We start from the raw sequence: 351,463 nt of genomic DNA, 5'->3' as shown, positions 1-351,463 counted from the left end.
GGTTCGGGTTCGGGTTCGGGTTCGGGTTCGGGTTCGGGTTCGGGTTCGGGTTCGGGTTCGGGTTCGGGTTCGGGTTCGGGTTCGGGTTCGGGTTCGGGTTCGGGTTCGGGTCGGATGGCTCCAGGTTGTTCAGGTGGTTCCAGGTAGTTCGGGTAGTTCGGTGTTCGGGTAGTTTCGGTCGCCTTGGCCGTAGTAGCAGACTAGGAATTCAGGCAGGTTTGGCGGGTTTATGTGGCTCAGGCTGTTCTAAGGGCTCAATGCGCAGGTGGGTGCATGCTAGGTACTCCGTTGACTCAAATGGCTCATGTGATTGTGTGTTAGGAGGTTCAAGTGGCGCGAATTGTCCGGTGGGTTACGTGTCTCAGGTGACTTGTTTGTCGGCAGGTCACTTCATGGTGACAATGATCAGGTTTGGGTTATAATGTTTAATGGAGATGATTCGAGGATTTTGGACATTTTTTTATTTTAATTTTGGATTGAAGGAGTTTATTCGATATGATGATTGAGATATTTCAGGATTTAGTGTGTCCTTGGTGCCGCATCGGTAAAAAGAATTTGATGGATGCCCTTGAACAGTTTACTGCTGAACCTGTTGAGATTCGTTACCGTGCATATCAGCTTGATCCTTCGACACCAATTGAGGGTGAGCATTTTGAGACGCTTATGCGCAATAAGTTTCGTGCGGATGAGAGCAAGTTACAAGGTATGCTTGAGCAAGTGACTCAGGCAGGAAAAGCATCAGGTTTACATTTTGATTTTTCTCAGGTTGAGAAAATGCCGAATACGTTAAAAGCGCATCAGCTCATTGCGATCGCACCTGATGAAGTCAAAAAGCAGCTTATTGACGACTTGTTTAAAGCTTATTTTGAGGATGGACAAGATATTGGTAATGTGGAATTCCTACTTGAAGCTGCAGGGCTCTTGGGTATGGATCCGCAGCAAACGCTCACGCGACTTAATGCCAAAGAAGGCTTGGAGCAGGTTGAGGATGATCTTGAATTTGCTAGTCAAGCTGGTGTTACTGGCGTCCCGTTTTTCGTTATTAACCGCAAGTATGCTTTAACAGGTGCTCAACCAGCTGCTACGTTCATTCAAGCACTTGAGCAAATTAGTGCAGAGGGTTCAAGCGAAGCTTGAACTAAAATAACGCCCGACATCTCCGACGTGGAGAGTCGGTTTTTTTAAGCTGATAAATAGGAGTTTTACAAATGACTACTTTACTTAAGGCGCTCAAGCAGTTGCCTACTCGCGCAATGATTGTGATTCTTCCTTTTGTTTTGATGTATATGGTTGAATATTTGGAAAGAGGCTCATATAAGGAGCTTCATCATTGGATTACGACTTATCCTTTAGCTATGGTGCTTGCTTATTTCGTTGTTGGCGCTTTGTATTTGTTTCTTATCGCGGTGTCTGGTCGTGTTAGGCTGTCGTTTTGGCTCCTTTGTGCCATGTTGTTGCCTCTAGGCGCGATTAGCGGCAGTAAGTTAAAGGCGATTGGCGCGCCTTATTATCCATGGGATCTATATTTTAATAACCAACTCATGGAGTATAAAAAGTTTTTGAGCGAATATTTAACTAACTCTATTCTTGGTTATAGCCTTCTATTTCTTGTTGTTGTGGCTTGTCTGTTTCATCTCATTTTGCGCAAACAAACAATGAGGTTTAACTGGATCGAGCGCAGTATTTATGGCGTTATTGCTATTGTGCTGGCAACGAGTTTGTATACGGATAAGCCCATTGCTTTCACAAAACTATACGGGGTGTACACGGTTCCATGGGACCAAACGATTACTTATGATGAGAATGGTTATTTGTATTCTTCGGTGCAGATGTTGAACTTTTTGAAAGTGGCGAAGCCCGATGGTTATAGTAAAAAAGCCATCACAAACCTACTGGAGCAAATCCCTGAGAAACCTGCTGCGAGTGAGAAAAAGCCGAATATTATTGTCATGCTAGGTGAGTCATTCTTCGATCCAACGCAGATGAAAAATGTCACTTTCAGCCGCGACCCTATTCCGCATTTGCATGCACTACAACAAAAGTACACAAGCGGCAAGATGCTTTCTCCACAATTCGGCGGAAGCACAGCTAATGTTGAGTTTGAGGTTTTGTCGGGGAATTCGATGCGTTTTTTTGGGAAGTCACCGGATAAAGTCATCCCTTATATTGAATATATGAATCATGGTGTCGATTCCTTAGCGAGTATTACAACAAGACAAGGATACACAGCAACTGCGATAAATCCTTTCTTCAGTTATTTTTTTGATAGCAGAAAGGTATATAAGCATCTTGGTTTTTCGAGATTTATATCGAGTGAATATTTCCCAAATGATTTCTCAGGTCCGAATTATGCAGATCGTGCTGTTGTTAACAAAATTATTGAGGAAACCGAAAAAAGTGTTGGACCTGACTTTGTTTTTGCCAATACGATGGAAAATCATCATCCTTATCCTGCTAATAAGTTCAGCAAGAATACGATTCAGGTTACTGGGAATATTTCAGCAGAGTCGAAGAGCATTTTGGAAACTTACGCACAAGGTATCACCGCGACAGATCAGGCCCTGCAAGATCTCGTTGATTATTATTCCAAAAAGTCGGAGCCAACGATTATCTTGTTTTTCGGGGATCACTTCCCCTTTTTCGAGGAGGATTATAAAGTTTACCGCGATGCCAACTATGTGCTGCCTAATGACCCAGATCTGTACACGAAGACGCATTACACGCCTTTTGTGATCTGGAACAATTTTGTGCCTGCCGATAAGGAGAAGCTGAATCTGACATCTAGCCCCTCTTTCTTAGGACCGATGTTATTGAAATTAGCTGGTGTAAAGGGCAGTTATTATACGGACTATTTGTATGATTTATCTAAGAAAATACCTGTTATTCCTCCGCAAGATATGTGGGCCAAATATAATATTCAGGAGAGCGATCTCGCAGGTTATGAGAAGTTGCAGTATGACATTCTCTTTGGAGGTCGTTATGCCTATGAAGCCAAAGGATATAAGGATACGATCGTTCAACCTGCGTACATACTTGGATACGGTGATCCTGTGATTTCGAAGGTCACACGAGTTGACAATAAAATTTTGGTAAAAGGGACTCCCTTTTTCTCCTCCTGTAATGTGTACGTTGATGGGCAGGAAGTGAAATCTAATTTCGATGGTAAAGATACTTTATATGTTGATTTGACAGTGAATCCTGAAATAAAAGCAGATGAACCGCATCAAGTCGAAGTGCGTGTTTATGATGATAAAAAGATGAAGATCGGTCAATCCAATCTTTATCCGATGCCAACGTCATGACAAAAGCCCCCTATGAATAGGATGAAGGATATCCTATTCTTAGGGGGCTTTTTGTGTGGTGATGATCATTCCACCCGCTCATGTTCATTTCTTCACAACGGTGACTTCGGATGAATTAGGACACCATCATCTTTTGCGGCTGTACACTTTCAGTGTGAACGGGACCTCTTATGATCAGCATGTTCATCAATACCAAGGTATTTCTGGGATTAAGTATGGGCATTATCATGCTTTTTATGGCGTGACTGGACCGCCAATTGCTTTAGCTAATGGTGAACATTTTCATTTCCTCCAAGGTGTTGTAGATTTTAATCTTTATAACACCGGCAGAAGAGGCGCATTGGTTAAATCTGCTGAAATGGAAGGGTTAATTAGACAGCTGCATCAACATGCTTATCAAGGCTATTCGAGAACTGGCATTGGTTATGAACCTTGGTGACAGCTTACTTTGTTTTAATATGAATGGCCCAGTTGAAGGCAAAGGTAGCTCCCGCCTCTAGGGCTAGTGCCCCAGAGAGCTCGGGTGAATATGATTCATTAAACACGTTCATGATGCTTGTGTAAGGCTCTAGGGAGACGGCTTGCGACCATGGGGCTGTAAACAGCACATGAACCGGAAACTTATCTCCCATCTCAAAGATCAGCTTCGTACCGCGAGCTTCATAATCTAGCTCGCATACTTGCGGCCCTGGCGCGATGCTGAGCATCTGGGAGCCGCCAGGGTAGCCAGGTAGCGAAGAGACGCTCGCGCCCTTCTGTAAGGCCGCTGTGAGCGCTGTCGGCACAGGCTCGCCTGCCGCAAACCCACCCGCGGTTAGCGGCCATTCTGCCGCCGCGGGAATGGTTACCCGCACGCGGTCAGCCTCGCCCTCCGCGAACGCGAAGTACGGGTGAAAGCCAAGCGACAGCGGCATGGAATCGCCGCCTCGGTTGGCTATTTCACCGCTGAGCGACAGCGTACCGTCCTTCAAACGGTACGTGAAGCGGAAGCATGCGGCGTGTGGGAAATACGCCAGCATGTCCGGGGTCTCCGCGATGTCAAACTCCGCGGAGACATAAGCCCCGCCAGCCGCGTCTGCGCCGCTGGCGACGACCTTCCACGGCCGCTCGCGCAGCTGGCCGTGGGCGTGATCAGGCTCCCGATTCGCCGGGAGCCGGTATTCGCGGCCACCGAAGGTGAACGCCGCGTTCTTGACGCGCCCCGGCGGGAACAGAATGGGCACGCCGTAGCGCGAGGAATTGACGCGAAGCTCCGCCAAGGCGGAAGGCTTCGCGATGTAGCTGTGGTTCCGCACATCGAAGCGGAACAGGTGCAGACCGACGGCCGGAATAATTTCGGCCACGGCTTCTGCTTGGTGGTCGACGAGTCTTAGCGTCGACTCCCCTTCCCATTCACTATGTATGAGTTCGTACTGGCTCAAAGATGAATCCCCCTTAGTAGTTGTCGTGACGAATCGCGACATGGCTTGTTCGATTGAAACGATTTTGTGTTTGATAATAGTTATAAAGCATTATAATGCCAAGTACAAGAATAACACTCGTAATTAAGCTTCCTTCTGCCCCGAACGCGCCGCCTGAAATAATAATGGGGCCTTTCGTTTCGGTCGTTAATAGCGATGACATCGGCATGCCTGAAACATCAAAGCCAAATAGACACCCTTGCATGAAATTCCAGGCTAAATGCAGACCCACGGGCATCCATAGACTTCCCGTATACTCGCGGCATAATCCCATCAAGAGACCTGCTAACAAAATATTGATAAAGGGAAATACCGTCGTCCACATCCCAGGATTAAAGCTATGCAGCAGCGCGAAAAAAATGGTAGATACCCCAACCGCCACTTTGGGTCCGAAACGATGCTTTACAAGGCCTTGTAAATAACCGCGAGCAAATAATTCCTCATTGATCGCTACGCCAATAAAGAGAAGAAAGCTTGCGCCAATCTCCAGCCCTTTTGCCAGATTCCATTCAACATCTACAATCTGGATGCCACCGAACAGCCAAATCCCTACACTGCTTATAGTAATTAACGCGCCGCCCCAGGCGAGGCCCTCTCCTGCACGACGACCAAACTTTACGGTATGCAGGCCTAGAGACCAACCTTTTTTCCTCTCAAATAAATAAAAAGCAAGATAAACACCACTAATAAAGCCTGCAATCTGCGCCCATAAGGACGCCTTAATGAAAAAGGGATTACTTGTGACTGCCTCCATGCTTACAATTAACTCCGGATTAAGCCTCACTGCCAACACAGCTGCGGCTATAGAAAGAATGACAGTGATGACGATGATGAAAATGAGGGTCAACAGGACTTTGCCCACAATCCGGAGGATGGGGAATTCTTTTCTCTTCTTCACTTCGATATGGCTTCACTCCTTTCCTAAACAAACAATTCGAGAAATGATGCCTTAATCCTCCCATTTATTAGTAAGGAAACTCTTGTGCAAACGATTACCTCATGCCACAATAGTAGTATCTTATCGACTCGAATGACGGAGGAACACATGCTTTTTGTCCTTTTTGCACTATGGTTCATCGCATCAGGTCTTCTTATTGTAGACCCTACTTCCCGTACGATGCGCTGGATGAGCGCAGTCGCTTTTACTGGCGGATCAGGGGCCTTAGCAGCCGTCATATCGGCGGATGTTATCCCTTATTTCCAAACAACCGCACCAAATCCGTCGCTGAGTGCTTTATTTTATCGCATTATGGGCATCTGCTCATTGCTTTCCTATTATGGCCTGCCTTACTCATTCGCGATGTTATCCTTGGCCTATCATACAACTTGGCAAAAGCCTCTCCTGCGAACCTGGTTGCCACTTGGATTGCTGATACCACCTATCGCTTGTCTGCTCTTGCTGCCGGGATATACCGAAGAAATGCCCATAGATTTTCGTGTTGTCGCAACTTGGGCCTTCCCCTACATTCTCATTGGTTCCATTTTGATTGTTCTTAAAAAAGAGCATCTCCCAGCGATGAAACGAACTCATTTGTTCACCTGTCTTGCCCTACTTCCGCCTATCCTTTGTGTTGGCGTTCTCAATTATGTCATGCCCAGCTTTGGATTCTACCGATTGTGGATCTATCACGTGTGGATTTTGGCATTCGTGGTCCCTTTTTTTGTATTTACGTTTTTCAAATACGGATTTCTCGGCATTCGGCTGCTCATTGAGCGCCGCAAATTGGATTCCACGCTCCGCGCGATTACATCCGGAACTGCTATTCTTAATCACGCGATCAAGAACGATGTAGGAAAAATGCGTTTATTCTTGGAAAAAATGAAGCAGCACGCCGAAAACACGCAGCAAACCGAGCTCATTCAGGACATTCATGTGGTGATGAAAGCATCCAGACACATCCAAGATATGATCAGCCGCGTACATGAACAAACACAGGAGCTTCCTTTGCGTGTTTCACAAGTAAATGTACGTCAATTGATTCTGGATGTCATTGAGCCTCTTGAGGCATCGCTCAGCACGATTCAAGTTCAGATGGAGCTGCCAGAAAGCCTTGAACTCCGTCTTGATCAGATCCAGGTTGCTGAGACATTGACAAACATCCTGATGAATGCGATCGAAGCCATGAGTAGCGGCGGCGAACTATCCATTAAAGCTTTTTCGAGTAAAAAAAATATCGTACTTGAAATCAAAGATACGGGGATCGGGATGGAAAAAGCCACCCTTAAACAAGCTGTTGAACCGTTCTATACGACCAAGACAGGCAATCGGAATAACTTCGGACTCGGTCTGGCTTATTGTTACAGCGTTATGAAAAAACACGGAGGAAGCTTGGAAATCAGCTCGGAACCGGGTAAAGGTACAAGTGTCTATTTAACTTTTCCGGAGCAGCGATAGTCAAGCAGAAGAGAGGAAGTTCCGGATGGAAGCAATTCGCATACTTATCGTGGAAGATGATCTTGATTGGCTCCGCGGTCTAACGGATTATTTGAATCGTCAAGGGGATATAACGGTCGTGGAGAGCCGATCTACAGCAGATGAAGCTCGTGCGTTATTTACACATGCAGCACCATCTGCTGATGTCGTTCTCATGGATATTATGCTTCAGAATGAACCGGCTGGCATCGGACTTGCGGAGCAAGCCTTTTTATTATGGGGAGCAAAAGTTATTATGCTTACCTCGATGGAGGAAAAAGACTTTATTTTCCGCTCCTTTCAAGCAGGGGCAATCGACTACCAAATTAAGTCGCGTTTCGAGGAGCTCCCTGGCATTATTCGGGCGGCACATGCGCGCCAATCCGCTATTAATGCTGCAGTTGCAGAACAGATGCGCGAAGAATTCCGCAGACTCAAACGGTTGGAGCAGCAATTCAAAATCAAAGAGGTACGCGACCTCATCACCCCAACAGAGCTTCAGGTGCTTGATATGATTGATCAAGGACACACCCAGACCGAGATCGCGAATCGGTTCTTCATCTCATTACGAACAGTGAAAATTCATGTGGGTCATATTTTGAAAAAGCTAGGGAGCCCGAGCAGCAAAGATGCCGCTCAGCAGCTAAGAAATTTAGGTTTTTTTGAGCGAGGTCCTTCTCCCAAGGAAAAGGGAAATGACAACGAGAAATCCAACTAGTGGATATCTCGTTTTTTAAATCTTCCGCCTTTGACATCATGGATGTTGCCAACGGCCAGAAAGGCTTTGGGATCCATTCCATCGACAATGGATTTCAGCTTGGCTTCTTCCAGCCGCGTAATCACACAGAAGATGACTTTCTTGTTATCACCGGAGAAGCCTCCCTCTCCCTCTAGATAGGTGACGCCGCGTCCCAAACGATCCAGGATCGCTTCCCCGATCTCTCTAAAGTTGTCGCTAATAATCCACACGGATTTCGACTCGTCAAAGCCTTCGATGGTGACATCAATCATTTTATAAGCAATAAAATAAGCAATTAAGGAATACATCGCTCGGTCCCACGTGTAGACAAACCCTGCACTTCCGAGAATGAACAGGTTGAAAAACATGACGATCTCGCCGACGGAAAATGGAAGTTTCTTCGAAACAAGAATCGCAATAATCTCGGTTCCGTCCAATGAACCTCCAAACCGTATGACCATCCCGACGCCAATGCCGAGGATAATTCCGCCAAAGACCGCAGCTAACAAGGGATCGTTCGTAAGCTCTTTTACAGGATGCAGCAAGTAAGTACCTACCGACATCACCACAATAGCAAAGAGCGTAGATAGAGCAAAGGTTTTACCAATTAATTTATACCCGATGAATAAGAAAGGAATATTTAATAATGTCAAGAACACACCGATTTGGACATGTGTCAAATACGATAAAATAATTGAAATCCCCGTAATGCCTCCATCAATAATTCGGTTAGGGACTAAGAAGATTTCTAACCCTACTGACATTAACACTGCCCCAATAAACAAGAACAATCCACGTCGAAAAAACGCACTTTTTGTCATTTTTCGATGTTGAAGCTGCATGACTGCTTCTCTCTTTAGCTGCATTTGTTCTCTTGCCATAATTGAGTCCCCTCCTATCTTATCTTCTCTTTATAAGTATTCTTGATATAACCACCAATTTCCTCTGTAAACGATCTTTTTTTTCATAGAGATACCATCGAATAATGTCGAAAGGCATGGTATAATATCAGATGTTCAAGGACTATTAACTTATTGTAAACAGGAGAACCTATGAAACAACACATTGAACGATTGTTATTGGTCATTCGGCCAAGACTGCCCTTATTACTTCTTGCAGTAATTCCTGTTCTGATCATGGAGATTTTGAGCCGCGGGAACTATATTGAAATGATGACTTGGAGCTTCAAGCATGTTCTCGAACTCCTTTTCAATGAATGGATCGTAGTAAGCCTTCTATTGATCTTTATTGCAATCATAGGGCGTACGCGAATCGCTTATTGGGTAATTGCCGGATTTCTCATCATCCTAGCCCTCATTAGCGGCGTTAAGCTCAAAATTTTAGGAGTGCCTCTAACACCTTGGGACTTAGTTGTGGCTGGCGAAGCCTCCGATATGGTGAAGTATTTATCCAACATTTTGACCTTTAATGTATTATCTGTCATACTCCTGTTTCTTGTCGGCAGTTACTTCATCCTCTACCGTACAACCATGTTTATTAAAAAAGTAGCCTTAAAAGAACGAGGGATTCTCGCTGGAATTGGTTTATTGATGTTTTTGGCGGTTTACACTGACCTGCCCCTACCTGTTCAGAAGTGGTTTGGGATCGAAGCAGCCGTATGGAATCAAGTTCAGAACACCAAAACAAATGGTTACGCGCTTGCAACGGTGTTAAATACTAGAGCCATGTTCTCTGATAACCGTGAAGGCTATGATGATAAAGCGGTTGAGGCCATTGTGAATGCTTCACCCAAGCCTCCTATTAAAGCTGGGGATTCACCAATTAAACCGAACGTTATTGTCATTTTAAGCGAGGCATTCTGGGATCCTACTGTTATCCCTGGTGCAAAGTTCAGTAAAGATCCGATTCCTTTCTTCCACAAACTGCAGAAGACGGGTACGAGCGGATCGATGCTTTCGCCACAATATGGCGGCGGAACAGCCAATGTTGAATTCGAGGTTCTTACGGGGAACTCGATGCGGTTCTTACCACAAGGATCTATTGCTTATAATCAATATATTTCAAATGAAGTCGATTCATTAGCAAGTATTTATGCGCGTCAGGGCTACACGTCAACAGCTATTAGCCCTTTTTATAATTGGTATTTCAACAGTAATAAAATTTATCAAGACTTCGGCTTTAGTAAATATATTCCGATCGAATATTTCAAACCGACCTATTCCGGTCCTTATATCGCAGATAGCGAGGTTGCAGCTAACATTATACACGCGACTGAGCAAAGTGCAGGATCTGATTTCGTCTTTGCGAATACGATGGAGAATCACTTCCATTTCTACCCTGGCAAGTTCCCTAAAAACACCTTTGATGTAACGGGCAACTTTTCCCCATCTTCGATTGGGATGCTTGAAACACTTGCACAAGGTATTAACGGGTCCGATAATATGTTGAAAGAACTCGTGGAATACTACGAGAAAAAAGGAGAGCCTACGATTATTGCCTTCTGGGGAGACCACCTTCCAGCCCTTGGCGATGATTACGCGACGTATATTGATACCAAATATATTAGCGGCAAAGATGACCCTGATTTCTTGAAAAAAATGTATAGCGTACCGCTGGTCGTGTGGAACAATTTTGACACGGAGCGTAGAGATAATTTGAATATTAGCCCATCTTTCTTAGGTCCTTATCTGATTGAATTATCCAAGCAACAAGGCAATTATTATACAAATTTCTTGTCTGAACTTGCTAAAAAGTATCCTGTTATTCCACCAAAAGATCATTTTGCTGAAATGAACATAAAAGAAGAAGATCTGAAAGATTACGAAACGTTGCAATATGATATTCTTTTCGGAGAGCGGCACGCTTACAAAAACTATCTAACACCGATTATTGATCCTAAATATATGCTTGGTTTTGGTCCAATTATGTTAGATAAAGTCGAATCAGATTCACAAGATATTTCAGGGCGCAGCAATGTAACAATAACGGTAAAAGGTACGAATCTTCCACCGCTTGGTTATGTTACCTTAAACGGCAAACCACTTGTTACAACGTGGAAAGATGAGCATACCGTTACTGCCTTGGTTGATGGGCCTTTACTCAAAGCCGGACTCTGGGACATTCAGGTAAATGTGAAGGACTCCAAAGAGACGATTGTTGGCAAGTCAAACTCTGTAACCATTGATATTGGTGGACGTTAAAATCAAGCTGTGTAGCCCCTTTTTCTCGCTCTGAGAATAAGGGGCTTTTCCATGCCAAAAAAGAAGCTCACCCTCTTGGGATGAGCTTCTTCGCTAAATTTAGGCAACTTGCCATGCCTTATAGATTAATAATTTTACCTGTAGTTTCGGACTCGAACGCTGCAAGGATAACTTTCAGAGCGCGGTAACCCTCTTCACCTGAAATGCGAGGCGCTTGATTAGTTAAGATAGAAGTAATGAACTCATCGATAACGCCGCTAGCTACTTGTTTTTCATTCGTTGATACTTGACCCACTTTATAACGCTCAACAGTGCCGTCACGCAGTTCAACGATTACTTGATCGTTTGGATCTGTATCGATTTTGATAACACCATTCTCACACCAAAGAACAGTGGAGTTGTCTTGGCCTTTGTAGTACGTCCAGCTTGCTACAAGTGAGCCTGTAGCTCCGCTTTTCATACGAAGCAAGCATGTCGCATTATCATCAACGTCAGTACCATCTTTGTGAAGGGTACCTACGAAAGCGGCTACTTGAGCAACTTCGTCAGCAAGCAACCAACGGATCAGGTCAGACTTGTGAACGCCAAGATCGCCCATTGCGCCCATAATGGCTTCTTCTTTGCGGAAGAACCAGCTCTCGCGACCATCCACGCTCCAGCCCTCAGGACCTGGGTGACCGAAGGACGTGCGGAAAGTAAGCACTTTCCCAAGTTTACCGGATTCCAAGATTTCTTTCGCTTTCACGTGCGGAGGCATCAAGCGTTGGTTGTGACCAACCATCAAGAATACGCCATTTTTCTTCGCAGCTTCAATCATGGCTTCGGATTCAGCTGCCGTTGTTGCCATCGGCTTCTCAACTAGCACATGCGCACCAGCATTAGCCGCGGCGATGGAGATTTCTGCGTGAAGATAATTCGGCGTACATACGCTGACTGCGTCTACCTTTTCAGCTTTCAACATATCAACATAGTTGCTGTAAGCTTTTCCACCATGAAGCTGTGCGTAATGCTCCGCTCTTTCGATGATCGGATCTACGAAAGCAACGAGCTCAACGTTGGAGCTTGAAGCGTATTCCGGGATATGTCTATGCTTGGATATGGAACCACAGCCAATGACGGCTACTTTAATTTTACTCATGTGATAAATGCTCCTTCAGCTTCTAAGAATGAATAATGAATTAGTTATGAACGTTTAGGTAATGCTCTTTAACCCAGTTGAAGCTGTTTTCAATGCTTGTTAAAGGTGCTTTCTGGCAGTTATCCTGTTCAACCACAAGCCACTCGACACCAGCTTGCTCTGCAGCCACAATAACTTTTTCTAGTGGAACATCACCTAAGCCCAGCTCCAAAGTAACCAATTTGCCGTCAGCATCCTTCGTGAAATCCTTGAAATGAACCAAAGGAAGGCGACCTGCATATTTGGCAATGTAAGCAAGCGGGTCTTGACCTGCGAATTGTACCCAACAAACGTCCATTTCAACTTTAATCGCATCCTGATTCGCGTACATCGCATCGAAAACAAACTCATCTTCCACTTTGAAATGGAATTCGAAGTCATGGTTGTGATAAAGGAACTGCAAGCCTTGTTTTTGCGTCTCAACAGCGAGTGCCTGGCACTCAGCAATTAGCGCTTTCCATTGCTCAACAGACTCACGCTCTTCAGCAGCAACATAAGGACAAATCGCATATGTAGCACCGATTGTTTTCAAGTAATCGATCTCACCTTGAAAATTTTCACGGAATTTCTGTAAGCTAACATGGCTTCCGAAAGCTTTCAAGCCAAGCTCATCAAGCAGCGCTTTTAGCTTGTCAGCAGGCATATCATAATAGCCAGCAAACTCCACGCCTTCATATCCTAACTTCGCAACATGGCGAAGTGTACCTTCCATATCACGTGCCATATCATCTCTCAATGTGTACAATTGAAGACCAATTCCTAAGCGTCCCATTTGTTCTCCTCTTTTCTCATAGTGAAATCGATATTAGTAACTAAACATTAGTATAATCGAGATTAGCCTATTATGACCATTCACGATATAATTAAAACATCTCTTATTTGGCTACGAAAGGCGAAACGACATGAAAGCTGAACTATTAACTTGTGGGTATTCTTTTCATATGGAACCGTTTTATGTGAGTACCAAATCTGGTCTCCAATCTTATCTTTTTCGATTACAAACGGAAGGTTCCTCCGAAGCGCTTGTCGACGGACAGATGATCCCAATAGAAGCAGGTCACCTACTCCTATTTAAGCCAGGAGATCCTTACGAGCTGCGCATAGAGAACGATCTTAAGCATACTGACGGCAAAATCGCCAGCGGGGATTACTACTTATTTTGTAAAGGCGACTGGATTGATGCCTGGTGGAAACGCAGCAACAAACCAACCTGTATGCGAATTGACCTCGATCCGCGATTAATCTCGCTATGGCGGCAATTAAGTCTGGAGAAGCGCAGAATGGAAGATGAGAATGCCGAGCTCAGCGGCTATCTGCTCCAAGCGCTATGCCTCTATCTCGAGCGAGCAGCGACAGAAACCGTCTCCTTGCAGGGGCGTCCATTCACAGGCACACGGATGAAACGCTTCATTGAAGCACATGCAACGGCCGCATTCAAAATCGAAGATGTGGCAGACCATGTAGATCTTAGTATCTCCAGAGCTGTTCATTTGTTCAAAGAATATTTTGGTAAAACGATGATCCAATATGCGATGGAAGTGCGCTTATCCAGTGCGGTTGAGCGCATGCATGACAGCTCCATGTCCTTAGAGCAAATTGCGTTAAGCTGCGGTTTTGGCTCCTATCCCTACTTTCATCGCGCATTCAAACAGCGCTTTGGGACTTCACCCAAAACCTATCGGCAAAATATGCAAATTACATAAGTCATACTTTTTGATGAAATTCACACAATATTCAATATTCATACTAATTCTATGAAACAAATTCCGCCGCTGATTCGTATTATCTATATACGAACATACATAGCAATCTCTTATTTGTCTTAAAATTGTAAAACTATTTTAAGGTTCTATTAATAATAATCCGATATGCTAGTACTATATCCAATTCTTAGGATGGTGGAAATCATGAAAATGTTTATTACGATTCATAACAAACCCGTACCCGTATACTCCGATGAGAAAAATAAAAAGAAATTCAATCTGCTGAAGTCTGCACTTGAGGCCAAAGTAACCAAAGGAAGAACAACGCTCAAGAAATGCTTGGACTCCATTATTAGCATCGAAATCGTCGGGTGCGAAGCGATCCTTCATTCATTGAATGAACGTGACTCGTTAGCTCTATCACTCTATTAAAAAAAAGCCTGAAATCCATCAGTGGATTTCAGGCTTTTTTTCATAGGTATTTCTCTTCAACCACGTTCAAGTGATGCTGAGCATGCCCGGCAATCACATAAGCAAGTGCGCGTGCAGAAATAGTGAACGTATTCGCTGTGCCTGTACGAGTCCATGCCTCCGCTGTAATCGTAGGTAACAACGTCAGCGTAGATTTGCGAACCGCTTGGAAGTCTTGAATCAAATCCGTCAGCGCAACGTCATCAAAGGATGTATTCGCAATAAAAATATCCTGATCAAAGCCCGGCAGATCGGTTGTATCCCCGCGAGAAATGCGTAGCATTCTGTAGCTCATGATCCGCTCCGTATCCGTAATATGCGCGAGAACCTCCTTCAGGCTCCACTTTCCTGGCGCATAGCGAGATAGGGCCTGTTCCTCACTTAACTGTGAAAATAAAGTAACAAGTACAGCTTCTTGACTGTTCAAAATAGCTACACAATCCCCCTCGGGCACCACCCCAATATATCCGGTATAGAAGGATGCATATTCGTCATGACTTGGTCGTTGCAGCATGTTTGATTCCTCTCCCTTCACATGTATAAAATTGGTATGAATTTCTTAATCATAGCGCAAAATTCCCGAAAAATGAATCTACTTACACTGAAAGTTGAGCAAAATCGATTTTGGGCTATTCTCCACCATAACATATTTGGCTGAATCGATTTTCTGTGGTATCTGCAAGAACGGTTGTTGTAGATACTACAGAAAATGATTTTCGCCGAAATGCGACTTCCGAGAAGAGAAAAAAACACCCCCATTTCCCTGAGAACGGGTAATGGGGGGAATATGTTTACTGCTGCTTAGCCTCAAGCAGCCAAATCTTGCTTTGGAAGTCGCCATGGAGACCAGCGACAGGAAGACCGGCGTACAATAGATGATCGCCGGGGAACAGCCCTTCTGAGCCTTCGATTTGATAATCGAAGTCAGGGTTAAGTCCCTTGAGCCGCAATGTTTTCAGCGGCGCATAAGGTTCAGCAAGCACGCGAACGAAGACGACCATGGCCTGTGTCTTGTCCTCGGAGACAATCATCCATGCGGTATCGTTCCCCTCGAACGGGCTCAACAGGCGATACATATCGCCAAATTGGACAAGCGGTCGAATTTGCTTGTAGTCGGCAACTTGACGTTTGACGAGCTCTTTCTCTTCGTCGGTGAACTTCGTCAGATCCAGTTCATAGCCGAAGTTACCAGACATCGCAACATGCCCGCGGGTTTCCAAGGACGTTATGCGATGAACTTGATGATTAGGCACCGCGGATACATGCGAGCCCATGGAGCTAACAGGGTACACGATACTAGTCCCATATTGGATTTTCAGACGGCACACGGCATCGGTGTTATCGCTCGTCCAAGTTTGCGGCATGTAATGCAGAATGCCTGGGTCGAAACGGCCGCCGCCGCCTGAGCAGCTTTCAAACAGGATGTGCGGATATTCGGTTGTGATAGCTTCCATAACGCGATACAGGCCAAGCATATAACGATGAGCCGTCTCTCTTTGGCGTTCAGGCGGCAAGGCAGCGGAGCCAATTTCGGTCATATTCCGATTCATGTCCCACTTGACATACGTGATCGGAGCACTGCTTAAGATGTTACGCAGCATGCTCATCACGCCATCACATACATCTTCACGTGAAAAATCAAGAATTAGCTGCCCACGACCTTCGGTACGTCGACGATCCGGCACATGCAGGCACCAGTCGGGGTGCTTCCGATACAAATCACTCTCAGGCGATACCATTTCAGGCTCAAACCATAGGCCAAATTCAAGTCCAAGCTTGTTCACACGCTCTACCAAATCCTCAAGCCCGCCGGGAAGCTTCGCCTTGTCGACAACCCAGTCCCCCAGTGACGTCGTGTCATCATTTCTTTTACCAAACCAACCATCATCAAGTACGAAAAGCTCAATACCCAGCTCTTTACCAGCCCGAGCGATACTCTCAATTTTATCCGCGTTAAAATCGAAATACGTCGCTTCCCAGTTGTTGACTAGGACAGGTCGTACACGATCTCGGAACTCACCGCGGCAAAGTCGCGTACGGTACAGGCGGTGGTAAGTTCTGGACATGTCGCCAAGCCCGTTACTGGAGTACACCATCACAGCTTCCGGTGTTTGGAATTGTTGTCCTGGCTCTAACAGCCAGCTGAAATCAAACGGATTGATTCCGATAGAGACACGTGCAGTTGCAAAAGGATCTACTTCCGCATACGCTGCGAAGTTACCGCTATAAACGAGATTAAAACCATACACATCGCCATAATCTTCATTTGCATCTTTGGCGAGCAAAGCAACGAACGGGTTATGCTGATGACTGCTTGCCCCGCGGCGGCTTTCGACCGTCAATTTTCCAGGAGCTAACGCTCTTCTTTCAATATGACGCTCGCGCGCCCAACTGCCTGAAAGTTGTAACAAATCCCAATCTGCATGAGAATAATCGACGCTCATACTTAATGCGCGAAGCAGCTTGAGATCCGCCGTGCCTTCGTTAACCAATCGAACGGAACGTGTGATCGCTGCATGATTGGCGAAAATCGTATATGACAGAATAGCTCGCAAACCAGCAACTTTATCTACGAGTTCAATTTCCAACGTTTCAGCTTCATGATCATCTTCTACATAAGTAGATGGTAAGCCCTCCAGTGCAAGCTTTCCTTGCACAATACGATGCTTGTCATAGACAAGCTCAGTAATCGTAGAACCGTTAGGAAGCGCAACTTGATACGCCGGCTCGCGAAAATCGCTTGTCCCATATGCAGGATATTCCTGTGGTAACGTATCAAAAGAGATCTTTCTATTTTCCTTCACTGGATTCGGACTAAAAGAAGCGCGTTCTGTATATTGAATAACCGTACTAAGTTGGCCTGACCGAATAGGACGCCCCCAGTATACGTGGGCTGGGTAGGATGCGTTAACGAGTTGAATCACATAGCTCATGTGCTTATTGTGTAAATGAAAGATACCTTCTGCTTGTTCAAAAGAAATGGTCATTAATAATCCCTCCTACCGTCTATTATCGGTTCCTGAAGGGAACAAAACTATGGAGAATCTACACCTACATATGGAGAAATGTCGTTTTTTGCAAAAAAATAGAGCCAAGACCTTTGATTGATCGGTCTTGGCTCTATTTTCATCCACATGTTACATTTAGCCGTACTTATACGTCATGCCGTGTCCGCCCTTCGGATACACCCAATCAATATTGTACGAAGGACACGCAATGCGACATGTGCCGCATTCAATGCAATTTTCAAACGCAACGGTCGTGATCTTGAGTTTCTTTTCCCACTCGTACACATCGGAAGGACAGAAATAATTGCAGTCTTTGGTCACACAGTTCAAGCAAGTTTGTTTATCTTTGATCACGAGGTGGGATTTATCATCGCATTTGTAACGAATGGTAAACAGTTTATCTGAAATATCACTTTGGCTCATCCGTTCATCGCCCTCCATCCCTTGTAGCCCAGCTTCATCAAGTTTACAGTGCCGCCAGCGGCATTTTTGATGAGCTTCATGGCCATTTTTTGCTTCTCAGCTTTCGTAATACCATCGACGAGGAACATGTTATAGGCAGCTTCATTAACAGCACGAGGCAGCCTGTCAAACAATAATTCAGGATCCTGCTCTTTCAAAAATTGGTGCATGCCTTTGTACTTCTGTAAATCCTTGTGAACAAAGGATTCGCGGATTTTATTATCGTAGAGATGCATGGTCGGGGCTGAAAAATCCCCGCGTGCCTTCGCTTCGATAATGGCCTCCCCTGCCAGTCGACCGGAGGTCATCGCGAGATTTGTCCCCTCCCGGTGGACAAAGTTAATCAATTGCGCGGCATCGCCGCACACACACCAGCCATCACCAGATAAGGTAGGAATGGAGTGAAAACCGCCCTCTGGAATGAGATGACCGGAATATTCTTTGGTTTCCCCGCCTTGAATCAGCTTACGAATCATTGGATGCTGTTTGACAGCATCAAGCACAGCGTATGGCTTCACTTTTTTATCACGCAAATGATTCACCATCACACCGACCCCTAACGAGATCGTTTCTTTATTCGTGTACAGGAAGCCCATGCCCGCCATACCAAGCGAAGTTTCGCCCATGAATTCAATGGTGACCCCCTCGTCTCCCTCAAGCCCGAAGCGATCCTCAATTTTCTCCCGGGGCAGCGCAATAACTTCTTTTACTGCCAAAGACACCTCATCTGGCATCCATTCCTTATGAATCCCCATCGCTTTGCCTAGCAAGGAGTTCACGCCATCGGCAATGACGACAACGTCGGCATACAAATCACCGTCATCACGGTCAGTTCGCACACCTACAACTTTGTTGCCTTCCCGAATCACGTCTAGAGCAACGGTTTCGTAAATTGGAATCGCCCCAGCCGCGACGGCTTTTTCAGCGAACCACTGATCGAACTTAACTCGCAGACCTGTGAAGCAGTTGAATGGCTCCTTGTAAGCCTCGTTGCGATGACCGAATGTGACCATGGACTCTTTGCCCATCATCCAAATCCGCTGCTCAACAATGTAACGCTCCATCGGGAAGTTTTTCTCTGTCCAAAACTCTGGAACTAGCTCTTCAATTTGCTTGCGATAGAGGACGCCTCCAAAAATGTTTTTGGCACCTGGAAACTCGCCTCGTTCGAGAAGTACAACTGATAGGCCAGCTCTTGCCATCGTTAAGGCCGCAGCAGCTCCGGCTGGACCACCGCCAACGACGATCGCGTCGAATTTTTCGTTCATTTCGCTTCACTCCTCTCTCGTGCGAAGGTGGTCACTTCCGCAGCCGGGGTCGTCGCTGCTTGCGTGTCAGCCACTGATGACGATTGAATGCCGAAAAGCGTTCGACGCTTTCTGAATTCCTCCGTGATGGCAGGGACAATTTTGAACAAATCGCCAACAAGGCCGTAATGGGCAAATTGGAAAATGGGCGCCTTCTCATCCTTGTTGATCGCGACAACGACATCGGCATGGCTCATGCCGACTGTATGCTGCACCGCGCCAGAGATGCCGATGGCGAAGTAGAGCTTCGGCCGCACCGTGGCGCCCGTCTGCCCTACTTGATGCTCATGGCTGATCCAGCCAGCATCAACGGCGGCGCGGGACGCGCCAACGACACCGCCGAGCGCATCCGCTAGCTCGGCGAGCAGCTTGAAAGCCTCGGGCCCGCCTAAGCCGCGGCCCCCTGCAACGATAATCTCGCAGTCCTCGAGATTCAGCTTGCCTGTTTCGCGCAGGAATTCGAGCACCTGCGCGTCAATCTCTTCCTCACGCATCGTGGCCTCAATGCGAATGATTTCACCTTGGCGCGCGGCATCCTTAGGCAGCGCCTGAAACACACCGGCACGCGCTGTCGCCATCTGCGGCCGGTACTGCTTGCAGAGGATGGTAGCCATCATCTTCTCGGAGAAAGCCGGCCGGCTGGCCAGCAGCAGCCTTGACGGCGGCGGCTCCACGTCGAGCTGCGTCGTGTCGGCCGTCAACCCCGTCGGCAGGTGCGTTGCGATCGCACCTGCCAGGTCGCGGCCCGTCGCTGTCGCGCCGAACAGCACGATCTCGGGCTTCGCATCCTCGATCAGCTTCAAGCAGACCCGGCTGTATGGCCGGGTCCTATAATCGCGAAGCTCTGCGGCTTCGCAGAGGTAAACCCTGTCCGCGCCGTATGCCACGGCTTCATCGGCGAGATGTGCGACATTCTCGCCGATGACGAGCGCCATGAGCGGCGCTTCCAGCTTCGCTGCCAGCTTCTTGCCTTCGCCCAGCAGCTGCCAAGACACCTTTTTCGCAATGCCTTCGCGCTGCTCAACAACGATCAAAACCCCTCGATACGCCGACCAATCCGGCATCGATGGATCTATCTGTTCCGTTTCTTTTGCCATCGTGTCATCCTCCGTTCCTATCTATCAAGCCCAATCCAACAGGGTCTGCATGTCTTTCGTCAGGAGCTGGTCGGCTAGCTGAGCAGCCGCAGTTTCTGGACTATCAAAAGAGATCATTTGCGTTTTCACCGCTTTGACTTCTGGCACCCATGTTTTGGCAACGATCGTTGGTGAGCCTTTAAGACCAATCTTTGCCCGCTCCAAATCTGGGAAATCAGCCGTTGTCCAAACGGTAGGCTTATAACGGGCTGCTCGAATCATACCTGGCAGCGACGCCCGCCTTACTTTATTCAGCTCTTTCAGCGCCGTGATCAGAACTGGCATGCTTGTCTCCACAACCTCTATGCCATCCTCCAAAAGCCGGTGAACGCGTACTTTGCGATTTTCTTCATCGACCTTCACGACTTTGTTCACATAGGTAAGTTGTTCCAAATCCAATCGACACGCTACGCCCGGACCAACTTGTCCCGTATCGCCATCCAACGTTTGTTTGCCGCAGAAAACGATATCCACCGGCCCCCAAGTTTCCGCAATTTTGCGTATCGTTCGCGCGACAACGTACGAGGTAGCTAGCGTGTCCGCTCCTGCAAAACCACGATCCGTCACCAATACAGCATCATCGGCGCCTAGGGAGATACATTCTTTGAGCCCTTTTTCAGCGGGTGGCGGCCCCATCGTGACAACCGTAATGCGTGCACCTTGCTCATCCTTAATGCGCAGCGCCTCTTCCAAGCCATGCATATCATAGAAATTCACAATGCTGGGGACACCTTGACGAATGAGCGTATTATTCTTGGGATCAATGCGAATTTCTCTAGAATCCGGAACTTGTTTAATACAAACAACAATATGCAGCATCTCTGCACCCTCCTATTTCTGCGGGGACTGGCTTGCATGTTTTCACAACTGGCTGGTGAGAGCCTGTCATCATTGTGAAATTTGTCACGTAAATGTCGATACGGAATCGCTTTCAGGGCATCACATGACTTATCGAACAAGCAGAAAGATAAGAATCTAACACAGTATATGCGCGAAGGTGAGGAACTTGACTAAAGCATTGAAAAAAAGAAGATACCTGTTCTCGCTCATGAACGTAGTTATTCAGCTCTATAATGGAACTACTTCTGAAGCCTCAATTTTATTGTAGATACCATAGAAATTAGTGTAGCTAGATAGGATGGGAGGGGGAGAATCGACTTACTTCGGATCGTTAATGAAATAGTTCACTACTAGAAACGGAACCCAATGATTTACACGATCTCCTTCGTTCGACCCACAATCTCAACAAAAGCCGTATTCTGTGATATCTGCAAGGATTCAAAAAGTTTATCTCCAACCTCTCTTTTTTGACCATAGTAATATTAGAAGTGATACTGCTGAATCCACAATTTTTATTGTAGGTACCACAGAAAATTGATAACTAGATAGGATGGCGGTGCTGTAGTCTTACTTTGTGCGGTGAGTGACTAGACTTGCTTTGGACACTAATGAGCGACCTTGTTTCGAGAAGATGGTTTCAGTTGAAAAGAACTGACGAAATATAAAAAGACTGTCCACTGGCTGTTTCAGCCAAGTATGAACAGTCTCACAAATAATTGCTATCCCCTACACATTCACCTTCGTATACCGATTCGCCGGAACCGGAATGCCGAGATTCCCGCGAAGTGTATCTGCTTCGTACTCAGTTCTATACAGTCCGCGCTCCTGCAGAATTGGCACAACGTGATCAACGAAGTCGTCCAACCCTTTGGGCAAGGCCACAGCGATAATAAAGCCATCTGCGGCATTTTCTTCGAACCATGCTTGCACACGATCAGCAACATATTCAGGCGTGCCTGTGAATTCGTTACGAGGCGTAGCCACATTCAAAGCTACTTGGCGCAGCGTTAGATTCTTTTCTTTTGCTGTTTGCTTAATTTTGTCGGTTCCGCTGCGGAAGCTATTGCTGCCGAATTCACCTAAATCGGGGAATGGCTCATCTAACGGATATTGAGAGAAATCGTGATGCTCGAAGAATCTGCCTAGGTAATCCAGCGCTTTGTCAATGGTGACGAGATTCGCGACTTCTTGATATTTGCGCTCGGCTTCTTCTTCTGTGAGTCCGATAATCGGGGCTATGCCTGGTAAAATAACAACTTCGTCCGGATTACGTCCTTCGGAGGCGGCTCTCTTTTTGATATCAGCATAATAAGCTTTCGCTTCTTCAATCGACTCATGTCCTGCAAAAATCGCATCCGCCACTTTCGCAGCAAACGCTCGGCCATCTTCTGACGCGCCCGCTTGGAAAATGACCGGCTGCCCCTGTCTTGAACGAGCGATATTCAACGGCCCCTGGACGGAGAAATATTCACCTTTGTGGTTCAAGGTGTGGAGCTTACTCGGGTCAAAAAACACGCCGCTCTCCTTATCACGTACAAACGCGTCATCTTCCCACGAATCCCATAGCCCGCGTGTCACTTCCAAGTATTCATTGGCGATCCGATAGCGCTCTGGATGTGACGGGTGCTCCGCTTTGCTATAGTTTTTGGCTGAACCTTCCAGTGGCGAGGTAACTACGTTCCAACCGGAACGTCCATCACTAATCAAATCGATGGAAGCAAATTGCCGTGCCACGGTGAACGGCTCACTGTACGAAGTCGATAACGTACCCACCAATCCAATGTGTGAAGTGACGGATGCCAAGGCAGATAAAATGGTAATCGGTTCAAACCGATTGAGGAAGTGGGGGATTGATTTTTCCGTAATATATAAACCATCCGCGATGAATAAAAGATCGAATTTACCGGATTCGGCTTTCTGAGCCTGTTGTTTATAAAACCCAAAATTCACACTGGCGTCCGTAATTGCCTCGGGGTGTCTCCAACCTGACACATTACCGCCAACCCCATGAATAATAGCACCTAATTTTAGTTGTTTCTGCTTAGCCATTGTCCTCTCCATCCTTTCACAATATCGATGCGGTCTGTATGTGTAGGCGATAGCTTTTCACGAGAATATCACCTTTTTGAATATCTTTTTCATACGCGCGTTCAAAGCCCAGACGTTCATAGAGCTTCACAGCCGATTCCATCAAATCCGAGGTGTGCAAATGCAGGGTGTCTGCACCTAACTCGGCAGCGCGTTTCACATTTTCTTTAATCAACGCTGTAGCGATTCCCCTGCCTCTAGCACTTGGCGAAACTGCAAGTAACCGAAGGATGGGGGACTCAATCTCAAGCTCTGGCGCGCCATATGCGTCTTCGGAGGAATGGAACAACTGCGAACTCCCGATTATTTCATCGCCGATTAAGGCAATGATGCGCGCAATCGGTTTATCACTATCAACTGAAGCTAAGATACTTTCTTTATATTGATCCCAGCCCTCTGGAGGCAGTACAGCGCGATATTGACCATATGCATCTTCTAGAACTCTTCGAATCGCCTCACGGTCACTTTCATTGGCATCCCGAATGTGAACGTCTTTTGCATCCGCCATACGCTACCCCTCCCTATACACGCGCTTCAAGAGCGCTTTTAATTCGTGCAATTTGTGCCAAATGAACCTGCACATGTGCGATAAAGGAATGAACAACATCTTTTAATGTGAGTGTTTGCCCTTTGAAATTAACGCCTGTTTTCTCCCAATCCTCCGTTGACAATCGCCCAAACAACGCATGGTTATATACTAATAAGGACTGAAAAATAGCTAATATATCGGATGCTAAGCTTGCATTTGCCTTGGAATTGCTGACCCATGAATCTTGATCAAAAGCTGGCAATAGTGCGGATGCACCCGCTAAGATGGCACGAATACGAAAGGAAACGACAATGTTATGGTCGGCCAAATGAGACAGAACCTCCGTTACACTCCATTTATCCGGTGCTGGCTTCCAAACCAATTGCCCTCCGCTCAGTCCCTGAATAGCTTCCTGAAGTTGTTGATGGGTATGCAAATAGGCTGATAAATCGGGAATCGATGTACTCATGTTGATACCTCCAGTGGAATGTCGGATGATAGGTTTTCTAAGGCTTTCTGGGCTAAAATAGCAAAATATCGCGCGCTAATCGGTAATGCTCGTTCATCAATATCAAAAGCAGGATGATGCCACTCATGCGGACCTGATGTACCCATAAATACGAAGACACCAGGGACTTGCTTCTGGTAAAAAGCGAAATCCTCACCAGCTGGTGACGGGATAGGTGTAATGACATCCAAACCAGCTTGCTCGGCAGCTTCCGTCGCCAACAAAGCTAATTCCTTATCATTGAACACCGCTGGCGGCCCTTGGATCCAACGAACAACAGCCTTCGTGCCATAAGCAGCGGCTACACCATGTACAACCTGCTCTAATCGCTTGATTACCAGAGTTCGAACACTATCTTCAAATGTACGCAAAGTGCCATCCAAAATGGCTTTATCGGGAATCACATTCCAAGCCGTACCGCTGTGGATACGTGTCACACTAATAACAGCACTCTGCAATGAACTAACATTTCGACTAACAATCGATTGAAGCGCGGTTACGATGTGGGCAGCAGTCACAATGGGATCAATGCCCGCTTCTGGAACGGCCGCATGTGTACCTAATCCTTCTACTTCGATTACAAAGCCATCTGCCGACGCCATTAAGGGGCCTGCTTTAATGCCAATCGTCCCTACAGGGAGATCCGGTTTATTATGCATCCCATAAATGGCACGCACATCGCGCAACGCACCGCTGTTGATAACGAGCTCCGCGCCCTGTGCTTTCTCCTCTGCCGGTTGGAAAATGAAACGCACAGTTCCCTTCAGCTCACTCTCGTGCTGTTTGAGCAAGAATGCTGCGCCAAGCACAGCAGCCGTATGAAAATCATGGCCGCAAGCGTGCATCTTACCTGCAACCTGCGACGCATAAGGAAGACCTGTTTCTTCTTCAATCGGTAGGGCATCGATATCAGCCCGTATGGCAATAATCGGTCCCTCCTGCAAGCCACCTACCTCGGCGATTAGACCCGTTTTGAGCTGAAAATCAGTTACACGAATCCCTGCCTCTGTGAGCCAACCGCGAATGGCTGCTGTGGTTTGTATCTCCTCATGCGATAATTCAGGATGCTGATGTAAATGACGTCGGATCTCCACAAGCTTTTGAGCAAATTCCGGTGACGTCTGATGGAAATTTGTTGCACTCATCTCACATGCCTCCTTCGAACTTACACCAACGATTCCGCGAATGCTTCACTCAGCAATTCAAAGGAACGCAGTCTTTTGCTAAAATCTTTCACGGATGTCGTTACGATAAATTCATCGATGCTATATTTTTGCTGAAGGTCGAGAAGTTTGTGACGTACGGTCTCTTTCGTACCTCGCGTAATTTCCGCCTGTTTCTCTTCAACAGTAAACTTAGCCTGCGTTTGGCGACCATATTCCTCAGCCTGCTCAAGCGTTCCGACGGTTAAGGTTTTGCCATTTTCCAAATGGATTTTGACATTCTTATACTCTCCAGCAAGCTCGTTAGCTTCTTCTTCCGTATCTGCTACGATAAGCGAGAGTGCCAAGATCAGCTGGGGTTTGGTTCCTTTTTCCGTATTAAAATGGTGATGATACGCTTCAAAAGCGGACTCAGCAATCGCATGATCCCCATTGATGAACTGGGCGAAAACATAAGGTAATCCGGCCTCAGCAGCTAATAGTGCGCTTGCCGCACTTGCGCCAAGGATATAAACATCCACAGGCACGGTAGGAATTGGCGAGACACGCAAACCTTTCAAGGGGTGATCGTCATGGAGCTGATTGCGAACAAATTGCTGAAGATCACTCAGTTTATCTGCTAAAGATGCTGCTTCAGTAATGCCCTGCTGCAGCGCTTTGGTTGAACGAGGCAATCCGCCAGGTGCACGGCCAATGCCAAGATCTACCCTGCCAGGTGCAAGCGAAGCCAGAACATTGAAATTCTCTGCCACCTTGTAGGGGCTGTAATGCTGCAGCATAATGCCGCCGGAGCCAATGCGTATACGCTCTGTTTTGGCAAGTAAATGTGAAATTAAAACCTCGGGCGAAGAGCCCGCTACTTGCTCGGAATCGTGATGCTCAGACACCCAGAAGCGGTGATAAGATAGCGTCTCTGCCTTCTGTACGAGTTCGATCGTATGTTGAAAAGCGTCGTAAGCTGTCTCACCTGGAAAAACCACACTTTGATCCAAAATACTCAATTTAATCCCCATGTTTGTACACTCCATTTCCTTAACTGACTTGACGCTATATGTTGTAGCTCCACTCTGGCGTAATTCGCTTCAAAAATTGTCGGGTACGCTCTTCTTTGGCTGCACCGAAAATGTCTCTTGGCTTGCCTTCTTCCACAATGACACCTTCATCCATAAAGACCACATGATTAGCCACTTCACGGGCAAAGCCCATTTCATGTGTGACGATAATCATCGTGATGCCTTCCCTCGCAATCTTCTGAATCACATCAAGGACTTCGCCTACGAGCTCAGGGTCAAGTGCTGATGTTGGCTCATCGAATAAAATAACCTCGGGATTCAAAGCCAGGGCGCGTGCAATACCTACTCGCTGCTGTTGTCCGCCAGATAGCTGACTCGGATAAGCATCTAATTTACTGCCCAATCCTACTTTCTCCAGCACTTTTACACTGGTCTCTCTTGCCTTCTCCTTAGACTGCTTCTGGACAATAACAAGCCCTTCCATGACATTTTCGAGTACAGTTTTATGCTTGAACAGATTGTAATGCTGAAACACCATGGCTGTTTTTTGCCGGAGGGCATGAATGTCCCCTTTGGTAGGACGCTTGCAATTCACGGTGAAATCCCCGATCGTCACCTCACCAAGATTCGGCTTCTCCAAATAATTCAAGCAACGGAGCAGCGTTGTTTTGCCTGAACCGCTGGGGCCAAGAATACAGACGACTTCTCCTTTTTGCACCGTCAGGTTAATCCCTTTCAGCACTTCGTTTTTACCAAACGATTTGGTGATATTCGTCAGTTGAATCATGATACGCCACCTCGGTTATACAGATTGATTCGCTTCTCTAGTAAGCCTGTGGCTCGTTCGATCAGGAACGTAATCCCCCAGAATAGGAGGGCTGCTGCAATATAAGCTTCGAAGAACTTCCAATTCGTCGTAGCGACAATTTGCGCTTTGGCGTTAATTTCCACCACTGATACGGTAAAAGCAAGCGTAGAACCGTGCAGCATACCAATCAAAGTATTGGATAAATTCGGTAAGCTTACGGCTAATGCTTGCGGCAATATAATGCGGCGAAGTGCCTGTGTCGTCGTCATACCGATCGAATAGGCAGCCTCCATTTGCCCCCGATTTATCGCCACGATACCCGATCTGACTACCTCAGAGAGGTATGCCCCGGCCGTTATGGAGAAAGAGAGAAAGGCAAACCCGATCATGGGTATAGACACGGAGCGGAAGCTCCAACCGAAAGCAACAGCAATCCCATCAATGATCATGGGTAAGCCGAAATAGATGAGCAGCAGATGCATAAGCATCGGTGTACCGCGAACAAACGTCACATACGCTGTTGCGATGTAATGAATAAAAGGCACACGGTATAGTCGGATTAAGGCTACGGATGCGCCTATCAGAAATCCAAAAAAGACAGAAACGACCGTAATCAGCAGCGTGGTAGGCAATGCAGAAAGCAACTGAACAAAGGCCGTCCATATGAATCCAGGATCAATGCTCATGCTTGGAAGCCTCCTTTATCCGGCTGTGAGGACCAGACTCCTTTGAAGAAGCGGCGCGAGAATGGCTGACGTTCTTCCGAAACTAGCGGCTGCTCGTGCTGGAGCAAACGTTTCTCGATATACATAAACAGCTTTTCTAGTCCAAAACAGATAACAAAATAGATAATGGATAATGAAATGTACGTTTCCATAAAATGCTGGGTAGCCGTTCCGAGCGTCTGTGCTTTTCCCATCAATTCCATAGCGCCTAGCGAGAAAGCCAGTGAGGTATCCTTCAAGTTGGCAATTAGCAGGTTCGTAAAGTTGGGAAGCGAGATCGCAAGTGCCTGCGGCATAATAATCCGGGTAAAAGCTTGGTAGCCTGTCATGCCTACGGAATAGGCGGCTTCCACTTGCCCTCTGTCGACTGCTTTAACCGCTGCTCGAATGACCTCTGAAATATAAGCGCCTGAATGCAGCGCAAACGTCAAAATAACGAAAGTTAGCACCGGTGCTTTGGAGACATCCACATGGATCGCCTTCAGCATTTCTGGCAGTCCATAGTAAATCAGGAACAACTGAATGAGGATCGGTGTCCCTCGGAAAAAGGAGACATACATCTGTGAAATCCGTTGCAGGACTAGGATTTGATAAAGACGGGGAAGTGCAATAAGAAATCCAAAGACGACCCCGAGCAACATCGAACAAGCAACAATGAATAAGCTGATATGAATGTAATTCACTAATTTAGGCAGGAAATCGAAAACATAGGTGATATCGAATTGGTTTGCCATTATGGCGATCTCACCTTTCTAAGAGTCATGAAATGCTTAGCTATTTCTTATCATCTTTCTGCGTGAAGTCTCCGCCTAACCACTGCGTGCTTAGCTTCGACAGCGTGCCATCTGCTTTGACAGCTTTCAGCGCCACGTCAATTTTGTCCGCAAGCTCTTGGCCGTCTTTATCGTTTTTGCGGAATAAGAAACGAACTTCGGCTTCTTCAATGATTGGGCCGACTGTCTTCAATTTGCTTTGCGGATCGACCAGTGGAAGTAAGAAATCCGCACCTAGCGATCCATCAGCCCGGCCTGTTGTAAGCTGCGTAACCAAATCATTGGCTGCACCGCTTTGATAAACGATTTTGATCGCATTATCGTTGGCTTTGTTATAATTCTCTAACAAGGTAGCCTCTGCACTCGTTGCGGTTGTTAGGGCTTTTTTGCCTTTCAAATCATCGATCGATTTCACCGTTGTGTTATCTTTGGCTACGATGACCTTCGTTTTCCAATAAGCATATGGCTCATTGTTAAACAGATATTTCTGCTCACGCTCTTTGTTCTTCTCAATTTCATGAGCGACGAAATCAATCTTGTTCGTTTCTAAGCTAAGCAGCAGGTTAGCGAAATCCATCGTTTTAAACTCCAATTCAAAGTCCGGCAACCGTTTATCTAGCTCTTTCACTAGTTCAATATCATATCCAGTCAGCTTGCCGTCTTTATCTAGAAAGGCTACATTAGGAAATTGTGTACCTGTACCTACGATAATTTTCTTTACTTTAACGGGCGCAGCCGTAGCAGCTGTACTTGCCGCAGGAGCTTTCGTGCCTTCAGCAGCAGCTTTAGGAGATGCATCCGTTGTTGCGCTTTTGGAGCCACAGCCTGCCACTACCAAAGCTAATGTTACTGTTGTTACCGTAAGTGTCGTGAATTTTCTCATCGTGAACCCCTCCGAATTTTCCGTTTATTTAATTCATATAATTCCTACTTGTTTTGTATGAATTATTGCTATGCCTTTAATTTACCATCAAGTTATCGAACTGGATAATAGAGTTTTTCTATATGCATATCGAGTGGTCAAATCGTATTCCGGATCGCCTGAGCGATTCCTTTACATAAATCTAAAGCAGAATTGAAAAATACGGCGTTCTCGCCATTCAATGCGATCATGTTGGTTTGCAGCGATATACCTGCTAATTCTGGGAAATGAATGGGGAACAGCTTTCCCTCCTTCACTTCCTGTTCGACGCAAAGACTAGGAAGAAACGCGATTCCAACACGTCCAAGAACTAATTTCTTCGCCGTCTCCAGCGTATCGGTCTGAAATTCAATGTTAGGCGGTTGCTTCATACTCGCAAATAAGCGGTGTATTCGCATCCAATCGAGAGAGCCGCACTCGAAGAAAACAAGCGGGTATTCACCAATATCATCTATAGCTATCTCATCGTTACCAATAAACGGATGACCTTCATACACATAGAGACGAATAGGATCCTCATAAGCTTTCGCCGAGAGCAGATTCGGATGACTAATGTTTCGAACAAAGCCTAAATCAAGTTCCCGATTCAGCACTTTAGTAATGATATCTTCTGACGCAGCTGTAGTTAGCTTATAGTTGACATCTGGGTACTTCATCTTCATTTTCGGGATAATCCTCGGGATAATATAGTTAGAAACAAATACGGTACACCCCAAGCGCAGCTCATTCGGCAGTGTTCGTTTCTGCTTTAATTGAATCTTACTTTTTTGAAAAGTTTGCAACAGCTGCCCGGCATATGGCAAAAACTTTTTCCCATCGTCAGTCAACGAAATCTGCTTCCCGATCCGCTCAAATAACCGACAATCCAGCTCGCGTTCAAGTGATTGAATCCGTGCTGTAACAGATGGCTGGGATAAAAAAAGCACCTCCGCCGCTTTGTTGAAGCTGCCATAATGAATGACATAGACGAATGCTTCGATATTCTCAATGTTCAATGTAAGACCACCTTTCATCAAGATTCTAATTAAACTCATTATTCCGATTAATTAACTTGGTTTTATGTTGGTATAACTATAGATCAACCCCCAGTATGTGTCAATACCAAAAAGCTGCTCCCCATGTAGTGGGAAGCAGCTTCTATCACATTAATAATCCTGCTAGCTATGCGCAGCAATCGCCTCATTAATCCTCTTCCGCACCTCGAGCATCCATTCTGTGCTGCGCGGAAAGACGGAGAACGTAAGCGGCTCTGACAAGCCTTCTTCGATTAAAGCCACTGTCCGCTCTTTGCCTATGAACGTCTCAAGCAGCTCTAAAGCTCGCATATCCTGCAGCGCTTCATAAAACACTTCCATTCGAATCGACTCAATAGGCCCTGTTTCTCCTGGATAAACCAGAAAGCTGTCTCCTGAAGGAAACGCATGCAAGGCATCCGTCACTTTAAAAGGATCCAACGGTTTAATGGCATATTGGGAGTAATAAAAGTTATATCCCCAATGCAGAAACCCCTGAATGCCGAACTTATACAACTGCAATCCGATGATTCGGTTGCGGGCGGACGGCATGTTAAAGAACCGATTCGACACTTCTTTGTACTGTGCACAGCAGTAATACGTCCATAAATCAGGAACACCTGCTTCTAAGAATGGCTCAATGTGATCGTTCGATGGAATCGGCTTCTGAACGATGCCCTGTTCATAGAAGGAGATTTCCGTCAGCGCATCAATGATCGGATACTCGGGTGGAAGAAGCTTCTGAACGAGATCACTCGCCTTCTTATACGTTTCCAAATGCTTTTGAGTAGGCTCATCCGACACGTGGAAATAGCTGCAAGAAGCGATCCCAAGTCTACGGATGACGCGATCCAGATCAGGGATCAACTGGCTTAGGAAATTGGTGTATGCCTCTCCTGTGGCAATCGTATCCCAACCTAAGATCCGCTGCGATACGCCGTCTATGTCAGCAATAATTTTGGGTGTATGCTTGGCACCCCATTGCGTAAATAAATGAGAAAATTCGAAGTATTCGACCCCTTTGCTTTGGCAGAGCTCGACCCAACGCTCCAGCTTCTCGTAATCAAATCGATACTTCGTATAGCCATCGATGTCCCCCTCAACGACTTGGACATCAATCAACTGCACCGTTGGTCGCTCACCACCAATTACGGTGTCCAACGGCGGTGTAAAGATCGGAGTCAGAATCATGTTGATTCCATGCTTGACGGCTGTATCGATAAAGTCCCCCATGAGCCTCCAGTGCTCCTCACTGAATATCGCAACATTGTACTGCGTGGCTATGCAATCCGCATGAAACCATTCGGTATGGATCAGCTTCTGCTTGGGAAGCATTGCGGAGAGGATCGTGAGCTCCAACACTTCCTCACCAAGCTTCTCCCCCTCTGCGGACAAGAAACCTACATGGATACTATATGTTCCAGCTAAAACTGAAGGATCTAAGTCAACATGAATCCAGATGGCTCTCCATTGACCTGGAAGTGCTGTTACAGTCTCCTCTTCAAGCGGATACAGCGGATCCGGATACAACCCTGGCGCTGTGCGCAATACATGCGAATCATGGTCCACATAGCAGGGCATTTCAGAAGGCACAAGACCAACCGCGCGAATTGTAAAAGGAAGACCAAGGGTTGAATAAACCTCAACTCCTATGTTTTTCAATAACTGACTTGAGGTATATGCAACCTGAAAGGCAAAGGTCTCACCTTTCAGCGCTGTTGCATGTATATAGGCAGCCTCGCGTGGAGCTTCATCTGCAAAAACCTTGGATAACGAGCTCAAGCATATCGTTTGAAAAAAACCTACTTTTTGCATGTACGTATACTCCCTCCAACTACCGATCTATCCGTTTTAATAGATGAGTTATGTCCAACTCAATGTCTGGAAAGTGCCTGTTTGTGCAGACTCCTGTGCTTTCATACACATCAGAGCACTCATCAAACCATCGTCAAGTGTCGAAATGGAGCTTGCCGTTCCCTTCATGATCTCGGTAAAATTGCGGGCCAGCTTCTCATCACCACCGAAATGATTGCTTCCAGCCGCTAATTCATAAGTTTCCACACGCGCCGTATGATGCATATGCACCTTCACTTGCCCTGTGTAGAAATCAAAATCTACTGTCCCTTTATACCCCATAAATCGCGCCCCACGTGCTGCGGCACCTTTGCGAATGAAGAAGTTTTGCGAGTAGGACATATGCATACCGCTTTCATATCGGAATAGCGCACTTCCTGAATCTTCATTCCCAGTATCTTCAGCATAACAACAATATTGCCAAGTGGGATCTAACTCTTCAGCAGACCCAACGGTACTTTCCAAGCAGGTGCGATTATCTTCACAATCCACACATTTAAGACCAGCGGATTTGTTTCCCTTGAATATTTGCTTGGACGTCATCGCACAGACGCTAATCGGATTTTGCCCCAGCACAGCTTGGATATAGTCAAAATCATGGGTTGCTTTTTGCAGGAAAAGCCCGCCTGTTTCTTCCTCATTGCGATACCAGCTTTGAAAATAAACCCGACCATAAGGCACATTATTAATGGCCTGCACGTGTTCAACGGTGCCAATTTTGCCAGATTGAACGATTTCCTTAACGAGCTCCACAATGGAGGTTACTCTTAAAGGGAAGGAGACGACGACTGGTGAAGTGGATGCCTCGTAGCCCTGTTTTAAACGTTGTAGATCTTCGAAGTTTGTAGCTACCGGCTTTTCGATATAAAGGGGAAGATTCTGGCGCAATACCTTCAGCCCCATCGTTGTATGTAGATTACATCGCGTGCCGATCATCGCCCCGTCTAATGATTCTGATTCCAACATTTGTTCTGATGTATCATAATACTTAACGTGATGCCAGCCTTTCTTATCTAGCTGAGCTTTAATCAAGTCTTTCCGTATATCTACAATCGCCGCAATTTGGCAGTCCGCATCTGCCTTCATCACTTCATGAATAACCGTTTCAATCCTTTTCCCATACCCAATTACACCAATCTTCATGCTAGCTCCCCCTCAAACTCAACGATACCTTGATTATAAAAGATGCCCCCTGCCTTTTCTTTGTCTTGAAAGCCGATTTTTTTGTTATTTCTGCTGTGATATGATAGTCCTATACACTTTGCATCGAAATATCAGGAGTGACGCCCATGGCGATTAGCGAAACGAACGCTACCGAGTATCAACGCACACATTTGAAGATGAGTCTAGTTATCCATAAAGTCATTACGATGCACTATTTTGAGTTTGGTAAAGATTATTCGTTCAATGGGGAAAAACATGACTTCTGGGAGTTTCTCTATGTCGATCGTGGCGAGGTAGAGGTTCATGCAGATGAGAATCGTTATTTACTCAAGCAAGGGTCCATTATTTTTCATAAACCGAATGAATTTCATAGCTTCTATGCAACCAAAGGAAAAGCGCCTAATTTAATCGTCATGACATTCGACTGTCATTCGAAGGCTATGCAGTTTTTTGAGCAGAAAATGCTGGTTTTGGAGGATGAGGAGCGTAATCTGCTTGCCCAAATCGTGAGAGAAGGACAACAAGCCTTCGAATTCCCTTTCGCTCACCCCCTCGTGCGTCGGCAGGATGCGCCTGTCGGAAGTGAACAAATGCTTCAGAGCTATTTGGAAATTCTTTTATTGCGTTTAATTCGAAAAACCGCTTCAGCCGAAGTTGATTTGCCGCTATCTACAGTTGCCAAAGAGAAGTCAGTCCATGATTTGACAACCCGAGTGATGGCCTATATGGCCGAACATCTCGATTCCCAACTCACGCTGAACGAGATCAGTCATGCCTTTTGTGTAGGCAAAACTCAGCTCAAAGACCTTTTCAAAAAACATACAAACTATTCAATCATGGAGTATTTCGCCAAATTGAAAATCGATCAAGCTAAAATCTTGATTCGCGAAGAATCGTATAATTTCACCGAAATCTCTAGACGGTTGGGTTTCAGTTCTGTCCACTATTTCTCCAAAGCTTTTAAGAAAGCGACGTTAATGAGCCCTTCTGAGTATGCCAGAACCGTTAAATCACGCATGTAAGCCATCATCTACTTTTACGCCAAAAAATCCCGAATGCTGCCTAATGGCATTACTCGGGATCTTCCAATTTACTCACCTATGTTTACTCTTCCTCGTCTACTTCAACCTCATACGTGCACAGGAATCGCTCCACACCGGGATACTTCTCGCCTAGGCTGCGAATAACGAAGCCTACATTTCGATAAAATTGCACTGCGTCTTCATCAGTTTCCACTGTAATACGCGTAGGCTGCATGTCTTCGATGATTTCTAGCAGCATGCCTCTACCGAAGCCAACGCCTCTGCTCTCAGGCCCAACCGCTAGATGATTCAGCGTCATCTCTTGCTTCGCGTTCATCATAAATCCAATGATCCCGACAAGGATACCTTCGGACTCGTAAGCAAATAACCAAGAGTCTTCATCTTTTTCATATAGACTAAAGGCTGACTGTAAGCTATCATCGTCAGGAAAAACACTGTAACCAAGCAATTCCTGGATTTCACCTTCATGCAGTCGAGATTTCACATTCAATAACACGTGCATTCACTTCTTTCTTTCATCGTATATCTTTCCATAATCTACTAACTTGAGCATGCTGTCAACTTGAAGCCAATTGTTGCTCTTTCCGCATCGTGCGAATCGCTAACGGCACTGCGAACGCCATCAAGCTTGCTATTAACCCATATACGAACATCCCATGGATACCTGTATAAAAGTCGTTTGATTTCGTAACGATCGACCCCATCACGGTCACACTTACCGCAGTTCCGATATTCCGGGCGAATAATTGAAGCGAAGTCGAAATCCCCTTTTGGTGAGCTTCGACGAGCTGTTGCGCGCCAATCGTAGACACCGTAAACAGCAGGCCAAACGAAAGTCCCAACATCGTTAGCGTACTGAATACGTACCAAAATGAGGTGCCTTCACGGATGAAGAAAAGCAATACCGCGGTGACGACTAGTAAAGCGTTACCTGATAGGAGCAGCGGCTTGTACCCATAGCGAATCACCCATTTCCCGCTCGGGACGGCCACAGCCATCCATCCGATCGATGTACTTAGCAGCGCAATACCGCTGACGAATAGCGAGTGCCCTTGATTTTGCAAAAACAAGGGGATATAGCTGGACGTCCCGAAAAGTGCCGCGCAGCTGAGAAACGAACCGCCAATCATGAAGGCGACTGGCCGATTCCGCATCAAATTCAAAGGAACAATCGGGGCTGCATGCCCTTTTTCATACAGGAAGAAAACGACAAGCAGGACTACACCAACGGCACCATAAAGGTAGGTATAGGAGTGGACCACAGTAATTAGAAGTAAGGACGAAATCCCTGCGGCAAACAATAGGGCCCCCCAGTAGTCGATCACGGCTTTCTTCGGTTGATACACTTCTTTGTAGGGAAGCAGGGCAAGCAGGGCAATGAGACATATCGGAACATTCACGAAGAATATCCAGCGCCAGCTCAAGTAGGTTACAAAAAACGTTCCTAATGAGGGGGCTAATATAGCGGATAATCCCCACATACCTGTGAAAAAGGCTTGCACCTTCCCTCGCTGCTCCACCGGATAGATATCTCCGGCAATAATCGATGGAAATGGCATCATCACGCCTGCACCAATTCCTTGAATGGCCCGAAAAATAATGAGCTGCACCATACTATCCGATAATCCACAGAGGACAGAACCCCCGAGAAACAAGAGAATGCCTGCGGCATATATGCGCTTGCGCCCAAATAGATCGGATAAACGTCCTGCTAACGGGGCAAGAACCGTTGAAAGCACCATATAGGAGGTAAATGCCCAGGCATACAGGCTATTCCCGCCAATATCATTCACAATGATCGGCATCGTTGTATTCGCGATTGTCGTATCCATAGACGCTACTAGCATAGCCAGTACGATACTGACCATCACGGTAGTTCGATTTCGCATGTTTAATCCTCCCAAAGCTGATTTTGACACGTCTATCCATTGTACCTGATTCTGTATTCGAAGGATAGCAAACAGTTACTCTCTTGACGTCGATAATTGGAAAATTTCTCTTTACAAATGCCTACTTCGGCACTAAAATTAATCCAATGTGTTTAGTGGGTAATTGAAAAGAGGACATGACAACATGACTTTGAGCATTATTCTAATGGGCGTAATTGTTGGATTTCTGGTCGGAATGACAGGTGTAGGCGGCGCTTCCTTACTGACTCCGATCCTCATCTTGATTGGCATTCATCCTTCCATTGCTGTAGGTACAGACCTTCTGTACAATTCGATTACGAAGCTTTTCGGTACGATCCAGCATTGGCGGCAGAAAACAATCGATTTCAAATTGGTCAAAATGCTAGCTCTTGGCAGTATTCCGGGTGTGATCGTTGCGGTTGTATTTCTGGAATTATTTGATTCTTTCTTCGACAATCAAGAAGTCATTATCAAGCATGCGCTCGGCTATGTGTTAATTCTGGTAGCCTTCGCGACGTTGTTCAAAGTCTTCTTCGGACATCGGCTGAAAGAAAATCGTTGGCAGCTGAAAACTTTAGAAGAGAAACGCTGGCTGACGATCACGATCGGAGCCGTACTAGGCTTCATCGTTGGGCTCACATCCATTGGCTCTGGCTCCTTGTATGCCATTGCCATGCTCTACTTTTTCCGAATGATTCCCGTTCAGCTCGTAGGTACGGATATCGCTCATGCCTTTCTTCTCTCCTCGACAGCAGGCATTCTGCACGCAAGTTTGGGGAACGTGAACTATTCTCTAGTTTTAAATCTTCTCATTGGTTCCATCCCCGGGGTACTCATCGGAAGCATGCTCGCAACAAAAGCACCTACGACAGTACTTCGTACGATTATTGCCACCTTAGTTTTAATTAGCGGCCTTAAATTAATTTAAAGTTGTAGCAGAGCCCTAGGCTCTGCTTTTTTTTCTATATGGAATCGCATGTCGGATTTTGCGGTTACCCGGGAAATAACGATGGTTATTCCCCCTTGGAAATGCCCATTTTTCAATAGAATTAGACCCATGCCTACACCGTGATACTTGTCTCTCTCATACGCTGTGAAGAACAACATGTGATCATAAAGGAGCGCTACTGCACATGCAGCGACTAATGTGTAAAGGGAAGATTCATCGCGCGACCGTTACGGAAGCCGATTTGGATTATGTAGGCAGCATTACTATTGATGGACTACTGATGCGCAAAGCGAATATTTATCCCTATGAAATGGTTCAAGTCACCAGTCTGCGTAATGCCACACGTTGGAAAACGTACGCGATTCCCGCTCCAGAAGGCTGCGGCAAAATCGGCCTAAACGGTCCGCCTGCCCATCTCTTCTCCCCTGGCGACCTCGTGATTATTCTCAGTATGGGTCTGATGAACGAAGAGGAAATCCGCACACTTAAACCGCAGGTTGTCTTCGTTGATGAACGCAACCAGCTTCTTCAAGTGGAGGAACATGATTTAGTCATTCAAAGGCAAGAAGAGAAAGCGTATGAGTAATCTCTCGACAAGTAAATGGACCAAATATAAAGTACTGCGCAAGTCAAAGAGGCTTCAAGCCAATCTGCCTGAAACCGAATGGTTGAGTGCCAGCAGCTTCTGGCGCATGTTAACCAAATATGGTCAAATCATTCTCAAACCGACTGGCAGTTATGGCGGGAACGGTGTTATTCGGGTCAAAACCGTCAATAGCTCAACCTATGAATTTCAAGATGGAGCCAAGAAACGGACGTATACGGCACAAGAGGAAATCAATGCCTTTATCAAGAAAAAAGCCAATAAAAATTACATCGTCCAACAGCGTGTCAATCTTGCCACCAAGAATGGCCGTCCCTTCGATCTTAGAGTGATGGTTCAACGTCACCCGAAATCGGATTGGCAAGTAACGGGGATGCTGGCGAAAGTGGCCGGCAAAGGCTTTATCGTCACGAATATTCGCAGGAGCGGCGGCAAGGTTGTCACCGTAGAGAACGCGCTCCAGCACTCCGGGCTGCAACACCTGCAGAGTTCTGCGCTCATCGCTGACCTGCATGCGGTTGCACTGCGAACGGCTGCTCAGCTTGGCCCCTCCTACCGTTGGGTCAAAACAATGGGCATTGACATGGCTTTTGATAAGCAGGGACATGTATGGATTATCGAAGTGAATTACGCCCCCATGCTCGAACTATTCTTGAAACTTCCTAATAAAGCTGCGTTCCACAAAATCAAATCATTTCATGCGAGCAGGAACAAACAATGACCGCTCTTGCCAGAGACGCTGAGGAGGCCCAGAGATGATACAAAGGGAGCTGTGTTGCTCACGATGTTCTGCAAGGCTGCCTTTCCGCTATCAAGACATGAAATGCATGTGCGGGGGCACTTTATTGGTTGACTATGATCTCGAGCACGTTGCGCGATCCTTCTCGAAACAATCCCTACAGCTGCGTTACCCCTCGATGTGGCGTTATAAGGAGCTGCTTCCGGTTCGTAATCCTGAAAATGTCGTCTCTTTAGGTGAGGGATGGACGCCTCTGCTGCGGATGCCGAGCTGGGAAAGTAAGCTATTGATTAATCGTTTGTGGATCAAAAGAGAAGAACAGAATCCTACGGGCAGCTTCAAATCGCGAGGATTTTCGGTTGCGGTTTCCTTATTGAAAGAAGCTGGAGCAACGAAGACCGCCGTTCCTTCCAATGGGAATGCGGCAGGCGCCTTGGCCGCGTATGCTGGCAGAGCCGGTATTCAAGCTTACGTCTTCATCCCCATGGACTGCCCTTCTCTCATCGTCGATGAGTGCCCTTTGTATGGGGCAATGACGGTACTAGTCGATGGCTTTATTCATGATGCCGCGGCGATTATCGAGTCTGGTCGAGCGGAGCAGGGCTGGGTAAATGTCGGTACTTTGAAGGAACCCGGCCGTGTTGAGGGCAAAAAAACAATGGGACTTGAGCTCGCCGAGCAGCTGGGATGGACATTCCCTGATGTGATCATCTATCCCACAGGCGGCGGCTCCGGTATTATTGGCATGTGGAAATCATTCCTGGAGCTGAGGTCCTTAGGCTTCATCCAAGGCGACATGCCCAGATTCGTTTGTGTCCAAGAGGAAGGCTGTCAGCCCATTGTCGATGGTGTCCTTAACATGACGCCTAGCGTTGTCAGTGATGCGACTCCATCAGCCGCGGACAGAATCATCCCGAATCCGACAGGGATGCGTGTCCCCAATCCCCCGGATTTGGGACTGCTTCTGTTGATTGTTAAGCAAAGCGGCGGAACTGCCCTCGCGGTTTCCAAAGAGCAAATTGCGGAAGCCACGCAAAGCTTAGGCTCAGAAGGCATTTCCTCTTCCCCGGAGGGCGCAGCGACATGGGCAGCGATGCTTGCCCTTTGTGACAAAGGCTGGCTTCGGCCCACTGACTCCGTCGTGCTGTTCAACACCTCGCATGCGATGAAATATGCGAAGCTCGGAGCGAGTGCAGCTATTCCCATCATCCGAACCTATGATGACTTTATGATTTATCAGGACTTATAGCCTCACACGTAAGGTTGCTGGCTCGGCGGCGGATTCCTCGCCCTTTCTCTCGCTGTAAGCGTGTCAATGGGATTAAAATAAACGGCTACGCCGACCTTCAAGGACTTCACCTACATGCTCATGTGGCATGAAGCTGCGTGTTGTAACTTGCATGAGACATCCTCCAAGCTGCAAACTGCAACCAGCATACTCTCAATCTGCTGAGAAATGCAAAAGTGCAACTTTTCTCTATCAAATACACGATTTCAGCTAAAATTGATGCTAAAAGGCATCAATTTGTGCATATTCCGCTCTGTTTAGTCCTTTTCGACCCCAAAAGATGCCTATTTGCATTTATTTAACACGTCGAAGTGAATTCCCCTGAAAAGGATGCTCTTTTGCATTTTTGCCACCTGTGAACCGAATATAATTAAGGGGCAAGCTTCGCTTACCCCAAAAAACCAATCAATTCTGATCTTTGAAAACAAACAGCCAAGAGGGAATCCCTCCTGGCTGTCGTCTTTTCGATCCTTATTGACCTAAATTATTTTCCTCATACAAACGGTACATCGCTTGAATCAACGGTTCTGCTGGGTCACGATTCAATAAGTATAACGTCATTAAATATTGCAAAGGTAGTGCGCATGTATTATTGCCTTCTTCAACTGCGACAAAGCCAGCCTCAAGAACCGGGCCATGCTCTTCATGAAGCTCAAGATCTACATAGATCTTCTGCTCAGGGAATTCCTCGCGAACTGCAGCCGCACAGTAGGGAACAATATGCTTGTCCAACAGTTCTTTGGCTTCATCTTCGGATTGTGGTGGATTCGGAAGAAGGTGACTTTCTTCACTTCTCAACAAATCAACGAAGAATGAGGACATCCACAGACCTGCATTTGGATTCGTTTGGAAATTTCTCATAATTTCATTCAAGAAAAATCCGCATGCTGTGGACTTCTCATCTTTTTTAAGTGTAAAAGCAAACATCGGACCGTAGGTCGGGTTATTACCAATTTGACCATCAACTTCATACTCAGGAAATTGTTCTTTCACAATTTCAAGGATATGTTGGAACCATGTAATAATGACTTGGGCCTGATCGCGTTCTGGATCATGTTCGGGATCATGTTCGTTCCCTACGAGTGCTTCTGTTTCGATATCTTTGTCTGTCATTGTCGTTAAAGCCTCCTGAATCATTCTTAATGGCACGAATATTCCTATTGTACCGCATTTACGCCAGATCAGAAAGTATATGTTGTAATTTACATGGCAAAAAGCATTTTCAAGAAGCAACTAGCTTCATCATCAGTATGCCTACCATTGCTATGGCAAGGCCAGATTGTTCCAGCTTCGAGAATTTATCCTTCAGAATAAATCGCGTATACAGCAGCACAATCAAGACATTCAGGGCAACTACGGCCGAAACAAGTCCCGTTATCCCATGTGCAAACCCATGAATGATTAGTATCATTCCCAACACATTGGTAATGCCGACAATCATCCCGAATATGAATGTCTTACGTTCAGTCCATGCACTTGTAATTCCTGCTGATTGCTGCGCATCACCATGTTTCTTATCTCTCCGCCACCAAATGGCGAAGCAAATTGTGCCTGTTGCAAACATAAAGAACAACGTTGGAAAGAGTGATGCATGAACTAGGGTTGTCCATTTACTGGACAAGTCGTTAAAAGCAAACAGGAGGAGTGCAATAACCCCCCAGCCTGCACCCTGCAGATTTTTTAAGGTAATATCATTGGAGTACCTAACAAATAAAATACCTATGACAATTACAACAAAGGCAAACAGCTGAAGAAAATTCAGCCGTTCACCCCATAGCATATAGGCAAATAGTACAACAACTACTGAGGGCAGCCCTGTCAATATCGCGACTAACGAAGCCTTGCCCACTGCGAATCCTTTGAACATGCTGGCGTTGGCCCCGAAGGAAAACAACCCCATTTGAATCCCAATAAACGCCGAGATTTCCCACTCTGACTGCCATATTAGGGCACATGCTAAACTCACAACTGCCCCCATAGCAAAGGTTCCACAGAGCAGGACATTTCGATTCAATGATTGCTGACTTGACCAATGATAAAGAATACCTCGCAGGCCAAAGCACAGCGCCGCGAGGACGGAAAATAGGAGCCACATGATATTCGTTACCTCATTCTTTCTATAAATGCTGACTTATTTCTCTGTTAATCGTACTAAGATCGCATCCCCGCTTGCTGATACTTTGACTTCAGCAAACTTGGCATTCTGTTCATACTCTCTCCCCGTGCCTTCTGAGATAAAGAAATTCTCGATACCGTACACAATACCCTCGTAGCCCTCTCTCTCACCATTCAAGCGTACTTCATCAGGTGCAAGCTGTTCGCCTGACTTATATTCCCGACGGAACTCATAGACATCGGAGGTACCACTGGGGGCAAGAACAACGGCTATTTTCCCTTTGGAATTCAGTTCTTCCACATGTCGATAGATCTCAGGCTCTGAAATCACGTAACGCAAGCGAACATAGTCACCTTGGATCAATGAACGCGGATCCAGCGGCTGCAGCTGCAGCTTAATCAGCTTGCCATGACTGAGAAGGTACTCACTCTTGCCTATTTGCAAAGACATTGCTGCTACTTGCAATAACACTAATAGTGCGATAATCCAACGGTTCGGTCCATAAACGGGACGAGGAAGCGTAGTCTCGTCTGGTTCAAGTCCCTGCCTCTTTTCAATCCATACTGTAAACCCAAGAATGAGAATTCCGATAATGGCGAAGCTAATTGATTTATGCAAGAGCTTCCATGCCAGATCGTAATATTTGTATACGAGGAAAGCGATCCAGAAGCCCATCGACCATGCGAATATCCAGCGAACCTGAAGTTGTCTGCTTATTAGGATGGCAGCTAGAACGAGCAGGAAGAACAAGGCATTCGTAGCGTAATACCACCCAGACTCTGTCATAAAGGTTAATGCGAATAACGATAACAAGAAGGCTGGCAGACTACTGTACAATATTGGCTCACGAAATGTTACCTGACGGATCAAATGACCACCAGCGAACAGTAGGAACAGCAAGCCTGAAAGGATACTAAGTACCGCGACACCATCATTCATCCAATCGAACAATACAAAAGCCAGAATGATCACAGAAGCTAAGTAAAATAGAATCCTTGTCACCAATCCATTCAAATACAAGAAAGCAACTACAGTTAGCGCTAGGAAGATAAGCAGCATCGATGATTGTTCCGTTCCGACTGCCGCGCCAACCCCCAACATAAGTCCACTGATCAAAATGGTAAACCGAGCTAATACATTGAATTTCTTAGCCGCCAACATCCCAATAACGGATAGAAAACCATATCCAATCAAGATATTCGCAGGATCATCAAACCCTAGAACGACTGTCACTAATCCAATCAGTGTAAAACTACCTAACAGTGAACCGATGATGATCACGGAAATCGTGAGCACGCGAACGACCCATTTCGTGAAGTCACCATCTCTTTTCTCTACCGTTGCAGTTTCACTACCTGTGTTCTCCTCCATTCGCTCAGAGGCAGGCTTCCAGGCACGTACATAGTTCATAAACATCACATTGGCGCCAATAAACACAATTACGAACAACAAGCTGATGATAAAAAATAATTCATTATGATACTCGATGATAATTTCAATGTATTTGCACGTAATCGCAGCCGAAATCCATAGTCCTGAGAACAACAGGTACACTTTATTCTGAGTCTTGTGCGCATACATCACGGCAAGGGCTAGCACAGCAGCAAGAGGCACATTCATCCAGATCCCGTAATGCTCAAACATATGGGACACTGACATGATAATGAAGATACAAATTGTCGCTTGAAAAGTCACCCATTTAAGAAATGGAGAATATAAACGGCCCCTCTCAAACAGGACGAACAAGGAGCCGTTCATTACCGCTAGCCCTAACCATATCGTGAGGGTCACCCCTTCCGCTTCGGAATAGCTCCCCCATTTCGGGAAAAAGAACAATCCATAAGCAAGATGGCCTAAAATATAACTTAACACATAATAGGGCTGCCATCGGGTAAGAATCGCGTACAGCATAGCTGGCAGGAACCAAACGAGAAATAGGCTGTAACTATCTGCATGCGAATTGTAAGTTTGACCAATCAGCCCGACACCAACCCCAAAGGAAATGCAACTTGCAAACAAGCTTAATTTACTTAAAAACTCTCTTCCTCCTTGGCGAGAAAGCCAAACGGATAGACCGTAGAACCCTATAATGAGCACGAATACTGGAATAAATTTCTCTAATCGGTTTAGCTTCTCCCAGTTCGAGGCGAAGAAGTAACCGATAGCAGTTAAAAGAGCACTGGCCCCCAATACATACCCAAGTTGGATCATGATTTTGTTGGATTTCATGCTGTTTTCCCTCCTCTCGACTTACCACTAATTGTACAGGAGATCACCGATTTGAGAAGTACTATCTATTCCTAGTACCTGATCATTAGCCTATGGAAGAAACCCGACCGTCGGCTTCATTCCCTTGCGCATGACTTCCTTGCGAATGGTGAACCAATTGCTCATAGACGCCCCCGAGTGCAAGCAGCTCTGCGTGTGTTCCTTCTTCTACAATTTCCCCGTGACTCATCACAATAATACGGTCGGCATGCATAATCGTTGAGATCCGGTGCGCAATCACTATGGTCGTTCTTCCTTCTGCGACAATGTTCAGTGCGGATTGGATGAGCTGCTCGGTCTGTGAATCCAAGTTCGCTGTAGCTTCATCTAGAATGAGTACTTTAGGCTGGAAGACGATAATCCGAGCAAAAGAAATCAATTGTCGCTCACCCGCCGACAGCCCGCTCCCTCTCTCCGAAATGCGTGTGTCATACCCATCCTTCATGCGTGTGATCAGCGTATCCGCACCGACCAATTTGCAGGCATCGATAACGGTCTCGCGCGAAATCTGAGGATCGAACATGCGTACATTTTCCACAATGCTGCCCGCATATAAGTAAGGCTCTTGTTGCACCAAGCCAATCGTCCGATGCAGATCTGCCTGAGAAATATCCCGTATATCGATACCATCGATCCGAATGCTGCCTTCCTGCACATCATAGAAGCGGCACAGCAAGCTGATCAGTGAGCTTTTGCCTGCACCCGTCGTGCCTACAATACCGATCATGTCGCCAGGAGCGATATGTAAGTCCAGATTTTCAATGACCGCTGTGTCCTTCTGATAGCCGAAATGAACATGATCAAAGCGAATTTCACCTTTAACATCCTTTAACTGGATCAACTCAGAAGCCTCTTTGTCCTTCACTTCAGGCTGTGCCGAGAAAATATTCCAAATCCGAGTCAAGGAAACCTGTGTGGACTGCAGAGTATTCCATTGCTGCGTAATATTATTGATCGGCTGAAAAAACTGTCTAATATAGGTGATGAAGGCATAGAGCACACCAAATTCAATCGCTTTATCGAATACGGCAATACCGCCAATCCACGTAATAAAAGCAACAGATAAATTCCCCAAAATATCGAAAGAGCGGTTGAATAAGACATTCGTCCGTATCTCTCTCAAGTTCGCCCGGAAATAGCCCGTGTTCTTATCTGTAAAACGGCTCATCTGCTCCTTCTCTTGATGAAACGCTTGAATCAGATGCATACCCGATAAATTTTCAGCTGTGAAAGCGACCATTTGAGATAACTTTGAACGCGAAAGCTGATAGGTTTTGCGCATATACGAGCGGAAGCTCACCGCGATAAGCATGATGATCGGAATGACTATCATACTGTACATCGTCAATACGGGATCCAAGTGATACATAAGCACAATGATGAAGATCAGTGTCATGCTGTCACGTACCAAGCTCAGGAGCACCTGCGTGAAAAACTGGTTCAACGTTTCCGTATCGCTGGACACATGGGTGATAAGGCTGCCGCTTGGCGTTTTGTCATAATAAGACATCGATTGCTTGAAAATATGCTGGAACAAGTCCTTGCGGATTTTGGCTACGATGCTCTGACCTGCGAATTGCAGCAGATTATTTTGCAAGTAGCTGAAAATCAAGCTCGAGATGGATAACACCCCATACAGTAAACAGATCATGATCAGCGAAGTGAAATCATTTTTGCCGATCATCAGATTATCGTCGATTGCAATTTTGACCAAATACGGCTGAAACAAATCAGCTGCAATTCCTAATAACGCGCATATGACTACAGCAAAAAAAGTTAATCTGTGCGGTTTGGCATATACGGCTAACGAACGAAACGAAGCTTGTGTTTGCTTACGATCTTGTGGAGGTTTATTCCGCTTGAACATCGTCGCTGCCTCCTTCCTGTATCGCGTACAGCTCCGCATACAACCCATTCTGCGCAAGCAGTTGATCATGCGTCCCGCGTTGAACGATTCTACCTTCATGCAGCACGATGATTTCATCGGTGTGCTTGAGTGCGGAGATCCGATGAGCAATCCAAATGGTCGTCTTATTCAAACGCTCTTGTCGAATCGCATCAATGATATGCTTCTCCGTCACTGAATCTACCGCACTGACGCTGTCATCTAGAATCATTAAAGGTGAATCCTTAATAATGCCTCTCGCTAAGCTCGTTCGTTGGCGCTGACCACCCGACAAGGTGATTCCGCGTTCTCCGAGCTTCGTCTCAAACTTTTCTGGAAATGAAACGATGCTGGACAAAATTTGCGCCTTGTTCGCTGCATGCTCCACTTTTTCTATGGAGGATTCCCTTTTGAAGAAAGCTATATTATCCCGAATCGATGTACTGAAGAGAAAGCCTTCCTGCGGTACGTAAGCGATTTGATTTCGCAAGCTTTCTAGCGTCACATCGCGGATATCGCTATCTCCGATCCAAACCGTTCCCTCCGGAGGATCATAGATCCGGAGCATGATTTTCATTAGGGTGGATTTCCCGCTGCCTGTTTTGCCAATAATACCGATCGATTTGCCTGGCTCAATCGTAAGTGATATATCATGGAGCACTTCATCCTCATCATCCGGATAAGAGAACGACAAATGCTCAATACGAATCTCTTCTTGATCGAGATGCGTAGGCTGCGCAAGCTCTTTCTGCTGAATTTCCGATTCCATCGCAAGCAGCTCATTCACTCGTTCCAAGGAAGCCCGTGAACGCTGAAGTGCATTAATCACACGGCCAATTTGCTGCAAGGGATTGACCATCATCCGAATATACAGCGTTAATTCAACGAAATGCCCAATCGTAATTCGACCATGAATCGTCAAATAGCCCCCGAAGGCAATCGCAATAATTAGCGATACCGCACCCAGAAACGGAATTAAAGCTTCAAATAACGAAGAAAGTCGAACTAATTTTAATTGATTGTCACGTATGCGATCGACCGTTTCACTAAATCGACCAATCATAATTGGTTCTACAGCGAATTTCTTGGCAACACGGATGCCTCCGAATTGCTCCTCAGCTGACTCTGTCATCGTTCCTAATGCTTCTTGGACCTGTAGGGATCGTTCCTTAATCACTGGTTGAAACTTAACGGATAACACAGGAATAAGTAATAAGGGCACGATACAGATCAGAATCACATACAACGGAATGGAGCTAAACAACATCGAAACGATAGCGGCTGCTATTAAAATGACGGAGTTCGTAATCTGGTTGATTCCTAATGAAATGGATTCACGGATAACCGTGACGTCGTTCATTACGTAGCTCAGCAGCTTGCCTACACCATTTTTCGAATAAAAGGTTGCCCCTAAGTGGGTGAAATGATCGAATAAGCGATTTCTCGTTTCGAATTCGAAGCGTCTCCCGTTCCGCATGATCATATATTGCCCAATCGCGCACAATACACCGTAGGTAATACCAATGACGAGCAGCTGCACACTATACTGAGCAATTAAGCTTTTACTGAGACCACCCTTCTGGAGCTGGTCCGTGAACATCCCTAGCAGCTTCGGATAGTACGAGTGAACAATGTTCCCTACCGCAATAGAGAGTGCGGCGATGACATACAACGGCCATTTCTTTAGTAAGAAATCAACCAATAACCGTGTAGGCTTCAAAACTACATCACTTCCCATTACAATTTTGACTGGCATGTAAGACTTAAACCATGTATTCTAAACGTCCGATCCCCTATCATTTCCCAGTATACGCCTCTTCAGATATACTTCCTATATCAGATATTGACGTTATAATAAGAGAAGCCGTCATAAATTTACATATAACTGAAGGAGGCGCAGGATCATGGACTTTATTTTAGATCGTATTGAAAATAAAATTGAGTTTTTTCAAGCTTATGATTTAAAAACACTTGAAAAGAAAATCAATGAACAAATTGATAATAACAAGGCGCTGATGCTCGATGTGTATGCCATCCAGCACAACATCGTATTCGACCCGAATGCGGGGAAAATGTTGTATAGCGCTGTTGTTCATTTCAAAGTGAAATAGGATGACGATCAAGCGAAGCATTACGGAAACGGCTGGCCACTTATTTTTCGTGCCTGAACTGCCCCTCTATGTAAATCGTGTTCACGAATCCTTCGACATGCAGCAGCACACCCATGATTTCATCGAAATCAGCTATGTGGCTGAAGGAAGCGGATCCCATTATATTGACAATGTCAGTCTGAAGGTGACCAAAGGAGATCTCTTCTTCCTGCCGGTTGGCATCTCCCATGTGTTCCGACCTTCCTCGACGAATCAAAAAAAACCGCTCATCGTGTATAACTGTATTTTTACACAGGCATGGATGAACCAATTGCTTCAGCATGCTGCAATGATGGGCGAGCAAGAAATTCCGCATTTTTTTCAAAAAGCGGTTGAGCCTAATAGCGAAGTCGAATTTCTCTCCTTCCATGAGCAGAACGGAGAGTTCCAGCCACTGTTCGAGCGATTACATTTTGAGTATAATGCCCGTCGTGTTGGCTTTATTACGGTTATGCAGGCTTGTGTAGAGCAGCTGTTCGTGTACATGCATCGTGCGAAGCTGGATCCGCTCCCACAAGTTCCACAAGCAAATATGAAAAGCATCGAAAATCTGCTGAGCTTTATTCGTATGAATTACAGCAGACCAATTACGCTTGTAGAGGCGGCGACCAAGTTATCCATTAGTGAACGCCAGCTTCAACGACAGTTGAAAAAGCTCACTGGCATGAGCTTCACAACGTATGTGCAGCATGCTCGATTGGAAGCTTGTTGTCAGTATTTGCGTGAATCCTCCGATAAAATCAGTGACATTGCTGCACGGGTTGGGTATCAGGATATGAAATTCTTCAACCAGCTTTTCAAAAAGATGATCGGTGTCACACCGAGCCAATATCGCCTGCAGCAGACTGAGCGCAAAAAACCACTCACATTGATAGAATGAGAGTGGTTTTGTTTTTGTTAAAGATCCAACATAAACTGGAGAGTCAAATCACCGAAGCCTGGTAATCCCTCATGTCCGAAATCAGGGAATATTTCAAGCTTTTTATTTGATTTGATCTTATTGTATGCGGCAAATTGTGTAGACGGAGGGCATACGGTATCTATGAGACCAACAGCCATCATCACATCACCTTCGATGCGATTAGCCAAATTTTGAATATCGATGTAACCCAATTTGGTAAAATATTCTTCCTCACGCTTATGTTGCGGGTCATGACGGCGGAAAAAGTCTTTCAGCTCTTGATAGGCATCCTTCGCCAAATCCATCTCCCACACGCGCTTATAGTCGCTTAGGAAAGGATAGACGGGTGCTAATTTCTTAATGCGTGGCTCAAGCGCCGCACAAGCAATCGTCAAAGCACCGCCTTGCGATCCTCCCATTGCACCCACACGCGTAGGATCAACCTCAGGCATGTTCATCGCAATACCCGCAAGCTGTGCGGTATCCAAGAAGATATCACGGAATAAGAGCTGGTCCGGATGATCGTCCAAACCGCGAACAATATGCCCTCTTAATGTCGTCCCTTTGGTTCCGCCAACGTCCTCGGATAAACCGCCTTGACCGCGGCAATCCATGGAGAAGAAGGAATAGCCTAGCGCTGCATAGGAAAGCTTGTCATGCCAATCCCCTGAATTCCCGGAATATCCATGGAACTGAACGATAGCTGGATGCGGCTCAGTCACATGCTTCGGGCGAATATACTTCGCGTAAATTCGCGCTCCCTTAACACCTGTGAAATACAGATCAAAACAGTCAGCATACGGCACTTGAAATTCACTTGGACGAAGCTCAATTTGGGGATCTACCGCTTTCATTTCAGCGATCGCACGCTCCCAATACGCATCAAAATCATCAGGTCGAGGGTTACGTCCTTCGTACGTGAGAAGCTTTTCTAATGGGAAATCAATTGCTGGCATGTGTCCATCCTCATTTCTATGAATTTAAGCGACCGTATAGGAATTGAAATCAATAGATTCACCGTCGACAAGTCTTGTGATTTCCTTCGCCCGATCGCCGCTTAATAACAACGTTTGATTTGTCAATGAAGTGTATGTGATCGTGTTAGCTGCACTGTAATTAGGTTGCTTAGCCATCATCATTTCTGCAAAATGGTGAACATCGCGAATACCGTATGACTCTGCGGACGCCAGTTCGATACATTCGACGACGACTGCATTCGTTCTACCACGGCTAGTTACAAAGCAGCGATCTTCCAGAACCTCGCGGTTGTACGGTTGCTGAATAAATACAGCCATCAGGACGTTACCGATGCGGCCAAATAGTCCGCCTGACTCCTCTACCCACTCCCCTAAAGGTAGGCACCCTTTGATGTAGGAAGGCTGATCCTCTGGCATTGCGTACGTAGCCATAATTACATTCCGATGAAAAAGCACTTCTGTGTATTCGCTTTGATGACGTAAATCTCCTTCTGGCTGCTCCAAATCCGGATGGAAAAAATAAGCATGGTTCACGCCTTGCACGTCATCGAGCGGGAGGGCAACGTCCCAGCGGTGCTGCTCGTTATCAAACTCGCGAATTCGCTCCCACATACCGCCCATTGCAAAGCTATCTGACATGTAGACATAGCTGTGGAGATGATCATTCTCATGCTCAGCTTGACTAATTTGCTTGGGAATTTGTCGTTTGATTTCCACGGGTATTGCTGACCGATTCAGAGCATCTTGCAGACTTTGCTCAGGTGCTTCATGCACAAGGAAACCCGCATATTCCGTTCTAGGCATGTGAGCCGGCAGCTCGAAATCCCCGAATTGCACGTAATCATGCAGTACATTCGTATCCTTCGGCATATCATGCGGCCAAATCCGTGAATGCGGACCAACCCATGCGCCTCCGAGGTAGTACGTTGCACGAACGTTCCAAAGATAATCCAGCATGCGAGTTAGCTCAGTCCGGATTTCTGTATCTGGGATCAGCTGCCACGCACATGTGAATGCCTGCACCCAATGCCAAAACCATGGGAGACCACCATACTCCGACATCCCTTTGGTTGTAACACGATCAAGTGTCATTCGTAAGCTTGCTAAGCCATCTTTACGTAAATCAGCATCCTCGTATCGATGTCCGAAAATTAACTTAGCTGCCGTATACTTCGCCTCGTGATGCCCGTAATTAGATATTGGCTTCCGATAAAAGTTACTTTCATAAATATGTCGAAGTGTCTTATCGAATGCCGCTCGAATTGCTTCACTCAACTGCGCCTGATATCGCTGAGCAAAATAAACCATCAAGCTCCCCATCAACTCAACGGGTAATGTATTCTTCTTCGCCTCTTGAGGCGTTGGTCTTAAGTTAAGCGGCCAATGACCATATGTAGCACTCGATGGCTCCTGATCTTGGATCTCTAGCAAATGGTGAAGAATGCGCTCTGCTTTATCCTTCGCCTCGTTGCGATCACCATCGAAAGCGATTGCAGGATTTACTGCAGCGGCGAACAGATAGGATGCGTAATAGAAATTATCACGAACATCCCCTTCGAATAGAAAGCCATTGCTTAGTACAGGTTGTTTATACGCAGCTGCCGCAATGCTAGCAATGATTTCATCTTGTCGTTGCTGTATCGTAGTCAAATTGTCATCTCCTATTATATATGAAGGAATCTAAAGTTGAAACGTTTCACTTGTTCAATTTTATATGTTAATAAATGTAGCGTCAATGCGAAGTTGCTGGGATGTAGGAAAATGTATCTCCTCCCGGGTGGGCGCCTCAGCACACTAGTTACTCCAAATCATATAAAAAAGAACCTCCACAATTTTGTGGAGGCCCTTCAACTTTATTCTATTGAATCAACGAATAAATATCGGTATGCGTATAACCATGCGCCTCTGCAACGGCTTGGTAGGTTACGTGACCTTGGGCCACGTTAATCCCTTTGGCAATGGCTTTGTTGTCGAGCGCAGCACGCGCGAAGCCTTTGCCTGCAATTTGCAAACCGTAGGTAGTCGTGACATTTGTCAGCGCCAATGTAGATGTACGAGCGACGGCTCCCGGCATGTTAGCTACGGCATAATGGATAACACCATGCTTCACATAGGTTGGTTGATCATGAGTAGTAATACGGTCGATCGTCTCGATCGAACCACCTTGATCAATCGCAACGTCAATAATCACGCTGCCAGGGCTCATCGTTTTCACCATTTCCTCCGTCACAAGGCGAGGTGCGCGAGCTCCTGGGATAAGTACCGCGCCAACGACCAAATCAGCGGTGCGTACGACTTCTGCAATGTTGTAAGGATTCGACATGATCGTTTTCACGCGTCCTTGAAACAGATCATCCAGTTGACGAAGACGGTCAGCATTCAAGTCTATGATCGTCACATCTGCGCCGAGGCCGATAGCCATTTTGGCTGCATTAGCCCCGACGATGCCGCCACCAATGACTGCGACTTTACCTGGTTCAACACCCGGTACACCACCTAGCAGAATCCCTTTGCCGCCATGCGCTTTCTCCAAAAAGTGAGCACCGATCTGCACGGACATGCGTCCAGCCACTTCACTCATCGGCGTTAATAGCGGCAAGCTTCCATTGTCGAGCTGAATAGTTTCATAGGCGATGGCTGTCACTTTTTTGCTTACCAAGGCATGCGTCAATTCCGCCTCAGGTGCGAGGTGTAGATACGTGTACAGAATCAATCCTTCATGGAAGTAACCATACTCCTCTGGTAGCGGCTCTTTCACTTTGACGACCATATCCGATGCCCATACCTCAGCTGCGGATGCTACGATCGTCGCTCCTGCTGCAGCGTAATCCTCATCTGTAAATCCAATGCTGTGCCCGGCTAACGTTTCAATTCTAACTTCATGTCCTGCTTTTTTGTATGATAGCACCGAGCTCGGTGTCATGCCAACGCGAAACTCATTATTTTTGATTTCTTTAGGTACCCCAATAATCATGCCCCATCAACCTCTCTTGAGGACCCCTTGAATGAAGGATCGCTCTCTACTTGTCTCCAAGTATAAGAGAGAATCACATACGTTCCATTAGACATTTTGTCAAAAATTGACCGCTGTTCTTTTCACAATTTTCTCTCCGGGTACAGGAGCTGATAAGCCCTAATCGCTACTTGCAGCGCCAATCTTTGCTCCGGAAGCATATAATTTGCGCCAAGCAGCTCTTCAATTTTGTCCAAACGATAATACAACGATTGTCTTACGATAAAAAGCTGCTGGGCAGCGATTTGCTTCGATCCGTCATGATTGAGATATACCTTCAGCGTTCGCAGCAGCTCACTGCCTTTCAGGTTATCGTGGTCAATAATCGGACCGAGATAGGAGCGAATGAAGGACTCCAGTATCCCCTTGTCCGCAATATGAAATAACAGCTCAAATACACCCAGCTCATCATAAAACATGACGTTCTTCTGCTGCAAAGTGACCGTTAACGACAACGCTTGAAGGGCTTGCTGATAGCTGCGATGCGCCTGCAAAAAGCTTTGATTCGGCTGACCAATCCCGATTTTTAATCGGATCCCCTCGTTATCCTTCATCCCTTGAAGCGATTCAAAAACGTGCTGCAGCCGCTCCTTCGCTGGCTTTTTGGGAGCCTTATCGAACGCAACGACAACAAGTCTGTTGTGCTTCAACGTGATTAACAGATGAAACAACTGCCCTTCAAAAATAGAACGTGCCGCAAGTGACAAATGTAAACCCGCAGACTCAATCCCGTCGTCTTCTGTGGGCTGCTCTTCTTCGTGCTCTTGTTCAAATTCAAGTAAAATCACCTGAAAGGTCAGCGCATTCAGCCGCTTAAATTCAGCACCAATCAGCACCTTAATCTGCTCTTCATCATGAATGCGCATATGGAGCAGATCATCAACCCACAGCGTTTGCGAATACAATTTGCGCTCTTCCATGTAGCGTTTCCGCAATAAATCCTGCGCAATGGAAAGGGAGGCCGAATCCAGAATTAAATACTCGTATTCTTGCGGTTTTCGATCCAGAATGAGCAGAATGTGAGCCCAGGTTTTGCCCATAGCCCCGACTGGCTGAACAATGACCGATTGACCTTCTACGTCTTCAAAATACGGCACAGCGCCTGGACTTTCATGCCCGCTATCTAAGCTTCGGCTTGCCAAAAAAGCCAGCCATTTCGCAGACTCGCGTCTCCCAAGCGGTGGCGTGAACTTCGGCTGTGCATCGACAGGCACATACATGACTTGGCTTTGGGTACTGCTTTGCAGCAGCGCAAGGACATGCGCAACGCCTCGAGAAGATAACGTCATGCGATGAAATTCCCGCGATATTTTCTCCAAATCCTGCAGCGCTTTATGATGCTGATTAATGATATGCGCATGAATATCTTGCGTGATATCAATGAACCGCACGGCTTCCGGGAAAATAATAAGCGGAAAATCATGTGCCTCAGCCGCATCCATCCAAGCTTGCGGAACCGAATTGATGTAGTGTCCCATCTCGATACATAGACAGGTCACATTTCTATGGATTAACTGGTCTAGATAGGTCATGAAGGATCCTGTATCGTCTTTGAAAGCGGCGCCTGTGGTTAGGATCATCTCGCCACCTTGCAGCAGCTGTTCAAACTGAATGACTTCAATGATATGTACCCAGCGAACAAGCCGTCCTAACCCCATTTTGCCAGCCGCGATATAAGCATGTTGAAAGGAAGGACGCGTAAGTACCTCTTCAACAGTTAATTGGTAGTGTTGATGCATGTAATGTCACTTCTCTCTTCTCGTTCTACTCGTCTTCCAAAAGTTATCCACAATCTATCATTCATAGTATATGTGGATATTTATAAGACTGAAAACAATAAATCATTCCCAGCCTAAGTGTACACGAAAATCAGACTGGTTCCAAAGCAATGGGAGTAGACGGCGCGTTCGCTTATCGCGTAAAAGGCAATAGCGCTATACCATAACGTTATTCGGGGCATTGGCACACTCGCAAGGAAAATAGAATGATGGCATAACGCTATTTCTGCTTTTTAGTTGAAAATCAGCCAGTAGATGCACAATAGCTACCAGAACACACATTTTGTGTGCTTTGGTTGCAACAAGAAAAGACTGTCGCGCAACCGCGACAGTCTTTCCAATGCTAATATAATGCCGAATCGATAGCAACCGTTTGGCCTAACCAAACTTTCTGTGAGGTCCATGGTGTAGCTGCACCCTGCCAGAACTCATCATCCGCTGGCAAGCCAAGCGGCAGAAACACCGCGGAGCACAAGTATAAGCTTCCCGTGGAAATGTAAGGCTCGCCCAGCTCGGGCTGATGTCCGCACAGCCCAATTCGCAACCAACCGCCCTCATCGAAGGTGCCTGGCGCTTCAATTAATTTGCTGATAACGGCGGTCAGTGCACCGCGCACTTGAGCTGGAGCTACGCCAACAGGCAGCTCGCGTCGCAACGCTGTCTGTGCCAGCGCTTGGAACGCACCGAAGCGATAAGCTAAGGAACGACCAATAGCTGGGAACGTTCCTTCAGGCGAAATCATGCGTTCCTGTACGGCCGCATAGCGCTGAGCACGTTTCAAGATGTTCTCACGCATTTTACCCCAATCCTCGTAATCCGTTCCAACCTGTTCTATGATATCGACCAACATCGGCTGAATAACGAAGCTGTTGTAGTAATCCGCGTGATAGTCAACGCCATCACCATACATCCCGTCGCCTAAATACCACTGCTCGTGCTGCTTCAATGCAAAATCAACACGCATATGATCGTATTCCTCGCCCATGTAACCAAGCGCTGTCTCTGTCATCGCTGCGAAGAGCAGCCAGTTATTGAAGGCAGGCTTGCGGGTCCGCGATGTTTTCATCGCCGCAGCGAGATTGGCTTGGACTCGCTTATCCAAGTTATGCCACAGCGTGTTAGGCGCACGCAGAATGGCATTAGCAAGGAAAGCCGTATCTACAATCGGCTGTCTACCCTGCGCGAAGTTCAAGAAATCGGGAGATTCTGGATCCGTCGCGGCATCCATAGCCTCACGTACCAGTATGCCGTACGCCAGACGCAGTTTTTCTTCTTCTGCATCCAGCGCAGGTGTCTCCAGCCAAGGCGCCATGCCAACAAGTGTGCGACCGAATGCTTCGAGATGCGTGTATTCACGCTGCACCTCTTGTTTACATTCGACTGGCATCGTGGCACGAAGTTTTCGAGCTGCAAGCGCCCGCAGGACAGGTTCTGCGATTCGCAGCATCGTCTGCACCCAATAAGCGCGATCTGTTCCTACTGCCGATTGCGAATTACTCATACCAATACCCCTTTAAACCTTTTTCTAAACGAAGCAATGCTTCTAGATAATAGTAGTCGCCCCAAATGACATAATCATCTGGCGCTGCCCCACCGCGTACGCTGTATGAACCGCGCTCCAGAAAACCTTGTGCATCTGGTTTACCAATTGTAGCATAAGATTTCACTAACCCTGCCATCGAACGCTGTACGCCATTTTCCAAAGCAGCACGATCTGGATCATCCGCAGCTAAGTGCTCCAAAATTTCCAAAGTACCGGCAGATGCAATCGCAGATGCGGAACTATCTCGTTTCGTCTCGGCATTCACTGGCGCATCGAAGTCCCAATACACCACATCATCCGCAGGAAGACGATCGAAGAAATAACGCGCTAAACGTTTGGCTGTCTCTAAGTAAAGCGGGTTTTTCGTATAGCGATATGAAAGGGCAAAGCCGTAAATCCCCCATGCTTGTCCACGTGTCCATGTTGATCCATCATGGTAACCTTGATGCGTCCCACCGCGTAAAGGTTCACCCGTTTCTTGATCGAAATAGAACGTATGATATGAGGAATCATCCCCGCGTACCAAGTAGCGGCGCGACAAATCAGCATGAATGATAGCAACTTCTTTATATTTAGCTTCGCCAGTTTGCTCATAAGCCCAGTACAACAAAGGTAAATTCAACAGGCAATCGATAATGATCCGCCCACCGTTTTTCTCGTCACCCTCAGGTCCCCAAGCTTGAATATATTGGCCTTTCGGTCTCCAACGCTTCATCAGCACATCTGCAGCTTGCAGCGTAAGTTGTCTCGCGTTTTCATCCTTTTCAAGGATCCATTGTGCCTTCGAAGATAAGGAATAAAGGAAGCCAATATCGTGATGATCTAAGACGGAGTGATTCTCAAGTCTTTGTTTAAAACTCGCAACCGTTCTCTGTGCAGCCTCTTGGAACACTTTGTCCCCGCTATACTGATAGCTCAGCCACAAGATACCTGACCAGAAGCCGTCTGTCCAATCCGTATTTGGATTCAAATGATAAATATCGTTCTCACTGACATGAGGGAACTGATCCCCGAAACGCTCAATATTTACTTTCGTTTTCTGCAAAGCATCCTCAATAGCTTGTTTCCACATGTTAGAATCACTCCGTATCATTTGTTGTAGGTCGCACCATACTAGCTTCATCTTGCTAATTTGTTAAACGTTTAACACCCACTTCTAGATTAATTTGAAACGTTTAACCTGTCAAGAAAAATATACGGCAACATCGTCTTTCTTGCAGGAATACTAACTGTCAAAAAAAATAGGCGCCTCCCACTAAAAAAAAAATAGAACCATCGTCAACTTTCTTACGTAATACTATTCATGCATGACATTCTTTCAGGGTTAGGGAGGTTTCTTGCTTATGACAATGACATTAGCTTTTCGCCAAAACATCTCAATTCGGGACGCTATCTCGATGGTCGTCTGGTATCTAAGAAAGAAACGTAGAGCCTAATCAAGCCATTTCCCTATGAAACATAGAAGAAGAACAAAGCCTATGCCTTTCCATTACTGGAGAGACATAGGCTTTGTTGTATTCGGCAGCAAATGTGGTTTGTATCTATAGGGCTGCGCCTTTTCCACCATCGATGTTCACTGATGTTCCAGTAACGTAGGAGGCAGCATCCGATGCTAAAAAGGTGATCACATTAGCCGCCTCCTCCGCTTTACCGATACGGCCAAGAGGAATATCGTGCTTAGGATCACTTGCGAATTCCTCCCAAGTTAGGTCTGGAGCTACTCTTTTCCATACCTTCTCGATCTGGTCGCTGCGAATCGTTCCAATACACACCGTGTTCACACGAATCTGAGCCGAGCCCAGATCCTTGCTCATTGCGTTCGTCAAGGCCAATCCAGCAGCTCTGCTGACCGACGTTGGAAGCGAGGACGCTGGAGGCGTTTTGGCTGCAGAGGTCGTGATATTCACGATTGAGCCGCCTCCTGCCTCGCGCATGTGGGGAATTGCATACCGCGAGCAGTGAATCGCCCCGAACAATTTCAGCTCCAAATCCTGACGCCATACCTCCGTACCTACTTGCTCAAAAGGTGCAGCAGCTGATGTACCTGCATTATTCACAAGAATTTGTAATCCGCCAAAACGTTGAACTGTCTCTTCAACCGCTCGCTTACAATCAGCTTCCGATGTCACATCTGCCTGAATTGTAAGCACTTCACCCTGGGTCAAATTGGCAATTTGAAAGGCAGCTTCCTTCAGCTGCTCTTCATTCCTAGCGAGTATGGCTACTTTCGCCCCCTCACGGGACAGAGAAATGGCCGTTGCAAGCCCGATTCCTTTGCTTCCTCCTGTGATTAAGGCGACCTTATTTTGTAAGCCTAAATCCATAGCTTTCGCTTCCTTTCTTTCGATAAGTTTCCTTAATAAACGGAATAATTTCTACACAAGGATAAGCATACGCCATCTCCGCGCCATTTTTCAAATCTGAATTGGAACGTCCACGACACTATGGCAAACGGAGTTGCGTAAGTCGAAAAAATCGTGTTACGCGTGACGGACAAAGCAAACGGAGTTGCGTAAGTCGAAAAAGTCGAGTTACGCGTGACGGACATGGCAAACGGAGTTGCGTAAGTCGAGGAAATCGAGTTACGCGTGACGGACATGGCAAATAGAGTTACTTAAGTCGAAAAAATCGAGTTACGCGTGACGGACATGGTAAAAAGAGTTGCGTAAGTCGAAAAAATCGTGTTACGCGTGACGGACATGGCAAAAAGAGTTGCGTAAGTCGAAAAATCGAATTACGCGTGACGGACATGGCAAAAAGAGTTGCGTAAGTCGAAAAAATCGTGTTACGCGTGATGGACAAGGCAAACGGAGTTGCGTAAGTCGAAAAAATCGTGTTACGCGTGATGGACAAAGCAAACGGAGTTGCGTAAGTCGAAAAAATCGTGTTACGCGTGATGGACATGGCAAAAAGAGTTGCGTAAGTCGAAAAAATCGTGTTACGCGTGATGGACAAAGCAAACGGAGTTGCGTAAGTCGAAAAAATCGTGTTACGCGTGACGGACATGGCAAACGGAGTTGCGTAAGTCGAAAAAATCGTGTTACGCGTAATGGACATGGCAAAAAGAGTTGCGTAAGTCGAAAAAATCGTGTTACGCGTGACGGACAAAGCAAACGGAGTTGCGTTAGTCGGCTGCACGCCCCCCCGATGACGAGTGCAATTAACATAAATAAGGAGTAAGCTTCGCTTACCCCAAAACATATATTCACTTTCAAAAAGCCATCAGGACCAACATCCTAATGGCTTTTCATGATATGGAGATCTATTGATTTAAATAAACAGCTTTGCCCGTACGAGCAGACTCGTAAATAGCTTCAAGAATTTGCGAAACCACATAAGCTTGCTCTGGTGTCACGACGGGATCGATATCTTGGTCAATGGCGTTGATCCACGTACGCATTTCTACATCAGCCGCACTTTCGCTTTTACCGTCGTAGAAAGCCACGCCGCCTGTTTTCAATTCAACTTCCGTTGTGTACAAACGGCTATGCTTCTCACCATTGATGCGAAGTCCGCCCTTCATGTCTGCTCCACCCTCGGTACCACTTAGCGAGCATTTCGCTTCATCCACTTCAAGCGTGTTTAATGCCCAGCTGGATTCAAGCATAATTGTCGCGCCATTCTCCATCACGATCATCCCGAAAGCGGAATCCTCAACGGTAAATTTACTCGGATCCCATGGTCCCCATGCGTTGGCAGCATTTTCTGTTTGGGACAATTCATGATAGGACGTACCTAATACAACCTTCGGCTTATAGTTGTCCATCATCCAAAGTGTAAGATCTAGAGCGTGTGTACCGATGTCGATTAATGGGCCTCCACCTTGCTTCTCTTCATCAAGGAAAACACCCCATGTTGGAACCGCACGACGGCGAATCGCATGTGCTTTTGCGAAATAAATGTGCCCAAGCTCACCATCTGCACAGACATTTTTCAAATGCTGACTATCTGGACGGAAGCGGTTGTTGTAGCCAATCGTCAGCTTTTTACCTGTGCGCTTCGCTGCTTCAACCATGCGCTTCGCATCTTCCGCTGTCTTCGCCATCGGCTTCTCACACATAACATGCTTGCCTGCCTCAAGGGCTGCAATCGAAATTTCCGCATGTGAAATATTCGGTGTTAATACGTGCACAATGTCAATCGTGGCATCTTGCAATACTTCTTTATAATCCTCGCAAACTAGCGCGCCTTCAATTCCATATTTCGCTGCAGCGGTTGCTGCACTCTCTTGAACAATGTCACAAAATGCGACTAATTCAACATTTGACAGCTTGCTCAAGCTTGGCAAATGCTTGCCATTCGCAATTCCACCGCAACCAATAATTCCAATTCGATACTTACGTGACATGTGACGACCTCCAGTAGGTTTATTACTTGCATGAAACTATATGATATCTAGACAACTTCATTAAATGTAGCATATGAAAACGCTTATTTTTAGTCTAACTTTCGGACAACTATACTCAGAAAATACGACATAAGAAAAAACCAGGAGATTACCTCCCCTGGCCCTTATTTTGCAGTTAGCTTCCGCCTGCCCGTTTTTGGGCATCCTCCAAATAACTCCGATACAGCTGCTCGTTCGGCTGCTCTTTCGTTAAATCCTCGTAATAACGAGCGACCTTTTGAAAATAATAGCCATGCACATCACTGGTCGGCACCAATTGGTAAGGATCCCAGCGATAGGTTTCTACACGATACGCCTGGCCTTGCTCTTGCGTCCACAGGGCTAATTCACAGAGTCCATCGGGGCCGTTTCGGGTTGGCATATCTTCGATTTCCAAATGAGAATACGACGTGCCAGGTGGAATAACGCGCTGGAAACCTGACTGTGTCCATTGAATAATATCCAGCTCTGCCATAGGTTCTTCCGCCCTTTGCCAGCCGATGATGACATCCCAGCCTTCTTTGCGTGACACTGGAGCTGCAGCAAAATCCTTCACTGCCTGCTGCCCTCTGCCTGTGGAGGCGGAGCCAATCGGGAACCAATTGCCGGAATATTCCTTCAAGGAAAATAAATATTGATGATCTAAATATCTATACAAGGCTGTGATTTCTGGAAATCCATCACCATCCACATCCGCATACAAGATCGCCGCGGGACTTCCCTCCTGCTGCAGTTCGACAATCTCGGCCTCCTGCGGTATGCAGCTGCGGACGACGGAAAGAAAATCAATTGAAGACAAGCTCATGGTTATCCCTCTTTTCGCATCTTCTCAACACAAGTATATGCGGAGGGGGACTTGGCACATGTATAGCAATATCATGGATCATTGTTTGTTCAGCGATTATGCGCTCCCGCGCTGCTCCATGTGCAGCTGGTGGACACATTGGATGAACCGCACGGTCTGCGTTTGAGCTCTCATGACGACCGAGTGGGTGTGAGCACGACCGCCCCAGCCATATTTGACACCTTGCAAGAAATCGCCGGAGGTTACCCCCGTTGCCGCGAAGATGATATCGGAATCTCCCACAAGATCACGCATACTTAACACTTTCGATGGATCGGAAATCCCCATTGCTAGACAACGAAGGCGCTCTTCCTCATTCTCAGGCAGCAAACGTCCTTGTAATTCCCCTCCCATGCAACGCAAGGCAGCAGCTGCAAGCACACCTTCAGGTGCACCACCCGAGCCTACATGTAAATCAATGCCTGTTTCTGGGAAGGCTACTGCCATCGCGCCTGCCACATCGCCGTCACTGAGCAAATAAATTTTGACACCTAGCTTGCGCAGGATCATGATGTGCTCCGCATGCCGATTACGATCCAGAATGGAAACGGTAAGCTCTGAGATCTCCTTTTGCAGCAAGCTTGCGGCTTTCTGAATGGTTACCTCGAGCGGATCATCGAGACTCAGCTTGCCAGCCAAACGCGGCCCTACGGCTAACTTCGCCATATACATATCCGGGGCATGAAGGAGATTGCCCTTCTCGGCAATGGCAACAACAGACAGGGCATTATTCCGGCCACTCGCTACAATATCAGTTCCCTCTAACGGATCAACCGCCACATCAAATTCAGGCCCTGCTCCACTGCCTACCTCTTCTCCGATATAGAGCATGGGAGCTTCATCCATTTCTCCTTCACCAATGACAACTGTCCCCCGAAAAGGAACGGAGCTAAAATATTCTCGCATCGCAGAAGTGGCAGCCCCATCCGCATCAATCTTATTTCCTTTTCCTGTCCAGCTCGCCGATGCGATTGCTGCAGCCTCAGTTACCCGTACGATTTCCAACGACAAATCTCTTTCCATGAGCGATCCACCCTCTCCAAATTGGTTTGATTCGATGTTGATGCGTTATGCTCGTTCAGCCAATATCAAGCCTGCTGTTTCCTCAATCGCTTTCTCACTCACATCAATAACCGAACAACCCAACTCGCGATACAATCTCATGGCAAAAGCTAATTCTTCCTCAATGCGCTCTTTCGTTGCATATTTGGCTCCAAAAGGAAGTCCAACAGCTTTCAGCCGTTCCGTCCGAATGCCGATCAGCTTATCGACACTCATCGTGAGTCCGACCAATTTCTTCGGGTCCAGCTCATATAAAATAGCAGGAGGTTTGACCTCTGGTACAAGGGGATAATTCGACACCTTAAATCCTTTATGTGCCAAATAAATACTAAGCGGTGTCTTCGACGTCCTTGACGGCCCCAGCAGCACGATATTCGCCTGTTTCATCGTGCTTGGATCCTTGCCATCATCACTATTGACGGTAAACTCAACGGCTTCTACCCGTTGATAATACTGTTCATCCAGCTGATAGAGCAAGCCGACTTTTCGTTTAGGCGAATCCTTGAACGTGTCGATAAAGGCTTGCATCATAGGACCCATAATATCGATCGCATTCACATTCAATCGGATGGCTTCCTGTCGCATCATTTCTCTTAACTCTGGCAGTACGAGGGTATAAGCAATAAAACCCTTCAGCCGTGATGCTTCTTCTACGATCGCACGCACTTCGTCTTCCGTGCGGATGGAACCGTGTCGTTTGACGACAACCTGACTTGCATTAAACTGCCGAATTGTTGCTTGTACAACCGTATTTGCCGTCTCTCCTACCGAATCCGAACATACGAAAATGGTATGCAGCTTCTCTCCCATGTAAATTCCCCCTGATTTACGTACCCAGCGCTACATCCAGCAGCAATTTGGTCATTGTTGTTTTCGTAATTCGGCCTACGACTTCAAGCCCTTCCTTGCCTTCCATTGCTTTGACGACAGGTAAGCTGTCAACTTCATGATGAATCATCTTCCGAGCTGCTTCTAACACACTATCTTCTGGTTTTACCGTAACAATGTTCGGTTGTCTGGTCATCACGAGCGATACAGGCATTGTCGTTGCCGTTGCATGTCCAAGGGTTACCTTAAGTAAATCCTTTCGCGAGACAACTCCAGCTAGGGCACCTTCCGGACCCAGAATCATCAGACTGCCCACATTTTCGAGAAAAAGGGTTACGACAGCGTCGCTCACGGTTACCGTTTCACGAAGTAAAACAGGAATACCCATCACGTCCTTCACTTTCATGGACTCGACCATCTTGAAAGGAGTTTGTGAGTCAAGTGCGGCTGTTCCAAGAAAATAGCCAACCTTGGGTTTAGCATCGATATGCCTTAACATCACTAGGACAGCTAAGTCTGATCGGATAGTCGGTCGACTAATCCCCAACAGTTCAGCTATACGTTCCCCAGCAATAGGCGCATATTTGGCGACGAGATCAATAATTTCTAACTGGCGGGCTGTTAACTCGATGATGTTTCCCTCCTAAAGCAATGAATCACCGTTATATAGTGTGTTCTATTTGTTATATATTGTACATTATATAACATTTATTCGAAATATAAAGTTGTTTATTGCCTAGAAAAGAAATATTTATCACTTATTTCGTAAAAATAGACAAAAAAACGCCATCTTTACCCAATTGGTAGAATGGCGTTTGTCATGGAAACTCTTTTATAAGAAAAAAACGATCCCCAAAATTCCAGCAGATACGATCACGATCAACGGATGCAGCTTATATTTGACAATCCCTATAAAAGTGCCGCCTGCAATGAGCAGCGTTGCAACCTGTCTCCATGTGATTCCCGTTTGAACGGTTCCGAATGATGATTGGCCAAAATGCAGCGCAGCATAGATGATAAAGCCCGTCACAACAGGCTTTAACCCGTAAAACGAGGATTTGAACCAAGTATGAGAGTGCCAACGGAATAAAAAGGCTGCCACGACGATGATCAAAACCAAAGACGGCAGTACCATGCCTAAGGTTGCCATGATCGCCCCGGGGACACCCGCCGTTTCATAGCCAATTAAGGTGGCACTATTCGTGGCAATGGGTCCGGGGCTTGTGCCTGCCAACGAAATGACATGATGGAATTCGTCCAATGTCAGCCACTGATGCTGCTCGACCTCGAGCTGAATAACGGGAATCATGGCATAGCCGCCGCCAAAGGAGACGAGTCCTATTTTGAGAAAAGTGAGAAATACATGGAGTAGCATCTACAAGCACCTCATCCCTATATCCCATCCGCCATATAAAACTCAGCGGTCTTGGAGTCTGTGCTCGTAGTTCCTGTTGATTCTGTATGAGAAAGGGGATCTTTCATGCCCCATTTTTGCTTAAGATACGTAGCGATGATTCCGACCACAATGCCTAGCACAATCAACACAAATGGAGAGACGGGAACAACGATCATGATAATGACGGTGCCGATCGCTATTAGGAGGGTTAGTCGATCGAAGATCGAGGTTTTGGCCATTTTGTAAGCCGCAGCCGCAATGAGACCTATAATCGCCGCATGAATGCCCTCCATGATCGCTTGCATTCTCGGGTAGTGCTCAAGCCATGCGTACAGCATACTCAATACGAGGACTAGCAGGAAGGTCGGAAGCGTTATCCCAACAACGGCTGCGATAGCACCTGCAATTCCTGCTAAACGGTAGCCAACCAAAGCAGACACATTGACACCAATTCCACCTGGGGCAGCACCTGAAATGGCCAGAAGCTCTGACATTTCGGTGTCTGACATCCATTGCTTCGTCATCACTACCTCACGATGAATGGCCGGCAGCATCGCATAGCCCCCACCGAATGTCAGCGGACTTATGCGCAGAAATGTCCAAAATATGCGGATTAGTTTGTGTATGATGTTCATCTTCATGTTGATCACCTCCTGCACTTAATTCTATTTTGAACTAAAGTGAGGAGAGAATCCAATCAATAATAGTAATTAGATTCTTGAAATATGCTTATAATCCGAGACTTCTGCCCATTTCCATATTAATGAATGTTAAGTTTCGGGCATTGTTTGAGTTATTTTGGAAGAAAGAGGCGAATTTGCTTCTTCATCGCCATATTCGTCATGTACACACCTATCACGATAAAGAAGGCACCTAACAAATGATACAGCTGTAACGACTCTCCAGTAAACGTGGTTGCAAAGATGGCACTAAACAAGGGAATGAAGTTGAGGAAGCCCGCACAACGCTGTGGACCCGCAAGTTCAATCGCTTTATTCCAGCTCAGGAATGCCACGATCGATGCAAAGATGCCTACATACAATAAGCCGCTCACCAAGGCGGGACTCCACGAAATTTGAGGTGCCTTGATCATCCACTCGATGGACGAACTCGGAATGAGTACAACAAGCGCGACAGTTACTTGTACCAGCAAAAAAGGGCTCGCCGGGAAACGACTGGCCAGCTTTTTCATACCTACCGAATATAACGCCCAGCATAAAACAGCGATCAGCATAAATAAATCACCTTTATTGGCAGATAACTGAAGAAGTGCGGACAAGTTCCCTTGGCTGATGATCCAGCACACGCCTAGGATGGATACGCCGATTCCCGGCAGTGCCCACCAAGCGAGTCTCTCCTTCATAACAGCCCAAGTGATAAGAACAACGAAGATGGGCGTCGCCGAATTCATCAGTGATGCGTTGATTGAGCCTGTGTATTGTACGGCGACATACGTAAGTGAGTTAAATCCAGCTACCCCGGTCAGGGAGAGGAAAAGCACCATTTTCCAACTAGCTAGAAATTCATGTTTAAGCCGCCAAGCCGCTTTCCCAAAAAAGGGTAATAAGCACAAGAAGGCAATCCCCCAGCGACCTGCTGCCAATGTGATGGGAGGAATATGTAAGACGAGTGCCTTACCTGCAACAAAGTTCCCTCCCCAAATGCAAGTTGCTAGAATTAATAATAGGTACGGGGAACGTTTCAGCATGGCATGCGTAGCTCCTTTAGGTAAGTATTAGATGGGACTGCACCTACAAACTCGAATAGCCCCTTGGAAAAAGATACAGACTAAGCATGCTTTTAGCAAGTATTAATATTATATCTGAGAGGTATATGCAAATAAGACACGAAATAGAAAAGTCCCCGTTATCCCGGAGACTTCAGGTGAGCTATCAAGATACTACATGTCATCCTCTAGAAATCTAACTTCACAAAAACATCCGAGGGGAATCATTTCGCGTAAATAGCGCAGCATGTCTTCCTTCTCTTTCTCCTCCATTCGCCTAAGCGCATCGAAATCAAAATGTATAATGCTATTGATGACGTCATAATGCTTAAATCGCAAACGTCCGAATACAAATTTCCGGTTGATCGCAGCTAGAATACCATATTGATTCAAATTGGTGCGCAAGGCAGTTTGGGCAATATCAAGGGGGACTTCCTCCTGCAAGGGTACGTTATCTGCTCTAACCGCGCAATATGCTTTTACTTGAAAAACCACATACGGATACAGGTAAGCGTTTGCATACTTCTCCACATTCAGCACATCCTGCTTCGATAGCTGTAAATCTTCCGTCCAGGCATAAATGGTCGCCTTATATTTGTCAGATGTATGAATTCGGATATACCTTAAATGGGGAAAGCGAGTTTTCAGGAGTTGCTCCGATAATAAGCGAGTTCCCACTAGGATCACCTCTTTCAGTCCTACTTTTCTCCAATTAGTATATGCGGGTAAATAAAATCAGCTAATATTTTGCGTCGAAATATCTCATATCATCATTCATTCATCTATATTCCAGAACTTGTCCTGTTATGTTAGGAAGGACAAAGAGGTGGTCATCGTTACAGACGACAGCAAAAAGCCGCCCCACAAGGGACGGCCCCATTCGCTGCGCTTCTTACAAACCTTTCGCTTTCAAGAAAGCTTGCCACTGCTTCGTTGTTTCCGCATCGATTTTGTCTTGACCAGCGGCCTTCAACTTGTCGATGTATTTCTGCAGTTGATCCGCAGGATCTACGGCACCTGTTTCAAGTGCAACTTGGAACTCGTTATCCACGGCGGTCACGTTAGCAACCTCAGATTTGATCGTGTCTCGATTCACATCAAAACCGTAAGAAGCTGGAACCATTGCACTTTGATTCAATTTAATCGTTTTGTCCCACACATCAGGCGTTTGCGCACCTTTCAAGTAAGCATTAAATTGGTTACCGAACACCCAATCCACATTCGGTGCATAGCCGGAATCCTTGATCGGCTCAATATATTTGTCATCCTTCTTCGTGTAGTGCTTGCCTTCCAGACCATTCGAAATCAGGTTATACAACACTTTATCTGTGTTCAGAAGGTTGATAAACATGAGTGCACGTTCTGGGTTTTTGGACGTTTTGGAAATAACCTGCATGGCGCTGGCAACACCAGTAAAGTAGGAGTCCGAAATCGGAACATACACAACAGCGTTACCGCCATTGTTAGCCATTTCATCCACTTCGCCGCCTGGTTTCGTTGTAAACTCCAGACTTACCGCTACTTTCCCTTTTTTCTTGAGATCCGTAATGTTTTTCAATAGGGGAGCATCCTCATTAATGTAGCCTGCTTTCGACCAGTTGTGCATGGTTGTGAAGAAGTCCTTCTTATTTTGAAGTTGTTGAATTTTCGTAATCGACGTGTACGTTTTGTCATCCTTTTTATATGCCACAGCAAGACCATCTGCTGCTACCAAATTCGGATCTGTATAGAGACCCCACGAATTCTGAGCCATGCCGAAAGGAATGACATCCTTCTCATTGTCCTTAATTGTCTTCAGGAAAGGTTCAATATCTTTGTATGTCTTAATGGAATTAACATCCAATTTATACTTATCGACGAATTGTTTTTGGATAACGAGACTTTTCGTCTTCGCAGCGATTTGATAAACCGGGAAGCCGTAGACTTTGCCATCAGTCGCTTTCATATCCGGCCAGAATTTATCCGGGATATTCTTCCGCGCTTCAGCCGCATTTTTGTTAATCATCGCATCGGTTAGCTCCAAGAGCGCACCTTTATCGATGTTCGGTTGATAGCTTAGCAACCAATATTTGGAGCCCCATGCCACATCAAAAGCTTCACCAGAGGCCATGATCGTGTTCAATTTCGGATCGTATTCATCGAATGAAAGTGGCTTTAAGTCCACCGTCGCATTAATTTTACTCTTCACATACTTATTCACTTCTTCATTTACGAGTGCCTGATCTTTCCCTGGCGGATTACTTGGATAATAAAATGTCAACTTGACTTCCGGCAGCGTGCTTGGTGCAGGTGTTGCGGGAGTCGCGCTTGTCGTGGTTGTTGGTGTAGTTGCCGTCGGTGATGTCGTTTCACTTGCCGTGTCGGTCTTACATCCAGCTAACACGGTCATACTCAGAATCATAATGGCTACACTGCTCAGGTACATTTTTTTTGCTTTTTTCAACCTTCACACCTCCATATTTATAACCCCTACTATTATCAGATCCACCAATCAAACCTTACAAACGCGCCCCCTCACCCCCTCTCAGCTTTTTAATGAGCCTACTGTAATACCTTTCACGAAGTACTTTTGAAAAAAAGGAAACATGATCATCATCGGGCCGCCCGCAACTAAAGCCATTGCCATCCGAACCGACAATGTCGGAAAGTTAGCAAATTGCAGCTTGCTTGCTGCTTCGGCTAAAGGCGAATTCGCTAGAAATTCAATCTGCGACAGAATGCGAACCAGTAGCAATTGAATCGGGACATATTTGTTATCATCAATGAACAACAAGGCGTTAAACCAATCATTCCAATAGGCAAATGAAATGAAAAGTCCAAGTGTCGCTAACGCCGGTGTAGAGAGCGGCAGGATAATGCGATAGAAAATGCGAAGCTCGCTGGAGCCGTCAATTTTGGCGGATTCAATAATCTCCATCGATATTTTATCCAGAAAGCTTTTCATAATAATGACATTGAAGGGATTCATAAGCAGCGGAATGATGAGTGCAAGAATGGAATTTTTGAGATGGAGGTATTGCGTCATCAAGATATAAAACGGAATTGTTCCCCCATTGAATAACAACGTAAAGAAGATATAAAACGTAAGCGGACGATGATAGCGAAAGTCACGTCGTGACATCGGATAAGCCGTCAAAGTGGTTAATAACAGGGATAACACAGTCCCCGCAATGGTAATGGCAATCGTAACCCCATATGATTTCAGCCAAATGTCTGGTGATTTGAAGACAATCCGGTACGCTTCCAAGCTGAGCTCTTTCGGAATAAAGCGGTAACCGAAATGAATCAAGCTGTTCTCCGAAGTCAGCGACACCGCAATAACGAGCACAAAGGGGATGATCATCAGCAGGCAGATCAGTGTGAAAAACACATGAATATACCAAATCGATGCTGGTTTCACTGGTTTTGCTACTGCAGCTTCCATAAGACTCCTAGGCTCCTCCCCATTAAAATAAAGCGTTATCTTTATCGATTCGTCGTACCGCTGCATTCGCTGACACAATCGTAATTAACCCCACGATAGATTGCAGAAAGCCTACCGCTGCCCCAGAGTTAATGTCCCCAAGCTTGGCCAAAGCGCGATACACATACGTATCAATAACATCCGTTGTCGCCATATTGGCTCCCACATTGTTCGGCACAAAGTAATGGAGTCCAAAATCGCCACGGAATATATTGCCTAAGCCTAATATAAACACAATGATGATCAACGGCTTCATAAGTGGCAGCGTGATTCGCCAAATCATCTGGACACGCGAAGCACCATCTAGCTTAGCCGCTTCATAATAATCGGTATTGATGCCGACGATCCCTGCATAGTAGATCAATGTCGAGAAGCCAACACCTTTCCACACAGCAACCACAGGCAGAATGAACAGCCATGGCGTTGTTTCCAAGTACCATTTGTGTGGCGAAAGCCCGATGGTCTGTAAGAAGCTATTGAGATAACCACTTTTAGTCTCCAAGAAAGCATACGTAATGTAACCAACCAGGACTAGCGAAATAAAATAAGGAAGAAATAACGTGGTTTGATACACCTTCACCATTCGTCCGCTTACCTCATATAGCAAAATAGATAGGACTAGCGCTGCAAGCGTGCCGAGGAGGATATACGTCATGTTGTATAACAAGGTATTTCGGATAATTCGATAGGCATCTTGCGACTTAAAAATAAATTCGAAATTTTTGAAGCCGACCCATTTGCTCCCTAGAATCCCTTGATCATATCTGAAATACTTGAAGGCTAAGATAAGTCCGATCATGGGCAAATACTTAATGACCAGTTCAAACAAAATGCCTGGGGTCGCAAGCAACAACAGCTCACGATTCTTTCGCAGGTGTTTGAATTCCTGTAAGAGCCTTCGTTTTTTGATTGGCTGTGATTTCCTCATTGTGCTCCTCCTCCATATTCGTATCTTGCCACAGAATGAAGCGTTTACATAGCGTACGATTTCCGAAATCATGTACAACGGATGTGTACAATATTCGAATTACTCTCTTTTAACCGTTAAAATGCGAAAAAACCGCCCTCCATGCACCAATTGGTGGAAGAAGTGGCGGCTAGAATGACACATTTCCTCAGTTATGAAATAGATTTCTTCATGCGATATTCCTTCGGTGTACTGCCGAATTTGGCTTTGAACAACCGGAAAAAGTAACTCGGATTCGCATATCCACACTTTTCCATAATATCTAAGACCGCATGATCTCCATTCTCGAGAAGACGCTGGGCGTGCTGCAAACGAACTTCATTGATATACTCCGTGAGCGTAATTTGGTAGCTATCCTTGAACAATTTTCCCAAATACGCGGATGACAGCTTGACTGTCGCAGCGATCGTTTGCTGACTCAGGTTGATATCCGCATACTTCTGATGAATGAGTTCTTTGACCGTTTCCAGGATCATGTCATTCCGTTCCACATTGGACGGCTTTTGACCTTCACAAATTTGTGCACATAAGGCCAGCAGGGATAGGTACATTTCCTCTAATGTTTCTTTTTCCTGCGGAATGTGATGGATATAATCGACGTTGAAGCTCATCTTCGTTACCCTATTTTCCATAATCTCAACAACGGTATACTTTATCACCCAAGCTAAATTCGTTACGGCGCGATGGATATCATGATAATGAAATGTGGCAAAAAGGGAGAATGCTTTCTCCAGCTCGATCCCCGCTTCTGTCATTAAGCCCTTCTTCAAGCTTTCCGATAATTTCCTCTCAATCGTTTCTGGAATGGAAACTCGCTTATTCGCGTTATTTTCTTTCACCATCTCGCTCGTAATGATAGACTTGTAGCCAAAAATAACTGTATACAAGCTGATCTGCAACGCTTGCGCATAACCCGTTGACAGCTGCGTCAGCTGCGAAATCGGATCACTGAGCCCACAAGAAAGACTTAAACCGTAATAGGTTTCGATGGTATCCTGAATATCTTGTAGGATAGGAAGAACGGCTTCCTTCTTCGGATTTGCCTCCTTGTCGATGAGGGATACAATGAGTATGACATGATCCCCCCAGACCTCCACAGCTTCACAAGGATACATCTTAGACATCATTTCCTGCGCAATATTCGTGATCGCAAAGCTATGCATTTTCTTCAAAGAAAGGGCTATGTTACTTTCGTACGACTTGAAATGGTCCAAACGCAGGACACAGATTACAATTTCGGAGGGGTAAGCGATGCCCAGTCGATGCTTTTCAATTAGACTAATCATGTCGTGATGCGAGAACATCTGGCCATCTGTCATAAATTTACGTATGTAATATTTATTGACGATGTGTTCGGAGCTGATTTCCTGCAGGGCATCGGACAATTTCAAATAATTCTCACTCATGGCATGAAGTTCATCACCTTCGGTTCGCCTAGCGTGTTCATCGCGGGGATGCTGAAACCGAATCCGCCCAAGCATATCTTCAATCGGGTGATACAATTTATAGGACAGCCAGACCGATATGCCAATGGCGATCAAAAGTAATACACCAGAAACAAGAAGTGATTTCACACGTGTCTGTGTAACTTCAGCCATCAATTGGTCATACGACTGAACATAGAGAATCGTCCAATTCGGGATCGGATCTGCCATGTAGGTAATCATGCTTTTTTTACCCTCAACATCCCCAATGACGAATCCAGATGGTTCGTTCGTTGTTTGCTTATGATTCACAATGTAGTTGTGGATGGTGGCTTGCGTCGATTGACTTGCAAATTCATCAATCGTCCGAGAGGAGTATAATCGCCCCTCCTGATCAGCCATCAGGATATCACCTTGGGATCGGCTGCCGGTATCATTCATTTTCTTCAAGCTGTCGAATACCCAATCGGACTTAATATACAGAACAATAGCCGATTCGCTGCGTGTGAAGGGCTTCAAGGAGTCGGTAACGACGAAAGCGAACGCATCGATTTGGCCATCCTCGTGATCAAGGCTCACTGGAATGAGCCGCGAGGTTTCGCGCTGCCCAGAGGGATCGAGCAGCCAATCTGCAATTTTCTTTTTCGTAACGCCGCCGTCTAATAAGAAATTACTGGTGGTTCCGTAAATCTCATTTTGAGAATGATTATAGACGACCATGGAATGTAGAAACGATGAGCTTTCCAGAATACTGGACATTCGTTGGTAGCTGCGGATTAAGTCCATCTTGGGTAAGGTTTCATCATACATTAACGGAATGAGTAAATTATCCTTAAAAACAAAATACGATAAGTGCGTAATGATTTCATTCATATAGGAGAAGTTGTATTGCATTTGGGTAAGAATCTTGAGATTCGAATCCTCTTGAATCCTTTTCACCGATTTCTCCAACAGATACGTATTGGCAAAAGAAGAAGCTAATAGGACAATAACCATCGATAACATGATCGAGCTCAGTACGCGCTGCAAATATTTCTTGGATTTATAGAAGCCGAATCCTTTCAAAAGCACCAAGCCCCCTCTCCATATTACGTGCTTACTGTGGCCCTATTTGGTTCGCATCGATGTCCACCCAACCTAGTTCATACGCAGGTGAATTCGGTTGCAGCTGAATCTGCCCTTTGGGCAAAAGTATGCATTGCGGGTCCGCGATGCGCGAATGTGCATCAAACTTTCCTCCCAGTAAGGAGCGCCACAACTGCCAGTCATACACATGCCGACCTAGCAAATCAGCACCAGACGATGGGAGAGGGAGTTTACCAGCAACCTGACAGACACCCTCAGCCTGATCCTGCCAATAGAGATTACGATCGGCCTCGGCAAATTTATCATCACGCCAATTGACGAAATAGTAGAGGTAGCCGGAATTGTAAATGACGTTCCCCAGCACCCTGACATCCTTATTATCCTCGCCAGCCATTTCTTGAGTCCCAATAGCAGCGATTGCATGTGGATTTGCAACGAGTAGATTCCCTTGAATGAGATTGCCAATGCCTTTGGAGAAAATGAGCATCCAAAGCTTTCCTTCTCCAGTACTATACAGCTGAGTCAGCACATTCTGGGTAACCGTGAAGTAGTCCGAAGCATCATCCAAATAAATACCGAAGCCAAAAGAAAAATGTATGCCACTATTGTGTAAGCGGTTACCATGAATCGTATTCCGTGTACCCACTCCCCACGATTCAATCATTCCGCCGTCTTGACTGTCGATCATCACGTTCGAAATATCATTATAAGCCATGTAATTATGACGCGTATGCAGGAAGTCCCAATGATTCTCCCAAGTCACCTTTATTCCATATATGGCTTCGGGCATGACCTTGTGACGTAAGCCTTTCAGCGAGATGCCATACCGCGGCATATGTGAAATCAGATTATGAGCGATCTCGTTATGCCCGCTTTGATAGAGCAGAATCCCGCAGCCATGTCCGATAAGCTCACCACCATACCGAATGGTGTTGTTCGTAATCTTATGCTCTTTATTCGTGTAGGAGGCTGCCGCTGAGGTAAATGAGCCTTGGAGCGGTGAATAGCCGGAAGCACATATCCCCATATATCCCATATGCTCAATGTGATTACCGTTAATTTGGATGTTCCGCGTATGCTGATCCAAGAAGATGCCGCAGCTGCCTGCATTTGTGATTTGGCAATGTGAGATTTCAATATCTGCCGCGTACTGCATGTAGACTAATCCTTCGCGATGCTCATCCCGCTCCACATTACTTAAGCCTTCATCTTCCTGAATCATCTGATACTCCGACCAAAAGTCTGTACATGAGAAGTGCAATCCATGTATATGAAGATGCTGAATAGGCTCATCCTGATCGTTGCCTCTCATTTCAATTAGCCTTGTGACCGTTGGTACGATAATCTCTTGTTGTAACGGCGACCCATTATGCGGTTTATAGTAGAGCCAACCTTCCTTTTCATCCAAGTGAAATTGGCCTGGTGCTTGGAGAAAATCCAGTGAGCCCTGGATATAATAGCGCGAGCCCTCGCCTATTTCCCAGATCGAGGGATGCTGGAATTGCACAAATCTTGCCGCAGCATCATGAGATTTCACGGCTCGCAGCTCTGAGAACCAGTTCCACTCCCCTTTCCCAGGCCAAACAAATACCTGCGCCTCAGAAAGGTCGCTTCCAGCCGGAATATCTCCTTCGTGGTAGTAGATGCCATCACGGTAGGCGGCTTCTGGTGTACCAGCCACCTGATAATATCCGCTTGCCGGAAGCCGCGCTTTGGCAATGCGCTCCCCATCCGCGTACATCGTGTGGAAGTTACTTCCAGTTCCTACCCATGCGCGCCATATGTCTGAGCGATTCGGCTCCCAGTTCGTAACAACCCAGCCGCCGATTATGTTTACCAGTTCTCCGGGCATATTGCGATACGTAATACGGAAGCCATCTCTGCCTGAATCTCGTTCATCTAATTTCCATGTATCTCCTAAATAATAGATGCCTCCGTACACAAACACGATGACATCGTGAGTCATCCCGTTCTGGATGATGTTCCGAACTGTCATCTGTGCTTTCGTTATCGTGAGGAAAGGTGCATCTATACGCCCATCGTGATCATCATTCCCAGTTGTCGCTACATAGAATTGGTTTACCAATGTCATGAGCCTACTCCTTTATACATCATGATAACCTTATTTATGACTATTGACTTGGTTGTATACCACTTTCATAAGCATAAACTACCACTATTGCTCCATCTTTCTTCCTGCCAAAAAAGTACGTATAACCTGCTCTGCTTTCTGCGTGAGAAGCTCAGGTGTTCGCTTCATTGCCTCCTGCAGTGACATCGGACCGTTCACAATACTGTGAATACTCGTCACCCCGTAATCATAAAGCTTCTCAATGCCCTGTCCCACTGAGCCTGACAGAACGATGACGGGAATGCCTAGTTGCTGCGCTGCCTGCGCAATCCCCATTGGCGCTTTGCCCGAAGCCGTCTGCGCATCCGTCTGCCCCTCACCTGTGAATACGAGATTCGTATTCCGTAGATGCTCATCAAGCCTCGTCAACTCGATCACAACATCGATACCGCGTTTTGTGCTAGATGGGAAGAACGCTTGAAACGCACCGCCCAGCCCACCGGCCGCACCAGCCCCGGGCATGTGATGTACCGCTGTACCGGTATGCGCCTCCATGATATCTGCCCAATGCGCAAGCGCGCTATCTAGCACTTCAACCATCTCTGGTGTCGCACCTTTCTGCGGCCCGAAGACATGCGATGCCCCTTGCGGACCAATGAATGGATTCGTGACATCTGAAGCAATGATAAATTGCGATTCACCAATCCGCTCATCCCACTTTGAAGCATCGATACGGGCTATCTGGGAAAGGGCTTGTCCTCCGACGCCAACTTCCCGTCCTTCCGCATCCAACAGCTGCAGGCCCAAGGCTTGAAGCATGCCGCATCCCCCATCGTTCGACGCACTTCCACCAAGCGCAAGCAGGAAGGAACGATATCCATGATCAAGCGCATGCTTTATTAGCTGCCCAGTGCCATATGTAGTCGTCACCATGGGGTTCCGCTGATCCGCTGGAACAAGGATTAAACCGGAAGCCGTCGCCATTTCAATTACACAGGTGGCGCCGTCTCCCAGAACACCATAAGATCCAATGACTTCATCCTGCAGCGGGCCTTGCACAGGAACGGAGATTTTAACGCCTTGTGTGGCCTGCAGAAGGCTATCGACCGTTCCTTCTCCCCCATCTGCCATTGGAAGGAGGACGGTTACTGCATCTGGCACAGCACGCAGAATCCCGTCTCTAATCGCCATGGCTGCCTCTTCTGAGCTTAGGCTGCCTTTAAAGGAATCCGGTGCAATGACGATTCTCATGTGCTTCCTCCCGCTCCTATTTGCTTTTACAACACAAATTTACTTATTAATTAATTTATACAACGCTTGGGTGCCACTTTCCTCTTCGCCCATGGCAGCTAATTGCTCATAAAGTGATTTGGCAAGGGCCAATCCAGGAAGCTCTACCTTCATCTCTTCTGCCGACTGCAAGGCAATCTTCATATCTTTAATGAAATGCTTCACATAGAAGCCTGGCGCGAAATTGTCAGCGATCATTCTTGGTCCCAAATTACTTAACGACCAGCTTCCCGCGGCACCAGTTTCAATGCTTTGCAGCACGGTTGTAGGGTTGAGCCCAGCTTTCTTCGCATACACAAGCGCTTCAACTACACCCATCATATTGCTTGCAATCGCAATTTGATTGCACATCTTCGTGTGCTGACCCGCGCCAGCTGCGCCTTGATGGACGATGTTCGTGCCGATTTTTTGGAAAATAGGCAGCATTTGCTCGAACACTTCACGCGAGCCACCGACCATAATGGACAGTCGAGCTTCTCTCGCCCCGATATCTCCACCTGAAACCGGTGCATCCAATACATATAGCTGACGAGTCAACCCTTCTTCATAAATCCGCTTCGCCAAAGATGGACTCGATGTGGTTAAATCGATCAGGTAGCTGCCTGGCTGAGCCATGGCCACAATCCCATTTTCGCCAAAATAAATAGCCTCAACATCACTCGGAAAACCAACCATGGTCATAATAACCTGACATTGCTGCGCTAAAGCCCCAGGCGTGTCCTGCCACTTTGCACCCTTATCCAATAGCTCCTGTGCTTTGGCCTTCGTACGTGTATAAACATGAACCTCATAGCCTGCTGTTATAAAGTGGCCTGCCATGCTTTTACCCATAACGCCAGTTCCGATGAGTCCTATAATTGGTTTGGCTGTATGTTCTGTCATATGAATGTCCACCTTTCTCCCGATCCCTAGTTGTCAATTAACTCCTTTTAAACTTATCACCCTCGCTCATTCTGGTCAAACGTTGATATACTGCAATTTCCATGGATAACTTAAACTTGGCAGACACAACCTTTCATCATAAGGAAGAAAATACATCCCTAGGCTGATATCAAGCTGAAATCGCAGCGTACATATTTAATATAAAAATGAAATCAATCCAGGTATCGAGAAAGTGAGGAAAAGCAACGTTATGTCGACACCAAACAAGAATAAGGGACTGGGCATCGTCCTTGCTGGGCTTCTATTAGGCATCCTAATGGCAGCCATGGATAACACCATTGTGGCAACGGCAATGGGCACCATTGTTGGGGAACTAGGCGGATTGGATAAATTCGTATGGGTAACCTCCGCTTATATGGTCGCTGAAATGGCTGGGATGCCGATCTTCGGTAAATTATCCGATATGTATGGCCGCAAAAAGTTCTTCGTGTTTGGCCTCCTGTTATTCATGCTGGGATCCATTCTTTGCGGTACAGCAGAGTCCATTATCGAGTTAAGTATTTATCGAGCGATTCAAGGCATCGGCGGCGGTGCACTCGTTCCTATTGCCTTCACGATCATGTTCGACGCTGTCCCGTTGGAATCCCGAGGCAAGCTGGGTGGGTTGTTCGGTGCGGTATTCGGCATGTCGAGTATTTTCGGCCCGCTTCTCGGCGCTTATATTACCGATTATATTAGTTGGAAATGGGTATTTTACATCAACCTTCCCCTCGGCTTGCTCGCTTTCATCTTCATTGCCTTCTTCTATAAAGAGTCCGTTGAGCACTCCAAGCAGCGCATTGATTGGTTGGGAGCCATTACACTTGTCTGTGCCATCGTGTCCCTCATGTTTGCACTTGAATTAGGCGGCAAACAATATGCTTGGGATTCCGCGTTCATCCTAGGTCTATTTGCACTCTTCTCAGTATTGACGATCTCGTTCTTATTTATTGAACGCAAGGCGGCCGAGCCGATTATTTCGTTCGCGATGTTTAAGAACCGTCTATACGCAACAAGTAATGCTGTTGCTATCTTTAGCGGGGCTGCTTTCATTACAGCATCCGTGTATATCCCTATTTTTATCCAAGGTGTATTAGGCGGTACCGCAACGAACTCCGGCTTAGTGCTGCTGCCGATGATGCTAGGTTCTGTTGTAACTGCAACGGGCGGCGGGTTCCTGATGACCAAATTCAGCTTCCGTGCCATTATGATTCCGACAATCGCACTGCTTCTGGTTGGCACGCTGCTGTTAACGACACTTTCAGGGGATTCACCGCGGTGGCTTGTCACGCTCTATATGATTGTGATCGGACTTGGGATCGGCGCTTCTTTCTCCGTCCTTAGTAACGCTGCCATCTACTTATTCGATGCACGGCAGCGAGGCTCAGCTACATCGACCTTGAACTTCCTTCGTTCCTTAGGCATGACGCTCGGCATTACGGTCTTCGGCATTATCCAAAGCCATGCGTTCACGAGAAAAATGACCGAAGCCTTCACCAGTGGCGGGCAATCGCCAGTCGACATGCCAGCCGGCGACTCGCATACCTTGCTGGATCCTGCCAAAAGGTTGGAAATCCCCTCCCCTGTGCTGGACAAAATCACGAGTGCTTTATCCTCATCTATTGTACTCACTTTCGCTTGGACAGTGGTCCCGGCGGCATTAGCGCTCGTCTTCGCTTTCGCGATGAGCAAAGAGCAGCTCGACCCTACGAAGGAATTCGAAGGTGCGACTGGGCATTAACACAAAAAAAGGAGCAGTCCCCAGAGTGTTTTCCCTCTAGAGACTGCTCTTTACTTCTTAAATACCTTTGAACGTGAACGCATACGCATAGGTACGGTTCGCGAATAGTGTGAACTCAGGGTGTGTTCTTGCACCCCAGCTGTCGTCACCGCCAACACCCATCTGCTTGTAGTTCACACGCAAGACTACTTTGTCACTGACAGGCAGCTTATACGTGTGATCGTGCGCTTCCAGCTCGGATGGCGAGTAAGGCAGCGCATTAAGCTCGACAGTTGGCAAGCCAGTTATGCGAAGCCCACGACCTTCTGTATTCGTTAAGGTAGCCCAACGAACATCGGTCTTATTGCCACATTCCTGCGGACGTAAGTACGGAACGAATTGCTCTTCGACGGTCCCGCTATGCAGCGCGAGCTTGGCGCCAACATTACGATCCCAGTGGTTTTCGTGCGGCCCGCGGCCATACCAGGTCAAGTTCTCGCAGGCAGCATCCAATTCGAACATGACGCCGACTTCAGGGATTTCTGGCAATTTGTCGCCTGGCGTTAATTGCATGCTAACTTCGACTTCGCCGCAAGTGGACACGGTGTACACGAGCTGCACTTCGGAAGCAGGCTGTGTCGCTAGCTCAAACCGTACACGAATCTCTGCGCGTCCAGCATCCAGCGGTTTCGCGTTCAAGGAAAGGAGTTTACGTCCACTTCCAGCTTCCTGCCACGGCGCACAACGAATGTGGTGCTGGTTCCCGCGGTCATTATCCGTATAAGCACGCCAGAAATTAGGTACTGGCCCTGCTTGGAATAGTTCCACTCCTTCGTACAAATAGGAGGTAATATCGCCAGTCATTGCGTTAACGCGCAGTGCAAAACGCTCCCCTTGAAGCGTGATGCTATCTGCCAAGTTCAATACTTTCACAGCTGCCTCCGTGGAAAGAGTTGCGGCTGATTCTTGTTCCGCTGTCCAATTGCGTGAACTCGCTGCTTGATTCACCACTGGAAGGATGAATTGCTCCCAAGCGATTTCATGCCCTTTAGCTCCCCATAGCGTATCAGCCTTCAAGACCAAGCTTAACGTCAACACAAACTCGTCGTTCGGGAAATTACTTTCTACGCTATCCAATGCAAGCTCAATCACCTTTGTTTCACCAGGTGCAACTCCAAAGGAATCACTAACCACGCGACTAGCCGCCGCGACACCATTACGAGCAATCGTCCATTTCCAATCAAATTCATTCAGATTCGTGAACAAAAATTGGTTGGACACTTTGATTTGACCTTTCGCCGCATCCACCGCTTCGAACTTCACATTCTGGTAGCACTTCTTCACTTCGTGCAGCTTTGGTGAAACGGAGCGATCCGCGAAGATCAAGCCATTGCCGCAGAAGTTGCCATCATTTGGCGTATCCCCAAAATCACCGCCATAGGCTTGATACGTGATACCATCTGGCGTCGTTGTGCGAATAGATTGATCGATCCAATCCCAAATAAATCCACCTTGAAGTACCGGGTATTTATCAAACAGTTCCCAGTATTTAAATAGATTTCCGCAAGAATTCCCCATCGCATGGCTGTATTCACAAAGAATAAATGGTTTTTTCGGCTGGTTTTTAGCGTATTCTTCGACTTTCTCAATTTTGGAATACATTTGGCTTTCCATATCCGATGCTCTTTCTGACTCACGCCACCAGAACACACCTTCATAGTGAACAACCCGGGAAGGATCAGCTTCACGCAGGAAATCATGCATTTTCAAGAAATTATCTCCACCAAAGGACTCATTACCTAGCGACCAGATGACAATTGACGGATGATTCTTGTCTCTCTGCAGCATGGAGTTCGCACGGTCCAGCACAGCCCCCGTCCACTCAGGTCGGCTTCCTGGTACCGTTTCACCTAATTCAAATTGCGGGTAGCTCCAAGAACCATGCGTTTCTAGATTCGTTTCGTCTATGACATACAGACCATATTGATCACAAAGCTCATACCACCGCGGATTATTCGGGTAATGCGAAGTACGAACAGCATTGATGTTATATTGTTTCATAAGCAAAATATCAGCAAGCATACTTTCCTCTTCAACGGAGCGTCCACGATCACGATCAAATTCATGGCGATTCACACCTTTGAAAACAATGACTTCGCCGTTGATTTTCATCAAGCCGTCTTCAATTTCAAACTTCCGGAAGCCTACTTTGCAGCTCTCTGTTTCTATAAGTGTCCCTTCTTCATTCCATAAACGAAGGACGAGCGTATACAAGTACGGACTTTCCGCACTCCATTTGGCCGGACGATCCATGTGAGCAGAGAATTCCACCGCTTGCTTAGCAGTGCCACTCGTTTGAATGCCAACACGCAGCGGCTCTTCCCATAATGCTTGCTGCTCACTATCGTATAACATCGCTTCCACGTGATGCACACCTTGACTCTTCAGATCATAATTCGTGATCGTTGCCTGAATGTTCAGCTCCGCATCCTCACAAGCGCTATCTAAATTCGTGTTTACTTTAAAATCAGCGATATGCGCCGTTGGTGTCGTGTATACGTACACATCGCGGAAAATCCCGCTCAAGCGCCAGAAATCCTGATCTTCTAACCAGCTTGCGTCGCTCCAACGATACACTTCCACCGCGAGCTTATTCTCGCCTTCAATCAAATAAGGCGTAATATCAAAATCCGCTGGTGTAAACGAATCCTGGCTGAATCCAACCAAATCTCCGTTCACCCACACATAAAAAGCAGATTCCACACCTTGAAAACTGATGTAGACTGGCTGTCCGTCCCAACCCTTTGGGATCGAGAAGCTGCGCACATAAGAGCCAACTGGGTTATACTTCACCGGGGCAAATGGAGGCTTGAGATCCTCATGACCTACCCACGGATAAATAATATTCGTGTACTGCGGGAAGTCGAAACCTTGCAGCTGCCAGTGCGATGGCACGGCGATATCTGCCCAAGTGTTTGTGTCAAAATCAGTTTTGTAGAAATCCTGAGGACGGCCCTCTGCATTCTCCGCAAAATGAAATTTCCATGTGCCATTTAAGTTTTGATAATATTGCGAAGCTTCCCGAACCCCTGCCAGAGCTTCCGCTTCTGTATGATAGGGCATTAAAGTGGCATGAGCCTCTAACCGATTCAATTGATATATTTGCGGATTATTATTCCATTCCGGGTAACCGTTTTCAGGTGCAGTGTATACAAATTTGTTCGCCATGAATGTTTTTCCTCACTTTGGGTTATAGGATGTTGAATCAACCTGCTTCCCTTATTGTACAAGACAACTATTTCTTTTAAAATATAAGAAACGACGCCTGACATATTAAAAAATGAAAGAGTTGGTCATTCCTTGGCAATTGATTATAGAAAGTTTTTCGTCATCACCGAAACCGACCGCAAGCTCCCTCTTATCCTCGAAACGATTGGATATGAGCGTGAGCAGCAATTTTATATACGTGAAGAAGGCTATCCTTGCTTTCATTGGCTGCAAACGATCTCCGGCAGTGGCGAAATCATTCTGGACAGCGGCCCTATTCGGCTTGGCGAACGGCAAGGCATGCTCCTCGCTGGTGGGGTTCCTCATGCGTATCAAGTACCGGAAACTCCGTGGTCCACTTGGTATTTAACATTTGATGGCGCGTTAGCAGCGTCGATCGTACATGCCTTGGAAATTCCACTCTCAACGCAGATTAGTTGGGGGCCTGATACCCCTCTCGCAACTATTCATGAGTATTACTATCATAAATATCGTGATAGTCACGACTTCACCGGTACCAACGGTTCATTGGAAATCTACCAATTCCTGACGCTGCTGAAAAAACACGGCATCATCAACAAAAGCGCCTCCTTCTCGCAAAGTCACGAGCGGCTGCTGCCGCTGCTGCTCGAGCTAGAGCAGAACTTCGCCGCTGCCCACGTTGGACTCAGCTGGATGGCCACGCAGCTAGGTGTCTCTCCGCAGCATGTAAACACCTTATTTCGTCGCGCTTTTGGACTCTCTCCCTATCAATACCTGCTCCAGCTTCGCCTGCAGAAGTCCAAAGAAATGCTGATCGCTCAGCCAGAGCTGACCGTCAAGCAAGTCGCAGAGACAACGGGCTTCCTTGATGCCTCGCATTTCATTTCTACGTTTCGTAAAGCCGTAGGTCAGACACCGGATGTTTTCCGTCATCCATATATCAACTAAGCACAAAAAAACCGCCGCGGCGGTTTTTAAAACATAAGCTTATGAAATTTTATGATTAGGTATGAATTCGCTATGCAATTCAAGCAGCTTTTGGACGAAAATCTCAAAGTCTCGTGAATTCGACGAAAATTTGAAATCGGTTACACCCGTGTTGAAATCAATAACTTGTAAAGCAACGCGGTTTAATGGATACTCGGGAATCGGCTCAGAGGCAAGGGAAATATTTTTGAAAGGGTAAATGGATGTTTCACCATAGAAACGAAGCACTGTTAAATGATCATCTCTTAACTCCAACGAAATCTGCTGTTCCGAATCCGTGAAACTCTTCAGTGTACTCATCATAAATCAATCCTCCTCTTGTCCTCTATTTTACTCTCATATTGGAAGATTAAGAAGCCCATTTTGTAACTATTTGTTGCTGTATTCCTTTCTCCATCGGCTATCATTCAGACCATACAGCATATGCTGCAGGCAGCGGTTGGTATAGACATGGGAAGCAAAAAAACCTCGCCAATGGCGAGGTTCCACGAACTATTTAAACTTTCGAATAAAAGCAATCGCACTTGCGATATCTTTCTCTGGTTGATCCCCGACTTCACGCTCGATCGTTAGATATCCTTTGTATCCAATCTCCTGCAGCGCCTGGAAGTAACGACCGAAATCCACATGGCCTTCGCCTAATGCTAACTCGCGGTACGTATCCCCGGATGTTGCAGCCTCAGCAATATTCTCGTGCGTCATTGGCTTATAGCCAAGTGAACCGTACACTTCACGCGGATCCGCTTGACGAAGTCGAATGCCGTCCTTCACATGGGTGTGAACGATGTAATCTTTCAGGGTGTATACACCTTGAACAGGATCATCCCCCGTTACCATGACCATATTCGCTGGGTCAAAGTTAACAGAGACACCTTTGGTAGAGAGGTTATCTAAGAAGCTTTTCAAATGTGCCGACGTCTCCGGCCCTGTTTCCACCGCGAAATAAGCGCCTAAGCTGCTCGCATACACCCCAAGCTCCTCACAAGCTTGCAGCATTGTTTGATAGATTGGATCGTTCCGATCCTCGGGTACAACACCGATATGCGTTGTTACAACGTTCGAACCTAGTTCCACAGCAAGATCAAGAATGCGCTTTGACTTCTCAATTTTAGCTGCATTCACGGTCTGATCTTGAAAACCATGTCCGCCTAAGTCACCGCAAAGGGCTGAGATTTGAAGATCCAATGACGCGATGTAGTCACGCAATTCCTTACGTGCCCCAGGCGTTAGATTAGCCGGATCCATCTCACCGGATACGGCATAAATTTGAACGCCGTCTGCTCCAAGTTCTTTGGACTTCTTTAAGCCATCCCGTAGTCCAAGACGCAAGCTATCTACCATAATACCAATTGGATTAATCAACATGTCTTCATACACTCCTTATCGCGAGCTAGCGCTAGTTTATTTCATCCCACAGTCTACGGATATTCTGCAAACCGATCAACGTGCCCTTCTTACACTCTTCCATGCCTTCGAATTCCAAGGAAATGTAACCGTCGTAGCCTGAGCTTTTGACCACACGCAGAATTTCACGCATATTCAAATCCCCTTGTCCGACAATCGCTCCACGCAAATAGGTACCATAAGATGACTTGAACCAGCCTTCTCCTGGATTCTGATTGGATGGGCGAATGTAGAAGTCCTTCACATGGACAATAGAGGCATATGGAAGATTATTCGTCACGGCTGCTACAGAATCCTCGTCAACGCACACAAAATTCCCTACATCCAATGTTGTCCGGAAATTCTCACGATCAACCGCATGAATCAGGGCTTGAACACGTTCACTATGCTGCACGAAGAATCCGTGGTTCTCAACGCTTGTCACAATCCCATATTGGTTCGCATAGTCAGCAATTTGACGGCATGCCTCAGCTAAACGATTCAAGTTGGCATTGAAATTTCGAATCGAGAGATCCTCACTACGTGCTACATCGTGCCGCATCTTCGTAACGCCCAATCTGGCAGCAAGATCGACCTCGCCCTTCACACGCTCAATTTCCTGCAAATACTGTTCCTCAGTCTCTGTTAAGAAATTGGCACCGATGGCGTAATTGGAAATAGCAATACCTCGGGCCTGAGCTTTCTCGCGAATCGCATCCGCAAGCGCAAAGTTACCCGGTAAATCATACCCCAATGGCACGATCTCGACATGTTCACCTCCCTGATCCGCAATCCAATCGATGACATCCATAATCGACATTTCGCCAGACTTTAACGCCTGGTACAAGCTATATGTGCTAACCCCTAGCTTCATGCGCGCTCCTCCAATGCTCCGATTCGTTCGGGCTATATTCTGATTTCTTGTCCCTTCGCTGCTGACTCATAAATGCCGCATAGAATTTTCATTATTTCAAGACCATCTTCCACTGGACTGATCGGTGTTTGTCCTGTTTGACAGCAGGAAACGAAATGATTGATTTCATTTTGAAAAGCACTGCTTACGTCGATCGACTTGTTATTGATCTGTGGTGTCACATTCGTAATCGTATCCAGAATCTCGGTTACAAACACAATTTCAGGCTCAAGCTCAACGCCGCCTTTGTCACCATACAGCTTGACAGCGATTTCATCCTTCTTCGCATGCAGTGTGAAGCTGACGTCCACCATGAGGGATGCCCCATTTTCAAAACGTATCAACACATTCGCCAAATCCTCAACGGTATTGCGTTCTGCATCATAATCCGCTGCTTTATAAAAAGATAAGTTCTTTACATTCTTCCGATTGCCAAGCTTGTTATACGTATGCCCGCTCACTGCAACTGGCTTCGGTTTGCCCATCAAGTACCAGCACAAATCAATGACATGTACACCAATATCAATCAATGGGCCGCCGCCAGAACGCTCAACATCCGAGAACCATCCACCAGGATTCCCTAAACGACGCAGGCAAGACGCTTTGGCATAATAAACCTCACCTAATTGACCATTATCTATAAAATGCTTCACAAGCTGAGCATTCGTATCATATCTTCTAACAAATCCAACTTGTAGAATCTTCCCTGTTTCAAAAACCGCGTCTTGAATGCGTTGCGCTTCTTCTACGGTTTTGCATAGCGGCTTCTCTACCAAAACATGCTTACCAGCATGAAGAGCAGCAATACTGATCTCAGCGTGTGTATTGTTCCATGTACAAATACTGACCGCGTCAATCTCCGGGTTGGCCAAAAGTTCATTATAATCCGTATAAATGTGTGCAATGTCATATTTCTCCGCTTTCGCGGCTGCTCGTTCACAATTAAGGTCACAGACAGCAACAATGACAGCATCCTCTGATTTCGTATATGACGCAAAGTGCAAATCAGAAATAGAACCTGCACCGATAACACCGATTCTCAATTTGTTCATGCTCACTGCACATTCAGCCTCCTTCGAATAAGTACTCTCTAAAGTTAACATGCTTTGGACATAGCGAGAATAACTAGGATGAGCAGCTCCATGGACTATATGTTCAAAATGCTTGAAATGAGAAAAGCGGCAATCCTAGATCTTATCTAAGATTCACCGCTTCTTTCTCATGGTATTAGCAGAATTTTGCCTGTACTTTGTCTGCTCTCAAGTAATCGGTGGGCCTCAGCGCCGTCCTGCAAGGAGTACGTCGTCATGCTATCCAGCCTCAGGCTTCCTTCGCGAATGGCTTCGAACAAAGCATTAGCTCTCTGAATGCGATTGTCCAAGCTGGTCACGTGATTCCAGAGATCGCCGCCTGTTAAGGTTTTGGAGGTATCCATCAACATTCTTGGATCCACAGGAGCTGGGTCTCCACCCGCCATGCCGTAGAATACGACGGTTCCCTTTGTTCGAACAGCTGCGAAGCTGTCCAGTAAGGTGGAGCCTACCGAATCATAGGCAACCTGGGCACCGCCTTTTTCATAAGACCACTGCAGCACTTCTTGGACCCAGTCCGTGGCATAAAGGATGACTTCGTCTGCACCTGCGTCTAGCGCGACTTGCTTTTTGGCTTCGGATGAGGTGAGTCCGATCACCCTTGCGCCTTTTCTTTTGCATAATTGGATCAAAAGCTGACCTACTCCGCCTGCCGCGGCATGGATTAGAACTTCATCTCCAGCCTCAACAGGGCAGCTGTCATTCACCAAATAATGCGCGGTCATTCCCTGCAGAAGCAGGCCAGCCGCTTGTTCGTAGGAGATGTCCGCAGGCAGCGGAATTGCGCGGTCAACAGGAACGGCAACCAGCTCCGCATTCGCAAAGGGCACGTCGGCAAAAGCGATCCGATCCCCGATTCGAATATGCTGGATGTGCTCAGGCACCCACTCGACGATCCCGGCCCCTTCATACCCAAGAATGTACGGCGGCTTACCTGCCAAATGATAATTGCCTTTGCGACGATAGACATCCGCGAAATTGAGTCCAATCGCTTTCGTCCGTACCAGAAGCTGATCCCCTTCTACGATAGGGTCTGGAATCTCTTTATATGTAAGAACTTCGGGCCCCCCGAATTGTTCGAAAATTAATGCTTTCATGTGTAACCTCCCACGCTTAATTGACCGTAGTAATTTTAACATATTGAATAGAAGAAGCAAAAAAAAGTGCCTCCAAACGCTCTGCAGCGAATGAAGACACAAGGAAAATTAAAATGATTTATCCAATTAGACCCCTGTCCGTTCATGTAAAGAAGGTAAATCTGAGTAAGGAACAGGCTTATTAATATAATAGCCTTGGATTCCCCAGCAATGCATGTCTGCCAGCATGTGGAAATGATCACTTGTTTCAATACCCTCTGCGACAACCAGTAAATTCAATGCTTTGGCCATAGCTAAAATAGCTGCAATCAGGGGGACGTTCCCATCCTTGATGAAAAGACGATCAATCTTCAGCTTATCAATCGGCAGCAACGTTAACATGCTTAACGAGGAATAACCCGTTCCGAAATCATCCAATGCAATCGTGAATCCTGCCCCGCGAAGCTTACTCAAAATAAGCTGTACTTCCTGCAGCGAGTGAAGCGTCGTGCTTTCGGTAATTTCTAATTCCATTACGGATGGGTCTACACCCTCCTCCTGCAGAACTTGCAACACCTGTGCAACAAAGCTATCTTCATTCAATTGAATGCGCGAGATGTTGACGGATATTTTGAAAAGAGGCCCGTAAACTTCCTTAAGCTGATGCCAGTCCTTGCAAGCTTGACGGATAACCCAATACCCGATGGGCACTATGAGGCCCGTTTCCTCCGCAATCGGAATGAATTCGCTCGGCTGCATCTGTCCGCCTTTCTGGCTATGCCACCTCAAGAGCGCCTCAGCACCAACAGCCATCCCGGATGCCGGATTATAAATAAGCTGATAATGCAAGTGCAGTTCTTCCTTCTCAATGGCTTGCGAAAGAGCTAGTTCATGGATGAAATTTTCTACATGATCGTACCGCGAAGATGCCTCGAACAAATGATACCGCTTTCGACCAGCTCCTTTGGCTGTGTACAGCGCGATATCCGCTTGCTTAAGTAAATCTTGAATCGTTTCATTGTGCTTTCGCACCGCAATGCCGATACTCACATTCACCTTCACCGCATGTTCATCTACGCGGAAAGAATCATGAAAAAGCTGACTCAACAGCTCCGCCGTCTCTTCGACACGCCCCATAGGCTTGGAATCTACAACTACAAACTCGTCACCGCCAAGGCGAACAAGCGAATAACGATTATCACCAAACACCTCAATGAGGCGGCATGCTACTTCTACAAGCACCGAATCTCCAGCCTGATGACCGAAGGTATCGTTAATATTTTTGAAATTGTCTAAATCCAATAAATAGATAGTTGAAGGCTCTGACACATGCTCTAATAAATATCTGCGATTAAACAGATTAGAAAGATCATCTTGATACGCATAGTTATACAAGATATTCTCATGCTGTTTACGCTCTGTAATATCTCTAGTCACTGAAAAAATAAAACTGACGTCCCCATTCTCATCTAAAATTGGCGTTAAAATGCTTTCACCGCTTAACGTTCCATTAGGTAGAATAACGCCATCCTCAAACCGAATCGTCCGACGTTCATCGACTACTCTGGCATATTTTTTATATAAATAGTCCGCCATCTGACTCGAATTGGATTCAAAGAAAGATGTCCCCACTTGTTCCATCGTGATCCCACTAAATTGCGTTGCTGCTCTGTTCACGTAATAATACGTAATCTCCGTACCTGACACCTTCATTATGTAAATAGAGTCTTCAATATCATCCAGCATCATTTGCAGTAAATTCAAATCCAATGTTGTATTTGCAGGAATTGTCATCCGTAGGACTCCTTTATCCGAATAACCTAAACTTTACGCCCGTATGGGACGTATGTACTATAAGTTCGACATGGTCCTATACTTTTCCTTCCAATGATGTCTTTTAACTGACCTCAAACGACAAAAATTAGCTAAACCTGCCCGATTACCTCGAACTGCTCATCCCGTCACCCATATTTGAAAATGATCGTTTTGTGCTATTCATAATCGTTTTACTTCCTTATTTTGAGAGGCTGCGAGGCTTACAATTACATTAAGCAAACAAAAAGGCTAGCCAATCATGGGAGGTTAAACAAATGATCACTAAAGGAAATCCATTCTCGCTCGCGCAATACGTCAACGAAGGCTATAGCGGACCTATGCAAGGACTTTCGCTGGAAGAATCCGATATGTACTATAACCGATTCTTTGAGGTGATTGAACAGAACAAATTTGAACCTGGTCCCACCAAAGTAAACCTTTCCGCATGGCATCAACGTCATCATTGGGCTTATACACTTGCTACTCATCCTAGCATCGTAAACGCGATGAAGCAGATTCTTGGTGATGATTTGGTGTTGTGGGCCATGCATTTCTGGTACAAAGAGCCTAACAATGATAAATTCATCCCTTGGCATCAGGACATTAATTATTGGCCGATGGAGCCTGCGATCAATGCGACAGCATGGGTGAGTCTGGGCTGGTCCATTCGTGAGAATGGCTGCCTGCGTGTCATCCCCGGTACGCACAAATCGATTGTCGAGCATGTTTCTACGGGCACCGATCAAAGTGCTTTCGAGCAAGGCTTGCCTGCGGAGTCAATCGACGAATCCCTAGCCATAGACTTAGAGATGTCCCCGGGACAAATTGCCTTTTTTAATGAAGCGACTTTCCATGGCTCTGAAAATAATAAATCAAACATCCCTCGCGTAGCCTTCTCGGTACGCTATACAACGCCTGAGGTCAAATTCAAGATCGATGAGTGGGGCGGCGACACCACGCGAATTCGCACTTACCTCGTGCATGGTGAAGATACGTTGAAACGGAATGAAGATATTAAAGGTGTCGTGCCTCAGGCGTAGGCGAGGGCAGACTAGGTTAGGACAGGTCAGGACAGGACAGGTCAGGACAGGTAAGGTCAGGTAAGGTCAGGTAAGGTTAGGAGAGGCAGGACAGATAATACCTCCTTGTCTCGTTTAACTAACACGGACATGGTAGAATAATAGAAACAGACGAGTCGTAGGGTGAGGAGGCCGGCGCAGTGAATTCTTTTCAGATGATGATTGAATCGTTGGAGATTCGCTTTCTGCACATTACGCAATATCAGCTCGATTATCGCTGGCAGGCAAGTGCGCGCACCCTACGACACTGCGTGATGTGGTTCGTGCATAAAGGAAGCTTTCAGCTAGAAATCAACCAAGCTAGCTTACGCTGTAAAGAAGGACAAATTCTTATCCTTCCCGCACAAAGTGTGATCAGCTTTCACGCCATCTCGGATGAGCTGTCGTTGACCAGCATTAACTTCGATGCCGAAATCTCCTTAGTGAGCAATCGAAGCTGGGTGCAGCTTTTGAATATTCCGATATTGTTCGAGGACAATTCGAGCGCTATTGAACAGGTTATTCAAGACATGCTTAAGCATGAACGTGGTGCAACTCCCTATATGCATCTGCTCCAGCAGTCTGCTTTGCTGCGTATTTTGTATGAGTTGCTGCACAAAGGGGGCACGGACGATCCGAGCTCCAGTTATACGCACTTGGATAAGCGGATTCATACCATCATCCACTTTCTTCATGCGCATCCCCATCGGATGCCCGAAATACGGGAACTGGCTGAGCTCGTTCAGCTGAGTGATTCCCATTTGCGTAAAATGTTTATCAAACAAACGGGACAGGCGCCGCTCCATTTCGTGCACAGCATCAAAATCGAGCAAGCCAAAAAACTACTCGCCTCCAGCTTGAAGCCCGTCTCGCAAATTGCCTACGAGCTTGGCGTCGACAATCCGAACTACTTCTCGCGAATGTTCAAAACCAAAACAGGACTTACCCCGCTGCAGTATCGTCAGCAGTACGGTCTGTGGTTGAATGAGTAGTGAGGTTGTTGATTGATTCAGTATATTTATGTTATAATTTCCCAAAATTACAATACGGTTGTGAAGCACACACCGCTCTCTCAAGCCAGATACCTCTGGCATTGAGGAGCGGTTTCATTTTTTTATAAGGGGTGTAGAGCTATGATGAAAACATTTCAAGACGCGCACGAAGCTTTCCTTGCCAAGCATTTGTCACAGCGAGAAGGAATGCGTTTGAGGAGACTAAAAGAGGGGCATGGGTATGCGGAAATTAGTTTTCTCCGCTATATTTGGTGGAAAGCCTTTGGCAACTTTGATTATTTGCATCCCGAGTATGAGGTTAAAGATTTTCGTGATGGAATCCGTTTCTTAGACTTCGCTTTTATTCGACATCCGCTCAAACTTGCAATTGAAATCGATGGATACGGCCCGCATTATACCGAGCTTAGTCGAAAGCAATTCTCAGATCAGTTGATTCGTCAAAATCACCTAATCCTTGACGGATGGTTGGTTTTCCGGTTTTCCTTAGATGACATTAAAAATCATCCTCGCATGTGCGAGCAAATCCTGCAACAGTGTTTAGGAAAGTACTTCAGCGATTTTTACGCACAAGAAATTTCCCTAACGTATATCGAAAAAGAAATCATTCGTATGGCCTACTCATCAGATAAGCCTATTAAACCTATGGATGTCCAAAAACTATTCCAGTTTGGACAAGCCAAAGCGCAACGCATTTTGAAAGAGATGCATGCAAAAGCTATTCTTTTACCTGCTGGAAGTGGAACTTCCCGTATCCGTAGCTATTCTCTTAATCACGCCAATGTGAATGCAAAATGGAAGTAATTGACGACGGCGGGCACTTTAGGCTCGGTTTACGAGCCTTTCCGCCGACGCCGGGCACTCTAGGCTCGGTTTACAAGCCTATCTGCCGACGGCGGGCACTCTAGGCTCGGTTTACGAGCCTATCTGCCGACGGCGACCTCTTTAGGCTCGGTTTACGAGCCTATCTGCCGACGGCGGGCTCTTTAGGCTCGGTTTACGAGCCTATCTGCCGATGCCGAGCACTTTAGGCTCGGTTTACGAGCCTATCTGCCGATGCCGAGCACTTTAGGCTCGGTTTACGAGCCTATCTGCCGACGGCGGGCACTTTAGGCTCGGTTTACGAGCCTATCCGCCGACGGCGGGCTCTTTAGGCTCGGTTTACTAGCCTATCTGCCGACGGCGGGCACTTTAGGCTCGGTTTACGAGCCTATCCGCCGACGGCGGGCTCTTTAGGCTCGGTTTACTAGCCTATCTGCCGACGGCGGGCTCTTTATAGGCTCGGTTTACGAGCCTATCTGCCGACGGCGGGCTCTTTATAGGCTCGGTTTACGGGCCTATCCGCAGACGCCGGGCACTCTAGGCTCGGTTTACGAGCCTATCTGCCGACGGCGACCTCTTTAGGCTCGGTTTACGAGCCTATCTGCCGACGGCGACCTCTTTAGGCTCGGTTTACGGGCCTAAAGAGCCCCGGCTCCCTCACTTTCACCCCAACTCCAAAGTAACAACAATCCCGACTCGTTCTCCTACCTCCGCTGCGGCTAGATCGATCAAGTATACAGTCTCTGTACCGCCCTCATGATTCTGGTGCTCCACCGTTTGAATCGACGCCGTCAGCAGTGTCGCATCATATCGCAGCAACTGCTGATGTTGATCACTCGCACCAGACACCTGTGCATCCTCTGCATCAGTCACAAGCCGGATCTCGCCAGGCCGCACTATGATCGGCTTATGCTGCGTAACGAATCGTTCCGTCACAGCTGCACCAGATTCACGAAACTCGAAAGCATCCGACAAGATCAGCCTGCCTTGCAGTTTATCAAACACAAAACTCCGCTCCAGCTTCTCCAGTGTAGGAACGGCATACGCTTGAGTCAGATCAAGCAGGAACTTGTCACCAGCATCCGTAGATTCTGCTGCTAGTACCTCCGCACGATGTGCGCTGCCCTCTTGCTGGTGGCTGCCGTTAATGATTGGAACGCTATGCCCCGCTGAGCTGTTACAGAGAATAGAATATCGCTCTTCACCGAAATATTGCTTCGTGTAGAGGCCCGCTCCCAAATCTTCGAACCATCTAACCCCATCTACGATCCAGATGAAATGTCCAATGTCATTGTGATTATGGGGCTCATCGTTATGACCGCCTTTTGCTGCAAAGCTAACAAGCTTATCTCCCACCTTGGCACGGCTCACCATCCATTGCGCTTCGGGCAAGATATCTGTTTGGAGCGGCATATTTTCACGTTCACGAAGCAGGGAATCATTCAACCAGACCACATTACGCACGGCACCTGCGAAGCGGCCGCAATGATCGATGGTGACTGGCTGGTGCTCTAGTGTAGGAATTCGAATCTCTTCAAATTTCTCACACAAACGGCTGAAAATCCCGATTTGAATGCCATTTTTCCGTGAGCAGTCGGAGAAATTGGCAATGTGATTCCCCTGCAAGAAGCAGCTCTGCGGGAATTGAGCAACCTTGCGTGCTTTCGCATCCGTTTGGAGGATATCCACCTTGCCACCTGTACGCTGCTTAAGCAGCTCACTGAAATATACGTAATACCCAAAGCCATAATACCAGTAACCCAAGCCTTCCAAACAAGCGCCTTCTTCAGAAAATCCTTCCAGAAAACAATCCATAGACCCAAGAACTCGCTCAATAATTGGCAGCAACACTTTAGAATCAGGCAGCAGGTAAATAGCGGCCATACCAACATTCCCTGCACAAACAGCGGACCAATTAATCTCGCACGTCTCCCACCAATAGGCTCTTTTGAGAGCCATATAAGGTTCAAGAACCCGCTCCATCACCTCGCGCTGCACCCTTCTCACCACTTGACCATTTAACTGATCTCGGAAAATGTGGCAGGTCTCGCTTAGCGCATGTGCCGTTTCTGAAGCAAATAAATCAATATGCTTAAACTCTTCTCCCTCTACCGCAGCATCATGATTCATCAAATGTGCCGGCAGACACCATGTATATTCGTCGCAAATAGCCCAAATCGTATTCTCCAATGCAGGCAGATAGGCCTCACTTCCATCTTTCAACGCCGCAACGACCAGAGCTGCTAACCGTCGACGACGATCAAAATAAAGCGCTTCGAATTCGATTCGTGAGCCTATTGAACGATATAAATCCCACTCTTTAAAAGGTAATGCCGCGATTGGCTTACTCTTAAATTCCTGTACCAGCGGCGTAATTTCATTATAGACAGCAGTGAGCAAGGAACTCTCCGTATGCATAACAGGTGATTGAGTCACCTGCAAAGCTTCGTGAAACAAGTTTCCGTGATCGCTTTCAGCTTCGAGCAAAGCTTCTAATAAGAATCGACTTTTCATAGAAACTCCCTCCTAATTCTAGTTTTACCCTTAACTATACGCTCAAATATCGAAAGCAGACTAGCCATAATTTTGACCTTTATCCATCAAAAATTGACCATTTCGCAGCTATCTAAAAAAGCTTCACGCATCAAGCGGAAGCTTTCGTATCCTACCAAATATATTACTCTCCAGCTCCGACTGCCTTCAACCATGCATTCGCAATAAGCGCATGCCCCGCAGGTGATGGATGTACGCCATCTGGCGCCCAGAAAGCGCTGTCCGCTTGCGTTGAGGCTTGTGCAAATAGACCATCCAAACATAATAGACGGGCTCCGAATTCTCTTGCCAATTCACGAACAACGTCAATCTTAGGATCCAAATCTTCTCTCCACAGCTTGCGATCCTCTGGCACAGGAAGAACGAATGGCTCGATAAGCAGCAGCTTCGCACCCGTGCTAGCCGTTTGGTCAAGCAATTGACGATATCCTTCTTTAAATTTCTCTGTCGAAGTCCCATCATTGCGATCAAATTTTCGCCATGTATCATTGATTCCAATATAAATCGAAACGAGATTCGGCTTCAAGTCCAAACAGTCTTGTTGCCACCGGCCTAGTAGATCAGGAACACGATTGCCAGAAATCCCGCGGTTCAGGAAGGTAACCTTTTTCTCCGGATATTTCGCTGAAAATAGTGCAGCTGTCATAAGTGCGTACCCTTTGCCAAGATCATTGCCATTATCACGAATACGTCCTGCATCCGTAATGCTATCTCCTTGAAATAGAACGATATCTCCTTGCTCCAACCATGCTGCCATTGTAACGAACCCTCCTTTGATTTACCAAGCCTACTGCATGAAGAATCAGAATAAATTCCCTCACAAATTATACCATGTCAAATGACTCCAGTGAACAAGCAGTATCTACAATCAAAGAGAACACGCCAAAACAAAAAAACCGAGATTCACACTCGCAAGTGTGAACTCGGTTTTCTAATTAAGCGATAGTTCGTAGAAAAAGTGACTGATAATAGGTATTCAGCAGTTCATCCAGTGCGATAGAAAGTTTCAATACCGTGTCAGACAATAGGCCATATGTTTGACTAGCAAGATTCAGCTCATTTCTTAGTGCCTCAATCTTCTCTTCCAACTCATATCGTTGCCCCATATTGATCCCTCCGATTTTGAAATTCTTCCAGTGGATAACTCATACGTTTTGATACCCATATCGTAATTGAATATTGTTAAGAAACTATTAGCAAACTATGATTTTTTGCGAAAATTTACAAAAAATTGCTAGATTCTCACTATTTGACCAGCTGGAATTACTAATATTTCTCCTTCGACACTGATCCAAACAGGGATCGCGGAGGTATTATGGATGATACGGCAATTCGCAGAGAAGCGCAGACGTTCAAGCGCTTGCATATACGCTACAATTTCGGCATTGGTGGCAAACCAGATATCAGACCTGCCCTTTACTTTTTCGCCAAATTGCTCAAGCATTTCCCAATTGTTGTCGTTCTCAAATTCGTAGCTGTGACCCCAAACATACAAGAGCGACATCCGAGAATGTCTCTGTTCTAATTGCACGAATGCATCCGCCTGCTCAAGCATGTGCTTATGATGGCATGTTGGATGCCACCGCAGAAAATCACTCGGCATTTGAAATCCGCCATGGCTAGCTACGGTTCGCGCATACTCAATACCCAGCGTGGGAAGTGCGTGAATCACGCTGTCCGAGTAGGTGCCGAATGGGAAGCTCATCCCGCGCACCGGGTAGCCAACTAAGGATTCCAACGCCTCTCGATCGTTCGAGATTTCACGCACAATTTGATCCATAGGCGATTGCTCCAAAAATGGATGATCGATCGTATGTGCAGACACTTCGTGACCTTGAAAAAGCGATGCCACTTCAGAAGCTTCAATGATGCCTTCTTTTCCCAGAAAACCACTGTTTAAATGAAAAGTCCCTTTCATCCCGTACTCATTCAGTATACGCACGAGTCTGCGATCATGTACTTTCCCATCATCATAACTTAACGTTAAAGCTTTGGTAACACCTTGTGGAAACCGATCGAACCGGATGCGCAAAAGAAATCCCCCCAAATATGAGTAATCCATACTTTCAATGTATCAGAAAGTTCATTCGGGGGCTATTATTTCCTGTCAGGATAACCAATTCGAAAGATTCGTCTTCACAAATGCATCGTCATTCAAATGTGGGTAGTCTCTATACATGCGATCGATTTCTTCAAATTGCCCTGGAGACAGTTCTTCATGTGGATTCAAGCACCAGGTTCCTTTCAAAAGTCCTTGCCGACGAAGTACTTCATGAATGCCTGGAATACAGCCGGCGAAGCCATGAGCAGGATCGAAGAAGGCTGCGTTCGTTTCGGTCACCTCGATGTTGCGCGTAAGCCATTCAGAGGCGAGCGCAGGATTCATTCGTACCCCCTTAACTTCTTCTAACAGCTCCACCGCCTTCTGTGTCCAGACAGCCCAGTGTCCAAGTAAGCCGCCAACAATTCTTTTCTCTATGTTCTTACCCTCAACTTGAAATCTATAAACAGTCAGTAGATCATTTATGATGTTATCATCATTCCCCGTGTATAAGGCGATCTCATCGCGACGCTCCGAATAGCAGACGGCTCGCACAACATCAATCGTTTGATAGCGATTGAAGGGTGCCATTTTGATCGCGATGATACCCGGAATGTTCGCAAATTGCTTCCAAAAATCAAAGCTGTATACCTTACCGCCAACGGATGGCTGAAGATAAAAGCCAATGACGGGCATTTTCTTGGCAATTCGTGCTGTTCGTTCCAAGATTTGCGCCTCAGTCCAGCCGCTCAATCCGCCCATCGATAATAAGGCAGCATCATAACCAAGTGAAATGGCTGTATCTGTTTCGTGAATCGCTTGATCTGTAGGCCCGCAGATTCCTGCAACCTTGATAAACGGTCTGGTGAGTCCGGCACGATCCACCTCTTCCGAAGCCATTCGAAGAACTCGCTCATACAAGTTGAACTTCGGATCGCGGATTTCAAACTGTGTCGAGTGCACCCCCACAGCAATGCCTCCCGAACCAGCAGCCAAATAGTAGCGTGTTAGTGCCCGTTGACTTTGCTCATCAAGCAAACGATCCGGAGTTAGGGCAAGTGGATGGGCTGGAATGACAAGTCCATCATGCAGCGCAATGCGTTGCTCATTACTTAATTCTCGACGCTCAGTCATCGCTAGAATTTCCCCTCTCGCTCTTGAAAATGCGTAGGTTTATTGATCATGCTGCCACCATTCTCGATCCACTCGGCCACCCAATCCAACATCTGGAGAAGAGAAACCCGCGGGTAGCCAAATAGCTGCATGCTCTTCGCTGCGTTACTAAGCAACGCTGATTCGGACTCTTGGCCTTTGAAGATCGGCTCTATGCCAAGCCTTTGCCCAAGCTGCTGTGCGGCATATTTCACCGATACTGTCTCTGGCCCCGTCACGTTCAGGAAATTAGCTGGACTTGCTGTCGAGAGCAGTGATCGAATCGCAATTTCGTTGGCATCTCCCTGCCAGATACAATTGAAGTGACCCATAGAAAGATCAATGGCGCGTCCTTCTTTGATCGACTTTGCAATCTCCAAGAGCACGCCATAGCGCAAGTCAATCGCATAATTCAAACGGTAGATCAATACTGGCGTTCCATTCTTGTGACTATAGTGCTCGAACATTCGCTCACGGCCTAGACAGGATTGACCGTATTCACCAATTGGTGCTGGGCTGATCGCTTCATGAGCTCCGCCATACGCAACGGGTGTGAACGGGTACACATTGCCTGTTGAAAATACAACAATGCGTGAATTGCGATATTTCTCCGCCACTCTTCCTGGCAGGTATGCGTTCATCACCCACGTGAAGTGTTCTTTCCCCGTTGTTCCGAATTTGGTGCCAGCCATGTAAATGACATTAGGGACATCAGGCAGTGCCTGCAAAGCCTCATCATTCAAAAGGTCACACGCAATTGTTTCTATCCCAAAGGATTGAAGTTCTTCCTGCAAACCACTTTCGGAGAAGCGAGAAACTCCGTATACCTTTTTATCAACACCTGCTGTTCGAATTGCGTTCATTGCCAGCTTAGCTAGACTTGGTCCCATCTTTCCTCCAACACCAAGCAGCATAATATCCCCATCCAATTGTTGCATAAATTGTATTAATGCCTGGGAAGGGGTCGACATGACTTTATCCAGATCTTCTAGTGTTCTCATTCTCACAATCTCCTCACGTCATGATCATTAAATAGCTTCCTGACTGTAGTATACGGACTCTTGAACATAAAAGACAAATCTTTATATTGTCTTTAAATAGATATGAAAAACCGCTCCCATTGACGTAGCCAACGTAAGAGCGGTTTCTCTTCCTCCCATTATACGCCGCTGGGATCGGCGGCCAGGTTCTCCAGAAATCGAAGTCGGAACGTCTGCTTCGGTCTGCCTTTGGGCACCTTTACATAACCAACACTCGAAATCAAGTCATGATCCATCCATTGCAGCAGCAGTCGATGTGTACTTCGAACTGTAACCCCTAGGATACTCGCAAGTTCGTGTACCTCATACTCCAGCTTGCTCGTTCGTGCAACAGTCGTCATTAGGCGACTCAAATAGGTAGATGTCATCCCGGCATCCTCAGCACTCTTAAGCAACTCAGGATCCGTCACCGACAAGTCCCGACTGAGCGGATCGGCCATTTCCAGCGGGCCAATCAAGGTCTTGTCTTCGCGAACAATGAAGCACGTATTGCCGCCTGCTTCTTTGCACCTACGGAGCGCAAGTCGCGCATGTGTACCCGCTTCATTGGCGCTCCGCCCAAAGCCGATGCCCATACTAAGAGACAAGCCTAGTGATTTCCAAACTTCACGGGCGAGCGGAACGGACTTATAGCCAACCGTCTCGCGTTCGAAGATCCCTCGTGTCGTGAAAAACAAATACTCATCCGCGCCAAGATGTGTCAAATAGCCATCCAACGACTCCACGTAGTCGATCAGTTTCCGATGTACTTCAAGCTTAAAACGCTGAATATCATGCTCCGTACTTTGTTGCTGAAGCTTTTTACCGAACTCATCTACATTGATCATGCCGACTAGTATTTGCGCTTCTTTACTACGACGAGTTTCCGTCGATAGAAGCGCGCGCTCCAATGCGACAGTGATGTTCTGATCGGTCGGCGTGATCCACTCACATGGAATCCCCCTCTGATTGAGCGCTTCGGCGACCTCACTTTCCGTTGTCATCGCCGCTTGGGTAGTTCCCTTGTGATAAGCCTCCACATGAAATGCCAGAATCGTTTCCATTTGCGGATAAGGTACGCCATCATAAATGAGGAAATTGGCCGAGGCTTCGCCAATCTCTTTCACGTGTCTGCTTAAGGCTGAGGATGTGAACGAATCAATACTAAACACCGTATCCGTTGATTGAAGCTCCGGCTTACTGCGCAACCGATATAAAGCGCTAAATAGTCCTGTATCTGTCAGCGGGATCATATGGACAGGCAGATGCGTGACAATCTGTTCCTTCACGCGTCGATAGAGCGTCGGTCCTGTAACAAGCAGCACTTCAACCTCTAACAGCAGTTTCTCAGCTACCTCTGGCGCAGTTTCTGCTGAATATGCGTGCGCAATGGGTTCAAAGGAAGGAAAGGACGTCGCGATGACGCTTAATACTTTATTTACCAGAGCTTCCGGCCCTAGAATACCTATGGCGATACGATTCGGACTATCCATATATGGCGGCTCCTTTACTTCATCATTATGAATAAGTATACGTCGTAGATCGAATAAAAGACAAATCGTTATTGTGTCTTTAAATCAATTTAGAAAATCAAATAACCTGCCGATTGGGCAGGTTGTTTATGAAGAACACGCTAACTGTCTAGCGTCTTGGATTTTCCAGCATCGCTTCCTGCAACTGCTGGACGCGGTGCTCCGTTGTCATCATCAAACATGGTTCCAGTTAACCTGTAAAACTTATTAAGGATTTTGTGCAAACTAAAACCAGCAAGAAACCCAAGCCCCACTACGCCAGCACCGGATGTCACTTCCAGCTTAGTCGGATCAGAAAAAGGAAACAGTTGTAAACCGCCTTGCACAAGCGCGAGAGCAATTACAGCACAAACACCGGCAATCCAAGGACGAACCGTGTAATAAATCCAATAGGTTCTGAGATTTAATGATTGATTTCGTATGTATTTGAAATAGTCCAGCATCAGAAATATGCTTTGACCGCTAATCGCTGCCAAACCACAATAGGCGTACAACTTGAATGGTTCAGTGATTTCTAGCAAGTGAAATAGGGTATGTTTATTGGGGTCGAAGGCAAGATGGCCATTTGCAATATATAAGATGAGATGCGGAGAGAGCATAATAAGGAGGAATAAGTAGGCAAAAATAGCAAATCTAAATTGACGTCCTAAGGTTGTATGCCAAGTGAAATGATCCATTACCTTCGGAATTTCGAGGTTGACTTGAATGTTCTCTGTAGCTACAAGTTTATTGTCTTTATCGAAGCCTTTCACAATAAATTTGAGTTCAGGGTACCCGAGATCTTTCGCCAATATATACTCTGCTGCTGTCGTACTTGCAAGTAGCGATTTTCCACAATAAATTTCGTAACGAATAGGTTTCGTATCCTCATTTGTGTCTTTTGGCACCCACCACAATCTGATGCCTGCTTGTAACTCCAGCGTCTTATCCGCCAAACCACACGCCTCCTTTGTTAAATATTCCCACATACACCTCTACTGTAAGATCAATACGAAGCACTGTCAATTAGAAAAAAATAAAAGCACCCTATGCATTTCGCGAGAGAAGCAAGTGCTTTTCTCGCTGCAAGAGTGCTTTCTTTGTAAAAGTGCTTCTTTGAAAAACTAATTAATAATTTCATCCACCATACGATTCGTCAATGCACCTAGCTTTTCAATCTCAATGGTTACAACATCGCCATGCTTTAAGTACACACGTTGATCCACGGGTTTACCCAATACTACGCCTTCAGGCGTTCCGGTCAAAATAATATCACCAGGCGACAGCGTCATATGCTGAGAAATGTAGCTGACGATTTCATCGCAATGGAAAATCATATCCGATGTATGTGAATTCTGTCTCGTCTCACCATTCACCGTACACGAGATTTTCAGCTGGTTCGGATCGCCTACTTCATCAGCTGTGACCAAGTACGGCCCTAGCGGACTGAATTTATCACAGGATTTGCCCAGCAGCCATTGTTGTGTACGCATTTGCAAGTCACGTGCGGATAAATCATTCACATTACAATAACCAAACACATGGCTCAAAGCATTCTCTTTGGACACATATTTTGCTTGCTTTCCGATAACTATCACCAGCTCAGCTTCATAATCAACCTGACTTGTAACGCGATTAGGAAGCGGAATATCATCACCTTGCGCTGCAATCGTATTGTTAAATTTATTGAACAAAATCGGATACTGCGGGATTGCAGCATTGGTTTCTTCAGCGTGCTTGCGATAGTTGAGGCCAACACAAATAATTTTGCCAGGCTGGGTAACACAAGGACCGTACTTAACTTGGGATTCGTCTAATAAGAACGCATTCCCTTCTGACCCTTCTGTTACTTTTGCCAAGTACCGTTCAATCTGAGGTAATACCGTTTCTGAATTACCGATGACAGACATGATGTCGGTAGGAATACCTGCTTCAGGAAACGCTTTCAATGCCTCCGTAATATCGAATACGGAATTCTCAAGCTTTACACCAAGATGACGTACACCGGAATGATCAATCGTGACTAGTTTCAAAAGATAACATCCTCTCTCAAATAGGTAAATTGGATTTAACTGATTTTATCTAAGCATTCTTGCCGAATACGGCGCCGCCATCGATGTATAAAGGCGAGCCCATCATGAATTTGGATTCATCCGAAGCTAAGAATAACGCGGCTTGCGCAACATCCTCTGGCGTTCCGAGTTCATCGCTAAGCTGTCTGCTTTTGAGTGATTTAATGGCAGCCTCAGGATCATCATAAGATGTTTTCAAATAGTTCTCAACAAAAGGCGTCAAAATTGTACCTGGAAGGAGCGCATTCACACGAATCTGGTACGGTGCATAATCGACTTGCATCGATTTCGTCAACGCTAGTACCGCTCCTTTGGTCGCTGCATAAGATGCGCGTCTAGCCAATCCAATTTCCGCTATGCAAGAGGACATGTTAATAATAGACCCGCTGCGCTTCTCCATCATATGAGGGATGACATATTTGGACGGTAGAAACACGCCGCGAATGTTAACACGAATAACGCGATCCCATTGTTCAGGCTCTAGCTCATGAAGGGCACCAACACCGCTAATTCCTGCATTATTGAAAAGAACATCAATACGTCCACATGCTTCAATGGCACGATCAACCATCGACTTGACGGATTCTGGATCCGTTACGTCCGCCTGTAAGAAGAGCGCTTTGCCGCCATTCGCTTGAATTTCGGAAGCTGTTTCCTCCCCTTTGATCGCATCCAAATCATTAACGATAACATGGGCTCCTTCTTGACCAAAAAGCAGCGCTGTGCTTTTCCCTATCCCTGAACCTGCACCTGTAATCATGATGACCTTATTAAGCAATCTCATTTGGTATCAACTCCTCTGTTTATTATAATAAACTTAGTTTTATATTTAGAATTATAACTGTAGTTTATCATCCGTTTTCCGTATCGTCAATCCAAAAAAACTAGCTGCTCTCCGATCTCCGAATGCACAGCTAGTTTATATTTCTTTAAAAGATGGCTGACAGTGACTGTGCAAGCAGCTTCATTTCTTCCTTCGCCAGCTCTTGCTTCACTGTCCATTGATGCACCGGCATGGAGCAGCTCACCGCTGCAATCCGACTGCCTTTGCGATCGACAATTGGCATGGCCAAACAGCAAAAACCGAGCACAATTTCTTCTAGATCAACCGCGAAACCGTTCTCCCTTGTGATACGAAGCTGTTCCAGAAGCTCTTCACCGCTCCGAACCGTATTCGGCGTAAATGGCTGGTAGCTGCCTTCCTCATAGAGAGAGAGCACCTGCTCATCTTGCAACACAGACAGCAGTACCTTTCCCATTGCCGTTGCGTAAGCGGGTAAACGCATACCTGGCTCAGAGATCAGACGGACTTGCGTCGCTGCTTCTTTCTTAGCCAAATAGACAAGCTCCCCCTTCTCCAATCGGGCTAACTGGATCGTTTGACCAAGTTGTTCTACGGAACGGGCCGCCTTTTCTTCAAAAAGCTTCACCAATGACATCCCAGCAAAATAGGCATTGCCAATCACACCGAAAAAAGAGCCCAACGTATACGTGTCACCCTTCTCTTTGATCACCCAATTCAACGTTTCCATTGTATGTAAAAGGGAAAACATCGTGCTTTTATTAATGCCCGTCGATGTGCTCAAATCCATCAATTTCAGCTTCGAGGGCTCCGCTGCTATAAGCTGGAGCACATCTTGTGCTCTTTCCAGCGCTGGGACCCAATACTTTCGTTCCATTCTTATCCCCCACAGACCACCAAGCAGGCTTTTTCATTAGATGATATCACAAAGAGTGAGCTGGTGTAAGTGAGGATACATTTTCATGGATTCTCTTTTAGATTCACTATCTTTCCTTCAAGCCATGTAACGCAACAGATAAACTCGCGTAATCGCCTATTCTTTCGCCGAGCTGAGCTGGAAGAATGCGACAAGCGCGACTAGCAAGCTGCAACGCTTCCTCCTCAATTTCTTGCATGACATAAGGTTCTAAAATAGCTTGCTGACGTCCATAGATACTCCCAATTACGATCATTTCGGGATTAAGTATATCGATCAATAAGGCAAGTCCTTGGCCAAGTCTGCGTCCTGTCAGCTGCAAAATATCAATTGCCGCCGTATCGCCTTGTTGCGCAGCTAGGCCAACCGACTCCGCTGTCACGCTGCCCAGTTCGGACTCTGATCGGCAGAAGGAGACAGGTGTCCCTTCTTTTAACTTGCGAAGAGCAACGGATTGCGCCATTTGCGCGATACCGCCTCCGCTGCAGAAGCCCTCAAATGATCCCGCCTTTCCGTATCCAACGGGGCCATCATCTGCAAGTCGCATGTGGCCTACTTCACCAGCCATATCCGTCGTGCCCGCATAGAGTGCACCATTCAAGATCAACCCGGCACCCATGCCTGTGCCAAAAGTTAAAAAAATCATGTTGCGGCTGCCTTGGCCAGCGCCCCATTTCCATTCCGCCAATGCACACGCATTGGCATCATTTTGAAGCGCTGCTTGCACACCGTATCGTTGCTGCAGAGGCGTGAATAGATCTACGGCGTCCCATCCTGGCAAATTAGGCGGTGATAATATAAGCCCCTTAGTGCTATCCAAGGGTCCCCCGCAGCTAATCCCAATGGCTTCTAGCCCCTCTCTGCATGCAAGTTCAGCTAGAAGAGAATCCAAAGCAACCATGATTTGGTCTATGGTTTCACCTGGTGATCCCGATGTCAAAAAGCGGATTTTCCCACAAAGCTCTAAGCCGCCATCTGATTGAACACGCCCTACATTTACTGCACACTTGGTACCCCCAATGTCAATCCCTGCTAACCAAGTCATATCACTTCGTTCCTTCCTTACTAGGTGGTTGGGAAGAACGCTTCCTCCAGCATCCTGCACAATGCATGGTAAATCGGCAGATGTCTTTCTTGAATATCCGGTGTGGACAGCCACGGGACGCAAATGGTAACGTCACAAAGTTCCCGAAACTTCCCCCCATTTTGCCCCGTTAGACCAATGGTTCGTACACCTTGCACCTTCGCAATTTGCAAAGCCCGGACGACATTCAAGGAATTCCCTGATGTACTAAGTGCAAATAAGACATCTCCTCGATTGCCATAGCCAAATACCTGTTGCGCAAATATCATTTCGGGCGCCACATCATTCCCAAATGCCGACATGAGGGATGCATGCCCTGTTAGCGAAATTGCTGGCAGGGCACCTTGCAAATGTGCGGACAAATAGTCGCCATCGCCAGGAAATAAGCTGCGAATCTCTGCCATCTTCTCTTCAGTCAATGCACGGCGGGACATGAAGCCTTTCATGAGTTCGCCAACGATATGATCGCAATCTGCGGCACTGCCACCGTTTCCGCACAGCATCACTTTACCGCCTTGCTGAAAGCAGTCCCGCATGGTCTCGAATGCTCGCTCAATATCGGTCTTGCACACTTGAAGCTCAGGGTATTTCTCCACGAGATGATTCAAGATCGCATCCATTTGATTCCAGCCTTCCTTTTTTGATGACACTATTTAACCCACTTGATCCCGTCAGCTCGAGTTGGAGCGCCTCCACCAGCGCCAACAAGCCGCACACTGCCAGCTGCACCTGAATTAAAGTTGAATGTACCTAAGGAAACCCATGTCCCTCCGCCAACGGCTTGATTGACACCAACGTTGGTTGTACCGCTAGCATGAGTAACCGAATACGTCACAGCTACATTAGCCGCATTGGTAGGATATTGAACAAATATCTCATAAGCTCCCGCAGTCGCAATGATGGGTGTCCATGTCGCATAGCTAGTGGAAGTATCCAAGGTAAATCGTGAGTCTCCCGCGTAACCGCCTAAGCCACTCGCGTACCAAGTCCCCGTCTCTACATAGCCCGTATCACCGTCATCGACGAGATCTTCAAAGGTAGTTCCCGGGCTAACAGTTACAGCGGTCGTATCAGTACTCTGACCTACAGCGTTGGATGACGATACCTTATAGTAGTACGTAGTTCCATTACTTAGTCCGGTTGTATCGACATAATACGAATTGGTGATACCTGTCGCTATGGTTGTGTAAGGTCCACTCACGGATGTTGCTCTTTTCACATTGTAGGATGTCGCCCCTGTAACCGAACTCCAATCTAGACCTACGGCTGCGTTGCCAGGAAAAGCATTTAAGGAACTAGGTGAAGCCGGCAGCTCTAGAAGCGGTGTCCTCCACAGCCTTGGATAGAGGCTATCGTACGGACCTAGTCCAATACTATCTGGTGTGGCATTCGATGGTGCGGCAGCCGCTGGCAGGAATACATTCTTAATCGCATTCACATAACCAAATCCGTTTTCAATGGATGGATTGATCACATGACCTTCGCCGTATTCGTTCCAATTGTCGAGAAGCAGCATGGATTTCCCCAATGCTCCCGTCGAATAAGTCGGCATATGCGTATCCTTGGTCCATTGAAGTAAGGACTGGAAGGTCGATGGGCTGATTCTCGAATCCGATGTGTTGCCATACCAAGGTTTATCTGCCCAACCAACGGATGGGGACGGAATATCCTCCAAGTTACCGCTGCCGGCGTTCTTCTGGCTTGCCATCCCACTCGTCGTTGTTGGCCCAACATAGGAGTAGTAGGAGTCATAGCCTTGATTTTTAAAAGAAGCAATTCGACTCGCGTTCATCGACCGTTCTTCGGTTATGATGATAAGTCCGTCAAATCCAGCGCTCACTGCTGCTGCACGAAGCGCGTCCAGCGCCGTTTTCACATTGGCATCCGTGCCGCCAAGCTGACTTTTCAGCTTATCTGGGGAATAAATACCCAATAACGGTTTATTTCCTATTTTCAAATAGTTCGGATTCTTGAAATAATGCTCCAGCCAAAAGTTGAATAAGTTGCCAACTAAATCTGCCTGATTACTTACACCGCGCTCTTCATTCCCATTCTCGTAGGTAATCGCGAACTTCACATAATTTTGATACTTCGATTTAAAATATGCGTCATAGCCGTGATCCAGAAATGGCGTTTTCACGGGTTGGCCCTTACCGCCTACATTGCGAAACCATGTGGTAAAGAAGAAATCGATCCCATTTTCAGCCCACCACTTAATATCCCAATCCATCACTTCCGGATTACCTTCATCGTACCAACCGATTAACGGCTTGCGATCCGCGTACTTAGTGATAGCCTCCCAACCATTATGCGTACCCTCGCGCCATCCGCTGAAATGCTGCACCCCTACGAGGTATGCGTCGCTTCCACTAATGGAAGCTGGGGTTGGCACATAGGTTGAAGGCATGACTGGCGTCAGAAATACCTCAATATCGTCGACATACATGACGCCGCTATTGCCAGTCGATGACGAAAACCTCACCTTATCGATCGAAGTTACTGCATTTTTAAACCCTACATTGGTTGCTGTGAGAACATTATTGACATAGATATCTGCCTTATCTGTCGAAGCATCTGCTTCAATTCTTATTTTGTAATACACATTCGCTTTGTAATTGCTCCAAATGGTGACAGGCGCACCGCCACTGTTCTCATAGCTCAAATTTCCATTGGCGGTATATACCTTGACTGCTGTTGTTGTTCCGCTGTCGAACTCCGCATAGAAGTTATCCACTTTGGTCGGTAACATGACATTGTATTCTAACGTTGTTTTGCCTGTCTGAGCAGCAAACGTTTTGGAAATCTCCACGTTGCCTGTTGCGCTCGTATCATCAAACTTAAACACGCGAAGGTTATCCGACTGCTGGGAAAACTGATTTTGTACAGAACCCGATCCGCCTGGAGCTATATACGTCCAATCTGTTGGCACAATACTCGTGCCAGAGCTGAAGAAATTCTCCTTCACCAAATAGCCTTTATAGAGCTTAATCCCATGCAGATGCAATTGCCCTGTACCTGCCTGCGATGTAGAAACATAGACACGATTTAGCTTAGTAACGCTATTCAGATAGGCTGTTCCGCTCGCTTTCAGTACACCATTGACATAAATATCAGCCGTATTCGCTGCGGTATCTGCAACCACCTTGAGACCATACCAAGTGTTCGTACTGTAGGCTTGTAAGGTCGTGCTGCCCGAGGAGGTTTCAACCACCAGATTGCCTCCAGCCGTTTTGATGCTTACACCTACAACGCTGTCATTCCGCAGCTGGAACTTTACGCCATCCATTGCCGACGTCAATTTCAATGCGGCTTCATACACTATTTTCCCTGATTGATCTGGGAAGGGCTTGCTCATCTGAATCGGATTGATCGTACTGGTATCATCCAGTTTGATTCTGCGATCATAGCTCGATGTATCGGTATCAAAGATATTGGTTATCGTGCCTCCGCTTACATCTGAATCCCAACCACCTGGAAATTGATTCGTCCCGTCTGTTGTGTAATTAAATTGGTAAAAGATATCATCAATGAGCGTGGCGGTCGTCTTCACAGGCGTTATGATCGGATCCGTAAATTGAATTTTATCCAAGAAAGCGGCGTCACTCGCATCGGATACGCCCTCCACCGTAAACACATCACCGGCAGCAACTGCGAAATTCGATTTCACGCGTCGCGTCATCCATTTGCTGGTATGTTTATCCGTTGCAAACCATTCGTCGATCACAGTGCCATTTTGTTTGACACGGAAGGTTGCAGCACCATTGGTATGATCGTAATAGACGACATTCATTGAGTAGTCGCCTGTCGTGCCTGCGAACGTATATGTCGCAGTTCCCGTTCCCGTTGTTTTGACATAGGCACCTCCACTAGCTCCAGCTAGCGAAGTATCGGATACATAACCCGTGAGTGTCGTACTCTCAGCCTCCACATTGATGGTTGCCGCATAACTAGTCGAAGGTAAAACACCTATCATTGCCACCGATAAAACGATGCACAAATAAACCAATACCGAAGATTTCCATCTCATTATTGATCCCTCCCTAAAATGTTAAATTGACGACTTTCTTGCTGCTAATCGAGCTCCCCTTCCACAAATGTAAGCGTATACAAAGATGAAAAGGAAGGCAACATACATTGCACTATCCTTTCAATATTCAATTTGTACTTGCTTTCGGTTCATGTCTGATGTCTTTACGCTTCTTCGCTTTTATTGTCAGCAAGGCATTCCTTGATTTTCAATGAAGCTCTTTGGGAAATTTCAGTCACAATTTCAATCAGCTGATCCTTCTTATGCCGCATCCTGATCTCAGGCAATCCAATCGCTAATACATTCACCGCAATCTGTCCTTGCTCATAGATCGGAGCTGCAATACCGCATGCGCCATCTTCCGTTTCTTCCATGTTCAATGCGTAGCCTTGCTCACGCACTTGTTTCAGATGAGCGATAAGCTCTTCCTTATCCGTGATCGTGTTCGGTCCGCATTTCTCCAGCGGGTGCGTTTCTAGATATTTCTCCAGCTTCTGCGGCGTCATATAGGCCAGGAAAATCTTCCCTTGTGCAGAGCAGTGCAGCTTATCTAATAAACTCGCTCCCAGCGTCACACTCAGTGTATATGAACTTGGATAGTAAATTTCCGTTGCGATGCCATTCTTCCTTAGCACACTATAGTACGAAGATTCTCGTTCTGATCTTTCGTATAATTCCAAAACGAAGGGCTTCACGATATCATTAATATGATGCAGCACCATAACATTGGAAGCCAATTCTACAAGACCGTAACCAAGTGTGAAGCCACCGCGGGCTCCAACATGCTGCACATAGCCTCTATCTACCATTGTGCTAATTAGATTATGCACAGTACTTACGGACAAATCGAGCTGCTGAGCGATTGATTTCAGTGGCATTGAGGAATTGTTCGCAGACAATAATTCTAGGATATCCAACGCACGGTCCAATGATTGAATGGACAATAAAATCAACCTCTATTCTTAGATTATAGGAATAATATACCTCCAGGCTGATAAAGTTTCAATCGCCGCTGGAAAATCCCCCCTAGTTAGGGGCTCTTTACATAATAATTGCAGGAGAAATAGCGTTTCCGCTATTTCTCCTTACTGTCATTTACTTTTTATTCGCAACCTCTTGCACTTTAGCTAATACTTGATCCATGTTCATTTTCCCGCCAATCACTAGCTCATAATTCGTTTTAAAATCTGTCCATTCTTGCTTGTTCGCAATCAAACCTGGTACATGCGGGCTGGATTGGCTTGTTTTTTTATAGATATTAATCATATCCTTCAGTACGGGGTAATCAACTTTCGTCATATCCACGTTCTTGTTACTTGGGAATGTGCCCGCTTCCTTCAACGCAGCCAATTGCACATCTGCACTTGTCATATGTTGGATATATAGCTTCGCAGCATCCTTCTGTTTGGTCCAGCTTGTAATTCCCCAACCTGTGTCAAAGAGGGAGAATTGTGTCTTCGGCTGCACCGACCCGATACTTGGGAAAACGAATACGCCGACATTGTCATGCCCAATCCCATCTCCAAGTTCCTTCCAATTCAATGTATCAGACCATAGGCCGCTGATGATGGCTGCTTTCCCATTTTTAAACATATTCGCTTGATCTGGATATAGGGCCAATGAAGTCGCGTCCTTGTTGTAATAGCCTAAATCCCGTAGATCTTGAATCTTCTGTAGAGCTCCCGCCACTTTCGGATCTGTCCACTTGATGTGATCCGCCGTACGGAAGGTCGCTAACTCCTCGTAAGATAAAGAGTTAAAGAGCAATGAAGTCAGCCATGCATTGGCATTGGCTCCGCCTTTGGCCGTCGTACCAATTGGCGTGATGCCTTTGTCCTTCAGCGTTTTGCTTGCGGCTAGCAATTCATCCCACGTTGCCGGCGCTTTATTCGGATCAAGACCCGCATCTTTAAATAATTTCTTATTGTAGTACCAGATAGAACCTTGAACGGAAATCGGTGCTAAGTAGATATGCTCAGCGAACTGAACCGGGTCTTCTTTTTTACCTAACGGGAAGTTCAATTGCTCTTGTGTAGCCGGATCAAGAAGCGTTTCAAGCGGCAATAGGGATTCTTTCACACCCTGCAAATTGCTGCCTCCGTTGTACAGCGTCACGTCTGGACCATCCTTGGACATCATCGCCGTTTTGAACAAATTGCGGAAATCATCGTTGGCCGGCTGACCCACATGCTCAATTTTGATATAAGGATACTTCTTCATGAAAGATTCGTCGGCTTCCTTAAAGACCTTCCCAAGACCTTTGCTCGTATCCCCGTAAAACCAATCCCATACAACCAACTTTACATCCTTCGGTTTCGCTTCAGCAGTTGCAGCTGCCGTTGCTGCTGCTGGACTTACTTGCGTTGCCGGGCTGCTCGAACTCGTTGAAGTGGTGCTGCTGTTACTTCCACATGCACTTAAAATCAAAGTCATCACTGCGATTGAAGCGATCGTGTTTACGTTTCTCTTTTTCACGGTATGTAAGCCTCCTTTTAATATGAAAGCGGTATCTTTATTACTCGAAATCAATATAGCAAATAGATCTTCAAGTTGTCAAACTATTTTTATTATAAAATAAATGTATTTCACTATTATGGGAATTAACTTATTCTTTAATGGAACCTGCCGTAATACCAGCGACAATTTGCCTTTGAAATAGGACATAGAACAGGATGACGGGCACAACAGCAATGAGCAGACCTGCGGTTAACAGCGGGATATCCGTTTGATATTGACCTTTGAGCAGAGCGATCCCCGTTTGCAACGTACGCTTATCTGGATTTTGCAAAATGATGAGCGACGCATAAAACTCATTCCACACATACAAGAAGCCGAGGATACATACGGTTGCTATGGCAGGTCGATTCAGAGGCAGGAATACGCGAAGGAATAAGCCCGTCACGGAAGCGCCGTCGATCACCGCAGCCTCATACAGGGATTTGGGAATAGCCTTATTGTATGAAGTCAGAAACAAGATAAAGAACGGCCCATACATCGCAATATAAACAAGAAGCAGCCCCGTGAACTTATTGAACAAATGAAACGTGAGCAGCTCTTTGAACAAGGGCACAATAATAACCGGAAGCGGGATAATATTACTTAGAATAAATAGGACAAGTACAACGGGCAGCCACTTGCTCTTCCCCAGTGTGAAGGTGAACGCAGCCATACTGTAAAGCACGACAAAGCAGGTAAGTGACAACACGGTCATCCAGAGCGTATTCACAGAATACGATAGCAGCTTGCCGATTTGCAGCGCACTCGCTAAATTGTCGAACGACCAGTTCGCTGCCAAGCCTAGCGGATGGAGCGAATATTCCTTCGAGGTTTTGAAGGATGTCACCACGATGAAATACAGTGGAAATAGCGTCGTCAGCGAGACTAAGGATAGAAAAAGAACGGAAGGGAATTGGAATTTAAACGTTCTCATCACTGCTTTTTCCCTCCTCGTTCAGATAACAGTAACCGCTGCACAAGCATCACCAAGGCAACTAAAATCATCAGAATGATGCCAAGGGCGGATGCATAGCCAAATCGGCTTTGCCCATCGGTGAACGCGACATTGTAAATCAAATAATCAAGCAGGATCGTCGATTTCCCTGGGCCGCCTTTGGTCAATGCATATACGAGGCCGAATTGGTTGGTAAATAGACTAATCGTATACATGATGGCAAGAAACTCAATAGTTGGTTTCAACATAGGAAGGATAATGCGGCCAAACGTCTGCCACCAGCTGGCACCATCAATTTTGGCTGATTCCAGCACCTCATGTGACATCGTAGACATCGCTGCGAGAGTGATAATCATCCCTGTCCCCATGCCGGCCCAGACAAGCACAACGATGAGAATCGATCTAGCCATCCACGGCTCTGTTAAAGGATCCATGATAAGCTGTGTAAGTCCCAATTCCTTCCACATCATATTAATGGGGCCGTTCATGGACAGCATAATTGAAAAACTAAAGCCGATAACCACAGCTGAATACACCTGCGGCAGGAAGATGACCGAGCGGAAGAAGGAAGATCCCCACACCTTTTCATAGACAAGCACAGCCAATAATACGGATAAAATGATTTTTATCGGGATGCTGATGAAAAACAGCAAACTGTTGAACAAGCTTGTTTTGAAGGCTTCATCGGTCATGATTTCCGTATAATTTTTCAATCCTACGCCTTGCGCTTCAAAGCCATTGTAGTCTGTAAAGCTGTAATAAAAGGATTGGGCAATCGGAACCCCTTTGAAGAGTAGGAGAATAAGGATGACGGGAAGTAGGAATGCGAACAGTACATAATGATCTCGTTTGCGAAGCAAGGAGAATGCCCCCTTTCGTGTTACTTCTTACATGCAAATCAATTAATGAGCTGCTTTGATGGCAAAAAGTTTATCCTGAAGCTCTGTCATCGGAACTTCTCTCATTCCGCATTGCTGCTGAATAGCCATGACAGCAGCAGTCCCTGCTGCTTCGCCCATCCCCATCGCGGTAATAGTTACCCTCGATGAGCTTAAGGCTTCGCGCGTTGCCGAGTGGCAGCGCCCTGCAACAATGACGTTATCGAGCTTCTGCGGCAATAGTGTCCGATAGGGAATATCATACGGGGCCGGTTTATAGTGTGTATGCGGATGTACGCCTACAGAACCGTCGGACGGATGCATATCCAGAAACCATGAGCCCTTCACAATGGCATCATCGAACGTCCGCGTAGCGGTAATATCATCGACCGTTAACGTGTAATCCCCAACGATACGCCTCGTCTCCCTTACGCCAATCTCCGGACCCGTCGAGATGAGATAGGCATCTTGAAATTCGGGCAGCGCCTTTTTCCATGCGTCGAACATGATCCATGCGTCCTCGCGTCCTCTCATCTCTGCCTTGCTTTTCAGATCGGGATCCAGCGGCTTGGAATGAATTCTTGTTGCGTTGATGGTGATCTCGTCTTTGGCCAAAGAGAACATCCAAGGTCCGCCGTAACAAGGCAGCTCCCCATTCTCGAACGGTGCTTTCAAGGCCTCTTCGCACTTGCGCGGCAAATCCGCATCTACCTTCACATTCCCAATGCGAAAATGAAGTGTCATCGGTTGGACCGTCTCACTGATTTCATAAGGTGCTCCTGCCCAGCCTGCAATATCTCCATCACCTGTACAGTCAATAACGACCTTCGGCTTTATGGCATACATGCCGCCTTTGTTCGCTGTGATGACAGCTTCAATTCGATTTTGACTAACACAAACGTCCACTACTGGGCTATGGTACCAGGTTCTGATCGCTAACTGCGAATAATATTGATCAACAAGGGTCTTTAGCTTTTCAGGATCAACGGTCTGGTGAAGGCCCTCAAGTCGGGTAGCTTTGGGACTTGCATACCCCATTCTGGCATATAGCTCAAATGCGACGCCTTTCACGATAATATCGCCATTGCGAAGATCCGTTAAGCCGTCGAAAAAGGGGTTGTGGACAGCGGTAATGATACCTCCGGAGTAACCATTCTTCTCAAGCACCATGGTGCTTGCCCCGCCTCTTGCCGCCGCTATTGCAGCGCCAATACCAGCGCAACCGCTTCCACAAATGAGAACATCCACTTCAATTTGTTGTAATCCCTTCGCATATGAATACATAGATATCCTCCCGAATATTCACTATTTTTATATTAATGTAATTATAGTACCATAATATAAGAAATAATGCATTAAAAAAGCGGGAATTCCCGCTTTAATTCTCTAAAAGGTATCTCTTCGTTCCGGAAGCCGCTTCGTTACAGGTGTTTCACCTCGAACTCCCAAACAATTAGTCTGAACATTGCCTGCGTAATCGGTAATATATACCTTGTAATACCAGACATCCCCTGGCGTAAGTCCCGTATCTTCCCACACTTGTAATTCATAGTGATTCGGATTCAGACGTGCTATTCGATTGTCACGACTAGGCTGAAAATCCGGCTCCGCACCTCGAAATAATTCATAATAAGCAATGTCTGGTTCCATATTCCGCTTCCAATAGATGGCTAACGCATCCCAATCCAAAGGAATGACGCTCAAATTATGTACAGGTTTAGGGGCGGTCTTATTCATTAAGCTCGTTTCAGCCATAACTTTCAGACGCGTATGCTCGGACTGCCCATTATGCACAGTACCAGCAATCACCTGATAATAATATTCCGTGCCCGGATGAAGCCCAGTGTCCATGAAGCTAGCCGTCTCCACATAGCCCACCTGCGTGTGCAGGGTTGGAGGCGCTAGAGCGTCTTCGGAACGGTAGATAAAGAAACCATGTCCAGCACTTCCTTTTTCCACCTGCCACGTTAATTGGATCTCACTATCACTCATTGGAGTTGCTTCTAGATTGTGGATCTCCCTATACTCCGCTTCTTTCACATGCAACTGGATCGTTGCCATATCATAAGAAGTTATTGTGATGAAGAGATTACCATCTTCTAGTTCCAAAGGCTGCAAGCGATTTTCTACCAGATCACAAGACCATGCCCGATCTATCTGAGCAAAGCCAAGCTTTACTTTAACACTTGTAGACTCTCGTCCTTCCGTTTCAACAAGTCGGAGCGTGTAGCCATCTCCTGGTTTTTCCGACCTTTTCAAGACAACGACTTGCACATTCCTATGGTCAACTTCAAGGAAGCTGATCTGTTTCTCGCGGTGCTCATGATGCACATCAACCAAGAGCGGGCTGGCTTGCTGCCATCCAAATGTCGCCGCCTCCCCTTTCTGCCAATTGCCCGCATGGGAACGAATCGAATAAGAGAGCTCCGCTTTATAATCCTCTAAGCTTAACGTCGTAAGACCTGACATACGGTTAGACCATGCGTAGCTATAGAGATGCGAACTTTCCGGGATATAATCTGCGCTTAATTGGTTATACATGATCTTCCCAAGATGAATCGCTGAGGCTTCGTGGGGAACAATGGTTATACCGAAGGAACCATCCCCGCTGCTTACGTCCAACCATCTATTGACCGTGACGAAATCGCGTACAGAGGGTAAAAAGTCCTCGGCAGGATCAAGCGTTCCCCCTGCATATTCGGCTCTAAACGTTGGATTGTTCACGTGAAAAGGGAAGGAGACAAACACATTTTGTTTGTATCGATCATTGACCGAAGTATGCAGGAAATCCATGCGCTCCGTTCGATTGATGACATCCAAGTGATCCGCATTGGCATACAAACGATAAATGGATAGAAGTTTAACACCAATACGCCGATCGGCTAACTCCACTCGGATTTCTGACATCACAGGTCCAATGGTGCATGATACGTCGACTGTCTCTCCGATGGAAGTAATCGTCAAATCTTTGGACAACAGCGTGTAGGAGAACTCGCCAGTCGTCACTTGCAGCCATTCATTAAACCCATGAGCCGCTTCTGCATCTAATAAGGAACGATTCAATTCTTTATCATAAAATGTACAAACACGTCCATTCGAGCGGTCGACGGCAAACCGATACTTCGCGTTTTCGATTGTGAACGAATCCAGCGCTTCACCCATTTGGAGGTCTCCAGGGGCAGCTTGAAGCTGTGATTCTTTTACGAGGGTATAGGTCTTATATCCGTAGGCTGGTACATCCGTTGCATTGAAGATAAAATCGCTGCTGCTATCGAGCTGTTGAACCCTTATTTCAGCACCTGTTGCTTCATCTTTCATGAGGCTGTACGTAAATAAATCGTCGGATGCTGCTTTGAAAATGACAAGCCCTGATCTCGAGTGAGCCAGTGAATTCCAAACGGTAATCGTTGAGCCAGATCCATCAGTCCTCGTTGTGGCTGATAAACGTGATAGAGATTCATTCAGCAGCGTGTTCACTTCTTCAGCGGTTTGTCTAATTTTCTTTGTTTTGACTACATTGGTGTTAAAAATATTCATATTGTTGCCTGGCAGCATGGTCGGCCAGCAATGTTCATCAAACTCCACGAGATGAATGTAGAGATCATTCAATAACTTCCCTGGATACGTCCTCTCGGATCGCGATGCCGCTATGGCATGGAGGCCCTCCGCGAAGGCTAAGTGACGCGTCGCTTTGCGTTTAATCCCTTGTGAGGCTGGATCAATGCTCGAATAATCGCCAGAGTAGTTGTTGGTATCCCCTCTGACAACCGGAATCTGGTCACCATATACCTCTTCAAGCCGCAGCATCGCTTCATTGGCATCAGCAAAACAGATCTGCGGATACGTAAACCTGCGGCGCCATTCAATGAGGATACGCTCATCTTCATGCGGTATTTCCCAATCGATATAGTTGCTCATGAGGAGTGTGTCATATGGATAGTCGCCGTACATCTCTCCACGCTCAACACGCAGCAAGAAATCGGATAATTGGCTAGCTGCGGGCTCGACATAGTTCATCCCCCCGCCGCCTGCCTGACCGATCCACAAACTCTCCCCATAAAAGTCGGTAAAATAGCCCAGAATACGGTCATTCCCGTTAGGCGCTGTCAGCCAGCAAACCTTCGGCATGCCAATTTCCTTATGCGAACCTGGACCGCGAAAGGTCGTTCCGAATCGATAGAAATAGCGAAACCCTGACTTCGCAAAGGCTTGAAAAGACGACCAAGAAGCGCTCGGATTATCGATGACTGCAATCCCTTTGACATCCAAATCAAAGCGATCCTTCATTTCCCTGCGAGCAGGATAAGAAGCTCGCGCGATCTGTTCGTAGTCCATCCAGTGCCAGTGAGGACCACTCGGATTACCCAACAACGTCATTAAACCGGATTTGACGTACTGATCAATGAATTGTCGCAGCTGCGCTGGCGTTCTCTGCTTCTCATAAGCACGGATGTACCCCATATGCTCGAGATGGTAGTGCCATTCATGCAGCTGGTCCTTATCCCCGACTAATCGTCTTGCCAAATCCATATAATCAGCCGCTTCCGCCTGCATATGATCCACACGACCATCATAGCCTAGATCATAATGGGAGGCTTTGACCATATGAACGCGCCATTTCCGCTGTGGCTGCCACAGCTCTGACCAAGAAGCAAGTGTTTCACCCGATTCTTTCACGAACAGTGTGATCGTAACCAAGGAAGGCGTTTCCATATCTCTAACTCTCACTTCGAATTGTTGATCTCCTTCTATAAGAATGACTTGGCTTTCCCACGTCTCTTCTGCTGCTTCCCCTTCGACTGTTACTTGCATCACAGCATCGATCTGCTCAATGTCTTGGCTTCTTACTGTCGCGTAAACGATCTGTCTTAGCGGCACTTCATTGGGAAATAGCACGGTCGGATTCATACCGACAACATTTATTCTCATCTCGGGATACCGTCCTTATTTTGGAGTAGTCGAAAACGAAGAGCTTGCTGTATAATCAAATAGTAGAGCTAAATAAAACGCTTTCTTTTATGTAATTCATATTTATAGAAATATAATTACCACATTATAATAATATTCCATTTCAATCTTTCTGACAACTTAAACATTTATGCTTTTCGCGTTGTCGATGACTCATTCACGGCATTTCTCCAGCTTCACAATCCTCCCATGTAAATCAGCAATCCACACATGCCCTTTATCAAAATGGAAATGCCATGCGTATATCCCAAACGTGTACCTACGAGAATTTTTGCCCAATCTAGCTGCATACGATAATGATTGTCTTGTGAACCTAATCTGATCATTGTGCTTCTTCATCTCCTCGTCGTTATGAAATAGAAATAAGAGCTCCCGATGAACACATCAGGAACTCATAGCATTTATTTCCTACCATCCTCGTTTCGTTCAGGCGCGATCCCAACTAAATGATCATTATAATGATAATGATCTACACCCTTCACTAGAAATGCTCGCCAGTTCGGATTTTTCTCAGGATCCCAGCCCATCTTCACTTCAGGTGTTGTAAAACGAAGACTTAATGCGACACGCGGAATGTTGGACGTGTTTCGCTCTGAACCGTGGAAGATCGTTTCCGTGAAAAACACTGCTTGTCCTGGCGTCAATTCAATATCGATCGCTTTGCTCTCATCAACTAGGGAAGCGTCAATCTCGCTGGTCAGAAACGACTTATCTGTCGGATCTACAGGTTTATGTTCAACCAGATCAATGTGAGTACCAGGTATAATTCTCAAGCAGCCATTCTCCGTAATCGAGTAACCAAGACTCAGCCAGGCGGTTGCGTTAATCGGCGGATCCATTGGCCAATAATGAATATCTTGATGCCATGGAATTCTTTTCTCGTTGCGAGGCTCCTTATACCAGAAGTTCGTTGACCATAAAATAATGTTATCACCTAGAATTTCGGAAATCGGTCCCAAGATAGCTGGATGTGTCGCAATGTTGTATACCCATTCATTTCGAATATGCCAGCCAGCCATATCCATCGTCGCACTACCTGAATTATACTTAGATTGCTGGATAGTCTCGAAGAAACGTTCATAGCCCTTATCAGCCTCTTCTAACGATAATACTTGTACAGGAGCGCAGTATCCTTCTTCGTTATACTGTGAACTAGAGAATGATTTACCTGATTGGATCATAACTTCTCACCTTTTCCTAAGATCATTTACCCTTTGTGGTATAGCCTAATTATAGCTACCTCTCAGGTGAGATAGAATTAACAATACTATTTATTTCTGAACAATTCTCATGTTAAAATTAAAATGTTTAGTGTGAGGAGGATACCATATGTTTCATTTTCACTATATTAACTATAATGAGCTTCATCCCGGATACTCACATAAGTCGACTTCCTTACCGGAGTGGCACTCTGTTTTACTCGGGCTTGAGGGGCAAATAACGTATCACTTTGGCGCAGAACAATTCTCTGTTTCCAAAGGAGAGCTTATTTTCATTCCAGCAGGCTTGCAGCGAAACTATGACATCGCAAGAGATCAGCTGCATGCGTCCTATTCCATTCACTTTTCAACTTTTGGCTCGGAAACGGACATTCCCTTGGTGCATCTCCAACAAGTTGTACATTTGAAGCTCCGCAATCATTTGTTCTATAAACAAAGATGTATCGCGATGCATCAACTGTGGCTTGCACAAGCTCCTTACTACCTTCAATCCTGTGAAGGCATCTTATTAGAACAATTAGCTGGACTTAATCGGGAAATGGAAATGCCTACTCCTACCAAAAAACATTCACTTGTAGCCGAAATACAGCAATTTATTATTGAGCATTATCGGGAACCCTTGCGCATTGAGCAATTGTCGGAGCATTTTGATCGACATCCTAACTACATTACGTCTGTGTTTCGTGATGTTCTTGGTTGTACACCGATCGAATTTCTCCATAATATTCGAATCACTTCTGCCAAAGATTTGCTTATGAACACTTCGATGTCTATTGCACAAATTTCAGACTTTCTTGGATACTGTGATCCTGCTTACTTTAACCGCGTATTCAGAAAAAGAATGGGACATCCCCCATCAGCTCTGTTAAAAAATCGCTAAGAACTAATGGTGTGTTTGGTCAAAGATGCTAACATACACTCATTTTCGAGGAAAACAGCTACGGTAGGATCACATTTCCTTGTCACTAAGAAATGTTGTTTCCTGTTTTATAAAATGGAAAAAAGAGGGTCCGTCCCCCGCCACATAGATGGCTTTTGGGACACCCTCTTTTATGCTTATCAGGCCTTAAATACCAAGAAATTTAGCAACCTTATCAAGCAATCTCTGTTGGGAAGACAACTGAATAGATATGTTATCAAAGCGTTGGTTCAGCAAATCCTCATTGGAAACCACTTGACTGCTAACCGCTTGTTCGATTAACTCATTTAACTTCTGAGTATTAATATTGTAGTTTTTATGCAGTTCTTGCTCTAACTCTGTAATACTTTCTTTATGCTGCTTGCGCAATTCATAAGTCGCTGCATGCATCTCATTCCTGAGATGTTGCTCCAGCGTCTCCGTTATTTGGGGTTTAAAGGTTTGAAGCTCTTGATCCAGCTTCAAGACATTTTCTTGAAGTATTTTCTGTAGTTCACTTGTCACTATTTGCATTTCATTCTTGAGGTTTTGCTCCAGCGCTTCTGTAATTTGGGGTTGAATGATATGGAATTCTCCCTCCAACTTCGAGACACTTTCCTGAAACTGCTTCTGCAGTTCATTTGTCGAAGCTAGTATTTCACCTTTGTAATTATGCTCCAGCGTTTCTGTGATCTTAGGTTGAACAGCATGGAGTTCTCCCTCCAACTTCGAGACACTTTCCTGAAGCTGCGTCTGCAGCTCACTTGTCGCCGCTACCAGTTCAACCCTGAAATTATGCTCCAGCACTTCTGTGATCTTAGGTTGAACAGCATGGAGTTCTTCCTCCAAATTCGAGACATTTTCTTGAAGCTGAGTCTGCAGCTCACTTGTCGCTGCTTGTAGTTCACCCCTGAAGGTTTGCCCCAGCGATTCTGTGATCTTAGGTTGAACAGCATGGAGTTCTCCCTCCAACTTTGAGACACTTTCCTGAAGCTGCGTCTGCAGTTCACTTTTCGCTGCTACTAGTGCAACCCTGAAATTATGCTCCAGCACTTCTGTAATTTGAGGTTGAATGGCAAGGAGTTCTTCCTCCAAATTCGAGACACTTTCCTGAAGCTGCGTCTGCAGTTCACTTGTCGCTGCTACTAGTTCAACTCTGAAATTATGCTCCAGCACTTCTGTAATTTGAGGTTGAATGGCAAGGAGTTCTTCCTCCAAATTCGAGACACTTTCCTGAAGCTGCGACTGCAGTTCACTTGTCGCTGCTACTAGTTCAACTCTGAAATTATGCTCCAGCACTTCTTTAATTTGAGGTTGAATGGCAAGGAGTTCCTCCTCCAAATTCGAGACACTTTCCTGAAGCTGCGACTGCCATTCACTTGTCGCTGCTTGTAGTTCACCACTGAAATTATGTTCCAGCGCCTCGATCAGCAGGGGATGACCAGTATAGAACGCTTGGAACTCCTCTTCTAACTTCGTGATTCTGGCAACTTGTTGCTCCTGATTCACCTTTGCCACTGCTAGCAATTCACCTTTGAGCTTGTGCCCCTGATCTTCTATCAGCTTAGGCTGCACAGAATAGACCACATGCTGCAGTTCTTGAACCTGATCAGCCACACTCTTGTATTGCATGTTGAGTACATCAAAGTTGGCGGCAACCTCGCTGCTGTCATCTTGTTCAATGACCTCAGCTACCTTGTACGTAAGAATCTTGATGATATTACGCAGTTCAGTAACTTCTTCCGAAATGCCATTAACTTGTGAATGTACGGATTCCGTCATGCTTGTAAACCGCTCATCTTGATTAGCGCCCTTCGCAACTTCGATCATCTTTTCCATAAATGAAAGAACAAGACTTCGAAGCTCTGCAACTTCATTCGTTAGCTGATCGAATAGAACATTCACGTAATTATTCTTCGGTGCTACTTGTCTACCACTTGAAATGGAAGATATTCCAACCAGTTGACTATCATCTACTTGTTCGTTTATAGGCCTCGGAGATTTATTGGCATCTATTTTTTGTGTTAGAATCTGTACCAAGTTACGCAATTCCAAGATTTCATCACTTAAAAGGGGGCTAGATTTCGTCTCCATCTGAGGTAATTTCAATTCTGGAACCACCTCAGGAGACGGAGTTGCAAGGATCTCCTCACCTTTAAGCACTTGATGTTCCTTCTGCGACATTTCCTGTAAATATTCATAAACCATCTTGTGCGATTTATTGGCATCTTTAAGCTTGGAGATCATGCGAAATGTCTCGACAGCCTCTTCTGTGTATCTTAATGTTCCCCCAACAACGATGGTTGGAAGAAAATCAGCAAATTGCTTCGACCATTCCACTATCGTTGCTTGCGTTTTTCTAAGTTTACGTGCGATCTCAACGATCCTATATGTCCTTTTCATCGTCAACAATCATATCCTTTCTGATCTTATTACGTCCATTGGGCTTAGGCATCTATAACATGGTATTCAGCACAATAAACAAATGACAATGAATGAGTAAAATAGTTCGCAAGCAAAAAGGCCGTCCTGTAGGAAGGACAGCCTCGAAATGGAATGATTTTATTCCTTATGGCGCATTAGGTCCAACCTCAGAAGCAACCAAAGGATGTTTGCCGAAGGATGTGCTCGCAGACCGTTCATCTGCTCCAACATCAGTGGTAGAGCGTGTTTCGCCATCCATATCTTCTGTCACATAGGTGTAAGTTCCCACTGCAGCGTTTATGGCAGGACTGCTAGATGACAACTTTTGCAACCCGTTTACCGTAGTCAATAGCGGATTGATACTCCAAATTTGGGCAGATGTCCTCGAACCATTATTGCTTACTGTGCTGCCGTATCCCATGTTCCCTTCAAATACCGTGTTAGTGGTTCCAACTTCATTATAGAGGGTCCCTGTGGAATTTCTTACGATATTATTAGCCACTCTGCTGTCTTGTGGAGCTAAGGGTTTACCAGAACCAACGATGATTCCCGTCGAGCTATTTACAATCGTATTGTTGACGACTTGCGCTCGGTATATTTTCCATTGTTCTCTCAGGTCATCTGCTGATGGATTGGAAGGATAACCTCCTGTACCGCCATCATAATCCGCATTATCAAGAATGATCGCGTTAGCTGTTAGATTTTCCATGTAATTGTTGTAGATCTTATGATCGTTCCCATAAATGCGTATGCCAGCTTGTTCTGATTCTACACCATCACCTAGGAAATAATTGCCGTAAAAAGAGTTATTATGCCCATGTCTGGAGGTGAGCCCACCCTTGGAAGTCTTGAAGGTATTGTAGCGAACGGTATTGTTACTGCTTTTCACAGAAACGATTTCGGGCTCGCCGTCGCAATTCTCAAATAGATTGTACTGGATGGTATTATACCCATTCGACAAGGAGATTCCCGATAAGCCAAGGCGTATTGTTTCTTTCCCATTGGCCACCCATGGCCCCACATCATGAAAATAGTTATATTCGATTACGTCATACTGTGAGATGTTCCCGTTATTGTCGCCCTGATAAGCAATCAGCGGATCCGTGTCGCTCTTCGGTCCAAAATCATTATGATCAATTCGATTGTGATGGCTATCGACGCCACTAACTTGAAGCCAGATCAGGGTACTTCCAGTTGCTTGAAGTGCAAATTGATTCCTCGTAACGCGAATGTTATTGGATCCATCTAAGAGAAGGCCTGTATTTCCTAAGTTTGTAAATTTCAGTCCCTCAATCACGACATTGGACGAGCTCTGTATTTGGAGGGAAGCCCCGCCAGAAATAATCGCCTGCCCCTGATTCGCTGCTTTGATCGTGATCGGGCTGCTTGATGTACCATTTTTGTTGCTCAGTACGAAGGGTCCTGTCTGTGAGTATGTCCCGTTCGCTAGTACGATTGTCGTACCTGCACTTGCATTACTTAAGGCAGTTGCTAACTGTGCGGAAGTGGAAACCGAAACACCAGGTGTCACAGGGGCAACACCATAAATTTCTACTTCGGTATAACTGTTCCATAAGTTGACGGAGTTGCCATGGCCAACAATGCGTACATAACGAGTTGACGCTACATCCGTGAAGTCAAATGTCTGCAAGCTTGTATTCAAACTGCTCGTCACATTGGCCTGAGCCGTCGTAAAATTCACGTTATCTGTGGAGGTTTGAATATCGAAACTGGAAGTTCGCGTATCGCCATTTAGAAATGCTATTTTGATGAAGGAGACCTTGGCATTCGAACCCAAATCGTACTTGATCCATTGTCCATTGCCGCTAGCCGACCACCGTGTGGTTAAGTTCCCATCTACCGTGTTAGCAGGGACATTCCCATCATCTGCGCTAGCTGTCACGTTAGACCCGGAGACAGAGAACTTCGTGTCTGCGGAAGCGCTTGCAGAAGTATCACCGTAAATTTCGACCTCGGTATAACTGTTCCATAAGTTCACAGAGTTACCATGTCCGACAATCCGCACATAACGAGCCGGGTCAACATCGGGAAAATCAAAAGTCTGTAAGCTGGTATTCAAGCTGCTCGTCACGTTAGACTGAGCCGTCGTGAAATTAATATTGTCCGTCGATGTTTGTATATCGAAATTCGATGTTCTCGTATCCCCACTAATAAAAGCGATTTTAATGTAAGATACTTTTTTCACGGAGCCCAAATCATACTTAATCCATTGCCCATCTCCGCTTGCTGACCATCGTGTCGTTAAACTGCCATCTACCGTATTGGCAGGCACGTTACCATCATCTGAACTCGCAGTCACCCCAGATGGTGCGACCGACAATTTCGTGTCCGCAGCATGGCCTGCAAAAGGGATCATGGCAAGAATCAAACTAATCAATAACATCATAATACTTACTTTCTTGCTTTTTCCCATTCATACATCCTCCCTTAAGTTAAATTCCATTTGAAACAATGAATGCGCTCTACGCTTTTAACTCCTTTCAAAGATATCGAGTGCGTACACTCTCCTCCAATTTAATACAAATCACAGAAAATAATCATCATCATAATCGTAAATTCATCTTTAAAATCCAAACTACCTACCCTCATTAACTAAAATGACTATTCAAATGTAGAGGTGAACGCATGCAAAGAGGCCCATGCGTACTCGCATGGACCACTCACAGTCAATATTATGATTTATTTACTGCGAACTGCTTCCGAACCAAGACGGTCCAGTAACTGTTGTGTATATAGACTGCGCGGTTCCACATGGCTCCCGAAGCTCTCCCAGTAAGCTTCCTTGCGCTGCCGCTGATCATAGGTACTTGGAAGAAGTGACTTCCCTTTACTTCCGACATGCCCAATCGCATAATTTTGAGCGGTTGGCGGTTGTTGCGAGACTAGCTCATTGGTCGTATTCCAAGTGACATAGTTGGCGCCTGACCAGCCATGCCCGCTTCCCAACCAGGCTCGATCCTGAATATGGATCCGGCCCTTTACATTGTCATAGAGGCAGCCAACTGACCAGCGATGATGGGGTTCACTTGTGTTGTAATCCTTTTGCGACTCGCAGTCGAGGAATACGTTCGGTCCTGCAACCCGCGCATCAACGGCAAAGGCATGCCTTGCCGTTTCCGAGTAGGCTCGCTGGACGAGGGTTAATTCACCCATAAGATGGAACGCATACCGACGTCCTCCCGTCACCACACTGACAAAGTCATAGGCTGCACAATCCTGGATGGTTATCCACTTCGCAGCGCGTCCAACCTGCACCAGTGCATGCTGGAGATGGAAGCCGTCGACATTGCGTATCCAGGCGTTCCGTACATGATCCAGATAAATAAAGTTAATTGCATGCTGCTCATCAGCCATATACGGTTTACTGCCCTCATTGCCATCGATTCGCGTCTCATGGATCGTGGGATCATACGAAACAACCACTCTCAAATACTCAATACCGAGCTGTTCGATACGGCCTCCATCCTCGTATTTGACAAGCGCCCCGCCTCCCCAGCGGGTTTCAATGGCATTCGCAATTGGAGCGTCCAACGTAATACAATTGCCATCTATATGAGTGATCACTCTGTCAAATTCCAGTTGGAACGGAAGCCATTGAGCAGTTCCGCCTGCCACTGGCCTCAAGCGAATCGCATCCATACCAATGGCATGAATCCAACGTTCATTTCCATAGCGAATCACCTTGACGGTGTCTCCGACCCGATAACAGGATGCATCGCTAACATGAATTCTTCGTGCTCCCGATGGCACATAAAGATCACAAATGGAGGTCTGTGTCTCAGGCAGTAGCCGAGGGGCTGATTCTCCCCTGATTTCAAACACATTTCGCTGCTTCGTTCCTGTGGCATACAGTAAGGTACCACCCTCGGTTTCCCCCTCACCACGTACGACAATGCCGCTTGCCAGAATCTCTAATGTACCATCTATGGGGTAGATGCCCTTCTTCAAAAGTACAGTGCCACGAAAGCCGGACGAAGATAGAGGGAGATTAGCGACCAGATCAATCGCCGCCTGAATGTGTGTCGTATTATCCCCTTCTACGGGTTCAAGTGAAATAACAGGTACGATCTCAGGGATCGCTACGCCACCCCCTCCGTAACCGCAATTGGAGAAATCGATGATCTGATTCCCTTTGAAATCAGGCACATAAGCCAATCTTCCGTTCTCATCGAAATGTACGATTTCACTTTGCCCTGCTTTGTTACTAAGTGAGGGCTGAACGGTAAAATAAAAGGCATCATAGAAAGAGCGTCCGTCTTCTGCTTTCATCACAACGTTAATCCGGTATGTACCAGGCTCCTTCACTTCACCAGGAAAAGTAAACATCGATGCCATGCACGATGCTAATTTGCTTTCAGGAAGGCTCCCAACCAGCAGTTCCGTTGACATGTTTACTAATGAAACTTGCATCGTCATCGCTACAGCCGGTCTAACATGCAGGCCTGGATAGGGTTGGCCAAGCTCCAAGAAGGCAGGCTGACCAATATCCATAACCAAAGAAGGATGTACCAGATCGATATCCACCAACCACTCCGCAGGATCGTACACATCTATATAAAAGCTGGACTCTTTCATCACCCCGTCTAAAGTGACACTAGTCTTCATCTGTGAGATGCCCGACTTGAGACTGGTTATCCCTTTACGCTCATCTACTGTCACCACGTTCTCGTTGCTGGTTCTAATCGAGATATCCTCATTCGCGAAGTCGACATCCGAACCGTCTGTCAGGATCCCCTTCAGATCCAATGCCACTCGGTTGTTCACTTGTATCGTTAATGTATCGTCCTGATCGTAAGCGCGACCTTCAACCGTGCAAACTACGCGATCTAACAAGGGACCAGAAGGAATCGTTAGCCGTTCATAAATACCGAAATTAATGAGCTGAAAATCACGCTCCGGATCAAATAGCTCCATTTCCAAGGTGACGTATCGTCCGCTCACTTTCGGAAAAAGAGCCTCTTCGTCTGTTCCGATTCCGCCTCTCGACGTTTCCCGATTAAAAGCTTCATGCCAAATGACTCCGTTTGAAGAATGAAGAATACGGTATCTATGAATGAAACCGGATGCCAGCTTCAACTGGACACCATTGAACAAGGAGCAGTCACCCAGATCAACCGTGATCCATACGCGGTTATTATCCTTTTGATCGGAGCTTAGTGGCTGCCAATAGGTATCCAGGGCACCATCTACCGCATGAAGGCCCTTCCTATCCGTCATTTCTGAACTGCAGGTTACTTCGCAATGCAGCGCGAGATTGATCTCCGTTATCGCTTCTGTTTTAGACATATCAGTGTCCCTCCATCCTGATACTGCTCATTCAAGAGCTAATGGAATGACCATATTCCACGTTTGTGTGGCGTCATGGAAGCCCTTGGTACCATCCGATGTAGCCGCAAATAAATGAGTAGGCTTACCCTTTTGAAATAAAAGAAAAGGCCTTTCTAAATTACCCATCGTTTGGGTGATTCCATTATCCCAAGTAACATTTCGAGAATATGCAAGTGAACGATGGATCTCCCACGTTATGCCATCGCTCGAAGAAGCGTATACGCCGCCGTATTTTTCACCGGATAGATCGCCATCCATATCCTTTGCAATCAAGGCATATCCGTTATCTGTTCGCCACACGAAAGGGTCTTCCAAATGCGCGTCAGGCGGGAAAAGCGGGTTTTCACTCATGACCCGGTAAGGGCCCTCGTAATGAGCTGCTCGCGCAACCCCAAACGTCATTTTTCCATGTCCATAGCCTTCATACTGTCTAGCCTTATAAATCAAGAGCACTGAACCGTCTTCATTTATACAAGGGGCAGGATTAGACGTTAAGAAGCTGTCGAACTTCCCTGGTCTTGTTGATAAAATAGGTTCATCACGCCGCTGCCAGGGTCCGAACACACTGTGCGACACCGCCAATCCGATGCGCTTGTTCGCTCGAGCAACGATACATCGCGGATCTTGCAGACCAAATCCATCTCCCTCAATCGGATCAGGAAAAGGATGCGTTGACCCCATGTAATACAGTAGATACATGCCTTCATGCTTAACAATATGAGGGTTATGTGTACTGCGACCATCCCAATATTCGGCTCCTCGTGCGGGCAGAACCACCTCTTCAAACGAGTAAGGTCCTTCGGGTCGATCTGAAACAGCCCGAACGATCTCGGAGGAAACCAACCAGCCCGGATGCATCGGAAGAGATTTAGGCCACCTGGAGGCAAATAAATGGAATCTGCCATCATCCCCTTGAACAGCGGATCCGCACCAGACCCAATAATCATCCATGTAGAATCCACCGTTCACGGGAGCTGGCAAGAAATTATGAAGCATAGCAGCGCTCTCCTTCCATGATCCCTTCCCTACCGCAAAAAAAGGAAAGAAAATAAAATGACCTTCGTCTCGATGTTACTATCCTTGTCCTCATTTGTAATTGTCTATATTTATACCTCTATGTCTTTTTTTAAGATAGAGGTTTGTATAATGCCCGAAGAACCGCCCAGGTCAACTACCCAGACGGTTTATTTGTAGCTGGTCAACAATCTTTTCACTTTGGACCCGTTCAGCTTTGCAGTTAAATCCGTGGTTACAAGCCAACTTCCTTTATGTTAATTCCGACCAATATTAGTTCCGCTAGGTGTTCCTGCGCCAATCAAGTCACTGCCTGTGGCAAGCTTCAAGAAGTTGCCTAAATTCGGTGAACCATCGGCATTCCGCGTTAGCGTCGGCGTTAGACTTACGAAATCTGCATCACTTGCTAGGAGGCCTGCAGCATTCGTGCTCTTACCGCTTTTCCACCACACATTTGAGCTAGCTACATCAGTTCCGCTCGTCTTGTCACTAGACGTTCCTTTGTAAGACAAATTATTCGTGAAGGAATGCGTGCCTGTGTCAAAAGTAAAATTACCTTCTCCGTTGCTAAATGATGTGTTATTTTTTAAAGTAATTGAGCCTGGATTGCTGTTGAAGGTAAACCCGTGTTTCTTATTGAGATAAGCAACGGAATTCGTAACAATATGGTTGACTGCGATTTGTTCCCCACCTAATTTGTAGCCGTTCCCGTCGCTGCTGCTTGTCGAGTTCCCCGATGAGGTTTGACCGTTATGATGCGCTACGCTGTTCCTAATCGTGATTGGATCAATAGGTCCCGTATCTGATTTCGTGTACAGATCCCAACCATCATCCGTGTTGTATGATGAGATACAACCATCAAACACATTGCCAGGTCCAACGGTCAGCTTAGCTGCGAATCCATCCGCGTCTTCCCCGTTATCTGGATCGAAATTGTCGTGTGAGTACACATTTAATACGGTGTTGTTCGCTGGCCACTCACTGCGGAGTGCCGTAGAAGCGTATCTGCCAAGTTGTACACCTGTATCCCGATTATCGTGGACATCCAAATTTTCCAATCGATTGTTATTGCCTGCTACATATACGCCATTATCGGCTGAGCCTTTGATTTCGAGACCCTTGATGGTCCAGTAACTGCCGTTCACTTGCAAGCCTCTAGCATTGAGGGATACGTCTGCCATATTGTAGCTCTGTGATGAGAAATCCAAGACAGGTTTCTCTGAGCCATAAGGTTCGATTTGTTTGATTGCGCTAGCTGTGCCGTTATTCGTACGATCAATCGTAATTTGACTACTATAGCTGTACGTGCCGCCACGTAAATATATGATACCGCCAGGAGCCACTTTAGTAAGCGCCGAACTCAGTGTTGTCGGACTCGCCAATGTTCCTGGATTACTATCCGAGCCATTCGGAGCCACATATACTGCGCCAGCCGTTGGAGGAGGCGTAGGTGATGGCGAAGCGCTAGGTGGAACTGATGGTGACGGCGACGGTGAGGCTGATGGTGACGGTGATGTCGACTGCGTTGGCGCTGGTGTCGATGTTGCACCCGCACTATCAGAAACGAGGATGTCATCAAAGCTTACCGCTGCCTTAAAGCCCACTAATCCAATGCCGCCAGAACTTAAGCTCGAATCTGTTGCTGTAAGCTGCAAAGTGCCATTCACATACATGCGAATTGTCGATCCAGCCAGTTCTAGCTTGACGGTATACCACGTACCTACGGTAAGCGGGTAATCCAATGTAGCCAACGTCGTACTGGAACCGCTTACTTTTTTGCGAATTTCAAGCTTGCCTCCATTGCTGTTATACAAAGATGCCGCATAAAAATTGTTTCCATCTTGATAACGGCCCGCAACATACGCTCGATTGGTGCCATTCCAATTATCAATTTTCACCTTGGATTCAACAGCATAATCCGTCCATGAGGCATTACCCGCTGATGCGCGCCCTTCATTTGAACTGGTCTGGCGATACACATAGGAGCCATTCTCTTGAACCACCGTCCATGTGCCATTCTGCGTCGACCAGCCGCTTGCATCCCCATCATTGAAATTATCGCTGAATAAATTAGCTGCGAAGACGGATGGAATGATCATCATACCAGCGATTAGCGTGGATGATACAAGCGCCGTAAGGGTGTGTGCAGGTTTAAGCTTTTTCATTATTGAATTTCCTCCTTCAAGTGATTTCATTCTAAATGAACACGTTAACATTTGCATCTTACTACCACTTCATCATGATGCTAAGCCATCAAAAGCCTGACACCCCCTCATTTCTCCCGGCTTCCAAGAGGAACTAGCTTGTTTCGATGTCACTCCCCGACTATATCCAGTGATTACCAGGTGCGGCAATAATCATTTTTACATAAATTAACTATCCGAGGTAAAAATAGGTCTCCTTAACCAGTTGTAATCACTATCTCAGATGATAATCATTTGGTTAGTTTCGGGGTTGGGGAGGCTGTCGTTACGCAAGTTCTCGCGGAATCCGACGTTAGTCCGAAATCTCCAAATTAAAGCGAGATTTTTTTCCTTCCGAGGGCAAATAGTCAGATTCTGCCGAACGATTCCCTCAATTTCTGAGCGTGCGACTTGTTTGTGGCGATTTAGGTGGGTTATTTAGGACTAATCGTGAAATGAAGGCGCGGATGGGGGAATTAATTCGGTAATTTCAGACTATTGTGCAACTATATCAATCGAAAGGTTCGTTCATGTAGAACAATTAGCAAAAGACTTCATTTTGGAAAAAAGTTATACTAAGATTTAAGAAAATGACGATTAGGAGGGGCTAACTTTTGCGGTATCAGACTATCGCTTTAACCTCTGGATACACCATTCAAGAGAAATTCGCCCAATTTACCGATCATGATTTACATATGCACGATGCGCTTGAGGTCAGCATCGCACTTGACCATGGCATGAAATATAAGCTCGGAGATGCTTATTTTTATACAGAACCAGGAGATATTATCTTATTGCGTCCCTTTGAGCCGCATTGGAATTTGACCAAAAATGAAGACCAACCCAGTCGTTGGATTATGCTTCTCTTCTCCCCATCATTCGTCGGGTTCATCCCCCGAGGTTCCAGCTTACTCACACCTTTTTATACAACAGATACATCTCCGCTCATTCCGGCAGACACTGTCTACGCACAAGCAGTAAAAAGACTTGCCATTGAAGCCCTTGAGGAGGGAAAGCAAGCCCTTCCTGGCTGGGAGCTTCAACAGCAAGCCTTGATGATCCAAATGCTTGTTCATATGCACAGGTACTACCAAACCCTTATGAGGAGTCAGCAAATAGATGCTTCATCCCCAAGCAGTATTGTTCTTGCTGTCGCGTACATGATGGAGCATTGGTCTGAGGAAATAGATATGGACGAAGTGATTGAACGATCAAACCTCAAACGAACTTGGTTTTATACGAAGTTCAGGGATGTGACGGGTCTAACCCCGAATGAATTTATCATCCGGCTGCGACTGCAGTATGCGGGACATATGCTGCTTTCCACATCTAAGTCCATTACAGAAATTGCGCTAGACTGTGGCTTCGGATCAGCCAGTTATTTCAACAAAGTGTTTAAATCGCTGCACGGGCTGACTCCGCGAGATTATCGAAAGCGATAACATATTTTATTCACCAGCTGACTCCTAAAAATGGAAACCTGAAAGCTGTACACGATCTTCCAGCAGCTTGCCCGTCTTGGCGTAACGACAGCTCGCTGCACCAACTTGGAACGCATAGGCACGTCTAGGCTTATCCGTATGGTTCTTTTTGCTATGGTGAAGGGTTTCGCGATGGAAAAATACCGCATCCCCCGGTGCCATTGGGTTGCAAGGCGTTCCATTGGCTGGCTCTGCTGCTCGCCTATGTCCCTCTTCTGTATTTAGATTCGGTTGCCGACCCAGTAAATGGGAGCCAGGAGCGAGCCAAAGTCCTGCATTTTCCTGCGAGATATGATCAAGTGCAATAAATCCATTCAGCATATGACCAAGAATGTGTGTATACTGATTATCCTGATGCCACTCGAGTCCTTTCCCCTGAGGCTCTACAACGGCGTACATGCCCATCCACAGCTTAACTTCATCACCTAAAATACGTTCAAATACACGGACAATATCTTGATTCGTCAGAAAGCTAGTTGTTTCAGGATAGGTATCCCTTTCCTTGGCGATATCGATAATGGCATGACTCGTCCATTGCCCGTTTCCTTTCGCATTCGCGAACTCGGCATTCTCCTTATTAATCGCCTCCACGGCTGCTTGGGAAATAAAACCCGGTGCGTAGAAATAACCCTCCCGATAAAACTGCTGGATCATTTCCTCTGTTAGATGAAAGCTCGTAATTTCTGACATCGCGTTTGCCTCCTCAGTATCCTATCATTGCTACACTTTTATCGTACCGAAAAAATTATCAGCATTCTTGCTATGGCAATAGTCAAAAGTAGCAAATTTGTTCAGTCGAGTCATGTGCAATTGCTACTAAGAATAGAAAAAACCGCAGATCGGGGATCTACGGCAGTCCTATTGTATAACTTGAATCGGTCTTTGAGCCTGTTCCACTATTCGAAGAACCCCATCGCTTTCAAGCACAGGCCATATAACTGGCCGCTCTAGCGGATGCTTATTGGGCTGATGAATGGTCAATTGCAGCGTACCGTCAAGCTTATGAAATAACATCCCATGCCCGCCATCGCGAATATTCAGCGGTTCGGCGTCTTGTGTCCAAGGTCCTGTCACCTTGCCCGAGGCAGAGCGCGCTAAGCCCATCGTATATCCGTTTACTCCTGTCGTTGACCAAAGCATGACAAGCTCGCCATTCGGCATTCGGTGAAGAAAAGGACCATCCGTGACATAGTTGCTTTTATCGTCGCCAAAACCAACCGACCAAGCGGCCTCAGAAGCTCTGAACAAGAGGATCGGTTCGGAAACGGCTTTCTGAAGATCCGCATCCAGCTGAACGGCGTACATCTCTCCGTCTTTTACTTCCAGCCACTCTCGGCAGAAGATCATCCACTTAATCCCCGCTTCATCTTCGTACAGCGTGCCGTCTAGGCATTCCCAATCCCGGGGTGTAAGTGTATCACCAGCAGGTTCAAACGGCCCAAGCGGCGAATCAGCGCTAAGCAAGCAAGTTGCCCTGCACCGATTTTCGGCCTTAAAGCTAGCCAGCATGTAATAGCGGCCATCACGCGCGTATACTTCCGGAGCCCAATAGTGTTTATTGGACCAAAACTCCGGCGAAGGACGGAAAGCTTGATATGGGCCTTCCCATCCAGCTAAATCCTCACTCACATAAACATCAAATCCGATTGCTGGACCTTCCCACACATTTTGCCCCGTGGAACCGTACAAATAATATTTGCCGTTCGTCTGATCAACTAAGATATATGGGTCGCGAAAATGAATATCGCTTAATTGAAGTAAACTCATTGTAACTAGTCCTCCAGTGATTATTTTTCTTTATTATACGGATATCGACGGTCAAAAAGTAGTACTAATTCGAACCCTTTATGCACATTTATATGAAAAAAATTAGCGGCAGCCCCAGACCTGAAGAATAAAGTCTGAAGCTACCGCTGTTTGTTTCACGATTACTATTCTCTTTTGCCATCATGTTCATAATCTTCAGCCAGCATGGCGAACAACACGTGATCCTCGCGTACGCCATTTATTTCCAACAATTTGCGAGCGAGTCCTTCTTGCTGGAAGCCCGCCTTTTCCAAGACGCGCATCGACCCCAAATTTCGCGGCATCACACCCGCTTCTACTCGCAGTAGGCCCGCCTCCTCAAAAGCAAATTTCAATATAAGTTGAATCGCTTCTGTCATATACCCTTTTCCATTATGCGCCTCGTCCAAACTATAGCCGAGAATGCACTTCTGATGCGGCCCACGCTGCACCTCAAAAAGCGAAATATCACCAATGAGTTGTTGCGTTTCATTTAGAAAAATGCCGAAAGCGTATCGCTTATCTTCTTCTCTTTGTTTGTTCCCGTTTTCAATGCTCTTCTCTTGCACTTCTCTTGTATAAAAAGATGCATTGCGCGCAGGGCATACTCCCTCAAATAGTTGACGGTTACGCTGCATGAGATTCAGTAAATCATCTGTGTCAGCTACATCCAGAAATCGGATATAGATTCTTCCATCATTCCCAGTCATGAATACCATCATCCTTTATCTAGAGCTCCTGTTATTATACGTCGTAATAAAGAATGGTTCAAACTGCGTTACTATTGCTTACTAAAATAGTGCTGCAATTGTACAGCAAGCTCATCATCCGATAGCGGATTCCGATGTGTGTTTTCCAAGTAAATATACTTCTCTGTTTCTGGCATGAGGTATTCTTTGTACCAATGGAAGAAGTCTGGACTATCCCCTTGCATCCGCAGGAATCGGCGCAGTGTATCTATATTATTGACAGTGCTTGTGATATTGGTCAGCCAATCAGCACGATAAAAATGTGCCCACTTGCCGTGCTCAGCTAAGCGAAGTGCTTGTAATCCTTTGTTATAGCACCATAGCGACTCCGATGCATATACGAATGCTTGCGCATACTCCTCGCTGCGAGCTGCAGCATAAGATCGGCAGAGATAAAGAAATCCTTCTGAACCTGTCTGATGAATGACACCGGGCAGCCACAAGTGGTCAACAACCCGCTGCTTGTCATCTCCATCCAGCTTGCTTAGCAGATGTTCACATTTCTCGACCCAGAGTGTCCAAGAAGTATGCCCTTCTTCACTACGATGTTCGAACCAACGTACCTGCTCAGTAAAACTGACTTCCCCCGTCGCCCAAAGTAAACCTCTATCTGCTTCACTCGTACGTCCTTGCATCCAATGGCCAATCAGTCTTCTCGCAGGATGATGATAAAATTCGTCACCAGCCCGATCATCGAAGTTGGGACCATAAGCGATTGCCGCGTCTGAATAGGTGCGATATAAATCAGAAATATCATCTTGATGACTCCTATAATAGCGATGAACAAACCCTTGTAAATGAGTCTCTGTATCCATTGTTCCTTGCAGCCACAACTCGCGAACAATATCGAGCATGTACACATGCTGGCGGATATTCCCACAATTCAACAATAGATAATCGGTACATCCGGCTTCAAATGCACACTCCACTTCCTGCTTAACAAAGGAGGCCGGGCTCTGGAACATCGTAAGATGATTCGATGCTTGAAGATCATGGAACGTCACATGGTAATAGATGCCATGCTTACCTCCATCTTCCGCAGCTGGCAGCGCCGGCATGCGCAAATTCAAATTGCCGTGTCTGCGAGACACCATTTTGCCATAGCCATTATCGGCCCAAATCTTAATCACATCGTGAGGCAAATCAATATAGCCGCCCTTGTACAGCTCAGCAATTTCTCCGTATAAAGCCACACAGTAAACGGGATTTTCAACAGCTTCCTTGATCATTTCATGCTGGCGATAAATCACACGGGAAATCATTTCTCCCCGCTTGGCAGGTGTATCAAAGGAAGGATCATTCTCCCAAAAAGGCTTATCACCCTGCCCCCTGAATGAGAGCACCCACAGGATGTTTTGGTCTTTTTGCTTTTCAATGGCTTCCAACCACAACTTTTCAAATAATTCAGGGGCATCCTTATAACTGGCTGATCTGCCTGTATAGGCTCGCAGGAACATTTCTGCGCCCAGAGGTTCTGCATGATGATGGGTAATCCAAAGCCCCATTTCAGCTGCAAGCTCCAAATGAATGCCAGTCTTCGGCAGATCTGTTCCCGGTATCACCATGTTCCCGCCACAACGCAGCAGCGCTTCAAAAACCGGTAACCACACTTCGCGTGAAGGCGGATAAGCTTCTTTCCAACCGATGAGGCATACCTCATCATTGACAAACCAGCCTCTAAATCTGACTTTAGCAACGGGTGAGTCATACGCTTCACAATTCAAATCGATCGAAGTCCGTGTCTGAATCGACTGATCCATCCAGAACCAAAACGGATGAATCCCTAACACCGTCTCGCTCACGTGTAGAATACCGAAAACAAGCCCCAAATCATCGTTGGCAACGATATGCAGCTGCGTCTTCTCACCATCATGTGTAAAACGAAGCCCGAATGCTTCCGGATGTGCGGCACAGCCATCGCTTTCCAGTGCATAGCGTACGACAAGCTCCGCCTGCTCCGGATCGTTGACGGTAACTGCTTCAGCGCCGAGCACAGTCCTGAAATCTCTAACAAACATTTGTAAAGCATGACGAACAGAAGAAGCTAATCGATCCGGCGGACAAATTGAAATCCTTCCCTCTAGTCGCATACTTGCATGGCTTTTCCCCTGTGAACTCATCGCTACACCCCTATCGAAGTAAAAAATCATGGCGCGTCCTAAGAAGCGACACCGCCATGATTCTATGCAATCTTATTTTTTCACTGCTGCATCGTATTCTTTCGCTTTTTTCATTAATTCCTCATAAGCTTGATCAGCTGTCGCTTTATCGAACATAACTTTCTCTACGATCGTTTTGTAATCTTTCTTGAAGTTACCCCAGCCTTGCGGTTCAGCTACGAACTTCTGTGCTGCAGGACCCACTTTATTAATAAAATCAACGGATGTTTTGTCAGTCGCGCTGAAATTAGGAGCAAGTGTTGTTACGATTTTCGCATTGCCTGGAATACCACGTGTGAGCGCCAATGTTTTCCCAGCTTCTTGGTCATTAATGAACCATTCAACGAATTTTTTCGCTTCTTCCTGTTGTTTAGAACCTGAATTCACACTCCAGAACATACCCGGTTTCAACCAACCACCTGTTTGTGTTGCTTTAGGCAGTGTTGTGAAGGAGAAGGCGTCTGGTTTAAGACCACTAATGGCACCTACTTGATTGGAGAAAATATGGCGAGCAAGCGCAGTTCCATTGACGACACTGTCCAGCTTCGGATCAAGTTCTTTGTCCGTTACGGTAATATCCGCAGGAGTCACAATCCCCGCTTTTCTCATTTCAGTTTGTTTATTCATGTACTTAATCCAAGTATCTTTATCAATGGTAAGCTTGTTATCTGTGAACGATTGACCTTTGCCTTGACTAAGTTGAAACGCTGTATAGTCAACTAAATCTGAGCTTTGATCAACGAAAACGTATTTATCTTTACCTAATTTGGCCTTCGCCTCTTGACCGAACTTATAATAATCATCCCAAGTCCAATCCCATGCTGGTGCTTTCAAGCCAAGCTTTTCGATCACCGTTTTATCGTAAGCCATACCAAGTGCTGCAGTTCCCAGCGGCATTGCGAAGAGCTTGCCATTTACTTTGCCTGACTCGATCAGCGCTTTATCCATATCCGCTACATTAATGCTTGCTAGATCAGCAACCAAATTACGTCCAACATACTCATTCAAGTAGGCAGCATCCATTTGGATAATATCAGGGGCATTTTTCGCTGCAAATTGAACGCCAAGCTTGTCGAAGTAGCCGTCCCAGCCTGAGAATTCGCTTTCAAAAGTAATATTCGGATGGAGAGCCGTATACTGCGTAAGTGCCTTCTGCGTCGCATCATGGCGTTCTTGCGCACCCCACCAAGCAATACGAAGCTTAACAGGCGTGGCTGGTTCTGCCTTTGGTGTTGCAGCAGCTGCTGTTGTCGGCTGAACCGATGCTTTCGCAGGAGCTGTGTCCTCTGATTTGGAGCCACAAGCTGTTACCGAAGCCATGACAACAAGTGATAGTGCAGCGGTCATTAATTTTCTTTTCATTGTATAATTACCCCTCTCGCATATGTCGATCTCACACCCTTATCGTATATCTGAAAGACGCAACGGTATAGGAGAGGATCGAACTGATTTCTTTCAGTATTTGAAACAAGTAGGAGGGAAAATTTACTTTTTCAGCAAATCGCTTGGGTTAATTCCGCAATATTTTTTGAAAAGCGTACTGAAATATGGCACATTTTGATATCCAACTTGCTCTGCAACTTCGTAAATCAACAGATGGCCTTCTAGCAATAGTGCTTTCGCTTTTTCAAGTCTTACACGAATGACATAGTTCATAAACGTTTCCCCAGTTACCTTTTTGAACAGTTGATTCAGATAATTTTTGGAAATAAACAGCTGCCCTGCAAGCTCATCCATCGTAATATCCTTGGCATAATGCTCATGAATATAGCCGAGCATGAAATCGACCGCTCCCTTATGCTTCTGGTTAATGGCTGGCTGCCGCTTCAACCCAATGCTCTTCACTTTCGCTTGCAAAAAGCTCTCCACATCCACACGATTAATTATCGTATCCGTCGTCGAGACTAACTCATTATCTTCCGTCTGGATAATCGTCATGTCTGCTTGCTGTGCGGCATATTGCAGCAGTGTCCAAATTTCCGTGGCTAGCACCCGATAGAATAATTTGGGGTCACCGCCTTTTGCCGAGTTCTCTTGCCGATCAATGAACCGCTGAATATGCGTCCATAGCTCTTCCTCACTGCTTTCCTGCAGAGACTGTGAAAGGTATCTGACGAGATCCACTGCCCCTTGCCCCTGTTCAACTGCCTGCAACGACTCGAAAGCAACGTCCGCTGACTGTTTCAAATCTTCCCACTTGCTAATTCTTTCGCCAACTGCCGCTTTCACCGTTAAGCCCAAATATCGCAGCATACTGCTGGTTAGTGTTTCTATGAAAACAGCTAATCGCTCCAGAGATTTCGCTGCAGTCTCACTACGGGGAATATGCAGAACCAAAGCTGAATACGGCCCGAAAAGCCAAATAAATTCCGATTCCGGCCATTCCTGCTGTGTCAACTCCTTGGTTATATTGGACATCGCAAAGCGAAATAAATGCCAATCCGCCACCGAAATATCGGTGATCCGATCTGTCTTCACCAGCTCGAGCACAACGACCTGCTGATCATAGTCTGTCCAATATACCTCTGAATTGGGCAGTTTCAGTTCATCCGCATTCGCTTGAAGGGTACCATTAAGCAGAGCTGCAAGCTGTTCGTCTGCCATTTGCTTCTCATAGTTTTGCACAAACCTAACAAGCCTCTTCTTTTCCATTTTCTCCAAATAGAAATCTTCCAACTGACCAATCGTTCGAAACAATACTTCACGAATTTGTTCAATGGTGATCGGTTTATTCAAATAATCATCAACATCCAATCGAATCGCTTGCCTAGCATACTCAAAGTCCGTGTAACCGCTATGAATAATAAACCTGCCTTGAAAGCCTTCTCCGCGCAATTTCTCGATCATTTCGATCCCGCTGATGCCAGGCATATATAAGTCCGTTATTACGATATCGGGTTCTACTTCTCGGATTAGCTCCAATCCACTTTCTCCGTCTATTGCCTCTCCAGCGAATTCAGCATCCAGCTCAGCCCATGGAATGATATGCCGTAAGCCTCGCAAAACCTGAAAATCGTCATCCACTATGGCTATTTTCCACATACGCGCTGCTCCCTTATGTTGTGTGTTGTTATTGGTCTGATAGTGGGAATCGAATGTCGACTTGAACCCCGCCTTGCTCCCGATTGCTTAGTTGTAAGCTATATTGATTTCCGAATAATGCATCCAGTCTTTCCTTCACATTGCGAAGACCATAGCCCCCGCGCTTCCTAGGCTTATTCTGCCAATTATCACTGAGACCCTTGCCATTATCTGTAATCGTTACACATAAGTTGTCTTCGTCTCGATGTATCTCTATACGTATCTCAGCCTCAGAAGCACCATGAAAACCATGCATAAATGCGTTTTCTACGAATGGCTGCAAAAATATTTTGGGCATTAAGCAGTTCTTACTGCTCTCATCTACTTGAATGAAGTAGGTCATTCTCTCTTCCCATCGCACTTGCTGAAATTTCAGATAGTGCTCAATATGGGCGACTTCCTCTGTTACAGCCACCAGACTATTCGTATTAGAAAGGGCTAAACGAAACATACTCGCTACTTGCGCCAGCATGGAGCTGATTTTATTTTGTCCGGCTTCAAGCGCCGTCCAATTGATCTGATCCAATGTGTTATAGAGAAAATGCGGATTGATCATCATTTGTAACGATTTCAGCTCGGCTGCCCGCTGCTGCACATGCTGTTCACGCAGAGACTCGTAAAGGTCCTCGATACGCCCAGTCAGCTTGCGATAGCCTTGAAATAATTTACCGAACTCATTCTTATAGTCGGTGGGTAACCCTTGCTCTTCGCCTGGCGAGTATTGCCCCATGGCCCGAATCAATTGATTCATCGGTCTCATAAATCTGCTGGATAGAAACAACGTTAGCAGCAGCACGAGCACAATCGTCGTAGCCCCGAGAAGGAGGAACAGCTGCGCCATGCTTTTGCTTCCCTTGGTCATGTCACTCCAAGAGCTTGCCTCGAAGAGTGTCCACTGCGAATCGGGTGATTTCGCCCAAACGAAGAAGTCATCTCCAGCGCGTAATGAACCACTAGGCTTACCCAATTCACCTTTCAAGGTACGTGTCGCTTGCTGCAATTTGCTGCTGTTGCCGGAATGTGTAATCAATCTGCCTGCTACATCAAGTAAAGCCATATTGGTTGTATCGTCTTCCGTTGAAATCAAATGCCGAATACTCGATACTTTAATATTAAAAACCATCAAGCTGTAATACTGGTTGCTGTTATTGATGACTTTGCGGGCGAAGCTGATAACCGATTCTTCACGTCCATTGGACATGATTTTGTGCTCACCAAGCCAAGCGCTGTCCGTTTCCAAAATACTCGGATACCACGCTTCCTTATCTAATTGCGACATCCGGAAGAACGTAACAGGGCCTTGGGTATCCGATGTAAACGGGTAATCCGAATACACATGGATGGATTGCAGAATCGGTGTTCCGAAAACAAGATATTTCAATTGACTCTGCAGATCCGTCTCTATTTGAAGGCGCTCATAAGCGTCCTTATCTCGCAAACGGCCGTAAAGGAGATCGACATTCTTGGCAGAGGTTCCCGAGGTCTGTTCAATGCCAATTAAGCTCGTGCTCATTTTTTTGCTCAATTCGTTTAGCAAGCGTTGCTGATAGAAGGATGTATTCGAAGCAATTTCGCTCGAAGTTCCCGAATAACTAACCGCAATGACAATGCCGATCAACATCGCAATAATGATGGCTGAGCTGAAGAAATATACCGCGATTATGCGATACGTTTTAAAAGGATTTTGCAGCATATGTCTGCCCTCCATAGGATTCAAACTAAGCCCTTATGCAAAGAAAGCCGCAGCAAATGCAGCAGCTTTCCTAGTCATTCCTAAGCTTATCCTTTTAAAGCACCCGAAGCAATACCTTCGACGAAATGCTTCTGAGCAATAAAGAAAATGATCACGGCAGGCATGACTGATACTAAGGACATAGCTAACATTTGCCCCCACGGCACAGTTCCCGCTGAATCTATGAACAATTTCAACGCTAAGTTAACCGTGTATTTATCAACGGAATTAATATACAATAATTGACCAAAGAAATCATCCCAGTTCCAGAGGAAGCAATAGATGGCGACGGTGACAAGCGCTGGCTTGGTCAATGGGATTATAATGCGCCAGTAAATACCGAACCACGAGCAGCCATCCATTTTCGCAGACTCATCCAGCTCCTTCGGGATCGAACGAATGAATTGAACAAGTAAATAGATGAAGAACGGACCACCAACACCGCCGGCTAACAAATGGGGTACATAGAAAGGTAAGTACGTATTGATCCAATCAAATTTACTGAATAACACGTACTGCGGTACGATCGTTACTTGTGTCGGCAGCATTAAGGTGACAAGCAGAATGCCGAACCACAGCTTGCGCAGCGGAAAATCAAGTCGTGCAAAAGCAAACGCGACCAATGAGCAGGATACAATGCTTGTGAACAATACGCCAGTAATTAACTGTAAATTATTGATATAAAACACGCTGAAGTCGTAATTAGGAACAGATACCCAGCCCTCTGTATAGTTAGCCCAACGAAATGTTTCGGGAAATAAATTTGGCGAACGCATTTCATCATTGCTTTTGAGGGAAGCTCCGAGCCACCAGAAAACCGGATACATCATGATGATGCTTGAAATGAGTAATAAAAGATGGGTTAAACCTTGGCGTCTTGCCATCATTTCCCCTTCCCTCCTTGCGTTTCATAGTAGACCCAGTATTTAGAGGTAGCGAATATTAGTGCCGTTACTACTGCGATAATGACGAGTAGAATCCATGCTAACGCTGAAGCATAGCCCATTTGAAACTTTGAGAAAGCCCGCTCATACAAGTACATTACGTAGACATAGGTTGAATTAACTGGTCCTCCATTGGTGATGATAAACGCTTGTGTAAACATCTGGAAGGAGTTAATCGTCGATTGCACAAAGTTGAATAAAATGATGGGTGAGAGCATCGGCAGTGTAATCGTGAAAAATTGTCTGACTTTGCTAGCACCATCAACGGAGGATGCTTCATACAAATCTGTTGGAATTTGTTTGAGTCCTGCAAGAAAAATAATCATTGCGGAGCCGAACTGCCAAGCGACTAGCAATATGATCGTTCCTAAAGCTGTATCTGGATCAGCAATCCACGATTTGCCTTGAATGCCGACAAGCGCTAATGCTTGGTTAATAAAGCCATCTTTGCTGAAAATGTTTTTCCATAGAATGGACACTGCGATACTCGTCCCGATCAGAGATGGGAAGTAGATCATCGTCCGATAAAATGAGATCCCTCTGATTTTCTTATTCAAGAGCATCGCTACCAGAAGGGCGGTAACGAGCTTCAATGGTACGGAGAACACGACGAACAGCATCGTTACTTTGATGGACTCACGGAAGGTATCATCTTCCATTACGATGTGCTTGTAGTTCTGTGCGCCGAGCCAATGCGGTACATCCAGCAAGGAATAATCGGTAAATGAGTAATACAAGGACATCAGGATTGGCCCTAGTGTTAACAGGAAAAATCCAATCAGCCAAGGGGATAAAAAGAGGTAACCGGCCACGGGAGATTCCCATCGGCTCAGAAACGGAATTTTCTTTTTCTTCGGTTTTGCAAGCAAACTGTCCGTTTGCAGCACGGTGCTTTCCATCAATGCTTCCACTCCTGTTCAAAGCGCTACGTGATTCGCTTGTTATCTGATACCTTAATTATAAAAGGCATCACATGTTAGTTACATTGCGCAATGAATGAAGTTCTTTCACTATTTCACATAAAAAAATCCCGAAACCTCCGGTGACGGAAGTTCGAGATCAATTCGTTACGTCTAGTTAAGGTGTATACACTTTCACATTATCAACGTTCGTTGTGCCTGTTTGTGAGTTATCGGCATAGAACTCGATCTTGGACACATTAGAGACAGCTGCTCGCATTGTAGCTTGGGACAACATCAATGAACCGTTGACATAGAAATCAAACTTATCTGTATTAGTATCTAACACAACTTTGAAGTCATACCATGTGTTCGCTGTGAATGCTTGAATTGTCGTCCAAGTCCCATTGACATTCGCTTTGATATTCCCCGTATCCATGGCGATCGATTCAGCAACGACACCAGTGCTGTCATAGAGGTAAGGCAAGCACCACCACGACGTTGTTTCACTTCGTTTAACTCTCGCTTCGATTGTAATCGTCCCGCTTGTAGCTCCGAATGATTTGGACATGGAGGTTTTGGCCGATGCAGTCGGCTTGCTGAGCTGCACGCTCTTATCGCTTGCACTTGGTACAGCTTGCACCGTAATTGCGTTCGGACTCGTTCCGTTGGCGATTGTCCAGCCTGTAGGGGCGCTGCCAGTGGTCACGGCATCGAATGTATCGTTCACCAAGTACGTTGGACCGGTACTTCCACCCGTTACCGCTGTTTCGTCAGCACCAATGTCAGCTGCTCCTGTGTATAAGGTATCTCCCCAGAAATCAAGTCCGCCATTGGAGGATATGGTTACACCTTGATTAATGATCGGTGAAGTTGTTTGAAGCTTATAGCCGCCCAATGTGCTCATGGCAGGCCCGCTCGCTTCTGTTCCCGTGCCGCCTGTTCCAGGACTCACCAATTTCGGATCTCCCGTTTTCGGATTGGCATCTCCTGCTGGAACGGTAAGTCCAGTCCCATAATAACTATTCGTATTATAAGCAATACCTCCGCCTGTCGTTAGAACAGCCGAGCTCTGTGTCGAATCTAAGATGTTATTTCTAATATTGTAGCTGGCATTAATATATGACCCATACCCATAAATCAAATACGTGCTATTGGTATTGTAGATCGTATTATTATAAATTTGCGAGGTCGCAGCAGAATCGGAATGGAGATAAATTTGATATCTCGAATTTCCTGTAATCACATTATATCGGATGATGGAGTCACCGAAGCTGAATTGACACAGCAGTATCCCATCCCCATTGCCATGTATGTAATTGTATTGGACGACCTGCTTCGTCGTTCCTTTGTCCGTATCGATGCCGTTATAGTCAGCGCCGCCGGCTTTTTTAACCACACCATAGGTCTCATTCTTCTGAATCACGACATCGTCTGCGTAATAGGTTTCAATTCCCGAGGTCCCCGCAGCCGCAACCACGTTACTCTCGATTAACGCGCCTTTGGTATCTGTCAAATAAATACCATTACATCCATAGATCGTGTTGGCTTGGCTAATGAAGTTATTCTTGATTGTGACATTCGTAAAAGGGTACCAATTCGTATCCGAAGCTGAGCTGCGAACACCCCACCCAACTGAAACGGATGGATTTCCGTTGTTATCTTTTCCATCACCCGTATATTGCTTGAAAATGATGCCGCCAAAGGAAGTGTCCTTAATGGAGCTATTGGAAATGACCACATCGTTGAACTTACTCTTTACTGTTGCTGCCGCAGGAGCAAGCACATTCGTTGACATGTCGAACACAATGCCGCCGGTTCGCTTGGATCGATCCCACCCGGTTTGGAAGGTGATGCCTGTAGCATTATCGGCCACATCGCCGCCAATCCAATTCACTTCACCACTCACATCGTGAACATTGAGGCCATCTAACCGGAAATAATTTAGCGTGCCGATATCCGCTCCAGTAATATGTACGCCTCTAAGATCTCCGACGGAACCCGTTGTTTGGTTACTAATATCGAGATTGTGAATTTCCCAATATTGCTGATTATACAAATATACCGTTGCCTTGACTGCGCCTTGACCTTGAAACTTTGGTTTAGCGCCTGTTCCGTACTGATCGATGATGATTGGGCTCCCTGAGGTCCCCGAGCCTTTCGGATACAACTGACCTACCCACGTGTTTCCGGCTTCAAATAAAATACGATCGCCAGGCTGAAACGTTGTGCTATTTACTTTCGTCAATGTTTTCCAAGCTGTTGCAGTACTTGTGCCATTGTTTGTATCAAGTCCGTTAACCGCGTCAACATAGTACGTCGTATTCGCAGCAAATGCGGTTGCCGGTACAAACACCGCAATCATCGTGAACAGCATCATGACTGTAACCATGAGTGCTCCTAAGCTTTTTCTTCTCCAAACTAATCGCATGATCATTGCCTCCTTAGATTGTAAGCGCTTAACTTTTTGTAGTAATAAAAGCAGCTTTCTCTCGTTGTCCCTCATGCCTTGCCAACTACTTGGTACATCCCCTCCCTTAGTTTAAGCGCAGCTTGGCACCTCGCTAGTGAATACTGTCTTGTTGTTTTTGCCTGCTTATTCAATTTTGAGTTCAGTATAGTTGACAATCGAGGCAGAACATAGGGGGAAATGAACAATTTTCTTTCATTTTCTAAGGAATTCAGCGCAGCCTCTACACACACCTGACTCCAAACACAATAACACCGCGGATCTGTGATCCGCAGCGCTTCATTATTCGTTATAAGGAAGTCGTTTCTGAAGTCTTACTGCCAAAACTGGCAAAAATCTCAGGTACTTGGCTTGCCTCAACTGGTCTACCAAACAAATACCCTTGCACGGTATTGCAATTAAAATCCTGCAGTAATCGTAAATCGTCCTCTTTCTCTACCCCTTCGGCAATCACATTGATTTTGAGATTGCGAGCGAGCGCAATGATCGTATTTACAATGGCGGCATTGGTTGGGTTAACGGCTATATCCTTCACGAAGGATTGATCAATTTTCAAATGATTGATGGGGAATTCTTTCAAGTAGCTCAATGAGCTGTAGCCTGTACCAAAGTCATCCATAGCGATCTGTAAACCCATACTTCTAAAGCTATTTAATGTCGCCAGCGCGACTTGAACATCCATCGTCATACTTTCTGTAATCTCCAGCTCCAAATACTGTGGCTCAAGTCCTGTAGCCAGAAGTATGCTAGAAATTTGTTCATTCAGTGTCCTGTCATAGAACTGCTTCGAAGACAAATTCACGGCAATGGACACCTTCGGTAACCCTAGATTCTGCCAGCGCTTATTCTGTGCACAAGCCTCCTCGATCACCCATCTGCCAATGGGATAGATGAGACCGGTTTCTTCGGCAATCGGAATAAATTCTAAAGGGGATACACGCCCAAGCTGCGGGCTTTCCCAGCGGATTAAGCTTTCAAAACCGACGATTTTATTCTCCAAAACATCAACCTGCGGCTGATACATCAGTATAAATTCATTCTTCTCGAGCGCTTTACGCAGATGTTTTTCTATTTTAATTCGACGTTCGATTTTGGCATAAATCTGAGGACTGAAATATTGAACTTGATTACCGCCAAGTTCCTTCGCATAATCCATAGCAATATCCGCGTAACGAACCAGTGTTTCTGGGTCTTGGTCATCCTCTGGAAACTGACTAATCCCGATGGAAGGCGAAATATAGATTTCATGCTCCTGGATACGAATAGGTTGATTGATGCTCTGAACGATACTGTCCGTGTAATGGTCTAACTCATATTTCGATTTATGCTTAACTAAACCGATAAATTCATCACTGCCTACACGGAAAACATGAAAGTCTTGAATTAAAAAGCTATTCTTCAATCTCCGAGCAATAACTTGAAGTATGCGGTCCCCAACATCATGACCTAACGATTCATTAGCCAGCTTGAACTGATCTAGATTAACGAATACAACTGCGAAACGCTCTTTCTGGGCCATAGCATCTTCAATCCATTTCGTTAATACTTGTCGATTGGGAAGTCCAGTTAATGGATCATGGTGAACCAAATAGCGAATTCGTTCCTCCATGCTTCGCGACTCTGTAATATCGACCGTTAATGAAATGACTTCGCGAATAACTCCATTGGTCTTGATCGGTCGAAGAACCGTCAAGAAATAGTAGCCGTGCCATTCGGTTTCGAAATCAATAACCTCATCCGTAGTCCAAGCAGATTCATAGTATGGAAGCATGAGATCTGCCATATATCTAGGGAAAATTGCATGGATTGCTTTGCCTACAGCATAATTCTCCTTGATGCCAAGCCGGTCGAACAGCGAGCCCTGCCAACTGGAATAGATAAATTCATCCTGCTCTTTTCGAAATTTCTTTAAAATTCCGTTTTGTTGTTTAATCTTTCGATGCAGCTCATCTTGGAATTGAAGCAGATCTTCTTCCATTTTCAGCAGAAACGTCAGCATCTCGATGTGACTTTTGACGGACTGTTCCTTGCCAGGCATACTGGTATCGTTACGCAGAAACAGTTTCTTTCTCATCGCCGTTTTGCATCTTAAGAGAAATTCTTCTTCCGTAAGCGTGTTGCGTGTTTTTTGAAATAGTGTTTCCTTTTGAAAAAAATCCATTGCTCCGTATTCCAGAGCTTTCATCGCTGCATTCGAGCCTTCTTCCGTGTAGCTGCTTAGCATAATAACCGGCACAGGATGAAAGGTCATAATTTGATTCAAAGCCGTTAAACCATCCATCTCCGGCATCTCGATGTCGAGTGTGACCAGATCAGGCTGTAGTTCTACGATTTTGTCCAATGCATTAGCGCCATTAACCGCGAAGCCTACCACCGTAAATTGCGGATCTTGATCAAAGAGCTTGGCAATCATATTTCGCATTACGATGGAGTCATCGACAATTAGTACACGGAATGTTCTCATACTTGTCACCTGATTCTTAGGAATTCGTCTTCAGCTGCGAGAGTAAATGCTCCCGATCGAAAACTTGGATAAGCCGCTCATCCTTCTTATATATACTGCGAATCGTAGATAGCGAGGCTTTACTTTGTGTAATATGTTCATCCATCTCGTGTTCAAACACGGTTACAATTTCGGTAACCGAATCAACTGCGATCCCAATGGACTGTTCCTCATTCCGTACGATTAGAACGCGAGAATAATTGGAGGATGCTTGTGTCGATAATCCCATACTGCTTCGCAGATCATAAACCAGCAGCAGTTCATCTCTAATATTCATGATACCAAGGACATTGTGCTCTGCCCCCGCAATCTTCGTAATCGGCGGCATAGCCAATATTTCTTGCACATGCTCTAGTTGGAAGCCATACCACTCTGAATCGAAATGAATTGTCACTAGTTCTCTCTTCGCGTTATGTTTGCCTTTATTCGCCCGATCCTTCATGCCAAATCGTACATGGCCTGAGGAGGATTTTTGCATGATCGCATTCACGTCCAAAATAAGGGCAACCAACCCATCTCCAAGAATGGTTGTTCCAGCAATATACGGAATATGTCCAACGATATCGTCTAAGGATTTGATCACGATTTCTTGATTCGCAATTAATTGGTCAACTACAAGGCATACTCGCTTCTCCGCCATCCCGATCATAAGTATCGACTTCTTCACCTTAGTTGTCTCTTCGTTCATGCTGTTCGCTGGTGAAAGCAACGTGTTCAAGCGGAGCAAGGGCAGAATTTCTCCACGCACATGGCAAATTTCTTGACCGTGTAGTATTTGAATTTCTTGTTCGTTATATCTGAAAATTTCTATGATGTTCGAAAGTGGAACCGCTATGGTCCGCTGACCTTGACGAACAAGCAGCGAACGAATAATCGCCAGTGTCAGTGGCAATTTCAACGTAATTGTCGTCCCTTTGCCAATCGCTGTCTCAATGTCAATGAGACCATTCAGCTTCTCTATATGCGAGCGAACAATATCCATGCCTACGCCTCTACCTGATAATTCCGTTACCTGCTCAGCGGTAGACATCCCGGAGTGGAAGATGAGTGAAATGATTTCCTTCTCTGTCATATGAAGTGATTCGTCCTCGGTAATAAACCCCTTATCCACCGCTTTCTTGCGGATACGTTCTGGATCAATCCCGCGACCATCATCTGTGACTGTAATGACAATGGAGTTCTCTTCGTGGGCGGCTTTCATCAGGATATGCCCTTTTCTAGGCTTTCCTGCTGCTTCTCGGTCGTCGGGGCTCTCTAACCCATGGTCTGCTGCATTGCGGAGGATATGAATCAGTGGGTCGCTGATTTCTTCAATCAATGTACGATCCAGTTCCGTTTCTTTCCCTTCGATCGTCAACGCAATCTCTTTATTAGCGGTTTGCGACAAATCTCTGATTAAACGAGGGAACCTGCTGAAAAGCTGTTCTATAGGAATCATCCGTGTTTTCATCATGCCATCGCGCATATTGCTCACGATTTTGCCTAAATGGTGGGTGATATCCTCGAGCAAATGAATATCTGAATCTTGTTTATACTTCTCCTGCAAACGCTTCTTCACTTCAACGAGCCGCGTATTATCGATAAGAAGTTCTCCGACAAGATTAATTAAGTGCTCTAATCGCTGAACATCGACACGTACCGTATGAGAGACAGCCGCTGCTTCTTTCACGACAACAGGTGCTTGTTTCACTGATTTATTGTCAGCATTCGGAGTTGCAGCCACTTGTTGTGAAGGCCGATTAGATTCACTTCCTTGATCCATAGGTTGGCCATTAAATGGACCTACAATCACCTCTGCCAACTGCGAGATCCGATTGATTCTCTCTTGGATCACGTTGCAATCCATTTCCGTTGAAACTAGGAAATGAATAGGCGCTTCTAAATCCTCATCTTTACTGGAGGCATTGAAGCTCGGCTGCGTCGATACGACATCACCCAGTTCCTGCAGTTCACGAAGCACAAGCACCGCTCTGACTGCCTTCATCACGGATCCTGGTTCAATTAAGATGCGAACAGATACTAACGTAGGCTCTGTTATTATCGTAGGTACAACCACTGGTGCAGCAACGGGAGCCGTGCGATCTGGATGCGACAACTGCTCCAGAATGACTACCAAATGTTCCACGGCTTGCTCTTCATAATTGCCTTTTAAAAACAATTCTCTCTGTTGCTTCATATAATCAATACTTTGGAACAATACATTCATGAGTTCAGTTGTAACTTGAATCCGATTGTTGCGGAGGTGATCAAAAATATTTTCCAGTTTATGCATCATCTCTTTCAGCTTCTCAAACCCCATAGCAGCTGCGGAGCCTTTGAGTGTATGAGCAATCCGAAATATCGTTTGAATCGTTTCTGGCTTACTTCCGTTCTCCTCAAGCTCTAGTAAACTTTTATCCAGGAGAAGCAGCTGTTCACTCAATTCATCCAGAAATACACCCATGTATACTTCCATTTGAAAATCACTCATTGCCTCTCACCTCCTGGAGAAAAAGCTCTTGAATATCCAATATCCCTACGAAGCTGCCGTCAATTTCACCAATAGCTTGTAGAAAAATGCTGCCCTGTTGACCAAATTCCTCTGAAACAGGCTTTACTTCCGTGAACCCAACCACTCGGCTGACACAATCTACAACTAGACCCAGTGTTTTACCAGCGAGATGTACGATCATTATGCGCGTATGCTTCGTATCCACAATCGGTCTAATTTGCAGCATGGAACGTAAACAATAGATTGGAATGATGATGCCGCGCAAATTAATGACACCACGTAAATTCTTCTTATTCCCCGGAAGCACCGTAATCTCATGCATCTTTATGATTTCTTGGATATACGAGATAGAGAACGCGTATTGCTCGTGTTGGATTTGACATTCAACATATAAAGGAGTTACCGTCGTTGTCATGTTCAACCCTGCCCTCTCACACTTTGAAATTCGAAACAGATTGATTCAAATCATCTGCTAATGAAGCTAATGAATGGGAAGAGCTCGCCGTTTCTTCTGCAGCCGCTGCAGACTCTTGGCTGACAGAAGCAATATTTTGAATAAAGCTTAGGACTTCTTCCGATTGAGCGGACTGTTGCTCGCTAGCGGCAGCAATTTCGGTTACTTGCTGTGCTGTATTCGCAACCATGCGGACGATATTATCGAACTGAATCCCTGTGCGTTCCGATAGATCAGCTGCTTCTGAAACTGCTTTGACACTCAAATCCGTATTCGTTTGCATGCCTTTAATAATGATAGCAATTTGCTTCGTCGCTTCACCGCTGCGTTCTGCCAGCTTTCTTACTTCCTCAGCCACAACTGCGAAGCCTCTGCCTTGCTCTCCTGCTCTTGCCGCTTCGATTGCTGCGTTGAGTGCTAATAGATTCGTTTGGTCTGCGATATCATCAATAACCTCAATAATCTGGCCAATCTTTTGTGCGTCTTGTTCTAGCAAAGACATCTGCTTCGAAACATTCCCCATGGAATTAATGGACGCTTGTACCGCGATACCGCCTTCTTTGGCGCCATTTCTCGTTTGCTCGGAAAGTTCAGCAACGACTTCTGCGTTCTGTGCTACTGAATCAATGGCAAGTGATAGCTCTTTAAATAGGCTGTTTACGGTTTGGGTTGACTCCGCTTGATGCATGCTTCCTCTGGCAATTTGCTCTGTGGTTGCAGAAATCTCTTCCGCCGCTGCCGCTACATTTTGTGAGGATGATACTGTTCTGCTAATAAGTACGCGCAAGTTTTCCAACATGTCGTTAAATGAATCGGCTAAAGCCCCAAGCTCATCTTTCGATTTCGTAGTTGCTTTCTCTCTCAAGTCACCTTCCGAAGCTTTCCTTACAACAGCCAGCAGGGACTGAACCGTTTTGGATATTGTGCCAGACAAATATAGCGCTACAGTAATGCCAATAATGATTGCCAATATACCGAAAATAAGAATCATGGTCGTTCCGGATTTATTTTGCTCAACAGCCGTATTAACCTCAGCCTTGGAGCCAACGTCATTATAAGTAATCCACTTGTCGAAGAAATCTGATACTTGTGTACGTACTGGTCGAACTTGCGTTATCACATCGTATGCTTGCTTATCTTCATTCTTACTTGCCAGTTGAATAATCGTGTCGGCTTGGTTCATATAGGTTGTCATGGAGGCTAAGATACCATCATAGATGGCCTTTTCTTCTGCCGAGTTTACGAATTCAGCATAGCTTTTCAATCCTTGTACAGCAGCTTCTTTGCTTTTTAAAATGTTCGCTTGCACGGAAGCAATTTTATCGGGTTCATTCTCAATGATGATTTGATGATACATGACTCTAACTTCACTAAAGTCATTTTGAATTTTATTAATTTTGAGAATACTAGGAAGCCAATTCCCTTGCACATTAACAGCTGACTTTTGTATCGAGTTCATACTTAGAATAGCCACTAAACCAACTGTAAACGTTAGAGCTAGCACGAGAATAAAGCCTGCTAATAATTTCGTTTTAATTGTTGCTTTCATCATTAAATCCCCCTAATAATTGGCTACATATCTTTTAATTGAATGGCTGAGAACACAAGATCAATGATTTCCCCACGTGCTTGATTTAAAAAACCTAACTATGTTTGTTGCAAATTTTCAATGGACACACAGGACGTTAGGAGAATTTTATCCGAAAAAAAGTACATCGATAGCTCGTAGGAGGAGGACACATTTCTAACAACTTCACTTATATTGGTGTTTTTGTATCTCTCAGGCAGTTCAATCGCATACATGATGTATAATGGTTCACCCTGCATTTGCGTCATCTGGAAGGATTCTTTATACATGTTCGCTGTAAACGAATTCCATCGAAAACCAAATCTATAAAATGGTTCCTCCTCCCAATTAGGCTCGAATTGTGATACTAATTCGAGAAATTGCTCGCGATAGTAGTGGATTAGATTCATCGTTGTCGTTCCTCGCAATTCCATATCAAAGTTGTTTGTAACTTTTATACATTCTTATCTTATCTAGTAATTGTTGTGAAACTTCTGTTTAGGATTTTAGCTAATCATGTTTTTTGCTAATAATTAGCTAATGATTATGACAAATTATTGGGAAAAACGACGAAAAAATACCTACTTTTTATCGTGTAAATTTAACAATCACATCTTTATACTCATGTAAGCTGGAGAATAAATGAGCCATTATACCTACGCGATCGATGACATGAAGAAACGCCCATCCTCTGGCTTTTAGAAGCAAGGTGATGAGCGTTTGGGTTATGGGTTATATGGCTCGGCGGATAGCATCCAATACGCGATCGCCTTGAAATGGCTTTACAATGAAATCTTTTGCTCCAGCTTGAATCGCTTGAACGACCATGCCTTGCTGCCCCATTGCAGAGCACATGACAATTTTGGCATTCGAATCCTTTTTCCTAATTTCTTTCACGGCTTCTACGCCTTCCATCTCCGGCATTGTGATATCCATCGTTACAATATCCGGCTTGAGCTCCTGGTACTTCTGTACGGCAACCAGACCATTCTCCGCTTCACCAATAACGTCGTGACCGCCTTTGGTTAGAATATCCTTCAGCATCATTCGCATGAATGCTGCATCATCTACGATTAAAATTTTCGCCATCTTCTATCACTCCTCTTATCAAAGATCCTTAAGTAAGACCACTCGGATATCGCCAACCGTATCAATCGAAATCGGCAACGTCAGCTTGTTGGCTTGTTCATTGAAATGAAAATTATCCTGCAGCAAAGATGGCGTCGTAATATCCAGAGAAACACCTTGCTCACCTAAGATCGTTGTGGTCCCGCCCGCAATAATGTTAGCAATTTCACTAACACAGCTATCGAGCATTTCCCCTTCCATGTACATCCCAAATATCGCTTCGCTCATGCGGCTAAACACGACACGCTGTCCGTCTAAAATCATACTGTATTCGCTGTTCGTAAAATTGATGGAGACACCAATTTCGTCCTTGCTGATCGGTTCATTGCTTGCATTTACTTCAGCTTGATCTAACGATTGTGGAATCATGTTGCCAATCGAAACCCTAACACTATCGAGCAATAAATTTTGCAAGTTCTGTGTCATACTTCTCTCCCCTATTCAGCCCTCGTGAAACCGTAGTAATTATCGATACATTCACTTTAGTCTATAATTGTTAGTTATCTTCAATCCTAAATGTTAAGGATGTATGTGAATATGACAAAACGGAGCACGCTGCTCGCGTACTCCGTTCATGGACATGACTTATTTAGGATAATTCATCTAATAATTGCTTCAACACGATGGCATCTGAACGCAATTGTTCAAATGTACTATCCATCACGAATTCCATAAGCATGTAGCGTGCTTCATGCGTATCGATCTGTGCGAGATACTGGCGCCACTCGTTGATCCCCTCCGAAAACGGTCTGCGTACGTTTCCATTCCAATAATACGTATGTATGTTTAACAGCTTTTCTCGTGCAGCTAATTCACGAAGTCCCTCACAGCGAGCTTTCACGGTAAGCTCTGGTGTTGGCTGCCACAAACAGTACAGATTCGAATGATCTGCTTGATCAAGAAGTTGCATAGCTGATTCATTCGTATCTGTTAAGGTTCCCCTGTGCCATTCTAATGCTACTTGAATGCCTTCTCCTGCCGCCATTTCAGATATAAGTTTGGCTTCCTTTGCAAGCCGCGCACGATAGTCAGATTTTGCTTCCGAAGACGAAAGTGTCCCTGCCCATACGCGAATGATCGGCGCCTGCAAAGCTTTCGCTGCAATCAGGCTCGCTCGAAAAGTTAGCTCTGGATGCTCGTGCTCAGACAACTTAAAATACGAACCATATGCTGCAACCTGCATGCCATGCTCAATTGTCCTTCGGTAAAGTTGCGCTGCTCCTTCTTCATCCCCAGGATGCACATGCGCATTTTCCGACCATTCAATCGCTTTCAATCCACAGGCACTGCTAGCTAGAAGAATCTCCTCTGCTGTCTTGTCACGAAATGTCACCGATACAATCCCTGGTAAAATCATGATTACATTTCCTCTCACCTTGAAATAGTCCTAAATTACATGATTCCTCAAACTGCTGGAATTGTAAAGAAAAAAAGACTGCATTCACCCGAGTAGGAAGAGTGATTGTAGTCTTTTGGTACTTGCGACTATTTCCAAATATTTTAGCGTTTGAAGCCTTGCAGCTGTTGTTCAGCGATTTGAACCAGCCGCTTCGTGATTGTACCACCGATTGAACCCGCATCGCGAGTCAAGAGATTTCCATTGTAACCATTCGGTTGCAGTGAAATTCCCAGCTCTTGTGCAACTTCATACTTCAATTGATTTAAAGCGGCCTTAGCTTGTGGAACTAGCAATGTGTTGTTGTTAGCCATTCGTAAATCACTCCTTCTCGTGGTGTACTCTTATGATGTGGAGTGTAAGGAAATCTTATACATTCAAAATATTTATTTTTCGTGTTTTAATGGAATAACGATTGCGAACGTAACACCAGCTTCTTGCATAGTAAAATCAATGCTTCCTCTATACCGTTCAATTAACTGTTTGATGATATGAAGTCCTAAACCTTTATTTTTCTTATTTGACTTGGTGGAGAACCCAGATTCAAATATTTTGGTAGAAATCTCTGGACTCACCGGGTTGCAGGTATTCAGCACCTTAATAATGAGTTGGTTGCCCTGAACTGTTCCTTCGATCGTAACTTTTCGTTCCGTGACGGGAAGCTCGATCGTCGCGTCAAACGCATTATCAATTAAATTACTCAAGATGCGCACCAGATCCGTGGTCTTAATCGTCGTCAGTCGCAGGTTTTCCATATTTTTGAACTCAACCTGCATGTCAATGTTATGCACTTCGGATTGCGCTAGCTTGGCTTGGATAATTCCGCTTAATGCTGGAATATTAATTTCAACAGCTTTAATTTTGTTATCCATCATTTTAGCTTCCTGGATCAATGGATCGATATATTCTTGCAAGCTTTCAAATTTCTTTAATTTGATCATCCACGAGATGGTCGTAATATGGTTGATGATGTCATGACGCTGTTCCTTAATCGACTGAACAATAGAATTGATGTTCTCTAAGTAGACATCTTGAACTGTCTTAACGGCTCCTTCATTCTTTTTCCGGGTAATGGAGAAGAGAACGATGATAACTAGACAAACCAACACGGTTACAATGCTCATGAAGATGAAAACTTCACGAAATTGCTGATTTAATGTTTTCTGAATTTGGCTGTAATCGGTTGCGACCATGACCACTTTCGTGAAATCATCCTTCTTGTACTTCAGATTGGAAGTTACAATCGGTGTAAAGCTTTTTAATACATTTTTCCCATTAATCATGACATTGTACACAACGGTTTTATTGTGATCGATGGCTTCTCGAATTCGCATCTCTTCCGTAGCATCTCTATACACATAAGAACCGCCGACAACGAGCCTTTCCGAATAAAAACCACCTCTATCATAAGGTGTAGGTCCTTTATCGAAAATTTTCTCCGGATTCAAGACGCCAATTTCCAGCAGATTTCCTTGGTTATTGTCTAGTAGCTCCTGAATACTGACATCCACGCCTACTTTTTCCCGATAATGGGCAAGACTACTGGATACGTTTACATAAGGATTAATAATATAATTGGTGGTCCCGTCGTAATACTCCCCCCATTTTCTAATGTTGGATTCATCTGTAGAGGCTGTATCTATGGGCCCGCTCCAAAAATGGTCGAGCGTTAAGCCCGTACCTACATCAACGGTTTTCATGTCGGTTAATTGCAATTGCGCTGAATATACAATGCCCCACGTCTTGGAACTGACATTGATTTCTTTGGGATCTGAAGATCTCACGCCAATAAAATCATCGCCTCTTCGCTCAAATAACGTAATGCCGGCTAAATTCAGCTTATTACTTAATTCAATGAGCTGCTCATTCGTGACATTATGAAAATCTGGATCCAAAGACTTCTGTATAACTAACGAAGTTGTTCTAAGATCATGAGCAAGCATCTCATCGTATGTAGCTTCGACTTCATTCTGTTTATCCAGCTCCGACGAAATCGTAGAAGTTACAAGATTGATTTTCTCTTGTTGATGGTTATTTAGCAGAATTTTGGAGTGTTGAAAATACGTAATATTCATACTTATGATGGCGATTAAAAAGATTAAGATTGTTTTAAGCGGGAATTTATCCAATGATGCAAACATGCTTACGATCTCCCTCAAAATTCATGTAGTTACTTCATTATAAAGCAATTTTGTCGAATTTTGCAGTTTAATTTCGACACAGATATTGGATAATCTTGCGTTTAGATCATCAGATGACTTAGAACGCTTCGTAAAATCTCACTTGTTTCTTGTTTTTGCAACTCGAGTGCCGATTTCGCGAACTTTTCTTGTACCAGATCATCTTCAATTAAAAGAAGCAGCCATATCGCATGCAAGGCACTATATCTGTGATAATTTGTTATAAAATTCATCGGGGTTGGCTTACCCATGCTATGACGAACAGAGATGTATGTGTTCAGAATGTCTAAGCGTGCTGCCCGATGCATGGCTGGTCTCCAATATTGGGGGCTGGTGATGTCCATCAAGGTGTACAGATCCCAGAACACACTATTCTTATGGATATATTCCCAGTCGAAAATATAAAGACTCTGATTTACTTCTGCTATGTTTAACGGATATAAATCGCCATGTGAAATAACCGTTTCGGATTCAACTTGAGGTTGGAGAATAACTTCTCGGTAAATAAAATCGATGTTAGCTAAAGAAAATCCAAGACTACGAAGTACATCTTTCATTTGCTCAGCCATAGACAGAATAAAACCTTGAATCTCTTGGGTGTGCGGCGTGTGACCTTTAAATTCTTTCGGTACAAGATGAGTAGGCAAGAGATGCCAATGGGGCATGTAGGCTGCTGTTTTTTTCATGATATCCATGCTAAACGTATGAGTTAACTCACCAAGATCTTCGAAGACGATCCAATAGTTCTCGGGCTCCTTCGCGCTTGAAAAATAAGAGATCTTGGGCATATGCACCTTGGGAATTCGGAAGCTAATATTTTCTTGCACCCACAGTTCTCTTCCCATCGAAGGATAGTTCGTTAAGGGCTTATAAATATAGCTGGTTATTTGATCATCTAAACATACTCGGATCCGTTCCACCTGTTGACCATTGCGACCCACATAGATAACTTCTCGTTCATGTGGAATGGCGTGATGGACACTGCCCGATTCGTTAAATATGTATTCTTTTGCAGCTATCATTTGCTTCTGCCCCGTCCTGCGTTTACTATTCTTTACTATACCACATAACACTTGATGTAAGATATGCTCTTTCCGACAAAATATGATATATTTTGCATATACCTGTTCAAGAAAAGATTACATCCCCCGGATGGAGGCCTTATCATTATGTTACATGTACTCGTGGACGACAAAGATCAAACAGCGTGGTATCCCAATTATCTCAGTGGTTTAAGAAAAGGACTTGATTCCGCGGGAGTTCCGTATACCTTTTCCTCTGATCTACCCACAGACCCTCAACATCCAGTCTTAATAACACGATACACGTTATTTGATCTAATTAAAGAAGCAGATCCTGTTCCTGAGCAGCTTTATATTCAAGAGCATGATGTCTGGAATCCCTTCACCAATGTACTAGATTTAGATTCGTTATGGATCTTTCAACATCCATCCTTGAAAGCCATTTTCTATACCAATCCAAGCATGGTACCGTGGGGGAAACGCTGCCTGCCTCCAGGATCACAAGTCGAAGTCATCGCAGCAGGCTTTCCCTATGACCATGACTATGTGAATGCGACCTTGAACGGAATTACAGCTTCGAATGAACGCGAGAAGCTCATTGTATTCCCAGGTCGAATGAATGAATTCTATCAACCTTACCTTTCTGTACGCTTGTCGTTTGAATTTATGGAGCTAGGCTACAGAGTGGTTATCGCATCGCCGATTACGCCGCTGTCTCATTATCCAGTCGCGATGTGGAAAGAGTTAGGCATTGAAGTGGGCAGACTCCCGCATGCTGAATATTATCAACTCTTATCGAAGGCAACTGCTGCTGTATCCGTCACGATTGGCGGTAGTCTCACCTTGGCTCTCTATGAAGCGCAGCTCTTAGGCGCCACACCGATTGCTCCCAAGGGACGACCTGATCTGCCTCCATTCACCGAAATGTACAACCCGAGATATGATCTGCTGAATCCAAGAGAAGCCATTGACATGGTTGAAAATAAAGCTAGTGTTAGCATCGATACGAGATGGTTTAGTATTGATGAATACGTGCGAACGGTACTTGAGGCGATTGCCAATCAGTCGCCTATGTATGTGAAATAGAAAAGAAGAAGCCCACCTATCGGGCTTCTTCTTTGTATGTCTAGCTCTATGGCAGCACATTCCCTGCCGCACGATAAATTTCGTACCATTCCTGACGAGTCAACTGAATATCGCCGGCTTTAGCGCAATCGATCAATCGATTGATATTCATTGTTCCTGTAACTGGCTGCATCCGTGCCGGATGACGCAAAATCCATGCAATTGCAATTGTCGTATTGGACACTTCATATTTCGCCGCGATTTCATCAATCTTGAGATTCAATTCGGGGAACTTCTCGTTGCCAAGAAATACGCCTTCGAAGAATCCGTACTGGAAAGGCGACCAAGGTTGTATCGTGATATCGTTCAAACGGCAATAATCAAGAATGCCGCCATCACGGTCAACTGCAGAATCATTCAGCATATTCACATTCATACCATTCGAAATCATCGTAGCGTTGGTGATGCTTAATTGCAATTGATTCGCTACAAGCGGCTGCTTCACTGATTTCTTCAATAGTTGAATTTGTAGGGGAGTCTGATTGGAAACACCAAAGTGTCTGACTTTCCCCGTGCTTTCCAGTAGATCAAACGCTTCAGCGACCTCATCGGGCTCCACTAAAGCATCTGGGCGGTGCAAAAGTAAAATATCTAAGTAATCCGTTTTGAGCCTTTTCAAAATGTTGTCCACGGATTCCAAAATATGCTCTTTGGAGAAGTCGAACATTCCTTTGCGAATACCGCATTTGGATTGCAGAATGATCTTTTCGCGTACATCATCATTCATATGGATAGCATCAGCGAAAATTTCCTCACAAGTACCACCACCGTAAATATCCGCATGGTCAAAGAAATTGGCCCCTATATCCATGGCCCCTTGGACGAAACGTTCAGCCTCGATCTTGTCCAACGAGTTAATTCTCATACAACCTACTGCAATCACAGGAACTTCTAATGTGCTGGTTCCCAGCTTCATCGTTTTCATAATAAGATAAATCCTCCTTCAAGGCTCTTTCACTTTGTAAGTTCTATTGTGTACCTCTACCATTGTCACACATTGCCTAGTCATATTCAAGAATTGCGGAGAATGACTAATAGAGCCTCTTGGCATATCCTTCAGCTAATCGAGCTGCAATGACCTCAGCGGTCATACCTTCAAGTTTTGCATGATCAGATATGATTTGAGAAGGGGAAGGCAAATTATTCTTAGGCAGCCAAGTTGTATGATCCCATATCCTTGAACGCTTAAAAGCTTTGGCACAATGGAGAAAACACTCTTCAACAGCCACAACGATTCCTAGTAAATGGAGAAACGCCATTAACACTCATTGTTTGCAACAACTTTTGATCTTTCGTGATAAAAGCACGACCATTTATTCGTAAGGTTTCTCCTAATCCTGGAATTAGAAATACCATTCCAATCTGCGGATTGGAAATGATATTTCGAAAGGAATCTATTTTCTTATTCCCTGGCCGATCTGGAATTACTAGATATTGGTCATCAATGACTTGCACGAATCCAGCCGAATCCCCTCGTGGCGATACATCACATTTACCTGCAGCATCAGAGGTTGAAATAAATATGAAAGGTGACTTAGAAATAAACTCCCTGCAATGTTGATCTATATGGGAAATAACCTTATTTTCAACAAGTGCACTTGGGTAGCCGAGAATGGATCGAAGCTCATCTTCGGAAGTGATGAACTCCTTATTATCAATCAATTGCACACTAATCTCTGCCTCCTCCTTATTCATGTTGAATTACGCTGCCTTTTCTGAATCGCGTGCATACCCATGACTTACAGCCACAAGCTCATAGGTATCTAACTGTGCAGATTGATTACTCAGTAGGAATGCACCAGAAGAAAACCAGCCGTTTACTTGTTCGAAACGAGCAACCATCGCACCGGATGATTCATCAGCGATTTCATATTCCTTTGAAAATGCAGGAGAGATGATCTCGTAGCTGCCTCGACCTTCAGTTTCATATGTGAATTTCTTGGTGAAAAAGGCAAATCTGCTTCGCAACACGCCTAACACCTCGCCGTCGACATCGGTAACCTCCCATTTTCCTGAGAAAAACGGAAAGCTTCCTCTGCACAGCAACTGGCCGTTCTGTCCATACACATCGATCGCAGAGCCAAAAGTGCTCTTCAAATCAAGACGACCGACGTTTTCTTCCTTCTCGCCCAGAATCTCCGTTTCACCCGCACTAAAAAATTTATCCCGAAAGTATAGATTCATTTTGTTCGCCTCCCTCTAGAATAGATACGCTAAAGAGGTGGTAATAGTTACTCTTTTTTCCAGTCGAACATGCCAAAAAAGGAAGGTTCTTCATGAACCCTCCTTCGGCGTTGTCACTGCTCTATCCATATTTTTTCAATCATCTAAAAGCCTTTTTATTTGTTTCTCTAATCGTCTGTTAAGAAGATGTGCGAATCCAATTCCCAGCGATATGATAATTCCAACCATAGCCAACCAAAAATATTTACTCAATAAAATATGGTTAAATAACCAATTGTTCATCGTCCTCCTACTTTCCATTTTTCATTATTTCAGTAAGCCGATTTCGTTGACTTGGACGGCGATATCAAAGTCAAATTGCATCTTCGCATATTGCGTTCGCCACCATGGCTCCGTCCAGGTTTTCGGTGCAAACCTAGCCCTATAGAATAACCCTAATCCAATTGGATCTGCTTCCATATCCTGAAGTTGAAGTATGACTTTTTCACAATGCTTTTTAATATACGTTTCCATTTTTTTCTTGGCCGTATCCAGATCCGCTTTAATGTCTAGCTGATACCCATTATGCTCAAATAGTTGTCCTCTGACCTTAATATCAAAGCGGACATGATCCGGTTTTTGGGGATCAAAATTTAAGGTACGTTTATTCTGTACATAAGAGATACTTGTTAACTCCTCTTTATCTTCTGAGTTTACATACATGGTCATGCTATTGTTATAATTGACTCCCCTGAGTAAATAATAATAGGGAATCAACGATTTCTCGATTGACCCCACCATTTTCCCATCCCGGATCACAGCCAAACCTGCTATGTTGATGTCCTTCTCATTTAATTGAAGAATGGGCACAACCGCATCTACCCCAGTCACATGCCTCTCTGCCATGATGGTATTTAACCGGGCACCTCCCGATTTAGGAGGTCTTTCTTCCGATAAAATTAAACCATACAGATACATCGGTGTAATCATTTTATCTTTGAAGCTAGCTTCCAAATAAGCTGAGGCTTTTCCTTTGGTAACAACCACATACAAAGTAGGATTAACACTGGGATCCCCAAAAAGTGGCGTAATAATCGGCGTAATACCCGATTTAGCCAAGTCCTCACTGATTAGAATGAGCTTACATTGACCGGCAACCACACCATACTTACCTGACTTCAAACGAAACTGCTCCCATGCATCATTCATACCTTTTATATTTGCGCTTATGACTTCCACTTTTTCTTGAGCGCCATATACAGGATTAGGCAAGCTGCTCGTAACCGTTATCTTCTTGGCTTCTGATTGATCAAAAGCCATAGCTAAAATAAGCGATTGATCGTCGATAATCTTCTTATCAACAGCTGTTCCAGCTGTTCCACATCCGACTAATACGAGTAAAAATCCCATGACAACGGCAATTCTTACTAACACTCGTTACTTCCCCACCTTTCGGATGATGGTAAGAAACCAAAGCAATAGGATCGTTGAATAAATTAAACAAACGCCTATTCCTTGCATCATCTGATAATAGGGTTCTAAGCTTATGTATTCCCTAGGTAGAATGAGTACACCGCATATCAATCCAACAGAGAGAATGACGGGGAGCTTCGCCTTTATTTGGGGACTCATAAATCGAATACCAAGCTCGGAAATCCAGAGGTACATAGCTGTCAATATGATGATCGCGAGGGACCACTGAGCCACAAGAATAATTTCGGGTCTTTCAAAAATGGCAAATTCTGAAACCTGAAATATATTAAGGGCAGGATAGAAGTTCTCCCTGGCAAATTCATAGCCTATCGTTCCCGTTACGATCAAATTGATTAAGACATAGACCAAGGTTACCGTCCAGTGCCCGTATGAAATATGGACAAAGGCTTTGGATTTATCATTAATTAAGGGAAATAGAAACAGGAAGACACTCATGCCAAGAAGTGAGGAACCAATATTGTACATTGCATGTAAATAGCTCGGTCCACCCAAGTACATGATTGGCATTAAAAAGACCGGTTCAATGGCCTTTGTTGGCTGAATCGAAGGAAATATGATCCAAATACCCGTTATAAAAACGATGATGGTAAATCGAGAAATGATGGATATTCCTCCAGCTAACAAGTACAGAATCGGTATGATAAGAAGCATGCATAAAAATAGGTTTGATGTTCTTGGAAACAAGTAATCATGAAGGAGACCTAAATAATGTCTCATTAGGATGACCGAGAAGAAAAAGAAATAGAGAACAAATACAGCCGCGAATAGCTTACCTCCCACTCTCCCAAATAACTTTCTTCCAATGTCAAACCAGTGCATATCGCTATTTCGTCTAATCGTAACAATAGCCAAATAAATAAATAGCTGAATCAAGAAAGACGTGAAGGCAATTATCAGCCAGCCCTCATTATCGACATCGCTTGCCAATATAGCTGGCAAATGAAAGATTCCAAATCCAAATTGCACAGTAATCATCACAAAAAAAAGCGTGCTTTTATCTACTTTCAACTCTGCTTTCTGGTTTGACCACTTCATTCATTATTCTCTCTTTTCTGATCGGGATGGGCATGTTTAGACATAGGGTTGAAGTAAATTCTAGGAAATCGAAACAAGATGGACTTCAGTTGTATCACCCTTAAAGGCGCCAATGGATACAGATAAGGAGTCCCTAATGATTTAAGATTAAGCATATGAATCATAATCATGGAGAAAACAACGAATGCCCCTAATAGTCCACTGATACCAGAGAGGAGCAGCATTCCATAGCGAATTGCCCAAAACGAATTCGTCATCATGTAAGCTGGAATCGTAAAGGACGCTACGGCTGCCGCAGAGGCTAAGATGATCAAGTAATAACTCGTCATGTGAGCTTCTACCGCTGCCTGTCCAATCACAATACCTCCAACGATACCAATCGTCTGCCCGATTTTGACAGGTAATCGCGCCACGGCTTCCCGCAGCAGATCTAAAATCAAGGTTATGATGAAAGCCTCCCATAAGGGGGAATTAGGTATCTTGGAACGTTGCTCCAGCATTGGAATCACTAAATTCAAAGGTAGTAGTTGATAATGAAATGTTGTTACATATACGTAAATAGGCGTAGCCATAATGGCTAACACCAGAGAGAACAGCCGCAGAACACGAATGATTGTATTAAAAAACCAACTACTAGCGTAATCGTCAGGCTCGTCTAAAAAGTCCCAAAAGGTGCTTGGTGCAACGACTACTTGAGGAGAACCATCCACAATCGCAAGGATTTTCCCTTGCATTAAGCTGGAGATGGCTTTTTGCGGTAATGACGTGGTCACATAAGTTGGAAATACGGCGTAAGGTTGATCCGAGATACTTTCCGTCAGAACTGCACTATCAATCACATCAACATCAACTTGTTCAATACGGCTTCTGAACTCCGAAACCTGTGACTCCTCCGCATATCCGTCCATCCACATGATGGCAATCGTCGTTTGGGAATGTTCTCCAATTTGCAATTTCTCCAATTGCAGCTTAGTTGACTTAATATTTTTCCTGATAACACTCACGTTCGTATTATAGGATTCCACAAAGTTTTCTTGAGAACCTTGGATCGTGTTCTCATTCAACGATGTGGATATTGGACGTTGGTCCACTTTGTAGGTATTTATTCCAATTGGATGGCCTTGTTCAAACAGCAGAACTGTCCAACCATCCAAGATTTTCTCAATACAAGATGACAAATCGGGTAATTCCTTCTTCTCATAGCTTTCGCTGATCAAAAGAATCTCCTCACGTGTCTCTGCCTCACTGTGTATAAATTGCCAAATTTTCTTATCTATTTCTTCTCTAGATACCAAAGAATCGATGTAGCAGCCATACACGTTATGCATCCTTCTGACTTGGAAGTCTTGCATGGTGCAAATGGCTTGGATCTGTTGCAAATCATTTTCCAACCCCTGCCCCATTTGGATATCTGTGATTTGTGCCAATTGCAATCCCCCCAGTTTCACAGGTTATTTTATCCAATTGTTGTGTGACTATTCGTTTTGAATGGCAAAGTAACTTGCTACTTATGCAAAAAAAGTAAAAAGACAGCCCTTTGAACATGCTTAGGGACTATCCTTTTACTAATAAAATAAAGCCACGCTTTATCGTACCCGATATTCTTGGAAATACTTTGGAAGAATCGTCGTGGAAGCGCCCGGCATTTGAGGCAGCACATAGTGCCCATTGACCACCGTAGCTGGCTCTTCAAAAATGTGACGAATCCATGGGATATACTCAAGCATTATAGCACCTGGTGTAGATGCAACTAGATGTAGATGGATTTGACCCATATCACCCACGTGCGGACAGATCGGTACATCGTAGGAAGCCGCTAAACCTGCTACTTGCAGCCATTCTGTAATACCTCCAACACGCGTTACGTCAACTTGGCAATATTCGATGGCGCCTTGGTGGATATAATCTCTAAACGCATATTTGTTATAGACATGCTCCCCTAACGCAATAGGAACGTTTAGCTCGTCAGCAAGCTTTTTGTGCCCCATAATGTCATCTGGATTCAGTGGCTCTTCTAACCAGAACAGATCGAATTCTTCCAACTTTTTGCCCCACGTCATAGCGGTATTGATATTCCATTGTTGATTGACGTCAATCATGAAAATGACATCGTCGCCGATCGCTTTTCGTACAGCCTTACAACGAGCATAATCCTCGCGCGAATCCGGTTTACCGACTTTGATTTTAACACCCGTAAAGCCTGACTCAACAATTTCCGCACAATCTTTAACCAGACGCTCTTCGGACCAGTTCAACCAACCACCATTTGTATTATAGGCTTTGATCGGTTGCGATTTAGCACCGCCAAGGAACTGCCATAGCGGCTTATTGCAAGCTTTCGCCATAATGTCCCAAATCGCAATATCTACAGCTGCAAGTGCCATGTGCGTAACGCCGGATCTGCCGATCCAGTGCATTTTGCCAAAACGCATGTCATTCCACAGCTCTCTTACCATAAACGGATCTCTCCCCACCAAAAGCGGAGCATAATATTTATCGATTGTATCGACGATCATATCGTCCCCATGGGCACAGGTACCTGTGTAACCGTAACCAACGAAACCTTCATCCGTGAAGATACGAACACCGGCCAATCCCCAGTGTGTTGCAATATTGATAGCATCTGTAATCGGCGGGGTAATCGGCACATGCAAAACAAAACTTTCTACTTTTGTAATCTTCATCTAATCCATCTCCCTAATATGAATAATTGCACCATGTATTAATAACCAAGCGAAGCTCCGCCATCGACGGGAAGAGCAACACCTGTAATGAAACCGGATTGAGCGCTTGCAAGAAACAACGCAGCTTGAGCAATTTCTTCCGACGTTGCCGGTCGGCCAATGGGATGCATATCATTCAAAATCTGGATCGTCGCAATCGGATCATCCTGCTCTTGAATCCAATGCTGCAGCAAGGGAGTAGAGACCCCAGCCGGACATATGCAATTCACTCTGACGCCATCCGGCGCATAGTCCAAGGCTAATGCCTTGGTCATGGCGACGACTCCGCCTTTCGTTGCCGCATATACGGGGTTCATCTTCTGCCCTACCAAGCCATTGAGAGAAGCCATGTTGACGATCGCCCCGCGACTTTTCTTTAATTGAGGGAGTGAGTGCTTAATCATTAAATACACACTCTTCAAATTAATATTGAAAAGTCGATCCCACTCTTCTTCCTCCACTTCTTCCAGAAACTTGGGTAAAATTACAGCTGCATTATTGACGAGAATGTCTAGCTGTCCAAATCGACCTACGGTTTCTTGGATAAGTAATTGGACATCCGCATTACTGGAAACATCTGTTTTCACCGCCACGACTCCATGTCCGGAAGATGTTAATTCCTCTGCAAGCCGCGAGGCTCCCTGCTCATTCCAATCGGCGATAATGACCGCTGCGCCTTGATCCGCGAACAAGCGGACAATCGCTTCGCCAATACCTGAGCCGCCTCCCGTTACAATGGCTACCTTACCTTGTAGGTTCATTATCTTTGCCTCCATTTTCACATATCATATATCATGTATGATTATTTCGAAAAAAAATTTAGAGAAAGAAATTTCTAGTTCGAATATGCGAATGTTTTAAATGCTGTAGCAAAGCTTCTTCTGCTGCCTCAAAATTACCAATCGCCAACTCTCTTACGACGAGATTATGTTCATACCATTCTTCTTCAATTACTTTCAGATCTATCTCTTTATGAATGAAGGATAAGTATCTCTGTATTTTTTCAATATATAAATGGATCAGTTGGTTCAAAGATTGGTTGTCACAGTGCTCCAGAATTAGACCATGCAATCTTTCGTTCATCTCGGCAATGAATTGAATTTGTTCTTCGATTTCTGTCGGTTTCCTGCTAGACCAACTTTTCATCGCCTGCACCAGTTCCACAATGGAGTCATCCGGTATTCGAGGGGCCGCTTTCTTAATTGCCAAGCCTTCCAATTCGATCCGAATTTCAAACATTTCATCCAGCTCTTGCAGCGACATTTCGGCCACATACATCCCTTTAAATGGCACTGTATTAACCAAACCTTCTGCCGTTAATTTAGTAAGCGCTTCTCGAATAGGAATGTTACTGACTTCAAGATCGCGGGCTAGCTGGTCAATATTGATTTTACCGCCAGAAGCAATTTCATGGTTAAGGATTCGTTCCTTTATCAAGGTATAGATTTCATCGGTTAGTACATAGCGGCTTAAGGTCTTTTTCAAATCTTTCACCTCAATATCTAGAATGGTTGTATGTTTAATTAGCTCGATAGTTCTATATATTAAATCATACACGATTTATGAAATAAAATAAATAGTATTTTCAATTGGCTAATGCCTCACCCGTATCCTTATGACAAGTACACTCCCGAAATAACAAAAAATAATTACGAGGTTATTTGTTAATAATAGGTAATGATATGTACCGGAGGGGTGATGATGACATGAAATTCAATAAACTTAGACACGCACTCATGGAATCAGAGCCTTCTACCATAGAATTGGAACCTGGAGATCTCGAATTTCTAATTACTCAGATCCAAGAACACTTATCCTACACAGAAGATCTGAAGACGCATAATCTTGAATTTAATAATCAAGCGTGTGCTTTGATCTATATAGACTCCCTTGTACAGGCAGAATTACTTCAAACTAGTGTCATTCAGCCACTACTGGAATCAAATTCAGGCGTTGTTGAACAAATCGTCACTTCAATCGAAGTCAAGCAGTCGAATGAAGTTCTTCAAATTGGGAAGTATCTCCTAAATGGCTCTTGCATTATGGTACAGGAGAATGATCCAGTCGCATACATGATGCTAGTCGCACAATCACATGTCCGTAATATCCAAGAACCCAAAGCTGAACAAGTTATTCAGGGATCCCATGAAGGCTTTATTGAAAGCATAAGCACAAATATTTATTTGCTACGCAATCGAATTAAAAGTCCTAAGTTAAAGGTGAAGTACTTCACAATTGGTAGTGTCACGAATACGAAAGTCGCAATGATTTATATGGATAACCTAGCTGATCCAACGATTATTAAAGAATGCGAAAAAAGGATTAGGTCGATTGATCTGGATTATTTATATTCCGCAGGGGATATTGACGAAATGATCGAGGAGCACCCGTTTTCCCCTTTTCCTCAATCCCTTCAGACCGAAAGGCCGGATCGTGCTGTTTCTTATTTGATGGAGGGAAAAATCAATATTGTTGTTGACGGCAATCCGAGTGTTTTGGTTCTTCCCGTCACTTTTTTTTCCTTTTATCAATCACCCGATGATTATAACAATCGTTGGATCTCGGGGACGTTTTTTCGTTGGATTCGCTTAATTAGTTTTATTTCGGCCATTTCTTTACCCGCGATCTATATAGCAACTGTGTCTTACAATTCCGAAGTGCTGCCGATCGGGATCTTATATTCTGTTAAGGTTTCATTAACCTATGTGCCATTACCGCCGATTTTGGAAGCGATCACCATGCAAATCATTCTTGAATTGCTGAAAGAAGCTTCGATCCGATTGCCCTCCCCCATCGCTCAAACGATTGGAATTGTCGGGGGATTAGTCATAGGCACGGCCGTTGTGGAAGCTCATTTGGTTTCTCACACCATGATTGTTGTCATCGGATTGACGGCGATTGCCTCTTTTGCAACTCCTATAAATGAGCTAGGAACCAGTTTGAGAATTCTAGGGTTTCCGACCATGCTCGCCGCATCTTTATTTGGCTTCTTCGGAATCGCCATCATGATGATGATCATCTTTATACATCTCTGTAAGTTAGAGACTTTAGGGGTCGCTTATTTTGAACCATTTGGTCCTTTTACGGGTAAACGGAGGCTAAAAGATATTTTCCTAAGACTCCCTACATGGAGGAATAATAAACAACCTGGCAACACCAAACACTCCTTCTTCGTGAGGTGGAAGCGCCCTTGAAACCTACGATAAGTAGAATTCACTTGTTTTTTTTGATCATTAAGACACAAATTGGTATAGGCTTGTTATCCTTGCCTTCGAAAATTCAGGGTTCAGCTAAAGGGGATGCCTGGATCTCTGTACTAGTGGCTGGGATTGTTATACAGCTATTACTTTTCGTATATTGGCAGCTAATCAAAAAATTTCCAAATCAGACCTTGAGTGAAATGACAGTTCGAGTGTTTGGATTCTATGTTGGTAAAGCACTAAACCTGATCTACTATGCTTTTTTCATCGTTATTGCGGGTTATGCGTGTACACTCTATGTGAAGTTAGTGAATACTTGGATGCTCTCACTTACGCCAAGATGGGCACTCCTTTTGCTCATCATAGGGACAGCTGTCTATCTAGCCATTGAAAATTTGCGCGTCATTGGTAGATTTTTCTTATTATGTTCCGTACTTTTTGCCCTGCTGCTCTTGATTAGTTTTTTAAACTTTTCGAACGAAACACAATTTACGAACATTTTGCCGGTAGGTCAAGCAAGTAGTTGGCAAATCTTCAAGGGAAGTGAAAGCACCTTTTTTTCTATGTTAGGCTTTGAGGTGATCCTTTATTTCTCTGCCCAAGTTGGGCATAGCCCCAAAGGGTTGCTCCGTGTCATCACCTTAGCAAATGTCTTTGTTACGTTATTCTATACGTACTTTGTTTTCCTTTGCCTGATCGGATTTAGTCCAATCGCGTTAGCACAAGTGAATGAACCTGTTTTGTTTATTTTCAAAGGGTTAACTTATCAATTGTTTGACCGCTTGGATCTGATCTTCCTAACGATCTGGATTATTCCAATGACGGCTACCATTGTGTCTTATCTATGCATAGCCGGTAAAAGTCTAACCACAACGCCAAACACTTATAGATGGATGGTATTGTGCAGTGGGGCGCTTATCTTTCTATTAGCGTCCTTTCTTTCAACAATGGAAAATTATGATGCCTTCAGTAAGTGGTTAGAATATGGCTACCTATTTATGATCGTCATGATTCCAATGCTGTTATGGATGATGTCCTTCTTGCGGAAAAACATGAAAAAGGTCGGGTCAACATGAGAAAAAAACTTGTTCTTACGGTTTGCTTAGGATTTCTCGCTATGGTCCTCACAGGCTGCTGGGACATTCAATATTTAACGAGTAAAAAGATGATAAATGGCGTAAGCCTTGATAAAGCGGAAGATAATCAAATCCTTGGAACGATAAGAGCCGTTATTTTGGAGAGTAAAGGTGGCGGACAATTCGATGTGAAGGATGAACTCATGCAAGCAACGGGGGATTCCGTTTCCAATCTTGGTCTCACATTAGATAGTATGCTTCCAGGTACCATTGAAGCAAGCAAGAACCATGTGGTTATCATCGGTGAAGATCTTGCGAAAGGAGGGTTAATGTCAATTCTAGAATTTTTATATCGGAATCCTAAAGGGTATCTGAAATCGTATATTATCATAAGTAAGGGAAGAGCCTCTGACATACTCTCATTTAAACAAATAGAAAAGGGTCCTGTTGCTTTTGGCATTAAACAATTGATTGATGGCGCAGTGCATTCGACGATTGTTCCTGAGCAAACGATCTATTCGATATGGAGTGAAATCACGGATCCAGGTAATGATATGGTTGTTCCCATGATTCGTAGAATTAATAATAAAGCTTTAGTCGTTGACAGTAGCGGATTATTTGATGGTGACAAATTCACTGGTGTGACTTTATCTCGTGAGGAAAGTATCATCCTATTGCTTCTAAAAGACAAGCTATACAAACATGCCTTCTTGGATATTCCAATTGGGCAGAGATCTGCACCGAACAAGTCTAGCAAATCAGAGACTACTTTGATTGTTTTTGAAGTAAAGAAATTAAAGAGATCCTTCGAAGTTTCTGTTGATCCCAATACGCAAGAAATCGAAAGCACTGTTAAGATTGACCTATATGGTGCGATTAGTAGCTCCCCAAGCAGTTTGGGCCAAAAAATCGATAGAGAACAGCTAAATCACGAATTGTCTGCAGTACTAAATAAACAAGCAACGGGCGTCGCAAAGCAATTGCTAGAAGCGAATTGCGATGCGCTTGGAATAGGAAGAAAGCTCAGAGTAAAGTACCCTGAGCTTTGGAAAACCATCGACTGGAAGAACAAATACAAGGATGTGAAGTTAAAGACTAATGTTCAAGTGCACATAACAAGTACAGGGGCTATCAGTTGAACAGGGTTATAAAGCAAGTTTGGCATCACGCCAATCTCCTTGACCAATGGAAAGTTCTAAATGCCATTCAAAAGATGCTTTAGCAGGTATCAATTGCGCAGTCCCATTACTTACTGCCATTTCAAGCGAATCATAATAGCCGATGCTAGGCTCTAAGGCACAAGTAACTCGATCGTTAAACATCCCTTCGTCTATCCACACACCTAGGAATGGAACCTTATCTGGCGGGACAGACATAATCAAGAAGTTTCCGCTTTCTTCGCCATATAACCCTGACCAGCCCGCTGGTACTTGGACTTCGTAATAAAACTTTCGCCCATCCCCAGTAACCTCAGGGGAAAGCCGCGACACGTCTTCCCAGGTGTAGGATTCGCCTTTCTTCAGCGTGTTACCTTCGTACACGCAATGCATCTCCTTCATGGGTGCTGGGAGAAGTATTCGAGTCGCTTCCGTGACAGCGAATTGCGGATGCGGCACCCACAAAAAGTGGATGGGTTGATCACTATAATTGTATGCATGGTAATCAAACCGTACCCGGTCCGCAGAAGGGAATGAGATCCGTCTCATGAACCGATAGGGAAACTTTGGGCTCCGAACGGAACAAATAACCTCGTTACCTTCGATCATGTACTCCCAAGAAACTGCCCAAAGCTCACCATGATCAGGCAGATTAACATACTTATCCATTTCCGTTTTACATGCCGTTATCGTAGGAAAACATTCATCCCAACCGCTCATATCCCAATCCGTGAAGGTGGAGCCGTATTTCGGCTGACGCAATGAGCGCTCACCGGAATCCAGCATCCACTCCTTCCCTGTAGGCTTATAAGCAATGGAAACCAATTTACCACCGAGCTGCGGTACCATCTCAATACGAATTTGTTCACTTTCAATCGTTATGGACTTCATGCTTTTGTAGGTTCCTGTTGCGATATTAACCTTGTGCTCTTTCATTAGACACACATGCCTTGATGAATGCGAGCGCCTGTATGATTCGCTTCCTGACTAAGTGCTTTATTGAATTGCTCTCTCGCCAGTTCCAAATTTCCTAGACCGAGATGCCCAAGCCCCATCATGTAGTGGCAGTGAACTTCGTTCCGGACGTTCAGATTGTCCTCGAACACTAGGAAGTCTGGCAACGAAACCGCGAAATAGTCGAACTTCACATCGTCGAATAGATGTTTCTCTGCGTAATCAACCAATTTATTGAAGCGACGCTTCGCTTCTTTCTCATTGCCCAGAGCAAGCCAAGCCATTCCTTGATAGAAAATCATATCAGGCGGTTGGTCGTTGTAATACATCGCGCTAGCTGGTTCCTCTAATCCTTGCGAAGCAATTGTGAAGCACTCTTCTGCAAGTTCAGACTCATTTAAACTTTTGTGAGCAAGTCCAAGATAATAATAGACATTGTTCTCTTGGGCACCTGACAGCTTGCCTTCTCCTAGATTATTTGGATAGACAAGTGCTTTCCGCAATAAGATAACTGCCTCTTGGAACTGTTTCTCCGCCAAAGCTCGCTTAGCCAGTTCGATATGGGCAAAAACATGCTGACCCGTGACTTTGCCCTCTCCGCCTTCCCAAGGGTGGAAATTCCGCGCTTGTAGTGCTTGAACAGCTTCCTCATGATAACCTTGCGCATTCAAAAGGGTAACGTACTCGACATAAAGATCATCGCGTTTGTTGACTAAAGCTTGATGTTCTTCCAGCTTGCCGAAGCGAGTCTCTGCCGTGTAGCCAAGCTTTTTGTATAGTTGATCCAGTTCATAGAAGACACGTGCGTCATCCTGGTTACAAGCAAAGGCTTTCTCCATAGCTATTAGAGCCGATGCTTCGTCCCCTCGCTTGTTGAAATAAGCAAGCGATAGATTCCGATGTACGGTCGGGAAATCTTCTCGAATGGAACGAGACGCTTCCCAATGTGTAATCGCATCATCGTGTCTTCTTTTATCGTAAAACCAATTTCCCAGGTAATAATTTGCTTTATCATCTTTCGAATCGGCCGTAATGACACTCGTTAATACTTGCAAATCGAATAAATTATTCGGAAAACAATAATCCGATGCAGCCGCATTTCCAGCCTTTCTGTGCAGCTGAGCCAGTTCCAAATTCCCTGTTTTCTCATGCAAATAGCTAAGAGTGTAATGGAGCATTGGGTACACTTGGGTAGACTCGTCACATTGAACGATACAATCTAGCACTTCAATCGCTTCCTCGAAAAGACCGCAATTCGCGTAATCAGCCGCCACATTCAAATAATTATGAGCATCTCCACGCATAAGCCGCAGAAGCTCAGCTTTCACTTCGCTAGCAAGTGCTTTTTCCCCTTGGCTTGCAAGCGTCAGGTATCGTTCATTCGCTGAACCGAAATCAGCGATATCTAGCAGCAATGTCTCCTGCGAGTAGACTAATGCTTCTTGCAGCTGCCCCAGCTTACGAAGAAGCGCAGCTTTCAGGTGACGTGCTTTGTAATTGTGAGAATTGCGTACGAGTGAACGCTCAACCAATTCCAAAGCTTCTCCATAGACACCCTTCTCACATGCAATTTGTGCCAGTGTGAAGAAGCCAGCGTCTTGCCAAGCCGCGGACCACGTCGATTTGTAAAGCGCTGCGAAAGCTTCTTCCAAACGTCCTTGTTCTTTAAGCGCAACACCTAGTTGATAAAGAGCTTCACTGTCATACGGATTTGGATTCCGCCAAGTGAGCGACTTGACTGCCGTCCGGAAATGACTTTCTGCTTCGGTGAAAAGTCCGCGGCGCAGCAGAAGTGTCCCGTAGGCTACATTAATGCGGCTATCGTTAGGGTCACGTTTTAATCCTTCCAGATAGTACGACTCCGGTTCAAACGTTGCATGACGATACTGCTCTAGATGCAACCCAGCTAGGTACAGCTGTTCATTCGTCTTCAGTTCTTCAGGTGCCTGCAACGGCTTAGCAGCATCCGGCACTTGTTCGATGGATGGCTTGGCAGGCTGATAGCCAATGAGTAAGGTGCCATTGGCATCCCGAACTGTCAGTTTCAGGTCGTGTGGTTGATCGATTTCATCAAGCGTAATCACAGACTTGAACGTTTGCGTCGGCGACAAGTGCGCGACTTCCTTCAAGTATGTGCGGTTGCGGCCTTTTAGCTCAACAACAGCGCCTTCGAACACAGAAGTCGCATACGCAAGCACAACAGCTTCACGAGTCTTCTCGTCAACTTCTAAGTTGACGGCAGCATCGATAGAAGCATTTTTGACGACACCGATATTTTTGTATGGCATGAAATATTGTTTGAAGGACTTTTCTTCATAAGGCTGCAGCCACGTGAAATCCGGTTGATTGTCCGTGTAGACACCCGTCATCAGCTCGATATAAGGACCATCCTCATCGGTCAAATTGCGATCCCACGCTTGCCCGAATTCACCATTCCCCCAAGTCCATTGTTTCTTGCCTGGTGATACGTGATGGTTAGCCACATGCAGCAAGCCTGCTTGCACGCCATGATCATAACCCCCGACGAAGTTATAGTCAGATTTATAGGCCATATATGACGTAGGTACAGGAATGTTTTTGTAGCGTGAAATATCAACGCCTGCGGAGTAATCCATTTTGTAGTATGTTCCTGTCGCGATTGGAAACCTCGATACATCGCGTTTACCGTGGTCGAAGACAGCCGTTACATCAGGAGGAAATACAGATTGTGTATTTTCGTTAACCGCAACCGCGGGGTTGGCCCACCACAGGAATGTTTGTGGTTCAGATGTCCGATTATACAGCTGAGCTGAGATTTCTAGATAAGCTTTACCTGGATATAAAGTGAAGCCTGCTGTCACTTTTGTTCCGTACATACGGTCGATTTCACTTACCCATACAGTAGCGCTTCCATCTTCATTTTCAGTTAGCTTATATTCTACGGGACCATACGTATTCGGACGGTGATGCTGCGGCCAGTTAAACTCAATACCACCGGAAATCCAAGGACCAGCTAGCCCAACAAGTGCTGGTTTAATAACACGATTATAATAAACGAAGTCATAGTCATTCGTTTTGTCTAGTGCACGATAAATACGTCCGCCAAGCTCAGGCATGATCTCGATGCGAACATATTCATTCTCTAGAATCACCATTTGATACGACTGGGGTTTCTTCTCATCTTCAATTTTATCGATAACCGGATGCGGATAAACCTTACCGGAGCTTCCTTGGTAAACACGTTTCTCTAAAAACATCGGGTTGCGATCAGGCTCGCCGATGCCATAAGTCGGAATCGAAGTTACTTCTTCCCAAATGCGAACTTGCTGACTCACTTTCATCACTCCCTTATCTTATTGTCTCTACTTTACCTCGGTGGAAGGCAATAGCCAATTGACAAAATGCTTAATGTAATGGATTATATTCTTATTTAGAAGGGAGATGCGGAATTGGATAATACTAGGAAACCAGAAGGCTTTGAGGAGGAAAAATTGTTTGTACTGCCGGATTACATGCAGACGGAACTATCCCGCTCAGAACTGACGCGTGATTTATTCGTGAGCGATATTGGCTTTTTCCCGCATGCCCGTCATCACTATCGAGAACGGCCTGAAGGGAGCAATTCCCATATTTTTATCTTTTGCTCAGAAGGAGAAGGCTGGATCGAACTCGATCAGCACAAAGCGATCCCTTTAATCCCAAATCACCTAGCCGTTATTCCCGCTAAAACCCCACATCGCTACGGGGCATCTACGCATGCACCATGGAGTATTTACTGGTTTCACCTGCAAGGTGAGCATGCAGCCGCGTTTATACGTATGTACGATATGGATACTGGTCCTCTGCACCTTCCAATCGGTGCCATGTCCGAGTTCAAGGATGTTTTTGATAAATGCTATGTCCTTCTATCCGATAAAACCTACTCATTGCCCATCCACACGCACGTATCTCAGTCGATTCGCCAACTAATTAGCGGTATTGGTATTAGCGCAGGCGGTACAGCCAAAGACAAAAAAAGAGAGCAATATCTCGAACTCGCCATCCGATACATGAATGATCGTCTGGAGGATTCGATAAAGCTCCCTGAATTGGCCAAACATACGGGCCTGTCTAAACAGCATCTCATTTTATTATTTAATGAAGAAACGGGATTCCCGCCAATTGAGTACTTCCTGCGTATGAAAATTCAAAAAGCTGCCCAAATGCTCAGTTTAACAGGGCTGTCGATCAAGGAAGTTGCCGCGAACATCGGGATAAATGATCCCTATTATTTTTCAAGATTGTTTAAGAAAATAACGGGCTCCGCCCCTAGCGCTTATCGAAACGTTCCGAAGGGGTAATTTGCCTCACTTGATTTATTTAGTTGATCATTGCTTGGGGCTCGTCGTCCACTTGTGAAGTCACAGTCTTTCCGGTCTGAACGCCGTAATAATAAGGTCTTGCTGTAGGAGGCAGCGGACGAACAACCACATAATGCGGGTCTTGCTTCTGCTTAATCAGCGCTGTAATAACCTCTTTCAGTGCCGCCCATAGACTAGGACTTGGTGTTGGATAATCAAACATCAATTCTTTATGCAGCGCTGGCAATGCATGATAGGGAACCATTGGAAACATGTGATGCTCGATGTGATAATTCATGTTCCAATAAAGGAATCGAAAGAAAGGATTCAAATATATCGTACGTGTATTTAAGCGATGATCCAGAACATCTTCATGCAAACCCAAATGCTGAGCCAATCCTACTAATAGAAGGAGAATAGGGCCATAGAACGTCGGAAGACCAACAAACATAAGCGGTAATAGGCTCCCAATCTGTATGGACCAAATCATAAAGCCTAGTAAGATCATCACCCATGCTCGTGAAATCCAAACAGCTTTTCTTAATTCAGACTCTGGAACATAATCCTGTTCAGAAGCAGTTAGCTTCCCGAAGCAGTGTAATATGATGCTTTTGAGATCTCTTGAACCGCCATAGATATGTACAATTTCCCCAAAAATGATCCGCCAAACAGGGGGTCTAGTCATGGCAATTTCCGGATCACGACCGACTATATAAGTGTCCGTGTGGTGACGGGCATGACTCCAACGCCAAGGGGTTGGTGGTCGTAAGTCCATAAATGAGGCTATTTGATAGAGGACATCGTTCATCCAAGCTGTCTTAAATGCTGTCCCATGACCGCATTCGTGCCATCTGGAATCAGCAGTCGAGGCATAGCTAATGCCATACAAAGCAAATGCTGGTAATGCCCACCAAGTCCCCCACGAATAATAGGCAAGCATGCCCGTACCTATGAGCCAAGCAAACATCATGATCGTATCACGAATTGCAGGTCCATCTTTACGCTTCATAAGCTCTTTAAGACGCTGACGTGGAATTGGACTCGAATACCATTCCGCTGCTGCTAAGCCTTTTTCCTGTGCTCGCTTATTTTCTGGTCCTGTGAGAGAATAATCTCTTTTTATATATGCATTAGACATTATTTTGCCTCCTTGTTCAACTTTTTGATAGCGCTCTCTTTAATGATAAAGGTTCAAGGGCTCACTGTCTTTGAAATAGCAGGACATTGATTTGCACTATTCAGACATCCTCGCATTTTTAAATACAAAAAGAGCTGCATCAGCAGCTCCTTTCAACTATTCTTTCTACTTATATCCTGTATCGCTTGAGATTTGCTCTAATGAGAAATGAAGCTTGATTTCCTTGTTCGCATCCTTGCTAATCCATTGCGCAAGACGATAGTTGCCGTTTCGATTCGGCATCAGCCCAGGCAGAATCTCTAGTTCGACATCGCCAGACTCACCCTCAGGCTGAATCACATAGGTAGCATCGGCATAATAGGCGAAAAATTTATTCCCGTCGACACGTATTTCTGTCACATCGGTTCCATTAGATACGAGCACTGGAACCGTTACACCAATTGCGGATAATTCCGTATCCTCTGCAGCCTCTACTGACCATGCTGTTGTCACGCCCTCGGATGCAATACGATAAGATTCTGTGATCGCGGCTAAGCCCTCAATGCCAGGTCTTGGCATCAAATCGCCGATAGCTCGTAATATGGCGGGGTGTTGATCCTGATCTGGATCACGCAAATCGGTGTCGTTGATAAGCTGAAGTCCCGTCGACTCGTAGCGTAGTTTGAAAGATAGCGCATCACCATTGTCCTCCCCATTATCAAGCAAAGCATGCCAATGCAGCTTCTCGGGATTAGTCGGCACTCCTTCCTCGTCCAAGGAATGAAACGTTTCGTGCTTTCTTCTGCCATAGTTCGCTAACCTGTGCCAAGTACCGTGTGCATCCCTCCAAGTCAAGCCAATAGCAGCAGGTGTATGAGGACGTGGAATTAATTGTTTGGCTACAAAATAATTCATGTGAATGTTCCCGCTAAGCCCAGGTATTCCCATCGAGAGTGCTGATTCCTCTAGATAATCTGCTTTATGGAGCCGCACCCATCCCGTTGCGTCTTGCCCCATTTGCGCAGCCGTATCCATCACGAGGTGATAAGCGCCTTGCTCTGCTCCTGTTGTGGCATAAATTCGGTTGAAGGATTTAATGGGGACTACATATCCGCCCAGATCGGCTGGTGTTGCTTGCTCGGGAATGCTCTCGTCAGCACTTTCAAAGCATGAAGCGGCAATTTGAGCCGCATAAAGGCTGTATGTCGAATAATACGCATAGAACTCCCAACCATTTCGGAGCCCGCTATCGAACCGATTTTTCAACAAACGAAATTCGATAGGATCCTCTATCCAGCGCAGAATAGATTGCATGGCTTTGCGTGCAGCACGTTTGAAGATCCCAGCCCATGCAAGATCTCCCTCTTTGGCATAAAGCGATGCTTCCCGTTCGCACAGATTAGTAAAGGTCAGCTCATTCCAAATGATCTGGTTGCTCCTGCCTCCACAGCTTGTTCCTCCTGTGGTAGACTGCATGAACAACATCGTTTGGGCACCTTTGCGAAGCTGACTTTCTAGAAAAGTCCTCCATTCGCCGCTATAACCGGCATCGATTAAACCGCTAAGTTGCTGACGCGCAGCCAAATCATAGGCGGCTGGACTATTCGGATCACGATATAGTCCTTCACGTGTAAACCGCGTCATTTGCGGTTTCAAATACTTATCTATGAAGGCCATGGAGTCCGTGAACCCTTCACTACGCCTCATCATTTCGCCATGCATTGCATATGTTGCCCAGTTCCGGATGGTACGGATGTCAGGAAAATTTCGAACTGTTTGGCAATAGGTAACCTCAGGCTCAACGTTGGATATATTCAGTCTCCAGGTATTTCTTCGCTCCGCAGTTACCAACGGCGCTAGGAGCTGATAGGCCCGAACCAACATGTGCGTCGTGAAGTCGGCGTGATCGTCAGGGACTTTATTCTCGCCTAAGCAGGTACTAGCCCAGTCCATCGCGAGTAAAATCTGATCTTTGAGATCCGTGCAGCGACCATTGGCAAGTAGAATTGCGCCGGCTTTTACAAATGCAGCGGTTGCATATTCGTGTTCTTTTCCATCGCCTGGATCCAGGATCTCCCCGGATTCACTTAAGCATGGGGCGAATTGACGAACGCGCGCTTCGGAAAAGTCCAAATATTTATCACGCGTTAATCCAGTTTCTTGGAAATTATCTAATGTGCCTTTTTGTCTAAACGTGTCTATGGCTTGCTGAATCGGGTTTACCCCGGATAAGCTTTCTAAATAGTCCAGTTCCTTGGCTGTAAACATGCTGTGCCTCCGATAATTTGTCCTGTCAATCAATCTACCATGTAAATGCCTTATCGCCAAATGCCGAGATAGGGCGCATCCGCTACACTGGATAGTTGCAGCTCAGATTCCTCCCACTCACCGGGCATCAAGTAGATGCCATCACCTGTTTTCATGAAGATAGGTTTCGTTCCAAATGCAAAATGTTCAGGTAAGGCACGATCCCCACCGATCCAACTCATATCACGACCGAAGCGCGCTTCGTCCTTGCGGCCAAGCAGTTGGTATTGATCCCGAGCAAAATAATCCGTGATCGTCCAATGTTGGTCCCGCTCCATCCAGATGCAGCCGTTCCCAAGCAGTACCGAGGTCTCTTTCCCAGCCTCTGTATCGCGCAGCTCGCTCCAGAATGTTTCATCGGCTCCATAGCGAGCCACAATGTAGAGAAGATCATGCGAATGCCATGCTGTGGATGGGGCAACATCCGCTTCATTGTTCCAGCCTGTCGCAGAGGCAAAATAGCCTCGCGGATTCTGATAAGCTGCGTAAGTCTGGTCGCAACCTTCCAAATATACGCTGAGTTCCGCATCAGGAACATGCTTTAAGTACTGCTCTATCGCATAAAGCGTCATGCCCATACCGGCAATTAGCATCGGTTCGTCAAGCTTCACCCAATGGCTGCCAGAGTTATACCAGACACGGTGCATCCTTAGTTGGTTGCGACTGTCGTACCAGGTGCTCCTTGCAACGTGGCGGCATAGTGCCTCGGCATGCTGCAAATATCGCTCATCCCCGAACAATTGATATGCGAGTATGAGCGGCCCAATCAGTAAGCCATAATATTCACCTGGCTCGGTACTTGTTTTATCTTTATCGTAGCGGTAAGAGGCTTCACAATCCAGATCTGGCAGTCCACGGAAGTGGAACTGTTCGATCATCGCGTCCAATTGCTTACGCAGTTCATCGCGTCTCTCGGTACCACTTTCCGTTGCCCGAAGGTGAAGCAGCTTCCCCCACATACGGGAATATTCTTGGTTGCTAATCGCTCTGCCATTGGCATACATAATGCCAAAAGGATAGATCCGATCGATAGCTTCAAAGTTGCGTTCCATCGCAGCAAGCATTTGGTCTTTCATCTCTTTTGACAAATAATCTTCCCCATATTGCAAGGTTAAACCCAAGGAGACATTCGTTATCCCGTTATGAATAAGGCCGAATTTGGCGCTATCCCCGATCTGAAATCCGATATGATCATATTGACCATCTTCTTGAAAAGAGGTTGTTTGAAATCGAATCATTTGAAGAAGCTGATTTTCGAGTTCAGTGTCCCTTTTTTCATTGAGAAGTAACGCTAGCGTTGGCATCAAAGGACTGCCCCATGTACTGTGACCGCTTGTGAAATCTGACCAACGGTACGGATTTGATCCCCACACGGAGTGATTATGAAACCCGTGAATCTCGCCACTCGGCTGTACCCAAGAAAGCAGCCAATTGGCAAGTTTGCCCGCATTTGGCCGCTCTTCGATTTGATGATCTTTCATTTCAAATTCCTCCAGTCATAGCTGTCCATGAGTCTATATCTATCCTTATCGTAACTCATATCTAGGCTGTAAAGTTTCGTTGGTTTTCACGGTTTTGTTGCTATTTTGCACATTTAGAAAAGAAAAACCGGACTGGCGTATGAAGACACTCCAATCCGGCTATTTCAACGATTATTGAATACTTATGTCATCATAGTACACGGTGTTCGTATTGCCAGACCACAAATCTCCTATTGATATCCGATTAAAGCTACTTATGCCTGTAGGCGATGAAACCAATGTACCATCAATGTACATGTCTACTTTCGTACCAGATGTATAATCCCATTTGAACTCATGCCAACCTGTAGTTCTGGTTATGGATGTTGCCGTATGTGTACCACCTTGACGAACGACATATTTCGTTGATGACGTAGGGGTATTTACACCTATTCCCCGAAGCGTTACATTGTCATCTACAAAGCCTACAGTTTGCATGTTTGTCGCGCTGGCATTGTCGTAAAACCACATTGTAACCACTTTGTTATAACTCGTGTTAAATGTTTGTTGAATCGCATCCATATCCTCATTAACAATATAACTATTACTACCGGAATGCTTTACAGCTGTAGAGGTCGTTGGCGTCCCCTTACCTGGAACTACCACCCAGTTGCCTAACCCACTCTCAAAACCATCAAACGAATACATCGATTGGTATACGGTTGGATCCAGCACGAGTCCTGCGTCATCCGCATAAGCTTCACCTGACGCTGACGTTTTCTTGAAGTAGATTGTGGCACTTGTATTCGCTGCCCCTGACGTAAAATTGACCTTAACAAAGGTCCAAGTGGCACTAGTTGATGAAGTGGATACATCGGATCCGCCATAATTTTTGACACCTAAAGCAACAGTTTCACCCGCAGGTGTTCTCAACCAGCCTCCCGCGACATAATTCGTATTCGGCTGCAAGCCTGTAATCGTCTGGGCCACACCGTCTACCCCTCCGCTTAGTTTGACACCATATAGTTGTGAACGAGAATGTCCTGCATTAGCGGCGAGTCCCCAATGATTCTCATTGTACGCGACTGCATTGCCGGAATCCGTAGTTGACCAACCCGATAGGTTACCCAGCTCAAATCCTGCGTTGACTACTCTATTCATGGTTGGTGTACTTGGCGTCGAATAAGTCGGACTTGGTGGAGTCGTGAAATTGTGACCAGCCGTCCAATTCGTACCTCCGTACTCATACGCGCCAATATCAGGCGCACTGCCTACGTAGCCATCCGTAATACCAGGAATGACGATTCCTGTATCTCTAGCTGCTGAAGTCGAAAGCAACTGATAATCACGCGCCGTTTCATTTACAAATCCCGGAGTAGTTGTCAGATTGCTTCCAATTGTTGTATAGGCAGTTACTTCGGCATCATAGCCCTTCAGAATGTTATTAAAGATTCGATCCCCGTACATATCCGTTGTAAAAATATTTCCCCAAGCTTGCACCGTACCCGCATTCGTCCAGGAGGTATTATTGTAGACGAGGTTATACTCCGATGGTATGTTCAACTGCAAACCAGCGTTATTCCAAGTTACATTATGATGAATAATAAAATTGTTGGTGTAATTATCTAAATAAATGCCCATGCCTAGACTTGCGGATTTCGCATCGTGCACCCAATTGTGATGAATCTCCGTGTTTCCTCCATCCGTATTCGGTCCATAGAGCATGCCCAGGTCATTGGTTAGCCAGCCTGCATTATATACGTTGTTATATTGAATGTCATTCGCACTCATCCCGGCATAGAAGTAGATGGTTACCCTGCCAGAATCACTTACCGTATTATGACTGATCAAGCTATTAGCCCCTTTAAGGTTCACAAGCCCTTCCCAATCCGGTACATACCCGCCATCATGAATATAATTGTTAATCACGTTGTTCGAGTTGCCCTTTACTGTAACTAGACTGCCTGAGCTATAGGCCAGTTCGCTATCGCGAATCACATTATTGGTTCCATCTAAAATGATGCCAAGATTGTTTTGTTCATTCGCAAGCGTATTCAACTTATTATGTGAAATATATTTGCTAACGAGGCCTTGTAACAAACAGTTATTGGTGGAACTATCCATTTGAATCGTCGAAGCAATCGTTTGAATGCCTTTAATATCTACATAGCCCTTACTCGATAGATCGAAGGCAGTCGTTCTTTTTTTCGCTTCGACGGTTTGGCTCGTTGGACTTCCTCCACCCGGCGCCCATAGATAGAGCATGGCATTTGCTGAATCATACCACCACTCCTTCTCAATATCCAAAGCACCTTTGATCCCTGATAAATAATATTTATTGCCAGATGCTGGTACATAAGAGCCGCCGGTTGACTTTAATGAACCGAATGTCAGTTTTTTCGTTGTAGCATCAAATGCCGTAATCGTTGAAGTCATGGCAATCCATGAACTTCCACTTGTCGTCCATAATGTAGCTCCGTTCCAGAAACCCGTTCCTCCAGGAAGATTCGAATCCACAATATGCGTCAAATCACTTCCTGACTGCATGGTTGCTCGGGTCGGCTGTACCAATGTTCCTGTTTGGTTAGGCCAACGCGCTTCATCCATCATGGCGCTATTCACAAACACCTGGTTACCTGCACCTAACGTCCAATTCATTGGCGCTTTATAAATATTTCCACTATCCAACGTCCACCCTGTCACGACGTCATTGCCACTTACGATTACGGTTTCACCCGCATAATTCTGATATGTAATCTTGTTTCCCGCAGTCCCCGAATTAGCTGGGGTTACCGTTTCACGATATGTCCCACCTCTAATCATTACCGTATCCCCAGCAGTTGCTGTGAGAGCTGCCTTTTGAATCGTAAGAAATGGGGTGCTGATGGACGTTCCGTTATTAGAATCGCTTCCACTTGTAGATACATAATAAGTCGTTCCTGCAGCCTTCACTTCAGAGTTAGGGACTGCTATGGACAAGGGTGCGATAAGTAAGGCACTTAACATCACTTTCATTAGATTACTTTTCCATGTAGTTGCATTTCCAATCATGGCACACGCTCCTCAATTGTGTTTTACTGAACCGATAAAATGAATCATTCCCACCTTTCTTGTAACCGCTTTCTTTTTGAGGCAAAAGTTTTGAACTAACTTGGATGTCATTGTCCTTCCTCCTTAGTTAAATCTTTGTAACTCTTTACACAAAAGAACCATTTTCAAATTGCTGCTGAACCACCACCTTTCATTGATTTACTTTAATTTTATGAAATATGGGTATGTACGAATAGGGAGACAAAATAAAGATAAGGATAATAATTTGTCCTTATTGAGAAATGGCATATTCAAAAAATAGACACCATGCATCATTTAAGTTTGCAGGGTGTCTAGCTGGCTAAATGTTAGATAATTTTTTTACTTTTAGAAAGTTCGCTCACGTATTTCAAAACGAAACTCGGAAATGATCTCCCGATCCAACTGCGTGCGATTCCACACAATGCGGTAAAAGAGCATTCCTGATTTATAATGCGAATCCACCAAAATGTGCTCTATTTCCAATTCCCACTGCTTCGAATTGTAGACCAACGTCACAGAATTCATCTGTAAACGCCCAGAACCTGTTATTTCAGGTTGTACGGAGCTTATGAAAACCTCTTGATAAGTCTCAGGTAACTGATTAAAAAGAGCTTTATCTGTAATAACCAACTGTGGAGCCTCATTGACCGGGCGATTCCAAATAAATTCACGTGTTAGGCTTTCCAAAGAACTGCACGCATAAGCTTTCGTTAAATCCATGACAAGTTGAACGTTATCTTCTGATATTTGGCTAGAAACAATCTCAGACCGATAGGATTTTCCAAATCCTTGTCTACAACCATCAATAATCGGAACCGAATGTCCATGAGAACCTGCGTTGATCACCTCGTAGCGATAGCTGGGTTGGAAATATTGTTTGGTATAAACCCCTAACCCCAGATCTGCCATTATGTTCTGACCATCGACATGGATAATAAAATGTCCCAGATCATTATGATTGTGCGGCTCTTCATTATAACCGCCTTTGGCAGCAAATGCCGTAAGTCCACCTATCGAATTCCTTACTTTGGAGATTACCCATTGATTACCGGTAAAGATTTGCTCTTGAACCCTCTCATCACTACCCATTGAAGCTAACAATCCCGTTGGTGATGACGACCAAAGCATTAGTCTTGTTGCATCCACCCAATTACCCATAACTGGCTTCATCCTGTACTCTTCCGTTGGAAGCTGTAAGGATGGCACATACTGTTGCAAACGATGAAGAAGTCCCGGGTTTAAGGTTACTTCGTCAGCTGAATCGGAGAAATTGACGACCTTCCCCCCAGTTAACATGCAAAATTGCGGGAATTGCGCGATCCGTTCGACCTTCTCATCCGAAAGGAGAGAGATTCGACCCTGTGTACGTTCTTTTAATAATTCGGAAAAATAAACAAAGTGTGAGAATCCATATTGCCAATAAGCCGGGCCTTCTGGTGTCGCTCCTTGCTCATCAAAGCCTGAGAAGTAATTCCTCAAGACGCCAATCACACGCCACAACATTCCCGCCAGCTTCTCACTATCTTCGATCATATAGATAGCCGATGCACCTATACTCGATGAGCAAACCGCCGGCCAATTGTTCGTTTTTAATTCCCAGTTTTGCGGAGTGGGGTCATGGAAATACACTTGAAATATACGCTTATCGATCTCCTCTTTCACACGATGAACCACCCAGGGATGCAATCTATCTCCCAGCAAATGCACAGTTTCCGCTAAAGTGAATGCGGTCATCCCTGACAATAGGTCTACTGTTTCACGAGGGGGAACTGGTTGATCCCAGATGCCGTTCGGGTAATCATTATGATAGAGTCCAACATGTGCTGGTAATACCCACGTGTATTCGTTACATACGTTCCAAATGGCATTCTCTAGTCCTGTCTTCCATTCTTGCTTATCTTCTGTCATCGCAAGCATGCTGAATGCGTGAATCCCTGCGTACAAGTCATCTCTTTGTTTTTGAAATATCGCTCTGTCACCCGTATCTCCGAACAACGTGAACTCCGAAAAAAGCGGTGCTCGGACAGGATGTTCCATCAATTCTGCGGCTTGTTTCTCTAGATCGCGCCAGAAATCGGAGTAGTTCTCATCTTCTCGGATTCGTCTCCAATTATCGGAAGAAGTAGCTTCTGTATAAAGTGTACGGGGGAGTTGTTGTGTCTCCTCCAACGCATTCTTAAGTTGACGAAAAGTCACATGATTAAGCATGAGTGTATGCCTCCATAGTAATACTTTGCTTCAGTTTGTTACCCCTATTTTACTTTACTTCGTCCCTATAAAGTTTAGGTTGATTGCACTAAAATGTTGTTATATTGCACAAATAGGACTACCCTAGTTCGGATAGCCCCAATCAGACATTTAGCTATTTAATTTTCAAGAACTCTTCAATTTGTTTTTGCAGCTCAGCTACGATTTTGTCTGAACCTGCTTTTTTCAATTTCTCTATAAATTCCTTATACTTGGCATCCTCGTCAGGTAACGCTCCTGATTCTAGGATAAGCGCTGAACTATTACCTGCATACTCTTTAATAACTGCCGCAGTCTGAGCTAGCTCTATTTTAATCGGATCAAGATTAGGTTTATAACCAAGCAATGGCGAAACAAGAGCACCTGCATTTATTTCCTGCCAGATTTTAGTGAAGCCCACAGCGTCAGCCTGTGTTTCGTAACTATTCGCCGAATTGCCGAGAGTCCATTTCCATCCACCATACTTAGAGTCCCCAGTGCCTTGAAATCGGTAACCAATTGTTTCAATGCGTGTGTCGGAAACTTTCTTATAATGCTTGCCCTCGATTCCCCAAACAAGAAGGTTATACAAATCTTTCCCCTTTGTTGAATTCAATAAATTAAGTAACTGCATAGCGCGTTCTGGATTTTGGGATTTTCGGCTAATGGCCAAATTGGTGGGATCCGATAATGCAGAAATGATATATTTCTCTTCCATTGGAATTAACTGAATCGGGAATCCAGCTCTAATACTATCGTTTTTCGAGCCATCTTCAACGCTTCCTACCAACGAATGGAACCAAGCGATATTTCCGTCTGGCTTACCTTCATCTTGACGTTGATTTTGCAAGCTCAAAATATCCTTGCGGATGTAACCTTTTGCAAACCAATCTGTCATCGTTTGGATGAACAGCTGCTCTTTCGCTGTCTCGTAGGAATTAACAACCTTTAAACTTTTCGGATCCTTATAATCACCAGTCACAATAAAGCCAGGCACGATAATGTCGTGATACATAAAAGACTTAAGTATAATTGGGCTAAACCCTTTACGCAATTGATTAGTAGCCTTCAATCTCTCCAAGTAGGCTTCCATGACAGCAAATGACTCCTTGGAAACAGCACCGTACTTATAAAAAGTGTCCTGAGCCAGCTTCGGATCAATGTAACCTTTATCAATAAACTCTTTCGGTACGCGCATGGTTAGACGACTATCTACAGCTTGTTGATAGTTTGGAATCGCAAATAACTTTCCGTTAACTCGTGCGCGATCCATTACCCAAACGGGTATCTCGTTCTTGAGATCAGGCGCGTATTTATCAACCAAAGCATCCAACTCCATATAGGATCCGTTGTAAACCTCAGTTGGGTAATCTAATAAATATCCTGTCCATGCAATGTCAATCGGTTCTCCTGAAGCCGCCATGATCTTCCATTTCCCAGCGAATTCTGTATTAATAATGGCTTCAAACTCTACCTTTGTGTTAGGTAAATATGTTGCCAATTGTTTGTTAAACTCATCCCAAACCTCTTGTGTATCCGCTTGTTTTCCTGGACCCATGGTTACAAACTTTAGTGTCACCGGCTTTGGTGAATCTGTTGCTGCCGAGTTTTGTTTGGCAGATTCTTTTCCGCAACCAGACATCACGACTATTGTAGCTATACCAAGAACAAGCGTTTTACTCAGAAGATCTTTAAACGCTTTCATCTGTTCTCCCCCATTCTGTCAATAGTCATATTATCGTATACAAACTTGAAACTCAACTATAGTTCAAGGATTGGTATATAAGTGTAATTTAAAACAGAAGATATACGAATAAAATACAGAAAATAGGGCTATCCCAAGTTGGGATAGCCCTATTCGTCATTCCTATTTAGCTTTTAGTTTTGGCTGTCTATAGCGTCTCTGTAGCTAATAATAAGTTATACAGGACCTGAGCTGCTTCGGCACGAGTAGAGATGCCCTGCGGATCGAATTTGTCCGATGTGCGTCCTTGAATCAAGTTAAGTGTGGCTGCAGTTTTCACATATTCAGTCGCCCATGAGGATACTTGATCTTCATCCACAAATGAGTGAGTACCTTTGCCTACTGCTTTACCATTCTTTAACTCATATGCTCTAAGAAGCAAAGTAACCATTTCTTCGCGGGTAATTTGCGCATTAGCATCAAACAACGTCGCGCTCTTGCCCTGTACAATACCTGCCTTCACTGCGATGGATACCGCATCGGCATACCAATCGCCGGATTTCACATCGGCAAATGTTGTTTCCCCTTTTTCCGTAAGTTTCAATGCTCTAACCAGAAGTACTGTGAATTCGGCACGTGTTACGCTGCGTCCTGGTTCAAAGGTAGAAGCGCTCGTACCATTCAAGATTTGCTTCGCTGCGAGCTCCTTAATTACGTTAGAAGCCCAATGTCCGGATGGCACATCAGTGAATGTCTTCGTAACTTCAAGCACAGCATATTTACTAAAGTGGCTGATTTCAGCAGTGAGAACACCATTGTTTAATTTGCCGCCGACATACTCCAGTGTACCGTCGTTAGCAATATAATAGATACCTGCCAATTTCGGATTCATGGAAGCATTAACTTTAAGCTCAATCGTAATCGGCTTATCAAACTTCGAAAGATTGATTGTTTTCCCGTCAGATGTTTGAATGGATAAATTGAATTCATATACATCGCCGGCTAATTTATTTTCTGTATTCGAAGTCATGTTGCTTTTATTGATAAGTTCTTTCGCATCCGCATTGGATATCGGGTCCATCTTCAGTGAAATTGTTCCACCTTTTAATTGATCCGCGGAGAGCGTTCCTGTTAATTGCTTAAGCACCTCGGATGGGATCGAAACAGTCAATGCATCTGATTTGATTTCCAAATTGTTCTGTTTAATCAGTTCAGCTGTATTCCCCGGAAGTTTGATTTCCGTTGTGTTAGTAGGAATTATGACAGAAACGCTTCCTTGCTCGCTTTTCGTTAGTTGGCTAGGATTAATAATGGCTGTGTCCGATGGTGTTGTTACAGGTGGAATGAAACCACCACCCGATACAGGTATTTGCTTGAACGTAACATTGATCGTATGATTGCTTGTCACGTTGGTAAACGTGTAAGTATTGTTTGTTACCGTTGCAACCGTACCGTCTACCTTCAAAGTGTCAAGCAAATAACCGCTGTTCGGTGTGAACGTGAACGTTTTATTGGTTCCTTCCGTCACATTAACGCTGCCGCTCGGACTAATCATACCGTTACTTTCAGCACTTGCTGTGATCGTGTAAACCGTTGGAGGTATTTGCTTGAACGTAACATGAATCGTATGATTGCTTGTCACGTTGGTGAACGTGTACGTATTGCCTGTTACCGTTTCACTTTCACCGTCTACGGTCAAAGTATCGATCAAATAACCGCTGTCCGGTAGGAACGTGAAAGTTGCATAGGCTCCTTCAGTTACAGTTACATCGCCACTAATTGCACCGCCGACGCCTGCTGTAGCCATGATTGTATATACGTTTGGCGGCACAGGCTTGAATGTAACATGAATCGAATGATCACTCGTAACGTTAGTAAATGCATACGTATAGCTTGTTACCGTTGCATCCATACCGTCTACCAGCAACGTGTCGATCATATAACCGCTGACCGGAGTGAAAATGAATGTTTGATCTTTCCCATCATTGACAGTAATGCTGCCGCTCGGGCTGATTACACCGTTACTATCAGCTGATGCCGTGATCGTATGAAGAGCCGTGACATTGATTTGAATTGCTGCCCCAGATGTCGCATAACGGTTTCCATCGAAACCATTCCATGTAAATTCATCTGTTCCTGCATAATCAGTAGTTGGCGTATAGGTCAAGTTGGCAAGATTGCTTGCGAGAACCACTTGATCTACCACTACAGCTGTTCCGCTTAACTTCAGTGTTCCATGAGCTGGCAGTGTAGGAATCTTGACACTGGCCAAAGCATCGCCATCTGAATCACTGAAGCCAAAGTTTGCAGTAGTAAGGTTAACTACTGTGTTTACAGAAGTTGTAATCGTTGTGTTAGAAACGATTGGTAATTTATTCAATGAAATAGCAATCGTTTTGGTAACCGCATTTCCCAGATTGATACCATCATAGCCTACAAAACTCAAACCACGAGGTGCAACAGTTGGAGTTGAGCTTGATGTTTTGTACTCCACAGCTTGCAAAGCAGCCTGCCATTGAGCAGCAGTTGCACCACTTGCAGAAGTAAGTGTAAGAATACCTGCGGTTGCATCGTAGCTGCCTGCAATATCTCCCATCGTGCTAGGAGCATTGGTAAGCTGCAATACATCTTCTGCACTCTTGAAGCCATCCACGATACTTACCATTACTTTTGCAGTATTGAGTATAGTGGCGGAATCCAAATCTTTAAAGGTAATACCACTGTCAATAGCTACACCATTTGTATCCGCATAGTATGTGGTCGCGTTGGATGATGGTGTGATCGTTGGACCCATGGTGTCTAGTGAGGTAGTAACCGCTACATTGTCCCAGTAAGTGGTTAAAGCTTTTGAAATTGCATTCTCCCACAAATCACCTAGGGCAATATAATTGGGAACTTCTGTCGTCCTTGGTTCTTGACGTACCCGCGTACCATTAATATACATATCTGTCGTTGTAGCTGGGGTAAAGTCAATCTTTAATTGATGCCACCCAGCTGTTCTTGAAGTACCGGACGGAATAAACTGGTTAGCCGTAGCACCAATCTTCGTAGTCACTGTACGCATGCTATATATTGATGATGAACCTTGTGTTCCATTAGAATACTGTCCTAGGAACCAAGAGTTCGCAGGAGCAGTACTACTTTTCACTTGTAAAACCTGATTAACAATAGCAGCGGTAGGATCAGCGTCGTAAACCCAAGCAGTAACGACCTTGTTACGGAAATCCCATCCGGCTTGAGTTTGGTTAATCGCATTTAAGTTTCTGCCATCGTTACCTGTGGAAACAGCAGCAGTGCCAAAACTACTATAGCCATCAAAATTAAATTGATTTGTCGTAGCAGGTGTTGCTGCTACAATTCCAGCAGTTCCGGAAGTATTCGCCTTCCAAGGTCCCATCAAAGTAGGATTTGCACTATTAGTTGTGTTAGCCTTTCCGCCAGAGATGTCTACTGGATCATTCTCGAAGTTGTCAAAGTAATATGTCTGGATAACATTCACAAAAAATGTCTTCGTAATGACTGTAGCACCATCCGTTACCCTAACGGTCATAGTGGACAATCCAACAGGAAGCGAACCACCAGTTGTAAATGGCTGATTTGTACCAAGGGCATTTGTCACGCTCATGGATACTTGCGGATCATTTCCGCCTCTGATTTTGGGTGCAAAGTTTACTGCGGCACTGGTATCTGTCGCGGTTGCTGTTCCCACTGTTAAGTTGTTTGGTACAGTGAAGTCCAACGGTCCTTTGAGAGTGGTTGTATCCACCACATTCACATTATCAAAGTTACCTGTACTGTTTCCCCCTGTGAAAAAGTCTCCCAACGCAATGGTGTTAAAAGAAGAAGCTTTGTTGGAATATCCTTGCCAAGTTTGATCAATATATATATCCACGCCAGAACCGGATGAATAATCAAATGTCAGCGTGTGCCAACCGGGCGTACGAGGAACGGTTGACGTTTGCCACATACCTGTGCCAAGTGTAATCGAGTAGTTCGTTGCAGAATTTGCAATGTGGATACCTGCGCCATACATAGAAGCAATCTTATCAAAGTTTGTTGCACCACTGCTGTCAACATGTGCAATTAGGCTCTTATTGCCTGCCGCCATGTCGTCATAGAAATCTACTGTTGCAACCTTTGCATAGGATGAGCTTAATACTCTATAGACTGCATTTTTGTCTACAGAGCCATCCAACTTATAGCTATAGTTACCCTCTGACTTAATCGTTGAATCGAGAAGAGGCGTACCCAAGCCCCAAGTCCAGTTAGCAGGATGCCATGAATCTTCAAAGCCATTAAAGTATGTGCTGCCCGCTGGATAGACAGGGCTGTAAGCTGCATCCTCTGATAATCCCAACTCGTCAATGTAACCTCTTAAAGTGTTGGTACCACTCTTTTTCACATAATAAGTCAAACTGGTATCATTCGGTCCAGTTGTAAAAGTAATACTATGTGTAGGGCGGGCTGTCACACCAGCGACACCAAAGGTTGAAGCCGTTGCTTGCTTTACAGGAGGATTCGTTGCAAGCCCAGTAATGCCCAATTCAAGATAATCTGAGGGTGCTACTGGCGTTTGTTTAAATACGACGAAGTCCATAAACATACAAATACGTGCCAAAGCCGTTGGGTTTGTGTTTGTAAACTTCAAGTAAATATCCGCTGTTGTACCGGCTGCAGGTACATTTGTCAGAGTATTTAAGGTCCTATAACCCCAGCCCACATTAGTACTCAGTGTCTGCGTAGTCATCAACAAGCCGCCTGTCGCTGGGTCACCATTATACATCTGTATCTTACCAGTAGAGTTTTCAGAAGCAGTACCAAAATATACTCTGTCTACACCAGCTGCAAACTCAACACCTGGGAATTTGAGTGTAACAGATGAACCTGTAATAAATGCACCTTCTGAATTACGGAAACTAAAAGAATCAGGAGCGGTTGCTGGTGTGACTGGAATTGCATCTGTATAGTATCTACGTTCACCCATTACCTTACCCCAAAGCGAGGCAGTATACTTGGTGTTTGGCTTTACAGTAACTGTTTGGGAAATCTGTTCGTTATTTTTTAGGACTGCACCTGTGTAGCCATCTTTTATAAGCATACCTTTTGCTGTTTGTCCACCGTTTCTAAAATCCCATGCGTTATGTGTAATGATTGATGGAGAACCTAAGGTAGTCCAATTAGTCAATCCGTCCACAAAACCGCCGTTCTTTAGCAACTGTTGATAAGGTAAATTCTTCAACTGGAACGTTGGGTTAATGTTTGAAGCATTCGCCATATCATAGCCAGCAGTCCAAACTACGCCCGGCTGAACTGCGCCTTGTACAGCAAAACCAGTCGTGTGTCCATCTGTTACACCTGAAATTTCTATGCTTCGATACTGCTCTGGTGTTTTTAGTCTAAAATCGCCATTGGCTGGGTCTACAAAAATTGCGCCAATAACAGCATTCGTACCCGTAGTATTGTACTGCTCAACTGCTCCACCTGACGTTTGGGAGGCCAATGGGCCACCCAAGATGTTGCCCATGAGTACCGTTCCAAAAGATTCAAGTTGGTCAGCAGTATCGCCCCAATTGCCAAAACTATTGTCTTTTGAGTTGTGAATTGTATTGTTTACAATCGTCATACGCTCGTTAGGCAAATTAATAAGCATAGCAACTTTAGTGTTGTAGATAATGTTGTCATAGATTTTTAAGTTTCCAGACACGTTATCAGGATAGATCCCCTCTACGTTTGCCGAGTTAGGCACATCATATAGAATATTGTGGTGAATTTCTGAACCATCAAAGTCATGGTTTACAAGGTAAATGATACCGCCATCGTAGGAAATCTTCATTGTATCATGCATTTTGTTGTACTGAATGACGGAGCTTTGGAACTTACCGCCGATAGCTGCACGACCCACGTTATAGATTTCGTTGTGGCTAACCAGTTGATTGTAGCCATAGATACCTACACCATCTTGATAATAACCAAACAGGTCAACATCGTGAATGTTGTTGTTGATTACCTTGTTGTCATGCCCCAACATTTTGATTCCGTAACCATACATGTCTTTGATTTCACAATCACGTACCGTGTTGTTATAGCCATCTAACTCAAACGATTTTGTAAGGCCATCTGTAAGCACACTCATTGTAAAAAGTTTGTTATAGGAATCTACTTTTTCGATAACAGCACCTTTGAATGTGTTGTCATGAGAGTTTTTAAAGTTCACTCCCGCAGAACGAATGTTAATACCTTGAATGGTAATATTTGAACGCCCCTCTAAGTTAAAAACATTCTCTCTGTTTTTGAACTCAACTTGACCGCTACTTGGGTTAATAACTGTAGCGGAAGCATCTGTTAAGTACACATACAACTTACCGGCAGCAACATCTTTATACCACACTGCTGCGTTCGATGGTTTTGTAGCTGCGCCAGCAATAAGCTTAAGCGCTTGATAACTGTTAGAAAGATACATACCACTTGCTACACCAAATGATTTTGGTGTGTATCCAGATAGCGGCCACTTAAAGGTGATTTTATCGGCCGTATTGCTAACAACTTCACCAGTCTGTGCAGAGAATCCATTGTTTGACGATGCATAAACGAGTGCACCTGTCCAAGCATCCGCTGTCATGCCAGTAAATCCACGTACATACTCGTTGTCATACGTTATAAATTGTCCATCTGCATTCACAGTGCCCGATGGGTCAACATTTGCATCTGAAGCATTTACAAATTTTCCATACTTCGACTTGTCTAAGAGTTCACTATCTTTTATATATGGAAATCTTGCTGGACTCATGGATACAGGGTTACCAGTCGAATCTGTAAAAAATGCAATGTTGCCGTTACCGCTATCAAAATTCCAAGACACATTAGCCTCAAAAACACCAGCATCTGCGGTTTCTGTCCATCCTGTCACCAAGTCGCCTCCGGACATGATAACTTTGTCACTACCGAAGTTCATAAATGTTACATTGTCACTTGCAGGGGTAACCGTCTCACGGTAAATACCAGCCTTAATCTCGACTATATCGCCGCTAGTTGCCACAGTAGCAGCTTTTTGGATGGTCTGAAAAGGTGCTACTAAAGAACCATCGTTAGAATCATTTCCATTCGTGCCATCAACGTAGTAGCTTGTTGCAGCTGCTGCAACTGTTCTTACAGGCATCGATAAAAGCGGTGTGCACATCATTAATAACGATAATATCAGGGCCACCCATTTGTTACTCTTAATTGCTCTTGCTTGAAGCATTCTGATCCCCTCCTAGTTGAACTTGTAAGCGCGATCAATCTCTTGAAGAAATAACTATCCCCCTTGATTCTTGATCTCTAAACGGAATTTACAAATGGCATTACCACTTCAACCTCGTATATAAAAAGAAGTCATTGCTTGCTTTGTTAGCAAGCAATGGCTTCTTTTTTCAATACTCTTACTTCAACTTATTTCTTAGTTTTAAAGAATTCATCAACTTGCTTTTGAAGCTCAGCAATAACTTTGTCATTTCCTGCTTTTTTCATTTTGTCAATGAATTCCGCATATTTCTTGTCAGAGTCAGCGACTGCTCCTGTTTCGATTACTGAACCCCCAGTCCCTGCATACTCTTTAACAACTGCAGCAATTTGTGCAAGATCTGTTTTAATTGGATCAAGATTAGGCTTAAAACCAAGCAATGGAGAAACGGTTGCACCAGCGTTGGTATCTTTCCAAATTTGCGTGAAGTTCGGAATGCTAGCTTGCGTTTCGAAACTATTCGCCGTATTACCCATAGCCCAGTTAGATACACCATATTTAGAATCAGCAGTACCTTGGCCTGAGTAACCGATTGTTTCAATTTTATTATCGGCAGTTTTCTTATAGTGCTTGCCTTCGATACCCCAAACTATAAGGTTATACAAATCTTTTCCTTTGGCAGTATCTAATAAATTAATAAGCTGCATAGCGCGTTCTGGGTTTTTGGATGTTCTAGTAATAGCTAGATTAGTGGAATCAGATAAATTGGAAATGACATACTTTTCTTCCATTGGAATGAACTGAATTGGGAAGCCATATCTTGTACTTTCTGACTTCGCAGCATCTTCAACGCTACCAATCATGGTATGGAACCAACCAATGTTTCCGTCAGGCTTACCTTCATCTTGACGTTGGTTTTGCAAGCTCAAAATATCTTTGCGGATGTAACCTTTGGCATACCAATCCGTCATTGTCTTAATAAACAGCTGCTCTTGCGGTGTATCATAGATATTAGTTACTTTTAAGGATTTCGGATCTTTCAAATCACCCACCAATTTAAAGGATGGTGTAATAATATTGTGATGCTGCATTCCCGTAAGAACTGCAGGACTAAACCCTTTGCGTAAATTATTACTCGCCTTTAGTTTCTCCAAATAAGCTCCGATAACATCAAAGGACTCCTTAGATACTGGACCATACTTATAAAAAGTTTCCTGTGCTAGCTTCGGATCGATATATCCTTTATCTACAAAGTCTTTCGGTACACGCAAAGTTGGACGGTTATCTACCGCTTGCTGATAGTTTGGAATCGCATACAATTTACCGTTTACACGAGCACGGTCCAATACCCAAGAAGGTATCTCTTTCTTGATCTCAGGTGCAAATTTATCAACTAAGGCATCCAACTCGATGTAAGATCCTTTATTAACCTCGCCTGGGAAATCCAACGCATATCCTGTCCATGCAATGTCAATTTCTTCAGATGACGCTGCCATTAACTTCCACTTTTCAGCGTATTCCGCACCAGTTAGAGGTATGAACTCAACCTTCGTATTAGGTAATAACGTTGCCAATTTCTTATTAAACTCATCCCAAACCTCTTGCGCATCTGCTTGCTTGCCTGGGCTTAACGCTACAAACTTCAGTGTTACCGGCTTTGCTGCTGCCGTCGCTGCAGGTGTTGCTGCTGGTGAGGTACTCGTGCTTGGTGTAGCAGCTTCTTTACTGCAACCAGACAAAATAATAGCTGTTGCCATACTAAGAACAATCGTCTTGCTAAACACACTTTTAAGCGGTTTCATTTGTAATCCCCCTTATGATCTGCTCGAATAATATATTATACAAGTATGGAACATAGCTAGATGCCCATACTTGGTATAAGCTGGTGATTAGCCTTTTACAGCTCCAACCGTAAGTCCTTTTGAAAAATATTTTTGAAAGAATGGAAACACCAGTAGAAGAGGTCCTGCGGCTACAACTGCCATAGCAAATCGAAGTGATTCAGACGGCAGCTTATATAGATTTATATTTTCTATATTCACGTCATAAGTAAGTGAATTTTTAAGGAATTCCATTTCCAATAAGATTCGTTGCAACAGAAATTGCAATGTGTACAGCTTCTCATTTCGGATATAAATTAAGGATGTAAACCAATCATTCCATTTGTCCAGCAGAACGAACAAAGCGATGGTTGCAAGAGCTGGCTTAGACAGCGGAAGAATAATTTGCCAATAGACTCGAAATTCGCTGGCTCCATCCATTTTGGCCGACTCAACTAAAGCATCGGGTAAACCTTGAAAGAATGTACGTAATATTATGATATAGAAAGCATTAGCAAGCGTTGGAAGAATATACACCAAGATCGTATTATTGATATGAAGATACTGTGTAATGAGTATATAGCTAGGAATCAGCCCACCACCGAACAGCATCGTGAAGAAAATAAAGAGGGTAATGGGTCTACGTAACTTGAAACTTCTTCTAGACAGCGCATAAGCGCAAGTGGACATGACGATCAATGCACAAATCATTCCACCTACTGCCTGAACGGACGTTGTTAGATAGGCATATAGGATTTGCTGTGGCTTTCCAAATATAAGGCGATAGGCCTCAAGATCAAATTGGACTGGGATTAACTTATACCCATATTTCAACAATGATTCCTCATTGGAGAATGAGACGGCTATAACTAGAAGAAATGGAATAATGAACGCTAAACTGAATACAATCATGAACACATGTAGCAAAGTGTTACCAATATTAGCCCTGAATGACTTAGGCATTCTTAACCGCCTCCTACTTACTCAATTATTCACAATTAGAATAATGCATTTTCTGGTCTTACTTTCGATACAATGAAGTTACTGATCAAGATCAGGATGAGTCCAACCACCGATTGGAACAATCCTACAGCAGCCGATATACCGAAGTCCCCTACCTTTAATCCACGATACACATAAGTGTCAATGACATCCGTCGTTGGATACAACACGCCGATATCTCTTGGTATTTGATAAAATAAACCGAAATCTCCTCTAAATAGATTACCAATTGCTAAGATGATAATGATGGTTAAAACAGGTGTTAGCGCAGGCAGTGAAATAGCGAATATTTGTCTAATCCTTCCTGCACCATCAATTTTAGCGGCTTCATACAGTTCCGGGTCAACACTCATTAAGGCTGCGTAATAAATAATGGAGCTTAATCCTACCGTCTTCCAAACTTCGACAGAGACGATAATGAAAGGCCAATACTTGGCGTTGGAATAAACATCTATGGGCTCAAATCCGAATAATTGAATCAATTGATTGAAATAACCTAAACCAGGATTGAATAACGCATACGTCATATACCCAACTAGTACCCATGACAAAAATTTCGGCATAATCATCGCGGTTTGATAGAATTTCAATGCCAATTTCCCACGAACCTCAAACAGTAAGAGCGCAACTGTGACAGCTGCTATATTACCCAAGATAATAAAAACGCCAGCATAGCTTACTGTATTTCTTGTAATCCGCCATGCATCCATGGATGTGAAGAAGTATTCGAAATTTTTGAATCCGATCCAAGCACTCCCGAAGATGCCATCGCTATACTTATAATCTTTAAACGCAAGTATGATACCGAACATCGGCGTATAGTGAAAAATGAGGTAATATAGGATTGCCGGTAAGGTTAGGGCAAATAAGGCTATATTCTCTTTAACTAATCGTTTAAATGAGTTACTCCTGAACGACTTAGCGACTGCTTTTTCCGGCATCTTATTTATAACCGTATCTCTCATAATGTTTCCCCCTCTTCGTAACTTAATTTTACGAAATAGGTGTATCATTGAATAGGGAGCCAAATTAAACATACGGCTACGAAGTTGCGCAATTCGACAAACCACGGATACTAAAAGCAATAAAAGTCACTTTTTTCAACTCATTATGCTTATCTCCATAGAAAGACTCCTATATGTAAGTCACTTTGAGCTATAATGGCTTGAGAACATCGAGAGGATGAAGATTCATGTACAAGCTTGTTCTGGTTGACGACGAAGAGATTGTTCGCAGGGGATTAAAGTATTTCCTGGATTGGGAAGCCATTGGCTTTCAAATCGTTGCCGATTTCGAGGATGGGAAAGAAGCTATCGAATTCTTAAAAACCCATGAGGTTGACCTCGTGCTAACGGATATTCGAATGGCAGAGATCAATGGTCTCCAGTTAGCTAAGCATATCTACGAAGAATTCCCCCATATTCGTGTCATTATCATTAGCGGATACAAGGATTTTGACTATGCGCAACAAGCCATACAATATAATGTCGAACATTATTTATTAAAACCAACCAAATACGATGAAATCACAGAAGTGTTCCAAGCTTTAAAACAAAAGATGGACAAACAAAAGACGCAACATCTGAATCAGCAGCAGCAATCTGTTCGCTTCCATGAACTGCTTCCTCTATTGAAAGAACAATTTTATACGGACCTAGTAATGGGGGCGTTAAGGAATACAGACGAGCTTCATAAACGAATCAACTTGTTATCCCTTACCTTAGATCCTGCACAGTGCCCTTGCGCTTTAGTTGAACTAGAGCTATGTGCGCCTGAGAAGCTAACTATGAAACGAGAAAAACTTACTTACTCGTTAAAAAGCATTTTCCATGCGGAGAATGGCAATTTCATATATAAAGCTGTTTTCAATGATTATCAAGGGTTGAAATTAATAGCTTTTCCTAATTATGCAATTGACCAAGAAGTACTTCACGAGCAGTTAATCCTGGAATTAAATGCAATTATTTCTCATATTCAGAACAACTTTGATATCGCGATTCGATATCACTTGACTGCGACGTTCCGTACACTTATTGAATTAGCTCGATTCAGTGAACCACTAAAGCTCGTTTATGAAGAAACGCGAGGTAAGGATCGGTTAGCGCCAGAGGAATATGAGAAGCTCTTAGAAAAGTACAAAGTATTCTTAGCCAATGTGACCGATGGTCAAAAAGAAGAAACGATGAGTTTACTTGACCGATTCCTTGACGAGTTTCGCGATTTGCCTGTCACGTTTGTTCATCGATTACTTATGGACCTATTTGCGATGGTATTTCGCTCGTATTCCGATCGAGGATTACTTGGGAAAACACCTCATGAGACCGCTCACAATTACCATACAGTCATCGAAATCAATGAGTTGGAGGACATACGCAAGTGGGCTAAGACGTACATAAGCGATCTCATGGTACTTAATGTATCTTCCAAAGAAACCAATGCGAAGCTGATCGTAGATGCCGCGCAGAAGTATATACTCGCTAATTTTCATCGTGACTTATCACTTGAAGAGGTGGCTAATCACGTTTTCTTAAATCACATTTACTTCAGTCGAATCTTCAAACAAACAACCGGAATCAATTATATTGATTATTTAACCCAATTGCGTATTCAGAAAGCGATTGAGTTGCTCGAATCTCGGCAATACAAGATTAATGAGATTACGGAAAAAGTAGGCTATATCAATAGTAAGTACTTTACTCGCTTGTTTAAGCAAGCGACTGGCGTCAGCCCGAAGGATTATGTTCGTCAAATGAGCCTGCAAGATAAAGGTGCAAACCATGAAAACAAACCGTAATTTAATTCAAGCTGTGCGTATGTACAAGTTCCAAAGCCTATTTATCAAGAGCTTAATCTATATTTTCTTACTCGTTATCGTCCCGTTCTCAGGTTTAAGTATCGTTATGTACTGGCAGATGAATAAGGCCATTGAGACGGAAGTCAGCGGCGTTAACATGAACTCCCTCTACCGTGTGAAGGATAGTATTGATAATATCTTCAAACAAATGGAACATATCTCATTGGAAATGATTTTCCAAGATGATGTATCGTCCTTCATGTTAACAGATACTGCCAGTAACAATCTTACCGTCAAAATGAAATCCATACATGAAAAGATCTCGATGTACACTCGTTCCTTTAAGTATATTGATTCCTTATACGTGTTCTCGGAGAGGAATCAGTACATACTTTCCAATCGCTTAGACTCTTCTCTACTCGAATTCGATGACAAGAGCTGGTACAGTACGGTTTATCAAAAAATGGAAAAAAGCATCTCCTATCGTGATCTTCGAAAACGAAATGATCTTTATCCGTTCTACATCTCTTTCACTCGTCCCGCCTATCTCTATGAGAATAAAATTGGTGCGGTGACCGCGAATATCGATATCGAAGAGCTACGTAAATTTTTAAATCAAACAACGGAACAATTCGAAAACACGTATATCGTCGACGGAGATGTCGTCTTGTACAGCCAGAATCGCAATGATTTCATGGCTAATATCCATAGCGTAGCTCTTCTGAATGCAGCTGATGTCCTTACCCATATCGGTGAACCTCACTCATCCATTAAGACGATTCTTGGACAAAAATATATCTTGTCCGTGCTTCCTTCAGGGGATAACGAGTTAACTTACATCTCGCTATTACCACTAAAAAATTACGAACAAAAAATGAAAGATCTCCGCACATTTTTGTATTTATTTTTTGGCATAGGCGCGATCATTGTCTTGATTGTTTCGTTAGTCATCTCCATCAAGACGTTCTCACCAGTGAATCAGATCATGTCCATGATTGAAGATCAGGAGAAATTAGAACCCTTCATGGCTTCCAACGAAAAAAGTAAATGGAATGAGGTCAGAACGATAACCAATTCAATCTTCCGAACCCTAGATGCGAAGAAAGGCTTAGAACAAGAGCTTCAACTGCGTATGCACTCCTTGCGTAAAGCGCAAACGATCGCTTTACAGAACCAAACAACACCACATTTCTTATACAACACCTTGGAAACGATTAAATATTTGGCGATTGAGTTAACGAAAGGACACAATACCGTATCCAATATGGTAACATCGCTTTCTGATCTATTACGCCGTAGTCTCGATACGGACAATCCTTTAACGGATATCCAAGATGAGATCCAGCATGCCAAACAATATGTGGGGATCATGCAGGCCAGGTATCCGAACAAGTTCGACGTAATCTGGCAAATCCAAGAAAGTATTCTGAGCTGCCACATCTTAAAAATTTCCATTCAACCCTTATTGGAAAATGCTTTCCAACACGGTATTATTCCTACACGCAACCCAGGTCAGATTATCATTACAGGGTTACGTACCTCAGATGGCCTTGTAATCACTGTATCCGATAATGGCATAGGAATACCTGATGCTCAGCTTAATAAGCTTCAACAGAGTATGTATAGCGGGGTTAATTTGGAGGAAAAGCATATTGGTTTAAAAAACTTAAACCAACGTATCAAATTACTATTTGGGGAGGAATACGGCGTATTCCTTACCAGAAATCTTCACAAGGGTACGGCAGTATTCATTGTCATTCCGGAACATATCGATACAGATGCAATCGAGTAGTCTACTCCAACATCAAAGAACCTGCCCTCGATACTTTCAGGACAGGTTCTTTTTCATCGGCATCTGATTTTCCAATAAAATGGAAATCCAGAAACAAGGACAATACTTTCAACATACAATGTAGTTCAGTGTAATGTTAAACTCCACGTTGAACAGAGGTATTCATATGACCAAAGAAGTTGAATCAGAGGCATTCGTTGATCTGGCTGATCAGTTCGATTGTTGCGAGGGTACAATTGAATTGGTGAAGGACGAAATTTGCGGAAATATTTATATAGATCGTAAATCGGCACATCGTACCGTTCTATGGGAAATCATACAACTTCCCGCTTTCGGGACAGTTAGTATCTTTTTGGCTAGCGGTACTGACCATCTAGATGCATTTATCAATGGTGTATTTACATTCAAGGTATTTCCTAACCAGACCCGATCTGTCACTGTTCCTCGTTTGCATAAACTGGAAGTTCAATGCGCCGCGGATACCACAAATACTAACTGTACTGGAAAATACTGCATCAATCTTCACTATGCTAGCCCTTATAAACACTGCGAAGAGGAAGAATAAACAACAAATCAGGCAAACTATCAGCTACTATCCGTTGCAGAATCCTAAAATTTGCATCCTATATCATAGATAACACATTTGTCTATGCTATGGGAGGAGTGTATTGTATGTGTAAGTCTACTTCTTGCTGTCCTACCGCTCAAATTTTCCAAGAGAATATCTGTGGTAATTTCACTGGACCTATCATTGGTGCCGGAGCAACGCTATGGCAGGTTGATCCAAGTGGTGTAAGTGACTATTTTCAAGGTACGATTGAAGTATTTAATGCGAGCAATACCTCAATCGACGACGTCACTATTCATCGAGAAGGTATGACAGATCTGATCTTTAGTGTACCTGCACTTACAACGGTAAGTAGATCCGTTCTCAATCCTACTGGGTTAGTGGTCTCACCAGACGCCGGCCAGTCAGGAAAGTACTGTATTAATTTGTATAAGCGGGTATATTAGCGTTAAAACAAAATTACTTGAAAATCCTTCCATTCGCATTCATTGGAGATGGATTTTTTTTCATTTCCTTAACTTGATTTTCGAAAAGAAAGCTTCAACAGAGGCGGAGTTATCAAGGTAGTCAGAATGACCACCATTACGATCGAAGTAAAATACTCCTCTAACAGAAGTCCCGATTCTAATCCAGCCGCGGCGATGATGAGTGCCACTTCTCCTCTAGACACCATTCCTGATCCGATAGCCAGTGATGATTGCAAATTAAATCCAGTTAGGCGGGCTCCCAGCCCTCCCCCAAGCATCTTTGTAGCAATTGCAATAATAGCTACGAGTAGAATGAACACAATGTGATTACCCAAGCCTGTAAATGTAATATTTAATCCAATACTCACAAAGAAAACAGGGACAAACAACGTATAGGCGATCGGTTCAACTTTCGTTTCTACATCGTGCTTGTATTTGGTTTGCGAAACGGCAATACCACCTGCAAATGCACCAATAATGCCAGCAACACCCATCATTTCAGCAAAATAAGCAAATGCGAAGCAAATAAGAAGCGAGGCGCTCATGACAGCTTCAGTAATGTTAAGACGTGCGAAGATTTTCATGATGTACGGAACAATAAACCATCCAAGTAGAACGATGGCGATTAAGAATACGGCCTTTTTCATAATTAGAAAACCGATAGAAGTATCTCCTGCTGTGCCAAGTATGCTCATCATAACGGCAAGTAGAATAACAACAATTACATCATCCACAACAGCTGCACCCAGAATTGTCGTTCCCTCTCTGGAGTCTAATTGATTCATCTCCTTTAACGTTTGAACAGAGATGCTGACAGAAGTGGCACAGAGCAGTAAGCCGATAAAAAGTGATTGTGAATTCGAAAGGCCGAGTGCAACAGAAATGGCGTATCCGCCGATAAAAGGAAGGATGATCCCTCCAACGGCTACCGCGAAGGAGGACTTCCAATCGCCTAGCAACTTATCCAAATCTGTTTCTAATCCTGCTATGAACATGAGTAACAGAACACCAATTTCTGAAAAATGGGAAATAAATTCACTTGGTTGAACCCATCCTAAAAGTGCAGGTCCCAGAATAATTCCTGCAATAAGCTTTCCCAGCACGGCAGGTTGCCCGATTCGAACCGACAAATCACCTGCCACTTTCGTTGATAAGATTATTAGTACTAAATAAAGTAGAAATTCCATGTGTTTCACACCTTTCGCACCATGTCCACATTGGTAGGTTTAGGAAAAAACAGCTTGCCTATTCACGGACTCTTCTAAAAACGACAGAAAGAGCCCGTCAATGACAGGCTCCTCCAAGTCGATCTTATTTAATTATTTCTCATAACTATACCCTAGAATTCTTAACATTTCAACCAACAGGTTCACAGTAATCTTGTCATTTTACGCCACAACTGTTGACCTTCTAATGCATCTTCCCAAGGCTCGAAATGAGGATACATGATCTCGTGCCAATTATCCGGAGAATTCTTGGTGCTCAGCAATCCTTGTCGTTTCATTGAGCTAATCCTAGAAGGCAACTCATAATAGGAAAATAATATCTGGCCAAATGAACCGATCATGTAGCTTGAATTAAAGCTATCCGGGGACTCTTCTTGCTTCTGATAATGATAAAAGATATAGCTCGAAACCATGTCCGGTTTCAATCTTGCGATCGAACCTACACGATCTTCGATGGTTCGGCCACTGTGCCAGGAATCAGCGTCCATAGGCAGCCCATCATGAAAGACATCTATCATTGGAATTGAAAGCCTATGCAGAGTCTGACTTAAACTACCTACTTGATTAGGTGCAGTTGGCCACTTCTCTAGGTAACGTTCGAAAGACATGGGCCAATCCCAATCTGGCGCACGCGAGCCCCCCAATACCTCTGCATAGACACAAACATACAGATCACATGAGAAAACGGCTAAATTGGATAGCCCTGATCCAGCCCACTCTTCACACAGCGCTGATGTATTTGTCTTGATGATTTGCTTAAATTCGTTCGCCAACCCTTTGCGAAGTTGCGAGTAATAGAGGTGTCTTTGAATCATATTTCGCTGTCCTCATTGCCAAAATAGAACACTCTCGCATTGTGCATGCGTACATTTGCACGCTCCTCATCGCTCCAATGTTCAGGCAGCAGCTGCTCGAATAATTGAACAACGTCTTGATAAGTACCCGCCATTAAGGCAACAGGCCAATCACTGCCGAACATTAGGCGTTTGGGGCCAAAACGTTCCGCAGTGTGACGGATATAGGGCGTTAGCAGTTCGAGATTCATCCCACCAGCGGCTGTAATCATACCGGACCACTTGCAGTACACATTCGGGAACTTGGATAGCTCGTCGATGTATGCCGACCAAGGCTCTAGTTCACCCGTACGAATAGGTGGACCGCCTAGGTGATTAATAACGGCCTTTAAGTGCGGGACAAGTTTAAGGCATTGAAGCACGATTGGCATATTTTCCGGTCCGATCAGCAGGTCGACAGAATATCCATATTTTTCCAGAAGTCGAAGATTCTCTATAAGAAGCCCAGGCAGTTGCTCCGTGCATTGTGAGAAAACGGCACGGTCCAATCGAACTCCAACGAATCGCGAGTTGTTACGTAATCGTCGATAGACGTCTGCGAATGAATCTGCTAATGGATCCAACCAACCTACGACACCGAGGATTCGCTCATTTTCACCTGCTAGCTCAAGCAAATATTCTGTCTCAGCCACAGTCGGCGCCGCCTGCACCGCGATAAATCCGCGTGCGGCATCAGCAGCCTCAAGACCTAACAGGTCCGATGGTAAATAATTCTGATAAAGAACAGAATTACTCAGCTTCAGCCAATGATAATCGCCTCTCTCCAGCTTCCAGAAGTGGACATGGCTATCAATATAGGTATGGTTAACATCACGATTAGATGACTGACGAATAGATGTCATGGATGACATTCACTCCTTATTCTTACTCACTATCCTAAGTTACGGCCTTGAATACGTTTCGCCGTCCCGCCTGCGACTTCTGCACTCCACGGCGTCTCGTAGGTCGGTTGATTCACATAACGTTTCATACCTAGTTTCAATTGGACGCCTGCCCCAGGTGCAAGAGTGACGGGTAACCAATTCGTATCAAGCTCACCCTCAACCACCTTTTGTCCACTTTGATTAAAGTTCTCCATATAGGTAAACTGGTGCTCACCAAAGCTGCCCGCTTGTACAACCAGTGCACGTTCATGAAATGCCGACAGGTTCACAAGCGTTAAAGTGACAAACTCGTCGCCTAGCGCTTCAACCAAAGCACCGATGTCCTCCGGAAGGCCGCATCGTTTACGGTCAGCATCGAAATAACGCACTCTGGCATGCTGTAGTCCGCCGTGAGAAATGTGCATTGGAGCACCTAACATCATTTGCAGTAAGCCTTCGAAATAGACAGGAGAATATTCCTGCCACTCATGAATACTGTAAGGATGATCCCAATCCCAGCTGGTTGGATCCCCCTTTGGCGAGCGAAGCTTCTCCAATTGAATCGAGATAAGCTCCAGATTTTGCTGCAAAATACGCTCTGGATAATCTGGGAATTGCCCTCTCATATATAAGTACCAAGGTACTGTATTCGCAATATAATGCTTGGTTTCCTTGCGAGTTACCGGATTTCGGCCTGAAATGGTTGGCATATCGATCAATCGGAAATGATCTTCATAAGGAATACGGTCAACACGTGCCGCATCTTCCTCGGCCATCGATATCGTCCATAAATAGATTGGGTAGGTTGGAACCGAGATTCGGTAGTCTGTCCAACCAGCATCAAAATGCTTATGGGGAACATGCCATTTCCCATTGATTTCTTTCCCTAGATCCCAGTTACGGTCCAATTGTGAACGTGCCAAATCTAACTTACTCCGATCACCAGTCAGGAGTACAGCGTTCATCCCAGCGTTAGTAAGAGGCTCGATGATGGACATGAAACCATGCGGCCAACGGTAACCGTAGTACCCGCCCCACCATTTACCTTCATTGTACTCCCCAATGATATCGTTTAATCCGACGTTGTCTGGAATTAACCCGCCGTTACGAAGCGTACGCTCTTCCCAAGCGGACAAGTAGTCCAGCACCCACTGCCGATAAGATTCATCACCCGTGTACATGAACGCATTCGTGATCAACCCCGTTGCGTTCAAATTCAGCGGGACATCCCCCTTTGCTTTGCGTTCATTCATTCGGGTGATGATTTCACCATAAATCGTATCGTCTGACCACTTACACTTCCCGCTGGCGAAGTCCACACCGGGAATATCCTCGAACGGTGCCAAATAATCATCCAACACGCCACGATGTGTTACCCAGTCCTCCTCCGTCATTTGGAAGCGCGGACCTTTACTACCCGTAATTGGCGAACGCATTAATTTGCGATCAGCATCATAGTTCGGTACTTCGGGATTCTTACCGGTATACAGCTCGGCAAACTTGACCGCTCGCTGACTATTCTTCAATGAATGTGGATCGGACAAGCCTAAGAAATAGAGATATAAGGATCCCTCGCCATGATGCATCCAGTCATAGTACGCATCAAATTCGTTATGAATCTGACCATATTCCGTCCATTGCCAAGTAATCGCATCATACATAAGGCGGGACAACCTTAGAATTTCCTCATTGCCCCCAAGTGCATACAGCAGGGATAAATTCATAAATGCTTCATACGGATCATCCGATCCGTCCATCCCTGGCCAATCTTCACGCCAGACGATCGTACCGTCCTCCCGTGTATAACGGCGCACATATTCAACCGCTGCCTCGTTCAATGTATCAATTAACTTCCGCTCCGTAAGCGCCCAAGTTGGCGCTGTCCAGGAGTCCCGCACATGGATGCCAGCGGCCAAAGAATTGGTTTTGTTCGTTGGTGTCATTGGATGCTTCCTCCTACCAGAATGTATCGTGTACGCCGCGCAGCTTGCAGACGGCCTCAGCGAAGAAATAGTCACCATAGATCATTGGGTTGTTCACGTGCGCTTGCTTAGGACGGTTGGCCGTACCCATTCGAAGAATCGCTTCCTCGCTTGGATCGTTCCAGGTCGTATATTTTGCATTTAATTTAAAAATCAGTTTCTCAGCCGCACTTCGATATAGCTCAGACTCGTCCTTCGGCACTAGCAAGCTCAACTCCAGCATACCACTGGCTGCGCAGGCACTCGCGCTTGAGTCCATCGCCATTCCCTCTTCCCAAGGAGCTCGGAAATCCCATGGCGGCAAGCCATCTTCGGGGACATTCGCCAGGAAAAAATGCGCTGAACGCTTAGCTGCATCGATATATCGTTGATCTCCCGTATAGCGTGCGCTAAGTGCCATGCCGTACAACGCCCATGCGGTTCCGCGGGACCATGCTGAATCCGGTGAGTAGCCTTGTCCGCCAAGAGCTTCTTGTCTCTCACCTGTCTCAGGATCGAAACACACGATATGGTGTGACGAGCCATCTGGACGAAGGAATTCACGCAAGGTCGTATCTGCATGGAGCGCTGCCACGTGTCTAAAGCGTGGATCTCCAGACTCTTCACTTGCCCAATATAGCAGCGGCAGATTCATCATGCAGTCAATGATCGCCCAACCAACCCGCTCCGGCTGGTTCCAAGCACGAATAAACTGGCCTTTTGCATTGTATCGTCCAACCAAATGACTGGCTGCCGTCATGGCCCGACGCTTCGAAATTTCATTACCAAGCAGCTTGTACTGCGCCACGGAAGATAAGCTCCACATAAACCCTACATCATGATGCAGCGGGTAAAAGTCGGTAAGTACAGGGTCCATCAAGGCTTCAATTTGTGCCGCTGTCTCTTTGAGATGCTCATTCTTATTTTCTCGATATGCCAACCACATTAAGCCTGGCCAGAACCCATTTGTCCACCAGTCCGCTTCTTCACTATTATACTTGCCTTCATAGGAGATATATGGAAAATCAGCGCCGATGGAATGACTCATTCTTTCCACTTTACCGGTGATTTTATCCCAAACTTCATCGATCCAAGGTGCACGTGATGCATCCGTTCCAACGCTTGCATTTATATTAGACATTCTTTAATATCCCCCTATTACCATTGTATGGGTTGACCTGGAAATAAACTTAACAGTTTATCCAATTCATCCTGAGGTAAGCCAACCCCATCGCTATAACTTGCATTTAGAGCTAGTGAGCGCAACGAAGTCGTTCCCGTTAACGTAACCGCAATGTCTGGACTAGAAAGGCTGAAACGCATCGCAGGTTCAATCAACCCTTTGGGCTCTGTCTTCCGAAGGAAAGCTATTTGTTGGATACGACGCTCCGCTTCTTGATACATCATCGAATCTTTCTTCATAAATGGTGCTGGAGCATCTGCAAGAAGACCCATGCCCAGAACACTTCCGTTAATAACAGCTACGTTATGCTTCTTAGCCGCAGGAATCAGTTCATCCATCGCTGAATAATCGATAAGCATGTAGCGAGAGAACGTCTGAACAGAATCGATAAGCCCTGACTCAATAAAAGGAATCAACAGGGATGGATGTAAACAATTAACCCCTATAGCCCGAACCTTCCCCTGCTCCTTCAATTTAAGAAAAGCAGGAATGGTTTCATTCATACCCAGTTCCGAGTTCAACTCCGAAAGTTCGTGCATTTGAATGAGATCCACATAATCCGTCCCAAGGCGTTTAAGACTGTTCTCTACAGAAAGTATCGTGTTTTCGTACGAATACGCCTCTCCACGCATGACCGCTTTGGTCGCGAGGAACACCTTGTCCCTTTTCCCCTGAAGCGCCAGCCCAATGCGCCGTTCGCTTTCTCCTCTTCCGTATAATGGCGCTGTATCAATAAAGTTGATCCCGAGCTCGATAGCTCGATCGATCACCTCAGTTACTTGTTCATCTGTGACCGGACCGTAATCCCCGCCAAGCGGAGCGCCTCCAAGACCTAGCTTCGAAACCCGGGCTCCCGTTTTGCCAAATGTCGTATATTCCACTTTGTTCACATCCTATTTTTTTCGTAAGTGATACCCCTATTATAGGGTATATATTCATCTTTTAGTTTTGCTGGTTGACACCGAAATGTTGTTATTTTGCACAACCTTCTACCTCAAAACTAACTGCCTCCAGAATTTGGATTAATTACATCAAATGGCATGCGAGCCAGTTCTGTATGCAACGTTTCTCCCAAATAAATCATATCGTAGCTTCCTTCAGAAAGATTCAAATCACTAAAAACCAGCTTTCCATCTGGTTGTGAAATCGTTTTAGTTTTTATCCATGCAATCGGCTCTTTGGGATCCGTTTCACTTGGACTAGTACCTCTCATGAAAATACCGAAGGCATCTTCTCTTAGTGAACCTATGTAACTAACCTCGATGAGTTCATTTGGCTGATAGACAGATTTATTCATGACCATCATAGGATGACGGAGAGCAAGATCTGGATCTTCCACAGGGTCTACCACCGGAATTGCGCCTGTGAGATTTACTGTATATTCTGCATCAGCAATCCATGATTTCGCAGCAAAATCTCTTCCTTTTACCAAGACCTTATCCTCGTAAACGTCCACATAAAATCCCTGTGAACCCTCTTTCAAGACGTCTTCATCTGTCCATAAATACGCTACGGAAGCTGCATTAAACATGGTTGCATACTTCGTGTTGTACATTGTATCTCTAGCCCCAAGCTCCCAATGGGTATGACCAGTAAATACAATAGATTGCGGATGTTTGGCGAGAATCAACTTCAACTCTCGGTCCTGCCTAATCCCATGCCATCCGAACTCGAGTTGAGACCCTGCGACCGTATTCATTAATGGCTCATGTACAAAAATAAAGGCAGGCTTCTCCGCCGATTCATGCTCAGACAATTTTTGATCCAACCACATGAGCTGGGTCTCTGATAAATAAGAGCAGTCTTTCAAGCCAATCTCAGTGCCAAGAAATAGGAAATGATACCCCTCCAGCCAAACATCATAATACTTCTTGCTGATCCCGGTATGTGTTGTAAATAATGACATTTGCTTGTCAAAGTCTTTCCAACGTACATCATGATTGCCATAAGTAAAGTAGATTGGCGGCAGCCCCTCCTTGTTCGCTTTCCAAACCTGTTCCATCTTATCAAATTCTGCTTGTTCTCCATTGTCTGTAATATCACCGATATGCATGATCCCGTGACTTTCCGGAGAAGTAGCTAAGATATCCTTGAGTGCCCGATCAAAATTTTGGGATTCTGCTGCCTCTAATGAGGCTTTCATATGTGTATCAGTTATAACTACGAACTGGAGTTTTGGTTTTTTCGCCATTTCTCTATCTCCCTTGAAAAAATAAGCCTCGAGCTCCACGATGCTTGTGGATATCGAAGCTTATTTTTGTTCATTTATCTTATTTTACAAGTCCATGTGGATCAATAACGAATTTGCGAGATACACCTCGGTCAAACTCTTGATAGGCATGAGGCGCTTCATCCAGTGAAATCAGCGTCGCATTAACGGCCTTCGCAATTTGCGCCCTGCCGCTGAGAATCGCCATCATGAGGTCACGATGATATTGCATAACAGGCGTCTGCCCAGTAACAAAAGTATGGGATTTCGCCCAGCCGAGTCCAAATCGGATTTTCAATGTACCAATTTTGGAATCCTCATCGACAGCTCCCGGATCACCGGTTACATATAGACCTGGAATACCTAATCTTCCGCCTGCGCGCGTTACCTCCATAATGGAGTTAAGCACGGTAGCCGGCGCTTCTCCGTGTGCCTTACCATGACCGTGAGCTTCAAATCCCACACAATCGATGGCACAATCCACTTCAGGTGAGCCCAAAATCTGATCAATCTGTTCGGCCAAATTGCTATTTTCACGCAAATTAATCGTTTCACAACCAAAGCTCTTCGCTTGCGCTAGTCGTTCTGCATTCAAATCACCAACAATAACAACTGCTGCTCCTAACAGTTGAGCAGAATGTGCTGCTGCCAAGCCTACTGGGCCTGCTCCCGCCACATAAACGGTAGAACCTGGACGAACGCCAGCGCTAACTGCACCATGATAACCGGTAGGGAAAATATCAGAAAGCATCGTTAAATCCAGAATTTTCTCCATCGCCTGTTCTTTATCTGGGAACTTCAGCAACTGAAAGTCTGCGTAGGGTACCATGACATATTCAGATTGTCCGCCTACCCATCCGCCCATATCCACATACCCGTAAGCAGAGCCTGCGCGATCTGGATTCACATTCTGACATACGTTGGTATTTCGCTCTTTACAATTTCTACAACGTCCGCACGCGATATTAAAAGGTACAGAGACCAAGTCGCCCTTTTTAATGAACTCCACATCTCGTCCGACTTCAATGACTTCTCCTGTAATTTCATGTCCTAATATAAGACCTGAAGGCGCCGTTGTTCTACCTCTGACCATATGCTGGTCGCTTCCGCAAATATTCGTCGTTACAACTTTTAGAATAACACCGTGATCACATTTACGCCCAACGTTTAATGGATTGACACCAGGTCCATCTCTTAGAATAAGATCTGGATAATCCGTATTTCGAATTTCTACGCTACCTGGTTTGTTATACACGACGGCTCTATTCCCTGCCATGATAAATCCCTCCCACATGAAGTGTAATTTCATTCACTTTAGTAAATTCTGAGTTGCCGCGGACCTTACTAGCCATACATATTACGACAAATCAAGCGAGGGTCTGATGTGCGGGAGCGCTTACATGAATCTAATCGCATCAATGTATGAATATGTGAATGGACCATTATTTCCGCCAAGTGACGAAAGTGATATTATTATTATATAGCATACAAGCTGCTTTTAGTTAAGTAGTTTTACATGAAATTGTTGTTTTCTTGTTATGATTCCTAGAGCATGTTACAGTATGCTAAGCAGCTCATCAGGAGGCATTCACCAAATGAAATACTTTGAAGACGTGGATTTACATGAAATCCCCTATCGTTTCAGCTACCGTAAGATAACGACTGACCATTATATAGGGTTCTACCATTGTCATCAGGGCATGGAATTTCTGTATGTGCATCAAGGCAATGGACAAATTGTAGTAAATAGCAAAGTCTACACGATTCAGGCCGGCACCTTCCTCTACCTACAGCCCTATCAGCTGCATCACATTCAGGTTGAAGTTCATCCGGATGCTCCTTTCGAACGAACGATTATCTCCTTGGAGCCGTCCATATTTGAACCCTATTTCAGTTCATTTCCAGTCTTGAACACTTATTTCCAGCATTTATGGAAAAATGAGCTCGAGGAACAAGTGCTCCACCACATAGATAACAATAGTTTTATCTCTCAATTATTTCAGCATCATCATAATGGGTTTTCGATGTACCAGCTCGATGCCAAACAGCAAAATTTCGCGATACTTCTGCTGCAGATGTTTCAATTTCTCTTTTCGATAGGCTTTGGTAATCCCATTGAAAATGGCATCAATCCGCAAAGACAACTTCGTTATTCCGAGAAAATCATGAATTGGCTTGAAGGGCATTATTCCGAAGAAATTTCACTTGATACGTTAGCGGATCATCTGCATATATCCAAATATTATGTATCACGTATTTTCAAACAAGAAACCGGTGCTACTTTGATGGATTATATTCTCGCCAGACGTGTCCGACAAGCCTGTCAGTTATTAATAGCAAGCAACAAAGGGATTGAGCAGATCAGCATTGAAGTGGGGATGAACAATTTCCCATATTTCTGCCAGGCTTTCAAAAAGCTTGTCGGCACGACACCAATGAAATATAGAAAGAAACTACAACAGGAAGATTAACTAACAAACAATAAGAAATAGAAACAGGTAACAAACAACAGACACTTAGAATGAATTCTATGTGTCTGTTGTTTTGTCTATCAGCCTAAGTTTGATATTTACTGTTTAACTAATTGCCACTGCTGACTCAATCCGCTGCCACTCGTATTCTGCACGATGGTCGCGCCATTGGCGGTCGAAGCCCCGTTCACGTCCAACATTTTACTGCTATTCCGATTCTGGAATTTGACATAACCGCCCCCCGCATCCACAGGCTTCCATTGCTGATTGGTTCCACCATTATCGGTGTACTGAATGACAGCGGCGCCGTCACTCTGGGAAGCGTTGGTCACATCGAGGATTTTCCCGCTATTGCGATTCTTCAGCTTGTAATACCCGCCGCCAGCATCCACGAACTGCCACTGCTGATTGGTTCCGCCATTATCTGTATACTGAATAATCGCTGCTCCATTCGCTGTAGATGCCCCGTTGACATCAATGAGTTTCCCGCTGTTGCGGTCAATAATTTTATAGTAGGCTGACGTATCGATCGTTGGGCCTGTGCTTGGTGTGAAATTAGCTCCTGAGATCACGAAGGTAGCTATCGCCCCAGCTGGAAGCGTGTGCTGAAACGTTTTGTTCGTGAGACTCAGTCCGGAGATCGGTGCCAAGTTCTCACTCGTGCTCGTTACAGTACGCGTCCCTGTGACAGAACCTGTAATTGAGCTAAACGCAGATAGATCATAGGTTACGGTGTTAGCCGCGCTGCTGTCGTTGATTGTGACAATGACAACTTTCTTGGATACCGTATCGTACGTTGCAATGGAATTCCCATCTTGAATGTCGATAATTTTGTATCCTGGTCGGATATATTTGCTCCATTGTGCCATGGCCCAATATTTTTTGTTCTGGACAGCCGTGAAGGTGGAGTTCGGGTCATTGAGGTCATTCACATCCAGCATCCCCCAACCCCCGCTATCAACGGCTTGCCAATACATCCAACCCGCGTTTTTCATATATCGCAAATCATAAACGATCGATCTTGCCATCTGCATGCCCGAGGCATCGCCATCCCCATGCTCCGACATCCAAATCTTTTTGCCTGCCGCGGCATTATTGAAACCAACCCGGTCACTCCCGCCATACGTATGCACATTATACTGGGAGACGACGGCTTTCGTAGCTGCGGAGAAACTGTTGATGGTATCCCTGCCAACATCGATGCTCGTTTCATCCGATGCGCTTACAGTTGTTGGCGAACCCTGTGCCGTTAGCGCTGCGGCAACTTTCTGAATGATTTGCTCCTGATTAGGCCGATCGAAGTGAGCGCCTTCTTGCCGATTGCCATATGTCCACCAAGTAGCCATTGGCTCATTCGTTGGCGTAAGTGTTCGGAACGTAACGCCCCAATAGTCCTTGAAGTGCTTATTTACGGTGACCAAATAATCCGCGAAGGCATCATACATATCCGTTCTCAGATTATTCGTCCCACCGGTATTACCCGTCACACTGCCGCTTATCGTCATCCACCACGGCGGCGAGTTGGAAAAGGATTCCGCAATGAATTCACCCGCAGCAATTCTGGATTTCGCTGCTTGGAGGAACCAACGTTGGTTCGCATCCTTCGTCCAATCATACGTCCCTTGCGTGGGCTGGAAGCCGGGAACTCGCGCGCGCAGCTCCATATTATTCGGGTACGCTGGGTTCTCACCGCCGCCAATATTATAACGGACGATATTCATATTAAGGCCGCTCGGACTAAAGAGCTGATCCGCATACGTATTCCTAACCGCATCAGGCGCTCCGCCAATTCGATTGGCGAACCAAGCCAGCGAAGTCCCCCATCCTTCCCATGTCTGGTACTGACTATTCGGATTGACCGTAGCCGTATAGGTGCCAGCACTAGCCAAGGGTACAGCAACCGTCGCACCTACACTGCAGATCAGCATCATGGATGTCCAAGCAGCTTTTGCTTTTCCAAATACCTTCATGATTTCATTCCCTCCTACTCATTGTGTACTTTGCCTAATGATGAGATTAGGCGTCAGAACTGTCAGCTTCTTCACCTTTTCTTTCTGAATCAATTTGGATAAAATCGAGATCGCCTGCTTACCCAGTTGTTCACTATGCTGCGAGACTGTCGTTAGCTCCGGATTCATCGCCGTGGCCAATTGCGTATCATCAAATCCGGCAATGGCGATATCCTCAGGAATCCGCATCCCGCGTGCTATAGCCACTTTCATCGCACCAATCGCCACATAATCGTTGATGCAACAAATCGCCGTGGGACGATTCGGCAGTTCCAGGATGGCATCCATGAGTCTAACCCCGCAGGACATAGAGAAATCGCCTAAACGTACCCATTCCTTGCGAAAAGAGAGATGATTCGCCTCCAGTGTACGCCGGTAAGCTTGCAGCTTCTCCATCGTCGTTGTCGTTTGCCCGTTTCCGCCTAAGAAACCAATCCGCCGATGTCCACGATCAATCAAATGCTGAACAATCAATTGTGTGCCCATGAATTCGTCCGTTTTCACACGATGACACGGATGGCCTGGCAGGGTGCCATTAATGAACACGATGGGAATTTTCTTCTGAATATCCACCACTTCCTGCACAAGGGCCTCCGGGCAATGACGTGCGTTAATACGGCCGCCCATGATAATAAGTCCATCCACCTGCCTTTCACAAAGCAAATTTAAATATTCGGATTCTCTGCTGCAATCGCTGAATGTATTGCATAGAAAAAGTGTGTATCCCAGCTTTTGCGCAGCTCTCTCTGCCCCTCCGAACACCTCAGGGAAAAACATGTTGCTGCTATCCGGAAACAATACGCCTATCATTCCGGTTTTCTTATTCACAAGACTGCGTGCTAAGGCGTTGGGCTGAAACTTATGCTTTTCGATAATGGCCATAATCTTCTGCCTGGTCGAGGTCCGAACGGGTGCAGTATCATTGAGAACGCGGGAAACCGTCGCGACGGAAACGTTCGCTTCCCTAGCAATATCGTAGACTGTAATGGTTTCCAGGAGCTCACTCTCCGTTACGTCAAAATGAAAAGCGAAAGATCGAAGGCCTGTTCTGAAACAGACCTTCGACACGATACTTCCCTTATTTCGTGGATTCTACCATCTTTTTGAATTCATCCAATTGCTTTTGGACTTCCGTCATGACTTTGTCAAAACCAGCAGATTTCAAACTCGCGCGGAAATCTTCTACTGCTTTCACAGGGTCACCAGCTTTTCCGTAGAGGATCGCAGGTCCCTTTTGTCCAACGACTTGTGTAATTGCCGTTAACTCATTCGTGACGTTGGCTTTGTCGAATACGAAGCGGCCATATGGATACGCTTTCTTAATCTTATCGTAGGAGGCATATAAAGCGCCTTTCCCAGCCCAGTCTTCGCCATTCGGAATTTCGTTCTTATCGATACGGCCACCCCAGAAGTTCGAGTAGAAGTCATCTCTCTGGACATCGTAACCATCTGGACGATAGCGTTTACCATCTTTCACAACATACTGTACGCCTTCGAGACCATAGTTCATCAGACGATAGATTTCAGGGTCTTGGCGAATGAGCTCATAGACCATCAGAGCGCGCTCTGGATGCTTACTTTTTGCACCAATGGACGTACCACCATGCGTGATCGACATCGATACGAGGTTGTTTTTAGTCGCCGAGAATGGGAAGAATTGCAGATCTGAGCCTGGCTGCAGCTTATCCATTTTGATGCGCTCACCGAGGTAGGTTTGCGTATGATGCTGATCCACGGACGTTTTCCCCGCTTCGAGCAACGAACGGTTATCGCCTTTGTAGTTCAAGACATCTTCGCGCCAGAAGCCCTTGTCACCCCAGTCTTTCATCATTTTGGCAAAGTCCACGAACGTATTATCCATAAAAGGGCTATACGCTTTATACTTATCCGCATAGGATTTACCGTAGATTAATGCGAATAAACCTGTATTGATGGGGAGTTCAATCGCGTCCGAGTAGGAATTGATATACCCGCCAATATTTCCTCCTGATGTACCATTCGTATCCCAAGGAATAACACCTGGCTTCTTATCCTTGACACCTTGCAAGTATTTCTCCAACATCTTCCAGTCCGTTATTGGCGACGTTATCCCGAATTCCTTCGCCCAATCACCACGATATTGGAAGCCGTGATTTACCCATTGTGTATAGTGGTCTTCGGGAATTAGCATGATCTGATTCTTGTATTTCGTCTCTGCCCAGTTCTCTGCCGGTACTTCCTTCCACGTGATCGGCGCATAGGTTGGCAGAAGCTTATCTAACGGTTGGAAAGCGCCCTTTTGCGCATTTTGCCACGTATCCAACCAGTCTGTTGCCACTGTAATTAAATCAACAGGCTCCCCAGATGCGAGTAATAAATTGTATTTTGTTTGCCAATCGGCCCATTCCACCCATTTTATTTCCAGTTTTGCATTGACCTTTTGTTTCAAAATGGCATTGAGTTTTTCCATGACCTTCTCGAACTGACCATTCTTCGGCTTGTCGCCCAACATGACATAAGAAATCGTTTGAAACTCAGAAGTATCGATTTTACCACCTGCTGCCGTTGCAGCCGCTGTCGAATTGGGATCCGTACTGCTTGAACTCGTACAAGCCGTCAAACTTACTGCGAGCGTTGCTGCGAGTGCGACACTAAGCACTTTCTTCTTTGTCTTAAACATGGAATTGCCTCCCCATCAATATTTTGGTCTATGCTTGGACGTCAGCCTTTAACAGCACCAACGGTGATACCTTGGATGAAATATTTCTGAATCATCGGGAAGAACAGGATGACGGGGCCGGTTGCTACGACGGCAGTCGCCATTTTCATAGACTCCATCGGCATATCTCGGGGTTGTACGTTGGAGGAAACCGACGAATTTTTGATAAAGTCCGCACTGGTAACCACGTTATAGAGAAATAATTGCAAGGGCCTATATTTCAAATCTGGTGAAAGGAAGAGCATGGCATTGTACCATTCATTCCAATACCCGAGCGCAATAAATAAGCCGATTGTAGCCAAAGCTGGTGTCGTCATAGGCAAGATAAGCCTTGTAAAGATTCTGAAATCGCCTGCTCCGTCCATTTTGGCGGACTCTGTTATCGCATGAGGGATCGATGTGACGAAGCTTTTCATCATAATAATGAGAAATGGGCTCATGAGTCCTGGCAGCAGAACCGCTAAATAATTATCCTTGAGGTGCAGCCATTGGGTCATGATTAAGTAGAAGGGGACGACCCCGCCTTGGAACAACGTAGTAAAGTAGATGAAAAAGGAGATCCGATTCCGATAAGGAAAGTCTGGGCGCTGCAAGGAATATCCCGTCATGGCGACAATGAATAGTCCGATGGTTGTGCCAACGATCGTGATCCCCATCGTTACCCCATAGGAGCCAATAATCATGCCAGGATTCTCGAACACGATTTTATAAGCAAACGTACTGAATTCTCTTGGCCATAAATTATAACCATGCAAGGTAATCGATTTCTCTGAAGTGAATGAGGTTCCAAGGACGAGTAGAAACGGCACTAGGCAGCATAGCGCGAAGAACCCTATAAAGATGTAGCCGAATAGTCGTATGGCAACGGATGAGAAATCTCTTCCCCTCTGACGTGCGATGACTCGCTCCACGGGGTGTCCCTCCTTTACGTACAAGTTAGATGAATGCTATTTCTATTAGAACAACGTGTTTTCTGGCGAAGCCTTTTTCACAAGCCAATTCGCTGTGATTACGATGAAGAAGCCAAATACGGATTGATATAAACTGACTGCGCTTCCTAATGAGAAATTGAAGTTGTTCATTAAGGATCGGAACACGAACGTTTCAATAATATCTGTCGATTCGAAAAGTGCAGTGTTATTGGCGCCAACTAAGTTGTAGAACAATCCGAAATTCCCGCGAAGAATGCCGCCCAAGGAGAAGAGCAATAGGATGATGAACGTCGGCTTCAGCCAAGGCAATATAATGAAGCGAATCCGCTGCATGGCGTTGGCACCATCAATTTCTGCAGCTTCCACGATTTCGGAGTCTAGTCCCATGATGGCGGCGAAATACACAATCGAGCCATAGCCGGTGGAGTGCCACAAATACGTGATGACAATGATGAGAGGCCAAATCGTCGGGTTAGAGTAGGTCTTCACGGGATCCCAACCGATGGATTTGAGAATGCCGTTCAACATCCCATAATCGTAGCTGAGTATGTTATACGCAATGAGGCCGACAAGTACGAATGAGATGAAAAAAGGCAGGAACATCATGGATTGCGTGACTTTCTTGAACCACTTTTTACGAAGCTCATTCAGTAATATCGCAATACCGATTTGCAAGATATTCCCAAATAGGATGAAAGCCAGATTATACGCAATGGTATTGGATGTAAGCTTCCAGAGTGCGCCTGAGGTAACCAGAAAATTGAAATTGTCAAACCCAACGAACTGACTGCCGAAGATCCCGGCCGAGTAGTTATAGTTGATGAAGGCAAGATAAAGGCCAGGCATTGGCAGATACGACATCACTAAGAAAAAAAGAATCGCAGGCACACACATGAGAAACAAGGTACGGTGTGTCCAAAATCTACGCAACGGTGTAACACGCTTGGTGAGAACCAATGGTACTTCATTTACCGCTTGTGTTGTATTGGCGGTTTTCATGCGCACGCCTCCTTCAATTAATTTGCGAATACAGGCTGCCAACGCAATGGCTCCAATACCGCATCCGCATCCAAAGCTACCGCTTCCAGCATCATAACAAGGTCATTCCCCGCTTCCTGCTCATGAAACCAAGCCCCAGGTAAATAAAAGGATTCATCGCTTCCTCCACGGAAATCTGGCCTGTTTGCACCGCCTTGGGTCCATAATCTCCCCACCAAATGACCATTGAAGAGCACCGTCAGCTTCATATCACGGCCTTTGGCGTAAACACGCCAGCCTAATCCCTCATTACTATCTTCAAGCTTGCTGTAGAGCCATGAGACTGCGCCTGGCTTCATCGCTATTGCATCTGTGACAGGTTGCGCATCTGCGCGCATCATCTGCGCATGTTGCAATAAGCCTTGTTCCTGACAACCTGCTACAGTCCACTTCTTTGCAGATGTTCCCTCGTACAGTGTGATTTGACCGCTCAAAGCGACATACGTTTTATCCAAAAACAGTGTGATTACCGCTGTCTCACCCGCCTCTACATAAGGCGTCAAATCGAGAAAAGGATCGTGTGGATTCACTTGACCAAGTGAATGTCCGTTCACATAAGCATAAGCTTGTGTGAAGTTACCCGGCGTATGCAGGATGAACGAATCAGCTGTGTCCGACAGCTTCACCTGCTTGCGATAGCAGTGGTGCGCAGGTTGTTCCGCAGATAACCAACCTCCAATGCTCACAATGGGCCACTGCCCATCCTCCAAATCTGTTGCAGCGTAATCGTCCTTGTCCTCCGTGGATTTCATGAGCTTGCATCGCCAGTTCTGGATTAAATCCCTCTCCGAAGTGATCCCAATGATGCCGGTAAGTCCCTTCAGACTGTTCAAATGCAGGCCGGGAAGCGTCGTATTGTGGAAATTCGTATGTCCCCAAATTTCCGCGCGAGCTGTTAGTTCAGTACTAACATGAACATTCTGAGGGATAGGAAGCATGAAGCTTGCTCCGCCAGGTGTTACTGTCCCTAGATAGGTTTCTCCCGAATAGAGAGAAATCACATCACTAGCACACTGAACAATAAAGCCTTGATAATGTTGCTGCAGCGGTAATTGCGCTTGATACCAAGCAAACCCGCGATAGATCCCCTGCTTTTCTAAATAATCAGCGTGATCTCCAAGCGGAGTGATAGCGCTTGCAATAGCAATTAGCGGGTCTACGCTGCTTTGCATCCACGTCGATTCCATGGTCTGGCTTTCCGCCGTTCTTACCACTGGCGTTCCAATTTGCAGCTTGCCATCTTCATCGACACCTTCCAACAGCAGTGCGCGAGCGCGACTAATACCGACGATTTCGAGAATTTGCCCATCGGCTAGGTGAATACAGGCTCTAGCATCGTTATCCGAAGCTTGAAAGGATAAGGTAATGTGATGCTCACGAAGCGAGTCATGAACCTCCATCGTTGTGTTCTGTATCTCAATCTCCGACTCGAAGGAGAACCGCAATTCCGCTGCTGCCTCCGTATGAAAGACGAGAAGCGTACGCTGCGTATTCGCAAGCTGTTTCGCATGAATCAGCTCTGCCGTTGCATAATCGAGTTGGCCGCCACCTGCGATCCCCCATGTTCGTAAGGGTATTCTTAGGGGCAAAATAGGGCAATAACCTGAAACCGCAACAAGCGAGGTATGGTGTGGAACTGATTCATCTTCGAAGGGAATTTGAATCTCCCTATTTAATTCTGAGACATTCAATAGAAATAAGAGCTCTCCACCTTGTTTTAAGGATAGTAGATTCGTGACACCTTCCGTTGGCGATGCTTCAGCCAAAGATGACCCGTAGGTTTGAATCACATGATGGAGCAATCTGCCTTCGTACGCTTCTTCACGGATATGACCTTCTGGCGTAATCATGCCGTGGAAATCATAATCCGATGTGAGAAAGGATAACGGGTTCCCCCAATTATTAGCCGCATTCGTAAAGCCGAAATTCGTTCCGGAAGCTTGCAAATAGGGACCCAGCAGCTTCGCTCCTGTTGATAACAGTCTTCGGAGAAGAAAGTGAGAACGATTCGTCTCGGTTACCAGTAAGGGATAGCCCCTACGCGATAATTCTTCTCTGTAACAGAGAACTTTCTCTTCAAATACCGGATCACGGTCATTCGGGTAAAAATTACAGGTAGGCACAACACCATCCGCATACCCGGTTGCCTGAAACAAACCGCCTTGTCCCGCACATGCGATCAAGGGAACCTGGATGCCATGCTGAATGGCCATCTCTCTCAATGCTGAAATGTATCCTTTGGGATCCGAGCAAGGGTAGAAATCCAGCTCATTCTCCAGTTGGACAGCGATGATTGAACCGTTCTGTCCCAGCTCATATTGCTGGAGGATAGGTAGAATTTGCGCAAACCACCTTGACACATGCTGCAAGTAATGAGGATCATTATCCCTCAGTCGCAGATTTTCATGGACGAATAAGTAGGCGGGCAGTGCGCCCCCATCCCACTCTGAGCAAATATAGGGTCCTGGTCTTGCAATGACATATAAGCCAGCTTCCGAAGCCTCCTGAAGAAAATACGCGACATCCTTCTCTCCACTGAAATCCCAATGCCCTTCTTCGACCTCATGATAATTCCAAGGAAAATACACATCAATTGCGTTATAACCAATGGCCTTCACTTTACGTAATCGCTCTTTCCATACTGCGCGAGGGAGTCGAAAGTAAAATAAAGAAGCACAGAGAATGATTGTTGATTGGCCATTTATTCGCATCGCTTCGGGCGATAATTGAACGATCTGATCTTGGCTAATGGATCGTTGCACTGACTAACCCCCTCCGTTCATCTCTCTAACAGGCTTTATGAAACCCGTTTCATAAAGCCTGACATGTGTGATTGTTGTCCTTAAAGTCAGTATAGATGATTTATAAAGCGCTTTCATTGAAGGAAACTTTTAAATATATAAGAAAACTCCGATGTTTCTGATTTCCGTGCATAGCAAAAAGCTGTGAATTATAACGCAATTCACAGCCCCATGCCTTCTATATTTCACTGATTTCTTATAGAAATCACAGAACCAACGATTTTTAAGACTCACATCGAAACTCTTTGACTGTTTTCCCTTCAAGCTCTTTAAACACTTTACAGAAATAGGAGGTCTCTTGAAAGCCCGTTTTTTCAGCGACTTCATATACCTTCAACGAAGCATCCTGGAGCAACAATTTCGCCTTGCGAATTCTACAGCGATTCAAATACTCTACGAATCTTAGCCCTGTCTCACTTTTAAACAAATTGGAAAGATAGTTCGCGCTAAGATGAAGGCTTTCTGCCAGCATGGCTACCGTTATATCCTCTGCATAATGCGCTTCGATATAGGCAATGGCCGTCTGAATTTCCTTCCGAAATGGTACATGTCCCTTCGATTCACACATCATTTCTTTCATCCAATCCCGGAATAATGGTTTCAATTGGTGAAAGGAGGGGAAAGTTTCAAGTACACGATTCAACTGTCTATACGTTTCCTCCGCACTAGGCGAGAACGTACCTCTTCCGATTGCCGTTGCTTTCGCTAGGATGGTCAATTCATGGAGATAGGCTACTAATTCCGCTAAAGGGGGCTGTCTTTCCAAAAGAAGGTCAAAGAAGAGCTCCGTTTGCTTATCTACTTCTGAGAATTGACCGTTTTGAATGGCCGTCGATAAGGCTTTTATTGAAATCGTTGTTCCCACTGTGTCTGCAGTCTTCCTACAGGAGTACGCATAGACTTGACCTGTCTCTTCATATATCGACCGTTCAAGGGCAGCTTCTGCTTGCTTATACAACATCGGCCAATCTTTTAATCCATACCCGATCGAACTGAGGCCAACGGTTATGGTATGATCGCCATTCTTTTTCATCATGAGCATGGCCGCTTGTCGCAGCAATTCTTCGTTGCAGGCTCGTTCACTTTTTTCATGTGGCATATACGCCATGACCACGGATCTATGAGTTGAAATCGGCACGAATACGGGGTTGCCACCTAGTTGTGAGAACAAGGTATGATCGCCATTCAAGCCAAACTCTCCTTCGATGAGGATTACGGCTGTTGGCCCCTGGGAAATCGGAAATCGAATCGCCTTAGCCTGCTCCTCCATCTCAATAATCGTCTTCAATTCCCCGAGTAAAAGTTTACGTCCTAATAAATGCCACATTTCCTGTAGATTGGCGTCGCGAATATTCGATTGTCTCTTCTGCTGGTGATCCGCTTCAATTTTCTTATTCATTTGATGCAGCAATTGCTGTAGGCATTCAGGCTCCAAATCATGCTTAAGCAAGTAATCTTCAGCACCTAGCTTTAAAGCTTCCTTCACGAAACGGAAATCATCGAAGGAGCTAAGCGCTACAATCTTGATCGAATCATCGCTAAGCTTCACTTTCTGGATCAACTCAATCCCATTCATCTCAGGCATCGAAATATCTGTCAGAATCAAATCCACATGCTGCTGCTCTAATAAATCGAGGGCATGTACACCGTTCAATGCTTCATTCACAATTTGGAAGCCGTAATCTTCCCATCGAATAATCGATTTAATCGCGTATCGGTAGATTGCATTATCCTCAACGATCATGGCTTTCAGCATGTTCAGCCCGCCTTTGTCGATATATTTTATAGGGAATACGCACAATTGCTTTGGTACCCACACCTATCGCACTCTCGTAGCTCAGCCCATATTGCTGCCCATAATACAGCTGAATGCGTTCATGTACATTGTGTATCCCAATGCCTGTCACGCCAGGGACTGATTCTTTCTGTGAGGCCATTTCCACCAAATTCGAGGCCGTTGTCTTATCCATGCCTTTACCATTATCTTCTACAATCAACGTTAAAATTTGCCCATCAACCCGTGCGCTTACCTGAATGCAGCCGAGCCCTTTGGACATTTCGATCCCGTGAAGAATCGCATTCTCAACCAAAGGCTGCAGGATGAAATAAGGCACCTCACTCGACATCCACTGCTCATCCACATCATACGTCATTTGAAAGGCATCCCCATAGCCTATTTTCTGGATAAACACATAGTTCTTCAGCTGCGTGATTTCTTGAGCTAAACTATGATATTCACCCACGCGCCGCACGGATGATTTCAATAAGTCAATGACCGCACTAACCATGCGCTCTATGTCCGGCTGCTTGTTCATCCGCGCATACCACTTCACGGTGCCAAGAGTGTTATAGAGAAAATGCGGATTAATCTGGCTTCGTAACACGGTGAATTCCGCTTGCTGTTTAGCGATTTGCTCCTTGTACACGGTATTAATGAGCTCATTGATTCGAACAAGCATGAAATTAAACCGGATCGATAAACTGCCGATTTCATCTTTCCCTAATGGTGTTATTCTCACGTCAAAGTTGCCATCTTCTACGCGTCGCATGGTCTGCTCCAAAATTTTGATATTCCTGCTGGATGAGTTGGACAGGATGGCCGCAATGCCCGTTGAGATCAACACGGCTAATAATGAAACAAGGATGATAACGAATACTAATACTTGTGTACCAGACAACAAAACAGACATTGGAATAAAGCAAAGTACGCGCCATCCCAAGGTTGGTGTTCGTTCTTGTACGAATAAATGGCTATCTGCGCCTGCAAATTCCACGGTGGCCATGGCCTCATCCTGTTCAGACAGTTCATTCGTAATGCTGTTCCTGATGAGCTTGTCTGTTTCAGGAGTGCCCCCGCCAACCAGCAATTCGTTTAATGGGTTAAGAAACGCGACATTATTCTGCTTAATGATCGAACTCCCACTGCCAAGAGATAGAAAATAGCTAGCATCAATACTGAAAATAATCGTGCCTAAGCTGCGATCAATTTGGTTTACATCAATGAAATCTCGCACGAGAAACACTTCTTTTTGATTTCGAAAAGAAGGTGACCATCCCATCGTAAGATGATGCGTCTGCAGATAGTCTTTCCCGCTTACCGTCATGGAAGACACATCTGCATGATTCAGTGTATGTTCCAGTCCTTTTTTATTCTCCCACCAATATAATTGGCCTTTGCTCGTTTGAATCATAATGGCATTCAAATAGGGATTACTGTTTCCATATTGGGCTAGCAAAAATGCCATGCGACTTCGGAAAGCTGGATAACTATCACTCGTTACTTGTTCCCCTTGTTCAGCCACAATTTGCCGAATGTTCGTATCACTGAGGACATACACAGAGGACGTGAAAGCTTCCTTTGCTTTGCTTTCAATATTATCCGAGACCTGGTGAATCACTTGCATGGAGAGATCCTTGGTATTGGCCTCAATGAACTGGGTTGAAGCATAGATCGCAGCCCCGCCGATGGTTGTGGAGATAAACAAAATAAGAATCATATTGGAAAGAAATAGCTTCGTACGAATCCGAAAATCTTTGATGCGATTAGATATCGCCTGAATGCCAATCATTCATCTCTGCTCCTTACCACTTCTCATTTGGAGAGTCTGCGAATTTGATTAAACGCTTGATCCAGCTCTAGCACACATTGCTCCACATTATGAGATTTGTCGATGACGAATTTCGTTATCGCATTGATGTACACCTTCTGCAAATCTTGATTGATAAAATCGACAGACAGGCTCGACCAATCGTATGTTTTACCCGTTTGAATATACGTTGTGTCTAAGTCGATATAGGTGGGATCAAAGTCTTTCGGCAAGCCTTTAATGACAGATAATGCTTTCTTCTTAGTCTGGAAAATGTCGCCCATTCGTTGCGTAGCGAACAGCTCCAACGTTCGTAATGCCGCCTCCTTATGCGGTGATTTGGGATTGACAACAATGCCTCCTGTCGATTTTAATCCGAAGATAGCCTTGTTAGGGTCAGTCGAATACGGAAATGCGAACAACCCCAGATTGCTCGATGGATTTTTGGATTTCACCCCATCAATTGTCCATGTGCCATTGATAATCATCCCAGCTTTCCCCTCCGCTAGGAGCGTCTGGGCTTGGTTCCAGTCTGTATCAAATGGCCGTTGATTAACATAATTTAAGCGTTCCCCATACCGCCGCAATATGTCTTTGAAATGAATCTGGTCATCCGCAAAGGATGTTTTACCTGCTTCAATATCCGCAATCCAAGAGCGATTTAGTGCATGTTGATTCGCCAATATATCTGCCGCGATATCCCAACTAATCGTCCAAGAATCCTTATAGCCGGCTGCGATCGGAGTGATCCCCACCTTTTGCAGAGCGTCACAGGCATCCATAAATTGTTCCCACGTCTTAGGCGGGTCCTTAATCCCGGCCTTGGCAAATGCCTCTTTATTGTAAATAACACCAACACCATTCACATCAATCGGCAGCGCCCATATTCGCCCATCGGAAGACTTCACACCATTCAAGTATCGATTATCGATACCTGCTAGGAAAGGCTGATTGCTTAAATCCATCGCGTAGCCTGTCCGAATAAAATCCTGCGCCGTATCCAAATTATCAATCATATACATATCAGGCATTTGGTTAGATACTGCCAAAGTACGGAGCAAGCTCAAGTAGTTACCTCCATCGACACCTGTAATGGCGAACGAATACGATGGATGCTGCTCGGTAAATAACTGCGTACCTATCTCAAGCCATTTACGAGCACCTTCCTCATCAAAGTGATGAATCCATGAAAGTGTTTGTTCGGTTGGCTGCTTCTTGAGAACATTCGTTGCGTTCGGTGACTGACAAGCCGTTAACCACATACATAGTGATACTACTAGGGAAATCCTGCGAAATCTCATCCCATCACTCTCCCGATGATAGCGTTTACAAATAATTCGAAGGACATCATCGTTTTCTGATCTAACATGAAGGTTGCCATTGATAAAGTAGAAGATTCTGTATAGTTTACTATAAGCGGTTTATCTCAAATAGAAAAGAGCCGAAACTCCAAATAGGAGTGTTCGGCTGTTATTTACTTCATAATGTCAGTTTTCGTTAGATTTCTACTACCTCCAAAATCGGCTCACTGGCATGCATGCGAACCGACTTGCGGACTCGCCGCTCCCCTTTGGTCAACAGCAGCTGCAAGCTATCCTCCGTCGATTGTTCTACTGTCAGACGCCAGACAGCGTCAGAACCTTCTGCCTTGCGAAGCTGATACACTTGGATGAAACGGATAACCTGCCCATCGCTCCGAACTCGTTCAGCCAGGGAAGCCTGTCTCTCTGTGGCTGGATTGCTTGGCGTCAACGCTGTCCATAGTCCAAGCGCATGACTGCACCACAGCTGCTGATCAAGTTCGCTGTGCCCCTCGCCTAGTTCCCATTCCAGCTGCTTAACTGTATTGGGCTCTATGTCTGGGTACGTATGCACATCCTCAAATAGCTCGGATGACAGCTGACAAATCGGCTCAGCTTCCTGACCGCTTTGCAGCCAATCCTGCTCCCGCTTCAGCCTGGCATTCATATGAAAGAGTACATCAACCCGCTTGCCAATCGGAGCCTTCACTTGGATGATATCAACCACATAATCCTCCGCTAGCATGTTCAGTCTGCTGATCGTCACGCCCCGATAGGCTTCTTCATCCCAAGGAGCGAGCTCGGGCGGAAGCGTGATCCTCTCCTGCATTCGCCACGTAGGATGACCAAACTGCACGTAACCCGCGCACCAGCTTCCCCAGTCCGCCTCGCCGTACCCGCTCAGGCAAGCATCTTGCGGAGGCTGATCACAGCCATCTATTCCTACCGTATTGTGCGAGTAGGTATGTTTATACCAGGCATAGTGCGCAGGTACAGCATATTGCACGGTACCCATATCCGTGAAAAGCGGCCTGTCCGCTAATCCGAAGGAAATGCTGAGTCGATCCATATGATCATGCTCACCGCCGAAGGGAGCATGCTTCGCGAGCAGATGCCAGCCATGCTCATTCACAAGCTTGGCCAAGCCGCTGCCTTTGCTGGCAAAGCTGCTTCGTAAGATCGCATCCAGATTCGCAGTAGGGATAACCTTGTCATTCTCATTTTCATTTTCAGAATATCCGAATAATAGGGCAAATAACGAGCTTCGCCCCGCTCGCTGATCAATTTCATCCCCCTGTGTCTGATAAACCTTGTTCAGAACTTCCAGATACAAATCGTCGCCATACCAGTCCAAAGCTACTTCATAATAGGGCGCATAATCCACAAGTCGCTTGTTGATTGGCACATCGTTCCAAGTAGGGAAATGTCCATTCGGAAGCACCAATTGTAACGGCAGATCAAACATCGCTTTCAGCTCCGGCAGATTACGCAGATCCCAACGCGTACCTTCTGTCAGTAAGCAATAGTGGATGATAGGCGTCAAGGCATAATAGTGATATGAGAACGAGCCTTCATACCAGAAGCCATCGTCCAGCACGCCTCGCTTCAGCTGATCAAGCAATCCAAACTCGCCCTGAAGTCCAGCCCTTTGAATCGCTAGATCTTGAAGCACAAATCCGCTCATCGCAATAGCCGAAGTAATCAGCAAGGAATGATTATGAATCTGACTCTCCTTCTGCTGGATGAGGAAGTTGGCGCATGGCAGAATCAGCCCTTCCCCAATCACATGGCGGTCCTCATCAGACAGATGCACATCGATCGCAGCATATGCGATGCACACATTAATCAGCCAATGCGACTCGTCCAGTGTCTGCTGAAACAGCTTTCCTGGACCGTTATACGGTATGCCGCCATGAATGGAATACCCACTGTAATGCTTCGCATATTGGCGCAGCAATACAAGCGCCTTCTCCACGTACCGCTTGTCCCCTGAGATCAACGAATATAACCCGAGATGCTCCAAGCCGCTCGCAATCCGATAGTGTGCGGCGCCTACCCAAGCCCCGTCATAAGGGGAACCGGCGAACCTTTTATCACAAATCGGACAACGATGCTCATGAGGGGAATGCCAGTCGAACACAAGCTTAACGCCGTGAAAATCGCAATTATAGTAATGCCCCCAGAGCGCTTGCTCCTGGGCCCCGATTGCATATGGTATTTGCATCGCTATCTCCGCTTTGTTGCGAAGTTCTTCTAGCGCTTCTGAGTATAGCTTGCTCTTACTATTAACTCGCAGCCGCTCCAATCTGTCTGGATGCACGATGAGCCACTCCTTATTAGAACATTCTAGAAATTCATTATGTAAACTACCCAGCTGTAAGCTATTCTCTGAAATTAATCTTCAACCACTCTACGCATAATCTAACCCAGTTTGCATTGTGGTTATAGTTCATGGGGTCGGGCAAGGGCTTCCGGTCTTTGACTGCAGGCTCGTTGAAAAATGCCAAAAGCTCCGTGTCGCTGACGGTCGTTTGACCGCTTTTCTCCGTAATTTCCTTAGCTGCCATTTTTCTGTAGAGCTGCGCAGCATCGGAATTCAAATAATCATGGCCCATCGTATACCACGATTCATCTGATGTTGACGAGCCGTGGCCGATATTCGGGAAAATATGCAACTCCAATGGAATCTTGTTTTTCAGTAACGCTGAGGCGAACAACATGGCATTTTCAACAGGTACAGTCGGGTCCTGCACGGTATGCCAGAGAAATACAGGCGGCGTGTGTGGACCGACGCTGTTTTCTAGCGAAACTTCGTCGAGCTGTTCCTTGCTGGCATCCTCCCCGAGCAGATTAATGAACGAACCTTTATGCCCAAACTCGCCGGTTGAGATGACCGGATAGCCCAAAATAACAGCATCCGGCTTGTTGGAATATTCCTTAATCCCTCTAACATCCTGGAGGAAGTCCCTGTTCCAATGCACAGCTAGGCTCGCTGCGAGGTGCCCACCCGCGGAGAAACCGCATATCGCGATATGCTCCGGATCGATGCGCCATTGCTCCGCATTCTCGCGTATCATGATCATGGCGCGGGAAAGATCACGCAGCGGCTGCTTCTGCACCGGTGCCAAGCTAGGTCTCATGCGCGTCGTATAGGTAAGCACAAATGCCGACATGCCGGCCTCAAGGAATTTCATCGCAACGCCTTCGCTTTCGGCAGAGCTGCAGCCCTTATAGCCGCCGCCGGGAATAACGAGTACAGCATTCTTGCGATTAAGCCCGTCGAGGATATAGGTCGTAAGTGTCGGTATGAAATCCGTTCCTGTGTCGTACGTATATTCTTCTCTTGTCCATAGGTTGATTGTTTGATTCAACATCCTATTTCCCCACCTTTTCCCATCCATTATGTATATCCATGAAATTTTCAGTGTTCAATTAAACAAGATACCTTTCAGCAGGAACCAGAACCCCGCCTAGAGGGTGATCGCCCCCTTGATAGCTAGAAGGTAAATTAGGGTCTCCATCGACGTATTCAGGAAGCTTTGGATAGGGGTAGATGGGTCTTTGGAAACTGATCCCATTTGGAGCAAAACTGTCTTTTAACGCTGTGGCGATCATTTTTTCCGGTGCTTTTCCAAGCTCTACCCAATCAACTAATGCGGACAACATGTTATGCTCGCTATCTTGCTGAACATTTTGAGCGCCGCCAAGACCAATTTCGTTTAATCCCGGACCGCCTCCACAATGTCCCATTCCAGGTACAAGGAAAAACCGAAAGAAATCTTGCGTTTGGGCGATCCCCCCCTGAGCTTCAATAACTCGATCGTAATAATGAAGCGCATCCTGAAAAGGTACGAGCGGATCAGACATCCCCGCGTACATCAATATTTTCCCGCCGTGTTCTTTCATCCCGCTTAAATCGGGATTATTGGCATTAAGAATCGGCGCCAAAATGGCATCCAATGTATCCAAATCGCGATCAAAATCAAATTTCGTGTAATCAAATTCAGCCCCGAACACCCATTTGAACGGGTATAACAGCGATAACGGCAACCTTTCTGAATCTTGCTGAAAATCCAACCCTCCGGAGCATGCCTCGCTCCCATAAGGTAGCGGTGTATATATGCGTTCTCCGGTTCTTGGATTGGTTGGACCCGCATAAATCCGTTTCAGTGCAGACATTTGCTCACTTGTGAGACCATTCGTATCGTTATCTTTACAAGTAGGAATCGTGTCAGGATCGAAGCGGCATCTCCTTGGGTCGGTTAAGAAATTATCATCAAGAGCGCCGCCATCCTTCCCACGCCATTGTTCGACCACTGTTTGTGTTATTAATGCTATTTGTTCTTTCGAAAACATTGCGCCTGGAATCTGATTCATTACTGCGTAATTCCAAAGAAATCCGGTATGCAGATGCGTGCGATTATTAGCCGGAGCTCCCGCGATGATTCCGTTATAGTCAGTTGGATAGCGTTGTGCTTCCATTAACGCTTGTTGGCCTCCGGTCGAGCAACCGATGAAATAAGAGTATCTGGCTGGCCTTTTGTAAAATAATTGGATGAGCTCCTTCGCCGCTACCGTCATCTCGTGTGTGGCACGATAACCGAAATCGGCCCATCGTTCAGGTTGACCAATGGCAGAATTGGCATTAGGGGACGTGCCCAGATCCGTATTGGCCGTTGCATACCCTCGCCGTATGCCAAATGCAAGTGGAGCATAGCTGATGGAACCTGCTCCTCCTCCATTCCCAGTGCCGAGGAATCTGCCGTTCCAATTCTCTTGAGGCAGCCAAATCTCTGCATGGATGTTCGATTGGGGAGTTGGCTTCAGTTGGACCGCAACGCGGTAAAATGCAGGTATGTCGGTTAGGATATGACCGTCCGGCAGGGTAAAGCTTCCAACTGGCACCTTTTGAACAGAGGTGATCATACCCCCACTTATTTCGGCATTCTTCCATATTTCCTCCAAACTAGACATCACCTTTCCAGTCATGTGACCCAAGCCTATGATTTACTCAACTATTCAATCCCACCAGCAGGAATACGTACTTCTTTATACATATTCTGATTGAGAACAACCTGGGATTTTCCAATTAAGTCATCAATCAAATCATTATATTTTTTTTCAATAAGCAATAATTTCACTTGCTCTTTAACGATTTCAAATTTCTCATACCCATACGCTTGTTTCGCTGTAACCATAGCTATGCTGTAGCAATATTGATCCTCTTCTTTAAAAGGCTCACTAATTTTACCTACGTCTAACAATGCTGCATGTTTTATCAAACTATCATGATAGTCCAGATCTTCTTTCCGCTTTTCCGAATGAAAGGTATGTTCTTCATAGCTATAAACAGCATTGTTTCTGCCTTTTATTTCTTTGACTGTTTGTTCAAAAGAATCACGGTCAATCAATCTCTTCTTAAGAAGCTCTATTTCATCCCGAGCCTTTACTTCAGTAAGGGCTTTTTCAGTTGAATCATTGGTATAGTTGACATATAGCCTTTGGACAGTTAGCGTATCCGGAATTTTGAAATTGTTATCCTTTACTTGTTCGTAATACATCATAAGATCATGATCGGAAGATACGAATCGCTTTTCTTCAAGCGTTTTCTTTAAATCTATTACCATATTACTAAATAAATAATTAGAAAAAGTCTTTTCTGTATATTGCTGAGGTCCGAAGATCACTTCACCTTTCGCTAACCGTTGCTTGCGAGTTTTGTTTTCTTTTTTCAACCGTGTTAAAAAAGCATCGTAACTGATGTCATCCAGTAATCCCATTTCTCTGGCCAGCATTTGTTGTACCTTTGTTCTAGTCAATTGGTTCAGGGCTTTTTCTTTTAAAATGTCTAGTGGTACCTCTTGACCATAGCCTTGCGTCCAGAAACCCTTATGGTTAGCATCCGCACCATACTTCTGGTGGAAGTATGCAATCGTTTCCACTCTTTGATCCATCATACTCGCCTGAAATTCATGCAAGAAAATCGGCTCGTCATTCACTTTGGCAACGATTTCATTTTCTTTTGGAGTCGATATGTTAAATGCAACTATAGCAGCAATAATCACTATAACGATTAGCGAGGCAACAACCGTTACAGACCTCAATCTCCCTTTGGCCATTTTATTCATCCTTTGTATAAATAAAATATCGCAGTATTGACAAACTGGCTGCCAGCCTGCCAATACTGCTTTGGAATGACTTTATGGGGTTACTTGCACATCGTCAAATCTGGCGGAAGTAGCATTCATTCTGAAGCCGACTTGGCCTGTTGAAAGTTCAGTTATACTGTTCGTCCAGTTAACCTGTTGCACTCCGTTCACAGACCCTACGATATTGTTTCCTGTAACAACGGCCTTTAATGTGTAGAATTGTCCCGTGTTAACCGTAAATGACTGGCTGGCTACAAGGGTTAATGTTCCGCCTACTTTCTTATATAACTCTACTTTATCGCCATTATCATTCAAGCGAAACATGTAGTAGTTGCTCGCGTCCGCATAACGGAATACAAGTCCTGCATTGCCGAGGGTCGAATTCAGTTTGACCTTGGCTTCATACGTATAATTCGCCCAAGTGTTGTTGCCGGTGTAGGCAATGGCTTCTCCTGAAACCAACGTCTGTGCATAGACTTTACTTCCATCCGTTGCGACACTCCATGTGCCGCCGACCGTCGTCCATCCGTTTGCATCGCCGTCTTCATAATCATCGGCCAAGAGCGCGCCGGATGTGGATGAACTAGTGACGGCCACATCATCAAAGTTAGTGGAAGTGGCATTCATTCTGAAGCCGACGAGGCCTGATGAAAGTTCAGTCACACTGTTCGTCCAGTTAACCTGCTCCACACCGTCCACAGACCCGACGATATTGTTGCCGGTAACAACCGCTTTTAATGTATAATATTGTCCCGTGTTAACGGTAAACGATTGGCTGGCTACAAGGGTTAATGATCCGCCTACCTTTTTATACAACTCTACTTTGTCGCCATTATCATTCAACCTGAACATATAGTAGTTGTTTGTGTCCGCATAACGGAATACAAGCCCTGCATTGCCACTAGCCGTATTCAGTTTCACTTTGGCTTCATGCGTATAATCCGTCCATGTGCTGTTGCCAGTGTAAGCAATAGCTTCTCCTGAAACCAACGTCTGCGCATATACTTTACTTCCATCCGTTGCGACACTCCATGTGCCCCCAACCGTCGTCCATCCGTTCGCATTCCCATCTTCAAAATTATCCTGGAGCAACGTATTCGGCGGAGGCGTCGGTGTTGGCGATGGTGTCGGCGTTGGACTAGCTCCTGTATACTCATGTGCACCAATGTCAGGTGCGCCATTGTACAGCGTATTCCCAAAGAAGTCCTTGCCTCCATTACCGGTAATTGCGGTACCGGAATTGATCGCAGGCGAACTTGACTGGAGCTTATATCCGTCGGCTGTCGCCCGGCTTGTAGCGGTTCCTGGATTTACGAATTTCGGATCTGCGACAATTTTGTGCGGATCGCTCGGAGCACCGGAATTGGCTCCATAGAACAGGTTGTAATCGTAGGAGATGAATGCAGAACCATTATATTGGTTGTTTGCTGCATTGTAGAAGATATTGTTTTTATAATAAACCTTGCCGCTATTAGAGCCATGAGTCATTGACGTGTTTTGCGACAAAGACCGGTAAAAAACGTTATTGTAAACGTGAAGCTGTCCCCCGCCGCTTACCAAATGGAAAACGCCTACCGACTGGTCCAAATCGTTCTGGGATATATTGTACCTGAAAATATTGCCGTCCGTGTCGTTCATGACGAGCAGCGTGCCGCCCTGGTTGTTATGGCTGTAGTTATATTGATACATACTATTGTACACGAATTGATCGAAATCCCACGCCTGACCGTCGCCACTGATTTTTTTCGTATCAAACGCTTCGTTATACTGGAAAACGGCGCCGTTCGAATGATATGCCCATTGAGCCGCAACAACGTCAATCGTGTCTAGATAATTGACAATTGCGGTATTTACGTCGCAATACGTCCCGATTTTATTCGTCGTATTATATTCAATGAGCGGTGTTTGGCCTCCCCTAACCAGAATGCCGTCTCTGTGGATTTTTTCAACATAGTTATTTCGAATGATTACATTGTTGAAAGCGTCGTCTTTGTGCAGCCATGAGGCATTCGAATAGGCATCCGTCATTGTTTGTATACCCGTGTCTGCAACATTGATCACCGTATTGCCTTCGATCAGAACATCGTTCCACGTGCTTTCAGGTTGCGTATTCGTTCCTCTGGCATGGAAATTAATCCCGCCTGTTCTTCGATTGGTTCCGAAAATATCATGAACATAAAGATCCTTAATATAAATGTGTTGGAAGTCACCTGCGCCGGTTCCTTCGCCAACAACAAGCACACCATTTCTTTTCATATCCGTTGCGTGCTGACCGCTTGTGATTTCCAAATTGTTAATCTCCCAATAGGAGACATTCTTCAATCTTACACCAAAGCCCTCGCCGCTAACGGCTGTATTCCCGAAATTGATAACAGGCTTGGCTCCTGTACCATACTGGTTTATAACAATAGGGTTTCCGCTGCTGCCAGATCCCTTCAAGTCGAGATACTCACTGTTCCATATCGATCCTGCTTTGAGGAGAATAACGTCACCGGGACTGAAAGTCACACTATTCACTTTCCCCAAGGTTTTCCAAGCCGAGCCCGAGCTTGTCCCGCTATTCGTATCAATACCGAGGGCAGAGTCTACATAATAAGTTGTCCCCGCAGCACTAACAGTGGGCAGTGGGATTATGCACATCGTACTAAAAGCTAGTACTAGTGATAGACATACTGCAAGCACCGCTTTCACGAAGTTAGTCTTCACGTTTAATTCCTCCACTTTATGATCAGCTTCAGTACGATTCCCCTCTCCTTGCTCCCGGCCTTAGGCACCCGCCCCAACATTATCTACTTTTCCTCAGATCACCTCTATTTCATCTAATCACTCGCTTCAGAACGGGTTGATCCCAGTGTAGCAAGCGTTTTCACGGGAAAATATACAGTAATATTGCGATAATGTCCGAATTTTTGCGAACGCTTTATTCTCATTTTTCTGCATGTACCGACGCTGGCAGCTCGATCCGAATTAATGTCCCAACTTCAGGCAAACTGAAGATCGTTAACCCATATTCCGATCCGAAATACAAACCGATTCGATCATGCACATTCATGATCCCGATACCCGTAAAGCGGTGCTTATTGGGTGCTTTGTTTCGCTCAGCGAACAGATTGCTTAGCTGCTCAGAGTCCATGCCAAGCCCAGTATCTCTTACTGTAATAATTAATTTATTCCTGACGCACTTTGTTCGTATTCGGATCGTCCCTGGACGTTTGAGCGGAGCCAATCCATGGAAGATTGCATTTTCCACAAGCGGCTGCAGTGTTAGCTTCAGCATCGCCTTATTCAGGGTTGCTGGATCTGCATCAATCGTCATCGTGAATTTATCGCCGTATCGCACCTTTTGAATGTAGGCGTACATTCGCAAGCCTTCTAGCTCATCGCCTAACGTGACAAACTCCGTACTTTTATCAAAGCTAAATGAAAGCAATCCAACCAGTGCCTTAATGGTTTCCCGTACTTCATCAATTTTGTGCTGCTTGGCCAAGCTGCTGATACAGGCAAGCGTGTTATACAGGAAGTGCGGGGCAATCTGACTTTGCAGCATTTTCAGCTCAAATTGTTTCTTCCGCCGTTCGGAATCCTTTGTCTCCTGCAGCAGATTATGAATTCGCTCCATCATCGCGTTGTAGCTGAAGACTAGGCGTCCGATCTCATCTTTGCCACTGCCAGAAATGCTGTGAAGCACCTCCACGTCTCGTACCCTGTCCATCTTAGCAACCAATGTGCGTACTGGATGGGTAACATAACGACTTAAGATATACGTACTCGAGAGTACGATAAAAATCCAAAATATACCTGCCGTCGTGAAGTTGGTATGTAGACTACGAATATGCTGATAGAAGAAACTATCCTCATAAAAGGAAATAAAATACCAGCCAAGTTTATTCATACCCGCTTTGACCGCTACCATGTTGCCTAGTGGTCCCTCAATATCGGATACACCAAGAGGCAGCTCATACATTTCATCAACAAATGCGGTATTCAGCTCCGGTGGAAAAACAGATGTGTTGTACGGCAGCAAGCGATAAGAACTGAGCGGTAGCGTACCATCGATCGCTTGTACAACATTTCGTTTATTGGTGATAATGGAGTAGGTTTGGTTTTTGGTATTCATGAACTGCGAGAGCATATTCGTTAATTGAACCAGATCAATTTCCACAACAGCTATCCCTATAAATGAACTGGTCCTAGCTGACATTAATGGCATCGTGAAAGCCACCGTTTTACCTGACATGGGAGATTGATACGGTTCTGTTATGAACATCCCCTGTGTATGCTTGGCTTGTTCAAGCAGCCTCTCGATATGGGGGTTGCCGATAATCTCAAAAGTCGTTTGAGAGCTGGACATGACCTTTCCATCCGCTCGAACCAAATAGATGGATCTATACAGCGTGCTGTTCATTTTCGAATATTTGCGAAGGATCTCTACAGCTTCTTCCTCATTCTCTTCATGCAGCAGATCTTCACGCGTCGAAATCAGCATAAGGATATTTTGGACATTGTCCAAATACGCATTCATATAGAGATTCGTGCGGTCAATAATGATTTGAGCATCGGAGACTACCTGCTTCCGAAACAAATCCTCCGCTTCGCGTAGATTGATCCAAGTAAGTCCACCCAATAGCAGCAGCGTTCCTATCGACAAAAAAAGAAAATGTTTGGCAAGCATACTCCAGCTGCCAAACCATGCGATGAGCCTTTTCATTTGTTATCAGCCCTTTTATATTCGTTTGGCGCTACGCCAGTCCAATTCCGGAATAGCTGGGAGAAGTAACGGTAGCTGGGAATACCTACTCGCTCGGCCACCTCATACACCTTCAACTGCGTTGTCTGAAGAAGCTCCATAGCTTTCTCTATACGCAACCTGGTGACATAATCATTGAATGATTCCCCTGTTTCTTCACGGAACAGACGGCTGAGATAGGACGAACTCAGTCCGACTTCCTCCGACACGGATGTCAGTGTAATCGTCTCTGCAAGTCGCTGCATGATGATTTTTTGAGCAAGCTGTACCTCACTTCTCATCTTCCGCGTCCCATTTGCTTCTGATTGTTGTTCCCGAACTAATACACTTAACAAATGAGCAAGCGTCGGCGCTGCCTGCAACATATCTGAAATAGCCTCATTCTCATTTCGCTTAAGTAAAGCATGCGCAGTGATAATCTTCTCACGAGTACGTATGACGAAATCTTTCAGCATCGAAGGCTCAAACCGGTTGACCGTGGCCCAAGAACTCAGATTTTCTTGGTAAAATTGGCGTAAATGTTCCTTTTCTGTAGCCACTTTCATCCAAAAAGAGCTTAACTGTTCGGCATCAGGATGATCTTCCGGTCCGATCTGGCTCGGAGCAGCTTTATCCGCGTGTAAGGAGGTTAAAGATCTGTCATAAAATAACATCGCTTCGGGAATCCTGCACGAGCGCAAAAAAGGAATGAGACCCATCTGCTCTGTGACGAGCCCTCCTGTCACCGCCATCAGTCGAACACCACCGCTGAGATAAGGCAACTGTTTCTCTAATGCCTGGTATACGATTTGCATGACGTTCTCCGCGCGGGTTCTGGCCTCTTCAGCTGAATGGGGATTACAGAAAACAAGAGCAATCTCTTGATCGCCAATGGGGGACCAATAGAATGGATTCGAAGCCTCTGCTGCCAATTGCTCGACAATCTGCTCGAACTCATGCATCAGATGAAAGCGATCGCTTTCTTTCAATGCGATGTGAAGTCTAACCGGAAAAAAGGGAGCAGCGCCTACCCAGGCCTTCCATATAATGGTAAGCTCAGCCTCCTGCACCGATTCCCCTATTGCAATCTTGTTCAATACCTGAGATATTTCCCGGCGCATCCGTTCCCGTTCATAACTTTGAAGATCACTTTCACGCCTAATCGCTGCTCTAGCCTTTTCAACCACTGCCTCGATCTCGGCTTCTTCAAAGGAAAGCTTGAGCACATACTCCAAGGCCCCTAACTTTAGCGCTTGTTGTGCATATTGGAAATCACTATGGGACGTTAACAACACAAATTGGGTTAAAGCGAATCTTTTCTTAACACATCGTAATAACTCCATCCCATCCATAATGGGCATAATGATATCCGTGATCACAAGATCCGGCTTTAGCTCCTCACATAGCAGCAAAGCCTCTTCCCCATTCTCTGCCTCCCCCACCAGTTCTGCCCCAAATGAATGCCAAGGCATAGATCTGAGCTCTTGTCTTAAAGGAAGTTCATCATCTACAATCAGCACCTTAATCGGTGTCATATTCACATGAAAGACCACCTGTCTATGAAATCGCTTGCACTACTATAATGATACCAATAATTTGCGGTTTTGTTTATACAGAAAAATTGTAATAATGTTCAAAAAAACAAACCGAGCTAAAATAAACTGCTATGCCGTCCTACATCTGCAACCAGCATACTCTCTATCTGCTGAGAAATGCAAAAGTGCAACTATTCTCTATCAAATTCACGATTTCAGCTAAAATTGATGCAAAAAGGCATCAATTTCTGTATGTTCATCTCTGATTAGACCATTTCGACCCCAAAAGATGCCTTTTTGCATGTATTTAAAACGTAGAAGTGACTTCTATTAAAAAGGATGCTCTTTTGCATTTTTGCCACCTGTGAACCGAATACAAATAAGGGGTAAGCTTCGCTTACCCCTTATTTTTTCAATTCTCACAATCATTTCAATATAAAGCTTGGCCTAACAATGAAGTCTGCCTGCAAGAGGGCTGATTCTACCTCGGCATTATGGCCGCCAATCAGCTGAACCAGCTTTTCCATTGCCAGATTGGCTGCCTGTACTCTTGGGTATTCTAATGCAGCAATCGGTGGGTTCGTCTCTCCAACCATGAGTATGTTTTCAGATCCGATGACCGATAACTTGCCAGGCACTGGCCAGCCTTTCTCACGGCAAGCGGCAACGGTGCCGACAGCCATCAAATCATTTCCGCAAATAATTGCAGTGAAATTGGGTTCATTCAGCTGCATGATGGACGAATAAGCAATTTCATATCGCCCTCGACCTTCGAGCACTTGATACTTCATATGGCGAAACGCCTCGTGCGTTTGCAGGATATGAATAGCCGCTGTCATGCGCTCTTGCAGCGGATTCAAGCTGTTGCCGTGGGACATTAACGCGATCTCGCTGTGTCCTTCCTGCTTCAAAAGCCGAAATACCTCAGCATAAGCCGCATGCCAGTCCACGTCAACATAGGTCAGCGGGACCTCCATCCTGACCGGTTTCATAATTGAAACCAAAGGAATGTTTCTTTTATGAAAAGTATGGAGGAACTCATCTGGCAAGCTTTGACCGAGAAGAATGATACCGTCTACTCTTCCCGACAATTGAGCCGTAAGCTCTTCTGCATGCTCCGTTCTATAGGTATGGTAATTGATCAAATAACCATGTTTTCTCGCCGCTTCCTCCAAATGAAGGAGTATACCCGCTTCAAACGGATTGCCAATGAAATTGGTCAGTACCCCAAGCTGTCCGCTCCTCTTGGTCTTCAAGCTGCGGGCCGTAAGATTCGGCTGGTAATTCAGCTCTTCCATAGCCCTAAGCACCTTGCGGCGTGTCTCTTCCTTCACGATGCTTTTATTATTCATTACATAGGAAACCACTGCCACCGAGACTCCGGCATGTCGCGCTACATCGTTGCGAGTGACCATGAACTATACTCCTTTATCAATCTTTACTCGAGTAAACAAAGTGTATAGCATTATCACACTCAAATGCAACTCATTAATAGCAGCGAACTTCATAGATTGCGGCAGAGGGGTCGCCGTTCGTTGCATGAACAACGATTCTTAATTGGGTGGTTCTCACTGCTTCGGACAAGCTATGCTTCATATGACGCTGATAATTGTCCTTCACACGCACAAGCTCCTCCCAACGATCTTCTAGCCATGCCTGGATGCTGTAAACCTTAGGACACTGCGGGTCTTTATAAAATGGCGGGTAATAATGGTATTCCGTCAGCAACTGCCCTGGGAATGCGAGATGAACTTCACGAATCGTCACTGCCTGTTCCCACTCCAGCTGAAGCCATTGGGATAATGGCTGCTGCGGGTCGGACTTCCATAAATTCGTGGACTGATGAGGTCGTGTAACACCGCTGATTGCATTCACAGCGCCGTAGCTTGGCTGCGCGGGCTCAATCCGGTAGCTGAGTGCAAATTTCACACCGCGCATTTGTCCGTTGCCCATATCCCAAGCGGAAGTTTGGCCAGGCTCAATTCCGCCGGCACGATGCCAGATCACATGCTCATTGCTGGATAGATCGAGACGAATATACGAGTTGGGTCTCAGATCGCTCAACCTTACCTCCCACTCTATCCATTGCGCTTCGCCAGGAGCAACTGACAATTCCATCGAGGCGAGAACTGTACCTGTATTAACGCGGTAATCCCAAATATCGTTTACCGGAACCAGCGAGGCACTCACGATTTGAACCTGATCGGACGTGTTGGTCAAGCATACGGCTACCTTGCTCAGCTCCGAAGTCCCCATTGCGATCCATTGTCCGAGTTTCGTTAACAGCTGGACCTCAGGCTTTTTCACCGCATTCAACACCAGCTTCTTCGGTGAAGTATCCCACCAGCGTTTCAGTAAAGGTGTTTCCGCATCGCGACTCTCCGGTCCGACGCCATGGACGAAGGCTTCGCTGCTGGCAGACAACCGCGCCGAACGTGCGAGATCTTGCGCATCTTCATTCTTGTTATTCGGAAGGAAACATCCATCCTTGATCAACGTTTGTTGCAGCTCACGAATATGCGCATTGGAAACGGTTCTGATTGGGACGTTCTTGCTAACCGCAAGAGCTGCTGCTGTTCCGACAGCCTGCCCCATTAGCGCCGTTGTGCCCATGACACGAACGGTGCCCAAAGCTGCATGCGTGACACTCACATTGCGTCCAGCCATCATCAGATTGTCTACATCTTTCGCTATACAAATGCCAAGCGGTACGCCGTAGGGTCCACAGTAGCTTTTCACATTGTAATCACCCTGATAACCCGCTGCTGAATTCGGTTCACTGGTAGGCGCCAACAATCCGCCGGGTGTGTGTAAATCGATGAACCAGCCTCCGAACGCAATCTCGTCTTCGAAAACTTTCCGGTTCATGATATCATGCTCGGTCATAAAGTAGTCTCCGATAATCCGGCGGCTTTCGCGTTTGCCAGGTACCTGGCCGATCCAATCGATAGCATAATTGGCTGCAAGCTCCATCGTCTCCGGATCCTTGTTCTTGATCCAGTCCCATACGCCTAGGGTATGTCGGGTCAATTCATGCCGGATATTTTCCGTATCGTAAATGGTATGCCACGGGATCCCGATTTCTAGCCACCAATACCCGCCTCGGACATCGTACGGCGTTCTGCCCTGCTTATAGAAGAAGCTCGCATCTTCATATTTAACCGCCCAGTCAGGGGCTTTAAACGGTACAGGACGTCCCATATCCTTGGCCTTGAAATGGATGGAGTTGCCCATCGTTTCTTGGCTAGCCTGAAGCGGGGCATGGGGCTCGTTAAACTCATCGCGGCCTTCAGACCCCATTCTCCATTCGCAGCCAGCCAAATCGGCCACGATCCCGTCTCCTGTACAATCAATGAACACGCTCCCGGAAATCGTTATTTCCGTTTCGCCATTCGAGATACGTCCGATGACCGATTGAATATGCTTGTTGGCATCCATAACCACTTGCTGGATCGAAGTATTTAAGTAAAAAGTAAGATTAGGCGTATTCATAGCCATGTCATACATGACCATGTCCCATACACTGTTTGTCCATCCATTCTCCAATATGTCTTCATGATTGCGTGCACGTTCTTCAATCAAAAGCTCGGAGAGAATGCCCGTTTCCCTCGCATAAGAGTGGAATGCCGCCGCCCCGTGTGGCGTTACTCGAATTTCGGATGAGCTATTGCCTCCGAAGACAGGTCGATCTTGTACAATGCAGGCTTTGGCGCCATGTCTTGCAGCTGCTACCGCTGCACAGAATCCAGCTAAGCCACCTCCGCATACGACTACGTCATAAAACTCACTCTTTTGTTTCATGTATAAGATCCTCCCTTGAATTTTACTCGAGTAAATTTTGGCGGTAATCGTAAACCAAGCAACATTGTTGTTTGGTTATTGTGCTTTTCTAAAGATTAATTTACTCGAGTAAATATTAACATAGCTGATTCGTCTGTTCAAGAATAATTTTATGCGTTTACGGTTGAGTCCCCAGACTGATAGACATCGAAGAACGGCTGCATAACCTGAAATGCTATGCAGCCCGTCTGATATTTTAACTCAGTTTCCCCATACTTCAATCTCAAACAACCGAGAATCCGTATTGCCTACAACAGAGGTTGCATCGGTGATGTACATCCGGATTTTATTCGTTGTCACCGCAGTGAAATTGAGATCATTATACTGACCGATAAATCCATCTTGTGTATTGCCTGTAACACTCGCTCCACTAATGTCTACCCAAGTGCTCCCGTTCCAATACTGCATTTTAAAATCATATATTTGCCAGCTTGCCCCACTTGTAGAGCCGCTCCACACCTTTATATTGTTGATCGTCTTACTAGACGCCCAATCCAATTGGAACCAGTGTGGTTCCGCCGTATTCGTGGATAACCATCTGCTGCTTTGAACATTCTTGATTCCGTCAACAGCTTTGTCCATGGTATAGGCACCATTAGTCGAATCTACAGACAACGTTGCGGATGGCGCAAGATTTACTGGGCCAGATGGACTAAATGGACTAAACTTGATTGCGTCAGCGTTCACATAGGTTCCATTAGCATTATCCGTTAATTCAACATAGCCATTGGTTCCTGCAAGGAAATTATGCGTGCCTAACGAAAGCCACGCTCCCCCTGGTGCCGTTTGTTCATTTACCAAATATGCCTGTGAACCACCATTAAAGTACACCGTGAATGGGGCATTGGAGGCTCGAGATGTATTTCCATCCGGTAATCGGTAAAACACCTCGTAATCACCGGTTGTCGGAATCGTAGGTCTCCATCTGACTTTATCGGCACCCGTCCCTGAACTATTATAAACATAATTGGACCCATAATAATTCGGTAATCCTGTGGAGGTTGTCCATGTGCCAGTAAATTCTGCGGAGGTGTTATCGATGATGATATCACCAGTTGGCGGTGATGTTGTACCAGATGTTGTAAAGATAATGCCGCTTGTGGATGGATTGATGTCGAAGTTGCCTTGCGCCGCACTGGTAATCGTCGTACCTGCAATTTCCAGATCGGTAAAGGTGACGTTCTCCACTTTAGTGGCTGTATTGTAGCCAAGGATCTTGGACTGATCCACACCTGCGGTTTTGAATTTGGCTCGCGTTATTTCAATATTTTTGATCGGACCCACTCCATAAGTGCCAGTAGCAATTTTCAGCTCGATCGGATAGGGATCATAGGACTTGTAGGCCAGTTCTTCCGTACGAATATCGATAAAATGAATATCTTCGATCACCGATGCACCTTGATCGTGCATAATCGATATTCCACGGCTTCCCTTGACGACATCCACATTCTCGAACCAAATGTCAGACATCGGGGCTAGTGCCTGGATTCCCGCCTTCACTCCAGCTGTGCGAGTGTACACAACGGAATCATTGTAACGCACGTTATACATACTCTCCGAGCTACCCCATGGTGTCATCAGGCCAATTGGACCAGAAGCCTTAACGCACAGCGCGTCATCTCCCGTGAAGACGAAAGTATGATCAACAGTCACGTTCTGCGAGCCAGCGATATCAATACCATCGTTGTGATCATAGACAGGAGGGTTCACAATCTTCAGATTGTCGATATCAATGCCATCCGTGTATGCGCCGATAAAAGTCCAATACGTAGAATTCATTAAGGTGATCCCCTCAATCGTAACGTTGGAGGAGTTCGTAATTAACAAGGCATGAATCATACTGGTAAAAGCATCGGCACTGCTCTTATCACCGCCCAGCTTGATGCCATTCGCATCGATGATACCCCGGCCTTTAATCTTGGCATTCGTTACGTTGTCTCCGATATGCATCTGAAGATAGACCGGCATTTGCGGGGATGTTCTGGTGGAATATTGCGTATAATCCGCAGCATTGGCTGTTCCTCTCAATACAGCACCACCAGCCAAATACAAGGTCACATTGCTTTTCAAATCCAATGTTGCAACCTTGTACACGCCTGCTGGAACATAAACCGTCCCACCGCCAGCTGAATTGGCAGCATTAATCGCTTGTTGGACCGCGGAGGTCGTAACATTCGTTCCTGAGTTGTCTGCAGAATATGGTGCAGCCGTCACATTGTAAATCCCGGTGCCAGATGAAGGCGGCACTCCCACTTCTAACGGGTCTGCCATAATTAGCAGCTTCGCGTAGTTATTGATCTGAATAATCAAATATTTGGGTGCGGGCAACGTGAAGGTCAACGTATTCCCGTTAACCGTCCCCGCAATGTTGTAGCTTTCCGGACTGATGCTGTAAGAAGTAATGTTCGCAGGAGCTGTTACTGTAATGGTTGATGAACCAGATACAGAAAAATGGGCAGAATGCGAAACAATATTAGTTCCGTAACTTTTATTCGCTGCTACAGGAATGGAAGTCGAATCTGCCATGACGCTGAACACACTGCTTGTCTGATAAACGGAAGGAAGCGGATAGGTAACGATCGTCGCTGCAGATGCCGTCTCGGGGATAGCGATCTGAACTCCAGCAAAGGCAAAGCAAATAACAAATAAATACATGAGTAACTTCTTCATTCACATAGCTCCTTTGAGATTGATGATTTGGATCCATTAATATGCACGCGTACATATCTATATTTAAATTCCCACCTCTTTTGAAGATAGCGCTTTCATTTTGAATCTAGACAGGAGACGCTTCCTTCTCCTGTCTAACACAAGTCGCAAGGCCTATTCATTCAAGCTGCCTTCAATGACATCTGATTTCAAAAATTCTGGCATGGTCCAACCCATTCGTACTTAGTACCTCCAGACGGAGCTTACGAACTTGTTCCAATTGAACATGGCTTGTAACCTGCCTCTGGTAGTTATCCTGAATGTTCATTACTTGACGACTGTCCTCGAGCGGATTCGCAAAATAAGCAGTCAGACGGAAATCCTTTAATGTTTCTGGTTGCGGTCCCCATTCGAACTTCTTTTGCAAATTCCCCTCATGTGTCAGCGTCAATCTCCGATGCATACCCGTATCGAGTACGATCGTAATTTCGTTGATCGAGACGGGAGAATCCCATTCAAGCTCAATCCAAGGTTCTTGGTCTTCTGGAAGTGACATCCATCTGTGTGTCCCAGGAATGACCAGATCCAATCTGACACCATTGGTTCCATGCATGGAACGAGTGTATCCATCTATCGTATTCGAAGCTTGCCCCTCTGGCTGCTCGGATGAAGCTCGAACAACAGCTTGACTTGCCAAATTGTCAGTTGTTGGAATACCAGGCAGGAACGCATCTTGTTTAATAAGCTGCTGCTGCGTTTTCTGAATCAATTCTTGGTTCTGATAGGCCAAATCAAGCGGAAGACCTTCTTTCACCGCTAGTGCCGCAAAAGTACCAGCACCTTGCCCCATCACACCACAGGTTGCCATAACCCTGGTGCTTGAGAAGGCGATATGTGTAGCTGATATATTGCGTCCAGCAAACATCAGATTTGCAACATTGTCGCTAATCAATGCTCTTATTGGAATGCCATATACATGATTTGTATGCGGTTGATGGCAGGGGTCTATTTCTTTGGCCTCTATTCCCTGTGGCGGATGTGTATCCATCGGCCAGCCTCCATAGGCGATGACATCTTCGAAATGGACGGCATTTTCCAAATCACCTTGTGTTAACATGTGCTTGCCGATAAATCGACGCGATTCCCGCTTACCAGGAACGAAGCCGAACCAATCTAGCGCCCAGTTCTCAGACTCCGGATGGTTCCCGCTATTTTTGATGTGATCCCAGACACCCATCATGATAGCGAGTAACTCATCACGGATCATCTCGTTATCGGAGATCGTATCCAATAAGCCGCCAAACTCCACCCACCAATAACCGTATTCCCACGAAGAATGATCGCGGTATTTCAAATCGTCTTCTGAATAGCTTTTCGCCCATTTAGGCGCTATAAACTTCATCGGTTTTCCCATATTTCTGGCCGTAAACAGTAGTGATGAACCAAGTCGATACGGATCTGATTCCATGCCTGCAAATGACTCGCCAAATTGCTGTGACGACTCCCTGCCTGTCGTGAACACCGCGCCAGCCTCTTTCCCGAGTCGACCATCTCCCGTACAATCCATGAAGATATCCGCGAATATTTCGAAGGTATGCTCCGTACTTTCCCTTGTTGCTATGGCTGACAGAATTCGATTACCGTCCATGCTTACGCCGATAACGGAGGTATTCAGCATCAGGGTTAAATTCGATTCAGCTCTACACTTTTCATATAAAAGGAGATCGAGCATGGATGCGCTTCGCTGTGGATTACGAACAGCGCATTCAAGCAGTATTTCTTCAAGAATACCGCCTTCCCTTGCCTCCGTCTCTAACGCTGTCCCTCGCTTGGAGTGAGCTGCCCCGACGATATGCATTCGAATCTCTGATGAGGCGTTCCCACCCAGTACGGACCGGTCCTGACACAGTATAACTTTGGCACCGTTGCGTGCAGCCGCCAGTGCAGCTACTACACCTGAAATCCCGCCTCCAGCAACCAAAATGTCGGTATGTACGACTTGACTCTTACTTTCTCCACTCATCATGTATGATCTACCCCTCTTTCTCTGAATCTTGCTCAAGCGGCCTTTTATTAGCTGTGTATCGCTACTTCCATAAGCAATCGAAGAAGGGATGAAGCACCAAGCCCCTTCATCCCATTCGCGCTTACTTCACGTAACCGAGTTCTTTAATTTTCTTCTCAGAAGCTTCTAAGAAAGCTTTATAATTCATTGAACCTTCTAGTGTTTTCAAGAAGCTGTCATATTCCGTGAGTGGTCTTTTGCCGTAGATAAATTTGGAGAACTCCTCTTCAACATACCGATTGGCATCTGCTGCATTATAACCATTCGGGAAGTCGATGAATCCGTTCACCGCTTGAAGGCGAGGCTGTTTGCTAGCGAATTCAATAAATTTAATTTGTGGTGCGAATTTCACCGTGAGATATTGCATTTCTGGACGACCTGTGAACTGGTACAGCCAGAAGAAGCCACCCTCTTTGGCCATTAAATCCGTAGGAATTACTTTGTCTCCTTCTTGATTATAATGCTTTCCTTTAACGCCGTATTGCACTAAGTTAGAGCCGTCCTTCGAAGAAACATAATTCAGTAAATCGAGTACCTTCTGCAACTTCTCTGGCGTTTTCTCAAGTGATTTCGGAAGCGCATACAATCCCGCTGGATTCCCAATATCCCATGACGCTGTGAATTTACCGCTTGGACCTTGCAACGCATCGATCTGAATCCAATTGGCATTCGGGTTAACCGCTTTGATCTGTTCAACAGTTTGAGCACCAGTCATCGTCGCCCAATCAGAGTAAAGGATACCCGCTTGCCCTTTGATCGCCTTTTGCGTAGCCTGCGTTCCCGCGTTAGCCATGAGCTCAGGATCCACACCGCCTGAAGCGATCAAGTTTTTAATCGTAGTTAGGGCCTCTTTCATACCCGGATCATATAAAGAGTTCACTACTTTATTATCTTTCACGGAGATTGCTGGAATTTGAGTTCCGTCCATAAGACCTACGCCATAAGCGCCGAAGACTGTATTAAAAGCATTAAGTTTCGCGCCTGTGATACCGAACGTATCTTTCTTACCATTACCGTCAGGATCTTTCTCCGAAAACGCTTTCGCAACTTCGAGCAGTTCCTCTGGTGTTGTAGGAACCTTGAGGTTTAGCTTATCAAGCCAGTCCTTACGAATCCAGTACGATGTTTTGGAAGCCGTCGGCGCTTTGGCAAGCGCAAAAGTTTTACCGTTCAACACACCCTGCTTCAAGGCTGATTCACCGATAAAATCTTTCGCAGCTTTTAGCTTATCTAAATAAGGCGTAAGATCAAGAAGAAGTCCCTGGTCTGATAATTGCTTTAACTGTATACGATCTACAGCAAATAAATCAGGGAAATTCGCTGAAGCCATACGCACGTTAAGCTGATTTTTGTAATCGTCGTTAGAAGCATAAACCGTCAGGTTGATTTCCGTATTCAACGCTTTATCCAGTTCCTGCTTAATGATATCTTGATCAGGGGAAGGAAGCCCGCTTCCTGTTTCAATGATGTCAAGCTTAATCGGCTTAGCGTTTGCAGCTGGCTTGCTTTCTACTGCTTTGCTGCTTTCTGCTGGTTTAACAGAAGGACTCTCCGACGCAGGTTTAGCGCCACCACAACCAGCAATTAACATGGCACTTGTTAACGTCATAGCAAGCATAGGTACGTATAATTTCTTTTTCATAGAAACCCCTTCTTTCTTCTATTATTATTATTTAATAAATGTGATGGATATATTGTACCGTGACCGAAGTCTTCAGGCTGCAGTCCCGATTCCTTCGGCCAAACGGAATCAACCTTTGACTGAGCCCAGAAGCATTCCTTTAGTGAAATGTTTTTGGATAAACGGATAGACGAGAATGATTGGTAAACTCGCGGTGACAACAGCCGCCATTTGCAAGGTTTCAGTAGGCTGAACGTTCTCAGGATTTTCTACCAGTGGCATCTGAGTCATCAAAAGAACTTCGCGAATAACGACTTGTAATGGGAATAAACTGCGGTCCGTCACGTACATAATCGCTTGGAAGAACTCGTTCCAGTGTCCTACCATATAGAACAGCCCAACAGTGAGCATAGACGGCAGCGCGAGTGGCAGTACAATTTGCCATAAAATTCGAAATTCCTTGGCTCCGTCCATTCTGGCGGATTCAAACAATTCTTCAGGTATGTTCTCAAAGAAGCTTTTCATAATGAGCACATTAAAGCTCCAAATGGCGTTAGGCAATATCATGGACCAGACGGAATTGAGCAGTCCTAAATTTTTCACAATTAAGTAAGTTGGAATAAGTCCACCGCTGAACAGCATCGTGAACACAATCATTAGTAAGAAAAATGATCTCCCAGGGAGAATGCGTCTACTAAGCGGATAAGCCATTAGCGTTGTCAAAATCAAGTTTACCAGAGTTCCTACGACAGTGATGAAGATCGTAACCCAAAAGGCGCTCGGGATGTTCGTTGTCGTAAATAGCTCAGTATAAGCTTTGAATGTGATCGTTTTGGGAAATAATATAAATCCGCCGTGTTTCAGAACCTCCGAGAAGGGGGTGATGGAAACGGATACCACATACATGAGCGGTAATATAGCCGCTAAAGCCGTAAGCGCAAGAATGAAAACGACGATGGTATTAACGATTCGATCTTCCCATCCTCTTACCATACACCCTCACCCCACTTCTTCGATAGATGATTCGAGCCCAGTACCAGAACCAAGCCAATCAAGGATTTAAACAAGCCGACGGCCGCAGCCAAACTGAAGTTAAGCTGTTGAAGTCCTGTTCGGAATACCCAAGTATCTAAGATATCAGCTACTTGATAGACTTGAATGTTATATAGAATATAAATTTGATCGAAACCAGCATCCATAATATGCCCAAGCTTCAGTATGAATAAGAGCACGATGACGTTTCGAATGCCAGGCAGTGTAATATGCCACATCATTCGCAGCCTGCTTCCACCATCGACTCTTACAGCCTCATACAATGTAGGGTCGATTGCCGTCATCGCAGCTAAGTAAATGATCGCTCCCCAGCCTAGATCCTTCCATACTTCCGAAGTAACCAAGATCGCCCGGAAATAATCGATCGATGTCATAAATCCAATAGATTGTCCGCCGGCATCTTCAATCCAACGATTCACTATGCCTGAGTTCTGAGACAACATGGCGGTAAGTATACCGTAGATAATAACCCAAGATAAGAAATGCGGCATATATGTCATGGTTTGTACAATCGTTTTGAACCAGCGCAGCCTGCATTCATTGAGGAGCAATGCCATGATAATTGGCGGCGCAATTCCGAATACCAGCTTATAAACACTAATCAGAATGGTGTTAACCATGAGCTGTCCGAAATAAGGAGAGTCGAAAAAAATCTTGAAGTGCTTGTACCATGGGTTAGCCCAATTACTGCCTACGATACCATCGAGCATTTGGAAATCTTTGAATGCAATGATAATACCGTACATAGGAACATAGCGGAATAGAATGTAGTAAATCACGCCCGGTAAGAGCATGAGATAAAATGCGCGAAAACCCCAAACCTGTATTAGTTTTGACTTTAGCTTCGATTCTTTCGCCTTGCTCCCGACCTCAGGCACCCGCTGAACCGTTATCTGCTTTTCCATGAGACCACCTCTTCTTCATCTAATCATTTCGCTTCTTAACGGGTTGATATCAGTATAGCAAGCGCTTTCTCAGGAAAATATACAGTGATCCTGCAAAAATGTACGAATTATTGCAAACGCTTTATTTTGTTTTTTCTGCATATCGACGTCGATTATCAGTCAAAATAAAACAGCGCACACCCATGATATCTCGGTGCGCGCTGAATGGCTGTAGGCATTGTCAGATAAATCAATGCTTAAGTATAGGTTTCAATTGGGCAATGATTTCCTCCATTTGTTTCGAGCAAATCTCGTACATCTCTTTCGCCTTTTTATTATTCGTGGACAGTCCATACAACATTAAATCGCCTTCGCATTGTTTTAACGTTGCAAACAGCGTTGCTTTTTCCTGTGGCACAGGTACTGTGATCTTGTCGTCAAACAAATCTACAAACAATTGGCCGTATGAATCCACTTGACCAAGAAATACATTTTCAATCGTTACACCCAATTTGTCCAACTCTGTTTGCAACCATGCCCGACTCATACCGGCTGTAGCTAATGCTTCATCCATGATTTCACCGTCCATGATCACGGCTTGAGGCTCCTTCTCGGGCGCAACCTTAATCCCTAAGTGATTGGGAGTCAGAGGTTGGTTGGCTCGCGTTAGCAACACATTAATCTCTCCGCTTGGTTCCATGATCGCAAATTCAACATCGGCCACTCTAAAGGCGGATTTTTTGCGTAATTGCTCCATAAGTTCATCTGTGGTAAGACGTTCTTTCTTTAAATTATCTTCCAACACTTTACCTTCTCTAATCAATACCGTGCCTTTACTGTCAATGAAATCCCGCATCTTTTTACTCTTCAACTGCAAAAATTCAATCCCTAAGGAGCATGCGATCCAGACTCCTAAGGAAACCAATCCTAGATACCAATTCGCATCCAAATCCAATGAGATATATGCAGCAAGACTACCGATGGTAATACCCGTTATGTATTCAAAAAAGGAAAGTTGCGAAATTTGCCTTTTGCCCAATAGCTTTGTCATGAAGAACAGAACGACAACAGCTAGTAATGTCCGTAGTACAATTTCAACCCAATTTAACACATGGCTCCTCCTCTTTATTAAATGAATTTCCAATTGTATTCAATTGTTTGTAGTTCATATGAAATTTATGCAATTATTAGTTGTTTTTTCCAAAAAAATGATCAAAAAAATCCCCCCTGCCCTTTCTGGCACAGTGGGGATAAGCATTTTACTACAACTACCTCACAAACTTAATCGCATCCGCGTTCACATAGGTGCCATTCGCATTGTCCGTTAACTCGACATAGCCTGTAGTTCCTGCAAGAAAATGATGCGTCCCCAGTAAAATCCATGATCCACCAGGTACGGTTTGCTCATTAACAGTGTACAACTGTGAACCGCCATCATAGTAAACCGTGAATGGTGCGTTCGTTGCCCTTGCTACGTTGCCATCCGGGATCCGGTAATACACCTGATAATTATCCGTGACTGGGATCGTTGGTCTCCATCTGATTTTGTCCGCGCCAACCCCTGTATTGTTGTAAACATAATTGGAGCCGTAATAGTTCGGCAAACCTGTTGAAGATAACCATGTCCCGGTCAATTCCGCGGAGGTATTGTCGATAATTATTTCATTCGGTGCAGTCAGCACAAATTTAATCGCATCAGCAGTCACATAGGTACTATTTGCATTATCCGTCAGTTCCACATATCCATTCGTACCCGCAACAAAATGATGCGTCCCTAGTAGTGTCCATGTTCCCCCAGGTGACGTTTGTTCGTTCACCGAATACAACTGTGACCCACCGCTATAGAAGACGGTAAATGGCGCATTGGAAGCCCGACCTGCGTTGCCATCCGGGATCCGGTAATAGACGTCATAATCGCCTTCCGTTATAATTGTGGGTCTCCATCTAACTTTATCCGTGCCCGTCCCCGAGCCATTGTACACGTAATCGGAACCGAAATAATTCGGCAATCCTGTCGAGGACAACCATGTGCCAGTGAATTCGGCAGACGGGTTATCGATGATGATTTCACCCGGCGGCGGTGCCGTATAACTAAACTTCGCTTTCTTCGTTTTCCCCTTGGCCGCATTGACATTGACCGAAAATTTGATTGTCGGGGATAACTGGGTAACGGTAACTTCGGGATCGGAAGGCAGCATACTTGTTGCACTTCGATTTATCTCGATGTTAATCACGCCTGTATTCGCCTGAGTTGGGTCGGATACGGATACTTCAATACCATCTGTTGTTTCACTTGTCATGACAGAAGCCTTCTTATCGCTGGAAAGGAAGTTCGTGGCGCCAACCTGAATCCACTTCAAAGCGTCCGCCCAAAAATTCATTCCGACCACATTTAACGTCGTTTCTTTAACAGCTTGTGCCGAGGAGGAATTCTCCAAGATCGAGATGTTCGGATTACTAGCATAACTGTTCACTTGCGTACTTGTTTTATTCGGGAGGGTTACATAAGCGTAAGTCCCATTCGTTGGATTAAGTCCATGATCAATCCACATCGTCAAGAAATTGCTAGTCATATTCGTTGTTGGTGTTCCAGCTCTTCCATCGATATTGCTCCATTTGCCTGTTCTTGCTTCGCGTAATCCCTTAACTGTCGCACCAGCAGGGAAGTAATAGCCGATGTCTGATCCAGACACACTTCCTCCCAGATGCGCCCAGTTAACCCCCGTCATCGTCTCCGACCAGCCTAAGGCATTAGACTTTGCACTGCCATCCACCGTAAGCGCATTGCTGCCGCTGATATTCAACTTACGGTTCTCTACAATGGTTTCAATGGTGCGGCTGTCTGTACTTGTAATACCAGCTCCAAGTGACACGATTTCGTCATTAAACATGAACCAGCTTTTCTTGGCCGTCAGCGTACTTCCAATCGCATCCAGTTCCATCCCGGAAGTTCCATAGCTATCCAGAATGCTAGTACCGCCTACCCAATTTTGGGTGCTTACCGAATCATGCCCAGATGAATTGGATTTAGTAAGCGTATCCACCGTTGTACCTGGCAAACGATAAGGATTCACGGTTGGCCAATAATCGGTATATTGGGAAAGATCATTATTGTATAGATAGGTCATGCCTTCTCCAAGGTACCAGCCCTTCAAATTCTCATTGTTAATAGACTCATAATTGTAAATTCGATTCGAATACATACTGATGCCAAAGCCAAAGCCAGGGCGTAAATGAACCGCACGATCCATACTGGAAAACTGGTAGCTCTTCACCAACTCCGCTCGTGATGCGGCATTCGCAACAATTTCTTTCCCTAATACGATGAAATTAATAGGCGAATTAGCAAAGAAATCTCGCGCTGTATCCGCTACAATCCAGCCTTTCACCATACTCCGGAATGCCGCTGCATCTGCTGTAGGGGCGAACTGCGAAATGCGGATAATTGCGCCAATGACTGAGCCACCGCTATCATGGTCCTGATCATAGTAACGAGATACGTTTCTTCCTCTTGTCATATCCATCATTGCACCCTTATAGATGAAGGGTTCATAGGAATCATAGATCCAGCTGTACACATTTTTAATGTCCACATCGGTCACCGCCCAGGTAGAACCGTGAAGAACATAGATCAGATCGGCTATATCCTTCATCAACCCAATGCCATACCCACCGTTATACGGATGCTTCGCATGCTGAATGAACGATCCATCTTTGTAAAATCCGTCCCCTGATGTCACGTAATTAAATACTTGACTGAGCCCGTCACGAGCGCTGGCCAATTTCGTTGCGCTTTTGACAATAATCCCGCGAACGCCAATAACGGTGCATTCCCATACGCGATTCGCCCCAGTCATGGTGACAGTAGGTTGAAAATGATCGATGGCTGTCATATAGTTGGTAATTTGCGCCACACTCAACTGATCATACAGCAGCACCACAATATCATTCAGTGCAAGTGGAGCGCCGATTTCCCAATCCCACCAATTCGACACGTTGGTTTTGGTTTCATTGTAGCGATTCGTATACATCCAATCCAACGCGATCACGATATCCGCGAGCAATGTGGCATTGTTCTGTAGAGATGAGCCGGTTGTTGCATAGGCAACTGCCATTGTTTTGATCCGATTGTAGCCCGCAGTAATTTGGCTCGTATTCGAAGCACTGTTCAGATCGCTCCAAAGGTAGGTACCCGGTGTATTATCCATCGTGCTCCAATTGGCATTGGCTTCAGCCGTAAGCGTTGTAATTTGAGTCGCAATGTCTGAATCGAGCGGATTATACGCGGTACCTCCCGTTAGCGTCACTTTCCACTTTTCCCTCATCGCATCAAATTCATCAGCAGCTGCAGCAGGATTCGCAAAAAATGAATTCATTGTAAAAAATAACAAAAGAGTCAGTGAAGCCATCATGCCAGTCCACTTCAATTTGGGGTTCAACATAAAATTCCTCCTTATCACGCTACATTGGTAAGCACTCTCATTTAAGATTTCGCCTTACTAATGGCATCCCATGCCATACATGAAGCCACCTCCCTGAACGGTTAGCAATAGGTTGAATATGAATCGACACCAGTATAGCAAGCGCTTTCATTTTAGGATATACAGTGATCTTGCGAAAATGTCTCAATTATTGCGAATGACTCGCAGAGAAGTTTTTTTTTATTAAATTCGCAAGAAAACAAACATATTCACAATATTTATGTATATTTTTTCGAAATTCAATACCTTACATTAGAACTACGAATTGCTAAAAAGGAGCATGCCCAATGAATACTTTCCAACTCGTATATGTCAAAGATTTCAAGGAAAAAGATGACGCCGCCAGTATTCGTGCTGCGATCCAAATGGCCGTTGAGACGCATGCGGACTTTGTTATTTTTGAGCCACGCCGCTATGTACTCCAAAGTACGATTTCCTTCCCTACAGCCGGCTTCGAACATGATGCCAATAGCTCTAAGGAGTCGAGTAAAGAATGCCATATTACCATTCAAGGGACACGAAAATTAACGTTGCTAGGCGCAGTAGATGAACAGAACAATCCGGCTACCGTGTTGGTTGGTTACAATGATAATCACATTCACGGTTACCTCCCAGCCATCCTATGGTGCGAAGATAATGTCAGGCTCTCTGTCCAAAATCTCGCATTTACCCGTGAGCCAGCCTATGCATCAGCAGGGGTGATCCGCTCGAAAGATGACTCGCAGATTGTGGTCGAAGTGTTTGATGGCAATCCATGCCACGATGGAATGGGCTGCTATTGTATGAACCGATTCAACCCGCAAACAGGAGCACTTATTGGTGAAAGTGTTACCTACGGGGCTGGGGCTGGCGTGCTCTGGGAATTGATTGGTCCACGTCACTTGTCCTTACGCAGCGCAGATGTCGCGTCCAAGGTGCAGGTTGGCGAATATGTATCTTGGCATCAGGGAGCCCGAACAGACTTCCAAACCTATTACGCTAGGTGCGACCAATTGCATTTGTCCAATATAAGAACGTTAAATTCGAACGGCTTCTGCATGCTAACCGAAGCTTGTAAAGATATTACGGCAGATCGAGTCGTGTTCAAGCCGGACGGGAATCGTTTATTCACAGGTCCTCGTGATGCATGGAAAATGTTCAAGTGCAGCGGCGAAATCAACATTAATCAAATGATCGTTGAAGGCGTTCGCATGGATGGTCAGAACATGCACAGCAATTGGCTGATATTTAAACAACAAATAAGCAGTCATGAAGCCCTGTTTTTCTGCCATCAAACGATGACGAAGCTGGAGATCGGCAGTAAGGTAGATTTGAATGAGGAAGAGGACATCTATTCGTTAACGATCGCGGACTGGCGCCACGAGGGCAAGCGAGATCAAGGAAATTACTATGCTATACGGTTCAATCAGCCCCTGCCAAGTATCGTGCATGAAGGCATGCTAGGAACCGCTTCCTGTTGGGAGCCTGACCGCTACATATGTAAAAATTCTGAATTCACAAATATTGCTGGTGCCGGTCATCTTGTCCGCTACGATCATCTGGTCATATTGGGCTGCAAGTACACCAATACGATGAACCCTGGGATTCTGTTAGGAGCAGAATTGCCCGTACACTCCGAAGGTGGTCATGCCACGGATATACTGATCAAAGATTGTAAATTTGACAATTGTGGTTTCTTTCCTCGGCATGGAACGGCAGGCTGCATCGGCATTAAATCAGCGGGCTTCAATGGAAGATTCAATACGAATATTAGGATACTGGATAATATCATGAAGAATTCTGACATTGGCGTACATGCCAGAGATGCTCATCATGTTTTTCTGATCGGCAATACGTTTGAAGGTGTCGCTATTCCTTTGTTAAAGGACGAAACGATCGAAGGCATTGTAATCGAGCATTTGAATCAAATTCGCTAGAGAATACGAACTACTACAAAAAAAATAACGCCGCCAGCTCCAATGTAAAGGAGCGAGCGGCGTTTCTTTCACGCGGAAAATCAAACATCATTTCGGGCGCGCAGCGAGCCCAGCCAAGAAGCTTAGCATGAACTGTACCGCTAGACGCGAGGTCACGTTACGCACATCGACGGTCGGATCGATGCAGACGAAGTCCAACCCTTGCACCTGCGGCAGCGAACCGAGTCGGTAAAGGGCATCCAGCGCATCCCATGGATTCATTCCGCCGGTACCGATCGCAGGACATCCCGGTGCATAGGCCTGATCGATGACGTCAACATCAAAACTCACATACAGCACATCCGTACCATGCCCAGCAAGATGAAGCGCTTGGTCGAGTACCGAGTCCATGCCTATCCGCCGTATATCACGTGACGTATACACATGTACCCCTTTACTCTTCACGTAGTCATGGTACGGCTTCGAATTCATGAAGCCTCGAATACCAATTTGTACAATGTGATGTCCCTGAACGACACCCGATTCGAGAATACCGCGGAACGGCGTACCGTTGGTCACGCCGCCGTCCTCAAAATTTCGGACATCATGATGGGCATCAAAATGTATAATTCCCACTTTTTTCCCAGGATGACGGTTGACGAAAGCTTTGATCGACGGGCAGCTCGTCGAATGATCGCCGCCAAAGATGATCGGGATCAAGCTCGGCTGATCGTTATATAGGGCGCGTAAACTTGTCTCGATGCGGCGATGACATTCCGCGATGTCTGTCACATGCATTTGGATATCGCCGAGGTCACGAACGGCTAAGTCTTGCAGGTCAACACCATACTCCATCGAGTATGTAGTAAATGATTTGAACGCCGCTCGAATCGCCGCCGGCGTTGTCGAAGCGCCTGAGTGCGAGATCGACGGCTTAGACAACGGGATGCCGATGATCCCTGCAAGCAATTGCTCTTGACCGTCCCACTGACGGATCCAATGAGCAACCTTGGTTTCCATATGATCTCTGAACGCAGCTTGATCAGGGGGTTTGAGAAAGGGGATCTCGTGGCTCATAGCGCAGCCTCCCCCTCACTTGCTACAATGGTGCGGTTCCAAACGATCACGTTTCCGTTCTTGATAACGCCAAACGTATGGTTAATACCGAAATGATACGGCAGATAAGCGAGATTTGGCGCATCCAATATCGTTAAATCCGCACGTTTTCCCACTGCGATTGAACCGATATCTTCCCCTCTTCCCAGCGCATTCGCCGCGTTGATTGTGCATGCGGTCAAGATCTCCTCCGGCGTCATCTTCAAGTTCAGAGACGCCAGCATCATGACGAGCTGGATCGACTCGGTCGGACAGGAGCCTGGGTTATAGTCCGTTGCAAGGGCCACCGGCAGTTCATAAATATCGATCATGTCGCGTGCACGCGCATGTTTAGAGAGACCCAGGTTGAACGAAGTACCCGGTAAGAGCACTGGAATCACACCATGTTCGGCCATGACAGCCAACCCTTTATCGGTCGCAGCCAGCAAATGTTCAGCGGAAATCGCACCGATTTCGCTCGCCAATTCCGCTCCGCCAAGCGGTATTATTTCGTCTGCGTGTATTTTCGGGATTAGTCCGCTGCGCTTGCCTTCAAGCAGAATACGGCGTGACTGCTCAATTGAAAAAACACCTTGCTCACAAAACACATCGCAAAATTCCGCAAGCCCCTCTTCAGCCACCATGGGAAGCATCTCATGGACGATGCGATCTACATATTCCTCGGCGCGCCCTTTGAACTCCAGTGGCACAGCATGTGCACCCATAAATGTCGAGACAATATCAAGCGGGTGGGTATCGTTCAAACGTTTCGCCACACGCAATTGCTTCATTTCATCTTCCAGGGTGAGACCGTAGCCGCTTTTCGCTTCAATTGTTGTGACACCATTCATCATCATCTCGTTCAAGCTTCGACGCGCCTTAACATAAAGGTCCTGCTCACTGGCTGCCCTTGTACTTTGCACCGTGCTAAGAATGCCACCGCCTTGCGCCAAAATGTCCAAATAGGGGACACCGGACCGCTTCAGCGCCAGCTCATGTTCACGGGAACCGCCATGGACGAGATGGGAATGCGGGTCGACCAGCCCCGGGGTGACCAAACGTCCGCCAACGTCGACGGTTTCTGCAATTTCTATATCTCCAAGGAAATCCAGAACTTCATGGGTTGGGCCAAATGAGACGATTCTTCCCTCGCGAATGGCGATCGCTGCATCCGTGATCTCACGGACTTCCTTCATCTGTTGCCCGCAACGTGGAACATTTCCCGGAGGGGTAACCAATCGGCCAATCCCCGTAACGAGCAAATCAATCCGTTCCATCTGTATTCCCTCCTTTACTGTCCCTGCTCACGCATGGGGATGCGGATCCCGTGCTTTTCCGCTGTTTCAATCGCTTCGTCGTAGCCCGCATCCACATGGCGGATAACACCCATGCCGGGATCGGAGGTCAGCACACTGCGGAGTCGCTCATCTGCCTCATCCGTCCCATCCGCTACGACCACCATCCCTGCATGCAGCGAGTAGCCCATGCCTACGCCGCCGCCATGATGGATAGACACCCAAGATGCGCCTGCTGATGTATTGATCAGCGCATTCAAAATCGCCCAGTCGCCTACGGCATCGGAACCGTCTTTCATCGCTTCTGTTTCACGGTTTGGCGACGCCACGGAGCCACAATCTAAATGATCGCGACCGATGACAATCGGTGCTTTCAACTCGCCATTTCGCACCATTTCGTTCAATGCCAGACCGAATTTCTCGCGCTCCCCATAGCCGAGCCAACAAATACGCGCCGGGAGACCTTGGAAAGCGACACGTTCACTAGCCATCGTAATCCAGCGACGCAGGTTGTCATTTTCAGGAAACAACTTCATTACTAGTTCGTCTGTTTTGCGAATGTCTTCCGGATCGCCGGAGAGCGCTACCCACCGAAAAGGTCCCTTGCCTTGACAAAAAAGCGGGCGGATATAGGCTGGAACGAAGCCTGGGAAATCAAAAGCGTTGGTTACGCCTTGGTCGAAAGCGACTTGACGTATATTGTTACCATAATCAAATACGACGGAGCCCCGTTGCTGCAAGTCGAGCATCGCTTGCACATGAGTTGCCATGCTGCTTTTCGAAAGCTTCATGTAGTGCTCTGGATCCTTCTCACGCAGTTCGGCTGCTTCTTCCAACGTATAGCCAACGGGGATATAGCCGATCAGCGGATCATGAGCCGACGTCTGGTCAGTAACGAAATGCGGTTTGATACCGCGTCGCACGAATTCCGGGTATAAGTCGGCTGCGTTGCCCAGCAGACCGATGGCGAGCGGCCTTTTCTCTTCCATAGCTTTACCCGCCAGCAGTAGGGCTTCATCCAGCGTTTCCGCCACTACATCACAGTAACGCGTTTGGATTCGGCGCTCAATGCGCGTTCGGTCAACTTCGACTGCAATGACAACGCCCTCATTCATGGTGACCGCTAATGGCTGTGCGCCACCCATGCCGCCAAGACCTGCGGTTAACGTCAACGTCCCTTTGAGTGTACCGTCATCCGTATGTTGGCGTGCCGCTTCGGCAAAGGTTTCATACGTACCTTGCAAAATGCCTTGCGTCCCGATATAAATCCAGCTGCCCGCCGTCATTTGCCCGTACATCATCAGCCCCTTTTGCTCCAGCTCACGAAAATGCTCCCAATTCGCCCATTTCGGCACGAGAACCGAGTTAGAGAGCAGCACACGCGGTGCACGTTCATGGGTTTTGAATACGCCGACCGGCTTGCCGGATTGGATCAGCAGCGTTTCATTGCTTTCCAAGCGCTGCAATTCGCGGACGATGGCATCGTATGAAGGCCAGTTGCGGGCCGCTTTGCCAATACCGCCGTAGACGACGAGATCTTCCGGTCGTTCCGCGACTTCCGGGTCAAGATTGTTCATCAGCATGCGCATGGCGGCTTCCTGTACCCAGCCTTTGCAGATCAGCTCTGTACCGCGAGGGGCGCGAATTTCTCGTTTGGATTCCGTCGAGTTTTTCTTTGTCATCGGATGGTTCCTCCTGAAAACATGATTATTTCGAGTAACTCCATACGTGGTAAATTCATTTATGGTTAAAACAAATTTCCTGCCACAGCCTCAACCGCTTGCAGCCACTCGCCTTCCAGCAAAGCAATCGCCACGTTTTCGATATCACGGGAAGTTGAGCGGTCCTCGACAACGGGGGGAACGAGCACCCGCAGCTTGTCGTACAGCACCCGAGTTGCTGGTGCGAGGCCCTCGGCCCCCACAAATTCGGCAGCTTCAGCTGCACAAATCAACTCGATCGCTAGCACTTTGGACACGTTGTCGATCACCTGCGCTGCATGACGCGCTGCTGTTGTTCCCATTGACACATGGTCCTCTTGATTCGCTGAAGACGGGATCGAGTCCACGCTTGACGGATGGGCGAGCACTTTATTTTCCGAAACGATAGATGCACTTACATATTGCGTGATCATCATGCCTGAACCCACCCCTGGATTGTGACTCAAAAAAGCAGGCAATCCCCCAGATAGCGCTGGATTGACCAGCCGTTCTGTGCGACGTTCAGAAATGTTAGCGAGCTCGCTCATGCCGATTTTCAGAAAATCCATAGCGAACGCGATCGGCTGCCCATGGAAGTTACCACCGGAGATAACTAGACCTTTATCCACGAATAACAACGGATTGTCGGTCGCCGAGTTAATCTCAATGGCAATCTTATCCTGCACATAGGCAAGCACTTGGCGAGTCGCGCCATGTACTTGTGGCAGACAGCGCAGCGAGTAAGCGTCCTGCACGCGAAGCTCACCTTGGCGTGTCGTCAACTTGCTGCCTCTCAGCAGGTTGCACAGGTTCTTCGCTACGCCAATTTGTTCAGGATATGGGCGCACCTGCTGCACCTCTTCCGCAAAAGCATCCGGAATGCCACGCAGGCATTCAACCGTCATGGATGCGATCACATCAGCGATTTTCGCAAGTCGCTGTGATTTAATAAGCGCCAATGTACCGATGGACGTCATAATCTGCGTGCCGTTAATTAGTGCTAGCCCCTCTTTCGCTTGCAAGCTAATCGGTCTGAGCCCTGCTTTTGCGAGCGCCTTGTCACCCGAGAGGCGTTCACCTTGGTAAACTGCCTCACCCTCTCCCATCAGCACCAGTGCCAAATGAGACAGTGGAGCCAAGTCTCCGCTTGCGCCAAGTGAGCCTTGCTCCGGCACAACCGGATGTACGCCACAGTTGATGCAGTCGATCAGGAGCTGCAGCGTTTCTGGGCGGATGCCGGAATGTCCTTTGGCCAGCGCGTTTGCACGCAGCAGCATCAAAGCACGAACCGTCGGTTCCGGCAGCGGTCTGCCGACGGCGCAAGCATGGCTGCGGATCAGGTTAACCTGCAGCTGTACAGCGTCTTGCGGTGAAATCGTCACGTCGCTGAATTTTCCGAACCCAGTCGTGACCCCGTAGACCACTTTGCCAGCAGCGACTAATTCCTCCACCATTTTGCGGCACGCGATCACACGCCTGAGTGCCTGCGCATCTAATTCGACCGGCACATTGTCATAAACAACCGCCGCAACTAACTCAGGTATCAATTGCTCCCCATCTAATAAAACCGGAGTCGCTTCTAGGTTACTTTCCTGCTGTTTATATACCATCGCCATGTCAACACAGACTCCTTTCCTTTCTCGCTTTACCAAAAGAAAGGGACCGTACGGAAGTTGTTAACTTCCATACGGTCCCATTTTTAAAAAAGAGGGTTGTATGCGATTGTCCGGTATCAAGCTCCAGCCGATCCTTCATCGCGATCACTCACTTTATCGTTATTATGTTTGTGCCTAACCTAACCTAACCTTACCTAATCTTATTCTCACACGCTGGTTCGTATGCTGTCAAGATGGCTTAAAGCCTAGTTGTTGTCTGTGAAATCAATTCCTTACCAAGGCATGATATCGATCGAATCGATTTCGGCATAATTCGTATCACGGGTGAATCGAAGGGTATTCGAACCGGCATTCAGATACACTTTGGCCGAGGCATTCGTCCAGTGGTCCCAACCTGAATTCGCAATACTAAAATTACTGCCAGTTCCTCCGTTGATGGATAGCTTAAAGTTGGCCCATACGCCATATCCGCCTGACGTGCCATTATCGGTTCTTGCCAGTACCGTATAATATCCGGCCGTTCCAACGGTTACGTTGAATTGAACATAACTGCTGCTGTTATCAATATGTCCTACTTTGGCGCCATTCGAGGCGGAAGAATGATACGCTACCGAAGCAAGACCGCCTAAGGTAGCCGACTCAGCCTCATAACGATCACGTGCAGGTTCCCCAGCAGGTATAGCGATCGGCGTATTCGGAGCCGCTGGACTTCCGAAGTTCGGCGTATTATCCGCATTCCAGGTGAATTTCTGAGCACGAATTTCTCTGTTCCACCCCGCACCTGGTTGTCTAGCTGTATGATAGACAATCCAATCTTCTGTCCCATTTTTGGATTTCGTAAAGCTATGATGACCTGGTCCATATACACCGTTGCCGCTCTGGAACACAGGGCTTGTTCGTTTCGTCCATGAACTTTCCAATAGCAGATTACTTGACGTACTTGCTGTCGTTAAGCCTAGACAATACGAATCCAGCCAGCTGCCGCTTGCTGAGAAGACCACATTAATGACCCCATTACGAATAATGACTTCCGGCCCTTCATTCACATGTGGAGTCGCATTCGTTTCCCAACTGTATTGTGGCCAAGCAATTTGTGTGCGAGCCGAACTGATCTGGGTTGGGCTGCTCATCGAAGCGATATACAGATTCTGATCTGTATTTTGATTCGCGCTGTTCCAGCCGGACCAGATAAAATACAGCGCTCCATTGTTGTTCAGAACCGTTCCATCGATAGCCCAATCATCGTTGCCAATCGCAGTTAACTTGGTTGGAGCACTCCAAGTACCCGTGGTTGGATCTGCGCTTGAATTGGAAATAACGTACATCCTATGACTGTTATTATCTCCTGCCGCATTATCACGGGCAAAATAAATATACCAAACATTGTTAATCTTCGTGATTTCAGGTGCCCACACATCACAACAACCTGACCACGCCGTAATCACCGTACCAGCATCCATATTGGTCAAATAATTACTTTTCCAGACTTTCACTTCACTGCCAGTGGTATACGTGGAGTAGTAACTATTCGTGTCTTTGTAGACAGAGACATCTGCACCATTTTGCACAAGCACATTGTAGAAATTAGAAGCTGCAGCGAGTGCCGAGCTTGTAGGAAGTAATACCGCTAGAATAACAGTGAGAAGCGTTAGCCTTGTTAGCCATTTTGAGAATCGATTGTTCATTGATAATTCCTCCTTAGCGAAAGTAATGAAGCCATTCAAATCGAGCCATGGATAAAGCCCTGCATGTTCAAGCCTGCTATCCCCCCTTTCATTGATCCACACATTCATGTTAACGCTTTCATTTTGAGGATGTAATGACATAATTCATGATTCGTTAGACATTTTTTCGATTCTTTTTGGCGAACGTGCCCCTGCAAAAAAAAACAAGAATCCAGTACTTTACTGGACCCTTGCCCTCGAATTTGCGAAACCATATCGTTGGGAGATTCGCCAAATAGGTTGAGTTAATGCGAACTAACTCACCGTATTTATCGCACGCTTGACTTGAAATCCGTTCAACCATGGAGAATCAGTGGACACCACATATTCGGATCGATGAATTTCATCTAATGCGGCTAATAGATTGCCTTGTTCTGGAGCCTTCATCGTGAAACAGAGCTGCATGTTTGGCTTCGCATGTCTGTTTCCTGATTCTTCACTATCAGGGATGATTTTCATCTTCATAATTTGAATGCCGTGTTCACCTAGAATGGATGCAATCCTGCCGAGTACGCCAGGATGATCCAGTACCTTAACGGTAATCTCATGAACACGACGGTTTCTTAGCAGGTGTTTTTCCCACTTATTCAATAACAGCAAACTGACTAAAACCATGAAGGTACACAGCACTGCTACGAAAAAGAAACCTGCTCCTACGCAAAGTCCAACAGCAGCAACAACCCACACCGAGGCCGCCGTTGTCAGACCGCTAATGACGGAACCGTTCCGTATGATGGCTCCTGCGCCAAGAAAACCGATACCGCTGATAACCTGCGCCGCAAGTCTAGCTGGATCAGCCCGCACATTCGCTTCATTAACAAATTCCGAGAATCCATAGATGGAAAGCAGCATGATTGTTGTGGAGCCTAAACATACAAGAATATGTGTACGAAATCCGGCAGCATGATTACTCCATTCCCGCTCCAATCCAATGAGTCCCCCCAGTACAGTAGCGGCTAATAGCCGGATCATGAGGTCTATGTGAGAAATATGCCAAACACTGGAAACAGCATTCATTGCTTCCCCTTCTTCCCTTATTCATTTATATAAATAGGATTCGTAAATCCGATCATCGTATGGACACGATGAAACGTCCCGTACATTTCTGCCCGAATCCAAATGACGCCTTCTAAATCAGCTGGAATCGCCATTTCCTGTTCCAGGCTCGACAGTTCACACACCGCAATTTCACCTTTATTGCTGTTCAAGCGCATCGTTATCGAGGAGTCCACCGACTCCCATTGACAATCCCTCACGGTAAAGTCAACTCCGAGCACGATCTCGACTCGTTCGGAAGAAACCATGTCCCTATACACGGTTTCACCGATACCAACAAGCAATGTTCCCTCTGCTCCACGCATGTAGAGCAGCGGAAGCGGACCCATGGAGACGCTTATTGCTCCATTTCGCAATGCGTTTATGACCCTAGGCTCAGCTCCCTCTTCCTCGTTCATCTGCAGAAACGTTGCGCAAACAGGATCCTTCACTGGGTCTTTGACATGCCAATCCCTTCCGCTTGTGGCCGAGATACGGATTCCGCGATTCAGCAGTTCGGTCCATACGGCGAATGCTCGAATGTTATTTCGTTGGATCGAAGGAAATAAGCCTGACCAAACCTCCATATAGTCAACTTGACCCCAATCAGAAATCTCAAACTCCCAAAAACAACCCGTACACATCGGGCTGCCAACACGGAAAGGATGAGCAATTCCAACTACGCCTCCTTGATCATGAACGCCTTTAATTCCCCGGGAAATATGAAATGGGCTTAAATTCCGCCAATCTACATAGTCACGAATTCCCAATGTAACCATATGACCAAAAAAAGTTGTCCATTCAAGCCCTTGTATAATGTCAATACCGATCCGCGCCTGAACTTGTTCTCTGTCAGCAAGACCCGTCATTGTATTGTGGTCGGTTAATGCGAAGCCTGCAAATCCAAGAGATTTAGCAGCCTCTGCGAGTTCAAGTAGCGATTGCTTACCATCGCTGTGAAATGTATGCGTATGCAATTCGTAAGGTAACCAGCGGGTCATGAGGGTTGACCTCCTTCCTCGATACGCAAGCTGTAACGAACTTGCTCCGATACAACGCAGTGAAGACTTATGGTCACACGCAGCTGCCCGCGAGGAATATGTCCAGGAATTAATCCAGGAGATGCCTGATCCCGATGAATTTTCAATCGTTGGACTGGATCGTGCCGATGACCAGCCCCACGAAATCCATTCTCGTCGTCAAAAGATAGCGTAAGCAAATTCTGCAGTGGCAAGTACGATCTCCAGTTGTTTTGGCTTGCTTCTATGTGTTCCGGCAGCATATAACTCTGAATTCCTTGATCAATCAGTTCTTTCGCTTTCTCTTCATCTGCCAGTGTCTTAGGATCATAGGCGAAGTCAATATACAATTCATCCACATTCGAATGAAGATGTATGGTATAGGTAATGTGGCTTTTCGAACAGCTGGGAGTTACAATGCCTTCTGCCGACAAGAGTAGCTTCACAGTTCACCACCACGTTCTAGCCAGCGTACTTCCTGTACAGTTAGCTCAAGATCCGCTGCTGCCCGATTCGCCTGCAGTTCCTCTAATGAATGGGCAGCGACAATCGCACAGGTCGGAAATGATTGATTGTTCACATAAGCTAATGAAATTTGCGCTAATGTTACGCCTTTGTCTTCCGCCAATTGTTTGGCTCGATCTAGCCTTTGCCAATTCAACTCATTGTAGTAGACACGGACCATTTCTTCGTTCTCGAGATCATCTGGTGAGAAGCGCCCCGTCAAAAAGCCGGCGGCCAATGATGACCAAGAGAAGAGCGGAGTTCCCGATTGCTCGTGCCAAGCGCAAGTCCCTTCATCGGCCGAAACACAACCTGGCCACCTGGGCATGTTTAGCTTGGCTAGGCTTAAATTCGTGCTGCTGAAGGAAAAACCAATCAGTCCGTTTTGCTCTGCATAATCATTGGCCAGCTGGATCCGCTGATGCGTCCAGTTGGATGCACCGATCGCACGGATTTTCCCAGAAACCATAAGCTCATTCAGAATATCTATGATCGGTTCAACGGATACTTCGGGATCGTCGCGATGCAAAGCATAGAAATCAACATAATCCGTTTGCAACCTCTGCAAACTTTCGGTAAGGTCGCTTGTAATCGCTTGGGCATTCACACGTGGCCCGTTCGCATCATGATGCGCCCCCTTCGTCAGGATATGCATCTTGTCACGATTGCCCCGAGACTTCATCCAATTACCGATGGCTTTCTCGCTTTCACCAGCCCGATAGCCGTGCGCGGTATCGACCGTGTTGCCACCAGTCTCAACATAGGCATCGAGCAAGGTGTCGACTTGATGTTGAATCGCAGGCTGAAAGTAATCAGAGCCCAGAATCATTTGAGAACATGTGGACGAAATGCCGGGAATGGATAATTGTTTCATATAAAAGCGCTCCTTCGCGTAGGTTAGCACATTGCCCCTGGGTGCATTAAGCGCCAGGGGCAACATGTGCCGAGTTATGCTGTTATTGTTTTCAAATACTCACATGCTTTCTCCGCATACTGAACAGGATTCGCAATTTCTGGATTCTGTTCAGCTTCAATAATGATCCAGCCTTCGTAGTTGCGTCTTTTCAACTCTTCAAAAATAGCTTTAAAATCAATACAACCATCGCCAGGGACTGTAAACACGCCTCTTCGAACACCTTCACGAAAACGGTATCCGTCTCTGAGATGTTGTTCTAGAACAGTTTCCCGAACGTCTTTCAAATGGATATAAGCAATCCGGTCAAAGTGTGCTTGTAAAATATATAACGGATCGCTGCCACCATAATAGGCGTGCCCGGTATCGTATAACATATGAACCAATTCAGGGTCAGTCATTTCCATTAAGCGAGCAATTTCTTCGCCCGTCTCAACGACGGTTTCTCCATGGAAATGGTACACAAGCTTCATGCCAATCTCTTCACAGTATTGCCCTGCCTTATGTAGGCCATCGACCATATGTCTCCACTGCGCATCCGTCAGCGGTTCGATACGGACCGTGTTGCTGCTTAGATCTTCGATTTTATTACTCGATTCGCAAGTCACGACGTGCTTGCAACCCATGGCTTTCAGAAAGTCAGCATGAGCGCGAAATGCATCCATTTCTTCCTCATGTCGAGACGAATCACTGAAATGAACAGATCTCCATTGCGAAGTAAGAACCATATTTTTACTCGCTAATAACTGTTTGAGCACATCGACATCACGTGGAAATTTACGACAAAACTCCGTTCCTTCGAATCCGAGGCTCGCCATATCGGTGAGCACCTGCTCGGCCGTATAGTGGTTGCCATATTCCTTGATGTCTTCATTCACCCAATTGATGGCGGAAATGCCGTATCGAACCTTCACCTAGTTATCCTCCTATATGTCCTAGCAGATTCGAAGTGTATGTACTTCAAAAGGCTTGGAATGCAGAATCACTTGCTTATCTCCTCGGTCATTGCCTACTTCTGTGATAGCAAGCTCACTTTGCGTATATTCCAACAAATCCGTCTGACATACACGGGATATCGACGCTGGCAGTGTGACAATGAGCTGCCGCTCAGTACCTGTCCATTCACGCAATCTCAAGATGCAGCCATCGCTGTCTTCAGCAGGCTTGAAGCATGTCACAGCAGCACCGTTCAAACCCTGAGGCAATATATCCATCACCTGCGGCTCACGGGATACTTTGCTTTCAGCAACAGTTACTGCAACCACTGAGCTTAAAGTCTGCTCAGCCTGTTTCCATACCTCAGCTTCCGACCAGCTGCCTGCGTGTGGAATGAGTCGGTAGCGGTAGCGCAAATCGCCGCCAGTCCACTGCGGGAAGTTCGTTCCCCACATGTTGTTGAACAAATTGAAGTGGAGCTCAGGTTTCTCTGGCTTATACTGATGCTCAAAGTCCCACATACCATTCTTACCGATATAGAACAGTGGTGAATCCAGCGGAACGATGCTCATTCCTGCTTCGCCTTGGACATCTGTCACATCAACAAAGTACTCGCAGCAGTTGAGCAAAGTACTGGAAGACCGAACAAGATCATGCATTGGATCGATTACCGCACCCATTTTATTAATTCGATATTGAGCTTGATCCAATTTGAGAGGGAACACGAGAGAGCCAGATTCTGCTTTAGGTGTCTCTTCCTTCTCCTTCAATTGCAACTCGATATCCAAATAAGAAGAATTCGCATTCAAACTAATGGACCAGTTGATCTTACGAGCGTTCCCGTATTCTTGATGTGATTCGCGATCGCCTTGGGCTAAGCACGCGATCCGAATGATGCTATCGCCTTCTTGGACAAGCTCCAGTTCAGGCGCTCCTGTCGTAAATGACACCCTCTTTTGTTGCTCCGGGTATCCTGTTTTTCCGAAATCATGTATACCCCAGTCATAGAAACGGTAAGCATATTTCTTGATAAAAGCAGTAATCTCACTGCTGGAGTATACGTCATACGCATATTGACCGAAGCCAAATTCCGCATCAGTTTCAACGAATTCCCGCTTCAACCGCTTATCCCAAATACTTTGAATCCACCCGGTTTTTCTCGAAACTTTAACGAGCAGAAACGGATTTTCTATGACCGCTTCCTCTTCTGTCATATATCCGCGGATTGTGCTTTCGGCAGCTGCCTCTACAGGCTCCGTCACGGTAATAGCAACTTCTTCTGCACTAGCTGCAATGCCCAATGTTTTATAGCCCAGAGCAGGCAGACCGCTCACTTCAGCCCACACGCCGGATTCATCAACAACCAGCTTCACTGGCTGACCTGTTTCACAATCGATCAACGTTTCATGAGCTGCAGGCTGTTGTTCCTTCGGCAGTAACACGCGCGCGTCTCGTTTCCAACCAAGATAGTTGTAGACGCGATATGCCGCTGGCTTATCTGAGTCGCTGACGAGCTGAATCGCTGCCTCAAGAGCTGTTTCGGCCGTGTTCAGATAGTCACGCTGCTCTTGCCAGGAATGCTCCATCTGCTTGTAGCGCTCGCTTTGCTTATCTTGCAGAAACTCTTTCTTCTCATATCGTCTTGGGAAAAGAAACGATTTACAGTCCATCCCCCACGTATGTTCGCCGAAATGCAGCGTGTACTCATAGGATTTGTCAATTTGCTTCTTCGCCTCAGCAGCTTGGGGCGCATCGTCCCCATTCATCATGGCAATAGCTAGCGCGCTTTCGGCAGCTGTTATCCGGCTTCGCAGCTCTCTGACGCGAGAGACTTCACGAGGCGCCGTGCCTACTCCGTGAATCCAAGAATCGGCCATATCGCCTCGAATAACGGGCAAATCAGGGTTTAGCGCTAGGAAATCTTCTGCGAAATCCGTGAGACTGCCGATATGTAGTTCAGCAACAAGCCCGCTCTCCGCTATGGATTGTTTCATTTCTTGAATATAGGAAGGATCGTGAGGACCGTGATTATCGCTCGTTTGAATCATGGCCAGCCATACTGGATGCTCCCAATCCTCTGGTGGAAGTATCCCCGTTCCATAAGAACCTTTGGAATAAAACGTTAATAACCGTTCTCCGTCTGGACCTTCCCAGAAAAACACGGGAGGTACATCTGGCGGTGTGGAAGCAGGGTTACAGCCCAAATGCAAGATTTTCACGCCGGCCTTAGCAAGCAAAGATGGAACGGACCATGTGTGGCCAGGAACATCCGTCATTTTGGCATCCTTGGGTTTGTAACCAAACTGCTCAGATAAGTTGCGAGACACGTACATCCCGCGAATCCATTCCTCTAAACCGCAGAATTCCGTATGAGTCGTATAAGGCAGCATATGCCAGATCAATTGACGATTCTCCAGAAACGCAAGCGCCTTATCACGATCCTCTTGCGAGCTGCCCTCCAAGGACTGCTCCAGCGGCCATGCGGACATCGTCCATACATATTTCTCGTGTTCAGCATTGGGAGCTGTCTTTTCACAAATATCAATAAAGTCTTTCAACATTTCGGTCCGATAACGCTGTACAACATCGGACACCCATCCCGTAAATCCGATGTCAAAGTGTGTTTTGAATACAACATAAATTTTCTCAAGGTTCTGCGCCATCGTCTGTACTCCTTTATCCGAGATGCTTCTGTCTATCTGTCAAGGCCTTCTATACTAATCAAAATAAATCGGATTCGTTAACGCAGCCATAAGCGTCAAATTGACCTCTTGAAAATGCTGCCATATTTCGGCGCGTACAAACGTTGTCCCCTGTGCATCCATTTGGATGGCAAGCTCACCTTCAGATGACACTTCAATTTCTTTTTCCAAACCAACATTGCTGATTAGTTTTACCGTATCTCCGACTCTCAGATCGCGAGCATGTAAAGTAACCTCTCTGACTGACTCCCCTGATGGAACAACATCTCCCATCATATAAGTACCGCAATTCAACTGTACAAAAGGTCCTTCCGGCGCATACGTAATCAGCACATGCCCGAGGCCGATAGCACTCAAAATGCCATCTACGGTTTTCTCAGAAGCATACACCCATGTACATGGCATCGCATGTTTCACATACGGATCCGGGCGATGGGTATCACTGCCGCCAACAGCAACAAGTCTTCTGCCGGAGACGAGTTGATCATGCCACCATTGCATGGCTCTCGCATTACGATCTGTGAACGGCCCATTCCATACTTCTACCCAATCGTGATCGACACTGAAATCCCATTCCCACGGGCAAAATTCACAGTGCGGATGATTGATGACGATTTTGGCGCCATTTGCACGCGCCTCAGCAATCTTGGCGTTGACATCTTCCTGATCTTTCACTCGAAAATCAAGAATTGGATCCGTGACACCCAAGAAATTACTATGTCCAAAGTTTGTGGTAAATTCCATGCCAGGTATCATGAGAACTGAGGTATTTCGCGGATAAGTCAGATTTTGACTGACTGTATTGTGATCGGTCATGGCAATAAAGTCGCAGCCAAGCTCCTCCATAATTGCCGCATTTTCTTCCAGCGTAAACGTGCCATCACTGTTCACGCTATGCGTGTGCAAATCACCCTTCAGCCAGCGAGGGGTCTTATACAGAAATTCGATGGTAACGTGAACCGAACAACCTTCGCTCGGTACCTTGTAGGCGTTATGCAATACCGCCCAGTCGCCTGGCGTTAAGTCACCCGACATATAGCCAGGTGTCGCTTTATCCAGTCCAACACGAAAACCTTTGCGCGCGCCGCCGCTCCAGCCTCGCACTCGGCCTGTATCTCTCAGACCTAAGTCGATGATAGCTCTCTGTTCGCTGTGCGATTCAATCGTATACGATACCACAAGCTCCTCAACATGCTCAGGCATTTCAAAAGGTACTTCGATATAAGCGCTTTGCTCCGAATGGGCAATTTCACGCGTAATTGTCAGTGTTGAACGATTCCATGCCTCTGTTTTCATCGATTATTCTCCTTGATTGTCTCTGTTGTAGGATAAGCGTACAGATGCAATGATCGGATAATGATCCGAAGGGTAGCCCCCATTGATCTGTCTTCTGTCTACGATCGTTTCTAGCAGTTCCACCTCGGGTGATACGAAAATATAATCAATTGGCTCCGAATCTGCTCCACCTTTAAAATCGTGTGCAGTTCGGCCAATGATTCCTTCAAACGCGGTATACGCGTCTTTCAGCCATCCTTTCGTACCTTCACCTTCCGACGCTCCACTGAGATAGCGGATCGTCGGGTCGGTTGGATGACTATTCATGTCACCTAATAGAATGACAGGTAATGCATGTTCGGATTTATGGGAGCGGATATACTGCCAAATGACCTTAACGCCATTTTCTCTCGCTTTTTGGCTGCGATGATCCAGATGGGTATTGTACACGACGAACGCCTCCCGACTGTTCAAGTCCTTGAATCGAACCCAGGTACACATTCTAGGGAACATGCTGTCCCAGCTTTTGGATGCAACAACTTCCGGCATTTCCGATAACCAGAAATGCCCCTCTTCCAGCACTTCGAGCTGATCTCGCTTATAAAAAATCGCATTATGCTCATCCTCATGCTCACCAAACCGACCGATGCCGATCCAATTGTACGCTGGCAGCTCTGCGTGAAGCTCAGTCAGCATGTCATAATAGCCTTCCTGTGTGCCAAAAAGAATGGGATCGTGCTCGTGGATCGTTTGTGAAACACGCTTAACCCGATAGGGCCAAGCATTGTCCCCATCTTTCGGCTCGTTGTACCGCAAATTGAATGTCATGACCTTCCACTCCACCGAATTACACCTCTTTTAGTAATTATTCTTTGACAGAACCAAGCATAATGCCATGGATAAAGTACTTTTGCAGGAACGGATAAATGATGAGAATCGGCACCATGGAAACCACAATTTTGGCTGCGTTCAATGTTTTATCGGAAACTTTCATTAGCATCTCAAGTTTAGACGAATCCAATTCCAACAACGCGTTCTGACTAACAACAAGCTGTTGGATATACGTTTGCAGCGGATAAAATTCCGCACTACGCATAAAAATCATACCGTCAAAGAAAGCATTCCAGTGACCCACGATACTGAATAACGTAACGGTCGCCATCGCTGGCAACGAAAGGGGTAGATATACTCTAAGCATCATATACCAAGGACCTGCACCATCCATGTAACCCGCTTCACTTAGCTCCTTCGGCAAGTTTCGGAAGAAGTTCATTAACAAAATAACGTTAAATACGGGCACAGCTCCCGGCAGTACAAGTGCCCAGAGCGTGTTAAACATTCCTAATGCCTTCACCGTCAGATATAAGGGGATAATCCCCCCGCTAAATAACATCGTAAACAACATGAACCACATATACACGGTCCGCATCGGGAATTCTTTGTTGCTTCTAGACAATGGGTACGCCATCATGACTGTCAACACGAAGTTGATTCCACCACCTAGCAATACACGTTTAACGGATACAAGAAATGCATTGAAAAAATGCGGCTCTTCCAGAATTTTGCGATAGGATTCCACAGAGAACCCAACAGGCCAAAACTTAACGAGCCCTCCTGCCGCTGCAGCGTTATCGCTAAACGAGACGGAGAATACGTGCACAACAGGTGCAAGCGACAGGAATGAGATCACTAGCATTACTAAGATGAGAACGGCTTCGGTTACCTGAGCGGATATGGTTTTATTGCGTACCATGGGTATTCACCTGCTTCATTAGAAAATTCTGTAATTTGCATATTTATAAGCTATTTTGTACGAGAGAATGATGAGTATGAATCCGATCATCGATTTCAACAGACCGACGGCGGTAGCTAAGCCATATTGCGCCTGGACAAGACCTACCCTATAGACATACGTATCGATAATATCGCCAGATTTGTAAACAAGCGGATTGTACAAATTGAAGATTTGATCAAATCCTGCATTCAGAATATTACCTATGCTCAAGGTAGCCAACAGAACCACTGTTGGTACCAAACTTGGCAATGTGACATACCATAACTGCTTTAATCGATTAGCTCCATCCATTTCAGCGGCTTCATACAGCGAAGGATTAATACCAGCTAGGGCAGCTAAATAAATGATGGCAGCAAATCCGAATTCCTTCCAAATATCTGAGCTAACAACAATGGTAGGAAACCAACTATTTTTCGCCAAAAACATAATCGGTTCGAAGCCTAACATTTTCAACGTACTATTGATAATGCCGTCCAAAGACAGCATATCCATCACTACCCCTGCTAATATGACCCAAGAAATAAAATGGGGCAGGTACACAACCGTCTGTACCCATCTTTTGAAGATGCTAAATCGAACCTCATTAAGCAAAATTGCGAATGTGAGTGGAATGATCAGGTGAGCAATAATTTTACATACAGCTATAAATACCGTATTAAAGAAAATGGTTTTGCTATCTTCCAGTTGAAACATGTACGTGAAATTTTCTAACCCAATCCAGGGGGAGTCCCAGATACCCAAACCAATTTTGAAATTTTGGAACGCTATTGCGATTCCGAACATTGGAATGAGGTGGAAAATAATGAGAAGCACAATACCCGGCAAGAGCATCAAATGGTAGTGCTTGTAAAAAGATTTAATATTCATCAGCGATACACCTCGGGTTCTCTATCCTGATTGTACAAAGAGCGCACCACCAATCGGTTAGGCGGTGCGCTCTTTTCATTTCAGTTTACTTTTTGGATTTGCTGAGTTCATCCGTTACTTCTTTCGTGATTTCGTCGCCGCCTTGTGCTTTCCAATCGGTAACGAACTTATCAAATGCATCAAGCGGCTTCTCACCCATGACGATTCCGAAGAACGTTTCTTTCTCTAATTTTTGCAAATTAGCCCATTTTCTTTCCATCGTTTTGGTATTTGCTGTGAATTCGCTATATACCTTATTCATGTTTTGCTTCAGCAAATCTGCTGGTACCGTGTATCCGTAGTAACCTGACCAATCTTTCAGATCTGCTTTAGGATTAGCTTTGTCACGTGTTGCCTTGTCAAACATTTCTTTCATTTCTGGACTCAACTCTTCAGGCTTGGTTTGCCCACCTAGTGCTTTTTTCAACATATCTGATTTTCTTTCCACTGCATCTGCATAATCGAAGGTCGCATTTCCGATTGGCCAGTGTTCCGCACTTACCGTGAAGTCTAGTTTCAAAGCATCTGGATCTACTTTACGCTGAGCATTAATAAATGTGTTCGCGTAGATCATTGCGGCTTCAGGATTTTTCATCCCTTTCTTCACGACAATAAACTGTGTACTTACAGGCACCATCATTGTGTTCACTACGCCTTTAGCATCAGGGATCAAATACGGTACGAAATCCGCCTTTGGATTGAGCTTCATCGTATCTGCAGCCAAACCACCGGACCACCATGGTCCGAAGAACATGCCTGCTTTACCAGAAACGATATTCTCGTTCGGATCTTTGCGCAGAGCAAATTCCTTATCAATGGCACCAGCTGCATACATCTCACGCAGTTTGCTTAGCGCTTGTTTCGTTTCTGGTGTAATGGATGCATATACGACCTTGCCTGAGCTGTCTTTGATCCAGTTGGAAACGCCTTCAACTCCGCCTGAAGGATAAGCACCAAACGCTTGGAAAATACCTTTAAAGTCTCCACGTTGCGCTTTACCGTTTACTGCCAATGATTTCTCGAAACCGGCGATTCCCATTGTATCGGCTTTTCCATTGCCATCTGGATCTTTCTCAACGAAAGCTTTAGCAATAGCCGTAACATCGTCAACCGACTTCGGCGGCTGAAGTCCTAATTTATCCATCCAGTCCTTGCGCACCCACACCATACTTGCCGCATCGGCTTGAACGCTAATATTCGGAATCCCCATCAATTTGCCTTTATAGCTTGCTTTATCAAGTGCTTTATTGTTTGTTGAACCGTACAATTCCTTAGCTAAAGGGGAAGCATACTTTTCATAGACTTTGCTTAAATCCTCAATTTGGCCAGCTTCAGCTAACGCTAGGAAGATTTGCTCATTTACAAGCATTACGTCCGGTAGATCGTTACTTGCGATCGCCAACTTCATCTTTTGTTCATGATCCTGTGATGCCGCATACCATAATATTTTAAAATTGATATTCGTTTTTTGTGAGATATATTTCATGTACTGGTTACTCTCTACAGTATCACCAGCTGGTAACTTCGCCCCTGGGCTTAAGCTTTTGAAAGTGGTAACTTCAATTGGATTCGGCATTTTAAATGGGTCTACTTTAACGTTCGAATCCGCTGTCGTTTGTCCGCCGTCCTTAGTAGTCCCTCCGTTGTTGCTTGAACATGCTGTCATTAGAACAGCTATTGCCATCATGGAAATTAGAGCTTTTTTATTTTTCATAATGCCCCTCCTCTTTAATTACCCTACACTTACATCTTAAAGAAAATGAAAGGCATTCGGGTCAATTTCTGTCTTATGTTTCGGAGCAAATCGTCTCGTAATCGGCATCCTTTGAACATGAAGTAGACGAAAGTGCACTTTCTAGGAGACGATTTGCGACCAGCCACTGGATTAGCTCTGATTCTTGCGAAACTCGCCAGGCAGCATCCCAGTCAACTCCCTGAATACTTTGCTAAAATATTTCTCATTCGGATATCCCGCCTGCGTAGCAATCCACCCAATCGATTTCCCGGTTTGTGTAAGCATTGCTTTCGCATGGTTCACCCGTACTTCACGGATAAAATCGTTAAACGTTTTCCCAGCTATATCCCGAAAACAGCGACTGAAATAGCTGCGGCTCATATTCACCCTTTTGGCGATATCAGGCAATAAGAGATCATGTTGAAACTCAGCATGAATAATATCTACTGCCTTCCATATACTTGCATTCACTTCTGGTGAGTACAGCCCCTCGTCCTCTTCTTCGAAAGTAGGAATGCTTGGATTCGACACATTTGTGTCCCTTGTTCGCACATTTTGCTCTTTCATTTTGCTTACAATCCTTCTTAATACCTCATCCATCTGCTCATGTTCAAGCTCCACCTTCGTAATGTAATCTAGAGCCCCCAAACGAAGCGCTTCCTGAATGAGTTCGAAATCCTGATGAAACGTCAATACGACCATGCTCATATCCCTATATTTTTCTTTCACACATCTCATTAAATCAATACCTGACATCACAGGCATGGCTAAATCGGTGATTAGCAAGTCAACTTGATTATTTTCGAGGAACTCCAATGCTTTTTTACCGTTGCCAGCTTCACCTACGACTTCTAAATTATGCTCACGCCAAGGCATCATCGTGATGAATCCTTTGCGAACCAAGTGATCATCGTCCACAACCATAACCTTTATCATCAGACTACTCCTCCTATCGGGAGACGAAGTACGATCGTCGTCCCTGAGCCAACTGTGCTTTCAATATGGAAGCTTGCAGCTGAGCCAAATTGGAACTTCACCATTCGGTATACATATTGCAGCCCAATCCCCATGCCTACTTTCTTTTTCTCTAACGTGTTTTCACTCATTAATTGAGCAATGTCTTCCTCTGTCATGCCATCTCCATTATCCGTCACTTCAATAATGACATGGGACACGCCATCTTCGATGACATTGACTTCGATAACGCCATTGTCTCCTAAGCCATGGTATAACGCATTTTCTACAAGAGGCTGAAGAATAAACCTGGGAACGGGCAGTTCAAGTGACTTGGAATCTGCCTGAATCTTCACATCAAAATGAAAGTTATACCGGATGCCTTGCAGCTCAACATAATTTTTCAGAGCGTCTATTTCATCCTTAATTTTGGCTGGCCCACCTTTACCGAGATTGTAATAGAGCACTTTGTTCAACGTGGACACCAATCGATCAATATCTTTCTGCCCATTGGCACGAGCCAGCCATCGTATCGTATCGAGCGTATTATGAATGAAATGCGGATTGATTTGGGTCATTAATTTCTCAACCTCGAGAAAGGCTTTGCTTTTTTCCTTCTGCTCTACCTGAGTAATGAGTTCGAAAATTCGACTTCTCATCTCCGCAAACTCTTTGTAAATGAGGGCAAACTCGGAGATCTGCGATTGTCTTCTTGGGAACACTTCATTACTGCTTTTTACATTACGAATATCTGTACTTAATAGATTAAGTGGACGATATACCGTTCGCCAAATGACCCAAGCAATAAAGAAACTTGCGATTAACGTTAGAATGGCAAAAAAGGCAAACTGCTTCATCCATCTATATACTTCGAGATTATATACGGAATTCGGAACCGCAGACATAACTTTCCATGTTTGATTGCTTGATTCCTCGAACATTCTGTATTTACCTGAGATGTCCTTGTTCGAATCATTATCGACATATACCGTCCCTACTGGAAAATCGGTTGAATTCTCGCTATACACAATTTTGCCATGATTATCGAGGATGAGATGCACTAAGTTGCCGCCGAACTGATCTTCGTCTTTCAGGATACTTTCGGCCAATTTAAAATTCGTTTCAATATAGACATAAACATCATCTCGAGCCGGCAGCTCAACTTTACGGAGGATCGATAGGACTTGATTGCCATCAATCGGGTTTAAAGAAAGATGCGGTCCCATATAGGTAAGCTTGTCGAATTTGATAAGTACAGGAAGCTGCTTAAGGTTATAATTGTCACTCACGCTAAAATTCTCAAACAACACCTGATTATCATTTTCAAAATAATAAAACATCAATCCAAGGGTCGGATTCGTAAAATGAATCAAGCCTAACTCGCTTCTGATCTCATCGTTCAATCTCTTCTTCTCATAGATATCAGCTGCCAAATAGCTTTCAAGGCTTTTGCCAACCCTTCCATCAAAAGCAAGCTGCTGCGAAGTATGATTTAACTGGCCGAGCGTATCTTCCAGCATTAATCTTACTTGATGCAAATTGCTAAGAACCCCGCCCTCCGCTTTATTTTGCAAAATAGCGTACATCGAGAAATAAGAAATGCTTCCAATAATGATTAGCGGAGCAAGCGAGCTTATAAAAAGGATCATGATTAGTCGGTATTTCAACGAATGCGGCTTCGGATGTAAACTTGGAATTTTGAATATTGTCATACTTAGCCTCACTTTGTTTGGGATCGTCAGGTAAATTTCCGAATGACTGCCTGAAGTCCACAGTATGGTCAATCACCTAGTATTGCTTAGTATACAAAACAAATAAAGCGCTCACAACCGTTAATCTGTGTGCGGCCAAGTGCATTTTTTCTATTTTTAGACAGTTATTTTTGAAATAAAATTTCAATAAGAATTAAATAATTAAAATATTATTGCATTTATTGGCATTTTTAATTATCATGATAACAAGTTTATTAAACTATCAATTTGAAGGAGGCGAAATCATGTTCAGATTTACTAGATTTAAAAGACAAGTTTCTATGCTGTTATCCCTTGCAATATTACTGAGTTCTTTTTCAGGCTTGCATGTAAACGCTTCCGAAAACGAGGGAGACCATCCGGCTACTGCTAGTACAGCAAGCGTAACGAGCTCCACGTATAGCAGAATAGAACTTGCCGCTGCTTCGCTCATGATTGCTCCCAGTTCTATTCAAACTTATACACTTACTGCTTACGATTCGGGGGGGACTCCCGTCCAGATTGGATCGGATCAGGTAACGTGGGAAGCGGACAGCAGCATTGGTACTATCTCCTCTACCGGGGTACTGATGACCGCACCAGCTGTGGCTAGCGGTTTCGCGCATGGATATGTACGTGCTAGCTATGATGGGCTTATGACTACTAGCCTGGTTCTTGTAGGATATAACGTTGCAACTGTATTTGAAGATTTTGAGAGTAAGGTCAAAAATGGTAAAACAGTTATTTCCGCGGACAGAACAACTTCGACAGCTCCAATCGCACCGCCATCATCATCTGTCCTAGATATTGTATACAGACCGGAAAATCCCGTCCTATATGGCAACACCTCTGCCAAGTTGTCCTATGACATGTTATTGAGTCCTCCCGGAACTTTCGGTGTCTATGTGAGCTTGCATGATTTAACATCAGGCAGTTTGAATCGTCCTATTCCGGGAAACCCAAAAAAGATTGGTGTCTGGGTCTATGGGGATGAGTCCAAACATTGGCTCCGTGCAAGATTAAGGAATATTACGACGCCAACCGTCGTCGCAACGATTGACTTCGTTCCCACTGCAACAGGAATAAGCTGGAAGGGATGGCGGTATGTTACGGTCGATATTCCCACCAACCATAAATTTATGGATCTCTATATCGTGGAAACGAACAATACTAGAAAAAACGCTGGAGTTATCTACTTCGATCAATTGAGCGTATTTTATACAGACACCACAACGTTTGGTTTAGATATTCAAGGTCTCACTCCGATGAGAGTTGGACAAACAAGAACCGCACAAGCCTATATTACGAAAAAGGATAGCGTTGCTCCTGAACTCACAACTAGCGGCTTAACTTATTTGAGCAGCCAACCTGATATCGCTTCGGTAGATAGCAATGGCCAAGTAACAGCTCTAAAGCCAGGTAAGACATCCATTGTTGCACTCTATGCCGATGCTCAGCCAACGATCTATGAGCTAACGGTTAGTAATACTCAGCCAGCTGTCGATTCACTTGAATTGTTTGGCGCCTCCACGTTGGAAGCAGGCAGAACAGATAATATACAATTGATGGCCAAATATGCAGGACAGCTTGCCAAATTGGATGTTACCGCTGATAGCGGCGCGATGATTACAAGCTCTAATTCAAATGTAGCTGTAGTGGAAAGCAACGGTAAAGTAAAAGCTCTGAGCTTAGGTACTTCCACAATTACTGCTGCGTTCGGAGGTCAAACTGCTTCTTACTTAGTAACCGTTATTGCGCCAGTACCCGTCCTTTCAAAAATTCAGTTGGCGGATATGAGCTCATTAACAGTTGGCACTACCCTCACAGCTAGCGTAAATGCAATCTATACCTTACTTGATCAACCGCAATCTCCTATTAAGTTGACACAAGGAGTCACCTTCACAAGCAGCAAACCAAGTGTAGCAACGATCGACCCAACCGGCGTTATATCAGCCTCTACAGTCGGGGTAACGCTTATTACTGCCACATATGGAGCTAAAACGGCTACCTATTCGCTGGTTGTCAATCAGGTTCAGACTGCCCCGAAACGAGAGATGAGAGCCGCATGGGTAGCATCGGTTGAGAATATTGACTGGCCGAAAAAAGGCGTAGTCAATGCCGAACAGCAACGGCAAGCTTTCAAAGATATGCTAGACAGCCTAGCTGCGACAGGCATCAATGCGATTATGACACAGGTAAGACCCACTTCGGATGCGCTTTACCCGTCTGAGCTTAATCCATGGTCGGAATGGTTAACAGGAATACAGGGCCAAGATCCGGGATATGATCCTCTAGCTTTTATGATTGAAGAGGCTCGTAAGCGGAATATGGAGTTCCACGCCTGGTTCAATCCCTACCGGATTCGAAATGATTTAGACACGAGTAAACTTGCAGTGAACAGCCCGGCGAAACTGCATCCCGACTGGGTTGTTACCTATGGTGGAAAGCTTGGCTACAATCCCGGTATCCCAGCTGTGAAACAGTATGTTATAGACAGCGTAATGGAAGTTGTGAAAAAGTATGACATAGACGGTGTTCACTTTGACGATTACTTCTATCCATATCCAGTTACAGGCGTGGATTATCCGGATAGTGCTGAATTTGCACAGTACGGAACGGGCCTCTCCTTAGGGGACTGGCGTAGAAAAAATGTGGATTCCCTCATCCAAGAATTATCACAGGAAATTAAGCAAGAGAAACCCTATGTACAATTTGGCATCAGTCCATTTGGTATCTGGAAGAATAAGACAACCTCTCCAGATGGTTCGGATACGAACGGATTGCAAAGCTATGATACGATTTATGCAGACACGGTCAAATGGATTCAGCAAGGCTGGATTGACTATGTAACTCCGCAATTATACTGGTATATTAACTACGGTCCTGCCGCTTACGATAAATTGGTCGATTGGTGGAAAGAGCAAGTGAAAGGAAGAAACGTCAACCTGTATACAGGTAATGGTGTTTATAAAGTCGGTGAAGACAGCGATCCGAATTGGCACGATCCTGAGCAGATTCCGAATCAGATTAAGTACAATCGTAATTTTGCTGATGTGAAGGGTACTATGCTCTTTGGCGCAAGCAGTGTGTTGAATAATCCGTTAGGCATGAAAGATAATCTAGCGAATTCTTTGTTCCGTTATCCTGCCTTATTGCCGCAAATGAGCTGGCTCGATTCGGATGCCCCTGATGCACTGCAAGTGGTTTCCGCTCAATCCGTTAGTACGGGTGTTAACCTAAGCTGGAACGATGCACAAACAGACACCGCATACTATGTCATCTACAGAGCACAAGGCGAAAATGCACCAAACATTGATGATCCTGCTACCATTATGAAGCAAGTCAGGAAGCAGTCAGGTACAGCTCAGAGTATAGTGGATACAAGTGCGTTGTCCTCCGAGACATACACGTATATCGTGACGGCCGTGGATCGTCTTCATAACGAAAGTCCAGCTAGTGAGAGTACGACTATTACTTATGTTCAATCGGAATCAGGGCAAGATCCAGAAGCAAGTCCGGGACCAAATTCAGGGCAAGGTCCGGTGTTGATACCTGCTCCAACTACTGCTGTCCAAGAGATTCAAGTGTCTGAACTGAAAAGCACGAATGAAAATCAGGTAACGATAACCGTTAAACCTAGCGTGGAAACCATTCAGTTGCCAGCTAATACAGCTAGTTTGGTTGGAGGCAATAAGGATCTTGTTCTTCAGTTGAATGCCTTATCCATCATCATCCCTAACTCCGTATTAGCAGCAGCTGAGCAAGTGATTCCGAGCAACGACAGCACTTCTAAGCTCATCTTCTCCGTTGTCCCTGTTACAGGAGAACAATTGACATCCTTGGAGGTTAAAGGCGGAGATGCGCATGGAGCTAATCTTCATGCAGCTGCCGTATATCGCTTGAAGTTAACTGTTCAGAATTCTGATGGGACGAATACGGAAATCAATAAATTTGTCAATCCAATGCGTTTCACCTTTGCAGTTCCGCAGGGGATCGATGCTTCCAAAGCACAAGTCTATTATGTGGCTGAAAATGGTGAGATGACCTACCTGGATGGACAATTATCGAGCGACAAAAGCTCAATTTCAGCGAATATTTCTCACTTCAGTACGTATGGCATTTTTGAATTCAACAAGCAGTACGATGATGTTGCCAATGGGCATTGGGCTTATTCAGCAGTGGATGATTTGAGCCGCAAGCTTATTGTAAAAGGTGTGGATGATCATTCCTACGGTCCAGAGCGCAGCGTAACACGTGCCGAATTTGCTGCTCTTCTTGTAAGAGCACTAGGTTTGAAAGAAGCTTCCGCCACTCCGTATCAAGATGTGCAATCTTCAGATTGGTTTGCTAATGAAGTCGCAATTGCTCATCGCTTAGGGATCGTTACAGGAATGACAGATACCTTGTTTAATCCGAATGGTACGGTGAGTCGTGAGCAGATGGCGACAATGCTTGTGAGAGCCTACCTAATCAAGCACCCTACTGCAAAGGAACTAACTGAGGATTCTAAGTTCTCGGATTTCAAGAGCGTACAGGAATGGGCAAAGCCATTCGTTAATCAAGCTGCACAACTAGGCTTGGTAACGGGGCGTGAAGAACATGTATTTGCACCTTCAGCAATCTTAAATCGTGCAGAAAGTGCTCAAGCTATAGTGAACTTGCTTCACCTGATCAAATGAGAAAAACCCACCCCGTATTTGCATACCGGGTGGGTTTTTAATTTATTTCCTCCAAAAAGTTGAACAATCTGCCTTATCCACCATGTTAAACTCGATCATTTTGGCAAGTAGTGAGAAATCAACTGGGCTATTCCACTTGATACGTACCAACTCCTTGGTGTGATCATAACCTGCCTGCACAATGTCTTCAGCAAACTGAGTAATTCCTACTTTTTCAGGGGCAACAGCCAAATGATGTTTGGCAACGCTAAAGCCAATAATGAATGTGCCGTGATCGGTAAACATGGGTTGATTCCATGCAATTTTTGGCATTAAATTCGGGTATTTCTTAGCTACCCAAGTCAACACTTCTTCCGTTCGTTCCCGATGTTCCAGGTTATCAATATGTGCGATAAATTCTGCAAAAACTTCCATCATGTTCCCTCCTCCAGAGTATTATACTATTATTCCCCTTTAATTCCATTATCCTGCCGTTAGAGTCAATATAAGCATTCATTTGTCCAAATTTTGCAAAGAAAACGGTTTCACTATCCCCCAAGATGAAGAGGAGATCTATATCGAGTAATATCGAAGGAGTTCTTTCCCCATGACGAATACTAAGAAATTAAGTTTGTTTGCCATTACATGGCCTATCTTTATTGAATCGTCATTACAAGTGTTTATGCGAACCTCTGATACGTTCATCGTGAGTCATGTGTCGGATGAAGCCGTCGCAGCGGTAGGCGTTAGCAATCAGCTCATTATTTTTTTATTCTTGCTGCTCCAAGTGATATCAACCGGTTCAGCCATCGTCATTTCTCAATATTTAGGTGCGAATAAAATTAAAGATGTCAAAAAGTTTGCAGCTGGAGCAATCTCTCTTAATTTCCTTTTCGGCTTTTTGATAAGCATATGTATTGTTTGCTTCAGCAAACAGCTGCTCCAGCCCTTCGACTTGGAACCAGAGACACTGGGACAGGCGCGTATATACCTATCTATCGTTGGCAGTGCCTTATTTATTCAAGCCATCAATCTGACCATTTCGGCCATAACGCAAGTACATGGATACACTAGATATACAATGACGGTCAGCTTGGGAATCAATCTCGTCAATTTGACTGGCAGTATTTTATTTATTTTTGGTCCCTTCGGCTTTCCCAAGCTCGGCGTTCCGGGAGTCGCCATATCGGCCATATTCAGCCAATTACTCGGACTAGTTGTCTATGGCATGATTTTAACAAAGATCGTTCGATTGAACTTATCCTTCCGCGACTTTTACAAAGTCAAATTTGCAGAAATAAAAAAAATATTAACTATCGGTATTCCCACTGCCGGGAGTCAGCTCATCTACTCAGTAAGTCAACTGATGACAACATATTTTATTACTCAGCTGGGTGCTGAGATGCTTTCTACTCGGATTTATACACAAAATATAATGACGTTCATTATGGTGCTGGCCATTTCCTTGGGACGCGGGACTCAAATTATCATTGGTCGACTGGTGGGTGCAGGTGAAAAGGAGGAAGCCTACAAGCAGTTGTTTCGCAGTTTACTACTTAGCTTATTACTTTCACTTGCCGCGGTCACTTTGACCGTGTTGTTCAGAAAACAGTTGATCGGCATGTTTACGGACAACGTAGAAATCATTACATTGGGGGCTCTTTTGCTGACGTGTGGTTTCCTTCTAGAACCAGTCCGCTGTCTGAACATTATTATAGGAGAAGCTCTTCGAGCTGCAGGTGATGCGCGATTCATTCTCCTAATTGGCGGAAGTGTCCTATTGGGACTGTGTGTTCCGCTAACTTATTGGGTAGGCATACATATGGGGTACGGATTAATAGGTATGTGGGGCGTGTTCATCTTGGACGAAGCGTTACGAGGGATTCTGTTATTATTCCGCTGGAGAAGCAGAGCCTGGGAGAAAAAAGTGTTGGTGAGCAGAGAGGAAATGCACTAGGCGTTTCCCGTATTTTTTCTTCTGATTGGCTATGGAATGGCCCAATTATTACACCGGCAAGAAGAGAAAGGTCATGATTGGCCCTTTATACGTAAACTGTTTCGCCGACGGGGCTGGTGGCAGCTGCTTGGTTTTGCACATGCTGGCCCCGCCGAGAAGCTGTTACGCCGATTGACGTACCGAAAATCAGCAAGCTAATCATGTTAAACCAATCGACATTTTTAGCTTTCTAAATGAAATTGATTTCAGATTATTTATTATATGATCTATTTCCGATCGATCGGAGATCTCGATTTCCTTGCCGATACTCCCATTAAAAATCTCAATTTTTGATACCTCATCTGGATTGATCCTTATCATTTCACTTGGAACAACCCACCAATTCCGGATAATGGCAAATATGGAACTAAGTATACTTACTGCTAATTTTTTATTTATATGACCACCTCGAAAATTGAACAATGAAAGACGTTAGCTCCGGTTATAATTTAAAGCCACCTTAGAAAAGGTTTATTCGCCATCTGCACATTGTTCTTTGCTGCCCAATTAACTAAATCCACGATGCCGCTATCTTCATCCTCCGAAAACCTAAAACACATATGAAGTGGCACAAACCTCTTCCCATAAGGCTTTATTCCAATAATGGGTCTCAAATATCCCATGTTCATCATGACCTTAATTTCATTCGCTTGAATTGTACATCCGTTTAATAGGATTTTATTGTTATATATGTACAACTCCGTAGGTTTCTTAAATGTTCTGTACAATGTCAAGAATAGGATAACTAAACCAAAAAGAAACATTGCCATCATAACTACAAATAGGAATACGCTCTCCTCTTTATTCAATAGGTTAATTGCATTATTTAGTGATATCCAACTTAGTATCATCATGGACATTATGATTCGAATACTCGAAGGATTTTTTATTGAATGTTTTATAATCTCAATTTGGATTCCCTCCTTTACCTACACAGATATTACCATATTTTTATAAGTTTAGGTCATTATTTTCGTACTCCTGTCCAAATGTTAAAAGGCAACCGATCATGATCGGCTGCCTTTTCTTCATATGGTTTCCTTCGAGCCAATCCACCTCTACCGAGATAGGATGCTTTTCAGCTCCATTTCGCCTATAATTCGGTAATTCCGCTTGGCATACTGCCTGTGCGTTGAATGGAACGAATCTGAGAAGATGTTATCCGAAATCCAACTAGAATAAACGACGAAGTTACATTGTTAAAGTTGAAAACTCGTAAATCTCGAATGTTCTGGCTACCACTGAAAATTCGAAAATTCCCTGTAAAGTTGCGCCCTGAAAACAGTACTAACGAAACTTGACTAGGAAAAACAACATTTCTTAGCCGAAAACTTGAGATGATGTTGTCAAAACCGAATATTCCCAGATTTGAAACTGCCACGCCTCGTCTAAATGTTAGATTTCTTCCAGTAAAGTTAAAACCCGAGAAAAAAGTAACTCTAACATTTCGATTAAATATTAATCCCATCTCTATCACCTCTTAATCACAAGATGTAATAGTATATGAATTGGTTCATATATTGGCTTGGACTCATGTTATTCCTATGAATTTTATGTTGAAGCTACAGGTGTGTTAAACTGTTGGAAAATACTGATAGAGGTGATTCGTATGCGAAAAATCGCAGTCATTACTGGGGGAGGTCAGGGCATAGGACGAGCCATTGCTCTTGCTTTTGCTCAAGAAGGTTATGGCATTTCCATAGCGGATATTCATCAAGACAGAGGATTGGAGACAATTGAGCTCCTGCGGCCTTTTACAGACGATGCACTCTTCATGAAGGTCGATGTCTCTAGGAATGAGGAGGTCGAGCAATGGCTGGAACGTACGTCTTCCCTTTTGGGCAGCATCGATGTGTTAGTGAATAATGCAGGTATCATGCATAATACGGATGTGTTGGAACTTAGCGTTGAGCAATTTCAGCGGGTTATTTCCGTTAACCTGGGAGGTACTTTTCACTGCTCGCAGGCAGCAGCCCGCATCATGAAAGCACAAGAGAGAGGTGGCGCTATCATTAATCTCTCGTCAACAAGGGCTGCTATGTCGGAGCCTAATACCGAGGCATATTCGGCTTCCAAGGGAGGCATCTCTGCACTGACTCATGCGATGGCCATTAGTTTAGGCGGTTATGGCATTCGCGTCAACGCGATATCTCCAGGGTGGATTGAAGTAAGGGACGATGGCAGCTTTTCCCACACGGAAGCGGATAAAAGCCAGCACCCGGTAGGCAGAGTAGGCAGGCCAGAAGATATTGCCACGGCTTGTCTTTTTTTGGCTAGCGAGAAGGCAGGATTCATTACTGGTCAGAACCTAACGATAGATGGCGGTATGTCCGTTAAAATGATGTATGTCGAGGAATAATTGCCTATGGTATTCATTGAAAAAGTAACAAAGCCGCTCCATGACAGGGCATGGATAACAAATCGGATATAGGAAATCCTAATCCCTAATCAAGGAAGGGGTGGGCAGAGTGAAGGATGAGACAACAATTCCTCAAGAGCAAGAGCCTGCACGCATGGCAGAACTTGCGTTTAATCATGATTACGATATGATGCGTGCCTATGCCGAACAAATGAATGGCGTGGTCGAAGCTGGAGAAGAGGAAGAGAAAGCGTAAAATTGAAGATGAGTGCCGCATGTTATTGCGGCACTTTTTTTTGTTTTCACAAGTGGACTATAGTGAGAGCTTTTACTCAATTGGGGCTTGATGCCAAGATGCACCTTCTTGTTGACGTATGGCTTTCAGATTGACATAGAATGCAGCTGAAGCAGATGAGGTATAAGTAACGACAGGCAGTATGAATACGGCCATAATGACACTAGACCAATAAGGGTCCTCCATACCTACCCATGGGAGTGCTCCAATAATAATAAGCCCACCCATAATCGCGAGTAAATACCAGCCTATAAAGCTCAAGTGGAGCTTGAAAAAGTCCCATTTATGGCCTCTCATCATTTCTGAGCTGCGTTTAATGGCTTGAAGCGGTTTTATGCCTGGTTCATCGTTCAAAATGTAGAAGGTCATGGCATAACGAAGGCCTGCAATAATTCCTGGTATTATGAGTAAGAGGGTCCAGAGCAGGATGAAAAGTATGAACAGGAGGTAAGTCAGAAATGATGAGACAAATTGTTTGAATCCGTAAAATAGATCGGTGAACTGTGCACCTTCATCTCGATTCAGCTTTAGAAAATAATGCACAGAGCCCAGCATGAGAGCTCCGCTTATCAAAAAGCCTGCAAGATCAAAAAGCCAGTGCTTCTCTGGCCCCGTCAATGGACCGATTAAAGTGGCAACCGCCGTGACGAGCAGAGCTGCAACCCAGTTCTCTCTCAGACTCCTCCTTGCAGATTCCCTTAGTTCAGATGAATCCTTGTCATAATAATTTTCTTGGTTCACATTCATAGTGGTCCTCGCTTCGACTTGGAATATTTTTCATTTACTCTCAATAATAAGTAATCTATTCCATTCAGTAAAGAACCAAATTTTCAAGTAGGTGAATTGTCCTATCCATATACGAAAATCCCAGCCATTATGTCCCCCTCATCGTTCAGTAAAAATAGGGATCGCCGACTGCACAACAGCCGGCGATCCCTATTTAATAAACTATTTATATAACATCTTTATGTATGCCAATTCACATATTGGTTGTGAACTTACAACAATCAATCCTGTCATCATTTTGTACAAGGTAGTAACTTCCTTGCCGTAAGTTGAGATTGACTTAACTTCCAATTTAGTATTACCGTTGGTACTTTCCAAATCATGATTTAAAATATCTCCTAAGGAAATATCTTCAATAGCTCGCCCTTCTATCGTCCAATACTCTTCCCTTAAGTATTTTACTCTTCCAACCATGAACGCTTCAATTCCATTCATACCCTCAGTTCCCTTCCGTGAGATAGGCATCGGTCATTTCACCCTGAAGGTGCGGTGTCCGAAGCGACGCACGAGAATAAACGCGGCGGCCAAATAAACGAGAGTTATAATCATGACTGTTATAGTGAAAAGGAGCGCCGGGGCTTTCACTGCTATACTGAACCCGCATGCCGACGACATCACCAAGTTCACGACATAAAAGAAAGGATTTTTCACATTCAGTTCAGTCGAGTAAGGCTGAAAGATATAGTACATCAAGAGGTGATGGACGGAGAAAAACACGGACAGCACCAGCAGGCACACCCACAGCAGAAGCAAGTCCAGATTTATCGCTGCGCCGGCTGCCAGGGCAATCAACGTCAGCGCGGCTCCGAGAGCGGCGGCGATCGCCAGGTTCAGCCCCGTGATTCGGTACAGCCTGATGCGGAAATGCTGGTTCGCGGCATTCCGGTAGAAGCTGTAACGCAGCAGGCTGAGATCGCAGTTGTAAAATATGGCGCGGCACACCTTGTCCCCAACCGTCAAGAAGTTCAAAATAAAAGCCAGAAAAGGAAGAACAATCCCCAGGTTTGAACTCAGAAGAGCAGCCCGTTGACTGTCCAGCGCTGCAAAAACGATGCCTGCAATGCCCAAACCGCCAATGATCGCTAGTCTTGTATAGACCGGTTGCGCGATCAGGCTGCGATGCCGTGCGAAAAATAGCGCATTCAGATAAGCATAACCTTCCTTGCTTTTGAACTTGTCGGCCTGTATCGTCGTCAACGCGTAATCGCTGTCTTTGGATCGAACACTTGTTTTCTTCGCATCCGACATCATGCGCCCCATGTCCAATAGCGGATCGTCCCGTTTCGTTGCAACGTCAACCGCCGTTCGGTAATCGGGATACCTTGCCAGCCGTATCGCAGCGAAAATGCCTAGTGCCGCAAAGACGAGAACAGCAGGAAAACCAATTAGCAGCGTGCCGCTATTTGGCGTCCAATTGAGGAGCAGCGGTACATAAGCGGCCGTACAGCCAAGCCCGATCGTCAACCAGACAATCAAGTTGTTTCGGATCAGCACTATGCCAGTTTTCTCAAACAGCTTCAGATGCATATATTCGCAGAATACCCGCCAAAGCGTGACTGCTGCCGTTAACGACAGCGCTTGCGCGATGGAGGCACCCAGCAAAGAAGTAAAGAGCAGAAGTGCAGGTAAATAATAAACAAAATATGTGCAGTAACGATAACTGAGCGAAGTCCGCATATACGTGGCCGGCGAGAGCCGCATTAGCTTCACGGCGATGTATTTCTCCCGCTTCGGCTCCAGCACGGAGGCATTGATGCCACCGGCCACCACAAAGCTAAGCAGCAAAAAAATGTGCAAAAACAGCTGTAATTGGTCTTCCTGAGGCAGCGACCGATTCAGTGCAACGGCAGGCAAATAGACGAGCAGTCCTGTATATGCCAGCTTGGAAAACAGTCCCCAAAGCACGTTCAGAATGAGTGAGATGACGGTAACGGTTTTTTTGACACGCAGATTGGCGTAGACGGTGTCCGGTATCCGTCTGCCAATCAGCGGAAGCTTTTGCGCATAATAAATAAAACGATTGGCCGCAGAAGATGTCCGGATAGCGAGCAGCCTATTAAACGTTCTCAGCATGGCTCTCATCCTTTAACAAATGAATAATGCGCTGTTCGAATTCCGGACTGTGCAACATCTCAGCTGGAACGTCGGACAGCCGTCCATTGTTCAACACAACAAGCTCATCGCATAGATCGGAAGCCAGCTGTAAAATGTGGGTGGAGAAAATGAGGATATGATCGTTTTTCATCTCACGCAACATATTTTTCATTTCCAGCGCTACGATGACATCGAAGGAGGTGAGCGGCTCGTCGAGCAGAATGATCGGCGGTTTCGTAAGTAGGAACAGCAGCATCTGAATTTTGTTTTTCATCCCGTGGGAGTAGCTTTTGATCAGCCTGTGCCGGTCATCCTTCGCCATGCTCATCATGTCGAAATAAGCGTCGATGCTTAGATCCGGCTGCAGTTTGTCCCGGTTAATATCCATGTAGAATTTAACGAATTCGTAGCCAGTCAAAAACTCGGGTAGAATCGGCAGCGAGTACACATACCCGACATCCTCTTCACGGAGCTCCCGCACAACGCCATTATCCTCAAGGCGAGCTTGGCCCCCGTCCATTTTCGACTCGCCGCTCAAACAGTTAAACAGCGTCGTCTTCCCGGCTCCGTTGCGGCCGAGCAGTCCATAAATTTTTCCTTTCTGAAATTTATAACCAACGCCTTCTAGCACCTTTTTGTCGCCGAATTTCTTGTCGATATTGTCAAGGATCAATTGCAAGTATAACGCCTCCGTTCGCTTCGTATGTTGTGCCTCAACGCAAGACCATACACCAACAACTCTTTGGTACGTACCAGCTTTCAAAAAGTTTCTGAACTACATAGAGGTTTTTCCCTCGAATTTTAATTATATTATTATCCATCTTGCTCTCCCATTAATTAGTTATTGCGATCATTTGAATGCCCATAAATTACTAAACTTATAAGGTTACGGTTGATCATTGATTGAATAACTCACTCGTTCCACTAGCTGATTATATAGAAATAAGCAAGATTCGTCTTTTTCCGCTGTCAGTTCTTTAAACTTCAGGACAACAGCTTCTAAACTAAAGAACTCTGTATCAAAGTTTTTTTTGGCTTCTTTCACCTTATTTGGTTCTAAAAACTTGTCCAACCCATTAACTCCCTGAAGCTTTAATTTTTCCATTTGAGAGGCCAGTTTGTTAGAAAGTTGATCATATTTTTCAGGAGTTGCCGAATTATTTCTTTGCTTTATTTTCACATAAGTATGCATGTAATATTTGTACAAAGCTATTTGTCTATTGCCATTATGCCCCCACATTGTACCTCCACCATTGCGAATGTAATCAATCGTTGAGAGATGTGTAATGGATGCTACGAGTGTTTTATAAATAGTTTTCACTTTACTTTTCAATTCACTATTATTAGCAAGTAGGTTATTCATCTCCTGTTCAAAACAAACACCTAAGTTAGAAAACATTTGGTCCTGCCCTGCTTCAGATAAATCAAACTTGTGATTGGTATACTCCTTATAATAAGTTTCGATGATCTCGTCTTCGGTCAAATTAGAGGCCAATACTTTATTGCACAACTGTTTGTTTACTTCCTCTATAGGTAGAACTGTTGCCAAAGGAGATGATGAAACATTAGATTGTGATTTCATATTAAAATAGGTTACAACATCATTTATGTTTGTTATTTTCCCAGATGTATACAGACTCTTATCTAAGTTGAAATCAGACAAAAACTCCTTATCCTTCTGAATATAAATAGTTGGAACTGTGAATGGAACACTTCCCTCCGAACCAATACCTGTCATGTATTCGGCTAAAACAATAACATCTTTTTTCGCATCTTGATTTATATCTTTAAAGGAAACAGCTTTAACGGAATAGAAAGTCCATCCTTCAATAAACTTTGGTTTTGGAAACGTATATAACTGATTCCCTTCGAAATCATTTAAAGTAAGCAAAAGGTCTAAATGTCCCTCACCGTTTACACTTTTGGCTGATACGTATCTAACTTTCCCCCAAGATTCCAAATCCACATTAAAGGACTGTTCCGCGATTTCCACTACCTTAGAAATTCCGATTTGCGGAGATTCCTGAGGCTGAGGCATTGTCTGCATCGTTGCTTCCGGAAGTTTATTTGGAGATGGCGAAATGTTTACTGCTGACAATGAACTCTGAGAAGATTCTCTACATCCACTTAGGATTAACATCGAAATAAACAAAGCTAAAAACCATTTCATCTTGTTGTCCCCCGCTCTATCTACAAAACAGTGAATTTATATATAGAAACTATTTCCAGTTAATTATAACATGGAATATCAACTAATCCTTCAACTTTGCTGCCCGTCACGTCGTAAAGGGTTGCAACGTATCAGCTGTTATTAAACATAAGGAAAGTATGGATTTTACACACAACAAATTGTCCGCCCTATCTAAACCTCTATATTTGAGGAATCGATAAAGCGGACTTTTTGTTGGGTGATATTTTGTTTTGGTATATTTTAAAAAGTAGTATTGTTGTTCAGTACGTCTGCGAATATAGCAAAGAAAGCAATTGCAAGAATACCATATAATACAATAAAAATAAGAATCATCAATAAACTAGCTTTGGCGTAATTTGCCTTATTTTTGTTTGCACTGTCACCAAATGCCCAAACAAATAACATTACGATATTGACGATTGGAATCATCAAGATTAAGCTAGTAATTAGCCAATTTTTCACCGTCATAACCTTTTCTCTTTGATCTAGCCCATAGTTGGTTGTTTCCATCGACATTTTAAAAGTCCCCCTTAATCATCTATGTGAATAATTACCATTACTTAATATATCTGAAAAAGTGCAAATGTAAAGGAATATTTTAACAGATAATCAAACAGCGGTAGCCATGGACTTGAAAATAACGTCCTAGACTGCCGCTGTTTTATTGAACTATCGTGCTTCTTTAGCTTAATTGTGATAAAACCGATTTTGGCAGCTTGCAAACTACGCTGTAGGCGGGATTAAACATGTTGGCAATTTCATATTCCACTGCTTGTCCCATCAACAAGCTGGCTTCTGAAGATGTTAAGCCGAAATCCTCCTGCAGAAGCCGAAACATCTCGGTCGTTGCATGTTGAAGCGCCTGGTCAAGCGGCCGTGCATTGCCGATACACAACCAATGCGTGTCGGTTTCACCTCTCGGCCAGCCTATCATTTTACCTTTTTGAACGCTAACTGTGAACCGAACATCCATAGATATTTCGAGCCCTGTACCGATAATTTCTCCATCGCCTTGCAAAGCATGACCATCACCCAAATAAAACAATGCGCCTTTGGATGACACCGGAAAATAAACTGTAGAGCCTGCGACCAGTCCTTTATAGTCTATGTTACCGCCATACTCGCCGCTCGTAGCAGTTGAGATGAACTGACCATTGGAAGGCGCTACACCAAAACAGCCCAGAAAGGGCCGCAAAGGCAGCTTCAATTCAGCCAGCCCCAGCGTTGGCTCCTTGAGAAAAGCAACCCCCTGTGGAACATCCACCGTCCAGCGTACGATGTCCGATGCCGGCAATCCAGCAGCAACATATGGTTCAATAACTGATGGAGCAAGCATGTTCGTTGTCCAAGCCCAATCGCGGTTCGGAGTGATTGATTCGAATTGAACCGCTAGCGTATCACCGGGCATCGCTTCTTCTACATAGAAAGGTCCTGTCATTGGATTCCCTCGAGCAGCTGCGCTTTCGCCGTTGTTGTCCCAACCTCTCGCATCGACTGTCGTCGTAATGACCGTATCCCCATCCCGAATCGTCAATATAGGTGGATGCTGGCCTATCGTATTAAAATAAAGTTGTGGTATGAACTGATGAATCATGACTACTCCTCCTTGTCGATTGGATAGTCTATAGTTTCGACAACTGTTATAAATTTCCTACCCAGCTTAACAGCGAGAAATCGGTCGTAATCTAGCTGGGCATCGTCGTCACTCGTAAATTCGAAAGAGACACGAATAAAGAAGTTCGTTCCAGTATATGGTATTATTTAATCTAATATTAATTAACTGATAGAGGAATATGGAGAACAAGATGAAATTCGTATATGAGTTAACTTGTAGCGGATGGGCAGACGGATTTATTGAAATTGACTCCAATAATGTTCGTTTTACTGCAAGTTATATGACCGATGCATTAGATGATTTGCTCCGTTGTCTAATTTCCATAATTCCAGAGTGTGTTCCTTATCCTCAAAATAAAACAGTTTTTGAATTTGAGGAAGAACCCGCTGGAACAGAATGGACATTCGAACGCATAAATAAAGATACTGTTTCAATTAAAATTGTACGTTATGGGGATTTGATGCTAAAAGAAAGTCCCGTCTTAAAGTTGGATTCCATGTGTCCCCTTAATGATTTGGCTAGTGCTGTTCTTATTGCATTAGAAATCATACTTGAGAAACATGGATTAGAGGGGTACAAGAAATTATGGGATTTGCATGATTTCCCTTTGAATCTTTATTTGAGATTAAAAAGTTACATGGATGCCAGTGGTAAACAGAATGAAAGTACGAGTTTATCGTAAAAAATATGAATTCATCTTACTGGATGGGAATGAATTTTTATGGATTCGTTGCTGCAAATCAAAATTGAAAATCTTACTTGCCAAGTATCATGTTCTCTATTTAATTATTGGAGAATGGTCGACTCTATCAACAGTCTATCTGTGACCCTCGAGGGTGGTAAAATATATGGTATTGCAGGAAATTTAGGTGCTGGTGGATGGGGGTTATCTTACATACTGGCAGGTAAAAAACTGATGGATGATGCTTATCAAAATTCTATACAAGTAAATGGTCAAATAGCCAGTGCTGATTTGCTTCGTAGTATATCTTGTTACATTGGTGAAGGAATTTCGGAACACCCCCATAAGCCCAGGAGAAGTTATCCAAACAAATTGACAAGGAGAATTTTGGGGATAAAAACAGTTGCAGAACAAATAGAACAAGGAATTGCGCAAAGCAAAAATGATTATAGTCTACTTGAGATTGCAAATATGTTTGAACTTTCAGGGGTATATGAAAATAATGAAAAGCAAGGAAGGATTCACAGACCATTAGAGTTTCAAAGTGGTGAAATATGGAGGGCATCAATGGCAGTTGGTTTTGCTTATGGTAAAAGGCTATATACTGTACCATGGATGCAAACCAAAGATTGGATGGAGTACATAATTGGTGAATACAATAAAAAGTTTATTGAAATATAAAGAAATCATAATTCAATTGTAATAGTTCCTGTACGCAACGAAAGTAATATAGGTAACTTGGCAGACGAAATCATTCATTTGTAATTACAAAAGAAGTTCAATGCAAAGAAACCACTCCATAGTCAGGAGTGGTTTTGTCTTGTGTTTAGATACACTACGGTGGCCCGTATCACAAAGGGATCGATGATAAGTAATCGTTCCCGCCCTCTCCCTAAATCAATCTCTTCATGCCCCGCAACCAATCATAAAAACCATCATCGAAGAAGAGATCGGGGATGTACGTCTGCGTATAATTGCAATTCGGGCAAAGAAGAACCAACCCTTGTTCAAGAACCTTAGGGTATAATTTCTCGTGTTTACTATTGAGTCCGCAAAAAAGAGGGTGTACACCATCTGCTTGCTGGTAATCTTTAATACGTTGCTTGACATCCTCTTGGTTCATTTTTATCCCCTTTATTTGTTTAGTTCAGAATTATTCCAAGATATCTTACGTTTCAACACTACCAACCTTGAAAATTTTCACATCATTACGCTAATTATTATACAAGATGTATTCATCTACAACATCAAAAATAATCTAAGCGCCCAATACCCCATAGATTCCTGTAGATGGATAATCACAAGATAAGCAATATTAAAAGGGGACAATTTCAGAATACCAAATGATGAGCATTTATTGTTCCATAAAGTAATGTTGTTGTTTCCAGCCGAGAACTTCTTTGATCATACCATTCGATAGAAAGCTGGATCGTCCAGGTAAATGCGGGACATATTTAGCAAGCTCAGGCATAAACCTATGGATCAGTTCTTCACTAGAGAGATCCGATGAAGTATCGTCAGCCGCTAGAATAAGCGATTGCGCGCCAAGCCCGTCTTTCTCCACAGCCAATCTACAGGCTACTGCCATGTCTCTGACATCGATGTAACTCCAAAGAATCCGAAGTCGTTAAAGTCCATCCTTGGCCGATTGGCTTATGATTTCTTCTTTCGGAAAATAAAAAGGCTGCCTATGTTGGCAGCCCTTGCAAAGAATTTACTCCTATTTCGCTCTCGGTGTGCTTACGAAGCCGATCGACTTGTGCGTGCCGTCGCAAAACGGCTTGTTACCCGATCCTCCGCATCGGCACAACGAGAACGATTCTTTGTGCTCAAATGGGTTGCCTTCTGCGTCCACCAACTCGACTGGGCCAGTCACCCGAAGCGATCCGTTGTCGTTCACTTTAATTGTTACTTTGTTTTCGTCTGCCATTATTTTTACCTCCAATGTATGACAAGATAATATACAAGTATATCCATTGATCATAAGAAAAAGACGAGCCAATCATCAAATATCGCAGATAGAAATAACAATCTTTGCCGATTCCTCAATAAAGAAAGCAGGTCGCCGGTGCGTCTGCTTTCTTTGTCTCACATAATGGCAACCTATCAAGGCGGCGGTGGATTTGGCTTATATCCACCTTTTCTGTTTCGGAATAAGTGACTTGAACCACATTACGTCCTCCTATGATACATTATCAATTCACTTGAGGAGCCGAAATAGGATACCATTTTAAATCCTCATGCCTAATAAAATTTGATTTGGCGTAGCGATATTCATAGAGAACCTTCCCGGCTTCATTCAACGCCTTCGCATTAAAATCATTCCAAGGGAATGATTTATCCCAAGAAAAAGTGATCGGGGTATTTAACTCTGCTTTCTTTCTTATTCTGTTTCCTTCGGGTCCGATCTCTAAAAACGAAATCCGCGGGTCATTCAACAATACACTGATAACAGTCGCAGTCCTGCCTTTGTCATCCGAGTATAAGACTCCACCGATTGTCTTAATTGAGTCTTCGTTGTGAAAATAATACGTGGACATTCTTGAAACCCATAAAAACCCAAATGATTTGAAACTTATTACTGTAATCGGCTTTTCAGTTGAATCGAAGATGAATACTTTTCCCCATGGGTAATCAACTTCATCTAATAAAACTGAAGCTTTTGGTAGAAATGGGTTCGCTTTAGCAGCACTTAATGCATCTAATTTGTATCCGGCTAAATAAAAAAATAAAGCAATCAATAAAAAAACACTTGTGGCAACTACTAATCTTCTTTTCGTCATCATTTCCCTCCAGCTCGCAGATAGACCTTACTTTATAAATGTACATTTATCTGGTGCTAGAAACTATTTCTAACCAGCGTTTTTATCAGCCCTTGAAGTTTTTTGTTCGTTTCTTCATTTGCAGTATGTATTCCGTATCGCGGCTCCAGCTCTTTTACTTGTTGTTCCGTATCTTTGATTAAGCCAGCAAAATGCTCATATGTTACTCCACCATGTTTAATATTCAACATGAATTCTCTTTCAACACCTGAATAGTAAATAGATGAACTAAAATCTGTGAAACCTGTTTCATAAAAACGAATAATAAACTTCAAAAAATGAAATGACATCATTGCTTTTTTTGTATTAAATCCGTATTTACCAATGATGTCTCTTTGTAAATCAGAATTAGGTTTGTGCAAATCCTTCATCTGTCCATGGTACATACCGTAGCAGCTATTGTATAAATTCTTTAAATTGATCCTTGAAATTTCATCTCTCATATCAATAATTTTATTCATTTCATGATTATTAAAAGTTTCAATTTCTACAGAATATAGCAACTCTAGAAATGTTAAATTCGAGTTATAAAGCAATTTCTCCAGCTTTCTTACATCGTGGATTTCGACATCCTCAGCTTCAGAAGTAATGAAGTTTTTATAGATCACTCCAGAATATAGATCGTCAAATGTAGGCAGCACAAACAACTTCATGTCCCTGTCTGAATTTTCATCATTGAGATTCCTGTTAATGCTACCTGATAACGCCTTAAAGACAACCTCTCTACCATGTGCCCTCATAGCCTTATTACCTCCGGTTTTTTTCCACATGCCATTACAAAGTTCATCATTGCATATGCATCTGGAGAATTATTTATGTTCTCAGAAGCTTGGTTTAACTGATCTAATTCTTCCTTATTGAGGATTCCATTCTTATATGTTCTGTCACAAATCCTGGACCACTTCCCACCTCTAATACGCTCATGCCGTTCTGCAATCCATACCATTTTAAATTTCGAAACTCTTTATCCCACCCCATCATTGCTTGGGCTTTCAACCTCTCTACTTCGGCTTGAAAACCTAACTTTGAAGTTGCAATATGATAAGTCGAATTGCGTTCTTTCATTTGTCCCCTCCTGTTAAGAACTTAATAGAAAGTGATGCCCTCTTATGATTATTGATCACTTCATTATAGACGGAAATAAGTGGAAAAAGTTTTAGTACACCAGGCTATCTAACCGTTAACTCAGTGAGCGCTAGCTTATGTTAAGATGTTCTTATCTCAATAAACTACCAAACATAGGAATGGTGATCATATGGCAAGAGACGATTTGAGCAAATGGATTGAACGGCGCGAAGAAGGACGAGCCAAGCAAGATCAAGCGATCTTAAGCGAGGTTCGCGAGCACTTATTAGAACTATTGTCCAATTATCCAGATGACGCGGAGATCAACTATCAAACCGGAATCGCGCATGACAATTCTGGCATGGGCCGTCAGGCTATTCCATTTTATGTGCGGGCACTTGAATTGGGCCTCTCTGGTCCTGATCTAGAAAGATGCCTAATGGGGCTGGGGAGTACATATCGCTATTGGGGAGACTACGAAAAAGCGGTGAACACGTTGCGCAGAGGTATGAGGGAATTTCCTGAGAACAGAGCAATTCAAGTGTTTCTTGCCATGACGTTATACAATAGCCAAAATTACAAGGAAAGCGTCGAACTTTTGGTGACCAATTTAATGGAAACTACCTCTGACGAAAAGCTACTTTATTTTAAACGCGGGATCTTGGCTTACAACGAAGACCTTGATGAAACTGCTGAATGAAATAAAGGGTTCCGAATATTGCACAGCATAACATTTGTCCAAACCTTATGGTTTAAGATCTCATAATTTGTTGTATTCATCCTAATCATCTCTATTTAATGATGAGAAACAAGGAGGGCAAATTAAATGAAGCTTAACCAAAAAACTGTCGTAAAAAAGCAGACGGACAACGTTCAGATTCAACCCATTACCGAGAAGGGACTGCGCATCCTATCCCGTCGTGTACTACCTCTTTATGAACGCATTGCTAACGATCGTGTGTATGCGATGCGACTGATCAACGCCATGAGGACATTTGATTTAGATCGAACCACAAGAGTGATCCAACAGGTGCTGCCAGGCGCAAGCGCCTCTATTGGAGCCGGCTTCAGTGCAAGCAACAGTCTAATGATCACAAAAAAGACGAAGGTTTATTTGGACACTGGTATCTTTAGTCCAGGGCGGCTACTAAGTATACAATCCGAGGATATCCGTAAAGTAAGCCTCATCATGCTGCAGCTGCTGCGAAAACTTGCCAATGATCGTATATTTGGAGCACAGTTCATCAGGCTCGTGAGAACGAGAAAACAGGCAGCGTTACTGCGGTTAGTCAATAACGTTAATTCGAAATTTATTGTTTCCGCCACTATCAGCGTGTACGGCCCTTTATTTGTTGTCCGCTTGTCTAACGGCAAACGCTATAACCTTTCCTTGGAACATTCTTGATGAGAAAGATTCTTTGAATCTTGGTATTGTACTAATAAGAACCACAAGAATCCTGACCTTTAGGTGAAAAGGCTGCCGATCGATCATTTACGCTCGGCAGCCCTCTATTCAACTATCGTTTCTTGTTAGCTTAGTGGAGTGTCCCTAGTGAGCAGACTTTATTGGGTGCAATATGTTTATATGTATAATGTTGATCATTATTAAAGGATAAATGAGAATATTGAAAGATTGACCCATCTTCACCCAATATGGCGTCTTTCCTAATATGCAACTTTCTTCTCATATTGCTCGATTACTCGTACTGTATCCACTTTTAGCTTCTGATATAAAGAGATGTATCTGTCCAATTCGTGGCTAATTGCAACAACATTTTCATTTGTAAGACTGTTTTGTACTAATGCTTCTTGAACCAATTGAAGACGCATTGTTTCGATTTTTTCTAAGAGGAATTGCTCCATTTCACGTATCTCCGTTTCTGTTCAATAAGTCGACAAAGATATTATAAAACAGACAGATACAATAAGGTTGTTACTATTTGTCGAATACCTAAAATAATATTTCAAAAAAATTGTTCCCTCATGATTTTATGCTTCAAACTATTTTATCATATTGCTAATCGTCTCAATTCTTTCCTTAACCCCTTTTGATGGCTTATTTGTAACCTGTGCTACCTTTACTATGAAAATACTTAAGACGAAAACCCGCCATTTTGCAAAAAGAGACCCTCAGCAACGGGCCGAGGGTCTAAGTTTTATATTTAAAAAGGGGGTCGACTTTTATTATAATCTTGAATGATTAAGCCCAGATGAAAATAAGATTTCAATTATGTAACAAATATTTAACTCTCGTTCTCCCGTCAGTTCAACGAAGGGATAGCTCAGCTTCGTAATGTATCACGTGATGCCTTCTTTCATTTCTTGTTCATGACATCCCCCTGCCCATCTCTTCAAGTTGGGATCGATTAATTATGAATGGCTCAATCATACAAAAGCAGCCAACCCAAGATCAGGTTAGCTGCTACTGCCTCATATCGAAAAGTTTTTCATCAATGGCATGATAAAAGATATAACTCCCATCCCCAGCTTAAAAAAGCTGCCCATGTTACCAAAGAACCCCCCGGCACCAGCAGTGCCTGCTGATGAACCTTTTCCAAGACCGCCCAATAGTCCGCCGCTAGAGCCTCCTCCTAAAAGTCCCCCAGCACCCCCGCCGCCAAGAAGGCCGAGCATGCTTCCTAAACCGCCTCCACCAAGTAAGTTTCCCAAACCTCCTAAACTAGAAATTTGTGCTTTGCCTTTGGCTTTATTTCCGGTGAGCCTTTTTTTTCCCTTGAAGCCTTGAAGAATGACTTGGTTACCTTGTATTTCGTTTAGAACTCCGTAGTACATAGAACCGTTCTTGAGCACAACACAAACAGGCGTTCCTAAATTACTCTTAACTTGTGCAGAGATAGAGGGCGAAGATGCAGGAATGGCTCTTTGTCCGACATTCACGCGGCCGTTCTTTTTTTTATGCTGCTGAATAGTTTTCATTCCCGGCTCACACATCCTTTTATGTGAAATCATACTTCTTGTCATCTTATGTTGTTTCGTCATGTTTGGACTATGCTCTCAGGAAGATGTGTGATAAATAAATTAACAACTATTCAGCCAACTTGTTCGTATAACGATATTTTCTAAAACTCAGTCTTATTTTTCCAATAGGTATCTACATACCCACGGTTTATATTCCATTCAGCAAGCATCTCTCTCTGACGAATCTCTAAATCCCTATAAGGAGCTGCTTCAAGAGATATTTTACTAAATCGCTCTAGGAAGTGAGGCCCTTCCTTAAACTTTCTCATAGCCCCCATTTCTAAATCGTTTGCAGCCCACACTACCCTCTTGATATTAAAAGACAACAGAATAGTACAACTACACATTGGGCAAGGCTCACATGTCGTGAATAATGTATAGTTCTTTTTCAGGAACTTCTTATTCTCAATATCCAACATAGTTGGTCCAGCAATTCTTATAGCGTCAACCTCTGCATGTGCTGTAGTATCCGCCTCCGAAAAGACCCTGTTACGTCCCCTGCTTATAATCAAGCCATCTGAATCTACGATAACAGCACCAATTGGATAAGTCCCTTCATCTTTGGCTTTTTCAGCTTCAACAAAAGCCTTGAGTAAATATTTATAATCATCTGTCATAAGCTTCCCCCTGTTTTATTCGGCTATTAAAATTCCCTTATTTTAACATTCAACATAACTTAATAAGTATCCTGCCTGTTCAAAACGTCTGAACATCGATCATTATTTTCGAAATAATACCATCCTGTTTTCTCAAAAAGCACTTTGGTTTACGACTTTTATTATTTTCGCAAACGTTCCCGAAAAATGCTTGAATTCTTATTTTTCCTGTATTAATATAAAATTATATTTTGCAAACGTTCCCGAAATGGAGAAAAAAATGAGGGTTTCTATTAAAGATATTGCACTCAAATGTAATTTATCCGTAAGCACGGTATCAAGGGCATTAAATGGTGATTATGGCGTCAAGAGTGCGACAAGAACTAGTGTTATGAAGGTAGCCAAGGAACTAGGTTACGTGCCAAATATCGCTGCAAAGGAATTAGTAAGCCAAAAGAGTAAACTGATCGGAATTATAATAAGCGATAGTGACTTTGAGGCACGCCCTGCCTTTTTCGAGTTGCTTCCTCACATCAATAAGACTTTAGCTATGTATAACTATCGAGCGATCATTTACACAATTAATTCTCACAGCTATTTAAGAGGAGAACTACCCGATATCCTAAACTTGCGTAATTTAAGCGGATGTATCGTAGTTAGTGTTTTTAGAGCAAACCACCCCATTTACGAAGATATTAAAAGCATACATATACCGACTGTCGTGCTTGAAAGTTCTATATTAACCCGATTCTGTTCCAATATTAACACGGATGAAGTCATGGGTGGCTATATGGCAACACGTTACTTGATCGATAACGGACACAGACAGATTGGCTTCGTTAATGGTTCCAAACAATTTGAGATAAGCAACGAACGATTCGAAGGTTTTCGAAAAGCCATGGAAGAATCCCATTTGCAAATATCAGATACAGCCATCATTTGGAGCAATTACACTGGGAGCGGAGGAAAAGAAAGCGTTCATCAGCTGCTTCAAAGCAATCCTGAACTAACAGCTGTATTTTTCGCGAATGACTTGATGGCTATGGGTGCAATCTCATCTTTGGCTGAGACAGGAATCCTTGTCCCGAAACACATCTCTGTGATTGGATATGACGGTCTATTTGTGGGCAAATATTACAATCCACCATTGGCATCCATTGTCATTGATAATCCAGCAATTGGGGTAAGAGCAGCAGAATTGCTTCTTGAATTGATTCATGGTGGCAGCGGAAAAACAGTAAGAGTGATGCCCCACTTATTCGAAGGAAAAAGCGTGAGAACTTGTTGATAATGGAGGAATGGACATGCAACAAAAGAAACGTAAAATGACAGTTTGCCTATGTACTGCTAGTCTTCTCGCATTGGTTGGATGTACCTCATCAATTTCGGTCAATGAATCAATCGTTGTGCCTTTTAACGAGTATTCTCCAAAGCAAGACCTGGCGTTAATTCAAAGTATTCGTAAAAATAGAGATTCTGGAAAAGAACTTTATGAGATATATCGGGATCTCACGCTAATTGACATCCATAACCACGATGCGGGCGATCCGTTTGTCGTAAATAAATGGGGGCTATTTGGAATAGACCGAATTGTTTTATTCGGGGATATATCAGAACCCAGCGCACAAGCTACGGATCTCCTGGCTTGGCAGCGGTACCAAATAGAGCCTACGCATATTTTCCCCTCCTTCGCAGGCTTTCCAATGTATGAAAAAGAAGGATTATCTATAGTTAAGGAAAAATTGGAGCAAGGCTATTTGAACATTGGAGAGGTTGCCGCCGCCTCTACCCATTCGCCAGTTGTTTCCAAAGTAAAGTGGAAAGCTAATCATCCGAATGACGGGAATCTTCCGCAAATCTATGAGTTGGCAGGAGAATACCGTGTACCGATTCTTTTGCATATCGATCCACCCAATGGGTCACCAATTGAGCATCTAGAGGAAGCACTTAAGCAGCACTCCAAAACTAATATAATCTTTGGACACGCAAATGCCTACAACGCTCCTGCTAACATTAAAAAGCTACTGGAAAAGCATACTAATTTATATATTGATTTTTTTGCAGGATTTACTTCATATAGCCCTGACAGCAGTAACAAGTTGGCGGACTTCATACCGCTTATAGAGCAATTTCCAGACCGGTTTATGTTATCTACCGACTCGGGATATGGTTTGACAACTGAACAAGCAGCGAAGGCACTTTACGAAACCATTGATTTACTTTCCCCTGAAACAGCACTAAAAGTTGCTTATCAGAATTACGAGAGATTAATTGAGCTTCAACCACCGACAGATACCCAAATCAAAAAGATAACAGAGTTATCCACTAAGCTAGGTAAAAAAGAAAAGTATCGTTTAAATAAGCGAATGGCGAACGAATTGATTTTTAAGTTGGAAGGTGAAGGAACGTAATAACGAGTGCTCCCCCTCAATGAGCTTTCGGGGATACGTATGTGTCACCTTCTTCCTCCTCTACATAATATAAATGACAGTATAGAAGCACCAAGGAGGATTCGCATGATGTATTGGTGTCCCTTTTGTGGTAACTGGTTTAAAGACTACAGTCATGGTAATTGTAGTTCTTGGCTACAGACGGAGAACCGAGCTGAAGTAAGTGAAACGACAATCATCGATGAGTGGAGTACCGTCATAACTCCTCCTGCGCCAGAGCTGCAATCAATCACGGTTGACCCAAAAAGCACCGCAATGCTTGTGTTAGATATGCAGACCTCTATTTGCAATAATCATCGCTGTATAGCCTCCATTTCTAAGATTAATAATCTATTGACTAAGAGCCGTGAAATAGGCATGCTAGTTGTCTATAGCCTTACTCAAACTGGAAGTTCCTCCGAAATTGCCTGGCAGCTAGCCCCCGCTTTAGGCGATCCTATTGTAAAATCAAGCGTTGATAAGTTCTACAAAACCGATTTAGATAAAATTCTAAAAGATAATAATATTAAGACGGTTATTGTTACTGGTTATGCCGCCAATGGCGCAGTTCTTCACACAGCTACTAGTGCGGCGTTCCGAGGATACAATGTTATTGTACCTGTTGACGGCATGTCTGCTGGCAATCCTTATGCCGAACAGTACACAGCTTGGCATATGCTTAACAGTCCTGGAACTCGAAACCGGGCAACGTTAACCAAAATAAGTCTGATTCGCTTTTAGATGATATAGCCAAACAGACTGCCAATAGTTACGGCAGTCTGTTCACCATGAATAGTAGCTGTTAATCTAGTTTCATGTAATAAAGATTTGTAACATCTTCTTTAGTAATGGTATGTGCGCCAGGCGCAAGTGATACACTGACAATGCCATTCGTCATTGCATAGCTTGTGCCATCTACCTTGACTTTAAGTCCATTTGCTGGATTAAACACTAATGTTAGTGTTTTAGCTGTTGTTGTGGTAAACCCAATATTGGTTGAACTCTCCATTTTTAAACATTGCGTTAGTGTTAAACCATTATATACCACGGTTCCCTTGCTTGTTGAAAGGTTCCCTACAATTGTGAAGAAGCTGCTTGTTTTTCCATCTGTGGTAAAGTTATGAACAATGGATGTGCCTGGTGTAGACGTTGGTGCCGGCGAAGCCGTTGGTGTAGCTGTTGGTGCTGGTGTAGCTGTTGGCGCCGGTGTCGTCGTTGGTGCTGGTGTAGACGTTGGTGGTGTTGAATTACCACCTACAGATACAAGTTGAGTTGTGTAACTTTGTATTTTAGACATCAGTGCTGAATTAAGGTCAGACGATGTGTCATCAACTGAATCATTAAATGCCCATGTAAAGTCTCCATTACCTAGGCGTCCAGCTTCTGCCGTAACAACTTGTTCAACGGTGCTTACGCTATCGATATCAGCTGCATTTACTCCCGTATCGATCGTTGTATCAAAGTTATTATAAGATGTTCCACCTACTAATGCTTTGTATGAACTTGGAACTGTTTCGTTTCTTGTGGAAGCTAAGTACGCATCAAATGATGTTGCATTAGCCGGAGCTGATCCTGCATTGGAATTTGCATAAATAAGACCTCCAACAAGATCTACGATACTATTATTGTATGCTTTAATCATACCGCCATTCTCACCAGAGAATGTACCTACTGACCCACCTGCAATATCAGTACCTTGTAAGGAAATCAACATTGGATTTTTAGAATGTCTGTAATAATTTGATTCTACAAAGGCAGAACCTGCTGTTGTAATACCAGTACCATATTTGGAGACGCCATCAAAGAAGTTATTATAAATATGAATAGTTCCTTTTCTAATACGTGGATGACGTGAGTCTGAATGGTCAAACCAGTTATGGTGGAATGTTACAAAGAATTCAGTTGATTCACTCAATCCGATTAGAGCAGCTTTTCCGGAATCCCAGTAGTGATTATAAGATATTGTCGTATACGTTGATGCGCCTTTAAGGTCAGTTGAACCATCACCTTTTGCTTGGTCAGCATCTCCGCCTGCTTTTCCATAGGTAATATCATTATTGTGCACCCAAATATTAACATTGCCTGTATCCATTGAAACGGCATCGTCTTGGAATAACAAAATACCAAGGTTTCTTACTTCTACATTTCCGACATTTCTAAGTAGGAATCCCCATCCATAAACAGTTGCATCTTTTCCGATACCTTCTATTGTAGTGTTCATTTCCGTATAACTTGAATTGCCTTTTACTTGAAGAAACCCACTGCTGTTAATGGATGAACCCATGTCAGCATCAGTAACTTTTCCAATAAATCTAATGGCAAGTGGTGTTTTATCATAGCCTTTTTGTCTTAGTGCCAGAATTGGACCAATACCAACACCTGTTTGTTTAGTACCTGAACTAGCGGTAATAACATCAAGAGTTACTGTTTGCGCAGTCGCAGATGTTACATAAATAACTTGAGCACCATTCCTAAGTGTACCATCTTCATTATAAGCACCTGAACCTGTGCCAAGTGGTGATTGATTTGCAAACGCAAATCCAGATCTGTCATGTGCCTTTACGGATATCGTAGATGAAACAGTACTTTCTGTTGTACCACCTGACAGTACTGCTTCAACTTTCATTACATAATTTCCAGCTGCAAGCCCTACAGCATCAGCTCTCCAATATGTAGGGTATTGTCGGATTAATTGCGTATCAATTTGATTATATTGAGAATCTGCTGCACTTGCAGGTTTAACATATACATTATACCCCTGAGCATTACTTACAGGTGACCACTCTACATAGGCCGTTTCATTCCAGCCTCCACTGCCCGTGATCGAAACACCAATAGCATGCACTGCTTTACTGGCAAATCCGCTTGCGATTATAGATAGCACTAGAGCAAACAATAAAACGTAACTCGTTACCTTTGAAACACTTTTATTCAATTTAATTCCTCCCGCGTTTAATTGATTATGACACCTTCGAAACCGCTTACAAATGCTTATGGATTTACATGATCCCCCCTCGCATTCAAGGCTCAAAACTGGCTCAATAATTTCGAACATCCTCAGCTTATCAGTATTGAAATTGGTTCCGAAACAATCATTTGCTCATATTTTCCATTTTTCTGAGCTAATGATTATCGTCGAGACATATGATACTCCCAATAACAACTCATAGATTGGAGCCAATCTGTCGGTTAATCAAAAAAGAACGCGCCTCCGCTTAGGCTACGTCCTCTACAGAATAATCCTTGAATGGATATCTTCAAAATTTAATATATATCATACACTTTTCGAACAAAGCCATCATACAATTCTTAATAATGACTGTTCGAAGGTGGAGATCCTTTATGTATGCAAGATTAAGTATGTTTAGATTAAGATCTGATACACCCCTATCGTTTGCAGAGCAATGGGCAGAGAAAACTCACATGGTCCATCGAACATTAAAGGGATTTAAAGGGATTACATTTTTGGGAGAAGAAGTAACGAATGAGTTTGCCGCGATCAGTTTCTGGGAGACGAAAGAAGACGCTTTAGCAGCAGGTGATGCCATTGCATCCAAAGTTTATTCCACCCTATCAAAAACTTATATCGAATCCCCGCCTATTGTTGCAATATATGGTGTTTATGACCTATTTCAAAATCATAAATAGTTGAGAATTGCAATATTACGTTCATGAATAACGATCCCTGATATCCGCCAATCAGCCAATCTTTATTTTGACTTAATGAATACTGTTTTAGACGCCTGTTCCCAACTTATCGTTGTCCCTAATGATTCGGCTATAAATCTTACCGGAACTAACATGCTTTCTGAGACGATAACTGGTTCCGAGTCCAAGATATGACTAATTCCGTTCACTTTAGCTTGATTACTGCCTAGTGTCAGATTGATCAGGCTTTGTCCTTTTGTTGCCGTAACTGTTAAGGTACTTTCATCCCAAGTAATATTCGCACCGAGAGCATCGAAGATTTTCCGAAGAGGCACCATTGTATAACCATTAATAATCACAGGCGGCTGATTAAATGCCACTTCATTTCCGTCCACTTTCACTCTTATTTGATCTTCTTGAAGTATTTCAGAATCATAGCTCTTAATCCAAACAGGAGTGGTTCTATACCATTGTGTCCCATCACCGACATAATTGCTCCCCCATGACCAAAGGGTGTTGTTATCTTTTAGAGCCATTGATTTGAAGTCAAATCCAGGAGCGTTGATTTCCTTTATTCGGGTCAAACCTTTTACTTGTACAGGAACTTCGCTATCCTCGTAAGAACCAATGCCAAGTTGCCCACCGCTGTTTATACCGCTCGTCCATACGGTTCCGTCACGTTTTAATAACAGAGGCCCTCCTGCACTTGCTTTGACAGATATAACATCTTGAATACCTTCAAGCAATTGTGGCTTGGAACTATCAGCAGTATCCTTACCTGCCACAACACCTTGTCCCCCTGATCCCCAGAACCATACCGTACCATCTTCTTTTAATCCGTAGGAGTATTGACCTCCTGCTGCAATTTCTTTTAGATTAGTAATACCTTGAATTTGTACGACCCTTCCAGTCGATTTGGTCCATACAGTACCGTCTTTCTTCAAGGCAATCATATTTCCCCATCCAAGAGAAACGGAAATAATGTCAGTAAAACCTTCAAGCTGCTTAGGAACAGTAATAGTGCTATAGGATCCATCACTATTTCTATAAGAAATTCCACCCCAAGCCCATAATGTACCATCTTTTTTTACCGCATAACTTGTACCCCAATTAGCTGCAATCGCAATGACGTCGGATAATCCCTTTACTTGAACAGGTAAGAATCTATCCTCATTTTTTACGACTTCTCGTGTCTTCTGGTCAAATACGGATTGGACTCCATCACCTATGGCTCCGGAAGAATTGCTGCCCCATGCCCAAACGTTCCCATCTTTTTTTAATGCAAGCGAAAATCCTTGACCTTTAGCAACAGCAATGACGTCATTTAACCCTTTGACTTGGGTCGGAATAAGAGAGGTTTCAGCATTATTGCCACCTTCCCCATTGCCTAATTGCCCTGATTGGTTACTCCCCCAGGCCCATACCGTACCATCCTGTTTAAAAGCAAGGCCGAATCCGGCAATTCCAGCCCACCCACTCTTGTTTTCAGAATCAGCCATAGCCAAATTGCTAAATGCCATAACAAATACGAAGCTAAATACCAAAAAAATTCTTGTTAGTTTTAGTACAAAACTCATGGTTGTGTGTACCCCTCTATCTTTATAATTGTAGTCAACTAATTAAAAAATTAGCTCGCAATCTCTATTTTCCCATACATCAAATAAGTTTCCATCTAAGTCTTCAAAAACAAAAAACTTACCGTAAATACCTTCATCACAGATATTCCTTACAGTGACTCCTTCTAAAAGCAACCGATTATGTAAGGATGTAATGTCATCCGTAAAGAATGTAATAACCCACCTCGTTCGCCCTTTTATTTCAAATACAGCTCTAGTGTCATTATCAGTTTCAATCAAAACCAGTATTGGACGGTTCTCTTTAAATAAACTTAAATCAGTACCTCTATCATTTCTGATAGTAAAACCAAAGTGAGTTACAAACCATTCCCCTGATTTTTTGACATCCGTAACGGGAACTACATTATAAGCAATCCCCATAATTCTTCCATTTTCCATGTAATCACTCCTATTGAGCTATCGTTAGCGCTCGCCAAAAATGGATTTTCATCGTTACCTCCACTTTTTAGTAAATTCATTTTACCATATATTAGTTGAAAATAGTGTAGAAACCCCTAATTTGAAATCCTTCCAGGTGAGTCTATCCTCCCCAACCCCCTTGTAATTTATTTCCAATAAATTTATAGATTTCTCTAGAATAATTTAAGGTATGCAATTCTACTTCTCCTATAATAAAAGTAATAGTGAATCGTCAATCAAAGAGGAGGAAGCAGTTTGCAGAGAGAGCAATTAGATCACGATTTGGCGCTTGTCAAAACATATGCACCACGGCTGTTTTTTGATCGCTTGGAGCCATTTTTTCCAGTTCGCGTTGGTGTAACGATATTTGAGCAAGACGGTCAATCGCCTTCCTTCCGTCGCAGGATCAGCTTCGAATCGGATGCCAGGATTGAAAAGGTCATCGAATACGCCATCTACTGGGACTATGACATCGAGCATTTGTACGAGCTGGAACATGTATGGATTTATGTAGGGCGTGACGGCAGTGTTATCAATTGTGAGTGCAGCTTCCATGGCAAATATTTTAAAGGACTGCTTCAGGATCGAAGCAATATATCTGAAGACAATCCATCCCAGGTAAAACTGTATTCCCAGCCTGGAAAACACGCTTTTTCCCCACTTCTCGCTATGCTTGAGCTGGTCCCGAATTTAGAAACGTGTACCTATGAGACGGCGGGCAGTGCAGGTTTGTTAGTCCCCGACATGCTGCGGGAACAGATGACTACGGATAAGGAAACGAACCAATTGGTGGAACGTTATTTGCAGACATTTCGTTTTCGACCAACAATGGAATTTATCGAATTTGCTTGGGAGGAATCGTTATTCGTGCCGTGGCTTGAGCTTCTAAAGGAGATTCCACAGCGTGTTAACCATGAATTGAATGTAATGAGGAAGTACTTTGGCATCCCCGACTAGTCATAAGCAAGCATAATTGGTTTTATGGATTTCCTACCCATTCCCCAATAAAAGTACTCATATTAAACACTACCCGCTCCGCGCGCGGATCCTTATCCCTCGACACCCATCAGAACAGCATCAAGCAATCAGAAAACCATCCGAACTTAAGGGGGGTGATAGTAGTGTGAATTTTGTGGAAATACACCAATATTTAGATGAGATTATGGAATGAGCTTTTAGGTTTTGAAATGAATCTATGTAGTTCCATCTTACTAATTAAATGGAGGTATTAATGAAATGAAAAGCAAAATGAAAGCACTTACATACGTACTCTTATTGACGTTGTTAGTTTCTACCCAATTAGTACCAACAGCTAGTGCAGCTGTCTTAGCTCATAACGCAGTGATAGGATTCGCAGAAGTGACCCCTACTACAACTACTCAAATAGCGGCTAAGCTTTTTCAACCAACTTTGAAGGTTACTACCGGATGTGTGCCTTTTCCTGCAGTAGATGCAGCAGGGAATACAAATGGAGGTTTAGCACCTAGCGGAGCAGCTAATGGGAATTGCAGTTCCAGTCCTGGACAAGTATATGCACGTTCAGGATGGTACAATGGGGTATGGGCAATTATGTATGCTTGGTATCAACCTAAAGATTCACCATCTTCAGGATTGGGACATCGACATGACTGGGAAGGTGCTGTCGTTTGGATCGATAATCCAACAGCTGCTTCTCCGCAAATTCAGTCCATATCCTATTCTCAGCACGGTGACTGGTTAAATGTAGCTAAGACTGCATCAAACACAAATGGAACTCATCCAAAGATTGAATATAAGAGTGTTTGGCCGCTTAACCATGCGTTATATATCACGAATACAGCAGGTGGATATCAACCGTTAATCGGCTGGGACGATTTAACTGCTGCCGCAAGGACTGCACTAAATACAACCAGTTTCGTGGATGCAAACGTTCCTCTTAACGACGCGAATTTCACAAATAATTTAGCAGCTGCTTGGTATCAATAAATAAAAGTTTGCCTCGAGGCAACTCTTTTCTTGTAATGACTGATGCCAGGGAAGATTAACTTCCCTGGCATCTTTTTCTTGTATGTCACGATCTTCATATTACTCAGCCATTACAAGATTTCGATATATCCATCTGTTCCATTCACCCGAATGCGTTGCCCATCTTTGATCAGTTTCGTAGCATTCTCCACACCGACAACGGCCGGTAAGCCATATTCACGTGCAATAACGGCTCCATGAGTCATCAGTCCACCAACTTCGGTGACAAGTCCTTTAATGGATACAAACAAAGGTGTCCAGCCAGGGTCCGTAAAGGAGGTGACTAAAATATCTCCCTCTCCCAGATTAGCCTCTTCCATGTTTAGGATAACTCGTGCCCTTCCTTCGATCACACCGGAAGAAACCGCTAGACCTACGATCGCATCGGCTGGCAGATTTTCTCGGTTGTACGAACCTGTAATGATTTCACCATCAGACGTGAGTACACGCGGCGGAGTTAGTTTCTCAAAAAATTTGTAATCTTCTTTCCGCTTTTTAATCAACTGATCATCAAGTTTGTTTGTACGAACGACTTCATGAAGCTCTTCAAACGACAGAAGGAATATATCTTCTTTTTCATGAATAACGCCCGCCTGTACGAGTTGTTCAGCTTCTTTCAGTAAAGCCTGCTTATAAACGAAATAGCGGCTAATCCAACCGTATTTTGGATATTCACGATAACCGATGAAATTCCGAATTCGGCGGATCATCCGTTTTGTTTCTTCAGCTTTCTGTTCACCATCCGGCAATTGGATTAATCGAGCTAATAACTCTTGTTCTTTTTCCAGAGCTTCCTGGCGCCCTTGCTCAAATTTTCGCTGGCCGGCATTCGGCTCAAAGGCTTTGATGTTACCCAGAATCATGGGAACCAGTGTACTTGGTTTTTCACTCCAACGCGGTTTAGAAATATCGATTTCTCCAGCGCATCGCATTCCGTATATATGGAGATAAGCGTAGATTGCATCATGAGCTTCCTGTCCACCCTCGAACTTAAGCAGTTCATTCAAAAAGTTATCATCTTTTACATGCTGTAAATAATCAATGACTTCCGGATAAGGACGAATTACATCGGCAACCCCCATTAATGCCAGACCCATTTCTGAAGTAATATTGTTAGTTACCGATTGAGAAAGCGTATCTGCTGCGTTTTTCTCTCCTAACCACTCGTTCATTTTTTCATTGATCCATAATGAAGCATTTATGGCAGTCATAAACACAGCCGTACTTCGGGGGTCAAATAAGATCTTCTTTAATTGCTGAAGATCTTCCAGAATAAAATCAAATACATCCGATCCAGATTTCGTCTGGATGTTTTGTTTTAACTCTTCTACCGATGCGCGATTACTCTCAATCAGTTCAGAAACGATGTTCGGATTGTTTTCAATTTGTGCCAGCATATCTGTATCACTTCTGCTCGGAATCGGCGCTGTTTGATCATCACTTGGTAACAATTTTATAAAATCTCGCTCTATGATGGTCATGAGTGCGCCTTTTATGAGCGGATCGGATCCCATGGTATTTAATAAAGCTTCTCGGTCGACAGGTTTAACCAGCCTAGGTGCAACATCAATGAACAACCTCCCACCGGCTTTACGCATAGGTGCAGGAGTAATTAACAGGTAGAAAGACAATCCCATTGGTTTCATAGGATCGGTCATCATTTGTTGATGGCCAACAGATAAATAGACGTGATTTTCTTGGTCATTCGCTTCAGGAATCGGGAATAACGTCGTGATTGGGCGGCTTTGGACGATATAAAAAGTATCCTGATCCAAACACCATTCGATATCTTGTGGGCTGCCAAAATAAGCTTCAATCCGTCTTCCGATGCGTGCCAGTTGTAAAATTTGTGAATCATTCAGCGTTTGAGACTTTTGCTGATCAGGAACAAGCTGCTTGGTCTCCGTTCCGCCATCTTTACGTCCATAGATAGCCAATTCTTTGGTTGCTATTCGCTTATTGACGATTTCCCCTTCGTGCACAGTGTAATTATCGGCAGAAACCAAGCCAGAGACCAATGCTTCTCCAAGTCCGTAACTGGCATCGATGGATAGCACCTTGCGGTTGGAGGTCATTGGATCAGCCGTAAATAAAATCCCCGAAGCCTGCGGGAAAACCATCCTTTGAACGATTACGGATAAATAAACTTGGCTGTGATCGAACCCATTTTGCATACGGTAGATGACCGCGCGATCCGTAAATAGGGAAGCCCAGCATTTGCTGATATGCTGCAACATGTCATCGACGCCGATGATATTTAAATAGGTGTCTTGTTGACCAGCAAACGAGGCATGTGGTAAATCTTCAGCTGTCGCACTAGATCGCACTGCATAAGCTTGTTCCATGCCAAACTGGGAGAGATAGTGAGTAACAGCTTGCACAACATCGGAAGGAATTTCTGCTTCCGTAATGATTTGTCTGATCTTCCTGCTGATTTCACCAATTTGATCTCGATCTTCCACTTTTAGCGATGTTAGTTGTTCCAATAAAGCATGATAGGTTATGTTTTCTCCTATGGCTTTTTGATATCCCACTGTTGTAACACAAAATCCTTCTGGTACTTGTATGCCTTCAATTTTAGATAATTCCCCTAAATTCAACGCTTTTCCGCCAACGAGCCCAAGCTGCGTATTTTCCATCTCCTGAATACCGAGAACCAAAGAACTCAATCAATATCACTCCTAATCATTAATTTGAGAAAACATTTGACATGAGCTCACCTACATGGTATATTTATATTGTAATATGGAACTCTTATGCAAATATGAACACAAACAAGTCGTAAACCGATTATATCATCGTGTCTGTACATATGCAATATGTAAGAACCTGGTACAAGTGTCCAGGTTCTTTTTTGATTTCGCTATTGGAAGTCTAACATAAGTGGGGTAGGTATTTCCTGCGTTTTTCGACGGTAACCCTCATCTAGGATTTGTTTCAAACCTTCCGCTCTTTTATTAATAAATGTGTTCCAAAAAAGCTTTCCTTTTTCAGCCAGTTCTTCGTGTGAATAACTTCCTTCTTCAAACTTCCCCCAACACCCATCCTGAGTTAGTCGATCCCACCCTAAAAAATCCGCATATATACGGTTCTCTGAAGGTATGTCTGAACCCATAGATCCTGGTTTAACCAGGTCAGGACAAAGCCACATAGCTGTACATACAGATAATAGCCCGCCATGTATTTCGTTTAAGCCTTGTAAACCAGACGTATTAACGGCTTCATCCCATGCAATTTGAATATTATGATTTGCCGTGATTAAGATCATCTGTGGGTACTTGTAATTCATATGTTTGATGAAAGCCCCTTCCCAATATGAGCCGCCATGTCCCGTGCAGACTACAAACTTCTTAAAACCTTGCCTTATCAGGTTAGAAATAATTTCTTCCAATAAGGAAGTTAATATATTAGGGCTTACAGTAACCGTTCCTTTAAAATTGGCATGTTCCTCAGAAGTATTAAACGGAATTGTAGGTAATACGTAAGCATTTAATTCTCTTCCATAAGTGTCAGCGAATCGTTCTGCGATTAGCGTATCTAAATGCATTGGTAAGTACGGTCCAAACTGTTCCGTTGCTCCTACCGATAGAATAACTGTATCAATTCCACTATTTGAAATTTCCATTGTGGTGTTCTTAAAACTAAGCACAACAACACTCCTTACTTCTTTTGGATAAATAAAACATCATAGTCAAGCACTTTGTTGAATCCTTGTTTCTCTGCCACTTTAACCGATGGTCCATTATTACGCCAGCAGTCCCAATACGGTATTTTATTTAATTCTCTGCATGTATCTATAAAATAGTGAAGAGTCATGGATGCGATGCCTTTATTCTGATAATCGGTAACTGTCTCGATACCTATTCCACAACTTTTTGTGCTTACATACTCCGAAGTACACCAACAAACAACACTTTCGTTAGTGATTGCGCAATACCCGAAACCATTCTCCAGAAAGTGATCTGTTGTTCCCCACATCCCGATTATTTCGTCAATCATTTGTTGGTTGTTTTTTAAATGCTTACTTTCGATGATACTTTTATCAATTCTCTCAACTGGAATGGCTGAAGTAAATGTAGTCGAGGAATGACTATTGAAATTGTGTTTAAACAATGATCTCTTCAGAATTTTAGGTGAAAAGCTGCTCAAAGCATCATTTAGAGCAAATTCCCACTCATTCGAATGAAAGTAAACTTTGGCAGCATGGATGTTTTCATTTTGGAATTTTTGAGCTAGGAACTTCCCTGCACGCACATAATCATTAGCTGTATGCGATGATCCGCCGAGATAGAAGCAATGACCTTTATCCCATATTAACGAGATTGTTGATTGTTGTACGTTGCCGTCTACGAAGATTTCAGCAGTTGTTTGCCCTTCTGTAATTGAATCGAATACAAAGCAAACCTGTTCACTCTCATAGTTATTCCGAAGTTTGGATAGTTCATCTGATATTTGTAAAATAGTTTTGAATCCCCTTTTTAAGTTTATAGTGATTATACGTCTCGTTCTCAATTTCAATCATAGTTAGAAAATCGAAGCCACACTTTTGTATGACTCTATTTGATGATAGGTTACGTATCAGAGCTATCGCGTTAAGTTCACGTAGGCGAAGTTGCTTCACATTACCCCCTTTCGATACGGCTTCTAAAAACTGTTTATTTTCAACTGTTTCGTAATTCACTAGCCAATCCAACCGTTGCTCCTTAGGAACATTCCATCCAGGCAAAAATTCTATTATCTCTGGTTGCATAGTAATTGAGTAGAATTCGTCCAAATCCTCGACCCTATACTCTCTTAAAATGATATCCTCGCACACAATCGTAAACATATTGTCTGTGGAGCCAGAGTATGTATCTGGGTTCATATTCATCGACCTTTCTTGTCAAGATCACAGCATTTATCCATATGATAACAAATAATACAAGTAGTTGTTGGTAAATAATGACTTTAATTAAACTCCCGTTAACAGAAAAAGCTGCACGCGGCAGCCTTGGGTTAGCGTAATAATCAAATAAGCCTCAACGATAGCGGTTGCATATACGGCGCTAGTTCAATGTTTTCAAGACTTTGTCCATTCATATTTTATATCATCAAGCTGCTCTTCATTGTCATTTCCTCTAACCACAATCTTAAATCCGTTTCTCTCATAAAATTTTTGTGCTTTCTTGTTGACTTCAAAGGTGTATAAAAATAGATGACCTTCCGATTGCTGTTTGGCGAGGTTCAGGAGACTATACCCTAATCCTCTTCCTTGATATTGCGTATGAATGTATAACTGGTTAACCCAATGTTCATTACAAGCTAGTATGCCTACTACTTGCTCTTGCTCCCCTGAAGCTTTAATTGCAAGAAAGACCTTATTATTTTTGACTAAATTGTTATTCAGGAAATGTACATGATTATCAAAAGAATGCTTTGCTTTTTGCCCAATCGCTTGCTCCTTGCTCTCTCTCCACATCTTAACCGTTTGTAAGGCATAGGAAGGGTCATACTCGATAATTGTAAATTCCATTCGAATTAGCTCCTTTTGTAATATGAATTCATATATATCATACGTATAGAATAATAAATTAAATACCAATACAAGGTGGCTATATATGACTGGGACTGTCTATTTTCTCGATGATTCTGTCGTTCATCATACATGGGATAACTCGCTCAAACCAAGGTTAACGATCAAGCCTGGCGACATTGTAACTATGGATTGCCAGGAAGCATCCGATGGCCATATCCGACCGGATCGTCCCCTCGAAGAAATGCTCGGTCCGCGCGAAACGAAAGGGCACCCATTAACAGGCCCCATTTTCATTGAGGGAGCAGAGCCGGGAGACAGTATCGCCGTGGAAATTGTAAGGTTTCAACACAAGGGTTGGGGATGGACCCGTTGTGTTCCGGTTGGTGGTCTTTTGCCAGGCGAGTTTACGGATTATATCACCCTATGGGACCTGAAGGCAGATTATTCCGATTTCAAGCCGGGTATTCGCATTCCTTTGGAACCGTTCTGCGGCTGTATGGGTGTCGCGCCTGCCGAACCTGGTCCGCATGCCACAACTCCGCCCCGAAGCTCAGGAGGAAACATGGACATACGGCATCTAGTCTCAGGCTCCACCCTCTTCCTTCCCGTATACGTGAACGGTGCCCTTTTCTCTGCCGGAGACTGCCACGCAGCACAAGGTGATGGTGAGGTCTGCATCACCGGCATCGAGGCACCAATGCAGGTCACACTGCGATTTCAGCTTCGTAAAGGCCACACGATCCCTACACCTCAATTTATTACGCCTAGTCCACTTACGAAAGCTGATACCAAGGGCTATTTTGTTACGACGGGTATCGAACCTGATCTCATGGAAGCAGCAAAGCAATCAATCCGATATATGGTCGATCATCTTGTCCAAACCTACTATCTGACACGGGAAGAGTCCTATCATCTGTGTTCCGTTGTTGTGGATCTTAAGATCAGCGAGATTGTCGATTCGCCTAATTGGATCGTTTCGGCCTACTTACCATTAAGCATTTTTAAGGAAGTAGGTTCGGCGTGAGAGTGCCGTTATTAGATTACCTTTAACTCTACTCCCGATAGTTGAGAAGGCAGCCGATCGCCGGCTGCCTTCTCCCTTTAGTTCGAGCTTATATATTATTTATACCAGTAGCTTTAAGGGCAAGAGAACGTGGTATATTAGAAAACATTAAATAAAGCGTTTACAAAATTGATCAATCCCCCTATAATACTTCTATTTAAAGAGTTATTTCTAAGTGAAAGAGAGCGATGTACGATGAAACGGTGGTTACCGATTGCTATACTGCTTACGAGCGTGCTTTACATTTTTGAAATTCGACCTGAGCATCAAGCATTCAAATTCTTTTTCAAATTAATTCCGATGTGGCTGATTTTGTATTACGCTTACTCGCATATGCCTCCAGCCAAAAAACGCGTTCATTGGTTGATATTAACCGGCTTATTCTTCGGCATGCTAGGCGATGGACTGATTATGTATTGGTTCGTTCTTGGGCTTGCTGCTTTTCTGATCGGTCATTTGTTCTATACCGCTGGTTTTCTCGTCCAATGGCGTTTCTCTTGGTTGCGCTTTTCCTCGATCGTACCTATCGCCATATATTCCTTCATAATGGGCAGAGAGCTGGTGAGCTCGCTCATGGATCAAAATAACGCTGGACTAGCTGTACCTGTCTTATTTTACATTATCGTTATCTCTCTAATGGGCTGGACTGCGATTATGACTGGTAATAAATGGGCTATTATCGGTAGTTTCCTGTTCCTGATATCGGATTCTATTCTTTCATGGGACCTGTTCATCTCCCCAATTGCCACTGCGGATATCCTGATCATGACTTCCTATTACAGCGCCCAGTTCATTATCGCTCGCAGCGCAGCTCTTCCTGAAAAAAGAGAAATGAAAGTGCACCCCTAAGTGGGGTGCACTTTTGCGATTCTTCAGATACTGAATAGTTTAACTTCATCATTCCCATGTTTACTTATCGCAAGAACGAATGATTTCTCTTCGTATATTCTTATTTACACTTGAAAACTATTCATATTTTTCACAAAAATTATATAAAACAAATTCTATTTGACTAGAAGCAAATGTTGTTGCATCATGTGGTAAATAGGTTTCCTGAATGTATTAAGAATTAATAAATTGAATTAGGGGGCACAAGTTTGAAAAATCTTTGGTCTGCGGCGATGTCCGAATCTTTCATGCAACAATATCCTCTCGTATCTGACATGCCATTTCAAAAGAGTCGATGCTGGAACTATGAAAACGGTTGCATTTTAACTGCTTTTGAGCGAATGTTTCACACAACGGGGGATGAACGCTACTGGCAGTACATTAAAAATAACATGGATTTGTTTATTCAAGATGACGGTTCCATCGCTACGTACAATTTAAACGAATACAACGTCGATATGATCAACCAAGGCAAAACGCTTTTTCTTTTGTTGGAGAAAACTAGCGAGCCCAAGTACCGTAAGGCCATTGAGTTATTGGTGGCGCAATTGAAGGGGCATCCCCGCACCAAAGAAGGCGGTTTATGGCACAAGAAAATTTATCCGTTCCAAATGTGGTTGGATGGCGTATATATGACATCTCCTTTTTTAGCTCAATTTGCACACGTGTTCAATGAACATGAATGGTTTGATGATATCGCCAATGAAATATTGCTGATGGAGCGTGTCGTCCGCAATCCACAAACCGGACTGCTGTACCACGGATGGGATGAGAGTCGAGAAGAACGATGGGCTAATAAAGAAACAGGCTGCTCCGAGCATTTCTGGGGACGTGCCATTGGCTGGTATGTGATGGCGATTGTTGATGTACTTGACTTCCTGCCGCTTGATCATCCGCAACGCGGTCAAATTATCGGTATTTTCCACCGTTTGGCAAAGGCGATTGTCAAGGTGCAAGACACCGAGAGCGGATTGTGGTGGCAAGTAATGGACCTTGGCGGTAAAGAAGGAAACTATTTGGAGGCTTCCAGCACCTCTATGTTTACCTACGCACTGGCCAAGGGCGCAAATAAGGGCTATCTTGAAGAATGGGCCATTGAAGCGGCTCGTAAAGCCTACGAAGGAAGCCTATCCAAATTTGTAGAGCGCGATGCCGACGCTTCTCTGCATCTGAACGGCATTTGCAGCGTGGCAGGGCTAGGCAATACGCCGTACCGCGACGGATCATATGCCTACTACATCAGCGAACCGATCCGACGCGACGATCCGAAGGGCTTTGCGCCGTTTGTCTTAGCCTGCCTGGAGATTGAAGCCTCATCAAGAAGAGCATAAAAACAAATGGGCCACCCCAGATCCGATAAGTGGCTTGAACCTAGCGGGAGAACCCTCCGGGATTCTCCCCATACTTAATACCTCTTCACAAAATCTTACTTGTTTCATACCCCCAGCAACGGCAACAACTTCCTCCATAACTTGACGAGGCTGTGCGCCTTCTTTAGCCCCCCATATCTACAATGTACTATCTTCTTCGAGGACCATAGAGAGTTATTTCAAACTGCCCCAGAAATAGCCAGTCCATAACGGAATCTAGATGCTGTATTTACGACCAAAAAAATCTTTGATCAAATAAGCGATCGCGTAGTGTGCTTCCTCTAGGAGAAAGTGTCCTCCGCATAACATGTATATCTCGGCTTCCTTCACATACCTTTTGAAGGCATAGGCTCCATGATGCGTAAAAATAAAATCGTTTTTCCCCCATGCCACCAAAGTAGGCGACTGAAAAGTTTGTAAATAATGCTGCCAGTGCGGATATTGTTCTACATTCTTCCGGTAGTCATAACCCAAGGCCAACTGAATTTCTGAATTCCCCGGACGGTCTAGAAAGTATTGGTCCATGGAGTATCCATCCGGACTAATTAGATATGGGTGACAAACGCCGGTTATGTACTGTTTTTTGGTGAATTTTGGGGTAACCAAACTAGTAAAGGCGGCTTTATTCTCCGGACTTGGATTTGCCCAAAGTGCTTTGAACAGGTCAAATGGTTGACCTAATCCCTCCACGTTAACGACTGCATTCTGGATCACAAATCCAAAAATACGATGCGGATTGCGTACGGCCAAGCGGAACCCTATTGGGCCGCCATAATCATGGCAGTACAGGATGTACCTGGGAATGCGAAGATTATCGAGAAGCCGTTCGATTACAAGGGAAATATTCTCGAAGGTGTATGAAAATGAATCCATAGCGGGCATGCTGCTGTTCCCGTAACCGGGATAGTCTGGCGCAAGGACATAATACTTATCGGCCAACAAAGGAATTAAGTCTCTGAACATGTGGGAAGAGCTAGGGAATCCATGAAGGAGAATAAGAGCAGGATTCATGGGATTGCCAGCTTGACGATAAAAGATGGAGAGTCCATCCACCTCCATTTTCTTATATAGGACGGGTATAGGCACCTTCAGACCTCTTTTCCTATTTGTGGTAACTTATTTTTAAAGGTATGAAGCGATCATTCGGAAAAGTCCATTTGCCCGCGGAAGGTGCGTTTGATGCTCATTCAAAAACTGTTAGTTCAAACGTATTGAAGCAACCATGTTTTTATTTGAGCTGCTACATCAGTTACGTCAGCAACCGTAGTATCGACAATCGGCATCGGTGGCGTATATTCCTTATCAGCTGAGGTAATAGACATGCTTGAAATAATGAAAGTCAATGCATTTTTCGAGAATTGGTTCAATTATCCTGTCCGTTAGCGCAACAAAGGACTGCAACGTTGCAGCCCTTGTGATATTTAAGTATCAATGTCACGGATGAATTTCTTCCTTTATAAGTTGCGGTGACTTTGTCTTCGCATCCACTGGGTGGCTACCCATTTTTCCCCGATTGCGACGGGACTTCCTGCATGTAAGGTTAGTTCATTTAACCGATTATCGTTATAAAAATATTCAAAATAGACGGCACTGCCTTTTTTCGGTGTTACTGATAAACGAAGCGAAGGGAAACTCGTTTCGCCGCCTTTTTCCACGTCATTTAAATACATCACCAGTGTGCTGATGCGATTGTTTACGACATTTTCAGATGTGAAATAGTCGAAATGAGGCTGATACTGTTCACCAGCTTTATAATGTAAAATTTGCAGCGGTTCAGCATGTGCAATCGGTATATTCATCAGTTCAGAAACTCTGGTCTCAATTTTATGAATTAATTCATTTTCACTTTCCTCAAAAAACATGTTGCTGTTTGTTCTAATATTGCTTACTACGTGAGATTTACCGATTTTAGCTCGCTGCATTCTGTTATTCGCTAAATCAATCAACATGTCACATTCTATATCGCTTAATACATTGTCCAAAATTAAAATAAGTGGTTCATCCATTTTGCCGACAATTTGAATCTCTTTATCCTTAGTAATAATTTTGTTTCCAAATGAATTGAAAATCGTCTGCTCTATAATGGCCATCGTTGCATCCTCCATTATTGATTACTAAGAAAGTAATCTACATTATGTCAGTCGATTTAAAAGGTTCTTCGATGATTCAGAATTTCCTCATATATTATAAGAATTATTCTATTGCATTTTTTTTAGAACAAACGAGGTTAATCTACTATTCATCTTCGTGCTATATGTATTCTCAACAACTATGTTCTAAGGCCAATGAAAAAGGAGCTGCTGCCGGTCGCCGGCGAGCTGCTCCCTTTATATTTACCATTGTTTCTACGGTCGAATTTATAACATGACGGAGGCTTGCTTCAGAAGCCCGGACAACGTGAAGAGATCTGGAGTGCTCCCTTCCTTTAATTTAATCCACTTTCGTTCAGATGGACCTTCGAATTCTTTCGGAAAGTCAATTCCGTTTGCATTCATGATCATAAAGGCAATCGCGTCTTTGGAAGGCGAAATGACGGCTGCATAATGTCCATTCTTCAGAAAGTGTGGTTTCTTGTACTGAATGCGTTCCTCGGCTTCCGGAATCGTCTCATGAACCATGTTCCGCAGGTTCGAACTGATATCTGCTTGCCATTTTGGCAGATTTTCTATGTAGGCCGTAACTTCCTGATTCATACTTTAAATCCCTCCAATTGGTATTATTTTACTCACGAAAAGTATACCGTTACTTGAATATTCCGTCAATTCTGTAAACTATCTGTTACTTCAGCAAAATAGGGAACGTCTAACTGAATTGCCGTTAGCGATCCTTCTTAAGTAAAGTTATCCTTTAGTTTAATGAGCTTATAATTTCAATTGTATCTTTTAGTCTTATGGACTTAGAAGAATATTGTCCCAATTTATTAATAACCTTTGGTTTAATTCGACTTTCAAAATTGTCATTCCAGATAAACATGTTCCTGAATATTTCAAAAGTCGGTTTATAGTTTGATTTTTCTATCCTGAGTAACTGTAAGATAAATCTTCTGAAAATTCGATACTTTCGTTTCGTATTGTCAGTATCCAAAAAAATAATTAAATCAGCACTATGAAAGCTTGGGAACACCCATTCGTTAAAATGAGCCCCCTCAATAATCCAAGTATTTGAATGAATAATTGTGCTCAACAGCTGATCTCTTTCTTCCTCAGTTCTTTTAATGTCTTTAGGTTTATGTCTCTTCCAAACAACATTATCCAATTCGTAATGTGGAATACTTAGTTTATTTGATAGATTTCTGGCAAATGTTGTTTTACCGCTCCCAACGGAACCAATAATATGTATTTTTCGCGGGACAATTTTGTCCAATTCAACCATTCAACCTACCCTCCACATAGATTATTAATAATGTATTCTACCAACATTCACTAAAACCTCTATTAGAACTAGTGTACCGATTGATACCTAATGTTATTGAAGAATAAGACACCAAGAAGTAAGATAAATAATACTAGTAAAATAGTGCCAACTAAAACAATAAATCGGTCTAGTTTTTCATTATTAATATACTTATTGCTTAAAACATATAGTATCAATCCAAGAAACCCACCAATAGTATTTGTGAATAAATCTGTTATATCTGTTGCTCCAATCGCAAATACAAATTGAGCTATCTCAGCAGTAAGACTAAAAACAAATACAAAAGCTAGCTTTCGCCAAAAGTTAGCTCTTTTGAAATTTACGCTCAAAAGCAAGCCAAAAGGAATAAAAGCTACACAATTATAGATTACCTCTCTCAAACTACCTCGTTCATTTACGATTGAAAAACCTGCAAATGGAATCAAATTAATACTTCTAATTTGATAATTTAATATTAAGGACAAATTGAATGATAATTTGAATAAAACTACCCATAGCAGGATTAGTAGGTATAAGGCTAACAATGCTTTAGAAAATGACTTCACTATATGGTTACCTCTAAATCTTTTTTATCAATTATAGCATAGCTTCGTCTGACGCAAACAGCTGAAGGAGATACCTTGTACCATGTTCCTTTCTAGAAGATTTCTACTCGAGATAATCTCATTATAAACCTTGACCTCAATGTTAGGGTCAAGAGGAATCTGTTACTGTTGTTCAACCCAAGTTGCTCCGCCATCCTTGGTATATAAGTTGATATAACGAGAATAAGCCCTTCCTTCATTCGGACTTGTAAAAATTAGCCCGTGAACATTTTGAAAAGATGGAGATGAGCCAAGAAACTTCCATTTCTCACCGCCGTCTATAGAACGATATAATTCACCTAATTCATTATTAAGGATCCATAGGGTGTTGAGATCATAGGCGAACATCGAAAAACTCCCCGTTTTCTGCCCCATCGACGTCTGCTTGCCTACTATACTTTCATAAGTCGAAACCTGACTTGTCCAGCTAATCCCTCCATCTGTGGTTTTGTACCAAATGATGCCCTCCAAGTCATTGTCTTTGCTGAATGAGAAGGCAATAAGCCCATTGCTATGATGGGGTCCCCAGAACATCGGTCTTGTTAACGGATAAGTGGTTGTGTCTAATGCCTGCACTGGTAATTCCAATTTTACTCTTTCCCAAGAACGACCATTGGTATTGAATTTAAATATCATGGGCTTTCCGTTACCCGTATTGTTGTAAGTGATCCAGGGCTCTTTGAGATCTCGGATAACCATACCATTAGGCATAGCAAACTCGATATCCTCTTGATTCGTTATATCTTTGCTGAGTTCAGTCCAATGTCGTCCGCCATCTGTGGTCATCATAAATAAACTTTTACGTTCCCCCACCGTACCCGGCTCGGTATATGCATAAAGGTATCCAACATTTTTATCAACAAATTGTGCCCCGTACATTGTAATCGCGGGGTGAACACCCCAGTGACCTTTTAGAGGATGCTCTAATTGCTCCCAGGTATCCCCACCGTCTGAAGTGAGATATACGGTTTGTTGGCTCAGGCCCAATTCAGCATTAGCATTTGAGATCTCCCCTCCAAACTCTTTCGGATGAAAGAGCGTCAACAACGTGTTTTGATCAACGATATTAAGAAAATTGAAGGATCCCCCTTCATTAGGAGGTGAACGATCGACCCATGATACTCCTCCATCCATTGTTTTCCATACTTTTCTACCAGCTGCCCAACCATGGCTGATGTCAATCATATCGCTATAGCCAAAGATTTCGTTATGGAAAAGTTCGGGTGGGTCTTTTGGAGCCTGAGTACCTATTGGTCCCCAAAACTCCCCTGTTACTTCCTCAAATTTGATTCCTTTATCAGCCCCTCGATAAGCTAACCAGAAGCTTTCGCCCTTACCCTCTTCCCATCGGATTAAGAACTGAGCGTATACGCTACCATCTTGTATGCCTGTTTCATCAGCCCAGTCTTGAACATTCCGAGTTACAGTCGGATTAAATCCCTCTTTAACTCCGATATCATATCTCCATAAAGTCACTGTGTTAGTTTCAGAATGAGTTTGGACTTCTTTGTGCTTATTTCCAAGATATCTCATTACATCTTCCGGAAGCATGCCTGGTCTCATTACTGAACGGATATAGCGAACAGCAAATGGGGGGGCCATGGTTTCAAACTCTGTTTTCACAATTGAAGGATTCGATGTTGTTGGTAATGGCTCTGCAATTTCCGTTTCGTCTGAAGTACAGCCTGTCATACTGAGGATCAATAGGCAGCTGATCAGGATGGAAGTCATTCTTTTGGGAATTGCTACAAAGCGGCTAATATTTGAACAACTATCTTTTCTTAACATTGGGTCCACATTGGTTACCAACCTTTCGATTTTTAAAGACAAGAAAAAAATACTCTTTTTTTCATATTATACCATTTTTTATGTCATATCTGTTTATTAAGAAAAAACAAAAACGGCTGCCGAGGCAACCGTAATTCACAAACGTTTCTCGTTAGATTCCAAATAAAAAGAAAAGACATAAGCGAGTTTCAGAATCCTACTATGTAACGATTGGCAAAATAACTTCCACCATAGTCCCTTTTCCAACTTCACTTTCGATTCGCATAGTCCCCTTATGATTCTGGATGATTCTCATTGAAACCATTAATCCTAACCCTGTTCCTGTTTCTTTTGTAGTAAAAAAAGGATTTCCAATCTTGTTTATTTCATCTTGTGGGATTCCATTCCCTGTGTCATTTATTCGAATGTATATTTTATCATACATTTGCTTGGCTTGTATGGTCACTTCTCCGCCTTTAGGCATGGATTCAATGGCATTCTTTAAAACATTGACAAATACTTGATTGATACTACGTTGACAATGAATTAATGGTAAATTGGCATCTAACTCATTCTTTATTTGAACGTTAAAAAGGTTTGCTTGTCCTTCTAATAATCTTGTAACGTGATTTAATATTTCTACCACGTCCCTTAACTCATATATCTCATTTGAAGGTTTAGCTAACACTAATAGTTCACTTACAATTTCATTAATTCGATCAATTTCTGATATCATGACTTCATTACGTAATTTCTTTGTACCCTCACTATCTTCTTTCACATACATTTGCATAAATCCTCGTAAACTCGTCAAAGGATTTCTAATTTCATGGGCGATCCCAGCTGCAAGTTCGCCAATTAAAGATAGTTTCTCAGATCGGCGGATTAACTCTTCGGAATGTACCCGTTCTGTGATATCACGACCCATACTGATAACATGTTCAACCTCACCTGCAGTATTTCTTATTTTTTTAGAGTGTGCTTCTTGCCATATATAATGACCGTTTTTATGCCGAAGACGATATACAATTATTCTGCTATCAGAATCATCAGAATTACCTTGCACTAACCAGCGATTGTTCAAATCTTCTTGATGCCAATAGTCATAGGCTTGTTTTCCGATAAGTTCTTCTGGATCATATCCGAGTTGATTACGGACAGCTGGCGAGCAATATGAGATAATTCCGTTTGGAGTTATTCGCAAAATAACATCCTGTGAATGTTCAGAAATAAGCTTGTGTAGTTCTTCAATCCTCTTGAACTCTTCTTCCTTCTTCTTTTGTTCTGTTATATCTACAATTTGGTAAATTAAGATGCCGTTACTGTCGATTCCCGGACGGCTCCTTTCTACAGTAACATTTAGAAGCCCCCACATCATGGTTCCAGATTTATGAATGTACCTTTTTTCTATTTGATAACCATCTATTTCACCCTGTACCAATTTACGCCATAATGCCAGATCTGCTTCTAATGCTTCGGGATGTTTGTCAGATGGAACACCGAGATTTACTAATTCACTTTCGCTATATCCTAACATTTGGCATAAAGATGGGTTAGCCTTAAATAAACTTCCATCAAAAGATAACAAAGCCATGCCAATTGGAGATTTCTCAAATACACGTAAAAAAAGACTATGGTCATTGAAATGAGATAACATCCGATCCTCCGTTTAAAGCAGTTACATTAACCTACTAATTAATTTGATTAACCTCATTTAGGCATTATAACAACAATTTTCGGTTATTAGAATACTATTGGTCTAGCCAGATCCTTTTGAATGTTTACCTGATTGTTCTTCAACAAGAATTTGATTACCTCGATTAACTATTCCTACTACATAGGCACGTGGATACAAGTCTCTTCCTCCTCAACTATAGTTTCTCGTTGAATTATTCAAGAGTGATTTTTTAATATCCAGATCACGGCATCATTAAGATTCTCTGCTATATATTCTGGATCAGTTTCTTGCCATTTGAATCGATATTCCTTAAGTGAAGCTTCTCCCCAGCCAGTTCTTACTAATATTTTCATTGCCCCAACAGCATGTGCGGCTAACATATCAGTATCACCCACATCCCCTATCACTGCACACTGCTTCAAATCAAGCCCATATTTTTCTGCGGCCTCAAGTAACATCCCAGGATTTGGCTTTTTACAAGCACATTGATCATCACTACCATGGGGACAAATGAATGAATCATCAAACCCATATTTACTAAATTGAGTTCGAAAATCATCCATACTTGCTTGTCCTCGGGAGATTCGGTGCTGGTTTGTAAATGCAAACACCTTGAGTCCCGATGCTTTTAGTTTATTTATGGATGCTTGAGCACCTTCGTATAAAGAGAATTCATTGGGATGAATGAAATGTCCTGTACCGCCGATTGTTCCGTCCCGATCTATAAATACAGCTTGTATGTTTGACATGAAATTTCATTCCTTTCTAGCGATATAATACTTTTTTCACCTCAAAGGGAAATATTCCCTATTGCCTTACTCACAAGATTATTCGCTAGAAGTGGATAATTCCCTTCTTTCCACGCAGATCACACTTCAATTATGAGGCAATTTTTAATATACTAACTACAAACAAATATCTTTAAGTATGGAGGAAAGTAGTATGAAAGAGTCTGTTGTACAAAGACAATTACGGGCGTATAACGATAAAAATATTGACTTGTTTATGGGATGTTATAGTGAGGATGTTAAAATTTACGAATTTCCTAACACACTGAGTATGGAAGGCCAAGCGGCCATGAGAGAGCGATATCGCAAATTGTTCGAAACATACCCGAATATGCTAGCAACTGTTGATAAAAGAATATGTCACGGGAAATATGTCATCGACCATGAAGAAATAACTGGAAGATTAGAAGGTGCCATTCTTGAAGCAGTTGCCGTGTATGAAATAAAGGATGACCTCATTACAAAGGTTTGGTTCCTAAAAGGTGATTCGTGAGTTGCAAAGGGCTGCCTCGCGGCAGCCCTTTAAATGTTTAATTATCTAAATTTTCTTTTTTGCTCTTTTTGCAGAGACTTTAATCCATTTCGAAAAGAATTCATGACTGACTTGTCATCATCAATCTTATAAATCCGAGCCGGATTTTCTCCATCCCAGTCTATGCCATTCCACCAGATCGCGACTTTAATTTTCGGATAATTGGGGATCACTCGGAACATGTCTTCAATCCAGGCCACCTTGTCGCCTCCAATCGAACTTGATGCAAATTCCGTGATCATCAGTGGCTTATCAAACCATTCCACATACCGTTTATAGAGATTGTCGTACAGATCTTGAAATGTACTCCACTTTTCTCCTGCCGCTTTGTAATAATCCCCTGTATTATAGGCTGTTAAACCCACCACATCCGCATATTCATCACCAGGATAATACATTAATTCGTGATTCCAAGCAAAGGCTGGCTTCGATTCATGATTTGGATTCCACACCCAGATCACATTGTCGACCCCGTTTTCTTTGAATACTTTGTATATATATTTCCAGACCGCTTTATATAAATCAGTGTCTTTCGAAGTGTAATAGGCGGAATATCCCACCCAGTCCCCATTCATCTCATTATTGAAACGAAACAATACTGGATGACCAAATCCTTTTAACTCTTTTGCGTATTGTAGAAAATAGGCATCGTATTTTCCGTTTAATATGTCATAGGTGAAATTAGCTTTGTGATCTTCGCCGATGGCTTGCAATGTCAATTCCACCAAACGATGATTCTTCCATGCATTCTTTAATGCTTGTTTCGGGAGTTCGTGGGTGATGGAGTGATACCGAACAAGAACATCAAAGTTGTTGTGAAAATAATTTTCTGTCTTCTTAAGATTCGTAAACGTTTCCGGAGCGTCAGGCTGAAAAATCCCCCATCGGAGTTGATTGTTCTTGAAATAGTGATGGTAAGCCTTCAACGTTTCTTTATTTCGTTTTAAAGGCAACTCTTTAAAATGAGTTTTCAGTGCAACGGTCTCTGTTTCATTCATGATCTTAAAACCATTGATCCATTCTAACTCATTACTAATTGGCAATCTGGATTTGATCAGCAGTGTGTATACCTCTGCATTGTTTTTGGCAATCTCAATCGATATATAATAATTTTTGTCATCTGGAATTTTAGTGAGTTTATCGCGATGCCACTTGAGAACATGGGTTTTCATCCCATTAAGCATCCACGTTTCGTCTTTCTCTACTGTATTATATGTGTCTTCAATCACTTTTTGATTAGAATAGCTCATGTAAATATCCGAATCCGCTATCGTTCCATTAAAGTTATCATAATAAATTTCAACCTTCGTGTTTGGATCATACAGCACAGTTCGAATGGGCTGCAATGAACGATCGACTAGCATGGAATCAGGATAAGTTAATCTGTAGCCGTTGACATGATCCTCCAGAAATTTCCCTATGTCATTATTACCGTACGATTTGATTGTCAGGCTGACACTCAGAACCAATGATACCACGAATACGAAAACCCACATTTTCTTCATTAGATGTCCTCAATTAGGTTTACATGATAACTCATACGCTGCACCACTCTGTACAATATTTTCTATTTATTTTACCCGTAAAATGACCAAATAATCTCCATTGAGCTAACTGTTTATTTGCGTTCCCCAAAGAAAAGTCGACTCACCCGTTTGGAGAAATCTTCTACTCGAAAACTTGCCGTATCGATGTGGTTATACCAGTTCGTTATGGTTTCCAAGATCCATAATGGCACCTGTACCTCGCTTATCAGAGGATAAAATTGATTGTATGCCCACGCTAAGTGCTCCCACCGATTATCATTCCCTTCCTTGATATACTCCGATACATCAAGAACCTTTCCTCTTCCCTCATGCAAAAGCACGTTTTTTAGATGAATGTCCCTTGGGTTCAGCCCCTGACTTCGGACAAACTCGCGAGCGTCCTCAATATCTTGGATCACTTGCTCGGGAACTGAAACACCTTGCAGAAGACAATCGAATAAGGTAACTCCTTTCTCATAACTTAATACCAAATAGTTAGGTCCGGTTCCGTAACATTGGGCGAAAAAAGGAGACCCTTTTAGCCTTTCGTATATGCCTGCCTCCACGTCCAATTTCTCTAAAGCTTTATCGGAATAAATCTTATATGCGTAATGAGGGGTGTTCGGGTGGTAAAATACCGCCGCATCCGTCCCAACGCCGATACAACGCAACTCTTCTGAAAATCTGACAACGGAAACGGGTTTATTGTTTTCATAACCAACAATCTCAACGTCCCTCAAGGCTTCTTCAGCTTGCTTCCAGTCTGAAATCATAGTCATCTTCTCCCGCTGTAAATACTTTTGAATTTTTTTACAATTCTGTACGTAATTCAAATGTGGAAGTTTCAATCTCTGTTGCCTAGTTAAAACACAATGAACGCCCATAAAAATACAATAAAGAAAATTTTTCCAAGGTTATAGTTATTAACAAGATTACTTTCCATCCATTCGACTCCAAAGGGGTGTCTTCTACAAGATGTATTTATCTCACCTATTAATCGTGTTATCTCTCAGTTTTTTGCTTACGGCTTCAGGTTGTTCAAGCAATTCACCCTCGTCAGACATACCGCTTATACATGTCAAGAAGTCGGTAGAGTTGAAAGTCGCTGCTGTAACGGCCAGTGGGGATGACGGTAATGTCCCTGAAAATACGGTCGACCATCGCTTCGACTCTCGGTGGTCAGCCAATGGAGATCGTCAATGGGTCCTGTATGACTTGGGCTCAACAAGTTCTATTTCATCCTTACAAGTGGCCTTCTATCAAGGGAACACACGCAGTTCATCCTTCGATATCGAGCTATCCGATGATGCACAAACTTTCCGTAAAGTGTTCTCTGCGAAAAGTTCTGGAACATCTAACGAAATGGAAACATTCGAATTTCCAGAGATCGAAGCTCGCTATGTACGTATTCTCGGGCATGGTAACTCAACTGGAAACGGTTGGAACAGCATCTCGGAAACCTCGATCTTTGGGAAGAATGAGAATTCTGCAACAGCATCGGAAATTCCCTCCATTCCCGAGCAATTACAAGTAGTGGCAGGAGACAGCGAGGCTTATCTCTCATGGACACCAGCCAAATCTGCCGAAAAGTATGTGATACAACGCAGCACGATGCCTGAAAGCGGTTTCGAAACCATTCATAACTTTATATCCACTACTATGTATACCGATGCCAATCTGATTGATGGCAAAACCTATTATTATCAAGTCGCAGCAGCCAATGCGTTGGGGGAAAGTAAATATTCACCTGCTGTGTCGGTACAACCTGAGTGGAAGAACACCTCCGCTGACATGTCACAATCCTCACAGCTGAAACGCATCACGTTCCAGAGTACCGCTTTAGGTAAAGACATGCTTCTCAGTTTGTACCTGCCTAAAGGTTACGATGCCAATAAGAAGTACCCTGTTTTATATCTATATCACGGTTTCAACGGTAATGAGACCAACTGGATGCCTGGGATTGGAATCGAGAAAAAGGCAGATGAACTCATTGCTTCCGGCAAAATTGATCCTATCATTATCGTAGCCCCTCAAGCAGATAACGGATATGGCCTTAACACACCTAAAGTAGGCATCGGAGGTCAATATGAGGATTACATCACTCAGGAAGTTATACAATTCATAGATTCCCATCTGAGTACAATTTCAAACCGTGAAGGACGGTATATCGGCGGTCAATCCATGGGGGGATTTATTAGTTTACACAGCGCATTTCGTCATCCTGATTTATTTAGCAAAGTAGGCGGACATATGCCGGCTGTCTGGCTTGATGATTTTTCGAAAGTCGGAGACTTGAAGACCTTCCTGTATCCTACTGATGAGATTAGACAAGAAAGAGACCCGCTGATCATCGCCAAAACTGCTAAACTTCAACAAATTCAGGTCTATCTGGATTGTGGTGATCAAGATGATAATAAATTTTATGAAGGCACGGAGAAGCTCCATCAACTGCTCACTCAGCGTGGCATCCAATCTGAATATCATCATAGTTCGGGTAAACATGATAGCAATTATATTCGAGCAAATGTGGAGAAATATTTGATTTTTTACGCCGGAAAATAAGTTTCTTCTCAAAATATCATTCAAAAAAAAAAGGGTATCCTAGAACTTATCCCATTACAGTGTTCGCACTAGTTATCGGTTAAGGAGGATACCCTTTTCGCTTTTTTATTGTCCCCTATTATCGTGCCTCAACTCCTTTTCTTTTATGTGGGGCATCTCCATTTGTAACAACCAAAATTAATTTATCTAGTTACTTGCCAACCGTCATGGTTCATGTTATAGTATGACTCGTAACCAGTGTAACTTAATTTAATGGTTACAATTACAAGATGGCAGCTATCGATGTCGAGAAATTTCTAGAGCATAACGAAAACCATTAATTCACAATATATGGAGAAGGGAAATGATAACCATGGAACGGATTCAAACAAAACAACAATTTCAAGAGAAAATCAATGGTGAAAGCTACACGATCATGAAATTCGATGCAACTTGGTGTCATGATTGTAAAAATTTAGAACGATTTATTGGTGATATTATAAACGAACATTCGGATAAGCAATTCTATGCGGTTGATTCCGAGCAATTCGAAGAGCTTACCGAAAAATATGACGTCAGAGGAATTCCCAGCTTGCTGGTATTTAAGAATGGGGAGAAATTAGCGCATCTGCACAGCAAATTTGCAAAGACACCTGCACAAATCCGAGAGTATTTGGATACGATCAATTGATTCGTAATTTACCAATCTCCACTAATTGAAAGGCGATGAATACGATGTTTCCACTTCGCAATGTGAAACGCAGCTCGACGGATACCGACAAAATCCAGCACTTTCTTAATCAAGCCCAGATTGGATTTCTCGGCCTTTCTTCAGAAGATGTCCCTTATGTCATTCCACTCAATTTCTCTTTTCTGAACAACGCCATTTATTTTCATGGGGCCGAAGAAGGAAGAAAAATCACTTATATCGAGCAAAACCCTCGAGCCTGTTTCACCATCAGCGAAAATTACGGAACCATCACGAGCCCGATACCCGCTAAAACGGATACCGCCTTTATGAGTGTCATCATTGAAGGCAACTTGGAACGAGTAACGGATTTAGATGAAGCGACGGCCGCCATGCAGGTCATGCTGGACAAATATGTGCCAGGTTATTACGATAAGCCGCTGGGGCGAACTCATTTGGATCGATACGTTTCCCCGCTAGGGAGTAAAACCGCAATCTTTAAATTAAGCGCGGTCGATTTGACGGCCAAAGAGAAAGCAGAAATCCCCGATCGCATGTTCTATGAAGGTAGAAGCGTCCAGAACGACAAGGCTTAACGCCTCTTTTCAAAGAGAAATGTCGGATAAAGGATTAAAATAGAGAAACATTTAAATCATAAACAATTGAGGAGCGATATAGATGACAACAATTATTTTCGAAGAATTGATCAATATTAGAACAGAAACACTGAAAGCATTCGAAGGCCTAACTGAGGAACTCGCGGATCGCATTCCCGCTGGTTTCCGCAATAATATCCGTTGGCACCTTGGTCACATCTATTTCGTTACGGAGTACTTAGCGCTATCGCAACTGAAGCTCCCGCTTCATCTGCCAGAAGGGTTTATTGATCGGTTCGTTTCCGGAAAGTCGCCGTTAGACACGTACCCTGCTTCACTTCCTAATCCAACATTGCCAGAACTGAAAACACTGTTGACAGAGCAGCTGGATAGAATTCGCAAGCAGTATCCGATGGATCGCTTGAACGAAAATGTAGCCGCGATTAATACGTCCACGGGACTCGCTCGAGTAACTCCAGAGCAATCACTCCGCTATAACCTGTACCATGAAGGTTTGCACTTCGCAACCCTTTCTACTTATAAAAGATTATTGTCCCAATAATAGCAAAGGTGAAAAATAGCCTCTCTATGAGAGGTTCCTAATACATTTCGTCGAAATAGAAAAAGGTACAATCACTTCCAAGAGGAAGCGCTTGTACCTTATTTCTATCTACTTTCCATTGATCCATTATTCGTTACCTATGCTCTCATCCGTTGCCAATCGTCTGCGAATGCTGGGGGGGGAGCTCGCTGGGTACGATGGGCGCTGAACATAACCGGCGGCATCATGCCGTAGTAAGCGGCCGCGGCCGTTCATGCACCACCATCTGAGCAGGCATTACATCCGATAATAGAAAAAGGCGACTTTGCATTCAAGTTGAATGCTAAAGTCGCCTTTATTCATTTAAAATCAGCGCACTTTATTTATTGCTGAATTGCGCGACATAAGCGCCATATCCTCTTTTTTCAAGATCCGCTTTCGGAATGAATTCCATAGCTGCGGAATTCACGCAGAATCGTAAACCCGTTGGTCCAGGTCCGTCCTTGAACACGTCGCCTAGGAAAGAATCCGCATTCTGGCTTCTAACCTCGGTCCCCAAAAAATCTTTACGTTTAAGTACAACGCTGTTTGATTCCAATGGCTTTGTAAAGCTAGGCCACCCTGTACACGCATCGAATTTGTCCTTGGAGCTAAACAACGGCTCACCCGAAACGATATCTACGTAAATCCCCTCTTCCTCGTTATCCCAATATTCGTTACCAAACGGCTGCTCGTCCATGCCATGCTGAGTTACGTTATACTGGAGTTTAGTCAACGTCTTCAACTTATCTTGTTTGTTAAAATCTCTATTAAATCCTTGATTTGAGCTAGTTTTCATTTCTCCATCACTCCCCCAAATAGTGTTCAGAAATTAAATCCGCGACCTGAGAAGAACTCACTCAACCTGTACCTTTTTGTTGAGCGGGCTTTTTCGTAATAGTCCTGATGTTCGTCCTCGGCTTTGTAAAACGTGTTTGCAGCAGCGACTTTCGTCACAACCGGTTTATTAAACCCTTTGGATGCTTCCAATTGCTTTCGGGATGCTTCTGCCAACTCTTGTTGTTCATTACTTGTGAAAAAGATGGCTGATTGACTGCGCGTATCCGTAGGATCTACGTTTCGCCAGAAAACTCGGAGCAACTCATCATACGTAATCACATTCGGATTATAATGTACTTCGACCGATTCGAGATGGTCCGTTGTATGAGAAACGACTTCGTTATAGGTCGGATTTTTTTTGATTCCACCCGTATAGCCGGAATACACACTAGAGACGCCGTCAAGCTTCTGGAAAGTATCTTCCATGTACCAGAAGCAGCCACCAGCAAAAATAGCAGTGTCGGAAGAACGATCAGAGTTTTCATTATCCGTCTTCAAAACATCTTTAACCCCGCTTTGAACCTCGGCAACTTTCGATTTCAGAGATTTCATCATGCCGTAAACGATTCCTTGGTGATAGAACAAATGCAACGTAGTCGAGTAGATGAGTTCTCCGATATTTTGGGCTTGCAAGGAGTTCTCTTTCACGGGTTCATCTAGTCTATCCTTCAACGTCTCGTTGACAACATTTCGAAGTTCGATCAGCTTGGCCATTAATATATCCCACTCAGGGGGTTCTTCTTTCCATTTCGTAGGTTTTGAACCGTAAGCGAAAAAGGCTTTATAGTTTTCCGGAAGGCCCATAGGCTGCTCGGAAAGACCGAGTACATCGTATTCTGTAATGAAGAGAACGTGTCCCAAATGCCAATGAATGTTGTTTTTAAATCCTTCTGGAATAACTCTGCGTTTCTCCGGCGGACATTGATTGAAAACATTAATCAATTGATTCACGTGTTTGTTAAATATACGAAATGTGAATTCATCTCTCATTTTATTACCCTCCATTATAATTATTTAAATAATTAATGCGGGATGGAGAATCCCATCTCTTTCTCTTAGTAATTCAAAAAACAATTAATTTCCGTAAAAGATCCAACCAATAAAATAATGAGAAGAAACACAATGATTATTAATTTTTGTTTTTTTAAATTCATTCTCCAATACACCTCCGTGGAATCTATTGGGGATAATTGTAACTCTCTATTTTAATATAAATGGTTACAAATCATACTTTATCACGAACTGCAAAAAATTACAAGTAACTATCTACAATTAATTTATAAGTTACAAGAGGTAGGTGTGACAAATAGCAACTATGTCGACATTAGCTCACTGCTTAGGTGTCCTTATACTGCGACTTCCAAATCATTTGATTTAGAGTGGAATTGGATTGACTTTTGTTTGGGTTTTCCATATCAAAAAACTCGCAGCAGACTTCCAAATGCTCGGTCAAACTAACTGAATCACTTTTGCTACTAATCTCATCTAATCTTTTGACCAGCGCAGTTGCTTCATCAAACATAGTGGCGCGGCCTATATATGAAATAGAAAATTCCATCAAGTAATAACCGTTTCCGTTCTCTTTTTCCGTATTCAAGATCAGGGTTACATCCGGTGACGAATAATCTTCATCTTCATCTTCAATTTGATACGAATAAATATGAATTACCCACATTTTAGAGCATTCACCGCAATAACAATTATCATGCTTATGTTTTTCCAGTTCAAACCAGCCCTTTTTCATGCAATCTCTCCCTTTTTCAACTATTTCCATACTCTCACTTCCACTCATGTGTCGTTTGCATCTTTCAATTTTGCCTCACTCGGATAACTTTCAAGAAAAAAATAAACCGTTTGAAAACAACGGTTTATTTCATCGTTTGTTAATAAATAGGAATAGGCTTGCATCGAAAAGCACTCTTTCTAATATTCACAGTTTAACATGGATAAAAAGAAATCAAATCTGTGAAAAGTCATGAAATGCATAAAAAAGAGGCCAAACATTTGATCGTAAACCATGATAAACTTCATGATTCCGTGCCAAAAGTCATGCCCCAAATTCAAATAAGATAACGTACGGAAAATACAGCTGCTTGCGTCCTGTCGCGTAACCCCAACTTCGCTATCAGATTGGAAACGTGATTCTTCACGGTACCTTCCGTCAGATACAGAGAGCTAGCAATTTCTTTATTATTGTGTCCTTGACCTAATAATGCGAGTACTTCTTTCTCTCGTTCAGTCAAAAGCCTCAGCACATCCGGCTCATTTTTACTTAATGAGTGTTCCTTACCCAGGTTCATATCTGACATTTTTTTATATTCCTTGAGAAGCATCCTCGTGATATCGTGTTGAAACACCGTTCCTCCAGAGTACACTGATTGAATAGCACTAATTATCGCCTCCGACGGCATATCCTTCAATAAATATCCATGAACGCCTTTCTCCAATACTTTCAAAATGAGTTCTGCATCATCGAATGTTGTAAGAATCAATACCTTCGTCCTTGGACAGTGCTTAAGGATCAATTCTGATCCTTCTATGCCATCCATTCCCGGCATTCGAATATCCATTAAAACGACATCCGGTTCCCATTCGACTACTTTAGCAAAAGCATCTCTCCCATCCTCGGCTGTTCCAACTACTTCCATCCCCGGCTCCAAACCGATGATAGTCGCAAGACCGTCTCTCATCAGCCGCTGATCGTCGACAATCAGGATTTTCAATATTGTCGCTCCAATTCCGTTTTAGAATAAGGAAACTTAACTTCAACTGCAAAGCCTGTCTTCTGATCCATCCTAAAATGTACTTCTCCGTGCCACTCCTTCACCCTTTCTTGCAAATTCTTCAAACCAAACCCCATTTTAAGTTTAGCAGGCAACTCTCCATCATTATGTATACTAAGTGATAAAACGGTTTGGGCATAGTTTAACAAAATAAGAGCTTTGGTCGCATGTCCATGCTTCTGAGCGTTGGTAAGGGACTCCTGTACAATTCGATAAGCCGTTAATTGAAGATCTCCAGGAAGGGCGACGGGGATACCTTCGACCTCAAAAATGGTATGCACCTTTGCAAATTTGGTAAACTCTTCTGCTAAGCTTTTAAGGTTTTCATTCAATGATGTAGATGTAATAGGCTCGTCTCGTATAGCCCTTACGGAAAGACGTACCTCTTGTAAGGCAGACCTAATTAACTCCTCACCTTCCAAGTATGCTTGCTCACTACGTAAAGTATCCAAGCTGCTTAACTTGCGTGCCACTTGCATTTGAACCAACAATGCCGTCAGTTTATGGCCAACCGTATCATGAATATCACGTGCAATTCTCACTCTCTCCCTCGCTGCTGCCCACTCCTCTGTCTTGCTTACATACTCTTGCAGCCGCTCATGGGAATGCATCAATTGTGCATACAGTTGTATGGTGTCCATACGTGCTTTTTGATGAAATTTAATCAAGATACTCACAATACATGCGAACACAATGAACGAACAGGAAATATAATAGCTTGTTTCATCAAACCGTTGATACATATACCAATCTATGCTGCCCATTGTAACCACATAAAGCAAAAGCAACAGTATACAAGAGATGATGAGAACTCGGGTATTTTTTGCAAACATGAAGATCGCTAAAGCCGTAATTCCGTTAAATAAATCATTGGGGAAATTGCCGCCAATATAAACATAGCCATAGGAGGCAGATACCAAGAAATCGATGATCAGCAGGTGCAAAATCCATTGTTTTTTTATGCTGGAGTAATATAGATTAACGAAAAGAAAAACCGTCAAGGAGAATACAACAATGCTTAGTGTTCTAAAGATTGCGAGCGAGTGTTCCAAATAAAACGCCCCTGCCAAGACTAAATCGAAAACGAGCTTCAGCCCGAAAAGCCATCTCAATGAAAAAGGATTTCTCCATACGCTTTCAATTACTTTCAGCATCGTATATAACTCCCATATCATTCAACTTCCAAGTTAACTTGTGTGAAACTCCGAAGCTTTGAGGAGACTATCGGACGGTTAAATTTCTACTTCTAAGTATACATAGCCGCAATTTAGTTTTTACCATAACGCGATGTCCTATGAATAAAAAAAAAGAGGCTGCTGCGAAGCAAGCCCCTTTTTTTATTGTTTAGAATTCCATGCGTCACTAAATCCGCGTGTATAGGCCATATAGAACATTGCTTTCATTTCTTCTGTAATCCCTGGGTACTTCTTGATTAATTTAGATAAACGTGCTTCCATGAGTTCAATCTCTTCTGGTTCCATTTCTTTTCACCCTTCATATTTATAAACTTGTTTTGCCTAATCCAATAAACCCAAAAAGGAGCTGCCTCTCGGCAAACTCCTTCACTTTTTTTACCGTGAGGCTGTAGGCTACTTGATTATTGTATCGACTTGAATGCGACGCGGAGTTCAGATGTAAGAAGCTCTGGTTGTTCCCAGGCCGCAAAGTGTCCGCCTTTTGGAAGTCTGTTGTAGTGGATTAGATTCGGGTATGCCTTCTCTGCCCAGCTCTTCGGAGCTTCATAGAGCTCATCCGGGAATACGCTAACGGCAACTGGAATTTTTACACCTTTGACACCGAAGAAGGAGATTCCAGCTTTACCGTTCTCTGCGTAGAGACGAGCCGCAGAAAGCGCCGTGTTCGTAAACCAGAAGAGCGAGATGTTATCGAGAATGTCGTCGCGTGATAAGCCTTCATTAACTCCGTCAAATGATCTCACGATCAGGGCTAGGCTCTTCCAATCGTGGTCAATCATAAAGGCTGCTAAACCGATAGGCGAATCCGCCAGTCCAGTCAACGTCTGAGGGCGCGTTCCCATGATAAAGGCGTAATAGAATTTATTTTCGATGACTTGCTCGTATGTTTTCGTCTCTTCGTCAGAGAGTCCGGATGGCAATGGGTTACCGGACCAGATGGCCGCATCAACGTCGGCCGGAATCACGCCAGCCATGTTGGTGTGAATGGCTAGTAATCCCTTAGGTTCCTGAACCCCCATCATGTCAACAACGACCGCCCCCCAGTCACCACCTTGCGCAACATACTTCTCATAGCCGAGACGAGTCATGAGTTCGCCATAAGCGCTCGCAATGCGTTTAGGATCCCAACCAGTTGTGGTCGGCTTACCCGAAAAACCATAGCCAGGCATCGATGGAATAACGACATGGAAAGCATCCGCGGCGCTTCCGCCATGCTCCGTAGGGTTAGTAAGCGGTTCGATAAGCTTCATTTGCTCGATAATCGAACCCGGCCATCCGTGTGTAATAATGATCGGCATCGCATTTTCATGCTTCGAACGAACGTGAATGAAGTGAATGTCCAACCCGTCGATCTCAGTAAGGAATTGCGGCACAGCGTTCATTTTCGTCTCGATTTTGCGCCAGTCGTAGTCGTTTGCCCAATAACGTGCAAGTTCTTGGATTGTTGCTAGTGGCACGCCTTGCGATTGATCCGAGACTGTTTCCTTCTCAGGCCATCTTGTAGCGTTAATACGATTGCGCAAATCAGTTAATTCCTCTTCTGTAATATTCACTTGAAACGGTCTAATAGCATACTTGTTGATAGTTGTTTGTGTCATTTTCATTCTCCTTCTTATTGTTTGATTTGTATTTTGTTGTTCCCAGTAAAATAGTTTTATGCAGTATATACAATTTAAGAGTTCAATTTGTAACAACTAATTTCATATTAACTGGTTACGAGAATGTAATATATCATGAAGTATTTGTTTTATCAAGTAACTATCTAAAAATAATTAATTAGTTACATTTGATTCGATTAAGATTATCGACCAACCACATGGACACTAGCTAAGTTATGTATTGGGTGTTACAATAGAGACATTCCACATGAAAACAAGGGAGTTGCGATGCGATGTTATGGGACGATTTTTTGAAAAGCGACTATCACGACTGGAGAGGCAGCGGTCATTCCGAAGACCGACTGGACAAGCCGGAATGGTTGGAACAATTGCTAGCCATTCACAACCTTCCCTATCCGGGCGCTAC

The 351,463-nt window shown here is 44.6% G+C and carries 275 protein-coding genes and 3 pseudogenes (1 of these 278 running past the window's edge); 56 read left to right on the top strand and 222 right to left on the bottom strand.

All coding sequences use genetic code 11. The features are described from left to right. The first annotated feature begins 495 nt into the window (after positions 1–495). The 3 genes from AC58QO_RS11530 to AC58QO_RS11520 all read left to right on the top strand — a co-directional run bounded on the left by AC58QO_RS11530 (position 496) and on the right by AC58QO_RS11520 (position 3,741). Complete coding sequence (locus AC58QO_RS11530; protein ID WP_497265428.1) at positions 496–1,137, top strand: DsbA family oxidoreductase; 642 nt, start codon at positions 496–498, stop codon at positions 1,135–1,137. 71 nt (positions 1,138–1,208) lie between these two features. Next, positions 1,209–3,302 carry an LTA synthase family protein gene (locus tag AC58QO_RS11525; RefSeq protein WP_497265427.1) on the top strand — a complete coding sequence of 698 codons (2,094 nt, stop codon included), beginning with the start codon at positions 1,209–1,211 and terminating at the stop codon, positions 3,300–3,302. Positions 3,303–3,363: 61 nt separating this feature from the next. Next, positions 3,364–3,741, top strand: coding sequence for a YmaF family protein (locus AC58QO_RS11520; RefSeq protein ID WP_497265506.1), 378 nt, complete (start codon positions 3,364–3,366; stop codon positions 3,739–3,741). 4 nt (positions 3,742–3,745) lie between these two features. Here the strand turns inward: AC58QO_RS11520 and AC58QO_RS11515 are convergent, their stop codons facing one another. Then, the gene (locus AC58QO_RS11515; protein WP_497265426.1) at positions 3,746–4,765 is read right to left on the bottom strand and encodes an aldose 1-epimerase; all 1,020 of its coding nucleotides are present in this window, start codon (positions 4,763–4,765) and stop codon (positions 3,746–3,748) included. Then, the gene (locus AC58QO_RS11510; RefSeq protein WP_497265425.1) at positions 4,737–5,660 is read right to left on the bottom strand and encodes a CPBP family intramembrane glutamic endopeptidase; all 924 of its coding nucleotides are present in this window, start codon (positions 5,658–5,660) and stop codon (positions 4,737–4,739) included. Before AC58QO_RS11510 ends, AC58QO_RS11515 begins: the two co-directional genes overlap by 29 nt. A 147-nt stretch (positions 5,661–5,807) precedes the next feature. Between AC58QO_RS11510 and AC58QO_RS11505 the strand changes: the two genes are divergently transcribed. Both AC58QO_RS11505 and AC58QO_RS11500 read left to right on the top strand, forming a co-directional pair. Next, positions 5,808–7,157, top strand: coding sequence for an ATP-binding protein (locus AC58QO_RS11505; RefSeq protein ID WP_497265424.1), 1,350 nt, complete (start codon positions 5,808–5,810; stop codon positions 7,155–7,157). A gap of 25 nt (positions 7,158–7,182) precedes the next feature. Continuing rightward, a complete protein-coding gene (locus tag AC58QO_RS11500) occupies positions 7,183–7,893 on the top strand; it encodes a LuxR C-terminal-related transcriptional regulator (RefSeq protein WP_497265423.1) in 711 nt (236 codons plus the stop codon). On the opposite strand, the gene AC58QO_RS11495 is transcribed toward AC58QO_RS11500, so the two are convergent. Next, the gene (locus AC58QO_RS11495; RefSeq protein WP_497265504.1) at positions 7,890–8,735 is read right to left on the bottom strand and encodes a YitT family protein; all 846 of its coding nucleotides are present in this window, start codon (positions 8,733–8,735) and stop codon (positions 7,890–7,892) included. The genes AC58QO_RS11500 and AC58QO_RS11495 overlap by 4 nt on opposite strands. A 231-nt stretch (positions 8,736–8,966) precedes the next feature. Between AC58QO_RS11495 and AC58QO_RS11490 the strand changes: the two genes are divergently transcribed. Beyond that, complete coding sequence (locus tag AC58QO_RS11490) at positions 8,967–11,075, top strand: LTA synthase family protein (RefSeq protein ID WP_497265422.1); 2,109 nt, start codon at positions 8,967–8,969, stop codon at positions 11,073–11,075. A gap of 118 nt (positions 11,076–11,193) precedes the next feature. Here AC58QO_RS11490 and AC58QO_RS11485 read toward each other — a convergent pair whose 3' ends face one another. Then, positions 11,194–12,213 carry a Gfo/Idh/MocA family protein gene (locus tag AC58QO_RS11485; RefSeq protein ID WP_497265421.1) on the bottom strand — a complete coding sequence of 340 codons (1,020 nt, stop codon included), beginning with the start codon at positions 12,211–12,213 and terminating at the stop codon, positions 11,194–11,196. A gap of 40 nt (positions 12,214–12,253) precedes the next feature. Then, positions 12,254–13,024 carry a sugar phosphate isomerase/epimerase family protein gene (locus AC58QO_RS11480; protein ID WP_497265420.1) on the bottom strand — a complete coding sequence of 257 codons (771 nt, stop codon included), beginning with the start codon at positions 13,022–13,024 and terminating at the stop codon, positions 12,254–12,256. A 130-nt stretch (positions 13,025–13,154) separates the two neighbouring features. On the opposite strand from AC58QO_RS11480, the gene AC58QO_RS11475 reads away from it, so the two are divergent. Together AC58QO_RS11475 and AC58QO_RS11470 are read left to right on the top strand one after the other, a co-directional pair. Continuing rightward, a complete protein-coding gene (locus AC58QO_RS11475) occupies positions 13,155–13,955 on the top strand; it encodes a helix-turn-helix domain-containing protein (RefSeq protein WP_497265419.1) in 801 nt (266 codons plus the stop codon). 204 nt (positions 13,956–14,159) lie between these two features. Then, positions 14,160–14,387: a 3-dehydroquinate dehydratase gene (locus AC58QO_RS11470; protein WP_497240401.1), complete on the top strand. Its 228-nt coding sequence runs from the start codon at positions 14,160–14,162 to the stop codon at positions 14,385–14,387. A gap of 40 nt (positions 14,388–14,427) precedes the next feature. On the opposite strand, the gene AC58QO_RS11465 is transcribed toward AC58QO_RS11470, so the two are convergent. From AC58QO_RS11465 to AC58QO_RS11380, 18 genes are all read right to left on the bottom strand, one after another. Beyond that, a complete protein-coding gene (locus AC58QO_RS11465) occupies positions 14,428–14,940 on the bottom strand; it encodes a DinB family protein (RefSeq protein WP_497265418.1) in 513 nt (170 codons plus the stop codon). Between the two features lie 277 nt (positions 14,941–15,217). Then, positions 15,218–17,413: an alpha-galactosidase gene (locus tag AC58QO_RS11460; protein ID WP_497265417.1), complete on the bottom strand. Its 2,196-nt coding sequence runs from the start codon at positions 17,411–17,413 to the stop codon at positions 15,218–15,220. Positions 17,414–17,569: 156 nt separating this feature from the next. Next, positions 17,570–17,857: a ferredoxin family protein gene (locus AC58QO_RS11455; RefSeq protein WP_028554142.1), complete on the bottom strand. Its 288-nt coding sequence runs from the start codon at positions 17,855–17,857 to the stop codon at positions 17,570–17,572. Then, positions 17,854–19,164 (bottom strand): FAD-dependent oxidoreductase, encoded by a 1,311-nt coding sequence (locus AC58QO_RS11450; protein WP_497265416.1) that lies wholly within the window; start codon positions 19,162–19,164, stop codon positions 17,854–17,856. Before AC58QO_RS11450 ends, AC58QO_RS11455 begins: the two co-directional genes overlap by 4 nt. Continuing rightward, positions 19,161–20,300 (bottom strand): electron transfer flavoprotein subunit alpha/FixB family protein, encoded by a 1,140-nt coding sequence (locus tag AC58QO_RS11445; protein ID WP_497265415.1) that lies wholly within the window; start codon positions 20,298–20,300, stop codon positions 19,161–19,163. The genes AC58QO_RS11450 and AC58QO_RS11445 overlap by 4 nt, the downstream gene beginning before the upstream one ends. A 24-nt stretch (positions 20,301–20,324) precedes the next feature. Continuing rightward, positions 20,325–21,158, bottom strand: a complete 834-nt coding sequence (locus tag AC58QO_RS11440; protein WP_497265414.1) for an electron transfer flavoprotein subunit beta/FixA family protein — start codon at positions 21,156–21,158, stop codon at positions 20,325–20,327. A 747-nt stretch (positions 21,159–21,905) separates the two neighbouring features. Further along, positions 21,906–23,228, bottom strand: coding sequence for an LLM class flavin-dependent oxidoreductase (locus tag AC58QO_RS11435; protein WP_497265413.1), 1,323 nt, complete (start codon positions 23,226–23,228; stop codon positions 21,906–21,908). Positions 23,229–23,244: 16 nt separating this feature from the next. Then, positions 23,245–23,775 carry a GNAT family N-acetyltransferase gene (locus AC58QO_RS11430; RefSeq protein ID WP_497265412.1) on the bottom strand — a complete coding sequence of 177 codons (531 nt, stop codon included), beginning with the start codon at positions 23,773–23,775 and terminating at the stop codon, positions 23,245–23,247. 13 nt (positions 23,776–23,788) lie between these two features. Next, positions 23,789–24,265, bottom strand: coding sequence for a DinB family protein (locus AC58QO_RS11425; RefSeq protein WP_497265411.1), 477 nt, complete (start codon positions 24,263–24,265; stop codon positions 23,789–23,791). Continuing rightward, positions 24,262–25,449, bottom strand: a complete 1,188-nt coding sequence (locus AC58QO_RS11420) for a M20 peptidase aminoacylase family protein (RefSeq protein ID WP_497265410.1) — start codon at positions 25,447–25,449, stop codon at positions 24,262–24,264. The genes AC58QO_RS11425 and AC58QO_RS11420 overlap by 4 nt, the downstream gene beginning before the upstream one ends. A 20-nt stretch (positions 25,450–25,469) precedes the next feature. Beyond that, the gene (locus AC58QO_RS11415; protein WP_497265409.1) at positions 25,470–26,480 is read right to left on the bottom strand and encodes an LLM class flavin-dependent oxidoreductase; all 1,011 of its coding nucleotides are present in this window, start codon (positions 26,478–26,480) and stop codon (positions 25,470–25,472) included. 34 nt (positions 26,481–26,514) lie between these two features. Next, complete coding sequence (locus AC58QO_RS11410) at positions 26,515–27,267, bottom strand: amino acid ABC transporter ATP-binding protein (RefSeq protein ID WP_497265408.1); 753 nt, start codon at positions 27,265–27,267, stop codon at positions 26,515–26,517. Further along, positions 27,264–27,974: an amino acid ABC transporter permease gene (locus AC58QO_RS11405; protein ID WP_497265407.1), complete on the bottom strand. Its 711-nt coding sequence runs from the start codon at positions 27,972–27,974 to the stop codon at positions 27,264–27,266. The genes AC58QO_RS11410 and AC58QO_RS11405 overlap by 4 nt, the downstream gene beginning before the upstream one ends. After that, positions 27,971–28,747: an amino acid ABC transporter permease gene (locus tag AC58QO_RS11400; RefSeq protein WP_497265406.1), complete on the bottom strand. Its 777-nt coding sequence runs from the start codon at positions 28,745–28,747 to the stop codon at positions 27,971–27,973. The genes AC58QO_RS11405 and AC58QO_RS11400 overlap by 4 nt, the downstream gene beginning before the upstream one ends. Before the next feature lie 40 nt (positions 28,748–28,787). Beyond that, entirely contained in the window at positions 28,788–29,669 is an 882-nt protein-coding gene (locus AC58QO_RS11395) for a transporter substrate-binding domain-containing protein (RefSeq protein ID WP_497265405.1), read from the bottom strand. 137 nt (positions 29,670–29,806) lie between these two features. Then, positions 29,807–30,703, bottom strand: coding sequence for a LysR substrate-binding domain-containing protein (locus AC58QO_RS11390; protein WP_497265404.1), 897 nt, complete (start codon positions 30,701–30,703; stop codon positions 29,807–29,809). A gap of 162 nt (positions 30,704–30,865) precedes the next feature. After that, the gene (locus AC58QO_RS11385) at positions 30,866–32,536 is read right to left on the bottom strand and encodes a DUF4091 domain-containing protein (protein WP_497265403.1); all 1,671 of its coding nucleotides are present in this window, start codon (positions 32,534–32,536) and stop codon (positions 30,866–30,868) included. A gap of 48 nt (positions 32,537–32,584) precedes the next feature. Beyond that, positions 32,585–33,718, bottom strand: a complete 1,134-nt coding sequence (locus tag AC58QO_RS11380; RefSeq protein ID WP_497265402.1) for a Gfo/Idh/MocA family protein — start codon at positions 33,716–33,718, stop codon at positions 32,585–32,587. A 146-nt stretch (positions 33,719–33,864) separates the two neighbouring features. Here AC58QO_RS11380 and AC58QO_RS11375 point away from each other — a divergent pair, with 146 nt between their 5' ends. Then, positions 33,865–34,761 carry a helix-turn-helix domain-containing protein gene (locus AC58QO_RS11375; protein ID WP_497265401.1) on the top strand — a complete coding sequence of 299 codons (897 nt, stop codon included), beginning with the start codon at positions 33,865–33,867 and terminating at the stop codon, positions 34,759–34,761. Positions 34,762–34,843: 82 nt separating this feature from the next. On the opposite strand, the gene AC58QO_RS11370 is transcribed toward AC58QO_RS11375, so the two are convergent. Further along, complete coding sequence (locus tag AC58QO_RS11370) at positions 34,844–35,284, bottom strand: GNAT family N-acetyltransferase (protein WP_497265400.1); 441 nt, start codon at positions 35,282–35,284, stop codon at positions 34,844–34,846. Between the two features lie 55 nt (positions 35,285–35,339). Further along, a complete protein-coding gene (locus AC58QO_RS11365; protein WP_497265399.1) occupies positions 35,340–36,671 on the bottom strand; it encodes an MFS transporter in 1,332 nt (443 codons plus the stop codon). Positions 36,672–36,855: 184 nt separating this feature from the next. Here AC58QO_RS11365 and AC58QO_RS11360 point away from each other — a divergent pair, with 184 nt between their 5' ends. The 4 genes from AC58QO_RS11360 (at position 36,856) to AC58QO_RS11345 (ending at position 40,233) form a co-directional block, all read left to right on the top strand. Beyond that, on the top strand, positions 36,856–37,620 hold the full coding sequence (locus AC58QO_RS11360) for a sulfite exporter TauE/SafE family protein (protein WP_497265398.1): 765 nt from the start codon (positions 36,856–36,858) through the stop codon (positions 37,618–37,620). Positions 37,621–37,825: 205 nt separating this feature from the next. Beyond that, positions 37,826–38,227: an aspartate 1-decarboxylase gene (panD, locus tag AC58QO_RS11355; protein WP_497265397.1), complete on the top strand. Its 402-nt coding sequence runs from the start codon at positions 37,826–37,828 to the stop codon at positions 38,225–38,227. Next, positions 38,220–38,966: a YheC/YheD family protein gene (locus AC58QO_RS11350; RefSeq protein ID WP_497265396.1), complete on the top strand. Its 747-nt coding sequence runs from the start codon at positions 38,220–38,222 to the stop codon at positions 38,964–38,966. The genes panD and AC58QO_RS11350 overlap by 8 nt, the downstream gene beginning before the upstream one ends. A 34-nt stretch (positions 38,967–39,000) precedes the next feature. Further along, positions 39,001–40,233, top strand: coding sequence for a threonine synthase (locus AC58QO_RS11345; protein ID WP_497265395.1), 1,233 nt, complete (start codon positions 39,001–39,003; stop codon positions 40,231–40,233). Between the two features lie 510 nt (positions 40,234–40,743). Here AC58QO_RS11345 and AC58QO_RS11340 read toward each other — a convergent pair. The 5 genes from AC58QO_RS11340 to AC58QO_RS11320 form a co-directional block, all read right to left on the bottom strand. Continuing rightward, a complete protein-coding gene (locus AC58QO_RS11340) occupies positions 40,744–41,385 on the bottom strand; it encodes a hypothetical protein (protein ID WP_497265394.1) in 642 nt (213 codons plus the stop codon). Positions 41,386–41,494: 109 nt separating this feature from the next. Beyond that, on the bottom strand, positions 41,495–42,367 hold the full coding sequence (locus tag AC58QO_RS11335) for an EamA family transporter (RefSeq protein WP_497265393.1): 873 nt from the start codon (positions 42,365–42,367) through the stop codon (positions 41,495–41,497). Between the two features lie 36 nt (positions 42,368–42,403). After that, the gene (locus AC58QO_RS11330; RefSeq protein WP_497265392.1) at positions 42,404–44,617 is read right to left on the bottom strand and encodes a GDYXXLXY domain-containing protein; all 2,214 of its coding nucleotides are present in this window, start codon (positions 44,615–44,617) and stop codon (positions 42,404–42,406) included. 85 nt (positions 44,618–44,702) lie between these two features. Next, a complete protein-coding gene (locus tag AC58QO_RS11325; RefSeq protein ID WP_497265391.1) occupies positions 44,703–46,523 on the bottom strand; it encodes an ABC transporter ATP-binding protein in 1,821 nt (606 codons plus the stop codon). Then, positions 46,507–48,261, bottom strand: a complete 1,755-nt coding sequence (locus AC58QO_RS11320) for an ABC transporter ATP-binding protein (protein WP_497265390.1) — start codon at positions 48,259–48,261, stop codon at positions 46,507–46,509. The genes AC58QO_RS11325 and AC58QO_RS11320 overlap by 17 nt, the downstream gene beginning before the upstream one ends. Positions 48,262–48,445: 184 nt before the next feature. Here AC58QO_RS11320 and AC58QO_RS11315 point away from each other — a divergent pair, with 184 nt between their 5' ends. Both AC58QO_RS11315 and AC58QO_RS11310 read left to right on the top strand, forming a co-directional pair. Next, complete coding sequence (locus AC58QO_RS11315) at positions 48,446–48,652, top strand: YrzA family protein (protein ID WP_477590763.1); 207 nt, start codon at positions 48,446–48,448, stop codon at positions 48,650–48,652. Between the two features lies 1 nt (position 48,653). Next, a complete protein-coding gene (locus AC58QO_RS11310) occupies positions 48,654–49,571 on the top strand; it encodes a helix-turn-helix domain-containing protein (protein WP_497265389.1) in 918 nt (305 codons plus the stop codon). 17 nt (positions 49,572–49,588) lie between these two features. Here the strand turns inward: AC58QO_RS11310 and AC58QO_RS11305 are convergent, their stop codons facing one another. The 23 genes from AC58QO_RS11305 to AC58QO_RS11195 form a co-directional block, all read right to left on the bottom strand. Beyond that, positions 49,589–50,548, bottom strand: coding sequence for an acetylxylan esterase (locus tag AC58QO_RS11305; RefSeq protein ID WP_497265388.1), 960 nt, complete (start codon positions 50,546–50,548; stop codon positions 49,589–49,591). A 24-nt stretch (positions 50,549–50,572) separates the two neighbouring features. Then, complete coding sequence (locus AC58QO_RS11300; RefSeq protein ID WP_497265387.1) at positions 50,573–52,219, bottom strand: hypothetical protein; 1,647 nt, start codon at positions 52,217–52,219, stop codon at positions 50,573–50,575. 208 nt (positions 52,220–52,427) lie between these two features. Continuing rightward, positions 52,428–53,543 (bottom strand): alanine dehydrogenase, encoded by a 1,116-nt coding sequence (ald, locus tag AC58QO_RS11295; RefSeq protein ID WP_497265386.1) that lies wholly within the window; start codon positions 53,541–53,543, stop codon positions 52,428–52,430. Between the two features lie 122 nt (positions 53,544–53,665). Then, positions 53,666–55,321, bottom strand: coding sequence for a PucR family transcriptional regulator (locus AC58QO_RS11290; RefSeq protein ID WP_497265385.1), 1,656 nt, complete (start codon positions 55,319–55,321; stop codon positions 53,666–53,668). 382 nt (positions 55,322–55,703) lie between these two features. Continuing rightward, positions 55,704–56,861 carry a DUF2264 domain-containing protein gene (locus tag AC58QO_RS11285; RefSeq protein ID WP_497265384.1) on the bottom strand — a complete coding sequence of 386 codons (1,158 nt, stop codon included), beginning with the start codon at positions 56,859–56,861 and terminating at the stop codon, positions 55,704–55,706. Continuing rightward, entirely contained in the window at positions 56,854–57,975 is a 1,122-nt protein-coding gene (locus AC58QO_RS11280; RefSeq protein ID WP_497265383.1) for a glycoside hydrolase family 88 protein, read from the bottom strand. The genes AC58QO_RS11285 and AC58QO_RS11280 overlap by 8 nt, the downstream gene beginning before the upstream one ends. A gap of 469 nt (positions 57,976–58,444) precedes the next feature. Then, positions 58,445–59,227 carry an SDR family NAD(P)-dependent oxidoreductase gene (locus AC58QO_RS11275; RefSeq protein ID WP_497265382.1) on the bottom strand — a complete coding sequence of 261 codons (783 nt, stop codon included), beginning with the start codon at positions 59,225–59,227 and terminating at the stop codon, positions 58,445–58,447. Between the two features lie 938 nt (positions 59,228–60,165). Next, positions 60,166–61,251, bottom strand: coding sequence for a Gfo/Idh/MocA family protein (locus tag AC58QO_RS11270; RefSeq protein ID WP_497265381.1), 1,086 nt, complete (start codon positions 61,249–61,251; stop codon positions 60,166–60,168). 175 nt (positions 61,252–61,426) lie between these two features. Beyond that, complete coding sequence (locus tag AC58QO_RS11265) at positions 61,427–62,095, bottom strand: hypothetical protein (protein WP_497265380.1); 669 nt, start codon at positions 62,093–62,095, stop codon at positions 61,427–61,429. A 96-nt stretch (positions 62,096–62,191) separates the two neighbouring features. Next, on the bottom strand, positions 62,192–63,157 hold the full coding sequence (glpX, locus tag AC58QO_RS11260) for a class II fructose-bisphosphatase (protein ID WP_497265379.1): 966 nt from the start codon (positions 63,155–63,157) through the stop codon (positions 62,192–62,194). 45 nt (positions 63,158–63,202) lie between these two features. After that, positions 63,203–64,006 carry a pyruvate, water dikinase regulatory protein gene (locus AC58QO_RS11255; protein WP_497265378.1) on the bottom strand — a complete coding sequence of 268 codons (804 nt, stop codon included), beginning with the start codon at positions 64,004–64,006 and terminating at the stop codon, positions 63,203–63,205. Between the two features lie 16 nt (positions 64,007–64,022). Further along, the gene (locus AC58QO_RS11250; RefSeq protein WP_497265502.1) at positions 64,023–64,658 is read right to left on the bottom strand and encodes a helix-turn-helix transcriptional regulator; all 636 of its coding nucleotides are present in this window, start codon (positions 64,656–64,658) and stop codon (positions 64,023–64,025) included. A gap of 198 nt (positions 64,659–64,856) precedes the next feature. Then, positions 64,857–65,399, bottom strand: coding sequence for a chromate transporter (locus AC58QO_RS11245; protein WP_497265377.1), 543 nt, complete (start codon positions 65,397–65,399; stop codon positions 64,857–64,859). Positions 65,400–65,416: 17 nt separating this feature from the next. Continuing rightward, the gene (locus AC58QO_RS11240) at positions 65,417–66,061 is read right to left on the bottom strand and encodes a chromate transporter (protein WP_497265376.1); all 645 of its coding nucleotides are present in this window, start codon (positions 66,059–66,061) and stop codon (positions 65,417–65,419) included. A gap of 152 nt (positions 66,062–66,213) precedes the next feature. Then, on the bottom strand, positions 66,214–67,128 hold the full coding sequence (locus AC58QO_RS11235) for a DMT family transporter (protein ID WP_497265375.1): 915 nt from the start codon (positions 67,126–67,128) through the stop codon (positions 66,214–66,216). 192 nt (positions 67,129–67,320) lie between these two features. Continuing rightward, a complete protein-coding gene (locus tag AC58QO_RS11230) occupies positions 67,321–67,824 on the bottom strand; it encodes a hypothetical protein (RefSeq protein ID WP_497265374.1) in 504 nt (167 codons plus the stop codon). 214 nt (positions 67,825–68,038) lie between these two features. Then, on the bottom strand, positions 68,039–69,589 hold the full coding sequence (locus AC58QO_RS11225) for an ABC transporter substrate-binding protein (protein ID WP_497265373.1): 1,551 nt from the start codon (positions 69,587–69,589) through the stop codon (positions 68,039–68,041). Between the two features lie 81 nt (positions 69,590–69,670). Then, on the bottom strand, positions 69,671–70,570 hold the full coding sequence (locus AC58QO_RS11220; RefSeq protein WP_497265372.1) for a carbohydrate ABC transporter permease: 900 nt from the start codon (positions 70,568–70,570) through the stop codon (positions 69,671–69,673). Between the two features lie 22 nt (positions 70,571–70,592). Further along, positions 70,593–71,537 (bottom strand): ABC transporter permease, encoded by a 945-nt coding sequence (locus AC58QO_RS11215; RefSeq protein ID WP_497265371.1) that lies wholly within the window; start codon positions 71,535–71,537, stop codon positions 70,593–70,595. A gap of 191 nt (positions 71,538–71,728) precedes the next feature. After that, positions 71,729–74,065, bottom strand: a complete 2,337-nt coding sequence (locus AC58QO_RS11210) for a helix-turn-helix transcriptional regulator (protein ID WP_497265370.1) — start codon at positions 74,063–74,065, stop codon at positions 71,729–71,731. A 31-nt stretch (positions 74,066–74,096) separates the two neighbouring features. Continuing rightward, entirely contained in the window at positions 74,097–76,178 is a 2,082-nt protein-coding gene (locus AC58QO_RS11205; RefSeq protein WP_497265369.1) for a right-handed parallel beta-helix repeat-containing protein, read from the bottom strand. 84 nt (positions 76,179–76,262) lie between these two features. After that, complete coding sequence (locus AC58QO_RS11200; protein ID WP_497265368.1) at positions 76,263–77,408, bottom strand: glycerate kinase; 1,146 nt, start codon at positions 77,406–77,408, stop codon at positions 76,263–76,265. Between the two features lie 39 nt (positions 77,409–77,447). Next, complete coding sequence (locus tag AC58QO_RS11195; RefSeq protein ID WP_497265367.1) at positions 77,448–78,329, bottom strand: NAD(P)-dependent oxidoreductase; 882 nt, start codon at positions 78,327–78,329, stop codon at positions 77,448–77,450. Positions 78,330–78,579: 250 nt separating this feature from the next. On the opposite strand from AC58QO_RS11195, the gene AC58QO_RS11190 reads away from it, so the two are divergent. Next, positions 78,580–80,109 (top strand): MDR family MFS transporter, encoded by a 1,530-nt coding sequence (locus tag AC58QO_RS11190; RefSeq protein ID WP_497265366.1) that lies wholly within the window; start codon positions 78,580–78,582, stop codon positions 80,107–80,109. A gap of 57 nt (positions 80,110–80,166) precedes the next feature. On the opposite strand, the gene lacZ is transcribed toward AC58QO_RS11190, so the two are convergent. After that, entirely contained in the window at positions 80,167–83,316 is a 3,150-nt protein-coding gene (gene lacZ, locus AC58QO_RS11185; protein WP_497265365.1) for a beta-galactosidase, LacZ type, read from the bottom strand. A gap of 132 nt (positions 83,317–83,448) precedes the next feature. On the opposite strand from lacZ, the gene AC58QO_RS11180 reads away from it, so the two are divergent. Beyond that, positions 83,449–84,285: a helix-turn-helix domain-containing protein gene (locus AC58QO_RS11180; RefSeq protein WP_497265364.1), complete on the top strand. Its 837-nt coding sequence runs from the start codon at positions 83,449–83,451 to the stop codon at positions 84,283–84,285. Between the two features lie 39 nt (positions 84,286–84,324). Here AC58QO_RS11180 and AC58QO_RS11175 read toward each other — a convergent pair whose 3' ends face one another. From AC58QO_RS11175 to AC58QO_RS11150, 6 genes are all read right to left on the bottom strand, one after another. Beyond that, positions 84,325–84,627, bottom strand: a complete 303-nt coding sequence (locus AC58QO_RS11175) for a hypothetical protein (protein ID WP_497265363.1) — start codon at positions 84,625–84,627, stop codon at positions 84,325–84,327. A 189-nt stretch (positions 84,628–84,816) separates the two neighbouring features. Continuing rightward, a complete protein-coding gene (locus tag AC58QO_RS11170; protein ID WP_497265362.1) occupies positions 84,817–85,689 on the bottom strand; it encodes a sugar phosphate isomerase/epimerase family protein in 873 nt (290 codons plus the stop codon). Between the two features lie 31 nt (positions 85,690–85,720). Further along, the gene (locus tag AC58QO_RS11165; protein ID WP_497265361.1) at positions 85,721–86,581 is read right to left on the bottom strand and encodes a sugar phosphate isomerase/epimerase family protein; all 861 of its coding nucleotides are present in this window, start codon (positions 86,579–86,581) and stop codon (positions 85,721–85,723) included. Between the two features lie 32 nt (positions 86,582–86,613). Further along, positions 86,614–87,672, bottom strand: a complete 1,059-nt coding sequence (locus AC58QO_RS11160; RefSeq protein ID WP_497265500.1) for a Gfo/Idh/MocA family protein — start codon at positions 87,670–87,672, stop codon at positions 86,614–86,616. 167 nt (positions 87,673–87,839) lie between these two features. Further along, on the bottom strand, positions 87,840–88,808 hold the full coding sequence (locus tag AC58QO_RS11155) for a quinone oxidoreductase family protein (protein ID WP_497265360.1): 969 nt from the start codon (positions 88,806–88,808) through the stop codon (positions 87,840–87,842). Between the two features lie 126 nt (positions 88,809–88,934). Further along, a complete protein-coding gene (locus AC58QO_RS11150; RefSeq protein ID WP_497265359.1) occupies positions 88,935–90,581 on the bottom strand; it encodes a putative bifunctional diguanylate cyclase/phosphodiesterase in 1,647 nt (548 codons plus the stop codon). Positions 90,582–90,877: 296 nt separating this feature from the next. Here AC58QO_RS11150 and AC58QO_RS11145 point away from each other — a divergent pair, with 296 nt between their 5' ends. The 3 genes from AC58QO_RS11145 (at position 90,878) to AC58QO_RS11135 (ending at position 93,474) form a co-directional block, all read left to right on the top strand. Beyond that, positions 90,878–91,642, top strand: coding sequence for a phytanoyl-CoA dioxygenase family protein (locus AC58QO_RS11145; protein WP_497265358.1), 765 nt, complete (start codon positions 90,878–90,880; stop codon positions 91,640–91,642). Positions 91,643–91,821: 179 nt separating this feature from the next. Continuing rightward, positions 91,822–92,652, top strand: coding sequence for a helix-turn-helix domain-containing protein (locus tag AC58QO_RS11140; protein WP_497265357.1), 831 nt, complete (start codon positions 91,822–91,824; stop codon positions 92,650–92,652). A gap of 141 nt (positions 92,653–92,793) precedes the next feature. After that, positions 92,794–93,474, top strand: coding sequence for a putative endonuclease domain-containing protein (locus AC58QO_RS11135; protein ID WP_497265356.1), 681 nt, complete (start codon positions 92,794–92,796; stop codon positions 93,472–93,474). A 681-nt stretch (positions 93,475–94,155) separates the two neighbouring features. Here the strand turns inward: AC58QO_RS11135 and AC58QO_RS11130 are convergent. The 22 genes from AC58QO_RS11130 to AC58QO_RS11025 all read right to left on the bottom strand — a co-directional run bounded on the left by AC58QO_RS11130 (position 94,156) and on the right by AC58QO_RS11025 (position 121,147). Then, positions 94,156–96,006, bottom strand: coding sequence for a heparinase II/III domain-containing protein (locus AC58QO_RS11130; RefSeq protein ID WP_497265355.1), 1,851 nt, complete (start codon positions 96,004–96,006; stop codon positions 94,156–94,158). Between the two features lie 163 nt (positions 96,007–96,169). Further along, on the bottom strand, positions 96,170–96,802 hold the full coding sequence (locus AC58QO_RS11125) for an SGNH/GDSL hydrolase family protein (RefSeq protein ID WP_497265354.1): 633 nt from the start codon (positions 96,800–96,802) through the stop codon (positions 96,170–96,172). Between the two features lie 178 nt (positions 96,803–96,980). Beyond that, positions 96,981–97,151: a Spo0E family sporulation regulatory protein-aspartic acid phosphatase gene (locus AC58QO_RS11120; RefSeq protein WP_497265353.1), complete on the bottom strand. Its 171-nt coding sequence runs from the start codon at positions 97,149–97,151 to the stop codon at positions 96,981–96,983. A 128-nt stretch (positions 97,152–97,279) separates the two neighbouring features. Then, positions 97,280–98,077 carry a polysaccharide deacetylase family protein gene (locus AC58QO_RS11115; protein ID WP_497265352.1) on the bottom strand — a complete coding sequence of 266 codons (798 nt, stop codon included), beginning with the start codon at positions 98,075–98,077 and terminating at the stop codon, positions 97,280–97,282. A gap of 75 nt (positions 98,078–98,152) precedes the next feature. After that, positions 98,153–99,220 carry a dihydrodipicolinate synthase family protein gene (locus AC58QO_RS11110; RefSeq protein ID WP_497265351.1) on the bottom strand — a complete coding sequence of 356 codons (1,068 nt, stop codon included), beginning with the start codon at positions 99,218–99,220 and terminating at the stop codon, positions 98,153–98,155. A gap of 2 nt (positions 99,221–99,222) precedes the next feature. Further along, positions 99,223–100,239: an NAD-dependent epimerase/dehydratase family protein gene (locus AC58QO_RS11105; protein ID WP_497265350.1), complete on the bottom strand. Its 1,017-nt coding sequence runs from the start codon at positions 100,237–100,239 to the stop codon at positions 99,223–99,225. Between the two features lie 158 nt (positions 100,240–100,397). Continuing rightward, positions 100,398–101,750, bottom strand: a complete 1,353-nt coding sequence (locus tag AC58QO_RS11100) for a hypothetical protein (RefSeq protein WP_497265349.1) — start codon at positions 101,748–101,750, stop codon at positions 100,398–100,400. Positions 101,751–101,890: 140 nt separating this feature from the next. Continuing rightward, the gene (locus AC58QO_RS11095; RefSeq protein WP_497265348.1) at positions 101,891–102,724 is read right to left on the bottom strand and encodes a hypothetical protein; all 834 of its coding nucleotides are present in this window, start codon (positions 102,722–102,724) and stop codon (positions 101,891–101,893) included. 168 nt (positions 102,725–102,892) lie between these two features. Beyond that, positions 102,893–103,801 carry a fumarylacetoacetate hydrolase family protein gene (locus tag AC58QO_RS11090; RefSeq protein WP_497265347.1) on the bottom strand — a complete coding sequence of 303 codons (909 nt, stop codon included), beginning with the start codon at positions 103,799–103,801 and terminating at the stop codon, positions 102,893–102,895. 49 nt (positions 103,802–103,850) lie between these two features. Next, a complete protein-coding gene (locus tag AC58QO_RS11085; RefSeq protein WP_497265346.1) occupies positions 103,851–104,624 on the bottom strand; it encodes an SDR family NAD(P)-dependent oxidoreductase in 774 nt (257 codons plus the stop codon). 145 nt (positions 104,625–104,769) lie between these two features. Next, a complete protein-coding gene (locus tag AC58QO_RS11080) occupies positions 104,770–105,519 on the bottom strand; it encodes an IclR family transcriptional regulator (protein ID WP_497265345.1) in 750 nt (249 codons plus the stop codon). Between the two features lie 106 nt (positions 105,520–105,625). Beyond that, positions 105,626–106,603, bottom strand: coding sequence for an ROK family protein (locus tag AC58QO_RS11075; protein ID WP_497265344.1), 978 nt, complete (start codon positions 106,601–106,603; stop codon positions 105,626–105,628). A gap of 20 nt (positions 106,604–106,623) precedes the next feature. Further along, the gene (locus tag AC58QO_RS11070; RefSeq protein WP_497265343.1) at positions 106,624–107,292 is read right to left on the bottom strand and encodes a D-sedoheptulose-7-phosphate isomerase; all 669 of its coding nucleotides are present in this window, start codon (positions 107,290–107,292) and stop codon (positions 106,624–106,626) included. Further along, complete coding sequence (locus tag AC58QO_RS11065; RefSeq protein ID WP_497265342.1) at positions 107,292–110,669, bottom strand: golvesin C-terminal-like domain-containing protein; 3,378 nt, start codon at positions 110,667–110,669, stop codon at positions 107,292–107,294. The genes AC58QO_RS11070 and AC58QO_RS11065 overlap by 1 nt, the downstream gene beginning before the upstream one ends. Positions 110,670–110,833: 164 nt before the next feature. Continuing rightward, positions 110,834–111,613 (bottom strand): IclR family transcriptional regulator, encoded by a 780-nt coding sequence (locus tag AC58QO_RS11060; protein ID WP_497265341.1) that lies wholly within the window; start codon positions 111,611–111,613, stop codon positions 110,834–110,836. 151 nt (positions 111,614–111,764) lie between these two features. Beyond that, a complete protein-coding gene (locus AC58QO_RS11055) occupies positions 111,765–113,144 on the bottom strand; it encodes an extracellular solute-binding protein (protein WP_497265340.1) in 1,380 nt (459 codons plus the stop codon). Positions 113,145–113,274: 130 nt separating this feature from the next. Next, the gene (locus AC58QO_RS11050) at positions 113,275–114,099 is read right to left on the bottom strand and encodes a carbohydrate ABC transporter permease (RefSeq protein WP_497265339.1); all 825 of its coding nucleotides are present in this window, start codon (positions 114,097–114,099) and stop codon (positions 113,275–113,277) included. After that, the gene (locus AC58QO_RS11045) at positions 114,099–114,980 is read right to left on the bottom strand and encodes a carbohydrate ABC transporter permease (protein ID WP_497265338.1); all 882 of its coding nucleotides are present in this window, start codon (positions 114,978–114,980) and stop codon (positions 114,099–114,101) included. The genes AC58QO_RS11050 and AC58QO_RS11045 overlap by 1 nt, the downstream gene beginning before the upstream one ends. A 42-nt stretch (positions 114,981–115,022) precedes the next feature. Further along, complete coding sequence (locus AC58QO_RS11040; protein WP_497265337.1) at positions 115,023–116,282, bottom strand: FAD-dependent oxidoreductase; 1,260 nt, start codon at positions 116,280–116,282, stop codon at positions 115,023–115,025. A 102-nt stretch (positions 116,283–116,384) separates the two neighbouring features. Continuing rightward, the gene (locus AC58QO_RS11035) at positions 116,385–119,927 is read right to left on the bottom strand and encodes a glycosyl hydrolase-related protein (protein ID WP_497265336.1); all 3,543 of its coding nucleotides are present in this window, start codon (positions 119,925–119,927) and stop codon (positions 116,385–116,387) included. A 215-nt stretch (positions 119,928–120,142) separates the two neighbouring features. Then, on the bottom strand, positions 120,143–120,292 hold the full coding sequence (locus tag AC58QO_RS11030) for a hypothetical protein (protein WP_497265335.1): 150 nt from the start codon (positions 120,290–120,292) through the stop codon (positions 120,143–120,145). Positions 120,293–120,367: 75 nt separating this feature from the next. Further along, positions 120,368–121,147 (bottom strand): phytanoyl-CoA dioxygenase family protein, encoded by a 780-nt coding sequence (locus tag AC58QO_RS11025; RefSeq protein WP_497265334.1) that lies wholly within the window; start codon positions 121,145–121,147, stop codon positions 120,368–120,370. Between the two features lie 148 nt (positions 121,148–121,295). Between AC58QO_RS11025 and AC58QO_RS11020 the strand changes: the two genes are divergently transcribed. Further along, positions 121,296–122,066, top strand: coding sequence for a helix-turn-helix domain-containing protein (locus AC58QO_RS11020; RefSeq protein ID WP_497265333.1), 771 nt, complete (start codon positions 121,296–121,298; stop codon positions 122,064–122,066). A gap of 186 nt (positions 122,067–122,252) precedes the next feature. Here the strand turns inward: AC58QO_RS11020 and AC58QO_RS11015 are convergent, their stop codons facing one another. From AC58QO_RS11015 to AC58QO_RS10990, 6 genes and pseudogenes are all read right to left on the bottom strand, one after another. After that, complete coding sequence (locus AC58QO_RS11015; protein WP_497265332.1) at positions 122,253–124,487, bottom strand: MerR family transcriptional regulator; 2,235 nt, start codon at positions 124,485–124,487, stop codon at positions 122,253–122,255. Between the two features lie 166 nt (positions 124,488–124,653). Further along, entirely contained in the window at positions 124,654–126,942 is a 2,289-nt protein-coding gene (locus AC58QO_RS11010) for a chondroitinase-B domain-containing protein (protein ID WP_497265331.1), read from the bottom strand. A 266-nt stretch (positions 126,943–127,208) separates the two neighbouring features. Beyond that, positions 127,209–129,815, bottom strand: a complete 2,607-nt coding sequence (locus AC58QO_RS11005) for a discoidin domain-containing protein (protein WP_497265330.1) — start codon at positions 129,813–129,815, stop codon at positions 127,209–127,211. Between the two features lie 27 nt (positions 129,816–129,842). Continuing rightward, positions 129,843–130,853 carry a glycoside hydrolase family protein gene (locus AC58QO_RS11000; protein WP_497265329.1) on the bottom strand — a complete coding sequence of 337 codons (1,011 nt, stop codon included), beginning with the start codon at positions 130,851–130,853 and terminating at the stop codon, positions 129,843–129,845. 275 nt (positions 130,854–131,128) lie between these two features. Beyond that, positions 131,129–132,337: pseudogene (locus tag AC58QO_RS10995) on the bottom strand (right-handed parallel beta-helix repeat-containing protein); the annotation flags it as partial. A 108-nt stretch (positions 132,338–132,445) separates the two neighbouring features. After that, positions 132,446–132,970: pseudogene (locus AC58QO_RS10990) on the bottom strand (3-keto-alpha-glucoside-1,2-lyase-like domain-containing protein); the annotation flags it as partial. A 698-nt stretch (positions 132,971–133,668) separates the two neighbouring features. Between AC58QO_RS10990 and AC58QO_RS10985 the strand changes: the two are divergent. Further along, positions 133,669–134,496, top strand: a complete 828-nt coding sequence (locus AC58QO_RS10985) for a helix-turn-helix domain-containing protein (RefSeq protein WP_497265328.1) — start codon at positions 133,669–133,671, stop codon at positions 134,494–134,496. Between the two features lie 24 nt (positions 134,497–134,520). Here the strand turns inward: AC58QO_RS10985 and AC58QO_RS10980 are convergent, their stop codons facing one another. The 21 genes from AC58QO_RS10980 to AC58QO_RS10880 form a co-directional block, all read right to left on the bottom strand. After that, positions 134,521–135,225 carry a phytanoyl-CoA dioxygenase family protein gene (locus tag AC58QO_RS10980; RefSeq protein ID WP_497265327.1) on the bottom strand — a complete coding sequence of 235 codons (705 nt, stop codon included), beginning with the start codon at positions 135,223–135,225 and terminating at the stop codon, positions 134,521–134,523. A 168-nt stretch (positions 135,226–135,393) separates the two neighbouring features. Beyond that, positions 135,394–136,302, bottom strand: coding sequence for a glycoside hydrolase family 43 protein (locus tag AC58QO_RS10975; protein WP_497265326.1), 909 nt, complete (start codon positions 136,300–136,302; stop codon positions 135,394–135,396). 164 nt (positions 136,303–136,466) lie between these two features. Beyond that, positions 136,467–137,030: a GNAT family N-acetyltransferase gene (locus tag AC58QO_RS10970; RefSeq protein ID WP_497265325.1), complete on the bottom strand. Its 564-nt coding sequence runs from the start codon at positions 137,028–137,030 to the stop codon at positions 136,467–136,469. Positions 137,031–137,101: 71 nt separating this feature from the next. After that, on the bottom strand, positions 137,102–139,189 hold the full coding sequence (locus tag AC58QO_RS10965; RefSeq protein WP_497265324.1) for a glycosyl hydrolase 115 family protein: 2,088 nt from the start codon (positions 139,187–139,189) through the stop codon (positions 137,102–137,104). A 72-nt stretch (positions 139,190–139,261) separates the two neighbouring features. Next, positions 139,262–140,590 carry an ABC transporter substrate-binding protein gene (locus AC58QO_RS10960; RefSeq protein ID WP_497265323.1) on the bottom strand — a complete coding sequence of 443 codons (1,329 nt, stop codon included), beginning with the start codon at positions 140,588–140,590 and terminating at the stop codon, positions 139,262–139,264. Positions 140,591–140,713: 123 nt separating this feature from the next. Then, complete coding sequence (locus AC58QO_RS10955; protein WP_497265322.1) at positions 140,714–142,270, bottom strand: response regulator transcription factor; 1,557 nt, start codon at positions 142,268–142,270, stop codon at positions 140,714–140,716. 28 nt (positions 142,271–142,298) lie between these two features. Then, complete coding sequence (locus tag AC58QO_RS10950; protein WP_497265321.1) at positions 142,299–144,002, bottom strand: sensor histidine kinase; 1,704 nt, start codon at positions 144,000–144,002, stop codon at positions 142,299–142,301. 86 nt (positions 144,003–144,088) lie between these two features. After that, entirely contained in the window at positions 144,089–144,925 is an 837-nt protein-coding gene (locus AC58QO_RS10945) for a carbohydrate ABC transporter permease (RefSeq protein ID WP_497265498.1), read from the bottom strand. Further along, complete coding sequence (locus AC58QO_RS10940; RefSeq protein ID WP_497265320.1) at positions 144,925–145,884, bottom strand: carbohydrate ABC transporter permease; 960 nt, start codon at positions 145,882–145,884, stop codon at positions 144,925–144,927. The genes AC58QO_RS10945 and AC58QO_RS10940 overlap by 1 nt, the downstream gene beginning before the upstream one ends. Before the next feature lie 178 nt (positions 145,885–146,062). Further along, complete coding sequence (locus AC58QO_RS10935; protein ID WP_497265319.1) at positions 146,063–148,315, bottom strand: right-handed parallel beta-helix repeat-containing protein; 2,253 nt, start codon at positions 148,313–148,315, stop codon at positions 146,063–146,065. 328 nt (positions 148,316–148,643) lie between these two features. Continuing rightward, positions 148,644–150,818: an EAL domain-containing protein gene (locus AC58QO_RS10930; RefSeq protein WP_497265318.1), complete on the bottom strand. Its 2,175-nt coding sequence runs from the start codon at positions 150,816–150,818 to the stop codon at positions 148,644–148,646. A gap of 16 nt (positions 150,819–150,834) precedes the next feature. Next, positions 150,835–153,327 carry a chemotaxis protein CheW gene (locus AC58QO_RS10925; RefSeq protein WP_497265317.1) on the bottom strand — a complete coding sequence of 831 codons (2,493 nt, stop codon included), beginning with the start codon at positions 153,325–153,327 and terminating at the stop codon, positions 150,835–150,837. After that, complete coding sequence (locus AC58QO_RS10920; RefSeq protein ID WP_497265316.1) at positions 153,320–153,763, bottom strand: chemotaxis protein CheW; 444 nt, start codon at positions 153,761–153,763, stop codon at positions 153,320–153,322. The genes AC58QO_RS10925 and AC58QO_RS10920 overlap by 8 nt, the downstream gene beginning before the upstream one ends. Positions 153,764–153,779: 16 nt before the next feature. After that, the gene (locus AC58QO_RS10915) at positions 153,780–155,354 is read right to left on the bottom strand and encodes a methyl-accepting chemotaxis protein (RefSeq protein WP_497265315.1); all 1,575 of its coding nucleotides are present in this window, start codon (positions 155,352–155,354) and stop codon (positions 153,780–153,782) included. Positions 155,355–155,449: 95 nt separating this feature from the next. Further along, positions 155,450–155,779, bottom strand: a complete 330-nt coding sequence (locus tag AC58QO_RS10910; protein WP_497265314.1) for a hypothetical protein — start codon at positions 155,777–155,779, stop codon at positions 155,450–155,452. A 322-nt stretch (positions 155,780–156,101) separates the two neighbouring features. Continuing rightward, positions 156,102–156,458: a response regulator gene (locus AC58QO_RS10905; RefSeq protein WP_497265313.1), complete on the bottom strand. Its 357-nt coding sequence runs from the start codon at positions 156,456–156,458 to the stop codon at positions 156,102–156,104. An 18-nt stretch (positions 156,459–156,476) separates the two neighbouring features. After that, positions 156,477–156,923: a chemotaxis protein CheX gene (locus AC58QO_RS10900; protein WP_497265312.1), complete on the bottom strand. Its 447-nt coding sequence runs from the start codon at positions 156,921–156,923 to the stop codon at positions 156,477–156,479. A gap of 163 nt (positions 156,924–157,086) precedes the next feature. Beyond that, complete coding sequence (locus tag AC58QO_RS10895) at positions 157,087–157,854, bottom strand: sugar phosphate isomerase/epimerase family protein (RefSeq protein ID WP_497265311.1); 768 nt, start codon at positions 157,852–157,854, stop codon at positions 157,087–157,089. Positions 157,855–157,997: 143 nt separating this feature from the next. Then, positions 157,998–158,207: an alpha/beta-type small acid-soluble spore protein gene (locus AC58QO_RS10890; RefSeq protein WP_497265310.1), complete on the bottom strand. Its 210-nt coding sequence runs from the start codon at positions 158,205–158,207 to the stop codon at positions 157,998–158,000. 72 nt (positions 158,208–158,279) lie between these two features. Next, complete coding sequence (locus tag AC58QO_RS10885; protein WP_497265309.1) at positions 158,280–160,034, bottom strand: sensor histidine kinase; 1,755 nt, start codon at positions 160,032–160,034, stop codon at positions 158,280–158,282. A gap of 101 nt (positions 160,035–160,135) precedes the next feature. Further along, positions 160,136–161,095, bottom strand: coding sequence for a hypothetical protein (locus AC58QO_RS10880; protein ID WP_497265308.1), 960 nt, complete (start codon positions 161,093–161,095; stop codon positions 160,136–160,138). Positions 161,096–161,242: 147 nt separating this feature from the next. Between AC58QO_RS10880 and AC58QO_RS10875 the strand changes: the two genes are divergently transcribed. Continuing rightward, positions 161,243–162,181: a hypothetical protein gene (locus AC58QO_RS10875; RefSeq protein WP_497265307.1), complete on the top strand. Its 939-nt coding sequence runs from the start codon at positions 161,243–161,245 to the stop codon at positions 162,179–162,181. A 46-nt stretch (positions 162,182–162,227) separates the two neighbouring features. Here AC58QO_RS10875 and AC58QO_RS10870 read toward each other — a convergent pair whose 3' ends face one another. The 9 genes and pseudogenes from AC58QO_RS10870 to AC58QO_RS10830 form a co-directional block, all read right to left on the bottom strand. Next, positions 162,228–163,145 carry an aldo/keto reductase gene (locus AC58QO_RS10870; RefSeq protein ID WP_497265306.1) on the bottom strand — a complete coding sequence of 306 codons (918 nt, stop codon included), beginning with the start codon at positions 163,143–163,145 and terminating at the stop codon, positions 162,228–162,230. A 106-nt stretch (positions 163,146–163,251) separates the two neighbouring features. Beyond that, positions 163,252–163,915, bottom strand: a pseudogene (locus AC58QO_RS10865) (pyridoxamine 5'-phosphate oxidase family protein). A 6-nt stretch (positions 163,916–163,921) separates the two neighbouring features. Continuing rightward, positions 163,922–164,404, bottom strand: a complete 483-nt coding sequence (locus AC58QO_RS10860) for an LURP-one-related/scramblase family protein (protein WP_497265305.1) — start codon at positions 164,402–164,404, stop codon at positions 163,922–163,924. A gap of 306 nt (positions 164,405–164,710) precedes the next feature. Further along, complete coding sequence (locus AC58QO_RS10855; protein WP_497265304.1) at positions 164,711–165,817, bottom strand: Ger(x)C family spore germination protein; 1,107 nt, start codon at positions 165,815–165,817, stop codon at positions 164,711–164,713. Positions 165,818–165,820: 3 nt separating this feature from the next. Continuing rightward, positions 165,821–166,912, bottom strand: coding sequence for a GerAB/ArcD/ProY family transporter (locus tag AC58QO_RS10850; protein WP_497265303.1), 1,092 nt, complete (start codon positions 166,910–166,912; stop codon positions 165,821–165,823). Next, positions 166,909–168,339 (bottom strand): spore germination protein, encoded by a 1,431-nt coding sequence (locus AC58QO_RS10845; RefSeq protein WP_497265302.1) that lies wholly within the window; start codon positions 168,337–168,339, stop codon positions 166,909–166,911. The genes AC58QO_RS10850 and AC58QO_RS10845 overlap by 4 nt, the downstream gene beginning before the upstream one ends. 159 nt (positions 168,340–168,498) lie before the next feature. Beyond that, positions 168,499–169,596 (bottom strand): mandelate racemase/muconate lactonizing enzyme family protein, encoded by a 1,098-nt coding sequence (locus AC58QO_RS10840; RefSeq protein ID WP_497265301.1) that lies wholly within the window; start codon positions 169,594–169,596, stop codon positions 168,499–168,501. Positions 169,597–169,634: 38 nt separating this feature from the next. Beyond that, positions 169,635–170,396, bottom strand: a complete 762-nt coding sequence (locus tag AC58QO_RS10835; RefSeq protein WP_497265300.1) for an SDR family NAD(P)-dependent oxidoreductase — start codon at positions 170,394–170,396, stop codon at positions 169,635–169,637. A 58-nt stretch (positions 170,397–170,454) separates the two neighbouring features. Continuing rightward, complete coding sequence (locus AC58QO_RS10830) at positions 170,455–171,129, bottom strand: GntR family transcriptional regulator (RefSeq protein WP_497265299.1); 675 nt, start codon at positions 171,127–171,129, stop codon at positions 170,455–170,457. A gap of 212 nt (positions 171,130–171,341) precedes the next feature. Here AC58QO_RS10830 and AC58QO_RS10825 point away from each other — a divergent pair, with 212 nt between their 5' ends. Genes AC58QO_RS10825 through AC58QO_RS10815 form a run of 3 tightly spaced genes read left to right on the top strand, consistent with a single transcriptional unit; the run spans position 171,342 to position 175,050 of the window. Next, positions 171,342–172,829: a spore germination protein gene (locus AC58QO_RS10825; protein ID WP_497265298.1), complete on the top strand. Its 1,488-nt coding sequence runs from the start codon at positions 171,342–171,344 to the stop codon at positions 172,827–172,829. Next, positions 172,826–173,911 carry a GerAB/ArcD/ProY family transporter gene (locus AC58QO_RS10820; protein ID WP_497265297.1) on the top strand — a complete coding sequence of 362 codons (1,086 nt, stop codon included), beginning with the start codon at positions 172,826–172,828 and terminating at the stop codon, positions 173,909–173,911. Before AC58QO_RS10825 ends, AC58QO_RS10820 begins: the two co-directional genes overlap by 4 nt. After that, complete coding sequence (locus tag AC58QO_RS10815; protein WP_497265296.1) at positions 173,860–175,050, top strand: Ger(x)C family spore germination protein; 1,191 nt, start codon at positions 173,860–173,862, stop codon at positions 175,048–175,050. The genes AC58QO_RS10820 and AC58QO_RS10815 overlap by 52 nt, the downstream gene beginning before the upstream one ends. A gap of 6 nt (positions 175,051–175,056) precedes the next feature. On the opposite strand, the gene AC58QO_RS10810 is transcribed toward AC58QO_RS10815, so the two are convergent. Beyond that, positions 175,057–175,959, bottom strand: coding sequence for a hypothetical protein (locus AC58QO_RS10810; RefSeq protein ID WP_497265295.1), 903 nt, complete (start codon positions 175,957–175,959; stop codon positions 175,057–175,059). Between the two features lie 44 nt (positions 175,960–176,003). Further along, positions 176,004–179,342 (bottom strand): DUF5107 domain-containing protein, encoded by a 3,339-nt coding sequence (locus AC58QO_RS10805; RefSeq protein WP_497265294.1) that lies wholly within the window; start codon positions 179,340–179,342, stop codon positions 176,004–176,006. A 108-nt stretch (positions 179,343–179,450) separates the two neighbouring features. On the opposite strand from AC58QO_RS10805, the gene AC58QO_RS10800 reads away from it, so the two are divergent. Next, on the top strand, positions 179,451–180,341 hold the full coding sequence (locus AC58QO_RS10800) for a helix-turn-helix domain-containing protein (protein ID WP_497265293.1): 891 nt from the start codon (positions 179,451–179,453) through the stop codon (positions 180,339–180,341). Between the two features lie 19 nt (positions 180,342–180,360). Here the strand turns inward: AC58QO_RS10800 and AC58QO_RS10795 are convergent, their stop codons facing one another. The 10 genes from AC58QO_RS10795 to AC58QO_RS10750 form a co-directional block, all read right to left on the bottom strand. After that, on the bottom strand, positions 180,361–181,479 hold the full coding sequence (locus AC58QO_RS10795) for a fatty acid desaturase family protein (RefSeq protein WP_497265292.1): 1,119 nt from the start codon (positions 181,477–181,479) through the stop codon (positions 180,361–180,363). Between the two features lie 165 nt (positions 181,480–181,644). Beyond that, positions 181,645–183,726 carry a hypothetical protein gene (locus AC58QO_RS10790; RefSeq protein ID WP_497265291.1) on the bottom strand — a complete coding sequence of 694 codons (2,082 nt, stop codon included), beginning with the start codon at positions 183,724–183,726 and terminating at the stop codon, positions 181,645–181,647. A gap of 50 nt (positions 183,727–183,776) precedes the next feature. Continuing rightward, entirely contained in the window at positions 183,777–185,246 is a 1,470-nt protein-coding gene (locus AC58QO_RS10785) for a glycoside hydrolase family protein (RefSeq protein ID WP_497265290.1), read from the bottom strand. A gap of 171 nt (positions 185,247–185,417) precedes the next feature. Then, entirely contained in the window at positions 185,418–188,276 is a 2,859-nt protein-coding gene (locus AC58QO_RS10780) for a right-handed parallel beta-helix repeat-containing protein (protein WP_497265289.1), read from the bottom strand. A 366-nt stretch (positions 188,277–188,642) separates the two neighbouring features. Further along, positions 188,643–190,505 (bottom strand): heparinase II/III family protein, encoded by a 1,863-nt coding sequence (locus tag AC58QO_RS10775; protein WP_497265288.1) that lies wholly within the window; start codon positions 190,503–190,505, stop codon positions 188,643–188,645. Positions 190,506–190,659: 154 nt separating this feature from the next. Continuing rightward, a complete protein-coding gene (locus AC58QO_RS10770) occupies positions 190,660–192,228 on the bottom strand; it encodes an ABC transporter substrate-binding protein (RefSeq protein ID WP_497265287.1) in 1,569 nt (522 codons plus the stop codon). A gap of 187 nt (positions 192,229–192,415) precedes the next feature. Continuing rightward, the gene (locus AC58QO_RS10765; protein ID WP_497265286.1) at positions 192,416–199,447 is read right to left on the bottom strand and encodes an S-layer homology domain-containing protein; all 7,032 of its coding nucleotides are present in this window, start codon (positions 199,445–199,447) and stop codon (positions 192,416–192,418) included. Between the two features lie 188 nt (positions 199,448–199,635). After that, positions 199,636–201,228: an ABC transporter substrate-binding protein gene (locus AC58QO_RS10760; RefSeq protein WP_497265285.1), complete on the bottom strand. Its 1,593-nt coding sequence runs from the start codon at positions 201,226–201,228 to the stop codon at positions 199,636–199,638. An 87-nt stretch (positions 201,229–201,315) separates the two neighbouring features. Continuing rightward, positions 201,316–202,209 (bottom strand): carbohydrate ABC transporter permease, encoded by an 894-nt coding sequence (locus AC58QO_RS10755; protein ID WP_497265284.1) that lies wholly within the window; start codon positions 202,207–202,209, stop codon positions 201,316–201,318. Positions 202,210–202,244: 35 nt separating this feature from the next. Further along, positions 202,245–203,213: an ABC transporter permease gene (locus tag AC58QO_RS10750; RefSeq protein WP_497265283.1), complete on the bottom strand. Its 969-nt coding sequence runs from the start codon at positions 203,211–203,213 to the stop codon at positions 202,245–202,247. Between the two features lie 227 nt (positions 203,214–203,440). Here AC58QO_RS10750 and AC58QO_RS10745 point away from each other — a divergent pair, with 227 nt between their 5' ends. From AC58QO_RS10745 to AC58QO_RS10730, 4 genes are all read left to right on the top strand, one after another. After that, a complete protein-coding gene (locus tag AC58QO_RS10745; RefSeq protein WP_497265282.1) occupies positions 203,441–205,042 on the top strand; it encodes a response regulator in 1,602 nt (533 codons plus the stop codon). Beyond that, the gene (locus AC58QO_RS10740) at positions 205,026–206,834 is read left to right on the top strand and encodes a sensor histidine kinase (RefSeq protein ID WP_497265281.1); all 1,809 of its coding nucleotides are present in this window, start codon (positions 205,026–205,028) and stop codon (positions 206,832–206,834) included. Before AC58QO_RS10745 ends, AC58QO_RS10740 begins: the two co-directional genes overlap by 17 nt. Positions 206,835–207,000: 166 nt before the next feature. Further along, the gene (locus AC58QO_RS10735) at positions 207,001–207,399 is read left to right on the top strand and encodes a DUF3992 domain-containing protein (RefSeq protein ID WP_497265280.1); all 399 of its coding nucleotides are present in this window, start codon (positions 207,001–207,003) and stop codon (positions 207,397–207,399) included. 107 nt (positions 207,400–207,506) lie between these two features. Then, positions 207,507–207,848 carry an S-Ena type endospore appendage gene (locus AC58QO_RS10730; RefSeq protein WP_497265279.1) on the top strand — a complete coding sequence of 114 codons (342 nt, stop codon included), beginning with the start codon at positions 207,507–207,509 and terminating at the stop codon, positions 207,846–207,848. Positions 207,849–207,916: 68 nt separating this feature from the next. On the opposite strand, the gene AC58QO_RS10725 is transcribed toward AC58QO_RS10730, so the two are convergent. The 8 genes from AC58QO_RS10725 to fdhA form a co-directional block, all read right to left on the bottom strand. After that, complete coding sequence (locus tag AC58QO_RS10725) at positions 207,917–209,056, bottom strand: cation:proton antiporter (RefSeq protein WP_497265278.1); 1,140 nt, start codon at positions 209,054–209,056, stop codon at positions 207,917–207,919. 182 nt (positions 209,057–209,238) lie between these two features. Further along, on the bottom strand, positions 209,239–209,910 hold the full coding sequence (locus AC58QO_RS10720; RefSeq protein ID WP_497265277.1) for a hypothetical protein: 672 nt from the start codon (positions 209,908–209,910) through the stop codon (positions 209,239–209,241). Beyond that, a complete protein-coding gene (locus AC58QO_RS10715) occupies positions 209,907–210,791 on the bottom strand; it encodes an amidohydrolase family protein (RefSeq protein ID WP_497265276.1) in 885 nt (294 codons plus the stop codon). Before AC58QO_RS10715 ends, AC58QO_RS10720 begins: the two co-directional genes overlap by 4 nt. A gap of 29 nt (positions 210,792–210,820) precedes the next feature. Next, complete coding sequence (locus AC58QO_RS10710; protein WP_497265275.1) at positions 210,821–212,755, bottom strand: DUF8034 domain-containing protein; 1,935 nt, start codon at positions 212,753–212,755, stop codon at positions 210,821–210,823. Positions 212,756–212,768: 13 nt separating this feature from the next. Further along, positions 212,769–213,914 (bottom strand): glycoside hydrolase family 88 protein, encoded by a 1,146-nt coding sequence (locus AC58QO_RS10705; RefSeq protein ID WP_497265274.1) that lies wholly within the window; start codon positions 213,912–213,914, stop codon positions 212,769–212,771. Positions 213,915–213,931: 17 nt separating this feature from the next. Then, the gene (locus AC58QO_RS10700) at positions 213,932–214,837 is read right to left on the bottom strand and encodes an aldo/keto reductase (RefSeq protein WP_497265273.1); all 906 of its coding nucleotides are present in this window, start codon (positions 214,835–214,837) and stop codon (positions 213,932–213,934) included. A gap of 119 nt (positions 214,838–214,956) precedes the next feature. Next, positions 214,957–216,147, bottom strand: a complete 1,191-nt coding sequence (locus AC58QO_RS10695; RefSeq protein ID WP_497265272.1) for a metallophosphoesterase family protein — start codon at positions 216,145–216,147, stop codon at positions 214,957–214,959. 79 nt (positions 216,148–216,226) lie between these two features. Further along, a complete protein-coding gene (gene fdhA / locus AC58QO_RS10690) occupies positions 216,227–217,441 on the bottom strand; it encodes a formaldehyde dehydrogenase, glutathione-independent (RefSeq protein WP_497265271.1) in 1,215 nt (404 codons plus the stop codon). A 319-nt stretch (positions 217,442–217,760) separates the two neighbouring features. Here fdhA and AC58QO_RS10685 point away from each other — a divergent pair, with 319 nt between their 5' ends. Beyond that, a complete protein-coding gene (locus tag AC58QO_RS10685; RefSeq protein WP_497265270.1) occupies positions 217,761–218,636 on the top strand; it encodes an AraC family transcriptional regulator in 876 nt (291 codons plus the stop codon). 98 nt (positions 218,637–218,734) lie between these two features. Here the strand turns inward: AC58QO_RS10685 and AC58QO_RS10680 are convergent, their stop codons facing one another. The 25 genes from AC58QO_RS10680 to AC58QO_RS10560 form a co-directional block, all read right to left on the bottom strand. After that, a complete protein-coding gene (locus tag AC58QO_RS10680) occupies positions 218,735–220,606 on the bottom strand; it encodes an RICIN domain-containing protein (RefSeq protein WP_497265269.1) in 1,872 nt (623 codons plus the stop codon). 18 nt (positions 220,607–220,624) lie between these two features. Next, positions 220,625–221,713: a LacI family DNA-binding transcriptional regulator gene (locus tag AC58QO_RS10675; protein WP_497265268.1), complete on the bottom strand. Its 1,089-nt coding sequence runs from the start codon at positions 221,711–221,713 to the stop codon at positions 220,625–220,627. 10 nt (positions 221,714–221,723) lie between these two features. Further along, entirely contained in the window at positions 221,724–223,304 is a 1,581-nt protein-coding gene (locus AC58QO_RS10670; RefSeq protein WP_497265267.1) for a DUF3502 domain-containing protein, read from the bottom strand. Between the two features lie 41 nt (positions 223,305–223,345). Continuing rightward, a complete protein-coding gene (locus AC58QO_RS10665) occupies positions 223,346–224,242 on the bottom strand; it encodes a carbohydrate ABC transporter permease (RefSeq protein ID WP_497265496.1) in 897 nt (298 codons plus the stop codon). Positions 224,243–224,299: 57 nt separating this feature from the next. Then, complete coding sequence (locus AC58QO_RS10660) at positions 224,300–225,274, bottom strand: ABC transporter permease (protein ID WP_497265266.1); 975 nt, start codon at positions 225,272–225,274, stop codon at positions 224,300–224,302. 17 nt (positions 225,275–225,291) lie between these two features. Continuing rightward, a complete protein-coding gene (locus AC58QO_RS10655; protein ID WP_497265265.1) occupies positions 225,292–228,075 on the bottom strand; it encodes a beta-galactosidase in 2,784 nt (927 codons plus the stop codon). A 262-nt stretch (positions 228,076–228,337) separates the two neighbouring features. Further along, positions 228,338–229,870, bottom strand: a complete 1,533-nt coding sequence (locus AC58QO_RS10650) for a response regulator (RefSeq protein WP_497265264.1) — start codon at positions 229,868–229,870, stop codon at positions 228,338–228,340. Continuing rightward, complete coding sequence (locus tag AC58QO_RS10645; protein ID WP_497265263.1) at positions 229,848–231,683, bottom strand: sensor histidine kinase; 1,836 nt, start codon at positions 231,681–231,683, stop codon at positions 229,848–229,850. The genes AC58QO_RS10650 and AC58QO_RS10645 overlap by 23 nt, the downstream gene beginning before the upstream one ends. A gap of 23 nt (positions 231,684–231,706) precedes the next feature. Continuing rightward, the gene (locus tag AC58QO_RS10640; protein ID WP_497265262.1) at positions 231,707–233,002 is read right to left on the bottom strand and encodes an ABC transporter substrate-binding protein; all 1,296 of its coding nucleotides are present in this window, start codon (positions 233,000–233,002) and stop codon (positions 231,707–231,709) included. 196 nt (positions 233,003–233,198) lie between these two features. Further along, complete coding sequence (locus AC58QO_RS10635; RefSeq protein ID WP_497265261.1) at positions 233,199–235,322, bottom strand: heparinase II/III domain-containing protein; 2,124 nt, start codon at positions 235,320–235,322, stop codon at positions 233,199–233,201. 61 nt (positions 235,323–235,383) lie between these two features. After that, a complete protein-coding gene (locus AC58QO_RS10630; protein WP_497265260.1) occupies positions 235,384–236,376 on the bottom strand; it encodes an alpha/beta hydrolase in 993 nt (330 codons plus the stop codon). A 58-nt stretch (positions 236,377–236,434) separates the two neighbouring features. Continuing rightward, the gene (locus AC58QO_RS10625; protein ID WP_497265259.1) at positions 236,435–237,967 is read right to left on the bottom strand and encodes a tannase/feruloyl esterase family alpha/beta hydrolase; all 1,533 of its coding nucleotides are present in this window, start codon (positions 237,965–237,967) and stop codon (positions 236,435–236,437) included. 50 nt (positions 237,968–238,017) lie between these two features. Then, entirely contained in the window at positions 238,018–239,121 is a 1,104-nt protein-coding gene (locus tag AC58QO_RS10620; RefSeq protein WP_497265258.1) for a hypothetical protein, read from the bottom strand. Positions 239,122–239,202: 81 nt separating this feature from the next. Further along, positions 239,203–241,857: a LamG-like jellyroll fold domain-containing protein gene (locus tag AC58QO_RS10615; RefSeq protein WP_497265257.1), complete on the bottom strand. Its 2,655-nt coding sequence runs from the start codon at positions 241,855–241,857 to the stop codon at positions 239,203–239,205. A 220-nt stretch (positions 241,858–242,077) separates the two neighbouring features. After that, positions 242,078–243,859 carry a cache domain-containing sensor histidine kinase gene (locus AC58QO_RS10610; RefSeq protein ID WP_497265256.1) on the bottom strand — a complete coding sequence of 594 codons (1,782 nt, stop codon included), beginning with the start codon at positions 243,857–243,859 and terminating at the stop codon, positions 242,078–242,080. After that, positions 243,856–245,412 (bottom strand): response regulator transcription factor, encoded by a 1,557-nt coding sequence (locus tag AC58QO_RS10605; protein WP_497265494.1) that lies wholly within the window; start codon positions 245,410–245,412, stop codon positions 243,856–243,858. Before AC58QO_RS10605 ends, AC58QO_RS10610 begins: the two co-directional genes overlap by 4 nt. Before the next feature lie 425 nt (positions 245,413–245,837). Then, the gene (locus AC58QO_RS10600) at positions 245,838–246,827 is read right to left on the bottom strand and encodes a LacI family DNA-binding transcriptional regulator (protein WP_497265255.1); all 990 of its coding nucleotides are present in this window, start codon (positions 246,825–246,827) and stop codon (positions 245,838–245,840) included. Positions 246,828–246,900: 73 nt separating this feature from the next. Next, complete coding sequence (locus AC58QO_RS10595) at positions 246,901–249,213, bottom strand: FAD-dependent oxidoreductase (protein ID WP_497265254.1); 2,313 nt, start codon at positions 249,211–249,213, stop codon at positions 246,901–246,903. A gap of 240 nt (positions 249,214–249,453) precedes the next feature. Further along, on the bottom strand, positions 249,454–251,922 hold the full coding sequence (locus AC58QO_RS10590; RefSeq protein ID WP_497265253.1) for a golvesin C-terminal-like domain-containing protein: 2,469 nt from the start codon (positions 251,920–251,922) through the stop codon (positions 249,454–249,456). Between the two features lie 172 nt (positions 251,923–252,094). After that, the gene (locus AC58QO_RS10585; protein WP_497265252.1) at positions 252,095–253,927 is read right to left on the bottom strand and encodes an FAD-dependent oxidoreductase; all 1,833 of its coding nucleotides are present in this window, start codon (positions 253,925–253,927) and stop codon (positions 252,095–252,097) included. 121 nt (positions 253,928–254,048) lie between these two features. After that, positions 254,049–255,608 carry an extracellular solute-binding protein gene (locus AC58QO_RS10580; RefSeq protein WP_497265251.1) on the bottom strand — a complete coding sequence of 520 codons (1,560 nt, stop codon included), beginning with the start codon at positions 255,606–255,608 and terminating at the stop codon, positions 254,049–254,051. 108 nt (positions 255,609–255,716) lie between these two features. Beyond that, positions 255,717–256,580, bottom strand: a complete 864-nt coding sequence (locus AC58QO_RS10575; RefSeq protein ID WP_497265250.1) for a carbohydrate ABC transporter permease — start codon at positions 256,578–256,580, stop codon at positions 255,717–255,719. Further along, entirely contained in the window at positions 256,574–257,434 is an 861-nt protein-coding gene (locus AC58QO_RS10570) for an ABC transporter permease (protein ID WP_497265492.1), read from the bottom strand. The genes AC58QO_RS10575 and AC58QO_RS10570 overlap by 7 nt, the downstream gene beginning before the upstream one ends. 340 nt (positions 257,435–257,774) lie before the next feature. Then, positions 257,775–258,575 carry a DUF421 domain-containing protein gene (locus AC58QO_RS10565; protein WP_497265490.1) on the bottom strand — a complete coding sequence of 267 codons (801 nt, stop codon included), beginning with the start codon at positions 258,573–258,575 and terminating at the stop codon, positions 257,775–257,777. Between the two features lie 217 nt (positions 258,576–258,792). Further along, positions 258,793–261,966, bottom strand: a complete 3,174-nt coding sequence (locus AC58QO_RS10560; protein ID WP_497265249.1) for a polysaccharide lyase family 8 super-sandwich domain-containing protein — start codon at positions 261,964–261,966, stop codon at positions 258,793–258,795. Between the two features lie 326 nt (positions 261,967–262,292). Between AC58QO_RS10560 and AC58QO_RS10555 the strand changes: the two genes are divergently transcribed. Then, complete coding sequence (locus AC58QO_RS10555) at positions 262,293–263,921, top strand: hypothetical protein (RefSeq protein ID WP_497265248.1); 1,629 nt, start codon at positions 262,293–262,295, stop codon at positions 263,919–263,921. Between the two features lie 87 nt (positions 263,922–264,008). Here the strand turns inward: AC58QO_RS10555 and hutG are convergent, their stop codons facing one another. The 18 genes from hutG to AC58QO_RS10465 form a co-directional block, all read right to left on the bottom strand. Further along, positions 264,009–264,977: a formimidoylglutamase gene (gene hutG / locus AC58QO_RS10550; RefSeq protein ID WP_497265247.1), complete on the bottom strand. Its 969-nt coding sequence runs from the start codon at positions 264,975–264,977 to the stop codon at positions 264,009–264,011. Further along, positions 264,974–266,272 (bottom strand): imidazolonepropionase, encoded by a 1,299-nt coding sequence (gene hutI / locus AC58QO_RS10545; protein ID WP_497265246.1) that lies wholly within the window; start codon positions 266,270–266,272, stop codon positions 264,974–264,976. Before hutI ends, hutG begins: the two co-directional genes overlap by 4 nt. A gap of 14 nt (positions 266,273–266,286) precedes the next feature. Then, complete coding sequence (gene hutU / locus AC58QO_RS10540) at positions 266,287–267,972, bottom strand: urocanate hydratase (RefSeq protein ID WP_497265245.1); 1,686 nt, start codon at positions 267,970–267,972, stop codon at positions 266,287–266,289. Between the two features lie 65 nt (positions 267,973–268,037). Then, positions 268,038–269,600: a histidine ammonia-lyase gene (hutH, locus tag AC58QO_RS10535; protein WP_497265488.1), complete on the bottom strand. Its 1,563-nt coding sequence runs from the start codon at positions 269,598–269,600 to the stop codon at positions 268,038–268,040. Positions 269,601–269,878: 278 nt separating this feature from the next. Beyond that, positions 269,879–271,291, bottom strand: coding sequence for a family 43 glycosylhydrolase (locus AC58QO_RS10530; RefSeq protein WP_497265244.1), 1,413 nt, complete (start codon positions 271,289–271,291; stop codon positions 269,879–269,881). Positions 271,292–271,585: 294 nt separating this feature from the next. After that, complete coding sequence (locus AC58QO_RS10525; protein ID WP_497265243.1) at positions 271,586–272,347, bottom strand: MgtC/SapB family protein; 762 nt, start codon at positions 272,345–272,347, stop codon at positions 271,586–271,588. Between the two features lie 17 nt (positions 272,348–272,364). Next, positions 272,365–273,366, bottom strand: coding sequence for a CehA/McbA family metallohydrolase (locus AC58QO_RS10520; RefSeq protein ID WP_497265242.1), 1,002 nt, complete (start codon positions 273,364–273,366; stop codon positions 272,365–272,367). After that, the gene (locus AC58QO_RS10515) at positions 273,363–273,830 is read right to left on the bottom strand and encodes a hypothetical protein (protein ID WP_497265241.1); all 468 of its coding nucleotides are present in this window, start codon (positions 273,828–273,830) and stop codon (positions 273,363–273,365) included. Before AC58QO_RS10515 ends, AC58QO_RS10520 begins: the two co-directional genes overlap by 4 nt. Continuing rightward, the gene (locus tag AC58QO_RS10510; RefSeq protein WP_497265240.1) at positions 273,827–274,762 is read right to left on the bottom strand and encodes an aldo/keto reductase; all 936 of its coding nucleotides are present in this window, start codon (positions 274,760–274,762) and stop codon (positions 273,827–273,829) included. Before AC58QO_RS10510 ends, AC58QO_RS10515 begins: the two co-directional genes overlap by 4 nt. A gap of 74 nt (positions 274,763–274,836) precedes the next feature. Beyond that, complete coding sequence (gene iolE, locus AC58QO_RS10505; RefSeq protein ID WP_497265239.1) at positions 274,837–275,715, bottom strand: myo-inosose-2 dehydratase; 879 nt, start codon at positions 275,713–275,715, stop codon at positions 274,837–274,839. A 21-nt stretch (positions 275,716–275,736) separates the two neighbouring features. After that, entirely contained in the window at positions 275,737–278,400 is a 2,664-nt protein-coding gene (locus AC58QO_RS10500; protein ID WP_497265238.1) for a DUF5054 domain-containing protein, read from the bottom strand. A gap of 54 nt (positions 278,401–278,454) precedes the next feature. Further along, positions 278,455–279,735, bottom strand: a complete 1,281-nt coding sequence (locus AC58QO_RS10495; protein WP_497265237.1) for a CehA/McbA family metallohydrolase — start codon at positions 279,733–279,735, stop codon at positions 278,455–278,457. A gap of 3 nt (positions 279,736–279,738) precedes the next feature. Next, entirely contained in the window at positions 279,739–280,542 is an 804-nt protein-coding gene (locus AC58QO_RS10490; RefSeq protein WP_497265236.1) for an endonuclease/exonuclease/phosphatase family protein, read from the bottom strand. 37 nt (positions 280,543–280,579) lie between these two features. Beyond that, entirely contained in the window at positions 280,580–281,467 is an 888-nt protein-coding gene (locus tag AC58QO_RS10485) for a carbohydrate ABC transporter permease (protein WP_497265235.1), read from the bottom strand. Between the two features lie 18 nt (positions 281,468–281,485). Beyond that, positions 281,486–282,376: an ABC transporter permease gene (locus AC58QO_RS10480; RefSeq protein WP_497265234.1), complete on the bottom strand. Its 891-nt coding sequence runs from the start codon at positions 282,374–282,376 to the stop codon at positions 281,486–281,488. An 85-nt stretch (positions 282,377–282,461) separates the two neighbouring features. Then, positions 282,462–284,129, bottom strand: coding sequence for a type 2 periplasmic-binding domain-containing protein (locus tag AC58QO_RS10475; RefSeq protein WP_497265233.1), 1,668 nt, complete (start codon positions 284,127–284,129; stop codon positions 282,462–282,464). Between the two features lie 171 nt (positions 284,130–284,300). Then, complete coding sequence (locus AC58QO_RS10470; RefSeq protein ID WP_497265232.1) at positions 284,301–285,086, bottom strand: response regulator transcription factor; 786 nt, start codon at positions 285,084–285,086, stop codon at positions 284,301–284,303. Continuing rightward, the gene (locus AC58QO_RS10465) at positions 285,086–286,816 is read right to left on the bottom strand and encodes a sensor histidine kinase (RefSeq protein WP_497265231.1); all 1,731 of its coding nucleotides are present in this window, start codon (positions 286,814–286,816) and stop codon (positions 285,086–285,088) included. The genes AC58QO_RS10470 and AC58QO_RS10465 overlap by 1 nt, the downstream gene beginning before the upstream one ends. A gap of 284 nt (positions 286,817–287,100) precedes the next feature. Here AC58QO_RS10465 and AC58QO_RS10460 point away from each other — a divergent pair, with 284 nt between their 5' ends. After that, positions 287,101–291,513, top strand: coding sequence for a family 10 glycosylhydrolase (locus AC58QO_RS10460; RefSeq protein ID WP_497265230.1), 4,413 nt, complete (start codon positions 287,101–287,103; stop codon positions 291,511–291,513). A gap of 42 nt (positions 291,514–291,555) precedes the next feature. Here the strand turns inward: AC58QO_RS10460 and AC58QO_RS10455 are convergent, their stop codons facing one another. Continuing rightward, on the bottom strand, positions 291,556–291,927 hold the full coding sequence (locus AC58QO_RS10455) for an iron chaperone (protein WP_497265486.1): 372 nt from the start codon (positions 291,925–291,927) through the stop codon (positions 291,556–291,558). A gap of 172 nt (positions 291,928–292,099) precedes the next feature. On the opposite strand from AC58QO_RS10455, the gene AC58QO_RS10450 reads away from it, so the two are divergent. The 3 genes from AC58QO_RS10450 to AC58QO_RS10440 all read left to right on the top strand — a co-directional run bounded on the left by AC58QO_RS10450 (position 292,100) and on the right by AC58QO_RS10440 (position 296,103). Further along, positions 292,100–293,449 (top strand): MATE family efflux transporter, encoded by a 1,350-nt coding sequence (locus AC58QO_RS10450; RefSeq protein WP_497265229.1) that lies wholly within the window; start codon positions 292,100–292,102, stop codon positions 293,447–293,449. A gap of 1,648 nt (positions 293,450–295,097) precedes the next feature. Further along, positions 295,098–295,847 carry an SDR family NAD(P)-dependent oxidoreductase gene (locus tag AC58QO_RS10445; RefSeq protein WP_497265228.1) on the top strand — a complete coding sequence of 250 codons (750 nt, stop codon included), beginning with the start codon at positions 295,098–295,100 and terminating at the stop codon, positions 295,845–295,847. Between the two features lie 109 nt (positions 295,848–295,956). After that, positions 295,957–296,103, top strand: coding sequence for a hypothetical protein (locus AC58QO_RS10440; RefSeq protein ID WP_497265227.1), 147 nt, complete (start codon positions 295,957–295,959; stop codon positions 296,101–296,103). Between the two features lie 72 nt (positions 296,104–296,175). Here the strand turns inward: AC58QO_RS10440 and AC58QO_RS10435 are convergent, their stop codons facing one another. From AC58QO_RS10435 to AC58QO_RS10405, 7 genes are all read right to left on the bottom strand, one after another. After that, positions 296,176–296,889, bottom strand: a complete 714-nt coding sequence (locus tag AC58QO_RS10435; RefSeq protein WP_497265226.1) for a DUF975 family protein — start codon at positions 296,887–296,889, stop codon at positions 296,176–296,178. Between the two features lie 201 nt (positions 296,890–297,090). Next, positions 297,091–297,363: a hypothetical protein gene (locus tag AC58QO_RS10430; RefSeq protein WP_497265225.1), complete on the bottom strand. Its 273-nt coding sequence runs from the start codon at positions 297,361–297,363 to the stop codon at positions 297,091–297,093. A gap of 33 nt (positions 297,364–297,396) precedes the next feature. Next, complete coding sequence (locus AC58QO_RS10425) at positions 297,397–299,001, bottom strand: hypothetical protein (protein ID WP_497265224.1); 1,605 nt, start codon at positions 298,999–299,001, stop codon at positions 297,397–297,399. Further along, positions 298,985–299,701 (bottom strand): ABC transporter ATP-binding protein, encoded by a 717-nt coding sequence (locus AC58QO_RS10420; protein WP_497265223.1) that lies wholly within the window; start codon positions 299,699–299,701, stop codon positions 298,985–298,987. Before AC58QO_RS10420 ends, AC58QO_RS10425 begins: the two co-directional genes overlap by 17 nt. 207 nt (positions 299,702–299,908) lie before the next feature. Further along, positions 299,909–301,192: a hypothetical protein gene (locus tag AC58QO_RS10415; protein WP_497265222.1), complete on the bottom strand. Its 1,284-nt coding sequence runs from the start codon at positions 301,190–301,192 to the stop codon at positions 299,909–299,911. A gap of 261 nt (positions 301,193–301,453) precedes the next feature. Next, positions 301,454–301,729: a hypothetical protein gene (locus AC58QO_RS10410; RefSeq protein WP_497265221.1), complete on the bottom strand. Its 276-nt coding sequence runs from the start codon at positions 301,727–301,729 to the stop codon at positions 301,454–301,456. A gap of 166 nt (positions 301,730–301,895) precedes the next feature. Then, entirely contained in the window at positions 301,896–302,807 is a 912-nt protein-coding gene (locus AC58QO_RS10405; protein ID WP_497265220.1) for an acetamidase/formamidase family protein, read from the bottom strand. Positions 302,808–303,018: 211 nt separating this feature from the next. On the opposite strand from AC58QO_RS10405, the gene AC58QO_RS10400 reads away from it, so the two are divergent. Together AC58QO_RS10400 and AC58QO_RS10395 are read left to right on the top strand one after the other, a co-directional pair. Beyond that, positions 303,019–303,510, top strand: a complete 492-nt coding sequence (locus AC58QO_RS10400; protein WP_497265219.1) for a hypothetical protein — start codon at positions 303,019–303,021, stop codon at positions 303,508–303,510. A 39-nt stretch (positions 303,511–303,549) separates the two neighbouring features. Then, positions 303,550–304,191, top strand: coding sequence for a hypothetical protein (locus tag AC58QO_RS10395; protein WP_497265218.1), 642 nt, complete (start codon positions 303,550–303,552; stop codon positions 304,189–304,191). Between the two features lie 211 nt (positions 304,192–304,402). Here AC58QO_RS10395 and AC58QO_RS10390 read toward each other — a convergent pair whose 3' ends face one another. The 6 genes from AC58QO_RS10390 to AC58QO_RS10365 all read right to left on the bottom strand — a co-directional run bounded on the left by AC58QO_RS10390 (position 304,403) and on the right by AC58QO_RS10365 (position 307,397). Further along, positions 304,403–304,633, bottom strand: a complete 231-nt coding sequence (locus AC58QO_RS10390) for a hypothetical protein (RefSeq protein ID WP_497265217.1) — start codon at positions 304,631–304,633, stop codon at positions 304,403–304,405. 231 nt (positions 304,634–304,864) lie between these two features. Continuing rightward, entirely contained in the window at positions 304,865–305,098 is a 234-nt protein-coding gene (locus tag AC58QO_RS10385) for a hypothetical protein (RefSeq protein WP_497265216.1), read from the bottom strand. Positions 305,099–305,230: 132 nt separating this feature from the next. Continuing rightward, complete coding sequence (locus AC58QO_RS10380; RefSeq protein WP_497265215.1) at positions 305,231–305,440, bottom strand: CDGSH iron-sulfur domain-containing protein; 210 nt, start codon at positions 305,438–305,440, stop codon at positions 305,231–305,233. Positions 305,441–305,705: 265 nt separating this feature from the next. Beyond that, positions 305,706–306,293, bottom strand: coding sequence for a hypothetical protein (locus AC58QO_RS10375; RefSeq protein WP_497265214.1), 588 nt, complete (start codon positions 306,291–306,293; stop codon positions 305,706–305,708). A gap of 56 nt (positions 306,294–306,349) precedes the next feature. Next, complete coding sequence (locus AC58QO_RS10370) at positions 306,350–307,072, bottom strand: DNA polymerase beta superfamily protein (RefSeq protein ID WP_497265213.1); 723 nt, start codon at positions 307,070–307,072, stop codon at positions 306,350–306,352. A 103-nt stretch (positions 307,073–307,175) separates the two neighbouring features. Beyond that, the gene (locus AC58QO_RS10365) at positions 307,176–307,397 is read right to left on the bottom strand and encodes a hypothetical protein (RefSeq protein ID WP_497265212.1); all 222 of its coding nucleotides are present in this window, start codon (positions 307,395–307,397) and stop codon (positions 307,176–307,178) included. 190 nt (positions 307,398–307,587) lie between these two features. Here AC58QO_RS10365 and AC58QO_RS10360 point away from each other — a divergent pair, with 190 nt between their 5' ends. Next, positions 307,588–308,097, top strand: coding sequence for a tetratricopeptide repeat protein (locus tag AC58QO_RS10360; protein ID WP_497265211.1), 510 nt, complete (start codon positions 307,588–307,590; stop codon positions 308,095–308,097). A 126-nt stretch (positions 308,098–308,223) separates the two neighbouring features. Then, positions 308,224–308,802: a hypothetical protein gene (locus AC58QO_RS10355; RefSeq protein ID WP_497265210.1), complete on the top strand. Its 579-nt coding sequence runs from the start codon at positions 308,224–308,226 to the stop codon at positions 308,800–308,802. Between the two features lie 260 nt (positions 308,803–309,062). On the opposite strand, the gene AC58QO_RS10350 is transcribed toward AC58QO_RS10355, so the two are convergent. The 3 genes from AC58QO_RS10350 to AC58QO_RS10340 all read right to left on the bottom strand — a co-directional run bounded on the left by AC58QO_RS10350 (position 309,063) and on the right by AC58QO_RS10340 (position 310,993). Continuing rightward, positions 309,063–309,260 carry a Spo0E family sporulation regulatory protein-aspartic acid phosphatase gene (locus tag AC58QO_RS10350; RefSeq protein WP_497265209.1) on the bottom strand — a complete coding sequence of 66 codons (198 nt, stop codon included), beginning with the start codon at positions 309,258–309,260 and terminating at the stop codon, positions 309,063–309,065. A 567-nt stretch (positions 309,261–309,827) separates the two neighbouring features. Continuing rightward, on the bottom strand, positions 309,828–310,334 hold the full coding sequence (locus AC58QO_RS10345) for a hypothetical protein (protein ID WP_497265208.1): 507 nt from the start codon (positions 310,332–310,334) through the stop codon (positions 309,828–309,830). Positions 310,335–310,477: 143 nt separating this feature from the next. Then, positions 310,478–310,993 carry a nucleoside deaminase gene (locus AC58QO_RS10340; RefSeq protein ID WP_497265207.1) on the bottom strand — a complete coding sequence of 172 codons (516 nt, stop codon included), beginning with the start codon at positions 310,991–310,993 and terminating at the stop codon, positions 310,478–310,480. 259 nt (positions 310,994–311,252) lie between these two features. Between AC58QO_RS10340 and AC58QO_RS10335 the strand changes: the two genes are divergently transcribed. The 3 genes from AC58QO_RS10335 to AC58QO_RS10325 all read left to right on the top strand — a co-directional run bounded on the left by AC58QO_RS10335 (position 311,253) and on the right by AC58QO_RS10325 (position 314,142). Then, on the top strand, positions 311,253–312,260 hold the full coding sequence (locus AC58QO_RS10335) for a LacI family DNA-binding transcriptional regulator (protein WP_497265206.1): 1,008 nt from the start codon (positions 311,253–311,255) through the stop codon (positions 312,258–312,260). Between the two features lie 16 nt (positions 312,261–312,276). Then, positions 312,277–313,383 carry an amidohydrolase family protein gene (locus tag AC58QO_RS10330; protein ID WP_497265205.1) on the top strand — a complete coding sequence of 369 codons (1,107 nt, stop codon included), beginning with the start codon at positions 312,277–312,279 and terminating at the stop codon, positions 313,381–313,383. Positions 313,384–313,488: 105 nt separating this feature from the next. Next, positions 313,489–314,142 (top strand): cysteine hydrolase family protein, encoded by a 654-nt coding sequence (locus tag AC58QO_RS10325; protein WP_497265204.1) that lies wholly within the window; start codon positions 313,489–313,491, stop codon positions 314,140–314,142. 61 nt (positions 314,143–314,203) lie between these two features. On the opposite strand, the gene AC58QO_RS10320 is transcribed toward AC58QO_RS10325, so the two are convergent. Further along, positions 314,204–316,336 (bottom strand): pectate lyase family protein, encoded by a 2,133-nt coding sequence (locus tag AC58QO_RS10320; RefSeq protein ID WP_497265203.1) that lies wholly within the window; start codon positions 316,334–316,336, stop codon positions 314,204–314,206. Between the two features lie 407 nt (positions 316,337–316,743). On the opposite strand from AC58QO_RS10320, the gene AC58QO_RS10315 reads away from it, so the two are divergent. Further along, a complete protein-coding gene (locus AC58QO_RS10315) occupies positions 316,744–317,049 on the top strand; it encodes a hypothetical protein (RefSeq protein WP_497265202.1) in 306 nt (101 codons plus the stop codon). Positions 317,050–317,111: 62 nt separating this feature from the next. Here AC58QO_RS10315 and AC58QO_RS10310 read toward each other — a convergent pair whose 3' ends face one another. Further along, a complete protein-coding gene (locus AC58QO_RS10310) occupies positions 317,112–318,626 on the bottom strand; it encodes a stalk domain-containing protein (RefSeq protein ID WP_497265201.1) in 1,515 nt (504 codons plus the stop codon). A 42-nt stretch (positions 318,627–318,668) separates the two neighbouring features. Continuing rightward, positions 318,669–319,064, bottom strand: a complete 396-nt coding sequence (locus tag AC58QO_RS10305; RefSeq protein WP_497265200.1) for a VOC family protein — start codon at positions 319,062–319,064, stop codon at positions 318,669–318,671. 276 nt (positions 319,065–319,340) lie between these two features. Between AC58QO_RS10305 and AC58QO_RS10300 the strand changes: the two genes are divergently transcribed. Continuing rightward, the gene (locus tag AC58QO_RS10300) at positions 319,341–320,042 is read left to right on the top strand and encodes a hypothetical protein (RefSeq protein ID WP_497265199.1); all 702 of its coding nucleotides are present in this window, start codon (positions 319,341–319,343) and stop codon (positions 320,040–320,042) included. 291 nt (positions 320,043–320,333) lie between these two features. After that, positions 320,334–321,050 carry an NPP1 family protein gene (locus AC58QO_RS10295; RefSeq protein ID WP_497265484.1) on the top strand — a complete coding sequence of 239 codons (717 nt, stop codon included), beginning with the start codon at positions 320,334–320,336 and terminating at the stop codon, positions 321,048–321,050. A 110-nt stretch (positions 321,051–321,160) separates the two neighbouring features. Here the strand turns inward: AC58QO_RS10295 and ppsA are convergent, their stop codons facing one another. From ppsA to AC58QO_RS10275, 4 genes are all read right to left on the bottom strand, one after another. Continuing rightward, positions 321,161–323,758 carry a phosphoenolpyruvate synthase gene (gene ppsA / locus AC58QO_RS10290; RefSeq protein ID WP_497265198.1) on the bottom strand — a complete coding sequence of 866 codons (2,598 nt, stop codon included), beginning with the start codon at positions 323,756–323,758 and terminating at the stop codon, positions 321,161–321,163. Positions 323,759–323,952: 194 nt separating this feature from the next. Continuing rightward, complete coding sequence (locus AC58QO_RS10285) at positions 323,953–324,738, bottom strand: creatininase family protein (protein WP_497265197.1); 786 nt, start codon at positions 324,736–324,738, stop codon at positions 323,953–323,955. An 11-nt stretch (positions 324,739–324,749) separates the two neighbouring features. Continuing rightward, the gene (locus AC58QO_RS10280) at positions 324,750–325,601 is read right to left on the bottom strand and encodes a GNAT family N-acetyltransferase (RefSeq protein ID WP_497265196.1); all 852 of its coding nucleotides are present in this window, start codon (positions 325,599–325,601) and stop codon (positions 324,750–324,752) included. Between the two features lie 547 nt (positions 325,602–326,148). Further along, the gene (locus AC58QO_RS10275) at positions 326,149–326,601 is read right to left on the bottom strand and encodes a GNAT family N-acetyltransferase (RefSeq protein ID WP_497265195.1); all 453 of its coding nucleotides are present in this window, start codon (positions 326,599–326,601) and stop codon (positions 326,149–326,151) included. Between the two features lie 85 nt (positions 326,602–326,686). Between AC58QO_RS10275 and AC58QO_RS10270 the strand changes: the two genes are divergently transcribed. The 3 genes from AC58QO_RS10270 (at position 326,687) to AC58QO_RS10260 (ending at position 329,886) form a co-directional block, all read left to right on the top strand. Beyond that, on the top strand, positions 326,687–327,628 hold the full coding sequence (locus AC58QO_RS10270) for an acetamidase/formamidase family protein (RefSeq protein WP_497265194.1): 942 nt from the start codon (positions 326,687–326,689) through the stop codon (positions 327,626–327,628). A 234-nt stretch (positions 327,629–327,862) separates the two neighbouring features. Next, positions 327,863–328,516: a lysoplasmalogenase gene (locus AC58QO_RS10265; RefSeq protein WP_497265193.1), complete on the top strand. Its 654-nt coding sequence runs from the start codon at positions 327,863–327,865 to the stop codon at positions 328,514–328,516. Positions 328,517–328,788: 272 nt separating this feature from the next. After that, positions 328,789–329,886: a glycoside hydrolase family 88/105 protein gene (locus AC58QO_RS10260; protein ID WP_497265482.1), complete on the top strand. Its 1,098-nt coding sequence runs from the start codon at positions 328,789–328,791 to the stop codon at positions 329,884–329,886. A 255-nt stretch (positions 329,887–330,141) separates the two neighbouring features. Here the strand turns inward: AC58QO_RS10260 and AC58QO_RS10255 are convergent, their stop codons facing one another. The 8 genes from AC58QO_RS10255 to AC58QO_RS10220 all read right to left on the bottom strand — a co-directional run bounded on the left by AC58QO_RS10255 (position 330,142) and on the right by AC58QO_RS10220 (position 338,117). Further along, positions 330,142–331,011 (bottom strand): alpha/beta fold hydrolase, encoded by an 870-nt coding sequence (locus AC58QO_RS10255; protein WP_497265192.1) that lies wholly within the window; start codon positions 331,009–331,011, stop codon positions 330,142–330,144. Between the two features lie 368 nt (positions 331,012–331,379). Then, complete coding sequence (locus tag AC58QO_RS10250) at positions 331,380–332,015, bottom strand: 2OG-Fe(II) oxygenase (RefSeq protein WP_497265191.1); 636 nt, start codon at positions 332,013–332,015, stop codon at positions 331,380–331,382. 267 nt (positions 332,016–332,282) lie between these two features. Then, positions 332,283–332,618 carry a DUF1801 domain-containing protein gene (locus AC58QO_RS10245; protein ID WP_497265190.1) on the bottom strand — a complete coding sequence of 112 codons (336 nt, stop codon included), beginning with the start codon at positions 332,616–332,618 and terminating at the stop codon, positions 332,283–332,285. Positions 332,619–332,772: 154 nt separating this feature from the next. Further along, complete coding sequence (locus AC58QO_RS10240; RefSeq protein ID WP_497265189.1) at positions 332,773–333,297, bottom strand: AAA family ATPase; 525 nt, start codon at positions 333,295–333,297, stop codon at positions 332,773–332,775. A gap of 68 nt (positions 333,298–333,365) precedes the next feature. Further along, positions 333,366–333,887 carry a VanZ family protein gene (locus AC58QO_RS10235; protein WP_497265480.1) on the bottom strand — a complete coding sequence of 174 codons (522 nt, stop codon included), beginning with the start codon at positions 333,885–333,887 and terminating at the stop codon, positions 333,366–333,368. Positions 333,888–334,046: 159 nt separating this feature from the next. After that, positions 334,047–335,753, bottom strand: a complete 1,707-nt coding sequence (locus tag AC58QO_RS10230) for a WD40/YVTN/BNR-like repeat-containing protein (RefSeq protein ID WP_497265188.1) — start codon at positions 335,751–335,753, stop codon at positions 334,047–334,049. Positions 335,754–335,910: 157 nt separating this feature from the next. Continuing rightward, positions 335,911–337,347, bottom strand: a complete 1,437-nt coding sequence (locus tag AC58QO_RS10225; RefSeq protein ID WP_497265187.1) for a PAS domain S-box protein — start codon at positions 337,345–337,347, stop codon at positions 335,911–335,913. A 236-nt stretch (positions 337,348–337,583) separates the two neighbouring features. Beyond that, a complete protein-coding gene (locus tag AC58QO_RS10220) occupies positions 337,584–338,117 on the bottom strand; it encodes an HAD-IIIA family hydrolase (protein WP_497265186.1) in 534 nt (177 codons plus the stop codon). Positions 338,118–338,310: 193 nt separating this feature from the next. Here AC58QO_RS10220 and AC58QO_RS10215 point away from each other — a divergent pair, with 193 nt between their 5' ends. Next, entirely contained in the window at positions 338,311–338,649 is a 339-nt protein-coding gene (locus AC58QO_RS10215) for a nuclear transport factor 2 family protein (RefSeq protein ID WP_497265185.1), read from the top strand. Between the two features lie 41 nt (positions 338,650–338,690). Here the strand turns inward: AC58QO_RS10215 and AC58QO_RS10210 are convergent, their stop codons facing one another. Together AC58QO_RS10210 and AC58QO_RS10205 are read right to left on the bottom strand one after the other, a co-directional pair. Then, on the bottom strand, positions 338,691–340,193 hold the full coding sequence (locus AC58QO_RS10210) for a glycoside hydrolase family 26 protein (RefSeq protein ID WP_497265184.1): 1,503 nt from the start codon (positions 340,191–340,193) through the stop codon (positions 338,691–338,693). Positions 340,194–340,306: 113 nt separating this feature from the next. Continuing rightward, the gene (locus AC58QO_RS10205; RefSeq protein WP_497265183.1) at positions 340,307–340,987 is read right to left on the bottom strand and encodes a protein kinase family protein; all 681 of its coding nucleotides are present in this window, start codon (positions 340,985–340,987) and stop codon (positions 340,307–340,309) included. 202 nt (positions 340,988–341,189) lie between these two features. On the opposite strand from AC58QO_RS10205, the gene AC58QO_RS10200 reads away from it, so the two are divergent. The 4 genes from AC58QO_RS10200 to AC58QO_RS10185 all read left to right on the top strand — a co-directional run bounded on the left by AC58QO_RS10200 (position 341,190) and on the right by AC58QO_RS10185 (position 344,601). Beyond that, the gene (locus AC58QO_RS10200; protein WP_497265182.1) at positions 341,190–342,776 is read left to right on the top strand and encodes an alpha/beta hydrolase-fold protein; all 1,587 of its coding nucleotides are present in this window, start codon (positions 341,190–341,192) and stop codon (positions 342,774–342,776) included. Positions 342,777–343,128: 352 nt separating this feature from the next. After that, entirely contained in the window at positions 343,129–343,446 is a 318-nt protein-coding gene (locus AC58QO_RS10195) for a thioredoxin family protein (protein ID WP_497265478.1), read from the top strand. Between the two features lie 44 nt (positions 343,447–343,490). After that, positions 343,491–344,039, top strand: a complete 549-nt coding sequence (locus AC58QO_RS10190; RefSeq protein WP_497265181.1) for a pyridoxamine 5'-phosphate oxidase family protein — start codon at positions 343,491–343,493, stop codon at positions 344,037–344,039. A gap of 82 nt (positions 344,040–344,121) precedes the next feature. After that, positions 344,122–344,601: a DinB family protein gene (locus tag AC58QO_RS10185; protein WP_497265180.1), complete on the top strand. Its 480-nt coding sequence runs from the start codon at positions 344,122–344,124 to the stop codon at positions 344,599–344,601. A 358-nt stretch (positions 344,602–344,959) separates the two neighbouring features. On the opposite strand, the gene msrB is transcribed toward AC58QO_RS10185, so the two are convergent. The 7 genes from msrB to AC58QO_RS10150 all read right to left on the bottom strand — a co-directional run bounded on the left by msrB (position 344,960) and on the right by AC58QO_RS10150 (position 351,036). Beyond that, positions 344,960–345,418: a peptide-methionine (R)-S-oxide reductase MsrB gene (msrB, locus tag AC58QO_RS10180; RefSeq protein ID WP_497265179.1), complete on the bottom strand. Its 459-nt coding sequence runs from the start codon at positions 345,416–345,418 to the stop codon at positions 344,960–344,962. A gap of 26 nt (positions 345,419–345,444) precedes the next feature. After that, a complete protein-coding gene (gene msrA / locus AC58QO_RS10175; protein ID WP_497265178.1) occupies positions 345,445–346,449 on the bottom strand; it encodes a peptide-methionine (S)-S-oxide reductase MsrA in 1,005 nt (334 codons plus the stop codon). 346 nt (positions 346,450–346,795) lie between these two features. Continuing rightward, entirely contained in the window at positions 346,796–347,233 is a 438-nt protein-coding gene (locus AC58QO_RS10170; RefSeq protein ID WP_497265177.1) for a hypothetical protein, read from the bottom strand. A gap of 286 nt (positions 347,234–347,519) precedes the next feature. Beyond that, positions 347,520–348,185, bottom strand: a complete 666-nt coding sequence (locus AC58QO_RS10165; RefSeq protein WP_497265476.1) for a response regulator transcription factor — start codon at positions 348,183–348,185, stop codon at positions 347,520–347,522. After that, positions 348,179–349,396, bottom strand: coding sequence for a sensor histidine kinase (locus AC58QO_RS10160; RefSeq protein ID WP_497265176.1), 1,218 nt, complete (start codon positions 349,394–349,396; stop codon positions 348,179–348,181). Before AC58QO_RS10160 ends, AC58QO_RS10165 begins: the two co-directional genes overlap by 7 nt. A gap of 183 nt (positions 349,397–349,579) precedes the next feature. Next, a complete protein-coding gene (locus AC58QO_RS10155) occupies positions 349,580–349,723 on the bottom strand; it encodes a hypothetical protein (RefSeq protein WP_497265175.1) in 144 nt (47 codons plus the stop codon). Between the two features lie 116 nt (positions 349,724–349,839). Continuing rightward, the gene (locus AC58QO_RS10150; RefSeq protein ID WP_497265174.1) at positions 349,840–351,036 is read right to left on the bottom strand and encodes an epoxide hydrolase family protein; all 1,197 of its coding nucleotides are present in this window, start codon (positions 351,034–351,036) and stop codon (positions 349,840–349,842) included. Positions 351,037–351,329: 293 nt separating this feature from the next. Between AC58QO_RS10150 and AC58QO_RS10145 the strand changes: the two genes are divergently transcribed. Continuing rightward, on the top strand, positions 351,330–351,463 hold the 5' portion of the coding sequence (locus tag AC58QO_RS10145) for a CGNR zinc finger domain-containing protein (RefSeq protein ID WP_497265173.1). It continues 448 nt past the right edge of the window; the window shows 134 of its 582 coding nt (coding positions 1–134); it begins with the start codon at positions 351,330–351,332; its stop codon lies beyond the right edge, outside the window.

The organism is Paenibacillus sp. J31R30, assembly GCF_059692115.1.
Note: the sequence above shows the minus strand (reverse complement) of the source record. Positions and strands in the feature narration are given on the sequence as shown.

Excerpts from the sequence above, each read along its gene's own strand:
- AC58QO_RS11000 (WP_497265329.1), bottom strand. The coding sequence starts at position 130,853 with ATGCTTCATAATTTCTTGCCAGCTCCCGTGAACGGTGGATTCTACATG.
- AC58QO_RS10920 (WP_497265316.1), bottom strand. The coding sequence starts at position 153,763 with ATGACAACGACGGTAACTCCTTTATATGTTGAATGTCAAATCCAACAC.
- AC58QO_RS11495 (WP_497265504.1), bottom strand. The coding sequence starts at position 8,735 with ATGACAAAAAGTGCGTTTTTTCGACGTGGATTGTTCTTGTTTATTGGG.
- AC58QO_RS11290 (WP_497265385.1), bottom strand. The coding sequence starts at position 55,321 with ATGCATCAACACTACCAATTAACTGTTGAAGAGGTACTTACGCGTCCT.
- AC58QO_RS11050 (WP_497265339.1), bottom strand. The coding sequence starts at position 114,099 with ATGAGAACGTTTAAATTCCAATTCCCTTCCGTTCTTTTTCTATCCTTA.
- AC58QO_RS10885 (WP_497265309.1), bottom strand. The coding sequence starts at position 160,034 with ATGTTTGCATCATTGGATAAATTCCCGCTTAAAACAATCTTAATCTTT.
- AC58QO_RS10370 (WP_497265213.1), bottom strand. The coding sequence starts at position 307,072 with ATGAGGGCACATGGTAGAGAGGTTGTCTTTAAGGCGTTATCAGGTAGC.
- AC58QO_RS11480 (WP_497265420.1), bottom strand. The coding sequence starts at position 13,024 with ATGGGACGCTTAGGAATTGGTCTTCAATTGTACACATTGAGAGATGAT.
- AC58QO_RS11455 (WP_028554142.1), bottom strand. The coding sequence starts at position 17,857 with ATGAGCCAAAGTGATATTTCAGATAAACTGTTTACCATTCGTTACAAA.
- AC58QO_RS11040 (WP_497265337.1), bottom strand. The coding sequence starts at position 116,282 with ATGTATTCATATGCGAAGGGATTACAACAAATTGAAGTGGATGTTCTC.
- AC58QO_RS11085 (WP_497265346.1), bottom strand. The coding sequence starts at position 104,624 with ATGAGATTGCTTAATAAGGTCATCATGATTACAGGTGCAGGTTCAGGG.
- AC58QO_RS10260 (WP_497265482.1), top strand. The coding sequence starts at position 328,789 with ATGTCCGAATCTTTCATGCAACAATATCCTCTCGTATCTGACATGCCA.
- AC58QO_RS10205 (WP_497265183.1), bottom strand. The coding sequence starts at position 340,987 with ATGATTTCAGACTGGAAGCAAGCTGAAGAAGCCTTGAGGGACGTTGAG.
- lacZ (WP_497265365.1), bottom strand. The coding sequence starts at position 83,316 with ATGGCGAACAAATTTGTATACACTGCACCTGAAAACGGTTACCCGGAA.
- AC58QO_RS10815 (WP_497265296.1), top strand. The coding sequence starts at position 173,860 with ATGGATGATGTCCTTCTTGCGGAAAAACATGAAAAAGGTCGGGTCAAC.
- AC58QO_RS11520 (WP_497265506.1), top strand. The coding sequence starts at position 3,364 with ATGATCATTCCACCCGCTCATGTTCATTTCTTCACAACGGTGACTTCG.
- AC58QO_RS11150 (WP_497265359.1), bottom strand. The coding sequence starts at position 90,581 with ATGACAATTCCTGCAAATACAACATTGGATTTGAATTTACTGCAAATG.
- AC58QO_RS10825 (WP_497265298.1), top strand. The coding sequence starts at position 171,342 with ATGAAATTCAATAAACTTAGACACGCACTCATGGAATCAGAGCCTTCT.
- AC58QO_RS10465 (WP_497265231.1), bottom strand. The coding sequence starts at position 286,816 with ATGACAATATTCAAAATTCCAAGTTTACATCCGAAGCCGCATTCGTTG.
- AC58QO_RS10350 (WP_497265209.1), bottom strand. The coding sequence starts at position 309,260 with ATGGAGCAATTCCTCTTAGAAAAAATCGAAACAATGCGTCTTCAATTG.
- AC58QO_RS11330 (WP_497265392.1), bottom strand. The coding sequence starts at position 44,617 with ATGAAATCCAACAAAATCATGATCCAACTTGGGTATGTATTGGGGGCC.
- AC58QO_RS10160 (WP_497265176.1), bottom strand. The coding sequence starts at position 349,396 with ATGCTGAAAGTAATTGAAAGCGTATGGAGAAATCCTTTTTCATTGAGA.
- AC58QO_RS11450 (WP_497265416.1), bottom strand. The coding sequence starts at position 19,164 with ATGAACGAAAAATTCGACGCGATCGTCGTTGGCGGTGGTCCAGCCGGA.
- AC58QO_RS10620 (WP_497265258.1), bottom strand. The coding sequence starts at position 239,121 with ATGGCCAAAGGGAGATTGAGGTCTGTAACGGTTGTTGCCTCGCTAATC.
- AC58QO_RS10410 (WP_497265221.1), bottom strand. The coding sequence starts at position 301,729 with ATGTCGATGGAAACAACCAACTATGGGCTAGATCAAAGAGAAAAGGTT.
- AC58QO_RS11525 (WP_497265427.1), top strand. The coding sequence starts at position 1,209 with ATGACTACTTTACTTAAGGCGCTCAAGCAGTTGCCTACTCGCGCAATG.
- AC58QO_RS11435 (WP_497265413.1), bottom strand. The coding sequence starts at position 23,228 with ATGGCTAAGCAGAAACAACTAAAATTAGGTGCTATTATTCATGGGGTT.
- AC58QO_RS10805 (WP_497265294.1), bottom strand. The coding sequence starts at position 179,342 with ATGAAAGTGAGTCAGCAAGTTCGCATTTGGGAAGAAGTAACTTCGATT.
- AC58QO_RS11195 (WP_497265367.1), bottom strand. The coding sequence starts at position 78,329 with ATGACAGAACATACAGCCAAACCAATTATAGGACTCATCGGAACTGGC.
- AC58QO_RS11080 (WP_497265345.1), bottom strand. The coding sequence starts at position 105,519 with ATGGAACGAAAGTATTGGGTCCCAGCGCTGGAAAGAGCACAAGATGTG.
- AC58QO_RS10895 (WP_497265311.1), bottom strand. The coding sequence starts at position 157,854 with ATGATTTTACCAGGGATTGTATCGGTGACATTTCGTGACAAGACAGCA.
- AC58QO_RS10965 (WP_497265324.1), bottom strand. The coding sequence starts at position 139,189 with ATGAGTTCACAGGGGAAAAGCCATGCAAGTATGCGACTAGAGGGAAGG.
- AC58QO_RS10630 (WP_497265260.1), bottom strand. The coding sequence starts at position 236,376 with ATGTTGAATCAAACAATCAACCTATGGACAAGAGAAGAATATACGTAC.
- AC58QO_RS10925 (WP_497265317.1), bottom strand. The coding sequence starts at position 153,327 with ATGAGTGATTTTCAAATGGAAGTATACATGGGTGTATTTCTGGATGAA.
- AC58QO_RS10960 (WP_497265323.1), bottom strand. The coding sequence starts at position 140,590 with ATGAAAAGAAAATTAATGACCGCTGCACTATCACTTGTTGTCATGGCT.
- hutG (WP_497265247.1), bottom strand. The coding sequence starts at position 264,977 with ATGAGCCACGAGATCCCCTTTCTCAAACCCCCTGATCAAGCTGCGTTC.
- AC58QO_RS10455 (WP_497265486.1), bottom strand. The coding sequence starts at position 291,927 with ATGGAAGTTTTTGCAGAATTTATCGCACATATTGATAACCTGGAACAT.
- AC58QO_RS10835 (WP_497265300.1), bottom strand. The coding sequence starts at position 170,396 with ATGAACCTACAAGGTAAGGTAGCCATTGTAACGGGAGGCGGCTCAGGT.
- AC58QO_RS11315 (WP_477590763.1), top strand. The coding sequence starts at position 48,446 with ATGGACTTTATTTTAGATCGTATTGAAAATAAAATTGAGTTTTTTCAA.
- AC58QO_RS10940 (WP_497265320.1), bottom strand. The coding sequence starts at position 145,884 with ATGGAAAGCACCGTGCTGCAAACGGACAGTTTGCTTGCAAAACCGAAG.
- AC58QO_RS10555 (WP_497265248.1), top strand. The coding sequence starts at position 262,293 with ATGAATACTTTCCAACTCGTATATGTCAAAGATTTCAAGGAAAAAGAT.
- AC58QO_RS11505 (WP_497265424.1), top strand. The coding sequence starts at position 5,808 with ATGCTTTTTGTCCTTTTTGCACTATGGTTCATCGCATCAGGTCTTCTT.
- AC58QO_RS11275 (WP_497265382.1), bottom strand. The coding sequence starts at position 59,227 with ATGGATTTAGGCTTACAAAATAAGGTCGCCTTAATCACAGGAGGAAGC.
- AC58QO_RS10900 (WP_497265312.1), bottom strand. The coding sequence starts at position 156,923 with ATGACACAGAACTTGCAAAATTTATTGCTCGATAGTGTTAGGGTTTCG.
- AC58QO_RS11335 (WP_497265393.1), bottom strand. The coding sequence starts at position 42,367 with ATGTGGCTCCTATTTTCCGTCCTCGCGGCGCTGTGCTTTGGCCTGCGA.
- AC58QO_RS10485 (WP_497265235.1), bottom strand. The coding sequence starts at position 281,467 with ATGGTACGCAATAAAACCATATCCGCTCAGGTAACCGAAGCCGTTCTC.
- AC58QO_RS10740 (WP_497265281.1), top strand. The coding sequence starts at position 205,026 with ATGAAAACAAACCGTAATTTAATTCAAGCTGTGCGTATGTACAAGTTC.
- AC58QO_RS10945 (WP_497265498.1), bottom strand. The coding sequence starts at position 144,925 with ATGGCAAGACGCCAAGGTTTAACCCATCTTTTATTACTCATTTCAAGC.
- AC58QO_RS11400 (WP_497265406.1), bottom strand. The coding sequence starts at position 28,747 with ATGGCAAACCAATTCGATATCACCTATGTTTTCGATTTCCTGCCTAAA.
- AC58QO_RS11030 (WP_497265335.1), bottom strand. The coding sequence starts at position 120,292 with ATGATCAGATTAGGTTCACAAGACAATCATTATCGTATGCAGCTAGAT.
- AC58QO_RS10970 (WP_497265325.1), bottom strand. The coding sequence starts at position 137,030 with ATGACTGGGAATGATGGAAGAATCTATATCCGATTTCTGGATGTAGCT.
- AC58QO_RS11405 (WP_497265407.1), bottom strand. The coding sequence starts at position 27,974 with ATGAGCATTGATCCTGGATTCATATGGACGGCCTTTGTTCAGTTGCTT.
- AC58QO_RS10910 (WP_497265314.1), bottom strand. The coding sequence starts at position 155,779 with ATGAATCTAATCCACTACTATCGCGAGCAATTTCTCGAATTAGTATCA.
- AC58QO_RS10475 (WP_497265233.1), bottom strand. The coding sequence starts at position 284,129 with ATGAAAAATAAAAAAGCTCTAATTTCCATGATGGCAATAGCTGTTCTA.
- AC58QO_RS10850 (WP_497265303.1), bottom strand. The coding sequence starts at position 166,912 with ATGAAGTGGTCAAACCAGAAAGCAGAGTTGAAAGTAGATAAAAGCACG.
- AC58QO_RS11515 (WP_497265426.1), bottom strand. The coding sequence starts at position 4,765 with ATGTCGCGATTCGTCACGACAACTACTAAGGGGGATTCATCTTTGAGC.
- AC58QO_RS11350 (WP_497265396.1), top strand. The coding sequence starts at position 38,220 with ATGAGTAATCTCTCGACAAGTAAATGGACCAAATATAAAGTACTGCGC.
- hutH (WP_497265488.1), bottom strand. The coding sequence starts at position 269,600 with ATGGTATATAAACAGCAGGAAAGTAACCTAGAAGCGACTCCGGTTTTA.
- AC58QO_RS11460 (WP_497265417.1), bottom strand. The coding sequence starts at position 17,413 with ATGACCATTTCTTTTGAACAAGCAGAAGGTATCTTTCATTTACACAAT.
- AC58QO_RS11345 (WP_497265395.1), top strand. The coding sequence starts at position 39,001 with ATGATACAAAGGGAGCTGTGTTGCTCACGATGTTCTGCAAGGCTGCCT.
- AC58QO_RS10270 (WP_497265194.1), top strand. The coding sequence starts at position 326,687 with ATGACTGGGACTGTCTATTTTCTCGATGATTCTGTCGTTCATCATACA.
- panD (WP_497265397.1), top strand. The coding sequence starts at position 37,826 with ATGCAGCGACTAATGTGTAAAGGGAAGATTCATCGCGCGACCGTTACG.
- AC58QO_RS11005 (WP_497265330.1), bottom strand. The coding sequence starts at position 129,815 with ATGTCTAAAACAGAAGCGATAACGGAGATCAATCTCGCGCTGCATTGC.
- AC58QO_RS11310 (WP_497265389.1), top strand. The coding sequence starts at position 48,654 with ATGACGATCAAGCGAAGCATTACGGAAACGGCTGGCCACTTATTTTTC.
- AC58QO_RS11465 (WP_497265418.1), bottom strand. The coding sequence starts at position 14,940 with ATGCTGCAACGACCAAGTCATGACGAATATGCATCCTTCTATACCGGA.
- AC58QO_RS10215 (WP_497265185.1), top strand. The coding sequence starts at position 338,311 with ATGAAAGAGTCTGTTGTACAAAGACAATTACGGGCGTATAACGATAAA.
- AC58QO_RS11240 (WP_497265376.1), bottom strand. The coding sequence starts at position 66,061 with ATGAAGATGAACATCATACACAAACTAATCCGCATATTTTGGACATTT.
- AC58QO_RS10755 (WP_497265284.1), bottom strand. The coding sequence starts at position 202,209 with ATGCCTAAGTCATTCAGGGCTAATATTGGTAACACTTTGCTACATGTG.
- AC58QO_RS11175 (WP_497265363.1), bottom strand. The coding sequence starts at position 84,627 with ATGATGAGTACACTGAAGAGTTTCACGGATTCGGAACAGCAGATTTCG.
- AC58QO_RS10295 (WP_497265484.1), top strand. The coding sequence starts at position 320,334 with ATGAAAGCACTTACATACGTACTCTTATTGACGTTGTTAGTTTCTACC.
- AC58QO_RS11380 (WP_497265402.1), bottom strand. The coding sequence starts at position 33,718 with ATGAAGATTGGTGTAATTGGGTATGGGAAAAGGATTGAAACGGTTATT.
- AC58QO_RS10560 (WP_497265249.1), bottom strand. The coding sequence starts at position 261,966 with ATGTTGAACCCCAAATTGAAGTGGACTGGCATGATGGCTTCACTGACT.
- AC58QO_RS10360 (WP_497265211.1), top strand. The coding sequence starts at position 307,588 with ATGGCAAGAGACGATTTGAGCAAATGGATTGAACGGCGCGAAGAAGGA.
- glpX (WP_497265379.1), bottom strand. The coding sequence starts at position 63,157 with ATGGAAAGAGATTTGTCGTTGGAAATCGTACGGGTAACTGAGGCTGCA.
- AC58QO_RS10470 (WP_497265232.1), bottom strand. The coding sequence starts at position 285,086 with ATGATAAAGGTTATGGTTGTGGACGATGATCACTTGGTTCGCAAAGGA.
- AC58QO_RS11265 (WP_497265380.1), bottom strand. The coding sequence starts at position 62,095 with ATGAGCTTGTCTTCAATTGATTTTCTTTCCGTCGTCCGCAGCTGCATA.
- AC58QO_RS10780 (WP_497265289.1), bottom strand. The coding sequence starts at position 188,276 with ATGATTGGAAATGCAACTACATGGAAAAGTAATCTAATGAAAGTGATG.
- AC58QO_RS10765 (WP_497265286.1), bottom strand. The coding sequence starts at position 199,447 with ATGCTTCAAGCAAGAGCAATTAAGAGTAACAAATGGGTGGCCCTGATA.
- AC58QO_RS10225 (WP_497265187.1), bottom strand. The coding sequence starts at position 337,347 with ATGTTATCTCATTTCAATGACCATAGTCTTTTTTTACGTGTATTTGAG.
- AC58QO_RS10585 (WP_497265252.1), bottom strand. The coding sequence starts at position 253,927 with ATGATGAGTGGAGAAAGTAAGAGTCAAGTCGTACATACCGACATTTTG.
- AC58QO_RS11470 (WP_497240401.1), top strand. The coding sequence starts at position 14,160 with ATGAAAATGTTTATTACGATTCATAACAAACCCGTACCCGTATACTCC.
- AC58QO_RS10265 (WP_497265193.1), top strand. The coding sequence starts at position 327,863 with ATGAAACGGTGGTTACCGATTGCTATACTGCTTACGAGCGTGCTTTAC.
- AC58QO_RS10710 (WP_497265275.1), bottom strand. The coding sequence starts at position 212,755 with ATGACACCAACGAACAAAACCAATTCTTTGGCCGCTGGCATCCATGTG.
- AC58QO_RS10600 (WP_497265255.1), bottom strand. The coding sequence starts at position 246,827 with ATGGTCACTCGCAACGATGTAGCGCGACATGCCGGAGTCTCGGTGGCA.
- AC58QO_RS10760 (WP_497265285.1), bottom strand. The coding sequence starts at position 201,228 with ATGAAACCGCTTAAAAGTGTGTTTAGCAAGACGATTGTTCTTAGTATG.
- AC58QO_RS11375 (WP_497265401.1), top strand. The coding sequence starts at position 33,865 with ATGGCGATTAGCGAAACGAACGCTACCGAGTATCAACGCACACATTTG.
- AC58QO_RS11370 (WP_497265400.1), bottom strand. The coding sequence starts at position 35,284 with ATGCACGTGTTATTGAATGTGAAATCTCGACTGCATGAAGGTGAAATC.
- AC58QO_RS10720 (WP_497265277.1), bottom strand. The coding sequence starts at position 209,910 with ATGATTCAAAGACACCTCTATTACTCGCAACTTCGCAAAGGGTTGGCG.
- AC58QO_RS10880 (WP_497265308.1), bottom strand. The coding sequence starts at position 161,095 with ATGATAGCTGCAAAAGAATACATATTTAACGAATCGGGCAGTGTCCAT.
- AC58QO_RS10400 (WP_497265219.1), top strand. The coding sequence starts at position 303,019 with ATGAAATTCGTATATGAGTTAACTTGTAGCGGATGGGCAGACGGATTT.
- AC58QO_RS10840 (WP_497265301.1), bottom strand. The coding sequence starts at position 169,596 with ATGAAGATTACAAAAGTAGAAAGTTTTGTTTTGCATGTGCCGATTACC.
- AC58QO_RS11425 (WP_497265411.1), bottom strand. The coding sequence starts at position 24,265 with ATGAGTACATCGATTCCCGATTTATCAGCCTATTTGCATACCCATCAA.
- AC58QO_RS11285 (WP_497265384.1), bottom strand. The coding sequence starts at position 56,861 with ATGAGTAATTCGCAATCGGCAGTAGGAACAGATCGCGCTTATTGGGTG.
- AC58QO_RS10530 (WP_497265244.1), bottom strand. The coding sequence starts at position 271,291 with ATGAACAATCGATTCTCAAAATGGCTAACAAGGCTAACGCTTCTCACT.
- AC58QO_RS10380 (WP_497265215.1), bottom strand. The coding sequence starts at position 305,440 with ATGGCAGACGAAAACAAAGTAACAATTAAAGTGAACGACAACGGATCG.
- AC58QO_RS10195 (WP_497265478.1), top strand. The coding sequence starts at position 343,129 with ATGGAACGGATTCAAACAAAACAACAATTTCAAGAGAAAATCAATGGT.
- AC58QO_RS10790 (WP_497265291.1), bottom strand. The coding sequence starts at position 183,726 with ATGTTTACAGCCAAGGAACTGGACTATTTAGAAAGCTTATCCGGGGTA.
- AC58QO_RS10365 (WP_497265212.1), bottom strand. The coding sequence starts at position 307,397 with ATGAAAGAACGCAATTCGACTTATCATATTGCAACTTCAAAGTTAGGT.
- AC58QO_RS11110 (WP_497265351.1), bottom strand. The coding sequence starts at position 99,220 with ATGACTGAGCGTCGAGAATTAAGTAATGAGCAACGCATTGCGCTGCAT.
- AC58QO_RS10155 (WP_497265175.1), bottom strand. The coding sequence starts at position 349,723 with ATGGAACCAGAAGAGATTGAACTCATGGAAGCACGTTTATCTAAATTA.
- msrB (WP_497265179.1), bottom strand. The coding sequence starts at position 345,418 with ATGAAAACTAGCTCAAATCAAGGATTTAATAGAGATTTTAACAAACAA.
- AC58QO_RS11325 (WP_497265391.1), bottom strand. The coding sequence starts at position 46,523 with ATGTTCAAGCGGAATAAACCTCCACAAGATCGTAAGCAAACACAAGCT.
- AC58QO_RS11365 (WP_497265399.1), bottom strand. The coding sequence starts at position 36,671 with ATGCGAAATCGAACTACCGTGATGGTCAGTATCGTACTGGCTATGCTA.
- AC58QO_RS11220 (WP_497265372.1), bottom strand. The coding sequence starts at position 70,570 with ATGGAAGCTGCAGTAGCAAAACCAGTGAAACCAGCATCGATTTGGTAT.
- AC58QO_RS11440 (WP_497265414.1), bottom strand. The coding sequence starts at position 21,158 with ATGCTGCATATTGTTGTTTGTATTAAACAAGTTCCGGATTCTAGAGAA.
- AC58QO_RS11120 (WP_497265353.1), bottom strand. The coding sequence starts at position 97,151 with ATGGGGCAACGATATGAGTTGGAAGAGAAGATTGAGGCACTAAGAAAT.
- AC58QO_RS11360 (WP_497265398.1), top strand. The coding sequence starts at position 36,856 with ATGACTTTGAGCATTATTCTAATGGGCGTAATTGTTGGATTTCTGGTC.
- AC58QO_RS10520 (WP_497265242.1), bottom strand. The coding sequence starts at position 273,366 with ATGACCCGCTGGTTACCTTACGAATTGCATACGCATACATTTCACAGC.
- AC58QO_RS10305 (WP_497265200.1), bottom strand. The coding sequence starts at position 319,064 with ATGGAAAATGGAAGAATTATGGGGATTGCTTATAATGTAGTTCCCGTT.
- AC58QO_RS10510 (WP_497265240.1), bottom strand. The coding sequence starts at position 274,762 with ATGAAACAATTATCCATTCCCGGCATTTCGTCCACATGTTCTCAAATG.
- AC58QO_RS10275 (WP_497265195.1), bottom strand. The coding sequence starts at position 326,601 with ATGGAATTTACAATTATCGAGTATGACCCTTCCTATGCCTTACAAACG.
- AC58QO_RS10670 (WP_497265267.1), bottom strand. The coding sequence starts at position 223,304 with ATGTTTAAGACAAAGAAGAAAGTGCTTAGTGTCGCACTCGCAGCAACG.
- AC58QO_RS10565 (WP_497265490.1), bottom strand. The coding sequence starts at position 258,575 with ATGACAAAGCTATTGGGCAAAAGGCAAATTTCGCAACTTTCCTTTTTT.
- AC58QO_RS10875 (WP_497265307.1), top strand. The coding sequence starts at position 161,243 with ATGTTACATGTACTCGTGGACGACAAAGATCAAACAGCGTGGTATCCC.
- AC58QO_RS10575 (WP_497265250.1), bottom strand. The coding sequence starts at position 256,580 with ATGGTAAGAGGATGGGAAGATCGAATCGTTAATACCATCGTCGTTTTC.
- AC58QO_RS10385 (WP_497265216.1), bottom strand. The coding sequence starts at position 305,098 with ATGGCAGTAGCCTGTAGATTGGCTGTGGAGAAAGACGGGCTTGGCGCG.
- AC58QO_RS10810 (WP_497265295.1), bottom strand. The coding sequence starts at position 175,959 with ATGAAGTCCATAACGATTGAAAGTGAACAAATTCGTATTGAGATGGTA.
- AC58QO_RS11075 (WP_497265344.1), bottom strand. The coding sequence starts at position 106,603 with ATGACTTGGTTAGCAGGGATTGACATTGGGGGTACCAAGTGTGCAGTA.
- AC58QO_RS11025 (WP_497265334.1), bottom strand. The coding sequence starts at position 121,147 with ATGATCCAATCAGGTAAATCATTCTCTAGTTCACAGTATAACGAAGAA.
- AC58QO_RS10415 (WP_497265222.1), bottom strand. The coding sequence starts at position 301,192 with ATGAAATGGTTTTTAGCTTTGTTTATTTCGATGTTAATCCTAAGTGGA.
- AC58QO_RS11205 (WP_497265369.1), bottom strand. The coding sequence starts at position 76,178 with ATGACATTGGTAAACCAATTCTATGTAGCGACAACTGGGAATGATGAT.
- AC58QO_RS10685 (WP_497265270.1), top strand. The coding sequence starts at position 217,761 with ATGAAATACTTTGAAGACGTGGATTTACATGAAATCCCCTATCGTTTC.
- AC58QO_RS11270 (WP_497265381.1), bottom strand. The coding sequence starts at position 61,251 with ATGTCACGTAAGTATCGAATTGGAATTATTGGTTGCGGTGGAATTGCG.
- AC58QO_RS10570 (WP_497265492.1), bottom strand. The coding sequence starts at position 257,434 with ATGCTCTTACCGGGCGTGATTTACTACATTCTATTCCGCTATGTTCCT.
- AC58QO_RS10860 (WP_497265305.1), bottom strand. The coding sequence starts at position 164,404 with ATGAATCTATACTTTCGGGATAAATTTTTTAGTGCGGGTGAAACGGAG.
- AC58QO_RS11340 (WP_497265394.1), bottom strand. The coding sequence starts at position 41,385 with ATGACAGACAAAGATATCGAAACAGAAGCACTCGTAGGGAACGAACAT.
- AC58QO_RS10495 (WP_497265237.1), bottom strand. The coding sequence starts at position 279,735 with ATGAAAACAGAGGCATGGAATCGTTCAACACTGACAATTACGCGTGAA.
- AC58QO_RS10745 (WP_497265282.1), top strand. The coding sequence starts at position 203,441 with ATGTACAAGCTTGTTCTGGTTGACGACGAAGAGATTGTTCGCAGGGGA.
- AC58QO_RS10190 (WP_497265181.1), top strand. The coding sequence starts at position 343,491 with ATGTTTCCACTTCGCAATGTGAAACGCAGCTCGACGGATACCGACAAA.
- AC58QO_RS11015 (WP_497265332.1), bottom strand. The coding sequence starts at position 124,487 with ATGAAAAGGACATATAGGATCGTTGAGATCGCACGTAAACTTAGAAAA.
- AC58QO_RS10715 (WP_497265276.1), bottom strand. The coding sequence starts at position 210,791 with ATGACATCTATTCGTCAGTCATCTAATCGTGATGTTAACCATACCTAT.
- AC58QO_RS10770 (WP_497265287.1), bottom strand. The coding sequence starts at position 192,228 with ATGAAAGCGTTTAAAGATCTTCTGAGTAAAACGCTTGTTCTTGGTATA.
- AC58QO_RS11010 (WP_497265331.1), bottom strand. The coding sequence starts at position 126,942 with ATGGGAAAAAGCAAGAAAGTAAGTATTATGATGTTATTGATTAGTTTG.
- hutU (WP_497265245.1), bottom strand. The coding sequence starts at position 267,972 with ATGACAAAGAAAAACTCGACGGAATCCAAACGAGAAATTCGCGCCCCT.
- AC58QO_RS10975 (WP_497265326.1), bottom strand. The coding sequence starts at position 136,302 with ATGAGTTTACTTCAATTAAGCGATATTCATTTTCGCGACCCATATATC.
- AC58QO_RS10890 (WP_497265310.1), bottom strand. The coding sequence starts at position 158,207 with ATGGCTAACAACAACACATTGCTAGTTCCACAAGCTAAGGCCGCTTTA.
- AC58QO_RS10915 (WP_497265315.1), bottom strand. The coding sequence starts at position 155,354 with ATGATGAAAGCAACAATTAAAACGAAATTATTAGCAGGCTTTATTCTC.
- AC58QO_RS10335 (WP_497265206.1), top strand. The coding sequence starts at position 311,253 with ATGAGGGTTTCTATTAAAGATATTGCACTCAAATGTAATTTATCCGTA.
- AC58QO_RS11485 (WP_497265421.1), bottom strand. The coding sequence starts at position 12,213 with ATGAGTAAAATTAAAGTAGCCGTCATTGGCTGTGGTTCCATATCCAAG.
- AC58QO_RS11415 (WP_497265409.1), bottom strand. The coding sequence starts at position 26,480 with ATGGGGATTAAATTGAGTATTTTGGATCAAAGTGTGGTTTTTCCAGGT.
- AC58QO_RS10355 (WP_497265210.1), top strand. The coding sequence starts at position 308,224 with ATGAAGCTTAACCAAAAAACTGTCGTAAAAAAGCAGACGGACAACGTT.
- AC58QO_RS10610 (WP_497265256.1), bottom strand. The coding sequence starts at position 243,859 with ATGAAAAGGCTCATCGCATGGTTTGGCAGCTGGAGTATGCTTGCCAAA.
- AC58QO_RS10955 (WP_497265322.1), bottom strand. The coding sequence starts at position 142,270 with ATGTGGAAAATAGCCATAGTGGATGACGATTTTCAGGTTTTGCGAGGC.
- AC58QO_RS10245 (WP_497265190.1), bottom strand. The coding sequence starts at position 332,618 with ATGAATCAGGAAGTTACGGCCTACATAGAAAATCTGCCAAAATGGCAA.
- hutI (WP_497265246.1), bottom strand. The coding sequence starts at position 266,272 with ATGGAACGGATTGATTTGCTCGTTACGGGGATTGGCCGATTGGTTACC.
- AC58QO_RS10870 (WP_497265306.1), bottom strand. The coding sequence starts at position 163,145 with ATGAAAACGATGAAGCTGGGAACCAGCACATTAGAAGTTCCTGTGATT.
- AC58QO_RS10170 (WP_497265177.1), bottom strand. The coding sequence starts at position 347,233 with ATGGAAATAGTTGAAAAAGGGAGAGATTGCATGAAAAAGGGCTGGTTT.
- AC58QO_RS10680 (WP_497265269.1), bottom strand. The coding sequence starts at position 220,606 with ATGAAGGTATTTGGAAAAGCAAAAGCTGCTTGGACATCCATGATGCTG.
- AC58QO_RS10750 (WP_497265283.1), bottom strand. The coding sequence starts at position 203,213 with ATGAGAGATACGGTTATAAATAAGATGCCGGAAAAAGCAGTCGCTAAG.
- AC58QO_RS10430 (WP_497265225.1), bottom strand. The coding sequence starts at position 297,363 with ATGAATGGAATTGAAGCGTTCATGGTTGGAAGAGTAAAATACTTAAGG.
- AC58QO_RS10460 (WP_497265230.1), top strand. The coding sequence starts at position 287,101 with ATGTTCAGATTTACTAGATTTAAAAGACAAGTTTCTATGCTGTTATCC.
- AC58QO_RS11035 (WP_497265336.1), bottom strand. The coding sequence starts at position 119,927 with ATGAGAATAAATGTTGTCGGTATGAATCCGACCGTGCTATTTCCCAAT.
- AC58QO_RS11190 (WP_497265366.1), top strand. The coding sequence starts at position 78,580 with ATGTCGACACCAAACAAGAATAAGGGACTGGGCATCGTCCTTGCTGGG.
- AC58QO_RS10950 (WP_497265321.1), bottom strand. The coding sequence starts at position 144,002 with ATGCTGCAAAATCCTTTTAAAACGTATCGCATAATCGCGGTATATTTC.
- AC58QO_RS10795 (WP_497265292.1), bottom strand. The coding sequence starts at position 181,479 with ATGTCTAATGCATATATAAAAAGAGATTATTCTCTCACAGGACCAGAA.
- AC58QO_RS10725 (WP_497265278.1), bottom strand. The coding sequence starts at position 209,056 with ATGGAATTTCTACTTTATTTAGTACTAATAATCTTATCAACGAAAGTG.
- ald (WP_497265386.1), bottom strand. The coding sequence starts at position 53,543 with ATGATTATTGGGGTACCTAAAGAAATCAAAAATAATGAGTTTCGCGTT.
- AC58QO_RS10500 (WP_497265238.1), bottom strand. The coding sequence starts at position 278,400 with ATGGCGCAGAACCTTGAGAAAATTTATGTTGTATTCAAAACACACTTT.
- AC58QO_RS10220 (WP_497265186.1), bottom strand. The coding sequence starts at position 338,117 with ATGTCAAACATACAAGCTGTATTTATAGATCGGGACGGAACAATCGGC.
- AC58QO_RS10325 (WP_497265204.1), top strand. The coding sequence starts at position 313,489 with ATGATGTATTGGTGTCCCTTTTGTGGTAACTGGTTTAAAGACTACAGT.
- AC58QO_RS11165 (WP_497265361.1), bottom strand. The coding sequence starts at position 86,581 with ATGAAGCTAGGGGTTAGCACATATAGCTTGTACCAGGCGTTAAAGTCT.
- AC58QO_RS11160 (WP_497265500.1), bottom strand. The coding sequence starts at position 87,672 with ATGAACAAATTGAGAATCGGTGTTATCGGTGCAGGTTCTATTTCTGAT.
- AC58QO_RS11135 (WP_497265356.1), top strand. The coding sequence starts at position 92,794 with ATGATGAAAACATTTCAAGACGCGCACGAAGCTTTCCTTGCCAAGCAT.
- AC58QO_RS10980 (WP_497265327.1), bottom strand. The coding sequence starts at position 135,225 with ATGTCAGAAATTACGAGCTTTCATCTAACAGAGGAAATGATCCAGCAG.
- AC58QO_RS10595 (WP_497265254.1), bottom strand. The coding sequence starts at position 249,213 with ATGAAACAAAAGAGTGAGTTTTATGACGTAGTCGTATGCGGAGGTGGC.
- AC58QO_RS11475 (WP_497265419.1), top strand. The coding sequence starts at position 13,155 with ATGAAAGCTGAACTATTAACTTGTGGGTATTCTTTTCATATGGAACCG.
- AC58QO_RS10435 (WP_497265226.1), bottom strand. The coding sequence starts at position 296,889 with ATGAATGTGAACCAAGAAAATTATTATGACAAGGATTCATCTGAACTA.
- AC58QO_RS10450 (WP_497265229.1), top strand. The coding sequence starts at position 292,100 with ATGACGAATACTAAGAAATTAAGTTTGTTTGCCATTACATGGCCTATC.
- AC58QO_RS10345 (WP_497265208.1), bottom strand. The coding sequence starts at position 310,334 with ATGAAAACTATTCAGCAGCATAAAAAAAAGAACGGCCGCGTGAATGTC.
- AC58QO_RS11235 (WP_497265375.1), bottom strand. The coding sequence starts at position 67,128 with ATGCTGAAACGTTCCCCGTACCTATTATTAATTCTAGCAACTTGCATT.
- AC58QO_RS10785 (WP_497265290.1), bottom strand. The coding sequence starts at position 185,246 with ATGAAAGATCATCAAATCGAAGAGCGGCCAAATGCGGGCAAACTTGCC.
- AC58QO_RS11490 (WP_497265422.1), top strand. The coding sequence starts at position 8,967 with ATGAAACAACACATTGAACGATTGTTATTGGTCATTCGGCCAAGACTG.
- AC58QO_RS10315 (WP_497265202.1), top strand. The coding sequence starts at position 316,744 with ATGTATGCAAGATTAAGTATGTTTAGATTAAGATCTGATACACCCCTA.
- AC58QO_RS11245 (WP_497265377.1), bottom strand. The coding sequence starts at position 65,399 with ATGCTACTCCATGTATTTCTCACTTTTCTCAAAATAGGACTCGTCTCC.
- AC58QO_RS10150 (WP_497265174.1), bottom strand. The coding sequence starts at position 351,036 with ATGACACAAACAACTATCAACAAGTATGCTATTAGACCGTTTCAAGTG.
- AC58QO_RS10580 (WP_497265251.1), bottom strand. The coding sequence starts at position 255,608 with ATGAAAAAGAAATTATACGTACCTATGCTTGCTATGACGTTAACAAGT.
- AC58QO_RS10525 (WP_497265243.1), bottom strand. The coding sequence starts at position 272,347 with ATGAATGCTGTTTCCAGTGTTTGGCATATTTCTCACATAGACCTCATG.
- AC58QO_RS10395 (WP_497265218.1), top strand. The coding sequence starts at position 303,550 with ATGGATTCGTTGCTGCAAATCAAAATTGAAAATCTTACTTGCCAAGTA.
- AC58QO_RS10645 (WP_497265263.1), bottom strand. The coding sequence starts at position 231,683 with ATGATTGGCATTCAGGCGATATCTAATCGCATCAAAGATTTTCGGATT.
- AC58QO_RS11170 (WP_497265362.1), bottom strand. The coding sequence starts at position 85,689 with ATGTTGATTAATCCAATTGGTATTATGGTAGATAGCTTGCGTCTTGGA.
- AC58QO_RS10445 (WP_497265228.1), top strand. The coding sequence starts at position 295,098 with ATGCGAAAAATCGCAGTCATTACTGGGGGAGGTCAGGGCATAGGACGA.
- AC58QO_RS10330 (WP_497265205.1), top strand. The coding sequence starts at position 312,277 with ATGCAACAAAAGAAACGTAAAATGACAGTTTGCCTATGTACTGCTAGT.
- AC58QO_RS10590 (WP_497265253.1), bottom strand. The coding sequence starts at position 251,922 with ATGAAGAAGTTACTCATGTATTTATTTGTTATTTGCTTTGCCTTTGCT.
- AC58QO_RS10735 (WP_497265280.1), top strand. The coding sequence starts at position 207,001 with ATGACCAAAGAAGTTGAATCAGAGGCATTCGTTGATCTGGCTGATCAG.
- AC58QO_RS10705 (WP_497265274.1), bottom strand. The coding sequence starts at position 213,914 with ATGTCTAATATAAATGCAAGCGTTGGAACGGATGCATCACGTGCACCT.
- AC58QO_RS11255 (WP_497265378.1), bottom strand. The coding sequence starts at position 64,006 with ATGGGAGAGAAGCTGCATACCATTTTCGTATGTTCGGATTCGGTAGGA.
- AC58QO_RS11410 (WP_497265408.1), bottom strand. The coding sequence starts at position 27,267 with ATGATTCAACTGACGAATATCACCAAATCGTTTGGTAAAAACGAAGTG.
- AC58QO_RS11065 (WP_497265342.1), bottom strand. The coding sequence starts at position 110,669 with ATGAGATGGAAATCTTCGGTATTGGTTTATTTGTGCATCGTTTTATCG.
- AC58QO_RS11500 (WP_497265423.1), top strand. The coding sequence starts at position 7,183 with ATGGAAGCAATTCGCATACTTATCGTGGAAGATGATCTTGATTGGCTC.
- fdhA (WP_497265271.1), bottom strand. The coding sequence starts at position 217,441 with ATGGCAGGGAATAGAGCCGTCGTGTATAACAAACCAGGTAGCGTAGAA.
- AC58QO_RS10480 (WP_497265234.1), bottom strand. The coding sequence starts at position 282,376 with ATGAATATTAAATCTTTTTACAAGCACTACCATTTGATGCTCTTGCCG.
- AC58QO_RS10405 (WP_497265220.1), bottom strand. The coding sequence starts at position 302,807 with ATGATTCATCAGTTCATACCACAACTTTATTTTAATACGATAGGCCAG.
- AC58QO_RS10490 (WP_497265236.1), bottom strand. The coding sequence starts at position 280,542 with ATGACATTCAATTTGCGGTACAACGAGCCGAAAGATGGGGACAATGCT.
- AC58QO_RS10310 (WP_497265201.1), bottom strand. The coding sequence starts at position 318,626 with ATGAGTTTTGTACTAAAACTAACAAGAATTTTTTTGGTATTTAGCTTC.
- AC58QO_RS11445 (WP_497265415.1), bottom strand. The coding sequence starts at position 20,300 with ATGGCAAAAGAAACGGAACAGATAGATCCATCGATGCCGGATTGGTCG.
- AC58QO_RS11100 (WP_497265349.1), bottom strand. The coding sequence starts at position 101,750 with ATGGATAGTCCGAATCGTATCGCCATAGGTATTCTAGGGCCGGAAGCT.
- AC58QO_RS10250 (WP_497265191.1), bottom strand. The coding sequence starts at position 332,015 with ATGGCCATTATAGAGCAGACGATTTTCAATTCATTTGGAAACAAAATT.
- AC58QO_RS11020 (WP_497265333.1), top strand. The coding sequence starts at position 121,296 with ATGTTTCATTTTCACTATATTAACTATAATGAGCTTCATCCCGGATAC.
- AC58QO_RS11280 (WP_497265383.1), bottom strand. The coding sequence starts at position 57,975 with ATGTGGAAACAAGCTATTGAGGATGCTTTGCAGAAAACGAAAGTAAAT.
- AC58QO_RS11420 (WP_497265410.1), bottom strand. The coding sequence starts at position 25,449 with ATGAGTGCAACAAATTTCCATCAGACGTCACCGGAATTTGCTCAAAAG.
- AC58QO_RS11530 (WP_497265428.1), top strand. The coding sequence starts at position 496 with ATGATGATTGAGATATTTCAGGATTTAGTGTGTCCTTGGTGCCGCATC.
- AC58QO_RS11130 (WP_497265355.1), bottom strand. The coding sequence starts at position 96,006 with ATGAAAAGTCGATTCTTATTAGAAGCTTTGCTCGAAGCTGAAAGCGAT.
- AC58QO_RS10930 (WP_497265318.1), bottom strand. The coding sequence starts at position 150,818 with ATGAGAACATTCCGTGTACTAATTGTCGATGACTCCATCGTAATGCGA.
- AC58QO_RS10240 (WP_497265189.1), bottom strand. The coding sequence starts at position 333,297 with ATGGTTGAATTGGACAAAATTGTCCCGCGAAAAATACATATTATTGGT.
- AC58QO_RS11395 (WP_497265405.1), bottom strand. The coding sequence starts at position 29,669 with ATGAGAAAATTCACGACACTTACGGTAACAACAGTAACATTAGCTTTG.
- AC58QO_RS11200 (WP_497265368.1), bottom strand. The coding sequence starts at position 77,408 with ATGAGAATCGTCATTGCACCGGATTCCTTTAAAGGCAGCCTAAGCTCA.
- AC58QO_RS10905 (WP_497265313.1), bottom strand. The coding sequence starts at position 156,458 with ATGGCGAAAATTTTAATCGTAGATGATGCAGCATTCATGCGAATGATG.
- AC58QO_RS10935 (WP_497265319.1), bottom strand. The coding sequence starts at position 148,315 with ATGCGATTAGTTTGGAGAAGAAAAAGCTTAGGAGCACTCATGGTTACA.
- AC58QO_RS10340 (WP_497265207.1), bottom strand. The coding sequence starts at position 310,993 with ATGACAGATGATTATAAATATTTACTCAAGGCTTTTGTTGAAGCTGAA.
- AC58QO_RS10605 (WP_497265494.1), bottom strand. The coding sequence starts at position 245,412 with ATGACACCGATTAAGGTGCTGATTGTAGATGATGAACTTCCTTTAAGA.
- AC58QO_RS11430 (WP_497265412.1), bottom strand. The coding sequence starts at position 23,775 with ATGGCGGATGCAAAAGACGTTCACATTCGGGATGCCAATGAAAGTGAC.
- AC58QO_RS11145 (WP_497265358.1), top strand. The coding sequence starts at position 90,878 with ATGATCACTAAAGGAAATCCATTCTCGCTCGCGCAATACGTCAACGAA.
- AC58QO_RS11155 (WP_497265360.1), bottom strand. The coding sequence starts at position 88,808 with ATGAAAGCATTAATTTTCGAACAATTCGGGGGGCCCGAAGTTCTTACA.
- AC58QO_RS11125 (WP_497265354.1), bottom strand. The coding sequence starts at position 96,802 with ATGGCAGCATGGTTGGAGCAAGGAGATATCGTTCTATTTCAAGGAGAT.
- AC58QO_RS11305 (WP_497265388.1), bottom strand. The coding sequence starts at position 50,548 with ATGCCAGCAATTGATTTCCCATTAGAAAAGCTTCTCACGTACGAAGGA.
- AC58QO_RS10650 (WP_497265264.1), bottom strand. The coding sequence starts at position 229,870 with ATGCTGAAAGCCATGATCGTTGAGGATAATGCAATCTACCGATACGCG.
- AC58QO_RS10200 (WP_497265182.1), top strand. The coding sequence starts at position 341,190 with ATGTATTTATCTCACCTATTAATCGTGTTATCTCTCAGTTTTTTGCTT.
- AC58QO_RS10390 (WP_497265217.1), bottom strand. The coding sequence starts at position 304,633 with ATGAACCAAGAGGATGTCAAGCAACGTATTAAAGATTACCAGCAAGCA.
- AC58QO_RS10730 (WP_497265279.1), top strand. The coding sequence starts at position 207,507 with ATGTGTAAGTCTACTTCTTGCTGTCCTACCGCTCAAATTTTCCAAGAG.
- AC58QO_RS10775 (WP_497265288.1), bottom strand. The coding sequence starts at position 190,505 with ATGCTTAATCATGTGACTTTTCGTCAACTTAAGAATGCGTTGGAGGAG.
- AC58QO_RS11215 (WP_497265371.1), bottom strand. The coding sequence starts at position 71,537 with ATGAGGAAATCACAGCCAATCAAAAAACGAAGGCTCTTACAGGAATTC.
- AC58QO_RS10375 (WP_497265214.1), bottom strand. The coding sequence starts at position 306,293 with ATGACGAAAAGAAGATTAGTAGTTGCCACAAGTGTTTTTTTATTGATT.
- AC58QO_RS11385 (WP_497265403.1), bottom strand. The coding sequence starts at position 32,536 with ATGCAAAAAGTAGGTTTTTTTCAAACGATATGCTTGAGCTCGTTATCC.
- AC58QO_RS10210 (WP_497265184.1), bottom strand. The coding sequence starts at position 340,193 with ATGAAGAAAATGTGGGTTTTCGTATTCGTGGTATCATTGGTTCTGAGT.
- AC58QO_RS10185 (WP_497265180.1), top strand. The coding sequence starts at position 344,122 with ATGACAACAATTATTTTCGAAGAATTGATCAATATTAGAACAGAAACA.
- AC58QO_RS10640 (WP_497265262.1), bottom strand. The coding sequence starts at position 233,002 with ATGAGATTTCGCAGGATTTCCCTAGTAGTATCACTATGTATGTGGTTA.
- AC58QO_RS10695 (WP_497265272.1), bottom strand. The coding sequence starts at position 216,147 with ATGGCGAAAAAACCAAAACTCCAGTTCGTAGTTATAACTGATACACAT.
- AC58QO_RS10660 (WP_497265266.1), bottom strand. The coding sequence starts at position 225,274 with ATGAAAACCGCCAATACAACACAAGCGGTAAATGAAGTACCATTGGTT.
- AC58QO_RS11105 (WP_497265350.1), bottom strand. The coding sequence starts at position 100,239 with ATGAGAACACTAGAAGATCTGGATAAAGTCATGTCGACCCCTTCCCAG.
- AC58QO_RS10425 (WP_497265224.1), bottom strand. The coding sequence starts at position 299,001 with ATGCTGAGAACGTTTAATAGGCTGCTCGCTATCCGGACATCTTCTGCG.
- msrA (WP_497265178.1), bottom strand. The coding sequence starts at position 346,449 with ATGAGAGATGAATTCACATTTCGTATATTTAACAAACACGTGAATCAA.